The 461,373-nt window shown below is 73.2% G+C and carries 376 protein-coding genes, 5 tRNA genes, 1 other RNA gene and 8 pseudogenes (2 of these 390 only partly in view); 266 read left to right on the forward strand and 124 right to left on the reverse strand.

The window, feature by feature from the left end; genetic code table 11:
* Positions 1-156 carry the final stretch of a nucleoside triphosphate pyrophosphohydrolase gene (locus OG989_RS11675; protein ID WP_327030501.1) on the forward strand. 816 nt of this gene lie to the left of the window's left edge, so 156 of the gene's 972 nt are visible here — the last part of the coding sequence; the start codon falls outside the window, past its left edge; it ends in the stop codon at positions 154-156.
* Positions 157-178: 22 nt separating this feature from the next.
* Positions 179-1,798 (forward strand): DUF885 domain-containing protein, encoded by a 1,620-nt coding sequence (locus OG989_RS11680; RefSeq protein ID WP_151456302.1) that lies wholly within the window; start codon positions 179-181, stop codon positions 1,796-1,798.
* Positions 1,799-1,817: 19 nt separating this feature from the next.
* On the opposite strand, the gene OG989_RS11685 is transcribed toward OG989_RS11680, so the two are convergent.
* Positions 1,818-2,510 (reverse strand): hypothetical protein, encoded by a 693-nt coding sequence (locus tag OG989_RS11685; protein ID WP_151456303.1) that lies wholly within the window; start codon positions 2,508-2,510, stop codon positions 1,818-1,820.
* A gap of 233 nt (positions 2,511-2,743) precedes the next feature.
* On the opposite strand from OG989_RS11685, the gene eno reads away from it, so the two are divergent.
* The 7 genes from eno to OG989_RS11720 all read left to right on the forward strand — a co-directional run bounded on the left by eno (position 2,744) and on the right by OG989_RS11720 (position 8,890).
* Positions 2,744-4,027, forward strand: a complete 1,284-nt coding sequence (gene eno, locus OG989_RS11690) for a phosphopyruvate hydratase (protein ID WP_151456304.1) — start codon at positions 2,744-2,746, stop codon at positions 4,025-4,027.
* 32 nt (positions 4,028-4,059) lie between these two features.
* The gene (locus OG989_RS11695) at positions 4,060-4,698 is read left to right on the forward strand and encodes an FtsB family cell division protein (protein WP_151456310.1); all 639 of its coding nucleotides are present in this window, start codon (positions 4,060-4,062) and stop codon (positions 4,696-4,698) included.
* A 34-nt stretch (positions 4,699-4,732) separates the two neighbouring features.
* Positions 4,733-5,290 (forward strand): DUF501 domain-containing protein, encoded by a 558-nt coding sequence (locus OG989_RS11700; protein WP_327030502.1) that lies wholly within the window; start codon positions 4,733-4,735, stop codon positions 5,288-5,290.
* A gap of 2 nt (positions 5,291-5,292) precedes the next feature.
* Positions 5,293-5,829 (forward strand): amino-acid N-acetyltransferase, encoded by a 537-nt coding sequence (locus OG989_RS11705; RefSeq protein ID WP_151456306.1) that lies wholly within the window; start codon positions 5,293-5,295, stop codon positions 5,827-5,829.
* A 643-nt stretch (positions 5,830-6,472) separates the two neighbouring features.
* Positions 6,473-7,465 carry an ArsR/SmtB family transcription factor gene (locus tag OG989_RS11710; protein WP_151456308.1) on the forward strand — a complete coding sequence of 331 codons (993 nt, stop codon included), beginning with the start codon at positions 6,473-6,475 and terminating at the stop codon, positions 7,463-7,465.
* Between the two features lie 27 nt (positions 7,466-7,492).
* Positions 7,493-8,422: a Ppx/GppA phosphatase family protein gene (locus OG989_RS11715; protein WP_327031148.1), complete on the forward strand. Its 930-nt coding sequence runs from the start codon at positions 7,493-7,495 to the stop codon at positions 8,420-8,422.
* 132 nt (positions 8,423-8,554) lie between these two features.
* Positions 8,555-8,890, forward strand: coding sequence for a TetR-like C-terminal domain-containing protein (locus tag OG989_RS11720; RefSeq protein ID WP_327030503.1), 336 nt, complete (start codon positions 8,555-8,557; stop codon positions 8,888-8,890).
* A 37-nt stretch (positions 8,891-8,927) separates the two neighbouring features.
* Here the strand turns inward: OG989_RS11720 and OG989_RS11725 are convergent, their stop codons facing one another.
* The gene (locus tag OG989_RS11725) at positions 8,928-9,122 is read right to left on the reverse strand and encodes a DUF397 domain-containing protein (RefSeq protein WP_327030505.1); all 195 of its coding nucleotides are present in this window, start codon (positions 9,120-9,122) and stop codon (positions 8,928-8,930) included.
* On the reverse strand, positions 9,113-9,922 hold the full coding sequence (locus tag OG989_RS11730; protein ID WP_327030506.1) for a helix-turn-helix domain-containing protein: 810 nt from the start codon (positions 9,920-9,922) through the stop codon (positions 9,113-9,115). The genes OG989_RS11725 and OG989_RS11730 overlap by 10 nt, the downstream gene beginning before the upstream one ends.
* 153 nt (positions 9,923-10,075) lie before the next feature.
* Between OG989_RS11730 and OG989_RS11735 the strand changes: the two genes are divergently transcribed.
* The 12 genes from OG989_RS11735 to OG989_RS11790 all read left to right on the forward strand — a co-directional run bounded on the left by OG989_RS11735 (position 10,076) and on the right by OG989_RS11790 (position 19,896).
* On the forward strand, positions 10,076-10,375 hold the full coding sequence (locus OG989_RS11735) for a hypothetical protein (protein WP_327030507.1): 300 nt from the start codon (positions 10,076-10,078) through the stop codon (positions 10,373-10,375).
* A gap of 67 nt (positions 10,376-10,442) precedes the next feature.
* Entirely contained in the window at positions 10,443-10,775 is a 333-nt protein-coding gene (locus tag OG989_RS11740) for a PadR family transcriptional regulator (protein ID WP_089001967.1), read from the forward strand.
* Entirely contained in the window at positions 10,772-11,806 is a 1,035-nt protein-coding gene (locus tag OG989_RS11745) for an HAAS signaling domain-containing protein (protein WP_327030508.1), read from the forward strand. The genes OG989_RS11740 and OG989_RS11745 overlap by 4 nt, the downstream gene beginning before the upstream one ends.
* A 117-nt stretch (positions 11,807-11,923) precedes the next feature.
* Positions 11,924-12,406, forward strand: a complete 483-nt coding sequence (locus OG989_RS11750; protein ID WP_327030509.1) for an LppU/SCO3897 family protein — start codon at positions 11,924-11,926, stop codon at positions 12,404-12,406.
* A 199-nt stretch (positions 12,407-12,605) separates the two neighbouring features.
* A complete protein-coding gene (locus OG989_RS11755) occupies positions 12,606-13,292 on the forward strand; it encodes a dienelactone hydrolase family protein (protein WP_151457706.1) in 687 nt (228 codons plus the stop codon).
* A 19-nt stretch (positions 13,293-13,311) separates the two neighbouring features.
* The gene (locus OG989_RS11760) at positions 13,312-14,025 is read left to right on the forward strand and encodes a uracil-DNA glycosylase (RefSeq protein ID WP_327031149.1); all 714 of its coding nucleotides are present in this window, start codon (positions 13,312-13,314) and stop codon (positions 14,023-14,025) included.
* Positions 14,026-14,103: 78 nt separating this feature from the next.
* Entirely contained in the window at positions 14,104-14,847 is a 744-nt protein-coding gene (locus OG989_RS11765; RefSeq protein ID WP_151457707.1) for a DUF4129 domain-containing protein, read from the forward strand.
* A gap of 64 nt (positions 14,848-14,911) precedes the next feature.
* On the forward strand, positions 14,912-15,496 hold the full coding sequence (locus tag OG989_RS11770; protein ID WP_327030510.1) for a hypothetical protein: 585 nt from the start codon (positions 14,912-14,914) through the stop codon (positions 15,494-15,496).
* On the forward strand, positions 15,496-16,494 hold the full coding sequence (locus OG989_RS11775; protein WP_151457016.1) for an AAA family ATPase: 999 nt from the start codon (positions 15,496-15,498) through the stop codon (positions 16,492-16,494). Before OG989_RS11770 ends, OG989_RS11775 begins: the two co-directional genes overlap by 1 nt.
* Complete coding sequence (locus OG989_RS11780; protein WP_442791926.1) at positions 16,494-17,903, forward strand: DUF58 domain-containing protein; 1,410 nt, start codon at positions 16,494-16,496, stop codon at positions 17,901-17,903. Before OG989_RS11775 ends, OG989_RS11780 begins: the two co-directional genes overlap by 1 nt.
* Positions 17,900-18,460: a hypothetical protein gene (locus OG989_RS11785; RefSeq protein ID WP_151457018.1), complete on the forward strand. Its 561-nt coding sequence runs from the start codon at positions 17,900-17,902 to the stop codon at positions 18,458-18,460. The genes OG989_RS11780 and OG989_RS11785 overlap by 4 nt, the downstream gene beginning before the upstream one ends.
* Positions 18,461-18,564: 104 nt before the next feature.
* The gene (locus tag OG989_RS11790; protein WP_151457019.1) at positions 18,565-19,896 is read left to right on the forward strand and encodes an NAD(P)/FAD-dependent oxidoreductase; all 1,332 of its coding nucleotides are present in this window, start codon (positions 18,565-18,567) and stop codon (positions 19,894-19,896) included.
* 65 nt (positions 19,897-19,961) lie between these two features.
* Here OG989_RS11790 and OG989_RS11795 read toward each other — a convergent pair whose 3' ends face one another.
* Positions 19,962-21,794 (reverse strand): hypothetical protein, encoded by a 1,833-nt coding sequence (locus OG989_RS11795; protein ID WP_327030511.1) that lies wholly within the window; start codon positions 21,792-21,794, stop codon positions 19,962-19,964.
* A gap of 102 nt (positions 21,795-21,896) precedes the next feature.
* Between OG989_RS11795 and OG989_RS11800 the strand changes: the two genes are divergently transcribed.
* The 3 genes from OG989_RS11800 (at position 21,897) to OG989_RS11810 (ending at position 23,767) form a co-directional block, all read left to right on the forward strand.
* Positions 21,897-21,977: transfer RNA gene (locus tag OG989_RS11800), tRNA-Leu, on the forward strand.
* Between the two features lie 111 nt (positions 21,978-22,088).
* Positions 22,089-22,904: a Bax inhibitor-1/YccA family protein gene (locus tag OG989_RS11805; protein ID WP_132233456.1), complete on the forward strand. Its 816-nt coding sequence runs from the start codon at positions 22,089-22,091 to the stop codon at positions 22,902-22,904.
* Positions 22,905-23,446: 542 nt separating this feature from the next.
* Positions 23,447-23,767 carry a hypothetical protein gene (locus OG989_RS11810; protein ID WP_442791927.1) on the forward strand — a complete coding sequence of 107 codons (321 nt, stop codon included), beginning with the start codon at positions 23,447-23,449 and terminating at the stop codon, positions 23,765-23,767.
* Between the two features lie 159 nt (positions 23,768-23,926).
* On the opposite strand, the gene OG989_RS11815 is transcribed toward OG989_RS11810, so the two are convergent.
* The 3 genes and pseudogenes from OG989_RS11815 to OG989_RS11825 all read right to left on the reverse strand — a co-directional run.
* Positions 23,927-25,189 carry an acetyl-CoA C-acetyltransferase gene (locus OG989_RS11815; protein ID WP_132233460.1) on the reverse strand — a complete coding sequence of 421 codons (1,263 nt, stop codon included), beginning with the start codon at positions 25,187-25,189 and terminating at the stop codon, positions 23,927-23,929.
* Between the two features lie 187 nt (positions 25,190-25,376).
* Positions 25,377-26,180 (reverse strand): SGNH/GDSL hydrolase family protein, encoded by an 804-nt coding sequence (locus OG989_RS11820; RefSeq protein WP_132233462.1) that lies wholly within the window; start codon positions 26,178-26,180, stop codon positions 25,377-25,379.
* Positions 26,169-27,229, reverse strand: a pseudogene (locus OG989_RS11825) (SGNH/GDSL hydrolase family protein); the annotation flags it as partial. The gene OG989_RS11820 and the pseudogene OG989_RS11825, both read right to left, overlap by 12 nt.
* A 148-nt stretch (positions 27,230-27,377) precedes the next feature.
* On the opposite strand from OG989_RS11825, the gene OG989_RS11830 reads away from it, so the two are divergent.
* Both OG989_RS11830 and OG989_RS11835 read left to right on the forward strand, forming a co-directional pair.
* A complete protein-coding gene (locus OG989_RS11830) occupies positions 27,378-27,734 on the forward strand; it encodes a YkvA family protein (RefSeq protein ID WP_101414212.1) in 357 nt (118 codons plus the stop codon).
* Positions 27,735-27,811: 77 nt separating this feature from the next.
* Entirely contained in the window at positions 27,812-29,182 is a 1,371-nt protein-coding gene (locus OG989_RS11835) for a cystathionine beta-synthase (protein WP_132233468.1), read from the forward strand.
* Between the two features lie 94 nt (positions 29,183-29,276).
* Here the strand turns inward: OG989_RS11835 and OG989_RS11840 are convergent, their stop codons facing one another.
* The 8 genes from OG989_RS11840 to OG989_RS11875 all read right to left on the reverse strand — a co-directional run bounded on the left by OG989_RS11840 (position 29,277) and on the right by OG989_RS11875 (position 38,302).
* Positions 29,277-29,786, reverse strand: a complete 510-nt coding sequence (locus OG989_RS11840; protein ID WP_151454231.1) for a GNAT family N-acetyltransferase — start codon at positions 29,784-29,786, stop codon at positions 29,277-29,279.
* The gene (locus OG989_RS11845) at positions 29,783-30,712 is read right to left on the reverse strand and encodes a ribonuclease Z (protein WP_151454230.1); all 930 of its coding nucleotides are present in this window, start codon (positions 30,710-30,712) and stop codon (positions 29,783-29,785) included. Before OG989_RS11845 ends, OG989_RS11840 begins: the two co-directional genes overlap by 4 nt.
* A gap of 348 nt (positions 30,713-31,060) precedes the next feature.
* Complete coding sequence (locus tag OG989_RS11850) at positions 31,061-32,245, reverse strand: osmoprotectant NAGGN system M42 family peptidase (protein WP_327030513.1); 1,185 nt, start codon at positions 32,243-32,245, stop codon at positions 31,061-31,063.
* On the reverse strand, positions 32,242-34,056 hold the full coding sequence (gene ngg, locus OG989_RS11855; RefSeq protein WP_327030514.1) for an N-acetylglutaminylglutamine synthetase: 1,815 nt from the start codon (positions 34,054-34,056) through the stop codon (positions 32,242-32,244). Before ngg ends, OG989_RS11850 begins: the two co-directional genes overlap by 4 nt.
* Positions 34,053-35,843 (reverse strand): N-acetylglutaminylglutamine amidotransferase, encoded by a 1,791-nt coding sequence (locus OG989_RS11860; protein ID WP_327030515.1) that lies wholly within the window; start codon positions 35,841-35,843, stop codon positions 34,053-34,055. Before OG989_RS11860 ends, ngg begins: the two co-directional genes overlap by 4 nt.
* A 332-nt stretch (positions 35,844-36,175) precedes the next feature.
* Complete coding sequence (locus OG989_RS11865; RefSeq protein ID WP_327030516.1) at positions 36,176-36,541, reverse strand: YciI family protein; 366 nt, start codon at positions 36,539-36,541, stop codon at positions 36,176-36,178.
* Positions 36,542-36,682: 141 nt separating this feature from the next.
* Positions 36,683-37,354, reverse strand: a complete 672-nt coding sequence (gene msrA, locus OG989_RS11870; protein ID WP_151454225.1) for a peptide-methionine (S)-S-oxide reductase MsrA — start codon at positions 37,352-37,354, stop codon at positions 36,683-36,685.
* A 537-nt stretch (positions 37,355-37,891) separates the two neighbouring features.
* Positions 37,892-38,302, reverse strand: a complete 411-nt coding sequence (locus OG989_RS11875; protein ID WP_327030517.1) for an HIT family protein — start codon at positions 38,300-38,302, stop codon at positions 37,892-37,894.
* Positions 38,303-38,423: 121 nt separating this feature from the next.
* On the opposite strand from OG989_RS11875, the gene OG989_RS11880 reads away from it, so the two are divergent.
* Genes OG989_RS11880 through ilvA form a run of 3 tightly spaced genes read left to right on the forward strand, consistent with a single transcriptional unit; the run spans position 38,424 to position 42,250 of the window.
* Positions 38,424-39,566 carry a cystathionine gamma-synthase gene (locus tag OG989_RS11880; protein ID WP_121396518.1) on the forward strand — a complete coding sequence of 381 codons (1,143 nt, stop codon included), beginning with the start codon at positions 38,424-38,426 and terminating at the stop codon, positions 39,564-39,566.
* A gap of 15 nt (positions 39,567-39,581) precedes the next feature.
* On the forward strand, positions 39,582-40,979 hold the full coding sequence (locus OG989_RS11885; protein WP_327030518.1) for an amidase: 1,398 nt from the start codon (positions 39,582-39,584) through the stop codon (positions 40,977-40,979).
* 50 nt (positions 40,980-41,029) lie between these two features.
* Positions 41,030-42,250 carry a threonine ammonia-lyase gene (gene ilvA, locus OG989_RS11890; RefSeq protein ID WP_151454222.1) on the forward strand — a complete coding sequence of 407 codons (1,221 nt, stop codon included), beginning with the start codon at positions 41,030-41,032 and terminating at the stop codon, positions 42,248-42,250.
* 109 nt (positions 42,251-42,359) lie between these two features.
* Here ilvA and greA read toward each other — a convergent pair whose 3' ends face one another.
* The gene (gene greA / locus OG989_RS11895) at positions 42,360-42,857 is read right to left on the reverse strand and encodes a transcription elongation factor GreA (RefSeq protein ID WP_132233490.1); all 498 of its coding nucleotides are present in this window, start codon (positions 42,855-42,857) and stop codon (positions 42,360-42,362) included.
* Positions 42,858-43,012: 155 nt separating this feature from the next.
* On the reverse strand, positions 43,013-43,447 hold the full coding sequence (locus OG989_RS11900; protein WP_151454221.1) for a DUF4307 domain-containing protein: 435 nt from the start codon (positions 43,445-43,447) through the stop codon (positions 43,013-43,015).
* Between the two features lie 191 nt (positions 43,448-43,638).
* Between OG989_RS11900 and mca the strand changes: the two genes are divergently transcribed.
* The 5 genes and pseudogenes from mca to OG989_RS31930 form a co-directional block, all read left to right on the forward strand.
* Positions 43,639-44,520 carry a mycothiol conjugate amidase Mca gene (gene mca, locus OG989_RS11905; RefSeq protein WP_151454220.1) on the forward strand — a complete coding sequence of 294 codons (882 nt, stop codon included), beginning with the start codon at positions 43,639-43,641 and terminating at the stop codon, positions 44,518-44,520.
* 48 nt (positions 44,521-44,568) lie between these two features.
* Complete coding sequence (locus OG989_RS11910; protein WP_151454219.1) at positions 44,569-44,862, forward strand: hypothetical protein; 294 nt, start codon at positions 44,569-44,571, stop codon at positions 44,860-44,862.
* A gap of 179 nt (positions 44,863-45,041) precedes the next feature.
* Positions 45,042-47,573, forward strand: coding sequence for a putative bifunctional diguanylate cyclase/phosphodiesterase (locus tag OG989_RS11915; RefSeq protein ID WP_442791928.1), 2,532 nt, complete (start codon positions 45,042-45,044; stop codon positions 47,571-47,573).
* A 71-nt stretch (positions 47,574-47,644) separates the two neighbouring features.
* A pseudogene (locus OG989_RS31925) lies at positions 47,645-48,875 on the forward strand (thioredoxin domain-containing protein); the annotation flags it as partial.
* 59 nt (positions 48,876-48,934) lie between these two features.
* Positions 48,935-49,639, forward strand: a pseudogene (locus OG989_RS31930) (hypothetical protein); the annotation flags it as partial.
* 82 nt (positions 49,640-49,721) lie between these two features.
* On the opposite strand, the gene OG989_RS11925 reads toward OG989_RS31930, so the two are convergent.
* The gene (locus tag OG989_RS11925) at positions 49,722-50,372 is read right to left on the reverse strand and encodes a pyridoxine/pyridoxamine 5'-phosphate oxidase (RefSeq protein WP_327030520.1); all 651 of its coding nucleotides are present in this window, start codon (positions 50,370-50,372) and stop codon (positions 49,722-49,724) included.
* Positions 50,373-50,460: 88 nt separating this feature from the next.
* Here OG989_RS11925 and OG989_RS11930 point away from each other — a divergent pair, with 88 nt between their 5' ends.
* Entirely contained in the window at positions 50,461-51,642 is a 1,182-nt protein-coding gene (locus OG989_RS11930) for a 5-(carboxyamino)imidazole ribonucleotide synthase (protein WP_327030521.1), read from the forward strand.
* A 40-nt stretch (positions 51,643-51,682) separates the two neighbouring features.
* Positions 51,683-52,174, forward strand: a complete 492-nt coding sequence (gene purE / locus OG989_RS11935; RefSeq protein WP_132233504.1) for a 5-(carboxyamino)imidazole ribonucleotide mutase — start codon at positions 51,683-51,685, stop codon at positions 52,172-52,174.
* A 363-nt stretch (positions 52,175-52,537) separates the two neighbouring features.
* Here purE and OG989_RS11940 read toward each other — a convergent pair whose 3' ends face one another.
* Positions 52,538-57,454 (reverse strand): SCO7613 C-terminal domain-containing membrane protein, encoded by a 4,917-nt coding sequence (locus OG989_RS11940; RefSeq protein ID WP_327030522.1) that lies wholly within the window; start codon positions 57,452-57,454, stop codon positions 52,538-52,540.
* A 162-nt stretch (positions 57,455-57,616) separates the two neighbouring features.
* Positions 57,617-59,044, reverse strand: coding sequence for a UDP-glucose dehydrogenase family protein (locus OG989_RS11945; protein WP_151457237.1), 1,428 nt, complete (start codon positions 59,042-59,044; stop codon positions 57,617-57,619).
* A gap of 250 nt (positions 59,045-59,294) precedes the next feature.
* Between OG989_RS11945 and OG989_RS11950 the strand changes: the two genes are divergently transcribed.
* Positions 59,295-60,458 (forward strand): acyl-CoA dehydrogenase family protein, encoded by a 1,164-nt coding sequence (locus OG989_RS11950; RefSeq protein ID WP_132233510.1) that lies wholly within the window; start codon positions 59,295-59,297, stop codon positions 60,456-60,458.
* Between the two features lie 76 nt (positions 60,459-60,534).
* On the opposite strand, the gene OG989_RS11955 is transcribed toward OG989_RS11950, so the two are convergent.
* Positions 60,535-61,197, reverse strand: coding sequence for a hypothetical protein (locus tag OG989_RS11955; RefSeq protein WP_327030523.1), 663 nt, complete (start codon positions 61,195-61,197; stop codon positions 60,535-60,537).
* A 23-nt stretch (positions 61,198-61,220) separates the two neighbouring features.
* On the opposite strand from OG989_RS11955, the gene OG989_RS11960 reads away from it, so the two are divergent.
* Positions 61,221-61,739, forward strand: a complete 519-nt coding sequence (locus OG989_RS11960; RefSeq protein ID WP_132233514.1) for an acyl-CoA thioesterase — start codon at positions 61,221-61,223, stop codon at positions 61,737-61,739.
* A gap of 209 nt (positions 61,740-61,948) precedes the next feature.
* Positions 61,949-63,967, forward strand: coding sequence for an acetoacetate--CoA ligase (locus OG989_RS11965; protein ID WP_327030524.1), 2,019 nt, complete (start codon positions 61,949-61,951; stop codon positions 63,965-63,967).
* 233 nt (positions 63,968-64,200) lie between these two features.
* Here the strand turns inward: OG989_RS11965 and OG989_RS11970 are convergent, their stop codons facing one another.
* Entirely contained in the window at positions 64,201-64,890 is a 690-nt protein-coding gene (locus tag OG989_RS11970) for a TIGR03089 family protein (RefSeq protein ID WP_327030525.1), read from the reverse strand.
* A gap of 150 nt (positions 64,891-65,040) precedes the next feature.
* Between OG989_RS11970 and OG989_RS11975 the strand changes: the two genes are divergently transcribed.
* On the forward strand, positions 65,041-66,186 hold the full coding sequence (locus OG989_RS11975; protein WP_151456826.1) for a glycosyltransferase family 4 protein: 1,146 nt from the start codon (positions 65,041-65,043) through the stop codon (positions 66,184-66,186).
* A gap of 61 nt (positions 66,187-66,247) precedes the next feature.
* Positions 66,248-67,339, forward strand: coding sequence for a mannose-1-phosphate guanylyltransferase (locus tag OG989_RS11980; protein WP_151456825.1), 1,092 nt, complete (start codon positions 66,248-66,250; stop codon positions 67,337-67,339).
* Here OG989_RS11980 and OG989_RS11985 read toward each other — a convergent pair.
* Positions 67,308-67,967, reverse strand: a complete 660-nt coding sequence (locus OG989_RS11985; protein ID WP_151456824.1) for an NUDIX hydrolase — start codon at positions 67,965-67,967, stop codon at positions 67,308-67,310. The two genes, OG989_RS11980 and OG989_RS11985, sit on opposite strands and share 32 nt — an antisense overlap.
* A gap of 39 nt (positions 67,968-68,006) precedes the next feature.
* Between OG989_RS11985 and OG989_RS11990 the strand changes: the two genes are divergently transcribed.
* The gene (locus tag OG989_RS11990; RefSeq protein WP_327030526.1) at positions 68,007-69,041 is read left to right on the forward strand and encodes a hypothetical protein; all 1,035 of its coding nucleotides are present in this window, start codon (positions 68,007-68,009) and stop codon (positions 69,039-69,041) included.
* A 281-nt stretch (positions 69,042-69,322) separates the two neighbouring features.
* A complete protein-coding gene (locus OG989_RS11995) occupies positions 69,323-70,327 on the forward strand; it encodes an ArsR/SmtB family transcription factor (protein WP_327030527.1) in 1,005 nt (334 codons plus the stop codon).
* A gap of 75 nt (positions 70,328-70,402) precedes the next feature.
* On the opposite strand, the gene OG989_RS12000 is transcribed toward OG989_RS11995, so the two are convergent.
* Together OG989_RS12000 and cofD are read right to left on the reverse strand one after the other, a co-directional pair.
* The gene (locus tag OG989_RS12000; protein ID WP_327030528.1) at positions 70,403-71,491 is read right to left on the reverse strand and encodes a coenzyme F420-0:L-glutamate ligase; all 1,089 of its coding nucleotides are present in this window, start codon (positions 71,489-71,491) and stop codon (positions 70,403-70,405) included.
* On the reverse strand, positions 71,488-72,435 hold the full coding sequence (gene cofD / locus OG989_RS12005; protein ID WP_151456820.1) for a 2-phospho-L-lactate transferase: 948 nt from the start codon (positions 72,433-72,435) through the stop codon (positions 71,488-71,490). The genes OG989_RS12000 and cofD overlap by 4 nt, the downstream gene beginning before the upstream one ends.
* Positions 72,436-72,533: 98 nt before the next feature.
* Here cofD and OG989_RS12010 point away from each other — a divergent pair, with 98 nt between their 5' ends.
* The 3 genes from OG989_RS12010 (at position 72,534) to OG989_RS12020 (ending at position 77,397) form a co-directional block, all read left to right on the forward strand.
* Positions 72,534-73,502 carry a hypothetical protein gene (locus tag OG989_RS12010; RefSeq protein WP_327030529.1) on the forward strand — a complete coding sequence of 323 codons (969 nt, stop codon included), beginning with the start codon at positions 72,534-72,536 and terminating at the stop codon, positions 73,500-73,502.
* 506 nt (positions 73,503-74,008) lie between these two features.
* Positions 74,009-76,516 (forward strand): bifunctional FO biosynthesis protein CofGH, encoded by a 2,508-nt coding sequence (locus tag OG989_RS12015; protein ID WP_327030530.1) that lies wholly within the window; start codon positions 74,009-74,011, stop codon positions 76,514-76,516.
* Positions 76,517-77,139: 623 nt separating this feature from the next.
* Positions 77,140-77,397 carry a WhiB family transcriptional regulator gene (locus tag OG989_RS12020; protein WP_088980572.1) on the forward strand — a complete coding sequence of 86 codons (258 nt, stop codon included), beginning with the start codon at positions 77,140-77,142 and terminating at the stop codon, positions 77,395-77,397.
* A gap of 35 nt (positions 77,398-77,432) precedes the next feature.
* Here the strand turns inward: OG989_RS12020 and OG989_RS12025 are convergent, their stop codons facing one another.
* On the reverse strand, positions 77,433-77,882 hold the full coding sequence (locus OG989_RS12025) for a metallopeptidase family protein (RefSeq protein ID WP_089001916.1): 450 nt from the start codon (positions 77,880-77,882) through the stop codon (positions 77,433-77,435).
* A 198-nt stretch (positions 77,883-78,080) separates the two neighbouring features.
* On the opposite strand from OG989_RS12025, the gene OG989_RS12030 reads away from it, so the two are divergent.
* From OG989_RS12030 to OG989_RS12060, 7 genes are all read left to right on the forward strand, one after another.
* Entirely contained in the window at positions 78,081-78,449 is a 369-nt protein-coding gene (locus tag OG989_RS12030; protein WP_132233538.1) for a DUF3499 domain-containing protein, read from the forward strand.
* 286 nt (positions 78,450-78,735) lie between these two features.
* On the forward strand, positions 78,736-79,503 hold the full coding sequence (locus tag OG989_RS12035) for a helix-turn-helix domain-containing protein (RefSeq protein WP_327031152.1): 768 nt from the start codon (positions 78,736-78,738) through the stop codon (positions 79,501-79,503).
* Positions 79,494-79,694 carry a DUF397 domain-containing protein gene (locus tag OG989_RS12040; protein ID WP_132233542.1) on the forward strand — a complete coding sequence of 67 codons (201 nt, stop codon included), beginning with the start codon at positions 79,494-79,496 and terminating at the stop codon, positions 79,692-79,694. Before OG989_RS12035 ends, OG989_RS12040 begins: the two co-directional genes overlap by 10 nt.
* A 267-nt stretch (positions 79,695-79,961) precedes the next feature.
* Positions 79,962-81,146, forward strand: a complete 1,185-nt coding sequence (locus tag OG989_RS12045; protein ID WP_151457481.1) for a polyamine ABC transporter substrate-binding protein — start codon at positions 79,962-79,964, stop codon at positions 81,144-81,146.
* Between the two features lie 5 nt (positions 81,147-81,151).
* A complete protein-coding gene (locus OG989_RS12050) occupies positions 81,152-82,318 on the forward strand; it encodes an ABC transporter ATP-binding protein (RefSeq protein WP_327030531.1) in 1,167 nt (388 codons plus the stop codon).
* Positions 82,315-83,229, forward strand: coding sequence for an ABC transporter permease (locus tag OG989_RS12055; RefSeq protein WP_327030532.1), 915 nt, complete (start codon positions 82,315-82,317; stop codon positions 83,227-83,229). The genes OG989_RS12050 and OG989_RS12055 overlap by 4 nt, the downstream gene beginning before the upstream one ends.
* Before the next feature lie 55 nt (positions 83,230-83,284).
* Positions 83,285-84,088, forward strand: coding sequence for an ABC transporter permease (locus OG989_RS12060; protein ID WP_327030533.1), 804 nt, complete (start codon positions 83,285-83,287; stop codon positions 84,086-84,088).
* A gap of 49 nt (positions 84,089-84,137) precedes the next feature.
* Here the strand turns inward: OG989_RS12060 and OG989_RS12065 are convergent, their stop codons facing one another.
* Positions 84,138-86,081 (reverse strand): proprotein convertase P-domain-containing protein, encoded by a 1,944-nt coding sequence (locus OG989_RS12065; protein WP_327030534.1) that lies wholly within the window; start codon positions 86,079-86,081, stop codon positions 84,138-84,140.
* Between the two features lie 185 nt (positions 86,082-86,266).
* Here OG989_RS12065 and OG989_RS12070 point away from each other — a divergent pair, with 185 nt between their 5' ends.
* Entirely contained in the window at positions 86,267-87,706 is a 1,440-nt protein-coding gene (locus OG989_RS12070) for an aldehyde dehydrogenase family protein (RefSeq protein ID WP_327030535.1), read from the forward strand.
* A 10-nt stretch (positions 87,707-87,716) separates the two neighbouring features.
* Here the strand turns inward: OG989_RS12070 and OG989_RS12075 are convergent, their stop codons facing one another.
* A complete protein-coding gene (locus tag OG989_RS12075) occupies positions 87,717-88,970 on the reverse strand; it encodes an SUKH-3 domain-containing protein (protein ID WP_151456358.1) in 1,254 nt (417 codons plus the stop codon).
* A gap of 74 nt (positions 88,971-89,044) precedes the next feature.
* Between OG989_RS12075 and OG989_RS12080 the strand changes: the two genes are divergently transcribed.
* From OG989_RS12080 to ahcY, 13 genes are all read left to right on the forward strand, one after another.
* Complete coding sequence (locus OG989_RS12080; RefSeq protein ID WP_327030536.1) at positions 89,045-89,464, forward strand: YbaB/EbfC family nucleoid-associated protein; 420 nt, start codon at positions 89,045-89,047, stop codon at positions 89,462-89,464.
* The gene (locus OG989_RS12085) at positions 89,464-89,802 is read left to right on the forward strand and encodes a hypothetical protein (RefSeq protein WP_225852389.1); all 339 of its coding nucleotides are present in this window, start codon (positions 89,464-89,466) and stop codon (positions 89,800-89,802) included. Before OG989_RS12080 ends, OG989_RS12085 begins: the two co-directional genes overlap by 1 nt.
* 18 nt (positions 89,803-89,820) lie before the next feature.
* Positions 89,821-94,215, forward strand: coding sequence for a toxin glutamine deamidase domain-containing protein (locus OG989_RS12090; RefSeq protein ID WP_327030537.1), 4,395 nt, complete (start codon positions 89,821-89,823; stop codon positions 94,213-94,215).
* A complete protein-coding gene (locus OG989_RS12095; RefSeq protein WP_151456354.1) occupies positions 94,208-94,660 on the forward strand; it encodes a hypothetical protein in 453 nt (150 codons plus the stop codon). The genes OG989_RS12090 and OG989_RS12095 overlap by 8 nt, the downstream gene beginning before the upstream one ends.
* Before the next feature lie 265 nt (positions 94,661-94,925).
* Positions 94,926-95,339 (forward strand): hypothetical protein, encoded by a 414-nt coding sequence (locus OG989_RS12100; RefSeq protein WP_327030538.1) that lies wholly within the window; start codon positions 94,926-94,928, stop codon positions 95,337-95,339.
* A gap of 26 nt (positions 95,340-95,365) precedes the next feature.
* A complete protein-coding gene (locus OG989_RS12105; RefSeq protein ID WP_151456352.1) occupies positions 95,366-96,076 on the forward strand; it encodes an endonuclease V in 711 nt (236 codons plus the stop codon).
* Between the two features lie 269 nt (positions 96,077-96,345).
* Entirely contained in the window at positions 96,346-97,530 is a 1,185-nt protein-coding gene (locus OG989_RS12110; protein ID WP_327030539.1) for a hypothetical protein, read from the forward strand.
* Between the two features lie 69 nt (positions 97,531-97,599).
* Positions 97,600-98,982, forward strand: a complete 1,383-nt coding sequence (locus OG989_RS12115) for a phosphomannomutase/phosphoglucomutase (RefSeq protein WP_151456587.1) — start codon at positions 97,600-97,602, stop codon at positions 98,980-98,982.
* Between the two features lie 62 nt (positions 98,983-99,044).
* Complete coding sequence (locus OG989_RS12120) at positions 99,045-99,227, forward strand: Trm112 family protein (RefSeq protein WP_121396478.1); 183 nt, start codon at positions 99,045-99,047, stop codon at positions 99,225-99,227.
* On the forward strand, positions 99,224-100,420 hold the full coding sequence (locus OG989_RS12125) for an SIS domain-containing protein (RefSeq protein ID WP_151456586.1): 1,197 nt from the start codon (positions 99,224-99,226) through the stop codon (positions 100,418-100,420). The genes OG989_RS12120 and OG989_RS12125 overlap by 4 nt, the downstream gene beginning before the upstream one ends.
* Before the next feature lie 76 nt (positions 100,421-100,496).
* The gene (locus tag OG989_RS12130) at positions 100,497-101,483 is read left to right on the forward strand and encodes a cation diffusion facilitator family transporter (protein WP_327030540.1); all 987 of its coding nucleotides are present in this window, start codon (positions 100,497-100,499) and stop codon (positions 101,481-101,483) included.
* A 3-nt stretch (positions 101,484-101,486) separates the two neighbouring features.
* Positions 101,487-102,650, forward strand: coding sequence for a mannose-6-phosphate isomerase, class I (gene manA, locus OG989_RS12135; RefSeq protein ID WP_327030541.1), 1,164 nt, complete (start codon positions 101,487-101,489; stop codon positions 102,648-102,650).
* 299 nt (positions 102,651-102,949) lie between these two features.
* Positions 102,950-104,449, forward strand: a complete 1,500-nt coding sequence (gene ahcY / locus OG989_RS12140; protein WP_151456583.1) for an adenosylhomocysteinase — start codon at positions 102,950-102,952, stop codon at positions 104,447-104,449.
* 129 nt (positions 104,450-104,578) lie between these two features.
* On the opposite strand, the gene OG989_RS12145 is transcribed toward ahcY, so the two are convergent.
* From OG989_RS12145 to OG989_RS12160, 4 genes are all read right to left on the reverse strand, one after another.
* Positions 104,579-104,737 carry a hypothetical protein gene (locus tag OG989_RS12145; RefSeq protein ID WP_192581536.1) on the reverse strand — a complete coding sequence of 53 codons (159 nt, stop codon included), beginning with the start codon at positions 104,735-104,737 and terminating at the stop codon, positions 104,579-104,581.
* The gene (locus OG989_RS12150) at positions 104,734-105,606 is read right to left on the reverse strand and encodes a tetratricopeptide repeat protein (protein ID WP_151456582.1); all 873 of its coding nucleotides are present in this window, start codon (positions 105,604-105,606) and stop codon (positions 104,734-104,736) included. The genes OG989_RS12145 and OG989_RS12150 overlap by 4 nt, the downstream gene beginning before the upstream one ends.
* Positions 105,603-106,049, reverse strand: coding sequence for a hypothetical protein (locus OG989_RS12155; RefSeq protein WP_151456581.1), 447 nt, complete (start codon positions 106,047-106,049; stop codon positions 105,603-105,605). The genes OG989_RS12150 and OG989_RS12155 overlap by 4 nt, the downstream gene beginning before the upstream one ends.
* Before the next feature lie 116 nt (positions 106,050-106,165).
* Complete coding sequence (locus tag OG989_RS12160) at positions 106,166-107,380, reverse strand: RDD family protein (RefSeq protein WP_327030542.1); 1,215 nt, start codon at positions 107,378-107,380, stop codon at positions 106,166-106,168.
* 33 nt (positions 107,381-107,413) lie between these two features.
* Between OG989_RS12160 and OG989_RS12165 the strand changes: the two genes are divergently transcribed.
* Positions 107,414-108,412, forward strand: a complete 999-nt coding sequence (locus OG989_RS12165) for a stage II sporulation protein M (RefSeq protein ID WP_327030543.1) — start codon at positions 107,414-107,416, stop codon at positions 108,410-108,412.
* 39 nt (positions 108,413-108,451) lie between these two features.
* Here OG989_RS12165 and OG989_RS12170 read toward each other — a convergent pair whose 3' ends face one another.
* Genes OG989_RS12170 through OG989_RS12190 form a run of 5 tightly spaced genes read right to left on the reverse strand, consistent with a single transcriptional unit; the run spans position 108,452 to position 113,613 of the window.
* Positions 108,452-109,762 carry a DUF58 domain-containing protein gene (locus OG989_RS12170; RefSeq protein ID WP_327030544.1) on the reverse strand — a complete coding sequence of 437 codons (1,311 nt, stop codon included), beginning with the start codon at positions 109,760-109,762 and terminating at the stop codon, positions 108,452-108,454.
* Positions 109,759-110,751: an AAA family ATPase gene (locus tag OG989_RS12175; protein ID WP_192581560.1), complete on the reverse strand. Its 993-nt coding sequence runs from the start codon at positions 110,749-110,751 to the stop codon at positions 109,759-109,761. Before OG989_RS12175 ends, OG989_RS12170 begins: the two co-directional genes overlap by 4 nt.
* Complete coding sequence (locus OG989_RS12180; RefSeq protein WP_327030545.1) at positions 110,748-112,211, reverse strand: DUF4350 domain-containing protein; 1,464 nt, start codon at positions 112,209-112,211, stop codon at positions 110,748-110,750. Before OG989_RS12180 ends, OG989_RS12175 begins: the two co-directional genes overlap by 4 nt.
* Positions 112,208-112,774: a DUF4129 domain-containing protein gene (locus OG989_RS12185; protein ID WP_151457047.1), complete on the reverse strand. Its 567-nt coding sequence runs from the start codon at positions 112,772-112,774 to the stop codon at positions 112,208-112,210. Before OG989_RS12185 ends, OG989_RS12180 begins: the two co-directional genes overlap by 4 nt.
* Complete coding sequence (locus tag OG989_RS12190; RefSeq protein ID WP_327030546.1) at positions 112,771-113,613, reverse strand: hypothetical protein; 843 nt, start codon at positions 113,611-113,613, stop codon at positions 112,771-112,773. Before OG989_RS12190 ends, OG989_RS12185 begins: the two co-directional genes overlap by 4 nt.
* A gap of 198 nt (positions 113,614-113,811) precedes the next feature.
* On the opposite strand from OG989_RS12190, the gene mtrA reads away from it, so the two are divergent.
* The 5 genes from mtrA to hpf all read left to right on the forward strand — a co-directional run bounded on the left by mtrA (position 113,812) and on the right by hpf (position 119,686).
* The gene (gene mtrA, locus OG989_RS12195) at positions 113,812-114,501 is read left to right on the forward strand and encodes an MtrAB system response regulator MtrA (RefSeq protein WP_089001893.1); all 690 of its coding nucleotides are present in this window, start codon (positions 113,812-113,814) and stop codon (positions 114,499-114,501) included.
* A 12-nt stretch (positions 114,502-114,513) separates the two neighbouring features.
* Complete coding sequence (gene mtrB, locus OG989_RS12200) at positions 114,514-116,301, forward strand: MtrAB system histidine kinase MtrB (protein WP_327030547.1); 1,788 nt, start codon at positions 114,514-114,516, stop codon at positions 116,299-116,301.
* Positions 116,298-118,094, forward strand: coding sequence for an LpqB family beta-propeller domain-containing protein (locus OG989_RS12205; protein ID WP_327030548.1), 1,797 nt, complete (start codon positions 116,298-116,300; stop codon positions 118,092-118,094). Before mtrB ends, OG989_RS12205 begins: the two co-directional genes overlap by 4 nt.
* Before the next feature lie 5 nt (positions 118,095-118,099).
* Positions 118,100-118,804, forward strand: coding sequence for a ComF family protein (locus OG989_RS12210; protein WP_327030549.1), 705 nt, complete (start codon positions 118,100-118,102; stop codon positions 118,802-118,804).
* A gap of 249 nt (positions 118,805-119,053) precedes the next feature.
* On the forward strand, positions 119,054-119,686 hold the full coding sequence (gene hpf / locus OG989_RS12215; protein WP_151457608.1) for a ribosome hibernation-promoting factor, HPF/YfiA family: 633 nt from the start codon (positions 119,054-119,056) through the stop codon (positions 119,684-119,686).
* A gap of 123 nt (positions 119,687-119,809) precedes the next feature.
* Here the strand turns inward: hpf and OG989_RS12220 are convergent, their stop codons facing one another.
* Both OG989_RS12220 and OG989_RS12225 read right to left on the reverse strand, forming a co-directional pair.
* A complete protein-coding gene (locus OG989_RS12220; RefSeq protein ID WP_327030550.1) occupies positions 119,810-120,919 on the reverse strand; it encodes a GNAT family N-acetyltransferase in 1,110 nt (369 codons plus the stop codon).
* Entirely contained in the window at positions 120,916-122,079 is a 1,164-nt protein-coding gene (locus OG989_RS12225) for a GNAT family N-acetyltransferase (RefSeq protein ID WP_327030551.1), read from the reverse strand. Before OG989_RS12225 ends, OG989_RS12220 begins: the two co-directional genes overlap by 4 nt.
* 160 nt (positions 122,080-122,239) lie before the next feature.
* Here OG989_RS12225 and secA point away from each other — a divergent pair, with 160 nt between their 5' ends.
* Positions 122,240-125,161 (forward strand): preprotein translocase subunit SecA, encoded by a 2,922-nt coding sequence (gene secA / locus OG989_RS12230; RefSeq protein ID WP_151457259.1) that lies wholly within the window; start codon positions 122,240-122,242, stop codon positions 125,159-125,161.
* A 223-nt stretch (positions 125,162-125,384) separates the two neighbouring features.
* Here secA and OG989_RS12235 read toward each other — a convergent pair whose 3' ends face one another.
* Together OG989_RS12235 and OG989_RS12240 are read right to left on the reverse strand one after the other, a co-directional pair.
* Positions 125,385-125,981: an Rv3235 family protein gene (locus OG989_RS12235; protein ID WP_151457260.1), complete on the reverse strand. Its 597-nt coding sequence runs from the start codon at positions 125,979-125,981 to the stop codon at positions 125,385-125,387.
* A 104-nt stretch (positions 125,982-126,085) separates the two neighbouring features.
* Positions 126,086-126,313, reverse strand: coding sequence for a helix-turn-helix domain-containing protein (locus OG989_RS12240; RefSeq protein ID WP_121396459.1), 228 nt, complete (start codon positions 126,311-126,313; stop codon positions 126,086-126,088).
* Positions 126,314-126,529: 216 nt separating this feature from the next.
* Here OG989_RS12240 and OG989_RS12245 point away from each other — a divergent pair, with 216 nt between their 5' ends.
* The gene (locus OG989_RS12245; protein WP_132233598.1) at positions 126,530-127,039 is read left to right on the forward strand and encodes a DUF6912 family protein; all 510 of its coding nucleotides are present in this window, start codon (positions 126,530-126,532) and stop codon (positions 127,037-127,039) included.
* A gap of 71 nt (positions 127,040-127,110) precedes the next feature.
* On the opposite strand, the gene OG989_RS12250 is transcribed toward OG989_RS12245, so the two are convergent.
* Positions 127,111-128,262: a hypothetical protein gene (locus OG989_RS12250; protein WP_327030552.1), complete on the reverse strand. Its 1,152-nt coding sequence runs from the start codon at positions 128,260-128,262 to the stop codon at positions 127,111-127,113.
* Between the two features lie 252 nt (positions 128,263-128,514).
* On the opposite strand from OG989_RS12250, the gene pruA reads away from it, so the two are divergent.
* The 10 genes from pruA (at position 128,515) to OG989_RS12300 (ending at position 137,493) form a co-directional block, all read left to right on the forward strand.
* Positions 128,515-130,143 (forward strand): L-glutamate gamma-semialdehyde dehydrogenase, encoded by a 1,629-nt coding sequence (gene pruA / locus OG989_RS12255; protein ID WP_327030553.1) that lies wholly within the window; start codon positions 128,515-128,517, stop codon positions 130,141-130,143.
* 97 nt (positions 130,144-130,240) lie between these two features.
* Positions 130,241-131,044, forward strand: a complete 804-nt coding sequence (locus OG989_RS12260) for a tryptophan 2,3-dioxygenase (RefSeq protein WP_327030554.1) — start codon at positions 130,241-130,243, stop codon at positions 131,042-131,044.
* Between the two features lie 117 nt (positions 131,045-131,161).
* Entirely contained in the window at positions 131,162-131,677 is a 516-nt protein-coding gene (locus tag OG989_RS12265; protein ID WP_132233606.1) for a PadR family transcriptional regulator, read from the forward strand.
* A 196-nt stretch (positions 131,678-131,873) separates the two neighbouring features.
* Complete coding sequence (prfB, locus tag OG989_RS12270) at positions 131,874-132,995, forward strand: peptide chain release factor 2 (RefSeq protein WP_151456888.1); 1,122 nt, start codon at positions 131,874-131,876, stop codon at positions 132,993-132,995.
* Between the two features lie 118 nt (positions 132,996-133,113).
* Positions 133,114-133,794 carry a cell division ATP-binding protein FtsE gene (gene ftsE / locus OG989_RS12275; RefSeq protein WP_091622236.1) on the forward strand — a complete coding sequence of 227 codons (681 nt, stop codon included), beginning with the start codon at positions 133,114-133,116 and terminating at the stop codon, positions 133,792-133,794.
* A 65-nt stretch (positions 133,795-133,859) separates the two neighbouring features.
* A complete protein-coding gene (ftsX, locus tag OG989_RS12280) occupies positions 133,860-134,735 on the forward strand; it encodes a permease-like cell division protein FtsX (RefSeq protein WP_151456889.1) in 876 nt (291 codons plus the stop codon).
* Positions 134,736-134,870: 135 nt separating this feature from the next.
* Complete coding sequence (smpB, locus tag OG989_RS12285) at positions 134,871-135,350, forward strand: SsrA-binding protein SmpB (protein ID WP_088964850.1); 480 nt, start codon at positions 134,871-134,873, stop codon at positions 135,348-135,350.
* A 104-nt stretch (positions 135,351-135,454) separates the two neighbouring features.
* Positions 135,455-135,830: a transfer-messenger RNA gene (gene ssrA, locus OG989_RS12290) on the forward strand.
* 189 nt (positions 135,831-136,019) lie between these two features.
* Entirely contained in the window at positions 136,020-136,490 is a 471-nt protein-coding gene (locus OG989_RS12295) for a hypothetical protein (protein ID WP_327030555.1), read from the forward strand.
* Positions 136,491-136,530: 40 nt separating this feature from the next.
* Complete coding sequence (locus tag OG989_RS12300) at positions 136,531-137,493, forward strand: hypothetical protein (protein ID WP_327030556.1); 963 nt, start codon at positions 136,531-136,533, stop codon at positions 137,491-137,493.
* A gap of 21 nt (positions 137,494-137,514) precedes the next feature.
* Here OG989_RS12300 and mdlC read toward each other — a convergent pair whose 3' ends face one another.
* Positions 137,515-139,110 carry a benzoylformate decarboxylase gene (gene mdlC, locus OG989_RS12305; protein WP_327030557.1) on the reverse strand — a complete coding sequence of 532 codons (1,596 nt, stop codon included), beginning with the start codon at positions 139,108-139,110 and terminating at the stop codon, positions 137,515-137,517.
* Between the two features lie 56 nt (positions 139,111-139,166).
* Positions 139,167-139,970: an S-methyl-5'-thioadenosine phosphorylase gene (locus OG989_RS12310; RefSeq protein ID WP_151455172.1), complete on the reverse strand. Its 804-nt coding sequence runs from the start codon at positions 139,968-139,970 to the stop codon at positions 139,167-139,169.
* Between the two features lie 150 nt (positions 139,971-140,120).
* Between OG989_RS12310 and OG989_RS12315 the strand changes: the two genes are divergently transcribed.
* Both OG989_RS12315 and OG989_RS12320 read left to right on the forward strand, forming a co-directional pair.
* Complete coding sequence (locus OG989_RS12315) at positions 140,121-140,711, forward strand: YqgE/AlgH family protein (protein WP_089001872.1); 591 nt, start codon at positions 140,121-140,123, stop codon at positions 140,709-140,711.
* A gap of 88 nt (positions 140,712-140,799) precedes the next feature.
* Positions 140,800-140,872, forward strand: a tRNA-Ala gene (locus OG989_RS12320).
* A 69-nt stretch (positions 140,873-140,941) separates the two neighbouring features.
* Here the strand turns inward: OG989_RS12320 and OG989_RS12325 are convergent.
* A complete protein-coding gene (locus tag OG989_RS12325; protein ID WP_327030558.1) occupies positions 140,942-141,982 on the reverse strand; it encodes a DUF4034 domain-containing protein in 1,041 nt (346 codons plus the stop codon).
* A gap of 190 nt (positions 141,983-142,172) precedes the next feature.
* On the opposite strand from OG989_RS12325, the gene OG989_RS12330 reads away from it, so the two are divergent.
* Positions 142,173-143,114, forward strand: coding sequence for a phytanoyl-CoA dioxygenase family protein (locus OG989_RS12330; protein ID WP_327030559.1), 942 nt, complete (start codon positions 142,173-142,175; stop codon positions 143,112-143,114).
* 12 nt (positions 143,115-143,126) lie between these two features.
* On the opposite strand, the gene mgrA is transcribed toward OG989_RS12330, so the two are convergent.
* The gene (gene mgrA / locus OG989_RS12335) at positions 143,127-144,122 is read right to left on the reverse strand and encodes an L-glyceraldehyde 3-phosphate reductase (protein ID WP_327030560.1); all 996 of its coding nucleotides are present in this window, start codon (positions 144,120-144,122) and stop codon (positions 143,127-143,129) included.
* A 77-nt stretch (positions 144,123-144,199) separates the two neighbouring features.
* Between mgrA and OG989_RS12340 the strand changes: the two genes are divergently transcribed.
* The 8 genes from OG989_RS12340 (at position 144,200) to OG989_RS12375 (ending at position 152,836) form a co-directional block, all read left to right on the forward strand.
* Positions 144,200-145,168 (forward strand): aldo/keto reductase, encoded by a 969-nt coding sequence (locus OG989_RS12340; RefSeq protein ID WP_327030561.1) that lies wholly within the window; start codon positions 144,200-144,202, stop codon positions 145,166-145,168.
* Positions 145,169-145,172: 4 nt separating this feature from the next.
* Positions 145,173-145,673, forward strand: a complete 501-nt coding sequence (locus tag OG989_RS12345) for a hemerythrin domain-containing protein (RefSeq protein ID WP_327030562.1) — start codon at positions 145,173-145,175, stop codon at positions 145,671-145,673.
* A gap of 65 nt (positions 145,674-145,738) precedes the next feature.
* Positions 145,739-146,983 (forward strand): sensor histidine kinase, encoded by a 1,245-nt coding sequence (locus tag OG989_RS12350; protein ID WP_327030563.1) that lies wholly within the window; start codon positions 145,739-145,741, stop codon positions 146,981-146,983.
* A complete protein-coding gene (locus OG989_RS12355) occupies positions 146,980-147,648 on the forward strand; it encodes a response regulator transcription factor (protein WP_327030564.1) in 669 nt (222 codons plus the stop codon). Before OG989_RS12350 ends, OG989_RS12355 begins: the two co-directional genes overlap by 4 nt.
* A gap of 77 nt (positions 147,649-147,725) precedes the next feature.
* Positions 147,726-148,802, forward strand: coding sequence for a hypothetical protein (locus OG989_RS12360; protein WP_327030565.1), 1,077 nt, complete (start codon positions 147,726-147,728; stop codon positions 148,800-148,802).
* 71 nt (positions 148,803-148,873) lie between these two features.
* The gene (locus OG989_RS12365) at positions 148,874-150,328 is read left to right on the forward strand and encodes a magnesium chelatase (RefSeq protein WP_151455163.1); all 1,455 of its coding nucleotides are present in this window, start codon (positions 148,874-148,876) and stop codon (positions 150,326-150,328) included.
* 2 nt (positions 150,329-150,330) lie between these two features.
* Positions 150,331-152,286: a VWA domain-containing protein gene (locus OG989_RS12370; protein ID WP_151455162.1), complete on the forward strand. Its 1,956-nt coding sequence runs from the start codon at positions 150,331-150,333 to the stop codon at positions 152,284-152,286.
* A gap of 85 nt (positions 152,287-152,371) precedes the next feature.
* Entirely contained in the window at positions 152,372-152,836 is a 465-nt protein-coding gene (locus tag OG989_RS12375; protein WP_151455161.1) for a hypothetical protein, read from the forward strand.
* 66 nt (positions 152,837-152,902) lie between these two features.
* On the opposite strand, the gene OG989_RS12380 is transcribed toward OG989_RS12375, so the two are convergent.
* Positions 152,903-153,187 carry a DUF427 domain-containing protein gene (locus OG989_RS12380; protein WP_132233640.1) on the reverse strand — a complete coding sequence of 95 codons (285 nt, stop codon included), beginning with the start codon at positions 153,185-153,187 and terminating at the stop codon, positions 152,903-152,905.
* A 109-nt stretch (positions 153,188-153,296) separates the two neighbouring features.
* On the opposite strand from OG989_RS12380, the gene OG989_RS12385 reads away from it, so the two are divergent.
* From OG989_RS12385 to OG989_RS12440, 12 genes are all read left to right on the forward strand, one after another.
* Positions 153,297-154,697, forward strand: a complete 1,401-nt coding sequence (locus OG989_RS12385; protein ID WP_151455160.1) for an FAD-binding oxidoreductase — start codon at positions 153,297-153,299, stop codon at positions 154,695-154,697.
* A complete protein-coding gene (locus tag OG989_RS12390; RefSeq protein ID WP_151455159.1) occupies positions 154,694-156,037 on the forward strand; it encodes a class I SAM-dependent methyltransferase in 1,344 nt (447 codons plus the stop codon). Before OG989_RS12385 ends, OG989_RS12390 begins: the two co-directional genes overlap by 4 nt.
* 87 nt (positions 156,038-156,124) lie before the next feature.
* The gene (locus OG989_RS12395) at positions 156,125-156,682 is read left to right on the forward strand and encodes a winged helix-turn-helix domain-containing protein (RefSeq protein ID WP_151455158.1); all 558 of its coding nucleotides are present in this window, start codon (positions 156,125-156,127) and stop codon (positions 156,680-156,682) included.
* Positions 156,675-157,553, forward strand: coding sequence for an SRPBCC family protein (locus tag OG989_RS12400; protein WP_327030566.1), 879 nt, complete (start codon positions 156,675-156,677; stop codon positions 157,551-157,553). Before OG989_RS12395 ends, OG989_RS12400 begins: the two co-directional genes overlap by 8 nt.
* Before the next feature lie 93 nt (positions 157,554-157,646).
* Positions 157,647-157,880, forward strand: a complete 234-nt coding sequence (locus OG989_RS12405; RefSeq protein ID WP_132233650.1) for a zinc-ribbon domain-containing protein — start codon at positions 157,647-157,649, stop codon at positions 157,878-157,880.
* A gap of 8 nt (positions 157,881-157,888) precedes the next feature.
* Positions 157,889-158,062 carry a hypothetical protein gene (locus tag OG989_RS12410; protein ID WP_192581430.1) on the forward strand — a complete coding sequence of 58 codons (174 nt, stop codon included), beginning with the start codon at positions 157,889-157,891 and terminating at the stop codon, positions 158,060-158,062.
* A 111-nt stretch (positions 158,063-158,173) separates the two neighbouring features.
* On the forward strand, positions 158,174-158,593 hold the full coding sequence (locus OG989_RS12415) for a hypothetical protein (RefSeq protein WP_327030567.1): 420 nt from the start codon (positions 158,174-158,176) through the stop codon (positions 158,591-158,593).
* 103 nt (positions 158,594-158,696) lie between these two features.
* Positions 158,697-159,806 (forward strand): hypothetical protein, encoded by a 1,110-nt coding sequence (locus tag OG989_RS12420; RefSeq protein ID WP_327030568.1) that lies wholly within the window; start codon positions 158,697-158,699, stop codon positions 159,804-159,806.
* Positions 159,807-159,861: 55 nt separating this feature from the next.
* Entirely contained in the window at positions 159,862-161,376 is a 1,515-nt protein-coding gene (locus OG989_RS12425) for a hypothetical protein (protein ID WP_151454442.1), read from the forward strand.
* Between the two features lie 145 nt (positions 161,377-161,521).
* Complete coding sequence (locus tag OG989_RS12430) at positions 161,522-163,711, forward strand: S1 family peptidase (protein WP_327030569.1); 2,190 nt, start codon at positions 161,522-161,524, stop codon at positions 163,709-163,711.
* Between the two features lie 205 nt (positions 163,712-163,916).
* Positions 163,917-164,675, forward strand: a complete 759-nt coding sequence (locus OG989_RS12435; RefSeq protein ID WP_327030570.1) for a MerR family transcriptional regulator — start codon at positions 163,917-163,919, stop codon at positions 164,673-164,675.
* Between the two features lie 26 nt (positions 164,676-164,701).
* Positions 164,702-164,986: a putative quinol monooxygenase gene (locus tag OG989_RS12440; protein ID WP_151454445.1), complete on the forward strand. Its 285-nt coding sequence runs from the start codon at positions 164,702-164,704 to the stop codon at positions 164,984-164,986.
* An 89-nt stretch (positions 164,987-165,075) separates the two neighbouring features.
* Here the strand turns inward: OG989_RS12440 and OG989_RS12445 are convergent, their stop codons facing one another.
* On the reverse strand, positions 165,076-166,644 hold the full coding sequence (locus tag OG989_RS12445; protein WP_327030571.1) for a gluconokinase: 1,569 nt from the start codon (positions 166,642-166,644) through the stop codon (positions 165,076-165,078).
* Positions 166,645-166,816: 172 nt separating this feature from the next.
* Here OG989_RS12445 and OG989_RS12450 point away from each other — a divergent pair, with 172 nt between their 5' ends.
* From OG989_RS12450 to OG989_RS12465, 4 genes are all read left to right on the forward strand, one after another.
* Positions 166,817-169,198, forward strand: coding sequence for an acylase (locus OG989_RS12450; RefSeq protein ID WP_327030572.1), 2,382 nt, complete (start codon positions 166,817-166,819; stop codon positions 169,196-169,198).
* A gap of 143 nt (positions 169,199-169,341) precedes the next feature.
* Positions 169,342-170,487: a hypothetical protein gene (locus OG989_RS12455; RefSeq protein ID WP_151454448.1), complete on the forward strand. Its 1,146-nt coding sequence runs from the start codon at positions 169,342-169,344 to the stop codon at positions 170,485-170,487.
* A gap of 484 nt (positions 170,488-170,971) precedes the next feature.
* Positions 170,972-171,391, forward strand: coding sequence for a membrane protein insertion efficiency factor YidD (yidD, locus tag OG989_RS12460; protein ID WP_225852171.1), 420 nt, complete (start codon positions 170,972-170,974; stop codon positions 171,389-171,391).
* Between the two features lie 94 nt (positions 171,392-171,485).
* On the forward strand, positions 171,486-171,974 hold the full coding sequence (locus OG989_RS12465) for a WapI family immunity protein (RefSeq protein ID WP_151454450.1): 489 nt from the start codon (positions 171,486-171,488) through the stop codon (positions 171,972-171,974).
* A gap of 4 nt (positions 171,975-171,978) precedes the next feature.
* Here OG989_RS12465 and OG989_RS12470 read toward each other — a convergent pair whose 3' ends face one another.
* Positions 171,979-172,419, reverse strand: a complete 441-nt coding sequence (locus OG989_RS12470) for a VOC family protein (protein WP_327030573.1) — start codon at positions 172,417-172,419, stop codon at positions 171,979-171,981.
* Positions 172,420-172,551: 132 nt separating this feature from the next.
* Positions 172,552-172,941, reverse strand: a complete 390-nt coding sequence (locus tag OG989_RS12475) for a MarR family winged helix-turn-helix transcriptional regulator (protein WP_327031153.1) — start codon at positions 172,939-172,941, stop codon at positions 172,552-172,554.
* A 133-nt stretch (positions 172,942-173,074) separates the two neighbouring features.
* Here OG989_RS12475 and OG989_RS12480 point away from each other — a divergent pair, with 133 nt between their 5' ends.
* The 6 genes from OG989_RS12480 (at position 173,075) to OG989_RS12505 (ending at position 183,614) form a co-directional block, all read left to right on the forward strand.
* Complete coding sequence (locus OG989_RS12480) at positions 173,075-174,307, forward strand: multidrug effflux MFS transporter (protein WP_327030575.1); 1,233 nt, start codon at positions 173,075-173,077, stop codon at positions 174,305-174,307.
* A gap of 97 nt (positions 174,308-174,404) precedes the next feature.
* Complete coding sequence (locus OG989_RS12485) at positions 174,405-175,610, forward strand: aminoglycoside phosphotransferase family protein (protein WP_327030576.1); 1,206 nt, start codon at positions 174,405-174,407, stop codon at positions 175,608-175,610.
* Positions 175,611-176,024: 414 nt separating this feature from the next.
* The gene (locus OG989_RS12490; protein WP_327030577.1) at positions 176,025-181,568 is read left to right on the forward strand and encodes an AAA domain-containing protein; all 5,544 of its coding nucleotides are present in this window, start codon (positions 176,025-176,027) and stop codon (positions 181,566-181,568) included.
* 45 nt (positions 181,569-181,613) lie between these two features.
* Entirely contained in the window at positions 181,614-181,919 is a 306-nt protein-coding gene (locus OG989_RS12495; RefSeq protein WP_225852170.1) for a helix-turn-helix domain-containing protein, read from the forward strand.
* Positions 181,920-181,998: 79 nt separating this feature from the next.
* Positions 181,999-182,991, forward strand: coding sequence for a MarR family transcriptional regulator (locus OG989_RS12500; protein WP_327030578.1), 993 nt, complete (start codon positions 181,999-182,001; stop codon positions 182,989-182,991).
* Complete coding sequence (locus tag OG989_RS12505) at positions 182,988-183,614, forward strand: hypothetical protein (RefSeq protein WP_327030579.1); 627 nt, start codon at positions 182,988-182,990, stop codon at positions 183,612-183,614. Before OG989_RS12500 ends, OG989_RS12505 begins: the two co-directional genes overlap by 4 nt.
* A gap of 201 nt (positions 183,615-183,815) precedes the next feature.
* Here the strand turns inward: OG989_RS12505 and OG989_RS12510 are convergent, their stop codons facing one another.
* Complete coding sequence (locus OG989_RS12510) at positions 183,816-186,890, reverse strand: DUF3427 domain-containing protein (RefSeq protein ID WP_327030580.1); 3,075 nt, start codon at positions 186,888-186,890, stop codon at positions 183,816-183,818.
* A gap of 345 nt (positions 186,891-187,235) precedes the next feature.
* Here OG989_RS12510 and OG989_RS12515 point away from each other — a divergent pair, with 345 nt between their 5' ends.
* From OG989_RS12515 to OG989_RS12560, 10 genes are all read left to right on the forward strand, one after another.
* Positions 187,236-187,625, forward strand: a complete 390-nt coding sequence (locus OG989_RS12515) for a hypothetical protein (protein WP_327030581.1) — start codon at positions 187,236-187,238, stop codon at positions 187,623-187,625.
* A 23-nt stretch (positions 187,626-187,648) separates the two neighbouring features.
* On the forward strand, positions 187,649-190,900 hold the full coding sequence (gene dpdE / locus OG989_RS12520; RefSeq protein WP_327030582.1) for a protein DpdE: 3,252 nt from the start codon (positions 187,649-187,651) through the stop codon (positions 190,898-190,900).
* Positions 190,887-193,436 (forward strand): protein DpdF, encoded by a 2,550-nt coding sequence (dpdF, locus tag OG989_RS12525; RefSeq protein ID WP_327030583.1) that lies wholly within the window; start codon positions 190,887-190,889, stop codon positions 193,434-193,436. Before dpdE ends, dpdF begins: the two co-directional genes overlap by 14 nt.
* Positions 193,430-194,332 (forward strand): protein DpdG, encoded by a 903-nt coding sequence (gene dpdG / locus OG989_RS12530; protein ID WP_327030584.1) that lies wholly within the window; start codon positions 193,430-193,432, stop codon positions 194,330-194,332. Before dpdF ends, dpdG begins: the two co-directional genes overlap by 7 nt.
* On the forward strand, positions 194,325-197,417 hold the full coding sequence (gene dpdH, locus OG989_RS12535) for a protein DpdH (protein ID WP_327030585.1): 3,093 nt from the start codon (positions 194,325-194,327) through the stop codon (positions 197,415-197,417). The genes dpdG and dpdH overlap by 8 nt, the downstream gene beginning before the upstream one ends.
* Complete coding sequence (locus OG989_RS12540) at positions 197,410-198,081, forward strand: hypothetical protein (RefSeq protein ID WP_327030586.1); 672 nt, start codon at positions 197,410-197,412, stop codon at positions 198,079-198,081. The genes dpdH and OG989_RS12540 overlap by 8 nt, the downstream gene beginning before the upstream one ends.
* Entirely contained in the window at positions 198,078-202,499 is a 4,422-nt protein-coding gene (gene dpdJ / locus OG989_RS12545; protein WP_327030587.1) for a protein DpdJ, read from the forward strand. The genes OG989_RS12540 and dpdJ overlap by 4 nt, the downstream gene beginning before the upstream one ends.
* Positions 202,496-203,014: a phospholipase D-like domain-containing protein DpdK gene (dpdK, locus tag OG989_RS12550; protein ID WP_327030588.1), complete on the forward strand. Its 519-nt coding sequence runs from the start codon at positions 202,496-202,498 to the stop codon at positions 203,012-203,014. The genes dpdJ and dpdK overlap by 4 nt, the downstream gene beginning before the upstream one ends.
* A 7-nt stretch (positions 203,015-203,021) precedes the next feature.
* Positions 203,022-205,049, forward strand: a complete 2,028-nt coding sequence (gene dpdD / locus OG989_RS12555; protein WP_327030589.1) for a protein DpdD — start codon at positions 203,022-203,024, stop codon at positions 205,047-205,049.
* A gap of 64 nt (positions 205,050-205,113) precedes the next feature.
* Positions 205,114-205,919, forward strand: a protein-coding gene (locus OG989_RS12560) for an IS5 family transposase (protein WP_442791950.1) whose coding sequence is annotated in 2 segments (ribosomal slippage) — positions 205,114-205,455 and positions 205,458-205,919 — 804 coding nt in all. Because the reading frame shifts where the segments join, the coding sequence is not laid out codon by codon here.
* Between the two features lie 237 nt (positions 205,920-206,156).
* On the opposite strand, the gene dbpB (OG989_RS12565) is transcribed toward OG989_RS12560, so the two are convergent.
* The 9 genes from dbpB (OG989_RS12565) to OG989_RS12605 form a co-directional block, all read right to left on the reverse strand.
* Positions 206,157-207,320 carry a DGQHR domain-containing protein DpdB gene (gene dbpB, locus OG989_RS12565; RefSeq protein ID WP_327030590.1) on the reverse strand — a complete coding sequence of 388 codons (1,164 nt, stop codon included), beginning with the start codon at positions 207,318-207,320 and terminating at the stop codon, positions 206,157-206,159.
* A 19-nt stretch (positions 207,321-207,339) separates the two neighbouring features.
* The gene (gene dpdA, locus OG989_RS12570; RefSeq protein ID WP_327030591.1) at positions 207,340-208,581 is read right to left on the reverse strand and encodes a tRNA-guanine transglycosylase DpdA; all 1,242 of its coding nucleotides are present in this window, start codon (positions 208,579-208,581) and stop codon (positions 207,340-207,342) included.
* Positions 208,578-209,720, reverse strand: a complete 1,143-nt coding sequence (dbpB, locus tag OG989_RS12575) for a DGQHR domain-containing protein DpdB (RefSeq protein WP_327030592.1) — start codon at positions 209,718-209,720, stop codon at positions 208,578-208,580. The genes dpdA and dbpB (OG989_RS12575) overlap by 4 nt, the downstream gene beginning before the upstream one ends.
* Positions 209,720-210,721 (reverse strand): hypothetical protein, encoded by a 1,002-nt coding sequence (locus OG989_RS12580; protein WP_327030593.1) that lies wholly within the window; start codon positions 210,719-210,721, stop codon positions 209,720-209,722. Before OG989_RS12580 ends, dbpB (OG989_RS12575) begins: the two co-directional genes overlap by 1 nt.
* Entirely contained in the window at positions 210,718-211,077 is a 360-nt protein-coding gene (gene queD, locus OG989_RS12585; protein ID WP_327030594.1) for a 6-carboxytetrahydropterin synthase QueD, read from the reverse strand. Before queD ends, OG989_RS12580 begins: the two co-directional genes overlap by 4 nt.
* On the reverse strand, positions 211,077-211,724 hold the full coding sequence (gene queE / locus OG989_RS12590) for a 7-carboxy-7-deazaguanine synthase (protein WP_327030595.1): 648 nt from the start codon (positions 211,722-211,724) through the stop codon (positions 211,077-211,079). Before queE ends, queD begins: the two co-directional genes overlap by 1 nt.
* Positions 211,721-212,422, reverse strand: a complete 702-nt coding sequence (queC, locus tag OG989_RS12595; RefSeq protein ID WP_327030596.1) for a 7-cyano-7-deazaguanine synthase QueC — start codon at positions 212,420-212,422, stop codon at positions 211,721-211,723. The genes queE and queC overlap by 4 nt, the downstream gene beginning before the upstream one ends.
* Before the next feature lie 318 nt (positions 212,423-212,740).
* On the reverse strand, positions 212,741-213,529 hold the full coding sequence (locus OG989_RS12600) for an inositol monophosphatase family protein (protein WP_327030597.1): 789 nt from the start codon (positions 213,527-213,529) through the stop codon (positions 212,741-212,743).
* Positions 213,526-214,584 (reverse strand): DUF5919 domain-containing protein, encoded by a 1,059-nt coding sequence (locus tag OG989_RS12605; RefSeq protein ID WP_327030598.1) that lies wholly within the window; start codon positions 214,582-214,584, stop codon positions 213,526-213,528. Before OG989_RS12605 ends, OG989_RS12600 begins: the two co-directional genes overlap by 4 nt.
* 293 nt (positions 214,585-214,877) lie before the next feature.
* On the opposite strand from OG989_RS12605, the gene OG989_RS12610 reads away from it, so the two are divergent.
* From OG989_RS12610 to OG989_RS12625, 4 genes are all read left to right on the forward strand, one after another.
* On the forward strand, positions 214,878-215,171 hold the full coding sequence (locus tag OG989_RS12610; protein WP_327030599.1) for a hypothetical protein: 294 nt from the start codon (positions 214,878-214,880) through the stop codon (positions 215,169-215,171).
* Positions 215,168-216,238 carry an FAD-binding oxidoreductase gene (locus OG989_RS12615; protein WP_327030600.1) on the forward strand — a complete coding sequence of 357 codons (1,071 nt, stop codon included), beginning with the start codon at positions 215,168-215,170 and terminating at the stop codon, positions 216,236-216,238. Before OG989_RS12610 ends, OG989_RS12615 begins: the two co-directional genes overlap by 4 nt.
* 161 nt (positions 216,239-216,399) lie before the next feature.
* A complete protein-coding gene (locus OG989_RS12620) occupies positions 216,400-217,713 on the forward strand; it encodes a VWA domain-containing protein (RefSeq protein ID WP_327031155.1) in 1,314 nt (437 codons plus the stop codon).
* Positions 217,710-218,543 carry a peptidase gene (locus tag OG989_RS12625; RefSeq protein ID WP_327030601.1) on the forward strand — a complete coding sequence of 278 codons (834 nt, stop codon included), beginning with the start codon at positions 217,710-217,712 and terminating at the stop codon, positions 218,541-218,543. Before OG989_RS12620 ends, OG989_RS12625 begins: the two co-directional genes overlap by 4 nt.
* Positions 218,544-218,713: 170 nt before the next feature.
* Here the strand turns inward: OG989_RS12625 and OG989_RS12630 are convergent, their stop codons facing one another.
* Complete coding sequence (locus tag OG989_RS12630) at positions 218,714-219,034, reverse strand: GYD domain-containing protein (RefSeq protein WP_327030602.1); 321 nt, start codon at positions 219,032-219,034, stop codon at positions 218,714-218,716.
* Between the two features lie 224 nt (positions 219,035-219,258).
* Here OG989_RS12630 and OG989_RS12635 point away from each other — a divergent pair, with 224 nt between their 5' ends.
* Positions 219,259-219,606 carry a DUF6223 family protein gene (locus OG989_RS12635; RefSeq protein WP_327030603.1) on the forward strand — a complete coding sequence of 116 codons (348 nt, stop codon included), beginning with the start codon at positions 219,259-219,261 and terminating at the stop codon, positions 219,604-219,606.
* A 51-nt stretch (positions 219,607-219,657) separates the two neighbouring features.
* Here OG989_RS12635 and OG989_RS12640 read toward each other — a convergent pair whose 3' ends face one another.
* Genes OG989_RS12640 through OG989_RS12650 form a run of 3 tightly spaced genes read right to left on the reverse strand, consistent with a single transcriptional unit; the run spans position 219,658 to position 221,701 of the window.
* A complete protein-coding gene (locus OG989_RS12640) occupies positions 219,658-220,320 on the reverse strand; it encodes a response regulator transcription factor (RefSeq protein ID WP_327030604.1) in 663 nt (220 codons plus the stop codon).
* A complete protein-coding gene (locus OG989_RS12645; protein ID WP_327030605.1) occupies positions 220,317-221,489 on the reverse strand; it encodes a sensor histidine kinase in 1,173 nt (390 codons plus the stop codon). Before OG989_RS12645 ends, OG989_RS12640 begins: the two co-directional genes overlap by 4 nt.
* Positions 221,490-221,521: 32 nt before the next feature.
* The gene (locus OG989_RS12650; protein ID WP_327030606.1) at positions 221,522-221,701 is read right to left on the reverse strand and encodes a hypothetical protein; all 180 of its coding nucleotides are present in this window, start codon (positions 221,699-221,701) and stop codon (positions 221,522-221,524) included.
* Positions 221,702-221,861: 160 nt separating this feature from the next.
* Between OG989_RS12650 and OG989_RS12655 the strand changes: the two genes are divergently transcribed.
* The 3 genes from OG989_RS12655 to OG989_RS12665 all read left to right on the forward strand — a co-directional run bounded on the left by OG989_RS12655 (position 221,862) and on the right by OG989_RS12665 (position 225,835).
* Positions 221,862-223,187 (forward strand): AAA family ATPase, encoded by a 1,326-nt coding sequence (locus tag OG989_RS12655; RefSeq protein ID WP_151454244.1) that lies wholly within the window; start codon positions 221,862-221,864, stop codon positions 223,185-223,187.
* A gap of 123 nt (positions 223,188-223,310) precedes the next feature.
* Positions 223,311-224,687, forward strand: a complete 1,377-nt coding sequence (locus OG989_RS12660) for a M23 family metallopeptidase (RefSeq protein WP_327030607.1) — start codon at positions 223,311-223,313, stop codon at positions 224,685-224,687.
* Positions 224,688-224,929: 242 nt separating this feature from the next.
* Entirely contained in the window at positions 224,930-225,835 is a 906-nt protein-coding gene (locus OG989_RS12665; RefSeq protein ID WP_327030608.1) for a hypothetical protein, read from the forward strand.
* A gap of 61 nt (positions 225,836-225,896) precedes the next feature.
* On the opposite strand, the gene OG989_RS12670 is transcribed toward OG989_RS12665, so the two are convergent.
* On the reverse strand, positions 225,897-226,796 hold the full coding sequence (locus OG989_RS12670) for a cellulose binding domain-containing protein (RefSeq protein ID WP_327030609.1): 900 nt from the start codon (positions 226,794-226,796) through the stop codon (positions 225,897-225,899).
* 202 nt (positions 226,797-226,998) lie between these two features.
* On the opposite strand from OG989_RS12670, the gene OG989_RS12675 reads away from it, so the two are divergent.
* From OG989_RS12675 to OG989_RS12700, 6 genes are all read left to right on the forward strand, one after another.
* Positions 226,999-227,685 carry a hypothetical protein gene (locus OG989_RS12675; protein WP_327030610.1) on the forward strand — a complete coding sequence of 229 codons (687 nt, stop codon included), beginning with the start codon at positions 226,999-227,001 and terminating at the stop codon, positions 227,683-227,685.
* 16 nt (positions 227,686-227,701) lie between these two features.
* Positions 227,702-227,962, forward strand: a complete 261-nt coding sequence (locus tag OG989_RS12680) for a hypothetical protein (RefSeq protein WP_151454240.1) — start codon at positions 227,702-227,704, stop codon at positions 227,960-227,962.
* Positions 227,959-228,360 (forward strand): hypothetical protein, encoded by a 402-nt coding sequence (locus tag OG989_RS12685; RefSeq protein ID WP_225852145.1) that lies wholly within the window; start codon positions 227,959-227,961, stop codon positions 228,358-228,360. Before OG989_RS12680 ends, OG989_RS12685 begins: the two co-directional genes overlap by 4 nt.
* Positions 228,361-228,488: 128 nt before the next feature.
* Entirely contained in the window at positions 228,489-231,878 is a 3,390-nt protein-coding gene (locus OG989_RS12690) for an ATP-binding protein (RefSeq protein WP_327030611.1), read from the forward strand.
* Positions 231,879-231,970: 92 nt separating this feature from the next.
* A complete protein-coding gene (locus OG989_RS12695; RefSeq protein ID WP_327030612.1) occupies positions 231,971-232,495 on the forward strand; it encodes a SigE family RNA polymerase sigma factor in 525 nt (174 codons plus the stop codon).
* Positions 232,492-233,799, forward strand: a complete 1,308-nt coding sequence (locus tag OG989_RS12700; RefSeq protein WP_327030613.1) for a hypothetical protein — start codon at positions 232,492-232,494, stop codon at positions 233,797-233,799. Before OG989_RS12695 ends, OG989_RS12700 begins: the two co-directional genes overlap by 4 nt.
* Positions 233,800-233,859: 60 nt before the next feature.
* Here OG989_RS12700 and OG989_RS12705 read toward each other — a convergent pair whose 3' ends face one another.
* The 4 genes from OG989_RS12705 to OG989_RS12720 all read right to left on the reverse strand — a co-directional run bounded on the left by OG989_RS12705 (position 233,860) and on the right by OG989_RS12720 (position 237,536).
* Positions 233,860-234,711 (reverse strand): ABC transporter permease, encoded by an 852-nt coding sequence (locus OG989_RS12705; RefSeq protein ID WP_151454236.1) that lies wholly within the window; start codon positions 234,709-234,711, stop codon positions 233,860-233,862.
* Positions 234,708-235,718, reverse strand: a complete 1,011-nt coding sequence (locus tag OG989_RS12710; protein ID WP_151454235.1) for an ATP-binding cassette domain-containing protein — start codon at positions 235,716-235,718, stop codon at positions 234,708-234,710. The genes OG989_RS12705 and OG989_RS12710 overlap by 4 nt, the downstream gene beginning before the upstream one ends.
* Positions 235,719-235,747: 29 nt before the next feature.
* Entirely contained in the window at positions 235,748-236,302 is a 555-nt protein-coding gene (locus OG989_RS12715) for an NADPH-dependent FMN reductase (RefSeq protein ID WP_327030614.1), read from the reverse strand.
* 277 nt (positions 236,303-236,579) lie between these two features.
* Positions 236,580-237,536, reverse strand: coding sequence for a LysR family transcriptional regulator (locus OG989_RS12720; protein ID WP_151457212.1), 957 nt, complete (start codon positions 237,534-237,536; stop codon positions 236,580-236,582).
* Positions 237,537-237,707: 171 nt separating this feature from the next.
* On the opposite strand from OG989_RS12720, the gene OG989_RS12725 reads away from it, so the two are divergent.
* Both OG989_RS12725 and OG989_RS12730 read left to right on the forward strand, forming a co-directional pair.
* Positions 237,708-238,622, forward strand: a complete 915-nt coding sequence (locus OG989_RS12725) for a serine hydrolase (protein WP_327030615.1) — start codon at positions 237,708-237,710, stop codon at positions 238,620-238,622.
* 155 nt (positions 238,623-238,777) lie between these two features.
* Positions 238,778-239,767, forward strand: a complete 990-nt coding sequence (locus tag OG989_RS12730) for an MBL fold metallo-hydrolase (RefSeq protein WP_151457210.1) — start codon at positions 238,778-238,780, stop codon at positions 239,765-239,767.
* A gap of 86 nt (positions 239,768-239,853) precedes the next feature.
* On the opposite strand, the gene OG989_RS12735 is transcribed toward OG989_RS12730, so the two are convergent.
* Positions 239,854-240,393: a DUF1697 domain-containing protein gene (locus tag OG989_RS12735; protein WP_327030616.1), complete on the reverse strand. Its 540-nt coding sequence runs from the start codon at positions 240,391-240,393 to the stop codon at positions 239,854-239,856.
* Between the two features lie 292 nt (positions 240,394-240,685).
* On the opposite strand from OG989_RS12735, the gene OG989_RS12740 reads away from it, so the two are divergent.
* Entirely contained in the window at positions 240,686-242,713 is a 2,028-nt protein-coding gene (locus OG989_RS12740) for an endo-1,4-beta-xylanase (protein ID WP_327030617.1), read from the forward strand.
* 257 nt (positions 242,714-242,970) lie between these two features.
* On the opposite strand, the gene OG989_RS12745 is transcribed toward OG989_RS12740, so the two are convergent.
* Together OG989_RS12745 and OG989_RS12750 are read right to left on the reverse strand one after the other, a co-directional pair.
* Complete coding sequence (locus OG989_RS12745; protein WP_327030618.1) at positions 242,971-243,510, reverse strand: Rho termination factor N-terminal domain-containing protein; 540 nt, start codon at positions 243,508-243,510, stop codon at positions 242,971-242,973.
* Positions 243,507-244,439 (reverse strand): ParA family protein, encoded by a 933-nt coding sequence (locus OG989_RS12750; protein ID WP_132233766.1) that lies wholly within the window; start codon positions 244,437-244,439, stop codon positions 243,507-243,509. The genes OG989_RS12745 and OG989_RS12750 overlap by 4 nt, the downstream gene beginning before the upstream one ends.
* A gap of 106 nt (positions 244,440-244,545) precedes the next feature.
* Between OG989_RS12750 and OG989_RS12755 the strand changes: the two genes are divergently transcribed.
* From OG989_RS12755 to OG989_RS12785, 7 genes are all read left to right on the forward strand, one after another.
* The gene (locus tag OG989_RS12755; protein WP_151457498.1) at positions 244,546-245,058 is read left to right on the forward strand and encodes an ArsR/SmtB family transcription factor; all 513 of its coding nucleotides are present in this window, start codon (positions 244,546-244,548) and stop codon (positions 245,056-245,058) included.
* 85 nt (positions 245,059-245,143) lie between these two features.
* Positions 245,144-246,613: a serine hydrolase domain-containing protein gene (locus OG989_RS12760; protein ID WP_151457499.1), complete on the forward strand. Its 1,470-nt coding sequence runs from the start codon at positions 245,144-245,146 to the stop codon at positions 246,611-246,613.
* Positions 246,614-246,750: 137 nt separating this feature from the next.
* Complete coding sequence (locus OG989_RS12765; protein WP_327030619.1) at positions 246,751-248,394, forward strand: AAA family ATPase; 1,644 nt, start codon at positions 246,751-246,753, stop codon at positions 248,392-248,394.
* Positions 248,395-248,426: 32 nt separating this feature from the next.
* Positions 248,427-248,879 (forward strand): hypothetical protein, encoded by a 453-nt coding sequence (locus OG989_RS12770; protein WP_151456979.1) that lies wholly within the window; start codon positions 248,427-248,429, stop codon positions 248,877-248,879.
* On the forward strand, positions 248,879-249,091 hold the full coding sequence (locus OG989_RS12775; RefSeq protein ID WP_132233770.1) for a DUF2997 domain-containing protein: 213 nt from the start codon (positions 248,879-248,881) through the stop codon (positions 249,089-249,091). Before OG989_RS12770 ends, OG989_RS12775 begins: the two co-directional genes overlap by 1 nt.
* Positions 249,075-250,211 carry a helix-hairpin-helix domain-containing protein gene (locus OG989_RS12780; protein WP_327030620.1) on the forward strand — a complete coding sequence of 379 codons (1,137 nt, stop codon included), beginning with the start codon at positions 249,075-249,077 and terminating at the stop codon, positions 250,209-250,211. Before OG989_RS12775 ends, OG989_RS12780 begins: the two co-directional genes overlap by 17 nt.
* Positions 250,204-250,887: a 4Fe-4S cluster-binding domain-containing protein gene (locus tag OG989_RS12785; protein ID WP_327030621.1), complete on the forward strand. Its 684-nt coding sequence runs from the start codon at positions 250,204-250,206 to the stop codon at positions 250,885-250,887. The genes OG989_RS12780 and OG989_RS12785 overlap by 8 nt, the downstream gene beginning before the upstream one ends.
* Before the next feature lie 49 nt (positions 250,888-250,936).
* Here the strand turns inward: OG989_RS12785 and OG989_RS12790 are convergent, their stop codons facing one another.
* From OG989_RS12790 to OG989_RS12805, 4 genes are read right to left on the reverse strand one after another with little or no spacing between them, the layout of a single operon-like run.
* A complete protein-coding gene (locus OG989_RS12790; RefSeq protein ID WP_327030622.1) occupies positions 250,937-251,479 on the reverse strand; it encodes an SOUL family heme-binding protein in 543 nt (180 codons plus the stop codon).
* A 39-nt stretch (positions 251,480-251,518) separates the two neighbouring features.
* Positions 251,519-252,262: a YqeB family protein gene (locus OG989_RS12795; RefSeq protein ID WP_151456984.1), complete on the reverse strand. Its 744-nt coding sequence runs from the start codon at positions 252,260-252,262 to the stop codon at positions 251,519-251,521.
* Positions 252,263-252,264: 2 nt separating this feature from the next.
* Positions 252,265-253,062 (reverse strand): ABC transporter permease subunit, encoded by a 798-nt coding sequence (locus OG989_RS12800; protein WP_151456985.1) that lies wholly within the window; start codon positions 253,060-253,062, stop codon positions 252,265-252,267.
* Positions 253,059-253,955: an ABC transporter ATP-binding protein gene (locus OG989_RS12805; RefSeq protein ID WP_151456986.1), complete on the reverse strand. Its 897-nt coding sequence runs from the start codon at positions 253,953-253,955 to the stop codon at positions 253,059-253,061. The genes OG989_RS12800 and OG989_RS12805 overlap by 4 nt, the downstream gene beginning before the upstream one ends.
* 133 nt (positions 253,956-254,088) lie before the next feature.
* On the opposite strand from OG989_RS12805, the gene OG989_RS12810 reads away from it, so the two are divergent.
* The 3 genes from OG989_RS12810 to OG989_RS12820 all read left to right on the forward strand — a co-directional run bounded on the left by OG989_RS12810 (position 254,089) and on the right by OG989_RS12820 (position 256,574).
* A complete protein-coding gene (locus OG989_RS12810) occupies positions 254,089-255,342 on the forward strand; it encodes a sensor histidine kinase (RefSeq protein ID WP_151456987.1) in 1,254 nt (417 codons plus the stop codon).
* Complete coding sequence (locus tag OG989_RS12815; protein WP_327031156.1) at positions 255,321-256,031, forward strand: response regulator transcription factor; 711 nt, start codon at positions 255,321-255,323, stop codon at positions 256,029-256,031. The genes OG989_RS12810 and OG989_RS12815 overlap by 22 nt, the downstream gene beginning before the upstream one ends.
* A gap of 99 nt (positions 256,032-256,130) precedes the next feature.
* The gene (locus OG989_RS12820) at positions 256,131-256,574 is read left to right on the forward strand and encodes a hypothetical protein (protein ID WP_327030623.1); all 444 of its coding nucleotides are present in this window, start codon (positions 256,131-256,133) and stop codon (positions 256,572-256,574) included.
* A gap of 215 nt (positions 256,575-256,789) precedes the next feature.
* Here OG989_RS12820 and OG989_RS12825 read toward each other — a convergent pair whose 3' ends face one another.
* Positions 256,790-257,578: a D-Ala-D-Ala carboxypeptidase family metallohydrolase gene (locus tag OG989_RS12825; RefSeq protein WP_151453595.1), complete on the reverse strand. Its 789-nt coding sequence runs from the start codon at positions 257,576-257,578 to the stop codon at positions 256,790-256,792.
* Positions 257,579-257,882: 304 nt separating this feature from the next.
* On the opposite strand from OG989_RS12825, the gene OG989_RS12830 reads away from it, so the two are divergent.
* Both OG989_RS12830 and OG989_RS12835 read left to right on the forward strand, forming a co-directional pair.
* On the forward strand, positions 257,883-258,524 hold the full coding sequence (locus OG989_RS12830) for a DUF6642 family protein (protein WP_151453596.1): 642 nt from the start codon (positions 257,883-257,885) through the stop codon (positions 258,522-258,524).
* A gap of 84 nt (positions 258,525-258,608) precedes the next feature.
* Positions 258,609-259,073 carry a PPOX class F420-dependent oxidoreductase gene (locus tag OG989_RS12835; RefSeq protein ID WP_151453597.1) on the forward strand — a complete coding sequence of 155 codons (465 nt, stop codon included), beginning with the start codon at positions 258,609-258,611 and terminating at the stop codon, positions 259,071-259,073.
* A gap of 39 nt (positions 259,074-259,112) precedes the next feature.
* On the opposite strand, the gene OG989_RS12840 is transcribed toward OG989_RS12835, so the two are convergent.
* Complete coding sequence (locus tag OG989_RS12840) at positions 259,113-259,754, reverse strand: NAD(P)-dependent oxidoreductase (RefSeq protein ID WP_132233794.1); 642 nt, start codon at positions 259,752-259,754, stop codon at positions 259,113-259,115.
* A 176-nt stretch (positions 259,755-259,930) separates the two neighbouring features.
* Between OG989_RS12840 and OG989_RS12845 the strand changes: the two genes are divergently transcribed.
* Positions 259,931-260,809 carry a hypothetical protein gene (locus OG989_RS12845; protein WP_327030624.1) on the forward strand — a complete coding sequence of 293 codons (879 nt, stop codon included), beginning with the start codon at positions 259,931-259,933 and terminating at the stop codon, positions 260,807-260,809.
* 6 nt (positions 260,810-260,815) lie between these two features.
* Here the strand turns inward: OG989_RS12845 and OG989_RS12850 are convergent, their stop codons facing one another.
* Positions 260,816-262,048 carry a serine hydrolase domain-containing protein gene (locus tag OG989_RS12850; protein ID WP_327030625.1) on the reverse strand — a complete coding sequence of 411 codons (1,233 nt, stop codon included), beginning with the start codon at positions 262,046-262,048 and terminating at the stop codon, positions 260,816-260,818.
* Positions 262,049-262,127: 79 nt separating this feature from the next.
* Here OG989_RS12850 and OG989_RS12855 point away from each other — a divergent pair, with 79 nt between their 5' ends.
* The 5 genes from OG989_RS12855 (at position 262,128) to OG989_RS12875 (ending at position 265,370) form a co-directional block, all read left to right on the forward strand.
* Positions 262,128-262,721 carry a pentapeptide repeat-containing protein gene (locus OG989_RS12855; RefSeq protein WP_151453600.1) on the forward strand — a complete coding sequence of 198 codons (594 nt, stop codon included), beginning with the start codon at positions 262,128-262,130 and terminating at the stop codon, positions 262,719-262,721.
* A 201-nt stretch (positions 262,722-262,922) separates the two neighbouring features.
* Positions 262,923-263,891 (forward strand): hypothetical protein, encoded by a 969-nt coding sequence (locus OG989_RS12860; protein ID WP_327030626.1) that lies wholly within the window; start codon positions 262,923-262,925, stop codon positions 263,889-263,891.
* 98 nt (positions 263,892-263,989) lie between these two features.
* Positions 263,990-264,421: a nitroreductase family deazaflavin-dependent oxidoreductase gene (locus OG989_RS12865; RefSeq protein ID WP_327030627.1), complete on the forward strand. Its 432-nt coding sequence runs from the start codon at positions 263,990-263,992 to the stop codon at positions 264,419-264,421.
* Positions 264,422-264,537: 116 nt separating this feature from the next.
* On the forward strand, positions 264,538-264,882 hold the full coding sequence (locus OG989_RS12870; RefSeq protein ID WP_151453601.1) for a DUF1330 domain-containing protein: 345 nt from the start codon (positions 264,538-264,540) through the stop codon (positions 264,880-264,882).
* Positions 264,883-265,043: 161 nt separating this feature from the next.
* On the forward strand, positions 265,044-265,370 hold the full coding sequence (locus OG989_RS12875; RefSeq protein WP_192581317.1) for a hypothetical protein: 327 nt from the start codon (positions 265,044-265,046) through the stop codon (positions 265,368-265,370).
* 38 nt (positions 265,371-265,408) lie between these two features.
* Here OG989_RS12875 and dacB read toward each other — a convergent pair whose 3' ends face one another.
* A complete protein-coding gene (dacB, locus tag OG989_RS12880; RefSeq protein ID WP_327030628.1) occupies positions 265,409-266,992 on the reverse strand; it encodes a D-alanyl-D-alanine carboxypeptidase/D-alanyl-D-alanine endopeptidase in 1,584 nt (527 codons plus the stop codon).
* A 134-nt stretch (positions 266,993-267,126) separates the two neighbouring features.
* Here dacB and OG989_RS12885 point away from each other — a divergent pair, with 134 nt between their 5' ends.
* Both OG989_RS12885 and OG989_RS12890 read left to right on the forward strand, forming a co-directional pair.
* On the forward strand, positions 267,127-268,200 hold the full coding sequence (locus OG989_RS12885; RefSeq protein ID WP_327030629.1) for an NAD(P)-binding domain-containing protein: 1,074 nt from the start codon (positions 267,127-267,129) through the stop codon (positions 268,198-268,200).
* Between the two features lie 181 nt (positions 268,201-268,381).
* On the forward strand, positions 268,382-268,663 hold the full coding sequence (locus OG989_RS12890) for an adhesin (RefSeq protein WP_132233810.1): 282 nt from the start codon (positions 268,382-268,384) through the stop codon (positions 268,661-268,663).
* Between the two features lie 43 nt (positions 268,664-268,706).
* Here OG989_RS12890 and OG989_RS12895 read toward each other — a convergent pair whose 3' ends face one another.
* The 4 genes from OG989_RS12895 to OG989_RS12910 all read right to left on the reverse strand — a co-directional run bounded on the left by OG989_RS12895 (position 268,707) and on the right by OG989_RS12910 (position 272,676).
* Complete coding sequence (locus OG989_RS12895) at positions 268,707-269,804, reverse strand: beta family protein (RefSeq protein ID WP_327030630.1); 1,098 nt, start codon at positions 269,802-269,804, stop codon at positions 268,707-268,709.
* A 247-nt stretch (positions 269,805-270,051) separates the two neighbouring features.
* On the reverse strand, positions 270,052-270,591 hold the full coding sequence (locus OG989_RS12900; RefSeq protein ID WP_327030631.1) for a PepSY domain-containing protein: 540 nt from the start codon (positions 270,589-270,591) through the stop codon (positions 270,052-270,054).
* Between the two features lie 115 nt (positions 270,592-270,706).
* Positions 270,707-271,984 (reverse strand): sensor histidine kinase, encoded by a 1,278-nt coding sequence (locus OG989_RS12905; RefSeq protein WP_151453605.1) that lies wholly within the window; start codon positions 271,982-271,984, stop codon positions 270,707-270,709.
* Positions 271,981-272,676 (reverse strand): response regulator transcription factor, encoded by a 696-nt coding sequence (locus tag OG989_RS12910; RefSeq protein ID WP_151453606.1) that lies wholly within the window; start codon positions 272,674-272,676, stop codon positions 271,981-271,983. The genes OG989_RS12905 and OG989_RS12910 overlap by 4 nt, the downstream gene beginning before the upstream one ends.
* 102 nt (positions 272,677-272,778) lie before the next feature.
* Between OG989_RS12910 and OG989_RS12915 the strand changes: the two genes are divergently transcribed.
* The 3 genes from OG989_RS12915 to OG989_RS12925 all read left to right on the forward strand — a co-directional run bounded on the left by OG989_RS12915 (position 272,779) and on the right by OG989_RS12925 (position 275,742).
* On the forward strand, positions 272,779-273,264 hold the full coding sequence (locus tag OG989_RS12915; protein ID WP_327030632.1) for a septum formation initiator: 486 nt from the start codon (positions 272,779-272,781) through the stop codon (positions 273,262-273,264).
* A 243-nt stretch (positions 273,265-273,507) separates the two neighbouring features.
* Positions 273,508-273,900 (forward strand): cupin domain-containing protein, encoded by a 393-nt coding sequence (locus OG989_RS12920; RefSeq protein WP_327030633.1) that lies wholly within the window; start codon positions 273,508-273,510, stop codon positions 273,898-273,900.
* A 45-nt stretch (positions 273,901-273,945) separates the two neighbouring features.
* Positions 273,946-275,742 carry a glycoside hydrolase family 15 protein gene (locus OG989_RS12925; RefSeq protein WP_327030634.1) on the forward strand — a complete coding sequence of 599 codons (1,797 nt, stop codon included), beginning with the start codon at positions 273,946-273,948 and terminating at the stop codon, positions 275,740-275,742.
* Between the two features lie 49 nt (positions 275,743-275,791).
* Here OG989_RS12925 and OG989_RS12930 read toward each other — a convergent pair whose 3' ends face one another.
* Positions 275,792-276,985, reverse strand: coding sequence for a threonine synthase (locus tag OG989_RS12930; protein ID WP_327030635.1), 1,194 nt, complete (start codon positions 276,983-276,985; stop codon positions 275,792-275,794).
* A gap of 16 nt (positions 276,986-277,001) precedes the next feature.
* Positions 277,002-278,063: a DNA polymerase ligase N-terminal domain-containing protein gene (locus OG989_RS12935; protein WP_327030636.1), complete on the reverse strand. Its 1,062-nt coding sequence runs from the start codon at positions 278,061-278,063 to the stop codon at positions 277,002-277,004.
* A gap of 93 nt (positions 278,064-278,156) precedes the next feature.
* On the opposite strand from OG989_RS12935, the gene OG989_RS12940 reads away from it, so the two are divergent.
* From OG989_RS12940 to OG989_RS12960, 5 genes and pseudogenes are all read left to right on the forward strand, one after another.
* The gene (locus OG989_RS12940; protein ID WP_151453611.1) at positions 278,157-278,945 is read left to right on the forward strand and encodes an aldo/keto reductase; all 789 of its coding nucleotides are present in this window, start codon (positions 278,157-278,159) and stop codon (positions 278,943-278,945) included.
* A 176-nt stretch (positions 278,946-279,121) separates the two neighbouring features.
* Positions 279,122-279,286, forward strand: coding sequence for a hypothetical protein (locus OG989_RS12945; protein WP_165947736.1), 165 nt, complete (start codon positions 279,122-279,124; stop codon positions 279,284-279,286).
* Positions 279,286-280,251: a golvesin C-terminal-like domain-containing protein gene (locus OG989_RS12950; protein WP_151453612.1), complete on the forward strand. Its 966-nt coding sequence runs from the start codon at positions 279,286-279,288 to the stop codon at positions 280,249-280,251. Before OG989_RS12945 ends, OG989_RS12950 begins: the two co-directional genes overlap by 1 nt.
* 369 nt (positions 280,252-280,620) lie before the next feature.
* Positions 280,621-282,566, forward strand: a pseudogene (locus tag OG989_RS12955) (polymorphic toxin-type HINT domain-containing protein); the annotation flags it as partial.
* Between the two features lie 955 nt (positions 282,567-283,521).
* Positions 283,522-283,842, forward strand: coding sequence for a hypothetical protein (locus OG989_RS12960; RefSeq protein ID WP_327030637.1), 321 nt, complete (start codon positions 283,522-283,524; stop codon positions 283,840-283,842).
* A 33-nt stretch (positions 283,843-283,875) separates the two neighbouring features.
* On the opposite strand, the pseudogene OG989_RS12965 reads toward OG989_RS12960, so the two are convergent.
* Together OG989_RS12965 and OG989_RS12970 are read right to left on the reverse strand one after the other, a co-directional pair.
* Positions 283,876-284,166 (reverse strand): annotated as a pseudogene (locus tag OG989_RS12965) (cellulose binding domain-containing protein); the annotation flags it as partial.
* A 282-nt stretch (positions 284,167-284,448) separates the two neighbouring features.
* Complete coding sequence (locus OG989_RS12970) at positions 284,449-285,591, reverse strand: GH12 family glycosyl hydrolase domain-containing protein (protein WP_327030639.1); 1,143 nt, start codon at positions 285,589-285,591, stop codon at positions 284,449-284,451.
* 302 nt (positions 285,592-285,893) lie between these two features.
* Here OG989_RS12970 and OG989_RS12975 point away from each other — a divergent pair, with 302 nt between their 5' ends.
* A complete protein-coding gene (locus OG989_RS12975; protein ID WP_327030640.1) occupies positions 285,894-287,003 on the forward strand; it encodes an FAD-dependent monooxygenase in 1,110 nt (369 codons plus the stop codon).
* A 157-nt stretch (positions 287,004-287,160) separates the two neighbouring features.
* Entirely contained in the window at positions 287,161-288,921 is a 1,761-nt protein-coding gene (gene ctaD, locus OG989_RS12980; protein WP_132233840.1) for an aa3-type cytochrome oxidase subunit I, read from the forward strand.
* A 323-nt stretch (positions 288,922-289,244) separates the two neighbouring features.
* On the opposite strand, the gene OG989_RS12985 is transcribed toward ctaD, so the two are convergent.
* The 4 genes from OG989_RS12985 to OG989_RS13000 all read right to left on the reverse strand — a co-directional run bounded on the left by OG989_RS12985 (position 289,245) and on the right by OG989_RS13000 (position 295,102).
* Positions 289,245-290,462: an MFS transporter gene (locus OG989_RS12985; protein WP_327030641.1), complete on the reverse strand. Its 1,218-nt coding sequence runs from the start codon at positions 290,460-290,462 to the stop codon at positions 289,245-289,247.
* A gap of 65 nt (positions 290,463-290,527) precedes the next feature.
* On the reverse strand, positions 290,528-291,109 hold the full coding sequence (locus OG989_RS12990) for an isochorismatase family protein (RefSeq protein WP_327030642.1): 582 nt from the start codon (positions 291,107-291,109) through the stop codon (positions 290,528-290,530).
* A 14-nt stretch (positions 291,110-291,123) separates the two neighbouring features.
* Entirely contained in the window at positions 291,124-292,410 is a 1,287-nt protein-coding gene (locus OG989_RS12995; protein WP_311412452.1) for a nicotinate phosphoribosyltransferase, read from the reverse strand.
* Positions 292,411-292,426: 16 nt separating this feature from the next.
* Positions 292,427-295,102: a LuxR C-terminal-related transcriptional regulator gene (locus OG989_RS13000; RefSeq protein ID WP_327030643.1), complete on the reverse strand. Its 2,676-nt coding sequence runs from the start codon at positions 295,100-295,102 to the stop codon at positions 292,427-292,429.
* A 202-nt stretch (positions 295,103-295,304) separates the two neighbouring features.
* On the opposite strand from OG989_RS13000, the gene OG989_RS13005 reads away from it, so the two are divergent.
* The 11 genes from OG989_RS13005 to OG989_RS13055 all read left to right on the forward strand — a co-directional run bounded on the left by OG989_RS13005 (position 295,305) and on the right by OG989_RS13055 (position 303,994).
* Positions 295,305-296,843, forward strand: a complete 1,539-nt coding sequence (locus OG989_RS13005; protein WP_327030644.1) for a hypothetical protein — start codon at positions 295,305-295,307, stop codon at positions 296,841-296,843.
* 145 nt (positions 296,844-296,988) lie between these two features.
* Positions 296,989-297,279 carry an ATP-dependent Clp protease adapter ClpS gene (clpS, locus tag OG989_RS13010; RefSeq protein WP_101414370.1) on the forward strand — a complete coding sequence of 97 codons (291 nt, stop codon included), beginning with the start codon at positions 296,989-296,991 and terminating at the stop codon, positions 297,277-297,279.
* Between the two features lie 2 nt (positions 297,280-297,281).
* The gene (locus OG989_RS13015; RefSeq protein WP_192581321.1) at positions 297,282-297,776 is read left to right on the forward strand and encodes a DUF2017 domain-containing protein; all 495 of its coding nucleotides are present in this window, start codon (positions 297,282-297,284) and stop codon (positions 297,774-297,776) included.
* A 53-nt stretch (positions 297,777-297,829) separates the two neighbouring features.
* Positions 297,830-298,318, forward strand: a complete 489-nt coding sequence (locus OG989_RS13020) for a Mov34/MPN/PAD-1 family protein (protein WP_132233852.1) — start codon at positions 297,830-297,832, stop codon at positions 298,316-298,318.
* Positions 298,319-298,391: 73 nt separating this feature from the next.
* Entirely contained in the window at positions 298,392-298,745 is a 354-nt protein-coding gene (locus OG989_RS13025; RefSeq protein ID WP_327030645.1) for a MoaD family protein, read from the forward strand.
* Between the two features lie 14 nt (positions 298,746-298,759).
* Positions 298,760-299,725 (forward strand): PLP-dependent cysteine synthase family protein, encoded by a 966-nt coding sequence (locus tag OG989_RS13030; RefSeq protein WP_151453620.1) that lies wholly within the window; start codon positions 298,760-298,762, stop codon positions 299,723-299,725.
* Between the two features lie 286 nt (positions 299,726-300,011).
* A complete protein-coding gene (locus OG989_RS13035) occupies positions 300,012-300,758 on the forward strand; it encodes an MBL fold metallo-hydrolase (RefSeq protein ID WP_132233858.1) in 747 nt (248 codons plus the stop codon).
* A 294-nt stretch (positions 300,759-301,052) separates the two neighbouring features.
* Positions 301,053-301,577, forward strand: a complete 525-nt coding sequence (locus OG989_RS13040) for a hypothetical protein (RefSeq protein ID WP_327030646.1) — start codon at positions 301,053-301,055, stop codon at positions 301,575-301,577.
* Between the two features lie 78 nt (positions 301,578-301,655).
* On the forward strand, positions 301,656-302,387 hold the full coding sequence (gene rph, locus OG989_RS13045) for a ribonuclease PH (RefSeq protein WP_132233860.1): 732 nt from the start codon (positions 301,656-301,658) through the stop codon (positions 302,385-302,387).
* Between the two features lie 52 nt (positions 302,388-302,439).
* A complete protein-coding gene (rdgB, locus tag OG989_RS13050) occupies positions 302,440-303,057 on the forward strand; it encodes an RdgB/HAM1 family non-canonical purine NTP pyrophosphatase (protein WP_151454393.1) in 618 nt (205 codons plus the stop codon).
* A gap of 22 nt (positions 303,058-303,079) precedes the next feature.
* Positions 303,080-303,994 carry an AEC family transporter gene (locus OG989_RS13055; protein ID WP_225852162.1) on the forward strand — a complete coding sequence of 305 codons (915 nt, stop codon included), beginning with the start codon at positions 303,080-303,082 and terminating at the stop codon, positions 303,992-303,994.
* Positions 303,995-304,047: 53 nt separating this feature from the next.
* Here OG989_RS13055 and hutH read toward each other — a convergent pair whose 3' ends face one another.
* The 6 genes from hutH to OG989_RS13085 all read right to left on the reverse strand — a co-directional run bounded on the left by hutH (position 304,048) and on the right by OG989_RS13085 (position 312,098).
* A complete protein-coding gene (hutH, locus tag OG989_RS13060) occupies positions 304,048-305,583 on the reverse strand; it encodes a histidine ammonia-lyase (RefSeq protein ID WP_151454395.1) in 1,536 nt (511 codons plus the stop codon).
* Complete coding sequence (hutI, locus tag OG989_RS13065) at positions 305,580-306,779, reverse strand: imidazolonepropionase (protein ID WP_151454396.1); 1,200 nt, start codon at positions 306,777-306,779, stop codon at positions 305,580-305,582. Before hutI ends, hutH begins: the two co-directional genes overlap by 4 nt.
* A complete protein-coding gene (locus tag OG989_RS13070; RefSeq protein WP_327030647.1) occupies positions 306,776-308,134 on the reverse strand; it encodes a formimidoylglutamate deiminase in 1,359 nt (452 codons plus the stop codon). The genes hutI and OG989_RS13070 overlap by 4 nt, the downstream gene beginning before the upstream one ends.
* A gap of 178 nt (positions 308,135-308,312) precedes the next feature.
* Positions 308,313-309,515: an allantoate amidohydrolase gene (locus tag OG989_RS13075; RefSeq protein ID WP_327030648.1), complete on the reverse strand. Its 1,203-nt coding sequence runs from the start codon at positions 309,513-309,515 to the stop codon at positions 308,313-308,315.
* A gap of 55 nt (positions 309,516-309,570) precedes the next feature.
* Positions 309,571-311,229 carry a urocanate hydratase gene (gene hutU / locus OG989_RS13080; RefSeq protein ID WP_327030649.1) on the reverse strand — a complete coding sequence of 553 codons (1,659 nt, stop codon included), beginning with the start codon at positions 311,227-311,229 and terminating at the stop codon, positions 309,571-309,573.
* A gap of 17 nt (positions 311,230-311,246) precedes the next feature.
* Positions 311,247-312,098 carry a MurR/RpiR family transcriptional regulator gene (locus tag OG989_RS13085; protein ID WP_151454400.1) on the reverse strand — a complete coding sequence of 284 codons (852 nt, stop codon included), beginning with the start codon at positions 312,096-312,098 and terminating at the stop codon, positions 311,247-311,249.
* A gap of 208 nt (positions 312,099-312,306) precedes the next feature.
* On the opposite strand from OG989_RS13085, the gene OG989_RS13090 reads away from it, so the two are divergent.
* On the forward strand, positions 312,307-314,256 hold the full coding sequence (locus tag OG989_RS13090) for a trypsin-like peptidase domain-containing protein (RefSeq protein WP_192581381.1): 1,950 nt from the start codon (positions 312,307-312,309) through the stop codon (positions 314,254-314,256).
* A 22-nt stretch (positions 314,257-314,278) separates the two neighbouring features.
* Here the strand turns inward: OG989_RS13090 and OG989_RS13095 are convergent, their stop codons facing one another.
* Entirely contained in the window at positions 314,279-315,124 is an 846-nt protein-coding gene (locus OG989_RS13095; RefSeq protein ID WP_225852163.1) for a glycosyltransferase family 2 protein, read from the reverse strand.
* A 382-nt stretch (positions 315,125-315,506) separates the two neighbouring features.
* Here OG989_RS13095 and OG989_RS13100 point away from each other — a divergent pair, with 382 nt between their 5' ends.
* The 6 genes from OG989_RS13100 (at position 315,507) to OG989_RS13125 (ending at position 323,271) form a co-directional block, all read left to right on the forward strand.
* The gene (locus OG989_RS13100; RefSeq protein WP_192581382.1) at positions 315,507-316,931 is read left to right on the forward strand and encodes a hypothetical protein; all 1,425 of its coding nucleotides are present in this window, start codon (positions 315,507-315,509) and stop codon (positions 316,929-316,931) included.
* Positions 316,928-317,815: a glycosyltransferase family 2 protein gene (locus OG989_RS13105; RefSeq protein WP_327030650.1), complete on the forward strand. Its 888-nt coding sequence runs from the start codon at positions 316,928-316,930 to the stop codon at positions 317,813-317,815. The genes OG989_RS13100 and OG989_RS13105 overlap by 4 nt, the downstream gene beginning before the upstream one ends.
* A gap of 73 nt (positions 317,816-317,888) precedes the next feature.
* Positions 317,889-319,214: an oligosaccharide flippase family protein gene (locus OG989_RS13110; protein WP_327030651.1), complete on the forward strand. Its 1,326-nt coding sequence runs from the start codon at positions 317,889-317,891 to the stop codon at positions 319,212-319,214.
* The gene (locus OG989_RS13115; RefSeq protein ID WP_327030652.1) at positions 319,204-320,382 is read left to right on the forward strand and encodes a polysaccharide pyruvyl transferase family protein; all 1,179 of its coding nucleotides are present in this window, start codon (positions 319,204-319,206) and stop codon (positions 320,380-320,382) included. The genes OG989_RS13110 and OG989_RS13115 overlap by 11 nt, the downstream gene beginning before the upstream one ends.
* A gap of 122 nt (positions 320,383-320,504) precedes the next feature.
* Positions 320,505-321,632, forward strand: coding sequence for an endo-1,4-beta-xylanase (locus OG989_RS13120; RefSeq protein ID WP_225852164.1), 1,128 nt, complete (start codon positions 320,505-320,507; stop codon positions 321,630-321,632).
* A gap of 175 nt (positions 321,633-321,807) precedes the next feature.
* Positions 321,808-323,271: a sugar transferase gene (locus OG989_RS13125; RefSeq protein ID WP_151454413.1), complete on the forward strand. Its 1,464-nt coding sequence runs from the start codon at positions 321,808-321,810 to the stop codon at positions 323,269-323,271.
* Between the two features lie 37 nt (positions 323,272-323,308).
* Here OG989_RS13125 and OG989_RS13130 read toward each other — a convergent pair whose 3' ends face one another.
* Positions 323,309-324,361, reverse strand: a complete 1,053-nt coding sequence (locus OG989_RS13130; RefSeq protein WP_327030653.1) for an LCP family protein — start codon at positions 324,359-324,361, stop codon at positions 323,309-323,311.
* Positions 324,362-324,720: 359 nt separating this feature from the next.
* Here OG989_RS13130 and OG989_RS13135 point away from each other — a divergent pair, with 359 nt between their 5' ends.
* From OG989_RS13135 to OG989_RS13160, 6 genes are all read left to right on the forward strand, one after another.
* Positions 324,721-325,281 carry a hypothetical protein gene (locus tag OG989_RS13135; RefSeq protein ID WP_151454405.1) on the forward strand — a complete coding sequence of 187 codons (561 nt, stop codon included), beginning with the start codon at positions 324,721-324,723 and terminating at the stop codon, positions 325,279-325,281.
* A gap of 208 nt (positions 325,282-325,489) precedes the next feature.
* Positions 325,490-329,428 carry an ALF repeat-containing protein gene (locus tag OG989_RS13140; RefSeq protein ID WP_327030654.1) on the forward strand — a complete coding sequence of 1,313 codons (3,939 nt, stop codon included), beginning with the start codon at positions 325,490-325,492 and terminating at the stop codon, positions 329,426-329,428.
* Positions 329,429-329,677 (forward strand): hypothetical protein, encoded by a 249-nt coding sequence (locus tag OG989_RS13145; protein WP_151454407.1) that lies wholly within the window; start codon positions 329,429-329,431, stop codon positions 329,675-329,677.
* Between the two features lie 234 nt (positions 329,678-329,911).
* On the forward strand, positions 329,912-330,745 hold the full coding sequence (locus tag OG989_RS13150; protein WP_327030655.1) for a class I SAM-dependent methyltransferase: 834 nt from the start codon (positions 329,912-329,914) through the stop codon (positions 330,743-330,745).
* Positions 330,746-330,889: 144 nt separating this feature from the next.
* Entirely contained in the window at positions 330,890-331,708 is an 819-nt protein-coding gene (locus OG989_RS13155; protein ID WP_327030656.1) for an MOSC domain-containing protein, read from the forward strand.
* A 498-nt stretch (positions 331,709-332,206) separates the two neighbouring features.
* Positions 332,207-332,803 carry an expansin EXLX1 family cellulose-binding protein gene (locus tag OG989_RS13160; protein ID WP_327030657.1) on the forward strand — a complete coding sequence of 199 codons (597 nt, stop codon included), beginning with the start codon at positions 332,207-332,209 and terminating at the stop codon, positions 332,801-332,803.
* Between the two features lie 13 nt (positions 332,804-332,816).
* Here the strand turns inward: OG989_RS13160 and OG989_RS13165 are convergent, their stop codons facing one another.
* From OG989_RS13165 to bcp, 3 genes are all read right to left on the reverse strand, one after another.
* A complete protein-coding gene (locus tag OG989_RS13165; RefSeq protein ID WP_327030658.1) occupies positions 332,817-333,356 on the reverse strand; it encodes a GNAT family N-acetyltransferase in 540 nt (179 codons plus the stop codon).
* A 67-nt stretch (positions 333,357-333,423) separates the two neighbouring features.
* Positions 333,424-333,506, reverse strand: a tRNA-Leu gene (locus OG989_RS13170).
* A gap of 67 nt (positions 333,507-333,573) precedes the next feature.
* Positions 333,574-334,050, reverse strand: coding sequence for a thioredoxin-dependent thiol peroxidase (gene bcp / locus OG989_RS13175; protein WP_327030659.1), 477 nt, complete (start codon positions 334,048-334,050; stop codon positions 333,574-333,576).
* 245 nt (positions 334,051-334,295) lie between these two features.
* On the opposite strand from bcp, the gene OG989_RS13180 reads away from it, so the two are divergent.
* From OG989_RS13180 to OG989_RS13195, 4 genes are read left to right on the forward strand one after another with little or no spacing between them, the layout of a single operon-like run.
* Positions 334,296-335,012, forward strand: coding sequence for an energy-coupling factor ABC transporter permease (locus OG989_RS13180; protein ID WP_151456738.1), 717 nt, complete (start codon positions 334,296-334,298; stop codon positions 335,010-335,012).
* A complete protein-coding gene (locus OG989_RS13185; protein WP_151456737.1) occupies positions 335,009-335,401 on the forward strand; it encodes a PDGLE domain-containing protein in 393 nt (130 codons plus the stop codon). The genes OG989_RS13180 and OG989_RS13185 overlap by 4 nt, the downstream gene beginning before the upstream one ends.
* A 7-nt stretch (positions 335,402-335,408) precedes the next feature.
* Positions 335,409-336,179: a cobalt ECF transporter T component CbiQ gene (cbiQ, locus tag OG989_RS13190; protein WP_327030660.1), complete on the forward strand. Its 771-nt coding sequence runs from the start codon at positions 335,409-335,411 to the stop codon at positions 336,177-336,179.
* Positions 336,176-336,937 carry an energy-coupling factor ABC transporter ATP-binding protein gene (locus OG989_RS13195; protein WP_151456735.1) on the forward strand — a complete coding sequence of 254 codons (762 nt, stop codon included), beginning with the start codon at positions 336,176-336,178 and terminating at the stop codon, positions 336,935-336,937. Before cbiQ ends, OG989_RS13195 begins: the two co-directional genes overlap by 4 nt.
* A gap of 45 nt (positions 336,938-336,982) precedes the next feature.
* On the opposite strand, the gene OG989_RS13200 is transcribed toward OG989_RS13195, so the two are convergent.
* The 4 genes from OG989_RS13200 to OG989_RS13215 are packed head-to-tail and all read right to left on the reverse strand — an operon-like array spanning position 336,983 to position 340,010.
* Entirely contained in the window at positions 336,983-338,158 is a 1,176-nt protein-coding gene (locus OG989_RS13200) for a hypothetical protein (protein WP_327030661.1), read from the reverse strand.
* Entirely contained in the window at positions 338,155-338,871 is a 717-nt protein-coding gene (locus OG989_RS13205; RefSeq protein WP_151457149.1) for a DsbA family protein, read from the reverse strand. The genes OG989_RS13200 and OG989_RS13205 overlap by 4 nt, the downstream gene beginning before the upstream one ends.
* The gene (locus OG989_RS13210) at positions 338,864-339,388 is read right to left on the reverse strand and encodes a MauE/DoxX family redox-associated membrane protein (protein WP_151457150.1); all 525 of its coding nucleotides are present in this window, start codon (positions 339,386-339,388) and stop codon (positions 338,864-338,866) included. Before OG989_RS13210 ends, OG989_RS13205 begins: the two co-directional genes overlap by 8 nt.
* Positions 339,389-339,419: 31 nt before the next feature.
* Complete coding sequence (locus tag OG989_RS13215; RefSeq protein ID WP_151457151.1) at positions 339,420-340,010, reverse strand: sigma-70 family RNA polymerase sigma factor; 591 nt, start codon at positions 340,008-340,010, stop codon at positions 339,420-339,422.
* Between the two features lie 107 nt (positions 340,011-340,117).
* Between OG989_RS13215 and OG989_RS13220 the strand changes: the two genes are divergently transcribed.
* From OG989_RS13220 to OG989_RS31935, 4 genes are all read left to right on the forward strand, one after another.
* Positions 340,118-340,762: a zf-HC2 domain-containing protein gene (locus tag OG989_RS13220; protein ID WP_151457152.1), complete on the forward strand. Its 645-nt coding sequence runs from the start codon at positions 340,118-340,120 to the stop codon at positions 340,760-340,762.
* Between the two features lie 84 nt (positions 340,763-340,846).
* The gene (locus OG989_RS13225) at positions 340,847-342,511 is read left to right on the forward strand and encodes a copper resistance CopC/CopD family protein (protein WP_192581573.1); all 1,665 of its coding nucleotides are present in this window, start codon (positions 340,847-340,849) and stop codon (positions 342,509-342,511) included.
* A 16-nt stretch (positions 342,512-342,527) separates the two neighbouring features.
* The gene (locus tag OG989_RS13230; protein WP_327030662.1) at positions 342,528-343,265 is read left to right on the forward strand and encodes a YcnI family copper-binding membrane protein; all 738 of its coding nucleotides are present in this window, start codon (positions 342,528-342,530) and stop codon (positions 343,263-343,265) included.
* A 141-nt stretch (positions 343,266-343,406) separates the two neighbouring features.
* Complete coding sequence (locus OG989_RS31935; RefSeq protein ID WP_442791929.1) at positions 343,407-344,564, forward strand: hypothetical protein; 1,158 nt, start codon at positions 343,407-343,409, stop codon at positions 344,562-344,564.
* Between the two features lie 155 nt (positions 344,565-344,719).
* Here the strand turns inward: OG989_RS31935 and OG989_RS13240 are convergent, their stop codons facing one another.
* Complete coding sequence (locus OG989_RS13240) at positions 344,720-345,988, reverse strand: glycosyltransferase 87 family protein (RefSeq protein WP_327030663.1); 1,269 nt, start codon at positions 345,986-345,988, stop codon at positions 344,720-344,722.
* 76 nt (positions 345,989-346,064) lie between these two features.
* Between OG989_RS13240 and orn the strand changes: the two genes are divergently transcribed.
* Both orn and OG989_RS13250 read left to right on the forward strand, forming a co-directional pair.
* On the forward strand, positions 346,065-346,655 hold the full coding sequence (orn, locus tag OG989_RS13245; RefSeq protein ID WP_151454865.1) for an oligoribonuclease: 591 nt from the start codon (positions 346,065-346,067) through the stop codon (positions 346,653-346,655).
* Positions 346,656-346,780: 125 nt separating this feature from the next.
* Positions 346,781-346,853, forward strand: a tRNA-His gene (locus tag OG989_RS13250).
* A gap of 50 nt (positions 346,854-346,903) precedes the next feature.
* Here the strand turns inward: OG989_RS13250 and OG989_RS13255 are convergent.
* On the reverse strand, positions 346,904-348,202 hold the full coding sequence (locus tag OG989_RS13255) for a L,D-transpeptidase (protein WP_327030664.1): 1,299 nt from the start codon (positions 348,200-348,202) through the stop codon (positions 346,904-346,906).
* A 295-nt stretch (positions 348,203-348,497) separates the two neighbouring features.
* The gene (locus tag OG989_RS13260) at positions 348,498-349,775 is read right to left on the reverse strand and encodes a L,D-transpeptidase (RefSeq protein WP_327030665.1); all 1,278 of its coding nucleotides are present in this window, start codon (positions 349,773-349,775) and stop codon (positions 348,498-348,500) included.
* A gap of 187 nt (positions 349,776-349,962) precedes the next feature.
* Between OG989_RS13260 and OG989_RS13265 the strand changes: the two genes are divergently transcribed.
* The 8 genes and pseudogenes from OG989_RS13265 to OG989_RS13300 all read left to right on the forward strand — a co-directional run bounded on the left by OG989_RS13265 (position 349,963) and on the right by OG989_RS13300 (position 353,926).
* A tRNA-Lys gene (locus OG989_RS13265) sits at positions 349,963-350,038 on the forward strand.
* 292 nt (positions 350,039-350,330) lie between these two features.
* Positions 350,331-350,930 (forward strand): hypothetical protein, encoded by a 600-nt coding sequence (locus OG989_RS13270; protein ID WP_327030666.1) that lies wholly within the window; start codon positions 350,331-350,333, stop codon positions 350,928-350,930.
* Positions 350,931-350,956: 26 nt separating this feature from the next.
* A pseudogene (locus tag OG989_RS13275) lies at positions 350,957-351,079 on the forward strand (hypothetical protein); the annotation flags it as partial.
* Positions 351,080-351,167: 88 nt separating this feature from the next.
* A pseudogene (locus OG989_RS13280) lies at positions 351,168-351,272 on the forward strand (IS5 family transposase); the annotation flags it as partial.
* Positions 351,273-351,322: 50 nt separating this feature from the next.
* A complete protein-coding gene (locus OG989_RS13285) occupies positions 351,323-351,640 on the forward strand; it encodes a hypothetical protein (RefSeq protein ID WP_327031292.1) in 318 nt (105 codons plus the stop codon).
* A 28-nt stretch (positions 351,641-351,668) separates the two neighbouring features.
* The gene (locus OG989_RS13290) at positions 351,669-352,145 is read left to right on the forward strand and encodes an SMI1/KNR4 family protein (RefSeq protein WP_327030667.1); all 477 of its coding nucleotides are present in this window, start codon (positions 351,669-351,671) and stop codon (positions 352,143-352,145) included.
* Positions 352,146-352,361: 216 nt separating this feature from the next.
* Positions 352,362-352,916, forward strand: coding sequence for an RNA polymerase sigma factor (locus OG989_RS13295; RefSeq protein WP_327030668.1), 555 nt, complete (start codon positions 352,362-352,364; stop codon positions 352,914-352,916).
* Complete coding sequence (locus OG989_RS13300) at positions 352,916-353,926, forward strand: CU044_5270 family protein (protein WP_327030669.1); 1,011 nt, start codon at positions 352,916-352,918, stop codon at positions 353,924-353,926. The genes OG989_RS13295 and OG989_RS13300 overlap by 1 nt, the downstream gene beginning before the upstream one ends.
* Before the next feature lie 236 nt (positions 353,927-354,162).
* On the opposite strand, the gene OG989_RS13305 is transcribed toward OG989_RS13300, so the two are convergent.
* On the reverse strand, positions 354,163-355,428 hold the full coding sequence (locus OG989_RS13305) for a peptidoglycan DD-metalloendopeptidase family protein (RefSeq protein ID WP_327030670.1): 1,266 nt from the start codon (positions 355,426-355,428) through the stop codon (positions 354,163-354,165).
* 212 nt (positions 355,429-355,640) lie between these two features.
* Between OG989_RS13305 and OG989_RS13310 the strand changes: the two genes are divergently transcribed.
* Positions 355,641-356,216 carry a kinase gene (locus OG989_RS13310; protein WP_327030671.1) on the forward strand — a complete coding sequence of 192 codons (576 nt, stop codon included), beginning with the start codon at positions 355,641-355,643 and terminating at the stop codon, positions 356,214-356,216.
* Between the two features lie 137 nt (positions 356,217-356,353).
* Here the strand turns inward: OG989_RS13310 and OG989_RS13315 are convergent, their stop codons facing one another.
* Positions 356,354-357,376 (reverse strand): Lrp/AsnC family transcriptional regulator, encoded by a 1,023-nt coding sequence (locus tag OG989_RS13315; protein ID WP_327030672.1) that lies wholly within the window; start codon positions 357,374-357,376, stop codon positions 356,354-356,356.
* 132 nt (positions 357,377-357,508) lie between these two features.
* On the opposite strand from OG989_RS13315, the gene OG989_RS13320 reads away from it, so the two are divergent.
* From OG989_RS13320 to OG989_RS13350, 7 genes are all read left to right on the forward strand, one after another.
* A complete protein-coding gene (locus OG989_RS13320; RefSeq protein WP_327030673.1) occupies positions 357,509-358,846 on the forward strand; it encodes an alkaline phosphatase family protein in 1,338 nt (445 codons plus the stop codon).
* Between the two features lie 35 nt (positions 358,847-358,881).
* Complete coding sequence (locus OG989_RS13325) at positions 358,882-360,255, forward strand: ABC transporter substrate-binding protein (protein WP_327030674.1); 1,374 nt, start codon at positions 358,882-358,884, stop codon at positions 360,253-360,255.
* Positions 360,252-361,208: a carbohydrate ABC transporter permease gene (locus OG989_RS13330; protein ID WP_151453500.1), complete on the forward strand. Its 957-nt coding sequence runs from the start codon at positions 360,252-360,254 to the stop codon at positions 361,206-361,208. Before OG989_RS13325 ends, OG989_RS13330 begins: the two co-directional genes overlap by 4 nt.
* Entirely contained in the window at positions 361,205-362,065 is an 861-nt protein-coding gene (locus OG989_RS13335; RefSeq protein WP_225852034.1) for a carbohydrate ABC transporter permease, read from the forward strand. The genes OG989_RS13330 and OG989_RS13335 overlap by 4 nt, the downstream gene beginning before the upstream one ends.
* 20 nt (positions 362,066-362,085) lie before the next feature.
* Positions 362,086-363,420: a Gfo/Idh/MocA family oxidoreductase gene (locus OG989_RS13340; protein ID WP_327030675.1), complete on the forward strand. Its 1,335-nt coding sequence runs from the start codon at positions 362,086-362,088 to the stop codon at positions 363,418-363,420.
* A 2-nt stretch (positions 363,421-363,422) separates the two neighbouring features.
* Positions 363,423-365,570: an alpha-N-acetylglucosaminidase gene (locus tag OG989_RS13345; protein WP_327030676.1), complete on the forward strand. Its 2,148-nt coding sequence runs from the start codon at positions 363,423-363,425 to the stop codon at positions 365,568-365,570.
* Positions 365,571-365,679: 109 nt separating this feature from the next.
* Positions 365,680-366,279, forward strand: coding sequence for an NPCBM/NEW2 domain-containing protein (locus tag OG989_RS13350; RefSeq protein ID WP_327030677.1), 600 nt, complete (start codon positions 365,680-365,682; stop codon positions 366,277-366,279).
* Positions 366,280-366,465: 186 nt separating this feature from the next.
* Here OG989_RS13350 and OG989_RS13355 read toward each other — a convergent pair whose 3' ends face one another.
* Positions 366,466-367,845, reverse strand: coding sequence for an MFS transporter (locus OG989_RS13355; RefSeq protein ID WP_327030678.1), 1,380 nt, complete (start codon positions 367,843-367,845; stop codon positions 366,466-366,468).
* A 105-nt stretch (positions 367,846-367,950) separates the two neighbouring features.
* Between OG989_RS13355 and OG989_RS13360 the strand changes: the two genes are divergently transcribed.
* Positions 367,951-368,535 (forward strand): TetR/AcrR family transcriptional regulator, encoded by a 585-nt coding sequence (locus OG989_RS13360; protein WP_151453505.1) that lies wholly within the window; start codon positions 367,951-367,953, stop codon positions 368,533-368,535.
* 104 nt (positions 368,536-368,639) lie between these two features.
* Positions 368,640-369,584 (forward strand): 4-hydroxy-3-methylbut-2-enyl diphosphate reductase, encoded by a 945-nt coding sequence (ispH, locus tag OG989_RS13365; protein ID WP_327030679.1) that lies wholly within the window; start codon positions 368,640-368,642, stop codon positions 369,582-369,584.
* Between the two features lie 131 nt (positions 369,585-369,715).
* On the opposite strand, the gene OG989_RS13370 is transcribed toward ispH, so the two are convergent.
* The gene (locus tag OG989_RS13370; RefSeq protein ID WP_225852038.1) at positions 369,716-370,657 is read right to left on the reverse strand and encodes an isopenicillin N synthase family dioxygenase; all 942 of its coding nucleotides are present in this window, start codon (positions 370,655-370,657) and stop codon (positions 369,716-369,718) included.
* Between the two features lie 166 nt (positions 370,658-370,823).
* Between OG989_RS13370 and OG989_RS13375 the strand changes: the two genes are divergently transcribed.
* The 7 genes from OG989_RS13375 (at position 370,824) to OG989_RS13405 (ending at position 379,979) form a co-directional block, all read left to right on the forward strand.
* Positions 370,824-371,690 (forward strand): helix-turn-helix transcriptional regulator, encoded by an 867-nt coding sequence (locus OG989_RS13375; protein ID WP_225852039.1) that lies wholly within the window; start codon positions 370,824-370,826, stop codon positions 371,688-371,690.
* Positions 371,691-371,936: 246 nt separating this feature from the next.
* Positions 371,937-374,951 (forward strand): non-ribosomal peptide synthetase, encoded by a 3,015-nt coding sequence (locus OG989_RS13380; RefSeq protein WP_327030680.1) that lies wholly within the window; start codon positions 371,937-371,939, stop codon positions 374,949-374,951.
* Positions 374,951-375,709: a leucyl/phenylalanyl-tRNA--protein transferase gene (locus OG989_RS13385; RefSeq protein WP_151453510.1), complete on the forward strand. Its 759-nt coding sequence runs from the start codon at positions 374,951-374,953 to the stop codon at positions 375,707-375,709. Before OG989_RS13380 ends, OG989_RS13385 begins: the two co-directional genes overlap by 1 nt.
* Before the next feature lie 17 nt (positions 375,710-375,726).
* Positions 375,727-376,470 (forward strand): N-acetyltransferase, encoded by a 744-nt coding sequence (locus OG989_RS13390; protein WP_327030681.1) that lies wholly within the window; start codon positions 375,727-375,729, stop codon positions 376,468-376,470.
* Positions 376,467-377,516: a methyltransferase gene (locus OG989_RS13395; protein ID WP_327030682.1), complete on the forward strand. Its 1,050-nt coding sequence runs from the start codon at positions 376,467-376,469 to the stop codon at positions 377,514-377,516. Before OG989_RS13390 ends, OG989_RS13395 begins: the two co-directional genes overlap by 4 nt.
* 102 nt (positions 377,517-377,618) lie before the next feature.
* Positions 377,619-379,343, forward strand: a complete 1,725-nt coding sequence (locus OG989_RS13400) for an acyl-CoA dehydrogenase family protein (RefSeq protein WP_327030683.1) — start codon at positions 377,619-377,621, stop codon at positions 379,341-379,343.
* Between the two features lie 15 nt (positions 379,344-379,358).
* Positions 379,359-379,979 carry a hypothetical protein gene (locus OG989_RS13405; RefSeq protein WP_327030684.1) on the forward strand — a complete coding sequence of 207 codons (621 nt, stop codon included), beginning with the start codon at positions 379,359-379,361 and terminating at the stop codon, positions 379,977-379,979.
* A 28-nt stretch (positions 379,980-380,007) separates the two neighbouring features.
* Here OG989_RS13405 and OG989_RS13410 read toward each other — a convergent pair whose 3' ends face one another.
* Both OG989_RS13410 and OG989_RS13415 read right to left on the reverse strand, forming a co-directional pair.
* Complete coding sequence (locus tag OG989_RS13410) at positions 380,008-380,496, reverse strand: pyridoxamine 5'-phosphate oxidase family protein (RefSeq protein ID WP_151453514.1); 489 nt, start codon at positions 380,494-380,496, stop codon at positions 380,008-380,010.
* Between the two features lie 44 nt (positions 380,497-380,540).
* Positions 380,541-381,404: a 3-hydroxybutyryl-CoA dehydrogenase gene (locus OG989_RS13415; protein WP_151453515.1), complete on the reverse strand. Its 864-nt coding sequence runs from the start codon at positions 381,402-381,404 to the stop codon at positions 380,541-380,543.
* 240 nt (positions 381,405-381,644) lie between these two features.
* Between OG989_RS13415 and OG989_RS13420 the strand changes: the two genes are divergently transcribed.
* On the forward strand, positions 381,645-382,877 hold the full coding sequence (locus OG989_RS13420; protein WP_151453516.1) for a cytochrome P450 family protein: 1,233 nt from the start codon (positions 381,645-381,647) through the stop codon (positions 382,875-382,877).
* A 161-nt stretch (positions 382,878-383,038) separates the two neighbouring features.
* Here OG989_RS13420 and OG989_RS13425 read toward each other — a convergent pair whose 3' ends face one another.
* Positions 383,039-383,818, reverse strand: coding sequence for an AfsR/SARP family transcriptional regulator (locus OG989_RS13425; protein WP_311414996.1), 780 nt, complete (start codon positions 383,816-383,818; stop codon positions 383,039-383,041).
* A 559-nt stretch (positions 383,819-384,377) separates the two neighbouring features.
* On the opposite strand from OG989_RS13425, the gene OG989_RS13430 reads away from it, so the two are divergent.
* Genes OG989_RS13430 through idi form a run of 7 tightly spaced genes read left to right on the forward strand, consistent with a single transcriptional unit; the run spans position 384,378 to position 391,607 of the window.
* A complete protein-coding gene (locus tag OG989_RS13430; protein ID WP_192581221.1) occupies positions 384,378-384,551 on the forward strand; it encodes a hypothetical protein in 174 nt (57 codons plus the stop codon).
* A 54-nt stretch (positions 384,552-384,605) separates the two neighbouring features.
* Positions 384,606-385,397, forward strand: a complete 792-nt coding sequence (locus OG989_RS13435) for a thioesterase II family protein (protein ID WP_151452475.1) — start codon at positions 384,606-384,608, stop codon at positions 385,395-385,397.
* A gap of 45 nt (positions 385,398-385,442) precedes the next feature.
* Positions 385,443-388,190 (forward strand): AAA family ATPase, encoded by a 2,748-nt coding sequence (locus OG989_RS13440; RefSeq protein ID WP_151452476.1) that lies wholly within the window; start codon positions 385,443-385,445, stop codon positions 388,188-388,190.
* Complete coding sequence (locus OG989_RS13445; protein WP_151452477.1) at positions 388,187-389,173, forward strand: L-tyrosine/L-tryptophan isonitrile synthase family protein; 987 nt, start codon at positions 388,187-388,189, stop codon at positions 389,171-389,173. Before OG989_RS13440 ends, OG989_RS13445 begins: the two co-directional genes overlap by 4 nt.
* Positions 389,170-389,976: a TauD/TfdA dioxygenase family protein gene (locus OG989_RS13450; RefSeq protein ID WP_151452478.1), complete on the forward strand. Its 807-nt coding sequence runs from the start codon at positions 389,170-389,172 to the stop codon at positions 389,974-389,976. The genes OG989_RS13445 and OG989_RS13450 overlap by 4 nt, the downstream gene beginning before the upstream one ends.
* A 59-nt stretch (positions 389,977-390,035) precedes the next feature.
* The gene (locus OG989_RS13455) at positions 390,036-391,001 is read left to right on the forward strand and encodes a UbiA family prenyltransferase (protein ID WP_151452479.1); all 966 of its coding nucleotides are present in this window, start codon (positions 390,036-390,038) and stop codon (positions 390,999-391,001) included.
* A gap of 21 nt (positions 391,002-391,022) precedes the next feature.
* Positions 391,023-391,607 carry an isopentenyl-diphosphate Delta-isomerase gene (gene idi / locus OG989_RS13460; protein WP_151452480.1) on the forward strand — a complete coding sequence of 195 codons (585 nt, stop codon included), beginning with the start codon at positions 391,023-391,025 and terminating at the stop codon, positions 391,605-391,607.
* 81 nt (positions 391,608-391,688) lie between these two features.
* Here the strand turns inward: idi and OG989_RS13465 are convergent, their stop codons facing one another.
* On the reverse strand, positions 391,689-392,879 hold the full coding sequence (locus OG989_RS13465; RefSeq protein WP_225851892.1) for a sensor histidine kinase: 1,191 nt from the start codon (positions 392,877-392,879) through the stop codon (positions 391,689-391,691).
* A 615-nt stretch (positions 392,880-393,494) separates the two neighbouring features.
* Here OG989_RS13465 and OG989_RS13470 point away from each other — a divergent pair.
* The 13 genes from OG989_RS13470 to OG989_RS13530 all read left to right on the forward strand — a co-directional run bounded on the left by OG989_RS13470 (position 393,495) and on the right by OG989_RS13530 (position 411,133).
* Positions 393,495-394,517, forward strand: coding sequence for a 3-oxoacyl-ACP synthase III family protein (locus OG989_RS13470; RefSeq protein WP_327030685.1), 1,023 nt, complete (start codon positions 393,495-393,497; stop codon positions 394,515-394,517).
* A gap of 76 nt (positions 394,518-394,593) precedes the next feature.
* Entirely contained in the window at positions 394,594-395,607 is a 1,014-nt protein-coding gene (locus tag OG989_RS13475; RefSeq protein WP_192581222.1) for a hypothetical protein, read from the forward strand.
* Entirely contained in the window at positions 395,594-398,143 is a 2,550-nt protein-coding gene (locus tag OG989_RS13480) for a heavy metal translocating P-type ATPase (protein ID WP_327030686.1), read from the forward strand. The genes OG989_RS13475 and OG989_RS13480 overlap by 14 nt, the downstream gene beginning before the upstream one ends.
* A gap of 45 nt (positions 398,144-398,188) precedes the next feature.
* Complete coding sequence (locus OG989_RS13485) at positions 398,189-399,034, forward strand: alpha/beta fold hydrolase (protein WP_151452484.1); 846 nt, start codon at positions 398,189-398,191, stop codon at positions 399,032-399,034.
* 105 nt (positions 399,035-399,139) lie between these two features.
* Positions 399,140-400,012, forward strand: coding sequence for a (3R)-3-[(carboxymethyl)amino]fatty acid oxygenase/decarboxylase (gene scoE, locus OG989_RS13490; RefSeq protein WP_151452485.1), 873 nt, complete (start codon positions 399,140-399,142; stop codon positions 400,010-400,012).
* A 60-nt stretch (positions 400,013-400,072) separates the two neighbouring features.
* On the forward strand, positions 400,073-400,342 hold the full coding sequence (locus OG989_RS13495) for a phosphopantetheine-binding protein (RefSeq protein WP_225851889.1): 270 nt from the start codon (positions 400,073-400,075) through the stop codon (positions 400,340-400,342).
* Entirely contained in the window at positions 400,335-404,165 is a 3,831-nt protein-coding gene (locus OG989_RS13500) for an amino acid adenylation domain-containing protein (protein ID WP_327030687.1), read from the forward strand. Before OG989_RS13495 ends, OG989_RS13500 begins: the two co-directional genes overlap by 8 nt.
* Positions 404,162-405,643 (forward strand): MFS transporter, encoded by a 1,482-nt coding sequence (locus OG989_RS13505; protein WP_327030688.1) that lies wholly within the window; start codon positions 404,162-404,164, stop codon positions 405,641-405,643. Before OG989_RS13500 ends, OG989_RS13505 begins: the two co-directional genes overlap by 4 nt.
* Positions 405,640-406,668: an ABC transporter substrate-binding protein gene (locus OG989_RS13510; RefSeq protein WP_151452487.1), complete on the forward strand. Its 1,029-nt coding sequence runs from the start codon at positions 405,640-405,642 to the stop codon at positions 406,666-406,668. Before OG989_RS13505 ends, OG989_RS13510 begins: the two co-directional genes overlap by 4 nt.
* A gap of 5 nt (positions 406,669-406,673) precedes the next feature.
* On the forward strand, positions 406,674-407,774 hold the full coding sequence (locus OG989_RS13515; RefSeq protein WP_327030689.1) for a FecCD family ABC transporter permease: 1,101 nt from the start codon (positions 406,674-406,676) through the stop codon (positions 407,772-407,774).
* The gene (locus OG989_RS13520; protein ID WP_151452489.1) at positions 407,771-408,550 is read left to right on the forward strand and encodes an ABC transporter ATP-binding protein; all 780 of its coding nucleotides are present in this window, start codon (positions 407,771-407,773) and stop codon (positions 408,548-408,550) included. Before OG989_RS13515 ends, OG989_RS13520 begins: the two co-directional genes overlap by 4 nt.
* A 263-nt stretch (positions 408,551-408,813) precedes the next feature.
* Positions 408,814-409,389: a sigma-70 family RNA polymerase sigma factor gene (locus OG989_RS13525; RefSeq protein WP_151452490.1), complete on the forward strand. Its 576-nt coding sequence runs from the start codon at positions 408,814-408,816 to the stop codon at positions 409,387-409,389.
* 544 nt (positions 409,390-409,933) lie between these two features.
* Positions 409,934-411,133, forward strand: a complete 1,200-nt coding sequence (locus tag OG989_RS13530) for a histidine kinase (RefSeq protein ID WP_151452491.1) — start codon at positions 409,934-409,936, stop codon at positions 411,131-411,133.
* Here the strand turns inward: OG989_RS13530 and OG989_RS13535 are convergent.
* The 3 genes from OG989_RS13535 to OG989_RS13545 all read right to left on the reverse strand — a co-directional run bounded on the left by OG989_RS13535 (position 411,029) and on the right by OG989_RS13545 (position 415,584).
* Positions 411,029-411,625: a response regulator transcription factor gene (locus tag OG989_RS13535; protein ID WP_425858299.1), complete on the reverse strand. Its 597-nt coding sequence runs from the start codon at positions 411,623-411,625 to the stop codon at positions 411,029-411,031. The genes OG989_RS13530 and OG989_RS13535 overlap by 105 nt on opposite strands.
* Before the next feature lie 138 nt (positions 411,626-411,763).
* Positions 411,764-413,233: a SagB family peptide dehydrogenase gene (locus OG989_RS13540; protein ID WP_151452492.1), complete on the reverse strand. Its 1,470-nt coding sequence runs from the start codon at positions 413,231-413,233 to the stop codon at positions 411,764-411,766.
* 44 nt (positions 413,234-413,277) lie between these two features.
* Positions 413,278-415,584, reverse strand: a complete 2,307-nt coding sequence (locus OG989_RS13545; RefSeq protein WP_327030690.1) for a TOMM precursor leader peptide-binding protein — start codon at positions 415,582-415,584, stop codon at positions 413,278-413,280.
* Between the two features lie 290 nt (positions 415,585-415,874).
* On the opposite strand from OG989_RS13545, the gene OG989_RS13550 reads away from it, so the two are divergent.
* The 11 genes and pseudogenes from OG989_RS13550 (at position 415,875) to OG989_RS13600 (ending at position 457,771) form a co-directional block, all read left to right on the forward strand.
* Positions 415,875-416,903, forward strand: a complete 1,029-nt coding sequence (locus OG989_RS13550; RefSeq protein ID WP_192581223.1) for an AfsR/SARP family transcriptional regulator — start codon at positions 415,875-415,877, stop codon at positions 416,901-416,903.
* A gap of 55 nt (positions 416,904-416,958) precedes the next feature.
* Positions 416,959-417,531, forward strand: coding sequence for an FcoT family thioesterase (locus tag OG989_RS13555; protein WP_151452495.1), 573 nt, complete (start codon positions 416,959-416,961; stop codon positions 417,529-417,531).
* Between the two features lie 37 nt (positions 417,532-417,568).
* Positions 417,569-419,137, forward strand: coding sequence for a fatty acid--CoA ligase (locus OG989_RS13560; protein WP_225851891.1), 1,569 nt, complete (start codon positions 417,569-417,571; stop codon positions 419,135-419,137).
* Positions 419,138-419,142: 5 nt separating this feature from the next.
* Positions 419,143-419,469: a hypothetical protein gene (locus OG989_RS13565; protein WP_327030691.1), complete on the forward strand. Its 327-nt coding sequence runs from the start codon at positions 419,143-419,145 to the stop codon at positions 419,467-419,469.
* Positions 419,470-419,499: 30 nt separating this feature from the next.
* On the forward strand, positions 419,500-424,707 hold the full coding sequence (locus tag OG989_RS13570; protein ID WP_442791930.1) for a type I polyketide synthase: 5,208 nt from the start codon (positions 419,500-419,502) through the stop codon (positions 424,705-424,707).
* A complete protein-coding gene (locus OG989_RS13575) occupies positions 424,679-435,076 on the forward strand; it encodes an SDR family NAD(P)-dependent oxidoreductase (protein ID WP_442791931.1) in 10,398 nt (3,465 codons plus the stop codon). Before OG989_RS13570 ends, OG989_RS13575 begins: the two co-directional genes overlap by 29 nt.
* A gap of 22 nt (positions 435,077-435,098) precedes the next feature.
* Complete coding sequence (locus tag OG989_RS13580) at positions 435,099-445,949, forward strand: type I polyketide synthase (protein ID WP_327030694.1); 10,851 nt, start codon at positions 435,099-435,101, stop codon at positions 445,947-445,949.
* Positions 445,950-445,991: 42 nt separating this feature from the next.
* Positions 445,992-455,228, forward strand: a pseudogene (locus tag OG989_RS13585) (type I polyketide synthase); the annotation flags it as partial.
* A 57-nt stretch (positions 455,229-455,285) separates the two neighbouring features.
* Positions 455,286-456,482: an alpha-hydroxy acid oxidase gene (locus OG989_RS13590; RefSeq protein WP_151452501.1), complete on the forward strand. Its 1,197-nt coding sequence runs from the start codon at positions 455,286-455,288 to the stop codon at positions 456,480-456,482.
* 80 nt (positions 456,483-456,562) lie between these two features.
* Positions 456,563-457,438, forward strand: coding sequence for an FG-GAP repeat domain-containing protein (locus OG989_RS13595; RefSeq protein ID WP_327030696.1), 876 nt, complete (start codon positions 456,563-456,565; stop codon positions 457,436-457,438).
* Between the two features lie 87 nt (positions 457,439-457,525).
* Complete coding sequence (locus OG989_RS13600) at positions 457,526-457,771, forward strand: ferredoxin (RefSeq protein WP_192581225.1); 246 nt, start codon at positions 457,526-457,528, stop codon at positions 457,769-457,771.
* A 182-nt stretch (positions 457,772-457,953) separates the two neighbouring features.
* Here the strand turns inward: OG989_RS13600 and OG989_RS13605 are convergent, their stop codons facing one another.
* From OG989_RS13605 to OG989_RS13615, 3 genes are all read right to left on the reverse strand, one after another.
* Positions 457,954-459,165, reverse strand: coding sequence for a cytochrome P450 family protein (locus OG989_RS13605; protein ID WP_192581226.1), 1,212 nt, complete (start codon positions 459,163-459,165; stop codon positions 457,954-457,956).
* A 149-nt stretch (positions 459,166-459,314) separates the two neighbouring features.
* Positions 459,315-460,094, reverse strand: coding sequence for an AfsR/SARP family transcriptional regulator (locus tag OG989_RS13610; RefSeq protein WP_311414996.1), 780 nt, complete (start codon positions 460,092-460,094; stop codon positions 459,315-459,317).
* A gap of 915 nt (positions 460,095-461,009) precedes the next feature.
* Positions 461,010-461,373: the 3' end of a TauD/TfdA family dioxygenase gene (locus OG989_RS13615; protein WP_151457695.1), read on the reverse strand. It continues 632 nt past the right edge of the window; only the last 364 of its 996 coding nucleotides appear in the window; its start codon lies beyond the right edge, outside the window; its stop codon occupies positions 461,010-461,012.

The following is a 461,373-nucleotide window of genomic DNA, read 5'->3' on the forward strand; positions in this document are numbered from 1 at the left end:
CTCGCGGATTCCCAGGTGGACCCGGAGGCGCGGCTCGGTGCCGGCCTGCTCGCCACGGTCGCGGCGGCCCGCGAGGCGGGCCTGGACCCGGAGGCGGCCCTGCGCCGCGCCGCCCTCGCCTACGCGGACGCGGTCCGCGCCGCCGAAAAGGCCTGAGTCGACCCGGTAGGGTCGGCGGGTGGAATCGTTTGTGCCGCTCGCGGAGCGGATCGTCGACGCGTTGCTGGAGAGCCGGCCGGGGGTCGCGACCTCCACCGGCGACCACCGTTACGACGACCGGCTGCCGGACCTCTCCGCCGAGGCGGTCGCGGCCGACCGGACCATGCTCAAGGAAGCCGCGGACGCGCTCGCCGAGCTGGACCCGGACGCGCTGGACGTCGAGGAGCGCGTCGACCACGCGCTGCTCACCTCGTTCGTGGACCGGGAGCTGTTCGAGTCCGGCGACATCCGCGCGCACGAGTGGGACCCGCTGCGGCACAACCCCGGGCCGCTGCTGCACGCGCTGCTCGCCCGCCCGTACGCCCCGGTCGACGTGCGGCTGACCAGCCTGGCGGGCCGGCTCGCCGCCGTACCGGACGCGTTGGCGACCGCGCGCGCGACGCTGCGCGACATGCCGCGCATCCACGCGGAGACGGCGGTCGGGCAGTTCACCGGCGCGGCCGCGCTGATCCGCGACGAGGTGCCGGCGCTGCTCGCGCAGGCCCCCGCCCTGCACGACCGGGTCGAGCCGGCCGCCACCGCGGCGATCGCGGCGCTGGAGGAGTTCGTCGCGTGGCTGCGTCAGGGCCTGGCCGCCGACGCCGGCCCCGGGCGGGACCCGCGGCTGGGCCGCCGCCGCTGGGAGGCGCGGCTCTGGCACACCCTCGACACGGAGCTGGGCGCCGCCGAGATCCAGCGCCGGGCCTGGGCCAACCTGGACCGGGTCGGCGAGGAGATCCGCGCGGCGGCCGTCGAGCTGGTCGGCGGCCCCGCCGACGACGAGACGGTACGCCGGGCGCTGGACCTGCTGGCCGCCGAGCACCCGGACGACCACACCATCGTGGACCTCGCCTCGGTCACCCTGGACGAGGCGACCGACTTCGTGCGCGCCCATGACCTGGTCACCCTGGTCGACGACCCGTGCGTAATCCAGGAGATGCCCCAGTTCGCCCGGGGCGTGGCGGTCGCCTACTGCGACTCGCCCGGCCCGCTGGAGACGGCGGACGTGCCGACGTTCTACTGCATCGCGCCCACCCCGGCGGACTGGCCCGCGCACCGGGTCGAGTCGTTCTACCGCGAGTACAACGACCACATGATCCGCAACCTGACGGTGCACGAGGCGATGCCGGGGCACTTCCTCCAGCTCGCCCACGCCCGCCGGCACGTCGGCCCCACCCGGGTCCGCGCGCTGACCGAGTCGGGCCCCTTCATCGAGGGCTGGGCGGTCTACACGGAGGAGCTGATGGCCGGCCTCGGCTTCGGCGGCCTGCCGGTGCGGTTGCAGCAGCTCAAGATGCAGCTCCGGATGACCATCAACGCGCTGCTGGACCAGCTCGTGCACTGCGAGGAGCTGCCGGAGGCCGAGGCGATGGCGCTGATGACCGGGCGGGGCTTCCAGGAGGAGGGGGAGGCGGCCGGCAAGTGGCGGCGCGCCCTGCTCACCTCGACGCAGCTCTCGACGTACTTCGTCGGCTACAGCGAGGTGGCCGCGATCGCCGCCGCCCGCCCGGCCGGCGTGGCGGTGCGCGAGTGGCACGACGCGATGCTCGCCCACGACTGCCCGCCCCCGCGCCACCTGCGCACCCTGCTCGGCGTCTGAGGACCGCCGGCGGGGTCGGTCACGAGCTGGCCGGGCGGCGGTCCACGACGCCGGCGTCGGGCGGCAGGTCGAACACCGCGCCGTCGACCGTCTCGCGGTAGCGGCTCAGTGCCAGCTCGACCTGGCGGCCGTCGACCAGGCCGGTGAAGCTGCCCAGCACCCCGTCGGTGGTCACGCAGGCGGTGAAGTCCCCGGCCGACTGCGCCACGTCGACGCAGGTGGCGTGGTGGCCGGCGAGGGTGGTGTCGCTCTGCTCGATCACCGCGTCCGGGTCCAGCGCGGCGGTGGTGAGCAGCCCCACGACGACCGGCGGCGTCACCAGCCCCCGCTGCTTGGCCTCGGTGAACATGGTCACCGTGGGCTTCGCGTTGGGCGCGGGCGGGGCCTCCAGGGTGCAGGTCGCGCGCCCGGCGCCGGTCTCGCAGCGGGTCGTCGCCTCCGGGGTGACGGTGAGCTTGCCGCCGGGCCAGGTGTAGGCGGAGCGGGCCGGGTCCTGGGCCTGGGCGATCGTGGCGGTCTGCCCGCCGGAGAGCTGGTAGTCGGCGGAGTAGGTCAGCTCCAGCGCCCGGTCGAGCCGGGCGGCCATGTCGTTCACCAGGTCGGACCGCCCGATCGTGCGGCCGGCGTCGTCGAGGGTCTGACAACCGGTCACCGTGAGCGACGCGATGACCGACACGGCGAGCATGCGGAGGGTGGTCGAGGCGGCGGGCATGGCGACCAGCCTGGCCGATCGGGCCAACCGCGCGCAAACCCGTTGCCGGTTGAGGCACGAGAATCCGGGAATGTCCGAGTAAAGCATTGCCCGGAGGCAGGTTTCGGGTCGGGCCGGCGAGCGCCCGGACCGCCCGCGTCCGAGCGTCGCCCGATACGCTGCGTTCAACAACTGCCTCAGCCGCACCGTCGCGGCCCATACCGGACCGGAACACACAAACGAGGAGCGACTCAGTGGCAACCATCGAGGGAATCGTCGCGCGGGAGATTCTGGACTCGCGGGGCAACCCGACCGTCGAGGTCGAGGTCGGGCTCGACGACGGCACGATCGCCCGGGCGGCGGTGCCCTCCGGCGCCTCCACGGGCGCCTTCGAGGCGATCGAACTGCGCGACGGTGACGCCGACCGCTACCAGGGCAAGGGCGTCGAGAAGGCGGTCTCGAACATCGAGGACAAGATCGTCGACGAGCTGATCGGCTACGAGGCCAGCGAGCAGCGGCTGATCGACCAGAAGATGCTCGACGTCGATGGCACGGACAGCAAGTCCGAGCTGGGCGCGAACGCCATCCTCGGCGTCTCCCTGGCGGTGGCCAAGGCGGCGGCCGGCAGCGCCGAGCTGAGCCTCTTCCGCTACCTGGGCGGCCCGAACGCGCACCTGCTGCCCGTGCCGATGATGAACATCCTCAACGGTGGCGCGCACGCGGACTCGAACGTCGACATCCAGGAGTTCATGATCGCGCCGATCGGCGCGCCCAGCTTCCGCGAGGCGCTGCGCTCCGGCACGGAGGTCTACCACGCGCTGAAGTCGGTGCTGAAGAAGAAGGAGCTCTCCACCGGCCTCGGCGACGAGGGCGGCTTCGCGCCGAACCTGCCCACCAACGCCGCCGCCCTGGACCTGATCGCCGAGGCGGTGGAGAAGGCCGGTTACCGGCTCGGCACCGACATCGTCTTCGCGCTCGACGTGGCCGCCACCGAGTTCTTCGACAACGGCACCTACACCTTCGAGGGCACCGCGAAGACCGCCGAGGAGATGAGCAACTACTACACCAAGCTCGCCGGCGACTACCCGATCGTGTCGATCGAGGACCCGCTGGCCGAGGACGACTGGACCGGCTGGCAGACGCTGACCGCCTCGCTCGGCGACCGCATCCAGATCGTCGGCGACGACCTGTTCGTCACCAACCCGCAGCGCATCGCCCGCGGCATCGCCGAGAAGGCCGCCAACGCGGTCCTGGTGAAGGTCAACCAGATCGGTTCGCTGACCGAGACCCTGGACGCGGTGGACCTGGCCCACCGGGCCGGCTTCAAGTGCATGATGAGCCACCGCTCCGGCGAGACCGAGGACACCACCATCGCCGACCTGGCGGTGGCCACGGGCTGCGGCCAGATCAAGACCGGTGCCCCGGCCCGCTCGGACCGGGTCGCGAAGTACAACCAGCTCCTGCGGATCGAGGAGGAGCTGGCCGACGCGGCGCGGTACGCCGGGGCGGGCGCCTTCCCGCGCTACCGTTCGGCCTGAGACGCGCGAGGCCTCGGGGGAGGGGTGTGACGATGCAGCAGCGCCGCACACCGGGCGGTCAGCGCCCCGCCCGTCGGCCGGGTCACACCGGCCGGCCGGGCGGGGCCCGGGGCGCCCGGGCGTCGGTCCGCGAGGGCGGCGTCCGCGCCGAGTCGCGGGCCACGGCCGGGCGCGCGCCGGGGGCGGCCCGGGGCGCGGAGGGCGTACGCTCCGCGAGCCGGCCCGCCGCGGCCCGTCGTACGGCCGCCGGCACCGTCAAGCGGCTCTCCGCACCCCGCTCCCGGGGCCTCACCGGGCGGGCCACCGTGCTCTTCGCGGTGCTGATCGCGCTCGCCCTGGCCTACACCTACCCGGTGCGCGTCTACCTGGACCAGCAGGCCGACATCGAACGGATGGAAGCCGCCCAGGCCGCCCAGCGGGAGGCGATCGAGGAGCTGTCCGAGCGGGCGGCCAAGTGGCAGGACCCGGAATACATCAAGATCCAGGCCAGGGAGCGGTTCTTCATGGGCCCACCGGGCGAGACGCTGCTGGTGGTGCTCTCCGACCCGGCGGGCGCCGCCCGGGACGCCGGTTCGTCCACGGCCCCGTCGGCACCCGTCACCCCCGCTTCCTGGTACGACACCCTCTGGTCGAGCGTGCAGGCCGCCAACGGCGAGCAGCCCGACCGGTGAGCAACACCCGAGCATCGAACGAGAGATCAGCATCGTGACTGTCGTACCACCGCAGGAGCCGGCGGCGGACTCCGTACCCCCGCCGCGGCGCGAACCGGCCACCGAGGCCGACCTGGCCGCGGTGGCCGCGCAGCTCGGACGCCCGCCCCGGGGCACCCGGGCCGTGGCCCACCGCTGCCCCTGCGGCCTGCCGGACGTGGTGGAGACGACCCCGCGCCTGGCCGACGGCACCCCCTTCCCGACGCTGTTCTACCTGACCTGCCCCCGGGCGACGGCGGCATGCAGCCGGCTGGAGTCGGCGGGGTTGATGAAGGAGATGGCGGACCGGCTGGCCGCCGACCCGGAGCTGGCCACGCGCTACCGCGCCGCGCACGAGGACTACCTGGCCCGCCGGGACGCGATCGGCGAGGTGCCGGAGATCGCCGGAATCTCCGCCGGCGGGATGCCCGGCCGGGTGAAGTGCCTGCACGTGCACCTCGGGCACGCGCTCGGGGCCGGGCCCGGGGTGAACCCGTTCGGCGACGAGACGCTGGCGCTGGTGGAGAAGTGGTGGGCGGCCGGCCCGTGCGTGGACGTGCCGGCGGCGGACTGACCATGGCGGGCGCGGACGGGGGCGTGGCGGGGGCCGACGAGATCGTGGTGCGGCGGGCCCGCACCTCGGACGTGCGCGGCATCCGGCGGCTGGTCGACACCTACACCGACGACCGGCGGCTGCTCAGCAAGGCCACCGTGACCCTCTACGAGCACGTGCAGGAGTTCCGGGTCGCGGTCCGGGCCGGCGACGGCGCGGTGGTCGGCTGCGGGGCGCTGCACGTGATGTGGGAGGACCTGGCCGAGATCCGTACGGTGGCGGTCGACCCCTCCTGCCGCGGGCGCAAGCTCGGCCACCGGATCGTCGCGGAGCTGATCGACGGCGCCCGCGAGCTGGGGGTGGCCCGGATCTTCGTGCTCACCTTCGAGACCCGGTTCTTCGGCTCGTTCGGGTTCACCGAGATCGACGGCGCGCCCGTGCCGCAGCCGGTCTACGAGCAGCTCCTGCGCTCGTACGACGAGGGCGTCGCCGAGTTCCTGGACCTGGAACGCGTCAAGCCGAACACCCTCGGCAACACCCGGATGCTGCTGCGCCTCTGACCGGCCCGGTGCGGGTGACCCGTGGCGCGCCCGCCGGCGGTGCGCCGGTCGCCGGCGTGCAGCGCAGCCGTCGCTGCCAGGTCCGTACGCCCTCGGTGAAGACGTCGGCGTAGCGGTCCTGCCCGCCGATGAAGGTGATCACCGAGACCGGTCGCCGGGGCACGTACGTCTCGGAGGCCGCTGTAGCCGCCGCTGACCACGCCGATCGCCGCGAAGAGCCTCTCGCCCTCGACGGCGGCCCGGAAGCTCATGTCCCCGCCGTTGGAGATCCTGATGAGGTAGACCCGGTCCGGATCGGCCCGCCACGTCCGGACGAGGTGGGCGGTGAGGTCCTTGAGGAAGCCGACGTCGTCGGTCGTCCCGCAGCAGGTACCGGCGGTCGGCCCCGCCGTGCGCCAGGGTGAGCCGGTGGTCGCCGGCGGCGGGGCGCTCGACGGCCCCCGAAGGCGACGGGGCCGGCGTGACCCGGGACTGACCCCGGTCCCCACCGCACGCCGTGGCGACGACGGCGAAGAGCACCCCGTCAGCACTGCCACCGTCCGTCGCACGCCCCGCCCCCTCCGTGACCCCGGTCCACACTGGATGGGCCCGCCCGAACGGGGCAACCCTTTCGGTCCAGGCCGAAGAGCGGCAGTCTGCTGGCATGCTCCGTCTCCGCCTGGGACTGGCGGACCTGTGCCGGGTCCGCTTCGCCGACCGCCTGCACCCGGTCGGCATGTCCCTGCTGGCCTGCCAGGCGCTGCACGACGCGGACACGGCCCGGATGACGCCGGGCCCCGCGGCGGACGCGGCCTCCGCGTCGGGTCCGGTCCGGTCCGCCGCCTCCGTGCTGCGGCACCTGCTTCCCGCGCGCGGGCGCCTGCCCGACTTCCTCACCCCGCTGGACGGCCTCGAATCGGTCGTCGCCGGTCTGGAGGCGATCCGGGCAGCCCCCGTCGGGCGCATCCGGGCGGAGGTCACCGCCGCGTACGCGCAGTTGCCCGCGACGCCGCTGCGCAGGCGGTTCGCCGAGGCCGACGGGGAGACGATGGACCTGTTCGGCCGGGCCCTGGGCACCTGGCACGACGCGGTGCTCGCGCCGCACTGGGCCGACCTGACGGAGGCGCACCGGCACCACGTGGCGGGGGCGACCGCGCAACTCGCCACGCACGGGTTGGACGGGCTGCTGAACGCGCTGCACCCGGCGATCCGATGGGAGGCGCCGACGCTGACGGTGCGGACCTGGTGGAGCGCCTCGCTGTCCGGCACCGGCCACGGCCTGCTCCTGCTGCCCTCGCCGCTGGCCGGCCCGCATCCCCGGGTGCTGGTGGAGCCCGGTCGGCCGGTGCTGGTGGTGTACCCCGCGCCGATGCCGCGCCTGATCAGGGCCACCACCCCCGATCCGCTGGGCCGCCTGCTGGGGGCGACCCGGGCGGCGGTGCTGCGCCGCCTCGCCGGCCCCGGCCGGCACACCACCACGGCGCTCGGCCGGGCCGTCGGAATCAGCACCTCCTCGGCGTCCGAGCACGCGGGGGCGTTGCGGGCGGCGGGGCTGGTCGCCAGCGTCCGGGACGGCGGCGCGGTGCTGCACCGGTTGACGCCGCTCGGCACCGAACTGCTGGACGCGGGCTACGCCGGGTCACCTGAGCGCGCCTGACGTAGGGTTGCTGCCGTGACGACGCGTGTGGCCGCCATCGACTGCGGGACCAACTCGATCCGACTGCTGGTCGCCGACCTGCCGGACGCCTCGGCGGGTCCGGAGGCTCCGCTGGCCGACCTGAGCCGACGGATGCAGATCGTGCGCCTCGGCCAGGGCGTCGACAAGACGGGGCGGCTGGCCCCGGAGGCGATCGAACGCACGCGGGTCGCGCTGGCCTCGTACGCCGCCGAGATCGAGAAGCTGGGCGCGGAGCGGATCCGGATGTGCGCCACCTCGGCGTCCCGGGACGCCTCCAACGCCGCCGAGTTCCGGGAGATGGTCGAGCGGACCCTCGGGGTCGCGCCCGAGGTGGTGACCGGCGACGAGGAGGCGCGGCTCTCCTTCACGGGCGCGGTGCGCGGGCTGCCCGCCGACGCGCGCGAGCCGTACCTGGTCGTCGACATCGGCGGCGGCTCGACCGAGTTCGTCGTCGGCACCCGCGCGGGCGGCGTCGAGGCGGCCATCTCGATGGACATCGGCTGCGTCCGGATGACCGAGCGGCACCTGCACGGCGACCCGCCGGGGCTGGACGAGGTCGCCGCCGCGCAGGCCGACATCGCGGCGGCGGTGGACCGCGCGCTGGAGGCCGTGCCGGGCCGGCAGGCCGCCACGCTGGTCGGGCTCGCCGGGTCGGTCACCACCGTGGTCGCGATCGCCCAGGGCCTCCAGGAGTACGACCCGAGCCGCATCCACCACGCCCGGGTGTCGTACGACGCGGTGGCCGCGACAACCGCCGACCTGCTCGGCAAGAGCCGGGAGCAGCGGCTGGCGATCCCGGTCATGCACCCGGGCCGCGCGGACGTGATCGGGGCGGGCGCCCTGGTGCTCCGGGTGATCATGGAACGGGCGGGGATGGACTCGGTGGTCGCCTCCGAGCACGACATCCTCGACGGCATCGCCTGGAGCCTCGTGTAGGCCTCGGCGTCCGTTCCCCACGCCCGCTGTCGCCACGGGCATGGGGTGCCGCCCGTGGCGGACCCCGAAGGGTCAGCGGAGCCGTTGCCGCGTGCCCGTCGCGGCGGAGCGGGCGATGGCGTCGATGAGCAGGTGGGTGCGTTCGGCGGTGCCGAAGTCCGGTTCCGTCGGGTGGCCGGCGGCCAGGTCCGCGTAGACCTGCCGCACAGGCTCATCGCGGAGTCACAGCACGACGCCGGGCTCGCGGCGGCCCTGACCGAGCAACTGGTCGGCCCCAGGGTCGCGGTCGCGAAGCAGCGGCTTGCGCGGGCCCAGCAGCAGGGTCAACTGCCCGTCGACGCGGACCTACAGTTGATCGTCGAGCTGTTGTACGGCCCGGTCTACTACCGGCATCTCCTGCACCTCGGGCCGTACTCCCGCGACCGGCTGCGCGAACTGGTCGACCGGGTCCTCGACCGCTGGTCGTGAGCGTGCCGCCGTGAGGGCGGGCGGTCGACGTCGCGGGTCAGGCGCCGGGCCGGGCGATCCCGGTGACGAAGCGGGACCAGGCGGCCGGGTCGAAGGAGAGCGCCGGGCCCGAGCGGTCCTTGCTGTCGCGTACCAGCACCACGCCGGGCAGGTTGTCGGCGACCTCCACGCACGAGGCGCCGCCGTTGCCGCTGCGCGTGGACTTGCGCCACCGGGCGCCGGTCAGCTCCATGTCTTCGCCACTTCCTGCATCAGCACCAGCGACTGCCGTCGGGGCAGCGCCTCCGAGCGGACACTTTCCCACCTGCGGTGCAGGCTGGCAATGTCCTCGGCGCGGTCCAGCACCTGGGCGCGCAGCGGGCTGTCGAGATGCGCCACCCAACCCCCGTCGGCGTAGCCGGCCAGGATGAATGGCCCCGCCACGCCGGCGTGCACACCCACCTCGGCTGGAATCACGTGCAGGTGGATGTGTGGACGCGCCGCCAGTTCGATCAGGTGCTCGATCTGCTCGCGCATCACCCCGAACTGATCCACCACCGGCCGGTGCAGGACGCTCTCGTCAACGACCGCGACCAGTTGCGGCGGCTGGGCGCGGTCGAGGATCTGCTGCCGTTGAAGTCGTGCCGCCATCCGCTCTTCGACCTCGGCGCCGGTTACCAGGCCCCCGTCCTCAAGGACGGCGCGGGCGTACGCCTCGGTTTGGAGGAGGCCGGGCAGGACCGAGATCTCGAACCACCACAGCGTGGCTGCCTCCTGTTCGACGGCCACCCACGGCCGGAACCAGGCCGGCGCGGTCTCCAGGCTGACCAGCGGCAGGATCCGCCCGAGCAGGCCGCCGCTGTCGAGCGCCTCGTCCGCCCGGCGGACGAAGTCGAGCGAGGGCGTACGCCGGCCGATCTCGACCATGCCGACCAGCGAGCCGGAGTAGTTGATCCGCCGGGCCAGCTCCTCCTGGCTGAGCCCACGCTCGGCGCGCAGCCGCCGCAGCTCGCCGGCCAGCAGATCCAACGCCGACAGTTGCGATCCGGTCATCACACCTCGCTCACCTGGCCTCACGTGACGGGCCGCGCCGACCACCGTCGGGCGGTGCCCCGCGCGTGACTTCCGACCGTAGTCGGACGGTAACGAGAATGGGAACCGGCGTGGGCCCACAGTGCCCTCACAGCGCGAGCGAGGAGCGACGACGTGGCGATCCGAGGCCCCCACCCGGCGTGGTGCGTACCCGAGAGCGGCTGCGGAGCCAGCGCGCTGCACCTGTCCCGCCTGCGGCCCGTGGCGCCCCGCGGTGACGAGGTGATCCAGGTGCGCGCCGGGCTCTGGCTGATGGACGTCGGGCGGTTGCGCCCGTCCGGAGTGCTGCTGGAGCTGTCCGCCGGCGACGAGCCGGAGCGTTGGCCGATCGACCTCGCGCAGGCTCGCGCGTTGGTGCACGTACTCCGGGATCTGCTGCGGACCGCGGACGACGCGGCCCGCCGCGCGGCCTGATCCGGCATCCGTTCCTCGTGTCCGATGTCGTTGACGGTACTGTGCATTGCGCACTAGTGTGCATTGCGTGGACACCACACAACTGCTGAAGGGCGTGCTGGATCTCGCGGTCCTCGCCGTGCTCCGCGAGGAGGACGGCTACGGCTACGACATCCTGCGCCGGCTGCGCGACGCCGGGTTGGAGGAGGTCGGCGACGCCTCGGTCTACGGCACGCTGCGCCGGCTCTACGCCGCCGGCCTGCTGACCACCTACGTCGTGCCGAGCGAATCCGGCCCGCACCGCAAGTACTACTCACTCAACGCCGCCGGCCGGGACCAGCTCACCCGCTCCGGCAAGCTCTGGCGCTCGTTCGCCACCACCATGGACGCACTGCTCGACGATCGGGGGATGGCGGCATGACCGTCATGGAGCAGGAGATCGCGGACTACGCCGCACGGGTCCGGGCCGCGCTGGCCGACCTGCCGCCGGCGCAGCGCGACGAGTTGACCGAGGACCTGCCGGAGCACCTCGCCGAGGTCGCCGCCGAGGCCGGCGGCTCGCTGGTCGACCGGCTCGGCGAGCCCGAGGCGTACGCGGCCGAGCTGCGCGTCGCGGCCGGGGTCGGCGCCACCAGCGGCGGCGGGCGCCGCAACCGTCGCCTCGGTGTCGCCGTGGACCGGCTCCGCGCCCGGGCGCACCGCTGGGACGTCCAGCTTGGACCACCCCTCGGGTACGCCTCAGCGAGCGAGTTCCTCCGGTTGCTCCGGCCGGCGTGGTGGGTGCTGCGGGGCTACCTGGCCGCCATGCTCGTCACGGTGGTCACGACCGGCGACACGTTCGGTGTGCTGCCCGAGCTCAACGGCAGCCTGCTGGCCGGCCTGGTGCTGCTCGCCGGCAGTGTGCTCGCCTCGATCTGGCTCGGCCACCACACGCCGGGCCTGACCCGGCCCAAGCGGCGGGTGCTGCACGTCGGCACGGCGGTGCTGGTGATCTTCGGGCTGGTCGGCCTGGCGGACATGAACGACCGGGTCGGCAGCGGCGACCTCGACTACGAGCAGATCTCGATCGACGGCCGGTACGACCACATCCGCGACGTTTTCGTCTACGACCGGCAGGGCCAGCTGGTGGAGAACGCCCGGCTCTTCGACCAGAACGGCGACCCGATCCGGCTCGGTCGTCCGATGTGCCCGAACCCGCCGGACCTGAACCTGGCCAACGCGCTGTTGCGCCCGTACCCGTACTGCCCGGAGTTGGCGCCGTTCGGGCCCCGGCCGGGCGCGAGCACCCCGCCTCTGCTGAACCCGCCGGGGCTGCCCGTACCCGCCCCCTCGGAGGCCGCGCCCGCACCGGGGGGCAACCCGACCCCGACGCCCACGCCGACCGGCACCTCGACCCCCGCGCCCGCATCGACGGGCATGCCGGCCGGCACCCCCGCGCCGAGTCGGACGTGAACAGGATCATGGAATGAAGCTGGGAAATAGCTGAACGGATGAGTCCAGCGGGGCAACGGCTGTCGGTCCCGGTCGCTACGGTGTCGTCTGCTCACTCACCCCCCGGAAGGAAAACGCGTGTCAGAGCAGGTCGCACCGCCCCCCGCGCCGGACGCCGCCCAGCCCCCGTCGGCCGTCCAGGCGCCGCCCCCGGCGGAGCCCCAGGCCGAGAAGTCCGGTTCCAAGAAGCTGCTCGGCATCGTGGGCGCGATCGTCGTGTTCCTGGTCGTCGCGGGCCTCAAGTTCGGCATCGGCTCGGCGATCGGCAACTTCTTCAACAAGGACGAGACCGCTGAGGCCAAGGTCGGCGACTGCATCGCCGAGCTGCCCGAGGTGACCGGCACCAAGGAGGAGAAGGTCGACGGCGCGAAGGTCGTCGAGTGCACCTCCACCGACGCCGTCTACAACGTGGTCGGCCGCGTCGACGGGCAGACCCAGGCGCAGGCCCGCTCCGGCGAGGCGTGCGGGCAGTACATCAAGGAGGGCCAGGAGGGCTACGTCTACTACAGCATCGAGCCGGGCAAGACCGGCTACCTGCTGTGCCTGACGAAGAAGGCCTGATCCCCCGGCACGACAGGACCGCCGACGGCGGCGCGGACATCGTCCGCGCCGCCGTCGGCGTCCGTGGCTAGGGCGTAGACAGGAGGTGTATGCCACTGTTCCGGCGTCTTCCCCGGGGCGCTCACGGCGTGGCAGGCTACCGACACGTAGCAACACTGTGCGACCAGCCAACGATGACTGACCGCTAGGAGGACGGCCGATGGGCGAGATGGTGAGCTACCGCGGCAACGGGGGGACGAGCGAGGGGTATCTCGCGATACCCTCCGGCGGTGCGACCAGCCCTGCGGTCATCGTCATCCAGGACTGGTGGGGCCTGGTGCCGCACGTCCGGGCGGTCGTGGACCGCTTCGCCGAGGCCGGTTTCGTCGCCCTCGCCCCGGACTTCCGCCACGGCGGCCCGGCCAGCAAGCCGAGTGAGCCCCGGCAGATGCTGAACAGCCAGCAGATGGACGAGGCGGCGGCGGACATCGCCGGCGCGGCCGACTACCTCGCCAGCCGGCCCGAGGTCGCCGGCAAGGTGGGCTGTGCGGGCTTCTGCGCCGGGGCGAGCCTGGCCCTCTGGGCGGCGACCCGGTCCGAGCGGATCGTCGCCACCACCGCCTTCTACCCCCGACTGCCGTGGGACGGGATGCGCCCCGAGTGGCCCGACTACGCGGGCAAGGCGGCGCTCATCCACTGCTCCGAAGAGGACGGCACCTCCGCTGCCGACGGCGTACGCACCGTCCGCCGCGCCATCGAGACCTCCGGCGGCACCTGCCAGGTCCACGACTACCCCGGCACCTCGCACGCCTTCTTCAACGAGGACCGGCCGGAGAACTTCGACCAGCGCGCCGCCGCCACCGCCTGGGCCCGCACCCTCGAACTCTTCCGGGCCAAGCTTGGCTGAGCCCCGTACGCCCGACGAGGTGGTCGCCCGCGCCGCGCGGGCGACCGACCTGGCCGACCTCGACGCCGCCGTCAGCGACTGCTTCGCCTGCCCGCGGCTGGTGCGGTGGCGCGAGGAGGTGGCCCGCGTCCGCCGGGCGGCCTTCCGGGACCAGGAGTACTGGGGCCGGCCGGTGCCCGGCTTCGGCGTCCCCGACGCGCGCATCGCCATCCTCGGCCTGGCGCCCGCCGCGCACGGCGGCAACCGCACGGGCCGCATCTTCACCGGCGACCGGTCCGGCGACGTCCTGTTCGCCGCGTTGCACCGGGCCGGGCTGGCCAACCAGCCGACCAGCGTCGCCGCCGACGACGGGCTGACCCTGCGCGACCTGCGGATCTTTTCCGCCGTGCGCTGCGCCCCGCCGGACAACAAGCCCACCCCAGAGGAACGGGACACGTGCGCGCCGTGGCTGCACCGCGAGGTGGCGCTGATCCGGCCCACCCTGCGCGTCGTGGTCGCGCTGGGAGCGTTCGCCTGGGCCTCGTGGTGGCCGGTGCTGCGCCAGGTGTACGGTCTGCGCCCGCCCAGCCCGCGACCGGCGTTCGGCCATGGGGCACACTGGTCCGGCACGGGCGCACCGGCGCTGCTCGGCTGCTACCACGTCAGCCAGCAGAACACCTTCACCGGGCGGCTGACACCAGGGATGCTGGACGATGTGTTCGCCCGGGCGAAGCAACTGGCCGGGGCGGACTGAGGCGTGGGGGCGGTGGCGATGACGGACGGAACGCGTCGAGTCGTGGGACACGCCCCGGCGACCCGGAGGTAGCCCTCGATGGAATTCAGCGCCCTGCGCAGGTGGTGGCCGGTCGCGGCGGTGGTGCTCCTGCTGGCCGTCGCCGCGTTCTCGTCCGCCCACTCGTCGATCGGCGCCAGTCGGATCCCGCCCGCCGCCGACAGCATCCCGTACGTGCCGGAATATCCGAGCGCCGAGCCGGCCGAGTCGATCCCCGTCGAACCAAGGGACGCCGGCCAGGCCACCCAGGCGTCGATCCCGCAGTGGATCGCCACCGTCGCCATCGTACTGCTCGGGCTGGCGATCCTCGTCGTCTTCGGCTATCTCACCTGGACGTTGGTCCGGGGCGCGATACGCCGCACCACCCGGGCGCTGCCAACGCAGCGGTCCCGGCGGACACCCGAGGGCACCGCCCGCGAGGTGGCCGCCGCCCTCGACGCCGGCCTGGAGGAGTTGGACGACCGCGACACCGATCCGCGTACGGCGGTGATCGCCTGCTGGGTGCGCCTGGAGCAGGCCGCCGCCGGGGCCGGCGTGCCCCGGCTGGCCGGCGACACCCCCACCGACCTGGTCACCCGGCTGCTGCGGGGCGACCCGTCGGTGGGCATCCCGGCCATCGCCAGCGCCGACGTGCTGGCCGAGTTCGCCCACGTCTACCGCGAGGCCCGCTACGCCACCCGTGAGGTCGACGAGCGCACCCGCGACCAGGCCCGGGCGGCGCTGCGCCGGCTGCGCGGCGAGTTGACCGTCGTGGTCGCCGACGACACGGAGGTGCCGGCGTGACCGGGGCACCCACCGGCGTGGCCGGGGCGCGGCCGGCGCCCGCCCGACGTGGCGAGGTGACGCCGTGAGCAGCACCAGCATCGACGACCTGCTGAGCGTCGAGGACGAGCGACCGGCACGCGCCGAGCCCCGGCGGGGCGGGCGGGTCGGTCGGGTGCTCCGTCCCCTGGCCGGTGTCGCGGCCGTCGTGATCGTGCTGGTCGCCGGCCTGCGCCTGGTGGGCCTGCGGGTCTCGCTGCCGATCCTCGTGGCCGGGGTGGTCGCGCTGTTCGTGGTGCGTCGCGTCGTCGCCGCCCTCACGCCCCCGCCCCCGCCCCGCGGCGGCGGTCGGGCCCCCGTCTCCGACGACGACGGCACCTGGAACTGGGGCGCCAGGGACGCGCTGCGCACCGCGATCAACGGCTGGGAACTGCCGCTGGACTGGTCGGCCACCCGGCCCGAACGCTTCACCACCGTGATCCTGCCCCGGCTGGGGGAGTTGGCCGACGAGCGGCTGAGCCAGCGGCACGGCGTGACCCGCGAGTCGGATCCGGCCCGGGCCCGGGTGCTGCTGGGTGACCAGCTGTGGAAGTTCCTGGAGACCCCGCCTCGCCGCACCCCGTCGCCGCGCAACCTCGCGGCGATCGTCGCCGAACTGGAGAGACTGTGATGAACGACGTGGACCGCAGCATGCCCGCCGCCGAGGTCGGCCCCCTCGCCCGGTCGGTGCTGGAGGCGGTCGGTCAGGTCGTCGTCGGCAAGCGGGACGCGCTGGAACTGGTGCTCGCTGGCATCCTGGCCGGCGGCCACGTGCTGCTGGAGGACCTGCCGGGCCTCGGCAAGACGCTGACCGCGCGGTCCTTCGCCCAGGCGCTCGGGCTGGACTTCCGCCGGCTCCAGTTCACCCCCGACCTGCTGCCCGCCGACGTGACCGGTTCGTTCCTGTACGACCAGCGCAGCGGCGACTTCTCGTTCCGGGCCGGGCCGGTCTTCACCAACCTGCTCCTCGCCGACGAGATCAACCGGACCCCGCCGAAGACCCAGTCGGCCCTGCTGGAGGCGATGCAGGAGAAGCAGGTCTCGGTGGAGGGCGTGACGTACAAGCTGGACGAGCCGTTCCACGTGCTGGCCACCGCCAACCCCATCGAGTACGAGGGCACGTACCCGCTGCCGGAGGCGCAGCTCGACCGGTTCCTGCTCCGGGTCTCCTTCGGCTACCCCGAAGCCGAGGAGGAGTGGGAGGTGCTGCGCCGGCGGATGTCCCGCCGCCGCGAGGAGGCGGACATCAAGCCGGTGGTCGACGCGGCGACCCTGCGCGCCATGCAGGCCGCGCTGGAGGACGTGGTCGTGGAGGACTCCGTCGGCCGCTACATCGTCGCGCTGACCGCCGCCACCCGGGAACACCCGTCGGTGCTGGTGGGCGCCTCGCCGCGCGGCTCGCTGGCGCTGCTGCTGCTGTCCCGCGTACGGGCTGTCATGGCCGGGCGCGACTACGTCGTCCCGGAGGACGTCAAGGAGGTCGCGGCGCCCGCCCTGGCACACCGGATCACGTTGCGCCCCGAGATGTGGCTGCGCCGCGTCGATCCGTCCTTCGTGGTCGGCGAGGTGCTGGAGGCGACCCCGGCCCCCGCCAGCGGCGCGCTGCCCAGCTACGCCGCCGGGCACTGATGGTCGCGCCCGCCGTGTCGCCCCGCGAGTCGCCGCCGCAGGAGCCGGAGCCCGCGACCGGCTGGGTGCCCACGTGGGCGCTCGGCCGGGCGGTGCTCCTCACCGGGCTGCTGCTGATCGCGGGGGTGCTGCTCGGCCGGGTGGACCTGGTCGTGCTGGCCGCCCCGTTCGCGCTGGGCACCGCGTACGCGCTGCGCCGCCGGCCGATCGCCCTGCCGCAGGTCTGGATCTCCACCGACGAGGGGCACCTGGTCGAGGGCGGCGAGCTGACCGGCACGGTCACCGTCGGCAACCCGGACCTGCTCGACTACGACGTGGCGGTGGTCCGCAGCCGGGTCTCGCCGTGGCTGCGGGTGCAGCGGGTGACGATCGCCGGGGCGACCACCGCGTCCGGGGCGGCTTCGGCCGTCGCTCCGTCCGTCGCCGACCGGCCGTTCGTGACCGCCGTCCCGACGGCGGCGGCCGTGGACCTGGAGCTGACCGGCACGGCGCTGCGCTGGGGTCGGCACCCCATCGGCCCGGCGGGTGCCCGGGCAGCCGCCGCGCAGGGACTGCTGGTCTCCCGCGCCGTGATCGCCGAGCCGTCCCGGTTGCGGGTCTACCCGAGGACCGAGCCGTTCGACGCGGTGGAGGCGATGCCCCGCGCCGCCGGCCTGGTCGGCGCGCACCACTCGCGCCGGCCCGGCGAGGGCGGCGAACTGGCCGGCGTGCGGGTCTTCGCCCCGGGCGACCGGCTGCGCCGGATCGACTGGCGGGTCTCGCTGCGCGCCCGGCAACTGCACGTGGCGGCCACCCTCTCCGACCGCGACGCCGAGGTGGTGCTGCTGCTCGACGTGCTCGCCGAGGCGGGCCGCTCGGGCGGCGTGTCCGGGGCCGCCTCCGTACTGGACACCACCGTCCGGGCCGCCGCCGCGATCGCCGAGCACTACCTGCACCGGGGCGACCGGGTGTCGATGCTCGAGTACGGCCCGGCCGCCCGCCGGCTGCGCCCGGCCACCGGCCGCCGGCAGTACCTGACCGTCCTGGAGTGGCTGCTGGAGGTGCGGGCGGAGCACTCCCCGCACGAGCCGTACGACCAGGTGTTCGGGCCGCAGTTGCTGTCGGCGGACGCGCTGGTGGTGGTCCTCACCCCGCTGCTCGACGAGCGGTCGGCGCAGATGCTGGCCCGGCTGGCCCGCTCCGGGCGGTTCGTGGTCGCGGTGGACACCCTGCCGGCGGACCTCACCCCGCCGAAGGACCGGGGCTGGGCCGAGGTGGCGTACCGGCTGTGGCGGCTGGACCGGGACACCATGATCGGGCAGCTGCGGGAGCACGGCGTGCCGGTGGTGCGGTGGGCCGGCGCGGGCAGCCTCGACGAGGTGCTGCGGGACGTGGCCCGCCTGGCGACCGCCCCGAGGGTGGCCCGGTGAGCGCGGTCACCGAACGGGCCAGGGCGTTGCGGTACGCCGCCGCCCGGATCAGCCTGACGCCGCTGCTGGTGCGCGCTGGCATCTTCCTCACCGTGCTGGTCGGCCTGCTGCTCGCGTACCCGTCGCAGGTGCTGCTCGGGCGGCCGCTGCTCGCCCTCGTGGCGGTGGCGGTCCTGCCGGCGGTCGGGCCGCGCCGGCTCTGGCCGACCTTCGCGGCGCTGGTCACGGTCGGCGGCTGGCTGATGGCCACCGACGGGTACGGCCGGCCGATCGCCCTCTGGCGGCTGCTCGCCGTGGCGGCGGTGCTCTACCTCACCCACACCCTCTGCGCGCTGGCCGCCGTGCTGCCGTACGACGCGGTGGTCGACCCGAACCTGATCGTGCGGTGGCTGGCCCGGGCCGGTGCGGTGCTGCTGGCCACCTTCGTCCTCGGCGTCCTGCTGGTCGAGGTCGGCAGGCTCGGTGGTGACGCTGGACACCAGGCGGCGACGGTGGTCGGTCTGCTCGTGGCGGTGGCGGTGGCGGCGTTGCTGGGGTGGCTGCTGCGCCGCAGGTGACAGCCCTTTTTCGGGGTAGTCATGCAGGTCACAGGGGTTGTGCTCCGTCACAGAGAAGGGGCGCGAGCGGGATTAGCCGGGCCGCGCGGGGAAAGATAGATGACGTGAACCCGAAGCGGATCCTTGTGGTGGGTGCCGGGCACGTCGGTCTCTACGCGGCCCTGCGCCTGTCGAAGAAGCTCAGTTCCCGTGAGGCCGAGGTCGTCGTGGTGGACCCTCAGCCCCACATGACCTACCAGCCGTTCCTGCCGGAGGCGGCGGCCGGCAACATCTCGCCCCGGCACTCCGTGGTGCCGCTGCGGCGGGAGTTGCGGCGGTGCAAGGTGGTGGCGGGCGCGGTGACCCGGATCGACCACCACCGCAAGACCGCCGTGGTGCAGCCCATCAGCGGCCCCACCCGGGAGATCCCGTACGACCACGTGGTCGTCGCCCCGGGTTCGGTCTCCCGGACGCTGCCGATCCCCGGCCTGCACGAGCAGGGCATCGGCTTCAAGACCATCGGCGAGGCCATCTACCTGCGCAACCACGTGCTGGACCGGCTCGACGTGGCCGCCGCCACGCCGGACCCGGCCGTCCGCCGGTCGGCGCTGACCTTCACCTTCGTCGGCGGCGGGTACGCCGGCATCGAGGCGCTCGCCGAGATGGAGGACATGGCCCGGGACGCCCTGAAGTACTACCCGGAGCTCAAGCCCGAGGACATGCGCTGGGTGCTGGTCGAGGCGACCCAGCGGGTGCTGCCCGAGGTCGACCGGGACATGGGCGCCTACACGGTGCAGCAGCTGCTCAAGCGGAACATGGACATCCGGCTGGACACCCGCCTGGAGTCCTGCCTCGACGGGGTGGTGAAGCTCTCCGACGGCGACAGCTTCCGCTCCGACACCATCGTCTGGACGGCCGGCGTGAAGCCGTCGCCGATGCTGGACGCGACGGACTTCCCCCGCGACGAGCGGCGGCGGGTCACCTGCCTGCCGACCCTCCAGGTGGTCGACGGCGACCGGGTGGTCGACGGTGCCTGGAGCGCCGGTGACTGCGCGGCCGTACCGGACCTGACCAAGGAGCCGGGCAACTACTGCTCGCCGAGCGCCCAGCACGCGGTCCGTCAGGCCGCCCGGATGGCCGACAACATCGTCAACGTCGTCCGTGGCCGGGAGCCGGTGGAGTACAAGCACAAGCACGCCGGCAGCGTCGCCAGCCTCGGCCTGCACAAGGGCGTGGCCCAGGTGTACGGGATCAAGATGACCGGCTGGCCGGCGTGGTTCATGCACCGGACGTACCACATGAGCCGGATCCCGTCGTTGAACCGCAAGGTCCGGGTCGTGGTCGACTGGTCGCTGGCGTTCTTCCTCAAGCGCGAGGTGGTCGCCCTCGGCCAGCTGCACGATCCGCGCGAGGAGTTCGCCGAGGCGTCCCAGCCGGTCGGCGCCGGCCGCGCCTGACGGAGCACGCGAAGCCCTCTCCGCCTGCGGCGGAGGGGGCTTTTCGCGCGTTCAGCGGGTGCGGGTCAGACGCGCCAGGTCCAGGCGTCGGCGATCCGGGTGGCGGGGCCGTAGAGCTGCTCCAGCGTGCCGCGAAGGCTGTCGGCGTGCGGGGTGCCGTCGGCCAGCGCCACGCAGGAGGCGCCCCAGAACTCCGCGTCCTCCGCGGCCTGCCGGCGCTGTTCGTCCCCGATGACGGGTTGGCCGCCGCGCCTGCCGACCTCGGCCAGCAGGGCCGACGTGGGCTGCGCGTAGGTGCCCATCGCCGCCGTGCCGCCGCGACCGTACGGGCCGATGAAGAAGCCCTCCGGCATGCCGAACGCCGCGTCGGCGGCGGTCGCCCAGCGCATCGGCCACGGTTGCTTGGGCGTGGCGAGCGGCACCGGCACCAGCACCCCGCCCGGCTCGACGCACTGGCGCCAGTGCCCGCCGGTCACGAACTCGGGCAGCGGCGGGCGCTCGGCGGTGGGCAGCGGGGTCGGCAGCAGCGGCAGCAGCGCCACGCCGACCGCCGCCGGCACCAGGCGGCGGGCCAGGCCGGTGCCGCGCAGCGCCCGGTCGACCGCCAGCACCAGCAGCGTGGCGACCAGCGGGAGCACCGCGAGGGCGAACCGCATCGGTAGCGCACCGTCCACCACGGGCAGGCCCGAGAGCAGGGCGTACGGGCCCGGGACGGCGGTGCGTTCGCCGTCGACGACCACCCGGGGGCCGAGCGACAGCGCCCCCGTCACGAGTGTGCCGACCACGCACGCGACGACCAGCCGGCGGCGGCCCAGCCAGAGCGCGCAGGCGGCGGCGACCAGCAGCAGGGGCAGCCCGAGGAAGGTGTTGTACTCGGCCGGCCCGGTGGTCAGCCGGGCAGCCCCGTCGCCGCCCGCGATCGACAGCGGCGAGACGGTCCACCAGCTGCGCAGGTCCGCCGAGAAGTAGTGCGGGCTGAACATGCCGTCCGAGACGCCCTGCGGGCCGGCGAACTGGAACCACAGCGGCCAGGCCAGTACGACCAGGGCCAGCCCGGCGGCGAGCATCATCCCGGCGGCGAAGCCGGGCAGGGCGCGGCGGGCCAGGTTCCGGTCCGCCACCGCGTAGGTGACCGCCATCACCAGCAGCGTGACCGCGCAGAGGAAGAGCACCTCCTCGCCGACGAAGACCTGCGCGGTGACCGCCGCCGCCAGGCCGACGGCCGAGCTGACCACCCGCCGGCGGTCCGGCCCGTCGGCGGTGCCCGCCGGGTCGGCGGCCCGCAGCATGCGGACCACCAGCCAGACGATCACCGGAACCAGCCACTGCGCGGTCATGTGCAGGTGGCTGTTGGACTGCGAGACCATCCCCGGGCCGAACCCGCAGAGCGCCGCCCCGAGCGCGGCGGCGAGCCGGCGGGCGCGCAGGACCCGGGTGAAGAGCAGGTACCAGGCGATCGCGGTGCCGGCCAGGTTCGCCATGGCCAGCAGGGCGAAGGTCACCGGCGCGCCGAACGACAGGGTCACCGGGGCCAGGAGCACCCCGAGCGCGATGACCGTGGTGTTGGTCATCAGGTTGACCCCGTCCGGCGCGTTGAGCCGACCGGTGAGCAGGTCGAAGTCGCCGAGCAGCGCCCGCGAGTCGACGGCGAGGAACCACTCGTAGAGGGCCTGGTCCTCCGGGTTGAGCGCCAGGACCCGGGCCGCCGGGTCGGGCCAGAGCCCGTGGGTGAGCCAGCCGGCCAGCGCCACGAAGAGCAGCACGACGGTGACGTCCGCCCGGCGACGGTGGACGGCGGTCAGCAGGCGCGCCGGCCGGAGCCGGCGGGACGGCCGGTCGACGGCGAGGACAGCCTGGTCAGGGACGGCGTCGGGGGCCGTGGGGGCTGCGCTGCTCACGGTCTCGACCCTAGTGCGACCCGCCCGCCGGGGTACGCCGGGTCGCCGCCGACCCGCTACCGTGACACTGCACCACGCGTGTCGACCCGCGCGGTGTCACCCGCCCGGGTGGTGGAACGGCAGACACGGCCGCCTTAAAAGCGGCTGCCGCAAGGCGTGCGGGTTCGACCCCCGCCCCGGGCACGCCGCACTCTCAGCTTCCGCTCAGCTTGGCGATCTCCACGGGACTGTCCTGGGCGTTTACTCTTGGGGGTGCACGTTCACGTGCAACGACCCCCTGAGGGAGGCCTGACAGTGAAGACTTCGAACCCGGTGCTCGCCCGGCTCGGCCAGGCGGCCGAGCGGGAGCGCTCCGCCGGGTACGCCCCGACCGGGCCGTACGGACAGCCCGGCTATCCACAGCAGTACCCGACGGAGGCCGGCTACCCGGCGGCCCCGCCGACCGTCAACACCATGTCGATCGACGACGTGGTGGTCAAGACCGTCACGCTCCTCGGCATCCTCGGCATCTCCGCCGCGGCCGCCTGGGTGCTGGTGCCCGACGCGCTGCTCGGCGCGGCCTGGATCGGCGCGGCGGTGGTCGGCCTGGTCCTCGGCCTGATCATCTCGTTCTCCCGGATGGCGAACCCGGCGCTGGTCGTCGCGTACGCCGTCGTCGAGGGCGTCTTCGTCGGCATGGTCAGCAAGTTCTTCAACTCGCTCTACGACGGCATCGTGGTCCAGGCGGTGACCGCCACGTTCGGTGTCTTCTTCGTGATGGCCATGCTCTACAAGGCGAAGGTCATCCGGGCCACCCCGAAGTTCGTCAAGGGCATGATCGCCGTGATGGCGGGTCTCTTCGCCGTCATGCTGATCAACCTCGTGTTCGCGCTCTTCGGCGTGAACACCGGCCTGCGCGACGGCAGCCCGCTGGCGATCGGGTTCAGCCTGGTCTGCATCGTGGTCGCCTCGCTGAGCTTCGTGCTCAGCTTCAAGGAGGTCGAGGACGGCGTCCGGATGGGGCTGCCCCAGCGCTACTCCTGGGTCGCCGCCTTCGGCATCCTGGTCAGCCTGGTCTGGCTCTACATCGAGATCCTGCGCCTGCTGAGCTACTTCCAAGGCGACGACTGACAGTCGCCCGCGACCGACCGGCGCCCGCCCCCGCATCCGCGAGGGCGGGCGCCGTCGTCTACCCCCGCCCGCCCCACCCCCCGGCTCGCCCCACCCCCGCTCGCCCCACCCCCCCCGGCTCGCCCCACCCCCGCTCGCCCCGACCTCCGCGCGAACCGTCTCCGGGCCCGCCCTCGCCCCATCCTCGCCGCCGATCCCGCCACCCCTCCTTCCCCGCCGCTCTGCCCCAGCTCTCGCCGTCGATCATGCAGTTGTGGTGCCCCGCGAAAGGGGCGAAAGCGCCCCAGTCGCCCACCACAAGTCCATGATCGACGGACCGGGCTGGACCGGGCTGCGCGGGCTGGGCTGGGCCGGGCTGGGGCGGGCCGGGCTGGGCCGGGCTGGGGCGGGCCGGGGCAGGGCGGGCCGGGGCCGGGGCCGGGCCAGGGCATGCCGGGGCCGGGGCAGGGCGGGGCCGGGGCGGGGCCGGGGCGGGGCCAGGGCGGGGCCAGGGCGGGCAGGGCGGGGCGGGGAGGCGGGGCGGGGGTTCGTAGACTTTGGATGTGGGTGGTGTGGAGTTGGGGCGGGCGGTGGAGTTGTTGGTGCGCCAGGTCGGGCACTGGCAGCAGCCCCGCTGGGCGGCCACGGCCGCCGGTGGCAACGTGTCCCGCGCCGATCTCGTGCACCGGCTGGTTCAGGAGATCGCCAACCTGGCCGCCGACGTCGAGGGCGGACCCCGGCGGACGGTGCCCCGGCTCGACAACGACCTGGCGCTGCCCGACCAGCTCCGGGTGGTGGCCGCCGACCTGGTCGCCGCCGCCCCGCCGCCGGAGGTGCTGGCGCGGGCCGCCGCCGAGGTGACGGCGACCCGCGACGTTCTCTAGGGCGACGGCGACCCGCGACCCTCTCCAGGGGTGACGGCGACCCACAGCCCGCCGGAATTCACCATGGCCGACGACCGCGTACGGGATCCGGCCGGGCGGCGAGGTCCGCTCGGGACGACCCCGGCGCCCGGCCGGGCAGCCCGTGGTGGCGCCGTCCGCTCAGCTCAGGCGCTCGACGACCATGGCCATGCCCTGGCCGCCGCCCACGCACATGGTCTCCAGGCCGATCGTCTTGTCGTGCCAGTCCAGGGCGTTGAGCAGGGTGCCGGTGATCCGGGCGCCGGTCATGCCGAACGGGTGCCCGACGGCGATCGCGCCACCGGCGACGTTCAGCTTCTCCAGTGGAATGCCGAGCTGGCGGTACGAGGGGATCACCTGCGCGGCGAACGCCTCGTTGATCTCCACCAGGTCGACGTCGTCGATGGTCATGCCGGCCCGCTTGAGCGCCTGCCGGGTGGCCTCGACCGGGCCGAGGCCCATGATCTCCGGCGAGAGGGCGGTCACGCCGGTGGAGACGATCCGGGCCAGCGGCGTGATGCCGAGGTCCCTGGCCCGCTGGGCGCTCATGATCACCACGGCGGCGGCGCCGTCGTTCAGCGGGCAGCAGTTGCCGGCGGTGATGCGACCGTCCGGACGGAACACCGGCTTCAGCCCGGAGACGCCCTCCAGGGTGACCCCGGCGCGCGGGCCGTCGTCGGTGCCGACCACCGTGCCGTCCGGCGTGGTGACCGGGGTGATCTCCCGGGCCCAGAAGCCGTCGGCGATGGCCTTCTCGGCGAGGTTCTGGCTGCGTACGCCGAACTCGTCCATGTCGGCGCGGGTCACGTCGTACACCTGGGCCAGGTTCTCGGCGGTCTGCCCCATGGTCAGGTAGATGTCCGGCAGCTCGCCGGCCTCGCGCGGATCGGTCCAGACCGGGGCCCCGCCCTGCGCGCGGGCCTTGGAACGCTCGGCCGCGGCGGCGAAGCGCGGGTTCTCCCAGCCGCCGCCGACCAGCGCCTGCGCCTCCTTCGGCAGCCCGTCGGAGTTGCCGCGGGCGTACCGGGAGACGGTCTCCACGCCGGCGGAGACGAACACGTCGCCCTCGCCGGCCCGGATCGCGTGCATCGCCATCCGGGTGGTCTGCAGCGACGACGCGCAGTAGCGGGTGAGCGTCGCGCCGGGCAGGGTGTCCAGGCCCATCAGGGTGGCGACCACCCGGGCCATGTTGAAGCCCTGCTCGCCGCCGGGCAGACCGCACCCCAGGTAGAGGTCGTCGATCTCGGTCGGGTCGAGCTGGGGAACCTTGTCCAGGGCGGCCCGCACGATGGTCGCGGCGAGGTCGTCCGGGCGGACGTCGCGCAGGGAACCCTTGTGTGCCCGGCCGATGGGGGAGCGGGCGGTGGCGACGATGACGGCGTCGCGGGACGACTCAGTCGGCATGAACCAACGTTAACCCGTCGGTAACTTCGGGCGGAAGCTGCCCGCCGGCCGGGAAATGTCACGCCCGGCGGGACAGCGGGGACAGCCGGCGGTCAGTGCCGGGAGCCGGCCACCGTGTCCGGCCGGGACGGCGGGTGGACCAGCGCCGGCACGCGGGCACCGCGTCCGTGCGGGGACGGCCGGCGGGTCACTGCCGGGAGGCGACCGCCGCGGCGGCGGCGACGGCCGGCAGCAGGGCGTGTGCCCAGACCCGGTAGCCGTCGGCGGAGGGGTGGTAGCCGTCGTGGCACAGCGTCCCGGCGTCGGCCCGGAACACGGCGCCGGTCTCGGTGGCCAGGTCGACCACCGTGCCGCCGGCGTCGAGCACCGCCGCCGCCTGGGCGCGGGCCACCCGCCGCCCCGACCAGCCGACCACGTTGCGCAGCGGCGGCGCGATGGCGCGTACGGCGCCCAGGTCGGGGCACGTGCCGACGACCACCTCCACCCGGGCCTCGCGGAGCCGGTGCACGGCCGCCCCGAGGTAGGCGGCGGCCTCCACCGGGCGACGCAGGGTGGTGGCGTCGTTCGCCCCGATCAGGATCACCGCCACGTCGGGGCGCTCGCCGAGCAGCGCCCGGGCCACCTGGGTGGCCAGGTCGGTCGAGCGTGAGCCGGAGACGCCGACGCTGGACAGGTGCACCCGGCGACCGCTCGGGCCCTCGGCGAGCAGGTTGGCCAGCTGCCCGCCGATGGTCTCGTCGAGGCGGCCGACCCCGACGCCGAGGGCGGACGAGTCGCCGAGCAGCACCAGGCGCAGCGGCGGCGCGTCGGCCCGCCCGACCGTGGCGCGCAGGGCGAGCGCCAGCTCCGGCTGGGCGTACCGGCGGTGCCGGGCGGCGAAGGCCTGACCGGCGAGGACGGCGGCGCCGCCGACCGTGCCGGCGATGAGGCTGAGCGTCGCCGCCCGGCCCAGTCGATTGGCGAGCCCCGAGGGGATGAAGCGCTCGCTCATGCCAGTCCCTCCAGTGTGGGTGAGTCGGCGGCGGGGCTGGGCTGCGGCGCCGCGCCGACACCGAAGAAGGCCCGTCGGCGCAGTTGCGCCCACCGGCCGGCGGGGCCGCGCTCGCGCCCCCTGACCCGGGTGCCGCTGACCTCGGTGCCCGCGTGGCGGGCCGCCTCCTGGGCGGCCTGCGGCAGCGAGCGCACGCCCTCGTCCCGGACGAGGGTCGGGCGGCGTTCCTGCCCCGCACCGAGCGCGGACAGCACGGTCGGCAGCAGGGCGGCGGCGGCCATCGCGTAGCCCTCCGCCGAGGGGTGGAAACGGTCCCAGGCGAACATCCGGGTCGGCTCCGCCGTGAACCGGGGACCGAGCAGGTCGCCGAGGGAGACCGTCCAGCCGCCGGCCTCGACCACGGCCACCGTCTGGGCGGCGGCGAGCTGCCGGCTCCAGTGCCGGGCCAGCCACCGCAGCGGCGGCTGGATCGGCCGGATCGCGCCCAGGTCGGGGCAGGTGCCGACGACCACCTCGCAGCCGGCCGCGCGCAGCGTGCGGACCGCGTCGACCAGGTAGCGCACCGCCAGGGCGAACGGTGCGCGGTTGGTCACGTCGTTGCCGCCGATCAGGATCACCGCGACGTCGGGCTGGCACTCCAGCGCCGCCTCCACCTGGTGCCGCAGCACCGCCGAGATGGCGCCCACCACGGCGAAGCGGTGCAGCCGGACGGGGCGTTGCAGGCGGCGGGACAGCCCGGTGGCGAGCAGGGCGCCGGGCGTCTCCCGGCGGCGGTGCACGCCGTAGCCGGCGGCCGACGAGTCGCCGAGCACGACGACGGTGACCGGCGGGCCGGGCAGCTTCGCGCCGTAGACGCCGTCGCAGCGCGGCGGGGGCGCCTCGGCCATCGGGATCGTGCGGCGGGCCTGCCGGGCCTGCCCGAGGAGCACGCCGCCGGTCGCCACCACGGCCGCGGCGGTGGCGCCCGTGCCGATCGCCGCGAGGCGGGCGACCTGCCGGGCGCGCTGCCAGCGCGGACCAACCGGGACGACGGAACCAGCGACCCCCATACAGCGACATTATCGCGCCGGCACGACACACCGCTGTCGTCGTGTCGGCTCGCGGGTGCCTGGAAGGCGACGCTCCTGGGTACCTGTACGGGTGACCGGGGGACGGTTGCGCGGGCACGCCACCCTGGCACGTGGAGAGGGGCCGAACATGGGGAAGACATTGAAGCGCACGGCGGCGTTCAGCGCGCTGGCCCGGGCACTCGCGGCCGGGTCGCGGGGCGGGCCGTCGCTCGGGGCACGGCTTGGCGCGCTGCCGCGGATGATCCGGGCCACCACCCGGGGGGAGTACGACGGCGGCCTGCGGCTGGCCCTGATGACCGCGGCGACGGCGTACATCGTCTCGCCGGTCGACCTGCTTCCCGAGATCCCGCTGGCGATCTTCGGGCTGGCCGACGACGCGGTCATGGTGACCTGGCTGGCCGGCAGCGTGCTGGCCGAGACCGAGCGGTTCCTGGAGTGGGAGGCCCGGCGCAGCTCGGTGATCCCCGGACACGTGGCGTCCTGAACCCACGTACCCTGGGGCGTCGAGAAGACGTCTGCCCGGCCGCCGCCGGCGGCGCCGGAGGAGAAGGGCACAACGAGGTGCGGTACTACGACAACGTCGTCGAGCTGATCGGCAACACCCCGCTGGTACGGCTGCGCAACGTCACGGCCGGGATCCAGGCCACCGTGCTGGCGAAGGTGGAGTACCTCAACCCGGGCGGCTCGGTGAAGGACCGGATCGCGCTGCGGATGGTGGAGGACGCGGAGAAGGCGGGCATCCTCCAGCCGGGCGGCACGATCGTCGAGCCGACCAGCGGAAACACCGGCGTCGGGCTGGCGCTGGTGGCGCAACTGCGGGGCTACAGGTGCGTCTTCGTCTGCCCCGACAAGGTCAGCCAGGACAAGCAGGACGTGCTGCGCGCGTACGGCGCGGAGGTGGTGGTCTGCCCGACCGCCGTCGCGCCGGAGGACCCGCGCTCCTACTACAACGTCTCCGACCGGCTGGCCCGGGAGATCCCCGGCGCGTGGAAGCCCAACCAGTACAGCAACCCGGCCAACCCGCGCTCGCACTACGAGACCACCGGCCCTGAGCTGTGGGAGCAGACCGGGGGCGAGCTCACCCACTTCGTGGCGGGCGTCGGCACCGGCGGCACCATCTCCGGCATCGGGCGCTACCTGAAGGAGGCGTCGGAGGGGCGGGTCAAGGTCGTCGGCGCCGACCCGGAGGGTTCCGTCTACTCCGGCGGCACCGGCCGGCCGTACCTGGTCGAGGGTGTCGGCGAGGACTTCTGGCCGGAGACGTACGACCGGGGTGTCGCCGACGAGATCATCGAGGTCTCCGACAAGGCGTCCTTCGAGATGACCCGGCGGTTGGCGCGCGAGGAGGGGCTGCTGGTCGGCGGCTCCTGCGGGATGGCCGTCGTGGCCGCCCTGGAGGTGGCCCGCAAGGCCGGCCCGGACGACGTGGTCGTGGTGCTGCTGCCGGACAGCGGCAAGGGCTACCTGTCCAAGATCTTCAACGACACCTGGATGGCCCGGTACGGCTTCCTGGACAACTCGGGCACCGAGCCGACGGTCGCCGACGCGCTCGCCGGCAAGCCGGGCGGCCTGCCCGAGCTGGTGCACGTGCACCCGACCGAGACGGTCCGCGACGCGATCGACTACATGCGCGAGTACGGCGTCTCGCAGCTCCCGGTACTCAAGGCCGAGCCCCCGGTGGTGACCGGCGAGGTGGCCGGCTCGATCGCCGAGAAGGACCTGCTCGACGCGCTCTTCACCGGCCAGGCGCACCTGCACGACACCATCGAGCGGCACATGGCCGAGCCGCTGCCGATGATCGGCGGCGGGCAGCCGGTGAGCGAGGCGGTCGGCCTCCTGGAGAAGTCCGACGCCGCCCTGGTGCTGGTCGACGGCAAGCCGAAGGGCGTCCTCACCCGGCAGGACCTGCTGGCCCACCTCGGCGCCCGCTGACCCGGACGACGTCCGCACGAGGGCCCTTCCCCGCCCGGGGAGGGGCCCTCGCCGTGCCTGCCGCGCCCGCGCCGGAGGGCAGGCACACCCTCGCTCAGAGCCCTCGGGCGTACCGGAGCTGGGACGTGACCGCCGGGCCGATGTGCTCGTCGCGTTCGGTGCCGGTGGGGGTCCAGCCGCCGCGCTCGTAGAAGCGCCGGGCGTGCGCGTTGTCCCGCAGCACCCAGAGGACCGCGCGGGACCAGCCGCGGGCGCGCATGGCGTCCAGGGCATCGACCATCAGGGTGCGCCCGGTGCCCCGGCCGCGTTCGGCGGGTTCGAGGTGGATGGCGTTGAGCAGGCCGGTCACCGGGTCGCCCTCGTCGTCCGGGCCGAGATAGCTGAAGCCGACCAGCCGGCCGGCGCGCTCGGCCACCGTCATCCGGTGCTCGTCCCGCTCCCACGTCCACCGCTCGGTCCAGTACGCGCCCATCGCCTCGGGCGTCGGGTCGGCCAGCGCCCGCGCCGGCAGGAAGGACGCGTAGGCGGCGACCCGGGAACGCTGGTGCAGCGCGCCCACCGCCATCAGGTCGTCGACGGTGGCGGGGCGCAGGGTGACCGTCACCCGGCCGAGGCTACCCGCCGGGGCGGAACCTGCACGGTCGTCAGGTCCTCGGCGATCACCAGGTCGCCGTCGAAGTGCGCGCGGGCCTCGTCGGCGAAGCGGGCCGGGTCGGCGTACCGCTGGGAGAAGTGGGTGAGCACGAGCCGGCGTACGCCCGACTCGGCCGCCACCCGCGCGGCCTGGCCCGCCGTGAGGTGCCCGACCTCGGCGGCCAGCGCGGCCTCCGAGTCGAGGAACGTCGACTCGATGACCAGCAGGTCGGCGTGCTCGGCGAGGGCGTACACCCCGTCGCAGAGGCCGGTGTCCATGACGAAGGCGAACCGCTGCCCGGGCCGGGGCACGCTCACCTCGTCGCGGGTGACGCGGCGCCCGTCGACGTCGAGGTGGCCGACGCGGATCAGCTCCCCGACCGCCGGCCCGGCGATGCCGTACGCGGCCAGCCGCTCCGGCAACATCCGGCAGCCGTCCGGCTCGACGAGCCGGTAGCCGTACGTCTCGATCGGGTGCCGCAGCCGGCGGGCCTCCAGCGTGCCGACGCCCAGCGTTATGCGCTGCCCGTCGGACTCGATGGGCTCGACGCGCAGCTCGGCGGTCTCGTGGAAGCTGGCGGCGTGCCGCAGCCGCGCGAAGTATTCCGCGCCGCCGGCCGGGAAGTGCACCGCCACCGGGTGCGGCACCCGGTCGAGGGAGAGCCGCTGGATGGTGCCGGGCAGGCCGAGGCAGTGGTCGCCGTGGAAGTGGGTGACGCAGATCCGGGTCAGGTCGGTGGCGGTGACCGTGGTGTGCAGGAGCTGCCGCTGGCTGCCCTCGCCCGGGTCGAAGAGGATCACCTCGCCGTCCCAGCGCAGCACGTACCCGTTGTGGTTGCGCTGCCGGGTGGGGGCCTGGCTGGCCGTCCCGAGCACCACCAGCTCGCGCATCGACACGGTGACCTCCGGCTGCGTCGGCCAACCGGCCTGCGGAAAGGGTCGACCCCCGGGGCTTCCGTGCTCGCGCACGGGCCGGCTGGACTGGGCCGGCACCCCGGGGGTCGGGTGGCTGTCGTGGTTTCGCCGCACCGCTGCCACACGGTCTCGACGATGGTGCTGTGTTGCCCGCCTCGCGGCGGACGGTTTCACTGTCGAGGACAGCGGCTAGCGGACAGCCACCTCACGAGTCCGATTGCTATACAAGTCTGGACCACCTCCTTTCCCGTGTACCGCCACGCTATCCAGCCCGCGCGCCGCCGGCAACGGATTTCGATCACACAGCGCCGGGGAATGGCGGGCCGGCGCTCAGGTGTTCTCGGCGATGCCGATCGGGCCCTCGCGGGGGCCCTCCTCGCTGGCCGGCTGCACGGCCAGCGACGGGAAGTCGGCCAGGTCGCCCTCCGGCTCGGCGTCCCACTCGGGGAAGACCAGGTCGCTCTGGAGGTAGAGGCAGAGCAGCTGGGTGAGCTGGCGCAGGCCCTCCAGGTGGGTGCGCTCGTGCCCGTGGGTGGCGTCCACGCCGAAGCCGAGCAGCGCCACCCGGGCGTGCGCGCCGGCCTCCACCGCCGCCGCCACGTCCGAGCGGTAGTACTCGAAGACGTCCCGGACCAGGTCCACCCCGTGCTCGGCGGCGATCGAGGCCAGGTTGCGGGTCAGGTGGTAGTCGAACGGGCCCACGCCGTCGCCCATGGCCAGCGTGGCCGCGTCCTCGCGGGACTGCTGGCCGGGCGCCACCACCGCGGCGTCCACGGAGACGATCTCCGCCACGTCGGGGTCGAGCCCGTGCGACGCCCCGTGCCCGATCTCCTCGGTCACGGTGACCAGCAGGTGCGCGGTGACCGCCGGGCGTACGCCGGCGTCGACCATCGCCTTGAGGGCGGTGAGGACCGCCGCCACGCCCGCCTTGTCGTCCAGGTGCCGGGACTTGACGTACCCGCTGGGGGTGATCGTCGGGTTCGGCAGGAACGCCACGAAGTCGCCCGCGTCGATGCCGAGGGCGCGCAGCCCGGCGATGTCCTCGACCGGCTCGTCGACCCGGACCTCGACGTGCTGCCAGCCGACGCCCTGGAGGTCCACGTCGTCGTTGTAGCGGTGGCCGCTGGCCTTGAGCGGCAGCACCTGGCCGGTGATCACCCGCTCCAGGTCGTCGGTGAAGATCCGCACGTGCGCGCCCTCGGCGAACCGGGCGCTGTGCGTACCGATCGTCTTCAGCTCCAGCCGGCCGTTCTCCTTCAGCCGCTTCACCATGCCGCCGATGGTGTCGGTGTGCACCACGATCGCCCGGTCGGCGCCCGTCGAGCGGGGGCCGGGCAGGCAGGCGCTCAGCGCGCCGCGGCGGGTCAGCGTGGAGGGGATGCCGAGCGCGGAGAGCCGCTCGCCGACGTACTGCTGCACGTGGTCCGTACGCCCCGACGGGCTCGGGATCTCCAGCAGCTCCATCAGCACCTGGCGCAGGTAGTCCAGGTCGATCTCCAGGGGCCTCGGGCTCACGCGGCACCTCCCGGGCCGGCCGGGGTCCAGAGCCGCTGCGGCGCCCGGGTGCCGGGGAAGAGCAGGTCCACGAAGCGCTCGGCGGTCGGCTGCGGCTCGTGGTTGGCCAGGCCGGGCCGCTCGTTGGCCTCGATGAACACGTGCTCCGGGTGGTCCGGGGCGCCGACCAGCAGGTCCAGCCCGGTGACCGGGATGTCCAGCGCCCGGCTGGCCGCCACACACGCCTCGGCGATCGCGGGGTGCAGCTCGGCGGTGACGTCGTGGATGGTGCCGCCGGTGTGCAGGTTCGCGGTCCAGCGTACGGCCAGCACCTGCCCCTCGGGCAGCACGTCGTGCAGCTCGTGGCCGGCCTCGGCGAGCACGTCGCGGGTCATGTCGTCGAGCGGGATGCGGGACTCGCCACCGGTGGCGGCGGCCCGACGGCGGCTCTGCCGCTCGATCAGCTCGGCGATGTCGTGCACCCCGTCGCCGGTGATCGAGGCGGGGCGCCGGACGGCGGCGGCCACCACCTCGTGGTCGATGACGACGACGCGCAGGTCCTCGCCGGCGCGCATCTCCTCGATCAGCACGTCGGGGCAGAACCGGGCGGCCAACTCGACGGCGGCGGCCAGCGCCTCGGGAGTGCGTACGCCCACCGTGATGCCGTTGCCCTGCTCGCCGCGCGCCGGCTTCACCACCACCCGGCCGACCTCGGCGAGGAAGGCGACGTCGTCCTCGCCGCCGGTGGCGGTCCGGCCGCGCGGCACGGAGAGCCCCGCCTCGGTGAGGATCCGGCGGGTGACCCGCTTGTCGTCGCAGCGGCTCATCGCCACCGCCGAGGTCAGCTCCGACAGCGACTCGCGGGTCAGCACGGTCCGCCCGCCGCTGCTCAGCCGCAGCTCACCCCAGGCGGGGTCGGTGACCTCCACCCGGATGCCGCGCCGCATCGCCTCGTCGGCGACGATCCTGGCGTACGGGTTGAGCTGGTCGTACCCCTCGGGCATGGCGGGCAGGAAGAGCCGCTCGTTGATCGGGTTCTTCCGCTTCACGCAGAGCGTCGCCGTGCGGTAGAAGCCGAGCCGCTCGTAGAGCCGGATCGCCCCGCCGTTCTCGGCGAGCACGGACAGGTCCACGTACGCCCGGCCCCGCTCGACCAGCCGGGCGGCCAGCGCGGTGATCAGCGCCTGGCCGGTGCCCGGCGGCGCGGTGTTGAAGTCGACGGTGAGGCACCACAGGCTGGCGCCGTTCTCCGGGTCGTCGAAGACCGCGACGTGGTCGACGCCGGTGATGGTGCCGACGATCTCGCCGGTGGCGTCCTCGGCGACCAGGTGCAGGAACCGGTCGGTGCGCGCGTTGGCGACGAGCACGTCGACCCCGGCGGTGACCATGCCGTTGCGGGCGTAGATCCGGTTGACCGCGTCCGCGTCGGCGGCGTCGGCCAGCGGGCGGATGGTCAGCCCCGGCACGTCGCCGTCGCCGGTCGGACGGTCACCGTCGAGCGGCAGCCGGTAGGTCAGCGACGGGTCGATGAACAGCTCGTCGGGCAGCCGGGACACCAGCACGTGCGGGTCGCGCAGGTAGATGCAGATGTCCCGGGAACCGGCGGCCTCGGAGCGCAGCACGGCGGCGACGGCGGCCTGGTCGACGAAGGTCTGCCCGAAGACGAGCCGCCCCCAGCCGCAGTCCAGCACCACGTCGGTGTCGCCCTCCCGGGTCGGCGGCTCCGCCGGCTCCGGCGCCATCGGGTCGCCGCCGGGGCCCACCCGCTCCCGTCGTCGGCTGTTGCGCGACCGGTCGGTCCGGGCCGCGCCGGTCGCCAGGGTGTCGGTCACGGTGAGTCGATTCCGTGGCTCTGGAGCCACATTTCCAGGAGTCCGAGTTGCCACAGCTTGTTTCCGTTCAACGGGGTCAGTTCGGCGTTCGGGTCGGCGAGCAGGGCGTCGACGTAGTCGGCGCGGAACAGGTCGCGGCGGCGGGCCTCGGGCGCGGAGAGCGCGTCGCGTACCCGGTCGAGGAGCTTGCCCTCCAGGTGGGTGAGGCCGGGTACGGGGAAGTAGCCCTTCGGCCGGTCGATGACCTCGTGCGGCAGCACCCGGCGGCCGATCTCCTTGAGCACGCCCTTGCCGCCCTGCGCCAGCTTCAGCTCCGGCGGGCAGCTCGCGGCGAGCTCGACGAACTCGTGGTCGAGAAACGGCACGCGGGCCTCCAGCCCGTGCGCCATCGTCATGTTGTCCACCCGCTTGACGGGGTCGTCGGTCAGCATGACCTGGGTGTCGATCCGCAGGCCGGCGTCGACGGCGGTCTCCGCCCCGGCGCGGCCGAGGTGCGCGGCCACGAACTCCCGCGCCGGGTCGCCGTCGGTCAGCCAGGCCGGGTTCAGCACCCGGGCCAGCCCGGCCGCGTCCCGGTCGAAGAAGGCCCCGGCGTACGTGTCGAGCGCCCGGTCCCGGCCGACCCGGGCGAGCGGCGGGTACCAGTGGTAGCCGCCGAGGATCTCGTCCGCGCCCTGGCCGGACTGGACGACCTTGACGTGCTGCGACACCACCTCGCTGAGCAGGTAGAACGCCACGCAGTCGTGGCTGACCATCGGCTCGGACATCGCGGCGACGGCCGCCTCCAGCGGCGGCACCAGGTCGGCGGCGGCCACCCGGATCTGGTGGTGGTCGGTGTCGAACGTCTTCGCGACGAGGTCGGAGTAGCGGAACTCGTCGCCCTCCCGGCCGCCGACCGCGTCGAAGCCGATCGAGAAGGTGGACAGCCCGCGCTGGCCCTCGCCGGCGAGCAGGGCGACCACCAGGCTGGAGTCCAGCCCGCCGGAGAGCAGCACGCCGACCGGCACGTCGGCGACCATCCGCCGCCGTACGGCCGTGGTCAGCGACTCCAGCAGGGCGTCCTGCCAGTCCTTCTCGGACCAGCCGGCCCGCTCGGCGGAGCGGGTGAAGGCCGGGTCCCAGTAGACCCGCTCGGAGGTGCGGCCGTCCGCCTCGTAGACCCGTACGGTCGCCGGGGGCAGCTTGGTGACGCCGCGCAGGATGGTGCGCGGCGGCGGCACGATGCTGTGGAAGCTCAGGTAGTGCGCGAGCGCGACCGGGTCGATGCCGGTGTCGATGCCGCCCCCGGCCAGCAGCGCGGGCAGGGTGCTGGCGAAGCGGACCGCGCCGGGCGTCTCGGCCAGGTAGAGCGGCTTGATGCCGAGCCGGTCCCGGGCCAGCACCAGCCGGCCGGTGTCCCGCTCGCTGATCGCCACGGCGAACATGCCGATCAGGTGGTCGACGAAGTCGAGCCCCCACTCGGCGTACGCCTTGAGCACGACCTCGCTGTCGCCGGAGGAGAAGAACCGGTGGCCCTTGGCCTGGAGTTCCTCGCGCAGCTCGCGGTAGTTGTAGATGCACCCGTTGAAGACGCCGGTCAGTCCCGCACCGGGGTCGACCAGCGGTTGCCCGCTCGCGGCGGAGAGGTCGATGATCTTCAGGCGGCGGTGTCCGAGGGCCGTCGGGCCCTGGGCCCAGACGCCGCTGTCGTCGGGCCCCCGGTCGCTCATCGTGGCCGCCATGCGCTCCACCGCTGCCACGTCGGCGCGTGAGCCGTCACGGCGGAACTCTCCCGCAAGTCCGCACATGCCAGGCAATGCTGCCAGAGGGCTACGAGGATTGCCCGTTGAGCTGATAACAGTTTCTTGAAGTTTTGCTACACTGCACGATTCCGTCACAGCACGTGTCGGCTCCGGTGGCGGACCGCGTCAGGAGTGGCGGATGGGGCGGTTTCCGCCCGGCGGCGGATGTGATCGATTGCTCAGTCTCGGAAGCGCCGAGGCCGGCGCGACAGGTGCCGCGCCGGCCTCCGTGACGGTGCCGGTGGTCCCGCCCCGAGCGGGGTTCAGCCCGAGGTGCGGGCGACGCCGACCGGGCAGCTCAGCCCGTTCGGGCCGTGGTCGCCGTGTCGACTCCCCACTCACTCGTCACCGGGTTGCGGGATGTGGCCGAACCGTCGGACCTCCTGGGGCCAGCCGCATGCTTCCGCGAGCCTGCCGGCCCACATCCGGGCCGTTTCCACGTCGGCCACGTCCACCACGGTCAGCCCGCCCAGCCACTCCTTGGTCTCGACGTAGGGCCCGTCGGTGAACACCAATGAGCCGCTCGTGGCGTCGGCACTGAAGACGGGGGTGTCCCCTTCCTCCAGGCCCCCGGCGAACACGTACGCCCCGGCCGCCTTCATCTCGTCCACGACCGCCATGGCGAGTGGCCCGCGCGCGCGGAACCACTCCTCAGTGTGGTCACCCACCCACTGCTGGTTGAAGTAGATGAGGTACTCGGCCATGTCTGCTCCCTAGTCTCGGGCGGACCTTTGTCTGCCACCATCTCCGCTACGAACGGCGTCGAGCGGATACGACACCTCAGGCAGGAAATTTCCACCTCGATGTCGGCGGGGGAGCGGTGGCGACCGGCTCTGTCCAGGAGACTAGTGCAGGTCGGACGGCACCCGGGCGACGCCGACCGGGCAGCTCAGCCCGTTCGGGCCGTGGTTGCAATAACCGTTCGGGTTCTTCGTGGGCGCCAAATACTGCTGGTGCATGTCCTCGGCGAAGTAGTACTCGCCGAGCCGGTCGATCTCGGTGGTGATCTCGCCCTTGCCGGCCCGCGCCACGATCGGTGCGAACGCGTCCCGGGACGCCTGGGCGGTGGCGAGCTGCTCGTCCGTGGTCACGTAGATCGTCGACCGGTACTGGGTGCCCACGTCGTTGCCCTGGCGCATGCCCTGGGTCGGATCGTGGTTCTCCCAGAAGACCTTCAGCAGGTCCTCGTAGCTGATCGTGGCGGGGTCGTAGACCACCTGGACCACCTCGGCGTGCCCCGTCATCCCCGAGCACACCTCCTCGTACGTCGGGTTCGGCGTGATGCCGCCCGCGTAGCCGGCGGACGTGGTGATCACACCCGGCAGCGTCCAGAACAGCCGCTCGGCGCCCCAGAAACAGCCCATGCCGAACACGGCCACCTGGGCGCCTTCCGGGAAGGGACCCTTGAGCGGGGTGCCCAGCACCTCGTGCCGGTCCGCGATCGGCATTGCGATCAGGCGACCCGGCAGGGCCTGGTCGGAGGTGGGCAGTTCGGCCTTCATGCGGCGCAGGAACACGGTGGGACTCCTCTCGTAACTCTCCCAGCGTGCAACACCGCCGGATCCGCCTTCCTTACCCGCTCCACCCACACTCAGGCGACCGCCGCCCACGAGAAGGTCACAGCCGTCCCCCGGGTAGCGGTGGCGCGCTCGGGCCGGTCACGCCTGCCACTCGCTCCGTCACTCCTGGTGACATGGCCCGCTGGCCGCGCCTCCCTCGCCTCACCCGCTTTGCTCTGCATCCCTATCTGCAACAGTCACGCTGGGTGGTGACTGGTGCTGTCGCGGCGGCGCGGGCGTTTCGTGTCGTGGCAGGTCAGTGGCCTGGTGTGGATATGGCTGCAGAGCAAAGGGCGCGAGATGGCACCCGGAGCGCCCCGCGCGCCCGTCGCAGAGCGTGACGCATGGTCATCGTTACCGTATGTGACGAAGGGTGTCGAGAGGTGCGCGTCAGGGGAGTCCTGCCGCCCGCCACGCCTGCCCCGCTTCGCGTGGGCTGTCGCGTTCGCCCCGGTTCTCCGCCCGCTCCGCCCGCCTCCGGGCGGCTGGGGCGCGTCAGAGGGCTGCGGTGATGCGGGCGGCGTAGGTCTCGGCCTCGGCGTCGTCGGCGTAGCGGGTGCGCGGCCAGAAGAAGCCGCGCAGGCCGTCGCCCTTCGTGCGCGGCACGACGTGCGTGTGCAGGTGCGGGACGGACTGGGAGACCTTGTTGTTCATCGCCACGAACGTCCCGCCGGCCTCCGTGCCGGTCTCCACGGCGACCGCGAGCCGCCGCACCAGGCCGAAGTAGCCGGCCAGCGCCTCGGCGGGCAGGTCGGCCAGGGCGATCAGGTGCGTGCGCGGCACCACCAGCACGTGCCCCTTGAAGACCGGCCGGGTGTCCAGGAACGCCACCCCGTCGGGCTCGTCGGCGACCCGGAAGGCGGGAGTCTCGCCGGCCACGATCCCGCAGAACACGCACCCGCTCATCCGTCCAGGCTATGCCGGCCGCCCGGATGGGAGACGTCCCCGCGCCGGCCCGCCGCCGTGGGCGCGGACCCGACAGCACCGTTCCGTTCCAGCCTTCGGGACGGGGGATTAGCCTCACGGGATGAGTCACGGCTTCGACACGCTCGCCATCCACGCCGGCCAGGACCCCGAGGCCCGCACCGGCGCGGTGATCCCACCGATCTACCAGACCAGCACCTACGCCCAGGACGCCGTCGGCGCGCCCCGGCTGGGCTACGAGTACAGCCGCTCCGGCAACCCGACCCGCGACGCCCTCCAGGAGTGCCTCGCCGCGCTGGAGGGCGGCCCGGTCGGGCTCGCCTTCGCCAGCGGCCTGGCCGCCGAGGACACCCTGCTGCGTACCGTCTGCAAGCCGGGCGACCACGTGGTGATCCCCGACGACGCGTACGGCGGCACGTACCGGCTCTTCGCCCGGGTGGCCGAGCGCTGGGGGCTGGACTTCACCCCGGCGAAGGTCTCCGACCCCGACGCGATCCGGGCCGCCGTCGAGCCGGGCCGGACCCGGATCGTCTGGGTGGAGACGCCCACCAACCCGCTGCTCGGCATCGCCGACATCGCCGCGCTGGCCGGCGTCGCGCACGACGCGGGCGCCCTGCTGGTCGTCGACAACACGTTCGCCTCGCCGTACCTCCAGCAGCCGATCGCGCACGGCGCGGACGTGGTGGTGCACTCGACCACCAAGTACATCGGCGGCCACTCCGACGTGGTCGGTGGCGCGCTGGTCGCGGCCGACGCCGGGCTCGGCGAGGAACTGCGCTACCACCAGAACGCGATGGGCGCGATCAACGGGCCCTTCGACGCGTGGCTGACCCTGCGCGGCATCAAGACCCTGGGCGTACGCATGGACCGGCACTGCGACAACGCCGAGCGGATCGCGGCCTATCTGGACGGGCACGCCAAGGTCGGTCAGGTGATCTACCCGGGGCTGCCCGCGCACCCGGGCCACGAGGTGGCCGCGAAGCAGATGCGCCGCTTCGGCGGCATGATCTCGTTCCGGGCCGCCGGCGGCGAGGAGCACGCCGTCGAGATCTGCAACCGGACGAAGCTCTTCATCCTCGCCGAGTCGCTCGGCGGCGTGGAATCCCTGATCGAGCACCCGGGCCGGATGACACACGCAAGTGCTGCCGGCTCGCCGCTTGAAGTTCCCGGCGATCTCGTGCGACTGTCTGTCGGCATCGAAACGGTCGACGACCTGCTCGCCGATCTGGAGCAGGCGCTGGGCTGACCGCTGGCTGGGAGGGTGGCCGTGCAGGACATCATGCCGACCTGGGTGGGGGCGACCGCCAAGCAGATCGCCCGGGGCGTACGCCGGGGCGACGTCACGGCCACCCAGGTCGTCGCCGACCACCTGGACCACATCGCCCGGGTCGACGCCGACCTCGCCGCGTTCCGCACGGTACGCGGCGGGGAGGCGATCACCGAGGCGGAGAAGGTCGACGAGCAGGAGGACCTGGCCAACCTCCCGCTGGCCGGGGTGCCGGTGGCGGTCAAGGAGAACACCGCCGTCGCCGGGCTGCCCACCTGGAACGGGTCGGCGGCGGTGCGTACGCCGGTGGCCGAGGCCGACCACGAGGTGGTCCGGCGGCTGCGCGGTGCCGGCGCAGTGATCCTCGGGGTGACCCGGATGCCGGAGCTCGGCCTCTGGGGCCTCACCGACGACGAGACGGCCGTGACCCGCAACCCCTGGGACACCCGGCGTACCCCCGGGGGCTCGTCCGGCGGCGCGGCCGCGGCCGTGGCCGCCGGCCTGGTGCCGATCGCCCACGGCAACGACGGGCTCGGCTCGATCCGCATCCCGGCGGCCTGCTGCGGCCTGGTCGGGCTCAAACCGGGCCGGGGCGTGGTCCCGTGCCAGCTCGGCGCGGACGACTGGTTCGGGCTGACCGAGCACGGCATGCTGACCAGCACGGTCGCCGACGCGGCCGTCGGCTTCTCGGTGCTGGCCGGCCGCCGCCCGGACAAGCTGGTGCCGCCGCAGCGGCTGCGGGTGGGCGTCTCGCTCCGCTCGCCCGTGCGGGGCGTGCACGCCGACGCGCCCAACCGGGACGCGGTCGCCGCCGCCGGGCGGCTGCTCGCGGGCGCGGGCCACGACACCGTGCCGGCCGATCCGGTCTACCCGACGGCCCTGGGCCTGCAGGGCATCGCCACGTGGTTCGCCGCGGCGGCGGCCGACGTCCGCGCCGCTGGGCTGGACCGGCGCGGCCTCCAGCGGCGCAGCCGCCGGCACGTCGCCCTCGGCGAGTGGGCGCAGCGGCGCGGGTACGTCCGGGAGGCCGACCGGGCCGCCTGGCGTGAGCGGTCGATCGGCTTCTTCGCCGACCACTCGATCGACCTGCTGCTCACGCCGGCCCTGGCGACCGTGCCACCGGAGGCCGACGGCTGGTCCGGCCGGTCCTGGCGGGCCAACATGCTGACCAGCATCCGGTACGCCCCGTTCGCCGCGCCGTGGAACATCGCCGGCCTGCCTGCGCTGGTGGTGCCGGTCGGCCGCCGCCCGGACGGGCTGCCGGTCGCCGTGCAGCTGATCGGCCCGCCCGGCAGCGAGCTGCTGCTGCTCGGCATCGCCGGCCAGTTCGAGATGCAGGCACCCTGGTCCCGGCACGCCCCCGGCTACCCGCGGATCCCCGCCCCCGTCTGAGGGGTGGCGTGCCGCGCGTCGGCGCGGGTGGCGGGTGGCACGATCAGGGCATGACGGAACTGGTCGGTCTCGCCGACGTACGGGCCGCGCGGGAACTTCTCGCCGACGTCGTCCGCACCACCCCGCTGGAGCCCTCCCGGCCGCTCAGCGCGGCGCTGGGCGGGCCGACGTGGCTCAAGTGCGAGAACCTGCAACGCGCCGGCTCGTACAAGGTGCGCGGCGCGTACGTGCGGATCTCCCGGCTGTCGGAGGCGGAGCGGGCCGACGGAGTCGTCGCGGCGAGCGCCGGCAACCACGCCCAGGGTGTCGCGCTCGCCGCCGGCCTCGTCGGTACGCACGCCACGGTCTTCATGCCGGTGAACGCGCCCCTGCCGAAGGTCGCCGCCACCAAGGGCTACGGCGCCCAGGTCGAGCTGGTCGGCAACACCGTCGACGAGTCCCTGGTCGCGGCGCAGAACTACGCCGAGCGGACGGGCGCGACGCTGATCCACCCGTTCGACCACCGGGACGTGATCGCCGGCCAGGGCACGGTGGCACTGGAGATCCTCGAACAGTGCCCCGAGGTCAGGACGATCATCACGGGGGTGGGCGGCGGCGGGCTGGTCTCCGGCATGGCGGTGGCGGCCAAGGCGCTGCGGCCCGACGTGCGGATCATCGGGGTGCAGGCCGCCGGCGCCGCCGCCTTCCCGCCCTCCCTGGTGGCCGGCGAGCCGGTACGCCTCCCGTCGTTCGGCACCATCGCGGACGGCATCGCCGTCGGCCGGCCGGGGGAACTCACCTTCACCCACGTCCGCAAGCTGGTGGACGAGATCGTCACGGTCTCCGAGGAGGACATCTCCCGGGCGCTGCTGATGCTGCTGGAGCGGGGCAAGCAGGTGGTGGAGCCGGCCGGCGCGGTGGGCGTGGCCGCGCTGCTGGCGGGCGTCGTCGAGGTGCAGGCGCCGGTGGTGGCGGTGCTCTCCGGCGGCAACATCGACCCGCTGCTGATGCTGCGGGTGATCGAGCACGGCCTCGCCGCCGCCGGACGCTACCTGCGGGTGACGGTGCGCTGCTCGGACCGCCCCGGCCAGCTCGCGTCGCTGCTCGGCGAGATCGCCGAGCACCGGGCGAACGTGGTGGACGTGGAGCACCAGCGGGCCAATCCGCACCTGCGCCTGGGCGAGGTGGAGGTGGCCCTGTCGGTGGAGACCCGGGGGGTCGAGCACTCCGACACGCTGATCAGCGCGTTGCGGGCCAGCGGCTACCAGGTGGTCTTCGCCGGCGAGGCGTGACACCGGGACCGGTGCCACGCCTCGCGGGGTCGCTCGTCGTCGCCCGGCCGGATCGGCGCTCGGGCGGCCGTGTCGCCAGCCCGGGCCGCCTCGGCCCGGCGGCGGGGGCTCAGCCGGAGAACGGCTCGAAGCTGACCACGGTCACCTTGATGTCGGCCCCGCTGGGGGCGGTGTAGGTGCAGGTCTGGCCGGCCCGGCCGCCCAGGATCGCCTGGCCCAGCGCCGACTCCGGGCTGTAGACCGTCAGCTCGGTGGTCGACGCGATCTCCCGGGAGCCGAGCAGGAAGGTCTCGGTGTCGTCCTTGTCGTCGTCGAAGTAGATCGTCACGACCATGCCGGGCGACACCGCGTCGGCGGCCTGCGCCCCGCCCACCTTGGCGGTGCGGAGCAGTTCCTTGAGGTAGAGGATGCGCCCCTCGGCCTTGCCCTGCTCCTCGCGGGCGGCGTGGTAGCCACCGTTCTCCCGCAGGTCGCCCTCCTCGCGGCGGGCGTTGATCTCGGCGGCGATGACCGGCCGGTTGGCGATCAGCTCGTCGAGCTCGCCCTGGAGCCGGTCGAACGCGTCCTGGGACAGCCAGGTGGCGGGCGCCTCGTTGCCAGTGGACACAGGCGTTCTCCTCGTTCGTGCGTGCTGGCTGACAGGTGAACTTCCAAGTTACCAGTGCGGTACGACACAGGGCGCGCTCGAACACCGGCGGTACCCCCGGTGCCCGGGCCGCCGAGGCTGTCCGGGCCGCGCGCCCGAGCCCGCGCCGTGGCCGCTCAGCCCGCGGGCCGGCAGCGCAGCACCTCGCCGACGAAGGGGCGGGCGGTGGTGGCCAGCCGGTGCTGCGCGGTCACCTGCCGCTGGTCGGGCCGGGCGGTCACCGTCACCTCTTCCCGGCCCACCTCGGCGCCGTCGCGGTCCCGGGCGCGCAGCAGGCAGACCGCCGAGCCGCCCTTCGGCACGGTGACCCGGAAGTCGACAAGCACCTGGCTGTCGGTGATCCCCGTGTAGGTGATCACCTCGGCGTCGTAGTTCGGGTCGCCGTACTGCCGGTAGAGCCGCACCGCGACCAGGGTCATGACCGCGACCAGGGCAACCACCAGCAGCGCCACCAGCAGCGGCCGGCGCCGCCCGGGCTCCCGGCGGCGGCCGTACCGGCCGGGCGGGAAGGCCGGCGCGCCCGGCGGAAGTGTGGCGTGCGTCTCGGTCACCGGCGGGTATCTCCTGGCGTCGTTGTCGGGGGCATCGGCAAGAATGGCAGGGTTCCATCTTCCCAGCCCGTCACGTCGTCAAATATGACAGGTCGGCACCGGCAGGTCCCGGCGCGGGGGGAAGATTCCGGCAGGTCAGCCGGGCGGTCCCGCGGGGGGTCCGCCGGGGCCAGAGACGAGGAGCGCCGACGTTGGCAGAGCAACTGCGACTGATGGCCGTCCACGCACACCCCGACGACGAGTCGAGCAAGGGCGCCGCGACCATGGCGAAGTACGTCGCCGAGGGCGTGGACGTCCTGGTGGTCACGTGCACCGGCGGCGAGCGCGGCAGCGTGTTGAACCCGAAGATGGACCGACCGGACGTCTGGGCCAACATCGCCGACGTCCGCCGGGCGGAGATGGACGCCGCGCGGGCGATCCTCGGCGTCGAGCAGGCGTGGCTCGGCTTCGTCGACTCCGGCCTGCCCGAGGGCGACCCGCTCCCGCCGCTGCCCGAGGGCTGCTTCGCCCTCCAGGACGTCGAGGTGGCCGCCGGCCCGCTGGTGCGGCTGATGCGCCAGTTCCGTCCGCACGTCGTGACGACGTACGACGAGGAGGGCGGCTACCCGCACCCCGACCACATCATGACCCACAAGGTCAGCGTGGCCGCGTTCGAGGCCGCCGGCGACCCGGAGCGCTATCCGGAGCTGGGCGAGCCGTGGCAGCCGCTCAAGCTCTACTACGACATCGGCTTCTCCCGGGGCAAGATCATGGCGCTGCACGAGACGCTGCTCGCCGCCGGCCTGACGTCGCCCTACGAGGAGTGGATCAAGCGCTGGGAGGACCGCACCGACAAGGGCCCCCGGATCACGACCCGGGTCGAGTGCGCCGACTACTTCCCGGTCCGCGACGACGCGCTGCGCGCCCACGCCACCCAGATCGACCCGGACGGCTTCTGGTTCCAGGTGCCGATGGAGATGCAGCGGCGGGCGTGGCCGACGGAGGACTTCGAGCTGGTGCGCTCGCTGGTCGACAGCCCGCTGCCCGAGTCGGACCTCTTCGCCGGGGTGCGCGAGACGGCCCATGCCCGCTGATCCGGGCCGGGGCTACCCTGGTCACCAACCGCACACCGGAGGAACGCCATGCTGACCGCCGCAGAGGTGCTCGCCCAGAACAACTTCGGGGACACCCGCACGGGTGGCCTGGCCGGGCCGATGGGCCTCTTCCTCATCCTCGTTCTGGCCACCGCCACCGTCCTGCTGATCCGCAACATGAACTCCCGGCTGCGTCGGCTGCCCGACCGGTTCCCCCAGCAGGGCCCGCCGGCGACCCCCGACCAGGCGGACGCGGCAGTCGTCGATCCGACAGAAGGTGCGCTGACGCAGGATTCATCCTCCGCCGCTCCCACCGGGCGTCAGCAGCGTCGCAACGGCTAGTCCGCCCATGATTCACGTCGAACCCGGTCGTCGCCCCCTGTTGCGGCCACCGGGTTTGCCTTAGCCTCTCGCCGGGGGGACCAAGAGTTCCCGAGCCGTGCGCGGGAGGGGGCGCCGATGACCACCACACCACCGGTCGCCCGTCGTACCGGCGAGCGGCCCGCAGGCGGAGCGGCCCGGTGACCTCCGGCAGGGCCGGCGAGTCGACCGACCGGGTCGAAGCCCGCGGCACCCCCGCGCGGCTGCTCCTGCTCACCGCTGCCGTCGCGCTGACCGCGCTGGTCGCCGCCGGGCTGGGGTGGACCGCCCCGACCCACCTTCCCGCCGACGACCCGCTCGGCGGGCCGGCCCGCTTCGGCCTCGCCGTCGCCGTGTTCGCCGTCGCCCAGTTGGCCCGGCTGCGCTTCCGCACCGCCGCCGGGATGGTGAGCATCACCTGGGGCGAAGCCGCGCTGATCATCTGCCTTTACCTGACGCCCACCGGCTGGCTCCCCTCCGCCGCGCTCCTCGGCGCCGCGCTCGCCTGGTCGGCCATGTCGCTGCTCGGCGACCGGCGGCCGGTGCTGGAGGTCGTCCGGATCACGGCGTCGCTGACCGCCGCCACCGCCCTGGCCGTCTCCGTCACCACCGTGCTCGGCGAGCCGCTGCTGGCGACGCCGACCCCGGCGCTCGCCCTGGCCGTGCTCGCGGGCTCGGTCGCCTACCTTCTCGCCACCGCCTGGCTCGGCGGCGCCACCCTGGCGCTGCGGCACGGCATCCCCGTGGCGCCGCCGCTGCTCGCCGCGCTGCGGGGCAAGCTGCTGATGTTCGTCGGCAACGTGGCCGTCGGCCTGGTCGTGGTGGCACTGCTGGAACTCGACGCGCGCTGGCTGCTGCTGCTCCCGCCGGCGCTCTGGCTGCTCCAGCAGACCTACCGGCACCGGCTCCGCGCCGACCAGGAGCGGCGCACCTGGCGGGCCTTCGCCGAGGCCACCGCCGCGCTCAACCAGCTCGACGAGCGGGGCGTCGCCACGGCCGCCGTGACGGGCGCGCTGACCCTGTTCAACGCCGAACTCGTCGACGTCGACGTGGCCCGGGGCGACGGCCGGTGGCGGCGCTACCGGGGCGACCCGGGCGGCCAGCTGGTCGACCGGGAGGTCGCACCGCCCGGCCGGACCGAGCCGGAGGACCACGAGCTGGTGCGTACCCTCTCCGTGGGGGCCTCCCGGGTGGGCGAGCTGCGGGTCCGGTTCCCGCGCTGCGCGCCACCCAACGCCCGGGAACGCGACGCCGTGGCCGCGTTCGGCGACGCGCTCGCCGCCGCGCTGCACGACGCCGCGACCCACCGCGAGCTGCGCCTGGTCACCGCCCGCTCGTCGTACGAGGCGGTGCACGACCAGCTCACCGGACTGGTGAACCGGTCGGCCCTGCTCAGCAAGGGCGACCAGGCGCTGCGCCAGCTCGCCCACGACCACCCGGTGGCGCTGCTGCTGCTCGACATCGACCAGTTCAAGGAGGTCAACGACACCCTCGGGCATGCGGCCGGCGACCAGCTGCTGCGGTTGACCGCCAACCGGCTGGGCGCCCTTGCCCGCCCCGGGGACCTGCTCGCCCGCCTCGGCGGCGACGAGTTCGCGTTGCTGCTGACGTCGGTCCCGGTGATCGGCGACCGGGCCGCCCCCATGGCGTACGCGCTGCGGCAGGCCCGCGAGATCGCCGAGCGGCTCGCCGCGCCGACCGAGGTGGCCGGGGTGCGGATGTCCGTCGAGGTCTCCGTCGGGGTGGTGGTCGCCGACGCCGGCACCGCCGACCTGACCGAGCTGCTGCGCCGGGCCGACATCGCCATGTACCAGGCCAAGGAGGGCGGCGGCAGCGTCGCCGCGTACGACTCCGCCCGGGACGCCGCCAGCACCGACCAACTGGCCCTGCTGGCGGAGCTGCGCGAGGCGCTGAAGACCGACGACCAGCTCGTGCTGGCGTTGCAGCCGGCGGTCGACCTGACCACCGGCGCCCCGACGGGGGTGGAGGCGCTGATCCGCTGGCGGCACCCGCGCCGGGGCTGGCTCGGGCCGCACGACTTCATCCGCCCGGTGGAGAACAGCGAGCAGCTCGGCACCTTCACCCGCTACGTGCTGGACAAGGCGCTCGCCGTCGCCGCCGGCTGGGCCCGCGACGGGCTCGACGTGCCGATCTCGGTCAACCTGTCGGCGCGCAGCCTGCTCGACCCCCGCCTGCCCACCGAGATCGCCGACGCCCTGCGCCGGCACCAGGTGCCGCCGGACCGGCTGGTCCTGGAGATCACCGAGACTGTGGTGATGAGCGAGCTGGAGGTCATCGACGAGGTGCTCGCCACCCTGCGGTCGATGGGCGTGCAGCTCGCCGTCGACGACTTCGGCACGGGCTTCTCCTCGCTGACGTTCCTCACCCGGATCGCGGTGGACGAGCTCAAGGTGGACCGTTCCTTCGTGATCCGGATGGCCGACTCCCCGGAGGCGGCGGCGATCGTACGGACCACCGTCGGCCTCGCCCACGAGCTGGGGCTACGGGTGGTCGCCGAGGGCGTGGAGACCGCCGAGCAACGCCTCGCGCTGGCCGAGCTGGGCTGCACGGCCGCCCAGGGCTACCACTTCTTCAAGCCGATGCCGGCCGACAAGATCGGCGCGGTCCTCGGCACCCTGCTCGACGAGGCCCGCCCCAACGTCTTCCCGCTGCGCGCCGACGGCGCCTCCTGACCCCACCCGCCGCATGGCCGGTCCACGTCGGAGCGCGGGCGGGCGCGTCACCGGGTGGTTATGGTCGTCGGGTGAACCGACTCGCTGACGCCACGAGCCCGTACCTGCTCCAGCACGCCGACAACCCGGTCGACTGGTGGCCGTGGTGCGACGAGGCGTTCGCCGAGGCGAAACGCCGGGACGTGCCGGTGCTCATCTCGGTCGGCTACGCCGCCTGCCACTGGTGCCACGTGATGGCCCACGAGTCGTTCGAGAACGAGCAGGTCGGCGCGCTCATGAACGACGACTTCGTCTGCGTCAAGGTGGACCGCGAGGAACGCCCCGACGTCGACGCCGTCTACATGACCGCCACCCAGGCGATGACCGGGCAGGGCGGGTGGCCGATGACCGTCTTCGCCACGCCCGACGGCACCCCGTTCTTCTGCGGCACCTACTTCCCCCGGGCGAACTTCATCCGGCTGCTCCAGTCGGTCGCCGCGGCCTGGCGGGACCAGCGCGACGCCGTCGTCCAGCAGGGCGCCGCCGTGGTCGAGGCGATCGGCGGCGCGCAGGCGGTGGGCGGGCCCACCGCGCCGCTGGACGCCGCGCTGCTCGACGCCGCGGCCGACCAGCTCGCCAAGGAGTACGACGAGGTGAACGGCGGTTTCGGCGGTGCGCCGAAGTTCCCGCCGCACATGAACCTGCTCTTCCTGCTGCGGCACCACCAGCGCACCGGCTCGCCGCGCAGCCTGGAGATCGCCCGGCACACCTGCGAGGCGATGGCCCGGGGCGGCATCTACGACCAGCTGGCCGGCGGCTTCGCCCGCTACTCCGTCGACGGGCACTGGACCGTGCCGCACTTCGAGAAGATGCTCTACGACAACGCGCTGCTGCTGCGGGCGTACACCCAGCTCTGGCGCCTGGCCGGCGATCCCCTCGCCGCCCGGGTCGCCGCCGAGACCGCCGCGTTCATGATCGACGACCTGGGCACCCCCGAGGGCGGCCTGGCCTCCGCCCTCGACGCCGACACCGAGGGCGTCGAGGGGCTCACCTACTCCTGGACGCCGGCCCAGCTCGTCGAGGTGCTGGGGGAGGACGACGGCCGCTTCGCCGCCGACCTGTTCGCGGTCACCGACGAGGGCACGTTCGAGCACGGCACGAGCGTGCTGCGGCTGGCCCGGGACGTGGACGACGTCGCCCCCGAGGTGGCCGCCCGGTGGGAGCGGATCCGGGCGCGGCTGCGCGAGGTCCGCGACGCCCGACCCCAACCGGCCCGCGACGACAAGGTGGTCGCCGCCTGGAACGGGCTCGCGGTCACCGCGCTGGTCGAGCACGCCGCGCTCACCGGGGATCCCGTCACCGCCGCCGCGGCGGTCCGGATCGGCGAGGTGCTGGCCGACCGCCACATCGTGGCCGGGCGGCTGCGCCGTGTCTCGCGCGGTGGCGTCGTCGGCGAGCCGGCCGGGGTGCTGGAGGACCACGGCTGCGTGGCCGAGGCGTTCTGCGCCCTGCACCAGCTCACCGGCGAGGGGCGCTGGCTGGAACTGGCGGGTGGACTGCTCGACGTCGCGCTGGAGCGGTTCGCCGCGCCGGGCGGTGCCTTCTACGACACCGCCGACGACGCCGAACGCCTGGTCAGCCGCCCCGCCGACCCCACCGACAACGCCACCCCGTCCGGGCGCTCGGCGATAGTCGCGGCGCTGGTCGCGTACGCGGCGCTGACCGGGGAGACCCGCTACCGGGAGGCCGCCGAGGCCGCCCTGTCGACCGTGGCGCCCATCGTCGGCCGGCACGCCCGGTTCACCGGCTACGCGGCCACCGTCGGCGAGGCGCTGCTCTCCGGGCCGTACGAGGTCGCGGTGGTCACCGACGAGCCGACCGGGGACCCGCTCGTCGCGGCGGCACACCGGCACGCCCCGCCCGGCGCGGTGATCGTGGCGGGCCGCCCGGGCCAGCCCGGGGTGCCGCTGCTCGCCGACCGGCCGATGGTCGACGGGCGGCCCACGGCGTACGCCTGCCGGGGTTTCGTCTGCGAGCGCCCGGTGACGACGGTGGACGACCTGGTCGCCCAGCTCGGCCGGCGCTGACGCTCTCACCCGACCCTGAGGCTTCCGGCCGTCGTTCAGGCTGCCGCCCGGGTGCGGGGGTGCCTCCGGTCCGTGCCGGTGCTCACGGCCAGAGTTGCTCGCGTTCCCAACCCGTGCCGGTGCGGCGGTAGCGCAGCCGGACGTGCCGGCGCTGCGCGTCCGCCTGCCAGAACTCGACGAGGTGCGGCGCGACCGCGTAGACGGTGTGCGTCTTGGCGACCAGATCGGGGTCGGTGGCCAGCCGCTTCCGGATCCGGGCCAGCTCGCGGTCCAACTCGGCGCGGTCGGTGAGCACGTCGCTCTGCCGGCCGGCCAGTCCGGCCATCCGTGACCCTTCGGGCCGTGCCAGGAAGTCGGCCCGGGAGACGTCGGGGTCCGCCGGGGCGGCGATTCCCCGCACCCGGACCTGGCGGCCCTGCTCGCGCCAGTGGAAGCTGAGCGCGGTCCGGGGGTTCTCGGCGAGCTGGCGGCCCTTGGCGCTGGCCGAACTGGTGGCGAAGTGCCAGCCGGCCTCGTCGAGGTCCTTCAGGATCAGCACCCGGGCGTCCGGCATGCCGTCGGCGTCGACGGTGGAAACGGTCATCGCGTGCGGCTCGTCGACGCCCGTGTCGATCGCACCGGCCATCCACTCGACGAAGAGGGGCAGCGGCTCGGCCGGGGCGGCGGCAGGATCGAACGACGGCATGTCGTGCGCGAGCACCGGCAGGCCACGAAGCAGACTGCGAATCGTCATGCCATGATCCTTTCAGCAGCGGGGGTGGGTGTTCGATGCGCCATCCGGCGGCGCAGGTGGCGGGGCGTCCCGATAGGCTGGCGCCGCTATGGATTCCCGTACCGGTCTGCCCGTTGTCGGCATGGTGGGCGGCGGCCAGCTGGCCCGGATGACCCACCAGTCCGCGATCGCCCTCGGCCAGTCGCTGCGCGTGCTCGCGCTGGCCCCCGACGACGGCGCCGCGCTGGTCGCCGCCGACGTCCAGTACGGCGACCACACCGACCTCGCCGCGCTGCGCACCTTCGCCAAGGCCTGCGACGTGGTCACCTTCGACCACGAGCACGTCCCCACCGAGCACATCCGCACGCTGGCCGCCGAGGGCGTGAAGCTCTTCCCACCGGCCGACGCGCTGCTGCACGCCCAGGACAAGCGGGTCATGCGGGAGCGGCTCGGCGAGCTGGGCGCGCCGAACCCGGCGTGGCGACCCGTCGCCGAGCCCGCCGACCTGGTGGCGTTCGGCGACGAGATCGGCTGGCCGGTGGTGCTCAAGGCGGCCCGCGGCGGGTACGACGGCCGGGGCGTCTGGATGGTCGACGACGTGGCGCAGGCCGAGGAGCTGGCCACGACCCTGCTGGCCGGTGGCACCCGGCTGATCGTCGAGGAGCGGGTGCCGCTGCGCCGGGAGCTGGCCGTGCAGGTGGCGCGCTCGCCGTTCGGGCAGGTCGCCGCGTACCCGGTGGTCGAGACGGTGCAGCGCGACGGCATCTGCGTCGAGGTGCTCGCCCCCGCACCGGGCCTGCCGGAGGAGCTGGCGGTCGCCGCCCAGCAGCTCGCCATCGACCTGGCCACCGCGCTCGGCGTGGTCGGCCTGCTCGCCGTGGAGCTGTTCGAGGTCGCCGACCGGGCCGCGCCCGGGGGTAGCCGGATCGTGGTGAACGAGCTGGCGATGCGGCCGCACAACTCGGGGCACTGGACCATCGAGGGCGCACGCACGTCGCAGTTCGAGCAGCACCTGCGGGCGGTGCTCGACTACCCGATGGGCGACACCTCGCTGACCGCTCCCGTGGTGGTGATGGCGAACGTCCTCGGTGGCGAGCCGGGCGGGATGTCGATCGACGAGCGGCTGCACCACCTCTTCGCGGCCGAGCCGGGTGCCAAGGTGCACCTCTACGGCAAGCAGGTGCGGCCCGGCCGCAAGATCGGGCACGTCACGGTGCTCGGGGACGACCTGGACGACGTACGGACGCGGGCCGCGCGAGCCGCCCGCTGGTTGCGGGAGGGGCGGGCGTGAGCTTGCGGGCCCCGCAGTCGCGAGTGAGAGGCAGGCACGCGTGAGCACCGTTGGACTGATCATGGGCAGCGACTCGGACTGGCCGACGATGAAGGCCGCTGCCGAGGTGCTGGACGAGTTCGAGGTGCCGTACGAGGTCGAGGTCGTCTCGGCGCACCGTACCCCGATCAAGATGATCGACTACGGGCGCGCCGCAGCCGACCGGGGCCTGAAGGTCATCATCGCCGGGGCGGGTGGCGCCGCCGCCCTGCCCGGGATGGTCGCCTCGGTCACCCCGCTGCCCGTGATCGGCGTCCCGGTGCCGTTGAAGCACCTCGACGGGATGGACTCGCTGCTCTCCATCGTGCAGATGCCGGCCGGCGTGCCGGTGGCCACCGTGTCGATCGGCAACGCCCGCAACGCCGGGCTGCTCGCCGTCCGCATCCTGGCCGCCGCCGACCGCGCCCTGCTCGACCGCATGTCGGCCTACCAGGCCGACCTGGAGCAGTTGGTCGCCGAGAAGGACGCGGCCCTGCGCGCCTCCCTCGCCTGACGTCTCCGCGCCGGCCGGACCCTGGGACTCGTTACTATGGGTGACGGACGCCGGGGTTGCGCAGGGTTACGGTGACGGCTCGGGGAGCCAACTCCTCCTCCGCCCCTTTGCTCTGCATGCCTCCGCGCACCAGCGCCCTGAGCTGGGGTTTTCGCACAGTCACGGTGGTTGACGCCTCAAGCATTCGTCACGCACGGTGACTGTTGCATCGATGGGTGCAGAGCAAAGGGGAGACGGGGCATGTGCCCGGTCGAGCCGAGGAGTCACGCTACGTGTTCTCCGGATCGGTGATCCAACGGCCGGCCTCTCGACGGGGCCAATCAGCAGTGGCAACTGATCGCGGGGGACGGACCCCCGCCGATCTCATCGCATGCCGCGCAGGGCCGTCTGGAGGCGTTCCTGGGCCCGGCGCCGGCGTTCGTTGCTCGCACCGAGCGCCAGCAGCAGGATGCCGACGGGGATCAGGGCCAGCCACGGGCCCAGGCTGAACAGGGCGTGCACCGCCGCGATCGCCGTCACGGCGGCGCCCACGATCACCGGCGCCTGCTGCTGGCTCATCGACCCGAAGACGAGGACGGCCACGGCGCCGAGCAGCAGCAGCACCTGGCGCAGCGTGCTGGAGTCGGTGGCCAGCACGATCGCCAGGGTCGGCACGAACGCGGCGACCAGCGCGGGCCCGTACGCGACCCAGCTGCTCAGGTCGGGCCGGTGCCGCAACTCCAGCACGCCGACGAGCAGGGCGAGTGCCGCGAAGGGCAGCGTGTAGGCCTCCGGCAGCGCCACGTCGGCCACCCGCATCAGGATCCACCAGGCGGCGATCTCGCAGACCACCACCGCCCAGAACAGGATGCGCCGCTCCACCGGCCGGCGGCCCGGTCGGGTCGCCGCCACGCCCAGCACCGCACCCCAGGCGGCCAGCAGCGCCGCGATGTGCCGGGGCGAGTCGAACGCCAACGCCAGGGCGATCAGGGCGGCGGCGTACCCGCTCCACTCGACGGTGGCCGCCTCCCGCTGGGCCTCGGGGCGACGCAGCCGGGGCAGGGTCGCGGCGAACACCTGGAGGGCCGCGCCGACCGCCAGTACGCCGAACGCGGACCAGACGGCCGCGAGGCCGGCCACCAGGCCGGCGGTGAGCACGAAGAGCTGCGCCATCAGCGAGGCGAACAGCCAGCCGAGGATGCGCGCCCGCTGGGTGGTGCCGAAGATCGCGGCCACCGCGCCGACGCCGACCGCGCCGCCCAGGGTGAACAGGGTCAGCTCCCGCGTCGCCAGGCCGCCGACCAGGCCCGCGCTTCCGGCGGCCAGGCCGATGGCGAAGACGAGCACCCGGGCCAGCCGCAGCGAGCGGGCCCGCTCGGCCAGCGGCGGGGGCGGGGTGAGCGCCAGGCCCAGCATCGAGATGGTGAACACGGACAGCGCCGCCAGGGTGCTCGCCGGCCAGCCGTTGCCGAGCGAGACCGGGGTGATCAGCAGGGTGACGGCGGCGCCGGGCAGCACCACCGGCACGGCCCGGGAGCGTCGCCCGCCGCTGAAGCCGGTGGCGGCCAGCGCGGCGGTCGCGGTGAGCAGCAGCGCGGTCAGCACGTGGGTCGCGTCGACCGCGTCGGGGGGCGGGGTGAGCAGCTCCGGCGGCGGCCCCTGCCAGACCCGGCCGAGACTGCGGTGCGGGTCGACCAGGGCGACGACCAGGGACGGCGCGATCGACACCAGCGCCAGGGCGGTGGGCAGCGCGGCGGCGGCGAGCGCACCGGCGGCGGGGCTGACCCGCCAGCGGCGCCGCGTGCCGTCGTCCGGCAGTCGCCGCAGCGCGCCGTCGAGCAGCACCGACCAGCGCCGGACCGGCTGGGCCGCGCCGACCGGCGGTTCCGTCGCGCCCCGCACCAGCTCGGCGAGCACCCCGAGCAGGGCCGCCGCGGCCGCGTAGACGCCGACGGGCATGCCGGCGGGGACGGCGGCCAGGGCGCTCACCGTGGCGCCGCCGACCACCGCCGCGCTCGCCCAGGGCAGGTACTGCGGGATCCGTCGCCGGACGGCGGCCACCGCCGCCAGGCCCAGGCTCGACGCGGCCAACGCGGCGGTGAGCAGCACCTCCGGCGCGCGCCCGAACTCGGCCGCAAGCGCCGCGACGGCGCCCGGGAACGCGAGCAGCGCGGCACCGGCTGCGGCGCCCCCGATCTGGGCGAGGTGCGGCGGCATCCCCTCGGTCTCGATGTCCTCCACCAGCGGCACGGCCAGCGACCGGGCCAGCGCCGCCACCACGATGCCGATCAGCGCGATGCTGCCAAGCGCCAGCGCGGTGGTCCACGGCCGGACCAGTCCCGCCCCGGCGGCGTGCAGGGCGACGACACCGGCCACGACCGCCCGGGACAGGCCGGCGCGGGGGTCGACCGCGGCCACGGCGGCTGCCCCGAAGACCGTGGCGACCATGCCGCCGACCAGGACGGGCGACCACCACGGCAGGTCGAACGCGGCCGGCGCGCCGATCGTGGCGAGCACGGCCGCCGCGCCCGACACGTCGTACTTCCACGGTGGCGGCAGCAGGACGGCGGCGGCGACGCCGAGCAGGGCCAGCGCGACCGGGGCCTGCCACGTCGACCCACCTGTCGGCCCGGCCGGCCAACCGGTCAGGTCACCGGCCCAGATCGGGCCCGGGGTGGCGAGCACCCCCAGGCCGCCCCGCAGCGCGCTCCAGCCGGCCAGCAGCCCGATCAGCACGCCGCCGACGGCGAGGCCGACGATCGGCCCCCGTCGCCACTCCTCCGGCATGGCCCGGGCGGCCACGGCCACCACCAGCACCAGCGCGGCGGCGACGGCGAGCTGCCCGCCGGGGGCGAGCACGGCCGCGATCCGGGCCAGGGTGGCGATCAGGGCGGCGGTCACCGCCGCGGCGGCCAGGTCGGAGCCGTCCAGGGTGAGGTCGGAGCGCCGGCCGGCGTCGATGGGACCGGCGAACACCACCATCGCGGCGGCGACGAGCAGCAGGCCGCCGACCCAGGCGTCGGCGGCGGTGGCGCCCGGGGCCCCGAAGGCGGCGGCGGTGACCGTGACCGCGCCGAGGGCGGTACCCACCGCCAGCGGCGTCGGGATGCGACGCTGGGAGACCTGCACGATGGCGGCGTGCCCGAGGGTGACGCAGACCGCCAGGAAGCTGGCCGCGAGCACCGGGACGGTGACCTCGCGCAGGCTCGCCGGGGTGGGCGTCGGGTCGACCGGCACGGTCGCGGCGACGAAGGCGGCCACCGCGCCCGGCAGCGCGAACGCCGCGCCCCCGGCCGCCCAGGCCGAGACGGTGTCGGCCGCCGCCGGGGCGAGCCGCATCCGGGGCGCCACGGCGACCAGGACCCCGGCGGCGAACAGGGTGAGCAGGACCGCGGTGGTCAGCGCCGGCCGGGCCAGTCCCGCGCCCGCGCCGAACAGGCCGACGCCGGCGGCGGTCGCCGCGTGCGCCAGCGCCGCGCGTTCGGTGCGGGCGGAGAGCCCGACCACCCCGATGCCGACCGCCGTCAGCACCATCGGCCAGGGCGCCACCGCCCAGCCGAGACCGAACGACGCCGGTACGGCGAGCGCGGTCAGCGCCGCGCCGACCACGGCGAACTCCCGGCGGATCTCGGGCGGCAGGGCCAGCACCGCGGCGACGGTCAGCAGGAAGGCGCTCGCGGCGAGCTGCCAGGCTGCCGGTCCGACGGCCGCCGACAGCTCGGCCGGGTAGCGGTCCAGGTCGGCCGCCCAGGCCGGCAGCGCGGCCCGGACGGGGGCGACCCCGGCGCGCAGGGCGCCCCCGGCGACCACCACCCCACTGACCGTGAGCGCCACCGCCGAGGCGAGCTGCGGCCCGCGGCGGGCCGCCTCCGGCACCGCCCGCACGGCCAGCCCGGTCAGCGTGATGACCGCCGCGATCAGCAGCAGCGCCCGCCCGGGGAACGCCACCGAGGCGATCCGGCTCAGCGCGCCGATCACGGCGAGGGTGAAGATCCCGGCGCCGAGGTCGGGCAGCGGCGGCCGGCGCAGCACCAGCGTCCCGGCCAGCCCCACCGCGGCGGCCAGCAGCAGCACCACGCCGGCCCCGGTGGCGACCGGCACGGTGCCCGCGCGGAGCAGGGCGGAGACGGCGTACGCGAGGGCGAGGGCGACCGCCACCCCGTGCAGCACCCAGGTCAGCTCGCGCAGCCACGGCACCGGGCGGGCGGCCGGCACCCGTTCGTGCGCCGGCAGCCCGCCGTCGACCACCTCGCCGACCTCCTCGGGCGCCCCCTCCGGCCGGCTGTCGGCGCGGCGCTGCCGGGGCGTGGCCGGGGACCCGGCGGGTGCCGCCGAGGGCCCGGGCAGGTCCCGCCGGACCGGCCGCTCCACGGTGACCGCGGACCGCGCCAGCCAGAGGTCGAGCAGGGCCACCGCGGTCAGCACGAGCGCCCAGCCGGCCGGGCCGGTGATCCGGTCGGACGCCAGCAGCGGCAGCACCGGCTGCGCGGCCAGCACCGTGGCGAACCGGGGCGCGCGCAGCCCCGTCCAGCCCGCGTAGCCGAAGGAGACGCCGGCGGTGACGGCGAAGATGACGCCGGCGAAGATCGCGCCCGAGGCGCCGCCGTTGCCGATCCGGTCCACCGCCCACAGCGCGTACCCGGCGAGCGGCACCAGGAGCAGGCCGACTGCGGAGATGGTCTCGGCGGTCGAGGTGAGCCCGCGCCGGGCCAGCACCGGCGGGGCGAGCAGCATCAGCACGGTCGCGAGCAGCAGGATGCCCAGCCGGGCCAGCGCGTCCATCGAGCTGGTGGCCACCGCGGCGAAGACCACGGCGGCGACCCCGAGCAGCAGCGCGCCGAGCCCGAGGGGGATGTTCTGCACCTCGCGGGAGGACGCCTCCGGGGGGTGCTCCGGGTCGTCGGCGTCGAGCCAGGTGGCGGTCGACGTCGGGGGCGGCGGCGGGTCCTCGGGGGCGGCCGGGGTGCCCTGCCGGGGGACCCGGGGCGGGGCGCCGGTGGCGGCCGTGGGCGGCCGGCGGCCCGGCCTGCGGCGCAGCACCCGACGGGGGCGGGTGGCCTGCTTGAGACGTTCCTCACCGGCGTGGGCGAGGATGTCCCGCTGGAAGAGCGCGGCCTGCATCTTGGCGGCGATCTGCCGCTGCTCGCTGGCGATGGCGGCCTCGCGGGCCTTCATCTCCGCGATGGAGCGCTCGATCTCCGCCAGGTGCTCGACCCACTGTGGCTGGTGCGCACCGCAGTGCGGGCAGCTGGCGGCCGGTTTGATCTCCCGGCCGCACGAGGAGCACTGAAAGCTCGCCACGACACCCCTCCACCCGCACTGTGGACTCCCACCTTGGCAGCATGCCCAATGTGGGCGCGGATTTCGACAGTTGTCGGCGGGTCCGGGGCAAAGATCGTCCACGCGTACGGCGAACGGCCGGTCGCGGAGCGTGCTCCGCGACCGGCCGTCGGTCGTCGATCGTCAGGGGCGGCCCATGCCGCGGTACTCCCAGCCGGCCTGCGTCCACAGTGCCGAATCCAGGCAGTTGCGGCCGTCGACCACCTTGCGTCCGGCGGCCAGCTCGCCGAGGGCCACCGGGTCGGCGTTGCGGAAGTCGGCCCACTCGGTGAGTACGCAGACCAGGTCAGCCCCGGTCACGGCCTCGTTGATGCCGGGCTCGTAGACCAGCTCGGGCGCCACGGCGCGCGCCCGCTCCATGCCCTGCGGGTCGTAGACGTGTACGTCGGCGCCCGCCTTGCGCAGCAGCGAGGCGACGGAGAGCGCCGGCGCGTCGCGTACGTCGTCGGTGTTGGGCTTGAAGGTCGCGCCGAGCACGGCCACGCGCGTGCCGGAGAGATCCGGTCCGGCGGGCCCGGAGCGGCGGCCGAGCAGCTCGGCGGCGAGCTGGACCACCCGGGTCCGGCGGCGCAGGTTGATCAGGTCGACCTCGTGCAGGAAGCGCAGCGCCTCCCCGGCGCCCAGCTCCTGGGCGCGGGCCTGGAACGCGCGGATGTCCTTGGGCAGGCAGGCGCCGCCGAAGCCGAGCCCGGCCTGGAGGAACCGGTTGCCGATGCGCGGGTCGAAGCCGATGGCCCGGGCGAGGTGGGTGACGTCGCCGCCCGAGGCCTCGCAGACCTCGGCCATCGCGTTGATGAAGGAGATCTTGGTGGCGAGGAAGGCGTTCGCGGCGACCTTGACCAGCTCGGCGGTGGCGAAGTCGGTGACCACCAGGGGCACCTCGCGGTCCTCGGTGGCGGCCAGGTCGAAGACGCCCTTGTGGGCGGCGTAGAGCATGCCGTTGGCCCACTCGCTCTTGACGCCGACGACGATCCGGTTGGGCCGCAGCACGTCGTCGACGGCGAAGCCCTCCTGGAGGAACTCGGGGCTCCACGCCACCTCGACGCCCAGGTCGGCGGGGCTGTGCTTGCTGACCAGCTGCTCCACCCACTCGGCGGTGCCGACCGGCACTGTCGACTTGCCGACGATCAGCGCCTTGCGGGTCAGGTGCTGGGCCAGGCTGGTGACCGACGCCTCGACGTACGACAGGTCGGCGCCCATCCCGTCGGCGCGCTGCGGCGTGCCGACGCAGATGAAGTGCACGTCACCGAAGTCGGCCACCTCGGAGATGTCCGTGCTGAACCGCAGCCGCCCGGCCGCCAGGTTGCGCTTGAGCAGCTCGTCGAGCCCGGGCTCGTGGATCGGCACCTCGCCGGCGTTGAGCATGGCGATCTTGTCGGCGTCGACGTCGAAGCCGAGGACCTCGTAGCCGAGTTCCGCGTAGCAGATGGCGTAGGTCGCGCCGAGATAGCCGGTGCCCAGGAAGGTCACCCGCGGTCGCTGCGCGCCGGAGGGGGGCGTCACCGCGGCGATGGCGGGCATCGGCTGGGTGTTGGGGTACGGGATCGTCACGCCTGTCTTCTCCGCTCGCGCTGGCGTCGCGTCGTCGCGTCGCGTTCTGCTGCGGCGCCTGGGCGGGCACCGGAGGGACTCTAACGTCTGCCTGTTCCATCGTCGCCGGGCGGCGTCGGCGCTCCGCCACGTCCAAGGCTACGCGGCGGTAACATGACCCCGAACCGGGTCGCTATCCTTCAGTCTGCGCCGTCGGCGGTCAGGAGACGCTACAGACTGCGCATGATAGCGGTGAAGGGGAGGGGCCGACATGGCCGCAGAGCAGTCGTTCGACGTCTACCGGTTGCCCGAGGAGCACGAGGCGATCCGGGAGGCGGTCCGTGAGGTCTGTGCGGCCAAGGTGGCGCCGCACGCCGCCGAGGCGGACGAGACCGGCGAGTTCCCGAAGGCGTCGTACGACGCGCTGCGGGCCGCCGACTTCCACGCACCGCACGTCCCCGTCGAGTACGGCGGTGCGGGCGCGGACGCCCTGGCCACGGCCATCGTGATCGAGGAGGTGGCGCGGGCCTGCGCCTCGTCCTCGCTGATCCCGGCGGTCAACAAGCTCGGCACCATGCCGCTGCTGCTGGCCGGTTCCGAGGAGCTCAAGCGGCGCTACCTGACCCCGGTGGCGGCGGGCGAGGCGATGTTCTCGTACTGCCTCTCCGAGCCGGAGGCCGGCAGCGACGCGGCGTCGATGACCACCCGCGCGGTGCGTGACGGCGATCACTGGGTGCTCAACGGCGTGAAGCGCTGGATCACCAACGCCGGGGTGTCGGAGTTCTACACCGTCTTCGCGGTGACGGACCCGTCCGCCCGGTCCCGGGGCATCTCCGCCTTCGTGGTCGAGAAGTCCGATGCCGGGGTCAGCTTCGGCGCCCCGGAGAAGAAGCTCGGCGTCAAGGGCTCGCCGACCCGCGAGGTCTACCTGGACAACGTCCGGATCCCCGCGGACCGCATGATCGGCGCCGAGGGCACCGGCTTCGGCACCGCCATGAAGACCCTGGACCACACCCGGGTCACCATCGCCGCGCAGGCCATCGGCATCGCCCAGGGCGCGCTCGACTACGCCAAGGGGTACGTCCAGGAGCGCAAGCAGTTCGGCAAGGCGGTCGCCGAGTTCCAGGGCGTGCAGTTCATGCTCGCCGACATGGGCATGAAGCTGGAGGCGGCCCGGCAGTTGACGTACGCAGCGGCCGGCAAGTCCGAGCGGGGCGACGCCGACCTGACCTACTTCGGCGCGGCGGCCAAGTGCTTCGCCTCGGACGCGGCCATGGAGATCACCACCGACGCCGTGCAGCTGCTCGGCGGCTACGGCTACACCCGGGACTACCCGGTCGAGCGGATGATGCGGGACGCCAAGATCACGCAGATCTACGAGGGCACCAACCAGGTGCAGCGCATCGTGATGGCCCGCCAGCTCCTGAAGGGCTGAGCCGGTCGGCGGGCGGGCCGGTCGTCCGGCCCGCCCGCATCCTCACCCGGCTCCCGGCGCGCGTGCGGCCGGGGCGTCACCGGATCTCGGTCGTCGTGTCCTCTTCCGGCCGGTTGCCGGTGCGCGGCGGCGCCGACCACGGCGACCCCCCGCCGGTGCGGCGCGGCAGCGGCTCCGTCGGCGTCGGGTCCGGGTAGCCGAGGCTCGGCGGGGCGGTGTCCCGGTCCGTCGGCTCGGCCGGCGGCCAGTCGGTCAGCGTGAAGTCGTTGCGCTCCGGCCCCTCGGCGGGCGCCGGCGTCGGCTCGACCGCCGGTCGGGGCCAGCGCCGCCAGCGCTGCCCGCTGAAGGTGGCCACGACCAGCAGCAGGCCGATCAGGAAGAGCGTGCCGTTCTCCACGGGCAGGTGCAGCGGCAGGGGGTCGCCGAAGACCTTCCAGCCGTCCGGGATGCGGTCCCGCACCTCGAAGGGCGCGACGAACATCGCGACGTACGGGGTGGCGAGCAGCAGCCCGGCCACGAGCGGGCCGAGCGGTGACGTGCGCAGCGTGCCGAGCAGGCCGAGCAGGACCCCGCCGACGGCGAGGTAGACGGCGGGCTCGATGAGATTGGCCGAGTTCGACGTGCCGATCTCGACCCAACGGTCGACGGTGCCCGCCGACCCGTCCTGCCCGAGGGTGACCAGCACCCACGTGACGGGCGCCACCACCAACCCCGCGAGGAAGCTCCAGAGATGTCGCATCCGCGCACCGTACCGTTTTCGACATGACCGAGCACCCCTCCACCGCGCCGGCCGGCAAGCCGACCTCCTACTCCCGGGTCACCCTGAGCCGGATCATGACCGCGGTCGACGTCAACCTGTACGGCACCGTGCACGGCGGGGTGCTGATGAAGTTCATCGACGACGTGGCGGGGGCCGCCGCGGCCCGGCACAGCGGCGGCACGGCGGTCACCGCGGCCATCGACGAGATCGTCTTCACCGAGGCCGTCCGGGTCGGTGACCTGCTGCACGCGCACGCCCAGGTGAACTGGACGGGGCAGACCTCGATGGAGGTCGGCGTCCGGGTGGTGGCCGAGCGGTGGGACTCGGCCGAGGACGAGCCGGTGCGGGTGGCCACGGCGTACCTCGTCTTCGTGGGCGTCGACCTCGGCGGCGCGCCGCGGGCGGTCCGGCCGGTGCTGCCGGAGGGCCCGGAGGACGAGCGCCGGTTCCGGGAGGCGGAGATCCGCCGCGCCCACCGGCTGGCCCGCCGTCGCGCCATCCAGGCCCACCGCGCCGGCTGACCGGGTGCAAGGAAGGGCCCCTTCCTCTCTACTGAGAGCGTCAGGAAGGCGCCCTTCCTGACGCGGCACACACAGCAGGGCGGTAGGGCATGTGGGTTCGGCACGTGCGCCGACGGAGGTCGGGTGCGGAGAATGGCGCTCTGAGGTAGGGCAAGATGGCGCCACGGCCCATTTCACAGTGTCGTGCGGGGCCAGGGGAGGGTGGAGCAGTGGGTGACGTGCTGTGGACGCCGCCGGCGGACGTACGCGAGCGGTCCCGGATCGGAAGCTACCTGCGCTGGCTGCGTGAGCACCGGGGGCTGGACTTCGCCGACTACGACGAGCTGTGGCGCTGGTCGGTCACGGACCTGGACGCGTTCTGGCGGTCGGTCTGGGACCACTTCGAGGTGGTCGCGCACACCCCGCCGACCGCCACGCTGAGCGGCCGGGAGATGCCCGGGACCAGATGGTTCCCCGGCGCCACCCTCAACTACGCCGAGAACGTGCTGCGGATGCCGGGCCTGGCCGACGACGACCCGGTCGTCATCGCGCACGGCCAGACCCGGGCGCCGGTCACCCTCACCGCCGCCGAACTGCGCGAGCAGGTCCGCCGGGTGGCCGCCGGGCTGCGCCGGCTCGGCGTCACCGCCGGCGACCGGGTCGCCGCCTACGCGCCCAACATCCCCGAGACGTACGTGCTGCTGCTCGCCACCAGCAGCCTGGGCGCGATCTTCTCCTCCTGCGCGCCGGAGTTCGGCACCCGCAGCGTCACCGACCGGTGGCAGCAGATCGAGCCGAAGATCCTCGTCGCGGTGGACGGCTACCGCTACGGCGACAAGCCGGTCGACCGGCGCGGCGAGGTGGCCGCGATCCGGGCCGCCCTGCCGTCGGTGAAGCACACCGTCGGCATCGCCTACCTCGACCCGGCCGGGGATCCGGCCACCGCGCCGTCCGGCGACGCTCCGGACCGGCCGGCGGGCGCGTTCGAGGGAGCGCTGGCCTGGTCGGAGCTGGCCGCCGACACCGACGAGCCGCTGACCTTCACGCCGGTCCCCTTCGACCACCCGCTCTACGTGCTCTACTCCTCCGGCACCACGGGGCTGCCGAAGCCGATCGTGCACGGCCACGGCGGCATCCTGCTGGAGCACCTGAAGATGCTCGCCCTGCACCACGACCTGGGCCCGGCGGACCGGTTCTTCTGGTTCACCACCACCGGCTGGATGATGTGGAACTTCCTGGTCTCCGGGCCGGCGGTGGGCGCGGCGATCGTGCTCTTCGACGGCAACCCGGGCCACCCCGACCTGGGCGCCCTGTGGCGGCTGGCCGGGGAGACCGGCACCACGTACCTCGGCACGTCCGCGCCGTTCCTACTGGCCTGCCGCAAGGCCGGGCTGGTGCCGAAGGAGACCGCCGACCTCTCCGCGCTGCGCGGGGTCGGCTCGACCGGCGCGCCGCTGCCCGCCGAGGGCTTCACCTGGGTGTACGAGACGGTCGGCGACGACCTCCAACTCCAGTCGCTCTCGGGCGGCACGGACGTCTGCACGGGCTTCGTCGGCGGCGTGCCGCTGCTGGCGGTGCACGCCGGTGAGATCACCTGCCGGGCGCTCGGCGCCAAGGTGGAGGCCCGTTCGGCCGACGGCACGCCGGTCGTCGGTGAGCTGGGCGAGCTGGTGATCACCGAGCCCATGCCGAGCATGCCGGTCGGCTTCTGGAACGACGCGGACGGCACCCGCTACCGGGAGGCGTACTTCGACCTGTACCCGGGCGTCTGGCGGCACGGCGACTGGATCACCATCAACGACCGGGGCGGCTGTGTGATCACGGGCCGTTCCGACGCCACCCTCAACCGGGGCGGCGTGCGGCTCGGCACCGCCGAGTTCTATTCCGTGGTCGAGGGGCTCGACGAGGTCGTCGACTCGGTGGTCGTGCACCTGGAGGACGACGAGGGCGGCGCCGGTGAGCTGCTGCTGTTCGTGGTGCTCGCCGAGGGCCTGGAGCTGGACGACGCGATGCGGAAGAAGATCTGCCGCGAGCTGCGTACGGCGCTGTCGCCCCGGCACGTCCCGGACGAGATCCACCAGGTACGGGCCGTGCCGCGCACCCTGTCGGCGAAGAAGCTGGAGGTGCCGGTGAAGAAGATCCTCACGGGCACCCCGGTGGACTCGGCGGCGGCCAGGGGCGCCCTGGCCAACCCGGAGTCCCTCACGGCCTTCGCCACCCTCGCCCAGACCCGCACCCCCCGCCCCTGACCCGCACTCCATCCCGCTCCCGCCCCGGCCGCGCGTTCGCCGCCCCGGCCGCGCGTCGCTGCCCCGGCCGCGCATCACTGCGCCGGCGGGCGTCGATCATGCAGTTGTGGTGCCCCGCGAAAGAGGCGTAACGACGTCTTCCGTCCACCACAACTCCATGATCGACGCCGAGGTGGGACGGGGCGGCCGAGGTGGGGTGGGGCGGGCTGGGTGTGGGTGGGAGGGGTGGGGCGTCAGGGGAGAGGGCGGGTCACCCGTTCCGTGGTGGTGCGGGTGGGGAGGGTGGACGGGTCGAGGTTGGCGCAGAGGACCGTGGTGGCGGTGGCGGTCAGCGGGGCGAGCAGCCAGTCGACCGGATCGGGATACCTCCCCGTGTCGATCAGGACCCGGTCGCCGGACGCGATGCCCAGTTCCGTGGCGCGGGCGGTCGCGCGGCCCAGCAGCGCCGCCTCGCCCGGGCCGCCGGGGGCGTACGGGCTGAAGTGGTCGCCGTGGGCGCGTACCTCCGACACGTAGTCGGCGAAGCCGGGCGGCACCTGGCGCATCGGCAGGGCGAACGGGTCGAGGGCGAGGACGTACCGCTCGCCCGCCGACCAGGCGTCCGCCTCGGCCACCCGGGTCGCGGCGGTGAAGAGCACGTCCACGTCGCCCGGCGTGTCGGCGACGGTCAGCCCCGCCGACCAGCAGCCGAGCAGCACCGCGGCGGTCTGCCAGTGCGGGGGCAGCAACACCCCGGCGACGTCGCCGGGGCCCACGGCCACCTCGTCGACGAGCAGGTTGGCCGTCTTGGCCACCCAGTTCGCCAGCGTGGCCCCGGAGAGCTCGGTCCGTTCGCCTGTGGCGTCGTCGTACCAGGTCAGCAGCGGTCGGGTCGGGTCGGTCGCGATCGCGTCGGCGAAGACCCGGGCAATGTTGTCGGCCATCGGCGCGAACGATACGCGCCCGGCGGCCGTACTCGATGACAGCGAGAAGTCGGCGTACCGTCGGGTCGCAGTCAGCGTCCGCGCCGGGCTCCGGCGTAGGCTTGCCGGAGTGTTGTTCCCCACAGTTCCGTCAGTTCAAGGAGTCGCCCCGTGACCGCCGGCCGCCCGCCCCGCGTGCTCATCGACGCCACGAGTGTCCCCGTCGACCGTGGTGGTGTCGGTCGATACGTCGACGGCCTGCTCGGGGCCCTCGGCAAGGTGTGCGGATCGGGGGTGGACTTGGCCGTCGTCTGCCTGCGTACCGACCTGGAGCGCTACACCCGGATGCTGCCCGGTGCGGAGATCGTCCCGGCCCCGGCGGCCGTCGCGCACCGCCCCGCCCGGCTCGCCTGGGAGCAGACCGGCCTGCCGCTGCTCGCCCAGCAGGTGGGCGCGCAGGTGCTGCACTCGCCCTTCTACACCTGCCCGCTGCGCGCCGGCTGCCCCGTCACGGTGACCGTGCACGACGCGACGTTCTTCACCGAGCCGGAGCACTACGACAAGTCGCGGCGCACCTTCTTCCGCAGCGCGATCAAGACCTCGCTGCGCCGCGCCAACCGGGTGATCGTGCCGAGCAAGGCCACCCGGGACGAGCTGATCCGGCTGCTCGACGCGGACCCCACCCGGATCGACGTGGCCTACCACGGCGTCGACCACGCTGCCTTCCACGCGCCCGGCGACGAGGAGAAGGCCCGGGTCCGGGCCCGGCTGGGGCTCGGCGGCACCAACTACGTGGCCTTCCTCGGGGCCAAGGAGCCGCGCAAGAACGTGCCGAACCTGATCCGCGGCTGGGCCCGCGCGGTGGCCGACCGGGCGGATCCGCCGGCCCTGGTGATCGCCGGGGGCCAGGGGCACGACGACGACATCGACCGTGCGGTGGCGGAGGTCCCGTCGCACCTGCGGCTGCTCCGTCCCGGCTATCTCCGCTACGCGGACCTGCCCGGCTTCCTCGGCGGGGCGCTGGTGGCCGCCTACCCGTCCTACGGGGAGGGTTTCGGCCTGCCGATCCTGGAGGCGATGGCGTGCGCCGCCCCGGTGCTCACCACGCCCCGGCTGTCGCTGCCGGAGGTGGGCGGCGACGCGGTCGCGTACACCAGCGAGGCGCCCGACCAGATCGCCACGGACCTGGCCGCGTTGCTCGACGACGAGCAGCGGCGGTTGTCCCTGGCCAAGGCCGGGTTCGACCGGGCCAAGGAGTTCACCTGGGAGTCCAGCGCCGAGGTGCACATCGCCGCCTGGAGCCGGGCCCGGGCCTGACCGCCGTGGCCGGCGGCGCGAGAATGCGTCCCCGGTCAGGCGAATCGGGCATGATGTGCGGGTGATCTACGCCGTGATCCCGGCGGGTGGCAGTGGCACGAGATTGTGGCCACTGTCCCGCGCCGGCCATCCCAAGTTCCTCCACCCGCTGACCGGCTCCGCCGCCTCGCTGCTCCAGGCGACGGTGGATCGGCTGGGTCCGCTGACCACCGCCGAACGCACCCTGGTGGTCACCGGGACCGCGCACGTGACGGCGGTGGCGCGCCAGCTCGCCGGGCTGCCGGAGGAGAACATCCTGGTCGAGCCCTCGCCCCGGGACTCGTGCGCGGCGATCGCCCTGGCCGCCGCGGTCATCGCGCGGCGCGACCCGGAGGCGGTGATGGGCTCCTTCGCCGCCGACCACCTGATCGGTGACCCGGAGCGCTGGCGGGAGGTCGTCCGGGAGGCGGTACGCGGCGCCGAGCAGGGCCTGCTGATGACGGTCGGCATCACCCCGACCCGGGCCGAGACCGGCTACGGCTACCTCCAGACCGGCGACCCGGTCGACGGTGGCCCGCTGCGGCCGGTGGCCGAGTTCAAGGAGAAGCCGAGCGCCGAGGTCGCCGAGGCGTACCTGCGCTCTGGGCGGCACCTCTGGAACGCCAGCATGTTCGTGTGGCGGGTCGACGTGTTCCTCGCCGAGCTGGCTCGCCAGCAGCCCGCCCTGCACGCCGGGATCGTCGCGATCGCCGAGGCGTGGGGCACCGAGGAGCAGGACGACGTGCTCGGCACGGTCTGGCCGACGCTGCCGAAGATCTCCGTCGACTACGCGGTGATGGAGGGCGCGGCGACCGCCGGCCGGGTGGCGACCGTGCCGGGCGACTTCGGCTGGAACGACGTCGGTGACTTCCACACCCTGGGCGAGGTACTGCCCGCCGACGCGGACGGCAACGTGGTGCTCGGCGCCGACGCCAAGCCGGGGGTGCTGCTGCGGGACAGCGCCGGACTGGTGGTGGTGCCCCACTCCGGGCGGCTGGTGGCCGCCGTCGGCGTGCGCGACCTGGTCATCGTCGACACCCCGGACGCGCTGCTGGTCTGCCCCCGCGACCGGGCGCAGGACGTGAAGAAGGTCGTCGACGAGCTCAAGGAACGGGGCGAAGAGGGGCTCGTCTGAGCGTCGCCAGGGCCGGGGCGACCAGGTGCGCCGTCCCGCCGGCCAGCGGCTCCGGCAGCCGGTCCGGCGGGAACCAGCCCAGCGCCTCGGACTCCTCGCTGACCCGCTCCACGGCCCCGGGCGGGGCGAGCACGGCGAAGCGCACGTCGTAATGCAGCGAGCCGCCCTGGCAGCTCACCGGGTGGATGTCGACGTCGATCGGGACGGGGTCGATCAGCAGGCCGGCGATGCCGGACTCCTCGCCGGCCTCGCGCAGGGCGGCGGCGGCGAGGGTCCGGTCGGCCGGCTCGCAGTGGCCGCCGAGTTGCACCCACCGCCGGAACTTGCCGTGCAGGCAGAGCAGCACCCGCGACCCGGTGGCGTCGAGCACCAGCGCGCTCGCCGTGACGTGCCCGGGCCGGTGCGCCCGGCTCATCGCCACCGGCCCGGCGGCCAGCAGCGCGACCGTCCGGTCGCGGGCCTCGGCGGCGGCCGGGCCGGTCGGCTCCCACCGGCTCAGCGTCGCGACGGCGTCGGCGTGCAGCGCCGCGTACACCTCGGCGTGCCGCGCCTCGTCCGTCTCGGCGGGCGCGGCCGCGTGCGGCTCCGCGTCCGTCGGTCGGGAGGCGGCGGTGGGGAAGTCGGCCATGTCGACACTGTACGAGCCGACGCTTCGTACCCTGGCCCGGTGACCCTGCGACTGTTGGAGTTCGTCGTGGCCGGCAACGAGGCCAGCGACCTGCTGCCGGTGCGCTCCGTGCCGCTGCTGCGGGCGCACGGTGCCCGGCGGGGCTTCTGGACCGTGCTCGACGAGGGGCCGGTGGAGCACTGCCTGGCCCTGCTGCTGGAGCTGGACGACGGCCGCTGGGTCGCCCACCACGTGGCCGCCGACGCCGGGGCCGAGAACGGCCGCACGGAGGACGGCGAGGCGCTCGCCCACCACGACGGCTGGGTGTACGTCTTCGGGTCCCACTTCGGTTCGAAAGCGGGACCGCTGCGCCCGCGACGCGCCTTCGTGGCCCGGTTCCGCGAGGACGACGCGGCGGCGGGCACCCTGCCGGTGCAGGTGGTGCGCAACCGGTTCCGGCTGCACCGGGCGGTCAACGACGCCCTGCTCGCGGCGGCGTTCACCCCGCTGCCGCCGGGCGAGCGGGTGCGGGCCCGGTTCATCGGGGAGACCGTCGCCCGGGGCACCGCCCGGTCGAAGGGCTGGGTCAGCCGGCTCGTCCCCGACGACCTGCCGCTGAACGTGGAGGCGGCGGCCTTCACGCCGGCCGGCGGGGTCCTGCTCGGACTGCGGTTCCCGGTCACCGCCGACGGCGAGCCGATCCTGGTCGAGCTGACCGGTGTGCCGGAGATGTTCGACCCGGCGCCGAGCTGGCCGCGGGCGGCGGGGGCGTACGTCCTGACGGGAGTGACGCCGCCCGGCGCGCTGGCCGGCTTCCGGGCGATCACGCCCACGGAGGATGGCGGCTACGCGGCGATCGTCGGGTCGATCGACGCGCTGGGCAAGGGCTCGGTGCTGCTCGACGACCATCCGACCGGCGGCGAGGTCACCTCCCGGCACGTGCGGTTTCCCGCACTGGGCGACAAGCACCTGGTCCCCGGCGAGCTGGTGGCCGACCTGGCGCCGTTCCACCACGTGGAGGGGGTGGCCGAGTGGGACGGGCAGAGCTTCTACGTCACCGACGAGGACCATCGGGTGGCGCTCTGGGTCGCCTGAGCTGTGGTGGACCGGCGGCCGGACGACACCTCCGCGGAACACGGCCGCAGACCCTCGTGGTGCCGCCCGGTCGCCGGTCTCTCCCCGTCCCCCGGGTGCCCGTTTCCAGGCGCGTCGGGTGACGTGCCCGCCCCCGTGTACGGGCAGTGAGAGCATGCCGAACGGCCCCCGGAGGCGTCGAGGTCTTTCAGTCCACGCTTAAAGACGGAGATAAGTGCCGGCCAGGTACAGTGCAAACGGTTGCCAGGCATCCCCTCTGCCGGGCGACGCGGGAGCCGTCCATGCTGAAGATCTACTTTTCCGCCGAGGACATCCTCCGGACCCGGGTGGCTCCGGCGGCGGATCCGGTGTGGGAGCTGGTTCTCAGCCTGCACCTGCTGCCCGGCCGTGGCCGGGATCCGCTGCTGGCGGGCTGGCGGCGTAGCGTCACGCGAGGGCTGCGCGAGGTCAGTGACTCGGCGGGACTGCGCCTCCTGCTGACGCTCAACCCGCCCCGCGGCTACTTTCCCGACTTCCTCACCCCGTACGAGAGCGTTTCGGGGTTCGACGCCGGCATGGAGGCGGTCCGCAGCACCCCCACGGCCCTGCTGCAACGCGACCTGGCGCTGCTCGCCGCCAACAGTGCCCTGCCCGTCGGCGCCGGGGCGCTGGCCCGGGGGGAGCCGGACATCCTGCGCGGTCTGACCGGCGCGATGGAGCGCTACCGGGGCCTGGCGATCGACCCGTACTGGACCCGGATCCAGGCCGCGGTGGAGGCCGACCGGTCGCGGCGGGCCCGCGCCCTGCTCGACGGCGGGGTGGAGGGGCTGCTGGCCAGCATGCGGCCCGCCATGCGCTGGGAGGCCGGCATGCTGGAGATCCGCGACTACCCGCACAGCCGGGAGCTGCACCTGGGCGGGCGCGGCCTGCTGCTGGTGCCGTCGTTCTTCTGCGCGGCCACGCCGGTCGCCCTGCTCGATCCGGCGCTGCCCCCGGTCCTCGTCTATCCGGTGGACCGGCTCGGCGGCCTGCTGCCGGCCCCCGGCGAGGGCGGCGGCCCCGGTGCGTCGGATCCGGGTCGGGAGGCGCTGGCCGCGCTGCTCGGCCGGACCCGGGCCGCAGTGCTGGCGGCCAGCGACGACGGCTGCACCACCGGCGAGGTGGCCCGCCGGCTCAACATCTCGGCCGCCGCCGCGAGCCAGCACACCACCGTGCTGCGCAACGCCGGCCTCCTGGTCAGCCAGCGCGACCGCAACACCGTCCTGCACACTCTGACCCCGTTGGGGCGGGCGATGCTCAACTCCTGAGCGCGCCCGGGTGCCGTCAGCCGGGTCCCGGGCGAGGGACGGCTGGTGATTGTGCCCCTGCCCGCCCGGGCGCCGTCAGAGGGCGAGCGCGGCGCTGGCGGTGGTGCCCGGGGGCGGGGGGAGCAGCAGGGAGGCGACGCCCTCGGCCGCCAGGGCGGCGCGGAGGCGTTGCAGGTCGGCGCCGAAGCGGACCAGGTCGACCGGGCCGGCCGGGGTGGCCGGGGAGCCGAGCACCAGCGTCGTCGCGTCCGCCGGCCAGCCGGGCACCCGGGAGGTCAGCCCGGCGTGGGCCTCCTCGTCGGAGACCAGGCTGAAGACCGTGCCGGGGGCGACCACGCCCGCGACCGTGCCGATCGCCCGGCGTACGGCCTCCGGGTCGGGCGGGCTCGGGTTGGGGCCGTCCGCCAGGGTGGCGGCGGCGGCCAGCCCGGCGGCCCTCGCCTCGGCGGTGCCCAGCGAGAAGAGGTCCATCGACGCGTCCCGGACCAGCGCCGACGCGCCGACGCCGTCGTCGGGCTGGGGCGCGGTGAGGTAGCCGCGCACCACCGCGACGGGCATCTGGTCACACTTGCCCTTGATCAGCTCGCCCGCGCCGGCCAGCTCGTCCACCACCGCCATCTGGGTGAGCTGGAGCTCGTTGCCGTACGGGTCGACCTCGCCCCGGTGGTCGCGGATCGCGTCCATCCCGGCGACACCGAGCGCCACGTCGGTGAGCCCGTTGCGCCAGGGCCGGCCCATCGTGTCGCTGACGATCACCGCGACGTCCACGCCGTGGCGCTCGCGCAGGGCGGCGCGCAGCGCCCGGGCGGAGGCGTCCGGGTCCTCGGGGAGCAGCACCAGCCGGGTCTTGTCGACGTTCGAGGCGTCGATGCCGGCCGACGCCATCACGAAGCCGTGGTGGGTCTGCACGATCCGGGTCGCGCCCCGGGTGGCCACCACCCGCGCCGTCTCGGCGGCCAGCACCTCGTCCCGCGCGGCGAGCCGCTCGGGCCCGTCCGCCGGGACGTCGACGAGGCGCCCCTCCGCCTTCGAGACGATCTTGCTGGTCACGACCAGCACGTCGCCGTCGCGCAGCCAGGGCGCGGCGGTGGCGATCAGGCCCGCCAGGTCGTCGCCCTCGGACACGTGGCCGATGCCCGGCACCGGCAGGATCTCAAGCCTCACGTCAGCTCCAGCGCGGCGCGGACCATGGCCGCCGTCGCCGCCTCGTCGGTCATCCGCAGCGGTGCCGCGCGGACCGTCACCTCCGGCACCACCGCGCCGGCGTCCTCCTCGGCGACCAGCCAGCCGTCGAGCAGCCCGCCGGCCGACCGGCCGCCGTAGAGCCGGCCCACGCCGGCCGCGCTGCACTCCACCCCGAGCACCGCCAGGCAGCGGTCGGCCATGCCGCGCACCGGCGCGCCGCCGATGATCGGCGACACGCCGACCACCGGCGCGGGGCCGTCAGCGACCGCCTCGCGCAGCCCGGGCACGGCCAGGATCGGGGCGACGCTCACGACCGGGTTGCTCGGCGCGATCAGCACCACGTCGGCCCCGGCGACGGCCTCCAGCACGCCGGGCGCCGGCCGGGCGGCCTCCGCGCCGACGAAGACGAACCTGTGGGTGGGGACGTCGCCGCGGTGGCGTACCCACCACTCCTGGAAGTGGATCGCCCGCTGGCCGCCGTCGAGCTCCACCACCACGTGCGTCTCGAGCCGGTCGTCGGTCGCCGGCAGCATGCGTACGCCCGGCTGCCAGCGGGCGGCGAGCGCCTCGGTGACGGCGTGCAGCGGGTAGCCGGCGTTGATCATCGTGGTCCGCACCAGGTGGGTGGCGATGTCCTTGTCGCCGAGCCCGAACCAGCTCGGCTCGGCGCCGTACGCGGCCAGTTCCTGCTTGACCGTCCAGCTCTCGCCGACGCGCCCCCAGCCCCGCTCCGGATCCGCGCCGCCACCCAGCGTGTACATCACGCTGTCCAGGTCGGGGCAGACCTTGAGCCCGTGCAGGAGCAGATCGTCGCCGACGTTGACCACGGCGGTCACCTCGGCGCCGACCTCCCGGGCGTACGCACGTACGCCGACCAGGAAGCGAGCACCTCCGATGCCGCCCGTCAGAACCACGATGCGCATGCGCCCATCCTCGCGTACGGGCCGCCTCCGGTCCGCGTGTGGGCCGGGAGACTAGGCTCACGTCGGCAACTGTCCGCATTCGCCCCGAGGGGGATCCCGTGACCAGCCCCGCCGAGCCCGCGTCCACCGACGCGACGCAGGCCAGCCAACTGACCAAGCCGCTGCGTGAACTCGCCGCGTTCGTGCTCCTCGGCGCGAACGCCGTGTTCCTCTTCGTCGGCCTGATCCGGCTGGTGACGCCCACCGAGTACAGCACGATCGGGGGCCGGGCGGGCAGCGCCTTCTTCGCCTTCGTCGGCGTGGAGTCGGTGTTCCTGCCGCTGCTGGCCGTGCTGCTCGCCACGCACGTGAAGCCCCCGGTGCCGAAGGCGAAGCTGATCACCCAGGTCGCCCTGGGCGAGTACGCCTTCAGCGCGCTGTTCGGCGGGCTGACCTTCCTCTTCTGGACGGTCGACCGGCTGGCCGAGGGCGAGATCCTCGACGCCTTCCTGGGCCTGCTGAGCCGCGTGGCCTGGCTGGCGCTGTTCGCCGTCGCCGCGTACGTCGTGTTCAAGGTCTGGCGCACCCTCTACCACGTGCCGAAGCCGAAGCCGCAGCCCGGCGTGTACGGCCAGCCGCAGCCCGGCTGGCCCCAGCAGCAGGGCGGCTACCCCGTCCCGGGTCAGCAGGTCCCCGGCCAGCAGGTCCCGGGTCAGCAGGTTCCCGGTCAGCAGGTCCCGGGTCAGCAGGTTCCCGGTCAGCAGGGCGGCTGGCAGGCGCCGGGCCCCTACGGCGCCCCGTACGGTCAGCAGCCCGCGCCGTACGCCGGCGGCCCGCAGCCGGGCTCGCCGTTCGCCCCGCAGTCCGCGCCCCCGGCCGCTCCCGCCCCGCAGTCCGCGCCCCCGTTCGGCCAGCCGCAGAGTGCCCCGCCGTTCGGCCAGCCGCCCTCGGCCGACCCGACCCAGGCGATCCCGCGCCAGCCCGTCGAGCCGGCGGAGCCCACCCAGGCGATTCCGCGTCCCGCCGCCGACGAGACCGACCGGACCCAGCGCATCAACCCCGGCGAGAGCCCCGACGCCCCGCGCTGACCGCGACCCCGCCCCACCCGAGCGCCCCGCACGGCTCCCCGTGCGGGGCGCTCGCCGTCCTGCCCCCACTGCCCCCGTCCCACCTCAACCGCCCCCGTCCCACCTCAACTGCCCCCGCCGACCCCCACTGCCCCTGCCCACCCCCACTGCCCCTGCCTGACCTCCACTGCCCGGCCCACCCAACTGCCCCGCCCCACCCAACTGCCCCGCCCCAGGCCGTTGATCAAGAGGTTTTGGCCTGCAAAGGGTGCTCGCTGGGGCCAAAACCTCTTGATCAACGCCCCGGGGCCGCCCCGGAGCCGCGCCCGGCAGCCGCCCCGGAGCCGCGCCCGGCAGCCGTCCCGAAGGCGCGCCCGGCAGCCGTCCCGGAGGCCGCCCCGGAGGCGCGAGGGGGAGTGGGAGCCGGGGTCGGCGTGGGAGTGGCGTGGGGGGTGGGGTGCGCTGGGTCACCGTGTGGGCCGGGAGGGTGAGGTGGGATGGGGCGGATGAGCGCCTAGGCTGGGCGGATGGTTGATCGCACCGTGCCCGGCCCGACCGATGCGAGCGTGCGGCGGGCACTGCACCGGGCCGCGAGCGGGCGGGCGCTCGACGTCGACGAGGCCGCCGCGCTGCTGGCCGCCCGGGGCGGGGCGCTGGACGAACTGCTCGACGTGGCGGGCGCCGTGCGCGACGCCGGGCTGCGCGAGGCCGGGCGGCCGGGCGTGGTCACGTACTCGAAGAAGGTCTTCATTCCTCTCACCCGGCTGTGCCGGGACCGGTGCCACTACTGCACCTTCGCGACCGTGCCGCACCGGCTGCCGGCGGCCTTCCTCGACCGGGACGAGGTCCTCGCCATCGCGCGGGCGGGCGCGGCGCAGGGCTGCAAGGAGGCCCTGTTCACGCTCGGCGACCGGCCGGAGGAGCGCTGGCCGGCGGCCCGGCAGTGGCTGGACGAGCGCGGCTACGACTCCACCCTGGACTACCTGCGCGCCTGCGCGGTGGCGGTGCTGGAGGAGACCGGGCTGCTGCCGCACCTGAACCCGGGCGTGCTCTCCTGGTCGGAGTTGCAGCGGCTCAAGCCCGTCGCGCCCAGCATGGGGATGATGCTGGAGACCACGGCGACGCGGCTGTGGTCGGAGCCGGGCGGCCCGCACTTCGGCTCGCCGGACAAGGAGCCGGCGGTACGGCTGCGAGTGCTCGACGACGCGGGCCGGGTCGGCGTGCCGTTCACCACCGGCATCCTGATCGGCATCGGCGAGACGCCCGCCGAGCGGGTCGACGCGATCTTCGCGATCCGCCGGGCGCACCGCGAGTACGGCCACCTCCAGGAGGTGATCGTGCAGAACTTCCGCGCGAAGCCGGACACGGCGATGCGCGGGATGCCCGACGCCGAACTGCGCGATCTGGCCGCCACGGTGGCGGTGGCCCGGGTGCTGCTCGGGCCGAAGGCCCGGATCCAGGCCCCGCCGAACCTCATCGCGGGCGAGTACGACCTGCTGCTGCGCGCCGGCATCGACGACTGGGGCGGGGTCTCCCCGCTGACCCCGGACCACGTCAACCCGGAGCGTCCCTGGCCGCAGATCGACGAGCTGGCCCGGCACACGGAGAAGTCCGGCTTCACCCTGCGCGAGCGGCTGACGATCTACCCCGAGTACGTACGGGCCGGCGATCCGTGGCTGGATCCGCGCCTGTTGCCGCACGTCGGCGCGCTGGCCGATCCGGCGACCGGGCTGGCCGTCGAGGCGGCCCGACCGGTGGGCCGGCCCTGGCAGGAGCCCGACGAGACGTACGGCGGCCGGACCGACCTGCACGCGACCATCGACACCACCGGGCGCACCGGTGACCGGCGCGGCGACTTCGACCACGTCTACGGCGACTGGGCGGAGGTGGCCGGCAAGGTCACCGCCGGGGCCGGGGGCGGGACCGACGGCGACCTGCGGGCCGGGTTGCGGCTGGCGGCCGACGACCCGGCGGCGCTGCTGGAGCCCCGGCACGCCGACGCCGCGCTGGCGCTGTTCGCCGCCGACGGGCCGGCGCTCGACGAGCTGTGCCGGCTCGCCGACGACGTCCGCCGGGCGGCGGTCGGCGACGACGTGACGTACGTGGTCAACCGCAACATCAACTTCAGCAACGTCTGCTATGTCGGGTGCCGGTTCTGCGCCTTCGCCCAGCGGGAGCGGGACGCCGACGCGTACCGGCTGTCGGTGGACCAGGTCGCCGACCGGGCCGAGGAGGCGTGGGCGGCCGGTGCCAGCGAGGTATGCCTCCAGGGCGGGATCGACCCGAAGCTGCCGGTGACCGTCTACGCCGACCTGGTCCGGGCGATCAAGGCGCGGGTGCCGGGGATGCACGTGCACGCGTTCTCGCCGATGGAGATCGTCACCGCCGCCGCCAAGGCCGGCGTGCCGGTGCGGGAGTGGCTGACCGGGCTGCGCGAGGCCGGCCTGGACACCATCCCGGGCACCGCCGCCGAGATTCTCGACGACGACGTGCGCTGGGTGCTCACCAAGGGCAAACTGCCGGCCGCCGCCTGGGTCGACGTGGTCGGCACGGCCCACGAGCTGGGCATCCGGTCCAGCTCCACCATGATGTACGGCCACGTGGACCACCCCGGGCAGTGGCTCGCGCACTTCCGGGTGCTGGCCGGGTTGCAGGACCGTACGGGCGGCTTCACCGAGTTCGTGGCGCTGCCGTTCGTGCACACGAACGCGCCGATCTACCTGGCCGGCATCGCCCGCCCGGGGCCGACGTGGCGGGAGAACCGGGTCGTGCACGCGATGGCCCGGCTGCTGCTGCACGGCCGGATCGACAACATCCAGTGCTCCTGGGTGAAGCTCGGCGACGAGGGTACGGCGGCGATGCTGCGGGGCGGCTGCAACGACCTGGGCGGCACGCTGATGGAGGAGACGATCTCCCGGATGGCCGGCTCCGGCAACGGCTCGGCCCGTACCGAGGAGCAGTTGATCGCCATCGCGACGGCCGCCGGACGACCGGCCCGCAGGCGCACGACAGCGTACGGCAGCCCTCGTCCATAGCGGACATCGCGCGGCACGCCGCCGGCCTGACTCATCCGCCTCACCCGTACCGCCTGGTGGGACGAGCGGCCATCGGTGGGCGGGATTTCTGTCGCAAGTGGAGGGACGGCCGGATCCGTCCGGCACAGCAGCGTGTTGGTGGCCCGCCGCGATTCGGGGTACGCGGGCGCACCGCCGCGCCGCGTCCACATCGTGGGCGCAGCGCCGTCGGCGTTGCCGGCTCGGCGGGCGGTCGGCGGCAACTCGGGTTAACCTGTGCCCCACCAAGATCAACGAATCGCGGTGGGTGACTTCCGAGCGTCCTCATCGGCCTTCCCTGTGCGGTCGGCGGGGAAGCGCCACGGGAGAAAACTCGGGCAACTCGCCGGAGAGGGCGTTACTCGGCCGGGGTCTGAATCGATAGGGCAGGTTGCGAGGCCGGGTGGCCGGGTGGCCGTCCGGAGTGTTGTCGGGAGGACGACTCCATTATCAAGTTCAGCTTGACGGCGCACGCATTACACGCGTGTAATTTGAATGGGGTTGTTCGCACGGAACGCAACAAATCGGGACCGTACGGACAAGCACGCCTTCCGCGTGGGGGGTTGCAGCGGCGATGACGCCGGTGCGCGACAAGGAGGCATCTGATGGACGGCCAGCTTGAGGTGGCCGACCTGCTCGGAAACGCGCCGGAGTGGCAGGAGCGGGCGCTTTGCTCCCAGACCGATCCGGAGGCGTTCTTTCCCGAGAAGGGCGGCTCGACCCGCGAGGCGAAGCGGATCTGCTCGCGCTGCGAGGTGAAGACGGAATGCCTCGAATACGCTCTCGGCCACGACGAGCGGTTCGGGATCTGGGGCGGGCTCTCCGAGCGGGAGCGGCGCAAGCTCAAGCGGCGGGTCGCCTGAGCTTTGCCGGGCCGGGGCGGTGGGGGCCGCCCGGCTCAGGCCAACTCGTCGGGGTCCACCCCGAGCAGATTGGCCACCTGTTCGATGATCACGTCGTGCACGAGATCCGCGAGGTCCTCGCGGTCCATCGCCCGGAACTCCAACGGCCGGCGGTAGAGCACGATCCGCGGGGGCACCTCCTGCCGGCCGGGGCGACCCGGCAGCAGCCGGGCGAGCGGTACCTCGCCGTCCTCCAGCACATCGGAGTCGTAGACGTTGAGGTCCGGCGGAACGTCCTCCACAGCGAACTCGACCCCGGCCAGTTCCTTGGCGAACCGCCGTTCGAGGGTCTCGACCGTGTCCAGCACCAGATCGTCGAAGATCTCCGCCTTCGTACGCGCCAACGGCACCGTCGCCGGCACCAGCCGCCCGCGCAGGCCGCGCCCGTGCCGGTCGCGGTGGGCGCGCCGGCCGGGGCCGGGGCGGCGGTGTTCCGGGCTCGTCATGAGGAAAGGTTAGCGCCCGCACCGACCTGGCCTGCGGCAGCGCCGCTGGCGCGGCGCGGCGCGGTCGGCATCCGCGGGGTGGCGCTCGCCCGCCCGGGGGCCGGCCGGTGCGCAACCGGCCGAATTGTGATCACCGTGACGGGCGTGTCGCAACGCGAAGCAGTGCGCCGGACCCGGTAATGGAGATACCCTGCCGCCGTGAGGTCACCACGGCGCTGCTCCCGTAACGGCTGCCCCCGGCAAGCGGTCGCCACGCTGACCTATGTCTACAACGAGTCGACAGCGGTGGTCGGCCCCCTGGCGGCGTTCGCCGAGCCGCACACGTACGACCTCTGTGAACCGCACGCCCGGAGCCTGACGGCGCCGCGCGGCTGGGACGTGGTCCGGCACGAGGGCGAGTTCGAGCCCCCGCCGCCCACCACCGACGATCTGGTCGCCCTCGCCGAGGCCGTCCGCGAGGCCGCCCGCCCGGTGGCTCCGCGCCCGCCCGAGGACGACCAGACCGTCAACTCGACCCCCCAGACGGGCCGCCGGGGTCACCTCCGCGTCATCCCCCCGAACCACTGACCCGCCGCTTCGGCGGAGGTCGCGGGGCGCCGAGGCGTCCGCGCTGACTCGACAGCCTGCCGGCCGAGGTGCGGGCGGCAGGGACCGGACCGCTGCGCCCCACTCGTTCCGCAACCCGGTCCGGGTGCAGCCGCGTAGGCATGTCCAGGGCCTTTTCCGGGCGGTCGTCGGCCACCTCGGATGCGCGAAACAGATCCCGCCGCGACACGCCGGCAGCGTCACGACAAGGGCACGCAGCGTGGCTACCGTGCGCCCCAGTGTGATCGCGGGCGCGGGAGGTCGGATGGTGAACGAGGTACTTCGGGTGGCGATGGCCGAGAAGGGCGAGACCGCCGAGTCGCTGGCGGAGAAGGTGGGTGTCGACCCGAAGACGGCGGGGCGGTGGCTCGCCTCGGGGCGGATCCCGCATCCCAGGACCCGGATCGCCGTCGCCGAGGTCCTCGGGCGCGACGCCGCCGAGCTGTGGCCCGAGCCGTTCCGCCGCCGCGACCTGCCGTGGTTCCGGCCGTGGGCCGAGCTGGAGCAGGACGCCGTCTCGATCAGGTCTTACCAGCCATCGCTGGTGCCGGGCCTGCTCCAGACCGAGGGGTACGCCCGCGCGGTGCTGGCGACCGGCGGCCTGCTCCCGGCGGCCGAGGTGGACGAGATCGTGGGCGGCCGGCTGGCCCGGCAGGCGATCCTGGCCCGGGACGCCCCGCCCCAGCTCGTCGCCGTGATCGACGAGGTGGTGCTGCGCCGGCGGGTGGGGGACCGGGCGGTGATGGCCGGGCAGTTGGCCCACCTGCTGGCAATCGCCGCGCAGGAGCACGTGCAGGTGCGGGTGATCCCCGCCGAGACGCCGTGGCACACCGGGCTCGCCGGGCCGTTCGTGCTGATCCGCCTGCCCGACGGCGCCGAGACGGCCTATGTGGACAACCAGCTTCGCGGTCAGGTGGTGACCGAGAGTGCCGACGTTGCTAGCCTGGGCGCGAGATGGGAGAGCGTCGCCGGCGAGGCGCTGCCGCGACGCAAGTCGATCGAGCTGATCGGGGAAGTGGCGACGACATGGACATGACCGACGCCCGCTGGCGCACCGCGACCCGCAGCAGCAACAACGGTGGCGACTGCGTCGAGGTGGCCGACAACCTGCCCGGTCGGGTGCTCGTGCGGGACAGCAAGGACCGCGCCGGGGGCGTGCTCACCTTCGCGCCGGACGCCTGGCGGGCGTTCGTCGGGTCGGCCGGCCGGCACGGGCGCGCCGGCTGATCGGGGCGGTGCCCCAGGCGTACGCCTGCCCGCGCAGCGTGCGGCAGGCGAACGCCGCACCGGCGGGACAGGGCCGCCACCGCGACGGTCCGCATCGCTCCCGTGGTCGAGCAGGATGTGGTCGCGTCATCGCCCTTCGCGCACGCTGATACCCGCCGTCCGTCGTCGCCGTCGGCCCATGCCAATATCTGTCGTTCACCGCACCTGACGTCCCGCCGGCGCGCCACTCCCGCCTGCCCGCCGACGATGACCCAGAGGAGTCGTCACATGCGAACTCCCCTCCGGCCCCTCACCCGGCGTGGGCTGCTGACCGGCGCCCTCGGCTCGGCGGCACTGCTGGCGGCGGGCGGCTCGCTGGCCGGCTGCGGCACCGAGGCCGCCACCCAGACGGAGGCCGGCTGCGTCAGCGAGGACCTGTCCGGCACCGAGAAGACGCTGACGTTCTCCAACTGGCCGCAGTACATGGACGTGGACGACGCCGACGCCGCCAAGCGGCCCACCCTGGACGCGTTCGTCGCGAAGAGTGGCATCCGGGTCGCCTACACCGAGGACATCAACGACAACAACGAGTTCTTCGGCAAGGTGCAGCACCAGCTCGCGGGATGCCAGCCCACCGGGCGGGACATCATGGTGCTCAGCGACTGGCTGACGGCGCGGATGATCCGGCTCGGCTGGGTCCAGAAGCTCGACCCGTCGAAGCTGCCCAACGTCCAGGCCAACCTGCTGTCCTCGCTGCGCAACCGGTCCTTCGACCCCTCGGACCACCTCGCCATCCCGTGGCAGTCGGGCCTGGCCGGTCTCGCCTACAACGGCCGGGTCGCCAGGGAGATCCGTACGGTCGACGAGCTGCTCACCCGCCCCGACCTCAGGGGCAGGGTGACCGCGCTGGCCGAGATGAGCGACACCATGGGCCTGCTGCTCCAGTCGAACGGCCACGATCCGGCGTACTTCAGCGACGCCCAGTTCGACGACGCGCTCGCCAAGCTGAAGAAGGCCGTCGACTCGGGCCAGATCCGCCGGTTCACCGGCAACGACTACGCGCCGGCACTCGCCAAGGGCGACATCGCCGCCTGCATCGGCTGGTCCGGCGACGCCATCCAGCTCGGCTTCGAAGACGACAAGATCAAATTCGTCGTACCCGAGTCCGGGGCGATGCTCTGGTCGGACAACATGCTGGTGCCGAACAGGGCCACCCACAAGGGCAACGCCGAGAAACTCATCGACTACTACTACCAACCGGCGGTCGCCGCCCGGCTCGCGGCGTACGTCAACTACATCTGCCCCGTCAAGGGTGCGCAGGCCGAGATGGAGAAGATCGACCCGGCGCTGGCCGCCCACCCGTTGATCTTCCCCGACGACGCCATGCTCGCCAGAACGGCGGTCTTCATGGCGCTGGACGAGAAGCAGGAGCGCGAGTACGAGAGCAAGTTCCAGCGGGTCATCGGGGCGTGAGCGGGATGGGCGGGACGACTGCGGAACGCGGGAGCCCGGCCGGCGACCTGCGGCTGGCGAACCTCACCAAGCGGTTCGGCGGCGTCACCGCGGTGGACGACCTCAACCTGACCGTCCCGCAGGGCTCGTACTTCGCCCTGCTCGGCCCGTCCGGCTGCGGCAAGACCACCACGCTGCGGATGATCGCCGGCCTGGAGGAGCCGACCGGGGGGCAGGTGCTGCTGGGCGAACGGGACGTCACCCGGCTGCGCCCGCACAAGCGGCCGGTGAACACCGTCTTCCAGAGCTACGCGCTCTTCCCGCACCTGGACGTCTTCGAGAACGTGGCGTTCGGCCTGCGCCGGCGGGGCATCCGCTCCGTCGACGACGAGGTCATGGGCATGCTCGCGCTGGTGCAGCTCGACGACCACGGCCGCCGCCGCCCCGCCGAGCTGTCCGGCGGGCAGCAGCAGCGCGTCGCGCTGGCCCGCGCCCTCGTCAACCGCCCGCAGGTGATGCTGCTGGACGAGCCGCTCGGCGCGCTGGACCTGAAGCTGCGCCGGCGGATGCAGCTCGAACTCAAGCGGATCCAGACCGAGGTCGGCATCACGTTCGTGCACGTCACCCACGACCAGGAGGAGGCCATGACGATGGCCGACACCGTCGCGGTGCTGAACGCCGGGCGGATCGAGCAGCTCGGCGCCCCCGCCGACCTCTACGAATACCCGGCCACGGCGTTCGTGGCGAACTTCCTCGGCCAGTCCAACCTGCTCGCCGGCGAGGCGGCCGGCGCGACCGGAGAGGAGGTGGCGGTGTCGGCGCACGGCCGCCGCTTCTCGGTGCCCGCCGGCCGGGCCCGGGTCGACCGGGGGCCGGTCCACCTGGGCGTACGCCCGGAGAAGCTGCACCTGGTCGACTCCGTCGACCAGGTCCCCGCCGGATGCCAGCACGTCACCGGGATCGTCACCGACGCCTCCTACGTGGGGGTGAGCACCCAGTACCTGCTGCGCACCGGCTGGGGTGGCGAGCTGACCGCGTTCGTGGCCAACAGCGGCACGGCCCGTCCGCTGCCCGTGGGCACGGAGGCGGCGGCGTACTGGGAGCCACGGCACGCCTTCCTGCTGCCCCGGGAAGCCGGCGGGCAGGACCGGACCGCTCCGGCGCGGGACGAGCCGGTCGGCGCACCCTCGTGAGCGCCCCCGCGCGCCTGCCCAACGATGCCGCCCAGCCGTCGGCACCCGGACCGCCCCGCCCGCCCGGGCGGCACCGGCTCCTGCCGTACCTGCTGCTGCTGCCCGCGGCGGCGTGGCTGCTCGTCTTCTTCGCGGTGCCACTGCTCCAACTCGCCGCCGCCAGCCTCTACGACCCCGCCGGCTCGCTCGCCACCGGGTACGCCATGACGTGGGCCTTCGGCAACTACCCGGACGCGCTCGCCGCGTACTGGCCGCAGTTCGGGCGGTCCTTCGGCTACGCGGGCGCCGCGCTGGTGCTGGCGCTGCTGGCCGGCTACCCGCTCGCGTACGCCATCGCGCGCAAGGCCGGCCGGTGGAAGAACCTGCTGCTGGTCTGCGTGGTCGCGCCGATGTTCACCAGCTTCCTGGTGCGCACGCTGGCGTGGAAGACCATACTGTCGGACAACGGCTGGCTCGTCGGGCTGCTGCGCGACGTGCACCTGCTCGCCCCCGACGGCCGGCTGCTGGCCACCCCCGTCGCGGTCGTGCTCGGCCTGACGTACAACTTCCTGCCCTTCCTGGTGCTGCCGCTGTACGCGAGCCTGGAGCGGCTGGACCCCCGGCTGCTGGAGGCGGCCGGCGACCTCTACGCCGGCCCGCTGCGGACCTTCCGCCGGGTCACCCTGCCGCTGTCCATGCCCGGCCTGGTCGCCGGCACGCTGCTGTTCTTCATCCCGGCCAGCGGCGACTACATCAACGCCGAACTGCTCGGCACCCCCAACGAGTACATGATCGGCAACGTCATCGACTCGGCGTTCCTGGTCCGGCTGGACTACCCGCAGGGCGCGGCGCTGTCGTTCCTGCTGATGGCGGCAATCCTCGCGGTGGTCTTCGGCTACCTGCGCCGGACCGGCCCGGAGAAGGTCCTGTGAGCGCGAGGAGTGCAGCGCAGCGGAGCCCCGCAGTCGTGAGCGAGGGGTTGGCACCGTGAGTGCGCGGATCTTCCGCTGGCTGGCCGATCGTTGGGTGGCGGGCGTGGCGCTGCTGGTGCTCGGTTACCTCCTCCTGCCGATCGCCGTGGTCGCCGCCCTCTCCTTCAACCGCCCCTCCAGCCGCCTGTCGTACGACTTCGACCAGTTCACCCTCGACAACTGGCGCAACCCGTGCGCCACCTCCGACATGTGCGACGCGGTGGTGCGCAGCGTCCAGATCGGCTTCATCGCGACCGTGGTCGCCACGGTGCTCGGCACTCTGATGGCGTTCGCGCTGGCGCGGCACCGGTTCCGTGGCCGTTCCGGGATCGACGTGCTGATCTTCCTGCCGATGGCCACCCCCGAACTGGTGATGGGCACCTCGCTGCTGGCCCTCTTCGTCTCCGCCGGGGTGCCGCAGGGCTTCTGGACCGTCGTCGTCGCGCACGTCATGTTCTGCCTGTCGTTCGTGGTGGTCACCGTCAGGGCGCGGCTGGTCGGGATGGACCCCCGGCTGGAGGAGGCCGCGATGGACCTCTACGCGAGCGAGTGGCAGACCTTCCGGCGGATCACCCTGCCGCTGGCGCTGCCCGGCATCGTGGCCGCCGCGCTGCTCGCGTTCTCGCTCTCCTTCGACGACTTCATCGTCACGAACTTCAACGCCGGCACCACCGTCACGTTCCCCATGTACGTCTGGGGCGCCGCCCAGCGGGGCATCCCGCCGCAGGTCAACGTCATCGGCACCGCCATGTTCCTGCTCGCGCTACTACTGGTGCTCCCCGCCACCCTACGAACGAGAAGAGCCCCTCGCCGCGCGTGAGCGGTGGCGAGGGGCCCTTCGGTGCGGCCGTGCCTGGAGCTGACGGTCCCTAGAGGGTCAGGGTCCAGCCGTCGATGTAGCCGGTGTCGCCGGAGGCGGCGTCCTGGACGCGCAGGTTCCAGGTGCCGTTACGGGTCTCCGTGGAGAGGTTGACCGTATAGGTCTGGTTGATGTTGTCGGCGGAGCCGCCGGTGCGGTTGTGCAGGGTGTAGGTGCTGCCGTCGGGGGCGACCAGGCTGACGACGAGGTCACCGACGTAGGTGTGCACGATCTGCACGGCGACCTTGCTGGTCGACGAGGCGGTACCGGTGCAGCCGGCGATCGCGATGCTGCTGGTGACCGTCGCGTTGTCGTTGACGGTGACGTTGTTGGCGTTGGTGCCGGTGCAGTTCGTCGTGCCGGAGCCGCCCAGGTTGAGCGTCCAGCTGTTCACGTAGCCGGTGTCGCCGGCGCCCGCGTCCTGGACCCGCAGCTTCCAGGTGCCGTTGGCGACCTCGGAGGAGAGGTTGACCGTGTAGGTCTGGTTGATGTTGTCGGCGGAGCCGCCGGTGCGGTTGTGCAGGGTGTAGGCGCTGCCGTCGGGAGCAACGAGGCTGACGGCGAGGTCACCGATGTAGGTGTGCACGATCTGCACGGCGACGGTGCTGGCGGAGCCGGCGGTGCCGGTGCAACCCGCGATGGTGATGGTGCTCTCCACCGTGGCGTTGTCGCTGATCGTCACGTCGGTGCCGTTGGTCTGGGTGCAGCCGGTGGGCGGCGGGGGCGGCGGGGGCGTGGTGCCGCCGTCGCCGACGTACAGCAGCTTGTTGGGCGAGCCGGTGCCGGGGCTGGTCACCGCGTTGCTGGTGGCGTCGGCGACGAGCTTGTCGCGTACCTGCTGCGGGGTGAACGTCGGGTTGGCGGCGAGCACGAGCGCGGCGGCGCCGACCACGTGCGGGGTCGCCATCGAGGTGCCGCTGATGCTGTTCGTGGCCGTGTTGCTGGTGTGCCAGGCCGAGGTGATCGAGCTGCCGGGCGCGAAGATGTCCAGGCAGGTGCCGATGTTGGAGAACGACGAGCGGGCGTCGGTGTTGGTGGTCGAGCCGACGGTGATGCCGGCGAGGAGGCTGGCCGGCGAGCTGTTGCAGGCGTTCGCGCCGTAGTCGTTGCCGGCCGCCAGGCCGTAGGTGACGCCGTCGGCGATGGAGCGGGCCACCGCGTCGTTGAGGGCCTGGCTGAAGCCGCCGCCGAGGCTCATGTTCGCCACCGCGAGCTGGCCGGCGGCGTGGTCGCCGGTCACCCAGTCGACGCCCTGGATGACGCCGGCGTCGGTGCCGCTGCCCTCGCAGTCGAGCACCCGGACGCCGACCAGCGTGACGCCCTTGGCCACGCCGTAGGCGGTGCCGCCGACCGTGCCGGCCACGTGCGTGCCGTGCCCGTTGCAGTCGTCCGCGCTGCCGCCGTCGATGGAGTCGAAGCCGGTGACGGCACGACCGCCGAAGTCGCTGTGGCCGAACCGGATGCCGGTGTCGATGATGTACGCCTTCACGCCCGAGCCGGTGTTCGGGTAGGTGTACGAGTTGTTCAGCGGCAGTGCGCGCTGGTCGAGCCGGTCCAGGCCCCAGGACGGGGTGGGGCTCTGCGTACCGCTGATCCGCATGGTGTGGTTCTGCTGGACGTAGCGCACCGAGGGGTCGGCGGCGAGCCGCTTGGCCTCCGCCTCGGACATCCGCGCCTCGAACCCGCGCAGCGCGTTCTGGTACGTCCGGTTGACCGCGCCCCGGTGCCGGCCGGCGAGGTCACGCGCCTTCTTCGTGACGTCGGTCCGGCCCACCGAGGTGTCCTTGAACACCACGATGTACGAGTCGTCGACGGCGGTGGCGCCGCCCGCCATGAGGATCTGTCCCTCGGCGGGGGCGGCCATCGCCGGGGCGCCGAACGCCACGGCGGTGGCGACGGCGGCGGTCAGCACACCGGCGCGCCAACGGCGCGCGGCTGGATAGGGGAGTGTCATCCCTCGGGTGTTCCTCTCGCTACACGACGGCGGGTGCGCCATCGATCGCAATTGATCAAAGTGAGCAAGAGCGTAGGGCCTCCACGGCAAAATGTGGAGACGTGAGGGGGACTTGTATTAGGGGTGCGGACTGCGGTAATGGATCAGCCGGGCTCACTGCCACGTGGAGGTCTACGCTGCTGCGTGTGGACCCGGTCGCCTTTCATGTCGCCTCCCGCCCCGCACACGGCGAGGGCGAGCTGACCGTCCACCACCCGTACGACGGGCGCGTCGTCGGTCGTACCACCCTCGCCACCGCCGGCCAGGTCGAAGCGGCCGTCGCGGCAGCCGCCGGGGTGGCCGCGGAGGTCGCGGCCCTGCCCGCCCACGCCCGCGCGGCGGCCCTGGACCACGTGTCCCGGCGGCTCGCCGAGCGGGCCGAGGAGTTCGCGCGGCTGATCACCGCCGAGAACGGCAAGCCGTTGAAGTGGGCCCGCGCCGAGGTCGGCCGCGCCGTCTCGACCTTCCGCTGGGCCGCCGAGGAGGCCCGGCGCTTCTCCGGCGAGCTGCAACGCCTCGACACCGACCCCGCCGCCACCGGGCGGATCGCCCTGGTCCGGCGGGCGCCCAAGGGGCCGGTGCTCGGCATCGCGCCGTTCAACTTCCCGCTGAACCTCGTCGCGCACAAGGTCGCCCCGGCCATCGCGGTCGGCGCCCCGATCATCGTCAAGCCCGCCCCCGCCACCCCGCTGTCGGCGCTGCTGCTGGGCGAGCTGCTCGCCGAGACCGACCTGCCGGAGGGGACGTTCTCGGTCCTGCCGCTACCGAACGAGCGCGCCGCCGAGCTGGTCACCGACCCCCGGCTGCCGGTGGTCTCGTTCACTGGCTCCGGGCCGGTCGGCGCGGCGATCCGCCGCTCGGTGCCCGAGAAGCACGTCACCCTGGAGCTGGGCGGCAACGCCGCCGCCGTGATCTGCGAGGACTGGAACACCGCCGAGGACCTGACCTTCGCCGCGCACCGCATCGCGACGTTCTCCAACTACCAGGCCGGCCAGTCGTGCATCGCCGTGCAGCGGGTCTACGTGCACGAATGGCTCTACGACGCGTTCCTGCCCCGCCTCGTCGCGGCGGTGCAGGAGCTGCGGGTCGGCGACCCGTCCGACCCCCTCACCGACGTCGGGCCGCTGATCTCCGCCGACGCCGCCCGCCGGGTCGAGGCGTGGGTGGACGAGGCCGTCACCGCCGGCGCCACCATCGAGCTGGGCGGCCGGCGCGACGGCGCGACCTACCCGCCGACCGTGCTCTCCGGCGTGCCGGCGGACGCCAGGGTCTGCGCCGAGGAGGTCTTCGGGCCCGTGCTGGTGGTCGCCCGCGTCGCGCACGACCAGGCCGCGTTCGCCGCCGTCAACGACTCGGCGTACGGGTTGCAGGCGGGGGTCTTCACTCACCGCCTCGACACGGCCTTCGCGGCGCACCGCGCCCTGGAGGTGGGCGGGGTGATCGTCGGCGACGTGCCGTCGTACCGGGCCGACCAGATGCCGTACGGCGGGGTGAAGGGCAGCGGCGTCGGGCGGGAGGGCGTGCGCAGCGCCATGGAGGACTACACGGAGCCCCGGGTCATGGTGCTGACCGGCCTGTCGCTGTAGCGGCGGCCGCTCACCAGGTGCCGTCGTCGCGTACGCGGGCCGGCGCCCGGCCGAGCAGCAGGGTGGTCAGCGCGGCGTCGATGTCGTCGCCGAGGAACCACTCGCCGGCCTGGTCCAGCGCGAAGACCCGCCCCCGCTCGTCGACGGCGAGGATGCTCTCCTGCCGCTCGGTGCCGATGGGGAAGAGCCGTACGCCGAGCACGGCCGCGAAGTCGGCCAGCGTGTCGGCGGTGTGCGCGACCTGTCGTGGACGGATGTCGAAGCGGGAGATCCAGACCTGCTCGCCGGGGCCGCGTCGCGCGCCCACCAGGCTCGGGAAGGCGGTGAGTGTCGACAAGACCGCGGGGAAGTCGGGATGCGCGGACGTCTCACCCCGGACGGCACCGACGTCCCTGATGGCGGACAGGGCGACGATCTCGTCCCCGAAGTGCGGCCGCCAGCCAGCCGCGACGAGTGCCTGCGCGACGTCCGGATCAAACCGGCCCGGGACCGGGTCGGGCTGCGGGTCCGGCTGCCACGGCATCGTGAAGGCCCGATCGGACCAGGGCAGCACATGGAAGTCCACAAGGGTGTCCACACAGGAGTCGCACGGGCGGTCGGCGAGGCCGCCGTTCGGATCGCCCGGCTCGCGCACCCGATGGACCTCGAACCGGGCGGTCTCCAGGATGTCCTGCGCGTCGGCCATGCCGAGCGGCGCGATGCCCTCGGCGGCGCGGTGGTGGTCGTAGTGGTGCAGAACGTCGGAGACGACGATCAGCTCGGCGTGCCGGTCGCCGCCGCGTACGAGGTGGCCGGCGGGTTGCTCGTCCAGGTAGGAGCGCAGGAGCGGGTGGTGGTTGAGGGTGACGTCGCCCTTGGCGCCCTGCGCGCGGAAGAGTCGTCCCCCGACCGTCAGGTGCGCCGCCGTGTTGGGGGTCGGCAGGCGGTGGATCTCGCGGAGCAGTTGGCTGGCGGGATCGACGGTGCGGGGCACGCCGGGGCCCTGCGGGCGGCTGCGGCGGTACATCTGCGCGACCGCGTCGGTCGGCACGCGCGGCCAGGTGGTCACCTCGCCGGTGAGCTTGTCGACGACGGTGGTGGGCAGGTCGCCGGGCATCGTGTTCGCCTCGCCGGGCATCGTGCTCGCCTCGACGGGCACGGTGGAGGTGATGACGTAGCCGAGGTCGAACTCGTCGATGTTGGGGTGGCAGTCGTGTCCCAGGCGTTGTGACTCGCGGCGGGCCCACACGGCGGCGAGTTGCTCGGCCTGCTGGCGATCGATCACGGCTTGAAAGTACCGGACCCCACGGATTCGTGGCGCCCGGTATGGTTCGCCCTACCGACGGTAACCGGGGGAGGGTGGCGTTGGCCGAGAGTGTGGACCGGGACGCCAATCGCGCGCTGCGGGCGCGGTTCGACGAGGTGTACGGGGACTACCAGCGACTGAGGTCCGGTCTGGACGAGCTGCAGGGCCGGCTCGCCGAACTACGGGTGACCGAGCGCTCCGAGGACGGTCAGGTGACTGCCACCGCCGGTGCCCGTGGCGAGCTGATCTCGGTCGAGCTGCACCCCTCCGTCTTCCACGACCGGGACGCGAAGGCGTTGAGCCGGAAGATCACCGCGACCGTCCACCTGGCCGGCGCTGCGGCGGTCGCCGCCACCCAGGAACTCGTGGCCGGCTACCTGCCCGCCGGCTCCGGGGCGACGGACTTCCTGCGTACGGGTGACTTCGGTTCGTTGCTGGGCCGGGCCGACGCCGTGCTGCGCCGGGGCGAGTGATGGACGGTCAGCTCTGGCTCGACCCGCAGCGCGCCCGACGCGGGGGCGTCGACCTCTCGCTCTCCGGCGAGGCCATCACGGCACGCCGCCGCCAGATGGGCGGCGCCATCGCGGCGGCGAGCGACCGGTCGCCGTGGGGCAAGGACGACATCGGGGCCGCGTTCGAGCAGAAGTACCGCGGCTTCGAGGAGCTGGTCCTGCGCGCGTGGGACGGCGTGGGCCGGCACCTGGAGGGCCTCGGCGCCGATGTGGTCCGGTCGGTGGACGCCAACCTGCGGACGGATGCGGCGAGTGCAGGGCGGCTCGGCCGCGTCGGCGACCGGCACCAGCAGCGCTGATCCGCTGAGGAGACCCGGATGAGTGTGTTGCCGAGCCCCATCCCGCACCCGCTGGACTACTCGCCCTGGCAGTTGCCCGGCTGGGTCTACGAGGCCCTCGACTGGGTGATCGGTGTCGAGTGGCCGGAGGGCAACGAGCGGGCAGTCTGGGAGTTGGCGGACCAGTGGTACGGGGTGGCCGCGGCGCTGGTCGGGCCGCGTGCCGACGCCGTTGCCGCCGCTGGTGAGGTGCGCAGCGGGTACGGCGGCGTCGGGGCGGTCGCGGCGGCCTTCGACGCCGCCTGGCGTCGGGTGGCGGAGGGCGACGAGGCACCGCTGCCGGTGCTGCTGGCTGTCAGCACGGAGCTGGGTCGGCTGGTGGAGGAGTGCGGCTGCGACATCGAGGGCGCGAAGCTCGAGGTGTGGATCGAGCTGGGCATCCTGGTCGTCGAGTTGCTGTCGTTGGCCGTGGCGACGGTGCTCACCGCCGGCGCGGCCTCGCCCGCCGCCGGGGCGGCGATCGCGGCCACCAGGCTGATCGTGCAGCAGATCTTCAAGCGGTTGATGGCGCAGTTGGCGCGTAAGTCGCTCAAGCAGGGGCTCAAGGAGGCCGGCGAGCGGGCGGCGAAGGAGGTCACCAAGGGCGGCATGCGGGGGTTCAGCCGCCGAGCTGCGCTGAGCGGCGTGTCGGAGGCGGCCGAGGAGGGCGGCATCAACCTCGCCACGCAGGCGTACCAGAACTCGACGGGCCGCCGGCACGGGCTGGACGTGACGGAGTTGGGCACCACGGCGCTCGGCGGTATGGCCGGCGGGGCGGTGGCGCCGCTGGCGGGTCTGGGGCGGCACGCCACCGGCCGGGGTGCCCGGGTCGGGGAGCACTTCGGCCGCGAGATGGCCGGCGAGGTGATGGCCGATCAGGCCGCGAGCCTCGCCACGGGCCAGGGGCTGACCTCCGTGGAGGACGCGGCCCGCGCGGCCGCGTCCGGTGTCCGTGGTTCCGCCACCGCGCAGGCCGACGCGGCGCTGCAGGCACGGCTCAGCGGCCAGATGAGCGCCCTGGCCGGGATGTCGCTGACGTCGACGGGAACCGGTGGGCCCTCGACGCCTCCCGAAGTGCCGGCAGCGGATGGGCCACCTGTCGCCCTGCCCAGCGCGGGGGTGGCGCCGTCCGTCACCGTGCCCGACGCGGGAGCGGGTCCTCCGGCCCAGGGAGCGGGGGCATCGGTCAGCGCGCCAGATGAGGGCCAGCGAGGTGTGACCGCTGCGGAGACGGCACCGTCGGCCCGGCCGTCGACGGAGGCCCGGACGGAGCCGACCGGTCCCGCGACGACCACCGCCGCCGCCCAAGCGGGTGACACGACCGCGCCTGTGACCGCTGCCGGAACCGAACGGGTCGGCGCGACCGTCGCGGCCACGTTGCCCGCGCTGCCAGAGTCCGCACCCAGCCCGACTCTCTCCTCTGTCGCGACAGCAGCGCCCGTCCACGGCGCCGCCGGGGGCGTCCCGGTCGGCGTGGAGGGCCAGACGACCATTTCCGGAAACGCCGCGAGCAGCGCCGGCTCCGTCAACGTCGCGAGTGCTGGCCCGTCGAATGGGCCGACAGCGGCGCCGGTGAGCGGGCCCAGCACCGGCCTGGGCACCGCGACGGTCGGGCCGCCCCCCGCCTCGTTCCCTGAGCCGAGAACGGTTGCCTCCGTCCCCGGTGCGGGCCAGGTTCCGTCGGTCGCCAGTCCCGAGCCCGCCGTCGCACGAGGAGCCACCGGAACGGTGCCGGCACAGCCGCAGCCGGCACCACCGACGATGCTGCCTCCGCCCGATGCGCCGGCAGCCGAGCCGAATCCGCACGTCCGCAGCGACACGCCGGCAGCGGCCGGTCAGCATGATTCGGCCGGCCCCCGGGTCAGGAGCCCCGAGTGGTACGCGGCCAAGTGGGCCCTCGACCGGGACGCGTTCGAGAGACGTCGCTACCGCGGCTACTACGAGTCGCAGCGGGCGTGGTTCGAGGACAAGCGCCGTTATGACGAAGCTGTGCGACTCAGGGCCCGCGCGGACGAGCACCACCAGAGGGCGCGGGACTTCGCCGCCCACGCCTTCCATCTGCACCAGACGGGCCAGGCGCGCCAGGCTGACGGGTGGGAGCGGGCAGCGAACGACGAGATGCGGGCGTACGGGGAGTACCTGGACTACGCGGAAGCCGTACTGGCCGGCGGCGTCGTGCCGTCCGTCGTCGGCGTCGTCGATCCTGCGGACTTCCGCCGAATCAACGACGACGTCGGTGACCTGGCATACGGTGCCGTGGAGACCGTCGACCGTTCGGCGCTGACGGGTGACGACCATCCGCCGCCGATCGACCGGTCCCGGAACTACGGCCGGCCCGGCGGTCTGCGTCCGCCGCTGGCCCTGCACCAGAGCGACATCGAACGGCAGGTGCCCCGAGAACCCGACGGGAGCGTGCGGCGCAACGCCGACCCGCGAGTGGGTGGCTGGTTCGGGTTGGTCAACGACGGCGGACCGCAGGCCGACCCGACGCGCGGCATCAACTGCATCGACTGCACCCTGTCGATGTTCGACACCTGGATGCACGGTCGCCCCCGGGTGGCCGCCCCCCGCACCTTCGACGCCTACCTGGCCGGCGACATCACGTGCCCCATCAACGGCGAACGCGACGGCATCGGGCGGGTGGAGGACATCACCGGAGGCCGCTTCCAGCGCCTCTGCCAGCCGACCGAGGACATCCAGGGCGTTGAGCGGCAGCGGGCCATCGACACGGGATACCGCAACCTGCACGACCAGCTCCGCCTCGGCGGCCACGGCAGCTTCGCCTTCGTCATCAACAACTGGGAACAGGGCGGTTCCCACATCTGGGTCGCCCTCAACCAGAACGGCACCATCCTCTACCTCGATCCGCAGACCGGCGCCGTGTCGACGACACCCCTGTACCGGCACCACGGCGTCGCGCATCCGCACAACGCCGTCGACACCGAGGTCCTGGTGATCGGCTCGGACGGCAGACCGATGCCGCTGGGCGGGCTACGGCGGGGGCGGTTCAGCCAGCGACCGGACCTGCCGCAGTACCCACCCGTCGACACCGACCAGGGCTACGGCGAACCGTTCCTCAACCGCATGCACCTGCTGGACGGGCCGGGCTCGGCTCCGTCCGACGGGTCGATGCCACCAGGGCACCCACGACGGTCCGACGAGGCGGGACCGGCTCCCGAACGCAGCGACACATCGCCCGAGGACCTGCGGGCGGCGCGGGAGCGCGCGCAGGCGGAACGGGCGGGGAACCCGGTTGCCGTCGGCGCGATCCTGGCCGCAGAGCCCGACCTGGAACGGGTCTTCGCCGCCGGCGTGACCCCGGCCGAGGTGGCAGCCGGCGTAGACCCCCCGACACTCCGGCGACTCGTACCGCAACTTGACGACGCGGGCGCCGAAGACGTGGCACGGCTGTTCGCGGATCCACGCGTGCAGCGGATGCTGGACGAGAGCTGGAAGGAACCACCCCGCGGTGAGCCAATGCTCGCCGAAACCCTGGTTCGTCAACTTGCCCAGAGGCCCGACCTGGCGCGGATGATGCTCGCAACGCCGGAGCTGGCGAACTCCCTAACAGCACGTCCCGTGACGCTGCATCACCTCGCTAGCCAGCAACAGGCGATCGATGTCCTCGCCTCTGTGCTTCAGGAAATCGCTGAGCGCGGGGCAGAGGCGGTCGCAACCATTGAGGTGCCTATTCCGGATCCTACGCCTCTGAGCGGCGAACAGAGGCTTACCTCGGCCCACTTCATGAGGAGTGGTGAGAGGGCTACACAGCCTGGCTTTGATTTCGGTCGGAGCGAGGATATGGCCTACCGAAAACAATACATTGATCAATTGTATGTGGAGGCGGCTCGGGCTCAAGTTGAAGTCCTTGCATTGGCTGAGCGGCTCGCTTCTCAGGCCCATTCCCCGGCGACTTCGGCCGGGCGGCCGGGCCCAAAGGATAGGCGGCGGGTGGAGGATAAGGTTGATAAGTATGAGGGAGACGCATCTCTGTTGACTGACCTTGCTGCTGCGAAGGTCACCTTCGGTCGAATCTCAGAGCTGTACGATGCGCTCGCTTCGATTCGAGTCGACAATGCACTGGACGTCGTTGAGTTCGACGACCGCTTCATCAGTCCTCAGATGAGCGGCTACCGGGATGTGCAGTTGATGATCCGCGCCTCAAATGGGCATGTTGCCGAATTTCGTCTCCACCTGCGGGCTCTCGATGAGGTAGCTGAGTGGGAACATGCTCTGTATGAGGTGCGACGCGACCTGAAGGCCGTTGCAAAAGAGCAGGGCCGTAACATGTCTCACATGGAGCAAGCGATCTTCAATGGCGTCCTCTTGCAGGAGCAAATCCATTTCTGGAATGCCCTACAGACTACTTTGGATGATGGACTGAGTGATGTCTGAATTGCCAGGCTTGGTGTTGCCGGCGTATTTTAGCTACTTCAAATCTCCAGTGAAAATGGTTCGGACTCCCGACGGGGGGATCGCCGCTTGGAGGCTGTCCAGGAAGACTGGCGGGTGGAGACGTGCCGACGATCTGATTGGGGAGATTCTGGGTGCCGTCGGCGGGGAGATCAGCTCGCTGACCGTGGACTCCTTCATCCAGTGGACAGAGCATGATCGTGGTCGCTATCTGCGGGGCGAGGGGCCGGTCTTCGCGTTGTACGAGACAGTCAGGGCGATCGTAGAGAGTGCCCAGGCCGAAGGGCGACGTCTGACGACGACGGAACTGGCGTTGGTTCGGGGGGTCAGGCGAAAGACGTTCGCCATGTTCGAGGAGCAACTTCAGCAAGCGGGTGACCCCGCGGCTGATCCTTCCCTGGGGACTGAGGGAAGCAACCCTTCCTGAGTTTGCAGCCGCGCCGGGCGAACCTATGGCGGCTCCGGTTGGGCGCGGTGGCATGGCTGCGGAGAAGTCAGCCAATCCAGGCCCCATCGAGGCGTTCCCCTCAGCGACACCCACACCCGGCGATTCGGCTGGTCGAACAAGTCCCTGCACCCCGACGACGGCCCTCCGCTCCGACGGCAACTTTTCCCGGAGGAGCAGTAGGCGCCTGCCGTCCTGGAGGGTCGTGGAATCGGGGCGGCTTGCCGGGCCGGAATACCATGGCGAAATGGCTGAAACAGACAATGGGCAGAAGTCGTCCGGCTCTGGCGGGTGGCGTTCCAACACCTGGGCCTGGCCGGTCGGCCTCCTGCTCGGTCTGGTCATCGGCCTGGCCGCACTGGACGGGGCCGCCGGTGTGGGCGTCGGCATCGCGATGGGGGTGGCCTTCGCCGTCGCCCTGGGAGCCGGCAGCACCCAGGACGACGACAGCGAAGACGACGACAGCGAAGACGAGGACAGCGCCGACAGCGAGGACGACGACAGAAAGGAGGCCGTCAGCGGTCCCGGCAGCGAGGACGGCGACGGGCGGAACGCTCACAGGCAGGGCGCCGAGCGGCAGCGAGTCAGCCCGGAGGGTTCCGGGACGCCGGGTACCGACGGGCAGGGCGCCGACAGGTCGCGTACCGACGGGCCGTCGTGACGTCGGGCGAACCCGGAGCCGCGCGGGTGGAGACGACCGGGGCGTCGGATCCCCGGATCGACAGGCCGGGCAGTGTGGCGGAGGCGCTTGCCGTACAGGAGCGGTTGCGGCCACTGGTGGACCTGGCCGGGCCCGGTCCGGCCGAGCCCGCGACGGTGGCCGGGCTGGACGTGGCGTACGCCGAGAGTGGTGACCGGCTGGCGGCGGCCGTGACCGTGCTGGACGCCCGGACCCTCGCGGTGGTCGACTCGGCGGTGAGCGTGGGCCGGCCCGCGTTCGGGTACGTCCCGGGGCTCTTCGCCTTCCGCGAGTTGCCCGCGCTGCTGGACGCGCTCGACCGGCTGACCGTGCTTCCCGAGCTGCTGGTCTGTGACGGGCACGGGTTGGCCCACCCGCGCCGGTTCGGGCTCGCCTGCCACCTGGGCGTGGTGACCGGCCTGCCCGCCATCGGGGTGGGCAAGACGCCCCTGCTGGGGGAGTGGACGCCGCCGGCCGGGCGCCGTGGCGCGTGGACGCCGTTGCGCGACGGGGGCGAGACCGTGGGTCGGGTGCTGCGTACGCGGGACGGCGTGAAGCCGGTCTTCGTCAGCGTCGGCCACCGGATGAGCCTCGACGACGCGACCGCGCGGGTGCTGGCGTTGACGCCGCGCTACCGGCTGCCGGAGACCACCCGTACCGCCGACCGGCTCTGCCGCGACGCCCTGGCCGCCGCCGAGACGACCGTCCGTACCACCTGAGGCCCGACCGCCCGCGCCGTCTGAAGCGATCACCCGCGCCACCTGAGGCCGCCGCCGGAGCGACCGCCCGCGAGCCGCCTCGGGCCGCCGCCGGGTTCGGCAGGCCCGGACCGACGGACGCGTGACCGTCCCGCCGCCGGCCAGGGTGCGCGGACCGGGTCGCGGGGTAATACGGCGCACATCCGGAGCGCTCAATGATCGGGCCCCGACCGGGCCCGGTAGTAGCCTGACCGGCGGACCCCCGTCGGGGGAGGAACGGCGAGGTGATCATGGCGGTACGTCGGCACGCGGCGCGGCTTGCGACGGTCTGCGCGTTGCTGGGCGGCCTGGTGGCGCTCGGCGCGACGCCGGCGCTCGCCGCAGGCGACTCGGTCCGGGTGCGTTCGGCCGGCAGCTTCACCGCCGGCGGTTCCGCCGGGAGCGTCTCGATCGAGGTGCGCAAGCGCAGCGACGGCTGCGTGCTGCTGCGTACCGCACTGGGGTTGCGCCTGGCCGGCCTGCGCGCCGACCAGGTCAGCGCGCAGGTCAACGTGGGCGGACGCTGGTTCCCGGTGCCGCTCTCCGGTGCTCGTGGCAGCGCGGCCACGTCGGCCACCTCGCCCCTGAAGCCGAGGCTCTGCAAGGGCAAAAGCATCACGGTGCGCTACCGGGTGGCGTTCGCCGCGGAGGTGCCGGGCGGCCGGCTGGCCGTCAGCGGCGCGGCCAGCGACGCGCTCGGGCGGGCCCTGGGCCGGGGCGCGGTGGCGTCCCGGGTGGTCGGCGACCGGGCCACGCCCTCGCCGACGCCGAAGCCGTCGAAGAAGCCGTCGCCCACCCCGAGCGCGGTCGCCACCGAGGTGCGGGCCAGCGCGGCGGACCCGAGCCTGGCCGCCGGCCAGGGCGCGGGCGCCGTCAGCAACGCTGCCGAGGAGGAGTCCTCCGGCGGCTCGGTGGTCATGTTCTTCGGCATCGCCATGGTCGCCGTCGGGATCCTGCTCATCGTCCTGCTGTTCCGCCGCTCGCGGGCGGACAAGGAGCCGGCCGACCCGGGCCACGTCCCGCTGCCCCGCAACCCCGGTGGCACCACCTACCGCTCCGGGCAGGGCCCGGCCGCCGCCCCCGGCCCACCCGGCCAGGTGTACGGGCAGCAGCCGCCCGCCCCCGGCCTGTACGGCGGCGCGCCCGCTCCGCGGCCGGCCGGCGGCGCGCCCGCTCCGCGGCCGGCCGGCGGCGCGCCCGCTCCGCGCCCCGCCGGCGGCGTGTACGGCAGCCGCCCGGGACCGGCCCCGGAGGCCCCGCAGGTGGTGCCCGGCGCGCCCGCCTCCCCGCCCGTGTCGGCCCCGCCGGCGCCCCCGGTGCCGGGGCAGTACGGGGCGCCGCCGCCCGTGCCGCCCGCCCAGGGCAAGCCCGGTGACCCGCCGCCGGAGACCGGCGGTGGCGACCACACGGTGTTCATGCCCCGGCTCCCTGGCTGAGCCGGGCCGGGCCGCGCCGCTCCGATACGCTCAGGCCGTTGAGGACCTGCGGCGCGAGGAGCGAGACCGGTGTCTGATCTGTCCCAGATCGTGAAGGCCTACGACGTCCGTGGGACGGTGCCGGACCAGTGGGACGAGCAGGCCGCCGAGGCCCTCGGCACGGCCTTCGCGCAGGTGCTGGACGGCTTCGGTGAGCGGGACGGGGCGGCGCTCGTCGCGCACGACATGCGTGCCACCGGTCCTGCTCTGGCCGCCGCCTTCGCCGCCGGCGTGCGCGCCGAGGGGCGCGCCGTCATCGAGCTGGGTCTCGCCTCCACCGACATGCTCTACTACGCCTCCGGCGCGCTGGGGCTGCCCGGCGCGATGTTCACCGCCAGCCACAATCCGGCGCAGTACAACGGCATCAAGATGTGCCGCTCCGGGGCGCGCCCGATCGGGCAGGACAGCGGGCTGGCCGAGATCCGCGAGCGGGCGCAGGCGCTGCTGGACAAGGGCGAGCGTCCGACCGGCACGCCGGCCGCGCCGGCCGAGCGCCGCGACCTGCTGGCCGACTACGCGGCGTACCTGCGGCAGCTGGTCGACCTCTCGGGCATCCGTCCGCTGAAGGTGGTCGTGGACGCCGGCAACGGCATGGCCGGCTACACCGTCCCGGCCGTGCTCGGCGACGCCGTCCTGCCGGCCCTGCCGCTGGAGATCGTGCCGCTCTACTTCGAGCTCGACGGCACCTTCCCCAACCACGAGGCCAACCCGCTGGACCCGGCCAACCTGGTCGACCTCCAGCGCGCGGTGATCGAGCACGGCGCCGAGATCGGCCTGGCGTTCGACGGCGACGCCGACCGCTGCTTCGTGGTCGACGAGCGCGGCGAGCCGGTCTCGCCGTCGGCGGTCACGGCCCTGGTGGCGGCCCGCGAGCTGGCCAAGCACCCCGGCTCGACGGTGATCCACGGCCTGATCACCTCCCGGGCGGTGCCGGAGATCATCCGCGAGCACGGCGGCGAGCCGGTCGTCGCCCGGGTCGGGCACTCCTTCATCAAGGCGGAGATGGCCCGGACGAACGCGATCTTCGGCGGCGAGCACTCCGCCCACTACTACTTCCGCGACTTCTGGTTCGCCGACACCGGCATGCTCGCCGCGCTGCACACCCTGGCCGCCCTGGGCGAGCAGTCGCTGCCGCTGTCCGTGCTGGCCAGCGAGTACGAGCGGTACGTGGCCTCGGGTGAGATCAACTCGACGGTGGCCGACCAGGCCGCGAAGGTGGCCGAGGTGCGGGCCGCGTACCCGCAGGCCGACGTCGACGAGATGGACGGGCTGACCCTGCGCTTCCCGGACGGCGCGTGGTTCAATCTGCGCGCCTCCAACACCGAGCCGCTGCTGCGGCTCAACGTCGAGGCCCCGACGCGGGAGCGGATGACCGCCCTCCGTGACGAGGTGCTCGACCGCGTTCGCCGATAAGATCGCCTGCGCCGGTCGGCACCGTCGATCGGTGAGACCGCATACGTGGAAGGAGCCGCGCCGTGGCCCTGGACCCGCAGTTGCTGGAAATCCTCGCCTGTCCGGACACGCATCACGCCCCGCTCGACTACGACGCGCAGGCGCAGACGCTGACCTGCACCGAGTGCGGCCGGATCTTCGAGGTCCGCGACGACGTGCCGGTGCTGCTGCTGGACGAGGCGCGCGGCCCCTCGGAGCAGTCGTGATCGACGGTGTGGCCGGGGTCAGCGGCCGACGCGAGCCCGACGAGGCACTGCTCGACGACCCGGCCGCGCTGGCCGAGCACGACCCGGGCGGCATGCTGCGGCACACCGCCTCCGCCGGGGCGCAGGTCCGCGAGACGGCCGCGCTGGCCGCCGAGGCCAACCTCCAGGTGCTCGCCGACGAGGGCCGCCCCCGGGCGGTCGTCATCGCCGGCATCGGCACCGCCGGGCGTACCGGTGACGTGCTGGCCACCGTCGCCGGGCCGCGCTGCCCGGTGCCGGTCATCCCGCACCGCAGCGCCGGTGTGCCCGGCTGGGTGGGCGCCGCCGACGTGGTCATCGCCGTCAGCGCGTCCGGTCGCAGCCCCGAGGCGCTGGGCGCCGCCGAGGCCGCGCACCGCCGGGGCGCCCGACTGGTCGCCGTCGGCGCGCCCGACTCGCAGTTGCAGTCCGTGGCCGAGCGGGCCCGGGCGCCGTTCATCCCGGTGCCCCGGCGCGCCCCGGCCCGGGCCAGCCTCTGGGCGCTCACCGTGCCGGTCCTGCTCGCCGCCCGTACGCTCGGGCTCGTGAAGGTCAACGAGGCGGATCTGGCGGAGACCGCGGCCCGGCTGGACGCGGACGCCGACCGCTGCCGCCCGACGGCCGAGTCCTTCGTCAACCCCGCGAAGTCGCTGGCCCTGGGCCTCGCCGGCTCGGTGCCGATCGTCTGGGGCTCGTCGCCGCTGGCCACGGTCGCGGCCCGCCGGTTCGGCGACACCCTGTCCGCCAACGCCCGCTACCCCGTGGTCAGCGGGGCGCTCGGCGAGGCGGGGCGCGGTCGGGTCGGCCTGCTCGACGGCGTGTTCGGCGGTCTGGCCGAGGGGGAGCGCGACATCTTCGCCGACCCCGACGCGGAGGCGCCGTCGGGCACCCGGCTGCGGTTGGTGCTGCTGCGCGACGGCGGGCTGAACCCGGAGGACGACGCCGACGAGCCCCTCGACGTCGAGGAGCGCCGCGCGGACGCCGTGCAGACCCTCGCCGAGCGGCGCGGCGTGCGCTGCGACGTGGTGACCGCCGAGGGCGGCTCCGCGCTGGAGCGGCTCGCCTCGCTGGTCGCCGTGCCGGACTTCGCCTCGATCTACCTCGCCCTGGCACACGGACTGGACCCGATGGCCGTGCCGGCCATCACCGAAATGAAGGAGCTGGCAAACCAGTGAGCGATAGCAGGGAACGGGTCGAGCGGCGCGTCGCGCCGATGCCCGGCGGTGCCGCGCGACACGACGGAGCGACGGCGTGAGCGCCAACGGTGGTACGAAGGCGATCGTCGCCGCCCTGCTGGCCAACGCCGGCATCGCCGTCACCAAGTTCGTCGCGTTCCTGCTGACCGGGTCGTCGTCGATGCTGGCCGAGTCGATCCACTCGGTCGCGGACTCCGGCAACCAGGCCCTGCTGCTGCTCGGCGGGCGTCGGGCCAAGCGCGCGGCCACTCCTCAGCACCCTTTCGGCTACGGCCGGGAGCGCTACATCTACGCGTTCATCGTCTCCATCGTGCTGTTCAGCGTCGGTGGCCTGTTCGCCCTCTACGAGGCGTACCACAAGTGGTCGCACGAGGAGGGCATCACCTCGTGGCACTGGGTGCCGGTCGTGGTGCTGGTGGCGGCGATCATCATGGAGACGTTCTCCTTCCGCACCGCGATCGTCGAGTCCAACCTCGTCCGGGGCAACCAGTCGTGGGTGAAGTTCGTCCGGCGCGCCAAGGCCCCCGAGCTGCCGGTGGTGCTGCTGGAGGACCTGGGCGCGCTGGTCGGTCTGGTCTTCGCGCTCTTCGGCGTGGGCATGACGCTGATCACCGGCAACGGCCGGTGGGACGCGGTGGGCACCGCGATGATCGGTGTGCTGCTGGTGATCATCGCGATCATCCTGGCCATCGAGACCAAGAGCCTGCTGCTCGGTGAGGGCGCCGAGGCGCACGACGTCGCCGCGCTGGAGAAGGCGGTCACCGACGGCCCCGAGTTCGAGCGGATCATCCACATGAAGACGCTCTACCTCGGGCCCGAGGAGCTGATGGTGGCCGCCAAGGTCGCCGTGCCGGCCGGCGTCACCGCCGAGGTGCTGGCGCAGAGCATCAACACCGTCGAGGGTCGGATCCGCGCCGCCGTGCCGACCGCCCGGGTGATCTACCTGGAACCGGACATCTACCACGCCACCGCCGAGCGGGCGGTCGCCGGGACCGCGTCGCCCGCCGAGCCGGGTGAGGTCGCCGGGCGGCCCGGGAGCTGACCGGTGGAACTGCTGCACGGACCGATCCGCGACTACGCCTGGGGGTCCCGCTCGGCGATCGCCGAGTTGCAGGGGCGGCCGGCGCCGAGCGACGGCCCGGAGGCCGAACTGTGGCTGGGCGCCCACCCGGGCGGCCCGGCCCTGGTCGACCGCGACGGCGACCGGGTGAGCCTGACCGACCTGCTGCTCGCCGAGCCGCACCACTGGCTCGGCGAGCGGTTGGTCGGCCGGTTCGGCACCCGGCTGCCGTTCCTGCTCAAGGTGCTCGCCGCCGACGCCCCGCTGAGCCTCCAGGCGCACCCGGACGCCGAGCAGGCCCGCGCCGGGCACGCCGCCGACGCCGCCCGCCCCGACGGACAGCGCAACTACGTCGATCCGTACCACAAGCCGGAGCTGCTGGTCGCGCTCTCGCCGATGGAGGCGCTCTGCGGTTTCCGGGACCCGGCGGCCTCGGCGGCGGCGCTGGCCGGCTTCGGCGTACCCGCGCTGGAGCCGGTGCTGGCGGCGCTGCGGACCGGGCCGGCGGGCCTGCGTGACGCCGTACGACTGCTGCTGACCTGGCCCGCCGACGGGCGCGACGCGCTGGTGGTGGCCGTGGCGTCGGCGCCGGTCGCGGGGCCGGACGCGGAACTGGCCCGGGACCTGGCCGCCGCCTACCCGGGCGACCCCGGGGTGCTGGTGGCGATGCTGCTCAACCGGGTGCGGCTGGCCCCCGGCGAGGCGATCTGGATGCCGGCGGGGAACCTGCACGCCTACCTGCGTGGCACCGGCGTGGAGATCATGGCGGCCAGCGACAACGTGCTGCGCGGCGGGCTGACGCCGAAGCGGGTGGACGTCGAGGAGCTGCTGCGGGTGCTGCGCTTCGAGGTGCTGCGCGACCCGGTGGTGCCGCCGCTGGAGGTCGCCCCGGGCGTGGTCACGTGGCCGGTGCCGGTGGAGGACTTCGCGCTGCACCGGGTGACGGTGGGCGCGGGACTGCCGGCGGTGTCGGTCGAGGTGCCCGGGCCCCGGGTGGTGCTCTGCCGCTCCGGCGAGGTCTCGGTCGACGACGGGGCAGGCGCGGTGACGCTGGCGCCCGGACGGGCGGCCGTCGGCAGCGCCGCCGCCGGGCCGCTGCGCCTGGGCGGCGCCGGGGAGGCGTACGTCGCGAGCTGCGGCCTGCGCTGACCGGCCCAGCGGCGACGCGAAAGTCCGACTTTTCCGGAATAGCTTGACGCGACTCTGGCCGAGTGTGACTCTATGAGTACGCAGCGTTATCGCGACGAAGGTCCGAGAACGCGCGGGGGAACCAAACCGGGGGGATGCACGGGGCGGGCGGCCGATGGACGGGACACCGTTCACGACCGACCGCCCCGTGCGCTGTCCGCTGATGTCTTCGTGCTCACTTCACCCGACCGGTCCTCCCGTCGGCGGCTCGCGCGCGTAAGGTGAATGGTCGCGCAGCACATCGTCCGACAGGAGATTTCATGACCAGCACCCTCCCGGCGTCCGCCAGCGGCACGCCGTCCGAGGCCCGGCCGAGCACTCTCGCCGAGGGCGACTACAAGGTGGCGGATCTGTCGCTCGCCGAGTTCGGGCGTAAGGAGATCCAGCTCGCCGAGCACGAGATGCCCGGCCTGATGGCGATCCGTCGTGAGTTCGCCGACGCCCAGCCGCTCGCCGGTGCCCGGGTCACCGGGTCGCTGCACATGACCATCCAGACCGCCGTCCTCATCGAGACCCTGGTCGCGCTCGGCGCGCAGGTCCGCTGGGCGTCCTGCAACATCTTCTCCACCCAGGACCACGCCGCCGCCGCGATCGTCGTCGGCCCGGAGGGCACCCCCGAGGCCCCGGCCGGCGTCCCGGTCTACGCCTGGAAGGGCGAGAGCCTGGAGGAGTACTGGTGGTGCACCGAGCAGGTGCTCGCCTGGCCCGACGGGCAGGGCCCGAACATGATCCTCGACGACGGCGGCGACGCCACCCTGCTGGTGCACAAGGGCGCCGAGTTCGAGAAGGCCGGCGCGGTGCCGCCGGTCGAGTCCGCCGACTCCGAGGAGTACGCGGTCATCCTCGGCGTGCTGCACCGCTCGCTCGCCGAGGACAACCAGCGGTGGACCCGGATCGCCGCCGGCATCAAGGGCGTGACCGAGGAGACCACCACCGGCGTGCACCGGCTCTACGAGATGCACCGCGCCGGCACCCTGCTCTTCCCCGCCATCAACGTCAACGACTCGGTGACGAAGAGCAAGTTCGACAACAAGTACGGCTGCCGCCACTCGCTGATCGACGGCATCAACCGGGCCACCGACGTGCTGATCGGCGGCAAGATGGCGGTCGTGCTCGGCTACGGCGACGTCGGCAAGGGCTGCGCCGAGTCGCTGCGCGGCCAGGGCGCCCGGGTCGTGGTGACCGAGGTCGACCCGATCTGCGCGCTCCAGGCCGCGATGGACGGCTACCAGGTCGCCACCCTGGACGACGTGGTCGAGCAGGCCGACATCTTCATCACCGCCACCGGCTGCTTCGACGTCATCACCAACGAGCACATGGCCCGGATGAAGCACCAGGCCATCGTCGGCAACATCGGCCACTTCGACAACGAGATCGACATGGCCGGCCTGGCGAAGCGTTCCGACGTCGAGCGGGTCAACATCAAGCCGCAGGTCGACCTCTGGAAGTTCGCCGACGGGCACGCCATCATCGTGCTGTCGGAGGGCCGCCTGCTCAACCTGGGCAACGCCACCGGCCACCCGAGCTTCGTGATGTCGAACTCGTTCGCCAACCAGACGATCGCCCAGATCGAGCTGTTCACCAAGACCGAGGAATACCCGATCGGCGTCTACGTGCTGCCCAAGCACCTCGACGAGAAGGTCGCCCGGCTGCACCTGGAGGCGCTCGGCGCCAAGCTGAGCACCCTCACCAAGGAGCAGGCGTCCTACCTCGGCATCTCCGTGGAGGGCCCGTTCAAGCCGGAGCACTACCGCTACTGACATCCACCGCGCCGACCGGGCCGACCGCTCCCTTCCGAGCGGCCGGCCCGGTCGGCGTTTCGGGGCGGGCGCGCCGCCACGGGTCGAGCCGGCCGGCGTCAGCGCGGGCGGCCGCCCGCCGCCGGGCGGTCAGTCCCGGCGGGGGCGGCGACGGGCGGGGCGGACCCAGCTCCACACGCACCAGACGAGCCACGCCACCGAGACCACGGCGGCCAGCGCGCGCAGCCGCAGCGCGTCGAGCAGCAGCACCACGGCGAGGACGGCCAGCCACGGCCCGAACGCCCTCACGACCGCCACCGACCGAGCACCAGCCGGCGGACCAGCGGCGGAGCGATCCACGACCAGACGCAGAAGAGCATCCACGCCACGGCGAACAGGCCGGCGAGCACGTCCAGACCGGCGACGTTCAGCAGCACGATCACGCCGACCGCGAGCAGCCAGGTGCGGAAGATCCCCAGCCGGTGCAGCGGGCGCAGCGGCAGCAGCAGCGGGTGCGCGTGCACCTGCGCCTCCCATGCCGCCTCGGCGTAGTCGGCATCGGTCGGGTCGTGCGCCACCGCCTGGCCGAACGCGCGGCGCGCGGTGCCCAACCGGCCACGCCGGGCCGAGGTGGCGCCGTGCAGGGCGAGCGCAGCCGGATTGTCCGGCCACGCCCCGAGGAACTCCCTGGCGATCCGGTCGGCCTCCCGGTCGTCCCCCTGGGCGTACGCGAGTTGGACGCGGCACGCGAAGACGGCCGGCTCCTGCGGGCTGATCGCGGCGGCCCGGGCGACCAGGCGTTCCGCCTTGTCGAGCTGCCCCACGGCCGAGCAGAGCTGCGCGTACTGGCACAGCAGCCACGGGTCCTCCGGCTCGATGGCGAGCGCGTCGAGCAGTGCCCGCTCGGCGGCGGGGTACTCGCGGCGGTGGCGCAGCGCGACGCCGAGCCGGCCGAGCAGTTCGGGGTCCGGGCCGGCCTCGGCGAGCCCTCGACGGGCGACGGCGGCCAGGTCGTCCCAGCGGCTCAGCGAGGTCAGCGCGTACGCCCGCAGCCGGAACGCCGCCGGGCTGAGGGCCAGGGCGGCCGGGAGCCGGTCGACCTCGTCGAGGGCCTGCTCCGCGCGGTTCAGCTCGAGCAGGTGCGCCACCCGGGCGAGCTGGGCCTCCGGGGCGGTCATACGGCGGCCACCAGCAGGAACAGCAGGGCCTCGACGACCCCGAACAGGAGCACCGCCCCGAGGCCGGGCAGCCACAGCGACGCCGGCTCGTCGCCACGCAGCTCGTAGGCCCGGAACGGACGTTTCTGCGTGGCGGAGGCGGCGAACCAGACCCCGGCGCCGGCCAGCGCCGCGATCAGCCGGACGGGACGGTCCCCCCAGTCGTCGAGGAAGGCGAGCGTGAGCGCCAACCGGGCCGTCAGCGCGGCCAGCCCGACGCCGAGCACCATCAGGTTCGTCCGACGGGGCAGGCCCAGCCGGTGCCCGTTGACCAGGGCCAGCACGGTGGCGGCCAGCGGACCGGCGAAGACGGCGGGGAAGATCAGCGACTGCGGTCGCCACGGCCGGCGTCGCGTCCCGTACGCCGCCGGCGCGATGGTGGGGGTGAACAGATCGTCGGCCACGATGTTCCCGTCTCGGTAGGGGCGAGCGAGCCGGATCCTGCCACAGCCGGGTGACCGGCGGCGCTCCTGGACGGAGTGGATCCCAGGTCGCGACGTGTGCGGCCCCCGCCCGCCGGTCAGGTGCCGACGTCGGGCACGGGCACGCCACCCGGTGCCGCCGGGGCGACCGCCGGCCGTACCCCCGGAACGGGCTGCACCGGCACGGCGGCCGGCGCCCCGACGGGCACCGCCGGACGGACCGTGCCGGGCGGCACGGCGCCCGCGGGCCCGACGGCGCCTTCAGACGTGGCCACGCCTGCGGGCCCGGCGGTGAAGTCGGGTCCGGCGGCACTCGCAGACCCGACGGCACCCGCGGGCCCGGCTGCACCCGCAGGCCCGGCGGTGAGGTCGGGTCCGGCGGCGCCTTCAGACGTGGCGACGGCTGCGGGCCCGGCGGCGGACGTGGTCGCGCGGGGTGGCGCGGGCGGGTGGAGTGTCAGCTCCGGCCAGAGCGTCGCGGCGGCCGACCGGTCGAGCCCCAGCCGGTATCTCGCCCGGCGGTGCCGCTCGCCGAGGACCGCGGCCAGGTAGACCGACTCGGGCATGCCCGGAGGCGGGGGCGGCGTGACCACCGCCGAGACCTCGGTCCACAACCCGTGCCCCAACCGCCCCCGCGCCGGCTCCGCCAGCTGGTGCACCCGGGCCAGGTACTGGCGGGCGGCCAACGCCAGGCCGTCGTCGAGCCGGCTCAGGTCCACCGCGCCCGCCCAACCGGCCAGCGCGGGTACCGCCGTGGGGACGTGCCGCCAGGCGGTCGCCGTGCGGGTGTGCACGACCAGCGTGCCCGCCACCAGGTCGCCCAGCCGACGCCCGCGCCGGTCGGTCACCATCACCGTCACCCCGGCCACCCAGCTCACCAGCGGCAGCACCAGGCCGGGCCACTCCACGGCCACGCCGACCAGCGCCCGGATCAGCGACTGCCGCGCCGCGACCGGAGCGCCGTCGGCGCTGACCACGCGCAGCCCGACCGCCATCTTGCCCAGCGTGCGGCCGTGGTTGAACCGCTCGCACAGCACCGGGTAGCCGACCAGCACCAGGATCAGGCCCACCGTGGCGATCCCACCGGCCAGGGCGCCGTCGACCAGCCCCTCCGGCAGGTTGAGCATCGCGATGCCGACGCTCATGGACAGCACCAGCATGAGTGCCGCCTGCGCCAGGACGTCGAGCAGCAGCGCGAGCACCCGGGAACCGATCCGGGCGGCCCGGACGTCCAGCTCCACGGCCTCCCCGCTGACCAGCCCGGCGTCACCCCATGGGGCGGGTCGGGCCGGCGGTCGAGGTTGTGCTCTCACCCCGACAGTGAACACTATGATCGCCGGACGGGGGTGACGGTGGATCTCGACGCGTACGTCGCGGAACACGGCGGGCAGTGGCGACGGCTGGAGGAACTCTCCAAGCGCGGCCGGCTCGACGCCGCCGAGGTCGACGAGCTGGTCGCCCTCTACCAGCGGGCGACCACCCAGCTGTCGGTGCTGCGCAGCCGCTCACCCGACCCGGCGCTGGTCAGCCAGCTCTCCCAGGTGGTGCTGCGCGCCCGGGCCCGGCTCACCGGGCGCCCGCGCCCGTCGTGGGCGGCGGTCGGGCGGTTCTTCGTGGCCGGCTTCCCCGCCGCGGTCTACCGCGCCTGGCCCTGGTGGTGCGGGGTGGCGACCGGGTTCAGCCTGCTCAGCCTCTTCCTCATCTGGTTCGTCGCGGGCAACCCGCAGACGGCGGCGGCCTTCATCGGCGAGGCGGCGGCCGCCGACCTGGTCGAGTCCGGCTTCGCCGGCTACTACACCGAGTTCTCCGCGCCGACGTTCGCCTTCCACCTGTGGACGCACAACGCCTGGCTCGCCGCCCAGTGCCTCGCCGCCGGGGTCCTGATCGTCCCGGTGCTCTACCTGCTCTGGCAGAACGCGCTCAACATCGGCGTGGTCGGCGGGGTGATGGTCGCCTACGGCCGCGCGGACGTCTTCTTCGGCCTGATCACCCCGCACGGGCTGCTGGAACTCACCGGCGTCTTCGTGGCCGCCGGGGTGGGCCTGCGCATCGGGTGGGCGTGGATCGCGCCGCCCACGCAGCTCACCCGGGGGCAGTCGGTGGCCCGGGCGGGACGCGAGGGCGTGCTGGTCGCCGTCGGGCTGGTGGGGCTCTTCGCGGTCTCCGCCGTCATCGAGGCGTTCGTGACCCCCGCGCCCGTGCCCATTCCGCTCCGCGTGGCCGTGGGCGCCGCCGTCTGGCTCGCCTTCCTGGCGTACGTGGTGCTCCTCGGTCGCCGCGCCACCCACTCAGATCCCGTTGATCATGAAGTTGTTGCCGTGACACGCCGGGCGGACGGGCAATAACTTCATGATCAACGGAGGCCTGCCGGTGGGTGGGGTGGGTCAGAGTTGGCCCAGGGACTTTAGGCGGAGGTAGGTGTCGGCCAGGGTGGGGGCCAGGCGGCCCGCCGGGGCGTCCACCACCGTCACACCTTGGCGGGCCAGGGCGGTGCGGACCCGGTCTCGTTCGGTTAGGGCGCGCCAGGCCGCTGCTGCGGCGTAGGCGTCCGCCGGGCGCTGCGGGACGGTGGTGGTGAGGGCGGTCAGCACCGGGTCGTGCGTCGCCGCGATCACCACCTTGTGCCGGGCGGCCAGCCGGGGGAGCACCGGCAGCAGCCCCTCGCCGAGGGCGCCGGCCTCCAACGCGGTGAAGAGCACCACCAGGCTGCGCTGGCGCTGCCGGCGCAGCAGCTCGCCCGCGATCAGGTCGAAGTCCGTCTCCACCAGCGTCGGCTGGAGCGGGGCGAGGGCGTGCACCACCCGGGAGAGCAGGGCCGGCCCGCCGGTGCCGGTGACAGTGGCCCGTACCGCCGCATCGGCCGCGAGCAGGTCGACCCGGTCGCCGGCGCGGGCGGCGAGGGCGGTGAGCAGCAGCGCGGCGTCGATCGCGGTGTCCAGCCGGGGTTCGTCGCCGACCCGCACCGCCGACGTCCGTCCGGTGTCCAGCACGCACAGCAGCCGGCGGTCCCGCTCCGGCCGCCACGTGCGCACCAGCACGTCGGCGCGGCGCGCGCTCGCCCGCCAGTCGATCGAGCGCACGTCGTCGCCGACCACGTACTCGCGGAGGGTGTCGAACTCGGTGCCCTGGCCCCGCCCCCGGCTCACCTGGGTGCCGTCGATGACCCGCAGCCGGGACAGCTTCTCCGGCAGGTGCCGGCGGGAGTCGAAGCGGGGCAGCACGCGCAGCGTCCACGGCGGGGTCGCCGGCCGCCCGGAGCGCTGCCGGAACCCGAGCCCCAGCGGCCCGAACGAACGCACGGTCAGCGCCACCGCCGGCCGGTCGCCCCGCCGCAGCGGGGTCAGCCGGCTGGGCAGCGCCACCGTCGCGCCCGGTTCGACGCGTACGAGCTGTCCCGGGGGCACGTCGGGGCGGGCGCCGGCGGAGGGCACCCAGGCGTCGCGGACGCGCGCCCGCAGCGTACGGCCGGAGGGGTTGTGCAGCAGCAGCGCGACGGTGGCGGTGCCGCCGAGCCGGACCGCGCGGTCCCCCTGCCGGGCGGCCGTGAGCGCGCCCGGGGGCGCGGCCAGCGCCCGGTCGAGCAGCACCAGCAGCAGCACCGCCCCGGTCATCACCAGCAGCCCGGCGAACGGCGACGGCCAGGCCGGCAGGGTCAGCGCGCCGACCGCCAGCAGGAGCGCCGCCCGCCAGGTCATCGCGGCGTCGGCACGGTGGCGAGCACCGTGTCCAGCACCTGGTCCACGCCGACGCCCTCCAGCTCCACCTCGGGGCGCAGCCGCAGCCGGTGCCGCAGCGTCGGCCGGGCGACCGCCTTCACGTCGTCCGGTACGACGTGGTCGCGGCCGGCCAGCCAGGCCCACGCCTTGGCCGTGTTGAGCAGCGCCGTGGCGCCCCGGGGCGAGGCGCCCAGCTCCAGCGCCGGGGTGTTGCGGGTGGCCCGGCAGAGGTCGACGACGTAGCCGAAGAGCGGCTCGGCCACGTGCACCCGGCCGACCGCCGCCCGGGCCGCCGCCAGGTCGGCCGCGTCGGCCACCGGCCGTACGCCGGCAGCGGTCAGGTCGCGCGGGTCGAAGCCGGCGTGGTGCGCGCGGAGCACGCCCAGCTCCTCGTCCCGGTTGGGCAGCGGCACGGTGAGCTTGAGCAGGAACCGGTCGAGCTGCGCCTCCGGCAGCGGGTAGGTGCCCTCGTACTCGATCGGGTTCTGGGTGGCGGCGACGATGAACGGGTCGGGCAGCGGCCGCCGTTCGCCCTCCACCGAGACCTGCCGCTCCTCCATCACCTCCAGCAGCGCCGACTGGGTCTTCGGCGGCGTCCGGTTGATCTCGTCGGCGAGCAGCAGGTTGGTGAAGACCGGCCCCTCGCGGAAGGTGAAGGCGGCGGAGCGCGGGTCGAAGATCAGCGAGCCGGTGACGTCGCCCGGCATCAGGTCCGGGGTGAACTGCACCCGCTTGGACCCCAGGTCGAGGGCGGTGGCCACGGTGCGGATCAGCAGGGTCTTGGCCACGCCCGGCACGCCCTCCAGCAGCACGTGCCCGCGGCAGAGCAGGGCGATGACCAGGCCGGTGACGACCGCGTCCTGCCCGACGACCGCCTTGGCGACCTCGGCGCGCAGCCGGTGCAGGGCGGCGCGGGGGTCGACGGGGTCGATGGTCGGCGGCTCGGCGGTACCGGCGGGTCGGGTCACCGGGGGTCTCCTTCGGCTCGGTGCGGGTGCGGTGCGGCTGGCGGGGGCGGTCCGTCGGGGGCGTGCGGGGCGGCGACGCGGGTCAGCCGGTCCAGCGCGCGGGCCAGGTCCAGCAGGTCCTGGTCGGTCTCGGGCCCGGCGCCGTGCAGCACCTCGTCGGTCCACCGGGGGTCGTCGCCGGTGCGGGCGGCGACCGCAGCGGCCACGTCGGTCGGCGGCGCGGTCGGCGGCAGGTGCAGCCGGGGCGTCAGGCGGTCCAGGGCGGCGCTCCGCAGCGTCCGCGCGGCCGCGTCCCGGGCACCCGCCTTCTCGTAGAGCCGCGCCCGGCCGAGCACCGTCTCCGCCGAGCGGACCGTGACCGGCAGCGGCTCCAGCGCCGGCGGGCCGAGCCGGCGGGCCCGCCAGAGCGCGGCCAGCAGGGCGGCAAGGGCGAGCTGGGCCAGCAACGCCCACAGCCAGCCGGGGAAGGCGGACCAGAGCGGGTTCGGCGGGTCGGGCCTGTCGGCCCGGTTGTCGCCCCGCCCCTCGCTGTCGTCGTCGGTCTCCCCGCCCGGGTCAGCCGGGCCGCCGGGCCGCCCGTCGCCGGTGCCGTCCCCGGTGCCGGTGCCGCTTCCCGGGCCGCCGTACCCGGTGGAGCCGCCCGGCGTCGGCGACCAGGCCGGGCTGCCGCTGCTGCCGTCGCCGAAGACCGGCGGGGGTTCGGGGCCGTCCAGGTCGAGCCACACCACCCGGCCGGGCCCGCCGAGCAGCGCGGTGGCGAACGCCCGGTTGTCCCACTCGTCGATCCGGTCGTTGCGGAACGGATCGCTGGCGCCCACCGCCACGGTGCTCTCGGGGACCCGGGGCAGCAGGGCGAGCCCGTCGGCGAAGCAGAACCGGACGGGCGCCGACGCGCCCGGGGCGAGCGCGTAGCGCTGCAGCCCGACCGCCACCCGCCCGAGCTGCCGCAACTCGGGCAGCGGGCAGGGCAGGCCCCGCGCGTCCGGCCCCACGGCCTGCGCGGCCCACCGGCGACCGGCCGGTTGCACCGGCAGCAGCCTCACCGCCTCCAGGACCCGTCGCGACGGGTCCACCAGCACCAGCCTGGTGGTCGAGGGCAGCGAGTCCAACGCGCCGACCGTGTCCGGGTGCAGCAGCCCCGGCGCGGGCACGAAGAGCGTGGCAGCCCCGCCGCGCGCGGCCAGCAGGGCGCGCAGCGTGTCCGTCTCCCGCTGCACGGTGACACCCTGCCCGCGCAGCGCGTCGGCGAGCCGGCTGCCGCCGTCGTCCCCGGTCGCGACCGGCGAGAGGAATCCCCGGTCGCCGGGGTCGGGCTGGTCGACCGCGCGGGTGACCAGGGTGGTGGCCAGCAGCGCCGCGGCCAGGCCCAGCGGGATCAGCAGCCGGTGCCGGCGGCGCCGTCGCCGGGGGGCGACGTCCGCGCGTGGCGCCGGTGGTACGGCGGTGGCCTGTGCGCTCATGGTCGTGGCCCGTCCTCGGGTCGCCCGGTCAGCAGCCGGTCCAGGTCGGCGGCGTGCTCCCGCATCCGGTGGTCGTGCTCGACGGAGGCGGGGCGCTGGCCGTACCAGAGCTCGGAGAAGATCGCGCCGGCGGCGCTCAGCGGTGGACCCACCTGGGGCCGGGTGTCCGTCGCGGCCCGCACCAGCTCGGCGACGGTCATGCCGGGCTGCGGCTGCACCACGCGCCGGGCGGTCAGCTCCCGGACCATCGCGCGCAGCCGCTCCCGGACGGCTTCGGCGTACCGGCCCTCGGCGGCGAACCGGTCCGCGAGGGAGACGTACGCGGCGGCCGGCAGCTCGGGCTCGCGGGGCGCGGGGACGACCGGCGGCGGGGCGTCCGGCGGCGCGGTCTCCCGGCGGCGTCGACGCAGCCGGGGCAACCGCCGGGGGACCCAGGCCGGGAACGTGTACCAGCCGACCGCGACCAGCACCGCGGCGAGCACCAGCAGCAGCGCGACCAGGGTCAGCGGCACCCGGTCGCCGAGCGCCGCCGTGGTCTCGGTCCACCACCGGCTGAGGCTCATCGCCCGGCCGCCAGCAGCACGGTCTCCGGCGTGCCCGGCCGGGCCCGGGACAACCGGATGTCCAGCCCTTCGGTACGCATCCGGGTCTCCAGGTGCAGCACCGCGTCCAGGCAGGCCAGGGCCGGGTAGGCGACGCTGTTCATGCCCGCCCAGACGGCCAGCGAAAGCCACCCGGCCCAGGCGCGGTCGACGAGGTCGAACGAGTCCAGCCCGACGTAGACGCCGACGCCGAGGCCGACGCGCACGATCCACCACACGAGGTAGCCGAGCAGCCGGATCCAGCCGGCCCGGCCGGCGCCGCGGACGGCCAGGGCGGCCGCGCGCAGCGGGGCGCGCAGCGGATGCACCCGGTCGACGACCAGCGCCGGCGCCACGGCGCCGAGCAGGGCGAACCCGACGATCCACGCCGGCCCGAACAGCGCGACCCCGCACATCACCACGCCGACGAGGACGGCGAGCAGCGCGGTGGCGCCCCAGCGCGCGCCGGCCGGGCGGAGCAGTTCCCGGGGGCCCGGCGCGCGGCCGAACAGGGCGGCCCCGGCGGCCCGGGCGGCAGGATTTCCGAGCAGCAGGACGATCAGCGCCTCGGTCGCCGCCCCCACCGCCAGCAGCAGCCAGTACGCGCCGAACCGCCCGAACTCCGGCAGCCAGGCGGGTGGCGCCGTGTCGGCGGCGAGCCGCAGCGGGTGCAGCAGGAGCTGTTCGGCCACGGCCAGTACGAGGGCGACCGGCACCAGCACCCGGGCCTGGCCACGCAGCAGCAGGACCGCGGAGTCCAGCAGTTCGCCGACCGTGAGGGGGCGGCGCGGAAGCACGGCGGTCGGGCCGGCGTCGGGCACGCGTACTCCTGGGGACGGACGGCGGTGGCGCGTGACGGCGCACGCGGGGATCATGGTGACACGCCCGTTCCGATCGGGTGGACCCGCACGTCGGGGCGGCGACGCCGGGCACCTGTTGCTGGGCGGCGACGTCCCACGGCAGTACCGTGCCGGGTGACGGGGATCCCACCAACTGAAGGGGATGGAAACATTAACCCCATGAGAGCCCGGGTACTGGTGGTCGACGACGACCCCGCGCTCGCCGAGATGCTCGGCATCGTCCTGCGCAGCGAGGGATTCCTGCCCTCCTTCGTCGCCGACGGGGAGCGGGCGCTGGCCGCGTTCCGCGAGAACCGCCCCGACATCGTCCTGCTCGACCTCATGCTCCCCGGCATGAGCGGCATCGACGTGGCGCGGTCGATCCGGGCCGAGTCGGGCGTGCCGATCGTCATGCTGACCGCCAAGAGCGACACCGTCGACGTGGTGCTCGGCCTGGAGTCCGGCGCCGACGACTACGTGGTCAAGCCGTTCAAGCCCAAGGAGCTGGTCGCCCGGATGCGGGCGCGGCTGCGCCGGGGCGAGGACGTCGCCCCGGAGATGCTGACCATCGGGCCGCCCGGCAACCAGATCACCATCGACGTGCCGGCGCACACCGTCAGCCGCAACGGCGAGGAGGTGAAGCTGACGCCGCTGGAGTTCGACCTGCTGGTCGCGCTCGCCCGCAAGCCGCGCCAGGTCTTCACCCGCGAGGTGCTGCTGGAGCAGGTCTGGGGCTACCGGCACGCGGCGGACACGCGGCTGGTCAACGTGCACGTGCAGCGGCTGCGGGCCAAGATCGAACCGGATCCGGAGCGGCCGGAAATCATCCTCACCGTGCGGGGCGTGGGCTACAAGGCGGGCACCGGATAGCCTGGTCACACTGTGGCCACCTCCCCGATTCCGGACCCCCCGACGGCAGCTCCGCGCCGGCGTGTCGCCGCGCGGGAGCTGTGGCGTGGCGTGAGCGGCCGGGCCGCGCGTCTGCTCGCCGGGTTGCACCAGAGCTGGCGCCGGTCGCTCCAGCTGCGGGTGGTGACCATCACACTGGTCGCGTCGAGCCTGCTGGTGGGCGGTTTCGCCTACCTGATCGCCGACAAGATCACCGGCATCCTGGTGGAGAACGTCGAGACCGACGTGCGGATCCGGCTGGGCAACGGCGCGGACTACGCGGCGAAGCAGTTCGGCCTCTACAACCAGCCGCAGGAGGGGCAGCTCCAGGAGACCATCGACGGCACGGTCAACTACCTGGCCGGCGGTGACCCGCAGCAGACCACCGGCGTCATCGTGGCGCTCACCGCCGACAACCACACCGGGGCCATCCAGCCCCGGTCCTCGCCCGCGGTCAACGTCCGCCCGCTGATCAGCCGGGAGCTGCGCGAGACCGTCGCCGGGGGCAAGGTCGCCAGCCAGATCCGCACCGGGCGCCTCGGCGAGGAGCGCACGAAGTACCTGGTCTACGGCTCGCCGGTGCCGACCCGGTTCGGCCAGGTGGAGCTCTACTACCTCGTGCCGCTGGCCCGGCAGGACACCACGGCCGCCGACGTACGGGGCACCGTGGCCGCCACCGGAGCGGCCCTGGTGCTCCTGCTCGCCCTGCTCGCCGGCCTGGTCACCCGGCTGGTGGTGACCCCGGTACGGGTGGCCGCCCGCACGGCCCAGCGGCTCTCCGCCGGCCTGCTCGACCAGCGGATGGTGGTCAACGGCGAGGACGACCTGGCCCTGCTCGCCGCGTCGTTCAACCAGATGGCGACCAACCTGCAACGGCAGATCCTGCGGCTGGAGGAGATGTCCCGGCTGCAACGCCGCTTCACCTCCGACGTCTCGCACGAGCTGCGCACGCCGCTGACCACGGTCCGGATGGCCGCCGACCTGATCTTCGCCGAGCGGGACGACTTCGACCCGGCGGTGGCCCGCAGCGCCGAGCTGCTCCAGGCCGAGCTGGACCGCTTCGAGGAGCTGCTCACCGACCTGCTGGAGATCAGCCGCTTCGACGCCGGCTTCGCCATGCTGGACTCCGAGCCGACCGACCTGGTGCCGGTCGTGCACCGGGTGGCCGACCGCCTGGCGGGTCTCGCCGAGCGCGTCGGGGTGGCCATCGAGCTGGACGTCCCCGGCACCCCGGTGATCGCCGAGGTGGACCCCCGACGGGTGGAGCGGGTGCTGCGCAACCTGGTCGGCAACGCCGTCGAGCACGGCGAGGCCAAGCCGGTGCTGATCACGCTCGGGGTGGACGACACGGCGGTGGCGATCACCGTCCGCGACCACGGGGTGGGGCTCAAGCCGGGCGAGGAGAAGCTGGTGTTCAACCGCTTCTGGCGGGCCGACCCGTCCCGGGCCCGGCAGACCGGCGGCACCGGGCTGGGCCTGTCGATCAGCCTGGAGGACGCCCGGCTGCACGGCGGCTGGCTGGAAGCGTGGGGCGCGCCCGGGCAGGGCGCCCAGTTCCGGCTCACCCTGCCGTCGCGGGCCGGCGACCGGCTGACCACCTCGCCGCTGCGGCTGGTCCCGGCCGACGCCACGCTGCCCTTCGGCGGGCCCCGAGCGGGCGGGCTGTTGGCCATCGGTCCCGGCACCGGGGGCACACTCACGATCGGCCCGGGCACCGACGGCGCGCTGCCGGTCGGTCCGCGCCGGCCGGGCAACGGGGGGCACGCGGAGGTGGGGTCGTGAGGCGTCGACTGCTCGCCGGCCTGCTCGGCGGCGCGCTGCTGCTGGGCGGCGTGGCCGGCTGCGGCATCCCGGAGAACACCGAGGTCAGGGTGGACGGGCCGGGGCCGGCGGCGGAGGGCGGCTCGACCAGCGGCAGCCGGGGCGAGCCCCCGAGCCGGAGCGCGGCCGGCACCGACGCCGAGCAGTTCGTCCAGAACTTCCTCTCCGCCGCGGCCGGCGAACCGGACGGGGCGTACCAGCGGGTCCGGCAGTTCATCGTGCCGGCGGACCGCGACCGCCTCCAGACCAAGCAGGGCAGCGAGGTCACGCTGGCCGTCGTCCGGCTCACCGAGGAGCCGGTGCCCGTCTACGCCCCGGACCGGACCGAGGTCACCCTCAAGGTGCAGCAGGTCGGGCAGCTGCGCACGGACGGCACGTTGGCCCCGCCGGAGACGAGCACCACGACCTACACCTTCGAGCTGCGCAGCCAGCCCGGGCAGGAGGGCGTGGCGGACGGAGGCCTCTACGTGGCGAACCCGCCGACCGCGTTGCTGCTCAGCGTCGACGCCCTGGAGACGTACTACCAGAGCCGGACGATCTACTTCTGGAACAACGACCGCACCCGCCTCGTCCCCGACCAGCGTTACCTTCCGCTCGCCGTGCCGGACGAGCGGCGGGTCAGCGAGGTGGTCAAGTGGCTGACCGCCGGGCCCTCGGCCTGGCTCGGCACGGCCGTGCGCCGGCTGCCGGACGGCACCCGCCTGATCAACAACGCCACCCGGACGGACGGCCGCTGGGAGGTCGACCTGGAGATGCCGGAGGACAAGGCCCGGCTGGAGCAGCTCGGCACGCAGCTCGCCTGGTCGCTGTCGGACCTCGACGGGCCGCTCGAAATCAAGATCCGCAACCAGTCCCAGGAGTTCATCCCCGACCTGGAACGGCGCCGCCTGGACCGCCCGGTGTACCAGCTCCCGGAGAGCTTCCAGCGGTTCTGCGTCTACGAGGGCGCCGTCCACCCGCTGGCCTACCCGGGAGAGCCGACCGGCCCGGTGCCCGTGGACCCCAAGGCGAACCGGAACGTCGTCTCCGCCGGGATCAGCCGCGCCGACAACCAGATCCTGGCGGCGCTGGTGGTCTCCGACGCCAACCGCCAGTGGCTCTACGTCGGCACCGGCACCGACCCGGTGGCCGCCTTCACCCGCAGCGCCAAGGGGTACGCCGCCATGGGCCAGCCGGTCTGGCTGCGCTCCACGTACCGGGGGCAACCGGCCGGGCTCGTGGTCGCCGACGGGAGCCTGTACCGCTTCGACGCCCAGGCGCAGCTCACCGCCGTGCCGCTGGGCGTACCCGGCCCGGTGACCGCCGTGGCGGCCTCGCTGGACGGCCACCGGATCGCCGTCATCGCCGGGGGCGCGCTCTACGTCGCCGCACTCAGCCCCGACGGCGCGGGGGCGACCCCCGGCCCGGCCCGTCGGCTGCACACCCGGCTGACCAGCCTGTCGGCCGTCGACTGGTACGGCGAGAACACCCTGGTCCTCGCGGGCGCGGTCGGTCGCCCAGCGGTCTACGAGGTCAGCGTGGACGGCGCCCGGGAGAGCCGGCTGGAGGACAAGATCGGCGCCCGGGTGACGCACCTCGCCGCGTACCCGGCGAACGCGGTGGGTCGCCTCGGCGCCGCGATGTACGAGGCGAACGGGGTCGCGTACCGCAGCAGCCCGTTCGAGCGGATCCAGCCGCAGCAGGTGCAGGAGGTCGCGCCGCCGTCGGCCGGGGCGCGCGCCGGCAACCCGACCGCCCCCTTCTTCCTCTACTGATCTCCGTGCGGGATCTCGGCGGGCTCTGGGCGGACCTCACCGACCTGGTGCTGCCCGTGGAGTGCGCCGGTTGCCGCGAGCGCCGGCCGGGGCTTCGGCACGGCGTCTGTCCGGAGTGCGTGGCGGTGCTCGGCGCGCTGCGCCCCCGGGCCGTACGACCCACTCCCGCCCCGCCCGACCTGCCGCCCTGCGTCGCCCTCGGCCCGTACGCGGGCCCGCTGCGGGAGGCGCTGCTGGCGTACAAGGACCACGGCCGGCACGGGCTGGCCCGGCCGCTGGGGGCGCTGCTCGCCGAGGTCGTGGCGGCGGCGGTGGGCGGGGTCCGCCCGGTGACGCTGGTGCCGGTGCCGGACACCGCGGCGGCGGCCCGCGCCCGGTACGGCGACCACCTCGGCCGGCTGACCCGGCACTGCGCGGACCGGCTGCGCCGGGCGGGCTGGCCGGTGCGGGTGCGGCGGCCGCTGCGGGCCCTGCCCCGCCCCGACTCGGTGACGCTGGACAGCGCCGGCAGGGCGGCGGCGGCCGAGGCGGCCTTCCGGGTCCGCCCGCGGGTCCCGTCTGCGCCCGACGGGGCGGCGGTGGTGGTGCTCGACGACATCCTGACCACCGGGTCCACCCTCGCCGCGGTGGGGCGGGCGCTGACCGCGAGCGGACTGTCACCGACGGTCGCCGCAGTGCTCGCCGCGACCGAGCGATGGCGCACTTTGTGACGGTGCGTGTTTCCGTTTCACCCGTTGGTGTATGAGCTGTGAAAAATTGTTGGCTGTCCCGGCGACCGGGGGTGACTGTCGGGCGAACAGGAGTTAGCGTTTTCGTGTCGGGGGTAGGAGGTGTTTCCATCCACCCCCGGTGGTGAAAGGAGGCGTAGCCGCACTGACCGGTCGACGCCGAGTGGGGCCTCCCCCAGGGGCGCGCGACCGGATGCCGGAACGAACGACCGTCCGAACTAGGGAGGTCACATGGACATCGTGGTCAAGGGCCGTAACGTCGAAGTGCCGGATCATTACCGGGTGCACGTGGCGGAGAAACTCGCGAAGATCGAACGCTACGACCATAAACTTATTCGTGTCGATGTGGAGCTGTTCCACGAGCGCAATCCGCGCCAGGCCGACCACTGCCAGCGCGTCGAAATCACCTGCGTTTCCCGTGGCCCGGTGATCCGGGCGGAGGCCTGCACGAACGACTTCTACAGCGCGCTCGACGCGGCCATCGCCAAGCTGGACACCCGGTTGCGCCGGGCGGCCGACCGTCGCCGCGTCCACCGGGGCCGGCACGCGCCGCTCTCCGTCGCCGCCGCCACCGCCGGCCTGCCGGTGGCCGGCCTCGACGCGCCGCTGGGCGCGTCCCCCGACGGCGCCGGGACGGCCACCGCCGTCGCCGAACGGGTCGAGGAGGAGGAACACGACCAGCCCTGGCACATCGCGCGGGAGAAGGTGCACCCCGCCGAGCCGATGACCGTCGACGAAGCCCTGTTCCAGATGGAACTCGTCGGCCACGACTTCTACCTGTTCCAGGACAAGGAGTCCGGCCGCCCGAGCGTCGTCTACCGGCGGCACGCCTACGACTACGGAATCATCTCCCTCGCCGTCTGACCCTCCGGCGCCGTGGTGGCGGCCCACCCGCCACCACGGCCGCCCGGGGCGGGGAGTCCCGCCGGGCGCCCGAGATCGACGCCGCCCGGGGCGCCCGGCGCCGGATCCGGGCGGGCGGGCGGGTCAGCGGAGTTCGTCGGGGAGCAGCCCGAAGACCAGGTCGTCGGTGCGGCTGCCGGCCAGTCCCGGCAGCCGCCCGAGCAGCAGGCCCTCCCGGCGGAATCCCACCCGCTCCAGCACCCCGTGCGAGTCGGTGTTGTCGGGCACGGTGCCGGCGACCAGCCGGGCGATCCCGGCCGGACCGAACGCCCAGCCGGCCAGGAGCCGCACCGCCCTGGTGGCCAGCCCGCGTCCCCGCTGGTCGGGCAGCAGCGCGTAGCCGACCGAGCCCTCACCGGCCACCGGGTCGGAGAGGCTGAGCCCGCAACTGCCCGCCGGCTCGCCGGTGACCGCGTCGACGATCAGCAGCCGGGCGATGGCGCCGGTGAGCCACGCGCTCTCGGCCAGCAGGCAACGCCGTTCGACGGCCGCCCGGGTCGGCGGCACCGGCGGGGCCTGGTTCGCCACCACCTCCGGCCGCGTGTGCAGGCGGTACATCACGTCGACGTCGTCCGGGCCGAGCCGGCGCAGGGTCACCACGCCGTCGGTGAGCCGGCCGTCGGGCAGGTCCGGCAGGAGCCGGGGGGCGGGACCGGGCGGGTCGTCGGCGAGGCGTACCCACGCGAGCAGGTCCGTCCGGCCGCCGCCGCGCAGCTGGCCGGCCGACCGGCGTACCCCCTCGTGGGTGAAGCCGGCGGCGAGCGCCACCCGCTGGCTGGCCGGATTCTCGGCGTGGGTCATCAGCTCCAGCCGGTCGACGCCGTGGCGCAGCGCGGCGTCGGCCAGGGCCCGCGTCGCGGCGCTGGCGATCCCGCGCCGCCGCGCCCACGGCGCGACCCAGTAACCCACCTCCGCCTGCCGGCGCGGCGGCACGACCTGGCCGATGCCCGCGCCGCCGACCAGCCGGTCGGTGGTCCGGTCGGCGATGGCGTACGCGGCCCCGCCGGTGGCCCAGGCCGCCGGGGCGCCCTCGGTGATCCACCAGCGGGCGTCGGCCTCGGTGTACGGCTGCGGCATGCCGGGGTTGAACCGCAGGTTGACCGGGTCGCCGCAGCCGGCGGCCAGGTCGGCGACGTCGGCGGGGCGGAACTGCCGCAGCCGCACCCCGTCGGCCTCGATCACCTCGGGCGTCACGTCAGGTCCCCGGCGAGCAGCGCGCCGACCCAGACGTCCACCCGCTCGTCGCGGTGGGTGAGCCCGCCCCGGGCGACGCCCTCGACCGTGAAGCCGGCCTTCTCGGCGACCCGACGGGAGGCGGTGTTGCCGACGTTGGCCCGCCACTCGATCCGGGCCAGGCCCAGCGTGGTGAAGCCCCAGGCGCTGAGCGCGGTCAGCGCGGCCGACAGGTAGCCCCGGCCCCGGGCCGCGGGGGCGGCCATGAAGCCGACGTCGGCCAGCAGCGGGTCGGCGGAAGAGAGCCGCAGGTCGATCGTGCCGACGTACCGGTCCTCGGCGTCGGCGACCACGAAGCAGGCGCTGGTGCCGCCCGCCCAGGTGCCACGGCCGAAGTGCAGGTACGACTCGGCGTCCGCCCGCTCGTACGGGTCGGGCACGCTGGTCCAGCGGACGGTCTGCGGGTCGCGGCAGGTGTCGACGATCGCGGGCAGGTCGCGCTCCTCCATCGGGCGCAGCCGCAACTCGGTGGCGCCGGCCGTGGCGAAGAGGACGGGCTGGGGCCCGCCGAAGACGGCGGCGCGACGGGCCTCCAGGGTGCCCGGCCCGGCCGGACCGGTCTCCCCGGGGGCGGGCACCTCGCCGGGGAGCAGGGAGCCGATCCAGCCCTCCGCGCTGCCGCCGGGGGCGGGGTCGGCGAGCCGCAGCCGGCCCTCGACGCGGAAGCCCGCCCGGAGCGCCACCAGGCGGGAGGCGTGGTTGCCCACCTCGGCCTGCCAGATCAGCCGGCGCAGCTCCAGCGCGTCGAACGCCCAGCGGGCGACGGCCCGGCTGGCCCGGACGGCCACGCCCGCGCCCCGGGCCCAGGGCGCGGTCCAGTAGCCGATCTCTCCGGAGCGCAGGCCGGTGTCGATCGAGACGAGCCCGCAGGAGGCGAGCAGTTCGCCGGTGGCGGCGTCGCAGACCGCGAACGGCGCCCCGGCGCCCGTCGCCCAGTCCGCCGGGGTCACCTCGGTCACGAACCGGTGCGCGTGTCCGGGCAGGTACGGGCGCGGTACGGTGGTCCAGCGCTGGATGTCCGGGTCCTGGCACGCCCGGTGTACCGCGTCGGCGTCGGTCGCCCGCCAGGGTCGCAGCAACAGGCCGTCCTCGGTGATCTCGACAGGTTCCACCCGAGCCATCGTGCCGGACCGTTCGCGGACGGCGTAACCGGATTTCGGCGGGGCGGCGTGAGTCGGGCGTGTTATGTCGGTTTCGCCGGCTCGGAGGGCCGCCACCAGTGACCATCGCGCCGATGGAGCGCCTACGATGGTTCGAGACTGTCTAGGGGAGCGTTGATCCGTGTCGATTCTGGAAAAGGTCCTCCGCGCGGGCGAGGGCCGTATGGTGCGCCGGCTCAAGGCCATCGCCGCCGCCGTCAACTCGATCGAGGACGACTACGTCAACCTCACCGACGAAGAGTTGCGCGGCATGACCGACCAGTTCAAGGAGCGGCTCGCTGACGGCGAGACCCTCGACGACCTGCTGCCGGAGGCGTTCGCGGTCTGCCGCGAGGCGGCCGCCCGGGTGCTCGGCCAGCGGCCCTACGACGTCCAGGTCATGGGCGGCGCGGCGCTGCACTTCGGCAACATCGCCGAGATGAAGACCGGTGAGGGCAAGACCCTGACCTCGGTCATGCCGGTCTACCTCAACGCGCTCTCCGGCAACGGCGTGCACGTCATCACGGTCAACGACTACCTGGCCCAGCGGGACGCCGCCTGGATGGGCCAGGTGCACGAGTTCCTCGGCCTCACCGTCGGCGTGGTGCTGCCCAACCGGCCGGCCACCGAGCACCGGGCCGCCTACGAGTGCGACATCACCTACGGCACCAACAACGAGTTCGGCTTCGACTACCTGCGCGACAACATGGCGTGGTCGAAGGAAGAGCTGGTCCAGCGCGGCCACAACTTCGCGGTGGTCGACGAGGTCGACTCGATCCTGATCGACGAGGCCCGCACCCCGCTGATCATCTCCGGCCCGGCCGAGCACTCCGCCCGCTGGTACGGCGAGTTCGCGGGCGTCGTGGCCCGGCTCCAGGCCGGCAAGGACGGCGAGGGCGACTACGAGGTCGACCACTCCAAGCGCACCATCGCCGTCACCGAGCGCGGCGTGGCCAAGGTCGAGGACCGGCTGGGCATCGACAACCTCTACGAGTCGGTCAACACCCCGCTGGTGGGCTACCTCAACAACGCCATCAAGGCCAAGGAGCTCTACAAGCGCGACAAGGACTACATCGTCAGCGACGGCGAGGTCCTGATCGTCGACGAGTTCACCGGGCGCATCCTGCACGGCCGCCGCTACAACGAGGGCATGCACCAGGCGATCGAGGCCAAGGAGGGGGTGGAGATCAAGCAGGAGAACCAGACCCTGGCCACCATCACCCTCCAGAACTACTTCCGCCTCTACGAGAAGCTCTCCGGCATGACCGGCACCGCCCAGACCGAGGCGGGCGAGTTCAACAAGGTCTACAAGGTCGGTGTGGTGACGATCCCGACCCACCGGCCGATGGTCCGCCAGGACCGGCCGGACGTGATCTACAAGACCGAGAAGGCCAAGTTCAACGCCGTGGTGGAGGACATCGCCGAACGGCACGCGATGGGTCAGCCGGTGCTTGTCGGCACCGTCTCGGTGGAGAATTCCGAGATCATCTCCCAGCTGCTGCGCCGGCGCGGCATCCCGCACTCCGTGCTGAACGCCAAGTTCCACGCCCGTGAGGCCGAGATCGTCGCCCAGGCCGGCCGCAAGGGCGCCGTCACCGTCGCCACCAACATGGCGGGTCGTGGCACCGACATCCTGCTCGGCGGCAACGCCGAGTTCCTCGCCGCCAACGAGCTGCGCCAGCGCGGCCTCGACCCGGTCGAGCAGGAGGAGGAGTACGCCAAGGCGATGGAGGAGGTCCTGCCCCAGTGGAAGCAGGCCTGCGACACCGAGGCGGATGAGGTCGCCGCCGCCGGTGGCCTCTACGTGCTGGGCACCGAGCGGCACGAGTCCCGGCGCATCGACAACCAGCTGCGCGGTCGGTCGGGCCGGCAGGGTGACCCGGGCGAGTCCCGGTTCTACCTCTCCCTCCAGGACGAGCTGATGAAGCGCTTCCGCTCCGGCGCCGTCGAGGCGGTCATGGAGCGCTTCAACATCCCGGAGGACGTGCCCATCGAGTCGAAGATGGTCACCAAGCAGATCAAGAGCGCGCAGGCCCAGATCGAGGGCCAGAACGCCGAGATCCGCAAGAACGTCCTCAAGTACGACGAGGTCATGAACAAGCAGCGCCAGGTGATCTACGCCGAGCGGCTGCGGGTGCTCAACGGCGAGGACCTCTCCGACCAGGTCCGCAACATGATCGACGACGTCGTCGACGCGTACGTGCGGGGGGCCACCGCCGACGGCTACGGCGAGGACTGGGACCTGGAGCAGCTCTGGACCAACCTCAAGCAGCTCTACCCGGTGGGCATCACGATCGAGGAGCTGGAGGAGGAGGCCGGCGGCTCGCGGGCCGGCATCGACGCGGACTTCTTGCTCTCCCGCCTCAAGGAGGACGCGCACGCCGCGTACGACCGGCGTGAGGAGCAGCTCGGCGAGGAGGGCACCCGCCAGCTGGAGCGGATGGTCCTGCTCCAGGTCATCGACCGCAAGTGGCGCGAGCACCTCTACGAGATGGACTACCTCCAGGAGGGCATCAGCCTGCGGGCGTACGCCCAGCGCGACCCGGTGGTGGAATACCAGCGCGAGGGCTTCGACATGTTCGCCACCATGATGGACGGCATCAAGGAGGAGACGGTCGGCTTCCTCTACAACCTCGAGGTCCAGGTCAACGAGCCGGAGCCCGAGGCCGAGGAGGTCCAGCTGCTCGACAAGCCGGTCGAGATCCGGGCCAAGGGCCTGGGCCGGGCCCCGCAGCAGCAGGGCCTGCAATACTCCGCGCCGACCATCGACGGCGAGGCCGGCGCCGGTGCGGTGGCCGTCGAGCACGCCGAGCAGCAGGCGCCCGCGCTGGGCGTCGGTCGTCCGGCACCGGCCGCCCCGGCCGCGCCCGGCACGACCGCCCCGGCGGCGCCGCAGCGGCCGGCGTCGGGTCTGCGCGGCCCGGGCGTCCCGGCCGGCAACAACCGGCGGGCGGCGTCGGGGCAGGCGGAGGCCGGCAACGGCCCGTCCCGCAACGCGCCGTGCCCGTGCGGGTCCGGCCGGAAGTACAAGCGCTGCCACGGCTCCCCCAACGGCGGCGCGTGACCGGCAGCTGAGCGGGCGCGCGCCCGCCGGAGCAGTCGAGCCGTGGTCCTCGTGGACCACGGCTCGCTTCCGTCTCGGCCGCCGTCCGGGCGGCTGGCCACCCGGGCCGGGCGTGCGCACCTCGGCGACCGCCGGGTCGGCGCGCACCAGGTCCGCCCCGGGCTCGTGGGTGGACACCATGCGCGGCCCGCACCCCGGCACGTCGTGGCCGGAGCCCGGTGGCTCAGAGCACCTGGAGGGCGGTGCAGAGCCAGCTGCCCCGGCGGTGCTCCAGGCGCAGCGCCATCGCCCAGGTGCGCCCGCCCGTGCCGGCGAGCACCGCGGCCACCTCGACGGCGGCGGTGCGCGGTTCGCAGACCCGCAGCCGGAGCAGGCGTACGGCCGGGCGGGTCGACCGGCGGCGGAGCGGGCCGGAGCGGGCGGTGGCGCGGGCCAGCTCGGGCAGCAGCCCGGCCGCGCGCGCCGGGTCGAGCAGTGGCCTGAGCTGCCCGGGCGAGCGGTAGCCGTTGAGCACCTCCAGGCAGGTGCGGACGAACCGGTGCGCGGCCCGGGTCGCCTCGGGGGTGGCGGTCACCAGCGCGTCCAGTGGCAGCGGGGCGGCGGGCCGACGGCCGGGGCCGGTCGGTACCGGCCGCTGTCGTCGGCCGGGCGGCCGGTCGGCGTCGCGTCGGGACGACTCGAAGAGGTCGAGGACGAGCTGGGCGTGGCCCGGGGCCGGCCAGTGGGCGGCGTCGTCGTCGGTGAACGGCGGCTCGAACGAGGGGGCGGGGCGTAGCCGCACGGGAGGGCGCGCCGGCCCGGGTCGGCGGTGATCGGTCATCCGGGAACCTCCCACGATCTTGCGTTTACCTTCGTTTGCCTTCGACAGGCTCCATTCTCGGGCACGGCAGAGCTCACGGTCAATGCCCCTGCGGATCGGACCGGTTACTCCGGGTCGCGGTCTGCGAGCGGGTTGCTTCGCACCCAGTCGGCCGTCTCGGCGTACTTGCGCTCGATGTACTCCTCCAGCCGGGCGCGTTCCACCCGCCACTGGCCGCGCCCGCCGATCTTGATCGCGGGCAGCTCGCCGCTGCGCACCATGTGGTAGACCTGCGAGTCCGACACGTTCAGCTCGGTGGCCACGTCGGAGAGCAGCAGGAACCTCGGCTCCACGGAAACCCCCGGGGTTGGCGTCGTTTGCTTCAGTTTGCCACCGACGGCCGACATGGCCCAGCCGCCCGGGCGCGACCTGCGCCGACCCGCCCCGGGACACACCGGTGGGACGCTTCCACCGCAGAAGGTGCGCGGTGTATGACGGTCACGGCGATAGGGCATGATCGGCCGGGGCCGGCGGAAGTCGGCGCAGGACCTGAGCGGGGGAGACGACCGGTGACCGAGGAGCTTGTCCGGGTGTACGTGCCGGCGACCGTCCCGATGCTGACCCTCCTACGCGGCGCCGGGCTGCCGGTGGCCGCCGCGCACGCAGTGACCCCCACCCTGCGGGAGTGGTACGCCGAGGGCGACGAGGAGGAGCTGGAGTACGTGGCCTTCACCCGGGCCGCCCAGGACGCGTTGCAGCTGCTCCGGGCCGACCCCGACGCGCCCCGCCGCCGGATCGTCGTCTCGGTCGACCTGCCCGCCTCGGCCGTGGGCCGGGGCGACGGGGAGCTGGGCTCCAGCGCGGTCGAGCTGAGCGCCCCCGTGCCGGTGGGCGCCGTCGCGGCCGTCCACGTGGACGGCGCCGACGCGGTCGAGGACGTGTCCGCTGCGGCGGAGGCGGTCACCGAGGCCCTGGCCGGCGACCCGGACGCGCAGTTCACGGTCGACGGCGCCGAGGACCACGAGCTGGAGTGGTACGACGTCACCGAGCTGGACCTGCTGCTCCGCGCCACTTCCTGACCTCCCGCGCGCCGCCTGCGCAGCCTGACGGCCGGTGCCGGCGCGGCGGGGGCGGGGCGGGTGCCGCGAGGTCAGCGGGTGGGGGCGGCCTCGACTGGCTCGTCGTCGTCGGCGTGGGCCGGCCCCAGGGTGCGGCCGAAGGCGATCATCGCGGTCAGGGCGCCCACGAAGAGCACCCAGATGGCGTTGTCGATCCGGGAGGTGCCCAGCGAGGTCTGGGCCACCGCGTCCGCCTCGCTCAGCGCCCCGGCCAGGTCGAGCAGGGACCGCCCGCCGACCCGGATGATCACCTCGGCGACGATCAGGAGCAGGCCCGGGCCGGCGCCGGCCAGCAGGTAGGCGGGCCAGCGGGGCGCGGGCGCCGCCGCGTCGAGCCGGGCGGCCCGGCGGCGGGCCAGGGTCAGGTACCCGAAGGCCAGCAGCCCGGCCACCAGGCCGGCGAGCAGGGACTCGGTGCGGGACACCCACTTGGCCGCGCTCAGCAGCGACTCCTGGCCGTCGCCGCCGCCGAACAGGTCGAAGAGCGGGTCGCGGGCCCGACTGAAGGCCACCACGAAGATCAGCGTGCCGAGGGCGGCGGCCACCACGGCCCCGACCACGGATCCGCTACGCGCGCCGGCGACGGCCCCGCCGACGGTCGCGGCGGCGGCGGTGGTGGCGGCGATCACGTTGGTGGTCGCGTTGTCGGCGTACGTCAGGTTGATCGCGAATGCGGCGGCGAGCCCGACGAGCAGGCCGGTGCCGATCGCCGCCACGAAGCGCAGGGTGACCCGCTCGCTGCCCCGGCGGGCGAGCAGGTCGACACCGAAGAGGGCGAAGCCGGCGCCGGCGACCAGCGCCGCCGAGATCACCCCCGGCAGGGCGAACGCGGAGAGGCTGATGGCGGTGAGCCCGGCCGCCGCGGAGCTGATCACCTCGCGGGTCGACCAGAGCATCGCGGCCAGCCACCCGAGCGCCAGGAGCGCCAGCACCGGCGCACCGGGTGCGAGCGGCAGCGCCGTCCCGCCCCGCGGGTCGACGGAGGGTCCGGCCCCGGTCGCGTCGGTCTCGTCCACCGGTGCGGTGCCGGCGGCGTCCTGCGCTTCGGCGGCGGTGTTCCCGGCGGCGTCCGTCGTGGCGGCGGCGGTGGCCCCGATGGCGTCCGTCGTCTCGGGAACCTCGTCGGCGGCCGGCGCCGACCGGTCCGACTCCGCGGCTGCGGAGCTGCCGGGCTGCTTGGTCATCGTCTTCCCTCCGACGGACGCCCGGCCCCGGTGGGCCGGCAGTTCACCGGCCACCCAGCGTACGCGTCCACCACGCCCGCCCCCGTCGCCCGCCCCGCGCGGGGTGGGAGGGCCGAGGGTGGGGCGTGAAAGAATCGGGGAGAGGTCCCGCTGCCGTGACCGGTCAACCCGGCACGGCGTTCGGCGCCGGTCACCCGGCCGGTGCCCGCGGGTCCGGTTTCGCCACCGCTGTCGAGATCGCCAGGAGCCTTGATGGACGCTGTGTTCTCCGTACCCGAGCCGCGCAACGAGCCGGTCCGCAACTACGAGCCGGGCAGTGCCGACCGGGAACGGCTCCAGCGGCGGCTGACCGAGCTGGCCGCCGAGCGGATCGACCTGCCGATGACCATCGCCGGTGAGCAGCGGATGGCCGGCGGCGAGTCGATCGACGTCGTGCAGCCGCACAGGCACGCGCACGTGCTCGGCGTCACCGCACACGCCACCCACGACGACGCCCGCGCCGCCGTGAAGGCCGCCAAGGACGCCGCCGGAATGTGGCGGGCCCTGCCGTTCGAGGAGCGGGCCGCGATCTTCCTGCGCGCCGCCGAGCTGCTCGCCGGCCCGTGGCGCGACACGCTGAACGCGGCCACCATGCTCGGCCAGTCGAAGACCGTCATCCAGGCCGAGATCGACGCGGCCTGCGAGTTCATCGACTTCCTCCGGTTCAACGTGCACTTCGCCCGGGAGCTGCTCGAGGCGCAGCCGATGTCGTCGCCGGGGGTGTGGAACCGCTTCGACCACCGCCCGCTGGAGGGCTTCGTCTACGCGGTCACCCCGTTCAACTTCACCGCCATCGCCGGCAACCTGCCCTCGGCGCCGGCTCTGCTGGGCAACACCGTGGTCTGGAAGCCGGGCCCGACGCAGCAGTTCGCCGCGCACTTCACCATGCGGCTGTTCGAGGCGGCCGGCCTGCCCCCCGGCGTGATCAACATGGTCACCGGGCGCGGCGAGGAGGTCTCCGACGTGGTGCTCGCCGACCCGGACCTGGCCGGCATCCACTTCACCGGCTCCACGAAGGTCTTCCAGCACCTGTGGCGGACCGTCGGCGAGAACATCTCCCGCTACCGGGGCTACCCCCGGCTGGTCGGCGAGACCGGCGGCAAGGACTTCGTCGTCGCGCACACCAGCGCCGACGTCGACGCCCTGCACACCGCCCTGATCCGCGGCGCCTTCGAGTACCAGGGCCAGAAGTGCTCGGCGGCGTCCCGGGCGTACGTCCCGCGGTCGCTGTGGGAGGGCGGGCTGCGCGACCGGCTGGCCGCCACCGCGGAGTCCCTCACCTACGGCGACGTCACCGACTTCGGCAACTTCGGCGGCGCCGTGATCGACGCCAAGGCGTTCGACCGGCACCGCGCCGCGCTGGAGCTGATCTCCGGCGACGACGCCTGCCGGGTCCTCGCCGGCGGCACCGCCGACGACTCCGTCGGCTGGTTCGTCCGGCCCACGCTGTTCGAGTGCACCGACGCGGCGCACGAGACGTTCACCACCGAGTACTTCGGGCCGATCCTCGGCGTGCACGTCTTCGACGACGGCTGCTTCGACGACGTGGTCAACCAGGCCGAGTCGATCGCGCCGTACGCCCTGACCGGGTCGATCTTCGCGACGGACCGCCGGGTGGTCGACGCGGTCGCCGAGAAGATGCGGTACGCCGCCGGCAACTTCTACATCAACGACAAGCCGACCGGCGCGGTGGTCGGGCAGCAGCCCTTCGGCGGCGCCCGGGCCAGCGGCACCAACGACAAGGCCGGCTCCTGGCACAACCTCGTCCGGTGGATGTCGCCCCGGACGATCAAGGAGACCTTCGTCGCGCCGACCGACCACACCTACCCTCACATGGGCTGAGGTGCAGGGAAGGGCCCCTTCCGCGCGCCTCGCGTACCGGAAGGGGCCCTTCCTTGCCGGCGGGCGGGGGTGGGTCGGCGGCGGTACCGTGGCCGCTGTGACCCACCCCACCCCCGCGCAGGATCCCCACTTCGGCGAGCAGGGTGGCCTGCTCACCTACACCGACTATCTGCGGCTGGCCGACCTGCTGGCCGCCCAGGTGCCGGAGTCCGACCCGGCCTCCCACGACGAGCTGCTCTTCATCACCATCCACCAGGTCTACGAGCTGTGGTTCAAGCTGCTGCTCTCCGAGCTGACCGACGCCCGGGACCGGATGCTGGACGGCGAGACCTACCTGCCCCGGGTGCGGCTGGAGCGCTGCCACGTGGTGGAACGGGTCCTGATCGGTCAGGTCGACGTGATCGACACGATGACCCCGCAGGACTTCCTGGCCTTCCGCACCAAGCTCGCCCCGGCCTCGGGCTTCCAGTCCGCCCAGTTCCGGGAGATCGAGTTCCTCTCCGGCCTGAAGGACCCCGACTACCTGCGCCGCTTCCGAGGCCTGCCCGACGTCGAGCGGGAGCGCCTGGAGCGGCGGCTGGCCGAGCCGAGCCTCTGGGACGGCTTCCTGGCCGTGCTCGGCCGGGCCGGTTTCGACGTCACCGAGGATGAGTCCCGCTTCGCGGCGTACGCCACCATCGCCGGGGACCGGGAGCGGTTCGGGCCGCTGTGGGACCTCGCTGAGGCGCTGGTCGCCCACGACCAGGCGTTCTCGCTGTGGCGGGCCCGGCACGTGCTCATGGCCGAGCGGCAGATCGGCACGAAGCCCGGCACCGGGGGCTCGGCCGGTGGGGCATACCTGCGCTCCCGGGTGGAGACCCGGTTCTACCCGGAGCTGTGGGAGCTGCGTAGCCGACTGTGACCGTTCCGCGCCTCCCTGGCGGACTGTCTCGCGCCGACAGTGCACATAGGAACCCGACCGGGTGGCGAAAATGCCAAATCCTGGACGCCGCGTCGGCAAAGTGGCAGCGTGAGGGGCATGGCGGATTCCGGAGTCAACCCCACGGCGGCGGCCCTGCTCGGGCTGCTCCACGAGGGCCCCATGACAGGTGGCCAGTTGATGGCCGCCGCCGAGCGCCGACTGGCGCCGTACTGGTCGATGACGCGTAGTCAGGTCTACCGGGAGCTGCCGGTGCTGGCCGAGCGGGGCCTGGTCCGGATGGGCAAGCCCGGCCCGCGCTCCAGCCAGCCGTACGCGATCACCGCAGCGGGAAAACGGACATTCTCCCGCTGGCTTGCCGAGGAGCCGGGGCGGGACACCATCCGCAACCCGATCGCCCTGCGGATCGCCTTCGGCGAGCTGCACTCGGCCAGCCAGCTCAAGAACCTCCAGGCCGCGGCCAACGACTACCACACCGAGGCCCTGGCCAAGGTCCGGGAGCAGGTCAAGAACGCCAAGAAGGAGGGCGACGCGTACGACGCCAGCGCGCTGGAGTTCGCCGTCGCCTACCACAAGGCCGCCCTGTCCTGGCTGAAGAGCGCCCCGGTCGCCTGACCACAGGGCCTCCCACCGGGATCTTTTGGCTCGTGACTGCGGGGCTCGCAGGCCCGCTCCTCGCACGAGCTGGGTCTTTTTTGGCTCGTGACTGCGGGGCTCGCAAGCTCACTCCTCGCACGAGCTGGGTCTTTTTTGGCTCGTGACTGCGGGGCTCGCAAGCTCACTCCTCGCACGAGCAGTACCCTTGTCTGTCGTGACCGCTGCCGATTACGCCGAACAGCTCAAGGACCTCGACGCCACCCTGCGCAACATCGAGGCGGTGCTCGACATCGACCGGCTGCGCGCGGACAAGGACCGCCTGGAGCAGGAGGCCTCCGCGCCCGACCTGTGGGACGACCAGGCGAAGGCCCAGGAAGTGACCTCGCAGTTGTCGTACGTCAACAGCGAGATCAGCAAGCTCGGCAGCCTCCGTTCCGGGCTCGACGACGCCAAGGTGCTGCTGGAGCTGGCCGAGGCGGAGTCCGACCCGGGGGTGCTCACCGAGGTCGAGGCGGAGATCGCCACGCTGGGCAAGGCCATCGAGGAGATGGAGGTCCGCACCCTGCTCTCCGGCGAGTACGACTCCCGGGAGGCGCTGGTCGCCATCCGGGCCGGCGCCGGCGGCGTGGACGCGGCGGACTTCGCCGAGATGCTGCTGCGGATGTACCTGCGCTGGGCGGAGCGGCACGGCTACCCGACGGAGGTCTACGAGACCTCCTACGCCGAGGAGGCGGGCCTGAAGTCGGCCACCTTCACGGTCAAGGTGCCCTACGCGTACGGCACGCTCAGCGTCGAGTCGGGCACCCACCGGCTGGTGCGGATCAGCCCCTTCGACAACCAGGGGCGCCGGCAGACCAGCTTCGCCGGTGTCGAGGTGCTGCCGGTGGTCGAGCAGACCGACAGCATCGAGATCCCCGAGAACGAGATGCGGGTCGACGTCTACCGCTCCTCCGGCCCGGGTGGGCAGAGCGTCAACACCACCGACTCCGCCGTGCGGCTCACACACATCCCGACCGGCATCGTGGTCACCTGCCAGAACGAGAAGTCCCAGTTGCAGAACAAGGCGTCCGCGCTGAGGGTGCTCCAGGCCCGGCTGCTGGAGGTCAAGCGCCAGGAGGAGCAGGCGAAGCTCCAGGGCCTGAAGAAGGACACCACCGGCGCGTGGGGCGACCAGATGCGCTCGTACGTCCTGCACCCGTACCAGATGGTGAAGGATCTCCGGACGGAGCAGGAGACCGGCAACCCGACCGCGGTCTTCGACGGCGACCTGGACAAGTTCCTCGAGGCGGGCATCCGGTGGCGCAAGCAGCAGCAGCTCGCCGGCGACGCTGCGTGATCAACCGTGGGCGGAGCGCGTCGTCGATCTTCCCGGTACGCCCGAATTGGATGACGCGACTCGCAACGGCGGGGCGTGGGGCTTGGCTCCCCGGTTACACCGCGTAGACTCACGACCCGTGATTCAGCTTGAGCAAGTGACGAAGACGTACCCGAAGGCGTCCCGGCCTTCGCTCGACAACGTGTCCGTCTCGATCGAGAAGGGCGAGTTCGTCTTCTTCATCGGTCCATCCGGCTCCGGCAAGTCCACCATCATCAAGCTGCTGCTGCACGAGGTCGCGCCCAACAAGGGCCGGGTCGTCGTCAACAGCAAGGACGTCACGTCGATGCGTTCCTGGAAGCGACCCCACTTCCGGCGTTCCATCGGCTGCGTGTTCCAGGACTTCCGGCTGCTGCCGAACCGCACCGCGTACGAGAACGTGGCGTTCGCCCTCGAGGTGATCGGCAAGACCAAGGCGGTCGCCCGCCGGGTCGTGCCCGAGGTTCTGGAGCTGGTCGGACTCGGTGGCAAGGAGCACCGCTACCCGCACGAGCTCTCCGGCGGTGAGCAGCAGCGGGTCGCCGTCGCCCGGGCGTTCGTGAACCGTCCGCTGATCCTGCTCGCGGACGAGCCGACCGGAAACCTGGACCCGGACACCTCGATCGAGATCATGCGCCTGCTGGACCGGATCAACCGCACCGGCACGACCGTCGTGATGGTCACGCACGACTCCAACATCGTGAACCAGATGCGCCGCCGGGTCATCGAGATCGAGAGCGGCCGCATCGTGCGCGACCAGGCCCGCGGCGTCTACGGCTGAGTCGACGCCACCCCTGCGCAGCCTGACGACGAACACCTCATGCCGGAGACCCGGAGGAAATCCCGATGCGCGTGAAATACGTCCTGTCCGAGGTACTGGTCGGACTGTGGCGCAACGTGACCATGACCATCGCGATGATCATCACGATGGCGGTCTCGCTGACCATGCTCGGCGCCAGCGGTCTCATGTACCGCCAGGTCGACGACATGAAGGACCTCTACTACAAGAACATCCAGGTCTCGATCTTCCTGACACAGGAGGTGACCCCCGAGCAGCGTGAGTCCCTGGACGCGAAGCTGAAGGCCGACTCGCTGGTCAAGGAGGTCATCTTCGTCAACAAGGAGGAGGCGTACAAGCGCTTCCAGGAGATGTTCCAGGACGCTCCCGACCTGCTCAGCGCGGTCAAGGCGGACAGCCTGCCCGAGTCGTACCGGCTCACGCTGAACAATCCCGAGCAGTACAAGAACATCTACGACCAGTACAAGGACACCGAGGGCGTCGACGAGATCGTCGACCAGAGTCGCCTGCTGGACAAGATCTTCGACATCCTCACCGCGATCCAGAACATCGCCCTGGCCGCCGCGATCGTGATGGCCGTCGCCGCGCTGCTCCTGGTCGCCAACACGATCCAGGTGGCCGCGTACAGCAAGCGGCGTGAGGTCGCGGTCATGAAACTGGTCGGCGCGTCGAACTGGTTCATCCAGGCGCCGTTCGTGCTGGAGGCCGTGGTCGCCGGCCTGATCGGCTCGTTGCTGGGCCTGGTGGCCCTCATCGCGGCCAAGTACCTACTCTTCGACGGGTCGCTCCAGGCGCTGCAGGGCCTGCTCTCCCCGATCGGCTGGGGCGACATCCTGTTCATGTTCCCGCTGATGGCCGGCGTCGGCGGCCTGGTCAGCGCGGTCACCGCCTGGGTCACCCTCCGCTTCTACCTGCGGGTCTGACGCCCGTACGGCTCGACGACGGCCCTTCTGCGCCAGGAACAAACGGCGCGGGAGGGCCGTTGCCGTTCGGGTAGCATGATCTCCGCCCCGCGGCCGGTCACGTCCGGCGCGGATCACCGGAAGGGGGTGGCGCCGATGCCACGGGAAAAGGGACGCAAGGTCGTCGCCTCCAACAAGAAGGCCCGGCACGACTACGCGATCCTCGACACCTACGAGGCGGGCATGGCGTTGACCGGCACGGAGGTCAAGTCACTGCGGGCCGGGCGTGCGTCGCTGGTCGACGCGTTCGCGCAGGAGCGCAACGGCGAGCTCTACCTGCACGGGATGCACATTCCCGAGTACACGCAGGGCACCTGGACCAACCACGAGCCCCGGCGGACCCGTAAGCTGCTGCTCAACCGGCTGGAGATCGACCGGCTGATCGGCAAGACCCGCGAGGGCGGCCTGACCATGGTGCCGTTGCAGGTCTACTTCTCCGACGGCTGGGCCAAGGTGGAGATCGCCCTGGCGAAGGGCAAGAAGTCGTACGACAAGCGGCAGGACCTCGCCAAGCGGGACGCGGACCGGGAGATCGCCCGGGTCGCCGGCCGGCGTGGCAAGGGCATGGATGACTGAGGTGTCCGTCCTGTCCGGTTCGGCGCGCCCGCCGGGGGCTCGGGATGAAACCCGTTGCGGCAGGCGTTACGCTTGTCAGTGCCGCCACATCGGCGGCCTGTCGAGGGGGTGACTGGTTTCGACTTCGTACGCAGCGACAGGGGAAGCGAGCCGAGGAAGCCGACGTCGTCTCGAGAATCGGTCGTCGGAAACCAATAAGCGCCAAGAACAATCGCGCTGACTTCGCTCTCGCCGCCTGAGGCGAGTAGTGAGTCTGTCGGCCTGGGAGCGCCTTCGACCCAGTTAGCCGGCATCAGCTAGAAGGCTGGCCAATCGGACCCGGTCGCGGGGTCCGTGCGGCGAGATCAATCAGCGACTGGGCCCGTCACACCAACTTGCTCGCGTGAGCGGTGGGGCCGAGTAGAGGCACAGCGAGCTGCGCTCGGAGAAGCCCTGACAAACCGGCGAAGGACCCGGGTTCGATTCCCGGCACCTCCACCACCAGACGATGCGCCCCGGTCCACCGGACCGGGGCGCATCGTCGTGTCGGGACTGGTCGGCCTGGGGCGCCCGGGTCGCACGGGACAGGAGGGGCGGATGGGACCGATGAGGTCCGTCCCGCCTCTGGACAGGGCGGACGCGCGGGTCCACCATCGCTGTACGCGGTCAGACGCGACGCGGGAGGTGCCCATGGTCACCGGTCCGATCCAGCAGCCGCCCACCCCGCCCGGAGGGCTCCGGCCGCCCGCCGCGCGCCGGCCTCCCGGCACCCCGCCCGGAGGCCTGCACCCGCTCGCCCGGGCGCTGGCCGTCGCGCCGGCCGGACCGCGCTGGCGGGAGCGTTTCCTCGTGGGGCTCGGCCCCGTGCGACGGGGCTTCACGGAGCACGTCCGGGTCACCGAGGGGCCCGCCGGCCTCTACGCCGAGGTGCTCGGCCAGGCGCCCCGGCTGGAACGCGGGGTGCGGCTGCTGGCCCGGGAGCACGTCGCCATCACCGCCGCGCTGAGCGCCCTCCAGCAGGCGGCGGAGCTGCCGGACGCCTCGCTCGACGACCTCCTGGGTCGGGCCGCGCACCTGCTACGGGCCCTCGCCCGGCATCGGCAGCGCGGCGCGGACCTGCTCTGGGAGGCGTACGAGACGGATCTCGGCGGAGAGACCTGACCAGGGGGAACCGGCGTGGACGTACCGGCGTCCAACCCACATGCGCCGTACCGCCGCCCTGCTGGGCCTTCCGCTGTTGATGATCGTCGCCGGGTGCGCGCCGGCCGGCTCCGACCCGGCCGTCGACCCGGTCGCCTCCGACCCGCGTCAGGACGCCTTCGCCCAGCGGGCCACCGAGGTGGCCGACTCGTGGCGACCGCTTCCGGCGTGGAAGTCCGGTTACGTGCCCATGCAGGACCCGACGGTGCTCGTCGGCGACCCGGGCTTCACCGGGGAGACCAAGATGGCCTTCCTCAACGGCTGGTACCGCGACCAGGTAACAATGCCCGTCGCGCAGCCCGCCGACGGCACCATCAAGTTCCCGGACGGCACGCTGACCGTCCCGCTGGTCAGCGCCGCCACCGCGTACGGGCAGCTGGACCAGGGGGATCCGCCGCCGTGCGACGGCCGCCCCAAGGACCCCGGGACCAAGCTCCCCGGTGGTGGCCCCACCATCGAGCCGGGGCCCGACGGCCCGGTGAGCAGCAACTCGCAGACCGCCTGCGTCCCGCTGACGGTCACGGCCGTGAAGCTGGGCACCGCGCCGGTGCGCACCAGCCGGGGCGAGGCGCAGGTGCCGGCGTGGCTGTTCACCGTCGAGGAGATCACCGCGCCGGTGGCCCGGCTCGCCGTGGCGCCGCAGGCCGTCACCGCCCCGCCCGAGCCCGCCCCGCCCGCCCGCCCGGCCCCGGAGGGCCTGGTCGGCGCACAGGACGTCCAGTCCGTGAACGGCACCGAGCTGACCTGGCGGCTCGGCGTGGGCACCTGCGACACCGGGATCACCCCGATGGTGCAGGAGCGCGACGACGTCGTGGTGGTGGGCGGCAGTGTGATCCGCGCCACCGGCGTGTGCAACGCGATGCTGAAGATGGAACCGGTCACCGCCACGCTGAAGGCGCCGCTGGGCGACCGGCCGATCCTCGACGTGCTCACCGGCGCGCCGCTGCGCCTCGCGACGCGCTGACGGGAGCGACCGGGCGGCGGCTCACAGGAGCCGGGGCACCTCGGTGCTGACCGGCACCGGCAGCACCGTCGGGCCGTCGGCGCGCAGGCCGGCGGCCAGGGCGTCGCCGAGCTGCTCCGGGGTCTCCACGACGGTGGCCGTGCAGCCGTAGCCCCGGGCGATCGCGGTGATGTCCAGCCCCGGCAGGTCCAGCCCGGGCACCCCCGGGGTGTCCTTGAATTCGGCGAAGGCCTTCAGGATCGCGTACTGCTGGTTGACCGGCACCACCACGACCAGCGGCAGGCGCAGCCGCGCGGCGGTCCAGAGCGCCTGCACCGAGTAGTGGAACGAGCCGTCCCCGATCACCGCGACCACCGGCCGTCCCCGGCCGGTGTCGCGCTGCGCGAGCGCGATGCCGACCGCCGCCGGCAGGCCGTACCCGAGGCCGCCGCTGGCCATCGTGAAGTACGACCCGGGGCGGGTGGCGCGCAGCCGGCGGCGCAGCGCCGGCAGGCTGGACGGCGACTCCTGGACCAGGATCCCGTCGGCCGGCCAGTGCCGGGCCAGAGCCGCGAAGAGGGCGTCCGGGGCCAACGGCAGCCCGTCCACCGGCGGGGGCGGATCCGGGCGCGCCGGCGGCGCCGGCCGGTCCGCCGCCGGGAGCAGGTCGACCAGGGCGGCCAGGGCCAGCCCGGCGTCGGCGAGCAGGCTGTCGCCCACCGGCGCGCGGGCCGCCTCGTCCGGGTCGTCGGTGACGTGCAGCAGGCGGGCCCCGGCGGGCAGGTGGTCGCCCGGCACGTGCGGGTAGTAGCGGAAGACCGGAGCGCCGACCACCAGCACGGTGTCGTGCCCGTCCAGCGCCTCCGAGAGCGGCCCCATCGCGAACGGGAGCACCCCCCGGAAGTGCGGGTGGTCCTCGGGGAAGGCGGCCCGCTCCGGCGCGGGCGCCGACCAGACCGGCGCGGCGAGCCGCTCCGCCAGCGCCACGGCGGCGGGCCAGCCGTCGGCCCGGTCCACGGCCGCGCCGAGCACCAGCGCGGGCGCGCGGCTGGCGGCCAGCACGGCGGCGAACTCGCGCAGCCGGCGCGGGTCGGGCGCGAACCGGGTCGCCACCGTACGCACCGGCGGTGGCGGGTCGGCCGGCTGCGCCCAGTCGTCGAGGGGCAGCGAGAGGAAGACCGGCCCGGCGGGCGGCTGCACCGCCGTCGCGTACGCCCGCATCAACGCCGCCGGGACGTCCTGCGCGCGGACCGGCTCGTGGCTCCACTTCACGTACGGCTGGGGCAGTTCGGTGGCCCGCCGGCTGGCCAGCCGGGGCTCGATCAGCAGCATCTCCCGGGTCTGCTGGCCGGCGGTGACGATCAGCGGGGTGCGGTTGTGCCACGCGGTGACCAGGTTGCCCATGCCGTTGCCCGTGCCGGGCGCGGTGTGCAGGTTGACGTGCGCCGCCCCGCCGGTGGCCTGCGCGTAGCCGTCCGCCATGCCGACGGCCGACGCCTCGTGCAGGGCGAGCACGTAGTGGAAGTCGTCCGGGAAGTCGCGCAGGAACGGCTCCTCCGTGGAGCCGGGGTTGCCGAAGACCGTGGTCAGGCCGAGGGCACGGAGCAGGTCGTACGTGGTGTCGCGGACCGTAGCCATCGCCCTCAGGCTATCGGGGCGACTCGGGTTATCCGGGCCTTTCGCCGCTCCTCGCCTCAGGGGAGCGCGAAGGGCAGGGTGATGCCGTCCAGCGCGTGCCCGCAGGCGCAGTCCCGCTCGGCCGGCAGCGCGGCGACGGCCGCCAGCAGCAGGCCCCGCAGCCGGTCGGTGTTCTCCCCGAAGACCCGGAACACCTCCTCCTGCGTCACCGCGCCGCCCCCCTCCACGCCCGCGTCGAGGTCGGTGACCAGGGCGATCGAGGAGTAGCAGAGGGCCAGCTCGCGGGCCAGCACCGCCTCCGGGTGGCCGGTCATGTTGACCACCGTGCCGCCGATCGAGGCGTACCACCGCGACTCGGCACGGGTGGAGAAGCGCGGGCCCTCGACCACCACCACCGTCCCGCCGTCCACCGCGGGCACGTCCCGGCCGGCCGCGGCGGCCAGCAGCGTACGCCGGCCCGAGGGGCAGTACGGGTCGGCGAAGGAGACGTGCACCGCGCCCCGGTCGTAGTAGGTCTGCGTCCGTCCGCTGGTGCGGTCGATCAGCTGGTCGGGCACCACGAACGTGCCCGGCCCGAGGTCCGGCCGCAGGCCGCCCACGGCGCAGGGGGCGAGCACCTGGCGTACGCCGAGGGAGCGCAGCGCCCAGAGGTTGGCCCGGTAGGGGATCAGGTGCGGCGGGTGGCGGTGGTCCCGGCCGTGGCGGGGCAGGAACGCCACCCGCCGGCCGCTGACCTCGGCGATCGTGACGGCGTCGGACGGCGGCCCGAAGGGCGTCTCCACCACGTGCTCGGTCGCGTTGTCGAGCAACGCGTACAGCCCCGAACCGCCGATCACCGCGAGTTCCGCCGTGGGACCCATCGGCCCTCCCTCGTGTCCGCCGATCTACCGCACGTCAGACCTTAGCCACCGCCCCGGGGGCAAGCTATGGTGCCAGGCATGGCGTTCACAGCGCGGATGACACCGGTGCCCCCGGGCGTCCCGGTCCGGTCGGTCTGACGGGTGTCCGGCATGCAGGGAGAGGGGCAGGCGATCGGCGGGCGGGCGACGGGGTCGATGACCGGGCGACTGCTGGTCGCGACGCCGGCGCTGAAGGACCCGAACTTCGACCGTACGGTGGTGCTGCTGGTGGCGCACGAGCCCGGCGGCGCCCTCGGCGTGGTGCTCAACCGGGCCACCGAGGTGCCGGTCGCCGACGTGCTCGGCGACTGGAGCGACCTGGCCCGCGACCCGGCGGTGCTCTTCGAGGGCGGCCCCGTGCAGCCCGACTCGGCGATCTGCCTGGCCCGGATGCGTCACCCGGTGCAGCGGCTCAGGGGATTCCACCAGGTCTCCGGGGCGGTCGGCACCCTCGACCTCTCCGTCGACCCGGGGCCGCTGCGGGAGGGCATCACCGGCATCCGGGTCTTCGCCGGCTACTCCGGCTGGGGCACGGGGCAGTTGGAGCAGGAGATCGAGGACGGCTCCTGGTTCGTGCTGGACGCGCTGCCCGGCGACGCCTTCGTGGACCGGCCGGACGACCTGTGGCCGATGGTGCTGCGCCGCCAGGGCGGCATGATGGCGGCGGTCGCGCACTTCCCGCCGGACGTGGCGCTCAACTGAGCCGCGCCCGGGGTGGGCCCCCGCGAGATGACCATGCGGCGGTCGCTGTGTATAGTTCTGTCGTGCCCGGGTGACGGGGACGAGGCAAGGGGCCGTGGCGCAGCTGGTAGCGCACCACACTGGCAGTGTGGGGGTCAGGGGTTCGAGTCCCCTCGGCTCCACCCTTGTTTTACAGGTCAGCGGCCTGGTCGAGAGCGTTCGACCAGGCCGCTGATTCGTTCTCCGGCCGGTCAGGCGGCGCGGCGGGCGCGGCGGCGGGCCTGCATGAAGGCGGTGTCTCCGCGTACGCCGTCCCACCAGGCCCACGGAACGCCGGTCACGTACCGGCCGATCGAGGCGAAGACCGGCGCGGCGTCGGCGTCGCGGCCGGTGCGCGCCAGCCCGTACGCCAGGATGTTCGCATCGTTCAGCCAGTCGGCGTGCCGGGTGGCCGGCTGGTGGAACCACCGGGACAGCGCGTTGTCGAGATCCGACTGCATGACCGGGTCCTGCCGCCACCGCTCGCTGACCTCACCGGCGGCGCTGTCCTGGGATGCGCGCTCCTGCTCCCACAGCGCCCACTCGGCGGCGGCCTGTACCGGCAGCACGTGCAGCGGCGAGCCCGCAGGCGCCGCGGCGGCGACCGACCGGGCGAAGCCGAACATCGCCTCGTGCGAGCCGCTCCACTTCCGGCAGTGGTAGGTCAGCTTGAGCATGTGCCCCTCCCGATGCCAGGGGTCGCGCCGGGTCAGCTCACGCCACGTCTCCTCGACGTCCTCCCGTGGCGTGCTCTGGCCGATCATCAGGTCCAACAGGTTCACGTACGGCGTGGGGTCCTCGGGTGCGAGCCGCATCGCCAGATCGTTCACCTGTCGGGCCAGTTGCAGCAGGCGGTTGAACTCGGTCCACTGCTCCGGACGGACGCTGGCGGCCCAGTCCCCGCCGCGCACCTCCCAGGCTCGTGCCATCAGGGACCGGGCACGTACGAGTTGCGCATCCGGACTGGTGGGCGTGCGCGCCGCCCAGCGGTCGGTCCAGGCGGCCGCGGTGTCGACCCGGCCGGTCGCGGGGTCGACCCGGGATCCCAGCCCACCGGCGGTCGATTCGGCCATGACGCGGACGTACCGCGCCCGACGGTCGTGGTCACCTCGGGTGGCAGCCAGAGCCTTCCGGGCGGCTTCGGCGTCGGAGCCGTACCGCGCCTGCGTGCACGCCTCGCGCAGCACGGCGTCGTCCTGCGCCAGGTTCGTATCGATCTGGCGGGTGAGCAGCCGCCACACGGTTGAGATCACAACCAAGGATGGTAGGCGTCGGCTGGCGTCCTCCTCGGGCCCGGACCTGGTCCCCCTCGGGAATAGGGGTCCTGTCGCACAAGTGAGGCGTTGTCGCCCACCGTGCCTTCTGTCACGATCGCCCCACTGGAGGCCTTTCCCCCGCCCGGTGGTTGGGCCCGATCCCGTGCGGCCAGCGAAGGAGCCGATGGTGGACCACCCCCACGCGTTGACAGCCGAGCAACTGGACCAGTTCCGGCGCGACGGGCACCTGATCCTGCGGGGCGTGCTCCCGACCGGGACGCTGGACGCGCTGCACGGCTCGTTCAGCCGCGTCGTCGACCACCTCGCCCGGCAGTGGCAGCAGCGCGGGATGATCACCGAGACCTTCGCCGACCTGCCGTACGACCAGCGCTACCTGCGCCTGATCGAGTCCAGCCAGGTCCGCGTACCGGCCGCCTGGCGGCGGATCCTGGTGGGACGGCCGGTGTACGACCTGTGGCGCACCCCCGAGCTGCTCGGCCCGGTGCGCAGCCTGCTCGGCGACGAGGTCTACGCGCACGGCGTCTGGAACGCCCGGCCGCGCGACCCCCACGGCCGCACCCAGCAGGTCGCCTGGCACCAGGACGCCTACTACTACAAGGGTTGGGACGCCTCGGTCGGGCCGCTGCTGTCGGTGTGGATCCCGCTGGTGCCCGTGGACGAGGACACCGCCTGCCTCCAGTTCGTCACCGGCTCGCACACCCGGGGCTGGATCTCCCGCGACCGCCTGCCCAACGGCGAGTACGGCACGTCGGACGAGGCCGTCGGGGACGGCCCCGTCAGCACCGCCCGGATGGAGCCCGGCGACGTGGTGATCTTCACGGACACCACGCTGCACCGCTCGACGCCCAACGTGTCGGACCGCATCCGGTGGAACATCGACATCCGGTTCGCCCCGGCGGTCGACGAGGTGGTCCGGAACTCGCCGCGCGGCTACCGCTGCTTCAGCGCCGCCGACCCGGCACAGGTCGAGTCGTTCGAGACCTGGGCCGGCCGGTACCGGTACGAGCCGGAGGACCTGCTGACGGAGCTGACGAACTTCGAGGAGGGCTACGACCTCGACGTGCTCAGGGCGTTCTCCCGCGCGTCGCCGTACGCGGACATCTACTGAGGCCGCCGCGCCTCAGCCGAGGTGGCGCTCGATCTCGGCCAGCTCCTCGGCGCCGAGGTCCAGGTCGTCCAGGGCGGCGACGTTCGCCTCCAGCTGCGGCACGCTGCTCGCCCCGATGATCACGCTGGTCATCCGCGGGTCGCGCAGCGCCCAGGCGAGCGCGAGCTGGGCCAGCGACTGGCCGCGCCGCTCGGCGATCGCGCCGAGCGCCCGGATGGTGGCCATCTTCTCCTCGCCGAGGTCGCTCTCGCTGAGGAAGACGCTGGTGCGCACCCGGGAGTCCGCCGGGATGCCGCCCAGGTAGCGGTCGGTGAGCAGGCCCTGGGCGAGCGGGCTGTAGGCGATGCAGCCCGCGCCGACGCGCTCCAGCGTGTCCAGCAGGCCGTCGTCCTCCGTCCAGCGGTTGAGCATCGAGTACGACGGCTGGTTGATCAGCAGCGGCGTACCCAGGTCACGCAGGATCGCGGCGGCCCGCTCGGTCTGCGCGGAGTCGTAGTTGGAGACGCCGACGTAGAGCGCCTTGCCGGCCCGGACGACGGCGTCGAGGGCGCCCATCGTCTCCTCCAGCGGGGTGTCCGGGTCGAAGCGGTGCGAGTAGAAGATGTCGACGTGGTCCAGCCCGAGGCGGCGCAGCGACTGGTCCAGCGAGGAGACCAGGTACTTGCGGGAGCCCCACTCGCCGTACGGGCCGGGCCACATCAGATAGCCGGCCTTCGTGGAGACGACGAGTTCGTCCCGGTACGGCCGCAGGTCGGTGGCGAGCATCCGGCCGAAGTTCTCCTCGGCGCTGCCCGGTGGCGGTCCGTAGTTGTTGGCCAGGTCGAAGTGGGTCACGCCCAGGTCGAAGGCGCGGCGGACGACGTCGCGCTGCCGCTCGTACGGCCGGTCCGGGCCGAAGTTGTGCCACAGCCCGAGCGAGATGGCGGGCAGCCGCAGTCCGCTGCGCCCGCTGCGCCGGTAGGTCATCTGGTCGTAGCGCTCATCCGCGGCGAGGTAGGTCACGGTCACCGACCCTATCCCCGCCGGTGGCGGGCGTGCGCGGCGAACGGGCCTGCGACAACGGACTCCGGGGTAGTTTCGGGACCATGCGTTTCGTCCCGCTCGACACCCCCAAGCCCCTGTCCAAGATCGGCCTCGGCACCTGGCAGTTCGGGTCCCGGGAGTGGGGCTACGGCCCCGAGTACGAGCGCCGGGCCGCCGACATCGTCCGGCGCGCCGTCGACCTCGGCATCACCGTCTTCGACACCGCCGAGCTGTACGGCTTCGGCCGCAGCGAGCGGATCCTCGGCGAGGCGCTCGGCGACGACCGGCCGAAGGTCGTGATCGCCACCAAGATCCTGCCGATCCTGCCGGTCGCCCCGGTGGTGCAGCAGCGGGCGGTCGCCTCGGCCGCGCGGCTCGGCGTCACCCACCTCGACCTCTACCAGGTGCACCAGGCCAACCCGCTGGTCGCCGACCACACCACCATGCGCGGCATGCGCGCTTTGCAGGACGTCGGGCTGGTCGGCGAGGTCGGCGTCAGCAACTACGGCCTGCGCCGCTGGCAGGTCGCCGAGGCGGCGCTCGGCCGGCGCGTGCTCAGCAACCAGGTCCGCTACAGCATGGTCGACCGCGGGCCCGAGCACGACCTGCTGCCGTACGCGAAGCAGGCCGGCCGCGTCGTCATCGCGTACAGCCCGCTGGCCCAGGGCTTCCTCTCCGGCCGGTACGACGCGAAGAACCCGCCGAGCGGGGCGGTGCGCCGGGCCAACCCGTACTTCCTGCCGGAGAACCTGGAGCGCGGCGCGACGCTGATCGAGACCCTGCGGCAGGTGGCCGACGCGCACGACGCCACGCCCAGCCAGATCGCCCTCGCCTACCTGCTGCGCCACCCGAACGTGCTGGCCATCCCCGGCGCCTCCGGCGTGGAACAGGTCGAACGCAACGCGGCTGCCGCCGACATCGACCTGGCCGACGACGAACACGCCGCGTTGGCCCGCGCGGCGAAGGAGTTCCGCCCGATCACCGGCCTGGCGGCGGCGCCCCGCCTGCTGCGGGCCCGAGCCGGAAGGTGAGCCGATGGACGACATCACCGCGCTGATCCTCGACGACCACGCGGCCTTCCGCCGGGGCTTCGCCCGCCTCGACGACGCCCGCGACGAGCACGAGCTGCTGGCGATCTGGGACGCGCTCGCCCTGCACCTGGACGTGCACGCCGAGGCGGAGGAGGCGATCCTCTACCCGCACCTGGTGCGCCACGGCGACGACGGCGAGGCCGAGACCGTCGACGCGATCGGCGACCACAACAAGATCCGCGACGCCGTCGCCGAGTCCAAGCTGCACCCGGTGGGCTCCGACGAGTGGTGGGCGGCGGTGGGTACCGCCCGCCGGGAGAACAGCGAGCACCTCGCCGAGGAGGAGGACGAGGCGCTGCCCGACTTCCGCCGGCACGCGAGCGTCGAGCTGCGGGCCGAGCTGGGCCGCCGCTGGCTGACCTTCCACGGCGAGCACAAGTTCGGCCGCGACCTGGCCTTCGCCGACAAGGACCCGCAGCGCTACGTCGACGAACACCGCCGCTGACCGGAACGTCGATCTCCCCGACGCGGGGGAGTCGCCCCGGGGCACGACCGGGACAGAATGGGCCGGTGAAGCCCCGCACGGTCCTCGCCCCGCTGACGGCCGGCAGCACCTGGCGGCGCGGCGTGTTCCTGCTGCTCGGCGGGGTGCTCGCGCTGCCGTACGCGCTGCTGGCGGTGGCCTTCGCCCAGCTGCTGACCCGGTCGGACATCCCCCGGCCGCTCGTGCTGGCGCTGCTCGGCGTCGCGGCGGTCATCGCGGCGGTCCCGGTCTTCCTCGACGGCCCCCGGGCACTGGAGATCGCCGCAGCGCGGACCCTGCTCGGCGTCGACCTGCCGGACCCGGCCCCCGGGCACGTCGCCGACCGCGAGACCCGGCTGCGCTCGGCGCTCTGGATCGGGCTGCACCTGTTCAGCGGCGGGCTGGTGGTGGCCGCCCTGTTCAGCGCCGTGCCGATGGCGCTCGCCTTCATCGGGCAGCAGTTCGGGCTCGACACCGGGATGACCGGCGGCGACCGGTTCGGGCCGCTCGACGGGCGGGACACCGGCTGGCTGACCCTCGCCGGCGTCGTCGTGCTGGTGGCGCTCGGCTACGCCGTGGCCGGGCTGGGCGCGCTGGCGGTGTCGATGGCCCCGGTGCTGCTCGGCCCGGCCCAGGCGGAACGGATCGCGGCCCTGGAGGCGCGCACGGCCCGGCTCGCCGAACGCAACCGGCTGGCCCGGGAACTGCACGACTCGGTGGGCCACGCCCTCACCGTCGCCACCCTCCAGGCAGGGGCCGCCCGCGAGCTGCTCGACCGGGACCCGGAGTTCGTCCGGCGCGCGCTGGGCGCGATCGAGGAGGCCGGGCGGACCGCCATGGACGACCTGGACCACGTGCTGGGGCTGCTCCGCGAGCCCGACGGCCGGCGGGCCGCGCCGGCGCCGCAGCGTACGCTCGCCGACCTGGACCGGCTGGTGGCCGACACCCGCGCGGCCGGCCTGCCGGTCGAGGCCCGGCGTACCGGCGACCCGGCCGACCTGCCGGCGGCGGTCTCCCGGGAGGGCTACCGGATCGTCCAGGAGGGGCTGACCAACGCGGCCCGGCACGGTCGGGGACCGGTCACGCTGCGCCTCGACGTGCACGCCGACGCGCTGGAGCTGGAACTGGACAACGCGGTGGGCCGGCGCCGCCGCGGCGACCCGGGGCGGGGCGGCCGGGGCCTGGACGGGATGCGGGAGCGGGTGCTGCTGCTCGGCGGCCGGCTGACCGTCGGGCCGGACGGCGACCGCTGGCGCATCCGGGTGCGACTGCCGTTCGAGGGGACCCCGTGACGACCGGAACCGCGACGACCACCGGCGTGCTGATCGTCGACGACGACGAGCTGATCCGGGTCGGGCTGCGGGCGATCCTCGACGCCCAGCCCGACCTGCGGGTGCTCGGCGAGGCCGCCGACGGCGCGGAGGTGCCGCCGCTGGTCGCCCGGCTGCGCCCCCGGGTGGTGCTGATGGACGTGCGGATGCCCGGCATCGACGGCATCCAGGCCACCCGGCGGCTGCTCGCCACCTCCGCCGACCCGCCCCGGGTGCTGGTGGTCACCACCTTCGCCAACGACGAGTACGTCTACGACGCGCTCCGCGCCGGAGCGAGCGGGTTCCTGCTCAAGCGGGCCCGGCCCGCCGAGGTGGTGGAGGCGGTCCGGGTGGTCGCGCGGGGCGAGTCGCTGCTCTTCCCCGCCGCCATCCGCCGCCTCGCCGGGGCGTACGGGGGGCGGGGCGCCGACCGGCTGACGGCCGCCCGGCTCACCGACCGGGAGGCCGAGGTGCTGCGGCTGATGACCACCGGGCTGTCCAACCCGGAGATCGCCGCGCACCTGGTGGTCGGGGTGGAGACCGTGAAGACCCACGTCGGCAACGTGCTGGCCAAGCTCGGCGTCCGCGACCGCACCCAGGCGGTGATCGCGGCGTACGAGTCGGGGTTCGTCACCCCGTCGGGCTGAGCGTTCCCTCCCGAGGGGGAGCCGGTTCACCGCCGCACGGGAGGGCGGGAGAGGCCCGCCGGCCGAGGCTGGGAAGCATGACGACGACCGAAGTTCCCACCCATCGCCCGGCCCCGGGCCGGCTGGACCGGCTCGCCCCGCTGGCCGCCGGCTGGCTCGGCCTCTGGGGGCTGCTCGCCCTGGTCTCCGCCGTCACCGGTGCCGGCTACCCGTTCGGGGCGAACGATCCGGTCGACGGCGAGGCCAACCTGCTCCGGCTGGTCCCCACCGACGTCGGCGCGCCGCTGTTCGCCGTGCTGCTGCTCGGCGCCGCGGTGGCCGCGCTCGCCATGACCGGCCCGGCCCGCCGCCGGGCCCGACCGCTGAACACCCTGCTGTCGGCGTACGCCTGGACGGTCGCATTCCTGCTCGCCGTCGTCGTGCCGGACGTGAAGGTGCTTGTCATCCTCGGCTACCTCCCGATCCTGATCGTCGGCGCGCCGTTCGGCTGGCCGCCGGTGGACTACGCCGACGTGTTCACCTGGGCGCTGTTCGCGCGGTGCGCGGCCATGGTCGGCGGGGTGCTGCTGGCCGGGGCGGTGCTGCGCTGGCAGCGGCGCACCGCGGGCGCCTGCCCGACGTGCGGGCGCGACGACGCCGACCACGGTTGGACCTCGCCCGACTCGGCCGCCCGCTGGGGGCGCGTGGCGGCCTGGACCGCGGCCACCGTTCCCGCCCTGTACGCCCTCACCCGGCTCGCCTGGGCGGTCGGCGTCCCGCTGGGCATCGAGCGGTCGTTCCTCGACGAGATGCGCGACTCCGGGCTGGTCTGGGCGGGCGCCGGGCTGGGCGGCTTCGCCCTGGTGGGCGCCGTCCTCACCCTCGGGCTGGTGCAGCGGTGGGGGGAACGGTTCCCGCGCTGGATGGTGGGCCTGGCCGGGCGGCCGGTGCCGGTCGGGCTGGCCGTCGTCCCGGCGACGCTGGTCGCGGTGGCGGTCACCGCGGCGAGCCTCGGCCTGCTCGCCACCCCCGCCTTCTGGGACTTCTCCGCCGGGCTCAGCCTGGCCACCGCGCCGATGCTGCTCTGGCCGGTCTGGGGCGTCGCGCTCGGCGCCGCCACGTACGCGTACCACCTGCGCCGCCGGGGCACCTGCCGGAGCTGCGGACAGGGCTGAGGCGTACCCCCGGCGGGGGTGCCCGGTCGACGGACCGGGCGCCCCCGCTCCCGTGAGCTAGCGTTGGTCGGGTGACTGCGCCTTCCCCGGTTACCCCGGCACCTCCGGCCGACCTGCCCGGCACGCTCGGCGAGCTGCGGGCGGCCGGCCACGCGTACCGCACGGTCAAGCAGGAACTCCGCGACAACCTCCTGGCCCGGATGCGCTCCGGCGCCGACCGCTTCCCCGGCATCGTCGGCTACGACGACACGGTGCTGCCCGAGGTCGAGCGCGCCCTGCTCGCCGGGCACGACATGGTGCTGCTGGGCGAGCGGGGCCAGGGCAAGACCCGGCTCATCCGCTCGCTCGTCGGCCTGCTCGACGAGTGGACCCCGGTGATCGCCGGCTCGGTGCTCAACGAGCACCCGCTGCACCCGCTCACCCCCGGCTCGCGGGCGCTGGTCGCCGAGGCCGGCGACGACCTGCCGGTGGCGTGGCTGCACCGCTCGATGCGCTACGGCGAGAAGCTGGCCACCCCGGACACCAGCGTCGGCGACCTGATCGGCGACGTCGACCCGATCCGGATCGCCCAGGGGCGCACCCTCGGCGACCCGGAGACGATCCACTTCGGCCTCGTCCCGCGTACCAACCGGGGCATCTTCGCCGTCAACGAGCTGCCCGACCTGGCCGAACGGATCCAGGTGGCGCTGCTCAACGTGCTGGAGGAGCGGGACATCCAGGTCCGCGGCTACCAGCTGCGGCTGCCGCTGGACCTGTTCCTGGTGGCCAGCGCCAACCCGGAGGACTACACCAACCGGGGCCGGATCATCACCCCGCTGAAGGACCGCTTCGGCGCCGAGGTGCGTACCCACTACCCGGTCGACCTCGACCTGGAGCTGGCCCTGATCCGGCAGGAGGCCGACCTGGTCGCCGAGGTGCCGGAGCACGTGCTGGAGGTCCTGGCGCGGTTCGCCCGCGCGGTGCGCGAGTCGCCGTCGGTGGACCCGCGTTCGGGAGTCTCCGCCCGGTTCGCCATCGCCGCCGCCGAGACGGTCGCCGCCACCGCGCTGCGCCGCGCCGGCCTGCTGGCGGCCACGGAGCCGGCTGACGGGGTACGCCCGGAGGCGGCGGTCGCGCGGGTGGGGGACGCGGTGTCGGTGACCAGCACCCTGCGCGGCAAGGTCGAGTTCGAGAGCGGCGAGGAGGGCCGGGAGGTCGAGATCCTCGGCCACCTGCTGCGGACCGCGACCGCCGAGACGTTCCGGGCCCGGCTGGCGGGGCTGGACCTCTCCGGGTTCACCGCCCTCGTCGACGAGGACGCCGTCATCGAGACCGGCGAGCTGGTCGGCTCCGCCGAGCTGCTGCGCCAGGTGGGCACCGTGCCCGGCCTGGCCAAGGCGCTGGACCGGCTCGGGTTGGGCGACGCGCCCACCCCGGAGCAGGTCGCGGCCGGCGTGGAGTTCGTCCTGGAAGGGCTGCACCTGACCCGCCGGCTCGGCAAGGACGTCACCGACTCCGGCCGGACCCGCTACGGCGGCCGGGCCTGAGCATGGCCGGCGACCGGTTCCGGTACGGGCAGTGGCGGGGCGGCCCCGACCCGCTCGCGCCTCCGTACGACGTGCGGGGGGCGGTGGACGCCGTCGGCGCCGAGGTGCTGGCCGGCGGCAGCCTCCGGGAGGCGCTGCGGGACCTGCTGCGGCAGGGGCCCCAGGGGCGCGGCGGCCTCGACGACCTCGCCGCCCGGGCCAGGCGGCTGCGCCGGGAGGCGTTGCGCCGGGGCGACCTGGACGGGGCGGTCACCCGGGCCCGCGCCCTGCTCGACCAGGCGCTCGCCGCCGAGCGGGACGAGCTGCGCGGGCGCGACGGCGACGACGCGCGGTTCGCCGAGGCGGTGCTGGACAACCTGCCCCGCTCGACGGCCCGCGCCGTGGAGGAGCTGACCGGGTACCGGTGGAGCAGCGACGAGGCCCGCCGGACGTACCAGCGGATCCTCGACGGGCTGCGCGACGACGTGCTCGGTCAGCGCTTCGCCGGGCTGCGCGACGCGGTGCGCGCCTCGGCGGACCCGGCCGCGCAGCAGCGGCTGGCCGAGATGATGCGCGACCTCAACGACCTGCTGGCCCGGCACGCCCGGTCGGAGGACACCACCGACGCCTTCGCCGAGTTCATGCGCCGGCACGGCGCGTTCTTCCCCGAGCAGCCGGCCGACGTCGACGAACTGGTCGACGTGCTGGCCCGGCGCTCCGCCGCCGGTGAGCGGCTGATGCGCTCGCTCTCCGACCGCCAGCGCGAGGAGCTGGCCGGCCTGATGCGGCAGTCGCTCGGCGACCGGCTCGCCGGGGAGCTGTCCGCGCTGGACGCCAACCTCCGGGCGCTCCGCCCCGACCTGCACCGGGGCCCGGGCGAGCGGGTGCGGGGCGAGCGGCCCCTCGGCTACGGCGAGGCCGCCGGCGCGCTCGGCGAGATCGCCGAGTTGGACGAGCTGCTGGACCAGCTCGACCAGGAGCATGCGGGCGCCACCCTGGACGACGTCGACGTCGACGCGGTGGCCCGGACGCTGGGCCGCGACGCCGCCGACGACGTACGCCGGCTGCGGGAGCTGGAGCGGGAGCTGCGCCGGCAGGGTTGGGTGAGCCGGGACGCCGACGGGCTGACCCTGAGCCCGAAGGCGCTGCGCCGGCTCGGCGGCACGGCGCTGCGGCGGGTCTTCGCGGACCTGACGGCCGGGCCGCGCGGCCAGCACGACCTGCGCTCGGCGGGCGCCGCCGGCGAGGTCAGCGGCGGATCGAGGCCGTGGGAGTACGGCGACGAGCAGCCCCTGGACGTGGTGCGGACGCTGACCCGGGCGGTCCGCCGCGCCGGCTCCGGTGTGCCGGTCCAGCTGGCCGTCGAGGACTTCGAGGTGGTGGAGACCGAGCGGCGGGCCTCGGCGGCGGTGGTGCTCTGCGTCGACCTCTCCTACTCGATGATCTCCCAGGGCCGGTGGGGCCCGATGAAGCAGACGGCGCTGGCGCTGGCGCACCTGATGGCCACCCGGTTCCCCCAGGACGCGTTGCAGATCGTCGGCTTCGGTCTGGAGGCGCTGCCGCTGACCCAGCAGGAACTGGCCGCCGTCGAGCCGGACCTGCGGCAGGGCACGAACCTCCAGCACGCGCTGCGGCTGGCCGCCCGGCACCTGCGGCGGCACCCGGATGCCGAGCCGGTGGTGCTGGTGGTCACCGACGGGGAGCCGACCGCCCACCTGGACCCGGACGACGGCGAGGCGCTGTTCCACTGGCCGCCGCTGCCGGAGACGATCGCGGCGACCGTGGGCGAGGTGGACCGGCTCACCCGCTACGGCGCCACGCTCAACCTGTTCATGCTCGGCGATGATCCCGGCCTGCGCCGCTTCGTCGACGCCGTGGCCCGCCGCTCGAAGGGCCGCATGTTCACTCCCGACCTGGAGGATCTCGGCGAGTACGTGGTCTCCGACTACCTCCGCACCCGGCAACCCCGCCGTCGCTGACCTGGCGGATTCGACGGGCCCCTTCCGGGTGAACCGTCCGCGGGAACTCCGGGCCGGACAGCGTGGGCCGGGATTGACTGGGGACATGGACAGCGGGGCGTTGCGGGGGGCGTACGCGGAGGTGCTCGCGGAGGTCGAGGCGGGTGGGTTCGCGGCGCCGCCGGCCGGGCAGTTGAGCGCCGAGCAGATCGTCGCGCACCTCGCCGCCAACGACGAGCTGATGACCGAGGCGACCGAGGCGGTCATCGCGGGCTCGCCGTTCGCGTACTACGACCTGGAGACCATCCACCGCCCGCAGGTGGACGCGCTGGTCGTCGAGTGCGGCGGGCTGGCCGGGCTGGCCACCCTGCTGCGGGCCACCAGCCAGAAGCTCTGCGCGCTGACCGAGCGGCTCGGCGCGGCGGCGCAGACCCCGGTCGAGACCCACCTGCGGGAGGGGTTCGACCTCGTCGTAGACGAGTCGCTGCCCTGGGGCCGCACCCTCGACCTGCACGCCCGCGTCCACCTGCCGAAGCACCTGGCCCAACTGCGCATGCTCCGCGCCGGCTGAGCCGCCGCTGGAAGCAGGTCGGGAACTGCGCCGACCCGGGCGAGCGGAGTGGGCCGGCGGCCCCCGTCAGTCGACGACCCGGACGTCCTTCCAGAAGGCGACCCGGTCGCGGACCATCTCCGCCTCCGGCTTCGGTTCGGGGTAGTACCAGACCGCGTCGGCGCTGGTCCGGCCGTCGTGTTCCAGCGTGTAGTAGGACGCGGTGCCCTTCCACGGGCAGACGGTGTGCGTGTCGGACTCGCGGAGCAGGTCGTCGCGCAGGGCGGCGCGCGGGAAGTAGTGGTTTCCCTCGACCAGCACGGTGTCGTCGCTCTCGGCCACGACCAGGTCGTTCCAGACGGCTCTCGGCATGGTTCCCACGCTATGTCGCCGGCCCGGCGGCGGCCAGTGCTCCGACCACGTCGCGGACGCACCAGTGGACGTCCCCCGTCACGAGGGCCACAGCGCGTACAGTGATCGCATGTGTGCGGTCCGTGTGGATCATCATCCGGTCGACCACGACGGTGCGGTGGCCCAGTTGCGACGGTCCTACGCGGCGGTGCCCGCGGGCGCGCCGGTGCGGCTGGCCAAGCGCACCTCCAACCTGTTCCGTCCCCGGTCCGCCCCCAGCGCGCCGGGCCTGGACGTCACCGGGCTCACGGGCGTGCTCGCCGTGGACCCGGTCGCCCGCACGGCCGACGTGCAGGGCATGTGCACCTACGAGGACCTGGTCGACGCGACCCTGCCGCACGGGCTGATGCCGCTGGTCGTGCCGCAGTTGCGCACCATCACCCTCGGCGGGGCGGTGACCGGTCTCGGCATCGAGTCGACCTCGTTCCGCAATGGCCTGCCGCACGAGTCGGTGGTCGAGATGGACGTGCTCACCGGGGCCGGCGAGATCGTGACCGCCCGCCCGGAGGGGGAGCACGCCGACCTCTTCGCGGCGTTTCCCAATTCGCTGGGCAGCCTCGGCTACGCCACCCGGCTGCGCATCGAACTCCAGGCGGTACGCCGCTTCGTGGCCCTGCGCAACGTCCGGTTCACCCGGCTGGAGGCGCTCGCCGACGCGATCGCCGAGGTCGCCGCGACCCGGTCCTGGGCGGGGGAGGCGGTGGACGCGATGGACGGGGTGATGTTCAGCCCCGGCGAGGCGTACCTGGTGCTGGGCGCCTTCACCGACGACGCGCCGCCGGCCAGCGACTACACGGGACAGGACATCTACTACCGCTCGCTGCGCCGGCGCACGCACGACGCACTGACCACGTACGACTATCTCTGGCGCTGGGACACCGACTGGTTCTGGTGTTCGGCGGCGTTCGGGGTGCAGCACCCGGTGCTCCGGCGGGTCTGGCCGGCGCGGTGGCGGCGCAGCGACGTCTACCACCGGTTGGTCCGGTGGGAGCACCGGCACGGCGTGGCCGCCCGGATCGACCGCCTGCGGGGCCAGCCGGCGCGCGAGCGGGTGGTGCAGGACGTGGAGATCCCGCTGGAGCGGATGGCCGGGTTCCTGCGCTGGTTCGCCGGCACCGTCGGGATGACCCCGGTCTGGCTGTGCCCGTTGCGGCTGCGTGAGCCGTCCGGTCCCGGATCGGCCCGGGCCTGGCCGCTCTATCCGCTCCGGGCCGGGCAGAACTACGTGAACGTCGGCTTCTGGGGCAGCGTGCCGATCGCGTCGGGGGCCGCCGACGGCGACGTCAACCGGGCGATCGAGCGCATGGTGTCGGAGTCGGGGGGCCACAAGTCGCTCTACTCCGACGCGTACTACGACCGGGAATCCTTCGACCGGCTCTACGGCGGCGCGACGTGGCGCGCGGTGAAGGACCGTTACGACCCGGACCACCGGCTCACCGGACTGTACGAGAAGGCGGTAGCGAGAGCATGAGCCTGACCGATCGAGACCAGGGGGCGGCGAGCGCTCCCGCCAGCCCGCCGGCGGGGAGCCGGCGCCTGGGTCCGACCGTGGCGGACGTCGTCCGCGCGTTGACGACCGGCGCCCTGCCGGTGCGGGTCACCGGGTACGACGGCAGCGCGGTCGGCCCGGCCGATGCCGGCATCACCCTGTCGATCCGTTCCGAGCGGGGCCTGACCTATCTGCTCACCGCCCCGGGCGACCTGGGCATGGCCCGGGCGTACGTCGGCGGCGACCTGGCGTTGCAGGGGGTGCACCCGGGCGACCCGTACGAGGCGTTGCGGGTGCTCAAGGACGAGCTGCGGCTGCGTACGCCGTCGCTGGCCGAAGGGCTGGCCCTGGTGCGCGGGCTGGGCTGGGAGCGGCTGATGCCGCCGCCGCCCCCGCCGCAGGAGGCGCTGCCGCGCTGGAAGCGCGTGGTGAACGGGCTGCGGCACTCCCGCACCCGGGACAGCACCGCGATCTCCCACCACTACGACGTCTCGAACGCCTTCTACGAGAAGGTGCTCGGCCCGTCGATGACGTACACCTGCGCGCTCTTCCGCTCGCCCGACGACACGCTGGAGCAGGCGCAGGCGGCCAAGTACGACCTGGTGGCGCAGAAGCTGGCGCTGAAGGCCGGGATGCGGCTGCTCGACGTGGGCTGCGGGTGGGGCGGCATGGTCCGGCACGCGGCCCGCGAGTACGGCGTGAAGGCGCTCGGGGTGACCCTGTCCCGGGCGCAGGCCGAGTGGGCCCGGGCGGCGATCGAGCGGGAGGGGCTGACCGGCCTGGCCGAGGTGCGCCACCTCGACTACCGGGACGCGCCGCGCGAGCAGTTCGACGCGGTCTCCTCGATCGGCCTGACCGAGCATGTCGGGGTGCGCCACTACCCGGCCTACTTCGGGGCCCTGCGGGACCGGCTGCGGCCGGACGGGCGGCTGCTCAACCACTGCATCACGCGGGCCGACAACCGCGCGCCGCACCGGTCGGGCGCGTTCATCGACCGCTACGTCTTCCCCGATGGGGAGCTGGCCGGCCCGGGGCGCCTGGTCAGCGAGATCCACGACGTCGGGTTGGAGGTGCAGCACGAGGAGAACCTGCGGCTGCACTACGCGTTGACGCTGGCCGGCTGGTGCCGCAACCTCGCGGCGCACTGGGACTCCTGCGTCGCCGAGGTGGGGGCCGGCACGGCGCGGGTATGGGGCCTCTACATGGCCGGGTCCCGGCTGGCGTTCGAGCGCAACGGCATCCAGCTGCACCAGGTGCTCGCCACCCGCCTCGGTCCGGAGGGGGCGAGCGGCTACCCGCTGCGCCCCGACTGGCTGCCCTGACCGCGTCCGACAGCCGCGCCGTCCGCCGGCGCGGCTGTCGCCGAAGCTATTGACAAACAAATTTTGTACGTACAAACTGATTTTGCCATGAGAGACGTCCTGTACCTGGAACAGATCGAGCAGGCCGAGGTCCTGCTCAAGCCGCACCGCGTCGAGGTGCTGCGACAACTGGCCGAGCCGCGCACCTGCACCGAGGTCGCCACCCGGCTGGAGCAGACGCCGCAGCGCGTCTACTACCACGTCAAGCAGCTCGTCGCCGCCGGGCTGGTCGAGCTGGTCAACGAACGCAAGGTCCGGGGCATCACCGAGGGCATCTACCAGGCCGCCGCCCGGTCCTACTGGCTGTCCCCCCGGCTGGTCGGCCGGATCGGCCTGCGCCGGGCCCGCGACGAGCTGAGCCTCGGCTACCTGCTGGACCTGATGGAGGAGGTCCAGGAGGACATCGCCGGGCTCGACCGTGCCGCCCCCGAGCTCCCCTCGGTCGGGGTCGCCGGCGAGATCCGGGTGCCGGCGGAGCTCCGCCAGCAGTTCCTGCACGACCTGCAGAGCACTCTGCAGGACCTGTTCACCCGCTACGGGGGCGCCGAGGGCGACGCCTTCAAGCTCGCCGTGGCCTGCTATCCGAAGGGGAAAGAACGTGACTGAATCGATGAGGCTGCCCGTCCGTCTCGCCGCGCCGGCCGAGGCCGTCCGCCGCGCCCTGACCGACCCGGCCGAGCTGCGCGTCTGGCTCGCCGAGCACGCCGAGGTCGAGCTGCCGCGACGGTACGAGTTCTGGGGGCGCCACACCCCGGAAGGCGACGCGCCGCACCAGCGGCTGCTACACGTCGACGACGACACGCTGCGCTTCGCGTGGCTGCTCGACGGGGTGGAGACCACCACCGAGTTCGCCCTGCTCGCGGAGGGCCCCGGGACGACGGTGCTGACGCTGACCCAGAGCCACTTCGACTTCGCCGAGGCGATGAGCGGCAGCACCATCCGGGGCGTGCTCCAGACGTTCTGGAGCCTGTCGCTCGCCAACCTGGCCGCCCACCTGGCGGGGCAGTCGCTGCTGCCGAAGGTCGACTTCGCCTCCGCCGAGATGCGCGGCGAGCTGCTGATCGACGCGCCAGCGGCGAAGGTGTTCGAGTCGCTGACCGACTCCGAGCAGGCCAGCGCCTGGTTCGGCTACCCGATCGGCATCGAGCCCTGGGTCGGCGGCCGCTACGCCATGGGCGGCTTCGAGCACGGCTACGCGGCCAAGGTCGTCGACCTGGAGCCGGGCCGGAAGCTGTCGGTGGACTGGGGGCCGACCGGCGTCAGCACCTGGGAGCTGGCCGAGTCGCAGGGGAAGACGAAGCTGACCTTCGTGCAGTCCGGCTTCGACGAGCAGAACCCGCCGTACGGGGCGTGGGCCGGGTCGGTCTCGTCGCTGTTCGAGCTGCGCCGGTTCCACGAGATGAAGGACTGGCAGCCGATCTGGCTCCCCGCTGAGGTGCCGGGCCTGGAACCCGAGCCCGCGAAGGCGACGAGCTGACGCACGCCCCCGGGGCGCGCTCCAGCCGGAGCGCGCCCCGGGCCGTCGAAAGTCGCAGGTGATAGTCGGGCGACTCGTGGGTACTGGGGGGCGATGTTCTTCATCTTCGGGCTCCGCACCAAGGTCAGCCAGTCCGGCGTGGTGCAGCAGGTCTGCCGCAACTGCCACAACCAGGCCGCGCAGGTGATCACGCGCCGATCGACGAAGTTCAGCCTGTTCTTCGTGCCGCTCATCCCGATCCGCACCCGCTACGTGCAGCAGTGCACCTTCTGCGGCGCCCAGTACGACATCTCCCGGTCGGAGGCCGAGCGCCTCCCGGTCGGCTGAGCCCACCGATGGCCCGTTTCCTCTGCTGGCTGATCGGCCGGCAGCCCGCCGTGCCCGCGCCCGTGCACACCGTCTCCCGGCCGCCGTGCACCCCCGGCCGCCGCCGTCGTCGCCGCGACCGCCGGCCGCTGGCCGGCACCGCCCTGCCCCGTTCGCCCTGGAACCGCTCCGCCGGGCGCTGACCGATTCGTGATCCGCCGAGGCGCGGCGGACTGGTGGGACCGTGCCAGGATGTGGCGGTGTCGTACCCCCCTCATGCGTCGTACCCGCACATGCCAGGCCCGGTGACGCCGATGGTGTACCCCCACCCGATCGCGCCCCCGCCCGGCTACGCGGTGCTCGCCGTCACGGTGAACCGTGGCCCGTACATCGTGCCCGCCCCCGCCACGAGCAAGTTCAAGGTCAACGGCCAGGCGGTGCCGATCCCCGGCGAGGGCACCTGGTACGTGGTGATTCCTCCCGGGTCACTCGACGTGCGGTACACCGATTTCATGGGCCTGCCGCTGATCACCACCACGCTGGTCGCCCATCCCGGCGCGGCCTACCATCTGTCGTTCCGCTTCGGCGGCTGGCGCAACCGCGCCTACGACGGGTACGGCACCGACGTGACGAAGTTCGGGCTCTGGTCGAACTACAGCATCGCGCTGGTCATGTTGGGCGCCTTCGGGCTGATCTGCTGCGGTTTCCTGGGGCCGTTCACCACCCTGCTCTGAGCAGGTCCCGCGCGGCCCGGCCCCGGGTTGACGGCTGCGGCGGCTGCCACCGGCCGGGGCGGCGCCGGGCGCGGGCGGCGGCGACCGCCTATCGTGGCGGATCGTGACGAGCACCGAGGAACGACTGGCCGCGATCCGCGGCGGCGTGCCACCGAGGCGGCACAACGCGCGCACCATCGCCGCCCTGACCGGCAACCCGGGCTGCACCCGGCGGGCCGTGCTGGACGGCGCGGGGGTGGACAAGCCGAAGCTGGCCGAGCGGATCGGCTTTCCCGCCCGGTTCGGGCAGTCCCGGTTCGCCATCACCCGGGGCAACGCGTTCGAGGCGCAGGTCAAGGCCGACGGCGGGGCCGAGCTGCTGCGGCTGGTCGCCGAGCGGCTGGGCGTACCGGTGCCGGCGGCGGCGAGCTGGACGGACCTCGGCGACGGCGTCGAGGACGACACGGCCGCCCGGCACCGCCGCTCCGCCGCGCTGCTGACCGGCGCCACCCCCGGCGGGACGGACGACACCGCCGCACTGTTCGACCACCCGCTGCTCGGCTTGGAGGTCGCCGGCCGCCGGGTACACCTGGAGCCGGACCTGGTCGCCGCCCGGCTCGCCGGCCGGTTCCACGTCGTCGAGATCAAGTCGTTCCCGGTGGTCGACGGCCAGGCCGACCCGGCCAAGGTGTCCGCCGCCGCGATCCAGTCCGCCGTCTACGTGCTGGCCCTGCGCGAGCTGCTCGCCGCCGCCGGGCACGACCCGGAGCTGGTGTCGCACGACGCGGTGCTGGTCTGCCCGCGCGACTTCGCCCTCCAGCCGGTGGCCAGCCTGGTCGACGTGCGCAAGCAGCTGCTGGTGCTGCGCCGCCAGCTCGACCGGATGGCCCGGGTCGACGCGCTGCTGGCCGCCGTGCCCGAGGACTTCACCGCCGACCTGACGGTCGAGCCGGCGGCCCTGCTCGCCGCGTTGTCGCAGGTGGAGGCCCGCTACGCGCCCGACTGCCTGGCGGCCTGCGAGCTGGCGTACTTCTGCCGGCACGAGGCGCGCGGACACACCGGGGCGCTGGGCCGGCCGGTCCGGGAGGCGCTCGGCGGGGTCGCGGAGGTCGACGAGGTGCTGGCGCTGGCCGCCGGCGAGCGCGCCCCGGAGCCCGGGCAGGAGCAGGCCGCCGCGCTGCTGCGGGCCGCCGCCCGGTTGCGCGCCGACGCCCTCACCGGGACCCCCGCATGAGTACGCCCCGCGACTCCCGCCCGGCCGTCCCGAGCACCGGGCGGGGTGGGCCCGCGTGAGTACGCTCCGCGCATTCGCCAGGGCCCAGGCGCTCGCCGCCGGGGTGGCCCAGCCGGTGGCCACCGTCCGGCACCTACACCTGTCCGCGCGGCCGCTGGTGCTGGTGCCGCTGGCGATGGCCGGCGAGGCCAACGCGCCACTGGCGGCGCTGGTCGGCGACGCCCCGGACGCGGCGCGGCTGCTGATCGTGCCGCAGCCCCGCAACCGTGACCAGCGGTTCGCGTTCGCCGCCGAGCTGGCCGGGATCGTGCTGCCCTACCTGGACGGGTTCCGGGGCGTCTCCGAGGCGGTGCCGGTCGACCGGGGCAGGGACGTGCGGTACCGCCACGTCGACGCCCCGCAGCTGCTGGTGCCGAACCCCGCCGGGATCACCTTCCTGCGGCTGTTCGGCCGCTCCACCCGCTTCCGCCGGCCCGACGGGGACTATCCGGTGCACCCGTCGGTGCCGGTGCTCGGGCGCTGGCTGACCTTCTTCGCCGAGCGGGCCGAGCATCCCGGTTCGTCGGCGCTGCTGGCGATGACCGACGCGCTGGCCCTGCACTGGGCCACCGGGCAGAGCGTGGTGGAGGACCTGCACCTGCCGGCGCTGCTCGGCTGGATCGACCCGCCCGCCGGGCTCACCGGCGCCGAGGCGGCGGCCCGGGCCGAGGACCCGGCGACCTGCCCGCCCGCCGGCCCGGCCACCGACCCGGACTTCGACAACCGGTCGCTCGCCCCGGCCATCGCCGCGTACGCCGCCGCCGAGGACGACCCGGTCGCGCGCGCCGGGGCGTACGCGGAGCTGGAACGGCTGCTGCGCGACCAGCTCGCGCCCACCTGGGAGCTGATGTGGCGCGGCGTGGGGTTGCTGCGCGGCCTGCCCCCGGGCGCCCGGGTGGCCGGCCGGTGGGACGGCGACAAGGACGCCTTCACCGGCTACGCCGAGCACGTCGACGCGGGCGGCGCGCCGCAACCCCGCCGGGACGGGGCGGTCTCCGCCGCCCAGCGGCTGCACCGGCTGGAACGGGCCCTGACCTCCTACGCGGTGCAGCGCGCCTACGACGACCCGCTGGTGATGGCCGAACACCGGCTGACCGGGGAGGCGTTCGTCGGCGAGGTGACCCTGGCGGACCCGAAGCGGGTGGACGACACCGGGAAGCGGCCGGTGCTGCGCCCCCGGATCCAGCTGGTCACCACCGAGCCGGTGGCGGTGCCGATCGGCGCGACGCTCTACTCGCCGGCCCGGCCGGCGCAGAAGGCCCGGGTGGTCTTCGTGACCCCGGCGGCGGACGGCAAGACCGAGGTGGTGCTGGAGCTCTCCGGCGGGATGGGCCGGGGGCTGACCGCGCCGCCGGGCAGCGTGCCCGAGGTGGGGGAGCGGCTCTGCTACACCACCCTGTCGGACGCGTTCATGCCGGCGGGGGCGTTCCCGGCGGTCGAGGAGACACCGTGGACGCACGGTGGACCGCCGGCCGCCGCCAGCGACGGGGCCGGGGACGCGGACGACGATCCCGCGTCGGAGGGGCACTGACCGACCCGCACCCGACGGCCCTCTTGTCCCGTCTCGAACGCCTATGCGCGCAGGGGCATCCCCGCCGTGGCAGCCTCGATAGCATCCACCGAGATCGAACCGACCCTGGTCGGATCGCAACGGTTCACCAATCACGGGGGATGCATTGTCAGTTCACCGAACGCGTCGATGGGGTGCCGCCCTGTTCGCCGCCACGGTCACAGCAGGCCTGCTGGGCGGCGCTTCCGCCCAGGCCGTCACGGGTGCCCAGCCGGTCCCGGACGGCACCTACCGGTTCAGCGCCAAGGTCACCTTCGGCGATCTCCGCGCCTGCTCGGGTGCGCTCGTCGACAAGAACTGGGTCGTGACGACGAAGAGTTGCCTGGCCGAGGGCAGTGCGCCGGTCGCCGCCGGCCCGCCCAGCCGGCCGACCACGGTGCTGGTCGGCCGCGCGGACCTCACCGGCACCGCCGGCCACCAGCGCTCGGTGGCGGCGGTCGCACCGCACCCCGACCGCAACGTCGCCCTGGTCCGCCTCGCCGCCCCGGTCACCGACGTGCCGCCGGTCGCGCTCGCCAGCACGCCGCCGTCGGCCACCGAGACGCTCAAGGTCACCGGCTACGGCCGGACGGCCACCGAATGGGTGCCGGATCGCCTGCACCAGGGCTCGTTCACGGTGCAGGACGTCGACGCCACGTCGGTCGGCCTGCTCGGCGCGTCGGCCGGCGCGACGCTCTGCAAGGGCGACGCGGGCGGCCCGGCGTTCCGCGACGGGTCCGCCGAGCTGGTCGCGGTCGTCAGCACCTCGTGGCAGAAGGGCTGCCTGGCCGAGACCGAGACCCGCGACGGCGCCACCGCCACCCGGGTCGACGACCTCGGTTGGTGGATCCGCTGGCAGACCACCGACGTCCACCTCTTCGGCGTCACGAATCAGCTCATGCCGGACGCCACCGTGCAGAGGCGGCTCGTCGCCCACGCCGTCGACTCCGCCACCGGCGGCCTGCAGACCCGCACCGCGGCCGCGCTCCTGCCCTTCGCTCCCAAGTCGATGGCCACACTCAACGCGGACACCATCCTGCTGACAAACGGGGCCGGCGAGCTGCACCGGGTGGATGTGGCGAACACGGTCGCACTGACCTACACCATCACGAAGATCGCCTCCGCCGACTGGGCCTTCGACAAGTTGGTCTACGACGGACACGGCTCGCTGTACGGCATCCTCTCGGGCTCCCTGCGTCGCTTCACGGTGACCAGCGCCAAGCCGGCGGCGGCCGACTTCACGGCCCCCACCACGATCAGCAGCGGCTTCGGTCTGCAGACGCTCGCCTCGCCCGGCCCCGGTCGGATCCTCGGCACCACCAGTGCCGGTCCCCTGATCTCCTACAAGATCAATGGGGCCAATTCCTGGTCCCGGTCCGATCTCCACCAGACCGGCTGGGACCGGCCCAGGGAGCTGGTCTCGCCGGGTGGGGGCCTCTATCTCACCATCCATCCGACCGACGGTCTCAAGCGCTACCGCGACGCCAACCCGTTCGACGGCCGGGGTGACGACATCACGCTGATCGGCGAGGAGCCGGTGAGCGGCGTCTGGTTCCGCCACCAGCTGCTCTCCGCGCGGCCGTGGACGGGTGTCGTGTCGGTCTTCGGCACGGGGCCGGAAGGGCGGCTGTCCCACACGACTGTCGATCCGGTGACCGGCGCCAAGCAAAAAGTGGTCGCCGCGGCGCCGCTCGGCTTCACCCCGAAGGCGATGGCCACCCTCAACGCCGACACCCTGCTGGTGACCAGCACGGGAGGGCAGCTCCACCGGGTGGACGTCACCGGCACCGACCCGCTGACCTTCACCACGACGAAGCTTGCCGACACCGGATGGACGCAGGACCGGCTGGCCTACGACGGCAACGGCTCGCTCTTCGGCATCAACGCCGGCTCGGCGCTGCGCCGATACACGGTGACCAAGCCGAAGCCGGCCTACGCCGACATCACCAACGCGAAGGCGATCACCGGCAACTTCACGCTGACCTCGCTGGCCGCCCCCGGTCCCGGCCGGATCCTCGGCACGACCAGCACCGGCAAGCTGCTGGCGTACGTCATCGACGCCGCTGGCGTGTGGACCGTCGCGGAGCTCGCCGCGGCCGGGTGGGGCGACACCGCATCGCTCTTCGGGCCCGGCGGCGGCCTCTACTACAAGCGGTTCGACTCCGGTCTGGTCGTCGCCCACCTGGACGCCAGCCCGTTCGACGACAGCGGGGCGGACATCAAGATCCACCTGCCCGACGCCCGGAACAACACGGGCTGGGACCCGATCCTGTCGGCCCGCCCGTACGACGCCTGGCCGGACGGCCGCCGCTGGTGACCGCCTGACCGCCCTACCGCAGTGACCGTGCGGGCCGCCCGATCCTCGGGCGGCCCGCACCGTCGTCTCCGGCCGGCGACGCCCGGCGAACCGCCCCGACCCGGGCCGGGACGGCGGATGCGCCGGCCGGCGGGGCGCAGAATGGATCGGGCTTGACCCTCACGTAACGGCAGGCGGGAGCCTCGGTGGCGGAAGGGAGGGAACCATGGCCTACACGGTGGGACAGGTCGCGAAGGCGGCCGGCGTGACCGTGCGGACGCTGCACCACTACGACGGGATCGGGCTGCTCTCGCCCAGTGACCGCAGCAGCACCGGCTACCGGCGCTACGACGACGCCGACCTGGACCGGTTGCAGCACATCCGCTACTACCGGGAGCTGGGGTTCCCGCTGGAGGAGATCGCCGCGATCCTCGACGACCCGGCGAGTGACCGGGCGGCGCACCTGCGTCGCCAGCACGAGCTGCTGTCCGTACGGATCAGGAAGCTCCAGGAGATGGTCGCGGCGATCGAGTTCGCGATGGAGGCGAGCAAGTTGAACATTCCACTCACCCCGCAGGAGCGGTTCGAGGTCTTCGGCGACTTCGACCCGGACGCGCACACCGAGGAGGTCGAGCAGCGCTGGGGCGACACCGACGCGTACCGCCAGTCGAACGAGCGGGTCGCCCGCTACACCAAGGACGACTGGCTGCGGAACAAGGCCGAGAACGAGGACTGGGCGCGGCGGTTCGTCGAGGTGATGGCATCCGGGGCGCCCGCGGACGGGCCGGCGGCCATGGAGCTGGCCGAGGAGCACCGGCAGCTCATCAGCCGCTGGTTCTACGACTGCCCGCTCGAGCTGCACACCTGTCTGGCCGACATGTACGTGTCGGACGAGCGGTTCACCGCGTACTTCGAGACGATCAGGCCGGGGATGGCCGCGTACCTGGGTGAGGCCATCCACGCCAACGCCACCACCCGCGCCTGACGCGCGGCCGTACCCGGAGGTCAGCAGTGTTCATCGTCGCCGGCAGTCTCTACGTCGACCCGGACCAGCGGGACGCCTACCTGGCCGACTGCGTGGAGGTCGTCCGGCAGGCGCGGTCCGCGCCGGGCTGCGTCGACTTCGCGATCGGCGCGGACCTGGTCGAGCCGGGGCGGATCAACGTCTACGAGCGCTGGGAGTCCGAGGAGCAACTGCTCGACTTCCGGGGCTCCGGCCCCTCGACGGAGCAGGAGGTGGCGATCCGCGGCGCGGAGGTGCACCGCTACCTGATCTCCGGGGTCGAGGCTCCCTGACGGGGCCGGCCGGGCGTCACGGCGTCCGGTGGGCCCCGGGGCCACCGGTGCCGGCGACGCCCGGGCCGGTGTCGGCGCCCCCGGCGGCGTCACCCGTCCGGGCGGCGCCCTACGGCGGTCGGCGGCGCCGGTGCCGGTGGCGGGGTCAGGCCCGGGGCGAGGCGGCGCAGCGAGGTGAACGTGGGAACCAGCGCGTCGTAGAGCCCGGCGAAGAGCGGCAGCAGGGCGGCGTAGGTGGCGGCGGCGGCCGGATCCGGGCGTGCCGTCTCCTCGATGCGCACCAGGTGGGCGGCGACCTCGATGGAGGGGATCAGCCCCAGCGCCTCCATGCCGAGCAGCGCCGCGCCGAAGCCGGAGCCCTCCCGCGTGGCGGGGAAGTGCACCGGCATGCCGAGCACGTCGGCCAGCATCTGCCGCCACAGCGCGCTGCGCGCGAAGCCGCCGCTGGCGCGAATCTCCCGGACCTCGTTGCCGGCGGCCCGCACCGAGGCCAGCACCAGCGCCAACTGCTGGCAGACGCCCTCCAGCGCGGCCCGCACCAGGTGCGCCCGGCGGTGCCCGTGGGTCAGCCCCACGTACGCGCCGCGCGGCAGCGCGCTCCAGTGCGGGGCGCGCTCGCTGAGCAGGTACGGCAGCATGATCAGACCGCCGGAGCCGACCGGTGCCAGCGCGGCCTGCGCCAGCAGCTGCTCCTCGGCGTCCTCGCCCAGCTCCGGGGCGAGCGCGTCGCCGGTCCACTCCAGCACGACGCCGCCGTTGTTGATCGCCCCGCCGACCACCCAGCGTTGCTCGGTCAGCGCGTAGCAGAACACGCCGCCGAGCGGGTCGACGCCGGGGCGCTCCACCATCACCCGCATCGCGCCGCTGGTGCCGATCGTGCAGGCCATCACGCCCGGGGCGACCGCGCCGAGCCCGAGGTTGGCCAGCGGGCCGTCCCCGGCGCCGACGACCACCTTCGTGTCCCGGGGCAGCCCGGTCGCCGCGGCGGCCTCGGCGGTGAGGCCGGGCAGCACGGTGGTGGTGGGGACCAGCTCCGGCAACTGCTCCGCGGTGATCCCGGCGACACCGAGTGCCTCCTCGTCCCAGGAGAGCTGGTGCATGTCCATCAGCCCGGTGGCGGAGGCGACCGAGTGGTCGGTCACCAGCGCGTCGCACAGCCGCAGCAGCACCCAGTCCTTGATGCCCACCCAGTACGCCGCCCGCCCGAACAGCACCGGCTCCTGCTCGGCGAACCAGAGCAGCTTGGGCAGCGGCGCCATCGGATGCACCGGGGTGCCGGTGCGGCGGTGCAGCGCCAGCCCGGACGGTACCGCGCGCAGCCGCTCGGCCTGCCGGCTGGCCCGCGAGTCGGCCCAGGTGAGCGACGGGGTGAGCGGGCGGCCGTCCGCGTCCAGGCCGATCAGGCTGTGCATCGCCGTGCCGAAGGAGAGCCCGGCGATCGGCCGGTCCAGCTCCGCCACGACCGCGCGCACCGACTCCAGCACCGCCGCGTGGATGTGCCGCGCGTCCTGCTCCGCGTAGCCGGGGAAGGGTTCGTCGAGGGGGTAGCCGACCGAGTGGTGGGCGAGCTGGGCGCCGTCCAGGTCGTACGCGACCGCCTTGGTGCTGGTGGTGCCGATGTCGACGCCGATCACCACCGGGCGGAGCGGGTCACCCACCGGTCCCACCCCCTCGTCGGCCCTGGCTGCCGCCGACGTTACCCAGCACCCGGGTGGTCCGTAGGGGGAACAACCCGGTTTCCCGGTCGGGTCTTCCTCGGCACGCCCGCGCCCGGCGAGAATGCCGGTCGTGTGAACTTCTCACACGTCCACCGGACGGGAGGAAGTCCCGATGAGGCCAAGGCCGCTCTGCGCACTGGTCACCGCCCTCGCCACTGTCGCCACCACAGCGGTCGCCGGCGTACCGCCGGCCGCCGCGCGGCACCGTGACGGCGGCTACTCGGCGGAGATCCGCCGGGCGTCGTACGGCGTCCCGCACATCACCGCCCGCACCTTCGCCAGCCTCGGCTTCGGCGTCGGCCACGTCCAGGCCGAGGACAACATCTGCGTCATCGCGGAGAAGGTCGTCACGGTCAACGCCGAGCGGTCCCGCTACTTTGGAGCGGCGAGCCCCACGGACGCGAACGTCCGCAGCGACCTCTTCCACCGCAAGGCGATCGACGACCGCACCGCCGAGCGGCTGCTACAGGGACCCCGCGACGGCGTGCACTCCCCGTCCGACGAGGTCCGTGACCAGATCCGCGGCTTCGTCGCCGGCTACAACAGCTATCTGCGCCGCACCGGCGCGGCGAACCTCACCGACCCGGCCTGCCGGGGCAAGCCGTGGGTGCGTCCGCTGACCGAGCTGGACATGTGGCGCGCGAGCTGGGCCAGCATGGTGCGGGCCGGCTCGCGGGCGGTGCTCGACGGGATCGTCGCCGCCGCCCCGCCCACGGCCACCGGCCCGGCCGCCGCCCTCGACGCGCCGGGCGCCGCGGCGGTCGTCGCCGCCCGCGACGGCGCGCCCGCCGGCGTCGGCAGCAACGCGTACGGGCTGGGCGCGCGGGCCACCACGCACGGCGGCGGGATGGTGCTGGCCAACCCGCACTTCCCGTGGGAGGGGGCGGAACGCTTCTACCGGATGCACCTGAAGGTCCCGGGCCGCTACGACGTGGAGGGCGCGGCGCTCATCGGCGACCCGATCATCGAGATCGGGCACAACCGCACCCTCGCCTGGAGCCACACCGTCTCCACCGCCCGCCGCTTCGTCTGGCACCGGCTCGCGCTGGTCCCCGGCGACCCCACCTCGTACTACGTGGACGGCCGGGCCCGGAAGATGACCACCCGCACGGTCACCGTCCAGGTGCCCGCCCCGGGTGGCGGCACCGTGCCGGTCAGCCGCACCTTCCACGACACCCACTTCGGTCCGGTGGTCGTCGTCCCCGGCACCTTCGACTGGACCACCACCGCCGCGTACGCGATCACCGACGTCAACGCGACGAACAACCGGGCCTTCGACGGCTGGCTCGAGATGGGCCGGGCGAAGACGGTCCGCGAGCTGAAGCAGGTCCTCGACCGGCACCAGTTCCTGCCCTGGGTGAACGTCATCGCCGCCGACGCCCGTGGCGAGGCGCTCTACGCCGACCACTCGGTGGTGCCCCGGGTCACCGACGAGCTGGCCGCCGCCTGCATCCCCGCGCCGTTCCAGCCGCTCTACGCCAGCAGCGGCCAGGCCGTCCTCGACGGCTCCCGGTCGGCCTGCGCGCTGGGCCGCGACCGCGACGCGGCGGTGCCCGGCATCCTCGGCCCGGCCAACCTGCCGATCCGGTTCCGTGCCGACTACGTGACCAACTCCAACGACAGCCACTGGCTGGCCAACCCGGAGGCGCCGCTGGAGGGCTTCCCGCGCATCGTCGGCAACGAGCGCACCGAGCGCAGCCTGCGTACCCGCCTCGGCGTGGAGCAGGTGCGGGAGCGGCTCGCCGGCACCGACGGGCTGCCCGGGCGGGGCTACACCACGTCCCGGCTCTGGCAGACGGTCTTCGGCAACCGCGCGTACGGCGGCGAGCTGCTGCGCGGCGACCTGGTGGCACTCTGCGCCGCGCAGCCCACCGCGACCGCCTCCGACGGGACCACTGTCGACCTGCGGGGGGCCTGCGCGGCGCTGAAGGGCTGGGACCTGCGCGTCGACCTGGACAGCCGCGGCGCGCACCTGTTCACCGAGTTCGCCCTGTCGGGCGGCATCCGGTTCGCCGACGCGTTCGACGCCGTCGACCCGGTGCGCACCCCGAGCCGGCTCAACACCGCCGACCCGCGCGTGCTCACCGCGCTCGCCGACGCCGTCCGCAAGCTCGCCGGCATCCCGCTCGACGCGCGCCTGGGCGACATCCAGACCGAGCAGCGCGGCGACCGGCGCATCCCGATCCACGGCGGACGCGCCGAGGCCGGCGTGTTCAACATGATCATCGGTCCGTTGGCGCCGGGCGTCGGCTACCCGAAGGTGGTGCACGGCTCGTCCTTCGTGATGGCCGTCGAGTTGGGCCGCAACGGCCCCTCGGGGCGGCAGATCCTCACCTACTCGCAGTCGAGCAACCCGAACTCGCCCTGGTACGCCGACCAGACCCGGCTCTACTCGGGCAAGGGCTGGGACACCATCAAATACACGGAGGCGCAGATCAAGGCCGACCCGAACCTGCGCACCTACCGGGTGGGGGAGGGCCGCCCCCGGCACTGACCGCGGCCCGACGAAATCCACCTATCGCCCGTTTTCGCCCGTCGTTCGGCCATTTTGCCCGTTGCGGCGTGTCCCCGTCGGCCGTTGTCACCGTTGAAAGCTGTGACACCCCGGTTGGTGGCCTGCGCGGCGAAGGAGTCGGCGTGGCAAGGACTGATTCGACGGGTTCCACATGGCGGTACCGGTGGGTGCACCGGCAGAACGAACGGCGGCGGCGGGAGTTCCGCAGCGCCGACAAGGCATGGCGACGACGCGACGACGAACTGCGCCGCCTGCGTACCCTCGCCGAGGAGTTCCAGGGCTCGGCCGCGGCGGGCGCCGGCCTGGCGCTGGAGCTCGCGCCCGACGAGGTGGTGTTCTGGGTGCTGCCGGCCGCGCAGCTGGTGGAGGTACGACACACCACCGTGCTGCCCGCGCCCGACCTGACGGTCGCCCCGGCGGCCGCGCCGCCGCGGCCCCGCAGGCCGGACGGTGTCCGGGTCGCCGACGCCGGCATGGCGGTGATCACCAACCGCCGACTGGTGCTGCTCGGCGGTCGCGGTCGGCGCGACTGGGCGTACGGGAGGATGACCGGGCTGGCCCACGACCCGCACGCGCCGGTCACCCTCATGCAGGTGCTGGACCGGCGGCGCACCTCCGGCCTGATGCTCCCGGCCGACGTCGCCGCCGACTTCCGGTTCAAGCTGACCCTGGCCTTCGCCGACGCCATCGAGCAGCGCGGCGCGGTGCTCGACCAGCTCGACGAGGCGATCGCCGAGCACGCGCAGCTCAAGCCGTTCCGGCCGCAGATCGCGACCCCGGCGCAGGCCCAGCCCTTCGCGTTCGTGCCCGGCGGCCGGCGCACCGTGGCCGTCGCCGCCGGCATCGCCCTGCTGGTGCCCGCCGCCCTGCTGGACACCGATCCCGCCGACCCGACCGGCTCGGAGGTCGCCGTCGCCGCGACCCCCGCGCCGACTTTCGTCGCCCCGCCGGTCGCCCTCCCGGCCGCGCAGGCGAAGGTGCCGCCCGCCGCGTCGAAGCCGCGACGTGGCACCACCGCGCCCACGCCGACGCCCGCCCGCGAGCGGCTCTGCGGCGCCCCGGCCAACCCGATGGGGTACGACTTCTGCGGCGGCGAGCGCATCCGCAGGCCGGCCGTCGAGGTCTGCGACTGGTTCGACTGCGTACCCGAGTTCTGGGCCGGCCGGGGCCACCTGGTGCAGTGCGGCGACGGCTCGGTCAGCCTCACCGGCGGGCGGCGCGACGCCTGCGCCGGGCACGACGGCGTGCGCCGCACGGTCCGGCGCTGACCCCGCTGCGCTACCTGGCCGGGCTGCGTTACCTGACCCCGCTGCGCCACCTGGCCGGGCTGCGCCGGGTCGTGGCCGGGCTGCGCCGGGCCGGCGGAGGCGACAGACCGCGCGTCGTCGCCCGGCTCGGCGGGTGTCCGCACCCGGCTGTGCGGCACCCCCCGGCTGTGCGGCACCCCTCGGCTGTGCGGCACCCCTCGGCTGTGCGGCACCCCTCGGCTCGGCGGCGCTCCCGGTCGGGGCGAGGGCTCACGTGCGCAACGCTGTCGAGCTGATGTCGTAGACGATTCACCGCCCTCTGGTGGCACAGCGGGCCGGACACCACCACCTGATGTCACAGCCGACTCAGCTCGACAGCGTCGTAGGGTCCCTTCGCTGGCGGACCGACTCGGCGGCCACCACCGAGCCGGCCACCACCGAGCCGGCCACCACCGGGGCGATGGAACGCCATCCGAGGGATTCGGGGTGGCGCGGAAGTCGCATGATGTTCCCTGTGATCTACCTCCCGAGCAACCAGCGTCGCAAGAAGAAGAGCCGCTTCGACAACTGCGACGCCTGCAACTGCGACATCCCCTGCTGCGACCTGGGGCTCTTCTCCACCCTGCTGACCCTGGGCGCGCTGGGCGCCCGGCTCGTGTCGCCCGGCCGGGCCTCGGCACCGCCGACCGTCGACGCCGGGCGGGCGCCGCTGGTGGACCGGGCCGGGCGGGCCGCGATCCTGGGCTACCGGCGCTGGCTGTCGCACCGCTGGCCCGGGCAGTGCCGCTTCACCCCGACGTGCAGCGCGTACGGGCTCGCCGCCGTGGAGCGCTACGGGCTGGCCGTCGGCGGGCGGATGGCCGCCGACCGGGTGCGCCGCTGCCGGCCAGACGTGCCGCGCGGCACCCACGACCCGGTGCGCTGACCGGGGCGCCCGCGCCCGGGGCTGCTGTTCGCCGGGGCGCCCTGAGCTGCGGGGATGCCGCCATCCGCGCCTCGGGATCGGTCATGATGACAGGATGGAGATCCGCTCCGACGACGGTGCCCGGGTGAGGATCCGGCCGGTGGGCTACCAGCCCGGGGTCGAGCCGCCGGACGACCCGGACGAGGCGGCGGACTGGGACGACTGGCTGCTCGTCGAGACCGACGCCCGCACCGCCGACGGGCAGGCCTGGTCGCGCCTCGAACCCTGCCTGACGGTGGCCGAGGCGTACGCGCTGGCGGGCTGGCTGCGGCAGCAGGCGGAGACGACCGGTGACCCGGCGGAGCCCTCGGCGGTGGCCCGCTTCACCGAGCCGAACCTGGCCTTCCGCACCCGGGTGCTGCGCCGGCGCCGGCTGGCGCTGACCGTCGAGTTCTCGTACGAGTCGCTGCCACCCTGGATGCGGCGGCAGCCGCTCGGCGCGGTCTACCCGCTGACGCTCACCGTATCCGCCGACGCCCTCTCCGTGGCCGCCGAGCAGTGGGCGCGCGAAGCCGACGCGTACCCCCGCCGCATCGCTTCCTGACCACTCAGTCCGGTGGCGTGAGGTCGGGGACGGTGAGTGAGCCGTCCGGGCCGAGGGGGAAGCCCGGGTTCCAGGCGATCTCCCAGACGTGCCCGTCGGGGTCGGTGAAGCAGCCGGCGTAGCCGCCGTAGAAGGTCTCGCGTGCCGGCACGGTCACCTCCGCCCCGGCGTCGGCCGCCGCCGTCAGCAGCTCGTCGACCTCGCCCCGGGAGCGGACGTTCTGCGCCAACGTCGTCCCGCCGAACCCGCCCGCGCCCCGGTCGGGCACGCCCGCGTCGGCTGCCAGCTTCTCCCGGCTCCACAGCACCAGGGCCAGGCCGCCCGCCTGGAAGAAGACGGTCTCCTCGACCTCCTGACCGCGCCAGCCGAGCCGCTCGTAGAAGGCGCGTGCCCGGGCCACGTCGGCGACGCCGAGCGTCACGAGGCTGATCCGCTGCTCCATCATCCGACGACCCTCCACGTACGACCCGACACCGTCCACCGCCACCGTAGCGTCGAACCGGCGGCCGTTCCGGCTCCGGCCGCCGGCCTGCGCGATCCGGGCGACGACGCCCCGCTCGACCCGCTGACCGGTGGCTCAGCCCCGCCCCGTCATCCGGTCGGCGAGGCGGCGCAGCGCCGGGGCGGCGGCAAGCAGCGTCTCCCGGTCCGGGGCGTCCAGCTCGGCCAGCGCGGCGGCGAGCAGGTCGCGCCGGTGCCGCCCGTACGCGGCCATCCGCTCCCGCGCCGCGTCGGTCAGCTCCAGCCGGATCGTGCGCCGGTCGGCCGGGTCCCGCTCGCGGTGCAGCAGCCCGGCGGTGGTCAGCTCGCCGACGAGGGTGCTGACCGTGTTCGGCGCGGTGCCCAGCCGCTCGGCGGCCTCGCGGACGCCGATTCCCGGGCGTCGCTGCACCAGCCGCAGCACCTCCACCTGGGCGTCCGGCAGGGCGGTGCGGCCGACCCGCTGGGTGGCCGTCCGGCGCAGCATCCGGTGCAGGTCACCGAGCGCTCCGCCGAGCAGGTCGACCGTCTCTTCCGTCACAGTCAGGCCCTCCGACGCCGAAATAGCTCTGTAGTCAGAGCTATCGTATCCGGGCCGAGCCACCAGTGAGGGGACCGCCATGCCGCACGCCACCGCGCCGCCCGTCCGACCGGACGAGCGCGTCGCCGCGCCCACCGGGCGGGCCGCCGTCGTGCTGCTGGTGCTGCTCGGCACGCTCACCGCGTTCGGGCCACTCTCCCTGGACACCTACCTGCCGGCGTTCCCGGAGATGACCCGCGACCTGTCCGCCAGCCAGGCGCAGATCCAGCTCTCGCTGACCACCTGCCTCGTCGGCATGGCCCTCGGCCAGCTCGTCACCGGCCCGCTCAGCGACCGCTTCGGGCGGCGCCGGCCCGTGCTGGTGGGCGTCGCCGCGTACACCCTGCTGTCGTTGGTGTGCGCGGCCGTGCCGTCGGCCGAGACCCTGGCCGCCGCGCGGCTCGCGCAGGGCTTCGCCGGCGGCATGGGCGTCGTCGTCGCCCGCGCCGTCGTGCGTGACCTCTACGCCGGCCGCGAGGCCGCCAAGTACTTCTCCCGGCTCACCCTGGTCTTCGGCGTCGCCCCGATGGCCGCGCCCGCCTTCGGCAGCCTGGTGCTGCGCTTCGGGGACTGGCGTACGGTCTTCGTCGCCCTCGCGGTGATCGGCGCGCTGCTCGCCGCCGCCGTCGCGTGGCGGCTGCCGGAGACGCTGCCCGCCGCGCGGCGCAGCACCGGCGGCCTCGCCGCCACGGCCGCCGCCGGCCGCTCGCTCTTCACCGACCGGATCTTCCTCGGGTACGCGCTGGCGCAGGGCCTCGCCTTCGCCGCGCTCTTCGCCTACATCTCCGGATCGTCCTTCGTCTTCCAGGACGTCTTCGGCGTCTCGGCCGGCGCGTTCAGCCTCATCTTCGGCGTCAACGCGCTCGCCCTGGTCGCCGCCGGCCAGCTCAACGCCCGCCTGCTGGACCGCTTCGCGCCCCGCACCCTGCTGCTCCGCCCGCTGGGCGTGGGGCTGCTGGCCGCCGCCGTCCTGCTCGCCGGCGCGCTGCTCGGCAGCCTGCCGCTGGTGGCGGTGGCGCTCTTCGTCTTCATGGGATCCCTCGGCATGGTGATGCCGAACGGCACCGCGCTCGCCCTGGACCGGCACCCCGCCCACGCCGGCACGGCCGCCGCCCTGCTCGGCACCATCCAGTCGCTGGTGGGGGCGATGGCCGCCCCGCTGGTCGGGCTGGGCGGCGAGGGCAGCGCCGTCCCGATGGCCGTGGTGCTCGCCGGGGCGGCGGTCGCCTCCCTCGCCGTCGTCGGCACCCTCGCCCGCACCCGCCGCCCCTGACGGCTCCTTCGCCGGCATGGTGAGGACCCGGCGGCGCTGGCGACCTCGCCCGGTTAACCCCTCGCCCGGGTCCGGCGGTCGGCGGTAGCGTGCCGGCGTGTCCCGCTCCGTCACCCTCGTCCTGGTCGATGCCGCCGGCGCTCCGCTGGGCGCCCTGCCGCCGTTCGACGTTCCGTCGCCCTGGTGGCAGGAGGTCGGCCCCGTCGTGGCCGAGGCCCGCCGGCGGTACGGCGTCGAGGTGGCCGTGCTCCGCCTGCTGACCGGCGACGCGCCGCAGCCGATGGGCGGCACGGTCACGTACCTCGCCCAGGTCGACGGGCCGCCGGCCACGCCGCTCGTACCGGCGAAGCTCGACCTGTCGGCGGACCCGCTGCGCGCCCCCTACGCCGAGCCCGGCGGCCCGGCGCGCAGCCTCGCCTGGGCGACGGCGGAGCTGCGGCGGCTCGGCCGCCCGGCGGAGACCGTGACCCAGCAGCGCACCTGGAACCTGTCGGCGGTCTGGCGGCTCGGCGGGCCGAGCGGCACGGCCTGGCTGAAGCAGGTGCCGGTGTTCTTCCGGCACGAGGCCGCGGTACTGCGCTGGCTCGGCCGGGCCGCGCCGGGGAAGACGTCGACGCTGCTCGCCGACGACGGCGACGGCCGGATGCTGATCGAGCACGTGCCCGGCGAGGACCGCTACGGCGCCCCCGTCGAGGAGCGGCTGGCGATGGCGGCCGACTTCCATCCGGTCCAGCTGCGGTCGGTCCCGGACGCGGCGGAGCTGGTCGCGGCGGGCGTGCCGGACCTGCGCGCCGACGCCCTGCCGGGCTGGATCCGCGACCGGCTGGCCGGCTGGGACACCTCGCCGGTGCAGTCCCTGCTGGCGGGGCTGGAGGCGCGGCTCGACGAGGTACGCGGGTGCGGGCTGCCGGACACCCTCGTGCACGGCGACCTGCACCCCGGCAACGTACGCGCCGACGCCGGGCGGCACGTGGTCATCGACTGGGGCGACGCGTTCGTGGGACACCCGGCGTTCGACGCGCTGCGGCTGGTGGAGGGGCTCGCGGACGACGCCGCCGCCCCGGTGCTCGCCGAGTGGTGCGCGCGGTGGCGGGCCGAGGTGCCGGGATGCGAGCCGGAGCGGGCCGTGGAGCTGCTGCGGCCGGTCGCGGCGCTGCGGCTGGCGGCGGTGTACGCGATGTTCCTCGACGGCATCGAAGCGAGCGAGCGGGTCTACCACGCCACGGACGTCGACACCTACTTCGCGCAGGCGCTGGCACAACTCGGGCCGGCAACCCCCAGCGACGGGTACGCCGTCAGGTAGCACCGCGCTGGCTTCGCGTCGACTGTCGCGTGTCTGACACCGCCGCTCCCCCCGGGTGCCTCAGCTCGCTCGGGACGGACGCCGCGCCGAGTGTCGACGCTGGAGCCGCTGTTTCCGCTCAGCAGGGTAAACGTCGGATTACCGGCAAGTAGTTGCGTGTGCGCAATATCGACTTCGTAGGTAATTGACGGCGGGAACAGATGAGCCGAGGCCGGCCGATCGGTGGAACCTCGGGGGTCCCGCTGGTAGGACTCTTGTGGGTAGGGTCCGGGGACCGCCAGTGGGGAGGTGGGAGCCGTGCGTCAGCGCGGAGGTGACCGACTGCTCGTACGACGAGCCCGCCTGCCGATCTCCTGACGACAGGTCGATCCGTCCCGTCCTGGCCGGTCCACCCAGCAGAACCAAAGGTGCCGCATGCTTTCCCGCTCCACGTCCTCGACGGAATCGCCCGCACTCATCCGGGACCGGGCCACCTCCCTGGTCGAGTACTTGATGGCCGTGCGGGCGCAGCTGGAGAAGCCGGCCCGGACGGTTCCCACCGCCGACGCCTTCTGGCAGCACGACTTCCCCGCGCACGCCGCCTGCGAGGTGGGCGTCTCGACCGACGGCGCCAGCTGGCTGCGGGTCGGCCTGCCCGCCGCCACGAGACCGATCAGGACACCCGTGGAGTTCGCGCCGCACCTGGCCGGTGCGCCGTCGTACGCCGTGGAACCCCGGCTCGTCGGCGACGAGGAGACGATCGAGAGGCTCCAGGAGCGGTTCGCGCAGTGGCGGGAGCGGGAGTGGCGCCCCTGGGCCGACCAGGCCCGGCGTACGGAGGCGACGCGGCAACTGCACCGCAGCCTGTTCGACTTGAAGCACCGCGTCGACATGGACGCCGCCACCCACGAACTCGTGTGGGGCCACGGCGTCATCCGCACCGACGTCGCCGGGCACCGGGTGCAGTACCCGCTGGTGGTGACCCCGGTCGCCATCGAGTTCGACGCCGACCGGTCGATGGTCACGGTGGCTCCGCAGGGCGCGCCCCGGCTCCAGACCGACCCGCTCACCGGCCTCGACGAGCGCTACCTGAGTCAACTGCTCGCGCTGGCCGGCTCCGGCGGTCAGCTCGACCTCGACGTCTGGCACGACCTCGACCGGGTCGAGTTCTTCGAGCGGGCGCTGCGCCGGCTCGGGCACGACCCCGTCGTCCGGGACAGCGGCGCGGCGGCCCCGGCCGGCCCGCACGTGCACGACACGGGCGTGCTCTTCGTCCGGCCCCGGCAGCGGATGCTGCGCCGCTTCCTGGAGGAGCTGCGCGCCCGGCTGCTCGCCGGCGACACCGCGAGCATCGGCTCGCTGGCCGCCATCCTGGCGCACGAGCCGAGCCGGCTGGAGATGCCGCAGGACCAGCCGGCGCGGTGGGCGCCGCTGGGGGAGCGGCTGCTCATGCCGCTGCCGACCAACGAGGCGCAGGAGTCCATCGCGCGTCGGCTCGCGCAGCACCGCAACGTCGCCGTGCAGGGCCCGCCCGGCACCGGCAAGACCCACACCATCCGCAACCTGATCTGCCACCTCATGGCGCACGGCAAGCGGGTGCTCGTGGTGGCGCAGAAGGAGGACCCGCTGCGGGTCCTGCGCGACGGCCTGCCGAAGGAGATCCAGTCGCTGTGCCTGGCGGTGCTGGGCCGCTCCACCGACCAGCTCGTGCAGCTCCAATTGGCCGCCCGCGAACTCTCCGACCGTGGGGCGACCCTCGACAAGCGGGGCGAACAGCAGCGCGTCGACCGGCTGCGCCGGCAACTGGAGGAGGCCGAGCGGGACCTCGGCCAGGCCCTCGGCGGCCTGCGCACCATGGCCGAGAACGAGTCCGCGCACTACGAGATCGACGGCATCCGGTTGTCGCCGAGCGACGTCGGCAACTGGCTGCGGGAGCGGGCCGACCGCTACGGGGACATCCCCGACGCCCTCGCGCCGGACGTGGCCGCACCGCTGGGCGTGGAGGAGTTCACCGAGCTGCTCGACATCGCCCGGCGTACCGTCCGGCAGGACCGCACCCAGGCGCTGCGGCACCTGCCCACGGCCGCCGAACTGCCCGCGGAGGCCGCCGTCCTCGCCGGGCGGCGCGAACTCGCCGCCGCCCGCGAGGAACTCGACCGGCTCGCCGCCGCCGGGGTCGTCCTGCCGGAGGTGCGGGCGTTCGGCCGGCCGGCGCTCGACGACCTCGTCGGGCAACTGCGTCAGGCGCTGACCCTGCTCGCCGGCCGCGAGGGGGCGTGGACCGACCGGCTGGCCACCCTGCTCCAGGCCGACCCGAACTGGCAGACCATGTGGCAGGACCACGTCGCGGCCTGCCAGCGCGCGCTCACCGACCTGACCGCGGCGACCCGGACCCTCGCCGGCCACCAGGTGATCGTGCCCGAGGCGCAGCTCGCCGAGCCCCGCCGCCTCCTGGCCCAGCTCGGTGAGCTGCGGCAGCGGTTCGCGACCGGCAAGGGCGTCAACCGGCTCTTCCAGAGCACCCTCGCCCGGCTCGCCGCCGAATGCCGCATCGACAGCGAGCCCCTGCGCACCACCGAGGACGTCGACATCGTCGTCGCGTACGTCACCCGGCTGCGGCTGCGTCAGGAGCTGAACACCCGGTGGGCCGAGTGGCGGCAACTGCTCAACCTCCCCGCCGACCTCGGCGACCAGCCCGACCTGTGGGTGGGTCGGCTGCTCACCGACGCCGCCACCGCGCTCGACTGGGACCGCCGCCGCTGGCCCACCCTGCACGCCACCGTCCGCCGCCTGCTCCCCCGGGCCGAGCAGGCGGTCGACGTACGCCGGCTGACCTCCCTCGCCGACCTGGTCTCCCGGTGCGCGACCGTGTTCGAGTACGACCGGCTCGTCGCCGACGAGCGGACCCTCGGCACGGTGCTCCAGGAGGGCACGTCGAGCACGGACGCCAGCGAGCTGTGGCGGCTGCTCGACCAGAGCCGCCAGCGCGCCGACCTCGAAGGGTGGGACGGCATCCTCGACGAGGTGCGCCGGCTCGCCGCCCTGCGCCCCGACGCGCAACGCTTCGCGCAGCTCACCGAACGGCTGCGGCCGGCGGCGCCCGGCTGGACCGCCCAGATCGAGGACGGCACCGCCGTCGCGATCGGCGGCACCGGGGCCGACTGCCCGCACCGCTGGCAGTGGCGCCGCGCACAGACCTGGTTCGACACCGTCGTCGGCAGCGTCGACCCCGTCGCGCTGGGCCGCCGGATCGAGCAGACGCGGGAGCGGATCCGGCGGCTGACCCAGGAACTCGTCGTCGCCTCGTCCTGGCTGGAGGTGTCCAAGGCACTCGACGACCGGCGCCGGGCCGCGCTCGCCGACTGGACCACCGCACTGCGCAAGATCGGCAAGGGTACGGGCAAGAACGCCGCCCAGTGGCAGGCGCACGCCCAGCGGGCCATGAACTCCGCCGTCGACGCCGTGCCCGTCTGGGTCATGTCCGTCGACCGGGCCATCGAGCAGTTCGCCGGCGGCGCCCACTTCGACGTCGTGATCGTCGACGAGGCGTCGCAGGCGGACATGTTCTCCCTGCCGATCCTCAGCCTCGCCGAACGCGCCGTCGTCGTCGGCGACGACCAGCAGATCGGCCCGCAGCTGTCGTTCGTCGGCACGGTCACCGGCCTGATCAACTCGCACCTGGTCGACGTGCCCTCCGCCGAGCACTTCGACCCGGAGAGCAGCCTCTACGACCACGCCGTACGCCGCTCACCCGAGCGGATCCTGCTCACCGAGCACTTCCGCTCCGTACCGGCGATCATCGGCTTCTCCAGCCAGACGTACTACGGCGGCGAGATCGAGCCGCTGCGCACCGACCGGCCCGCCGGCATCGGCGAACCCGTCGTCGCCGTGCACGTCCCCGAGGGCATCCGCCAGGACCTGCCCACCTACGGCAACGTCAACGTCGCCGAGGCCGAGGCGCTCGTCGATCGGGTCGCCGCGATCGTCGCCGACCCCGCGTACGAGGGACGCACCATCGGCGTGGTCAGCCTGCTCAGCACCAGCGGGCAGGCCATCTACCTGCTCACCCGCCTGCGCGAGGTGGTGGGCGAGGAGGAGATGGAACGGCGTCGGCTGCGCGTCGGCGACCCGTACACCTTCCAGGGCGACGAACGCGACATCGTCCTCGTCTCCACGGTCGTCTCCCCGCACAACGGCATGGTCTCCGCCTTCACCAAGCGCGACCACCACCGGCGGGTCAACGTCGCCGCCTCCCGCGCCCGCGACCAGCTCTGGGTCTTCCACTCCGTGCAGCCCGCCGACCTGCGCGAGGACGACGCCCGGGGGCTGCTGCTCACCTACTGCCAGAACGTCACCGCCGCCGAGGAGGCGTACGACGACCTGGAGAAGCGCTGCGACAGCGACTTCGAACGCGCGGTGCTGCGCCGCGTCCTGACCCGGGGATACCGGCCGCTGCCGCAGTTCCGCATCGGCGGGTACCGGATCGACTTCGTCCTCCCCGCACCCGACGGGCGGCGGCTCGCCATCGAATGCGACGGCGACGCCTACCACGGGCCGGACCAGTGGGAGAGCGACATGCGCCGGCAGGCGGTGCTGGAGCGGGTCGGCAACTGCGTCTTCGTCCGCATCCGGGGGAGCGTGTTCAGCCGGGACCCGGAGGCGGCGCTGGAGCCACTGTGGGAGCGCATCGCCGAGCTGGGCATCGAGGTGTCGTCCCCGACGGCGGCGCCGGTCATCGACGCCGAGATAGTCGAGGCTGCGCCGGTCAGCACGGAGGAAACCCGCGCGACGTCTACCTTCGCGCCGGCCCCGGTGCCCGCCGTGCCGGTCGACGACGTTCTGCCGCCGGTGGAGACGACCGGCAACGATGGTTCCGTCAGCGCCGAACCGCCGTCGGTGGTGACCGAGCCCGTCGAGGTCGAGCCCGTTCCTCCGGCGCCGGCTGCCCGCGCCGGCTCCGAGGGCAGCGGCGACAAGGAGCCGCGCGGGGTGGCGGTACCCCCGGTGCGACCCACGCCCGGCGCGGCCCCGCCACCGGCAGACGAGCCGGCGGGGACCCCGGACGACGGCATGGCGCCGGTGCCCGCCGGCTACCGGAACGTGGCTTGGCTGCGGCCGTACGAGGCGGTGGCCGCCCTGGACAGCTACCAGCACTGCCGCGACGTGCCGGTGCGGCACGAGGGCAAGGTGCTGGGATGGGCCCGCTACTACGACAGTGCCTCCGCCGAGGCGCGCAAGTACCGGGCCAACGTCCGCGTCGAGCGGGCACACCCGAACGGCGCGCGGCTGGTCTGCTGGGTGCGCCCGCACGAGGCGAAGGCAGTGATCGCCGCGGCGTCGATGAAGCGCGACATGCCGGTGGAGGACAGTCGCGGCCGGCACGCGGGCCTGGTCCAGTACTTCCCGGCCGCCAGCCCCGCCGCCGTACGCTTCCGCAGCGTCACCCGGCTCCTGCGGCTGTCGGGCGGCGAGAGCCGCGACGCTCGCCCGGCCGCGCCGCCGGTCCGGCCCGCGCCCGAGCCGCGCGGCCCAGCCGAGCCGCGGCCCGCACCGGCGGGCGAGGGGACGCCCGCCCGGCGGGAACTGGAGGAGACGCTGCACCAGGCGATGGTGCGGGCGTACGACCAGGAGGCCGATCCGGCGGACGAACCCGTCGAGGCCTCGGCCGATCGCCGGGCGCTCGAAGCGGCGTTCCACGAGGCGATGGTGCGTACGTACGAGCGGGCCCGGGACGAGGCGAACTACCACGCCAGCCTGCTGCTGCGGATGGTGACCGAGAAGGGCGGCCTCGCCACGGCCCGGCAGCTCCTGCACCACCCGCTGGTCTCCGACGGGTTCACCGCGCTCTGGGAGCGGGGGCGGGTGGACCTGACGGCCGAGGCGGTGGTGATCCGGCCGCGCTTCCGTCCGCTCTTCACCGACGAGGAGTTGGCCATCGCCAGCAATCGCGTGGTGGACGCCTCGGCACACGCGTCCTGATCGAGTTGGCGCAGGTCGGGGACTCCACGGCATAGCATCAGCGCTATGACGATGAGTGACCGCGTCGACTGGAATGACCTGCGTGATCGCCGAATGGCGGAGCCCGGAGCCACCGAGGCGTACGAGGCGACGCGCATCGCCTTCGCGCTCGGGCAGGAGGTGCGGCACCTGCGGGAACACAAGGGCTGGAGCCAGAGCCAGTTGGCGAGGTCCGCCGGCATGACCCAGTCCGCCGTGGCCCGGTTCGAGGCAGGCGGCACCGTGCCGACCCTGCCGGTACTGGAGCGCCTCGCACGGGCGCTCAACAGGAAGCTGGACGTCAGGTTCGCTCCGAAGGCCGACGCCGTTTGAGTCTTCACTGCCATGTCGTGAGGTCAGGAGGTGTATAAGTATTACTTAAGGAGGGTGGGTAATGCTTATATCGGCATCTGTGTGGCAAGCCCTGACCGAAGCTGGGGTCACGCTGGTCCCTCGTGGTGTCGACCGTGTCGAACTGAGCTACGCGGGCGCCCGCGCCCTACTGACTGTCGTTTCATCGCCGACGCCACTGAGCCCCAGCAACATCGCGTCGTTGACCAGCCGTCATCCAGAACGGTGTCTGATCGTTGTCCCGGCGGCTTCACCGGCCGTGCGGCAAGCGGTCGATGAAGCCGACTGGTCATGGTTGGTCGATACCGGGCAGCAGGTGACCGGCACCGTACGCGTCAACGGGGTGAAAGTAGTGCTGCGTTCTCCGCCGCAAGCTGCCACGCGACCCGCCAAGCGGGGTCCGGTGCCGTGGGGCACCCTCACTCTGGTCCGCAGAATGCTCCAGCGCCCGTACGCCAGCCAGCGGGAACTGGCCGCCCTCGCTGGCGTTTCCCAGCCGCGCGTCTCGCAGGCCCTGAACGTCCTGGCTGACCAAGAACTCGTCCGTCGTACCCCCAATGGATGGGTCGTGCGGGACATCGATGAGGCAATACGTTGGTGGTTGGAGTCCTATCCCGGGCCGGGCGGAATCAGCACCCGGTGGTACGGGATGGCGTCAGCAGTTGAGCAGGCTCGGACGGTTGTCGCGCTGGTCGGGGCGACTGACCCGACTGCCGTCGTGGTCTCCGGCGATGTCGGTGCAGACGTCATCGCTCCCTGGCGCGCCCCCATCCGTGCGGTTCTCTATGGCCGAACCGGAGCGAATCTGGAGGACGCCGGCCTCGTCCCCGCCGGGGGCGATGAGGCAACCCTGGAGTTCAACGTCCCGAGGGACCCGGGCCTGTGGCAGCCTTCCGGCTCGGCGACGCCAGTCACGAACAGCCTCCCGCTGGCCGACCCGCTGCAGATCCTGTGGGACGTGCGGCGTTCGCCGGGCCCCGACAGCGAGGAAGCGGCGCATCGCGTGTGGGACGTTCTACGCCGTCGTCATCGTGACCGAAGGGATGTGGCATGACCGGGCCGACATCGTCGAGCGCGGACCCGATGGCACCGAAACCGGTTTCGGTCGTCTCGACCAGCCGGGCCGCGGATACGGGTTTCCTGACTCTTGCCGACCTGGCGCAGATCACTACCGCTCTCGGTCTGGACTACCGGATTGTTGGCGGGCACATGGTCACGCTGCTTGTGGCGCTCCATGGCGTTTCCGAGCAGGTGCCGCTGCGCGAGACGGCTGACGCTGACTTCGCCGCACTGCCGAGCGTCATCGCTGACCCTCGCCTACCAGGCGCTCTCCTCGAGCGTGGCTACCGATCACGGGAGGCCGCGAACCGGTTCACCCGTGACAGCGCAGACGAATATGGGCAGCTCAGCTTGGTGATCGACATACTTGCGCCGTCATATCGGGGCGTGCTGGTGCCCAATCAACGGCACGGCGACCTGGTGGTCGACGAGGTCCCTGGTCTCGTCCTCGCCCTGCACCGGCCCGTTGAGTTGCTGGATGTCGACGTCCAACTCACCAACAAAGACCATCTGAGCATGTGCGTCGCACTCCCGGACGTAACGTCAGCGTTATGCCTGAAAGCGCTCGCTTACCGCGGACGTTTTGCCCGAAGGATGCAGTCGATCTCTGGCGCCTGATCCATGCGGCACATGCGGCCGGGTTACGTGCCGCTGATTGGCCGGTGAGCATCACGGGGCGTCAGGCCGCAGATGTACTGCACCGCTTCTTCGGCACGCCCGATGCGGCAGGTCTGAAACAAATGTCGTCGAGCATCGCCGACCGCACCCGGATGCGGGCGTTGGTCCGAGAGATTGTGCCAGCCGGATAGCGCCACAGGCTCATGCGGCGATGGTTCGGGCGGTGGCGTACACGTCGGCGGGGAGGGCGTGTGCCAGTCGCCAGATGATGCGCATGGGCCGGTCGCCGGTGTGCTTCTGATAGGTCATCGGGCCGGCGTAGAGGTAGGCGGGCGCGCCCAGGTCCCGGTCCGCGACCCGGGTCTCGCGGACGAAGAGGTGCACAGTCGAGCCGCGCGAGGCGTGGTGGATGTAGCGCTGCCCGGTCGCCGAGGCCGACGACGTGGTGCTCTGCGACTCCCACTGGAACAGGCTGTCGGTGATGGCCCGGTCGGCGTACATGGTGGTGGGGGAGTAGTGCTGCTCCGACTTGACCAGGGTGACGAAGAAGAGGTCCGCCTGGGCGTCCGGCAGCCACTTCACCCCCTCCCGCAGCGAACCCGGGTTCGGCATCCCGAAGGCGGCACACGCCTCGTTGCGGCTGTAGCGGGCGTGTACCCGCAGCGGCACCTCCGCCGACAGCGGCTGCGGCGTGACCCGGTGGATCCGCTCGCGCAGCACCTCGGCCACCTGCCGCAGCTCGGCGCAGCGGGCCGGCTCCGCCCAGAGCCGCGCCAGCCGCTCGTCCCGCGAGGACAGTGGTGCGTTCGGCCCCCAGAGGTCGAAGTGCAGCATGTCCCAGAGCCGCCCGGCACCCGGCCGCTCACCCGCCGCCATCTGGGTCAGCAGGTCGAGGCGGTCCGGGTCGTCGAGGTGCAGCATCCGCCCGATGGCCCGGCCCAACTCCCGGTCGTCCGGCCCCGGCGTCGATGACTCCAGCCCGGCGAGCCGGCGCAGCCCGGTCCATCCGCCGACGGTCGCCGACCGGTACACGTCCTCGATCTCCACGCCGGTCTCCCGCAGGAACTCGGCGAAGCTGACGTCCCCGAGGTGCCGCAGCTCCGCCAGCAGGCCGTTCTTCGACGTCGGCATGACGGTACGCAGGTTGTCGAGCACGACCTTGCGGGTGACCGGGTCCAACTGGATGTGGCAGCCGCTGGGCAGCGACGGGAAGTCCTGCTCGACGGCGTCCCTGATCTCCCGGCGGCTGACCCCGGTCAGCGCGCGCCAGCGCAGGTCGAAGCGGAAATTGGCATGCTGCCCGCCGATGAAGTCCAGCACCGTCAGGCAGGGCTTGTCGTCGTCCAGGCGCAGCCCACGGCCGAGCTGCTGAAGGAAGATCGTGGCGCTCTCGGTGGGCCGCAGCATCAGGATCGTGTCGACCATCGGCAGGTCGACACCCTCGTTGAACAGGTCGACGGTGAAGAGCACCCGCAGCTTGCCGGCCTTGAACTCCCGCAGCAGATCATGCTGAGCGAGTCGATCCACGTGAGAGGTCACCGCCGCCGACGGCACGCCGTGCCGGGTGAACCACTCCGCCATGTAGCGGGCGTGGGCGATGCTCACGCAGAACCCGAGCGCCCGCATCCGATCCACGTCGACCGTGTCGCGTACCGCCTTCAGCACCAGCCGCGCCCGCGCGTCGTTGCCGGTGTAGAGGCCGTCAAGCTCGCCGAGGTCGTACCCCTGGCCGCGCTTCCAGCGCAGCCGCGACAGGTCCACGTCGTCATGCAGCCCGAAATACTGGAACGGCGCGAGCAACTGCCGCTCCAACGCCTCCCACAGGTGCAGCTCCACCGCCACGCGACCGTCGAACCAGCGCCGCACATCCCGACCGTCGGCCCGGTCGGGGGTCGCCGTCAGCCCCAGCAGTACGCGCGGCTGAAGCCGCTCCAACAGCCGGGCGTACGTCGGTGCCTCCGCGTGGTGGAACTCGTCGACGATCACCATGTCGTACGCCTCGGGGTCGATCTCCCGCCTGTGTAGCGACTGGATGGAGGCGAAGACGTGCCGCCACCTGGTCGGGGTCTTGCCCCCGACCAGCGTCTCGCCGAAGCTGCCGTCGAGCATGACCTGGCGGAACGTCGCCAGGCTCTGGGTGAGGATCTGCTCCTGGTGGGCGACGAAGAGCAACGAGTCGACCTGGTTGTTGCGGTGCAGGCGCCGGAAGTCCAGCGCCGCGACGACCGTCTTGCCGGTGCCGGTCGCCATCACCACCAGGTTCCGGTGCCGGCCGTGCACCTGCCGCTCCGCGTCCAGGTCGGCGAGGATCTCCGCCTGGTACGGGTACGGCCGCACGTCCAGGTTGGCGATCTGCGTCGGCGAGTCCTCGCGCCGCTCCCCGCTGAGGGCGTTGCGCAGCCGCTCCGCGTCCCTGCTGGCGTCGTAGTCCTCGAACGCCGGATCGTTCCAGTAGTCCTCGAACGTGGCAGTGAACGTGTCGATGACGTGCGGCTGCTCGACGTTGGAGACGCGCACGTTCCACTCAACACCGTCAATCAGCGCGGTCTTCGACAGGTTCGACGATCCAACGTACGCGGTGGTCATGCCGTTGTTGCGCCGGAACAGCCACGCCTTGGCGTGCAGTCGGGTGGTCCTGGTCTCGTAGGACACCTTGATCTCGGCGCCCAACTCGGCGAGCCGGTCGAGGGCCCGCTGATCGGTCGCGCCGAGGTAGGTGGTGGTGATGACGCGCAGCTTGCCGCCCCGGGCGATCAGCTCGCGGATGGCGGGTTCGACGATGCGCAGGCCGTACCACTTGATGAACGCGCAGAGCAGGTCGACCTGCTCGGCCGACGCCATCTCGTGGGTGACCTCGTGGCCAATGCGCGGCTGGTGGCGGCCGTTGACCAGGAGTGCGCCGGTGGAGAGCGGGGTGGTGGGGCGTTGGGGGAAGGCTGGCTGTGCGGGTGGGGTGGGTGGGGCGGCGATGGCGTGCAGGAGGTGCCTGGCGTCGGTGATCTGGTCCTGTGGTGTCGACGCCTGCGGGCTCTCGCCGGCTATGGCGTCGGCGATGCGGTTGGCCAGTTCGATCTGGTGGCGGAGCTTGTCGTCGCCGCTGGGTACGGCGTGTAGGGCGCGGTGGGCCAGGGCGGCGATGTGACGGGCGAGGGCGTCGGGGGCGTCCGCGGGGTCGAGCTTGTGGTGCTGGACGAGGGCGGGGTCGACGTGCTGGAGGCGATTGGCCAGCTCGCGGGTGATGAGGTGCTCGTAAATGCCCTGATCATGATCCGTCACCCCGGCAACGTAGCCGGTCGCGGTCTTGTAGCGCCGTCCTCAGTCGGATTGGATTCGAGCTGTCGGGTTAGCGACAGAGAGGGCTTTAGCGGTTGCACCGAATGCCCAGTTCGTCATCCTCGCCGCTCGGTCAGCGCGTGCATGTCGCGGCCTGGTTGGCCAGCTTGACCTGGGGAAATGCGTCAAGCCTGGCAAGTGGTTGCCGTCGGGCAATATGGGCTCCAGAGGTTATTGACAGCGCAAAGAGGCTAGGTCGAACCGTCTGACCGGCTGAATACCTCGGGTCCCACCGTTGGGACTCTCGCCGGTAATGTCCCCAGCACACCTTGTGGGGAGGTCAGGTCGATGTTTGCTGGGCTGGAGACGCCGTTCGTGGCCGAAGCGGAGCTCGCCATGACCGCAGTGCTGGCCGCATCGCGGTCCGCGAGGCACTGCGGCGTCGTGGTCGACTCGCCTTGCGAAGCCGGTGAGTCGAAGCCAGTGGCGAGTGCAATTACTCAACTAGCCGAGGCCGGCGGGCCGCTGATCCTTCGTACGCAAACCAGCGATCAGGTCGAACCCCTCTTCGAGCGCCTGGCGTGCAAGACGCTGGAGTCGCGCCAGGATCGACTCTCCGCCGCCGACCACCAGCCGTCGAACCGCGTTAGGTGTTACAAGTCGGCCCCCGTTGCCGCCACTGTCGAAGACCGCAGCGCGACCGCCATCGCCCTTCCTCCGTACGTGGTGGCAGGGTGAGGCCCGGGCGGGCCCCAGTTCAGATGCCGTCGGATCCCCGTCCGAGCATCGCTCCTGGCCAGTTCTTACAACATCCGAGCATACCGGGTATCGCCAGGGTTAATGCCCGAGTCGGCATGACCGTGGAGGTTGAGGCGTTCGAATCGGTGGCTGAGCCAGTAGCAGCCACCTGGGCACTGCCGATCAGTGAGTGTCGGCCGGTCATCTTGCCGGCGGAGACCCGGGTCTTCTGGCGGGACGCCGGAACCGGTATGTGGCATACCGGTCGAGTGGTCGCTGGCGGGCCGGATGATTACGCCGTTCGGCTCCCTAACCGTGAGTTCGACGTGCTGGTGTCGAGCGCCGAATTGCGGGTGCGCTGGCATAGGCCAGTACGATCCCCCATCGAAGTGTTGGCCGTACGGGCGAACGAATCCCCGTACTACCGGAGGGCTCGGCTACCCATGCTGCGCAGCCTGGTCAGCCAACGCGCAGCCTCGGCGAACTTCTCAGCGCTGGTATCCTCCGCCATCGAAATCTACCCACACCAGATCGACGCGGCGCTTACCGTGCTGACCGATCCTGTGCAACGCTATTTGCTGGCTGACGAGGTGGGCCTAGGTAAGACCATCGAAGCCGGGCTGGTCATCCGGCAGCATCTAATCGACCATCCGACCGCCCGAATCGCTGTTCTCGCCCCCGACATCCTGCGTCGGCAATGGAGCAGCGAACTCCGCACAAAGTTTTTCACCGAGGACTTCCCTCATGCGGAGATCCGGATTGGCCAGCATGAAATACCGGACCGTTGGAACGAGTATCACCGGTTCGACTTAGTGGTCATCGACGAGGTGCACAACCTCACCCGGGCCGGCAACCCCCATGACGAGCCGTACCCGCAACTGGCGGCCCTGGCCCATGCCGTTCCCCGGTTGATCTTGCTGTCGGCGACGCCGGCCACCGCTCGCCCAGAGTTGCACCTGAGCCTACTGCACCTGCTTGATCCCCAGATGTACGGGTGGGCGGATCTTGAACAGTTCCGACAGCGCTTCGCCGATCGGCGGCGACTAGCCAACGCTGTTCATGGGCTCAACGCCGATCTCGAGATCCTGTTGCCGGATGTGCTGTTGGAAATCGCGGAAATGATCCCCGACGATGCCACCTTCACTCGCCTTGCCCAAAACGTCCGCCAGTTCCTCACCGAAGACGACGAGTTGCGCGACGAGGCCGACCGGCCGGGGTTGGCCGGCGTCCTGGAGGTGCTACGCGCGCATATCAGCGAAACCTACCGGCTTCACCGGCGGATGATTCGGCACCGTCGGACGCAGGTGCTGCGCATGACCGACGACGAGCTATTGCCGTTTGAGGTCAGCGGTCGTCGCCGCCCTGACGCCCTGACGTTGGGCGATCAGCGGGCGGACCTCGCCTACCAGGCACTGCTGGGTTGGCAGCAGCGGGTGGCCCGGTGGCTGCTGGACCACGATGACGACCAACGCACACAAGGGTATGGCCAGGTGCTGGCGGTGCTTGCTAGCCGGGCCGACGAACTGTCCGACGACCTTGCTGACGCGCTGCGGTGGCGGCTCGACGGCGAGACGGCCGCCGCCGACCGAGCCGGCCTGTCAGCGGCCGAGCGGGCATTGTTGCGGCAGGCACCGCTGCTACCGTTCGAACGTCAGACACTGACCGAGTTGGTCGACGTCACCAGTGCCGCGCCGCGCCTCAACGGCTTGGCCCAAGCAGTAAAGGGCCGGCAACGGCCGGTCGTATTCTGCGGTCCGGGCCAGTTGGCTGACGACCTTGGGGCGGTGTTAGCCCGACGGACCGGGTGGACGGTACTGCGGCATAGCCGCACCCGTACGGCCGCCGAGGTTGCCGTTGACCTGGACCGTTGGCGCGCTGGGGGGACGCTCCTGCTCGTTGATGGCACCGGAGAGGACGGGCTCAACCTGCAGGACGCCGATGTTGTCGTTCATTTGCGGCTTCCTTGGTCGCCTAATCGGCTGGAGCAGCGACTGGGCCGGGTGGACCGGTTCGCCGGGTTCTTTGGCGCAAGCGGCGAGCCCGCTGCCCAGTACTGCGAAACGGGCGGCAACGCGGACGAGTCGTTCGTCGCGGCTTGGCGTGAGTTGCTGATACAATCATTCGGCGCATTCGACGGTTCGTTGTCGGCCCTGCAAGACATGTTGGACGAGTTGCAGGCTCATGCCTGGGAGATGGCCCTGCACGAGGGACCGACGGCAATGACGGCACTCGCTGATAAGATCACCGCTGCGATTGCGCGCGAGCGCCGGGAAATAGAGGCGATGGACGCGCTGGAGTCCATCCATCACGCCACGCTCGGGGTGCGCGTGGCTAAGAGTATCGGCCGGATGGAGGAAGGCTGGCCGCAGCACGAGCGCGCCCTGCGTGCACTGGTCCATGGCGCCAGCGGTGGCCTGCGGCTGACGGTCGAGCCCGACAGTGGGCAGGTAGTCACGATCGGATTCGACCAACGGAATCCACCCCTCATCTCACCGCTGATCCTGGCTCAGGAAGGCGGTCGCTTGCCGGCCGACAGCATGACCGGGGCGTTTAACCGCAACGTCAGCCTGCGCCGGCCCGGGGTGCGACTGTTCCGCATCGGCAACCCCCTCATCGAGCTACTCGCCGCCGTGGTGGCCATCGACGACCGGGGGCAGGCCTCCGCGCTATGGCGCCCGGGACGATCGCAGGAATCAGTTCACTTTGGTTTTGACGTGATGATGGAAGCCGACTTGGACGCTGCGCTCTCCCACCCGGCGGCGGGCGACGAAGCCCGACATGCCATCCGGCGTCAGGCCGACCTGCTACTGCCGCCGTTCTTGGACCGCATCTGGTTGGACGCCGCCGGTGTGCAGGTCACCGATGAGGCTTTGCTGCGTTGGTTGAACGCCCCGTATCCACACCAGCGAGACGTCAACCTCAACTCTAATCGAATCACCCCGCTGTTGAACAGTTTCGGCGGCACTGAGCGCTTCGCCGCCGCCGCTCGCCGTGCCGAGGCCACTGCCCGGGATCTGGTTGCCCAGGGCGATCGCGTACGTGACCGGACTGCCGCAGCTTACGAGGAAGGCAATAGAACACTGGCTGTCCAACGGGCGCAGGCACTGGCACGGCAGACCGCTGGCCGACTGCTATCAGACACCGAGAGTTACGTCGCCGACGTCGCGCTGAGCGATCTCCTTGTCGATGGCTTGCGCACGCCGAAGATCAGGGTTATTGCCGCGATATGTGTCGTCGGAGGCAATATGTGGGGAGCCCTGCATGTCCCACGATAATTGGGCCACCGCTCAGTCAATTTGGCGGGCGTGGCCACACGGCCACGCCGACATTCCGGCTGCTGGCACCTGTCGGCGACTGCGCGATGCGCTGACCGGGATTTCCCGCGGTACGGCCCGATGGCGGGACGTTATCGCACTGACCCGTCAGGTGCTACTGGAACACCACGCCCGCACCGACGTCCAGTCGTCGCTGGTGGTACCTCTGGATCCTGCGCTGCCAAGCGCCCGGCAGTGGGAGTCGGCGCGCTGCACGACATTGGCCACCAAGGACGGGCTGCGAGTCAGCGCTGAGCCATGGGCTCCTCCCAGTGATGAGACCGCCAAGACCGACCTGCGCCAGGTTTACGCCGGCGCTTCCAGCCGTGCACTAACCGTTCCGGCGGATCCCTTCTGGACCGAGGCGCTGGGTCCACGGTTTACCCATTACACCTCCAAAGGGCAGCGCCAGGCCGCGCGTACCGCGGCTACGGCGCCGCCCGGCGCCACCGTCATCGCCTGTCTGCCGACGGGTCAAGGCAAGACCGAGGTGGCGTGGGCGAGCGCGTTACCGGCGACGCGACACGGTGGCGTGGCGGTGATGGTGGTACCGACCGTGGTCCTAGCCCTAGATATGGAGCGGCGACTTCGCCAACATCTGCATGAGTGCGGTGACGCCGTGGGGGCGGTGCGCACGTACGCCTACACCGGCGGCCAGGACCACGCGACCAAGGAGGCGATCCGCCGCGACATCCGCTCAGGCCAACAGCGCGTGGTAATCGCCGCTCCCGAGGCGCTGATGACCGGCCTGAACAGCGCATTGGACGCCGCTGCTGCAGCCGGTCACCTGACACACTTGGTAATCGACGAGGCGCACATCGTCGAGCAGTGGGGCAACGACTTCCGGCCAGAGTTCCAGTCGATCGCCGCCAAGCGCCGCTTCTGGCTGGACCAGTCTCCGCCCGGCCGGCAGGTGGTGACCGTGGCTATGAGCGCCACACTCACCGCCGCACAGGTTCAGACCCTGACCAGCACCTTCGGCGGCCCCGGACCGGTGGAGGTGGTCTGGGCATCGCACACCCGACCTGAGCCGATTTACCTGGTCCACGAGTTCGGCGATCGTGATGAGCGTGACGCGGCGGTGCTGGAGGCAGTCGGCGCCTTGCCCCGACCGCTGATCCTCTACACCACCACCCGCGAGGACGCCGAACTGTGGTGCGACCGATTGGACCGGGCGGGCTTCGGCCGGTTCACCCGGCTAACGGGGGAGTCCACCGAGGCGGAGCGACGCGTGGTGATTGCGGGATGGCGTGGTGAGGACGTCACCGGAGCACCGGCCGACACTCGGTTCGACGTCGTCGTTGGCACCTCAGCGTTCGGTCTGGGCGTGGACATGCCCAACGTCCGCACGGTCGTGCACGCCTGTCTACCCGAGACCATCGACCGCTACTACCAGGAAGTGGGGCGCGGGGGCCGAGACGGCCGCCCCTGCGTGGCGTACCTGGCAACGGCGCCCGGCGACCTGAATCTGGCCGAGCGGGTTAATCACATGATCCTGATCGGCGACGACCGCGGCTGGCTACGGTGGCAAGCAATGCGCAGCAAGGCGCGGTGGCTGCCGGATAGCAGGTTGGAGATCGACCTGGTCCAGCTACCGCCGCACTTGCGCGACGAGTCCGCCCGCAACATCCAGTGGAACGTCAAGCTGCTTAACCTGATGGAGCGGGCCGAGCTGATCCGCCAGGAGGCGCCGGCTCAGCGACAGGACAGGAGCGAGACCACCACGCCAGTGGGTGGCCACCCCGTACTGCGAGTAGTCGCCGAACTAAAGGGCCGACTCAACGACCGCGCCTACTTCGAGGAAGTGTTCACCGCACAGCGCGACCGGATGCAGGAGCAGCAGCGCGCCGCGCTGCGCCAACTGTCCACCCTGGTTAGGGGAGACGGCTGCGTCGCGAACGTCTTGGCCGAGCACTATCGGGTGCCGTGGGACGGCGGGGCGCTGACGACCGCGCCATTCTGCCGCAGTTGTCCCTACTGCCGTCGCACAGGCCAAGTCGCCGGCTCCAACGGCCTGCGCCGGCGCGGGGCCGAACCCTGGCCGGATAACGCCCGCTGGCCTGCGCCGCCCGACCCGCTAGCCAGGTATCGGGGTGGTGGTCCACTACTGAGCATCGCTTGGTCCCAGCATTCCCACTTCGAGGACCTGGTGCCGGACCTGATTGAGGCGTTGGCCCGCCGTGGTTATGTCGTGGTGGGCGGCCCCGCCGTGACCGTAGGGGCGGTGCACCGAGCGCAGCGTCGGGCCGCACCGAGCCCAATCATCCTGGACAGCGACAGCAGCATGCTCAACGCGTACGAAGGCCCACTCGTCTGGTTGCTGGATGACGCTCAGGCGCCGCTGCCGGCGGCGTTGACCGTACGCCTGGCCGGTCCTGAGCCGACCTACCTGGTGCATCCGGCCGAGCTACCGGATCCGCACCGGCTGGATACGCCGTTGCGCTACATGAACAGGTCAATCTCGCTCGACATCCTGGTAAGGGACTCCGCATGGTAGCGCTGATAAATGTCGAATCGTCGCTTCCTCGGCCCCTGTGGGCGTTGGTCCGTCACCTCGCCAGCCAGCCGCGCAAGCGGCAGCGACTGTCCGACTCCGAGGCCATCCTCAGCCCGCCAAGCTTAATTCCCGGGGGCGACAAGCAGCGGACCTTCGACCGGGCCGTGCGCACAGCCGAGGAGTTTGGCCTGGTCGAACGGATCGAGGAGAACCTCGTGCTGTCCGCCGATGCGGAGGCGGTCGGCCGCGAGGACATCGAGGCCTTCCACGATCTGCTGCGCCGGCGCGTGCTCACTCGGGTCGACGCCGACACATTGGCCACCGACGCGTCGCTGACCCAGGGCAAGGACCTCCTGCGGTCGTTGTGCTGGTTTCTAACACTAGGTAGCCAACTGACCCGAGTGACGGCGAACACCTTCGGCATCGAGCAACACAACGTGCTGTCCGAGGATCTCGGCAACCCACTGCAGAACAAAGAGCGGTGGAACGGCTTTACCTACTGGGCGCCGGCTCTGGGGTTCGCTGACGCACCACTGTTGCCTTATGGCGGGGCACGGGCGCTGGTGCCCGACTGCACGCGGGCGGTACGGCGCACGGTGCGGCAGAAGTGGCGGTCTGGTACCCGACTGGCCGCCCGCGAATTCGTCGACGGGCTGCTCGAGGCGCTGCCTGCGCTGCCTGGTGGGCGGTTCAGTCTGGCGCTGGGTCTCGAACCGGGTTCGCATGACGTTTCGGCCACACTGTCGTTCGCGCTGCAACGGGGCCGTGAAGAGGGCTGGTTGATATTGAGCGCGCCCTCGGATGCCACCGGCGGCGTCCAGTTCAGCGACCCGCGCGCCGCCAGTGGAGTAGGCCGGTTCACCGACGTCGAGATTGGAGCAGACGTTAATGTCTGATCTGCGGGAACGGGTTTGCTGGGAGGTCTCCACGGCGATCGCCACCCTGAGCACCGAGGCGGTCAGCCCGTCCACCTCGGTATTCCTGGCCACCCACGCGCCGCTACGGATCAGCCGACGTGACCCGCAACTGCGTACCGACGTAGCCGGCACGGCGGTTACCGAGGAGGAGGTGTTGCAGGACTTCCTGTACCGTCCGCTGGGCAACGGCGTACTGCTGATGCCGGTTATCGGCCAGTCCGGTACTGGTAAGTCGCACCTGGTGCGCTGGGTGTACGAACGCACCGGGCGGCGGCCGGTTGACAACCGTGTGGTGATCCACGTTCCCAAGGCCAGCACCAGCCTGCGCGCCCTGGTCCGGATCCTGCTGGACCACGAGGACATCGTCAGCGAGAAACTGACTCAACTGCGCAGGCAGGTCGACGACCTGGCCAGCAGCTTGGACGAGGAGGCGCTGCAGCGGCACCTGCTGTTCGCCCTCGCCGAGGCGGTCGCCGCGGCTGACCCTAGTACCGACCGGAACCGCCGCGCGCTGGTCGGTCCCGCGAAGTTGGCCATGGTGCTGCGCGACGTCCACGTCGGCGGCTACCTGACCCAGGAAGGCGGGCTGATCCCCCGCCTGGCGGCCAGCCTGTTGCACGACCGAGGTGACGGCGAGTCGGACCGGCCGACGCAGTTCACCCCGGACGATCTGCCGCACATCGCCGACGTCAACGCAGCCGCCGCCGACGTCCGATCGCTGCTCACGCTGATTATGAGCCGGCCGCAGTTGCAGAAGGCCGCAGCCGATCTGATAACCGAGAACCTATCCACCGCGGTGCAGCAGGTGTTCAAGCTCGGCGGGCGATTGCAGGACGCCATGCTGACCATTCGCGAGGAGTACCACAAGCAGGGCAAGGAGATCGTCCTGCTGATCGAGGACTTCGCGGTCATCCAGGGATTGCAGCGCGACCTGCTCGAGGCGCTCATCGAGGCCGGCGTGCGCGACGGCCGGCAGGTACTGGCCCCGGTACGCACGCTAATGGCAGTGACAACCGGTTACTACCGCAACCTTGCCGAGACCGTCGTGACGCGGGTTGAGGCAGCCACCCCTTACGTTTACGACCTCGACGCCCCGTTCGACCCGGAGGCCGAGGGGCCCGGTTACACGATGGACTTTGTCGGCCGGTACCTCAACGCCGCCCGGCTTGGAACGAAGAACCTGGACGCGGCCGGCGTGGCCGACAACGCGCCCGTTCCCAACACGTGCGCGGACTGCCAGTTCCGCACCTCCTGTCACGAGGCGTTCGGCGTTTCGGATAGCGGATACGGCCTGTTCCCGTTCAACTGGAAGGCTCTGCGCCGGGCGATCAAGAGCACGGCCGGCGAGGACGACACATTCAACCCCCGTCGGGTCATCGGGCGGGTCATCCGGCCGGTCCTGGAAGACGCGGAGTCACTGGCCGCCGGCCAGTTTCCCAGCCCTCGATTCCGGGAGCAGTTTCCGCTGGCCCGCGACCTACGACCGATGTCACCAGCGGTCAGGGTGAGCATCGCCGACCTCGACCCGGTGGACCACGAACGTCGGGCGCTGCTGCTTGAGTTCTGGGGCGATGCTCCGACGGAAGTGCGTAACCTGGAACCGGGCATTCACGATGCGTTCGCGATCAGGCCCCTCACCACCGCGCCGGCCGCGCCCGCTGCCCCGACGCCGGTCAGGCCCGTATCCGCCACGTCGGGTACCGTCACGGCTGGCCGCTCGACGCCGCCGACCTCCGATCCGGCACCTGTCGCCGACCCGCGCGTGAAGTGGTCGAAATCGCTACAGATCGCCGTCGACGACGTCGACGAGTGGGCGGCGGGCCGTCGGCCGCTGGGCCAGAACACCGCGCTCAAGCTCAGAGCCATCATCGGCGCCGCGGTTCTCAACCGGTGCGCCTGGAACACCCCGCTGATGGCAGAACCGAGTTCCACGGTGAAGACGACCGCCTGGCCACCGAAATCGAGTGTGGTCTCCATCGAGGATGCTGCGGCCGAGGCGCAGAGCGCCGGAGCGCCGATCCGTTTCACGCGTAACGCGCGTAATGCCGTATTCTTCCGTCAACTGCTCACTCTAGAGCAAGGGGCCGAGGACCCCGGCAACATCGCCGCGCTGCCGAGGCTGGCCCGAATCGCTGACCGCCACCAGGGTGATCTCGTCCAGGCGGTGCTGCGGGTCCGATCCGCCGAGGACGAGCACCTGACGGCGGGTCTGACCGTGTCGCTGATGGGGGCTTCGCTGGCTGGCCTGGCCTGGCCCGGCATGAGCGATGCCGAGTTGATGGACGTGGCGTTCGACGACGGTGCCTCGTGGCGCCTGGCCGACGCCGCCCTACGCACCGCGCGCTGGGTCGACGCGTACGAAAAGCATCGGACCCACCGCCGCGCGCTGGTCGCGGAGTTGCGCCAGTTGCTGGGTGCTCGGCAGGGCACCACCGGCGCCGACGCCCGCATCCTCGACGCAGCCCGAGCCCTACCCCTGGTACGAAGCGCTGCCACCCGGTGGACATGGGAGCCGGGCGCAACCACGGCGCCTTGGTACCGGAACGCCGGGGTTCCGCTTCGCAATTTCGAGATGCTGAGAGAAGGCCAGCTGACCGTGTTGCGGCAGTACCGCGACCGGCTTGCTGGATGGTTGCCGGTTGGTGGTGGCCTCGGCGAGACGCTCGATGCTGTCGAGCAAGCGTTCCAAGAGGCGACGGCGGTCGGGTTAGTGCCAAGTGGCGAGATGCGGCAGACGTTCCCAGCGCGACTGGCCGAGATGCGGACCCGCGATGGGCGCGCAGTCGAGCAGTTGCGCCGCGACCTGGAACGGATCGAGTCGGCCGACGACGCACAGTGGCAGCGGGCCAGCATCACTGCGGCGGCTCGTGACCGTGGCATCGACCTGGGGCCCCTGATGGAGTTTCTGCGTGACTGCGACGAGTGGCTGACCGGCGGCCTGGAGTCGGCTCGTCTGCGCACCGGTGGGCTGGGCGAGGACCTTGCCGAGAAGCTCCGCCAAGTGCGCACCGAGTGGGAACTGATCGTGGCGGACCCGTACCGGGAGGAGGAGTCCCATGAGTAATCAGTCAGTGCGGGACAAGGCCCTCATGGTGGCCTCCGAGGCCCGGCGGATCGGGTTGGGCCAACAGGAGGAGGCGACTGCGGTCGCGGTGAGCACTAGGATCAGCACCCTGCGCGACAAGCTGGACGGATTGCGAATTACGCTGGAGTCTGCGCGTCGGTTGAACCGGTATGGTGCCGACATTCCGTTAAGCAACGTCGATGACGGTTTGGAGCGTTTCCGTCAGCGTGCCGGCGACGGCTTGCCCTCCAAGGCGGCCCTAGACGCCGCGGCTCGCACGGTGGAGCGGGTCGAGAACCAACTGCGGCAGGCGCTGCGGCAGGCGTGGCGGGTGTGGTGCGAGCAGCGTCTGGCGGAACTGCGCCGGGACCGGCTGGTGATGCTCCCCGTCGAGGAGGCGTCCGCCGCCGAGGAGACCCTAGCTGATCTGGAGAAGCTATGCCGCGGCGAACCGCGGGCGGCCGCCATCCACCAGTTTGCGATCAGCCACCGTGAACTACGGGACCAACTCGACAACGCCCCTGACCCAGACCCGAAGGTTCTCGACCTACTGCAGCGTCTGCGGGTCGGCACGACGCTGGACAAGCTGACATCGGTCGACCTGCAGTTGCTGTACGACCGGCAGCTTGCCGGTACCGTCGAGGTCCGGCGGAGAGCCACATGATAGACGATCGGCGGTTCTTATCTGCGGTCCTCGACGACCTGGAGGATTTGGAGTTGCCGCTCCTCAGTTGGGGAGTGACCAGCGGCGTCATCGCTCGTGACGAGGTGCTGGCGGCGATTGAGGAGCGCCTGCTCTACCCCAATGCGCCCGACGTGCTCGCCGACGAGGTGCTGGAGGAGTTGGAGCGACGCGGCCTCGTACTCGAAGTTCCTCGGTCCACTCCACGTAGCTATCGGACTAGGTTGGCCGAGACAGTACGGCTCACGGCCGCGCTACGTCAGATGTTCCCGACTGCCAATCGGACCGGCCGCTGGTGGGACCAGGCACCAAAGCTGGTCGCTGACTACCGCCTGCACGTGGCCCGGCGTCAATACCCGGGGCGGGACATCCCGGCCGAGTCGCTGCTGGCGGCGCTGTCGTCGCTGGATGAGAGCGGTGTGAACGAGCGTCAGAAGGCGGTGGTCCGGGCGCTTCTCGGCGGGCGTGAGTTGGCCCGGTTCCAGGTGGAGGCGAGCACCGCGATACGCCGCCACCTCGCTGCCGGCGTTGGCCGTGCGGTGATCGTCGGTGCGGGTACCGGTAGTGGGAAGACTTTGGCGTTCTATTTGCCGGCGCTGATGGCGATGGCCGACCACGCCCACGCCGGCGGTAACGGCGTGCACACTCTGGCGTTGTACCCGCGGAACGAACTGTTGCGCGACCAACTCCGCGAGGCGGTGGCGAATGTCGCCGCGGTGAACGAGGCTCAGGGCGCACACGGCGGCCGACCGCTGCGCATCGGCGTCCTATACGGCGACACCCTCTACCAGGTTGACGACCGGCGACTGGACCACCGCGCCGACGGGGCATGGCGTCGGCACGGCGCTGCTGCGGTTTGCCCTTACCTCAGGTGTCCCACCTGCCGTGGCGACCTCGTTTGGGCCGAGGCCGACCGCACAGCCGTGCCCCCGCGGGAGCGTCTACGCTGCGCTGATCAGCGGTGCGCCCAGCCAGTGATCGCACACCTGGTCCTGACCCGGGACGGCCTGCGCCGCGACCCGCCGGACCTGCTGTTCACCACCACCGAAATGCTCAACATCAGCAGCACGGACCCGCGCCAGGCCCCACTGCTCGGCTGGACCGGCCGGAAGGTGCCCAAACTGGTATTGCTCGACGAGGCGCACACCTATGGCGGAATGCACGGTGCGCAAGTCGCGCTGTTGCTCCGCCGGTGGCGCAGCGGTCTGGGCCGCCAGGCCACCTTCGTGGGCCTGAGCGCGACGCTGCGCGACGCTGCTGACTTCTTCAGTGAGCTAACCGGCGTCAGGCGCCACGATGTCGACTACCTGACTCCCTTGCTAGCGGACCTAGAAGAGGAGGGCCGGGAATACGCGATGGCGCTGCGGGTGGATCCGGTATCCAGGGTCAGTCCGCTGTCAACCACTATCCAAGCGGCCATGCTGCACGCCCGCACCCTCGACGTGCGCGGGGCCGAACTGCTGTACGGGTCGCGCGGGTTTGTGTTCACCGACGACCTCGACGTGACCAACCGCCTGTTCAACGACCTCACACATGCCGAGGGGGGCCGGACCCTGGGGCCGCAACGCCGCCCCAAGGTGCTGGCCGGCCTCCGCTCGGCAAACGGCGCCACCCACGACCAGTACGTCGATGGCCAGTCATGGGAACTGGTGCACCGCATCGGCCGGCATCTCGACCCGCAGGCGACGACCCACGGCCTGCGGGTCACCCGCACGTCGTCCCAGGACAGCGGGGTGGACCAGGATGCCGACCTGGTGGTGGCCACCGCATCGCTAGAGGTCGGAGTGGACGACGACCGAGTTGGCCTTGTCTTGCAGCACAAGGCACCACGCGATGCCGCGTCATTCCTGCAGCGGCGCGGTCGGGCCGGCCGTCGCCGCCTCACCCGGCCGTGGACCGTGGTGACGTTGTCGGACTTCGGCCGCGACCGGCTCACCTACCAGGCCTACGACCAGTTATTCGCCCCGGAGCTGCCGGCCAGGCGGTTACCGGTGGGCAACCGGTTCGTGCTGAAGATCCAGGCGACCCAGGCAATGCTGGACTGGATCGGCCGGCGTACCCAAACCGACTCTCGCCGGGTAATCCGGGCCCCGGATCCAAAGATCCGTGACCCATACCCCGGCACGGAGGCGGTGTTGAAGCAACTGCAGATACTGCTCGAAGACGCCAACATCCAGGCCGACCTGGCCAGTTGGCTACGGCGGGCACTAGACATCTCCGCCAACGAGGTGATCGCGCTGCTGTGGGAGCCGCCACGCTCGCTACTGCTCAGCGTGGTTCCGACCATCCTGCGTCGACTGGAGTCGCGCTGGCGCGCGTACTCGCCCGAGCCAGGAGCGCGGTCCGGATCCCTGCTGCCGGAGTTCGTGACTCGTACGTTGTTCGATCCGCTCAACGTGCCGGAGGTGTACTTCCGGCTGCCGTTCAATGGCGACGACGAGTCGATGCCGATCGAACGGGCGCTGCGCGAGGCGGTGCCGGGCCGGGTAAGCCGCCGGTACGGCTACCGCAGCGCCCGCGACCGCACGTGGCTACCGCTGCCAGACCCGCAGGCCGCAGGTGCCCTGGAGATCTCTTCGTTCGCTGCACAGTACGACGACGAAGGCTGGTGGGAGCCAACCGACAAACCCCGGGTACGGGTACTACGTCCACATTTGCTCACCTTGGCGGAACCGCCGCCAGAGGTGCGTGACCAGTCACAGGGCATACCGGTGTGGGCGTCGCAGTTCGTCCCCGACCACCTCCACGAGGGCGAAATCCCCCGGCCCTCGAGTTGGCAGGATCGGGTGCGGTCGGTGGAGTTCGGCACGGGCGGTGGCGGCAACCCGGTTCAGGTGCGACGCATGACCACCGGAGCAGCCTGTACCACGGTGAGCGGGAGCGGACGTACGACAACGGTCACCAGTAGAGTGGAGTATCGGCACCGCGGAGAGCCTGCCGCGCTGGGCTTCAGCTTGGACGTCGACGCGATCCGGTTCACCCTGGCGCCCCTGGACCTAAGCAATGAGGCGGTCGTCACGCACCTGCGCTCACCGCAATGGCGATCCATCGCGTTCAAATTCGCCTTGGCCGCGGACCGGGCATTGGACGACGACGTCAACTCGTTCCAGCGCCGGTGGCTGGCCCTGGTTTACACCACCGCCTACGCGCTGCAGCGCACTACCAACAGCGATATAGGCCACGAGCAGGCGCATCGGGTGCTGGCCGGCGGCCGGTGGGCGGCCCACATTGATCGCGTACTGAACGCCATTTACCGCAGCGACGGCAGCACCACCCCGAGCCGACTAGTCGATGACCTGAACGCCCTAGCCGGCCGGCCTGCGGTCATCGACGCTGTGGACCGTCACAGCCGCCTCCTCTGGGGCGACGATGTGGCGGCGCTGACCGCAGGCCTGGCGCAACGCGCCTACCGAGAGACCATCGCCGCGGCGATCCTGACCGCTGCGCAACGGGCCTGCCCCGACGCCCAGGACGGAGACCTAATCGTCGACGTCCTGCCGCCTGAAACTGCCGAGGCCCCTACAGCGATCTGGCTGAGTGAGACCGCGATCGGCGGCCTCGGTGTCATCACCCAACTCGTTCCCTACTACCAGCAGGATCCGCGTCGGTTCTGGGCGCTCGTGGACAGCGCACTGGCAGCCAGCGACTACGAGTACCTACACACCACACTGACCCAACTACTGCGGCACCTGGTGGCCGAACCGCAATCTGTGGCGGCCCGCGCTGTTTCCACGCTGCGCGATCCGTCCTCGGCCGCAGAAGCCGAACAGGCCCTGGTGACGCTGCGCTCGTCCTGGGCGCAGATCGATGGCTACCCCCGTCCCCAGGCGGTGGCGGCGCTGTCCACCCGTCTACTTCGGCAGGGCACTGACGCAGGCACCGACCGGCTGGTGCTGGAATTGATGCACGCCTGGGACAGGGTCCAGGATTGCCTCGGATTTGAAGTCGAAGCAGCCATCTTCGCCTACCTCGTTGGTAACCGGAGCATCGCAATTGCCGGGCTGGACCTGAGCCGCTTTGGAGCCGACCAGTTGTATAGCATGCTGTGGCCGCGCGGCGCGGAGGCCCGGTCCCAGCAATTGGCCCACTACCAGCCGTACTCGCCGCCCGCGCTGCTCGACCGCCTAATTGTGCGAGCGGCCCACGACGACCGGGTGACTCACGTTGACGTCACCGAGCCAGACTGGCGTGAACGCTACGTCGAGGAGATCTCCGCCCGGGGAGCAGTGCGGCTGGTCGCCCCGGTCGACCGGATTGCTGGCCTGACTGCCGCCATGCGTGTGATACCAACGATCGCCGTGGACCACGGAGCGCTGCGGGTGTATGGCGATGTCCGTGCCGTCGACCGAGAGGATGTCCACGTGCGCTGTGTGGTTGAGATTCGGGAGTTCGCCCAGTGAGCGACGAACGGGTGGTTCGGACCAGCGGCAGCACGGGGGTACGGATCGACGCAATTCTAACCACGGTCCTGCTCGCCGAGTTGATGACGCCGAGCCGCCGTCTGTGGCTCGTGTCGCCGTGGATTGGCGACGTGGACGTCATCGATAATCGCGCCGCCGCCTACGACAGCGTGTTCGTCGACCCCTCCAGTCGTGTCTACACCTTTGCTGAGGTGTTGGCCGGGATCACCCATGGCGGTGGCCAACTTTCGGTGGTGACACGACCCGACGCATTCAACGATGTTTTTGTCGACCGACTGCTGCGGCAAACGGCGCCGGGCCACGCCCAGGTGGTGCGTGCTGAGGACGTGCATGAAAAGACGATGTGCGGGGATAATTGGTTGATGACAGGCTCTATGAATTTCACTTACCGCGGCATGAGGGTGAACGACGAAATCGTGAGTTACCGGATCGATCCCGCGGCCGCCGGCACCGCTCGGGTCGACTTCGCCCGCCGCTTCGAGAAGTCCAACTGAGCCCACGGTGGACGCCGAGACCTTTCTGGACCGCTTCTTCGGCCCCGGTAACACGGCCTGGCCTGGGCGTGACCCCTGCTCGAAGACCGCAGTGTTCCTCTCCGACTACCTCGCCTTGCTGGCCGACAACTCCGATGCGCCCTACATACTGCCGCGCAACGAATCCGGCAACCTGCACAAACACGTCTACATCATTCCTCGGCTCAGTCGTCAGGCGACGAGAGTGCGGGAGTGGATCGCCGCGTTCGTGGTGCCGAGCCACGCCGCCTTCGTCAACCGCCCCGAGGCGCTGCGTGCTGGTGACCCAGTCGATGACGCCGTTGCGGCATTCGTCGGCCATCGCCGGGTGTTTGTTCTGGAGCATCCACAGCACACTTCCCGTAGTGTGTGGGCGGCGCTAAGCCGGATGCGCCGCACCATCAGCCAGCGGCCGACTAGCCACTCTGGCGTGCCGGTGCCCGTGGGGCGCCTGCTGGCAGAGTTCGACCTAGCTTTGGCCGCCGGCGACCACCGCGCCACTGCGGAGTTGCTGGGCCGACTCGAGGGCACCGGTCTCAGCGGGATGAACCTCACCTACCTCACCATCAAGTGGCTCGCCCGGCTAGGCAACCACGGTGAACTCCTACGCCTGCCCGCGCTACGCGACGTGGTCGCCACCCGTCCGCCAGCGCCGGTTCGCGAGGCGATCCTGGATGCGATCCATTCCACGGTGCTCGCCGACCTGCTCGCCGACGGCAACATCGAGGGGGCACGGCAGGCGTTGGTCGTGCACGGGGAGTTGGTGCCGGCGCTCGCCGACGGCCCGCTAGCCGGTCTGGGTGCCGAAGCCCTTGCTGTGATCGCGCTCGCGGCCTCGACCACTGCGGACGTCACGCTGTGGGATCGGCTGCGAAACGAAGGCGGCGCGTGGCGGCGACTCGGCGCAGCCTGGCCCGACCTACTGCCGTCCGAAGGTAGTTCAGACTCGGCGGGCCACACCTTACTGACCACCCACTTGCCTCCTTCCCCCACGCCGATGGAGGCATCCCCCGCTAAGGGCCTGAAGGCGGCCGCGCCGCCCCAGGCGCAGTCCATCCAGGCGCAGCCGGGATCCTGGCTAGAAATGGTGCGAGCGATCGCGAGGGGCGATGACGTTAGTGCGTTGATTGCCGAAGGGGCCTGGCGCTTCTGGACGCAGGCCGCCACTCACGACCTAGCGCTCGCCGACCTCCTCAACGGCCTCGACAACGAAGGCGCCGAGCGCGCTTGGACAATCGTCGGACCCTTCGTCGACAGCGATGGCTATGGTCAGCCAGCCAGTCGCACGGCACAGGCATTCCTGATCAACGCGCTGAGCCACAATCGGTTCCGGTCCAGTGACATGGCTGGCATCGTCGCTCTGCTGGAGATCACCCTGCGCGGCGGCCTGCCAGCGACCGAGTATAGGAATCTGCTGGACGACCTTGGTGCTGAGGGCGACCGCTGGATCAGCGTGAATCAGGCGTCGGTCATCTTGGACATGTGTGACGTAATTGCTCGCGCTCCAAGTCCCGACAAGGAGGCACGCCTGCGGATCCTTCAGCTGCTCCTGGCGCCGTTGGCCGTCCAAAGCGGCCGACTGGAGGCCGACCAACTCGCGTTGGCTTGCCTCATTAACGACGAATTCGGTATGGGCCTTGCACCGATCTTTCCGAACCCGCCGCCCAGCGTCAAATCGACGCTTACCTCCGTTCGCCAGGTGCTGCTGTACTCGTTAGACCAAGGGGCATTGCGACGCGTGAGCAGCATTCTGGCTGGATTGGCGCCCGCGCTGCACGTGCAGCTCAGTAGCGATTACGTTGGAAGTCGGCAACTGAAGCAGTGGGTTCATCGGGCAGACATCATCATCATGGCTACCCGTTGCGCCACGCACGCCGCCACCGGCTTCATCCGGTCGACTGCGCGTCCTGGCGCCACGATTCGTGAGGCTGAGGGCGCCGGATCTGCGTCGCTATTGCGTGCCGTGATTTCTGCCGCCAACGAGCGTGGAGCGATTGCGGTACCGATTGCCTCTTAGAGCGTGTCTCGGGTGGCGGATGGGCGGCCTGGTCTGGTAAATCGCTTCTACTGTGGACGAGCGGTTGATCCTGCAATGGGTGCCTGACGAGTTGTGGAACCTGGCCGGTCCGTTGATCCCACCACCGCCTCGCCGTCCGCAGGGTGGGGGCACGCTGCCGATCGACGCGCGGGCGGTGTTCGCCGCGATCGTGTACGTGTTGACCACCGGCTGCGCGTGGCGGCACCTGCCACCCGGGTTCGGAGTCTCCAAGGCCACCGCGCACCGCCGGTTCGTCGCGTGGACCAGAGCGGGCTTGTGGCGCAGGCTGCACGTCGCCGCCTTGGACCAGTTGGGCGCGCAAGGGTTGATCGACTGGTCTCGTGCTACCGCCGACGCCGCGTACGTGCGCGCGAAAAGGGGGGCGGTCTGACCGGTCCGAGTCCGGTCGACCGAGGCAAGCCTGGCAGCAAGATCCACGCCCTGTCCGAGCGCGGTGGCCTCCCGCTGTCCGTCGGCGTGTCCGCCGCGAACACCCACGACAGCCGCTGCCTGGAGTCTCTCGTTCAGGCCATCCCCGCCGTCAAGTCCCGGCGCGGGCCCCGCCGACGACGCCCGGACAAACTGCACGCCGACAAGGGATACGACTACCCGCACCTACGCCGCATGCTCCGCGCCCGCGGCATCCGACCCCGCATCGCCCGCCGCGGCATCGAATCCCCCCACCGCCTTGGCCGACACCGATGGGTCATCGAGCGGACCTTCGCCTGGCTCACCGGCTACCGCCGGCTGACCATCCGCTACGAGCGCGACCCCGGCCTGTACTGCGCATTCGTCACCCTCGCCGCCGCCCTGACCTGCCACAAGCGCTACCTCAAACTCACCACCTGAGACACGCTCTTAGCCTGTCATGCCACGCGCACAAGACGTGGCCGAGGCACTGACGGCTGGTGGCCCCTGCACGGTTTCAGATCTCAACATCGGCTGTGTCCACGTCTCACAATGCAATGGACGGCCTTGGCCCTGCATCTAGCAGGGCCAAGGCGGCTATCCAAAAGCCTTACTCGCGCAGGGGTGCGGCGGCGCTTGGCGCCGATTCCTCGGCGAGGGCACCTCGTGGGAGGACAGCTAAAAGAGCCGACTCGATCGATCGTGTCGCTTCCCCTGCTTCCCATAGTAGGTGGAGACCAGGAAGTCGGTGATTCGTTGGATATCCCGAGGGGTGTTCTGGACATCGTTCCAGCGGCGCGGAATCCCGTCGCCCAGATCCCAGGTGCCCTCGGTCCAGCGACAGTAATCCTTGATGGTCTTCAGTCCCGTGGCGAACCCCTGAGTGTCCGGCACCTCCTCGCCACTGCCGTTCGTGTCGGCGATGGCGTCCATTAGATATCCCATGCTGATGATACCGGCACCGTGCATCAGTCGGGACTTGCGGGGGGGCTTGCCCCACGCGTCCTCACCGAATACCTCCCGCGCCGCTGTCCAGAAGTCGCTCAGGACGGTTACCATCAGCCCGATGTTGGGGAGGGTATTTTCGCTTCCGCGGAATCGATACAGGACACCATCCGAGATGCTGTTCTCCAGCATGCGCAGCATGGAGTTGTCCTTGATGACGCCCGTGGGATTGGTCGGCGTCTGAATCATGTGGCGCAGCGGCGAACGCTGATCGAAGTTGAGTCGCTCGAGAACCGTCGCTGGGAGTTGCCGCACACGTAGTTGGTTCGGCAGAGGGCCGGACGCGGCCGGGAGCAGTTCGTGAATGAGGCCCTTTGGAAGCGGCTTGGTCGAGTTCACTAGGATGAACTGAGACCGGTGGTCGGCCTGGTCGGCGGTGATGAAGGCAGTGACGCAGATCGGGAAAGCCGCGACGTCTGCATTGCGGATAGCCGCGCAACGCTGCTGGCCGTCCACAATAAATCCCGGCTTGTCAGCGTCTTCCCAGTCATCGCTCACGGGTACTACGAGGGTTCCCAGGCGGACGTAGCTAGGGGCGTCGGTACCGGCGTCGGCAGGGACGAAGCGAACCCGGTCGTCGAAAGCGACGACGATGGCATTGGGCAGCAGGGGGTTGTCGTCGGACTCCACGTAGCGGCGAATCGCTGCCACGTGCGCCAGGACCTCCGGTCGTTGGTAGCCGTGCAACTGCTGCTCGCTGTCGCGTCGGACACGCGAGACAGCGGCAAACGACGGGACCTGCTTGCCGTCCACGGCGAAGGTGTAGAGACGGCGGTTCGGTCCCTGCGTGATCTCGAGAGCCGGAAGATGTAGCAGTTTCCCCTGGCTTCCAGCCATGCCGCTTTGGTCTCCCTGCTTAGTCACGATCGTCGTCTCCAAGTTGCCGGCGCAGTCGCTGCCCGAATACATGTAGGTTGTGGAAGCCGCGACGCTTGTTGCGTTCCGCGCCGCGGAAGATAATTGTTTCGATACCGGCCTTGTTGCAGATCGCGCAATCGCATGCCTGCCAAGGCCGATTCTCGAGTGTGTCGCGGTACTGGCTGGCCCTGTCCGCCTTGCGATCCCACACCGCGCTGTAGGCGACCAATGCCTCCAATGCGGCGTCGACGTCGACGCCGCCCCTGTCGAATTCACGAAGGAGTGTCAGGGCGGCGCGTTCCAATTGCATCGCCTGCCCCTGGCTAATCTCACCGGAACGAATCCGTGCCTTGAGTTTCGCATTGCCGTCGACCTGGGGGACGCGGAGCGCCACGTAGGTTCGGTCGAGCGCGTAGTAATTGTCCCGGTCGTCCTTGAACGCCTGTCGGAAGGGTGATGTGCTGTCGAAGCTCGTCACGCCGTGGCTGGCGAAGGTCGGGATCTCGTCGACGCGGCTGATCCCTAGAAGATGCAACTGTGTGTCGGGCTCGCGTGCGTCGTCGATGGCGCGGAGGCAGGCAAGAATGTCTTTCGTCTTCAGCGGAACCATGCCTCCGAGCGCGATGCGCCGGTAACCGATCAACTGCAACTTCTTCACTGAATAGGCGTAGGACTCCGGGCTCCAGCCCTGTGCTACCCCGAGGGGGATGAAGTGAACGTCGCTTGCTGAGCAGCGCTGCCAGAATTCTGCGGCAAGGTCGAGCGTGATCTGCTGGCGGCGGACCCATTCCTTGGCCGCCTCGTCGGTGCGCAGGACGTTCGGTTCGTACTGGAAGATGACATGGTCGACGGAGATGCCGTAGTCGAAGCCGCACCCTTCGTAGAAGCTGACCACCTCTTCGACGGTGTAGGGCGGGTGCTCCTCCCCGACGTACGAAAAGGCCCCGCAGTCGCCCATGATCTTCAATGGGGCGCTGCCGTTGTCGAGGCGGAAGAACTCCCGCGCCCCTTGCCGGTACAGCCGGTGGCGCTGAGGCCCGGTGTACTTGCCGGTGCTGGAGCTGGCGGTGCCGTCCACGATGGCCTTTGATACCAGTAGGCCATTGAAGGGCGGTGGCTTCAGCAGTTCGTGTGCGTACAGATCGTCACGCTGGCGGACTCTGAACGGGTCGCGCTCTTCGCTCAGGAAGTCGAACGTTGGGTCGACCTGGTCCTGACTGTCAGGAAAAAAGAACTTCATCGGATTCCGGCCCGTTCGTTCAGGTAGACGCGGATCAGGTAGTTGGACAACTCCTGCACGTGGCGGGACAAGTTCTCAATCTCGTTCCAACGAAGATTGAGTTCGTCCCACCTTCCCCCCGTCCATTGGCAGTGCGGTGCAATCACCGCGAGGTGTTTGCTGACCAGTTCTGGCGCCTCGGGGAGGCGGGGGTCCACTGTGCCCAACACCCGATCCATCAGTCGTCCCATCGCCCGTATGCCTGCACCATGCATGAGTCGACTCTTGCTCGGCGGTTTGCCCCAGGCGTCCGGGAAGGTGTCACGGACTGCTGACCAATAGGTATAGAGTGCCTGGAGTATTCCATCGAAGTCGGTCTCGTTGTGGGTGACGTCGCGGTAGGGGAAGAGGCAGCCAGCCGATGAGGTCAAGCTCTCCTGGATCATTTCAACGACGACGGTATCGGTGATCACCGCGTTCGGCGCCTGTTGCTTGTTCGTCGACGCTCTTTTGATTAACCGGTAGAAGGGTGATGCCCTGTCGGCGTTCAGCACGTCACACAGGGCCGAGGGCGCCTTCCGTATGGCGAGTCGGGAAGGTAGCGGGCTGTCAACCTCCGGCAGGAGTTCGGTCACCAGCCCACGCGGCAGCGGACGGGTGTTGTTGATGCGCAGGAACTGGTCGCGCTGGAGGCCGACGCTGTCCGCCACGAATGCAGTCACCGGCACGGGAAACTGCTGCCGTTGGGTACGGGACAGCGCGAGCGCACGTTGCTGCCCGTCAACGATCCATGCGGGCTTGGGCTTGCCAGGTTGAGACAAGGGAATGCTGAGTAGCCCAGAGGTGGCGAGTCCGTCCCCGGCGCCCGGTCCTCTGCTCGACTGGAACCGCACGTTGGAGGAGAGGGCCAAAATGATGGGATTGGGAAAGACGGCGGACTCCGTGTCGAGGTATTCGACAATCTCTTGTATGTGTTTTCGCACCTGTGGTCGTTGGTAGCCGATCAGCTTTCCGGCGTCGTCCCGGCTGACGCGGGAGATATCCGCGATTTGCAGGACCTCTTCCGCCTGCAGCGCGAACAGATAGAGAGCGGGGGTGCCGGGCTGCGCGATTCGCAGGGCACGGCGCGCTATGGCCTTCGGATCCTGTGGGGGTGGCATCAGCAGTGCACGTCCAGAGAGATCTCGTCGAACAACTGCTTGAAACGTGCCTGCTCACATGACTTGCCGGAGTCCCGTAGCCGTCGGAGCAGGCGTGTTGCCGACGTTGGCCCGGCCGCTGCGAGTGGCCGTATGAAGGCCTTGACCTCGTCGTCGGTCATGCGCTCGCGATGAGTTCGAGGCGCTGGCGGGGGCACTGCGACCGCCAATTCGTCAGCCAGGGCGCGGAGGTGGGAGCGGCGATGGGTGTCGGGATTCGCAGTAACGAGGCCGATGAGGCGCTGTGCCACCCGGACATTGAGAGCGAGTAGGCTGCCGCCCACCGCCAACCTCATCGGAGCGGCCACGCCGACGACCAGTTCGTCCAGGTCGGGATCCGTCTGCGCCGGGCCGATGATCGTCAGACGCTGCGGGTCACGCAGTTGCCCCACCGCCCTACGGAGATCGTCAGCGCAAGCCCGAAGGTAGGCGTTCGACAGGACGGCAATGAGCGTGTCGTTGGGGTTCGCTCGGGCGAGGTCGTAGAACGATCGCGGCGCGCCAGGTTCCGGGCCCACCCACCCGCTCAGCCCGCGCCACCAATCGCGGTTCTCGGTCGAGCTTTGCCCAACCGAGTCTTCTTCCCGCATCGCGAACGTCGCGGCGTAGGGACGGACGTGCGCCGCGGCAGGGATCAACCCGTACCCCGCCGAACAGACCCAGAGTTGGGCCTCCACACGTACCGACGTCGCCAGTTGACGCGCCGTCGTCCAATGCTCGCCGGCGTAAAGTGACGTGGCGGCAGCGGACGGTTGACCTGGTTCGGACAGTCGTCGAATCCACTCCGTGAGCCTCTGTCTCGGCAGGTAGCCCGTCAGGGCTCCGACGCGCAGTGCGGCGGGCACCGCGAGGTTCTTTCGGTTCGCGCAGGTCACGACGATGTGCATGCGTGCCGACGGTTCGGCCCCGCTTTTATCCAGGGCCGCGCCCGGTGGATGCTCGTCGGCCGCCGCTTCCGTCACGGGGCATCGCCCCGGTATACCGCACCCGATGTGCACGTCTCTTTGACTACGATGGCGGACAGCGGTAGCTGATCGACAAGCCTCGTCCAAATCCACCGCGCCAGTACCTCGCTGGTGGGGTTCTCGAGCCCGGGCACCTCGTTCAGGTAGTAGTGGTCAAGCTGGTCCAAGATGGGCCGGAATGCTGCCTTGATGTCTCCAAAGTCCATCACCCAACCGGAGGACGCGCCGACCTCGCCACGCACGTGCACCTCAACTCGATAAGAGTGGCCGTGAAGGCGCGCGCACTTGTGTCCTTCAGGCACCTTCGGCAGGCGATGAGCAGACTCGAAAGTGAATTCGCGGAAGATTTCCATCAAGCAATCCCAACGTACTTGTGCGTCTGCAGGCTCAATGACCACTGAGGGTGAGCGAGGCAGTAGTTGATGGCGGCTTGGGTGTTCGCCGCCTGGTCTGGTCCGTCCATCGGCTGGAGGAGAAAGTGGGCGAAGTCCAGGCTCTCGAATCGCTCAGGATCCGCGCCCGGTTGCGGGTACACGAGCTTGAGATCATCACCCTGAGTGATGACTAACTCTGTGCCGGCCTTCGGGCTGACGCAGACCCAGTCGACGCCTGCGGGCAAAGGTCGCGTTCCGTTCGTCTCGATAGCGACCTCGAAGCCCTCGTAATGAAGCGCCTCGACGGCAGCGGTGTCGAGTTGCAGCAGTGGCTCGCCACCAGTGCAGACGACATACGGCTTACTCTTCGGATGGGCTGCACCAGCCCAGGCCTTGGCTACTGCGGCAGCTAGGTCCTGGGCGGACCGGAAGCGCCCTCCTCCGGGTCCGTCAGTGCCAACAAAGTCTGTGTCGCAAAACTGGCATATGGCGCGGTGGCGGTCTGTCTCGCGCCCCGTCCAGAGGTTGCAACTCGTGAACCGGCAAAAGACGGCAGGCCGCCCGGCATGAGTACCTTCGCCCTGCAGGGTGTAGAAAATCTCTTTGATGCGGTATGCGGATCTCATGATTGGCTGCCGACAGCGGGGTCTGACATGCCGAGTTCGGCGAAGCCACGGGTGCGTAGCAGGCAGGAGTCGCAGGTGCCGCACGGTCGCCCGTTGAGAGGGTCGTAGCAACTGTGCGTGAGGGAGTAGTCGACACCGAGGCTGAGGCCAAGCCGAATCGTGTCGGCTTTGGTCAGATCGATGAGGGGAGTGTGGATCTTCATCCGCTGACTGCCCTCGACGCCAGCCTTGGTGGCGAGGTTTGCCATGCGCTCGTACGCCTCGATGTACTCCGGCCGGCAGTCCGGGTAGCCGCTGTAGTCGAGGGCGCTCACGCCGATGAAGACATCAGAAGCTCCAAGGGTCTCTGCCCAGGCAAGCGCGAACGACAGGAAGATGGTGTTGCGAGCCGGTACGTAGGTGATCGGGATCTCGCTCCCGATCTCCTCGGCGCTCTCGTGGTGAGGCACAGCGAGACCATCGTCGGTCAGTGCGGAGCCGCCGAAGATCCTGAGATCGATGTCCGCGACAACATGACGCGTCGCTCCGAGAGCCTTCGCAACCCGTGTGGCGGCTTCGAGTTCTACGGTGTGCCGCTGCCCGTAACGAAAGCTGAGGGCGTTGGCCTCGAAGCCCTCCTCGACGGCTACAGCGAGAGCTGTGGCCGAGTCGAGCCCGCCGCTCAGCAGTACAACCGCTTGGGACTTGGATGCCAACATCTGGGGCTCCCTGCTACGTCGATGATCGAGAAACTGCAGTAGCTAGCTTTTCTGGTCGTGCGTAGTTACTGCTCGCAGGTTGCGTCACGTTACCTGAATACTGCGTGTTGTCGAAAGGTGGACAGAGGGCGTGTCCATCGGACCTGCCGGCGCTGCCAAGTGCGCACGGCGCGATCGATCGGTTGCGGCGCCCGCCCAGCTTATCGGCGGCCTGCGATTGGCCGCCGTCCCAGCCTCTGCGTTAAATGATCCCCTTTGCCCGTGTTCCCTGTCACCGCGGGTTTGACGAAGCGAGCGCCTACGCACGTTGCGGCTACGTCAAGCAGCCGCCTGCCTGAATAAACCGAGGGTGTCTTCGAGCAGGGCTGGCGTGATGCCAAGGGTGACGGACGAACCCGCGTCGTGTCTGCTTCCGTCCCAGTCGATCACGTTTGCTCCAGCTTCACGTGCGATGGCCACTCCCGCAGTCATGTCCCAGGGACGGTTGGACAGCGTGAGTGCCGCGTCGAGCCTGCCCTCGGCCAACCAAACCAGGTCCAGCGCCGCCGAGCCAGTCATCCGTACACGCTGCACGGACTCGGCGAGCCGTGCGGTCAGCGCGAGCCTGAGTCGGTTCTTGGCCGCCGCATCCTCGCCCACGGCGTAGTCGCCGATCGCCACGATCGCCTCGCTCAGCCGGCTCGTCCGGCTCACCTGGATCGGACTGCCGTTGACTGTTGCGCCGTCGTCCTGGGCGGCGGCGTAACGGTTGCCGAGGAAGGGCAACTCGATGACGCCGAGGACCGCCTCATCGTGATGCAGCAGCCCGAGCGACACCGCGCAGAGCGGGATCCCCCGCACAAAATTGGCCGTCCCGTCGATCGGGTCGAGCACCCACTGCATCTCTCCCGACCCGCTGATGCCGTTCTCCTCGCCGAGGAATCCGATGTCGGGAGTCGCGACGTGGAGAAGCTCCCGGATGTCGCGCTCGATCTCGTAGTCCAAGGCGGACGCCATGTCGCGGTCGCCCTTGACGGTCAGCGCGCCCGGCGGCTTACGCCGCATGACCTCGGCCGCCCGTGCAACCGCCTCGACCGCAACAGGCAACAGTGGTCCGTAGTCGCTCACAACTGCTGCCCCCGTCGCCACTGCGTCTCGAAGTGCTGTTCGAACACCGGATACAGGCCACCGCGAGCCTGTCTCTGCCTGACGACGAACGCGGGGGAGTCGACTCCTCGGCTCTCCGCCAGGTACGGCTGAGCGACGCAGAGATCGTCGACCAGGATCACGTTGAAGCGCAACGTATCGTCGTAGACCGCCAGTTCCATGCGGTCCTGGAGTTCGTCGGGCAGCCGGTCACGCACGCGCATCAGCGTTTCGATGTTGAGCTTCGTCAGCCCGGACAACTGCCCTGCCGGAAAGCCTTCCTCCGCCTCGCGTGCCTGGACAGCCTGCCCTGATGGATCGAGGAACAGAAGGCGGACGTGCGCACCGGCCTCGACCAGGTCGTGCCAGCGGCGATCCGGGTAACCCTGTGACAGGAGGTTGAGCGACAGGCCCACGGCGCGCACGGTGCTCGCGCCGCTGAGCAGTTGATCAGGCGGCAGGTTGGTGGAGAACTCGGACCGATTCGTGTGGACGGCGACGAGGTCACCGAACCGATCTGTGCCCTGGCTGGCAGCGGAGGACGGATTGAGAATCGCGGAGAGTGCGAGTACGACGTCCCCGGGTGGGACCGTGTTTGTCTCCCAGTTGGCGATGTCGTCACCGGTGGGCCGCCACGTCAGCGTTCGGGCCAGCACGGCGGCGAAGTCTCCGACGCCCAGTCCGAGGGCCTGACGAGTCCGCGTAACCTGTCGGCGCGCGGCGGCTCCAAGGTCGAGCCCGCTCCCGGAGCCCGGGGCCGGCAGCCTCGTCTGAGGTAGCGCCGCCGCGAAGCGTTGCCGAGCCTCGTCGGCAGCCTGAGCGAGGGCAGTGTCCAGGGCCGCCTGCATCTCAGGGCGGGGGTTCACGCTCTTCCCGCCGGCTTCCCACTTGGAAACGGTCCGTTCGGCCACGCCGAGGTGCACGGCGAAGTCACGGATGCTCATGCGGAGCGCATAGCGGAGTGCCTTCGTCTCGCGGCCGGTCCATCGCTGCACGGGTGTCATCGTGCCGCCTTCGATCACGCCGAGAACGGTCATCGTGCACCTTATCGGCAGCAGATGCAGCGCAGTTACCGGCCAAGTGCAGTGCGTGGTCATTCTGGTCTTTCCGCAGCTCAGAAATCGTGGACGTATGGCCCGGGGCGGGTGCTGGCTCCGGAACTGCGTCGGTCCCCGAACGACACAGCTCCGCTCCCGCCCGCCCCGGCGCCACTCCATCAGCCGAATCGCGAGGAGGCAGAAGACGTGACCACTCTGATCAACGCCACCCCGGCACTGACCACCTCCACCGCGGAGGAAGCCGAAGCCCGTATCGAACAGGGTGGCTGGGCGTGACCGCCCAGGAGGTGGTCGGGCAGTGGCTGCGGCTCGTGGTGGCGGACGCGGAGCTGTCGCCGTACCTCATCGGGGTCGACCTGGAGCGGCTCGGCGCGCACCTGGCGGCGGGCCTCGCCGGGGCCCTCGAAGGCCAGCCAAGAGAGGACCCGTGGCGCGGGTTCGGCCTGTCGGAGGAGCAGCACCGGCGCATCGTCGACTACCTGGCGGGGGTGCTCTGGGCGCTCGACGAGCCCGACGAGCGGATCGCCCGCGCCCGCCGGGCCTTCGCCGGCGAGGTGGGCGCGTGAACATCGCCGCCGCCTGGGAGACAGCCGTCGAGAGGGGCGCCGACGACTTCTGGTGCACCCTGGATGACCGCCGCCCCGGTCTGCTCCCCGAACGGGACGCGCCGCTGCTCTTCGCCGGGCTCGGTCGCCTCACGGTCGGCGGAGACGACCCGGCCGGGCGGGCGGCGCTGCTGGCGGTGCTCGGCCGCGCGTACCGCCAGCTTGGCCTGCTGCCGCACGCCGCCACCATCGGCGACGCGCTGCTCGCCGCCGTCGCCCGGCACGCCCGCCCGCTGTGGACGCCGCGGCTCGCCGACGCCTGGGAGCACGGTGGCCGCCGCGCGGACGAGGCCGTGCGCCGCGCCGCCACCCGCGCCGAGGACGGCCCGGCCTGGTGCCCCGCCGAGGTGATCGACCACGACCGGCCGTGCGACACGATCGCGATCCTGACCGTACGCCCCTGGCAGCGCCTGTCCATGCGGCCCGGCCAGACGGTCCCGGTCTGCACGCCGCGCCGGCCCGGCCGCTGGCGCTGGCTCTCCCCGGCCAACGCCCCGCGCCCCGACGGCACCGTCGAGCTGCACGTCCGCGCCGTCGCCGCCGGGGCCGTCGCCCACCGCCTCGTCCACGACGTACGCCCCGGCGAGCTGCTCCACCTCGGTCCGCCGCGCGACGCCGGGCTGTGCCTGGACCTGTCCGCGCGGCGGGACCTGCTGCTCGTGGCCGGGGGCACCGGGCTGGCGCCGCTGCGCGCCCTGGTCGAGCAGGTCGCCGCCGCGCCCGACGGCCGGCGGGTGACCCTGGTCGTCGGCGCGCGCACCTTCGCGGGCCTGTACGACGCGACCGCCCTCGACAAGCTCCAGCAGGCCCACGACTGGCTGACCGTCGTGCCCGCCTTCAGCCACGATCCCGGCGCCGAGCCCGCCGAGCGGGGCGACGCCCTCACGATCGCCCTCGACCACCGTCGCCCCGAGGACGACGTGTACGTCTGCGGCCCGCCCCCGATGCTCGCCGGCGCGCGGCTGCGGCTGCTCGCCGCCGGGGTACCCGCCGACCGTATCCACCTGCCGGCGGAGCCGACGCCCTGACGGCCGAGCTCCTGCGCGACCCTCCGAAGCCGCCGCGTCGGAGTCGCGACGACCACCGGGGGAGCGAGTCGGCTGTCGATGGGTCCGATCGATCCTGAATGGACGATGGCGATGCCGCCGGATCGGCCGGAATCTTGGTGATCACTAGGATCGGCGCCGTGATGATCAAACGACGGCTCCCAACGGTCCTGTTAGGACTGTTGGTGGCCTTCCCGACACTGGGCGTGCCTCCCGCCTACGCCGACGAGCACGAAACCGAACCCGCCGAGCCGCCCAAGGTGGAGCTGGTCCTCGACGTCAGTGGCTCGATGCGCGCCAAGGACATCGGCGGGCGCTCCCGTATCGCCGTGGCCCAGGAGGCGTTCAACGACGTCGTGGACGCGCTGCCCGAGACGACGGACCTCGGCATCCGCGTCCTCGGCGCCACCTACGGCGGGGAGAACAAGAAGGTCGGCTGCCAGGACACCCAGCAGCTCGTGCCGGTCGGCCCCGTCGACCGGGTGAAGGCCAAGAACGCCATCGCCACCCTGCGCCCGACCGGCTTCACCCCGGTCGGGTTGGCCCTGCGCGAGGCGGCGAAGGACCTCGGCACCGGCGAGACCACCCGGCGCATCGTGCTCATCACCGACGGCGAGGACACCTGCGCGCCGCCGGACCCCTGCGAGGTGGCCCGCGAGCTGGCCGCCCAAGGCACCAAACTGGTGGTCGACACGCTCGGCCTCATCCCGGACGAGAAGGTACGCAAGCAGCTCGTCTGCATCGCCTCGGCGACCGGCGGGACCTACACCTCGGCGCAGAGCAAGGAAGACCTGACCCGGCGGATCAAGCAGATCGTGGAACGGGCCAAGGACACGCACACGAAGACGCCGGCGAAGGTGGCCGGCACCGACGTCTGCGCCAAGGCGCCCGTGCTCACCCCCGGTGTCTACACCGACCGGGAGCGCTTCGAGGAGCACCGGTGGTACCGGATCCCGGTCCAGCCGGGGCAGGAGCTTCGGGCCTCGGTGAGCATCGGCCTGGACCGGCCGTTGAACCGGGACTACGGCGTACTGCTGCGGGCCACCGCCACCGACGGGCGGGAACTGGTCCGGGGCAACGACGCCGGCAGCGGCCGTACCGACGTGCTGTCGACCGGCGTGCGCTGGTCGGCGGCGGATGACGACGAAAACGAGGCAAAGTCGGCGGACGACGACAAGGGCGGCGTCTTCACGGAGTCGACGGAGAAGGCTCCCGAGCCCACCGTCGTCTGCCTGGTGGTCAGCAACTCCTTCTCCGCGAAGGCGGGCGCCGGTCAGGCTCCGGGCATGCCGCTCGAACTGACCATCGACCTGGTCGACGCGTCGCCCGCCCCGAACAGCCCGGGCCTCGGCCGGGGCTGGGTGCTGCTGGGCGTACTGCTCCTCGCGGGCCTGCTCAGTGGGTTGATCGTTGGTTGGCTGACCCGCTGGTGGGTAGCGGTCTGGAGGACCCGATGAGGATGCGCAAGGCTCCGGCCCTGACCTCGGCCCGCCGGGCGGCGGTGCTGCTCGCCGCCACCGGCATCACCGTCGCGCTGCCGGCCGCCGCCGGCGCGGACACGCCCACCCCGTCGCCGGGGGCCGCCACCATCAACAAGGCCGGCACCTCGTTCCTCACGGCCGCCGGGATCAGCCCCGGCCAGCCGGTAAGGGTCGGTGCCTCCGTCGGCGACTACCTGTACTGGTCGTTCACGGCCGCGGCGGGGGACACCCATCACGTGGCGGCCACCGTGTCGCTGCCCGCCGCGGCGAGCCGGAAAGGCGACTCCACCTGGACGATCGAGGTCTTCGACGGGCTGCGCCGCCGGCAGGCGTGTGTCGCGGGGGCGCAGACCCCGGTGGCGTCGAAGAGTGCCACCACCGTCGAACTCGACTGCGAGCTGCGCCAGGTGCGCTCGTGGGCCGAGCCGTGGTCGGGTGACCCGTTGCCGGGCACCTACTACGTCCGGCTGTCCGGCATCGAGCTGCCGGAGCAGGAGCTGGGCCTGCCGATCGAGGTGAGCCTGCTGGTCGGGGTGGAGTCCGACGGCGACACCAAGCCGGAGGGCGGCGACCTGAAGGAGCCCCTGGTCCCGGCGGTGAACCCGGGCAGGGTGCTCGCCGGCGATCCGACCGCCAGCACGCCGGCCCCGGGGGCGGCCGGCGACGAGGAGGACGGCTGGTTCGACTGGGTGCAATGGCCGAGCCTGTCGTCCCGCTGGTACTGGACCGTCGGCGGCGGCATCCTGGCCGCCGTCGCAGGCGTGGTCGGCTTCGCCCTGACCCGCCCCCGCCAGCGCGTCGGCTGACCGTACGCGCGGTCGTAACACAAGGGCACGAACGAGACCGATGACGACGGCAGGGCGGGCATGACCGAGCGGGTCGTGCCCGCCCTGCTCCGCGTCCGGGTCAAGGCGGGGGCCGCGCACTACGCCGAATGGCACGGCCAGGAACTGCGTCCCCCGGCCCGTACTGCGGATCAGGCTCCCGGCGGCTGGTACGCCACCTGCATCCCGAGCGCCTCGTCCACGTCTTCGGGGGTCAGCAGCGGGCTGACCCGGGTGTCCAGGCCGCCGGCCGCCCGGATGGTGACGGCCAGGGCGACGGCGGTCCGGTGGTCCGGCAGATCGCAGACGACGTAGGTGTCGTACTGGCCGAACCCGAAGTACAGCGACTCCATCCGGCCACCGGAGTTCTCGATCAACGCCCGGATCACCTCGGCGCGTGTCGTGCCGCCGTCCTTCATCAACCCGTTGATCCCCTCGACCGTGTAGGTCGACGTGAGTAGGAACTTCGCCATCCGGGCGTCACCTCCGTATCCCGGCCGCGGGTACCCGACGTGCCGGCGACTAGTCCTGCCCGCCCCGCCATTGACGAGGGCGCGGGACAACCAGGGGGGGTACGACGCCTCGAGCGCACGCAACCCGGGTGGTAGGCGCATCGCCAACTCCGGCATGACGACCCGTGACCGCGTCGGTACATACGCTGCCGGCTGTACTCGTCATGCGAGCGAAGGGATCCTCGATGAACGTCCGTCACCTGCTTGCCGCCACCAGTGCCTACACCATGAGCGCCGGGCGCCTCGGGGCCATCGTCGCTGCCCTGCTGGGGCTGGCTGGCGTGATCATCGGCGGGCTGGCTCTGGCCCGCCCCGCCGGTCGGTTCGGCACCGGCTCCGGCCGGCTCGGGGCCACCGTGGCCCTGGCCGCAGGGCTGATCGGCGTCGCCCTCGGCGGGCTGGTCGTGGCTACCTCCGACAGCGGTATCGGCACCGGAAACGGGCGGGGCGGGGCCTACGTGGCCCTGGTGCTGGGGCTGATCGCCGTGGTCCTCGGTGGGCTGGCCCTGATGCGCTCCCGGCGCACCGCCTGATCGTGGACCGGCCAGGGGCGCCGGGTCGGTGCGGCGCCGCGGAGGTCGCCGTCAGGAGCGGGCGAGCCAGCCGGGAACGGTCAGGCCGGACTCGTACGCGAGGATCACCAACTGGGCCCGGTCCCGGACCCGGGTCTTGGTCATGATCCGGCTGACGTGCGTCTTCGCGGTGGCCGGGCTCAGCACCAGCCGCGCCGCGATCTCGTCGTTGGACAGGCCGGCGGCGACCAGCACCAGCACCTCACGCTCCCGCTCCGTCAGCGCGCTCAGCCGCGGCCCCGGATCCGGGTGCGTGGCCCGGGCGGCGAACTCGGAGATCAGCCGGCGGGTGATCGACGGTGCGATGAGCGCGTCACCACGCGCCACCACCCGCACCCCGTGGATGAGCTCCGCGGGCTCGGTGTCCTTGACCAGGAAACCGCTCGCGCCGGCCCGCAGCGCGCCGTAGACGTACTCGTCCAGGTCGAACGTGGTCAGGATGATCACGCGGGCGTCGGAGCTCGTGGCGATCTCCCGGGTGGCGGCCAGGCCGTCCAGCCGGGGCATCCGGATGTCCATGAGGACGACGTCCGGCCGCAGTTGCCGGGCGAGCCGTACGGCCTCGGCACCGTCGGCGGCCTCGCCGACCACCTCGATGCCGTCCTCACCGCCCAGGATGGACCCGAACCCGGCGCGCACCAGGGTCTGGTCGTCGGCGAGCAGCACCCGGATCACGCCACGTCCCCCGGACCCGGTAGGGGCGCGGGCGGGCCCGCCGGCACCGGGACGGGCGGTATCGGCAGGCGGGCGCGTACCCGGAAGCCGCCGTCCGCGCCCGGGCCCGTGGTCAGCGAGCCGCCCAGTGCCCGGGCCCGCTCGCCCATGCCCAGGATCCCGTTGCCGGGCTGGCCCGCCGTGCCGACGCCGTCGTCCTCGACCTCCAGCAGCACGTCGTCGCGGTCCGGTCGGACCCGGATCACCACGGCGGTCGCACCGGCGTGCCGGGTGACGTTGGTGAGCGCCTCCTGGACGATCCGGTACGCCGCCAGGTCGACCTCCGGCGGCAGCGCGCGGGTCTCGGCCAGCTCGGTGCGGATCTCCAACCCGGACCGCCCGGCCGTCGTGACCAGCTCGTACAGGCGGTCGAGGCCGGGTGCGGGACCGCTCGGCGCCGCATCCTCCCGCCGCAGGATGCCGAGCGTCGTGCGCAACTCCCGCAGCGTCTCCTTGCTCGTCTGTTTGATCGCGGCGAGCGCCTGCGCGGACCGGTCGGGATCCGGCCGGTGCAGCGCGGCGCTGGCCTGCACGTTGATCAGTGAGAGATGGTGACCGAGCACGTCGTGCAGCTCACGGGCGATGCGCAGCCGCTCCTCGGTGGCCCGTCGCCGGGCCTCCTCCTCCTTGCCCTGCTCCGCGGCCAGCACCCGGGCCTGCGCCTCGGCGAGGTAGGCCCGGCGGTTGCGGGTCACGCCCACGATGACCGCGACGAGCCAACCGGCGTGCAGCAGCGTCGCCCCGTTCACACTCTCGGCTGTCCGGTTGTAGCTGTCCGCGACGGCGAAGGCGACCACCGAGGCGAGACCGAGCCCGACGGCGACCCCGAGATGCCCCTCGTCGACGACGGTGTAGAGCGCCACGACGAACACCAGCATGATCGGCCCGGGCCGGTGCAGCAGCGCGCCGTACGCGCCGACGGCAGCCAGCGCCACCACGCCCACCGCCACCGGATGGCGGCGGCGGAGGTAGAGCGCGCCGGAGGACGCCAGCACCGCCAAGAGCGCCGCCCGTTCGGCGCTGGTGTCGATGCCGGACGCCTGCACCACCAGGCCGACGACGGCCACGAGGCCGACCACCGGCACCAGGGCCGCCTTCGCCGCCAGGCCGTGCCATCGCGACGTCCACATGCGTCGAAGCCTAGTGCCGGATGCCGTGCGGCTCACTTGCGCCAGGCGCCGGGCTGGACGTCGTGGGCCTGGCGGCGGCTGAGGGTGACCCGCATGGCGGTGCGGTCGATGGTGAGGCACGGCGGCAGCTCGGGCCGGCTGGCCCGGGTGAGCCGGCGGGCCCGCTGGATGCTGTCCCGGCCCCGGTCGGCCAGGTTGAGCAGCAGCATCACGTCGGCCAGCAGCCGTTGCGCCCGTGGTTCCAGGACGGCCCAGCCGTGCGAGGCGGGCAGCCACGAGTCCTGGAGCCTTGCGGGCCTGACCGGGGCACGGCGTCACCGCTCGACGGTGGGGCAGGCGTAGTGTCCCGGTGATCGGTGGGAGGGGGAATCGATGCGCTCCGGGCTGGAGGTGCCGCCGGCGGTCGAGGCGGAGCGGGTCATCGCCGCCGTGCTGGCCGACCTGCGCTCCGGCGACCATCGCGGCGTGGTGGTCGACTCGCCGCCGGGGGCCGGCAAGTCGACCCTGGTGGTGCGCGCCGCCGTCGAGCTGGCCGCCGCCGGAGAACCGCTGATCATCATCGCGCAGACCAACGAGCAGGTCGACGACCTCATCGACCGCCTGGCGCGCAAGGCGCCCGAGCTGCGCATCGGGCGGCTCTCCGCCGCCGACTACCGGCCGTCCGAGCGGGTCAGGGGCCACGAGACGGTCCGGGTCGCCGCCAAGGTCGCCGACCTCGGCGGTCCGGCCGTCATCATCGGTACGGCCGCCAAGTGGGCCACGGTCGCCGAGGGCTCCTGGCCGTGGGCGATCGTCGACGAGGCGTACCAGATGCGTTCGGACGCCCTGCTGCGCGTGGCCGGGCGGTTCGAGCGGGCGCTGTTCGTCGGCGATCCCGGTCAGCTCGACCCGTTCTCGACGGTGGAGACGGGCCGCTGGACGGGCCTGACCTGGGATCCGATGCAGTCGGCGGTGGCCGTGCTGCTGCGGCACAACCCGGAGCTGCCGGTGCACCGGCTGCCGGTGTCGTGGCGGCTGCCCGCCTCGGCGGCCCCGGTGGTCGCGGCGGCGTTCTACCCGTTCACCGGGTTCCGCGCCGGCACCGGCCCGGCCGACCGGGCGTTGCGCCTCGGCGAGCCCGGGGCGGGCGACGCCCTGGACCGGACGGTGGACTTGGCGGCGGCCACCGGCTGGGCGCTGCACGAGCTGCCGGCGCGGCAGACCCTGCGTACCGATGCGGAGGCCGCCTCGGCCTGCGCGGCCCTGGCGCTGCGGGTGCTTGAGCGGGGAGCGGTCGCCGTCTCCGAGCACGCGCCGGCGGGCGCGCCGGTCACCGCCGACCGGATCGCCGTCGGGGCCGCCCACCGCGACCAGGCCGCCGCCATCCGCGCGCACCTGGGGCCGGCGGGGGCCGGCATCACCGTCGACACCGCCAACCGGCTCCAGGGCCGGGAGTACGACGTGACGATCGTGCTGCACCCGCTGTCGGGGCGGCGCGATGCGACCGCGTTCCACCTGGAGTCGGGGCGGCTCTGCGTGTTGACGTCGCGGCACCGTCAGGCGTGCATCGTGGTGGCACGCGCCGGGATCGGGGAGCTGCTGGACGCCCACCCGTCGACGGAGACCGTGCACCTCGACGTGCCGGTCAAGTTCCCGGACGGCTGGGAGGCGAACCAGACGATCCTCGCCCTGCTAGCCGGCACGACGGTGGCCGGCTGACCCGGCCCCCGCCGCCGGCCGGTTCCGCCCGCCGAACGGAACCGTCCGCCCCCTCGCGCCGGATGGTGATGGCTGCCCTAACATCCATCAACATCAAATCCGGCTCCGGAGGGAACTTCCCCTATGACGGGTCTACTCGCCCGCGTCCTCGCCTCGGCCCGCCTGGCACTCGCCGGCGTCGGCGCCGTGCTGCTCGCCATGGTGGGCGCCATCGCTGTCGTGGCCGCACCGGCCCAGGCCGCGGGCCCACGGCCGAACTTCCAGATGCCGTTCCCCTGCGGCGAGACCTGGCGGATGGCCACCTACTACGGGCATGACGACTACGACATCGACATGACCTTCACCGGCGGGGCCAGCAACGGCCGGCCGATCCTCGCCTCGTACGCCGGCACCGTCACGTTCGCCGGCTGGACCAGCGGCGGCGGCTGGTACGTGGTGATCGACCACGGCGGCGGCTGGCGGACCAGCTACGCGCACATGATCGAGTCGCCGCCGGTGCGCGCCGGGCAGTGGGTGTCGACCGGCCAGCAGATCGGCCGGGTCGGCAGCACCGGGAATTCGACCGGCCCGCACCTGCACTACGAGCAGACGCGCGACGGCGTCAAGTCCGAGGCGTACTTCAACGGGGTGCCCTCCGGCATCACCTCCGACGGCAGCCCGAACACGGGACCGCTCTACGTCTCCGGCCCCGTCTCGTCGGCCCGGAACATGACCAGCCGGAACTGCGGGCAGGTCAGCTCCAACCGCCAGGTGTACGAGTCCGGCAGCCACAGCGGCTGGCAGATGCTGCCGGTCAACAGCATCACCGGCTCGACCACCGCGTCGATGGTCATGGGCACGAACAAGCTGCTCTACACGGTCAACGACGGCCGGGTGTACGAGGCGGCCAGCGACACGGGCTGGCGAAACCTGTGGACCGGCATCTCGGGGGTCAGCAACAACGCGCTCGCCGTGATCCACGTCGACGGCGTCAAGTACATCTACACCGTGATCGGGGGCATGGTCCACGAGGCGGCGAGCAACAACGGCTGGCGCAACCTGAACACCGGCATCTCGGGGGTCAGCTCGAACGCGTTGGCCGCGATCAGTCACAACGGCGTGAAGATCATCTACACGGTGGCCGGGGGCATGGTCCACGAGGCGTCCAGCGACATGGGGTGGCGCAACCTGAACTCCGGCATTTCCGGGGTCAGCCCGAACGCGTTGGCCGCGATCAGTCACAACGGTGTGAAGATCGTCTACACGGTGGCCGGCGGTACGGTCCACGAGGCGGCCAGCAACAGCGGGTGGCGCAACCTGAACTCCGGCATCTCCGGGGTCAGCCCCGACGCGCTGGCGGCGATGGACGTCAACGGCGTCAAGCACGTCTACACCGTGGCCGGGGGCATGATCCACGAGGCGGCGAGCAACACCGGCTGGCGCAACCTCAACTCCGGCGTCCGCGGCACCACCGTCTCGGCGACGAGCCTCAACGGGGTGAAGATCCTCTACACCGCCTGACGGCGACCGGACCGTGTCGGGGGCACCGCCCGCCGACCGCCCGCCCGCCGGTGATCAGAGAAGCCGGCGGGCGTGGCGGCCCGGGCGAGAGCGATCAGTCGATTACCTGACGTGGTCGTCTTGGGGATAATGCCTGGTCACGTGACTACATAGCGTGAGCGCGTCAATCGCAGCGCCTTGTCATGGTCGCCCCCCGACATCTGCGGGAGGTCACCGCCGAGGCGACAGACAGGAGAGTCCCCATGTCAGCTCAGGCAGCCGCCCGCCGGCTCCGACCCCACGCTTTCACCCTCATCCTCGGCGTCGCCGTGGCGGCCGGGGTGGTCGTCCCCGCCACTCCGGCCTCGGCCGCCGTCCCCGGCCTCGTGCGCATCGCCGCGACGAGCGCCAGCGACTCGACCGACTTCCGCAGCGTCACGGCGACCTGCCCGGTGGGCAAGGTGCTCACCGGGACGGGCTACGAACTCAACGGGGCGACCGGCGAGGCGGTGGTGGACGACCTGCGCCCCAACGGCGGCCCGGCCACCGCGCCGACCGCCGTCACCGTCGGGGCGTACGAGGCGGAGGCGTTCGCGGGCAACTGGTCCCTCACCGCGTACGCCATCTGCGCCAACCCCGTCGCCGGTCTGGTGCGGGTCTTGGCGACGACCGCCAGCGACTCGAACGACTTCCGCAGCGTCACGGCCGCCTGCCCGGCGGGCAAGGTGCTGATCGGGACGGGCTACGAGCTCAACGGCGTCATGGGCGAGGGCGTCGTCGACGACTTCCGACCCAACGGCGGCCCGGCCGCCGCGCCGACCTCGGTCTTCGTGGGCGCGTACGAGGCCGACGCCTTCGCCGGCAACTGGTCCGCGACGGCGTACGCGATCTGCGCCAACCCCCTCGCCGGCCTGGCCCGCATCGCCGCGGTGAGCCCCAGCGACTCGAACGACTTCCACAGCGTCGCCGCGGCCTGCCCGATCGGGAAGGTGCTGACCGGAGCCGGCTACGCGCTCGACGGCATCATGGGCGAGGGCGTCGTCGACGACTTCCGACCCAACGGCGGCCCGGCCGCCGCGCCGGCCACCGTCACCTCCGGCGCGTACGAGGAGGACGTGTTCACCGGCAACTGGACCAACACCGCGTACGCCATCTGCGCGACGGCGTAGTCACCGGTGCCGGCCGGTGGTGCCGCCCCGACCCGGGGGTGGTGTCACCGGCCGGCGTACGTCAGGCGAACGTGTCACCGAACTCGCGTACCCCGTCGACGTCGAGGGTGATCCGGCTGTTGTCGGTCCACTGGCCGGTGGCGGCGCGCCAGCTCCGGTCGTCGCGCTCGTCGATGTCGGTCCACCCGGGCCGGTGGTGGCGCAGCTGGATCGGCCCGGACGACGCGCCCGGGGCGAGGACGCCCCCGGTGAAGGCCAGCTCCACCCAGCCGGGGACCGGCGTGCCCGGCAGCGGGTACCGGGTCGGCGTCGGGGTGGGCGTCGGCGTCGGCGGGCCGCCGGGCGGCAGGGGCGGCGGGAAGAACGTCACGTCGCGGCGGATCCGGTCGCAGCCCAGCGCCGCCCAGTCGCAGTTCGGCACCAGCGAGGTGTCGCCGCCCTCGAAGGTCAGGTGGTAGCGCACCCGCACGGCGGTGAGGTCGAGCGGCCCGGTGCCGGTGTTGGTGACCTTCAGGACGTGCTGGATCTGGTTGTCCGTCGGCGACCAGTCGAGGTTCAGGTAACTGACCTTGGCCCGCCCGTAGGCCGTGCGGACACCGGTGACGGGGGAGGGGTCGGAGTAGCCGCCGAGGGTGTAGGCGCTGACGACGAGTTGGTACTCGCTGCCCGGCGCCAGGTTGGTCAGCGTCAGGGTGGTGGCGGTGGTGCTGCCGAGGCTCCGGTAGACGTACGGGCCCAGCCGCGCCCGCACCTCGTACGTGATCGGTTCCTCGCCGGCCGGCTCGCCCGCCCAGGTCGAGGGCGTCCAGGAGAGGGTGAGGCGGTGGGGCTCGTCGACCACGACGACGGGGCTGCCGGGTGTGGTGAGCGCCGGGGCGTCGTCCGCCCGCGCGGCGCCGACGGCGAACGGGCTCAGCAGCGCGGCGAGGACGGCGGCGAGGGTGATGCGACGGGCACGCATGGTGACGATGTTACGAGTGCCGATGGATGCTTATCAATCGTTAGGTGGCCGTCCGGTCGGTGGGGGCGGAGTGCACAGTGCGCGGGAATGCGCCGCCGTCGATCACCGGTTTTCATGTCGGTTCACCGATAGAGCGACGTCTCCTTTGATCTACGTCTGTGGATAGCGTGTCGTGGCAAAGGCCGTCCATGAAAGGCGGGCCATGAACGAATCCCATTCCCCACTTTCCCGGCGCCGGATCCTGCTCGGCGCCGCCGCGGCCTCGGCGGCCACCGTCGCCGGAGCCAGCGCCGCACACGCCGCGCCACCCGCCGGGGGAGCGCCCCCGGCAGGACCGGCCCGGCGTCCCGTCGCCCGGGACCGGATCGCCACTGCCCGGCTCGCCGGCGGACCGGCCCGCTTCCAGGCGGACTTCCACGAACGCCTCGACGCCTGGCTGGCCTTCTGGTCGGCCAACTCGCCCCGGATCTGGAGCACCCCGACGGAGGTCGAGGGCCAGGCCGGCGGCGACGGCGACGCGTTCACGCTGCACGCCATCCGGGTCACCCGTGACGACGAGACGCGGGACGCCTTCGCCGCCGGGCGCTCGGACGCCGCACACCTGGCCACCCTCGCCAGCCTGCACCACCACTTCCCGTCGGTACGCGTCGAGGCGGGTGGTGCGCTGCGGGTGGCCGACGGCCCCGCCGGCTGGACCGGCTCGGCCGGACAGGTCGCGTTCGCGACCACCGCCTGCCGGGAGCTGTGGGGGCTGCGCGCCGCCGACGCGACCGACTGGCGCGAGCACCTGAGCCGGGCCGGGCACGGGGGCGACCCCACCTCCCGCTCCGGCTGGGCGGCATTCACCAGGGCGAGTCTGCGGCGCGGGCTGCGGACCGATTCGTACTGACCATCGGAGGTAGGACATGGCACGCAGCGAGTTCCGTTTCGTCGTCGACGGCGTCGACCTGACCGTCGAACAGCAGAGCCTGATCGCGAGCGAGATCCAGAAGGCGGGCCTCAACGCCCTCACCACCGCCGGCAAGAGGCTGACCAACCCGCTCGCCGTGGGGCACGCCAACATCAAGCTCCGCCCCGAGTGGTACGGCCTGTGGGTCATCGACGGCCCGTTCGCCGAGGAACTGGGCCAGAAGATCAACGACATCGGCTTCTGGATGCAGCGGTGACGGACACCGCCCACCGGCCGGACCCGCCGGAGCGGATGTGTCCGAGCACCCCCGCGGCCAACGCCACGGTGTTCCTCGGCATGATCACTCCGGCGGGGCGGGTCGCCTACGTGACGCCCCCGCTCCCCGCCGAGGTCGCCCTCGCCCAGGCCGGCACGGACACCCCGGTCGAGTCCCGGTACCGGTTGGCCGGCCCGTGCGTCACGTCGAAGTGCGGCTTCTGGACCGGCGCGCACTGCGGCCTCGGCGAACGGGTGGCGGCGTCCTTCCAGGAGGTCGCCGGTCCGGCGGAGGACGACCTGCCGCGCTGCGCGATCCGCCGGACCTGCCGGTGGTACGCGGAGCAGGGCCGGGCCGCCTGCGCCGCCTGCTCCCACGTGGTAACCGACGCCCGCTGAGCACCCGACCGCCCGCCTGCTCGTGGGCGACCGCCCGCCGGGCGGACCCGCGCACACGGGCCGGGCGGCGGCGTCGCCCCGCGTAAAGGGCTCGCGATGTCCCACCGTTCCGCTACGGTCTGGGCGTCATGGATCCGCGGTACGACGGGGACGTCATCGGGCGGGAGCATCCCGCGGGTCTGCTGCGCGCCGAGATCGACCGGGTGACCACCAGCCACGGCGGTCTGGTCCTCGTCGCCGGGGAGCCCGGCATCGGCAAGACGACGCTGGTCACGGCGGCGGCCGGCGAGGCCCGCCGACGAGGCGCGCTGGTGCTCGGCGCGGCCTGCTGGGATTCCGACAGCGCCCCCGGCTACTGGCCCTGGGTGCAGGTGTTGCGCGGCCTGCGCCGCTCGACCGACGACTGGGCGTTGGCCCGGGAGTCGGCCGAGCCGGCCCTGGCGGCGCTGCTCGGCGAGGCGGCCGGCGGCACCGCCGGGGAGTCGGCGGACGGCGAGGCGGCCGGCCGTCGGAGCGGTGACGACCGCGTCGACCAGGAGGAGTTCGCGCTGCACGACGCGGTGACCACCGCGCTGGTCGCGGTGTCCCAGCGCCGGCCGGTCGTGGTCGTGCTCGACGACCTGCACTGGGCCGATCCCGCCTCGATGCGGCTGCTGCGCTTCGCCGCCCAGCACACCTGGTTCGAGCGGCTGCTGCTCATCGGCACCTACCGCGACGCCGAGGTCGAGTCACCCGAGCACCCGCTGTGCGGGCTGCTGATGCCGCTGGTGGCGAAGGCGACCACACTCACCCTCACCGGCCTGTCCCGCGACGAGGTGGCCGCGCTGATGACCCGGACGGCCGGCCGGGCACCCGACGCCGACCTCCTCGACGAGGTGCACCGGCGCACCGGCGGCAACCCGTTCTTCGTGGAGCAGACCGCCCGGATCTGGCGTGCCGACGGCCGGATCGGCACGATTCCCCCGGGCGTACGGGAGGCGGTGCGAGGGCGTCTCGCCCAGTTGCCGGCGGCGGTCGTCGAAGCGCTCACCGCCGCCGCCGTGCTGGGCCGGGAGTTCCACCGTCCGGTCCTCGCCGCCTGCACGGGCACACCGGCGGCGCAGGCCGACCGGCTGCTCGACCGGGCGGTGACCGCCCGGCTCGTGGTGTCCCGTGGCGGCGGCCGGTTCGCATTCGTCCACGACCTCGTGCGGGAGACCCTCTACGACGCGCTGCCCGACGACGACCGGCGCTCCCGGCACGCGGCGGTCGTCCGGGCCGTCGACGGCGCGCCGGCGCTCGCCGAGCGGCTGATCCCCGCCGACCTGGCCCGGCACGCCCACCTCGCCGGCGCCCACCTCGACCCGTCCCGCGCCGCCGAGCTGCTGGTCGCCGCGGCCCGCGCCGCGGTCGGCCGGCTGGCCATCGACGAGTCGGTGGTCCACTTCCGCCGGGCGCTCGACGTCGCCGACGACCCGGCCCGACGCGTGAAGATCATGATCGAGCTGGGAGAGCTGCTGCACCACTCGGGCGCGGGCGACGAGGCCCGGCGGCTGCTCGCCGAGGCCACCACGCTGGCCGTGGCGGCCGACGATCCGGTGGTGCTGGCCCGGGTCGCCCTCGTCGTCCACCGCCGCCACACTGACGGCCCCGGGCGGCTCGCCGATCCGGAGGACGTGCTGCGGGAGGCGTACCGGCGGTTGATCGGCGGGTCCGCGGGCGCCGTGCCGGTCGGCACGATGGTCACCGACCTGATCGCCGCCACGGAGTCCCTGGCCCGGCGGGGGCACGACGACGAGGCGCTCACCTTCAGCCTGTGGGCCCGCCACGACACCACCTGGGGGCTGGGCTCGGCCCGCGACCGGGCCGCGATCACCGCCGAGATCCGGGACGTGGCGCGCCGCGGTGGCGACCAGGAGACGACGCGCTGGGCGACCGCGCTGCGCTGGGTCGCCCTGCTGGAGCTGGGCAACCCCCGCTACCAGGACGAACTCGCCACCTTCGTCGCCGGTGCCCGCCAGGGCGACGCCCGGCACCGGGCGGCCGCCACGATGGACGACGCCATCATCGCGGCCTTCCGTGGCAACTTCGCCCGGTCCGACGAACTGGTCGGCGAGCTGACCGCCCTCACCGAGTGGGACCACTCCGACTTCGCCTTCATGGGCCACCACCTGCGCTGGTCGCGCCTGCACCTGCAGGGCCGGGCCGACGAGGTCGACGCCCTGCTCGACGAGCTGTCCTCGACCGGCTACCCCCATCCGGAACTCGTCCGGGGCATCACCGCGGCCGAGCGCGGCGACGTCGAGACGGCCCAACGGGTGGTCGCCGGCATCGAGTCCGCCGGCACGACGTACCCGGGATCGGTGTCGCCCCTGTGGCTGCGGCTGCGCGCCGGGGTCGCCGCCGTCAGTCGCGACCCCCGGCGCTGCGCCGAGGCCCGCGACGCGCTGCGACCGCACCGCGGGCAGTGGATGTCGGCGTTGTTCGGCTGCGACCTCAGCGGCCCCGTCGACCACTGGCTGGCCCTCGTCGACGCCGCGCAGGAACGCTGGGACGACGCGGTGACCGGCTTCTCCGCCGCGCGCGACTCCGCCGACCGGCTGGGCGCCCGCCCGTGGTCGGTCCTGGCCCGCGCCGCGCTGGCCGACGCGCTGACCGGGCGGGACCGTCCCGGCGACGCGGCGTCCGCCGCCGCGCTGCGCGCCACCACCGCCCGCGACGCCGACGACCTCGGCATGCACTCGACGGCCCGCCGCCTGGCCGGCGCGCCGTCCACAGGGGCCGAGGCGTCGCCCGCCGGCCGGCCGGGGGTCGTCGCCGCGGTCGTCGGTCCGCGCCCGGCGTCGACCGTCGCTCCGGCCGCCGGCCCAGCTCCGGCGCGGGCCGTCATGGCCGGGCCGCCCGGCGCGCCGACGGTGGGGACCGGGGCGCCCGCCACGCCGGCGGTCGCCGCCGGGCCGCACCCGTCCGCCGCGGGACGGCAGGCCGGCCAGGCGTACGGGTTCCGCCGCGACGGGCCCGTCTGGCAGCTCGCCTACGCCGGCGTGGTGGTGCACCTGCCCGACGCGAAGGGGCTACGCGACCTGCACGTGCTGCTCAGCCGGCCGGGCGTCGACGTCCCGGCGGTCGAGTTGCTCGACCCGGCCGCCGGGCCGGAACTCGTCGCGGCCCGCCGGATGGGCGGCGACCCGGTCCTCGACGACGAGGCCAAGGCCCGCTACCGGCGGCACCTGGAACGGCTCGACGACGAGATCGACCGGGCCGCCGAACGCGGCGACGAGCGGAGGTTGGCCGACCTCGACGCCGAGCGCGGCGCTCTGCTCGCCGAGCTGCGCGCCGCCGCCGGGCTGGCCGGCCGCAGCCGACGCCTGGGCGACGAGGCCGAGCGGGCCCGCAAGACGGTCACCGCCCGCATCCGGGACGCGCTGCGCAAGCTCGACCAGCGCCACCCGGGCCTCGCCGCCCACCTGCGCGACACCGTCTCCACGGGTAGCACCTGCCGCTACCTCCCGCCCGAGCCGCCGCCCTGGCGCCTCTAGCCCCCGGGCACCGGTCGCGCGTCGTCGGCGAGGGCCGGTAAACCCCGCAGCCCTCCGCGGTGTCTTGCTGACTGAGAGACCCAGGAGGGTAGATGCGAGATCCGCATGGCACGGAGTTCGACGACTTCGTCCGTACGAGGTCGGTGGCGCTGTTGCGGGTGGCCTACCTGCTGGTCGGCGATCGGCACGCGGCCGAGGACCTGCTCCAGGAGGTGCTGGAGCAGATGTACGTGCGTTGGCGCCGGGTGCGGGAGTCACCGGAGGCGTACGCCCGGCGGGCCCTGGTGAACCGGTCGATCAACCGGTGGCGGCGACGGACCCGGCGGCCGGAGCAGGCACTGGGTGACAACGACGTGGTCGCCCGGGACCATGCCGACGACATCGCGCTGCGCCAGGCGGTCGTCGCGGCGCTGCGTACCCTGCCGCCCCGGCAACGCGCCGCCGTCGTGCTCCGCTACCTGGAGGACCTGTCGGTCGCCGACGTGGCCGGGGCGCTGCGCTGCTCCGAGGGCACCGTGAAGAGCCACGCCTCCCGGGGCCTCGCCCACCTCCGGGAGGCGCTGGCCGGGTCACATCTCGTCCTGTCCGTCCCGACCGACACCGGGAGTGCGCGATGACCATCGAAGAGACCGACGTGCGGGGCGTCCTGCGTCGGGTGACGGACGACCTCGTCGGCCCGCCGACCCTGCTCGACGACGTGCGACGGGGTGGGCGTCGCCGGTTGCTGCGGCGTCGAGCGGTCCTGGCCGCGCTGTGCGCGGCCCTGGTGGCGGTACCCGTGGGCGGTGCGCTTCACCTCGCCGACGACGGGGCGGCGGTGGAGGTCGCCTCGCCGCTGCTCGACGGACCCACCCGCGGCGACCTGGCCGGCGACGAAGCGTATCTGCGACAGGTTCGCGAGGCGTGGCGGCATCGGGCGAGGCAACTCGGGAGCGGCCTCCGGGGCGATCCGCACGTGGTCTGGGCGGGAGACACGCCGGCCGGGCCCGCCGCCTACGTCGCGCACCGGACCGAGATCAACCATGTGGTCTCCAGCCCGGACGGCGCCCGCCAGATCGGCCTGGCCGCGTTCGTCGAGCCCACCGCCGCCGGACCGCGGGTCATGACGACCGAGACACTCGTGGACTCCGGCACGGACGGCAACTCACAGGCCGTGCTGCTCGGGCCGCGCCGCGACGTGCTGGTCGTGCTCGACGTCGGACACCCGGTGGAGTTCTCACCGACGCTCCGGTACGCCGACGACGGCCGGATCGAGCGCACCTTCCAGCCGGTGGCCTTCCGGGACGGGGCCGCCGTCCTGCCCGTGCCGCCCCAGCGCGACAGGCTGACCGTGGCCCTTTCCCGGACGCCGGTCAGCATGGCGAACATCGTCCACATCACCAATGCGACGGAAATCCTCTTCGACGGGAAGGACAGCACGTCGCCGCGACAGCTCACCTACACGTTGCCCGGAGCGGACCGGGTGTGGGGCGACGCCCCCGCCGCGCAGGTCGGCAGGAACCCTTTCGAGACGGACGCGCTCGCCGCCTACGTCGATCCCGGCGGCGCCCACGGGGTTGGGGAATCGCCCAGCCTGACCGTCTACGGGGCGACCCCCGACGGCCGGCAGTTACTGCTCCAGACCCTCCAGTACGACGACGACCCCGCCCGCGCGATCGCACTGCTCGCCCACGCCGGCGCGCCCTTCCAACCGGTGGTCAGCGGGTTCGCCGACTGGACCACGCCGCTGCCGGTGCGGCTGCGGCTGCCGGACGGGCAGGGCGTCCTCGTCGCCACCGAGGGCGCGGCGCTGAGCTACCGGATCGGCGCGGGGGAGTGGCACGACGCCGGGCGCGGCGCGGCGCTGCTACCCGCCGACGCCACCGAGGTACGCGTCACCGCCGCCGGCGGCACGGTGACCACCGTCCGGGTCGACTCCTAGCCGGCCACCGGACGACGACGGGCACCACCACCTGCGTGGCGGTGCCCGTCGTCGGCGGGATCAGCGGCGGTTGTAGCGGTACATGGTCAGCGTGCCGAAGACCACCAGGAAGCCGGCGGTCCACAGCAGCGTCCACATGATCGCCGACGCGTCCGAGGTTCCCGACATGACGGCGCGTACCGAGGCCACCAGCTGCGTGATCGGGTTGACCTTGACGAACGCCTGGAGCCAGCCGGGCATCGTCGCGGGCTCGACGAACACGTTGCTGAGGAACGTCAGCGGGAACAGCACCATCATGCTCGCGCCCATCACGGACTTCTCGCTGCGCAGGACGAGCCCGAAGAACGTCCAGACCCAGGAGAACGCGAACGAGAAGACCACCAGCAGGCCGATCCCGGCCAGCACGCCCGGTAGCCCGCCGTCGGGCCGGAACCCCAGCACCAGCCCGACGCCGAGGATGACCACGGCCGCCAGCACGTACCGCAGCACGTCGCCGAAGATCATGCCGACCAGCGGGGCGGGCCGCCAGACCGACAGCGTCCGGAACCGGTCGAAGACGCCCTTCTCGATGTCGGTGTTCAGCCCGACGCCGGTGTACATGGTGATCATCACGACGCTCGTCACCATGATCCCGGGCAGGAAGAACTGGAGGTAGTCGCGCGGGCTGTCGGCGAGAGCGCCACCGAACAGGTACGTGAACATCAGCACCATGATGATCGGGAACGCCGTCACGTCGAAGAGCTGTTCCGGCACGTGCTTGATCTTCAGCAGCGCGCGCCAGCCGAACGCGAGCGACGCCGACAGCGCGCCGGGCCTGGGCGGTCGCGCGCCGGGCGCGAGGACGGTGGCGAGCGCCTCCGTCGAGGGTACGTAGACGGACGGGGCCCGCCCGGTCGTGGTGGCGTTGGTCATCGGGCTGCCTCCAGCTCATCGTCCCGCTCGTCGGCCGCGACGGCGGGGTGGTCGGTCAGGGCCAGGAAGACCTCGTCCAGGCTCGGCTGACCGAGGGAGAAGTCGTCGACGACGATGCCGGCGCGGGCCAGGTCCCCGAGCGCGCGGGCCGCCTGCTCGCTGGCGTCGAGGTCGCTGCCGTCGCCGCCGACCCGCGCGGTCAGCGCGACCGGGTCGGGTGCGAGCTGCACCGGAACGCCGAGGGCCGCCTGGAGCAGCTTCTCCGCCTCCGACCGCCGCCCGGGGTCGCGCAGCCGCAGGTGGACGGTGCCGGAGCCGACCGAGGACTTCAGCTCGCCCGGGGTGCCCTCCGCGATCACCCGGCCGTGGTCCACCACCGCGATGCGGCCGGCGAGCTGGTCGGCCTCGTCCAGGTACTGCGTGGTGAGCAGCACCGTCGTGCCGTGCGCCACGACGGCCCGGACGATCTCCCACACCTGGTTGCGGCTGCGCGGGTCCAGCCCCGTCGTCGGCTCGTCGAGGAACAGCAGGTCGGGGGTGTTGAGGATGCTCGCCGCGATGTCGATGCGCCGCCGCATGCCGCCCGAGTACTTCTTGACCTGCCGGTCGGCCGCGTCGGTCAGGCCGAACGCGGCGAGCATGCCCTCCGCCCGTTCCCGGGCGGCCGGCTTGCGGTGCCCGAGCAGGCGGGCGAGGAGCATCAGGTTCTCCAGCCCCGTCAGGTCCTCGTCCACGGAGGCGTACTGGCCGGTCAGGCTCATCCGGGCGCGCACGGTGTTGGCCTCGGTGACGACGTCGTGCCCGAAGACGCGGGCCCGTCCGCCGTCGGGGCGCAGCAGCGTCGCCAGCACCCGTACCGCCGTGGTCTTGCCGGCGCCGTTCGGGCCGAGCAGCCCGTAGACGGTGCCGGCGGGGACCTGTAGATCCATGCCGGCGAGCGCCCGGGTGTCCCCGAACGACCGGGTCAGGCCCTCGGCCTCGATGGCCAGGCCGGTGGTGCGTGTCATGCTCCCTACCTTCCTCAGGTGTCACACGTTCAGGAGACGTACGGGCGCGCGGCGCGACCCTCGCGCAGGGTCAGGCCCCACCAGTGGAGCTGGTCGAGCAGGACGTCGGCGGCCCGCTCGCACCGGTCGGCCTTCGGGGGTGACGGCGCGCCGTCGAGCAGGTCGACACCGACGACGTCGCGCATGGTGACCGCGTGCAGTGCGGTGAAGACCGTCCGGAGCTGGTCGACCGCGTGCAGGCCGATGGAACCGCACCCGTACGACACGAAGCCGACCGGTTTGGCCTGCCACTCGTCGTACGCGTGGTCGATCGCCTGTTTCAACGAGCCCGGGAAGCTGTGGTTGTACTCGGGGGTGACCACGACGAACGCCTCCGCCCGCGCGATCTGCGCGACGAACGACCCGATCGCGGGAGTCGGCTCAGCCGGGCAGCTCGCGGGGAGGTCGTGGTCGGCGAGGTCGACGACCGTCACCGCCAACTCGTCGCGCCGCCGTGCCCGGTCGACGAACCAGCGGCCGATCCGGTCGCCCGCCCGCCCCTCCCGGGTGCTGCCGATGATCACGGCGAGGCGCAGTGGCGTCATGGCTCCCCCTCCCGGCTCCGGTTCCACCCGTCGGGCGCGAGACGGCGGCCAGCGCCCCGCCAGATCGAAACTGGCGGGGCGCGATGTCGGCGGCGGGTGCTGCCACGGGCGCCAGGGGAGGGGAGGGCCGGCGGGGTGACCGGGTGCGCCGGCGTGGGGGCGTCAGGCCGGGACGTAGTCGAAGGTGTCCGGGTTCGGGCCCTGCCGGCCGGCCTCGCCCCGGTCCAGCCCGGTGATCCGCTCGGCGTACCCCTGATCGGGGCCTTCCAACCGGTGATCAGGCCGGCTCGTCGAAGAGCACCGGCCAGGGGCGGGGCGCCGGCCCGGGCGGCGGCGCCGGGGGCTCCGACCCGTCGGCCAGCACCTCCGCCGCGAGCTGCCCGAACATCGGCGCGGCCGGGTGCGCGGCCCGGCGCGGCCAGGCCGCCGAGGTGCGCCGGACGAGCGGCGACCCGGCGACCGGCCGCCAGGCGATCCGGGGCTCCCGGCGCGCCGTCGCCGCCGGCTCGACCGCGACCCCGCCGCCCGCCAGCACCAGCCCGAAGAGGAACTCCGGGTTCCGTGCCGGGCGGACCCGCCCCGGCGTGAACCCGTGCCGGCGGCAGACCTCCAGCAGGTGGTCGTGCCAGCCGGGCGCGGTGGCCCGGGGCGCGGTCACCAGGTCCAGTCCGGCCAGCGCCGCCAGCTCGACCTCCCGTCCCCGGGCCAGCGCCGAGGCGCGCGGCAGCAGCACCCCCAGCGGTACGTCGACGGCGGCACCGAGGCGCAGCCCGTCGTCGGTGACGGGATGGTGGAGCAGGCCGACGTCCAGCCGCCCCTCGCTGAGCATCCGCTCCTGCTCGCCGCTGGTCAGCTCGTGCAGGTCGACGTCGAGCCCGGGGGCGCGCTCGGCCAGCCGGTCGAGCAGCTCGCGCAGGGTCACGGCCGGTGTCTCCGGCGGCACCCCCGCCCGGAGCACCCCCGACACGCCGTCGCGCACCTGGCGCATCAGGTTGCGCAGCCGGCCCTCCCCGGCCAGCAGTTCCTCGGCCTCGCCGACGAGCAACTGGCCGGCGGTGGTCAGCCGCACCTGCCGCCGGGAACGGTCGAACAGCTCGACCGCCAACTCCCGCTCCAGGCGCTGCACCGACTGGCTCAGCGGCGGCTGGGCCATGCCGAGCCGCTCGGCCGCCCGCCCGAAGTGCAGCTCGTCGGCGACCACCACGAAGTGCCGCAGGTGCCGGAGCAGGTCCACGGCCGGACCCTACGCCAGCGCGAGATCTTGGTACCGAAGCGCCCCTCGGGGGGCACTTTTCTACCAAGATCTGGTGCCGAGCGGCCGAGCGGCCGAGCGGCCGAGCGGCCGAGCGCTGCGTCCAGCGGGCGCGCGGTGGGCGGGGGCGGGGCAGCGGCTACCGTGCGCAGTGTGGTGGCGGAGCGGATCGTGGAGATCTTCGAGCGGGCCGGGGTCACCGGCTGCCTGCACGTCGTCGACCTCGACGCGGCCGGCGGCGGTGCCGGTCCGGGAGAGCCCGGCGGCCGGCTGGAGGTGGCGGTCCGGGCGGACGAGCAGGTGGTGATCGCCTCGATCTTCAAGGTGCTGCTGGTGCTGGAGTTCGCCCGGCAGGTCGTCGCCGGCCAGCTCGACCCCCGGGAACGGGTCCTCGTCACCGCCGACGACCGGCTCGGCGGGTGGGGGATCGCCGGCTGCGCCGACGACGCCGAGGTGTCGCTGCGGGACCTGGCCTACTTCGCCATGTCGGTCAGCGACAACACCGCCGCCGACCTGCTGCTGCGCCGGGTCGGGGCGGACGTGCTGCCGATGCTCGCCGCCGAGCTGGGGCTGCCGCGTACCCGGATCGCCGGCGGTCCCCGGCACCTGGTCGAGACGATGCTCGCCGACGTCGGCGCGCGGACGGAGGCGGACTTCGCCCGGATCTTTCCCACCCTGCCGCCCGAGCGGGTCCGCGCGATGCGGATGTTCGATCCCGCGCACACCACGTCGAGCACCGCCCGGGAGATCACCCGGCTGCTCGGCCTGATCTGGCGCGACGAGGCCGGCCCGCCCGAGGCGTGCGCGATGGTCCGGGGCTGGATGGCCCGGCAGCTCTTCTGGACCCGGCTGGCCGCCGGCTTCCCGCCGGGCGTGCGGGTGACCGGCAAGACCGGCACCCTGCCGGGCCTGCACCTGGAGGCGGGCGTGGCCGAGTACCCCGACGGCGGGCGGTACGCCGTCGCCGTCTTCGTCCGCGCCACGCAGCTCGCCACCCGCCGCATCGACGTGGACCTGGCGATGGGCCAGGCCGCCCGAGCCGCCGTCGAGGGGCTGCGCGCCGGCTGAGTCTGTCGGCCGCAGGGCGGTGCCGACGACCCCGCTGAGCTGCTCCGATATGCGTCGGGATATCGACCGTGTCGGGCATGGATCTTGGACCTGGCGGGGGTCGTGCTGGTTGGCTCGGCACCGACCGATCAGCACCACGACGGGGAGAGTTCCGCATGCCCAACATCGACCGCCGCCGCTTCCTCCGGGACGCCGCCGCCAGCACCGCGCTGGTATCCGCCGGCGGGCTCGCCGGCGCCGCCCTGACCGGCCCGGCACACGCCGCGCCGCCAGCCACCGCGCCGGTCGCCGCCGCCCCGGCCGGCCGCCGCAGCGGCCCGGTCAGCTTCCGCTGGTGGGGTACGTCCGCCTGGCGCATCGACGTCGGCGACCGGACCGTCCTGGTCGACCCCTTCCTCAGCCGGATCGACACGGGGCTGTTCAGGGGCGCCTTCGACCAGACCAAGAAGCTGGAGGTCCGCACCGACGTCGTGGACTCCCTGGTGGACCGGGCCGAGACGGTGCTCGTCACGCACACCCACTGGGACCACTACATGGACGTGCCGCACATCGCCGGCCGCACCGGCGCCCGGGTCTTCGGCACGCTGACCGCCTACCACCTCGGGCTGGCGTACGGGCTGCCGTCGGGGCAGCTCAGCCCGGTGCGGGGCGGGGAGGTGCTGGACTTCGGCGCGTACACGGTGGAGGTGGTCAGCTCCCTGCACAGCCGCAACAAGTCGTACTCGATGGCCTTCCCCGGCGTACGGGTCAGCCAGCCGGCGAAGCCGGAGACCATCGCCGACCTGCCCGAGGGCGACACCCTCGCGTACCAGCTGCGGGTGCCCGGCGGCCCGTCGGTCTTCTTCATGGGCGCGAGCGACTTCGCCGAGCGGAACCTGACCGGGCTGGCCCCCGATGTGGCCATGCTGGCGCTGCCGAGCACCACGGTCACCGCCGACTACGCCGAGCGGCTGCTCGACGCGCTGGACCGGCCGAAGGTCGTGGTGCCGGTGCACTTCGACAACTTCGAGACCGAGCTGCGCAACCCCGTGCCCATGGCGCCGACGGACCGCGAGCGGCTGGACGCGTTCCTCGCCGCCATCCGCCGGGTCTCGCCGCGCAGCCGGGTGATCGTGCCGGAGTACCACACCGCGTACCACTTCTGAGCAACGCGCGACGGGCCGCGGGCGGCAGCCCCCGGCCCGTCGTCGCGCCCGGGTCGGCCGCCGATGCGGGACCGGACGGCGAGGGCTCAGCCCGTCGACATCCCGGCGAGGGCCCGCACCGAGCGCCAGTTGCGGGTGGTCGCCACCACGCCGAGCTTCTTCTCCAGGTGGTTGTTGGTGAACCTCGACCGGCCGTAGCCGCCGTCGGGATGGTGCAGGTAGACCTCGCGCCCGGCGACCGTGAACGCCACGTTCTCGCCGTCGGGCACGGTCAGGGCGGCCACGGCGGCCGGGTCGGGCGCGGTCGCGAGGAAGACCACCATCAGCCGCGTGGGGTCGTCCTCCCGCCCGGCGTACGGGTTGCCGCCGGCCACCGCCGCCAGTTCCCGGCCGCTGCGCACCAGCACCGGCACCGTCAGCCCCAGCTCGTCGGCGATGGCCCGCTCGATGCCCCGCGCCAGCGCGTCGGCGTCGCGCACCGTGCTGCCGAAGACCACGTTCCCGCTCTGCAGGTACGTCTGCGGGTCGTGGTGGCCGAGGCCGGTGACCAGCCGGCGCAGGTCGGCCATGGCGACCTTCGCGCCACCGACGTTGACCCCGCGCAGCAACGCGACCCACCTGTCCACACGACCTCCTCGACCCGCCGGTACGGGCCAGCCTAGGGCGTGGGTCGACGTCGGTCGCGGCCGTCGTCGCCGGGGCGGGGCCCGCCGCTCAGCACACCGCGCTGGAGTGCCGGGTCCGTGATCCGTACCATCGGTTCTCGACAGCGGCCCCCGGCAACGGGTGCCGCGAGCGGAGCGGGACCACGGACACCGGCATGCGGGCTCATGCCGGTCGACCGGCGTGCGACCGCCTCAAGCGAGAGACCTCGCCCAGCGGTCCGCGCGCACCCATCCGTACCGGAAGGACACCGCCATGCGCGCTCCCTGGACGCGCCGTCACCGCCTTCTGCCGGGGCTGCTGGCCCTGGCCTGCCTCGCCACCGTCGCCGTGGCCGCCGCCGTTCCACTGACCAGCCCGCCCGCCCGCGCCGCCGAACCCGTCGTGGTGCTCGACGCCACCTTCGAGGACGGCACCACCCAGGGCTTCCGGCCCCGGGCCGGGGAGACCGTCGCGGTCAGCACCGCCGTCGCCCACGGCGGCACCCGCAGCCTGCTCGCCTCCGGCCGCACCGCGAGTTGGCAGGGCCCCGCCCTCGACCTGCTCGACGAGATGGTCAAGGGCACCCGCTACACGCTGACGGTGTGGGTGCGGCTCGCCGCCGGCCAGTCGCCCGGCCAGGTCCGGCTCAGCGTGCAACGCGACTCCGGCGGCACCTCGGCCTACGACCAGGTGGTGGGCGACACCGCCGTCACCGCCGACGCCTGGGTCCGGCTCACCGGCACGTACGTGCTCGCGCACGACGTGGACGGGTTGTCGGCGTACGTGGAGACCGCCAGCGGCACCGCCGACCTGCACATCGACGACTTCACCATGGCGTACCAGCCGACCAAGCCGGTGCAGACCGACATCCCGGCCCTGCGTGAGGTGCTGGCCGCCGACTTCCCGATCGGGGCGGCGATCGGCAACCGGCAGATCATCGGCGACCAGGCCACCCTGCTGCGCCGGCACTTCGACACAGTCACCCCGGGCAACGCGCTCAAGTGGGACGCCACCCAGCCGGCCGAGGGCACCTTCCGGTGGGCCGACGCCGATGCGCAGGTCGGCTTCGCCACGGACAACGACCTGGCGGTACGCGGACACACCCTCGTCTGGCACCAGCAGACCCCGGCCTGGGTCTTCACCGACACCGACGGCACCCCGCTGACCTCGGACCCGGCCGACAAGGCCCTGCTGCTGTCCCGGCTGGAGGCGCACATCCGCGCGGTCGTCGGCCGCTACGGCGACGCCATCGGGGTCTGGGACGTCGCCAACGAGGTGATCGACGAGAACCAGTCCGACGGGCTGCGGCGCAGCCGCTGGTACGAGATCAGCGGGCTGGACTACCTGCGTACCGCGTTCCGGGTGGCCCGGGAGGTCGCGCCGACGGCCAAGCTCTACATCAACGACTACAACACCAACGTGCCGGCCAAGCGCGACAAGCTGCGCAACCTGGTGAGCCAGCTGCGCGCCGAAGGGGTGCCGATCGACGGCGTCGGGCACCAGATGCACGTCAACGTCCAGTGGCCGTCGATCGCCGAGACCGAGGCGATGCTCCAGGCGTTCGTCCCGCTCGGGGTGGAGCAGCAGGTCACCGAGATGGACGTCAGCATCTACGTCGACAGCAGCGAGTCCTTCCCCACCCCGCCGGCCGACCGGCTGCTGACCCAGGCGTACCGGTACCGGGACCTGTTCGCCCTCTACCGCCGCTACGCCGACGAGTTGACCTCGGTGACCCTGTGGGGGCTGGCGGACGACGACACCTGGCTGGACACCTTCCCGGTGGCCCGCAAGGACGCGCCGCTGCTGTTCGACACGGAACTCCAGGCCAAGTCGGCGTACTGGGGGATCGTCGACCCGACCCGGATCAACCCCACCCCGACGCCGACGGTCAGCCCGACGGTCTCGCCAACCGCCAGCCCGACGGTCTCGCCGACCGTCAGCCCCACCGTTTCGCCGACGGTGACGCCGACCGGGGGGCCGGACGCCTGCCGGGCGACGTACACCGTCTCCAACCAGTGGCCGGGCGGCTTCCAGGCGAGCGTCAGGATCACCAACACCGGCGGGCGGGCGCACGACGGCTGGACGGTGCGCTGGCGGTTCCCGGACGGGCAGCGGATCAGCCAGCTCTGGAACGGCACGGTCCGGCAGGACGGCCCGGACGTGTCGGTCACCCCCACATCCTGGAACTCCGCCCTGCCCGCCGGTGGGACGGTCGAGTTCGGCTTCCTCGCCGGGTGGTCCACGAGCAACGACCGCCCGGCCGGCTTCACCCTCGACGCACTGGCCTGCGCGACCGGCTGACCCACCGGCCCGTCGTACCGCCACCCGACCTGCCCGCCTCCGGTCGGCCGCCGTACCAGCGCGACGGTGTCTGGTGGAAGGGCCGTACCCGAGGTGTCAGCGGGCGACGGTGGGCGATGGCCGGGCCGGGCAGGCCCGGCCATCGCCGTGCCCGGCGCCCGGACGGCGCGGCGGAGCCGGGCCGGGACCCCCACGGATGCCGGAGACGCCGTCCGCTCCGGTCCGGCGTCAGAGCCGGCGGAAGGCGGGGTCCGGCGTCAGAGCCGGCGGATGGCGGCGGAGGCGAGGCGGAAGCCGATGGTGCGGTCGACGATGCGGGCGACCAGGTCCGCCTTCCGCAGCCCGCCGACGCCGCGCAACTCCAGGCTCGCGGCGAGCACCCGCAGGTCGCGGGCGGTCCAGCCGGAGAGGTACGCCGTACCGTCGTCGCGGCGGGACATGGACGCCAGCGCGGACCGGGCCGCCACCGGGTCCGGCGCGGACGCCGCCCGCCGGGCTGACGGGCGCGCGGGGGCCCCGCCCCGGCCGGCGGATTCGGTGGCCGGCTGCCCGGCGGAGGCAGTCCCGTCGGCGGATTCGGCGGCCGGTTGCCCGGCGGGACTGGGCCGGTCGGCGCGTGCGGTGGCCGGGTGCCCGGCGGGGGCGGTTCCGGCGGGCGGTGGGGCGGGTGGGGCCGGGTCGACCGGTACCACCGCGAGCCGGGCCCGCCCCTCCGCCAGGGCGGCGAGGTCGGCGGCGGGCAGCCCCCGGAGCAGCGCGGTCACCAGGTCGGCGACGTCGCGGGTCGGGTCGGTCACGCCCCGGCCCGCTCGGGCTGGAGGTGGTCGAGGAACTCGGTGGCGAGCCGGCGCAGCTCGTCGCGGACCGCCGGGGTGGCGATCCGGTCGCGGAGCACCACGGGCACGCCGCGCGGGGTGTTCGTGGCGAACACGGTGACGTTCTCCCGCAGCGGGGTGGGGAAGACCGGCAGGCCGAGCGCCCGGACCTGGTCCATGTAGCCCTGGTGGGCGGCGATGGGCCGCTGCGCCATGAGCTGGATCATCGTGAACACCACGCCGGCCACGTCGGGGGCGACCTTGTGGTGCCGGCGGGTGGTGGCGAACCGGCGGGCGTCGGCGTTGTACTGGTCGACCAGTTCCCGGACGTTGCCGTGCAGGTAGTCGATGCCCAGCGTGGACAGGTAGTCGGCCTTCGCCGGGATGAGCAGGTGGTCGCTGGCGATGATGGCCGACTGGGTGACCACGTTGAAGTTCGGCGGGCAGTCGATCAGCACCATGTCGTAGCCGCCGAGCGCGTCGTCGTGCAGCCCCTCGGCCAGGGAGCCGCGTACCCGGAACAGTTCGGCGTCGTACTCGTCACCGTCGGCCACCGCCCGGGCCAGCGCCAGGTCGATGTCGACGAGCTGGAGGTGGGACGCGATCAGGTCGAGTCGGCCGGCGCCGCTGAGTCGCGCGTTGGCCGGGCCGGGGGAGACGACCAGCTCGCCCAGGGTCGTCGCGGGGGTGTCCCCGCGCAGGCCGTCGTACCAGCGCTTCACCGTCCGGCCGTCGCGCAGCCGGTCCCGCCAGTCGTCGGGGTCGTAGAAGCCGAAGGTGAGGCTGGCCTGTGGATCGAGGTCGATGAGCAGCACCTTCATCCCGCGGTTGGCCAGCTCGGCACCGAGGTTGGCGGTGACGGTGGTCTTGCCGACCCCGCCCTTGTAATTGATCACCGATACGACGTACACCGGCACCTCCCCAGACCGGGAACGGTAGCGGGCCGGCGGACCGGCGCGGCACCCGCTCCGGCGGTCCGCCTTTGCACGTAACTACGTAAGTTCGTACTATCGACGTATGGCGGAGATCGAGGAGCGGCTGAGCGCGCTGGAGGCGCAGGTCGCGGCCCTGACGGAGCGAATCGGGGCGGAGCCGCCCCCGGCCGAGGCGCCCCCGGCGACCGGCGACGCCTTCTGGGCGCTCGACGGGCTGAAGCAACGGATCCCGGCCGACGGCGGCGGCGCGGTGCTCTACACCGGCACCGTCCGCCTCGACGACCAGCGCTACGACTGGCAGTACGGCCTCATGGTCGACGACGTGCTCGCCGGCGACTGGACGGAACTGGCCGGCGTGCTGACCGCCCTCGCGCACCCGGTGCGGCTGCGCCTGCTGCGGGAGATCCTCGGCGGCCGGCACGGCACCGGCGAGCTGGCCGAGATTGAGGGCCTCGGCACCACCGGCCAGCTGCACCACCACCTGCGCCAGCTCACCGCCGCCGGCTGGCTGCGCAGCGCCGGCCGGGGCCACTACGCCGTCCCGGCCGAGCGGGTCGTGCCGCTGCTGGCCATCCTCACCGCCACCCGCCGCTGACCCGCCGCACCCCGCCGCCCGGTCGAAGCCCCGCCCGGTCCGGTGGGCGCCGACCCGCCGAAAGCACCCGACGGAGGGAAGCACCATGCGCAAGCCGATCGTCCTCGCCCTGATCGTCGGTCTCGTCGGCGCCGTCGCGGCCCTCGGGATCATGCCGCGTGAGCCCCGGCTGACCCGGCAGAGCACCGGCGACACTTCGCTGGCCGCCGACGTCCGCGCGGCGCTGCCCGACGCCGGGGGCCACCGCGGCCTCGCCGTCGCCGTGCTGGAGAACGGCCGCGTCCGCACCGCGGGCCTGGGCGACCGCGACCGGGCCGGCCGCCCGGTGGAGCCCGGCACCCCGTTCGAGATCGGTTCGATCACCAAGGTGATGACGGGGATGCTCCTCGCCCGGCAGGCCGCGACCGGCGCGGTACGCCCCGACGACCCGGTCGGCGCCGTGCTGCCCGAGCTGAGCGGGCCCACCCGCGAGGCGACCCTCGCCGAGTTGGCCAGCCACCGCTCCGGCCTGCCCCGCCTCGCGACCACCTCGGTCGGGGACCTGGTCGGGGCCTGGTGGGCGAACCTCACCGGCGGCAACCCCTACGCCGGCCGGGACGCCGGGTGGCTGCTCGACGCCGCCGGCGAGGAGGAGCCCGGCGACGGGCGCGGAGAGGTCCACTACTCGAACCTCGGCGTTGCGCTGCTCGGGCAGGCGCTCGCCACCCGGGCCGGCACGTCGTACCCGGAACTGCTCGACCGTGAGCTGCTGCGACCGCTCGGCATGACGTCGACCGTGGTGGCGACCGACGCCGACGCCCTGCCGCCCGGGCGCGCCGAGGGCTCCACGGCCGGCGGCCGCGCGGTCGAGGCCTGGGTCAGCGGCGGCTACGCGCCAGCCGGAGTCGGCCCCTGGTCGACCGCCGGGGACCTGGCCCGGCTGCTCGGCGCGACGCTCGCCGGCACCGCGCCCGGCGCCGACGCGGCCACCCCGCGCTTCACCGAGGACGACCGCAACCGGATCGGCTACGGCTGGTTCACCACCCGGTACGGCGACCGCGAGATCGTCTGGCACAACGGCGCCACCGGCGGCTTCCACGCCTACCTGGGCTTCGAGCGGGCCACCGGGCGGGGCGTGGTGGTGCTCGGCAACACCGCCAAGGGCGTCGAGCCGATCGGGCTGCGGCTGCTCGGCGTGCCGGCGCGGGACGCCGACGGCGACGGCCCGCCGCTACCCGTCTGGATCGGCGCCGGGCTCGCGGTGGTGCTCACCTTCCTCGGCGGGCTGAGCCTGCTCGGCACCACCCGCCGGGCCCCCGACCGGCTGACCCTGGCGCCCGCCGTCGCCTGGGCGGTGCTCTACCCCGCCCTCGGCCACCGGCTGGGCGATTGGTCGATGGTTCCCGGCTGGCTCTGGCCGCTCGGCGCCGGCGTCTCGGCGGCGGGGATCGTCCTGGCCGCGTACCGCTGGCGGGGGTTGCCGTCGCTGGGCGGCGCACCGCCGTGGCGGCGGCTGACCTCGGCGGCGTTCTCGGCCCTCCTGGCGATCCTGGCCATCCTGATCCTCACCGCCTGACCCCCGCCGGCGACCACAAGGTTGGCGGAGGGAAATGCCGGAATCCCCGCCGGCAATCCCATGATCGACGCCGGAGTGGGCGGTGGGCGGGGCTGTTAGAGTCGCGCTGCTCGTCGGTGGGGTGGGAGGGGGCGACGGTGGTGGTGCCGTTCCGTGACGCACTGTCGCAGATGCTCAAGGCGCGCTTCCCGGTCCTCTACGTCGAGTCGTCCGAGGAACAGCGGGTGGTCGCCGAGGTCTGCGCCGTCGCCCGGGACGCCACCCTCGTCCGCACGCCACGGGCGGTGTGGACCTGGTCGCTGACGACGGGGCTCGTGCAACCCGACGGCGTCGCCCGCAAGGGCACCACCGACCCGGAGGACGCGCTGGCCGCCGTGCTGCGCCTCGACCACCCCAGCGTGCTGATCTTCAAGGACCTGCACCCGGCGCACGGCAGCAGCGACCGGCCGGGCACCCCCGGCGTGGTCCGCCGGCTGCGGGACGTGGTGGCGGCCTTCAAGGCCGGCCCGGTGCCGCGCACCCTCGTCCTGGTCTCGCCGGTGCTGCACATCCCGGTGGAGCTGGAGAAGGACGTGACGATCATCGACTTCCCGCTGCCCACCGAGACGGAGATCCGGCGGGTGCTCGACGGCATGATCGCCGCCAACTCCGCCGGCGGCCGGATCCGCGTCGCCCTGGACGACCTCGGCCGGGAACGGCTCGCCAAGGCGGCCCTCGGGCTCACCCTGCACGAGGCGGAGAACGCGTTCGCCCGCGCCATGGTCAACGACGGCGTGCTCGACGGCAGAGACCTCGCGGTCGTGCACGAGGAGAAGCGGCAGACCGTACGCAAGTCGGGGCTGCTGGAGTTCGTCGACGCCCCGGTCGACCTCGCCGACGTCGGCGGGCTGGAGAACCTGAAGCGGTGGCTGGCCAAGCGGGACGGTTCCTGGCTGGCCGAGGCGGCGGCGTACGGGCTGCCCGCGCCCCGGGGCGTCCTGATCACCGGCGTGCCCGGCTGCGGCAAGTCGCTGACCGCGAAGGCGATCGCCTCGGCCTGGGGCCTGCCGCTGCTGCGGCTGGACGTCGGCCGGGTCTTCGCCGGGCTCGTCGGGTCGAGTGAGCAGAACATGCGCACCGCCATCCGGACCGCCGAGGCGACCGCACCCTGCGTGCTGTGGGTCGACGAGATCGAGAAGGGCTTCGTCGGCGGGGCCAACGACTCCGGCACCTCCGCCCGGGTCTTCGGCTCCTTCCTGACCTGGATGCAGGAGAAGTCCCGGCCCGTCTTCGTCATCGCGACCGCCAACGACTTCGAACGGCTGCCCCCGGAACTGCTCCGCAAGGGGCGCTTCGACGAGATCTTCTTCGTCGACCTGCCGACCCGCGCGGAACGCGCGTCGATCTGGCGGGTCCACCTCGCCCGGCGGCTGCGCAACCCGGCCGTCGCCGGTGCCCTGACGCCCGACGACGCCCTGCTCGGCGAACTCGCCGGACTCAGCGAGGGCTACTCGGGGGCCGAGATCGAGCAGGCCGTCGTCGGCGGGCTCTTCGACGCCTTCGCCGAACGGCGTCCGCTGCGCCGCGACGACCTGGTCCGGGCACTGGTCAGCATGGTGCCGCTCAGTGTCACCCAGGCGGAACGCATCGACGCCGTACGCTCCTGGGCCGACGCCCGCGCCGTCGCCGCCACCGCCGCCGAGGACTGGGACCTCGGTGGTCGTCCCGTCGGCCCGGGCGGCGCCCGCCCCGGCGGTCCGGGGCAGCAACGGGGGCAGGGCGGGCGAGCGGTCGAGTTCTAGTCTGTGGGTCGAAACCGAGGGAGGGGGCCCCGATGAGCGTCTCACTGATACTCCTGCCGCTGGCCGTCGCCGCCGTCGCCGCGACGCACGCCGCGACCGCCGGACGGGACGGGGAGGGGCACGTCGTCTGCCAGGTGCAGACCCGGATGCGGGACGAGACGCTGCTCGTCGCCGCGCTGCGCGACACCGGCGCGGTGGTCACCACCGAACCGGACGCCGTCATCGCGGACTGGGCCGACGTGCGGGCCGGCTTCCGGCGCGGCGAGGACGGCATCTGGTCGGCGCACTTCACGGGCGAGGTCGACGAGCCGCGGGCCGTCGAGGCGGTCCGGGCCATCGACGCCGCGTACGGGCGGCAGGTCCAGCGGGCCGTGCTGGAGCGGCTGCGCGAGCAGGCCCCCGCCGCCGGGCTGCGGCTGGAGTCCGAACAGGTCACCGAGGACGCGAGCGTCCGCCTGGTGTTCGCCGTCGAGGGCAGGTCGTGATGGGCGGGCAGCCGCGGATCGTGGTCACCGTGACCAGCGAGGGCGTCGTGAGCGCCGAGACCAGGGACGTGCTCGGCGACGGGTGCCTCGACTACATCGCCGTGCTGGAGGACCTGCTGGCGGCCCGCACGGTACGCAGCGCGTACACCGCCGACCGCGACCGCGCCGCCGTGCCCGAGCGGCAGGAGCAGCGCGATGTCGAACGCGCCTAACCCCGGCTGGCCGCCCCCGGCCGTCCCCCGGCCGAGCACGACGTGGCAGGTGTTGCAGAGCTGGTGGCTGTTGCTGCCCGTCCTCGGATGCAGCTGCCTCGGCGGCTTCGGATTCATCTACGTGGGCCTGCGGGCCCAGCGCGCGGCGTGGTGGCTCCCCGGCATCTTCTACACCGTGGTGGGCTCGGCGGCGTTTCTCGTCGTCGGCGAGTCGGACCAGGAGAGCGCCCTCAGCGACTGGGCGGTCGGCGTGCTCCTGGCCGTGTGGATCGCCAGCATCCTGCATGCCGCGCTGATCAATCCGGCGTGGCTGCGCTGGCTCACGGACCGCCGCGCCAGGTTCGCGGCGACGGCGTGGCCCGGCGGCGCGTACCCGCTGGCTCCGCTGCCCGGGGCGGCTCCCCCCGCCGGCCCGATCCCCCATCCCTACCCGGGCATGTCCCCGACGTATCAGCCCGGTTCGACGGCGGGCTACCCGTCCCCGGCCTACCCGCCGGGGTACCCGCCCGCGTCGCCCGCCTATCCGCCGGGTTCGCCGGCGTACCCGCCGGGGTCGTCGGCCTACCCGCCCGAGTCGTCCTACCCGCCGGGGTCGCCGTCCTATCCGTCCGCGTCGTCGTCCTACCCGCCGGGGTCGCCGTCCTATCCGCCCGCGTCGTCGTCCTATCCGCCGGGGTCGCCGGTGTACCCGCCCGCCTCTACGACGGGACATCCGCCCACGTCGACGGGGTATCCGCCGCTGGCGGCCGACCCGACGTTGGCGCCGGCCGTCGACCCCTTTCCCACCGGGCCGATCACGTCGCTTCCGTGGCAGCCGGACGCGCCGGCCCCGGGGCAGCCGGACGCGCCGGCCTCCGGGCCGCCGGCCGGACCGCCGATCGACGTCAACGCGGCCGGGCCGGGCGACCTCGCGGCGCTGCCCGGCTTCGACCCGCAGCGCGCCCGGCAGGTGCTGGCCGAGCGGGAGCGGCGCGGGTCCTTCGGCAGCCTGGCCGAGTTCGCCGCCGCCGCCAACCTGGCCCCCCACGAGTACGCGCGCCTGCGCGACGCCGTGGAGTGCGTCCCGCCCGCCGGGCCGGCGCCCGACCGGCCGCCGCCCGGCCGGGTCCTCGATGTCTGACGAGGGTCCAGGGCCGCGCCCGCCGGTGGGGGTGGAGACGGTGGCGGTGGCGCGCTTCCTGGCCGCCACCCGCGCCGAGGGCCCGGGCGAGCGGACGGCCGTCTGGGTGCAGGGCTGCGCCATCCGCTGCCCCGGCTGCTTCAACCCGCACCTGTGGAGCTTCCGGGGCGGGGACCGGGTCGCCCCCGCCGACCTGGTGCGCCGGGCGCTCGACGCCGGCACCGAGGGGCTGACCCTGCTGGGCGGCGAGCCCTTCGACCAGGCCGCCCCGCTGGCGGCCGTCGCCGCCGGGGTACGCGCCGCCGGGCGTTCGGTGATGACCTTCACGGGCTACACCCGGGCGCAGTTGCACCGGGCGGTCGACGCCGGCCGGGACGACGTCGCGGCGCTGCTGGCGGCGACCGACCTCCTCGTCGCCGGGCCGTTCCTGGCCGATCGGATCGACACCGGGCGGCCCTGGGTGGGTTCCACCAACCAGGAGTTCGTGCTGCTCGGCGACCGCTTCCCGGGACTGCTCGACGAGGTGTCGCACAGCCCGGACCGGGTCGAGGTGACCGTCGACGCCGCCGGCCGGATCGCGGTGAACGGCTGGGCCGAGGTCGACGCGCTCGACGAACTGCTGGCGTCGGTGACCAGCCCTCGGCCCCGGCCCGCGGGCGTACCCCGGCGAGGGTAGCCGCGCCGGTCCGGCCGGGAGCGCCCCGTGCCGGGCCGCGGCACCCGGCTCACTCGGCGATCGGCAGCACGACCTCGTTGTGGCGCAGGAACCACGGCTTCCACGGCGGATCGAAGCGGGCGTACCGGACCGCGCCGGTGGGGCGCAGCCCGGCCGCGGTGACCGCCCGGCCCAGCGCGGTCGCCCGCCGGTCGAACGCCCGGGCCGTCCAGCGGCCCGCGAAGCGCGTCGCGGCGGCGAGCTGTGCCGGGACCAACCGGGTGCGCACCCGGGGGTCCGCCGGCTCGGGCAGCGTGTCGGCGGTGAGGCCCGCCGGCATCACGAGCCACACCAGCCAGCGGCCCGGCCGGTCCCCCTCCTCCTGCACGAACGGGACCGTCATCGCGATCGTCTGCGAGCCCGTCTCCCGGTCGGTCGCCCGCCGCGCGCGGTTGGCACCGCGCAGGTACGCGCCCAGCGGCCGGAAGGCGTCCCGGGCGGCCTGCTCGAACGCGCCCTCCGCCCGCACCTCGGCGACCAGGTGGGCCGGGTAGCGGCGCAGCTCGAAGCCGGGGTGCCGGGCCACCACCCGGTACGGCTGCTGCTCGGTCATCGCGCGCTCCCCGTGCCCCGGGCCCCGTCGGGAGCAACGCTACCGGCCCTCGACCTCCGGCTCAGCCGAAGTCGCGTCCTCCGACCTGGTGCGCGGGGCGGCACGGGTCAGCCGCCAGTACTGCCGCCGGCCGTCGTCGCGGACCACCACCCCGGTGCGGCCCAGTTCGCCGCGCAGCTCCCGGGCCTCGCCACCCCGGTCGGCGTCGAGCGCCCGCTGCCGGGCCCGCAGCAGCGCGTCCGCGCCGGTCGGCAGCCCCGGCAGGTCCGGCACCCACCGCCGGTACGCGTCCCGGTGCGGGTCGCCGTCGGTCCACGGCCAGCCGTGCGTCCGGAAGGCGTCGCGCAGCCGGTCGACGGCCAGGTCCGACCGCTCCCGGACCAGTTCCTCGTCGTCCGCGCCGAGCAGCACCAGGTCCTTGCCGTCGACGAAGACGGCGCGCACCGGTCGCCGCCCGACCTGCCGGTCCTTGCGGTCGCGGCGCAGCCGGACCCGTTCGGTGTCGACGGTGACGGCGAGCCGTTCGGCGGTGCCGACGGCGGCGACCAGCAGGCCGCCCAGCGTGCCGACGGCCAGCCCGCCGATGCCGGCCTGCGGGTCCGGCAGCCGGGCGACCAGCTCGAACAGGTCCTGCGCGGGGGCCCAGGACAGCCCGGCGATCCACTCCGCGCCGGCGACGAGCAGCCACCCGGCGCCCGCGCCGAGTGCCGGGAACCCGCCCCAGAGGATCGCCAGTTCCGCCGCGCCGCCGTCGACGACGGTGGGCGCACCGTAGCCGTCCACCGTCAGGACACCTCGCGCCGCAGCGTGCGGATCAGCCCCGCGACCAGCGGCACGGCCAGCCAGACCAGCAGCGACACGGCGAACCGTCCCCACTGCCCGGCGGTGACGTCGGGCGTGAGCAGCGGCTCCATGGTGCGGCCCGTGTCCAGCCAGCCCGCCGGGCCGCGCAGCGGCCGGATCATCTCGCCGAGGATCGACCAGACGGTCGGCAGCAGCAGGTAGCCGACGATCGCCAGCGGGGTGTTGAGCAGCAGCAGGCCGAAGCCGGCCCCCATCAGCACGTTGGCCACCTGGAGCGCCACGGCGTGCAGCACCAGGGCCCACTCCATGCGCCAGGTGCCGGCGCCGCCGGTGGCCGCGGCGACGAGCGTGCCGGCGGCGGCCACGCCGAGGCTCACCAGCACCGACGCCAGGGCCGCCAGCACCATCGCGACCAGCTTCGCGACGATCACCCGGCCCCGCCGGGGCACCAGGGCGAACGTGGTGAGCGCCGTGCGCTGGGACCACTCCCCGGTGATCGACAGGATGCCCAGCACGGGCAGCAGCAGGCCGATCGGCAGCATCGAGGGGAGGAAGAAGTTGGGGAAGGTCTGCTCGGCGTCGTCCGACCAGATCAACTGGACCACCACGAGGGCGGCGGCGAGCAGCCCGATGGTGATCAGCAGCCAGAGCCCGGCCCGGGTGTCGACGAGCTTGCGCAGCTCCACGCCGGTGAGCCGGAGCAGCGACGGCCGGCGTACGCCGGAATGGCGCTGGGGCGCGGTGGTGGCGGGCGGGCTGGCGGTGGTGGCGGTGGTCATCGGACGGCCTCCTGGGTCGACGCGCCGGCGGTCAGGGTGAGGAAGAGCTGTTCCAGGCCGCCGCTGCCGGCGGACCGCAGTTCGGTGAGGGCGACGCCGGCGTCGGCGGCGGCCTGCCCGACCGCCTCGGCGTCGGCGTGGACCAGCAGCCCCTCGGTGCCCTCGGTGGCCGTCAGCCCGGCCCGCTCCAACGCGCCGCGCAGCGCCCCGCCGTCGCGGGCCCGCACCAGCGTCCCGCCGCCGGCCAGCAACTCGGCCTTGTCGCCCTGGGCCACGATCCGGCCGCCCCCGATGACCACCAGCTGGTCCGCGACCGCCTCCACCTCGCGCAGCAGGTGGGAGGAGAGCAGCACGGTGCCGCCCCGGTCGGCGAAGTCGCGCAGCAGGCCGCGCATCCAGAAGATCCCCTCCGGGTCCAGGCCGTTGGCCGGCTCGTCGAGGATCAGCACCCGGGGGTCGCCCAGCAGCGCGTGCGCGAGGCCGAGCCGCTGCCGCATCCCCAACGAGTACGCCCGGAGGCGGCGCTTCGCCGCGACCTCGTTCAGCCCGACCAGGTCGAGCTTGGTGGCGACCTGCCGGCGGTCCACGCCCATGGTGGCCGCGGCCACGGTCAGCGCCTCCCGCCCGGTGCGCCCGGCGTGCTGGGCCGAGGCGTCCAGCAGCACGCCGACCTCCCGCCCTGGGTTGGGCAGTTCCCGGTACGGCCGGCCGCCGACCGTCGCGCCGCCGCCGCTGGGCGGGGTGAGCCCGCAGATCATCCGCATGGTGGTGGACTTGCCGGCGCCGTTCGGTCCCAGGAAGCCGGTGACGGTGCCCGGCTCGCAGCGGAACGACACGTCGTCGACGGCGGTGTGCCGCCCGTACCGTTTGGTGAGGTGTTCCACGCTGATCATGCCGGCCACGCTGCCGGAGCCACCCGGTCGCGCGCTGCGGCCGACGGTCTCGTCCGGCGGCTACCTTGGTCGACGCCAGGGTCTCGACTTTGGTAGCTGGTCGGTTCGCCGGGCGGCTGCCTAGCATGGTCGCGTGACCAGTGCCGCCGTACCGGAGCACCCCTGGCTGCTGCCGGGGGCGCTGAGCGTCGATCCGGCGGCGCGGGTGGGGCGGGGGCCGCGTCGCACCACCCGCGACTGGGTGGTGGACGGCTTCTGCTTCCTGCTCTCCCTCGGCTGGGTCCTGCTCGCCACGGCCGACGCGGCCTCGGCCGACCCGGAGTTCGCCACGCCGCTGCCGCAGCGCTGGATGGTCCCGGTCGACGCCCTGCTCGGGCTCGCCTGCTGCGCGCTGATCTGGCTGCGGCGCCGGTGGCCGGTGGGGCTCGCCGTCGCGACCGTGCCGCTGACGCTGTTCTCGATGGCGGCGGCGATCCCGCTGCTGATCATCTACTTCACCGTGGTGGTGCACCGGCGCACGGCCGTCGCGCTGGGATTGACCGCCGCCGGCCTGGTCACCAACTTCGCCTTCAGCTACCTGCGCCCGGACCCGCAGATGCCGTACTGGGCGACCACCGTCTGGGGGGTGGTGCTCAGCCTCTCCGTGCTGGCGTGGGGGATGTTCGTCCGGGCCCGGCGGCAGCTCGTCGTGTCGCTGCGCGAGCGCGCCGAGCGGGCCGAGGCGGAGCAGCAGTTGCGGGTGGCGCAGGCCCGGCACCTGGAGCGCACCCGCATCGCCCGCGAGATGCACGACGTGCTGGCGCACCGGATCTCGCTGCTCAGCCTGCACGCCGGCGCGCTGGAGTTCCGGCCGGACGCGCCGCCGGAGGAGGTGGCGCGGGCGGCCGGGGTGATCCGGGGCAGCGCCCACGCCGCGTTGCAGGATCTGCGCGAGGTGATCGGGGTGCTCCGCGCGGAGACCACCGCCGAGGAGGATCCCGAGCGACCGCAGCCCACCCTGGGCGATCTGCCGGCGCTCGTCGAGGAGTCCCGGTCGGCCGGGGCGCGGATCGGCGTCCGCGAGGTGGTCACCTTGGCGGAACGGGTGCCCGCTGCGGTGGGGCGCAGCGTCTACCGGATCGTGCAGGAGGGGCTCACCAACGCCCGTAAGCACGCCGCCGGCGCGGCGGTCACCGTCGACGTGGCCGGCGCCCCCGGCGACGGGCTGACCGTGGAGATCCGCAACCGGTGGCCGGTCGGCGGCATCGCCGGCCCGGAGATCCCCGGCGCCGGCACCGGCCTGGTCGGCATCGCGGAGCGGGTCAGCCTGGCCGGCGGCCGGCTGGAGTACGGGCGGGACGACGCGGGCGACTTCCGGCTGGCCGCCTGGCTGCCGTGGCCGGCGTGAGCGGGCCGGGCCCCGACCCCGGCCGGCCGGTACGGGTGCTGCTCGTCGACGACGACGCGCTGGTGCGGGCCGGCCTGTCGATGATCCTCGGCGGGGTGCCGGACCTGCTCGTGGTCGGGGAGGCCGCCGACGGCAGCGAGGTGCCCGCCGCCGTGGCCGCCTGCGCGCCGGACGTGGTGCTGATGGACATCCGGATGCCCCGGCTCGACGGTCTCGCGGCCACCGAGGCGCTGCGCGCGTCGCCCGACCCGCCCGAGGTGCTGGTGCTGACCACCTTCGACGCCGACGAGCAGGTGCTCCGGGCGTTGCGGGCGGGGGCCGGCGGGTTCCTGCTCAAGGACACCCCGCCGGCCGAGATCGTGCGGGCGGTGCGCCGGGTGGCGGCGGGCGAGGCGATGCTCTCCCCGGCGGTGACCCGCCGGCTGATCGACCACGTGACCGCGCCGGGCGCGGCGGGCGGCCCCGACCCGCGCCGGGAGCGGGCGCTGCGGCAGCTCGCCGGGCTCAGCGACCGGGAACGCGAGGTCGCGGTGGCGCTCGGGCAGGGCCGGACGAACGCGGAGATCGCCGCCGAGCTGTTCATGAGCGTCGCGACCGTCAAGGCGTACGTGTCGCGGCTGCTGGTGAAGCTCGGCCTGAACAACCGGGTCCAGGTCGCCCTGCTGGTACACGACGCCGGCCTCGTCTGAGGCGCGATTGAACCTTCCGGGGGCGGGGGCCGTACCAGTCGCCGAGGATGCGGTGCGGCGGGTCAGCCGCACCGCTGCCGGAGCCACGGGAGGCCTGCCGTGCGGGTTGGTGAGCAGTCGACGGATCCCATCGACCAGATCCTGGGCGAGGTGCCGGTGCCGGCGCCCCTGACCCCCGAGGACGTCCGGCTCGCGGTCCGGGCGGTGGTGGTGCACGCCGCCGAGGAGTGGCCGGCCGGGCCGCTGTGCCGCAACGACGGCGCGACGTACCCGTGCCGGCTGCACCGCTGGGGCCGGCGGGTGCTGGCGCGGCACGGGCTCAACGAGCGACAGATCGACGCCCTGGTGCGGCACGGCAACCCCTTCGTGCACGTGCCGTTCCCGTTCACGGTGACCGGCCCCGCGCCGACCACCCGCGCACCACGTACCACCGGCGGGCACCCGGGCGGCCCGCGCGCGGTCGCGCCCGGCGCCCGTCCCGCCGCCCCCGCCCGGCCGGTGGCTCCCCCCGCCCCCGCGCCGCGCTGGCCCCGGGCGAGCTGAGCGGATTCGTCCGCCGGCGGGGCCGCCGGTCCCCGGCACGCCGGGCGGAGGTACGCCCGCTCGGCGGGACCCGGGGACACGACGCCGGCCCGGTGCGCGGGGTGGCACCCGCGCCCGGGCCGGCGTCGTCGTTCGTCCGGCTCTGCGTGGCCTGTCCGGACCGGCTCGGCGCGTGGTGCCTGTCCGCCCGGTTCGGCGTGGCCTGTCCGACCGGCTCAGTCGCGGCCGGCGCCGATGCCGCAGTCCGGCGCGGACCAGCTGGTGGTGTTCGAGGTGTCGTCGCTGTTGTTCTCCCGCCGCGAGTCCACGTGCACGTGGTCGTCGTGGTCCGGGTAACCGGGACCGTAGATCCCGCTGAAGCCCCGGTTGCGGGCGTCGCGGGCGATCTGGCACAGCGAGCTGGTGCGCGACACCACGTCGGCGGCGTTGCCGTAGAGGTGCTGGCTGTCGGACGCCCCGCCGACCTGGTTGTTGCAGGCGCGGCTGCGGAAACCGCTGCTGACGAGGAGGGGCTTGTCGCCGAGGCTGCGCCGCAACGCCTCCAGCTTCCACATCGTGCGCAGCGCGTTCTGCCGGGTCTGCGCGGCGGAGAGCGGACCGCCGCTCCAGCCCCCGCGACCGCAGCCGTCGTCCATCTCGCTGTAGCTGAAGTGCCGTGGCGTGCAGTCGTCGTCCTGGAGGTCGTAGAGCTTGCCGTACGTCTGCGGTCCGGCGATGCCGTCGGCGCGCAGCCCGTACGCGGCCTGGAACCGCTTGACCGCGGCGGCGGTCTTCGGTCCGTAGCGGCCGTCGTTCTCCACGATGTCCCGGTTGCCGGCCCACCCGGCGACCCGGATCTGCAACTGGCGGACGTCGTCGCCGGAGCGCCCCTGGTAGAGGTTGCGCTGCCACGTGTAGCAGCCGTCGGCATGGGCCGCTGGCGCGGCGACCACCGTGGCGACAGCGGCTGCCGGCAACGCCAGGGCGAATGCGACAGCCGCCCGTTTCAGGGTGTTAACGCGCACAGAAGTCCTCCCGATAGGAGTGGGAATGGGGTGGCATCCGGGACATCGGCCTGCCCGTCCCGCATTTCCACCCTGGCAGGCCGACGGATGGTTCGCGGCGATTAACGAGAATTGTCCTCACGATTCGCCGTTCCTGGGTGTTGCCTGGGCATTACGCGAATTGCGAAACGCCCATTGATCGGCAACAGGCCACAGGAAAGCGCGAACCGCACGCAAGGCCGCAGGTCGGCACGCGCCGGGTGATGTTCTCCCGCCGGCCCGACCCGGTAACGTCAGCGCCGGCGGGACCGGGGGAGGGGGCGGCATGGCACGTGGTGGCGTCTTCTGCATCGAGGGCCAGTGGCACCGCGACCTCAACGAGCGCGGCTCCGTCCTGCCCACCCTGGAACTGCTCGAACGGCTCGGGAAGATACGTTTCATCCACAAGGACGCGGCCACCCGCGACGAACTCTTCTACTTCGTCGACCGCTGGCTGCTCAAGCAGTACGCCGACCACCGGGTCGGCTTCTTCGCCATGCACGGGGAGCCGAGTCGGCTCTGCCTCACCGACTGGGAATCGGTGGCGCTCGCCGACGTCGCCGAGCTGATGGCGGGCCGCTGCGAGGGTCGGCGGCTCTATTTCGGCAGCTGTTCGGTGCTGCGCGCCTCCGACGCGGTGCTGCGGGACTTCCTCGACGCCACCGGAGCGGCCCTGATCTGCGGGTACACCCGGGAGGTGGACTGGGTCGAGTCGGCCGCCTTCGAGACCGTCCTGCTCGACGTGCTGGCCAACGGGCAGCGCCACAACGCCGCCGAGCTGCGGATGGGCTCCGCGCACTGGGCGCCCCTCGCCTCGTACCTCGGCTTCCGGGTGATCTACGCCAACGGCCGCGCCTGGCGGCCCTCGGTCCGCCCCCGGGTGCCGGCCCAGCCCGCCGCCAACCGCGCCGCCCCGCGACCCCGCTGAGGCCGCCGCGCGATCCCGGTGTGCGTCGGGCCCGTTCCGTCCGGTGCGGTCGCCGTGCGACGGAAGCCCTGGTAGGAACGAACGATGGCACGCAGCATCGCGACGAACACCCGGATCGACCGGGCCGGGCTGACCGAGTTCCTCCGACCGCGGCACCGGGTGGTGCTCATGACCACCCGCGCCGACGGTCGGCCGCAGTCGTCCCCGGTGTCCGCCGGGGTGGACGGCGAGGGCCGGTTGGTGATCTCCACCTATCCCGAGCGGGCCAAGGTCGCCAACATCCGCCGCGACCCACGGGTGTCGGCGTGCGTGCTCTCCGACGACTGGAACGGCCCGTGGGTGCAGCTCGACGGCACCGCCGAGGTGCTGGACCTGCCGGCGGCGCTGGAGCCGCTCGTGGAGTACTTCCGCTGCATCTCGGGCGAGCACCCGGACTGGGACGAGTACCGGGCGGCGATGGTCCGCCAGGGCAAGTCGCTGATCCGGGTCACCATCGACGCCTGGGGCCCGATCGCCACCGGCGGCTTCCCCGCCCGCCTCGCCGACTGATCCAGCGCCCACGGCACCGCTGCGGCCGCCCCGCGCCACTCAGTACGCGGCGGTGAAGCGGGCGTTCTCGTGACGCGGCTGTTCGATCTCGTCCACGATCGCCACCGCCAGGTCCTCGTAGCTGAGCACCGAGCGGCCCTCGTGGTCGGTCACCGGCTGGTCGCCGCCGGTGCGGTAGTGCCCGGTGCGCTCGCCCGGATGGAACTCCAGCGGCGGCGGCGAGACGTACGTCCAGGTCACCCCGTCGGCCGAGGAGCGGTAGAAGTCGAGGGCCTCGGCCTGCCCCCGCGCTGCCTCGCGGTACTCCTCGGGGAAGTCCGGCTCGTCGAGGTAGCGGGTGCCCTTCGGGGTGAGCAGGGTCGAGCCGCCGCCCACGTGGATGATCCGGGGCGCGGCCGGCATGCCGCGCAGCGCGCCGACCAGGTTGCGCGCCGCGTCGAGCCACAGGGCGTGCTCACCGCCGCCGATCGCCACCACCATGGCGTCCGTGTCGGGCGCCAGTTCCCGTACGCTCCGCTCGCTGGTGGCGTCCCCGGTGACCACCGTGACCGCCGGCGGCAGGTACGAGGTGGCCTCCGGCCGGCGCACCGCCGCGGTGACCCGGTGCCCCCGGCCCACCGCCTCGGCGGCGATCCGCGATCCCGCGGTGCCACCCGCGCCGAACACGACGATGTTGCTCATACCGCCTCCCGCCAGGCCCGTCCGGCCCGGCGGACGTGGCTCGTCTCCAGGCTATTGACCGGCGACATCGCGCGCTGGCGGACCGTGGATCCCGCGCGGCGCAACCGCCCCTTGCGTCGTCGCACGCTTCGGGGTGCACTGGTGTCGGACCGTGACGTTGGAGGCGGGGTGGCGCCATGACGGAGCAACGTGACCCGCCCGAAGCGCCGACCGGGCGTCCCGGTCCGGTGGAGGGGCAGTCGGAGGGGCCGAGGCCGGCCCGGTCCGACCGGGTGCGGGCACTGGTGCGCCGGCTCTCGCCTGCCGGGCCGCCCGCCGGCCGCTGGTTCGCCGGGGTCCTCGCGGCCGTCGTCACGGCGATGCTGACCGCCTGGCTCCTCGCCTGGGGACTCCTTCCCGTCACGCCCCCGCCGCCTCCGCCCGACCCCGACGCGCTGCCGTTCACGGTCGCGGTCCGCGTCGGCCACGACCCGCCGGACGGCTGGGTGGTCGAGGCGCCGTTGGCGCACGTCCCCGCACGGCCGGCCTGGTCGGAAGACTGGTCGCGGTGGGCCAGGGATGCCGCCGCAGTGCCGGCCTCCCGGCAGCACGTCTCCTTCACGGTGCAGGGGGTCGACGAGGCCCAGGTGACCCTCACCGACCTGCGGGTGCGGGTGGTGGCGCGGCGTCCCGCCCTGCGGGGCGTGTTCGCCGCCCCGGGCGGAGGCGGCCCGACGGCCTACCGGTGGGTCCACGCGACCCTGGACGAGGATCCTCCCCTGCTCACGGCCGGCCTGTTCGAGGAGGGCGAGGAGTTCGTCCCCGAGCACGAGCGCAGGGAGATCCGCTTCCCGTACCGGGTGTCCCTGTCCGACGCCGAGACGTTCCTCGTCATCGGCTACACGGAGAACTGCGACTGCGACTGGAAGGTCGAGGTGGACTGGGCTGCGCAGGGACGCATCGGCACCGTCACGGTCGACGACGCGGGACGCCCCTTCCGGGTCACCGGCACGACCGGGGTGCGCACGGAGTGCTGGACGTCCCCGGACGGGACGGAGGAGTGCCGGCAGCGGTGACCCGGCTCAGTCGACCAGGGCGGAGTAGACGAGCTGCCGCAGCTGCGGCCGGATCGGGTAGGTGCTCGACGGCATGAGCTGGGTGAAGAACAGGGCCGTGACCTCCTCGGCCGGGTCGACCCAGAAGGCCGTGCTCGCCACGCCGCCCCAGTAGTACTCGCCGGGGCTGCTCGGCACCCGGCTCGGCACGGGGTCGTCAACCACGGCGAAGCCGAGCCCGAAGCCGATCCCGTCGAGGGTGGTCTCGGCGAAGCCACCGGCGGAGAGGGTCTCCAGGTCCTGCCCGCCGGGCAGGTGGTTGCGGGTCATGAAGCGCACCGTGCGCGGCCCCAGCAGGCGGGCCCCGTCCAGCTCGCCGCCGCGCAGCAGCATCTGGGTGAACCGGTGGTAGTCGGCGGCGCTGGAGATCAGGCCACCGCCGCCGGAGAGCAGCAGCGGCTTCTCGTACGCCAGGGCGCCCAGCTTGTCGTAGCGGAACGCGCGGCCGGTGCGCGGGTCGGGCGCGTAGAGGGCGGCGAGCCGGTCGGCGGCGTCGCCCTCGGCCCACCAGTGCGTGTCGGTCATGCCCAGCGGGCGGAAGATCCGGTCGGCGAAGAAGGCGTCCAGGCTCTGCCCGGAGACCACCTCCACGAGCCGGCCGAGCACGTCGGTGGCGACCGAGTAGCCCCACGCGGTGCCGGGCTGGAACAGCAGCGGCAGCTCGCCGAACGCCTGGCAGGCCGTCGCCAGGTCGACGTCCGCCGGCGGGTACAGGTCGTAGCCGGCGGCCCGGTAGATGCCGTCGACCACCGAGGTCTGCATGAAGCCGTACGTCAGGCCGGCGGTGTGGGTGAGCAGGTGCCACACCCGGATCGGCTCGACCGCCGGCACCGTGAAGGGCTTGAGCGCCGAGCCCTTGGAGTAGACCCGCAGGTCCGCGAACTCGGGCAGCCACCGGCTGATCTCGTCGGTCAGCTCGAAGCGGCCCTCCTCCCACAGGATCATCGCGGCGACGGAGGTGACCGGCTTGGTCATCGAGTAGATGCGCCAGAGCGTGTCCGCCTCGACGGGCCTGCCCGCCTCCGCGTCGCGCAGCCCGTACGTCGACGAGTGGGCGATTTCGCCGCGGCGGGTGACCAGCACCTGCCAGCCGGCGAGGCGACCGTCGTCGACGTACCTGCCGAAGTGCTCGTCGATGCGCGCCAACCGCGCCGGGTCGAAGCCGATCTGGTCCGGGTCGATGCTGCGTGCCACACTCACGTCGCCGAAACTACTAGCCGGTACGCCTCGCCGGAAGGGGCAGCCCGCCGTTGTCCCAACACCTCGATAGCCTGGCCCGATGCCCGAGCTGACCGAGGACGAGACCTTCCGCAACGAGGACTGGTACGCCGAGGAGCTGGTGGACCGGCACTTCGTCCGCTGCACGTTCTTCGACGTCGACCTGTCCGAGGCGGTGAGCCGGGGCGCGGTCTTCGACGGCTGCACCTTCGGCAACACGCGCTTCAACTCCTCCCGGCACACCGACTCGGCCTTCACCCGCTGCACCTTCCAGCGGTGCAACCTCTTCGAGGCGGAGTTCACCGGCTGCAAGCTCGTGGGCAGCACCTTCACCCAGTGCGACCTGCGACCGCTGACGGTCGCCGGCGGCGACTGGTCGTTCGTCGCGCTGCCCGGGGCCGACCTGCGCGGGGTCCGCATCACGGACGTGCGGATGCGCGAGGCGGACCTGACCGGGGCCAACCTGACCGGGGCCACGGTGACCGGCGTCGACCTCTCCGCCGCGCAACTGCACCGCTGCCGGCTGACCGGGGCCGACCTGCGCGGCAGCGACCTGACCGCGCTCGACCCGACGGCGGTGGAGCGGGCCGGGGCGATCGTCGACGCCGCGCAGGCCATGGTGATCGCGCAGGCGCTGGGCTTCGAGATCCGCTGAGAGAGCCGACCCCGGGCGTCCGGATCGCCTGCCGGGCCGGCGGCACCGACCCGAGACCACCGTCCTGGTCGATGTCCGCTACCGTCCGGTGACGAACTGGACACGCCCGTCCGTCCGGCGCGACGGACGTGGCGGTGCGGGCGCGGGCCGCCCACAATGGACGTCCGCGTCCGGCCGGGGCCGGTGGGGAGTGGAGGGCCCGTGGCGGAGGAAGACCTCACCCGACAGCACATCCGGCCGTCGGGACACGGCGACCCGGCAGCCCCGCCCGGGACCCGGCAACCGCCCCTTCCGCCGGCCGGGCACACCCGCACCTGCCTGCGGCGGCTGGCCCGGGCCAGGCAGCGCCGCCGGTGGGCCGTCGAGGGGATCGCCGTGGTCGCCTGCCTGGTCGCCCTCGTGTCGTACCTGACCGCCGGCGACCCCGAGCCGGGCGGGGAGACCGTCGGCGACGTACCGGCGGACGCCGGCCGGCCGAGCGGCTTTCCCGGGGTGGAGGGGCGCGACCTCGACGCCGGCCTGGTCTCGCCCGGGCTGCGGCCCCGGCAGCGTCCGCCGAGCCCGTCCCCGACGCCACCCACGCCACCCACGCCACCCACGCCGTCGACGTCGGCGCCACCGGTGCGGGCGGTGCTCGCCGCCAGCATGGCCGAGGCGCCGGGCGAGGTCGACCTGACCACGGTGGGCCGCCGCGACTGGCTCCACTGGGGCCTGCGCGGCGCGGAGTCGACGGTCCGCAAGCGCGGCGGCTCCGGCGAGATCCGCGACGAGGGCGGCACCGGCCGGCGGGGCGGCTGGGACGACAACCAGGAGAGCTTCAGCTGGCGTGACGGCAGCCCGGTGGCGTCGGCGAGCGGTTCGCCGCACGGGGTCTACCGGTGCGGCGCCGGCAGCGGCTTCACGCTCGCGGTGGCCGCCGACGGCCAGGCGCGCACCGTCCGGCTGTACGGCGGGGTGTGGATGGCCCGGGGCCGGCTGGACGCCCGCCTGTCCGTCGGTGGTCCGAGCCGGACCCTGCGGATCGAGGACCGGCACACCAGCCGGTCCACCGAGTTCACCATCCGGTTCCAGGCGCCGAAGGGCAGCCGGCTGGTGCTGACCTGGACGGTGGAGCAGGCGTTCAGTGACGACTGCGGCAACGTCGGCGTCCAGGCGGTCGCGCTGGGATGACCCGGGTGCCCGGGCGGCCCCGTTCGCCCGGCGACCGGCCGCTGCCCGGAGTAGCGTGATCGCGACGACCGGGTGCGCGAGGGCGAACGGGAGGGCCGATGGGCGAGCAGGTGCTGGACAGCCCGCACGGCTGGGTGGCCGACCACATCCGGCGGTACGTCGAGACCGGCGGCGCCGAGGGGCACGAGTGGCAGCCCGGGGTCTTCACGCTGCTGCTGACCACCCGGGGACGGCGCAGCGGGAAGCTGCGCCGCACCGCGCTGATCTACGGCCGCGACGGCGACGCCTACCTGGTCGTCGCCTCGCAGGGCGGCGACCCGAAGCACCCGGCCTGGTACCTCAACCTGCTCGACGAGCCGCTGGTCGAGGTGCAGGTGGGCGCCGAGCGGTTCACCGCGCGGGCGCGTACCGCGACGGCGGGGGAGAAGCCGCGCATGTGGTCCACGATGGCCGCCATCTGGCCGGCGTACGACGAGTACCAGGAGAAGACCGACCGGGAGATCCCCGTCGTCGTGCTCGACCGCGTCTGAGCGGGGCGACCCGCCGTCGTTACCCCACGGGTAATCGACGCCGGGCACGCGCCGGCGGGAGACTCGGCGTACCGCCCCGGTCGTCCGGCCGGGCGGACCGGCTCCCGGGAGGCACCATGCCCGCGTTCGCGCTCGCCCACCTCTACGACACCCCGGCCCACGAGGACATCCTCACCTACATCGAGCGGATCCAGGCCACGCTGGACCCGTTCGGCGGCCGGTTCCGGGTGCACGGCGCCGAGGTGGAGGTCAGGGAGGGCGACTGGCCGGGCACCGTGGTCATCATCGAGTTCCCCGACCTGGACCGGGCCCGGGCCTGGTACGACTCGCCGGCGTACCAGGAGATCCTGCCGCTGCGCACCCGGCACATCCCGGGTGCGGCGCTGATCGTCGACGGCGTTGCCCCCGACTACGACCCCCGCCGGACGGCCGCCCGGCTGCGGGAGCGGGCGGCCGGCTGACCGGCGGCTCCGCCCCGACGGCGGTCCCGCCCGGACCGCCGTCCGGTGCCGGCGGGCGGGTCCGTGTCCACCCTGCGGGACAGTTTGTCCGTCGCGCCGCGTCGCGTCTGTCGTAACTTTCTGCTGTCCATCTCCGACCATCCCTTGTGGAGGCCACACCGATGAGCAGCGTCACCGCCCGCACCGTCCGTCCGACCGCCCCCCGGGGCGCCGGGGAGCCGTCCGGGGAGGTGCTCCGGGATATCCCGCTGCCGCCGTACGTGACCGTCGAGGACGCCCAGTTCGCCGTGCGGGCGGTCGTGGTGCACGCGCCCCGGCACTGGTCCGGCGGGACGGTCTGCCGCAACGACGCCAGCCCGCACCCGTGCCGGCTGCACCGCTGGGGAGCCCGGGTGCTGGCGCAGCGCGGCCTGCGTCCCGCCGAGATCGCCGCGCTGATCGAGCGCGGCGACCCGGCGGCCGAGCTGCCGCACCGCCCCGGCGCCTGAGCGCCGGCGGGGCCCCCGCACCGGGCCCCGCCGGCCGGTCAGCAGGCGTTCGGCTTGACCCAGGCGCACTCCAGGCCCTCCGGGACCCGGGGGGTGTCGGGCGCCGTCGGGGCCGCGGCCCGCGCGCCGGTCACGCCCCTGCCCGTGTACGAGGCCAGGGCGATCGCGATCTGGTCCTCCAGCGTCTTCACGGAGGAGGCCAGGTAGTTGTTGAGCAGGATCGAGAACGCCAGCACCCGCCCGTCGGCGTCGGTGACGTAGCCGGAGAGGCCGGAGACGCCGGTCAGGCTGCCGGTCTTGGCGTGCACGTTGCCCGCCGCCGCCGTGCCCCGCATCCGGCTGCGCAGCGTGCCGCCGACGAACCGGTCCGCCTCGCCGGCGACCGGCAGGGCCGCGTACCAGGTGTCGAACCAGGGCTCGTCGCGCACGGCGGTGAGCAGGTCCACGAACTCGTCGGCGGGGATCAGGTTGCGCCGGGAGAGCCCGGAGCCGTCGCGCTGGCGCAGCGTGCCGGTGTCCATCCCGGCGTCGGCGACGTACTCGCTGATCGCGGTCAGCCCGGCCGACCAGGTGCCGGAGCCGGAGAGCACCCGGCCGATCTCCTTGGTCAGCACCTCGGCGTGCCCGTTGTTGGACAGCTTGAGGAACGGCACCATCAGTTGGGCCAGGGGCATCGAGCGGTGCCGCGCCACCTCGGCTGCGCCCTCCGGGGTGGCCTGGCCGAGCACCGTCTGACCGAGCACCCGTACGCCGTGCCGGCGCAGCGCCGACCGGAAGACGTCTGCGGCGTAGCCGGTGGGCTCCCAGACGCTGACCCAGTCGTTCGCCGGCGTGGCGCCGAGCGCGATCTGCCCGGTCACCACGACCGTGTTGCTGCCGTGCGCGCGCTCGAAGGAGACCGACGTCTCCCCGCCGGCGACCGTCTCGGCCCGGTTGTCGATCTTCAGGTACCGGGTGGCCGGGGTGGTGGTGACGACCGGACGCGCGCCGGCGGTCGCGCCGGGGGCGGCGTGGACGATGACGGTGCCCGCGTCGTAGTCGGTGTCCGGTGCCACGGTCAGGGCGGAGACCTGCGCGGCGTAGTAGTACGGCTCGTCGTCCCAGGTCCAGTCGGGGCCGAGGCGGGTGCTGTCGTAGCGGGTGTCGTCGGCCACCAGGTTGCCGGTGACCACCCGGACGCCCGCGGCGGCGACCCGCGCGGCCAGCGCGTCGTAGTCGGCGGCGAGCATGGTCGGATCGCCGCCGCCGCGCAGGTAGAGGTTGCCGGAGACCAGGCCCGCCCGGCGGGCGCCGCTGGTCCGCACCTCGGTGCTGAAGTGGTGGCCCGGCCCGAGCAGTTCCAGCGCCGCCGCCGAGGTCAGCAGCTTGGTGTTGGAGGCGGGCACCAGGCGGCGGTCGCCGTTGCGGTGGTAGACCGTCTCTCCGGTGGTCGCGTCCTTGACCACCACCGAGGCCTGCGCCCCGGCCAGCCGGCTGTCGGCGAGGATCGCGTCGATGGTGGCGTTCAGCCGGGTCGCCGCGGGGGTCGGGGACTCGGCGGTGGCGGTGGGCGCGCCCGCCGTGGCCGCGGCGGCGACGAGTGCCACCAGCGCGAGCGTCCGGGGGAAGAGACGACGATGCATGGGGTGATGCTGCCATGCAGGTATCTGCCAGAAAAGAGCGTCGATGGAAAGAAATTTCCGTGGGCCCGGCGGGCTGTGACCGGCGAGACGCTCCCGGCGGGCAGCGGGGCCGGCCCGCCCGTGTTGTACCCGGCATGGACGAGCGCTCCGTCGACGTGCTGGTGATCGGGGCCGGGCAGGCCGGCCTCTCCGCCGGCCACCACCTGGCCCGCGCCGGGTTCGCCCCCGGGGACGGCTTCGTGATCCTCGACGGGGGCGACGGGCCGGGCGGGGCGTGGCGGCACCGCTGGCCCACGCTGCGGCTCGACCGGGTGCACGGCTTCCACGACCTGCCCGGCCTGCCCTTCCCGGTGGCGGGACCCGAGCGGCCGGCGGCCGAGGTGGTCAGCGCCTACTTCGCCGCGTACGAGCGCGAGTTCGACCTGCCGGTGCGGCGGCCCGTGCGGGTCCGGGAGGTGCGCGACCGGGCCGACGGCCGGCTCGCCGTGCACACCGACCACGGCTCCTGGACCACCCGTGCCCTGGTCAACGCCACCGGCACCTGGACCCGACCGTTCTGGCCGCACTACCCCGGCCGGTCGACCTTCCGGGGCCGGCAGTTGCACACGGCCGACTATCGGGGACCGGCGGAGTTCGCCGGCCGGCGGGTCGTGGTGGTGGGCGGCGGGACGTCGGCCGTGCAGTTGCTCGCCGAGGTCTCCACCGTGGCCGCCGGCACCACCTGGGTGACCCGGCGCCCGCCCGACTTCCGCGACGAGGAGTTCACCTCCGAGCGGGGGCGCGCGGCGGTGGCCCTGGTCGACGCGGCGGTACGCGCGGGCCGCCCGCCGGACAGCGTGGTCGGCGTGACCGGGCTGCCGCTCACGCCGGAACTGCGCCGGCTGCGCGAGCGCGGCGTGCTCGACCGGTTACCCGTCTTCGACCGGATCACGCCGGACGGGGTGGCCTGGGACGACGGGCGGTTCGTGCCCGCCGACGTGATCCTGTGGTGCACCGGTTTCCGGGCTGCGCTGGACCATCTCGCGCCGCTGCGCCTGCGCGCGCCGGGCGGCGGTATCACGATGGACGGCACCCGGGTGGTCGCCGACGAGCGGATTCACCTGATCGGGTACGGCCCCTCCGCGAGCACTATCGGCGCCAACCGGGCGGGCCGCGCGGCGGTACGCGGGATCCGGGCCCGGTTCGCCCCGGCCCGTGCCGTGCACTGACCCCGCTCTATTTGACGGATGCCCCGGCAGGGGGCACCGTAGGCCGTGGAGGGGCCCTGAGCTGCCCCGAAGCGCGACGGCGATGTGCGTGTCGCCCTTCCATCGCCTCCCACGTGTGCTCGCCCGCGGGCCGAGTCCCGGTCCCGCACCGCGAATCCGAGAATCCACGAGGAGTTCCGCCATGCTCACCATGACCGACAACGCCGTGCTGGTCATCCGAGACCTCGCCAACCAGCAGGACGTCGCCGAGGACGGCGGAGTGCGGATCGCCGCCGACACCGACGCGGGTTCGCTCACCGTCGAACTGGTCGCCGAACCGATCGAGGGCGACCACGTGGTCGACAATCAGGGCGCCCGCATCTTCCTGGACTCCGACGCCGCCGAGCTGCTCGGCGACGCGTCGGTGGACGCGAGCGTCGACGACGAGGGCATCGTGCAGTTCGGGTTCACCGAGAAGCAGTGACGGCCGGGCGCCGCCTCCGCACCGGTGCCCGGCGGGGAGGCGCTCAGCCGGCCCGGCGGGTCTCCCCGTTGCGGTGCGGCCGGGCGGGACGGCCCCGCTCCGGCGGCGCCTGATCGGATCGCCACGGCCGGGACTCCCGCCCCTGCTGCGGCAGCGCGGCCAGCACGTGCGCCAGGTGGTGCGAGGTGCTCCACGCCGCCCAGTTGCTGGCAGACCCGGCACCGGCGCCCCGGCGGGCCCGCCGCAGGATCTCGTGGTCACCCCAGGAGAAGGCCGCGCCCGTGGCCGGCCAGTGCGGCGCCGAGACCACGGTGCGGCACAGGTCCGCGAACCGGTCGTCGCCGCGTCCGCCCCGGCGCGACCAGCGGTACACCCACCAGGCGCCGTCGGTGGTGTAGCGGACGGTGGGCAGCCGGTCTCCCGCCTGGTCGGCGCCGGGCACCGCAGAGCCGACGCCGTAGTCGCCGTACCCGACGCCGAGGTCGGCCAGCCGCTGCCAGAGCTGCCAGTCCCAGCGGTCGACGCGCACCGGTTCGTCGGTGGGCAGGGCGGACACCGCCGGGGGCATCCCGCCCGCCGCCACGCTCACGGAGGACCAGGCGTGCCGGCGGGCCCACTCCGACAACCGGCGGACCCGGGGCTCGGCCACCCGTACGTCGGCCCGGCAGCACACGTCGCCCGCGTCGAGGAGCAGGTCGCACTGCTCGGGCACCAGGCCGGTGAGCCGCCAGACCCGTTCCGCCGCCGCCGTGGCCGCGTCCGGGCCGGCGCGATCGTGCCCGACCCGCAGCCGGACGACCGCCCGCTGGGCGTGGGCCCGGGCCGCGGCACCGTGCGCCACCAGGCGCCGGTCACTGTCCGCGAGCCCGATCACCGGCACCAGCGGTACGCCCCAGCGGACCAGTTCGGCCTCCGGAGCGTCGGGCAGGCCGGTGACGTCGACCGCCGTGAGCAGCCCGTCGGGCAGCCGACGGAGCACGTCAAGCGTGAACTGGTCGAGGACGGACACCTGGAGGACCGGGGCGAGCAGGGGGGCGACGACGTCGTCGAGATGACCGAGCGCCTCCAGCTCACCCCGCCGATTGGCGAGGATGGGGCGGTAGACCGGTTCCGCCGCCCGGCCCTCGTGGGCGGGCACCATACCCCAATGTAGCCAGACATCGGTGTCGGTCACAGGGCCGACCGGCCCGTCCCGCCCGCCGGGGCGGGCGGCATCCGGCGGCGACAGCTCGCCCGGAGGGCGTCGGGTCGCCGGCGCCGTTTCCTGGGCCGGGCCCGCCCGCCGCACCCACGCGCCGCGCAGCCCGCAACGACGACACCGCCGCCGCAGCCCGCAACGACGACGCCGCCGCCCCGCAGTGCGGGACGGCGGCGCTACCGGCCACGGGTCAGTCGTCGTCGCCGTCGTCGTCGTCCGAGTCGTCATCGTCGTCGTCCCGGTCGTCGTCGTCATCGTCGTCGACCGGCTCCTGCTCGGCCTTGACCACCGTGCCGTCGCCCCGGTCGACGTCGATCTCGTGCTCGGTCTGCCCGGCCACGATCTCGACGCTCCACACGGCCCGGCCGTCCTCGTCCTCGCGCTCGACCTCGACGATCTTGCCGCCGCCCGCCCGGGCCAGCGCGATCTCGCCCGCCCGCTGCTCGCTCACCGCATCGCCGCCGGTGGCCGGCGCAGCACTGCCCGACGGAGAGCCGGGCGCCGCCGGGGTGCCGCTGGCGGTCGGGGCGCCGCTCGTCGCCGGGGCGCTGCTCCCGGTGCCGCTCGGGGTGCCCGGCGTGGCCGGGGTCGTCGGGGCGGTGGTGGCGGCGGCCAGGGTGGTCGCCCGGGCCGCGCCGTTGTCGGCCGCCGCGACGCCGAAGGTCGCACCGGTCACGACGAGCACGGCCGCGCCTCCGAGCGACGCCAGCATCAGGGACTTGCGCTTCATCTCGTTCACCCTTCCTCGGTTGCTGGTTCCCAGGATCGCGCCCGTCCGGATAGCGCCACGCTGCCCGAACGCTAAGGCCGGGTTAAGCCTGTCCGGGCCCGGACCGGAGGACGGGTCAGGACGGGGGCGGGCCCAGTTCGAGGCGCACCTCGGCGCCCCCGGAGGGCGCGGCGTGCAGGGTGAGGCGGCCACCGCTGGACTGGGCGGCGCGGCGGGCGATGTCCAGGCCCAGGCCGGTCGAGCCGGCGGTGCTCGCGCCCCGGCCGATCGTGCCGGGCGGCATCCCCGGGCCCTCGTCCGCCACGACCAGCGCCGCCCGGCCTGCCTCCTCCGCCGTCAGCCGGACGGTGAACGCGGTGCCGTCCGGGGTGTGCGCGAAGACGTTGCCGAGCAGGGCGTCCACCGCCGCCGCCAGTTCGTCGGCGGGTACGCCCACCGGCAGCGGCCCAGGCGCCAGGTCGAGCGTCACGGCCCGCCCGGTGTCCTCGGCCAGCACCGACCAGAACGCCACCCGCTCGGCCACCACGGCCGCCGCGTCGGCGCTGGCCGCTCCGGCCGTCGGCACGCGCCACCGGGCCTGTCGGATCAGGCCCGTGACCGCCCGCTCCAGCCCGTCCACGGCCGCGGTCACCCGGGCGGCGTCCTCCGGGTCGCGCAGCGACTCGGCCTCCAGGCGGAGCGCTGTCAGCGGGGTGCGCAGGCGGTGCGAGAGGTCCGCGACCTCCTCCCGCTCCTGCACCAGCAGCACCTGGATCCGGCCGGCGAGGTGGTTGAGGGCGCCGGCCACCTCGCGCAGCTCGCGCGGCCCGGCGGGCGTGACGCGCGCGGCCAGTTCCGCGTTCGCCAGCCGGTGCGACACCGCCGAGAGCTCACCGATCGGCCGGACCAGGGTGCGGGCCAGCCGGTCGGCGACGGCCAGCCCGATCAGCACCAGCAGCACGCCGAGCAGGGCCAGGACCAGCCAGGACCGGGTCACCCCGGCGGTCAGCTCGGCGGGCGGTACCACCGTGCGGATCACGCCGGTGCCGTCCGGGCGGCCCTGCACGGCGATCACCACCTCGCGCCCCCGCCCGGACTCGGCGGTGAGGCTCTGCCCCCGCTCCGCCAGCGCCACGGCGGCCGTACGGGGGGCCGGGGCGCCGAGCACGGTGCCGTCTGGCAGGAACACCGTGACCGGCCGCGCGGACTCCGTGGCCAGTTGGTCGACGGTCAGCCGGATCGTCGCGGTGTCGGCGGTACCGACGACGGTGACGAGGCTCTGCGCGTCGGCCGTGGCCCGCACGGTGGCCCGGTCCGCCGCGACCGTACGCACCAGCAGCGCCAGCGGCACCAGGAAGGCGACCAGGGTGAGCACGCTGACCGCGGCGACCAGCAGCGCCAGTCGGGCCCTCATCCGGCGCTCCCCGGCGCTTCGAGCCGGACCCCGACGCCCCGGACGGTGTGCAGGTAGCGGGGCGCCTGCGCGCTCTCCCCGAGCTTGCGCCGCAGCCAGGACAGGTGCACGTCCACGGTCTTGTCGGCGCCGCCGTACGGGACCCGCCACACCTCGGCGAGCAGCTCCCGCTTGGTGACCACCTGGCCGGGCCGGCCCGCGAGGTGGTGCAGCAGGTCGAACTCGCGCGGGGTCAGCTCGACGGGCGCACCGTCCAGGGTGACCTGCCGCGACCGCGGGTCGACCCGCAGCCCGCCCACCACCAGCGCCGGGTCCTCCTCCGGGGCGGACCCGCTCCCGCGCCGGAGCACCGCCCGGATCCGTGCGTCGAGCTGCGCGGCCGTGAACGGCTTCACCACGTAGTCGTCCGCCCCGGCGTCGAGCACCCCGACGATCTCGGTCTCGTCGTCGCGGGCGGTCGCGACGATCACCGGCACGGCGCTGACCGCGCGGAGCATCCGCAGCAGCTCCCGGCCGTCCAGATCGGGCAGTCCCAGGTCGAGCACCACCAGGTCGGGCCGGTCGTCCAGCGCGTCGCGCAGGCCGGTCATCGCCGTCGAGGCGGCGGCCACCGCGTGCCCCCGCTCGCGCAGTGCCCGCAGCAGCGGCGTACGGATCGTCAGGTCGTCCTCGATGAGCAGCAGGCGGGCCACAGGTGGCAGGCTAGCCGCCACGCGGCGCGCCGGCCCGGACGTTAACCCTCCCTTAGCCTCGTCCGGTGCCCGTCCCAACCTCGGATCGGTCAGACTCGGGGCATGCGCCGCCGTTCGTTCCTCGCCGTCGCCGGGTGGCTGGCCACCGCCGCCCTCGCCACCCTGATCGGGGTGGCCGCGATCCGGTGGGTGGGGGAGAGCATCGCCGGCACCCCGGGCGGGGTGCTCAGCCAGGAGGAGATCGAGCGGGCCCTGGCCTCGCCCGGGCCCACCGTCCCCGGGGCCGGCGGCCCGTCGTCCCCGACGGCGGGCGGGACCGGCGGGCCGCCGTCGCCGGGAGCGACGGGCTCGACCCCGGCGGGAGCACGTCGGGCCTTCGCCACGACGGGTGGCAGCGCGGTGGTCGAGTGCGGGCCGGGCGGGGTACGGCTGGTCTCCTGGACGCCCGCGCCGGGCTACCGGGTCTCGGACGCGGAACCGGGGCCGGACGACGACGTGGAGGTCGCCTTCGCCGGCCCGTCCGGGGAGTTCGAGCTGAAGCTGCGCTGCGTGGGCCTGGAGCCGGTGTCGGTCGAGGACGACGACTGAGCCGGACACGAGCGCGCGGCGCCGTTCGGATCCCGGGGATCGGAACGTCGCCGCGCTCTGGCCGTCTCCCACCACCGCAGCCGTACGGCGGTACGCCGGCGGGGACCTGGCTCGACCGGCCACCGTGCGCCGGCTACTCCCTCGATCCCCGTCCATCAGGGATCGAAACCCCCGAGGAGTGGCGAATTCCACCATCTGCGAGTCCCGGCGTGGCGTCGGGCCGCAGCGGGTATGTGCGTCGGCATGGAGCATTTCACTATCGCGACCGTCGCCGAGAAGAGCCCGGACTTCCGGCGGGTGCTGTGGACCGGTGGGCACACCCAGCTGGTGATCATGACGATTCCGCCGGGTGGTGAGATCGGCGAGGAGGTCCACGAGGACATCGACCAGATCCTGACCTTCGTCAGCGGTACGGGCGAGGCGCAGGTGGCGGGGGAGAAGCGCGAGGTCGTGCAGGGCGACCTGGTGGTGGTGCCGGCCGGCACGAAGCACAACTTCGTCAACACCGGCCCCAACCCGCTGGTGCTCTACACGGTCTACGGCCCGCCCGAGCACGCCGACCAGGCGGTGCACCGGACCAAGGAGGAGGCCGACGCCGCCGAGGCCGCCGGCGAGGACGAGCCGCCCACCTCCTGACCGTCGGTGCCGCCTGAGGCGGCCGGAACGGGGTACCCGCAGCGGGTGGACCAACTGGCGATCTCCGACTACGGGTTCCTCTCCGACTGCCGTTCGGGTGCCCTGGTCGGTCGGGACGGCTCGATCGACTGGTGGTGTCCGGACCGGTTCGACTCCCCGTCGGTCTTCGGCCGCCTGCTCGACACGGAGGCCGGGCACTTCCGGCTGGCGCCCACCGCTGCCGGGCTTCCCGGGCACCGGGTGGAGCGGGCGTACGTGGCCGACACGCTGGTGCTGCGCACCGTGCACCACACGCCGGAGGGGAGCGTCGCGGTCACCGACGCGCTCGCCGCCGAGCTCGGCGCCCGTGGCCACCAACTGGGGATGAACTCCCCGGCGGTGCTGCTACGGGTCGTGGAGGGACTGGCCGGGCGGGTGCGGATGTCGCTCGACTTCCGCCCCCGCCCGGAGTACGGCCTGCTCACCCCGTACCTGCACGGGCAGCCCGACGGCGGGGTGCTGGCCGCAGCCGGTCCGGTGGTGCTGGCCCTGCACACCGGCGGGGTGCCGCCGCACGTCGACCGGGACCGGGTCCGGCAGGAGTTCGAGGTCTCCGCCGGGCAGGTGGTCGGCTTCGACGTGGCGTACGGGCAGGCGTACGGGACGGTGCCGGTCCGGCTGGAGCCGGTGGCCGCGCTCGCCGAGACGGTGCAGGCCTGGCAGGCCTACCGCGAGTCGCACCACTACGACGGCCGCTACCGGGAGCAGGTCCGGCACAGCGCGACCGTGCTCACCGGCCTCACGTACGCCCGCAGCGGCGCGGTGGCCGCGGCCCTGACCACGTCGCTGCCGGAGCGGATCGGCGGCGACCGCAACTACGACTACCGCTACTCGTGGCTGCGCGACTTCGCCATGACGCTGCGCGCCCTCTGGGTGGCCGCCTGCCCGTCCGAGGCGTCCCGGCTCTTCGCCTGGGCGGCCCGCTCGATCGGCCGGGTCGGCCCCGACCCCGTGCCCGTGCTCTTCGGCCTGGAGGGGGAGCGGGACGTCTCCGAGCACGAGTGCGCCCACCTGCGCGGCTACGGCGGCAGCCTGCCGGTGCGGGTCGGCAACGACGCCTGGCGGCAGCGCCAGCTCGACGTGCCGGGCGAGGTTCTCTCGGCGGTCTGGCAGCTGCGCGACCACCTGGGGGAGTCACTCGACACGGAACTGCGCGAGATGGTGCTCGGCCTGGCCGAGCAGGTCGCCGCTACGTGGCACCTGCCCGACCGGGGCATCTGGGAGACCCGGGACACCGACCGGCACTACCTCACGTCGAAGGTGCTCTGCTGGGTGGCGCTGGACCGGGCGGTGCGGCTCGCGCCCCGGCTCGGCGACCGGGCCGACGCCCGGCGGTGGGCGAGGATCCGCGACGAGATCCGGACCGCCGTGCTGCGCGACGGCTGGCACGAGCGGACTGGCGCGTTCGGCGGCGCGTTCGGCTCGCCGGAGCTGGACGCCTCCGTGCTGCTGCTGCCGCTGGTGGGGTTCCTGCCGGCGACCGACCCGCGGATGCGCGCGACCATCGAGGCGGTCGAGCGCGGGCTGGGCGCCGGGGACGGACTCGTCCGCCGCTGGGACACCGACCCGGCGGGCTTCCTGCCCTGCTCGTTCTGGTTGGTGGAGTGCCTGGTCCTGGCCGGTGAGCAGGGCCGGGCCGAGGCGCTCTTCGAGCGGCTGCTCGGGCACGCCAACGACATCGGCCTGTTCAGCGAGCAGATCGACCCGCGCTCCGGCGCGCAGGTCGGCAACACGCCGCAGGCGCTGTCGCACATCGGCCTGGTCAGCGCCGCCTGGCGGCTGACCGACCCCACCACGGACTGACCGCGGGCTCAGGAAGGGCCCCCACCGGAAGGGGTCCCTTCCTGACACGTCACGCCGGCAGCACCGGCACGTCGGTGACGTCCACCGTCTCCGGGTACTTCACGCCGGCCCCGGTGTTGAGCACCACCACGCGTTCGCCGGCCCGGATCCAGCCGCCGGCGCGCAGGTGCCGGGCGGCGGTCAGGCAGGCGGCCCCCTCCGGGCAGAGCAGCAGCCCTTCGCGGGCGGCGAAGTCCCGCAGGTCGGCCAGGATCTCGGCGTCGTCCACGGCGATCGCGGTGCCGGCGCTGGCGCGCAGCGCGTCGAGGATCAGCTCGTCGCCGAGCGGGGCCGGCACGGTGATGCCGAACGCCACGGTGTGCGCGTCGGCCCAGGGGCGCGCCCGCTGCTCACCGGCGGCGAAGGCGCGGACGATCGGCGCGCAGCCCGTCGACTGCACCGCGACCAGGCGGGGCAGCTTGTCCTCGATCCAGCCCAGCTCGCGCAGCTCGTGCAGCGCCTTGTGGATGCCGATCAGGCCGACCCCGCCGCCGGTGGGATAGATGATCACGTCCGGCACCTGCCAGCCGAGCTGCTCGACGATCTCGTACCCCATCGTCTTCTTGCCTTCGAGCCGGTACGGCTCCCGCAGCGTGCCGGCGTCGAAGATCGCGCCGCCGGAGTCGGCGACCAGCCCCGCGACGTGCCGTCCGGCGTCGCCGATCAGCCCGTCGACCAGGCGTAGGTCGGCCCCGGCGGCCACGCACTCGCGCCGGCAGATGGCCGGCGCGTCCAGCGGCATGACGATGGTCGCGCCCAGCCCGGCCCGCGCGGCGTAGGTGGCCCAGGCCGCGCCCGCGTTGCCGTTGGTGGGCATGGCGATGCGCGTCACGCCCAGCTCGCGCGCCCGGCTGACGCCCACCGCCGCGCCGCGCGCCTTGAACGAGCCGGTGGGCGTCAACCCCTCGTCCTTGACCAGCAGGTCCGCGATGCCGATCTCCGCGCCGTAGGTCGGGGTGCGCAGCAGCGGCGTCCAGCCCTCGCCCAGCGTGGTCTCGTGCCGGGGGTCGGCCACCGGCAGCAGTTCGCGGTAGCGCCACAGGTCGGCCGGGCGCAGCGGGAACCGTTCCGGGGTGAGCACCTTCGCCACCGCCGCCAGGTCGTAGCGGGCCAGCAGCGGGGACCCGCAGTCGCAGAGGTTGGTCAGCTTGGCGGCGTCGTGCTCCCGCCCGCAGCGCGGGCACTCCAGGTGCGTCAGGTACACGATGCTCCTCGCCGTCTCAGCTCGTGTCTCGGCTCGCGTCGATGCTCAGCCAGCGCCGGCTGCGCTCGCCCGGCTCGTAGACCGAGTCCAGGCGCTTCGCCACCACGCCGGGCAGCCCCTGCTCCCGCCCGGTCCGCAGCGCCTCCCGGCCGGCACCGGGGAACCACGGCGGAGTCTGCCAGTGCGGGCCGGCGAGCGCCAGGCCGTCGAGCAGCTCCCGGCGCTGCGCGTACGGCAGGTCGAGGCTGGTCACGCCCTCCATCCAGAGCAGATCGAAGATCAGGTACTGGGCGTCGGGGGTCCGGCGTCCGCCGCGCGCCGGCCGCACCCGGCCGGCCCGGTCGATGCGCACCAGGACGCCGTCCAGCACGGCCTCCGTGGGCGCCAGCTCCTCGGCCAGCTCCCGCAGCCAGGGGTACGTCCCGGAGACGTCCTCGTCGTCCTCCGCGAGCAGCCGCAGCCGCCCACCCGAGACGTACGCGACGGCGCGTACCCCGTCCCAGCGCAGCTCGTAGCCCCACTCCGGCTCGTCCGCCGGCAGCTTCGCCGCCCGGGTGGGGTGCATCGGACGGACCAGCTCCGGCATGCTCGTCCAGCCCTCGGGCGGCGGGTCGGTGCGCCGGACCATCCAGTCCCGCCCGCTTCTGCCGCCGGTGGCGAAGAGGACGTACCGCCCCGAGGTGCGCTCGCCGTCCAGCACGACGATCACCTCGTCGTCGCGCCACTTCTCGCAGTGGTAGGTGCCCTGGTCGTGGACGGTCATCCGGCCGCCGCCGTACTCGCCGGCCGGGATCTCGCCGTGGAAGTCGAGGTATTCCATCGGGTGGTCCTCGGTGTGCACGGCGAGGTGGTTGCGGCCGGTGTCGCGGGGCAGCCCGCGCGGCACCGCCCAGGAGGCCAGCACCCCCTCGTGCTCCAGGCGCAGGTCCCAGTGCAGGCTCCGGGCGTGGTGCTGCTGGATCACGAACCGGGCCGTGCCGTCGGCGGGCCGCTTCCTCCCCGGGGGCCGCTTCGGCACCGGCTCCGGGGTGCGCGCCGCGTCCCGTCTGCGCCGGTACTCCTCCAGCGGGTCAGCCACATCCGCATTCTCCGGCAATCCGCGCCGACCCGCCGGCCGCCCGGGTGTCCGGTTGCCCGGGCATGTCGTGGGTCATCACGGGTAGACCGCGGCATGGACCACGAGGACCAGCCCACTGTTGCGCTCCCGGGCGAGGGGCGGATGCCCCTGCTCGGCTTCGGCACCTGGCAGGCCACCGGCCAGGCCGGGTACGACGCGGTGCTCGCCGCGCTCGACGCCGGCTACCGCCACGTCGACACCGCCACGATGTACGGCAACGAGGAGGAGGTCGGCCGGGCGGTCCAGGAGAGCGGGCTGCGCCGCGAGGACGTCTTCGTCACCACCAAGCTGCCGCCGGACCGGGTCGGACGGGAGCGGGAGACGCTCGAGGCCAGCCTGACCGCGCTCGGCACCGACCACGTCGACCTGTGGCTGATCCACTGGCCGCCGGAGAACCCGGCGGACAACATCCCCGTCTGGCGCGAGCTGCTCGCCGCCCGGGACGAGGGGCTCGCGCGCGCGGTGGGGGTGAGCAACTACGGCACCGGCCAGCTCGACGAGCTGATCCAGGCGACCGAGGAGAACCCGGCCGTCAACCAGATCCGGTGGAGCCCCTCGTTGTACGACCGGCAACGGCACAAGGAGCACCGGGACCGGGGAGTGGTGCTGGAGGGTTACAGCCCGTTCAAGACCAGCGACCTCGCCCACCCGGTGCTGACCCGCATCGCCGCCGCGCACGACGTCTCCCCGGCCCAGGTGGTGCTCCGCTGGCACGTCGACCACGAGATCGTGGTCATCCCCAAGTCGGTGACCCCGGAGCGGATCCGCGTCAACGCCGACATCTTCCACTTCTCGCTGACCGCCGAGGAGATGCGCGACATCGACGCCCTCGGCAACCCCTGACGAACCCCTTCCGGCATTCGGAGCGGGGCTCGGTCCGGGGTCCGCCGTTGCCAATTTCCTTCAGCCTGAATAGGGGCGATGAAGGGTATCGACATAGATGCTCGCGACGATATACCGTGCGCGTCACCAGTTCATCGATGAGTCGGAACCCCTCCGCCCTTGTCTGAAGGAGCGCCATGAACGCGTCACGACCCGCCCGCCTCCCCCGACGCGGGGTGCTGGGCATGTCGGCCCTGGTGGCCACCGCGGTGGCCGTAGCCGCCAAGCCCGCCACGGCGAGCGCCGCGCCGCTCGCCGCGCCGAAGGCCGAATGCCTCGCCGACCTGCTCGGGGAGTCCTGATGGCCACCATTCCCTGGCTGGTGGACGTCCTGCGGGGAGCGGGCGTCCAGGTCGTCGTCGAGGGCGACTGGCTCAACCGCATGCGCGCGGGCTCGTTCGACCCGATCGGCGTGCTCTGGCACCACACCGCCGCCACCTCCAGCGCCAGCAACCCGCACCCGGCGCTCAACGTCTGCATCAACGGCCGCTCCGACCTGCCCGGCCCGCTCTGCCAGGCCCTCGTCGACTACCACGGTGTCTTCCACGTCATCTCCGCCGGGCGCTGCAACCACGCGGGCGTCAGCCGGGGCAGCGGGCCGATCCCTGCCGGCGACGGCAACACCCTGATGATCGGGTGGGAGATCGACTACAACGGCGTGAACCAGGAGATGACGGCGGCGCAGTACAACGCGTCGATCGCCGCCACGGCCGCCGTGCTCAAGCGGCTGGGCAAGGACGCCAGCTACGCCCGGGGCCACCGCGAGACGAGCACCAGCGGCAAGATCGACCCGTCCTTCATCGACCTGAACACGATGCGCGCCGACGTCGCCGCGAAGATGGCGGGCGGCGGCAACACCTGGAGTTCCGTGGTGGACAACTCCACCGCCGGACGCTTCACCGCCAGCGCCAGCTGGGGCACCTCGGCGTACTCGGCCCAGCGCTACGGGACCGACTACCGCTTCGCCCAGCCCGTCGCCGCCAGCGACGCCGCCTGGTACAAGTTCAACGTCCCGGCGACCGCGAACTACCGGGTCGACGCCTGGTGGCCGGCGGTCTCCGGCTACAACACGGCGACGCCGTACATCGTTGCCACCACCACCGGCAACCGGACGGTCATCGTCAACCAGGCGGCGACCGGCGGGCAGTGGCGCTCCCTCGGCACGTTCACGCTGCCGGCCGGGGACGCCAACCGGGTCGCGGTCAGCCGGTGGAGCTCCGCCGCCGGCCTCGTCATCGCCGACGCCGTCCGGCTCACCCGGGTCTGACGGGCCGACCACCCCTCGCGTACGGCGGCTCCCGGGGGACGGGGAGCCGCCGTACGCACGTCTTGATGAGGGGGCGAGGTGCCGAGGGGCGGTCGCCCTCCGGCCCGGGTCGCGTGGGCGTGGCCGACGGCGATCACCGTAGCTTCCACGGTGGCCGGTGCCGTCCGCCTCACTTCGGCTCCGACCTGTCGGTTCGTCGTTCTCCGCGGCCCGCGGGAGTGCGACCGTGCCATGGTCGCGGTGCCATTCCGGGGACCGTGGCGCACCCTGTCGTGGGGGATTCCGGCAGCTGTTCCGGTGTGAGTGGACGGGGCGGGGAGAAGTGTCCCGAGCGACAGCCGGGGATTGCGCCGAGAATCGCCTCCCGGCGAGTACGAGCAGGGCTCCAAGCGGCTCACCCGTCAGCGGCTGGACCGCGAGTCTGCCCCGATCGTCGACATCGACGCCCGCTACACCTACGACGCGTCCGGCAACATCCAGCGGATCGTGAACAACCCGTCCGGTACGCAGGACACGCAGTGCTTCACCTACGACTACCTGCGCCGCGTGGACCGGGCGTGGACGTCGGCGAGCACCGCGACCGACCCCTGCGCCGGCGGCCCCTCGGTGACCGGCGTGGGCGGCCTCGCGCCGTACCACCACGCCTACACCTACCCCGCCGCCGGCCAGGCGCAGCCGCACACGCTGAGCCAGATGACGGAGTCGACCCCGGCGGGTGACCGGCTGCACTCCTACCAGTACGACGCGGCCGGCAACACCACGAAGCGGACGAGGACCGGCGAGGACCAGACCCTGGTCTGGGACGCGGAGGGCAACCTCGAATCGGTAACCGACGCCGCCGGCAAGAAGACCAGTTTCACGTACGACGTCGACGGCTCCCGGATACTGCGCAAGGAGCCGAACGCCACCACCCTCTACCTGCCGGGCATGGAGATCCGGCTGAACCATCAGACCCGGGTCACCGACGCGACCCGCTACTACGGCCTGCCGGGTGGCGGGACGCTGGTCCGCAAGACCGACGGCATCCGGTACGTGGCGAGCGACCACCACGGCACCGGCCAGGCGACCGTCGACGGGGCCGGCGCGATCACGCACCGGCGGACCACCCCATTCGGGGAGAGCCGGGGAACGGCACCGGCGCCGGGTCAATGGCCGACGGAGAAGGGCTTCGTCAACGGGAACATCGACTCGACGACGGGCCTGGTGAACATCGGCGCTCGCGAGTACGACACGATCGCCGGCCGGTTCATCTCGGTCGACCCGATCATCGACGTCAACGACCCGCAGCAGATGAACGGGTACGCGTACGCCAACAACAACCCGATCTCGTACTCGGACCCCGACGGGCTGAAGGCGTGCTCCGACGACGTCTGCGGCCCGGGCGCCGACTACGAGGACATGTACGGCAACTACCACAAGGTCAAGGGCCACAACGACGGCTGCGGTGGTTGCTCGGGCGCGTACGACCCGGACGAGCCGACGAAGAACGTGCACAACAACCCGCGGGCGTCGGCCGAGGAGCGGGCCGCGGCGGCACGGGCGGCGGCGGAGAAGGAGCGGCAGCGCCGCATCGCCGAGGCCAAGGCGAGGATGCTCAACATCGCCAAGGCCCTGGGGAAGATCGCGATGGAGGAGCTGGGCATCACCGATGCCCTGGACTGCTTCCTCAAGGGCGACATGGACGGCTGCATAGCCACGGCGGTCAACGTGGTGTCGTCGGCCTTCGGTGGTGCGCTCGGCAAGCTGGCCGCCAGGTACGGCGCGCCATGGAAGTGGGAGAAGGCCGCCGCGCTGGCCAGCCGCGTCAAGGGCCTGCTCGTCGATCTGGTCGACAAGGCGAAGGCATTCATCAAGTGCAAGAACAGCTTCGTGCCGGGCACGTTGGTGGTGATGGCCGACGGGTCGCGCAAGCCGATCGAGGACGTCAAGACCGGTGACGTCGTGCTGGTGACCGATCCGGTGACCGGCAAGACGACGACCAAACCGGTGGTGGCGACCATCATCGGCCAGGGCACCAAGCACTGGTCGAGGTCACCATCGACCCCGACGGCGACGAGGGCGACGCCACCGGAACTGTCGTCGCCACTGGTAACCACCCGTTCTGGGTGCCCGAACTCCGTGAGTGGGTTGAGGCCGCCGATCTGAAGGCTGGTCAGTGGCTGCGCACCTCGGCCGGTACCCACGTGCAGATCAGCGCGACCCGGCAGTGGACGGAGCCGGCACAGGTCCACAACCTGACTGTCGACGACATCCACACGTACTATGTGCTCGCTGGTGAGAAGTCGCTCCTTGTGCACAACTCGTCTTGTGCGGTGCACGGAGGCCCCACTGGCCTGCCGAGTGGTGACCTGCGTGAACCGCAGCAGTGCACCTGTCCGGACGGGGCGCCCGCAACTGATGGGGCGCCGGGGCTTGACGAGGGCGCTCCCGAGGAGGCAAACCGGCGCATCACCTTCGCGGATGAGTTGCGCACGCAAGAAACCACCCGTACCTCGATCGCCCGCGGTATCAACGCCGAGATGAATGCGATCAAAAACGTCAAGGGTCAAACGGATCCAGTGGGCGGAGCTATTATTCTCGTGCTCGGCGTCTGGGCCAAGTGGAAAAACAGGGGTCGCTAGGTGGCGTCGACATCGAGTACGATGACCCGGTCGTCGATCGAACGAGGATGTCGTGGGTAGGTCGATCTGGCTGATGCTCGCTGTGCTCCTGTGCGGAGGGGCGTTGGCGGGAGGTCTGCTACTTCTCAGACGAAGGCGCAGAGTCCGCGTCGAGGACGATCCTGAAGCTCGTAGGGAGGCTGCTCGACGTGCCATACGACAGATGTCGAGCGAGCGTCGTGGCAAAAAGGGCACCATTCGCGGCAAGGGTGGTGGCGGTAACGAGCGCACAGCACAGGATGCATCTTCGGGTACGGACTTCTCGGGAGGAATCTGATTCCGGTCCGTCGTGCGGGGCGCCGGAGTGGTGTTCCCGCCAAAGAGCTGACCGAATAGCACCTGTCTGAGTGCCTTGAATAATTAGATAAGCGGCAAGTGAAAGAGGGAGACGTGGCCGAGTCCACGTCTCCCTCTTTCTGCTCGAAAGCCCGCCGGGTTGGCCCGGACGGATAGACGCTAGAGATCACCCCACGGGTGCTGCTCGTGGGCGGGAGGGGTGGGCGTGCCGTCAGAGGGTTGGGAGTGGCTCAAGGATCAGCCTCCGAAGTGGGAGGCTCCCGACGATCTGCATGCTCCGACTGTCTCACCTGCGCTGAACCTCGGTGTCCAGGTGATCGGCAGCAACATCGCCGGTAACGACATCGTGGAGGTCGCGGCGGAGTTCCTCGCGGCGGAGGCCCGGCTCGAGTTGTGGATGGGCCGCCTTGATCCGCCCCTGCCGCTACGTCGGCGGTTCGAGGTGGGGCGGGAGACCGGCGAGGCCGTCCGGACCACGTACGAGGCGTGGATCGACTTCCAGAAGGCGCACCGGGCGGCGGGCGGACGGGTGGCGATGGTCGGCCGGGAGAGATCGAGGCTGATCGCGGCCTTCCGGGAGGCGACCGCCGTGCTGAAACGTGCGGTGGACCGGGGAACGGGCGAGGGGGCGTGACCGGCGGCCGGTCACGCCCTCTCGATCACGCTGTCAGGACCGGGAGCAGGCCACGCCGTTGAGGGTGAAGCTGGTCGGCGAGGAGTACGCGCCGCTCAGCGTCCCCTGGTAGCCGAAGCTCGCCGTGCCGCCGGGGCTGAGCGTGCCGTTCCAACTGATGTTGCGCGCCGTCACCGCCTGGCCGCTCTGGCTCACCGTGGCGTTCCAGGAGTTGGTGACCCGCTGCCCGGAGAGCAGGGAGTAGGCCAGCGTCCAGCCGTTGATAGTGCTCGACGAGGTGTTGGTGATCTGCACGTCGGCGGTGAACCCGCTGTTCCAGGAGTGACGGCCTCGTGGCTGTGGGAGGCTCTCTTTGCGTTCGGTGAGCATGTCGCCGCTGGTGCGAAGGTGGAGACGGTGCCGGACGACATGTCGGACAGGCTGGGCTCCTTCATGAAGCAGCTGTCGAGCGTCGTGCATCGCAGAGGTGGCGATTCATAGCTGGTTCCGAACGGGCGGCCGGGGCAATGGTGATGCTGTTGCCCCGGCACTCCGGGGACGTAGGCGTTCGTAACGGTGCGGGGGCGTAGCCGCAAGGCTGCGCCCCCGCACCGTGTCGGTGCGTCCTCAGGCGCGTGAGCAGGTGACCCCGTTGAGGGTGAAGCTGGTCGGGGACGCGTACGCGCCGCTCAGCGTGCCCTGGTAGCCGAAGCTGGCCGTGCCGCCCGGGGCGAGCGAACCGTTCCAGCTGATGTTCCGCGCGGTCACCGCCGAACCGCTCTGGCTCACCGTGGCGTTCCACGAGCTGGTGATCTGCTGCCCGGCGGGCAGGTTGTAGGCCAGCGTCCAGCCGTTGATCGGGCTCGACCCGGTGTTGGTGATCTGCACGTCGGCGGTGAAGCCGTTGCTCCACGAGTTCGGCGTGTACTTCACCGCGCACCCGGCGCCGCCCGGCGGGGGAGTGCTCGGCGGGGGCGTGGTGGGCGGCGCGGTCGTGGGCGGCGGGTTGCCGCCACCGTTGACCGCCGCCGAGAACGAGGTCACCGCGAGGCCGGCGCCGCCCTGCCACGGCTCGAAGCCGGCCTGGATGCTGGTCAGGTACCAGGAGTTGGTGATCGCGCCCCGGTTGCGGGTGTCGTTGATGAACGCCAGCAGGTTGAGGTTCGCGCTGCTGATCGCCGACGGCGCCAGGTAGGAGATGACGTTGTTGGAGCCGTTGCTGCCGCGCCAGACCTCCCAGCTCCGCCCGTCGATGGTGGCGGTGCCGACCGGGGAGCCGATGGGCTGGATCGGCCCCTGCCGGTTGAGCCAGATCATGATCTCCATCTGGTTCACCCCGTCGCGCTTCGGCGACGGGTCCAGCCAGATGTCGTACGAGGCGTTGTAGATCGCGTTGCTGACGTACCGGTAGGCGATGTTGCTGGTGGCGCTGCTGATCTGGCTGACCTGGATCGGCAGGTTGGTGCCCGGGGAGCAGTTGGTGTAGTGGCAGCCGAGGAAGATCGACGGGTACGCGGTCGGCGCGCCGTTGGTCGGGTTGCTGCCGTTCTGGGTGGTGATCTCGAAGCCGCTGCTGGTGACGTTGATGCACTGCTGGGCGGTGGTGCCCCAGCGGTTGTTCTGCACCACGTAGCGGCCCTGGACGGTGGTGGAGCCGTACTGCTCGCAGATCTGCGTGTCGGCGCTGGCGGTGCCGCCGAGGGCCACGGCGACGATCGAGCCGGCGGCGAGCAGCGCGGCTGCCGCGAGGGCCCGGAGTGGACGTTTCATGATGCTCCTTCGGCTTCGGCGCGGAACGCCGGACGGAGTCGGTCGGCGGGCGCGGGAGCGCTCCCACAACCCTTCGACACATTTACATCTCTGAAACCGCAGCGCAACGGGCCTGGGGTATTGGAGAGGTAAGTGAGGTTTGTCACGCCCGAGTCGCTCGGCGGCAGGTCGTCCTCCGAAGCGGGCGCGGCGGGCGCCGAGGAGTGTTTCGCCTGGGACGATTGACTCTGGTGTGTGCCGATTGCGCCGAGTAGTGTCTTGCCTCCAACGCGTGCCGAACCCCTCCGGAGGCGTACACCACCATGGGTGGCTCTCCCCTGCGCATCCTCGTCGTCGGCGCGGGCATCGCCGGCCTGGCCGTGGCCCGGGCGCTGCGGATGGCGGGCTTCCGCCCCGACGTCACCGAGAGGCTGCCCCCGGGCGAGAACGCCGAGACCGGTCTCTACCTACCCGGCAACGCGGCCCGGGCGCTGTGCCGCCTCGACCTCGACGGGCCCGTACGCCCGCTCGGGCACGTCATCCACCGGCAGCGGTTCCTCGACGCGGCCGGGGCGCCGCTGTGCGAGGTGGATCTCGACGCGCTCTGGTCCGGGGTCGGCGAGTGCCGGGCGCTGCCCCGGACGGAACTGCACCGGGTGCTGCTCACCGGCGCTGGCGGCGCCGTGCGGCACGGCACCGAGGTGCGCGCCGTCGACCTGCTGCCGCACTCCGTCGGCGTCACCTTCGTCGACGGCACCGCCGCCGAGTACGACCTCGTGGTCGGCGCCGACGGGCCGCGCTCCTCGATCCGGGCCCTGGCCGCGCTCGGCGGTCCGCCCCGACCCGCCGGCCAGGTCGTCTACCGCAGCGTGGTGCGCGACGGGCCCCCGGTTGCCGAGTGGACCGCCCTGCTCGGCCAGCGCGCCGGCTTCCTGGTCGTGCCGATCGGCGCCGGACGGCTGCACTGCTACGCCGACGAGGCCGGCACCGTCGCGCCGGCCGACCCGACGGCCCGGCTGCGCGAGCTCTTCGGCGACTACGGCGGACCGGTGCCCGCCGTGCTGGAGGCGCTGGACGGGGTGCACGTCGCGGTCACCGAGGAGGTGGAACTGGGCTGCTGGTCCCGGGGACGGGTGCTGCTCGTCGGGGACGCCGCGCACGCCACCGCACCGACGCTGTCCCAGGGCGCCGCGATGGCGCTGGAGGACGCCGTGGTGCTCGCCGACTCCCTCCGCGCGGCCGGAGGCGACGTCGAGGCGGCCCTGGCGGCGTACGAGAGTCGTCGTCGCCCGCGTACGCGATGGGTGCGGGACCGGACCCGGGACCGCAACCGGACCCGGGACGTGCCGCCGGCGCTGCGCGACCCGCTGCTGCGCGGGCGCGGCGAACGGATCTTCGGCGAGCACTACCGGCTGCTGCTCGGCCCGCTGTAGCGGCCGGCGGCCGAGGGCCCGGTGCGCCGGGGCCGTGCAGGCTACCCGACCACCCCACGCGGCGTAGCCACCTGCCGGGGACTATCCTCCTTGCGGATGACGGCCCGCAGATAACCAGCGCGTGCCGAGCGGGACAACCCAGAACCGGAGGCCACTCGTGACCACCGTCGCACCCAAGCCGGTCGTGACCCGGCCCTGGCCGGTCCGAGCGCCGGTCAAGGGGTCGGCCATCGCGCGGCTGCTGCGTACCACGGACGCGAAGCAGATCGGGATCATGTACATGGTCACCGCGTTCGCGTTCTTCATGATCGGTGGCCTGATGGCCCTGATCATGCGGGCCGAGCTGGCCCGACCCGGGCTGCAGTTCCTGTCGCCCGAGCAGTACAACCAGCTGTTCACCATGCACGGCACGATCATGCTGCTGTTCTTCGCGACGCCGATCGTGTTCGCCTTCGCGAACTACGTGGTGCCGCTGCAGATCGGCGCGCCCGACGTGGCGTTCCCCCGGCTGAACAGCTTCGCCTACTGGCTGTTCCTCTTCGGCGGCACGATGACCATGGTCGGCTTCCTCACCCCGGGTGGCGCGGCCGACTTCGGCTGGACCGCGTACGCGCCGCTGAGCTCCGTCGAGCACTCGCCCGGCGTGGGCGCGAACCTGTGGGTCGTCGGCCTGGTCATCTCGGGTCTGGGCTCGATTCTCGGCGCGGTCAACGTGATCACCACGATCCTGACCCTGCGCGCGCCCGGAATGACGATGTTCCGGATGCCGATCTTCACCTGGAACATCCTGGTCACCGGTCTCCTGGTGATCCTGGTCTTCCCGCTGCTGGCCGCCGCGCTGATGGCGCTCGCCGCCGACCGGCTCCTGGGCGCCCACGTCTACGACCCCGCGACCGGCGGGCCGATGCTCTACCAGCACCTCTTCTGGTTCTTCGGCCACCCCGAGGTGTACATCATCGCGCTGCCGTTCTTCGGCATCATCTCCGAGATCATCCCGGTCTTCTCCCGTAAGCCGATCTTCGGCTACAAGGGCCTGGTCGCCGCGACCATCGCCATCGCCGGCCTGTCGATGAGCGTCTGGGCGCACCACATGTTCTCCACCGGCCAGGTGCTGCTGCCGTTCTTCAGCTTCCTGAGCTACCTGATCGCCGTGCCGACCGGTATGAAGTTCTTCAACTGGATCGGCACCATGTGGCGCGGCCAGATCAGCTTCGAGACGCCGATGCTCTTCTCGATCGGCTTCCTGGTCACCTTCCTCTTCGGTGGTCTCACCGGCGTGCTGCTGGCCAGCCCGCCGATCGACTTCCACCTGCACGACTCGTACTTCGTGGTGGCCCACTTCCACTACGTGCTCTTCGGCACGATCGTGTTCGCCGTCTTCGCCGGCATCTACTTCTGGTTCCCGAAGATGTTCGGCCGGATGCTCGACGAGCGGCTGGGCAAGGTGCACTTCTGGCTGACCATGATCGGCTTCCACACCACGTTCCTGGTGCAGCACTGGCTGGGCAACGAGGGCATGCCGCGCCGGTACGCCGACTACCTGCCCGGCGACGGCTTCACCACGCTGAACATGGTCTCCACCATCGGCGCGTTCATCACCGGCATCTCGACCCTGCCGTTCATCTGGAACTGCTGGAAGTCGTACAAGGCCGGCCCGGTGGTCGAGGTCGACGACCCGTGGGGTCACGGCAACTCGCTGGAGTGGGCGACCAGCTCCCCGCCCCCGCTGCGGAACTTCGACCGGATGCCGCGGATCCGCTCCGAGCGGCCGGCGTTCGACCTCAAGTTCCCCGAGCTGGCGGCCGGCGGCCAGAGCCTGGCCGGCCCGCCGGAGGGCGGCGCCAAGCCGCTGACCAGCGAGTCCGACGGCGGCGCCAGCTACCGCGAGGACACCGCGAGCGACGCCGACCGGCGCTGACGCTCCGCACCACGTACGACGGGCGCCACCCCACCCGGGGCGGCGCCCGTCGGCGTTGCGAGGGGTACGCCCCGTGGCGGGGGCAGGCGCTGACGACCCGGACCGGGTCGCCCTGACCCCTCCGCTGCCGCCCACCCCGGCGGCCCCGCCCAGCGCCACAGCCTGAGCGCGGGCCTCCTGATCAGTTGATGGAGAACCGGGCCACACGGCGCATGGACACCGGCTGGGCATCAACCGATCTTGTCGCCTGCCCGGTGCCCCGCCGGACTGCCGGGACCGGCCCAGGGCCGCTCAGCCAGGGCCGTCGGGCCGGGGGCGCCGGGTCAGGTGGCGGGGGTCGGGACGAGTTCGGGGGTGGGCGCGAGGGTGGCGGCGGTGCGGCGGCGGCGCAGCTCGATCGGGAGCACGGCCAGCGCCACCAGCGCCCCGACCGCGCCGGTGACCGCGAAGCCCCAGGCCGGTGCGGAGGCGTCGATGACGGCGCCCGCGAGGGGTGCGCCGATCGCCATGCCGATCGTGACCGCCGAGCCGTGCAGGCCCATCGCCTCGCCGCGTACGGAGGCGGGGACCAGCCGGCTGACCGCGTCCGAGGTGGCCGCGATGGTCGGCGCGCAGAGCGCCCCGGCGGGGATCAGCGCCAGGCAGAGCAGCCACCAGTGCGCCCCGCCCAGCCCGACCGGGATGGTGCAGAGGCTGAGGGCGGCCATCAGGACCAGCGGCGGGAAGGAGCGGGTGACCGCCCCGTACGCGAAGCCGCCGACCAGCGACGCGACCGCCCAGACGGCGAGAACGGCGCCCGTCCACCCGACGTCGCCGTTCTCCCGCAACACGGCGACCACCGCCACGTCGGTGCCGCCGAGCACCAGCATGCCGGCGGCGCTGACCGCCAGCACGGCGAGCAGGCGCGGGGTGAGCCACGACCGGCGGGGCACCCGCGGCTGCGGGCCGGCCGGCTCGCCGCCGCCGCGGATGGGCGGGTTCAGCACCCAGAACGCGATACCGGCGGCGACGATGCCGGCGCCCACCAGGTGGAGCGTGGTGCGCGGGGAGATCGCGGTGGCCGCCGCAACGGCCAGCGCGGGGCCGACCATGAACGACAGTTCCACCGACATCGAGTCCAGCGCGTACGCGGGGCGGCGCCGCTCCGGCGGCACCATCGCGGCGATGGACTGCCGGATCACCGAGAAGATCGGCAGGGCGAGCGAGCCGGCCAGGAACGCGGCGGGCAGCAGCACCGGGTACGGCAGCATCGGTGCGGTGGACCAGAAGACCGCCTCGGCGATCCCGGTCAGCACGAGCACCGGCCGCAGGCCGCGCCGGTCGACCAGGCGGCCGAGCAGCGGGCCGCCGATCGCGGCTCCCACGGTGATCGCCGCGCCGACGAGCCCGGCCGCTCCGTAGCCGCGCCCGAGGTCGAGCACGACGTAGAACGTCAGGGTCACCCCGGTGGCGGTGAGCGGGACGCGGGCGAGCACCGACACCAGCAGCAACGACCGGAGACCGGGCAGGGCGAGCGCCTCCCGGTAAGGCTTCAGGTTCATGTCGGTGCGTACCTCCGCCGGACATCCTCGGCCGGAGGTACGACACCCGCCAACGAATTACGGCCTCATGCGGCCCTGATCACAGGCTCCCCGCGCAGGGTCACCCCGGCGCCGTCCATCGCCCGCAGCGCGACGTCCGTGGTGGGCGGGGCGACGGCGGCGGTGAGGTCCAGCAGGACGGTGGTGGCGAAGCCCTCCCGGGCGGCGTCCAGGGCGGTCGCCCGTACGCAGTGGTCGGTGGCGATCCCCACCACGTCGATCCGGTCCACGCCACGCTGGCGCAGCCAGTCGGCCAGGCTCTCGCCGCCCTCGGCGTGCCCCTCGAAGCCGGAGTACGCGGCCGCGTACTCGCCCTTGTGGAAGATCGCCTCGATCCGGTCGGTGGCCAGGTCGGGGTGGAACTCCGCGCCCGGGGTGCCCACCACGCAGTGCCGCGGCCAGCACTCCACGAAGTCCGGCGGGTCGCCGAAGTGGGCGCCCGGGTCGACGTGGTGGTCCTTCGTCGCGACGACGTGGTCCCAGCGGTCCGGCTCGGCGGCGAGGAGCCGGGTGATCCCGGCCGCCACGCCGGCCCCGCCGCCCACGGCCAGCGAGCCGCCCTCGCAGAAGTCGTTCTGCACGTCCACGATGATCAGCGCGTTGCTCACCTGCTGCTCCTTCGTCAGTCGGCCGGGACGACCGTGACCGGGATGGCCGGGTCGCCGGCGGAGAGCTTGAGGCCCTCCCAGGGGATGGAGATCAGGCACTGTCGCAGGTGTTCCCGCGACTCGTCCAGGGTCGGCCGGTCGACCGGCTCGCCGCCGGCCAGGAACGAGTGCTGGAGCAGCCGGTCGTTGGGCCGGGGGTCCGGCACGCCCTGCGGCACGACGATCTCCTCGGTGGCGGTGCCGGTCGGCTTGTGCCGGCGTACGGCCACCTTCCGGCCGCCGATGGTGGCCTTGTGCTCGGAGCGCTTGACCACCGGGCGGCCCTCGACCTCTACGAGCTTGTAGACCAGCCCGGCGGTGGGCGCGCCGGAGCCGGTGACCACGGCGGTGCCCGCGCCGTACATGTCGACAGGCTCGGCGGCGAGCGAGGCGATGGCGTGCTCGTCGAGGTCACCGGAGACGATGATCTTGGTTTCGGTGGCGCCCAGCGAGTCGAGCAGCTCGCGGGACTGCTGCGCGATCACCGCCAGATCGCCCGAGTCGATCCGCACCGCCCGCAGGTCAGGCCCGGCCACCGCGATCGCGTTGCGGATGCCCTGGCTGATGTCGTACGTGTCGACCAGCAGCGTGGTGTCCTTGCCCAGCGTGGCGACCTGCGAGGCGAACGCGGCCCGCTCGTCGGAGTGCAGCAGGGTGAACGCGTGCGCGGCCGTGCCGGCGGTCGGGATGCCGTAGCGCAGCCCGGCGGCGAGGTTCGAGGTGAACCGGAAACCGGCCAGGTACGCGGCCCGCGCCGCGGCCACCGCCGCCTCCTCGTGCGCGCGCCGGGAGCCCATCTCGATGAGCGTCCGTCCGCGTGCCGCGGTGACCATCCGCGCGGCGGCTGCGGCCACGGCGCTGTCGTGGTTGAGCACGGAGAGGATGAGCGTCTCCAGCACCACGCACTCGGCGAAGCCGCCGGAGACGGTGAGGATCGGCGAGCTGGGGAAGAACAGCTCGCCCTCGGCGTAGCCCTCGATGTCGCCAGTGAAGCGGTAGTCGCGCAGCCAGGCGGCGGCCTGCTCGTCGACCACCCCGGTACGCCGCAGGAAGTCGACCTCGTCGGCGTCGAAGCGGAAGTCGCGGATCAGCTCGATCAGCCGGCCGGTGCCGGCCACCACCCCGTAGCGACGACCTGCGGGCAGCCGGCGGCTGAACACCTCGAAGACGCAGCGGCGGTCGGCGGAGCCGTCGCGGAGGGCGGCACTGACCATGGTCAGCTCGTAGTGGTCGGTCAGCAGCGCGGGGCGAAGGGTGCTCACCGCCCCAGCCTAGGGTTCACCCGCCATCGCCGCCGTCGTGGCCCGGGATCGCCCGCAGGGCGGCCCGCAGCTCGGCCCGGCCGGCGACGCCGAGCTTGCCGTAGATCCGCTGGAGGTGGTTCTCCACCGTGCGGGCCGAGAGGTAGAGCCGCTCGGCGATGACCCGGCTGGTCACCCCGTCGGCGGCGAGCCGGGCCACCTGCCACTCGCGTTCGCTCAGCGCCGGGAGGCCGGCCTGCAACGCCGGGGTACGGACCAGGTCGCAGCGGCCGAGCAGGGCGGCGAGGTGTTCCCGGGCCGCGGCCGTCGCCGGGGACCGCTGCCGGCGCAGCCGGTCCAGGGCGGTGGCGGTGGCCTCCGCCGCGTAGACGGTCAGCTCGAGCGCGTCGAAGCCGTCGGCGACCGCCAGCAGTTCGTCGGCGGAGCCGCCCGCGGTGGCCCGGGCGTGCCGGGCGAGCAGCGGGGGCAGCAGCCCGTCGACCCGCTCGGAGAGCTCGGCGAGCCGCTGCGCGACGGTGCGCCGGCCGCCGTCGGAGCAGGTCGGGCCGAGCGGCGCGGTCGCCTGGCCCAGCCGGACCAGGTCGTGCAGCACGTGCACCTCGTGGCCGGCGAAGCCGTCCGCGCGCAGCCGGTCGGCCAGCCCGCTCAGGTGCTTGACGGCGCCGGACACGTCGCCACCGGCGGCGAGCACCGCGCCCCGGGCCTGCTCCAGCCACGGGTACAGCACGATCATGCCCGGGGCGTGGGTGCGGTCGGCCTCCGCCATCGCCTCGGCCGCCTGCGCGGCGTCGCCCCGCAGCGCCGCCGCCTGGGCCCGCTCGGCCTGGGCCAGTCCCGCGTAGACCCGGCTGGTGGCGAGCACCGCGCAGGCGCCGAGGCTGGTCCGCAGCGCCGCGTCGCTCTGGCCGCGCAGCCGGGCCGCGTACGCCTGGAGGATGGCCAGGTAGCCGGTGCCGAGCCGGAAGTCGCCGGCCCCGGCCAGGTCGGCGAACTCGTCGGCCACGATCGCGTCGATGCCGGCCAGGTCGCCCGCGAGCGCCAGCCGGGTGCCCCGGGCCAGCTCCAGGGCCAGTTGCAGGTACGGCATGTCCGCCCGCCACCGGCCCGCCTCGGCCTGCACCCGGTTGATCGCGGTGGCGCTGCGGTGCAGCTGCCCCTGCGCGGCCTGGAGGTGGGCGATCGTGCTGCGCGCCAGCTCCCGGGCGGCGACGCTCGCGGCCGGCCGGTCCAGCACCGTCTGCCCGAGCCGCAGCGCGATGCCGGTGTCCAGCCGGTGCAGCCGCATGATGCCCTCGAAGGCCAGCACCCGGGCCTGGTCGGCGGAGTCGGTCAGGGTCGACCGGCGGGCGGCGATCTCCTCCACCGTGGACTCCCGGCTCAGCCCCCAGTAGCTGACCATGCCCCGCACGGTCAGCCAGCGGCTCAGCCGCCGGTCGCCCTCGATGTCGGTGGCGACCGCGTCCAGCACCCCGATCGCCTCGTCCGGCCGGTCGGCGAACATCAGGATGGTGGCCAGCAGCTCCGCCGCGTCGAAGCCGCCGCCCGCGTCGAGCGCCGCGCGGGCCAGCCGGGTCGCCAGCGGTACGTCGTAGCGGGCGAACGCCTGCCGGGCCGCGTCGAGCAGCAGGGCCGGATCCTGCGCGGTGCCCGAGTCGAGCCGCCACACGGCCACCCGGAGCAGGTCGTCGCGGCGTCGCTTGCCGACCAGCTCCAGCAGCTCGGCGAGGCGGGCCTGCAACCGTCGCGTCCGGCTGACGGGGCAGCGGCGGCGCATCACCTCGCCGTAGAGCGGGTGGGCCAGCCGCACGTTCGCCCGGCGGTCGTCGTGTTCCACGGCGATCAGCCCGCGTTCCTCGGCGGTCTCCACGTCCACCGGGTCGGCGGCCTGGTTGAGCAGGTGCAGGCCGAGCGGTTCACCGAAGGCGACCAGCTCCACCACCCCGCGTACGCCCGAGGTGAGCTGGCCGATCCGGACGTCGATCAGGTCGGTCAGGTTGGGCGCCAGCTCCAGCCGGCCGGTCCACTTCCAGATCCCGTACGTGCGGGTCAGCTCCCCGCGGTCGGCGGCGAACACCAGCTCGCGCAGCAGCAGCGGGTTGCCCTCGGAGAGCCGGCCGAGCCGGTCGGCGGAGGTGGCGTCGACCGGTCCCTCCAGGATCGCGGAGAGCAGCCGTGTGGTCTCGGCCGGCGGCAGCGGCCTCAGCTCGACGTGGTCGACCAGGCCGTCGGTCCACAGGGCGCGGATCGGCAGCGGGAGCTGCTCGCCGTCGCGTGACGTGCCGACGACCGTGGCGTTGTCGGAGCGGGCCACCAGGTGCACCAGCGCCGCCGACGGCGGGTCGAGCAGGTGCGCGTCGTCGACCGCGAGCACGATCCGGCGGCCGGCCGCCTGCTGCTGCAGCACGTCCACCGCCCAACGCAGGATGCCGGCGGGGGAGAGGCCCTGTGGCTGCTCCGTCGGGAGCACCTGGACGAGACCGCCGAAGGGGAGCGCGGCCGTGGTGGCGCTGGCCGCGATCGTCCAGACGGCGTACCCGTCGCGGGGGAGGGCCGCCATCCCCTCGCGCAGCAGGCGGCTCTTGCCGATGCCCGCGTTGCCGCTGAAGAAGATGCCCCGCCGCTCCGCGCCGGTCACCGCCGACAGCAGACGGTTGAGCTCATCCGTTCGGCCGACGAACCCCCACCGACTCATCGGGGCAGCATATCGATCGGAATCCGTCCGCGTGCACATCGTCACGCACCGAAGTTGAGTAGTCTCGTGATTACCTCTGAGTATTCGAAGTGTTCGGTCCCGGGACCTGGCCGCCCGTACTCTTCCGGCATCCGGGTGCCGTCACCGGACGATTCCATGCGGCCGGCCGCTGCCGGTCGCCTGCCACGGGAGGCCGCTTTCGATGAAGCCCGGTCCTCTCCCCGCCGTCGACAGGCCCGACGACATGGCCGGAGCCGAACTGCCCCGTCGGGACCGGCTGCCCGTCCGGCTGGGGGTGACCGAGCCCCGCCCGGAGGAGCCGCTGGCCGTGATCGGCGTCGGCCCGGCCGCCGCGGGGCGGCGCGAGGTGCTCGCCCACCTGCTCCAGCTCGATCCCGCCATGCTCGCCGTGCCCGCCGGCAGTTGGCTCGTGGTGCGCCACTCCCAGGTGCCGACGCGGGCCGCGTACGTGCCCGGCTACCGCCAGCCCCATTCCTACGGCGCCGACCGGCTGGCCGCCGGGCCGGCGCTCGCGCGCCCGCCGCGCCGGGTCGAGCTGAGCCTGCCCGAGCCCCTGCTGCGGCACTTCAGCCTCGTCGACACGCCGGACACGGGTGCCCTCGGGGCGGCCGGCGGCCGGCTGCTGCTCGACGCGGCGGGCCGGTCCGGGGCGGTGCTCTTCGTGATCGCCGCCGACCAGGCCTTCACCGCGGTCGAACTCCACCTGCTCGCCGACCTGGCCCGTGCCGGCGTCGGGGTCGTCTTCGCGGTCACCCCGGGCGCCGGTGGCTGGGCCCCGGTGCCGGAGGGCGCGGCCACGACGGATGGCACGGGGGCGTCCGTCGGGTCGGCCCCCGCACCGGTGGACCCGGTCGCGGTCACCGTCGAGGCGCACCGGGCGGCCCTGCTGGCCGCCGTGCCCGGGCTCGCCGACGCCCGCTGGTTCCCGATCGACGCCGCGGCTGACGGGGCGGACCTGCGCCGGGCGCTGGTCGGCTGGGCCGCCGACGAGGGGCTGCGACGGGCGAGCGCCGAGCCGCCGGTGCTGCCGGGGTCGCAGGGCCGGGTGCCGGTGGTGGCCGACCCGGGTGGCTGGTCGGAGCAGCTCGACCGGCAGGCCCGGTCCTCCTCCCGGCGCATCCGCCAGCACCTCGCCCTGGAGGTGGCGAACATCCACCTCCGCGTGGTGCAGGAGATCGTCTTCGGGGTCGGTTGCGCCGGCCTGCCGCAGCTGCTCGACCGCGAGATGGAGGCGCTGTCGCTGCTGGCCACCGCCCAGTGCGACGAGGCGGTGCGCGGGCTCGTCGAGGAGGCCGCCGGTCGGGTCTTCGGCGCGCCGCTGCCGGCGGGTGTCCGGCGGCGCCTCGACGCCCCGCTGCGCTGGGGCCTGACGGAGCACCGGGGCGAGCACGAGCTGGACCGCGTGCTGCTCGTCACCAGCACCGGCGGCGTGGCGGGACTGACCGGGACCGGCGCGACCGACACGCTGGCGAGCTACCCGGGCGTGGCGCGCGTGGAGGTGCTACCGCCGGTGGCCGTGGCCCTCTCGGGCGGCTGCTGGCAGCACTGGCGCAGCCCCGGCAACCACGACCCCAACGCCGCCCGGGCCTGGGCGCAGCGCGCGCTGCGGGAGGTCGAACTGGAACTGTGCCGGGAGGTGTCCCGGCGGTTCGAGGTGGTCCGCCTCTCGCTGGACGGGGTGCTCTCCGATGCTGTCGACCACGGCATCCTGCTCGCCTGAGGGCGATCTGGTCGCCTGCGGCGTCGGTGCCGGGCGGCCGCCGCCCGCTGCCGCCCACGCCCTTGACCAGGCAGGACGCGGCGATCCGCGCCGGGCCGGCGTTCCGGTTCCTCGGTTCGCCGACTCCGGTGGCACGATGGGGGGCATGGCGGCTCCGCAGGTTGCACCTGTCGAGACGCCGGACACCGATGAGGTGCCGGCGTCCGACCGGCCGTGGGTGACGATCGTGTGGGACGACCCGGTCAACCTCATGACGTACGTGACCTGGGTCTTTCAGAAGCTCTTCGGCTACAGCCGGGAAAAGGCGGAAGAGCTCATGCTCGACGTGCACCACAAGGGCCGCGCCGTGGTCTCCAGCGGCGCCCGGGAGCGGATGGAGCACGACGCGTCGCAGCTGCACGCGTACGGGCTGTGGGCGACGGTGGACCGGTCGTGAGCATGTTCCGTCGCCAGGGCGACCGCTACGTCGTCACCTTCGCCGTCGACGAGGTGCGGGTGCTGCGGAAGGTGGCATCCGAGGTGGTCGGGCTGCTCACCGACGGCTTCGACCACACCGACCCGGTGGTGGGCCGGCTCTTCCCCGAGGTCTACCCGGAGGACCCGTCCGGCACGGCCGAGTTCCGCCGCTACACCGAGGGCGACCTCAAGACCGCCAAGATCGACCAGGCTGGCGCGATCCTCGCGTCGCTGCCCGACGAGGCCGGCGGCGAGGTGCGTCTCGACGCGGAGGCGGCCGAGGCGTGGCTGCGGGCGCTCAACGACGCCCGGCTGGCGATGGGCGTCCGGCTGGAGATCAAGGACGGCACCGATCTCGGCGAGGAGCTCGACGACGCGGTCGCCGAGGACCCGACCTCCAGCCGGGTGTTCCAACTGTCGGTCTACGCGTACCTCGGCTATCTCCAGGAATCCCTGCTCAACGCCTTGATCGACTAGGCGTGACCGGCACCACCTCAACGTCGCGGCAGGTACGCGTTAGGCTGGACCACGTGCTGAGCATCGACCGGTCGATCATCGACGCGATCGTCGCCCACGCCCGGCGGGACCATCCCGACGAGGCGTGCGGCGTGGTCGCCGGTCCCGCCGGCAGCGACACCCCCACCCGGCACATTCCGATGGACAACGCGGCCCGTTCCATGACGTTCTACGAGTTCGACTCGATGGAGCAGCTGCGGGTGTGGCGCGAGATGGACGACCGGGACGAGGAGCCCGTCGTCATCTACCACTCGCACACCGCCACGGAGGCCTACCCGTCCCGCACGGACATCTCGTTCGCCGGTGAGCCCGGCGCGCACTACCTGCTGGTCTCCACCCGCGACGCCGACACGGAGGAGATCCGCTCCTTCCGGATCGTCGACGGCGTGGTGACCGAGGAGCCGGTCCGGATCGTGGACGCGGGGGTGGACCCGCACGCCGTGCAGTCCTACATGTTCGGGCAGAGCCCGGCGACGGTCGACTACGAGTGTTCCGGCCGCTGATCCAGCGCCGTCACACCCGTTTACGTCCCGTCACCCTTCGGCACGCCCGACCATCATCGAGGAGCACGACACCATGGCCATCGAGGTTCGCATCCCCACCATCCTGCGCAGCTACACCGGCGGCGCGAAGGTCGTCGAGGGCACCGGCGACACGCTGGGCGACCTGCTCGCCGACCTGGACTCCCGGCACGCCGGCCTGAAGGCCCGGCTGGTCACCGACGCCGGTGCGCTGCACCGCTTCGTCAACGTCTACGTCAACGACGAGGACGTCCGTTTCCTCGGCGCGCTGGACGCCAAGCTCAACGACGGCGACAGCGTGACCATCCTGCCGGCCGTCGCCGGTGGCGCGTTCGGCTTCGCCGCGGCTGCCGCGATCGCCCAGCACGGCGCCGCGGTCGCCGCGCGGTCGGCCGCCGCCGCCCGCTGACGGGGGCGGTCGCCATGGCGCGGTACGACAGCCTTCTCGACGCCTGCGGAGGAACTCCCCTGGTCGGGCTGCCCCGGCTCTCGCCGACGGTGCCCGACGGGGCGCCGCCGGTGCGGCTCTGGGCGAAGCTGGAGGACCGGAACCCGACCGGCAGCATCAAGGACCGGGCGGCCACGTTCATGGTCCGGGCGGCCGAGGAGTCCGGCCGGCTCCGGCCGGGCGACACGATCCTCGAACCGACCAGCGGCAACACCGGCATCTCGCTGGCGATGGTGGCCAAGCTGCGCGGCTACCGGCTGGTCTGCGTGATGCCGGAGAACGTCTCGACCGAGCGGGTGCAGCTGCTCCGGATGTACGGCGCGGAGATCATCTTCTCGCCGGCGGCGGGCGGTTCCAACCAGGCGGTCGCCACCGCCAAGCAGATCTCGGCCGAGCACCCCGACTGGGTCATGCTCTACCAGTACGGCAACGAGGGGAACGCCCGGGCGCACTACGAGACCACCGGCCCGGAGCTGCTGCACGACCTGCCCACGATCACGCACTTCGTGGCGGGCCTCGGCACCACCGGGACGCTGATGGGCACCGGGCGCTACCTGCGCGAGAAGGTCGACGGCATCCAGGTCGTCGCGGCCGAGCCGCGCTACGGCGAGCTGGTCTACGGGCTGCGCAACATCGACGAGGGCTACGTCCCCGAGCTCTACGACGCGTCGGTGCTGTCCCGGCGCTTCTCCGTCGGCACCCGCGACGCGGTGCTGCGGACCCGGCAGCTCGTCGAGGTGGAGGGCATCTTCGCAGGCTTCTCCACGGGCGCGATCCTGCACGCCGCCCTGGCGGTGGCGCACGAGGCCGTCCGCGCCGGCCAGCGGGCCGACGTGGCCTTCGTGGTCTGCGACGGCGGCTGGAAGTACCTCTCCACCGGGGCGTACGGCGGCACCCTCGCCGACGCGGAGGAAGCCCTGGAGGGCCAGCTCTGGGCGTGACGTCCCGTGGCCGGGCGGCCGACCCACGTCGGTGGCCCGGCCGCCCGTCACGGCCCCCGCGACGTGGCCGGCCCGCTCACCCAGCGCTACCGTCGGACGCCGTCTCGTCACGGGATCCGGGCGGGCGGCCCGGACGGGTGTCACGTTGGTGACAACTTCCTGTGGATGACTCTTGTCGTCGCGCGGGCGCGCGTAGGCTGCCCTGCGTGGTGTACGCGCCGGTAGAGATCATCCACAGCGGGACCGTCGACGCGGAAACTACGCATAGTTACAGTGAGAATACTCGATGCGACTGACCGTCCTGGGCTGCGCGGGCAGTTTCCCCGGTCCCGAGTCCCCCTGCTCGGCCTACCTCGTCGAGGCGGACGGCTTCCGGCTGCTCGTCGACTTCGGCTCCGGGTCGCTGTCCAACCTCCAGCGCTACGCGGGGCTGCACGCCCCCGACGCCATCATCCTCACCCACCTGCACTGCGACCACATCCTCGACGCGGTGACGTACGTGGTGGTCCGCCGCTACGCCCCGGACGGCCCCTACCCGTCGCTGCCCGTCTACGCCCCCGCCGGCGCACCGGACCGGTTGGCCGCCGCGTACGGGCAGGAGGACGGCACGGTCGAGGACGTCTACCAGTTCTACGCCCTCGAACCCGGCACCTTCCCGATCGGCCCGTTCGCGGTCACCGTCGACCGGGTGAACCACCCCGTCGAGACGTACGGCGTCCGGCTGGAGCACGGCGGCCGGGTGCTCTGTTACTCCTCGGACACCGCGCCCTGCGACGCGCTGCTGCGGCTGGCCCAGGACGCCGACACGTTCCTCTGCGAGGCGAGCTACCTCGACGGCGTGGAGAACCCGCCGGACCTGCACCTGACCGGCGGGGAAGCCGGCGAGGTGGCGACCAAGGCGGGGGTGGGCCGGCTGCTGCTCACCCACCTGGTGCCCGCCTGGGGCAGCGAGGCGCACACCGTGGCGTCGGCCGGCGCCGCCTTCGACGGGCCGCTCGAGGTGGTCCGGCCCGGCGCCAGCTACGAGATCTGACCGGGCAATCCGACGTCCGGCCGCTCCGTGCCTCGCGCGGGGCCTCGAAAACCGGGTCGTCCGCCTAATATCTCGCCGGTGAGCGACTCCCCCTCCGGGTCGGCCGGCTGGCAGCCCCACCCGCCAACTCCTCCCACGGGCCCGCCCGGCCCGCCTGGTCCGGTGTTCCCGCCGGCCCCGGCCGGGACCTGGCCAGGCCACCCGCAGCCGCACCCGCCGTCGGCCGCCGGGCCGTACCCGCCGTCGGCCGCCGGGCCCTACCCGCCGCCCGGACAACGCGTCGCGTACCCGCCGGTGGCCGGCCTTCCGTCGGCCGGGTCCGGCTCGGCACCGCCGCGCCGGTCCACCGGGCTGCGGGTGCTTTTCGTGCTGCTCGCCGGGCTGCTCGCGACCGGGCTCTGCGCCGGTGGCGGCATCGCGGGCTACCTGGGTTGGTGGGAGCCCCGGCAGGACATGGCCGAGCGGCGCGCGATCTTCGCGGACTGGGGGCGGCCGCACAGCTTCACCTCCGACGGGCTCGTCGAGGGCGACGACGCGTCGTCGCAGGTGTACCGGTTCACCTGCCCGCAGGGGCGGTGCCCGGTGGACCTCGGCGAACGGGTGCACGACTGGCTCGTCACCGCCGGAGCGCAGGACGCCAGGATCGAGGACGTGACGCGTTGCGTGGCCCACGGCTTCCAGTACGGCGGCCCCACCTGCACCTGGACGTGGCGGGCGAACGGTTGCCGGGCGACCGTGACGACGACGGGCCTGGACAAGGTGCCGAGTGGCTGGGACCGGCCGCTCGTGCTCAACGTCCGCATCCGTGAGTGCGACTGATCCGGGCGGCGGACGCGCCGTCGACCGGGCCGGGGCACCCCGGAACGGCACGACCACCGCACCGCATAGGGTGCAGGGATGGCGCGACCTGACGGGCGGCGACCCGACGAACTCCGACCTGTGACGTTGACCCGGGGCTGGAGCACCCATCCGGAGGGCTCGGTGCTCGTGGAGTTCGGCGGCACCCGGGTGCTCTGCACCGCCAGCGTGACCGAGGGCGTGCCCCGCTGGCGCAAGGGCTCCGGGCTCGGCTGGGTCACCGCCGAGTACGCGATGCTGCCACGGGCCACCAACACCCGCTCCGACCGGGAGAGTGTGAAGGGCCGCGTCGGTGGGCGTACGCACGAGATCTCCCGGCTGATCGGGCGGAGCCTGCGGGCGTCCATCGACCTGAAGGCCCTCGGCGAGAACTCGATCGTGCTCGACTGCGACGTGCTCCAGGCCGACGGCGGCACCCGCACCGCCGCGATCACCGGCGCGTACGTGGCGCTGCACGACGCGGTGACCTGGCTGGCCGGGCGCAAGTCGCTGGCCGGCAAGCCGGAGAAGGTGATGCACCGCTCGGTGGCCGCGATCAGCGTCGGGATCATCGACGGCGAGCCCCGGCTGGACCTCGACTACACCGAGGACGTCGCCGCCGAGGTCGACATGAACGTGGTGTGCACCGGCACCGGCGAGTTCGTCGAGGTGCAGGGCACCGGGGAGGCGGGCGTGTTCGCCCGCGAGCAGCTCGACGCCCTGCTCGACCTGGCCGTCGCCGGCTGCGTGGAACTGGCCGAAGCCCAGCGGAAGGCGCTCTCCCTCCCGTGAGCGCGAGGAGTGAGCTTGCGAGCCCCGCAGTCGCGAACAAAGGTGGATTCTGATGAACAAGGTGCTGCTCGCCACCCGTAACCGCAAGAAGCTCGTCGAGCTCCAGCGGATCCTCGACGGCGCGCTCGGCGCGCACCGCGTCGCCCTGATCGGGCTGGACGACGTCGAGGAATACCCGGAGCTGCCCGAGAGCGGCCTGACCTTCGGCGAGAACGCGCTGATCAAGGCGCGGGAGGGCTGCCGGCGCACCGGCCTGCCGACGATCGCCGACGACTCCGGGCTGGCCGTCGAGGCCCTCAACGGCATGCCGGGGGTGTTCAGCGCCCGCTGGGCCGGCCGGCACGGCAACGACCAGGCCAACCTCCAGCTCGTGCTGGACCAGATCGCGGACCTGCCCGACGAGAACCGGGCCGCGTCCTTCGTCTGCACGGTGGCCCTGGTGCTGCCCGGCGGCAAGGAGCACCTGGTCGACGGCCGGCAGAGCGGCCGGCTGCTCCGGTCGCCGCGCGGCGACGGCGGGTTCGGCTACGACCCGATCTTCCTCGGCGACGGTCAGGACCGCACCAACGCGGAGCTGACGCCGCAGGAGAAGGACGCGGTCAGCCACCGGGGCAAGGCGCTGCGCGAGCTGGCCAAGCTGGTCGCCAAGGTGCTGCCGCCCGCGAGCTGACGGACCCGCCCCGGTGGGAGGGGTGCTGACGGGGTTCGCCGTCATCGTCACCGTCATCGCCGTCGGCTACGCCCTCGGCCGCGGCGGGGTGCTGGGGCCGGAGGCGGCCACCGTCCTCTCCCGCGTCGCGTTCTTCGTCGCGACTCCGGCGCTGCTGTTCGAGACGGTGGCCCGGGCGGACGTGCCCGCGGTCGTCTCGTCCGCCCTCGTCGTCACGGTGGTCAGCACCACCGCCGTGGCGTCGGTGTTCGTCGCCGTCGCGCGGCTCTGCTGGCGTCGCTCCGTCGCGGACGCGACGATCGGCGCGCTGGCCTCGTCGTACGTCAACGCGGCGAACATCGGCATCCCCGTCGCGGTCTACGTCCTCGGGGACGCCTCGTTCGTCGCGCCCGTGCTGATGTTCCAACTGGTCGTCATGACGCCCGTCGCGTTCGCCTTCCTCGAGGCGGCCACGGCGGGAAGCAGGCCGTCGCTCGGCACGGTGGTGCTCCAGCCGCTGACCAACCCGGTCACCATCGCGTGCGCGCTGGGCGTCGCGGCCAGCCTGACCGGCTGGCTGCCGCCGGAGCCGGTCCTGCGGCCGATCGAACTCGTCGCGGCGATGGCGGTGCCCGCCACGCTGATCGCGTACGGCCTCTCCCTGCACGGCGCACCGCGGCCCGGCTCCGGCGACACCGGACGCGACGTCCGGCTCGCGGTCGTCCTCAAGACGGTGGTCCAGCCGGCCGTCGCCTACCTCGTCGCCCGCTTCGCGATGGGGCTGCCGCCCAACCTCGTGCTGGCCTGCACGGTCACCGCCGCACTGCCGACGGCGCAGAACGTCTTCGTCTACGCGATCCGCTACGGCCGGGGCACGGTCCTGGCGCGCGACTCGATCCTGCTGTCGACGGTGGCCGCCGTGCCCGTGCTGATCGGGGTGGCGGTGCTGGCGGGCTGACACCCGGCCGGCGCCCGGGCCACCGTGGCGCCACGGCGGCCCGGCGCGGGCCGTCAGTCGAGGGGGCCGATCTCGCGCTCGATGGCGGCGCGCAGCTCGGGCCCGGCCAGCACGGCCCGGGCGGCCTCCATCAGCGGGGCCAGGAAGACGTCCGGCCCGGGTTCCCCGGCGATCCCGCCGAGCGCCGCGACGGCCGCCCGCCCGGCCGGCGACGGGGTGAGCGGGGCGCGCAGCTGGAGCCCGCGTACCCCGGCGAGCAGTTCGACGGCGAGCAGGCTGGTCAGGTTGTCCAGCACGGTGCGCAGCTTCTTGGCCGCCGCCCAGCCCATGGAGACGTGGTCCTCCTGCATGCCGCTGGTGGGCAGCGAGTCCACCGACGCCGGCGCGGCGAGCCGCCGGTTCTCCGCGACGATCCCGGCCGCCGTGTACTGGGCGATCATCAGCCCGGAGTTGACCCCCGCGTCGGGGGAGAGGAACGCCGGCAGCTCCCGGGACCGGGTGACGTCGAGCAGCCGGTCCACCCGGCGCTCGGCGATCGCGCCCACCTCGGCGGCGGCGATGGCCAGGAAGTCCGCGGCGAAGCCGAGCGGCGCGCCGTGGAAGTTGCCGGTCGACTCGACGCGGCCGTCGGGCAGCACCACCGGGTTGTCCACCACCGAGACCAGCTCCCGCCCGGCCACCGTCCGGACGAAGTCCAGGGTGTCCCGGGCCGCCCCGGCGACCTGCGGCGCGCACCGCATCGAGTACGCGTCCTGCACCGCGTGCGCGAGGTCGTCGCGGTGCGAGTCCATCACCCGGGAGTCCTGGAGCAGCCGGTGGATGTTCGCCGCCGAGGCCGACTGCCCGGGGTGCGGCCGGATGGCGTGCAGCTCCGGCAGGAACGGCCGCTCCGAGCCGAGCATCGCCTCGATGGCGAGGGCGGCGGTGACGTCGGCCATCGTGAACAGGTGCGCGGCGTCGTGGATCGCCAGCAGCAGCATGCCGAGCATGCCGTCGGTGCCGTTGATCAGCGCCAGCCCCTCCTTGGCGGCCAGCCCGACCGGCGACAGCCCGGCCCGGCGCAGCGCGTCGGCGGCGGGCAGCCGCTCGCCGGCCGGGCCGAGCACCCAGCCCTCGCCGAGCAGCACCAGCGCGCAGTGCGCCAGCGGCGCCAGGTCGCCGGAGGCGCCCAGCGAGCCGTGCTCCGGCACCCACGGCGTCACGTCGTGGTTGAGCAGGTCGACAAGCGCCTCGGCGAGCAGGGGCCGGACCCCGGAGCGGCCGAGCGCCAGCGAGCGGACCCGCAGCAGCATCATGGCCCGGACCACCTCGCGCGGCATCGGCGCGCCCACCCCGGCCGCATGGGAGCGGATCAGCGCGTGCTGGAGCTCGGCCCGCCGCTCGGGCGCGACGAAGGTGTTCGCCAGCGCGCCGAAGCCGGTGGAGACGCCGTAGACCGGCCGGCCGGCGGCCTCGATGCCGTCGACGATGGACCGGCTGACGGTCATGGCGTCGACGGTGGCCGGGTCGAGGACGACCTTGGCGGTGCCGCGCGCGACGGCGAGCACGTCGGCGGGGGAGATCCCGGTGGGCAGGACGGTGACGGTCATTGGGGCACTCCGTTGCGCAGAACCTGGCGGATCAGTGGCACACCGGGCCGGTAGGCCAGGTGCAGGTGGGACGGGGCGTCGAGGATCATCAGGTCGGCCCGGGCCCCGGGCCGCAGCACCCCGACGTCGTCGCGGCGCAGCGCCCGGGCGCCGCCGGCGGTCGCGGCCCAGACGGCCTCCGCCGGGGTCATCCGCATCTCGCGTACGGCGAGCGCGACGCAGAACGGCATCGACGAGGTGTACGACGAACCGGGGTTGCAGTCGGTCGCCAGCGCCACGATCACGCCGGCGTCCAGCAGTCGGCGGGCGTCCGGGTAGGGCGAGCGGGTGGAGAACTCGGCGCCGGGCAGCAGGGTCGCGACGGTGGTCGGCTCGAATCCGGAGACCCACGTCTCGCCGGCCGAGGCCAGCGCGTCGACGTCGGCGTCGGTCAGGTGGGTGCAGTGGTCGACGCTGGCGGCGCCCAGCTCCACGCCGAGCTGGACGCCCGGCCCGGGGCCGAGCTGGTTGGCGTGCACCCGCACGCCCAGCCCGACGGCCTGCCCGCAGGCGAGGATGGCGCGGGCGTGGTCGACGTCGAACGCGCCCCGCTCGCAGAAGACGTCGATCCAGCGGGCGTGCGGCGCGGCGGCGGCCAGCATCGGCCCGCAGACCAGGCCCACGTAGTCGTCGGGGCGGTCGGCGTACTCGGCGGGGACCACGTGCGCGCCGAGGAAGGTGGTCTCCTCGCTGACCTCGGCGGCGATCGCCAACGAGCGGGCCTCGTCGGCGACGGTGAGGCCGTACCCGCTCTTGATCTCCATGGTGGTGGTGCCCTGCCGCATCGCCTCGCCGCGCAGCCGGCGCACGGTGGCCCGCAGCTCGTCGTCGGTGGCCGCCCGGGTCGCGCCGACGGTGGTCCGGATGCCGCCGCCGGTGTACGGCTGCCCGGCCATCCGGGCGGCGAACTCGGCGGCCCGGTCCCCGGCGAAGACCAGGTGGGCGTGGCTGTCCACGAAGCCGGGGAGCACGGCGGCGCCCCGGGCGTCCAGTCGCCGGTCGGCGGCCGGCGCGTCGCGGGACGGCCCGATCCAGGCCACCCGCCCCTCCTCGACCAGCAGGGCGGCGTCGCGCCGGATGCCCAGCGGGCCGCCCTCGTCGCCGGGCGGGTCGTTGGTCACCAGCTCGCCGATGTCGTCGACCAGTAGACTGCTCACGAGGTCACCTCCTCGATCGTCGCGGTCAGTTCGGCCGGCACGTCGACGGTCAGGTGCCGGCCGTCGCGCACCACCGTCCGGCCGTCCACCACGACCTGCGCGACGTCGGCGGCGCCCGCCGCGAACCAGACCCCCACCGGCGGTACGCCGGCCGTGCGCGGGCTGTCCAGCCGTACGGTCACCAGGTCGGCGCGCGCCCCCACGGCGATCCGCCCGGCGTCGCGCCAGCCCAGCGCGGCGTGACCGCCGACGGTGGCCGCGTCGCGCAGCTCGGCGGGGGAGAAGTGGCCGCGCCGGCGGGTGCGCAGCCGCTCGTCCAGTTCGACCGCGCGCGCCTCCTCGAAGAGGTCGATCACGGCGTGGCTGTCGCTGCCCAGGCTGAGCGGCAGGCCGACGTCGGCCATCCGCCGGGCCGGGCCGATCCCGTCGGCCAGGTCCCGCTCGGTGGTGGGGCAGAGGCAGACGCCCGTGCCGGCGTCCCCGAGCAGCGTGAGGTCGCCGCCGGTCAGGTGGGTGGCGTGCACGGCCGTGGTGTTCGGGCCGAGCGCCCCCCGGTCGGCGAGCAGCCGGGCCGGGGTGCAGCCGTGCGCGGCCCGGCAGGCGTCGTTCTCGGCGGGCTGCTCGGAGAGGTGCACGTGCAGGGGTGCGCCGCGCCGGTCCGCCCAGCCGGCCACGGTGGCGAGCTGTCCGGCGGGCACCGCGCGCACCGAGTGGATCGCCGCACCGACCCGGGCGTGGTCGTCGGCGGGCCGGAACGCGTCGACCCGCTCCGCCCAGCGCAGCGCGTCGCCGTCGCCGAAGCGCCGCTGCGGTCCGGCGAGCGGCTCCCCGTCGACGGTGGCGGTGAGGTAGCAGGTGTCCAGCAGGGTGATCCGGATCCCGGCGTGCGCGGCGGCCTCGACCAGCGCCGCGCCCATCGCGTTCGGGTCCGCGTACGGGGTGCCGTCCGGGTCGTGGTGCACGTAGTGGAACTCGCCGACACAGGTGATGCCGGCCAGCGCCATCTCGGCGTAGACCGCCCGGGCCAGGGCCAGGTACGAGTCCGGGTCCAGCCGCTGCGCCACCGCGTACATCCGGTCGCGCCAGGTCCAGAAGTCGCCGCGCCCGCCGTGGGTGCGCCCGCGCAGTGCCCGGTGGAACGCGTGCGAGTGCGCGTTGGCGAGCCCGGGCAGGGTCAGCCCGGGCAGCCGCTCGGCATCGGTCATGACCTCGACCCCGGCGGGCGGCGTGCTCCCGGCCGTCAGCGGCGTCACCCCGGTGATCCGCCCGTCGGTCGTCTCGATCAGCACGTCGGCGGTCGGCTCGGCGTGGTCGGGCAGCCAGGCGTACTCGGCCAGCCAGCGGGTCCCGGTCATGTCGTGTGCCCCCTGTCGAGCTGAATCGTCTGCGACATCAGTCGATCACGGTGGGGCCGGGTCGGCTGTGGTGCCGGCCGATCGCCGCCGGGCTGAGTCGTCTGCGACATCAGCTCGAAAGGGCCGCAACAGCGACCCCGGCCCCGCAGACGGGAAGGAGAACGTCGCCCGATCGTGGTCAGCGGCGGCATGCCAGCTCCTCCAGCACCCGGGCCAGGGCGGTGGCCCCGGCCGCGCAGTCGGCGTCGCTGGCCGACTCCGCCGGCGAGTGCGACACCCCCGTCGGGTTGCGCACGAAGAGCATCGCCGTGGGCAGGTGCGCGGCGAGCACCCCGGCGTCGTGCCCGGCTCCGGTCGGCAGCACCGGCGCGTCGAGCAGGGTCGCCAGCCGGTCGGCCAGGCCGCCGTCGAAGGAGACCAGCGGAGTGGCCGACTCCTCCGTAAGCGCCAGCTCCGTACCGTCGCGGCGGGCCCGCTCGGCGGCCTTCGCGCGTACCGCGTCGACCAGCCCCGTCAGCGTCTCCGGCTCGGCGGCCCGGGCGTCCAGCCAGCCGGTCACCCTCGACGGGATCGCGTTGGTGGCGTTCGGCTCGACCGCCACCCGGCCGACGGTGGCGTGGGCGCCGCGCAGCCGCGCCTCCTTGTTGGCCGCCAGCACCGTGAAGGCGTACGTCAGCATGGGGTCGCGGCGGTCGGCCATCCGGGTCGTACCGGCGTGGTTGCCCTCGCCGGTGAACTCGAAGCGCCAGCGGCCGTGCGGCCAGATCGCGCTGGCCACCCCGACCGGCGCGCCGGCGTCCACCATCGCGCGGCCCTGCTCGACGTGCAGCTCGACGAAGGCGGCGAAGCCGCCGAGCAGCTCGGGCCGGGCGCCCGCCGGCCGGGCGCCCAGCGCCTCGGCGAAGCTCACCCCGCCGGCGTCGCGCAACCCGGCCGCGCGCTCCACCGCGATCTCCCCGGCGAGCAGCCGCGACCCCAGGCACGGTACGCCGAACCGCGCGCCCTCCTCCTCCACGAACGCGCCGACCACCACGGGTCGGGCCGGCGCGACGCCGGCCGCGCGCAGCTCGTCGACGGCGAGGAACGCGCTGACGATGCCGAGCGGCCCGTCGTAGGCCCCGCCGTGCGGCACCGAGTCGAAGTGACTGCCCGTCAGCACCGCGTCGCCGGCCTCCGGATCACCCCACCGGGCGAACAGGTTGCCGTTGCCGTCGTCGGTGACCGGCATGCCCCGGCGGTCGGCCTGCGCGCGGAACCACTCCCGCAGCCGCAGCTCCGGCCCGGTCAGCGCGTACCGCAGGTAGCCGCCGCTGCCCTCGTCGCGCCCGACCGGTGCGATCTCGTCCCACAGCGCCCGGAACCGGCCGGCGAGGCCGCTCATGCGGTACCTCCGTTGGTCGCGACTGCGGGGCTCCGCTGCGCTGCACTCCTCGCGCTCACGGGTTGTCCCCCTCCGCCATCGGCACCCGCACGCCGGTGGCCTCCGCGACCTCGCGGGCGTCGTCGTAGCCGGCGTCGACGTGCCGGATGACACCCATCGCCGGGTCGTTGGTCAGCACCCGTTCGATCTTCTGCCCGGCCAGCGCCGTGCCGTCGGCGACGCAGACCTGCCCGGCGTGGATGGACCGGCCGATGCCGACCCCGCCGCCGTGGTGGATCGACACCCAGGACGCCCCGCTGGCGGTGTTGACCAGCGCGTTGAGCAGCGGCCAGTCGGCGACCGCGTCGGAGCCGTCGGCCATCGCTTCGGTCTCCCGGTAGGGACTCGCCACGCTGCCGCAGTCCAGGTGGTCCCGGCCGATCACCACCGGCGCGGAGAGCTCGCCGGAGGCGACCATCTCGTTGAACCGCACGCCCGCCTTGTCCCGTTCGCCGTAGCCGAGCCAGCAGATCCGCGCCGGCAGGCCCTGTAACGCGACCCGCTCGCCGGCCATCCGGATCCACCGCGCGAGGGACTCGTTCTCCGGGAACAGCTCCAGGATCGCCCGGTCGGTCGCGGCGATGTCGGCCGGGTCCCCGGAGAGCGCCGCCCACCGGAACGGGCCCTTGCCCTCGCAGAACAGCGGCCGGATGTACGCGGGCACGAAGCCGGGGAAGTCGAAGGCCCGCTCGAAGCCGCCGAGCTTCGCCTCGCCCCGGATCGAGTTGCCGTAGTCGAAGACCTCCGCGCCGGCGTCCAGGAACCCGACCATCGCCTCGACGTGCTTCGCCATCGACGCCCGCGCCCGGTCGGTGAACTCGGCCGGCTTCGCCTTCGCGAGGTCCGGCGCGTCGGCCGGCTCCACCCCCTCCGGCACGTACGACAGCGGGTCGTGCGCGCTGGTCTGGTCGGTGACGATGTCGATGTCGGCACCCCGGCGCAGCAGTTCCGGGAAGACCGTGGCCGCGTTGCCGACCACGCCGACACTCAGCGCCCGCCGGTCCCGCTTCGCGGCGAGCACCCGCTCGACGGCGTCGTCCAGGGAGTCGGCGACCTCGTCGAGGTAGCGGTCGTGCACCCGCCGGTCCAGGCGGGTCCGGTCCACGTCGACGATCAGGCAGACGCCGCCGTTCATGGTGACCGCGAGGGGCTGCGCCCCGCCCATCCCGCCGCAGCCGGCGGTCAGCGTCAGCGTGCCCGCCAGGGTTCCCCCGAACCGTTTCGCGGCGACGGCGGCGAACGTCTCGTAGGTGCCCTGGAGGATGCCCTGGGTGCCGATGTAGATCCACGAGCCGGCGGTCATCTGCCCGTACATGGTGAGGCCGAGCTGTTCGAGGCGACGGAACTCCGGCCAGGTGGCCCAGTCGCCCACCAGGTTCGAGTTGGCCAGCAGCACCCGGGGCGCCCACTCGTGCGTACGCATGACGCCCACCGGCCGGCCCGACTGCACCAGCATGGTCTCGTCGTCGCGCAGGTCGGTCAGGGTACGCACCAGCGCGTGGTACGACGGCCAGTCCCGCGCCGCCTTCCCGGTGCCGCCGTAGACCACCAGGTCGTCGGGGCGCTCGGCCACCTGCGGGTCGAGGTTGTTCATCAGCATCCGCAGCGCGGCCTCCTGGGGCCACCCACGGGCGGTGCGTTCGGTGCCGCGTGCGGCGCGGACGGGCTGGGTCATCTCGGCTCTCCTCCGGGTCATCCGAGGAACAACTGGCGGCGGGCGGCGGAGGCTTCGAAGGCCTCCAGCCGGCGCTGGGTGTCGGTCGGGGTGGCGTCGCAGATGGCCTGGAGCAGCACCATGGCCAGGGTCATCGGCGCGGTGTGCAGGTCGAAGACGAGCTGCGCGCCGACCGCGGCGGGCAGCACCACGTCGGCGTGCTCGGTGGCCGGGCTGACCGGTGAGTCGGTGATGGCCACCACGGTGAGGCCGGCGGCCCGCGCCTCGCGCAGCGCGTCCAGGGTCTCCCGGGGATAGCGGGGCAGGACGAAGGCGAGCAGGGCGCCCGCCCCGGCCTCGGCGGCCTGTTCGAGGCGGTCGGTGAGCAGGCTGCCGCCGTCGTCGAGCACCCGTACGTCGGGGTGCACCTTGGCGGCGAAGTAGGCGAAGTAGGCGGCCAGCGGGGCGGCGGCGCGCAGGCCCAGCACCGGCAGGGGGCGGCTGGCGGCCAGCAGCCTCCCGGTCTCGGCGATCCGGTCCCGGTCGGCGAGCTGCCCGGCGAGGCGGTCGAGGTTGCCGATCTCGGCGCGTACCGCCTGCTGGAGCTCGTTGTCGGCGCCGGTCGCGTCGCCCGGGGCGCCGGCGGACAGCTCGCGCAGCCGGCGGCGCAGCGCGGGGTAGCCGTCGTGGCCTAGCGCGACCGCGAACCGGGTGACCGACGGCTGGCTGACCCCCGCCAGCTCGGCGACCTCGGCCGCCGACAGGTACGCGGCGGCCGGCGCGTGCTGCACGAGGCAGTGCGCGATGCGGCGCTGGGTGGGGGTGAGCCGGACCCCCTGGAACAGGTCCAGCACCCGCTCGGTGGGCGCCACGACAGCTCCCTCATTCATGCCGCGACTCTATGCATGAAAACTTTCACAAGCAATGCGGCGACGCCAGTCCGTGGCGTTACTTCTAATGTGGACAAATGCGCTGACTTCGGACCGTGTTCGAGTCGCGACGGAACCGGTGCGGGCGCTGTCCGCCCGACGACCGGCCGAGGCCCGCGCGAGCATCGCCTCTGTAGGATCCGCACGGCGGTCGAGCGGAGGAGTTGGCATGCAGCCGGATGGCCCGTACAGGTTCACCCACATCCTGGGCACCTGCCAGGTCGGGAAGGCATGGGCGGCCATCGACGCGCAGGGCCGATTCGTCACGGTGGCCGTGCTCGACGCTGTCGTGGCGAACGACCCACGCTGGCGGGAGGCCTACTCGGCCATGGCGAACGTGCTGGCCCAGGGGCCCGGTGGCCAGGCCTACACGTACGCGGACTTCTCGGCCCCCGCCCCCTGGGTCGCCTATCCCGCCGAGGCCGGCCCCGGCGCGGAGAAGCTCCTGCGCGCGTTGGGCGTCGAATACCACCCGGTGTCGCCCGGGCCGGACGCCCCGGCACCGGTGTCTGCACCATCCCGACCGGTGTCCTCCCAGCCTGCCTCCACGCCCCCGCATCCGGTGTCCGGCGCGCCGCATCCGACGTCCGCTCCGCCACACGCCCCGTGGGCGGTGCAGGCCGGACCGATGCCCGAGCAGAGGGAGGCGTCGACCCCGAATCCGGTCTCCGCCGCGCCCTCCTGGGACGCGCCGACCACCGTGACACCCGCGCAGCCGGTCGCCAGCGCACCCCTGTCGCCGGCAGCCCAGCCGGCCGCTGCGCCGTACGACCCGTTCTCCGCGCAGGCTCCCCGGATCAGGCCGTCGGAGCCGCCCAAACGACGTGCCGGCGTCTGGATGGGCGTCGCGGCCCTCATCCTGGTGGTCGCCCTCGGCACGGGTGCCGCGGTCTGGGTGCTCGCCCCGGGCGAGTCCGCCCAGCCCGGGCCGACCCCGACCGTGGGTCCTTCGGCGTTCCCCAACGGGGCCGCGGTCAACCCGGGCCTGAAGCCCTGGGCGCAGGCGGCGCCGTACAGCCCGGAGGAACGGGCGTTGGCCATCGCGGCGCCCGCCATGGTCTTCATCGAGGCGGTCTTCACCGGGGTGCTGCGGGAGACGAAGTCCAACGTCCCGCTCAGCGCCACCCCCATCACCTTCAAGCGGCGGTGCACCGGATTCGTGGTCAATGCGAGCGGCCAGGCGCTCACCAACGGTCAGTGCGTACGGCCGGCGGAGGACGCCACCCGGGAGCGGGCGCTCTACACCCTGGGTCGGATCCTCATCGAGCAGAAGAAGCTCACGGCGTCGGGCCTGGACCAGTACGTCCGCACGAGGATGGCCACCACCAGCTTCACCGGCAACGAACCCGGGACCGAGCCCACCAACGAGGTGTTCGGGCAGCTCAACGTGGCGCGCGGCGACCTGACGGCCGACCCGGCGGCGCCGGTCGAGGTGGTACGCGTCCTTCCCGTCGACAACGGCAACCTGGCGCTCGTGAAGCTCACCCAGACCAACGTTCCCGCGGTTGAACTGAACACGGAGGCCACCCTCGGCTCCGGCACGTCGCTGCTCGTGCTCGGGTACAGCACCACCGACACCGACTTCCGGGCCGCGACCTACACCCTCCAGTCCAAGTCCGTGCAGGTGGCCGGCACCGCCAACCAGGGCGCGGTCGCCGTCGCCCGGATCAACGGCGACGTCGGCATCTACTCACACGGGGGCATCGCCGTCGACACCAGCGGTCGGGTCGTCGGGGTGCTCGACAACGACCGGGCTGCCAACGGCGGAGCCAACCGCGCCCTGGTGCCGATCCAAGTGGTGACCGGCCTGCTCGGCGAGGCCGGCGTCCAGGGCGGACTCGCGGATCCGGACCGGGTGTACCGCAGCGGCTTGGATGCCTTCTTCGCCGGCCGGGACGCGGAGGCGATCAGCCGGTTCGACACCGTGACGAAGTCGTCGCCCACCAACCTGCTCGCTCAGGCGTACCGGCAGAACGCTGTCGACCGGGCCCGGCTGGCGGGGGAGGAGCCCGAGTCCTCGCGACTGCCGGCCGCGCTGCTCGCGGGCCTGGCGGCCGCGCTGCTGGCCGGACTCGTCGTCGCCGTGGTGGTGCTGTCGCGCCGCCGGTCCGGTCGCTGACGCTCCGCGTCCGGCCCGCGGGTCAGCGGGTGGAGTCGTCGCGCCCCCAGGCATCCCGCGGATGACGTCGTGACCTGAGCACGGCGGCCACCGTGATGGCCACGTACACCACCGCCGCCGGCGCGAGCCACGGCCGGGGAAGGACCACGTCGCGAAGCCAGGAGGACGGCGCGGAGGCACGGATGCCGGTGTGACTGGTCCGCAGCATGGTGTTGCCGGCACGTACCCGGGCCAGGGTCCGGACCAGGTCCCGGGTGCGCCGGGGGGCCTGCACGTAGGACGTGGCGCCGGTCACCTCACGCTTTTCCTCCGAGGAGAACTGCGAATCCAGGAAGAGGTCGTCGGCGATCTGCTCCGGGAAGCGGTCGAACCGCTTCCGGCCGGCGGCGGAGACGCCCATCGCGCCGCGGCCGAAGAGCGCGTCCGCGAAGATGGGCAGCCGCGTGTTGATCGCGTAGTAGGCCCGCACCGCCAACGACCGGCCCTTGGTCACCATGTGGCGGCGGGGCATCACGGCCAGCGGCGGCGTGCCGTCGGCGGGAAGCACGGCGGCCATCTCGCGCAGCGCGCCCGGGCTCAACACCACGTCGGCGTCGAGGTAGATCCGGGGGAAGCCGCGCGCCACGGAGTCGCCCACGTTCAGCGCGTTGGACTTGCCGGCTCGGGCGACCTCGACGACCCGGACGCCCGGCCGACTGGCGGCGACCGAGGCGGTGTCGTCGGTGCAGCCGTTGGCAACCACGACGATGTCGAGTTCGCCAAGCGCGGCGTCGGCGAGAAGCGCGTCGAGGCAGTCCCCGATGACCCGGGCCTCGTTGTGCGCGGCCATCACCACGCTGATCGTCGACAGATCACCGGGGGTAGTCACATCAGTTCCACACTTCCGCGATGGTCGGGAAGCCTGCTCCACGGCCGTCGGACGGGCGGTCCACGTCACGTACCCGCCTCGAACCGGGCCCAGGCACGGCGGTAAAGCTTGCCGGACGTCAGGGGCATGCCGCAACACCGGTTCCGGCCGTTCCTACCGTGCGGAAACCCGACACCTCCGTGTCGCCGGTCGCTGGTATCGTCCTCGTGTTTCTGAGGCGGGGCCAGGCAGAGCAGCGGAGCATCCGCGACCTCCCCCCGCCGCAGGGCACGACTGCCGATGGTGGATCGGCGAGGGACTGGGCAACGGGGGCCCGTCAGCTGACCTGCCCGCGTTGTCGGCTGCTGCCGCGGCTGACACTGATGGGAGAGGCGCACCCGCGATGGAGATGCTGACCACACCGGAGCGGCGACCGCCTCTTCCTCGGGGGCACCGGGCCGCGCCCGTGCCCCGCCACGAACAGGCGGCGCGTCACCTGGCCACCGTCGCGCTGGTACTGGTCGCGGTGAAGCCGCTGCTCGACATCGGTGAGAAGGACGCCGGTGGTGGCTTCGACCTGGGGGTGCTGCTCACCACGCTCGGCGCGCTGTGCATGGTCACCGCGCTCGGTGTCGTGGCGCTCGGCGCTCGGCGCCTGCCGCCCCGGCCCCTCCTGCTCATCGCGGGTGGGCTGACGTTGTTGCTCGTGCTCTCCGCGGTCAGCTACCTGGCCGTCCCCGCCCGCGAGGAGCTGCTGGACCTCTTCGACGTCCGTCGCTACTCCATCTACGGACCGCCGCAGGTGCCCACCAGCGCCATCCCGGCCGAGGCGGTGCGGCTGGTCGTCGGGTTCGCCCCGATCGCACTGCTCGGGCTGATGCTCATGCGGCGCGACTGGTTCCCGGTGCGCCGGCTCGCCCTCGTCGCCGGCGTCGTGGTGGCCGGCGCGGTCGTGCACTGCGTGCTCGCCTGGCTCCAGGTGGCCGGGGTCATCCCGTACTCGTTCTACTTCGAACTGGCCAACTGGGAGAAGATCGGGCGGGCCTCCGGCGGCTACTACCACCCGATGTCGCTCGGCCGGTTGTTGATGTTCTCGGTGTTCCTGGTCTACGTCCTGGGTGACCGGCTGAAGGTGCCGGTTGCCGTCCGGTACGCGCTGATCGGCCTCTTCGTCGCCACCGGCGTTGTCTCCCTGCACCGCTTCACGATCCTGTGCCTGGGCATGATCGTGGCCGTGTTCGAGGTGCGGCGTCTCTTCGGCATGGTCAGGGCCCGCCGCACCGGGAGGACGAACCGCCGGGCCGTTCTGGCGGTCGGCGGCGCGGTGGCGGCCGTCGGCGCGGTCGCCGGGACGCTCTGGGGCGGTGCGATCTGGCGGCGGGCCGAGGTCACCCTCACCGAGGTGGGGTCGCTGGACGTGCGGTCCGACACCTTCATGCACGGCCGGGGCGCCATCTGGAACGACCTGGCGGAGATCCTCGGTCGTTCCCCGTGGGACGTCCGGCTCCTCGGGTTCGGCTACGAGCCCTGGGACATGCACAACGACATGCTCCGGGTGCTGGTCGTGTGGGGGATCGTCGGCGTCGTCGTGACCGCCGCCGCCCTGGTGGGGCTTTACCGGTTCGTCAGGGGACGGGTCGACCGGCCGGGCCGGCTCGCCCTGGCGCTGCTCTTCCTGACGCTCGTCGTCTTCGGTCTCACCCAGAAGCCGCTGGCCTACCCGTACTTCCTCTGGCTCTTCTTCTTCGGCCAGCTGGTGGTCCTCGCCGTCCACGGGAAGGACACGGGGCAAGAGGACCGATCCGTCGAGAGCGGGACGACACGGTGAACCCGTCGCTGCCGTCGTCGACGTACGGCCTGCCCAGGCAGGGCGGCCGACCTCCCGGGACGACCGAGACCACGGCCGCCGACGCACCCACGACACCGCTCGTCCGGCCGACGTTCTCGGTCTGCATCGTGGTGCGCGACCGTCCGGCCCTGCTCGTCAACGCGGTGCGCAGCGTCCTGGCGAACACCTTCGGCGACTTCGAGGTGGTGATCGTCGACGACGGGTCACGGATCCCGGTCGCGCAGGTGATCGCGGAAGCGCGCCTTTCGGCGGACCGCCGGGTGCGGGTGGTCACGCAGCCGCCCACCGGCATCGCCGAGGCACGCAACCGGGGCCTGCGGTCGGTCATGGGCAGGTACGTCACCGTCCTGGACTCCGACGACGAGCTCACCGCCGACGCGCTGGCTCGGCTGCACGACCTGCTGTCGAACTCCGGTGGCTCGTGGGTGTACGCCGACTACACGGAGATCCGCCGGGGGACGTCCCGCTGCATCCGACTGCCCGAGTACGCCTCGGCGGGACGCATGTCGCTGGGGGTGTTGACGCGTCCCCGCCTGCCCTTCAAGCATTCGGGCACCACGATCGACCGTGCGGTGCTGGACCGGATCGGCGGATACGACGAGAGCTTCCGTCTCTTCGAGGACGTGGAACTGATGCTGCGTGCGCTGCGTGCCGGCGTACACCCGCGCCACCTGGCCCATCCGATCGTGCTGTTCCAGCGGCACGACGGGAACGTCACCCGGGGACGGCTAGGCGGGCTGGTCTTCTGGTTCCGGCTGATCGACATGTACCGCCCGTCGAAGTGGCCGGGGGTGGCGACGGCCATCAAGGCCTTGCGGACCCTGAGCGAGACGGGCAAGTGGCTTGTCACCCTCGGCCGCTGACCTCCACGCCGCCGATGGCAGCCAGACCGGCGCGAGCGGCGCGACGCCACCGAAGGCGGCCCGCGGCCGGGCCGTGACAGCCCTCATCCATCTCGGCATGCTGGCGTTGAGCCAGGTCGGCGTCACCCTGGCCGCCTTCGGGACGCAGATCCTCCTCGCCCGCACTCTTCCCCAGGAGGCCTTCGGCACGTTCACCGCTGCCCTGGCGGTGGTGTCGCTGACCGCACCGCTGGCGGTCTTCGGTGTGCCCGAATTGTGGTTGCAGCGGTTCGGGCGTGAGGGCGAACGGGCCCGCCGGTGGGTCGGCCCGTCGCTGCGGGTGATGGCGGCCGGCAGCGCCCTGACCGTCGCGGGAGTCCTGGCCTGGAGCCTCGCCGAGTGGTCCGATCCGGTCGGGGCCGGGGTGCGGGCGCTGCTGGCGACCGTCGTCGTCGCCCAGGCCGGGCTGGCGCTGGTCGGCTCGGTGCAGCAGTTGCGGGGCGACTACCGAGGCCTCTCCGCGCTCCAGGTCGCACCGCACCTGGCCCGCGTGCTCGTGGTGCTCGTGGTGTGGGTGTGCGGGCTCTCCGTGCTGGCCACGGCCGCCGGGTACGCCATCGTGGCGCTGCTCACCGTTGCCGGCTGTGTAGCGGTGATGCGGCCCTTCCTCCGGGGCGGCGTGCCGCTGGAGGGACATGCTCACGTCGTGCCACCGGGATCTTCGGCCACCGGGGTCGGCGTGGCGCGGGTGGCCGGCGCCGCGACGCCTTTCGTGCTGGGCAACATCTTCTACCTGATCGGCATGTACCTCGGCACGGTGGTCGCCGCCGAATTCCTTGGCCCGGCGTCGGCGGCCGTCCTGGCCGTCCCGATGTCCGTGCTGACCGCGGTCTACCTCGTCCCCCGGGTCGTCTACCAGCAGTATTTCCTGGCCAGGCTGCACCGCTGGTCGGGCACCGACCGCGACGCCGTCCTGATCGCCTACCGCTGGGGCGGTCTCGGGATGCTCGCGCTCGGCGTGGTCGTCGCGGCGCTGGTCGCGCTGGGTGGCCTGCCGGTGCTGCCCTTCCTGCTCGGCTCCGAGTACGGTGAGTCGGCGACCGTCATGGCACTGCTGGCCCTGGCCATTCCGTTCCGGTTCGCCGGCGCGGCCGTCGCCTCGCTGCTCACCAGCGGCGGCCTGCTCCGCCTGAAGGTGACCTACCAGGGCGTGGGCGCCCTGGTGTTCCTCGTGGCCCTGGCGGTGGCCACGCCGCTGTGGGGCGTCACGGGCACGGCCGGGGCTGTCGTCGTCGCCGAGATCATCCTGTGTGCGCTGTTCTGGATCGCGGTACGCGCACGGGTGGTCGGCGATGCTCCTCTGCCGTCGTGGCACGATCTGCGGCGGCGCCTGACTAGGGAGACCCCTCGTGCATCCTGAACCGAGTCCCGCCGCCCGCCGCCCACTGGTCGTCGGCTACTACGGCATGGAGAACGTCGGGGACAACGCCTTCTGCGTCGTCATGGACTGGGCCACCCGCACCTACTGGGGGACCCGGGAACCCGTCTTCGCGGCGCCGCCGATGGTCGACCTGCCGGCCGAGAGCGTCGGCATGAATCCCCGCTGGTACCGCTCACGCAGTCTGCCCGACCGTGTCGGCTGGGTGCTGAACAAGGCGGCGTTGCTGGGCCGCTCCTCGATGCTGGTCTTCGGCGGCGGTTCGGTCTTCCGTGACATGGGCCCGCTGAGCGAGAAGAAGCTCTTCTCGCTGTTCTCCCGTGCCTCCGGCCACCCGATGGCCGCTGTCGGCGTCTCCATCGGCCCGTTCCTGTCCGCAGCGGCCGAGCGGCGGCTCGTCGAGGTGCTGCGTCGGATCGACTTCATCGGTGTACGCGACCTCGCTTCGGCCGAGATCCTCGAACGCGCCGGATATCCGGGGGTGCTGGTGTCCGCCGGAGACCTCGCCGGGCTGCTGCCGGAGGCGCTGGGTGAGCCGATTCCCGAGCGCCGGCCGAGGCCCTCGTCGGGAGGCCGGGCCCGGCTCGGGGTGACTCTGCTCGGGGTCGACTACGAGGCCGAGGCCCCGCAGACGCGGCAGCGGGAGGACGCGCTGATCGAGGGCGTCCGCCGGCTGGTTCTGAAGGAGCCCGTGGACGTCACCGTCTTCGTGTTCAACACCCATCCCGTGCACGGCGACGAGCGGGTGAGCGACCGCCTCGGGGCGGCCCTGGACGGGCTCTGCGACGTCCGTGTGGTGACCGCCCGGGACGGGGTGCGGGCCTGCTGGGACGAGATGAAGCGCTGCGACATCGGCCTGCACATGCGGTTGCACGGTGCGGTCTTCGCGTACCTGGCGGGTGTTCCGTTCACACTGGTGCCCTATCAGAAGAAGTGCGACGACTTCCTCGCCGAGATCGGCCAGCCGGAGTCCGCGCGCCTCGGGCGCGTGCCCGAGGGCCCCGTGGAGGTGACCCGGGTGCTCGCGGACCTGCTGACCGCCGAGGCGGTGCCACGCCTGCCGCGCGAGGAGTTCGCCGAACGCGCCCGGTGGAACTTCACCCGGGCGCCATGGGCCCTCCGTGACGCACCGGGCCAGCCCGTACGGTGATCGTCGATCTTTCCACCCGGGGCGGCGACCCTGCGGCGCCGTCCGCGGGGGCCCTCGACGGCCTGGCCCACGGGCCGGTCCCTCGACGCCCCGCGGCCGTTTCCCGGTCCCGCCTCCTCCGCGTGCCGGTCCTGCTGGTGTCGATCGTGCTGATCGTTGCCGCGCTGGTCGCCGTCGGCCTGGTGCTGGTGCGGCACGGCTCGGAGCGTCCGCCGGTGGGTGGCGACTCGGGACCGGCTGGCGGGCCCTCGGCCGCCATCGCGCCCGGCCGGCAGGCGTTGCGTGACCTGATGCCGCCCGAGGTGCGGATCGGCTCGGCGGTGGACGGTCGGGGGCTCAGCCTGGATCCCGCCTATCGGAGCCTCCTCGGCACCGAGTTCAACGGCATAACGGCCGAGAACGCCATGAAATGGCGCAGCCTGGAACCGTTGCCAGGGGTGCATGCCTGGGCCGGCGCCGATCAACTCGTCGAGTTCGCTCAACAGCACGGCCAGGCGGTGTACGGCCACACCCTGGTGTGGCACAGCGACGTGCCCAAATGGGTCTCCCCGGACTGGCCGGCGGAACGGATCCGTGCCGTCCTCCGGGAACACGTGACGACGGTGGTCTCCCGGTACCGGGGACGCGTCTGGGCCTGGGACGTGGTCAACGAGGTGCTGGACGAGGACGGGACCCTGCGCGACACCCTCTGGCTGCGCAAGCTCGGTCCCGGATACGTCGCCGACGCCTTCCGCTGGGCCCACGCGGCCGATCCGGGCGCGCGTCTGTTCATCAACGACTACGGCGTCGAGGGCCAGACCCGGAAGGCGGACGCGCTGTTGAAGCTCGTCCGCGAGCTGCGCCGAGCCGGCGTCCCGGTGGACGGCGTCGGATTCCAGAGCCACCTCAGGTGGGACCAGCCACCTCGCGACCTCGTCGGGAACCTGCGCCGGTTCGCGCAACTGGGGGTCTCGGTGGCCATCACCGAACTGGACGTGCGGGTCGCGCTGCCGAGCACCCCGTCGAAGCTGGAACAGCAGGCCGCGCTCTACCGGCAGGTGCTCCGCGCCTGCCTCGCGGTACCCGCCTGCGTGTCGCTCACCGTCTGGGGCTTCACGGACGCGCACAGCTGGATTTCGGGTTACCACCGCGGTTACGGGGCGGCGTGCCTCTTCGACAGCAACCTGGTCCCGAAACCCGCGCATGCCGCGTTGCTGGACGAGCTACGCCGGCAACCACCCCGCACCGGGATGGCGCCGCGCCCCGGCTGACCGGGACGAGGCCGCGGGCGTCCGGCCCGGGGCCCGCCGCCCCTCTGGTGACGACGATTAGCACGGTGAAAGGAAGGTCGTGTCCGGGCAGACTCAGTTCCTCTCGACTGTGGCGCCGCACCAGGCACCGAGGTTCGATCCCGAACTCGGGGTGATCACACCCCCTTCCAACGGCATGCCGCGGTCGGCGTTCGGTCGGCCCGTCGCCCCACGGGTCAGGTGGCGCCGGCGGTACGTGGCCTGCCTCGTCCTGATCGACTTCGTCGCCGCCCTGGCGGCGAGCCGGACCGTGGTGGCTCTGCTCGACGAGGCCGACGCGGGCTTCTGGGACCAGCGGGTGTTCGGCGGTACGGTCAGCGCGTTCGCCCTGGTGGCGAACCTCGGCGTGCCGTTGATGTGGATGACGGTCCTGGCCGCCGCCGGCGCGTACGACCGGCGGGCGCTCGGGCGCGGCACCGAGGAACTCAAGCGGGTGGTGCGGGCCAACGTCGCGATGGCCGCCACCGTGTCGTTCCTGGCGCTCGGCTTCAAGAAGGACCTGTCCCGGGCGACGGTCGCCGCCATCATCCTCTGCCTGCTCTTCTACGCCCTGGTGTCCCGGGCGGGCGCCCGCGTCGTGCTCCGGCGGATCCGCCGGGTCAGCCAGCGGGCGTCACAGCGGGTGCTGCTGGTCGGGAGGCTCTCCGACGCCTTGGCCGTGCACGAGGTGGTGACCCGCAACCCGGGTGCCGGGCTGCGCCCGATCGCCATCCACCTGCCGCACCATCCGCGGCCGGGGGAGCGCGTCACGGCGCCGGTGCCGGTCTACGTCGGCTGGGACCTGGTGCCGCTGGTGCAGCAGTTGGGCGCGGACACCATCGCCGTCTGCGGTCCGGCCAGCCTCGAGTCGTACGAGCTGCGCAAGCTGGCCTGGCAGTTGGAGGGGACGGGGCTTGATCTCGTGGTGGTGCCGCAGGTCACCGACGTCACCGGCCCGCGCATCCACGTCCGTCCGATCGAGGGCCTGCCCCTGCTCAACGTCGAGGAGCCGACGATCTCGGGCCTCTCGCTGCTGGTCAAGAGCATGCTCGATCGGGCCGCCGCGTTGGTCGGGCTGCTGCTGCTGAGCCCGCTGCTGGCCGGGATCGCACTGGCCATCAAGCTGACCGACCGTGGACCGGTGCTGTTCCGGCAGACGCGGATCGGCCAGGAGGGGCGGGCCTTCAAGGTCTGGAAGTTCCGCACCATGTACACCGACGCCGAGCAACGGCTGGAGGCGTTGCGCGATCGGAACGAGAGCGACGGGCTGCTCTTCAAGATCAAGGATGATCCTCGCGTCACGCCCATCGGCCGGCATCTGCGCGGGCTGTCGCTGGACGAACTGCCCCAACTGGCGAACGTGCTGATGGGGCAGATGTCGCTGGTCGGCCCGCGTCCGCTGCCCACCGAGGACGACGACTACCGTGGCGACGTTCGGCGGCGCCTGCTCGTCCGGCCCGGCATCACCGGGCTCTGGCAGATCTCCGGCCGCTCCGACCTGACGTGGGAGGACGCGGTCCGGCTCGACCTGCACTACGTCGACAACTGGTCGCTCGTCTACGACCTGGGCATCCTGTGGAAGACGGTCAGCGTGGTGCTCGCGCGGCGCGGCGCCTACTGACTCCGGGCCACGCACCGGGCGGGTGGCGGCCCGCCCACTATCGCTTGCCCCCGCTGATGATCTCCTTAACCGCGTCCCGGCGGACCGAGTCGTAGAACGACTTCACCCGATTCGCGTCGGCGAAGACGACGCTCTCGGTGCCGACCCGCCCGGTGCCCTTCGTCGGGCTGGTCAGGAAGAACAGGTTCCCGCTGCGCAGGCCGCGCAGCTCGGTGGCCATGTCCAACAGGGACAGGTCCTTGTCCACCGAGACGGAGTCCGAGGTGGCCTGGAGGAAGGAGTTCAACTTCCCCGGGTTGGTCAGGACGCCGCCCGACGAGACCTTGTCCAGGATCGCCTTGATCACCTGCTGCTGGTGGCGGATCCGGGCGAAGTCCCCGTCCGCGAACTGCTTTCGCTGACGGGCGTAGTCGAGCGCGGCCTCGCCGTCCATCTCCTGCGGGCCCTGCGCGAAGGTCCGGAACGGCGGGTGGATCGAGGTGAAGGTCTTCTCCGAGGTGATCCGGACCCCACCCAGCGCGTCGATGATCTCCTTGAATCCGGCGAAGTCGACCATCGCCACATGGTCGACGCGGACCCCGGTGAACTTCTCTACGGTCTGCACCATCAGCGGCACGCCGCCCCACGCGTAGGCCGCGTTGACCTTGGCGTCCCGGCCGCCGTGGCCGCCGTCCCGCGACCGGGGCACGGGGACCCAGGTGTCCCGTGGGATCGAGATGAGCTGCGCGCTCGACCGGTCCTTCGGCAGGTGGGCCAGGATAATCGTGTCGGTACGTGACCCCGACGTGCTCTCCGGGTCCCGGGTGTCGCTGCCCAGGATCAGGATGTTCATCGCGCCCTTGGTCACCGCCTGCGGGCGGGACTCCTCCGGCACGCCGGTGAAGGCGTCGACCCGCTCGATGTCCGACTCAACGGAGCGCAGGTAGAGCCCGCCGGCCACCACGCCGCCCACCCCGAGCAACGCGACCACCAGCAGGCTCACCAGGACGATCCGCCGCCAGCGGCGACGGGGCTTTCCCGCCGTCCGCAGCTCCTGGGGCTCGGGGCTGGCGGTTGTCGGCTCCGGCTCGACGGACTGTGGGGTTGGCATGCCGGCGATGCTACTGATCCGTCCGTTCGCCCGGGTACCCTCCTCCGGCTGGTGACGGCCCCCGTCCGTGCCGACCCGTCCACCTCGTCCTGTGAATCCGAGCGCGGGTATGGCAGCGGATTGGCTCACGATCAGCGCGACGACGGGTCCCGACAGCACTGATGAGACACCCGGCATTGACGCTCATTGTCCTTATTGTCTGCTGGGGCTGCGGTCGGGGGTCGGGTGACTCTACGGTTACGGCGCTTCGCGATCGTCTCGTTGGCCGACGGGGGCACCGACGGTCAGGGCTGTCGGGTGTGGCTATTTCGGGCGACTGGATGGTTTCGGGCACTCCACTTCCAGACAGGAGCGCATGCATGAAACTGTCCATCCGGTCGAGAGGCGTGCTGATCGGCGCCGCGACGGCAGTCGTGGTCCTCGCGGGCGGTGCGGTCGGGGTGGGAGGCGCCCTCGCGGCGGATCCCACCGACGTACCGACCGAGACCAACGGCGGATCGATCGTCGAGGACTTCAAGTACCCGAACGCCGCCGAGATCCTCGCGACGCAGAACGTCAAGTTGATCCGTGGCGACGGGCACATCCTCCTGGTCGACTGCGCCACGCCGCCGGTCGGCGACATCGGCCTGTTGAAGGTCCGGACCACCGACGAGCAGATCGGCGCCGACGGCATCGGACGCGTCTGTTTCAAGGTGACTTCTCCGTCCGGGTGGCTCGAGCTCGAGGTTCCCGGGGTGTACGAGATCCGCGGTGACGGTCAGCGCACGGGCACGGGCCACGAGGTGACCGCCGAGCTCGAGAGCGACGAGGGCGAGGAGATCACCGTCGACGTGGACCCGGACGGCAGCACCCAGGTGGGCCTGGGCGCCGACCCGACCGCTTCGCCCACGATGCTCCTTCGGCTCACGGTGACCGGCTGACGTCAGCCGGTCGCGTCTTCCTTGAACACGAGCACCTCGACGGTCCGAACCGTCGAGGTGCTCCTCGGCTCGTCCCACTGCGGCACGGGCCAGTCCTGCGCATCATCCAACGGGGATCGGAGTGACCGTGAGTACGTCACCTGGTGTTTTCCTGTCCAAACCTCCTCTTCCGGGCGCGGTCCGACGCCGAGCGCTCGTCGCAGCGCTCATGGTGCTGGCACTGCTCACCGGCTTCCTGCGAGCCACGCCCGCTCGGGCCGAGGACCCGGCGGTCCCCCCGGACCGCGCGCTGGTCGTCAACGCCTGGAAGTCGGGGGGAATGCAGGTCCGGGCGGCGGCCGAGATCGCGCTGCTCGGCACCGACGCGCAGGTCAGTGAGTTCCTCAACGGTGGTCTGGAGAAGGCCCAGCGATTCGACGAACTCGACGCGGTGGCCGGCGTGGTCGGCGAAGGCGGGCCCTCCGTGCGGGCCGCCGCCAAACAGGCACTGGACGCCGCCGACGCCGGCGACCTGGAGGCGGTCTCGGCGTTCCTCTCGCATGGCTGGCAGGGGCCTTCCGACATCGACACTCGGCTGTCGGTCAACCAGGTGATGGCTGTCGGGGGCGATCAGGTCCGCGAGGCGGCGCAGCAGGCCCTCGACTCCGAGAACCCGGCGGTGATGCGGGCGTTCCTCGACTCCGGCTGGCAGTTGCAGTGGCAGACCGATCAGCGGCTGCGGATCAACCAGGCGATGGCCACGGGAGGACCGCAGGTCCGCGCGGCCGGGCAGAAGGCGCTCGACGCCGGGACGCCGGAGGCGCTCGAGACCTTCCTGGCGTACGGCTGGTCGGTGGCGGCGGCCCAGGACGAGGAGGTCGCCACCCTTACCGGTCTGCTGGCCCAGGCGCAGGCCGCGGGCGAGGTGGCCGCCAGGGAGACGAAGCACGCCACGCAGGAGGCGGACCGGGCGAAGGCCGCGTCCGATGCCGCCCGGCGGGCCGCAGCGGACGCTGCGCGGGCCACCGAGGCCGCGAGGTCGAACATGAAGGAGGCTGCCGCACAGGCCAGGCGAGCCGCAGTCGCGGCGCAGAAGGCGGCGCAGGCGGCGAAGGTCGCCGTGCAGGCGGCCGCCGCCGCGAGCCGTGCGGCACGGGCCGCCTCGACCGCCGCCGCGCGAGCGGCGTCCGCGGCCTCGAAGGCCGGTCAGGCGGCGACCAAGGCATACAAGGCAGCCGCCGACGCGGCGACGGACAGGACGAAGGCGGCGGACGCCCGCGCGAAGGCGGAGCAGGCCAACGCGGCGGCCCGGGACGCGGAGGAATTCGCCAAGAAGGCCGACGCGGCCGGTAAGGCGATCGAGGCGGGCCGGGACGCCGTGGCAGCGGCAAAATCGGCCGCCGCCCACGCGAGGTCGGCCGCGGCCGCGAACGACGACGCCGCCAGGCACGCCAACAGCGCCGGCGCGGACGCCCGGGAGGCGGTGGCCGCAGCCAACCAGGCCCGGGCCAACGCCGACCGGGCCACCAGGGCGGCAGCCGCCGCGGAGAAGTACCTCCAGGTGGCGATCAATGCCGCCTACGCGGCCCGCGACGCCGCGAAGCGCGCGGCGGTGAACGCCCGGGCTGCGGCGCAGGCCGCGATCTTCGCGGCCGACCATGCCGGAGAGGCGGCAGAGGCGGCGAAGCGCGCCACCGAGTACGCCAACGCGGCGACGCAGGCTGCCACGGACGCGGTGAACGCCGGCGTGCAGGCGGCGGCGGTCTACGAGGCGGCCCGCGAGGCCGACGTGGAGCGGCTGGCGGTCTCCCGGGACCAGGGGCTGGAGGCCGCGCAGGCGGCGAACACCGAGTACGAGTCCCAGCAGCGCGCGGGCGACTGGGACGTCGAGCAGGCGGCGAAGCGGGATGCGGAGACCAGGAGCCTGATCGCCGAGGTCCAGAACCCCGCCACTGCGCCGGCCAGGGCCGTCGCCGCCAGCCGCCAGGTTGCGCTGAACCTCACGTCGTCGCGGGGTGCCTGGACGCAGCAGGCTGCCATGGCGGCCCTGGCAGGCAGCGATGAGCAGGCGGTCGCGTTCGTCCGGACGGGGCTCGCCGCCACCGAGGCCCGGGACAACCGCCAGGCGGTCATGGACCTGGCGATCACCGAGAACACCGCACTGCGGGACGCGGCGCTGGCCGCGCTGGCCGGCAGCGACGCGGTGGTCGCGCAGTTCCTGCGCACCCAGAACTACCCGGGGCGCTACACGCAGGATCGGCTGAAGGTCAACCAGATCCTCGCTGCCGCCCGCACCGCTGGTGATGTCGTGCTCGAGCAGAAGGCACAGGAGGCGCTGGACGCCGACACCCTGCAGGCTCTGCGCGACTTCCTGGACACCGGCCAGTACACGGCTGCCGCCATCGGTGAGCGTGTGCGGGTCAACCAGGTCATCGCCGACCCGGCCAGTGGACCGGAGCTCAAGGCCGCAGCCCAGATCGCTCTGGACGGGCCCGCGCCCGGCCTGCGGGAATTCCTCGAGAGCGGCCGGTACATCGCCGCCGAGCGGGACTACGACAACGCCATTCACCTCACGGTCGTCGGCAGCCTCCTCGAGCGGATCAACGAGGTCGCAGAGACCGCCGTGACGAACTCGTTCGAGGCGCAGGCCGTCGCGGCACGGGCGCGTAACGACGCCGCTCTGGCCGAGCAGCACGCCCGGGACGCGCTTCTCTCGGCGGACAAGGCGGAGGGTTACGCGAACAAGGCGAGGGGCTACGCGAGCCAGGCCGCTCAGTCGGTGCAGAAGGCCGCAGCCGCTGTCGCGACCGCCAAGGACGCGTCCACCCGGGCCAACGCCTCGGCCCGCAGCGCCATCCGGTCCGCCGCCTGGGCGGTCGCCTCGCACAAGAAGGCGATCAAGGCTGCTGCCGAGGCCAACGCCGCCGCCAAGCGTGCGTACGACTCGGCCAGGGCCGCCGGGGAGGACGCCAACGCCGCCGTCGCCGCCGCCAAGCAGGCGTACGACACGTACTCCCACGCCCAGGGCCTCGAGATCGCGAAGTGCCACACGGAGTATGCGGCCGATCCCATCGTCGAGCTCGAGAGGATTCTGAGCGGCACGCAGCACGAGTGGTACCGCAACTGCGTCGCCAACGTCGTTCCCGACCCGGCAGAGCTGGCCAACCGGGCCTACACCAACGCCGCCCTGTGCGACATCTATCCCCAGGGCAGCCAGCTCTACCAGAACTGCATCCACTCCACCCTCGACCCCGAGTTCAAGGGGATGCAGCCGCTGATCTTCTTCGTCGAGTTGGTGAAGGGGCTCGTCGCCACTCTCGCTCCGGTCGGGGCGCTCGCCATCGTGCTCTGCGTCGCCACCGTCGTCTGCGGAGCCGTCGCGGGGACTCTGCTCACCGTCGGCGAGGTCGGGCTCAACGTCTACAAGCTGATCAACGGGGATCAGACCCTCGCGCAGACCCTGCTCAAACTCGGCCAGACAGCGCTCGAAACCCTGGTGTTCCTCGGTGCCGCGAAGCTCATCAGCGCTGGCTTCCAGAGCGCCCGTGCTCTCTACATCGCCAACCAGAACGCCAAGAAGGCGCAGGCGGAGCTGAAGGCGGTGAACGCCATCCGGCTGAAGATGGTGGAGGTCACCTCCTGCCTGTGGCGTGGCAGTGCCGTCACCCTCGCAGGTGTCGCGCTTCTCGCCCCAGTCGGTGCCTCCACGGCCACCGCCCCTGCCCCGTCGGTCGTTCACGACGCACGGCAGATCTCTCTGGCGGCACCGCAATCCGCGCCAGGGTGTGGCGTCGAAACGGTACGGGAGGCCGAATACGAGTGGCGGCATCCGGAGAGCAGGAGCCTGTTCGACGCCTATCTCGACGACAAGGGCGGTCTCTGGATGCTGGTCGAGGTCACAGAGGGGTCCCCCGTCCGAGGCAGAGACATCTTCATTCGGATCATGTCGCTGTTCGGGAGCCGCGTGAAGACGGTTGAAGGTAACCTCGTGGACTCCAACAAGGATTCCTTCGCCGCCGCGCTTGCCGCCGGAAAGACTCCTACAGAGGCGGCATGGGCGACCTGGACCGGAAAGATGGCGCGTGAGCACGGCTACACGAAGATTCTCCACGTCGATCAGGAGGTTTTTCCGGACAAGCCGGTGCGGATCACCTTCGGGAGGCCATAAGTGATCGTATGGGACGAGTGGCATCCGTTCCTTCGCCGGATCGTGAACGAGGGCGGCGACATCGGCGACGTGGCGCGTGCCATCAGAGATCACGGCGAAGGCCGGTACATCCAGGCGGGACGCGCGGCGCGAGAGGAGTTCGGCCTGCCCCTGCCCGACGTCCTGAAGATCATTGCCTGGGCCGAGGCGAAGGGTGGCGACGAGGGCCTGGCTGAACTTCGGGCGGAGATCCGCACTCCACTGAAGTGATCGCTGATACCTGTCTCCTCCGAGCGGACGTACGAGTTCGGACGGCCTGGGTGATGTGACCCGCTGATTCCGATCGCTGGGCGTCTGTGATGGTGAACCTCCCGAGCGGGAGTGCCTCTGGTTCGAGGCGCTCCCGCTCGGGCGCATCCCGCCCCGCCTTCCGCTCGCCCACTTCACCGGCGCCGGCGCCAGCTTCCACTACACCTGACCGCCTGCGGCTGGTAGAACCCTTGCGTGGACGCAACGAAGCTCCGACGGGCCATCGCCCGCACCCCCCTCGCCCCCGTCGCGGCCTTCCCCAAGCGCCTGGCCCGCGTCGTCCGCCACGACGCCAAGGTGCTGCGCACCTCGGCCCGCTGGCTGGTCACCTCACGGGAGCACCACAACTACACGTACGAGCTGACCAAGCTGAGCCGGCACCACCTCGCCTGGTTCGTCAGCGTGGTCTGCGACGTGCCCGTCAAGCAGGTCCGCGCGTACTTTGCCGAGATCGAGTCGGACGACGCGCTGCGCCGGCACATCGAGTCCGCCACCGCCGGCGCCGCCCGCCGGGGCCTGGCCGACCGGCAGGTCCGCTACGCCCGCCGCATCGGGTGGTACGCCATCGTGCGCGCCACGAAGCCGACGCACGTGGTCGAGACCGGCGTCGACAAGGGGCTCGGCAGTTGCGTGCTCGCCGCCGCGCTGTTGCGCAACGCCGCCGACGGGCAGCCCGGCCGGGTCACCTCGCTGGACATCAACCCGGAGGCCGGCTACCTCGCCCGCACCGCGCCCTGGTCGGAGGTGGTCGACCTGGTGATCGGGGACTCGATCGCCTCCATCGCCGCGCTGGACCGGCCGGTCGACCTCTTCCTGCACGACAGCGACCACAGCCGGGCCCACGAGAAGCGCGAGTTCGAGGCCGTCGAGACCAAGTTGGCGCCGGGCGCGATCCTGCTCACCGACAACGTCACCGCCACCAACGTCCTCGCCGAGCACGCCGAGCGCACCGGCCGGCGGTTCCTCGCCTACCGGGAGACCCCCGCCAACCACTGGTACCCGGGCGACGGCATCGGCGTCGCCTGGTGATCGCGGTCGTGCGGGCCGGGTCGGCGCGAGGTGCCGGAGGCCCTCGACCAGCCGGGGCACGCTGAACGGGCGTCCCACGCGACGACGCCGGCACGGGAGCAGGCGGGGGCGACGGCCGCGCGCGGGCCGTGGCAGGGTGGGCGGATGCGGTTGAGCGCCATCCACACGTACCCCGTCAAGGGTTGTCGCCGGCTCGACCACGACGTCGCGGGCGTCGAGCCGTGGGGCCTGGCCGGCGACCGGCGCTGGATGATCGTCGACGCGGACGGCGTCGGCGTCACCCAGCGGGAGACGACCCGCCTGGTCGGCCTGCACGCCACGCCCCACGACGGTGGCCTGCTGCTGCGCGCCGAGGGGCACGACGACCTGGCCGTGCCCGAGCCGGTCGGCGGCGAACCCGTCGCGGTGCGGACCTTCCGCAACCGCAAGCTGCCCGTCCCCGCGCTCCCCGCCGGGCCGGCGGCCGACGCCTGGATCGGCGCGCTGCTGGGCCGCGCCGTCCGGCTGGTCTGGCTCGCCCGACCGACCCGGCACATCCCGCCGGGGGACCGGGAGCACGACACCGGTGAGCAGGTCAGCTTCGCCGACGCCTACCCGCTGCTGCTGGCCACCGCCGCCTCGCTCGACGCGCTTAACGGGTGGCTCGCCGAGGCCGGCGAGGAGCCCGTGCCGATGGCGCGGTTCCGCCCCAACCTGGTGGTGGAGGGCGCGTCGGCCTGGGCCGAGGACGACTGGGTCGGCCGCCGGCTGCGCATCGGCGCCGCCCGCTTCCGCGCCGCCGGGCCGTGCGACCGCTGCGTGGTCACCACCACCGACCAGGAGACGGGGGTACGCGGGAAGGAGCCGTTGCGCACCCTCGCCCGGCACCGCAAGGTCCGGCAGAAGCTCCTGTTCGGACTCCACCTCGTTCCCGCGGCCCCGGGCAGCGTCGCGCTCGGCGACGAGCTGGTGGTGGAGGACTGACCGGCGGCCCGGCGGCTCGCTTCGCGCGCCGGCGGGCGGACCCTCGCGCGTGGCGGCCCTCGGCGCGGCGCGGCGGCCCGGCGGACTTGTCCGCCCCGGCGGCGGTACGGCAGCATCGACCGGCGTGACCGACGGTACCGCTCCCACGGCAGACCTGCGCGCCCCCGGACGCCGCCGCGCGCCACGCTCCCGGGCTCCCCGCCGGCTCGCCGTCGGCGGTGTCGCGGTGCTCGCGGCGGTGCTCGGCCTCAGCCTGGCCCTGCGCTCCGGGCCCACCCCCGCCTGCGCCGCGCCGCCGGCCCTCGCCGCGCCGCCCGCCGCCGGCGTCGTCCACAAGGGACAGGCCACCTTCTACGACTCGGAGGGCGCCGGCGGGAACTGCTCCTACCCGGCCGCGCCCGCGAACCGGCTCTACGTCGCGTTGGGCCCCGACGCGTACGCGGCTGGCGCGGCCTGCGGCGGCTACCTCGACGTGACCGGCCCGCAGGGCAACTCGTCATGGACCAGTGCCCGGAGTGCGCCGACGGGCACCTCGACCTCTCCCGGGAGGCGTTCGCCCGGATCGCCAACCCCGCGGAGGGGGTCGTGCGGGTCAGCTACCGCGCGGTGGTCGACCCGCCGCTGACCGGCCCGCTCACCTTCCGGATGAAGGAGGGCTCGTCGCGGTGGTGGTTCGCCGTCCTGGTCGCCGGCCACGGCAACCCGCTGCGCGCCGTCGAGGTGCGGCCGGTAGGCGCCGGTGGCTGGCGCTCGGCGGCGCGAGAGGACTACAACTACTGGCTCGTCCCGTCCGGCGCCGGGCCCGGCCCGTACGAGATCCGGGTCACCGACACCCGGGGTCACCGGGTCACCGCCACCGGCGTCCGGATGGCGCCGGGGCAGGTTCAACGCGGCACGGTCCGGATGTACGGCCGGGGTGGCGCCGCCGCGACCCGCCCACCGTCGCCCACGCGGCCCCCCTCGGCCCGGCCCGATCCGACCGCCACGGCCCCGGCGACCCCGTCGGCGATGCGGTCCCCCGGCCGGCCGGTGGCGGAGGCTGCGGTCGAGCCTTCCGCGCTCGCGTCCACGTCGCCGCGCGCCTGCGGGGGCTGAGGGCGGGCCCGGCTCAGCGCGCGGGTGCCGGCGGGGCGGTCAGGTCCAGCCACATGAGGATCTCGTCGCGGTCGTCGCCGGGGGCGACCCGCAGCGCGCCGGGCAGCCGCCCGATCTCCCGGTAACCGAGCCCCCGGTAGAACCGGTCGAGCCCCAGCCCGTCCCGGACGGTCACGTGCAGCGCCTCCCAGCGCATCCCGCGGCCGAGGCGCTCGGCCTCGCGCATCAGCGCGGCGCCGTACCCGTTGCCCTGGGTGTCCGGGTGGACCATCACCCGCTTCAGCACGCACCAGTGCGCCTTCAGGTCGAACCGGTTGTCGCAGAAGATCAGCGCGGCGACGGGCCGCTCACCCGAGTACCCCACGAGGAGGCGGTCCGGGCCCTCCGCGATGCCGGCGAAGGTGGGATCCGCCGTGTGCCGTACGTCGGCGACGGTGACCGGCGGCACGAAGCCGACCGCCCCGCCGGCGTTGGTGACGTCGACCCAGAGGGCGACGATCCGTTCCCGCAACTCGGGGGTCAGCTCGGGATCGAGGACGAAGCGCAGGCTCACCCGGTAATCCTGACCGCGCGGGCCCCGCGCCGACCCGCGATCGTGACGCGCGCGACAGGGCGTTCGGTGCGGGAGGGGGGATTCGAACCCCCACGTCCTTTCGGACAATAGGACCTAAACCTACCGCGGCTGCCGTTACGCCACTCCCGCTGACCCGCTGAGTCTAGAGTGTCGCGCCGATCCGGTGGTGGGCTCGGTACCGGCGCGGGCGGCGACCTCAGTCCAGCCCGAGATCCCGGCGCAGCTTGGCGACGTGGCCGGTGGCCTTCACGTTGTAGAGCGCGCGCTCGATCTTGCCGTCCGCGTCGATGACGAAGGTCGAGCGGATCACGCCGGTCACCGTCCTGCCGTACGACTGCTTCTCGCCGTACGCGCCGTAGGCGGTCAGCACGGACCTGTCGGTGTCGGCGACCAGCGGGAAGGTGATGGCGTCGCGCTCGCGGAACTTCGTCAGCTTCTCCGGCTTGTCGGGCGAGATCCCGACGACCTCGTAGCCGGCGGCCTGGAGCGAGGCGAGCGAGTCGCGGAAGTCGCAGGCCTGCTTGGTGCAGCCGGGCGTCATGGCCGCCGGGTAGGCGTACAGCACGACCTTGCGGCCGCGCAGGTCGGTCAGCGAGAGCGTCTCGCCGGTGTCGGTGGGGAGGCTGAACTCGGGCGCGGGGTCACCGGGGGAGAGGCGGTCGGGCGCGGTCATGGCACGACCCTACCGCCGGCCCCGGCCGTCCCCGGACGGCACGCCGACCCCGACGGGAGCGCGTCCCGGCCGCCTCCGGGACGGCGCGCCGACCCGGCCGGGACGCCGCCCCGGCCGGCATGCCGGGTCGGGCGGCGGACGCGCAATCGGGCGTACGCCAGTTGCCAACTCTTGGCAACAGCCAAGCTCGGGAAATAGGCTGACGTCAACGGCCAGGCCTGGCCGGGCGACGCGTGGGAGGCCGCGTGGAGAACCTGGCGATGCACATCTCGAACGGGATCGTCGACGGTCCCGTCGCGGCGGTGTTCGCGGCGGTGGCGCTGCTCGCGATGACGTTCTGCGTCCTGCGCGGCAGGCGTGACCTGGACGACCGGTTGGCCCCGATGGCCGGGCTCGTCGCGGCCTTCATCTTCGCCGTGCAGATGCTCAACTTCCCGATCTTCACCGCCGGCGTCAGCGGTCACCTGCTCGGCGGGGCGCTCGCCGCGATGCTGGTGGGGCCGTGGGTCGGCGCACTCTGCGTGGCCGTGGTGCTGGTCGTGCAGGCGCTCGTCTTCGGCGACGGCGGCGTGGCCATGCTCGGGCTCAACATCACCAACATGGCCGTGCTCGGCACCGCCGCGGCGTACCTGCTGATCGCGCTGCTGCTCCGGGTGCTGCCGCGCACCCCGGCCGGCCTGGGCGTGACCGCCTTCGTCTCCGCGCTGGTCAGCGTGGTGGTCGCGTCGATGGGCTTCGTGCTCCAGTACCAGCTCGGCGGCACCACCGACCTCGGCGGCAACCTGGGCGGTCTGGCCGGCACGATGGCCGGCGTGCACCTGCTGATCGGCATCGGCGAGGGCCTGATCACCGCGACCACGGTGGTCACCGTCGCGAAGGTACGGCCCGATCTCGTCTACGCGCTGCGCGGGCTGCGCGCGGCGTCCACGCCCGCCGTCCCGGCCGTCGGAGGTGTCCGGTGAGGAAGCGCTCCTGGGGATTCGTCGTCGGCGGGCTGCTGGTGGCCCTGCTCCTCGCCGGGGTGGTCAGCAACTTCGCCTCGTCCCACCCCGACGGGCTGGACTCGTCGCTGCGCGAGGGCTGCACCTTCGACGCCGACGACAACATCACCGGCGGCAACTGCCCCGCCCAGCGGGAGCGCGAACACGAGGTCGGCGGGCCGCTGGCCGACTACGGGGTGGCGGGGATCGACAACGAGTTCCTCTCCACCGGCCTGTCCGGCGTCCTCGGCGTGCTGCTCACCTTCGCGGTGGCCGGCGGGGCGTTCTGGCTGGTCCGCCGCCGCGGCCCCCGGGACGAGGACGCGGCTGGGGGCGCCCGCACCCCCGTCGGGGCGTCGGGTCGGGAGTAGCGACCGGATGGGCGCCGGGCACGCGCACGTGCTGTACCGGGACGCCGCGTCACCGGTGCACCGGCTCCCGCCCGAGGTCAAGATCGCGGCGATGGTGGCGTTCACCCTCGCCGTGGTCGGCACCCCGCGCGAGGCGTTCTGGGCCTTCGGCGCGTACGCCCTGCTGGTCGAGGTGGTGGCGGCGCTGGCCCGGGTCGGGCCCGGCTGGCTGCTGCGCCGGTCGCTGATCGAGCTGCCGTTCGTGCTGTTCGCGGTGGCGCTGCCGTTCCTCGGCGCCGGTGAGCGGGCCGACGTGCTCGGCCTGAGCCTGTCGGTCGACGGGCTGCTCGGGGCGTGGAACATCGTCGCCAAGGGCACCCTGGGCGTGCTCGCCTCGCTGCTGCTCGCCGCGACGACCACGACCCGGGACCTGATCGTCGGCCTGGACCGGCTGCGCTGCCCGCAGATCCTCACCCAGATCGCCACGTTCATGCTGCGCTACCTGGACGTGCTGGTGGGCGAGGCCCGCCGGATGCGGGTGGCGCGGATGTCCCGGGGCGACGATCCGCGCTTCCTGTGGCAGTTGCGCGGCTTCGCGACCGGCGTCGGCGCGCTCTTCCTGCGCGCGTTCGAACGCGGCGAGCGGGTCTACCTGGCGATGCTGTCGCGCGGCTACACCGGGCGGATGCCGGCGGTGTGGCAGGGCGCGGGCGCGGCGACCGCCGGGCAGTGGCTGGTCGCGGCCACCGTGCCGGTCCTGGCGGCCGGCATCGCCGCCACGGCCGTCGTGCTGACATGATCGGTGCCGTGCAGACCGCCCTCTCCCTGGACGTTCGTGGTGTCCGCTACGCGTACCCGGACGGGCACGTCGCCCTGCACGGGGTGGACCTGACCGTGCCGCGCGGCGACCGGGTGGCGCTGCTCGGCCCCAACGGCGCCGGGAAGACCACGCTGGTGCTGCACCTCAACGGCATCCTCACCCCGGCTGAGGGGAGCGTGAGCGTCGGCGGGCTGACCGTCAGCCAGGACCGGGCCACGCTCGCCGAGGTACGCCGCCGGGTGGGCATCGTCTTCCAGGATCCGGACGACCAGCTCTTCCTGCCCACGGTCGCCGAGGACGTGGCGTTCGGGCCGGCCAACCTGGGCCTGCGCGGGGCGGAGCTGTCCGCCCGGGTGGACGAGGCCCTCGCCGCGGTCGGGATGGGCGAGCACCGGGACCGCGCGCCGCACCACCTCTCCTTCGGGCAGCGGCGCCGCGTGGCGGTGGCCACCGTGCTCGCCATGCACCCGGAGATCCTGGTCCTCGACGAACCGTCGTCCAACCTCGACCCGGCGGCCCGCCGCGAGCTGGCCGGGATCCTGCGCGCCCTGCCGGTGACGCTGCTGATGGTCACCCACGACCTGCCGTACGCCCTGGAGCTCTGCGACCGCTCGGTCATCCTGGACGCCGGCCGCGTCGTCGCCGACGCCCCCACGGCCGACCTCCTGGCGGACGCCGACCGCCTCGCTAGCCACCGCCTCGAACTCCCCCGAGGCTTCACCCCCACCCCCCGCTGACGCCCCCGCACCCCCGCGCCCCACCCCGAGGCGTCGATCATGCACTCATGGTGCCCGATCCGACCTCTTCTGCTCCGGTTCGTCCCCCGCCACAACTCCATGATCGACGCGCGGGGCGGGGGTGGAGGGCGGGGTGGGGGGAGTGGGGGTGGGAGGGGGAGAGGGGGTGGGGCGGGCGGCGTGGAGGCGGAGGGCGCCGGCTGCCGTGGCGCCCGCGCCGGCGACGAGGATCAGGGCGACCAGGATCCGGGCCGTCGTCGCCGGCCAGGGCACGGGGGCGACGGCGCGGGCGAAGACGGCGGCGTTGGCCACCCCGGCGAAGAGCGCCAGGCAGGCCCCGGCCAGCGCCAGCGCGAAGTCGGCGGCCGGCCGGCGGGCCAGCGCGAAGACGCCCGCGGCGACGGCGCCGAGCCCGGTCAGCAGCGCCCAGACCTGCCCGCCGAGCAGGCCGGTCAGCACCCCGCCCACGCCCCGCGCACCGGCGTCCACCTCCCGGCCCACGGTGAACACCACCGCGGCCACCCCGCCGACGACCAGCAGCACGCCGAGCCCGGCGAGCGCCCGCGCGCCCGGCCCGGAGCGGGCCGGCAACAGCCCGAGAGCCCCCACGGCCAGCAGCCCGACCGTGGCGACCACCCACCAGACGTACGCGTCCGGCGGCGGCACCCAGTCGAGGGTGCCGCGGATCTCCCCCGTCCCGGTGTCGGTGCGCAGCGGCACCGTCCAGTCCCGCACCCGGTGCTCCCGGTGCGGGGCGGCGCGCACCTGCGGCGGCGGTGCCGACTCCCGCCAGAGTGCCCGCTGGTCGTGCCAGCGCGCCGTGGCGGAGTCGTCGACGCGTCGCCAGTCCGGTGCGGCGGCGGGGTTCGCCTCGGCGGGCAGCCGCGTGTCCCCGGCGATGGTCCGGTTCAGGTACGTCGCGGGAGAGCGGACGTTCTCGTACACGCCGTCGGGGCCGACCCGCAGGTAGGGCTCGCCGGAGTAGCCGAGCACCTCGACGGCGCGGTCGCCGGTGTTGGTCAGCTCCAGCCGCGCGCCCGCCTCGATCACCCGTACGCTCAGTCCGGGGCGGGCCGGGGCGACGGCGGTCACCTCGGTGCGGTAGTCGGTGCCGTCGGGCGCGTCCGCGCCGTGCGCGGCGGCCGGGGCGGCGAACGCGGCCGTCGCCGTCAGCGTGCCGGCGAGCACCAGGCCGGCGCGGGTCACCAGGTCGCGGATCACCTGCCGGCCGCCTCCACCGCCGACTTGATCCCCTCCGGGCTGCGGTCGGCGATCTGCTCGCCGTCGACCAGGATCGTCGGGGTGCTGGTGATGTTGGCCTTGCTGGCCTCCTGCGTCACGTGCTCGGTCCACGGCTTGAAGGTGCCCGCCCGCAGGCAGGAGGCGAAGCCGTCCCGGTCGATGCCGGTGCCCGCCGCGATGTCGGCCAGCTCACCGTCGCTGAGCCCCGCGCCGCCCTCCGGCGGCTGCCGGTCGAACAGCGCCTTGGCGTACTCCCGGTAGCGGCCGCCCTCCGCCGCGCAGCCGGAGGCGGCCGAGGAGCGGGTCGAGTACTGGGTGCTGGAGAAGCGGTTCAGGTACGCGACCGGGTGGTAGACGACACGCACCTTGCCCTCGCTGATGAGCTGGTCGATGGTCGGGCCGCTGGCCTGCTCGAACTGCTTGCAGGCCGGGCAGAGGAAGTCCTCGTAGATGTCGATGGTGACCGGGCCCGAGCCGGCGACGACCCCGGTGCCGTCCTCGGTCGAGCCGGTCGGCGCGGTGAAGTCGTCGGAGCGCTGGCTGGAGTAGACGCTCCAGCCGATCAGGCCGGCGACGACTAGGACGGCCACGGCGGCCACGGAGACCCAGAGTGTCCGCTTGCGCCGCCGCTCCCGGGCCAGCTGCTCGCGGACCATCCGGGCGGAGCCCTTCTGCCCCTTGCGACTACTCATCCTCGTCCTCCACGGATGCGTCCCCCGCCAGCCAGCCGTCCACCGAGACGGGGGTGCGGGGCCAGATCAGCAGGAACCCGGCCAGCGCCAGGAATCCCAGGTCCCGGAGGATCTCCGGGAGGTAGCTCGGGGTCTGGCCCTCGGCGAGCTCCCCGCCGGCGCCGAAGCAGCCGCAGTCGATGGCGAGGCCCCGGCTCCAGGCCGAGACGATGCCGACGATGAAGACCACCAGCAGCGCCGCGGACACCCCGGCGGAGAGCCGGGTGGCCAGGCCGAGGAGCAGCAGCAGGCCCAGCGCCAGCTCGACGAAGGGCAGCGCCGCGCCGATCACCGTGGCGAGGTCGTACGGCATGACCTGGTACGCGTTGACGGCGCGGCCGGAGGCGGCCAGGTCACCGACCTTGCTGCCGCCGGCGACGAGCCACACGGCGGCCAGGCCCAGCCGGACGGCGACGCCGAGCCAGGGGCGGACGGCGGGCCAGCGGGCGACCCGGGTGTGCGGTGCGGTCACGATCATTGGTCGTCCCGTCCCCGGCGGAAGTTCCCGGTCATCCGGCGAGGGCGTCGCCGACCGCCTCGACGAGGTCGTTGCGGGCCCGGGCCACCCGCGAGCGGATGGTGCCCACGGGCACCCCCTCCACGGCGGCGGCCTCGGCGTACGACAGGCCGAGCAGTTGGGTGAGCACGAACGCCGCGCGGCGCTCCGCGGGCAGCCGGCGGACCAGGTCGGCGGCGCCGAGCTGGCCGGCGGGGTCCGGGTGCGGCCGGTCGGTCCAGGCGTCGGCGGCGAGCCGCTCGCCGAGCCGGCGGCGACGCACGACCGTGCGCAGGTGGTCGGCGCAGGCCCGGCGGGCGATGCCCAGCAGCCAGGTGCGCGCGCTGGAGCGACCCTCGAATGCCGGCAGCGCCCGGAACGCCCGCAGGTAGGTGTCCTGGGTCAGGTCGTCGGCGCTGTCCGGATCGACAAGCGCGGCGGTGAAGCGCCACACCTCGGCCTGGGTCAGCCGGACGAAGGCGGCCTGGGCGACGGGGTCCCCGTCACGGGCGGCCAGCGCCCACTCGGTCGCCGACTCCCGCGCAGCGACGCCCGCGTCACCGGTCGGACTGGCGGCGGAGGTATCGCGCGGGGCGGGGATCACGACAGTCCAGGTTACGCGGCGGGGCCGGGCCGGGGAGGGTCCTTCGACCCTTCCATGGCCTGCGCCACCCTGGGAACTAAACCGGTGCGTCGCACGACTATCCCCACATGACATGCGACGACGTACGCGCGGCGTTGTCGGCGCGGCTGGACGGCGAGGACCCGCTGGCGGCGCCGGCGGTGCTGGACGCGCACGCGGAGAGCTGCCCCGGCTGCCGGGCCTGGCTGACCCACGCCGAGCAGGTCACCCGGCTGGTCCGGGTGCAGGCCGTGGCGGTGCCCGACCTGACCGCGTCGGTGCTGGCGGCGGTCGCCGCCGATTCGCTGGCGGCCGGACGCACCCGGGCGGCGGCCAGGGCGGCCCGCCGTCAGGTGCTGCGGGTGGCGGTCGCGGTGGCCGCGGTCGCCCAACTGGCGATCGCCCTGCCCGTCCTGCTGGCCGGGCTGGGCGTGACCGTCGATCCGCACACCAGCCGCGAGATGGCCTCCTTCGACGTGGCGCTGGCCGTCGGCTTCGCGCTGGCCGCGTGGCGACCCGAGCGCGCCCGGGCGTTCGTGCCGGTGGCGCTGGTGCTGGCGGTCTGCCTGGCCGGCACCAGCGCGGTGGACATCGCCAACTCGACGACCGCGCTGGTGCACGAGGTCGGGCACCTGGCCGCCGTGGTGCAGGCGGGGCTGCTGTGGGCGCTGGGACGGGTCAGCGACGAGCCGGACCGCCGGCCGTCGACCGCACTCCTGGCCCGTCATGGCTGACGCCGCCCCGGGCGGGCCGGCCCGGCCGGTACCGGCGGCGCGGGGCATGGTCGGAGTCGCGCCGGGCCGGTCGGGTTCGAGAGCATTGCCGGCATGAGTGTCGCCAACCGCCGCCCGATCGCCCGGCTGCTCGCCGTCGCCGGCCTGCTGGTCACCGTCGTCGCCCTGCTGATCGCCCCCGCCGGCCCCGCCAGCGCCCACGCGGTGCTGGTGAGCAGCAGCCCCATCGCCTCGGCCGTGGTGTCGAACGCGCCGGCGGAGGTCGTACTCACGTTCAGCGAGTCCGTCCGCAAGGTGTCCGGCAAGATCCGGGTGATCGCACCGGACGGCTCCCGCGCCGACCGCGGCGAACCGACCTTCGAGGGCACCGTGGTCACCGTGCCGGTCGACCCCGCCGGGGCGCGCGGCACCTACCTGGTCAGCTACCGGGTCATCTCCTCCGACAGCCACCCCGTCTCGGGCGCGTTCACCTACTCCGTCGGCGCGCCCTCGACGCCCCCGGTCGACAGCGGGGACGACAGCCGGGCCGACCCGGTCGTCGGCAACGCGGTCAAGGTCGCCAAGTACGCCGGCTACGCCGGCCTGCTGCTGCTCGTCGGACCGACGCTGGTGCTCGCCGCCCTCTGGCCCCGGCGGCTGCCCCGGCGCGGACCGGCCCGCCTGGCCTGGGCCGGTCTCGGCCTGCTGGCGGTCTCCACGGTGGCGAACCTCCTGCTCCAGGTGCCCTACACCGCCGGCGGCGGCGTGTTCGACGTCACCGGCGAGGGGCTGAGCGACGTGCTGGGCAGCTCCTTCGGCGCCGCGCACCTGGTCCGGCTGGGCCTGTTGGCCGCGGCGGCGTTCCTGCTCCGACCCCTGATGGCGGGGCCGGTCGAGCGGAGCGATCTGGTCATCCTCGGCGTACTCGGGGCGGCGGCGCTGGTGACCTGGCCGCTGGCCGGGCACCCGGCGGCCTCGCCCGCCCCGGCGGTCTCCGTGGTCGTCGACGCCGTCCACCTGGGCGGCATGGCGGTCTGGATGGGCGGGCTGGTGATGCTCGCCGTCTTCCTGCTGACCCGGGCCGACGAGCGGGAGCTGGGCGCGATCCTGCCGATCTGGTCGCGCTGGGCGGCGCTGGCCGTCTCGGCGCTGCTGCTCGCCGGCACCGTCCAGGCGCTGATCGAGGTGGCCACCCCCCGCGCGCTTGTCGACACCACCTACGGCCGGCTGGTGCTGGGCAAGATCGGGCTCTTCGCGCTGGTGATCGCGGTGGCCGCGTACTCCCGGCAGTTGGTGCGCCGGCGCACCGCGGCCGGCCGGCCGACGTCGATGCGGCGGGCGGTCTGGGCGGAGTTGGCGATCACGGCGGTGGTCCTCGGCCTGTCCGCCGTCCTGGTGCAGACCACCCCGGCCCGCACCGCCGGCGCCGACGTGGCCGGTGCGCCGGGCCGCTTCTTCTCCACGACGCTGTCCAGCCCGAACTACGACCTCCAGATCGAGCTGGACCCGGCCGAGCGGGGCAACAACACCGTGCACTTCTACGCGTACACGAAGGACAACCGGCCCCAGCCGGTGGTGGAGTGGCGGGCCACGGTCGCCCTGCCGGCGGCGGGGATCGAAGCGATCCAGGTCCCGCTGCTGCCGCTGACCGACAACCACGCCACCGGCGAGATCAACTTCCCGGCTGCGGGGGAGTGGCAGTTGCGCATCACGGCCCGCACCTCGGACATCGACCAGGCCACGGTGACCACCACCGTGCCGATCAGGTAACAGGAAGGCTCGCACCATGATCCGTCACCGGCGTACCGCAAGCGCCGCCGCCGCCCTGGCGCTCGGCGCCGTCGCCACCGCCGTCCTCGGCTTCGCGGCGCCCGCCTCGGCCCACGTCACGGTCAACCCGCAGGAGGCCACCCAGGGCGGCTACAGCCGGTTCGCCTTCCGGGTGCCGAACGAGAGCGACACGGCCTCCACCACGAAGCTGGAGGTCGTGCTGCCGGAGAACGCGCCCATCGGCTCCGTGTCGACCATGCCGGTGCCCGGCTGGACGGTGGCGGTGGAGAAGCGCAAGGTGGACCCGCCGGTCGAGGTGCACGGCAGCCAGCTCAGCGAGGTCGTCTCCAAGCTCACCTGGACGGCCACCGGGAGCGCGGCGGTCAAGCCCGGCCAGTTCCAGGAGTTCCCGGTGTCGATGGGGCCGCTGCCGCAGGTCGAGACGATGGTCTTCAAGACCTTGCAGACCTACTCCGACGGCAACGTGCAGCGGTGGATCGAGGAGCCGCTCCCCGGCGGCGAGGAGCCGGAGAACCCCGCCCCGGTGCTCACCCTCACGGCGGCCTCGCCGTCGACCGCCCCCACCGGCGCCGCCGCGCCGCAGGCCGCCGGCGACGACGACGATGACGACGCCGGGAGCGACGACGTGGCCACCGGGCTCGCGGTCGCCGGCCTGGTCGCCGGCGTGGGTGGCCTGCTGCTGGGCGGGCTCGCGTTCTCGCGTACGCGGCGGGCGCCGACGTCGCAGGAGTGACCCGCCGTACCGCTCGCCGGCCCGTCGGATGATCCGGCGGGCCGGCTGCTTTCCCGGCCCCGTGCCGTGGATATCCGCTGCTGGCTCGCCCCACGTCGGTAAGGTCGGCCGGGTATCCGGCTACGGAGGGGGACGAGGCGAATGCGGATCGTGCGGGTGCTCGCCGCCATGCTGCTGCTGACGGTCGGGATCACGGCGCTGCTCGCCGGTGGGGCGCTCACGCTGCTCGCCCGGCAGGCCGACCCGGGTGGCGCCTTCAGCGCCCGGTTCGAGACCGTGCAGACCCCGGGTCACGCGATGGTCGTCCGGGACGTGGACGAGCTGCTGCGGACCGAGGCGCCGTTCACCCGCGCCGGGCAGGCCCGGCTCCGGCTGGACGCGCGGACGCCCGACGGCCCGGCCTTCGTCGGGCTGGCGCCCGCCGACGAGGTGCGGCGTTGGCTCGACCCGGTGCCGCATGCCGAGGTGCGCCGGGTGGCGCTGGCCCGGGGGCCGCTGCCGGTCCGGTTGCAGCCCGCCGGTCCCGCGCCGTCCGCCGGTCCCGCGCCGTCGGTCGCGCCGATCGGCCAGCCCTTCTGGGTACGCGAGGGGATCGGCGCGCTGGAGTGGACCCCGGCGGAACTGGCCGACCGGCGGCTGAGCCTGGTGGTGATGCGTCCCGACGGGCGGGCCGACCTGAGCCTGGAACTGCGCGCGGGGCTGCGCGCCGGCTGGACCGCCCCGGCGACTGCCGGACTGCTGGCCGGTGGGGTGCTGGCGGTGGCGCTGGCCCTGCTCCTGCTGCGCCCGGTGCGGCCCCGCGAGGTGGTCTTCGTGGTCGAGCCGGACCAGGTGCCGGTGCTCGCCGGCCGCCTCGGGGTGACCTCGCTCGCCGGCCTCGGCGCGCAGCCGACCCGGGACAGCGACCGGTCGCGCGTCGCCGGGCGTCAGCTCGCCTCGGTCGGCGCCGCTCCCACGGGATCCCGGCCGGCGATCGGGCCGGTGCCCGCCCGCCGCCCCGCGACGCTCGCCGACCTCGCGGGAGGCGACCCGGCGCTCCGGCCGCCCGAGGTGAACCTCACCCTGGCCTGGCCGCCCGCCGCCCCCGAGGAGACGGCCGACCCGGTCGCCGTAGCGGACCGCCCCCGCCCCGCCGCTCTCGCCGCCGCCGCTTCCGATGCCGGCACTCCCGGCGCCGCCAGAACCGGCGCCGGCGCTCCTGACGCCGCCGCCGCTTCAAACACCGGCGCTTCCGAGGCTGGCGCTTCCGAGGCTGGCGCTGCCGACGCCGGCCGGCAGTCGCCCGACGATCCGCGCTGAGCCGCGTCCGGCCCCTGCCCCGCGTCGGCACCCACGCGGGCACGGACGGCGAGCGGCCCTCCGCGCTGCCGACGCGGAGGGCCGCCCTCACCGGGGGATCGGTGCTACCCGAGAGACGTCTGAGGTAGTTACGACCAGATTAGCCATGAAGGGCGCTACTTGGGAAGACTGTCCATTTCCCGCGACCTGCGGCCCTCCCGCCGCACCGGGAGGGTCACCAGCAGCAGCAGGCTCAGCAGCACGTACGTGTTGCGCACCAGGAACTCGCCCGGCGAGTCCGTACGCACCGGGGCGATGCCCCAGTCGTGGAAGGTCACCACCCCGTACACGATGAGGGCGGAGGTGCCGACGGCGAGTGCCGCCAGCAGACGTCGCCGACCGGCGCCCTCGCCGGTCGTGGCGTCGGCGCTCAGCGCCGCGTCCGTCAGCACGACCACCGCCGGGATGAACCAGTAGATGTGGTGGGTCCAGGTGATGGGGCTGACCAGCGAGCCGACCAGTCCGGTCAGGGCGAGGCCGGTGAGCGTGTCCCCGGCGCGGGCGGCCCGCGCGGCGCGCCACAGCCCGTACCCGGCGATGGCCGCCACCAGCAGCAGCCAGAGCAACTGGTGGGGCTTCTCCGGTGCGGTGATGCGGCTGAGCAGGCCGAACAGCGACTGGTTGCCGGTGTAGTCGGTGCGGCCGACCCGGTCGGTCGCCCACAGCTCGTGGGTCCAGAACCGCCACGAGTCGCGCGGCGCGACCGCGGCGGCGAGCAGGGTCGCGGCGGCGGCCGTCGCGCTCGCCACCGCCGCCGCCCGCCACCGCCGGGTGGCCAGCAGGTAGACGATGAAGATGCCCGGGAAGAGCTTGAGCGCCGTCGCCAGCCCGACGCCCACGCCGGCCCACCGGCTCGCCCGGGGTACGGCGAAGAGCAGGTCCGCCAGGATCAGCACGACCAGCAGCATGTTGATCTGACCGAAGGTGATCGTCTCGCGGGTGCTCTCGACGGCCAGCACCAGCAGGACCGCCACGGTGAGGCTGAACACACGGGGCAGCCCGTGCCGGGCGATCACCGGCGCGAGCAGCCACCGGGTCGTGACCACCACCGCCAGTCCCGTCAGGACCGTGAAGATCGCCACGGTGGCGCCCAGCGGCAGCAGCGCGAACGGGCGCAGCAGCAGCGCGCTGAACGGTGGGTAGGTGAAGTAGAGCTCGCCCTGCACCCGGTCGGGCTGCACGTAGTCGTAGAGCGGGTTCCCGGCCGCCCACCAGTCCATCGCGCGCATGTAGATCTTCAGGTCGAAGAAGTCGTGCACCATGCCGGGCAGGTAGAGCGCCGGCAGCACGGCGGCCAGCGCCAGCAGGGTGACGAGCCGACGGACCGTACGGCCACCGGGATCGTCGTCGGTGACGGCGGGCGGTGCGGCGGGTTCGGCTGGCACGGAGGAAACCCTAGCGGTCACCGCGTGCCCCGGTGCGCGGGCGCGCGGCCGGGTGGGCTGCGCGTAGGCTGTCCCGGTGGCTGATCTTCTCGTCTGGATCGACTGTGAGATGACCGGGTTGGACCTCGGCAGGGACAAGCTGATCGAGGTCGCCGCGCTCGTCACGGATCCCGACCTCAACGTGCTCGGGGATGGCGTCGACGTGGTGATCCACGCCGACGAAGCGGCGCTGGAGGCGATGCCCGAGATCGTAACGACGATGCACGCCAAGTCGGGGCTGACCGAGGAGGTCCGGCGCTCGACGGTGACCCTCGCCGAGGCCGAGGACATGGTCCTGGACTACGTGTCCAGCCATGTGAAGGATCCGCGTACGGCACCGCTGTGCGGCAACTCGATCGCCACCGACCGGGGCTTCATCACCCGGGACATGCCCCGCCTCGACGCGCACCTGCACTACCGGATGATCGACGTCTCGTCGATCAAGGAGCTGTGCCGCCGCTGGTACCCGCGGGTGTACTTCGGCCAGCCCCAGAAGGGGCTCGCGCACCGGGCCCTGGCCGACATCCGGGAGAGCATCCGGGAGCTGGAGTACTACCGGCGGACCCTCTTCGTGCCCCTGCCCGGGCCGGACGTGGAGACCGCCAAGGCAATAGCAGCCGGACTCTGAGCCGCCGGGCACAACCCGCTCGGCGGAACCCGCTGGACGCGGCGGGCGGGGGTGGGGCTATTATTGGTCCGCACCCCGCCCGGGGCGATCGACCGGGCGTGGATCCATCGGGTGTGAACGGCATGGTGGCTGTAGCTCAGTTGGCAGAGCACCGGGTTGTGGTCCCGGTTGTCGTGGGTTCAATTCCCATCAGTCACCCGGTGACCGAAGGCCCCCTCCTCGCGGAGGGGGCCTTCGGCGTTTCCGGCTCAGGCGGTCGGGGTGGCCGTGGGCGCGCCGGTCTGCTCCGGGGTGGCCTCGGTCGGCGGCTCGTACGGCAGGGCGCTGCCCTTGACGTACTGCTCCCAGCTCATGTTCCAGTCGGTCCAGCCGTTGCCGTTCTGGAGCTTCCGTTCCGTGCCCTTGACGGTGATCGGGTCGCCGACGCGGGTGTTGGCGAACAGCCAGGCGCCGTTGGCCATCGAGACGTTCACGCAGCCGTGCGAGACGTTCACCCGGCCCTGCTGCCCCTCCGACCAGGGCGCGGCGTGGATGAACTCGCCGCCCCAGGTCAGCCGCTGGGCGTAGTCGATCTTGGTGCGGTAGCCCTCCTCGGGGCCCAGCTCCTCGAAGGTGTCAAAGACCGTCTTGCGCAGCTTCTCGATGACCACCATCGTGCCGCTGGAGGACGGGGTGCTCTTCTTGCCGAGGCTGACCGGGATGGTCTTGATCACGGAGCCGTCCTTCGTGACGGTCATCCGCTTGGTCTTGTTGTCCACCGTCATGACCACCGCCGGGCCGACCTTGATGCCGACGCTGAGGTCCGCCCGGCCGTACCAGCCGCCGCCCAGCGGCAGGCCGCCAGCCTGGACCCGGTAGGAGACCGTGCTGTTCGTCTTCCAGAACTCCTTCGGGCGGTAGCGGATCTCGGTCGGGCTGACCCAGTGCCAGATGCCCTCCTGCGCCGGTACGGAGGTGACCGTCATCCGGCTCTGCACGTCGTCGCGGTAGTCCTCCGGGACGGCCCGGCTGAACTTCACGATCAGCGGCATGCCGACGCCGACGACCTGGTCGTCACCCAGGAAGCTGCTGATCCGGACCTGCTTGCCGGGCTTCGCCATGGTGGTGAAGGTGCTGGTCGCCGTCGCCGGTCGGCCGTCGTCGCCGGTCGCGGTCACCGTCGCGGTGTACGTCTCGCCATACTTCAGCGCGCCGGCGGGCAGCCAACTCTTGCCGTCGGTTGCCAGCTCGCCCTCGACGGCCCCACCGGCGGAGTCCTTCAGCTCGACGCTGGTCTGCTCCGCCTCCGTCGCCGTGAAGGTGATGCCGGTGGACGCGGGTACGTCCTTCGCGTCGGCCTTGGGTTCGACGATGGTGGCCGCCGCCTTCGGCGCGGCGGGCTGGTCGTCGCCGTTCTGCCAGCCGCCCGAGGGCTTGCCCCCGCCGCCGTCGGTGCAGGCGGAGGCCAGCGCGAGCGTCACGGCGAGCACCGCCGCCGCGAATCCACGGCGTCGTCGACCCCGCCGGTCGTCCCCGTGCCGGATCAGCTGGTCCTGGACAGCTCGCATGATTCCCTCACAGTCGTGGTCCCCGGTTGCCCATCGTCCCTCACTGACGCACCGGGGCAGGTACCCGTTCCGCAAGGTGAACCGAAACACGCGGTACGAGATGTCCGAATGTTGATAAGATCCGAGGCTTTACCGAGGCTCGCTCGCCTCTCCCGGCCCGCCGTAGTACGTGCCGGCAGCGGGCTCCCGGGGCGTCGCCGGCGTCGCGGGCCCGGAACGGCGGCGCGGCAGGGCCACGAAGACGGCGACCGGCCCGCGGGTGCGGGCCGGTCGCCGGATCGTCGGTGGGCGTGCCTCAGAAGGCCGATCCCTCGCCGGCCTCCGGCACCGGCACCGCGCTGCCCTTGACGAACTCGGACCAGCTCTGGCTCCACGCCGTCCAGCCGTTGCCCGGCGTCAGCTTGCGCTCGGTGCCCTTGATGGTGATCGGGTCGCCCACCTTGGTCTTCCCGAACAGCCAGCGGGCGTTCGCCATGGAGACGTTGACGCAGCCGTGCGAGACGTTCTGCCGGCCCTGCACGTGCTCCGACCAGGGCGCCGCGTGGATGTACTCGCCGCCCCAGGTGAGCCGCTGGGCGAAGTCGATCTCCGTCACGTAGCGGTTCGCCGGGTCCGGATCGTCGCGGGTGTCGAAGACCGTGGACTCCTTCTTCTCCATCACGACCATCGTGCCGCTGGAGGAGGGGGTCTTCTTCTTGCCCAGGCTCACCGGCAGGGTGCGGACCACCTGGCCGTCCTCGTACACCGTCATCTTCTTGGTGGCGTTGTCCACCTGCATCTCGAACGCCCGGCCGATCTTGGCGGTCGCCGCACGGTCGACGTTGCCGTAGCGGCCGTTGCTCAGCGGGATGCCGGCCAGTGCGATCCGGACGGTGAGCGTGGTGCCGGCCTTCCAGTACTCCGGCGCGCGGTAGTAGGCCTGGGTGCCGTTCTCCACCCAGTGCCAGGCGCCCGGCTGCGGCGGATCGGTCTGCACGAACATGCGCTTCTGCACCGCCGCCCGGTCCTTCTTCGGGATCCCCGGGTGGAACTCGGTGACCACCGGCATCGCCACGCCGTAGGTCTTGTCGTCGAAGAGGTAGAGGCCGGAGCTGATCACCGACTTGGGCTTCGCCATCGTCGTGAAGGTGCTCTTGCCCTGGCTGGTCGTCCCGTCGGAGCCGGTGGCGGTGACCGTGGCCGTGTAACGGGTGCCGTACTTCAGCGGCTTCGACGGCACCCAGGACGAGCCGTCGGCGCGCAGGCGCCCCTCGACCTGGCCGCCGTTGGCGGCGGCCAGCGTGACGCTGGACACCTTCCCGCCGCCGGGCACCTCAGCGCTGATCTCGGAGCTGACCGGCCGGTTCTTCCCCCCGTCGGCCGGGCTGACCGTCAGCGGCGGACCGCTCGGCGCGGCCGGGGTGCCGGGCTCGGCCGCCGTGCCCGTCGCACCAGGTGTGGCGGACGTGGCCGGCGCGGTGCCGCCGACGAACTCCGCCTGCTTCTTCTGCTCCGCGCCGCAGCCCGTCAGAGCCAGCGACGCCACCAGGCCGAGGGCGCCCACCATCGCCCCGGCCCGCGCGAACATGCCCATCCCCACCTCTGTTCTCGCGTACCTGGCGCACATCGTGCCGCATGGTCGCCGCTTGTCCGCCCCCTGTCCTCGTCCGCCCGGCCGTTTCGTCCACGATTGCCCGGTAAGCTCGGCCGAAGGGGGGAGCCGGGGATCGGATTGGAACCCCCCTCGGGAGGCATGCTAATCTTCTCCCCGTTGCCAACGAGCGCCGCTAGCTCAACTGGCAGAGCAGCGGACTCTTAATCCGCGGGTTCGGGGTTCGAGTCCCTGGCGGCGCACCAGCAATAAGGGCTCTGGCCTGGTGGTTCACACCGGGCCGGGGCCTTTTTCGTGTACGTCGGCGGTGGGTGGTCGCTCGGTGGGTGCTCTGGAGCCGTTGGACGGTTCCGGTAAGCCATGGACGCGGTGCCGTGATCGTGGACACAAGCTAGCCAGCCGGTGGGGCGGTGCGCGTTGCCGGCAGCCGGGATGCCGGCCGAGACATGGGCCGTCCGCGGGTTTCCATGGCCGATATTTGGCTCTGGCCCCTTCCAGGGCGTGGCGTCCAATGGACCCTGCGGGAGGATCCACGCCGTGGATGTTCCCGAGCTTCTTCGTCGGGCTGCCCGTCACGTGCCCGCGGTTGGGACGGGTGCGGCCGGCACGACGGTGGCCGATGCCGACGAGTACCTCGACCACGACGAGTGGGAGGTCGCGCTGGGCATTCTCGTGGAACTGGGCGACGCGTACCGCTCCGAGACCGCCTTCTGGGATCTGCTCGCGGAGGCAGCGAGGATGATGTGGCAGTCCCGGACCGAGCGGTGGTGCCACTGGCGCCGCTTTGAGGTCGTTCACGGGGTGATACGCGCGGACCTTCAGCTCGTGGATCCGGACGTTGCCGGCGGCAGGCGGACGCCCATTCCTGGCGACGGGCGCCTCCGTCCGTTGTGGGACATCGGCGATGTGACGGCGGCGGGCGACCCGGACCTCTACGTCGCGCGGCTGTGGGTCGAGGCGCAGCCGGATCTTCAGCCCGGCGGGAGAGCAGTGGTCCGCCTGGCTCCGCTGAGCCCGCAGCGATGGCGACGTCTGGTGCCCGGCGACGTGATCACGATGCACGAACAGATGCCGGTGGTCGGGATCGCGAGCATCGTCGAGTCGGTCCTCCCCGTTGGCGATGATCGCGAGGCGTGACGAAGGGTGACGCGGGCGAGTTCGGCATGTCTCCGTGTCGACCTGATCGCGGGCGGGTTGCGGCGCCCCGGAGGCGGTGGCGGATCCTGTCGTTCCTGGCGCAGGACGGTACGGCGTCGACACTGGATGTGGCCCTGGTCTGCGACGTGTCGCGGCTGACGGCCCACCGGGACCTGACCTGGCTGCACGGTTTGGGGTTGGTGCGTCGCGAAGCTCGGCGGAGGACCGCACCCACACCTGGTCCGACTGATACGTCACCGGGCGGTCGCGACCCGCTACGACAAGCTCTCCGTCCGATTCGAGGCGGTCGTGCACATCGCGGCGATCAACGAATGGCTGTGACCAGCATGGGATCCTCGAACCCCAGCACCGGCTCACCAAGGGACAGCAGCATGGCCGCCGACTACTACGACGCCGATACCGAGAACGGCGACCACATCGCCGACCCGTCCGAGGACGCCCTGTACATGTTGCTGCAAGACCTCGACCAGCCCGACAACACCTTCGTCACCATCAACCCCGCCGACGACAGTGACTGGTACGCCTCGGTCTCCCTGCTCGATGACGGCAGCTACGAGGTCGAACGCCGCGACCCAAGCCACCACCAGCACGAACACACCACAGGAACCAACATCTCCGCGATCGCTAAAGACCTGACGATCTGGCTGGCCGACCGTGACTACCCCGGACGGCCCACCAGCCGATCCTGACCTCTAGAACACGCCCTAGGAGTCGCAGATGATCGACGGCATGGACCTCGAGGAGTTCGACCAGCACGTTCAATCACTGCGCACCCGGGCGGCCAGGTCCGGCTTCGAGGAAATCGAAGACTTCAAGGTGATCGAAGGGCTGACCGCATCGGCGGAGGACATCACCGAGGCGGAGCGAGCGCTGAGCGCGACTCTGCCCAAGCAGTACAAGGCATTCATGATGCGCTACGGCGGCGGGCAGTTCGGATTCCTCGACCTGCTGCCCGTACCCACAGCAGCGTCCGCGCACCACGTCGACGACGTCGTCTCCATCAGCCAAGCCGAGTTCCCGGACGGGTCCTTCGTCGCAGTGGCACCCGTCGGCACAGGCGACTACTGGTGCTTCCCCGTCCTCGGCGGCCGGTGCAGCGACGAGGTGTGGTTCCACTACCACGACACCGACGACCCAACACTCGAGGCACCAGACTTCCTGGAGTTCGTAGCACGGCGCGGTATTCGACCCTGACCCAGGCAGGCACCACACTCCGGGCCGACGACATCACGCAGATCCGCGCGGTGCTTCACGAGCGCCGCGGCTTTGTCCTCTATCGAGGTAGACGCCGCCGCGTCCGATCGTGGTCACCGGGGTTCCTCAGTACCGGCTGGGAGAAGCTCGTCGGTAATCGTCGGGCCTGTCGTGACACAAGCCAGGGTGAGAGTCGCCGAGGCAATGGGGGTTCGGGTGGGTCCACCGAAGAAGAGGGACGAGGGCTGGTTTACCGGCCTCTACGTCGCCGAGTACGCGAACGTGGTGAGGTATGGCCTGCGTCGACTCGCGGACTCCGACGCGTCGGCGGAGCTCGCCCAGGAGGTCTTTGTCGTCGCCTGGCGTCGTCGTAACGAGGTGCCGGATCGCGGCCTGCCCTGGCTGTACGGGGTGGCTCGGCGGCTTCTTGCGAACCACTGGCGGTCGCGGCGCGGCGCCCCCGATGTCCTGCCCATCGCTGGTGCCGACCTGGCACGGGTCGCCAGCTCGTCGGGTGCGGACACCACCGTCGGGGTCGCCGATGTCCGGGCCGCGCTGGCCATCCTCAGCGAGCTCGATCAGGAAATTCTCCGGTTGATCGGCTGGGAGGAGTTGACGGTGTCCGAGGCGGCCCAGGTTCTGGGCTGTACTCGGGCGACTGCGGCGGTGCGCCTGCATCGCGCCCGCCGCCGCCTCGCCGAAGCGATGTCGGGCCGGCCCGCTCAGTCCCGGCGCTGCCCCGTGTTGGCGACTACGCGAGAGGAACTGTGATGTTCGGAGCAGAGCGCACCCGTACCCTCCTCGGCCCGGTCGACCCGGCCCGGACCGCCGCCGTCGCGCCGCCGCTGGTCTCGGCAGACGAGCTGATCGACCGCGCTGGCACCACCGAGATGGTCGCCGGGCGTCGTCGCGTACGCCCGACCCGCCGGCTGGTTCTGACGGCGGGGACGCTGGCGGTCGCGGTCGGTGCCGTGGCCGTTCTCCAGCCGTTCGACAGGCCCTCACCGGACGTTCCGGGCGGGCCCGGGAGCACAGCGGGATCGGTGCTCGTACCGGTCTCGTACCAGTTCGATACGGACCCGCCGGAGGCTGGCCCGCAGCTGCGCGCGCTCGCGGGCAAGATCAAGGATGCGGAGTACGACCACCTCGGCGGGCGCTACATGTACCACCACACGAAGGTGTGGGGCGATCCGGTGATGACCTCCGCCGACGGCCGTCACCGGGTTGCCTTCGCTGGCGAGACGAAGGTCTGGCAGGCCGCCGACGGGACCGGCAGCCAGATCAACACGCAGTTGGAGCCGCAGTACCCCGACCAGGAGTCCCGCGACTACTGGCAACGCAACCTGGGCTCGCGTCCCGCAGTTGGCGCCACGGCGGCTCCGGCCATGATCCCGCTGCCGCCCATGGAACTCACGCCACCGTCGGCCGACCCGTCGCGGCTGCGCGAACTGCTGAAGGTCGAGCACGGGCCGGGCGCCGCGAGCAAAGAAGTCAGCACTCTCTATGCGCAGTTCGTCATACCGCGTGCGGCCCGAGCGGAGATCCTGCGGGTCCTCGCCGACGTGCCCGGCATCCGATGGCGGGGACAGGTGACCGATCGCGCCGGTCGGGACGGGGTCGCCGTCACCTTCGACGACCGCGAACACCAAGCGCAGTCTCTGCTGATCTTCGACCCGAAGACGGGTGAGCTGCTCGCCCACGAGCGACTGACGCTGTCGCCCGTGCGGATCAGCGCGTACCAGGTGATCCTCGATACCGCCTGGACTGATCGAACGGGTTGAACGCCGAACTCCGGGGCCGCTCCTTCCGGGAGCGGCCCCGCCGCAATCTCGGGTGCCAGAGCTGTGGCTGGACAGGCCGCCCGCGCTCTTACTTCAAGTAGCCATCGTGCCGATGTGTGACGCATGATCGCCGAGTCGGGTCGAGCTTGTCGCGCACCTCTGAAGGATCAGCGCCGCACTGAAGGCCGGCACCCGGTCTGGTGCCTGGGCCGACCCGCCCTGGTGGATCGTTACTGTCACATGACGTGTAGGAAGGCCGCCCAGCCGTTCCCGATCTTGACGGGGTTGCCGAGGCCGGTTCCGTTGTGGGGGTAGTACCAGAGGTTTCCGTTGGCGTCGACTCCCAGGATGTCGGCGGCGCCGTCGCCGCTCCAGTCGGCGGCCATGACGTGCTTGAAGGTCGCCCAGCCGTATCCGATCTTGACGGGGTTGCCGAGGCCGGTTCCGTTGTGGGGGTAGTACCAGAGGTTTCCGTTGGCGTCGACTCCCAGGATGTCGGCGGCGCCGTCGCCGCTCCAGTCGGCGGCCATGACGTGCTTGAAGGTCGCCCAGCCGTATCCGATCTTGACGGGGTTGCCGAGGCCGGTTCCGTTGTGCGGGTAGTACCAGAGGTTTCCGCTGGCGTCGACTCCCAGGACGTCGGCGGCGCCGTCACCGCTCCAGTCCGCGGCCATCACGTGCTTGAAGGCCGCCCAGCCATTCCCGATCTGCGTGTAGCCGGACAGTTTGTAGCTGTTGTTCGGGTAGTACAACAGCCTTCCTGAGGAATCGACTCCCAGGACGTCGGCGGCGCCGTCACCGCTCCAGTCGGCGGCCATGACGTGCTTGAAGGCCGCCCAACCGATCCCGATCTTCACCGGGGTGCTGAGACCGGAAAGGTTGTGCGGGTAGTACCAGAAGTCGCCGTTGGCGGCGACCCCCAGCACATCGGCGGCACCGTCACCACTGAAGTCGGACACCCGTTCGCCATCAGCTCCGGGCAGGTTGGTGGAAAGGGAGTTCTGGCTCACGGGCGCGGTGCCGGTGGGATAGTTGGTGCCGTTCTCCACGGTGTTGGGGATCTCGCGGCTGAGCTGGGAGTCGCAGTAGACGACGTTCCAGTGCAGGTGTGGACCGGTCACATTTCCGGTGGCGCCGGACGCGCCGATGTGCTGCCCCTGCGCCACCCATTGCCCTCTGTCGACGATGGTGGTGCTGAGGTGGGCGTACTGGGAGCATCGATTGTTGCCGTGGTCGATCAGCGCGATTATGCCTCCGCCGCTGCTCCATCCCTCGTAGCGGACGGTGCCGGCGGCCGAGGCGACGATCGGGGTGCCCTGCGGCATGGCGAAGTCGACGGCATGTCGGTTGTAGCCGTCGTTGTGGGAGTAGCCGCTCCCGGGGGTCTGGGTGATGGTGTACGCGTGTCCAGCCCGGTAGGGCAGCTTGAATGGTGCGCCACTGCCGGCGAGCGCGGACCCCTGAGGAACCAGGATTCCGAGCACGGCGACAAGCGCAGCCATGCTGACTGCGATATTCCGACGCAAGTGAGCCTCCATGTACCTATGTGGAATATCGACCTTGCAGCCGCAACCCATGAGCCACGGACCTTCGGGCGCGATCTGGCCCAGAGGGTGTCCCAACGAGGCCGAGACTGTCAAGATCGCCAATGGCTCTATGCGTCGTCGCCGCCCGGGGCCTGACCGTACGCACCGACTGACCGCGAGGGGGCACCATGGACGCCGACGCCGACGCCGTCCCGACCGGCAGCGCGGAGACGATCCTCGTCTGCGTCCGGGGCAACTCAGGCTCGGGCAAGAGCAGCATCGCCCGGGAGTTGCGGCGTCGGCACGGCCGGGGCTGTGCGCTGGTCGAACAGGACTACCTGCGCCGCATCGTGTTGCGCGAGCGCGACAAGCCCGGCGGCGTGGCCCCGGCGTTGATCGAACAGACCGTACGGTTCGCGCTCGACCACGGTTACCACGTCGTGCTGGAGGGCATCCTGCACACCGGCCGCCACCGGGCCGTCCTGACGGCGCTGCGGGACGGTCACCGGGGGCGGTCGCTCTTCGTCTACCTCGACGTGTCCCTGCCTGAGACCCTGCGCCGGCACCTGACGCGCCCGCAGGCTGGCGAGTTCACCGCCGCGCAGATGAGCGGCTGGTACGCGGCCCACGACGTCCTCGGCTGGCCCGACGAACTCGTCCTCCCGGAGGCCACCACGCTGGAGGACGCCGTCCAGGTCGTCGCCGCGGCCGCCGGGCTGCCCCAGACCGGAGGCGACGTCGACGCGCTCCCGATCGTCCCGTAGCCCACGCGAGGCGTTCCCGCTGCCCTGCGGGCGGGCCACCGGCGACCTGCCCTGCGGGCGGGCCACCGGCGACCTCGCCGATCCGCCCGGACCGACCCCGGTGAGCTGTGACTCTCCGCTGCGGTCGAGCAGGTCCGTCATCTGGGTGGGGCGGCCACACCGCGACGGTTCGTCTCGCCTGCGGGAGGCGCGGGCGGCAGGATCATTCCCGCCCGCTTGACGGAACGCAGGGCGACGGCCACGTCCGCGTGCTGGAGGCCGGGGAGTTGGCCGATGGTGCCGGACAGGAACTCGTAGAGGGCGGCGTCGCTCTCCAGCGCGATCTCGCCGCACAGGTTCCGGTCCCCCGTCGTCGCGGAGATCATGAGTACGGCGGGGTGTGCGGCGAGCAGTTCGCCGGCCTGTCCGAGCTGCGTGGGGTTGACGCTGAGGGTGACGAAGGCGTTCACCGCGAGCCCGACGAGGCTGGGCTCGACGACGGTCCGCATGCGCAGGAATCCCGCCGCCATCATCGCCTCGGCCCGCCGCCGTACGGTGGCGGGGCTCGCGCCGCACCGCTCGGCGAGCTGCTGCCAGCCCTGGCGACCGTCCGTGGCGAGGCTGGCGATGATCAGCTCGTCGAGTCGGCTGAGCCGGGACGGCGTCTCGACGGGTGTCTGTTCGTTCCAGTGGTCCGTCCGCTGCGCCCGTAGCTCGTCGACGACCTCGGCCGGCAGCAGGCTCGGGCTCCAGTTGTGTGGCGTGCAGAACCTCCGGATGACCTGGTTGCTCCATATCGCCAGGACACCGTCCAGGCCGGGCAGTTGCTCGAACATGAGCTGGAGCAGGTGCTCGTTGGAGGTGTAGGAGACCTCGGCCACGCAGTCGACGCTGCCCGTGAGCAGCTTGACGGAGCCGCACTCCTGCCACCGGGCCAGGTGTTCGGCGGAGCGGCCGGCGGCGTCCGGACGGCAGCGCAGCCGCACGAACAGCGATCGCGCCCGGCGGGTCGCCTCGCCGTCCATGACCCCGATGATCCGCACCGCACCGCTGCGCAGGAGTCGCGGGACCCGGCGGGAGACGGTGGCCTCCGAGGTGAAGACCGCCTCGCCGATCTGCGCGTGGGTGGCCCGCGGATGGGCGAGCAGGGCGCCGACGATCTGCCGGTCGAGTTCGTCCAAGGATCGACCATTCCCGTCAGCCGAGAGGTTTTGCATGCGCGTATCTTGCATCTCACACTGGCATCTTGACAATCTCCCTCGTGTCTCCGGCAGACTCTCGCCCACGGGTCCGACGGTTCGAGGAGGCAGAGGGTGGCGCATCCGATCAGGCGTTCCAGCGCGGTCAGGGCCGGTGCGGCCGGCGCGGTCGTACTGCTCGCGGCGGCCGTACTGCCGGCGACCCCGGCGGTGTCGTCACCGGCGGCGAAGGCGGACGGCGCGCGGCCCGCGCAGCACGTGATCATGTTCGACTTCGACGGGTTCGACCCGCGCTTCCTCACGGGGCGCTACGCCGGACTGGCCGAGCTGCCGAACATCCGGGCGCTCATCGGGGAGGGCACCTTCGGCGTGGCCGACGGGTCGTACTCGTCGTACTCCAACTCGTCGCGGACGACCACCGCGACCGGCGCGTACCCGGCCGTGCACCGCAACACCGGCTACTACTACAACCAGGAGACCGACCGCGGTGTCTCCCAGGAGCGCCACATCGAGCCCGGCGTGGAGACGATCGCCCACTCGCTGAAGCGACAGGACCGGACCGCGGCCTACCTCCAGTGGTACGCGGTGCAGAACTACGGCGCCACGTACGGCGACCCCGCCGCGCTGTACACCCAGCCGGGCGGCAACTGCGAGACCCGCGCCGACCAGGCGATCGCGCTGCTGCGCGGCGAACCGGTCAACTCCGGCGGCACCATGGTCGACCCGGCCGCGATCCCGGACCTGATCACCGTCTACTGCGACGACGTCGACGGCGTGCTGCACGACGGCGGGTTCTCCGACCCCGACCTGCCCGCCGCCCTGGCCCGCGTGGACGCCCAGATCGGGCGGGTCCGCGAGGCCGCCCGCGAGGCCGGCGTCCTGGACCGGACGGCGTTCGTCGTCACGGCCGACCACGGTGCCCGGGAATGGACCGTCCCGCTGCTGCCCGAGGTGCTCGACCGGCTCTCCGCGACCGGCCTCAAGGTCCAGGTCGTCGCCAGCTCGGGCGGCGTACCGGATCCGGCCAGCGAGATCGTCGTCGTGCCCGCCCCGCGTACCGCCGACATCACCCTGCGGGGCCGGGCGGACACCCCGGAGAACGCCCGCCGCATCGCCGGGATCATCCGGGGCATCCCGGGCATCGCGGCCGTCCGTGACCAGCAGGACCTGCGCCGGTTGAAGGCCAGCGACAAGCTCGGCGACCTCGTGGTGGAGCCGGTCGAGCCGTACCACCTCTCCACGCTCGCCGACGGCGCCCCCCGCGCCTCGCACGGCGCCCTGCCGGAGGCGCAGGTCCCGATGGTGCTCTCCGGCGCCGGGATCCGCCGCGGCGTCCCGCTGCGCAACGTCGGCCTGGTCGACGTGGCCGCCACCATCAGCGCCCTGCTCGGCGTGCGCCCGCCGGCGAACTCGCAGGGCCACGTCATGCGCGGGGCCGTCGAGCGGTCCTGACCGTCGTCACCAAGCAGATCGAGGAGAGACAGCACATGGTCCACCTGACGAAGCGCCGGTGGGCGGCGGCTCTCGCCGCCGCGACCGCGCTCACCATGCTCGCCGCCTGCGGCGGGTCCGAGTCGGAGGCGGAAAAGGCCAAGGAGATCACCTTCTGGACGCCGCAGACGACCCCGCAGCGGGTCGCGGCGCAGGAGAAGGTCGCGGCTCGGTTCACCGAGAAGACCGGCATCGCCGTGAAGGTCGTGCCGCTCAGCGAGGCCGACCAGAAGCAGGCCCTGGCGACGGGCGCCGCCTCCGGGGACGTGCCCGACGTGATGCTGCACAGCTCCACGACCACGGCCGCCTGGCGTTCCCAGGGGCTGCTGAACACCGGTGCCGCCGAGGAGGTCGTCAAGGACCTCGGCGCCGAGACGTTCAACGCGAACGCCCTGAAGGCGTTCAGCCTGGACGACAAGGTCGGCGCCGTGCCGAGCGACGGCTGGGTGCACCTGCTGGTGTACCGCAAGGACCTCCTCCAGGCGGCGAACGTCGCGGTGCCGACCAACCTCGAGGAGGTGGCGAAGGCCGCCACCACGATGAAGGCGACCGGGGTGTCCGGAATCGCCCTGGGCACCCAGTCCGGCACCGCCTCGGGGACCGAGGCCATCTACTCGATGTTCCAGAGCGCGGGCTGCCAGCTCGTGCAGGACGGCAAGGTCACCATCGACTCGCCGGAGTGCACCAAGGCGGCCGAGCAGTTCAAGGTCCTGCGCGACTCCAGCGCCCAGGGTGACTTCGACGTGACCAGCGCGCGGGCGGCCTACCTCGCCGGCAAGTCCTCGATGCTGCTCTTCTCGACCCACATCCTCGACGAGCTGGCCGGCCTCGACTCGGCGAACCCGCCGACCTGCCCGCAGTGCAAGGCCGACCCGGCGTTCCTGTCGAAGAACTCCGGATTCATCACCGTGCTCGACCGGAACCACCCGGCGCAGTACGGCGCGACCCTCGGCTACGGCATCCCGGAGGGCGCCAACACCACCGGGGCGAAGGAGTTCATCAAGTTCATGCTGGAGGACGGCTACTCGGACACGCTCGCCTCGGCGACCGAGGGTCGGATCCCGCTGCGCAACGGCACCAAGGCCGAGCCGAACGCGTACCTCGACGCGTGGGGCAAGCTGGGCGTCGGCCCGGAGGCCAAGAGCTCCGTCGCCGAGCTGTACGGCCCGGAGATGGTCACCCAGATCCGCGAGGGCGTCAACGCCGTGAGCCTGTGGGGCATGGGCACGAAGGACTCCCCGCTGGCCGGCGCGGTCACCGCCGAGAACGTGCTCGCGCAGTTCCTCGAGCGGCTCTACGGCGGGCAGTCTCCGGCCGACATCACGAAGGCGATGGCCGAAGAGGTCAAGAAGGTCCAGGCCGAACTGTGAGCACGCCGACAGTGCGGTCCTCCCGCTGGGAGCGGCTCAGCCGCTCCCAGCGGGAGAACCTCAACGGCCAGCTCCTCACCGGTCCGACCCTGCTGCTGCTCGCGCTGGTCGTCCTGCTCCCGTTCGTCCTGGTCGTCATCTTCGGGTTCTCCGACACGCGGCTGATCGACATTCCCCGGCTGTCACCGTCCACCATCGAGTGGACCTTCGAGAACATCGCCGACGCCTGGCGGTCGGACGCGTTCTGGGGCGCGCTCTGGACCACCGTCGCCTACGCGACCCTGACCACGCTCGGGTCCATCGGCGTCGGCATGGCCCTCGCCCTCGCCCTGCGCCGCCCCTTCCGGGGGCGCGGGCTCGTCCGCGCGCTGCTGCTGATCCCGTACGTGCTGCCGGTCATCGCGGCGGCGATGATCTGGCGCACGATGCTCAACCCCCAGTACGGCATCGTCAACGCGATCGGCATGGAGTACCTCGGCTGGCAGAGCCCCATCGGCTTCCTCAGCACCACCTCGACCGACGTGGCGGGTCTGCCCGTACCGGTGTCGCTGCTCGTCGTCGTCGCCTTCGAGATCTGGAAGTCGTTCCCGCTCGCCTTCCTCTTCGTCACCGCGCGGCTGCAGAACGTGCCGGGCGGGATCGAGGAGGCCGCGGCACTGGACGGGGCCTCCCGCTGGCAGAACCTGCGCCACATCATCCTTCCCCAGTTGCGGGGGGTGGTCCTGCTGCTGATGCTGCTGCGCTTCATCTGGTCGTTCCAGAACTTCAACGACGTCTACCTGCTGACCGAGGGCGCCGGCGGCACCCAGGTCATGGCGATCAAGGTCTACACCGAGCTGGTGACCCGGTCCGACATCGGCAGCGCGGCGGCGTACGGACTGCTGATGTCGCTGATCCTCTGCGTGCTGCTGGCCGGCTACGTCCTGCTCTCCCGGCGGAAGGAGACGTTGTGAGTTCGGCGATGCGGCCCTCGCGCCCGGTGAACGTCCTGCGGTGGACGCTCATCACCGTCGCGCTCGTCTGCGCCGTGGGACCCGTGCTCTACGGGGTGCTGCTCTCGCTGCGCCCCCACTCCGCGGTGCTGATGGAGCCCCTCGACGTCGTCCCCGGTCTCTCCGAGATCGACCTGTCCAGCTACGTCACGGCGATGAAGGACGAGTCGGCGGGCGGCTTCGGGCTCGGCCGGTTCGTGGTCAACTCCCTGCTGGTCGCCCTGGCCACCGTCGCGGTGTCGATCGTCGCGTGCATCTTCGGCGCGTACGCCGTGGCCCGCCTGCGCTACCGGGGCCGGCGCTTCACCAGCGGCATCATCCTCGCCGTCTACCTCTTCCCGGGCATCGTGCTCGCGGTGCCGAAGTTCGTCATCCTGAGCCGGCTGGGGCTGACCAGGTCGCTTGTCGGGTTGCTCGTCATCTACGTCGCCGCCACCGTCCCGGTCGCGCTCTACATGATGCGCAACTACTTCCTCGCCCTGCCGGAGAGCGTCGAGGAGGCGGCCCTGCTCGACGGGTGCTCGCTGCCGACGATGCTGCGCAAGGTCGTACTGCCGATCGCGCTGCCCGGCGTGGTGGCGACCGCCATCTACGTCTTCATGATCGCGTGGAACGAGTACTTCTACGCGCTGTTGTTCCTGGTCCAGGACCGGTCCCGGTGGACGGCTCCGCTCGGTCTCGCCCAGCTCACCGACTTCCAGGTGCCCGTGACCGTGCTCCTGGCCGGCTCCATCGCGGTGACCGTACCGGTCATCGTCATCTTCTTCCTCGCCCAGCGCTACATCGTCACCGGACTGACCTCCGGGGCGGACAAGTGAACACCGAAAGGATGATCGACGTGGCAGGCCCTGTGTCCCCGGGATCGGGACCGGTACGACTGCTCGTGCTCGGCGCGGGAGGGCGCGGCGCGCACGCGTACGCCCAATGGTGCCTGGAGCACCCCGAGGCGGCCCGCGTCGTCGCGGTCGCCGAGCCCGACGCGGAGCGCCGCGACGGACTGGGCGACGCCCACGCCGTCCCGGCGGACCGACGCTTCACCGGCTGGCAGCAGGCGCTCTCGACACGCGGACCGTGGGACGCGGTCATCGTCGCCACTCCGGACCGGGACCACGTCGATCCCACCCTCCGGGCCCTCGAACTGGGACACCACGTCCTGCTCGAGAAGCCCATCGCGCCGACCGCCGAGGAACTGCACCGGCTGACCGTCGCGGCCCGCGGCAGCGCCGGCACCGTCACCGTCGCCCACGTGCTGCGCTACACCCCGTTCTTCCAGACCCTGCGCCGCCTGCTCGACGAGGGCCGGATCGGCGAGCTGCAGGGCATCTCGCACATCGAGAACGTGGCGTACTGGCACTTCGCGCACAGCTACGTACGCGGCAACTGGCACCGGACCGACCAGTCCAGCCCGATGCTGCTGGCGAAGGCGTGCCACGACATCGACATCCTCCGGTGGCTGGTCGGGTCGCCCTGCACGACGGTCGCCTCGTTCGGCGAACGCCGCCACTTCCGGGCCGAGCACGCGCCGAAGGGCTCGACCGAGCGCTGCATCGACGGGTGCGCCGTCGCCGACACCTGCCCGTACAACGCCGAGCGCCTCTACGTCGACCAGCTCGCCGACGTCGACGGGCCACCCGTCACGGTCGTCACGAACGACACGAGCGTGGCCGGCCGGCGGCGGGCCCTGCGGCTGACCGACTACGGCCGGTGCGTCTACCGGATGGACAACGACGTCGTCGACCACCAGACGGCGGCACTGCGCTTCGGCAACGGCGTCACGGCGTCGCTGGTGGTCTCGGCGTTCACCGCGTGGAACACCCGCACGCTCACGCTGATGGGCAGCCACGGGCAGATCACCGCGGACATGCGTTCGGGCCGGATCAGCCTGGCGACCTTCGCCGACACGCCGCCCACCGTGGAGGGACGGCGGACCGACGAGACGTTCCAGGTCGGCACCGGCAGCCAGGGGGTCGTCGACGAGGTCATCGAGGCGTTCTCCGGACACGGCGGCGGCGACGCCGGGCTGATGCTCGACTTCACCGGGCGGGTCCGGCGCTGGCTGTCCGGCGAGGACGTCGAGGCGGCCCCCAGCTCCCTGGAGGAGAGCGTGGAGAGCCACCTCGTCGCCTTCGCCGCCGAGCGGTCGCGGCTGAACCGCACCGTCGAGGAGCTGTGACGGTGGACGAGGTGCGTGCCCTCGTGGCCCGCGTCGCCGGCACGGCCGACGACGTGCGGGTGGAGCGGATCCCCGCCGGCGACGACGCGGCCGTCGCCGGATACGAGTGCCGCGACGGCGTCCTGACGCTGCGCGGGTCGGATCCGGTGGCCGCGGCCGCCGCGTTCGGGCAGTACCTGAAGGCGTACGCCGGCCGTCAGGTGACCTGGGAACAGCCCCGGCTCGCGCCCCGGCCGACGCCCTGGCCGGACGCGCCCCCGACGCGGTTGACCAGCCCGTTCGCGGTCCGCTATCACCTCAACGCCGTGACCTACGGCTACTCGGCGGCGTTCTGGGACTGGGACCGCTGGGAGCGGGAGATCGACTGGATGGCGCTGCACGGCGTCACCCATCCGCTCATGCAGGTCGGCCACGAGGCGGTGCTGGCGGAGACGTTCCGGCGGGCCGGGCTCGACCAGGCCCGGATCGACGCGTGGATCGGCAGCGCGGCGCACTTCCCGTGGACGTTCATGGGCAACACGAACTCGTTCGGCGGGCCGCTGCCGGCGCGCTGGATCAGCCGCCACGTCGAGCTGGCGCAGCGGATCCTCGACCGGCAGCGCTCGCTGGGCATGACGCCGGTCCTGCCCATGTTCGGGGGCCACGTGCCGCCGGAACTGGCCGACCCGTCGGCCGGCGAGATCGAGTGGCAGGGCTGGCGTACCCCGATCCTCGGCCCCGACAGCGAGCGGTTCGCGTCGTTGACGGCGGAGTTCCTGGGCATCCAGCGGGAGCTGTTCGGCACCGACCACCACTACGCCGTCGACCCGTTCATCGAGTCGGTGCCGCCGTCCGGGGAACCCGACTACCTGGCGTCGGTCGGCCGGGCCGTCTACCGGGCGATGGCGGACGGCGACCCGGAGGCGACCTGGGTGCTCCAGGGCTGGCCGTTCCACTACCAGCGCGACTTCTGGCGGCCCGAACGCGTGCGCGCGTTCCTGGCCGACGTGCCCGACGAGCGGCTCCTCCTGCTGGACCTGTGGGGTGAGCACGCCCCCATGTGGCGCCGCGACGGCATGTTCGGGCGGCGCTGGGTGTGGTGCGCCATCCACAACTTCGGGGGCCGCTTCGCGCTCTTCGGCGACCTGGACGGGCTGCGTCGCGACGTCGACGAGCTGCGGCGTACGCGGCCCGCCCGGCTGGCGGGCGTCGGGCTGGCACCGGAGGCGGTCGAGAACAACAGCGTCTTCTACGAGCTGGCCACTGACCTGACCTGGGGCGTGCCCCGACTGGACGACTGGCTGCGGTCGTTCGCCCGGCAGCGCTATGCGTCCGGGCACGAGGACTTCGCCCGGGCCTGGCGGCTCCTGGCCGACACGCTCTACGCGCCGGGGCGCACCCGGTCCATCCCTTCCCCCGTCATCGCCCGGCCGTGGTCGGCCGACGCGCCGTTCGCCGCCCAGCGGCTGGCCGGCGAGTTCGTCCCGCAGGACGCGGAGCCGCAGCGGCAGTCGGCGAACATCGACGCCGAGAACGACCCGATGGTCCTCGGCGCCCTGCCGCGGATCGCCTCGGCCGCCCGGCTGCTGCTCGGGCGGGCGCCGGAGGCGGGGGTCCGGGAGCAGGTCGAGCGGGACCTGGTCGAGCTGGTCGGTCACGTGCTGGCGCAGGGCTCGCGGGTCCACATCCGCGGGATGCTGGCAGCCTTCGCCGAGCGGGACGGGGACGGGGTCCTGGACCACTTCGCCCGGTTCCGGGCGGATCTGCTCGACCTCGACGAGCTCGCCGGCACGCGGTCCGAATCGCGCGTCGGCCGGTGGATCGACGACGCCCGCGCGTGGGGCGGCTCGCCCGCCGAGGCCGACGTCATGGAGCGCGACGCCCGCAGCCTGGTCTCCGTGTGGGGCCACCAGACCAGCGGGCTGCACGACTACTCCGGGCGGCACTGGGCCGGGCTCGTCCGGGACTACTACCTGCCCCGGTGGGAGCTGTGGGCGACCTGGCTGGCCCGGGCGGCGACGACGGGGCAGGCACCGGACGTCGACGTCCTGCGCGCCCGCGTCGTCGCGCACGAGGAGCGCTGGCGGGGGACGATCGGCGGCTGTTCCGCCGCGCCCGAGGGGAACACCCTCGACGTGGCGGCCAGGATCCTCGACCGGCTCGGGCACTGACCGGCGGCGGCCCGGCGCGCGTGCGCGGAGTTGCCATAATCGAAGCGCGTCTGTCCCGAGACGGCGTCGCTCGTCCCATCCCGCGATCGCCGGCGCGGTCATCGCGGCCGTGGCCACGGTGGTCGCGGCGGCCATTCCCGTCGCGCTGGAGCTGACCCGCGACACCGGCGGCGGCGGTGCCGCGCCGCCGGTCCAGGGTGCTCCGTCCAGCGGGCAGCCCTCGCCGACGCCGCCGGCGGCGCCCACCGACCCCGCCCCGACAGCCGAGTCGCCCACGGTCACCGCGTCGCCGTCGCCTTCGGCCGACGTGGTTCCGCTGACGGAGATGCGCGAGGTGGACGACTTCGAGGGCTGGGAGCAGGAGCCGCTGACCGTCGCCGGCAAGCGGCACGAGGCGGTGCTGACCGCGTCTCCGTGCTGGTTGAACGACAACTACATGGTCACGTTCGTGGTGAGCCGGCAGTTCCGGGTCCTCGAGGCGGCCGTGGGCATCGCCGACGAGTCCCCGAAGGGCATGCCGCTGCGGTTCACCGTGCTCTCCGACCGCAAGGAGGTCTTCACCACCACGGTCGGCCTCGGGAGGACCCGCCCGGTCAAGGTGGACATCAGCGACTCGACCCAGGTGTCGCTGCGGGTCAGCACCACCAGCGTGGAGCAGTGCCACGGCGACAGCCTCGGCGCCTTTATCGCGCCGCGGGTGCGCCGGTGAGCGCCGGCCCGTCGACGTGACGGTGGGGCCGGCGCCCGCGCGTCCCCGGGGCGTGCCGGTGTCCGACCCGGCGGCCGGTGGGCGGGCCCCCACCGGCCGTTCCCGCGCCCGCCTGTCGGGGGCGTGGTGGAGGATGTCCGACCCGGTGGTCGGTGGGCGGGCCCCCACCGGCCACCGGGTCGGGGCTCAGTGGGCCGGCCGGGGGGTGATGACGAAGGCCAGGACGGCGGCGGCGACGGCGATGACCGCGCCGGTGGTGAAGCCGCGGGAGAAGCCTTCGGTGCTGGTGCCCGCGATGCTCGCCGCGGCCATGCTCGACACGACGGCGGCGCCGAGCGAGGCGCCGAACTCGTGGAAGGTGCTGACGATGCCGGACGCCAGACCGGCCTCCTGCGGCGCGACCTGACCGAGCGCGACGGCGGACGCCACGACGAAGAGGACGCCCGTGCCGGAGGCGGCGACGCTCACCCCGATGACGAGGGCCGCGGTCCCGTCGACCACGGCGGGGACCGCCATGCCGGCCGCCGCGACGAGCAGGCCGAGGACGCCGAGCGTGCGCGCCCCGATCCGGCCGATGACGCGGCCGGCGGCGTTCGCGCCGAGCATGGTCGTGATCGCCACGGGCAGGAAGAGCAGCCCGGTGCGCAGGGCGCCGTAGCCCTGGTGGTTCTGGAGGTAGAACGTGCCCAGGAAGAAGACGGTGATCATCAGCGCGGTCGCGACGAGGATCAGCAGCGCCCCGGTCGCCACCGGCCGGCGGAGCAGCAGCCGTACGTCCATCAGCGGGCTCGCGGCGCGGCGCTGCCGGACGACGAACGCGGCGTAGAGGAGCACGGCGGCCAGCAGCAGCGCCAGGATCGTCGGGTTGGCCCAGCCGACGTCGCCGGCGCGGATCAGCGCGTAGATCAGCGATCCGGTGGCGGCCGTCACCAGCACCGCGCCGGGCACGTCGAGCTTGGCCGTCGCGCCGGTGGGCGCCTGGGGCGGGAGCTGCATCCGGAGGGCCAGCAGCAGGATGATCCCGACCGGCACGTTGATGAAGAACACCCAGGGCCAGCCCGGCCCGGCGGTGAGCAGGCCGCCGAGGAGGACGCCCAGGGCGGCGCCGCCGCCACCGAGCGCCGACCAGATGCCGAGCGCCTTGTTGCGCTCGTCGCCGTCGAAGATCGTGACGACCAGGGACAGGGCGGCGGGGGAGAGGAGCGCCGCCGCGAGGCCCTGCCCGACGCGACCGCCCAGCAGCATGGGGCCGCTGGTCGCCAGCCCCGCCGTCAGGGACGCGGCGCTGAACAGCAGGAGCCCGGCGAGGACGAGGCGCCGGGCGCCGAACAGGTCCGCGGCGCGCCCGCCGAGCAGCAGCAGGCCGCCGAAGGTGAGGGTGTATCCACTCACCACCCACGTGAGGGCTTCCCGATCCATCCCCAGGTCCGACCCCATGTGCGGCAGGGCGATGGCGACGACGGTGACGTCCAGGATCAGCATCAGTTGGGCGATGCCGACGAGGCCCAGGATCCGCCAGCGCTGCGGATGCGGACTCGCGGGTGTGGGAGTTTCGGTTGCGGTCACAGGTTCCGCCATGGCTGCCAGGCTCCTCCGCCAAGTTGAACGGTAGTGTTCAAGTTACGGAGACACGTTAACTCATGCACGTCTGTTCGACTTAGGGGAAGTTCCATGACTCGCCCACTCGCCAAGCCGACCCGCCGGGCCGACGCCCAGCAGAACGTGGAGAGGATCCTGGAGGCGGCGGTGAGCTGCCTGAGTCGCGACCCCGACGCCAGCGTCAGCGACATCGCGCAGGCGGCGCGGGTGGGCCGGGTGACCCTCTACGGTCACTTCCCGTCCCGGGACGCCCTGGTCGAGGCCGCGCTGACCCGGGTGCTGGCCGAGGGGGAGGAACTCCTGGCGGGCCTCGACCTGACCGGCGACCCGCGGGACGCCCTGCGTGTGCTGATCCGGTCGAGCTGGCTGCTGATCGCCCAGTCGAGCGCCGTGCTGGAGGCGGCGCAGGCGTCGCTGCCGCCCGAACGCGTGCACGAGCTGCACGCCGAGCCGGCGCGACGCGTCGACCAGTTGATCCGCCGGGGTCAGGACGAGGGGGTGTTCCGGGTCGACCTGCCGGCCAGCTGGCTGACCAGCGTGCTGCACCACATCATGAAGGGCGCCGCCGCCGACGTGGCCAGCGGGAAGGTGGACCGGGCGGACGCCCCCCGCCTCATCTCCGAGACGGTCCTCGCCGCCTACCAGGTGCACGGATAGCGGGCGTCCCGGCGCGGGGCGTCGTTGCTGGTGCTCCATCGGAACCCCACCGGATTGCGAGGACACGGCTCGATACTGCGGAGATGCGTGGGAAGGAGTGCGCGATGTCCGTAGCCGAGTCCGTAACGGTACTGCTCGCGGCACCGCGTGCGTTCTGCGCCGGTGTCGAGCGTGCGATCGAGATTGTCGAGCGTGCGCTCGCCAGCCGGGGCAGCCCGGTGTACGTCCGCAAACAGATCGTCCACAACGCGCACGTCGTCGCCGACCTGGAGTCGCGCGGCGCCGTGTTCGTCGAGGAACTCGCCGAGGTGCCCGCCGGCGCGACTGTGGTGTTCTCGGCGCACGGGGTGTCGCCCGTGGTGCGCGCCGAGGCCGACCGGCTCGGCCTGGAGGTGTTCGACGCGACGTGTCCGCTGGTGGCGAAGGTGCACACGGAGGCGCGCCGGTACGCCGACCGTGGGGACACCGTCCTGCTCGTGGGGCACGCGGGGCACGAGGAGACCGAGGGCACCCTGGGTGAGGCGCCGGAGCGGATGCTGCTCGTGCAGTCGCTGGAGGACGCGCACACGGTCCAGGTGCCCGACCCGGACCGGGTGTCGTACCTGACCCAGACCACGCTCGCCGTGGACGAGACCGCCGAGGTGCTCGACGTGCTGCGCCAGCGGTTCCCCGCGCTGCGCGGGCCGTCCTCGGCCGACATCTGCTACGCCTCGACCAACCGGCAGGCGGCGTTGCGTACGGTCGCCGAGGAGTCCGACCTCGTGCTCGTGGTCGGCTCGACCAACTCGGCGAACACGCAACGGCTCGTCGAGTTGGCCCGCCGCGCCGGTCGACCGGCCCACCTCATCGAGGACGCGGCGGAGATCCTGCCGGAGTGGCTGGCGGGTGTCACCACGGTCGGGGTCACCGCGGGCGCGTCCGCCCCGCCGCGCCTGGTCGAGGGCGTGGTCGAGGCGCTGCGGGCGCGCGGGCCGGTGACGGTGGTGGAGCGCGAGGTCGCCCGCGAGACCATCGAGTTCACCGTGCCGGGTGCGGTGCGTTCCCTCTGACACCGGACCGCCGCCCGGCGGAGCGCCCGTCGCCGATGCGCCGCGCGCCGGAAGCGCCCGGCGGCCCGCCCACCGCGCGGCGCCCGGCGGACCGCGTCTGCGGGGCGGTCCGGCGGGCGCCGCGGGGTCGGCTACGCGGAAGCCTGGTACGTCGACTGCATCTTGTGCGAGAACCACTCGCCGACGGTCACCCGGTCGAGCCCGGCCTCGGCGCTCTCCTGGGCCAGTGGGCGCATGGGCTCGATGGTGGTGTCGTGGTTGGGCAGGTAGAAGAAGGGGATGGAGACGCGCGACGGCGCGTCCGTCCCCTCCGGGTTGACCACCCGGTGCACGGTCGACGCCCAGCGGCCGCCGGTCCAGAACGCCATCAGGTCGCCGATGTTGACCACGAAGCTGCCGGGGATGGCGGGCACGTCCAGCCAGTCGTCGTCGCCGCGCCGCACCTGGAGCCCGCCCAGCTCGTCCTCCACGTAGAGCACCGTCAGGCTGCCCCAGTCGGTGTGCATCTCCCGCCGCAGCACGCCGTCGTCGGGCGTCGGGTAGTAGTAGTTGGCGATGATCAGGGACACGTGCTCGTCGAACTTGCTGTCGAAGAAGTCCTCCGGCAGCCCGAGGGCGAGCGCGAACAGCCGCATGATGTCCGCCGACAGCTCGGTCATGGCGGCGATGTACTCGTACCAGACCGCCTTGAAGTCGTCGTCCGGCCAGATGTTCGCCGCCTTCCAGGTGGCCGGGTGCGTGCCGAGCCGCGCGCGCTCCTCGTCGCTCAGGTCGCCCGTCACGTGCGCGGCGAACGCCTCGTACGGGCCGCCCGGGCGGCGCAGGCCCGACACCCCGGAGCCGCGGTTCGCGCTCCGGTCCTTCTCCTCCTCCGGTCGGGTGAAGAAGGTCTTCGTGGTGGTGTACATGCGGTTCACCAGTTCCCGGGGCACGCCGTGCCCCACGACGGTGAAGAACCCCGAACCCTCGCACGCCTTGCCGATGGCTGCCGCGATGGCCGCGCGCCCCTCGGCGGTGGTGCGGCCCGACAGGTCGATCGCCGGTACGAAATCCTGGACCACAACGGGTTCCACAACTGCCCGCCTCTCTCGCGACGTCATTACATTGATCGAAGCAATCCCGGGTCACCCGCCGGCAAGCCGCTGCGGTGTCGCTTCCCCCACGTGCGGGTAATTGCTCGGCGTACCTGGTGGTAAGGCAATGTTGAGACCGGCAGACATTCACGTGCACGATTGCGTCGTGGCATACGAGGACGAGCAGTTGTCGCAGAGGGGCGGGGCGCTCGCCGAGGCGGGCCGCCCGCTGGCCGGGGACACCGTGGGTCGGCTCGTCGCCGATCCGCCCGGTGTCGTGGCGGATCCTGCCATGCGCCTGCTCGTCGCCGCCGCGGCGGGGGACCCGCTGCTGCTGGCCGCGCTGCGCGAGGGGATCCGCGTCGAGGGCGTCACCGACGGGCCCGGCCGGGCGCGGACGCCGAAGCGGGTCCAGGAGCTGGTCCGTGCCACGTTGCGCGGCGCGCCGACCGGAGCGTGGCAGCTGCTGCGGGTGGCCGCCGTGCTCGGTCGGTCCTGCCAGCTCGCGGAGCTGACGGCGATGACCCGGCGGAACACCGCCCAGCTGCTGCCGGACCTGGATGCGCTGCTCGACGCCGGTCTGCTCGACTGGGTGGGCGACGACCTCGCCTTCCGGCACGAACTGGTGTGGTGGGCGGTGCTCGACGCCCTGCCGCCCGCCGTGCGGCAGGCGCTCCGCGCCGACCGCGACCGCCTGCGCCGGCGCCGGGCCGTGACCGGTGCGTCCCGCGCCGCCGACCCGTCGGCGGAGCCCGTGGCCCCCGCCGACCTGCGGCGCAGGATCGGGCTGCGCTCCACGCCCGCCGCCCGCGAGCACCGCCCGGACACCGGTGGCGCGTGGGAGTCGTTCAGCGGCGTCGAGCGGGCCATCGCGCGGCTCGTCGCCGAGGGCATGACCAACCGGCAGATCGCGACCCGGGTACGGCTGTCGCCGCACACGGTCAACTACCACCTGCGTAGCCTGTTCCGCCGGCTGGGCATCTCCTCGCGGGCGGAACTCGTCCGCCACGTGCCGGTCTCCTCCGCGGCGTAGCGGGCGGTCCGGACCTTCCGGGCACCACTGCCACATAGCGATTTCCGGCGTCCTCCACGTTGAATTCGACGAAGGGTGGACCGCGCCTAAAGGACTACCCTGATGAGTAGTGTCAATTCTGGTTCCATGCTCATTCTGGTAGTCGGGGGAACCGCCGGCAGGCAGTAGTGTCGCCCGTATCGAATTTCGTTGGGTCAGCGGCAGGTAAATCCACGGGTACGACCGTGCTCACACCCGAGGGAAAACATGAACATCCGTACGCAACCGCGTGTCCACGAACTCATCGCCGTCCGCGCGGCGTCGCAGCCCGACCGGACCGCGGTCGTGCAGGGCGACGCGCACATCAGCTACGCGGACCTGGAGCGCCGGGCGAACGGCCTGGCCCGCCACCTCGTCGACGAGGGCGTCGGCGCGGACTCCGTGGTCATGGTCCACCTGGAACGCTCCATCGACGCCATCGTCGGCCTGCTCGCCATCTGGAAGGCGGGCGCGGCCTACCTGCCGGTGGATCCGGGGCTGCCGGACAGCCGGGTCGAGGCGTTCGTGAAGGAGACCGACTGCACCACCGTCGTCACCCACGGGCGCGACCTGGCGCGCTTCGCCGACCTGCCGGTCAGGGCGCTCACCGCGAGCGTCGCGGACGGCGCCGCGACCGCCCCGGCCGTGGCGGAGGGCGGCGGGGACGCCGCCTACATCATCTACACGTCGGGATCCACGGGTACGCCGAAGGGCGTCGTGGTCAACCACGACTCGCTGAGCTACCTGTGCGGGGAGCTGGCCGGCCGCTACGGCGTCATCCCCGACGACCGGGTGCTGCAGTTCGGCGCGCTCTCCTTCGACACCTCCATCGAGCAGATCACGGTCGCGCTGCTGGGCGGGGCGACGCTGGTGCTGCCCGAGCTGAGTTGGGCGCCCAGCGAGCTGCCGGAGCGGCTGCGCCACCACGGGGTCACCGTGATGGACCTGACCCCCGCGTACTGGCGCCGCTTCCTCGCCGAGGCCGGCGCGGGGGCCGGTGACCTGCCGGTCCGGCTGGTGATCGTGGGTGGCGAGGCGGTCAACGCGGAGGACTGCCGCACGGCGCTGGACCTGATGCCGGGGGTACGGCTGGTCAACGCCTACGGGCTCACCGAGACCACGATCACCTCCTGCCTGATGGACCTGACCGCCGACGTGCTGCCCGCCCGCGGCGCGGCTCCCGTCGGCCGGCCGCTGCCCGGCACCGTCGTGTACGTCCTCGACGAGCACGGCCGGCCGGTCGGCCCCGGCGAGCGCGGTGAGATCCACATCGGCGGTCGCGGTGTGGCGCGCGGCTACCTGACCGAGGACGACGCCGGCCGCTTCCGCGCGGACCCGTTCGCGTCCGAGCCCGGCGCGCGGATGTACCGGACCGGTGACCTGGGCGCCTGGACCGCCGAGGGCAACCTCGAGGTGATCGGGCGCATCGACCGGCAGGTCAAGATCCGTGGATTCCGGGTGGAGCCCGGCGAGATCGAGGCGGCGCTGGCGGCGCACGAGGGCGTCGACACGGTCGCCGTCACCACGTACGAGCACGACGGCCAGCGGCGCCTGGCCGCGTACCACACCGGCCCACGGCCCCTGGACGTCGCGGAACTGCGCGAGTTCGTCGGCCGCCACCTGCCCGACTACATGGTGCCGACGGCGTTCGTCGCCCTCGACGAGCTGCCGCTGAAGACCAACGGCAAGGTCGACCTGGCCGCGCTGCCCGCGCCGGGCACCGCGACGGTCGCTGCCGAGGCGGCGGACGACACGCCCGTCGACCTCGTGGAGCGCGGCGTGACCCGGCTGTGGGGGCAGGTGCTCGGCGTGCCCCGGGTGCTGCCGGACGACAACTTCTTCGCGCAGGGCGGCAACTCGATCCTCGCCGCCGAGCTGCTCGCGAAGATCCGTGGCTCCTTCGGCGTGCTCATCACCCAGGTACGTCCGCTGATCCGGCTGCTGCTGGAGGACGCGACGCCGCGTGGCCTGGCGCGGGCGGTGCGCGAGGCCCGGGAAGGCACGCTCGCTGGCGACGACACCCGCAAGCGGGTGGACTTCGCCGCCGAGACGGAGCTGGACGTGCAGGTCCGGCGCGACGTGTCCGACGAGCCGCGCTGGCAGGACCCCCGCCACGTGTTCCTCACCGGCGCCACCGGCTTCCTGGGCATCTACCTGCTGCGGGAGCTGCTGACGAGCACGGACGCCGTGGTGCACTGCCTCGTGCGCGCCGACGGGCCGGAGCAGGGCCTGGCCCGCATCCAGGCCAACGCGCGGCACTACTTCGGCGAGGACCTCGCCGGTCACCAGGCTGCGGGCCGGATCGTCGCCGTCCCCGGTGATCTCGCGGCACCCGGGCTCGGCCTGTCCGAGGCGGCCTTCGACGAGCTGGCGCGCACGGTCGACGTCATCCACCATCCCGGCGGGGCGGTCAACTTCATCTACCCGTACTCGCACATGCGGCCGGCGAACGTCGACGGCACCCGCGAGATCATCCGGATGGCCGCGCGGCACCGCAACGTCCCGGTCCACTACACGTCGACCATGGCCGTCGTCGCGGGCTTCGGCACCGCCGGCGTCCGGCACGTCGACGAGGACACCCCGCTGGCGTACGCCGACCACCTCTCCGTCGGCTACGTGGAGAGCAAGTGGGTGGCCGAGGCGCTGCTGCACCGGGCGGCGGAGCAGGGGCTGCCGGTGGCGATCTACCGGGCCGCCGACATCTCCGGCGACCGGGTCAACGGCGCGTGGAACATCGCCACGGAGATGTGCGCGATGAAGAAGTTCGTGGTGGACACCGGCACCGCCCCCGTCGCGGAGCTGCCGCTGGACTACACGCCGGTCGACGTGTTCGCCGCCGCGGTCGCGCACATCGCCCGGGCGTCCCGGCCCGCCGGCGAGGTCTACCACCTCACCAACCCCGGGAAGGTCAACATCTCGGTGCTGGTCGAGCGCCTGCGGGCGCACGGGCACGACATCCGCGAGGTGACCTGGGCCGAGTGGCTCGACGAGATGGTGCGGGTCGCGGTCGAACAGCCCGACCATCCGATGACCCCCTTCGCGCCGCTGTTCATCGACCGCTGCGCGACGGGCCAGATGAGCGTCGCGGAGATGTACCTGGAGACGACGTTCCCCGTCTTCTCCCGCACCAACGTGGAGCACGCGTTGCGCGGCAGCGGCATCGAGATCCCGACGGTGGACGCGGAGATGCTCGACCGCTACATCGGCTACCTCACCCGCACCGAGTTCCTGCGGGCCGCGTGATGGGCTGGGAGACGCTCGACCTCACCCACGCCCCCACCGAGGGCCCGGTCGCGTTCGGCGACGACCTGTCCGCGACGACGCTCCTCGGCGCCTACCGGCACGGGCTGTTCCCGTTCCCGGCCGACACCGAGGAGCGGAAGATCGTCAGCGAGTTCACCTACGAGGCGGACGTCGCCGCCGGTCGGATCGCGGTGCTCGCCGGGAGCGCGGACCCGTACGCCGTCGCCTGGTGCTCGCCCGACCCGCGCCCGGTGATCCACGTCGACCAGGCCCGCATCCAGCGCAGCCTGCGGCGGCAGTTGCGCAACAAGGTCGAGTGGACGACGACGCTCGACGTCTGCTTCGACCGGGTGGTCCAGCACTGCCGCGTGGGCCGCGAGCCCCGGTGGCTGACCGACCGGCTCGTGTCGGCGCTGCGCGAGCTGCACGTGGCGGGGCACGCCCACAGCGTCGAGGTGTGGGAGGGCGACGAGCTGGTCGGCGGCACGTTCGGCGTACGGGTCGGTGGCGTGTTCAGCGCCGACTCCCAGTTCGCGCTGCGCAGCGGCGCCGCGAAGGTCGCGGTCGCGTGCCTGGTGCGGCGCGTCGCGGAGAGCGGCGGCGTGGCGGTCGACGTCCAGCACGACGGCGACCACGCGAAGCTCATCGGCGCGGTCGCGGTGCCCCGTACCGAATACCTGGCGCTGCTGCGCAGGCACGCCGACGACCACTGCGCCATGCCCGCGGACCCGCTGCCCGCGCGCAGCCTGGCCGCCTGACCGAGGGAGGTGACCCCGTGCGCGTGTTGACGCTCGCCGAGCGACCGGACCTGCGGGACGCGATGCTCCACATGGAGGCCTCGTGGCCCGAGTACATCCCGCCCGAGCCGATGGTGATCGGCTGGGCCTTCGACCGGTACCCGGAGCACCAGCTCGTCGTCGTCGAATCCGACGACACGGTGGTGGCCCGCGCGGCCGGCGTGCCGTTCGCCTGGGATGGTGACCCGGCGAGCCTGCCCGACACCGGTTGGGACGCGGTGCTGGGGATGAGCATGCTCGACACCTCCGCCGGCCGCGACCTCACCGCGCTGTGCGCGCTGGAGATCGCCGTGGTGCCCGGCATGCAGGCCCGGAACATGTCGGGGCGCGTCCTGGCCGAGGTCAAGGACAACGCCCGCCGGCACGGCTACCGCGACGTCGTCGGGCCGGTCCGGCCCAGCGGCAAGCACGCCGAGCCGCACGAGCCGATGCCGGGGTACGCGGCCCGGACCCGCGACGACGGGCTGCCGGCCGACCCGTGGCTGCGCGTGCACGTCCGGGCGGGCGGGCAGGTGCTCCAGGTCTGCCCGGCCTCCATGACGATCTCCGGCAGCCTCGCGCAGTGGCGCGACTGGACCGGGTTGCCCTTCGACACCAGCGGACCGGTCGTCGTGCCGGGTGCCCTGACCCCGGTCGCGGTGAACGTCGACCACGACCACGCCGTCTACGTCGAGCCCAACGTGTGGGTTCGACACCCCCTCGCGGAAAGGCATGCCTCATGACCAGCACCGTTCCGGCCACCCTGGCCTCCAAGATCCGCAACCGTGCCGCCCTGATCGAGATCATCGGCGGCTACATGGCCTCGCAGTCGCTCGCGCTCGCCGCCGAGCTGAAGCTCGCCGACCACATCCACGACGGCCGGGTCACGAGCGCGCAGCTCGCCGAGGCGACGGGCACCCACGCGCCGTCGCTGCACCGGCTGCTGCGGACCCTCGTGGCCATCGGCGTGCTGGTCGAGCCGGCGCCGGGCGAGTTCCGGCTGACCGAGGTGGGCGAGCAGCTGCGCACCGACTCGCCGAACACGCTGTGGGCGTTCACCCGGTTCTTCACCAACCCCACGCTGTTCGCGTCCTGGCAGCAGGTGCGGCACACCATCGAGACCGGCGAGTGCGCCTTCGACCACGTGCACGGCAAGAACGCCTACGTGCACCTCGCCGAGAACCCCGAGCTGTCCGCGCTGTTCAACGTGGCGATGGGGCAGGAGTCGAGGGCGTCCGCCCAGCTCGTCGCCGACGGGTACGACTACTCCGGCGTCCGTACCGTCGTGGATGTCGGCGGCGGCGACGGGACGCTGCTCGCCGCGATCCTCGGCACCCACGCCCACCTGCGGGGGGTGTGCTTCGACAGCGCCGCGGGCGTGGCCGAGGCCGCCGGCGTGCTCGCCACCGCCGGTGTCGCCGACCGGTGCGAGATCGTGGCGGGCGACTTCTTCTCGTCGGTCCCCGAGGGCGGCGACCTGTACATCATCAAGAGCGTCTTCCAGGACTGGGACGACGAGAACGCCCGGAAGCTGCTGGCCACGGTGCGTGCCCACATCCCCGCCGACGCCACGCTGCTGATCGTCGGATCCGTGCTGCCGGACACCGCGAACACCGACAACCCGGTGATGTTCTACACGGACATCAACATGCTGGTGACCGCTGGCGGCCGGGAGCGGACCGAGAGCGAGTTCCGGTCCCTGCTCGCCGAGACCGGCTTCACCGTCGAGTCCTGCGGCCACGGCGCCGCGGGCCCGCTCTCGCTGATCAAGGCCGTGCCGGCGAGCTGACCCACGTCGAGGACCGGGCCACGGGCGCACCCGCTCACGCGAGTCGAACGTGGCCCGGCCCGTGTCCCGATCCAGACCCACCCGCGCAACGGGGAGGCAACGATGACCAGACCGAGTTTCGGCAGCGAACTCCTGCGCGGCAGGCTGCGGGTCGACCTGCTCGACCCGCTGCCCGACGCCGGGCTCGACGCCGACGCCGAGGCGTTCCTCGCGCGGCTGCGCGCGTTCTGCACCGACAAGGTGGACGGCCGGCTCATCGAGCGCGAGGACCGGATCCCCGACGAGGTGGTCGACGGCCTGCGCGACCTCGGCGCGTTCGCCATCAAGCTCCCCAGGGAGTACGGCGGGCTCGGCCTGTCGGGGGTCTGCTACCACCGGGCGCTGATGATCGTCAGCACGGCGCACTCCTCGCTCGGTGAGCTGCTCGGCGCGCACCAGGCGATCGGCCTCATCCAGCCGCTGCGGCTGTTCGGCACCGACGCGCAGAAGCGTGAGCTGCTGCCGAGGTGCGTACGCGAGATCTCCGCCTTCGCCCTCACCGAGCCCGACATCGGCAACGACCCCTTCCGGATGCGGACCACCGCCACCCCCACCGACGACGGCGGTTACCGCCTCGACGGGGTGAAACTGTGGACGACCAACGGCACCATCGCCCACCTGATCGTGGTGATGGCCCTGGTCCCGCCCTCGGAGAGCGGCCCGGGAGGCATGTCCGCGTTCGTGGTGGAGGCCGACGCGCCGGGGGTCACGGTGGAGCACCGCAGCTCCTTCCTGGGGCTGCGCGGCCTGGAGAACGGGGTCGTCCGGCTGCACCGGGTCGTGGTGCCCGCGAGCCGCCGGATCGGGCCGGAGGGGCAGGGGCTCCAGGTGGCGCTCGCCGCGCAGGACACCGGCCGGCTGTCGATGCCCGCCGTCTGCGCCGCCGCCGCCAAGTGGAGCCTGAAGATCGCCCGAGAGTGGTCCGGCGTACGCGTGCAGTGGGACCGGCCGATCGGCGAGCACGAGGCGGTGGCGAGCAAGATCGCCTACATCGCGGCGACCGCCTTCGCGCTGGAGGCCATGGTCGAGGTGTCCGGCCGGCACGCCGACGCCGGCCTGCTGGACACGCACACCGAGGCCGAGCTCGCGAAGCTGTTCGCGTCGGAGCAGGCGTGGCGGATCGTCGACGAGCTGATGCAGATCCGGGGCGGCCGCGGGTACGAGACCGCCGAGTCGGCTGCCGCGCGCGGTGAGCGCGGCGTCCCCGTCGAGCAGCTGTTCCGGGACCTGCGCATCGGCCGGATCTTCGACGGCTCCAGCGAGGCGCTGCGCGTCTTCGTCGGGACCGACGCGCTGGCGGAAGAGGAGGGCCCGGCCGAGGGGTCCACGCCGTTCACGCCGCCGCCCGGCTTCGGCGACCTGGCCGGGCACCTGTCGTTCGCCGACGCGACGAGCGCCGAGCTGGCCCGGCACCTCGCCGACGGCCGGGAGCGGTGGGGCGAGGCGGTCGCCGAGCGGCAGCTGTTCCTCGGGCGCGTCGTGGACATCGCCGCCGAGCTGTATGCCATGACCGCCGCCTGCGTGTACGCCAGGACGCTCGGCGGCACCGCGGTCGAGCTGGCCGACGCGTTCTGCCGCCAGTCCCGCCAGCGGGTGGCGGAGCTGCGCCGGCGGCTGCGGGACGACACCGACGGCGACGACGTCGCGGTCGCCCGGCGGGTGCTGGGCGGCAGCTACACCTGGTTGGAAGAGGGCGTGCTCGACGCGTCCATCGAGGGGCCGTGGATCGCCGAGCCCGTACCGGGACCGGCGAGCGGCCCGAACCTGCACCGCACGATTCGGAGGTGACTAGTGGACGAGCACGTGGCAGAGCTGGTGGCACAGGGCCGGCGGTCGCTGGAGCTGGCGCCCAACCGGTTCCTGGAGCTGCTGGAGCGCGGTGAGGTGCCGGCCGACCGGCTGCGCGCCCTGGCCGGCGAGCTGTACCACCTGGTGTCCAGCGACCGGAGCAGCTTCGCGTTCCTGGCGGCCCGCTTCCCCGAGCCGCTGTTCCTGGCCATGGCGGGCGCCGAGGAGGAGGCGCTGGGCCTGCTGCCGGCCTTCGCCGCTGCGGTGGGCCTGGGGGAGAAGGAGCTGCGGGCGCACGAGCCGCGACCGCTGGCCCAGGCGTACCCCTCCTTCATCGTCCGGACCGCCGTGTTCGGGCCGCGGTCGGCGATCCCGCTGGCCCTGCTGGTCAACGTCGAGGAGTCGGGCGGCTTCTACGCCCGGATGGCCGATGCCCTCCAGGCGCGCTACGGGTTCTCCGACGAGGCGGTCGCGCACTTCCGCTACTTCGCCGAGACGCCGGACGAGGTGCTGGAGCAGGCGGCCGGGGTGGTGTCGACCGGCCTCGCGGCGGGCGACGACCCGGTGGAGGCCCTGCGCGCGGCGCGGATGGTGCACGCCTACGAGGCGGTGTTCTGGGCGACGATGGCCGAGTGACCCCGGGACCGGGGTGGACCCGCCCCGCTCAGGGCAGGTCCACCTCGATCCGGCGGTCGATCCGGTCCTCGATCCAGGTGCTGGTGTCGACGAGCCACACGCGGTCCACCGAGATCTGGTAGATCCGGTGCTCCGCCGGCGGCAGCAGCGCCGACACGGGCAGGGTGTACTCCGCCCTGCTCGCGTCGTCCGGCAGCAGGGCGTCGTAGAACGTCGCGTGGTGTGCGCGTACCTCGTCGGCGGTCAGCTCCCGGCAGGTGCCGGTGAACTGGGCGCCGTCGACCTCGGTGAGCCCGCCGTCGCCGGTGACGAAGAGGGCCCCGCTCACCGTCGGGCGGGCCGCCACGTGCCTGCTGTGCCGGGACTGGGTGGCGGAGCCGAACAGGAAGCGCAGCGGGTCGGGCAGCCACGCGTACTGGAGCACCGCCGTCCACGGCCGGCGGTCGGGGGAGACGGTGGACAGGGACAGGTACTTCGCGTCGGCGACGACGCGGTGCAGACGGTCGACGAGGTCCATGGTTCAGCCCACCTCCGCGGGGGACGTTGCGGCGGCGTACGCGCTCATCGCCCGTACTCGTAGAAGCCCCGGCCGCACTTCTTGCCGAGCATGCCGCCGGCCACCATGCGGGCGAGCAGCGGCGGCGGCGAGTAGTGCGGCTCCCGGAACTCCCGGTACAGCGACTCGCTGATCGCGGCCACGATGTCGAGCCCGATCAGGTCGACGAGGCGCAGCGGACCCATCGGGTGCGCGCAGCCGAGCGTCATCGCCTTGTCGATGTCGGCAACCGACGCCATCCCGGACTCCACCATCCGCACGGCGGAGAGCAGGTACGGGATCAGCAGCGCGTTCACCACGAAGCCCGCGCGGTCCTTGGCGCGGACGACCTGCTTGCCGAGCACCTCGGTGACGAACGCGTCGACGGTCTCGACGGTCCGCGGGTCCGTACGCACCGAGCCGACGACCTCCACGAGGGGGAGCACCGGCGCGGGGTTGAAGAAGTGGATGCCCACCACCTGCTCGGGCCGGGCGGTGACGCCGCCGAGCTTCACGATGGGCAGTGAGGACGTGTTCGAGCCGAGGATCGCGTCCTCGTCCTCGACGACCTTGTCGAGGGTGGCGAACACGTCGAGCTTGATCGACTCCTGCTCCGAGGCGGCCTCGACCACCAGCTGCCGGTCGGCGAAGTCCGTCAGGTCGGCGGTGAAGGACACCCGACCCAGCGTCGCGTCCCGATCCGCCTCGCTGAGCTTGCCCCGGCCCACCGCGCGGTCCAGCGACGCGGTCAGCCGCGCCCGGCCCGGTACGAGGGAAGCCGGCCGCGACACCGCGACGAGCACGTCCAAGCCGGCCCTCGCGCACGTCTCGGCGATCCCGGCGCCCATGACCCCGCACCCGACGACGCCGACCCGGCGAATCCTGTCCATGTTTGTGCCTCCGCACACGCGTTAACAAATGGGGTTGCCGCAGAATTCGGTGAGTAGGGCGGGATCGCCGCTCCCTGACACGTGTCGTGGTAGGACGATAGGTTGGTAGGCCGGCACGACGCAATGATCTGCGCCTTTGTCCAGGCGAATTCGTGGCGGGTGCGAGAAAGCGGTTACCCGACAGTTCCCGATCGACAGTTACCTTTCTCTGCGTTCCCTCATCATCGTAGGAGGCGCACTATGGTCGACTTCAGCGCTGCCCCCACCACCCAGATCGACAGTCGCGGCGGCAAGTGCCTGTACGCGCAGATCGACGAGTTCCGTGCGGCCGGCCCCGCAGTGGCCGTCGAGCTGCCGGAAGGCATGTTGGCCTGGTCGATCACCCGCGGCGACGTGGTCCGGCGCCTGCTGACCCACCCCGGGGTCTCCCGCAACGTCAAGAAGAACGTGCCCAGCTACACCCCCGGCGAGATCAAGTGGCTGTCGCCGTGGGTGGACGTCGAGTCCATGTCCACGGCGGAGGGCCGCGAGCACCAGCGCCTGCGGCAGCTCGTGGCGCCGGCGCTGACCCCGAAGCGGATCGACGCGATGCGCCCGCACGTGGAGCTCGTCGCCCGGCGGCTGCTCGACGACCTGGCGACGCACCCGGCGGACGAGCCGGTCGACCTGCACACCATCTACTCCCAGCAGTTGCCGACCAGGGTGATCTGCGACCTGTTCGGGGTGCCGGACGACCTGCGGCCCGAGGTGCTGCGGATCCTGCGCGTGGTGCTGAACACCGACAACGTGCCGGAGGAGGAGTCGGCCGCGGTCTACGTCGACATGAACGTCGCCATGCGTACGCTGATCGACCTCAAGCGCCGCGAGCCGTCCGACGACCTGACGAGCTTCCTGATGGCGGCCCGGGTGGAGGGCGAGGAGCCGCTCAGCGAGCAGGAGCTGGTCGACATGCTGCTGCTGCTCATCGGCGGCGGCAGCCAGACGACGGTGACGCTGATCGACCACACGGTCCGCGAGCTGCTCGCCAACCCGGACCAGCTGGCGACCCTGCTGGCCGACCCGGCCCGCTGGCCGGACGCCATCGAGGAGGCGCTGCGGGCGCACTGCCCGGTGGCGGCACTGCCGATGCGCTGGGCGAAGGAGGACATCGACCTCGGCGAGGGGGTCGTCATCCGGGCGGGCGACGCCATCCTCATCAGCTACCTGGCGCACGGCCGCGACCCGGCCGTCCACGAGAACCCGGACGTGTTCGACATCGACCGGGAGAACAAGGACCACCTCGCGTTCGGGGCGGGTCCGCACTTCTGCCCCGGGGCCCGCCTGGCGCGCCTGGAGGCGGTCGTGGCGGTGCCGGCGCTGTTCGCCCGCTTCCCGCACCTCGCGCTGGCCGTGGCACCGGATGAGATCCAGCCGCTGCGCTCGTTCATGGCGAACGACGTGGCGTCGCTGCCGGTGCTGCTGAACCACCGGTAGGCGGACACCACGCCGCCCGGCCCGCGCGTCGCGGGCCGGGCAGCGGTGCGGACCGCATCAGGCGCAGTGGCTCCCGACGGTCTCGCCGACCGTCAGGGGCCACTGCGCCTGATCGTGTCCTGGGCCGTCGGCGCGGTGCCGGCAGGCGGTCACGGCCGTGGTCAGTGGGTGAGTGCGGGGATTTGGATTTTGGCGTCGTGTTCGAGGATGCGTTGTTGGAGTTCTTGGAGGCTGCGGCCGGGTTCGAGGCCGAGGCCGTCGACGAGGGCTTCGCGGGTGCGTCGGTAGACGCGGAGGGCGTCGACTTGGCGGCCGCTGCGGTAGAGGGCGAGCATGAATTGGTGGCAGAGGCGTTCGCGCATGGGTTCGGTGGCGGTGAGGATTTCGAGTTCGGGGGTGATTTCGCGGTGTCGGCCGCAGGCGAGTTCGGCGTCGAGGCGGTCTTCGAGTGCGGAGAGTCGTTCGTCTTCGATGGCGGCGAGTTCTGACCAGCAGGTGCCGGTTTCGACGAGGTCGGCGAGGGCGCGTCCGCGCCAGAGGGTGAGTGCTTCGGTGAGGAGTTGGGCGGCGCGGGTGGGGTTGTTGGTGGTGGTGGCGTGGCGGCCTTCGCGGACGAGTCTGCGGAAGCGGTAGAGGTCGATGGTTTCGGTGTCGATGCGGAGTTGGTAGCCGGGTGGGTGGGTGCGGAGGGTGGGGTTGGTGGTGGGGTCGGTGTTGTGGGTGAGCATGCGGCGGATGCCGGAGACGGCGTTCTGGACCATTTTGCGGGCGGTGGGGGGTGGGTTGCCGTCCCACATGGCGTGGAGGATTTGGCTGGTGGCGACGACTTTGTTGGCGTTGAGGAGGAGGTAGCCGAGGATTGCGCGTTGGCGGATTCCGCCGAGTTCGAGGTGGTGGCCGTTGTTGGTGACTTCGGTGCTGCCGAGTACGGAGAAGCGCATGGGTGTGCTCCGGTGGTCCGGTGGTGGGGGTGGGTTTTGAGTTTCCCATCGGTGGTCATTGGGGAGGCACCCCTAGGGCACCCCGCAGGAGGTGTGGGTGCATGGTGGGTGTCATTGGGTTGGCAGTGTGGAGTTGCTGGTCAGGCATTGTCGGGTGGTGGTGGGGCATGAGACCGTCATCCGGGTCCGATGAACGGCGCACGGCCGTACGGGGAAAGGTGCCGGTGAGCTGCCGAAGGTTGCTCCCACGGCCGGTGGGGAGCAATTCCCCCGGCCCGCTCCGCCGGCCGGCCCACCGCCCGTGACCCTTGCCACGCAAGGGCCTCCCGGGCCGGGGGTCCACCCTGGACACCGTGCTCGCGGCGCCCGGACGGCCGGGCCGGGTATTGACAAAAGTCACCGGGCCTGCCGCGTGTGACGGGTATGAGCGATTCACGAATGCGTTGTGACGAACCTTCGCGTAGACGGTGAACGCAGACCTTGTTGAAACACGTGCCCGTCCAGCAGGTTTAGATGGCGTTCCGCACCACCGGGCCAAGCTGTGTGAGAGGGGACTCCCATGTCTGTCAATGCGACCGAGATTCTCAATGCCTTCTTCTTCGACGGTGCCGACGCTCCGGCGGACGGTGACCTGCGCATCGACGTCGTGGACAGCTGGACCACCAGCGACCTGGCGGCGGTCCGGCCGACCACCATCAGCTGGAGCGAGGCCCGGGTGGACGGGGGCCGCTGACGCAACCGGGGCGACCGCCACCGGCGACCACGAGCTGAATCGCGGGGGAACGAGATGACGGACACCGACCTGTGGGTGCGACGGTTCCACCCGGCGGACGAGGCGGCGACCAGGTTGCTGTGCCTGCCGCACGCCGGCGGCTCGGCGAGCTACTTCGCCCGGGTGGCCAGGACGCTCGCTCCCGAGGTCGACGTGCTCGCCGTCCAGTACCCCGGTCGGCAGGACCGGTTGCGGGAGCCGGGCCTCACCTCGGTCCACGAGATCGCGGACCGACTGGTGACGGTGCTGCTGCCGCTGGTCGACCGGCCGATCACCGTCTTCGGCCACAGCCTCGGCGCGACCATCGGCTACGAGGTCGCGCTGCGGCTGCGGCGGGCGGGCGTCGGCCCGACCGCGCTGTTCGTCTCCGGCAGGCGGGCTCCGCACCTCCGTAAGGAGGAGCGGACCCACCTGCGGGACGACGCCGGCCTGATCGCGGAGGTACGCGCCCTGGCGGGCACCGACAGCGCGCTGCTGGAGGACGAGGACGTGCTGCGGATGGTCCTGCCGGCCATCCGCTCGGACTACACCGCAGCCGAGACCTACGAGTACCGGCCCGGGCCACGCCTGGACTGCCCGATCGTCGCGCACATCGGCGACAGCGACCCGCGGGTGACGGTCGACGAGGCGAAGGCGTGGCGGGAACACACCGACGCGGGGTTCGAGTTCGTCGTCCACCCGGGCGGTCACTTCTATCTCAACGACAACATGTCCGCGGTGCTGCGCAGCATCAGGGCGCACACCCGGTCGCTCAGCTCGGCCTCGCGCGGCGCCGCCACGGTCGCCCACGCCGAACAACCGGGGTGAGTCGCCGGTCGACCCGAGCCTCAGGAGTGTCCGGAGGTGACCCACATGGCACTGATCGAGAGAGAACACCTGCTGTCCGACCTCGTCGAGACGTACGCGACGGCTGCCGCGGGCCAGGGCCGGGTCGCGCTGGTCGACGGCGGCGTCGCCAGCGGGAAGACCCGACTGGTGAACGCCGTGACCGAGGTGGCCGTCGGCGAGGGCGCGCTGGTGCTGACCGCCGCCTGTTCGGTCGCGGAGAGCATGATCCCCCTGGGGGTGGTGGGACAGCTGTTCCACAGCCTTCGGGCCCAGACCACCTCGACCGGCCACCTGCCGCTGCTGCGGCGCGACACCGGGCCGGCGGGAAACCCGGACGCCCCCACCCTGCGGCACGGTGACGCGCAACTGCTGGAGGACGTCTGCCAGGTCCTCCTCGACGTGGCCGCCGACCGGCCCCTGGTGGTGGTCGTCGACGACGTCCAGTTCGCGGACTCCCTGTCGTTGCAGGCGCTGCTGTACCTGCAACGGCGCATCCGTTTCGCGCGGGTGCTGCTCGTGCTGAGCGGATGCGTGGGCGCGCGGCCCGAGGCGGCGGCGTTCCGTGCGGAGCTCACGCGGCAGCCGCACTGCCGTCACCTGCGGCTGCTCCCGCTGTCGCCCGAGGGCGTCGGACGACTGCTCGCCGAGCGGATCCGGCCGGAGGCCGCCCGGCGGCTCGCCGCGTCGGCGCACGCCGTCAGCGGCGGCAACCCGATGCTCGTACACGCGCTGCTCGACGACGCCCTCACCGGCGCCGACGGGGACGTCGCGCCGACGGTGGGCGCGTCGTTCGTCCAGGCCGCGCTCGCCTGCCTGCACCGCAGCGACCCCCGGCTGCTCGACGTCGCCCGCGCCCTTGCGGTCGTCGGCCCGTCCGCGTCCGCCGGGCTCGTCACCGGGCTGGCGGGCCTCTGCGCGGCGACGACCCGGCAGGTGCTCGGCGCGCTCGCCGAGGCGGGCCTCACCGAGGGGCACTCCTACCACCACCCGGCGGTACGCGCGGCGGTGCTCGACGACTGCCCGCCGCAGACGCAGTCGGCCCTGCGGTCGCGGGCCGCGCTCCTGCTCCACGAGGACGGCGCGTCCGCCGCCGAGGTGGCCGCGCACCTCGTGGGCGTCGACGGGCCGGCCGGATCCTGGGCCGGTCCGGTGCTGGTCGCGGCGGCCGGGGAGGCCGTCGCCGGCGGCGCCGCACGGCACGCCGTGGACTGCCTGGAACTGGCGCTGCGATCCACCGAGGACGACCGCGAGCGGGCCGCCGTGGAGGCGGCCCTCGTCCGGGTGCACTGGCGCAGCGACCCCGAGGCGGTTCCGCGGCACCTGTCGTCGCTGGCGGTGGCGGCTCGCGCCGGCCTCCTCGACGAGGCCGACACGCTGCTGCTCGCCCGGTCGCTCGCCTGGCAGGGCAGGCACGACGAGGCGGTGGAGGCGCTCGACGGGGTGGGCGACCTCACCACGCACCCGGACCCCGACCTCGGCGCCGACCACCTCGCCACCCGCGAGTGGCTGCGGCACTGCCGCCCGCACGGCGGCGACGGTCCGGGCGACCCCGGGCCGGGCGTGGCGGTCGACCGCGCCGAGGAGGTGCTGCAACGCGCCCGCCCCGGTGACTCCCTCCTGGTGTCGGTGTGGCACGCGCTGCGGGTGCTGATCGGCGCCGACCAGCTCGACCGTGCCGCCGACTGGTGCGAGAAGCTGGCGGAGGAGGCCGAGTCGCACGGGATCACGAGCTGGCGGGCCGTCCTGACCGACGTACGGGCCGCCGTCGCCCTGTGCCGCGGCGACCTCGCCGCCGCCGAGCGGCACGCGCGCGACGCGCTGGCCACGATGCCGCCCGCCGCCTGGGGCGTCGCCGTCGGCTCGCCGCTCGCGCACCTGGTCCTGGCCTGCACGATGACCGGGCAGCTCGCCGAGGCCGAGGCGGCCCTGCGGGAGCCGACGCCGGCCGCGATGCGCCAGAGCATGTTCTGGCCGCAGTACCTGCGGGCCCGGGGCGTCTACTACGACGCCGTGGACCGGCGGCACGCCGCGCTCGCCGACTTCCAGACCGCCGGCCAGCTCGCCGTCGGCTGGGGCGCCGACGATCCGTCCGCGCTGCCGTGGCGGGTCGACCTCGCCCGGCTGTACGTGCGGATGGGCCGGCCCGACCAGGCCCGGAAGCTGATCACCGAACATCTGGCGCTGCCGGGTGGCGACGCCCCGCGCGCCAAGGGCATGGGGCTGCGGGCGTTGGCGGCGGCGTACGCGCCCAAGCAACGGCAGGTGATGCTGCGCGAGGCGATGGACCTGCTGCACGCCAGCGGGGACCGGCACGAACTCGCGCACGTCTTCGCGGACCTGAGCCAGACCGGGCACGCCCTCGGCGAGTTCGGGCGCGCCAAGATGATGGGCGCGCACGCCCTCCAGCTCGCCGAGGGCTGTCACGCCGAGCTGCTGCGGCGCAAGCTCAAGCCGTCCGACGACACCCTCGAAGCCGGGGTGGCCGGCGCGAAGGACGGGCTCGCCACGCTGACCGACGCCGAGCGCCGAGTCGTGAACCTGGCCGCCCGCGGGCACACCAACCGCGAGATCGGCGACCGGCTGTTCATCACCGTCAGCACCGTCGAGCAGCACCTGACGCGGGCCTACCGGAAGTTGAAGATCAGCACGCGTACGGAGCTGGTGCACATCGACCCGCCGAAGGGCGCACGCGGCGCGCGGCGCCGGCGCGTCGCCCCGGTCGGCCCGCCCTCGGGCGACAAGGAAACCACGATGCGATCGGACACGACATGACCGTTGCCGAGGACGAACAGGTCGGTAGCCGGGAGCGCACGCTCGCCCGGCAGATTCTCGAACTGGTCTTCCGCTTCCGCCGTCTCGAGCACGCCGACGACCCGTGCGGGGCGCAGCCGTGCGACGACTGCTTCGCGACCCACGAGGAACGGGTGGGCCGGTACCTACGCAGCGGCGAGCCGCTGCACTTCGTGCTGCCGGCGTTCCCCGCGAAGTCCCGCAACCCGGAGAAGGTGGTCGGGTCGCTGCCCGACCTCGGTGAGCGGATCTCCGTGGAGTTCCTCCAGTCCTTCTGCGAGCAGGTCAGCCACTACCACCCGGCGGGCGCGCGGATCCTCATCTGCTCCGACGGCCACGTCTTCTCCGACCTGCTCGGCATCCCCGACGAGGACGTGACCGCGTACCGCACGGAACTGCAACGCATCATCGACCAGACCGGCGCGTCCTCGGTCTCGATGTACTCGCTCGACGACGCGTTCGGGGCGATGTCCTACGACGAGATGCGCGGGCGGCTCCTCGCCGGGTACGCCACGCCGCTGGCGGACATCCGCGCCGAGGTGCTGACCGACCTGGGCGCCCGGTCGCTGTTCAACGGCATGCACCGGTTCATGCTCGAGGACCAGGGCCCGCTGCACCCCGACCTGAGCCGGACCAAGCTGCGCGAGCACTGCAAGGAGTTCGCGTACCAGATGATCCGGCGCAGCCGCGCCTGGGGAGACCTGGTCGGCACGAAGTTCCCCGACTCGCTGCGGCTGTCGATCCACCCGCAGCCCCGGCACGCCGAGAAGATCGGGCTGCACCTCATCCGGACCAGGGACAGCTGGCTGACGCCGTGGCACGGCGTCGTCCTCGACGACGGCGTCAACCTGACGCTGGTCAAGCGCAGCCAGGCCGAGCGGGACCGGGCCTCGTTGGTCTGGCGCAACGGCCGGCCGAGCCACTACGTGAACCCCCACTTCCGGCAGGAGGAGATCGCCTCATGACCACGGCAGACGAGCTGCGGGTGCAGCGGACGCCGCTGGCGCCGTTCGGCACGCTCTTGACGGCGGAGCACGACGGCGCCGACCTGCGGGACATCGCGCCCGCGACGCTGGAGCGTTGGACGATCGAGTCCAAGGTGGTCGTGCTGCGCGGCTTCCCCCTGCTCGACAGGGAGGACCTCGTCGCCTACTGCGAGACCTGGGGCGAGGTGCTGACCTGGGACTTCGGCGCCGTCCTGGACCTGGTGGTCCAGGAGGACCCGAAGAACTACCTGTTCAGCCGTACGGACGTGCCGTTCCACTGGGACGGCGCGTTCGCGCGGGCCGCGCCGCGGTACTTCCTCTTCCAGTGCCTCGAGGCGCCGGTGCCCGGCGGCGGCGGCGAGACGGTGTTCTCCGACAGCACCGACGTGATCCGGCGCGCCTCGCCGGAGCTGGTGCGCGAGTGGGCGGCGACGGAGGTCAGCTACCGCACGGAGAAGCTCGGCTACTACGGCGGCGAGACCGTGTCGCCGCTGCTCACCACGCACTCGGAGACCGGCGAGACGATCATGCGGTACGGCGAGCCGCTCGACCCGGAGCGCTACCGCAACCCGGTGTGGGTGTCCATCGGCGGCAGGTCGGCGGAGGAGGCCGAGCCGTTCATGGCCGACCTGCGCGACCGGCTGCACCACCCGGACGTCTGCTACCACCACGAGTGGGTCGACGGCGACATCGTGGTCGTCGACAACCAGGCGCTGCTGCACGGTCGCAACGCCTTCCGCGGCAACTCCTCCCGGCACCTCCAGCGGATCCAGATCCTCTGACCCCGGTCAGGGGCGCTCGCGGGTGCCACCGAAGGTCCTCAACCCCGAAGGAAGACACCATGACCGTCGAAGAGGCGCGCGCGGGCGCGTCCACACCGGCGCCGGCCACCGCGCGGCGCCCGATCTACCACTCCATCCGCATCCGCCGGGTCGAGTTCCTGCCCGTGATGCTGGCCATCTACGCGATCCCGTCGCTGCTGTCGGTCGACGACCTGAGCACCCTGGCCTCGGTCCACTTCGCGCTGGTGATCGTGATGGCGCTGTCCATCATGCACTTCATCGACATGACCAACGCGTACGCCGACCGCGACGTCGACGCCGTGTACAAGACGTGGCTGTCCCAGGCGGTGTACGGGCTGGGGCTGCGCAACGTGCGGTGGCAGATCGCCGCCACGGGCGCGGGTGTGCTGGCCCTCGCGACCTACTTCACCTTCCGCACCGGGCACTGGGACATCCTGCCCCTGGTCGCGTTCACCCTCTGGATCGGCGCCCAGTACTCCATCCCGCCGGTCCACCTGAAGAGCTCCGGCGTGGGGCAGATCCCCGGCCTCGCCGCCGTGCTGATCTGGCTGCCGATGCTCGTCGTCGTCCGGTCCGTGCCCGGTGAGCTGTCGTGGCCGCTGCTGGCCGTGATCATCGGCTTCGGGCTGAACCAGGTCGGCATCGTCATGGTCAACACGGCCGAGGACTGGCCGGAGGACGCCGCGTTCAACATCCGCACGTGCGTACGCGCGCTGGGCCTGACCCGCGCGATGGCCGTCGCGAGCGGGCTGATCGCGGTCGGCGGCTCCACGGTGTGCGTGTCGGTGCTCGCCATCGGCGGGTTCACCTGGGGTGCCGTGCCGATGATCGTCGCCATCGCGTTCGCGCTGGTGCACGTGTCGGGCACCTGGCGCGGCGTACGCGGCAAGCCCCTCGCGGACGCGCTGGCGTTCCTGCGGCCCCGGGCGAAGCTGGTGCCGTTGCAGGTGGCGAGCACCGGGTGGGGAACCGTGATCGCCGCCGCCTTCGCCCAGGCGAGCTGAGTCCCGGTGGGGAGGGACACCATGGCGCAGGTCGTGCTGCTCGACGAGGAGGGACGGCCGGTGGGCGCCACCGAGGGCGCGACGGTGCACCACCTGCGTACGCCGTTGCACCTGGCGTTCTCCTGTTACGTCTTCACCAGCGACGCCAAGCTGCTGCTCACCATGCGCAGCGACCGCACGCGTACCTGGCCGGGGATCTGGACCAACTCGTGCTACGGGCACCCCGTGCCGGGGGAACCGGTCCCCGCGGCGGTGACCCGCACCGTACGCGCCGAGCTCGGCCTGGCCGCGCCCGCGCCGGAGCTGGTCCTGCCCGCCTTCCGGTACCGCGCCACGATGGACAACGGCGTGGCGGAGAACGCCGTGTCCCCGGTGTTCCGGGTGGTGACCGACGAGCGCCCGACCCCCGACCCGGCCGCCATCGGCGACTTCGAGTGGGTCGCCTGGGCGGACTTCGTGTACGCGGTGGGCACCGGCGACATCTCCGTGTCGCCGTGGTGTCGTCTCCAGGTCGCCGAGCTCGTCACCCTCGGCGACGATCCGACGCGGTGGCCCACGGCCGACGAGTGCCTCCTGCCCGGCGGGACGCTGACGGCCACCGGCTGAGCGGCGTGCGGCGGACCGTGCCCACCGGCGGGGTGGGCGCGGTCCGTCGTCCGTTGCGGCGGGTGCTGCTGTCGGGCCCGGTCACGACCCGGCCCGGACGCTGGCCTGCACGGTGAACGTGCCGTCCCCCCGCCAGGTGCGCAGCGTGCCGCCCGCGTCCCGCAGCCGGTCGGCCAGCCCCGGCAGCCCGCTGCCGTCGAGGTCCGGCGCCCCGTCGCCGGCCCCGTCGTTGACCACCGTCAGCCGCGCCCCGGACGCCTCGCCGGCGATCTCGATCGTGCACCACCGCGCCTCGCCGTGCCGCAGCACGTGGGCGCCGGCCTCGCGCAGCACGGACACCAGCGGCCCGGTGAGCGCGGGCGGCAGGTCGCGCTCCGGCTGCGTCACGGAGCACCGCACGCCGGCGTTGCGCAGCACCCGTGCCACCGTCTGCGCCTGCTCGCGCAGGCCGACGCTGCGGTAGCCGTGCACGGCCTCGCGCATCCGGGCCGACGCGGCCGCCGCGAGCGCCCGCATCTCGGCGGTCTCCTTCCTGGTCCGCTCCCCGTCGACCATTGCCAGCCGCGACGCCAGCTCCGCCTTGAGGACGAGCGCCGACAGCTCGTTCGCGAGCAGGGCGTAGACGTCCCGGGCGCACCGCAGCCGCTCCTCGGCCGCCGCCAGGCGGGCCAGGGCGTCGTGCCCCTCCCGGGCCTGCGCCCGGAACGTCCAGAACCACAGGTGCAGCACGTTCCACGTCGCCACCGTCAGCCCGAGCACCACCGTGACGGTCACCGCGTCGCGCACGGGACCGCCGAGCCACCAGGCCGTCGCCGCGGCCACCAGCACCGTCCCGGCCATCAGGGTCACCGCGCACCGGACCGGCAGCAGCAGCGGCGCGGCCCCGACGAGCGCGGCCCCCACGAACGCCCAGGCCCGCCCCGGGGTGCCGCCGACCGGTCCGACGAGCGGGACGGACAGCACGGCGGCCGTGGCGCAGCCGGCGACCAGCCACCGGCCGGTCGTCGTCGCCCGCCACGGCATGACCGACCGGTGCAGCGCCGCGGCCAGCGCCAGGACCAGGAGCAGCGACCCCGCCGCGCCGAGCACGATCCCGCGCGGGTCGGGCTCGCGACGCAGTTCCAGGGCGGCGAGCAGTACGCACGCGGCCACCCCGCTCGCGGCGCCCGCCAGGATGCACAGCCTCGCCCGCCGCATGCCCGGGGTGGACAGGGCGTCAGCCGGCGCGGCGGGGGTCCCCGTCAGGCCGGTGGGCCGGATCCCGGTGACCATCAACGCCACGGCTCCCGGCGGACGTGGCGCGTGCCGGGCCCCGGCACACCAGGACGCGCCGACCCGGGCAGCGGTGCGCTCGGTGTCGTCGCCTGCCGGATCACGGTCGCCACGGAATGCATGGTATCGGTTACGGTCGGTTCGTGCCGACGTGGATCCGTCCCTGCCGTCGCATCCCGGGGCCGCCACCCGCCGGGCTCGCCCGTGGGGTGGGTGGTCTCGAGGAGCTGCGCTGTCATCGGAGGGCCTCCGTCCGGTCCTGGTCGCGTGGGCGCCGGCGGGCGCCGGTCCGCCCCGCGGGTCGCCGGCCGTGCCGCGGGCGTCGCCACGCGGTCGGTCGTGCCGTCAGCATGGCGGCGAGGACGCGCCGGATCCCATCCCCGCGTGTCACGTACGACCCGGGAGAACTGCACGGGTGAACCGTGCGCCGGTGTGTCGTCAGCGGGTTCCCGGGCGGCCCGGAAATTGCACGTTCCATCGCCTTGAAATTGTTACCGCCATCGCCCGGTAATTTGCGCTTCGAGTCGTGTCGGCAGATGGCGAACGTGATTGCGGCCGATGGTTCGACTCGGCTAATTTGCAGACACGAAATGCCTCTCCTCTCTGGAGGCTGCTGTGTCCTCATCCGTCGGAATTCTGGGCACCGGATCCTGGGTGCCCGCGCGAGCATTGCCGAACGAGGAAATCGCGCGTCGCGTACCGGGCGCCAGCCCGGAATGGATCGTACGCAAGACCGCCATTCGTTCGCGCCGTTTCGCGGCGGCGGAGGAGGCCACGTCGGACCTGGCCGTGCGGGCCGCGACCCGCGCCCTGCGGGACGCGGGCATCGGCGCCGACCGCGTCGACTACCTCATCGTGTCGACGTCGACCCCGGACCACCCGCAGCCGCCGACGGCCTGCCTGGTGCAGGACCGTCTCGGCGCGTACGGGGCCGCGTGCTTCGACGTCAACGCGGTGTGCGCGGGATTCGTGCACGCCCTGGTGCTGGCGCAGTCGCTGGTGGCGGACCGGCCCGGCACCCACGCGCTCGTGGTCGGCGCCGACGTGTACTCGCGCATCCTGGACTTCGACGACCGGCGCACGGCCGTGCTGTTCGGCGACGGCGCCGGCGCGGCCGTCGTGGGGACGACGTCCCCGGGGCGCGGTGTCGTCGAGTACGAGCTGGCCAGCCGGGGCGACGCCAGCGGCCTGATCGGGGTGGCGGCGGGCGGCAGCAGGCTGCCGGCGTCCGCGACGACGGTGGCGGACGGCGGCCACTTCTTCCGCATGCACGGCCGCGGCGTCACCGAGCTCGTCCTCCAGGACGTCCCGCCGTTCGTGGACAAGCTGCTGGCCAGGGCGGGCGTCGGCGCGGCGGACGTCGCGCACGTGGTGCCGCACCAGCCCAACGGCCTGCTCCTCGACGAGCTGGTACGCGCGTGCGGGCTGACCGCCGCGCACACGCACCGCACGGTGGAGGAGTACGCGAACGTCGGCAGCGCCTCGGTGCCGCTCACCCTCGACCACGCCAACCGGGCCGGGCTGCTCCGCGACGGCGACCTCGTCCTCCTGCTGGCGTTCGGCGGGGGGATGTCGCTCGGGGCGTGCCTGCTGCGGTGGGGCCGGACATCCGGCCCGGACCCCGGCGGGGACCGGTGAGCCCACCGGCCGACGACCCCACCCCCGAAACCCTGCCCGCTTCCACGCCAACCCTGTCGAAACAGGACGGTTATTCATGAAGACCTTGACGAAGCTCGGCGCGTTCGCGCTCGCCCTGGTGTTGGTGCTGGGGAGCGCCTACACCGTCGGCCGCGTGGTCGGGCCCCCGCCGACCGCCGCACCCGCAGCCGCACCCGCCGCCAAGCCGGCCGCCATGGCCGAGGAGTCCTCGTACGGCCTGACCATCAACCACGAGAGCATGAACCTGAAGGTGATCACGGACAACGTCCGGGCGGGCACGAAGCAGACCTTCGCCTTCCAGATCCTGCAGCACGACGGCACGCCGCTGGTGAAGTACAAGCCTCAGCACGAGAAGCTGATGCACCTGATCGTGGCGCGGCGCGACCTGACGAACTTCCAGCACGTCCACCCGAACCTCGGCTCGGACGGCGTGTGGCGGGTGCCGCTGACCTTCGCGGCGGCGGGCGAGTACCGCGTCTTCGCCGACTACATGCCGCTGTGGGGCATCCACGGCGAGACGCTCGGGGCGGACGTGTCGGTGTCGGGCGACTACCGGCCGGAGGCGCTGCCCGCGCCGTCGACCACCTCGACGGTCGACGGGTACACGGTGACCCTCGGCGGTGAGTTGACGCCCGGCAAGAGCGGCAAGCTGACGCTCAGCGTCGCGAAGGACGGCAAGCCGGTCACCGACCTGGAGCCGTACCTCGGCGCCTTCGGGCACCTGGTCGCGCTCCGCGACGGCGACATGGCGTACCTGCACGTCCACCCCGACGGCACGCCGGGCGACGGGCAGACCGCGCCCGGTCCGGACGTCCTGTTCCACGCCACCGCGCCGAGCTTCGGCGACTACCGGCTGTTCCTGGACTTCCAGCACCAGGGCGTCGTGCGTACGGCGTCGTTCACCCTGCGCGTGAAGGGCCCCAACCCGCCGCCGCACGGCCTGAGCGAGGAGGCCTTCGCGGCGGCCAAGGCCCGCAACGAGGAAGCCGTACGCAACGGCGGAGCCGCTGTCCCCGCCGACACGACCGGCGGCGGCACGGAGGGGGGCACCGAGCATGGCCACGGCTGAGAACCATCTGGAACTGCTGATCGGCGGCATGACGTGCGCGGCCTGCGCGGCGCGCATCGAGAAGCGCCTCAACGACATCGACGGGGTGGAGGCGACCGTCAACTACGCCACCGAGAAGGCGAAGGTGCTCCTCCCGCCCGGGATCACGCAGGCGCGGGTGATCACCGCCGTCGAGGAGATCGGCTTCACGGCCCGGCCGGTGCAGCCGCGCACGGCCAGGGCCGAGAACCACCTGGAACTGCTGATCGGCGGCATGACGTGCGCGGCCTGCGCGGCGCGCATCGAGAAGCGCCTCAACGACATCGACGGGGTGGAGGCGACCGTCAACTACGCCACCGAAAAGGCGAAGGTGCTCCTCGCGCCCCAGGTCTCACGGGAGACGGTGATCGCCGCCGTCGAGGAGATCGGCTTCACGGCCCGGCCGGTGCTGCCGCCCGCGGCACCGGCGGCGGACGTCCCGGATCCGGCGGCCGCGGAGGAGGCCGAGCACGACCGTGAGCTGCGGGCGGCCCGCCACCGCCTCTGGGTCGTCGCCGTGCTGGCGGTGCCGGTCATCGCGATGTCGATGTTCTCCCAGCTCCAGTTCGAGTACTGGCAGTGGGCCTGCCTCACGTTGAGCGCGCCCGTCGTGGTGTGGGGGGCGTGGCCGTTCCACCGGGCCGCCTTCGCCAACCTCCGGCACGCCGCCGCCTCGATGGACACGCTGGTCTCGGTGGGCACGCTCGCCGCGTTCGTGTGGTCGCTGTACACGCTGTTCCTCGGCACCGCCGGCGTGCCCGGCATGCGGCACCCGTTCCGGATCACCCTGGAGCGGACGCCCGGCGAGGGCAACATGTACCTGGAGGTCGCCGCGGGCGTGACCCTGTTCATCCTCTGCGGCCGGTACTTCGAGGCCCGCGCGAAGCGCCGCTCCGGCGCCGCGCTGCGCGCGCTGCTGTCGCTGGGCGCCAAGGACGTGACGGTGCTGCGCGACGGCGCCGAGGCGATCGTGCCGATCTCGGCGCTCGCCGTCGGCGACCGGTTCCTCGTGCGGCCGGGCGAGAAGGTGGCGACCGACGGCGTCGTGGAGGAGGGCTCCTCGGCGGTCGACGCGAGCATGCTCACCGGCGAGTCCGTGCCCGTCGAGGTGGGACCGGGTGACGAGGTCGTCGGCGCGACGGTGAACGCCGGCGGGCGGCTCGTCGTCCGCGCCACGAAGGTGGGCGGCGAGACGCAGCTCGCGCAGATGGCCAGGCTCGTCGAGGACGCGCAGACCGGCAAGGCCGCCGTCCAGCGGCTCGCGGACCAGGTGTCGGCGGTGTTCGTGCCCGGGGTGATCGCGCTGTCGCTCGCCACGCTGGGCTACTGGCTCGGCTCCGGCCAGCCGGCGGCGGCCGCGTTCACCGCTGCCGTGGCCGTACTGATCATCGCCTGCCCGTGCGCGCTGGGGCTGGCGACGCCGACCGCGCTGCTGGTCGGCACCGGCCGGGGCGCCCAGCTCGGCATCCTCATCAAGGGACCGCAGGTGTTGGAGTCCACGCGGACCGTCGACACCGTCGTGCTCGACAAGACCGGCACGGTGACCACCGGCGAGATGTCCGTCGTGGAGGTCGTGCCCGTCGACGGCGAGGACGACGTCCAGCTGCTGCGGCTCGCCGGCGCACTGGAGAGCGCGTCGGAGCACCCCATCGCCCGGGCCGTCGTCGCGGGAGCCAGGGACCGGTGCGGCGAACTGCCCCCGGTCGCGGACTTCTCCAGCGAGACCGGCGTCGGCGTGCGGGGCACCGTCGACGGGCACGAGGTCGTCGTCGGCCGGGCGTCGCTGCTGGGCGCGTGGGCGACCGACCTGCCCCCGGAGCTGGTCGCCGCCAAGGCGACGGCCGACGCGGCGGGCCGTACGTCGGTCATGGTCGGCTGGGACGGCGCCCTGCGGGGGATGCTCGTCGTGTCCGACCGGGTGAAGTCCACCAGCGCGGCGGCGGTGGCGCAGTTCAAGCGGCTGGGGCTGCACCCGATCCTGCTGACCGGCGACAACGCGGCGGTGGCGGCGGCGATCGCGGCGGAGGTGGGGATCGACGACGTGGTCGCCGAGGTCCTCCCCGCCGGGAAGGTGGAGCTGGTCAAGCGGCTCCAGGCCGACGGCAAGGTCGTCGCGATGGTCGGCGACGGCGTCAACGACGCCGCAGCCCTCGCGCAGGCCGACCTGGGCATCGCGATGGGCACCGGCAGCGACGTGGCGATCGAGTCCGGCGACCTGACGGTGGTCCGCGGCGACCTGCGGGTGGTCGCGGACGCCATCCGGCTGTCGCGGCGCACCCTCGGCACGATCAAGGGCAACCTGTTCTGGGCCTTCGCGTACAACGTCGCGGCGATCCCGCTCGCGGCGAGCGGGCTGCTCAATCCGATGCTGGCGGGTCTGATCATGGCCGGCAGTTCGGTGTTCGTGGTGTCGAACAGCCTGCGGCTGCGGCGGTTCAAGGCGCTCGCCGGCAACGAACTCCCGGACCGGGCCGACACGGCCGAGGCGTCGCGCGCCCCGATGGTCACCGCCTCCTGACGCGTCGAGCGCGCACGTCCGCACGGAAAGAAACGGAGCCGCACCATGGCCGAGCCGAGCCGGCTCGCGGAGGATCCTCAGCTCCTGCTGCTGCACGCGGCCGGTCTCGGCCGGGCGAGCTGGGACGCCGTCGTCGAACGCATCCCGGGCTTCGCCCGGACCCTCGCGATCGACCTGCCCGGCCATGGCAGCGTGCCGGGGCTCGCGTACGACCGTGACGTCGTGCCGAGGCTCGCCGAGTACGTCGCGGAGCGGATCGCGGCGCTGGGGCTGCGCAGGCCGCACGTGGTCGGGCACTCGCTCGGCGGGGTGATCGCACTCGAACTGGCGCGTCGGGTGCCCGTCGCGGCGGTGACCGCCCTGTGCAGCATCGGGTTCCGGGCGGTCTGCCACGCCTCGATGTGCGTGGTGCGGACCCACGCGATCCTGCGGATGACCGCCGCGGTGGGGCCGAGGACGCGGGGGCGGCTGCTCAACCGGGGGGTGGTCCGCAGGATGGTCATGGGCAGCGTGTCGGCCCGGCCCGCCGCCCTCCGGCCGGACGTGGCCGCCGCCGACGTGAACTCGATGATCACCAGCGACCTGTCCGCCCTGAGCCGGTACGCGGGGCTCTACTCGTTCCGCGCCGACGCCACCGACACGACGCCGGTGAACCTCGTGTGGGCCGACCAGGACCGCGTGGTCCCGTTGCGCGACGCGCTCCGGGCCCGGCGGGTGCTCCCGAGGGCGCAGCACTACGTCATCCCCGGCAGCGGTCACTTCGTCGTACGCGACGACCCGCACGGCGCCGCTGCCGTCATCCACGCCTGTCACGCCCAGGTGCTGCGGGAGAGGCAGGCCGAGACTCGCAGAGGAGTTCGCGGAAATGTGAACCCACAGCGCGGTAATTGAGCAGGCAATTCGGCCCCGCACATCTGTCGGGGCGGGAACTGTTGACCGACCGGACGCGACTACTGAGGTACGCGGAGCCCGGGACCACCGCTCAGAGGAGTGCGAATGAAAATCACCCCGCAGGCTGGAAAGAAGTTCGGCGTGATCGTGGAGGGTTTCGACGCGGAAACCGCCTCGCCGGAGGACATCGTCGAGCTGAAGAAGGCCATCTACTCGAACAAGATCGCCGTGCTGAAGAACCAGGACCTGTCGCCGCGGCAGTTCCTGGCGCTCGGCCAGCGGCTGGGCCGGGTCGCGGAGTACTACGAGCCGGTCTACCACCACCCCGAGGTGAAGGAGGTGTTCGTCTCCTCCAACGTCAAGGAGGAGGACGGCCGCCAGATCGGGGTGCCGAAGACCGGCAAGTTCTGGCACTCGGACTACCAGTTCATGCCACGTCCGTTCGACATCACCATGATCTACCCGCAGGTCGTGCCGTCGAAGAACCGGGGCACCTACTTCATCAACCTGGCGACCGCCTACGAGCAGCTCTCCGAGGAGCTGAAGCTGGCCGTCAAGGACAAGACGGCGACGCACAGCGTGCTGCGGTACTTCAAGATCCGGCCGACCGACGTCTACCGGCCGATCTCGGAGATCATCGACGAGGTCAACGCGAAGACCCCGCCGGTGACGAGCCCGCTCGCGTTCCCGCACCCGCACACGGACGAGACCCTGCTCTACCTGAGCGAGGGCTTCACGCTGTCGGTGCAGGACGCGGACGGCAACGACCGGCCGGAGCTGCTGACCGAGCTGCTCACGGCCACCGGCCAGCTCGACCGCACCTACGAGCACGAGAACATCCACCTCCAGACGTTCGAGAAGGGCGACATGCTCCTCTGGGACAACCAGAGCCTGGTCCACCGGGCGCTGCACACCGCGACGCCGGAGCCGGCCGTGTCCTACCGCGTCACCGTCTACGACGACGTGGACGCCGCCTAGTCCCGCACGGACGTTCGATCCGCGGTGGGATCCGACGGCGTCGACCGTCGGATCCCACCGGTGTCCACATCGCACGAGGTCGAGAGGCATGACGTGGCAGGTCAGTTGACGGCGGCGAGGATCAGGGCGGACGTCGCCGAGATGCTCCACCGTCGCCCGGACGAAAGTTTCGACGCGGAGGATCTGTTCGACTGCGGCCTGGACTCGGTGCGGCTGATGACGCTCATCGAGCGGTGGCGCGACGCCGGCGCCGAAGTCAGCTTCGTCGACCTGGCCGAGCGGCCGACGGTGGAGCACTGGGTGAAGCTGCTGGTGGGCGGCGATGGCTGAGCCGCTGCCGCTGGGCGCGGCCCAGGAGGGCATCTGGACCGGTCAGCAGTTCGACCCGGACAGCCCTGCCTTCAACACCGCCGAGTACGTGGAGATCCGCGGCCCGGTCGACGCGCGGCTGCTGGAGGCGGCCGTGCGCGGGGCCGTCGGCGAGGCCGAGGCGCTGAACGTGGTGTTCGAGGAGGACGCCGACGGACGCCCGTGGCAACGTCCCCGCGACGACGGGTCGTGGCCGCTGCACACCATCGACACCAGTGCCGAGGCGGATCCGCTCGCCGCCGCGACGGCCTGGATGCGCGCGGACCTCGACACCCCCGTCGACCTGCGCAAGGACCCGCTGTTCCGGCAGGCGTTCCTCCGGCTCGGCCCGGACCACCTCCTGTGGTACCAGCGCGTGCACCACATCGCCCTGGACGGATACGGGCTGTCCCTGGTCGCCCGCCGGGTCGCCGAGCTCTACACCGCCCTCGTCGAGGGCCGGGACCCCCCGCCCCGGACGTTCGGGGCGCTGGCCGCCGTGGTCGACGAGGACCGGGCCTACGCCGACTCGGACAGGTACGCCGCCGCCCGCGAGCACTGGACGTCCCGGGCGCAGGGCAGGCCGGCGCCGGTGGTGCTCGCCCGCCGCACCGGGAAGCTGGCGCGGACGGTGCTGCGCGCCACGGCGGACCTCGACACCGCCGGCATCGACGCGTTGAAGGCGGTCGCGAAGGCCACCGGAACCACGTGGAGCGAGACCGTCATCGCGGCCTTCGCGGCGTACCTGCACCGGATGACCGGCGCGGACGAGCTGACGCTCGCGCTGCCGGTCATGTCGCGGCTCGGTTCGGTGTCGCTGCGGGTGCCGTGCATGGTCACCAACGTCGTGCCGCTGTGGGTCCGCGTCGAGCCCACCGCCACGCTGGCCAGCCTCACCGGGCAGGTCGCGGCGGAGCTGCGGGCCGGGCGCCCGCACCTGCGCTACCGCTACGAGCAACTGCGCCGCGACCTGCGGATGGTCGCCAGCGAGCGCAAGCTGTTCGGCCCGTCGGTCAACATCATGCCGTTCGACTACGGCCTGCGCTTCGCCGGGCACCGGGGCGTCGTGCACAACGTCAGCGCCGGGCTCGTCGAGGACCTGGTGGTCCACGTGTACGACCGGGCGGACGGCAGCGGGCTGCGCATCGTCCTCGACGCCAACCCGAACTGCTACGACGACGAGGAGCTCACCGGTCACCTGACCCGGTTCCTGGCCTTCCTGCGCCGCGTGACCGACGCCGCCGACACCCCGGTCGCCGACGTCGACCTGCTCCTCGACGGCGAGCGCCGGCTCCTCCTGGAGGAGTGGAACGACACGGCTCGGCCCCTGCCGGCGGTGACCGTACCCGCGCTGTTCGCGGCACAGGCCGCCGCGACGCCGGACCGTACGGCGCTGGTGGCCGGCGACGCCACGCTGACCTTCGCCGAACTCGACCGCCGCGCCGACCGCCTCGCCCACCTGCTCGTCGCCCGGGGGGCCGGCCCCGACCGGCACGTGGGGCTCCTGCTGCCCCGCACCTCCGAGGCGATCGTGGCGCTGCTCGCCGTGCTCAAGGCCGGCGCCGCGTACGTGCCCGTCGACCCGGACCTGCCCGCCCGGCGGGTCGCGGCGATGCTCGCCGACAGCGCGCCGGTCGTGCTGCTCGCCACCGGGGCGCTGTGGGCCGGGCACCGGCAGTCGGAGGTCCCGGTCCTGCTCGTGGACGCCCCCGCGACCGTCGCGGAGCTGGCCGAGGCGCCCGACGCGCCCGTACCGGACACCGGCCTCGCGCCGGAGCACGCGGCCTGCCTCATCTACACGTCCGGCTCCACCGGCGTGCCGAAGGGCGTCGTGGTCGAGCACCGTGGTCTGGTCAACCTCTTCCACCACCACCGCGACACGATGATCCGGCCGGCGGCCGCCGGCCGGGTGTGCCGGGCCGCGCTGTCCGCGTCGCTGTCGTTCGACACGTCGTGGGAGGGCCTGCTGTGGCTGCTCGACGGCCACGAGCTGCACTTCGTCGACGACGACCGGCGTCGGGACCCCGCCGCGATGCTCGACTACGTCGACCGGCACGAGATCGACTTCATGGACATCACCCCCACGTACGCCGAGGAGTTGGTGGCGAACGGCTTCCTCGACGCCGGCCGGCACCGGCCCGCCGTGCTCGCGCTCGGCGGCGAGGCCACCGGCCCCGCGCTCTGGACGGCCCTGCGCGACGCCGGCACGACCGTCTACAACCTGTACGGCCCCACCGAGTGCACCGTCGACACCCTCTGGTGCCGGCTCTCCGAGAGCGCCGACCCGATCGTGGGCAGGCCGCTGACCAACACCAGGGCGTACGTGCTGGACCCGGCGCGCGGGCTCGTGCCGCCGGGCACGGTGGGCGAGCTGTACTTCGCCGGGGCGCCGGTCGCCCGCGGCTACCACGACCGTCCGGAGCAGACCGCGGAGCGGTTCGTGAAGGATCCCTTCGGGCCCCCGGGCAGCCGGATGTACCGCACCGGCGACCTCGCCCGCTGGCGGCGCGACGGCACCCTGGAGTTCCTCGGCCGCGCGGACGACCAGGTCAAGATCCGGGGCTTCCGCATCGAGCCGGGGGAGATCGAGGCGGTCCTGCTGGCCCACCCCGCGGTCGCCCAGGCGGCGGTGGTGCCCCGCGAGGACGCGCCCGGTCAGGTGCGGCTCGTCGGCTACGTCGTGCCGGTGGGCGACGCCGCGCCGGAGCCCGCCGCGCTGCGGCAGTTCGTGGCGGAGCGGCTGCCCGACTACATGGTGCCGCCCGCGTTCGTCGCGCTGGAGGCGATCCCGCGTACCACGAACGGCAAGCTCGACCGCGCGGCGCTGCCCGCGCCGGACCTGACCGCGACCGTCGGCGGCCGCGCGCCCCGCGACCACCGCGAGGCGGTCCTGTGCGGTCTCTTCGCCGACCTGCTCGGCCTGCCGGAGGTCGGCATCGACGACGACTTCTTCTCGCTCGGCGGGCACTCCCTGCTCGTCGCCCGGCTGATGGGCCGGGTACGCGCCGAGTTCGGCGTGGAGATCAGCATCCGGACGGTGTTCGAGGCGCCGACCGTCGCGAAGCTCGCGCCGGCGCTCGCCACGGACACCGCCGGCGGCTCGACGGAGGTGCTGCTCCCGCTGCGGACGCGGGGGAGCGGGCCGCCGCTGTTCTGCGTCGCGCCGGCGACCGGGCTGGCGTGGTCGTACGCCGCGCTGCTGGCGAGCCTGCCCGACCGCCCGGTGTACGGACTCCAGTCGGTCGCCGCCGCCGGGTGCGCGAGCGTCGCCGACCTGGCCGCCGACCATGTGCGGCGCATCCGTGAGATCCAGCCCGCCGGGCCCTACCACCTGCTCGGCGCCTCGTTCGGCGGCCTGGTGGCCCACGAGATGGCCACGCAGCTCGCGGAGGCCGGCGAGGCGGTGGCCCTGCTCGCGCTGCTCGACTCGTATCCGGTGCCGGCCGCCTGGCGGGAGCTGCCGCCGCCCGCCGAGCACGACGCCGCCGCCGCCGTACTCGGCCAGGCCGTGCTCGGCGGCCTCGACGAGGCGCAGCGTCGCCTCGCGTACGACGCCTTCGCGCGCAACTCGCGGCTCGCCGCCGGCTGGACGCCCCGGCGCCTCGGCGGCGACGTGCTGGTCGTCGAGGCGACCGAGGGCAAGACACCGGACTGGCCCGGCCCGCGGAGCTGGGAGCCACACGTCGACGGGCGCATCGACGTGCACCGGCTGGACTGCACCCACGACGGCATGCTCGCCGCCGGTCCCCTGGCGCGGGTCGGCGCCGTACTCGCACCTGTCGGCGATCATCGGAGGGCAACATGAGCGAACGGCGTGAGTGGCTCGGACTCGGCGCGGTTCTCGCCGCGACGTTCATGACCCAGGTGGACGGCTTCGTCGTCAACGTGGCCAGCCCGTCCATCCAGCGCGACCTCGACGCGGGCTTCGACCAGATCCAGTTCGTCGGCGCCGCGTACGTGATCGCCTTCGGGGCCCTGATGGTCACCGGCGCGCGGCTCGGCGACCGGATGGGCCACCGCACGGTGTTCCTCTGGGGCGTCGCCGGCTTCACGGTGACCTCGTTGCTGTGCGGCATCGCGCCGGACGCCGACCTGCTCATCGTGGCCCGCTTCCTGCAGGGCGCCACGGCGGCGTTCATGGCACCCCAGGTGCTCGCGATCATCCGGGCCACGATGCAGGACCCGGAGCGGCTGGCGAGGGCCATCAGCGTCTACGGCGTGGTCATCGGCCTGGGCGTGATCAGCGGCATCGCGGGCGGCGGTCTCATCGTCGAGGCCGACCTCTTCGGCCTCGGCTGGCGGCCGGCGCTGCTCGTCAACGTGCCCGTCGGGATCGCGATCCTGGCGTTGGGCGGGATCCTGCCGCGTACCGTGCCGAAGGCGCCGCACCGCCTCGACCTCGCGGGCGCGGCGCTCACCATCGTGGCGGCGCCGGCCCTGCTCGTGCCCCTGGTCTTCGGGACGGACGGCTCGCCGTGGCTGTGGCTCGGCGTGCCGCTCGCCCTCGTCCTGGCCGTCGTGCTGGTGCGCCAGCAGCGGCGCCTGCATCGCGAGGGCGGCGAGCCGCTGTTCCCGCCGCGGGTCGTCACCGCCCCCGGGATGCGGCTGTCCCTGGTGACCGTGCTGGCGCTGTTCGCCACGAACTCGGGGCTCTTCCTCGTGTTCACCTACTACCTGCAGACGGGGCTGCGCTTCACGCCGCTCACGGCGGCGCTGATGTTCGTACCGCTCGGGATCGGCTTCTCGCTGGGCTCCGCGGCGAGCCGCCGGGTGGCACGCCTGGTCTCGGCGCCGACCCCGGCCGTGGGCTGCGGCCTGCTCGCCGCCGTCCTGCTGGCCAGCGCGGCCGTCGTCCAGGCGCCCGAGTCCGCGCAGGCGCCCATGCTCGTCGCGGTGGTCACGCTGGCCGGTTTCGGGCAGGGCCTGGTCGTCTCACCCCTGGTGGCCGGGATCCTCGGCCGGGTCAGGCCCGCCGAGGCGGGCGCGGCGTCCGGCATGGCGACCACCGTGACGCAGTTCGGCCTGGCGCTCGGGGTCGCGGTCGCGGGGGTCTGCTACCGCACCGTGCTCGGCGCGACGCCCGGCGACCCCGACGTGCCCTTCGCCGACCACGCGACGGCCTTCGCGGTCACCGCGCTCCTGCTCGCGGCCTCCGCGATCTGCGCCGGCCTGGTCAGTGTCCGTCTGCACCACCTGCCCAAGCCCGCGGCCGCGGCAGCGGAACCGGAAGAGGCGGCGGCGCCGTCGCCTGTCGCCACGTCAACTGCTCGGAGGACCGGATGAAACTCAAGCGACTCCCCCTCGCGGCGGCCGTCGCCGCCCTGCTTCTCACGACGGCATGCTCGACGGCCAAGAGCGAGGCCGGCCAGTCGAACGACCCGCCGAAGGCGGGCTACCCGGTGACGATCAGCAACTGCGGCAAGAAGTACACCTACCAGCAGGCGCCGAGCCGCGTGGTCGTGATGAACGGCGGGTCGGTCGCGGAGGTCTCCGCGCTGCTGGAACTCGGCGTCGCCGACCGGATCGTCGCCAACGCGCAGTCCTACGGCGCCTCCGAGGTCGACGGCCGGGTCGACGCGATCAAGAAGCTGCCGACGGGCAACATCAAGCTCAACGACATGTCGGACATCCCGCGCGAGGCCATGATCGGGCTGACGCCCGACTTCGTGATCTCCACGTACGACGGCGGCTTCCGCGCCGAGGCGGGCTTCGCCACCCGCGACGACCTCGCGGCCGTGGGGGCCAACACGTACGCCCCGAAGAGCTCGTGCGGTGAGGTCGGCACGGTCTCCGGCACGCCGACCGTCGAGGACAGCTACGCGCTGCTGCGCGACCTCGGGGCCATCTTCGGGGTGTCCGAGCGCGCCGAGAAGATCATCGCCGACTCGAAGGCGCGCATCGCCGAGGTCGGGACGAAGACCGCGAGCCTGCCGAAGCAGAAGGTCATGCTGATCATCCCCGGCATGGCGATGGGTGGGGAGTTCAGCTCGGTCGGCGGCAACGGGATCTGGAACGACATCATGGCCAAGTCGGGTGCGGTGAACGCCTTCGAGGGCGCCACCGACCAGATGTTCGCCAACCTCTCCCGCGAACAGGTCGCCAAGGCCGACGTGGACGTCCTGCTCGTCGTGAACTACATGTCGAAGGATCCGGACGCGGACGCGAAGAAGCTGCTCGCCCAGTTCCCGCAGTGGGACGCGGCGAAGAACAACCGCTACGTCGTGTTGTCCGACTCGATCTACCTCGGCCCCAGCAACCACCTCGCGGTCGCCAAGATCGCGCAGGCCGCGCACCCCGAGGCGTTCTGAGCGCCATGACCACCTTGTCGCGTTCCACCAACGGCCGGGTGTCGGCCGCGCCGAAGCGCCACGCCACCCGGCCGGCCCCCCTGCACGGCGCGCCCCTGCCGCTGTGCCTGCTCGTGCTCGGCGTACTGCTGGTCGTCCTGATCCTCGTCGCGGCGGCCGTCGGCTCGGTGCCGGTCTCCATCGGCGACACCGGCCGGATCGTCTGGGCGCACCTGACCGGGGCGACCCCCGCCGTGGACCCGGCCCACGACCAGATCGTCTGGACCTTCCGGATCCCACGGGTGCTGCTGGCCGCGCTGTGCGGCGCCGGGCTCGCGGTAGCGGGCGTCGTGCTGCAGGCCCTCGTGGCCAACCCGCTCGCCGACCCCTTCATCCTCGGGGTGTCGGCGGGCGGCTCGGTCGGCGCCGTCACCGTGATGGCGCTGGGCGCCGGCGCGGCCGGCGGACTCGGGGTGTCGGGCGCGGCGTTCGTCGGCGCGATGCTGGCGGTGGCGCTGGTCTTCACCCTCGGGCAGCAACACGGCCGGCTCAACCCGGTCCGGCTCGTACTCGCGGGGGTCGCGATCAGCTACGTGTTCACCTCGATCACGAGCCTGCTCCAGTTGCAGACGACGCCCAACAACATGCGCCAGATCATGTTCTGGCTGCTCGGCAGCGTCGCGGGCGCCCGCTGGGAGCAACTCCAGGTCGCGGGCGTGGTCGTCCTCGCGGTGACCGTGCTGCTGACCATGTACGCCCGGCAGTTCAACGCGCTCGTCACCGGCGACGAGTCGGCGACCGCCCTCGGGATCGACGTCAAGCGGCTGCGGATCGTGTCGATCGTCCTGACGTCGCTGCTCGCGGGCGTGCTCATCGCCGTGGCCGGCGGCATCGGCTTCGTCGGGCTGATGGTGCCCCACCTGGTGCGGCTCGCGTTCGGCGTGGACCACCGCCGGGTGCTGCCCCTCGCGGCCCTCGTCGGCGCGGTCTACCTCGTGATCGTCGACCTGCTGTGCCGGACGGTCGACCCGCCGAACGAGTTGCCCCTCAACATCCTGACCGCCCTCTTCGGCGCACCGTTCTTCATCTGGCTGATGCGCCGGGATAGGAGCCTGTCCCACTCATGAAGCTTCAGGTGCAGCAGGTGTGCGTCTCCATCGGTGGTACGCCGATCCTCCGCGACGTCAGCATGGAGGTCGCGCCCGGCGAGGTCGTCGGCCTGATCGGCCCCAACGGCAGCGGCAAGTCCACGCTCCTGCGGACCATCTACCGGTCGGTCCGGCCCGCCGGCGGGCAGGTGCTGCTCGGCGACGAGGACGTCTGGTCGCTGTCGGCGCGGGCGGCCGCGCGGCGGACCGCCGCCGTCTTGCAGAACAGCCCCACCCCGCCGGGCCTGACCGTGCGGGAGGTCGCCGCGCTGGGCCGGACCCCGCACAAGGGGGTGTTCGACCGCGAGACGGCCGACGACAACGACATCGTCGCCGACGCGCTGGAGCGCACCGGCATGCTGGGGCACGCGGACCGGATCTACGGCTCGCTGTCCGGCGGTGAGCGGCAGCGGGTGCTGCTCGCCCGGGCGCTGGCCCAGCAGCCGCAGCTCCTGGTGCTCGACGAGCCGACCAACCACCTGGACATCCGGGCCCGGTTCGAGCTGTTGGAACTGGTGCACACGCTGGCCGTCACCACGCTGGCGGTGCTGCACGACCTGGACCTCGCGGTGCGCAGCTGCGACCGCCTCGTCGTGCTGGACCGCGGGGAGGTGGTCGCGTCGGGGCCGGTGCTGGAGGCGCTCACGCCCCAGGTGCTGTCCGGGGTCTTCGGGGTCACCGCCGAGACGGAACGTCACGAGGACGGGGTCGTCCGCGTCACGTACGGCGCCCGGCCGCTGGCCAAGACGGGCTGAGCCGGGTGCGGCGGACGTGCCCGCCGCCCGGCCGGATCCGGCCGGGCGGCGCCCCGACGGGCAGGCGGCGCGCCCCGGGCGCGCGGCCCCCGTCGGGCGCGCGCCCGTCGCCGCCTTCACCGCGCCCGTGCGCCGCGCGGTCCCCGGGACGCCCGGCACGCTGGCCGAACGGTTCCATCGAATTCTGGTTCCCGGCGATGAGGCCGACTGGACTGCCACTGGAATCCCTTCTTCTCGGCATCCCGCATGGTTACCGTGAATTCATGTCGGAGCCACTGGAAGAAAGCGCGGTCACGGCTCTGGCCCTGGCCGTCGGGCGCGGCGACCGTTCCGCGGCGGATCCTCTCGTCCGCAGCACGCAGCGTGACGTCTGGCGATTCCTGGTCTACCTGGTCGGGTACGCCGACGCCGAGGACCTGACGCAGGAGACGTTCGTCCGCGCGCTGGGCAGCGCGCACCAGTTCACCGGGCGCCACCACGCACGGTCCTGGCTGCTGGCCATCGCGCGGCACGTGGCCGCAGACCACTTCCGCGCCGCCGCGAGCCGGCCCCGGATCGTGTCCGACCAGGACTGGCAGGCCACCGCGGAGCGTTCCGCAGCCCACCACCTGCCCGGCCCGGACGACACGGTCGCGCTCAACCTCGCGGTACGCACGCTGCCCGCGGCCCGCCGTGCCGCGTTCGTGCTCACCCAGGTCGTCGGCCTCGGCTACGCGGAGGCGGCCGCACTGTGCGGCTGTCCCGTCGGCACGATCCGCTCCCGCGTCGCGCGGGCCCGCCGCGACCTCGTGTCGGTCCTGGCACCGGCCCCTCGGCGGCGTCCGGCGCTGCCCCGGTAGGCCCTCGCCACCGCGCGGCGGTCACCGCGTCAAATGTCCCTACTAGAGGATATGACGTGACGGTGGCAAATGTTCCCTAGCATCGATTAGGACCCTTTCGCGCTGCGGCGGCCAGGGGTGGACGGCTTGACGGCCGTCATTTTTTTGTGGAAAGGTCGACCCTCAAGGGGGAAGGTGTCCGTAAGGGCACATCGCAATTCGGGGCCGGGAATCCGTCAAAAACGTTTGCGTTGCGTAACAACTCTGTGGGGTGCGACGCCTGTCGGCGTCCGATCGGCCGCACCGGGTTGTTGCGCGGGTCGACGAGGCATTCCCGCCCTCGGGTCGATCACTGGGGAGTGTGTCGTGGTTGTTGGATCGACGCCCGCTACCGGGCATCGCGGCTGGCGGGGGGCCGGCCACACCGGGTACGGGGCCAGTTGGCCTCTGGGCGTACGCTGGCTGCGCTAGAACAAACGAGAGCGCTGCTGCCGTGAACCTCTCCGTCACATCAGGGCGCTCATCATCGCGAGGGGCCGCGCCGCTACCGGCGCCCCGTCTCGCGATGGGCGTCGTCACCGCCGTCTTCGCAAGCATCAGCCTCATCGGCTTCATCCACGTCATGTTCCTGCCGGTCGGTCCGGTGGCCATCGCGCTGTCGTTCACGTGCATCGCCGTCCTGATGGCGATGCAGTTGCTGTGGTACGGCCGGGACAACGGACGCCTGCGCACGCCGCTGGGCTACGGCGTCCTCGCCACCCAGGCCGCGCTGGTCTATCTGCCGATCCTGACCTTCGGGCAGGCGTGGGTCGGCATGCCGGGCTTCCTGGCCGGCAGCGTGCTGCTCGTGCTGCGGGCGGTCACGGCGTGGGTGACCTTCGTCCTCATCGTCGCCTCGATGGCCGTCGCACAGTGGATCTTCACCCGTGCGCCGATCGACATGCTCTACACCGCGATCTCCACCGTCACGACGGGGCTCGTGGTGTACGGGTTGTCCCGGCTGACCGCCCTCGTCGTCGAGGTGCAGGAGAGCCGTGCGGAGATCGCCCGCATGGCGGTGCTGCGGGAGCGGCTGCGGTTCGCCCGCGACCTGCACGACCTGCTCGGCTACAGCCTGTCCGCCATCTCGCTCAAGATCGAGCTGGTGCACCGGCTGATGGAGAAGTCGCCGCAGGAGGCGAGCGACCAGCTGCTGGAGATCCTGGAGATATCGCGGGTCGCCCTCTCCGACGCGCGGACCGTCGCCAGTGGCTACCGCGAACTGTCGCTGGAGGAGGAGTGCCGGTCCGCCGTGTCCGTGCTGTCCGCCGCGGACATCCAGGTGCGGCTGGACAGCGACCACCTGGACCTGCCGGTCCAGGTGAGCACGGTGCTCGCCACGGTGCTGCGGGAGGGGGTGACCAACATCCTGCGGCACAGCAAGGCCAAGCGCTGCGACATCACCATCCGGCAGACGCAGGACGACGCCTGGATCGAGATCGTGAACGACGACCTGGCCGTCGGGCCGCCCAGGGACCCGGGCAGCGGGCGGAACGGGCTGCGCAACCTGTGCGTACGCGCCGAGGAGATCGGCGGCTCGCTGACGGTCGACCAGCAGCCGGACCAGTTCCGGCTCTGCGCCCGGGTGCCCCTGCGGCTGGAGCGCCACGGGGCGTCCCGGTCACAACCAGCCGGCCTCCCGGGCGACCCGGATGGCGTCGACGCGGTTGCGCGCGGAGAGCTTGTTGACGATCGTGGTCAGGTAGTTGCGGACGGTGCCGACTGACAGGAACATCTGTGCCGCGATGTCGACGGCCTGGAGTCCCTCCGCCGTGAGGCGGAGGACTTCGGTCTCGCGCGCCGTGAGGGGGCACTCGGCGCTGTCCCAGGCGGACATCGCGAGTTGGCTGTCGACGACCCGGCGACCGGCGGCGACGCTGCGGATGGCGTCGACCAGCTGCTCGGTCGGGGCGTCCTTCAGCAGGAAGCCGGTCGCCTTCGCGGACAACGCCCGGCGCAGGGTGCCCGGTCGGCCGAGCGCGGTCAGGACCAGGGTGCGGATCTCCGGCAGGTGGGCCTGGATGTCGGCGATGGCGGAGAGCCCGTCCTTGCCCGGCAGGTCGATGTCGATCACGGCGACGTCGGGCCGGAACCGCCGCGCCATGGGGAGGATCTCCGTGCCCGAGGCGACCGCGGCGACGACCTCGATGTCCGGCTCCAGGTTGAGCAACGCGACCAGCGCATCGCGGACCATGTGCATGTCCTCGGCCAACAACACCTTGATCAACTTGGCATCCCCTGTCGGGCCGGCGCAATTAACCCCGTTCTATCACGCGCCCGCACACATCCTGAATGCTGTTTTCGCGCCCACGTGCGAAGCGTCGCCGAGCCATTTGCCGACGGTCGATCGACCCATTCACATTCCGTGCACGCCCAGGTACTCGTCGTTACAGGACATGTCGTTTTCGGGTAGTCCGATGGCGAATTCGCCGACCCCGACCTCCGCCGGCCAGTCGAGCCCGAACGCCGATGCGGAAACCCTGGCGTCGCCCATGGTCAGGGCGCACGTGGCGAGCCCGAGCATCGTGGCGACGAGGCAGAGCGTCTGCTGGAGCATGCCGACGTGCTTCAGGGTGGTGGCGTAGGAGATGCTGTCGTACACCCAGGAGAGCCTGCCCACCCGCGCGGTCATGGTGATCAGCACCGGCGGGGGCCGCCGGTCCCCGACGGACACCCGGGCGTTGACGAGCATCTCGTCGATGTCCGCCGGACTGGCGTTGACGAGGGTCAGCGCGTGCTCGACCGGGCTGTAGTGGTAGATCCCGCGCCGCAGGTCCGGGCAGCGGTCCACCGTCAGGTACAACTCCAGCTCGTACAGCGAACCCGCGCTGGGATACGGCCGTCGCGTCACCGTGTACCGCACGTTGTCGGGAGCCGTGGCCACCGTCTGCATCCGGACCCGCGCCGCGTGGAACAGCAGTTCCCCGAGTTCGCGGGTCGACGGCGCCGCCTCGGCGAACGCGCGGGTGGACCGGCGCCGGTCGACGGCCTCGGTGAGCGTCATCCCGTGCGGAACCGAGACGGGCGGCCGGTACATCGGGATCCGCGGCCCGGCGGGCGCCGGCTTGACGGCGGCCGGGGGCGGCAGGGTCGCGAGGTGACGGAACGTCGCGCCGGCGGGGTCGTCGTGCGTGCCGAGCCTGCTGCGCGAGTGGAACAGCAGGTCGTACGGCGACCACATCGCCAGCGTGGGGTCGGAGTCCTCGTGGAACCGCGACGTGCCGGCCTCACCGACGACGACCATGCCCGTGCCGACCAGGTAGGCGACGATGTCGGCCACCCCGGGCAGCGCCAGGCCGACCCGCCGCGCCACCTCGACGACGGTGGTCGCGCGGGGGAGCGCGCCGAGCACCAGCGACACCTGCGGCCGGTGCAGCACCACCCGGTGGTGCGACAGCGGGGACTCGAGCACCAGCTCGCCGTCCCGCTGGTGGGCGAACGCGAAACGGGACAGCCTGACCGGTTGGTCCTCGGCCACCTCCGGCAGCTCGAACACCCCCAGCGGGGACACCGGCTGGACGGACAGCAGCGGCACCGGCGAGTCCCGCGAGCCGAGCGAGCGGACTATCCGGCCGGGCAGCCGGTCGAGGACCGACCGGAGGGCGCGCCCGTCCAGCCCGGCGACGTTGCCGAGCGCGACCGGCCCGTAGGTCATGCGGTGCAGGACCTCCTCGACGGCGGGCGCGGGGCGGCCCACCGGGACGTCGCCCCAGCGGGTGAGGATGGTCAGACTGCCGTCCTCAGCCGTCTCGATGGTCACGTCGTCCCGGAAGGACCACAGCGACAGGCTCGGTCCGGGGCGGGACGTGTCGGCGTCGGATGGCAACCTGGCTCCTCGACGGGCGTGGCTGGGGCCACGTGCACCCCGCTCTACACGAAAAGTGGTATCGGGTTGAGGTTCTCGTACTCCGTGGGGCGGTCGAGCCTGCCGAGCTGCACCGGGACGTCGAACAGTCTGCCCGGCGCGAACCTCGCCCAGAAGCCGCGCATCCCCGGCACGATGGCCTTCACCACGGGGAGCCCGACGTCCGGGCGGGTCTGGTCGAGCACGAGCACGTCGAGCCCCAGTGCCTCCAACCTGTGCTGCACCGAGCGGACGTCGGCCAGCAGATCGTCCGTCGGGGTGTGGCGGTAGTCGGCGAGCCGGCGCGCCGGCACCGCCGGATCGGGCCGCAGGTAGGCGTCCCCGGCCCAGGTGGCGGTGCGCCACCACCGTACGGCGTCCGGATCGGACCAGCCGTACCCGCCGTCGTCGTCGCCGCCGACCTCCGCCACGGTCGGCATCAACTGGTTCATCTCGGTGAGCGCGCGGACCAGCGCCGCCCGCGGGTCGGGGTGGGTGCCGAAGCCGAACATGATGTCCTCGCACCGCTTGTCGGTGCGCCGGGACAGCGCGGCCATGGTGGGGATCCCGACGTCCGACGACACGTCCAGCACCCACACCTCGCGGTGCAGGCCCGCGTAGACCTCCCGCAGCTCGTCGATCCAGCGGTCGCGGAAGCTGTCCAGGTCCACCGCGGGGGCCTGGGTGCGGTTGTACCACCAGAGGGCCACGGCGTCGCGCTCCACCACCTCCAGCAGGCCCTGGAGCAGCGCGTCCTCCAGGCTGCTGCCGGCGGCGTTGCCGTTGGAGTCCGCGCACAGCGACATGCCGCCGTGCTGCTCCGGCACGTTGAAGTAGAGCATCGAGGTGGGCAGCAGGCGGTGCCGCTGCTCGGTGAGCGACCACACCGGCGTCCAGCTCGTCACGGCCGCGTCGTCGAACGGCGCGCACACGTACTGGAACGGCGAGCAGGTGGCGTTCCAGCGGTCGCGGTCGGCGTACTGCCGCTCGTCGAACAGCAGGCAGTCGTCGGGGTGGACGGCGGTGCCCGCCAGCTCGGTGTAGCTGCCGGTGACCCGGGCCTCGTCGCCGTGGAAGTACGCGCTGTGCCGCTCGATGGCCTCGCACAGCGCGCTCACCTCGGCGTGCACGGGAGTCACGCCCTTGCCGCCGTTCTCGGCCCGCAGCGCGAAACGCATCTGCTCCGCGTTCCTGCGGGTGGTCATCGCGAGATTCGGGCCGGAGCGGAACGAGTTGAAGAAGGCCGGGCCCCGCCCGTCGCGGGTGATCTCCTTGACCACGCCGCTGACCGGGCTCACCAGGTGCCCGTAGTCGCGCAGCACCCGCTCCGGCGGCAGGGCGCGGTGGCTGCCGCCGCTGCGGGACGCCTTCGGCCGGCTGCGCAGCGGCACCGGACGGAACGCCCGGTCCCGCTCGATGCCGGGGTCGCCGCACTCGGGGCACTGCGGCCGGGCGCGCACCTCGTGGTGGGCGCCGCGCAGGGTGACGCTGTCCAACGTCCACACCGTGCGCTGCCCGTCGTGCCGGAGCCCGGCCGTCCACTTCGCGGCCTCCAACGCCACCAGGTGCAGGGCGGCGGCGCCGAGCGGGGGCAGCGACACCGGCGGGGTGCCGATCTCCGTGTCGGAGCCGACGACGGCGCGCAGGCGCGTCTCGGCCTGGCGGTGGCCGCGCAGCCGGTGCCCCAGGCAGTGCCAGCACCCCGTTGCGGCGGCGGGGTCGAACACGGGCCCCACCCACACCTGTGCGCCGCCCGGCTTCGCGAGGAGCCAGGGCCGGCCTGCCGCGCGATGCGCGGCGTCGACGGCAGCCAACCCCTCGTCGAGGTAGTCCTCACAGAGCACAATCGATAAGTCGGCGGGCGGGGCCGAAAAGTTCCCGGACACCGGCGTCACCGTCAACCCGGCCGCGCGCAGCGCGTCTGTCGCCGCCACGGCATCCGCCGCACGGCCGCCGACGCGGACGAGGTCGACCCGGGCGGCGGCGGTGGCCCGTACGGCGGCGGTGGGGTCCAGACCCGCCGCCTCCCAGTACGCGAGCGCGGGCTCGTCGGCCTCCGCCTCCCGCGCCGGCCGCAGCGTCACCAGGCCGGCGTCGACGAGCCGCCGGACGACCGTGCCGATCTCGGCGGGCGACATTCCGGCCGGACTGTCCCGGACGAGTTCCGCCAGGTCACGGGTGCCGTCGAGCAGCGGGGCCAGGGCCTCGACGTGCGCCCCGCTGACCGAGGTCGCGCCGCGCTCGGAGAGCAGGTAGACCGCGTCACCGCGTACCACGTGGGCCCGCAGGTGCCGCTTGAACCCGACGCGCAGCTGTGCATCCCCACCCGACATGGCTGCTCCCTGCTCGACCAGTGCCGCTCCAGCGACACTCCAGCGTGCCTCCAGCCAGCCTCGCGGCAGCGCAGGCTGCGGGCAAGTGCCGCGGTCACATGCTGCCCCCTCGTTTGGTCATGCCCGTCCATGACGCGGTCACTATCGGCTCGACCTTCGCTTGGAATAGCGTGGAAGCCTGTCCTGACTCCCCCTGGTCGGAATCGTCGCTCCCGTCACGGAACCAGTCGCCGACGCACTCGTCGGCGGTGGAAAGTGCGGTGGATCCGACTGATAGCGAGGTCGGCGAAATGATTACCAAGTTTGCGGAACTGGGATCGATGTCGCACGAGGAGAAACTGACGCTCCTCGCCGCGTTGCTGGAGTCGGCGGCCGAACCCGCGACGGAAGTCCGGCGCCCCGAGCCGCCGCCGGTCGTGCCACCACGGCACCCGGCGGGGAACCCGCTCGCCGGGCTGCGGTTCGAACTGCTCGGCCCGCTCGTCATCCGGCACGACGGGGTCGACATCGCACCGAGCGCACCGAAGCTGCGGCTGGTCCTGTCCGCGTTGCTGTTCAACGTGAACCAGCCGGTCGGCGCGTCGGTGCTCGTCCGGGAGCTGTGGAGCACGGGGGCGCCCCGCACCGCCCACGCCACCCTCCAGACGTACATGTTCAAGGTGCGCAAGCTCTTCCGCGGCGTGCTCGGCGGCTCCGTCGAGGACATCGCGCGCGACGTCCTGCTCACCTGCTCCGGGGGCTACACGCTGCGGGTGGACCCGAAGCAGCTCGACATCGTCGAGTTCGACGAGCTGGTCACGGCGGGCACCGCGGCGATGCACGCGGGCGACTACGAACAGGCGGGCGCGCACCTGCGCCGGTCGCTGGCGCTCTGGCGCGGCAACGTCGTGCACCAGGGCCAGTGGGGCCCGCAACTGCGCGCCCAGGCCGCGCGGCTCGAGGAGCGGCGGTTCTACGCGTACACCACCAGGATCGACGCCGACCTCTGCCTGGGCCGGCACCGGGAGGCGACCTCCGAGCTCGCGTCGCTGGTCGTGGAGCACCCGCTGCACGAGTCGGCGCACACGATGCTGATGCTCGCGCTGCACCGGTCGGGGCGTACGCCGGCGGCGCTGGAGGTCTACCTGCGGTTCCGGCGGCGGATGATGAACGAACTCGGCATCGAGCCCTCGGAGCGGATCCAGGCGCTGCACCTGGCGCTGCTGTCGACCGACCCGCTGCTCGCGGACCTGTCGCTCACCTCCGACATGCTGCTGGACCGGCTCGTCGGCCGGGTCCGCCACGGGCGTCGGCTGAGTTCTTCCGCTGTTACCGGCTGATGGGCCGGCCGCGATTACCTTCAATTTCGCACTCGTGCGCAAAGGAGGAATAGCAATGACCACATCGCCGGTGAAGAACAGTGCGCCTATCGGGCGTGCGACATTTGCCAACGACCCGGGACTGCTTTCGGACGTGCTGCGCCCGTACGCGAGGCCGAAGACCCAGTACCTCAAGTCCGCGACGGTCACCGTCGCCAACGGGCTGGCGAGCGCGGAGGGCGAGTTCGCCATCCCGTACCCGTGCTACATCGACGACACCGGTCACCTCAACTCGGTCGAGGTGAACATCTGCTTCAACCAGCTCATGTACTACCTGATCGCCAAGTGCGTCCAGGACCGGGCGGTGCCCGCGCTGGCCGCGTGGACGATGGAGGACTACTGGGCCAAGCAGCTGCCGGACATGCTCATCGCGAACTTCACCAGCAGGTTCCGCCGGCCGATCGACTCGTCGTCGTTCCACGGCGAGGTCTCCTTCGCCGAGTTCAGCGAGCGCAACCGCAGCAAGCCGGTCCAGATCATCGACATGCCCTGGCGCTTCTGGGACACCCAGGGTGGCGTCGCCGACGGCGAGGTACGGATGGCGCTGGTCAACCCGCCCGGCATGCGTTTCCAGGCCGACGCGGCGTGAGCCGCCTCCACCCGTACGTCCCCTGAGGAGGACCCCGGTGACTGTTCAGTTGCGCACCCTCGTCGACGTGGTGCGCAGGCACGCCGTCCAGCAGCCGGACGTCGTCGCCATGGTCTGCGAGGGCCGGCGCGTCGACTACGCCACCCTGCACCGCGTCAGCAACCAGGTGGCGCGCGCCCTCCAGGCGGCGGGCCTGCGCCCCGGGGACCGCATCGCCTACCTGGGCAGGGAGTCCGAGCACTACTACGAGCTGCTCTTCGGCGCCGCGAAGACGGGCGTGGTGCTGGTGCCGATCAACTGGCGGCTGGCCGCCGGCGAGGTCGAGCACATCCTGCGCGACTCGGGCGCGGCCCTGCTCTTCGTCGACTCGGACTCGGCCGCCGTCGCCGAGAAGCTGGCGGCGGAACTGCCGACGCTGACCGGGGTGGTCGGGCTCGACGAGCCGGGTGCCGCCGGGGCCGGCTTCACCGCCTGGGTGTCGGCGCAGCCGGACGCGAACGTGCTGGCCAGGGTCACCCCCGACACGCCGCTGGTGCAGATGTACACCAGCGGAACGACGGGCCTGCCGAAGGGCGTCGTCCTCGCGCACCGCAGCTTCTTCGCGGTACGCCAGGCGCTCGCCTCGGCGGAGCTGGACTGGATCGACTGGCGCGAGGGCGACGTCAGCCTCGTCGGCATGGCCGGCTTCCACATCGGCGGCCTGTGGTGGGCGACGCAGGGCTTCGTGTCGGGCGTGACGAACGTGGTCATGCGCGAGTTCACCACGGCGGGCGCGGTCGAGCTGATCAGGACGCTGCGCGTCACCACCGCCTGCCTGGTGCCCGCGATGCTGCGGCTGCTGCTGGCGGAGCCCGGCGTGTCGAAGGAGGACTTCACCTCGCTGCGCAAGGTGGTCTACGGTGGCGCGCCCATCTCGGCGGCGCTGCTGGCCCGCTGCGTCGAGGGCTTCGGCTGCGAGTTCGCCCAGATCTACGGGCTGACCGAGACCGGCAACACGGCCATCTGCCTGCCCCCGGCCGACCACACGCCGGACAGCGGCCGGATGCAGGCGGCGGGACGCCCCTACCCGGGCTTCGAGGTCAAGATCGCCGACAGCCGGGGCGAGCCGCTGCCGCCCGGCGAGATCGGCGAGGTCTGGTTGCGTACGCCGGCGGCGATGGTCGAGTACTGGAACCTGCCCGAGGCCACGGCGAAGACGCTCGTCGACGGCTGGGTCGTCACCGGTGACGCGGGGGTGCTGGACGAGGACGGCTACCTGTTCATCCGGGACCGGATCAAGGACATGATCATCGTGGCGGGGGAGAACGTCTACCCGGCGGAGGTCGAGCACGTCATCGGGCGCCACCCGCTGGTCGCCGAGTCGGCCGTCGTGGGCGTGCCGGACGAGCGCTGGGGCGAGGCCGTGCACGCGTTCGTGGTGCCGGTGGAGGGGCAGCAGCTCACCGAGAGTGACCTCGCCCTGCACCTGCGCGGCAAGCTCGCCGCCTTCAAGCAGCCCCTGCACTACGAGTTCATCGACCGGGTGCCCCGCAACCCCAGCGGCAAGATCCTGCGCCGCGAGCTGCGCGAGCGATTCTGGCAGGGTCACGAGCGCAGGGTGAGCTGATCGCGATGACCACCGAGCGCGAATGCCGCGCCCCGCTGCACCGGCTGCCCCGGCCGGCGCGGCGGCGCGGCGCCACGCTGCTCGACGCCCTCGCCGAGGTCGTCGCCATCCACCGCACGACGATCGCGGCGCCCGGCGGGACCGGACGCCGCGAACTCGTGGCACGGGGCGTCGCAGACCACGCGCGGGTCGTGGGCGGCCCCGGCCGCGCACCCGACCTCGGCCTGGTCGACGAGGCCGTCCGCCCGGAGGACACCCGGGCCCGTCCCGTGTCCGCGCTCGCCGCCGGCCCCGTCCGGCGGCGCGGCGCGCACGGGCACATCCCGCTCTAGCACACGATCCCCCACCGGTCCGCCCTTGGAGTGACGTCGATGCCCGACAACGAGGAAAAGCTGCTCGACTACCTCAGGCGGACGACAGCGGAGCTGCGCGAGACGCGGCGGAAGCTGCGTGACGCGGAGGAGGCCGCGCACGAGCCCATCGCGATCGTCGGCATGGCGTGCCGGTATCCGGGGGGCGTGCGTACGCCGGAGGACCTGTGGGACCTGGTCGCCGCCGGACGCGACGGGATCGGCGGCTTCCCCACGGACCGGGGCTGGAACGTGGGGGAGCTGTACGACCCGACCCCAGGCACGCCGGGCCGGTCGTACACCCGCGAGGGTGGCTTCCTGCCCGACGCCGCGGACTTCGACGCCGAGTTCTTCGGGATCAGCCCGCGCGAGGCGTTGACCACGGACCCGCAGCAGCGGCTGCTGTTGGAGACCTCGTGGGAGGCGTTGGAGAACGCGGGCATCGACCCGGTGGGGCTGCGGGGCAGTGCCACCGGCGTGTTCGCCGGGATGATGTACCACGACTACACGGGCAACAGCTCCACGGGCTCGATCGCCTCGGGCCGGGTGGCGTACACGTTCGGGCTGGAGGGGCCGGCGGTCACCGTCGACACCGCCTGCTCGTCTTCCCTGGTCGCCCTGCACCTCGCCGGGCAGGCGCTGCGCAACGGCGAGTGCACGCTGGCGCTGGCCGGCGGCGTGACCGTGATGGCGACCCCGGAGACGTTCATCGAGTTCTCCCGGCAGCGCGGGCTGTCGCCGGACGGCCGCTGCAAGTCCTTCGCCGCCGCCGCCGACGGGACCGGCTGGTCCGAGGGCGTCGGCGTGCTCGTGCTGGAGCGGCTGTCGGACGCGCGGCGCAACGGCCACCGGGTGCTGGCGGTCGTTCGCGGCACGGCCGTCAACTCCGACGGGGCCTCGAACGGCCTGACCGCCCCGAACGGGCCGGCGCAGCAGCGGGTGATCCGGGCCGCGCTGGCCAACGCGCGGCTGTCGGCGAGCCAGGTCGACGTGGTCGAGGCGCACGGCACGGGCACGGTCCTGGGGGACCCGATCGAGGCGCAGGCGATCCTGGCCACCTACGGGCGGGACCGGGACCGGCCGCTGTGGCTGGGCTCGATCAAGTCGAACATCGGTCACACCCAGGCCGCGGCCGGCGTCGCCGGCCTGATCAAGATGGTGGGCGCGCTGCGGCACGGGCTGCTGCCGCGCACCCTGCACGTCGACGAGCCGTCCCCGAAGGTCGACTGGTCGGCGGGGGCGGTGTCGCTGCTGACCGAGCCGGTGGCGTGGCCCGCCGGCGACCGCCCGCGTCGTGCCGCCGTGTCGTCGTTCGGCATCAGCGGCACCAACGCGCACGTGGTGCTGGAGGAGCCCGAGCCGGCGGAGGCCCCCGAGCCGGTCGCCGCGGCCGAACCGCCGGTGATCCCCTGGGTCCTCTCCGGACGGACTCCGGAGGCGGTACGGGCGCAGGCCGCGCGCCTGGCCGGCGCGGTGGCGGGCCGCGATCCCGAGGACGTCGGGTTCGCCCTGGCCGTCGGGTTCACGCTGGCCGTCGGGCGCACCGCGTTCGAGCACCGCGCCGCGGTGGTGGGCCGCGACCTCGCGGAGCTGGTACGCGCGCTGGAGGCCGGCGTGCAGCCGACCCCCGCCGGCACGGGCGGGCGGCTCGCCTTCCTGTTCACCGGGCAGGGGGCGCAGCGGCCGGGCATGGGCGCCGAACTCGCCGCCGCGTACCCCGTCTTCGCCACCGCCTTCGACGAAGCCTGCGCTGCCCTCGACAAGCACCTCGACCGGCCCCTACGCGAGGTCATCGACACCGACGAGCTGCACCAGACCGGCTACACCCAACCCGCCCTGTTCGCCTTCGAGGTCGCCCTGCACCGACTCCTCGAATCCTGGGGCGTCCACCCCCACGCCGTCGCCGGACACTCCATCGGCGAACTCGCCGCCGCCCACATCGCCGGCATCCTCGACCTCACCGACGCCGCCACCCTCGTCGCCGCCCGCGCCCGCCTCATGCAGGCCCTCCCCGCCGGCGGCGCCATGATCGCCGTCGAGGCCACCGAGGAACAGGTCACCCCCCACCTCACCGGCACCGTCGGCATCGCCGCCGTCAACACCGGCACCAACGTCGTCATCTCCGGCGACGAGGCCGCCACCCGCGCCGCCGCCGAGGCACTCGCCGCCCAGGGCCACCGCACGAAGCGCCTCACCGTCTCGCACGCCTTCCACTCCCACCTGATGGACCCCATGCTCGACGACTACCGGGCCGTCGCCGCGTCCGTCACCCACCACGAACCCCGCATCCCCCTCGTCTCCACCGTCGACGGCCAACCACTGCGGCCCACCGCCGACCACTGGGTCGACCAGGTCCGCCAGGCCGTCCGCTTCCACGACGCCGTCACCACCCTCACCACCACCCACCACGTCGACACCTTCCTCGAGATCGGCCCCGACACCGTCCTCGCCACGGCCGCCGCCACCGGCGACGCCACCGCCATCGCCACCACCCGCCGAGGACAACCCGAGACGCACACGCTCACCAGGGCCGTCGCCGCGCTCCACACCCGCGGCGTCCCGGTCGACTGGCCCACGTTCTTCGCCGGCGCCCGGACCACGGAGCTGCCGACCTACCCCTTCGAGCGCCAGCGGTACTGGGCGGAGAACGCCGCCGCGACCGGGGCGGCGAGCCGGCTCGGGCTCGCCGACACCGAGCACCCCCTGCTCGGCGCGGCCGTCGCGCTGCCCGACTTCGACGGCGTCGTCTACACCGGCCGGCTGTCGACCGGCACCCACCCGTGGCTCGCCGACCACGTCGTCGCGGGCGTCGTGCTCGTTCCCGGCGCGGCGCTCGTCGAACTCGCGGTGCACGCCGCGGACGCGGTCGGCTGCCCGGTGCTGGAGGAGCTGACCACGGTGGCCCCGCTGGTCCTGCCCGCCGACGGCGCGGTGCAACTGCGGTTGCGCGTCGGCGAGCCGGACGGGGAGGGCCGCCGCACCGTCGAGATCCACTCGCGCGGCGAGCACACCGAGAGCTGGACGGCGCACGCCACCGGACTCGTCGCCGCGGAAGCGGTCACCGCGCCCGACACCGTGACCGAGTGGCCCCCCGCCGACGCCCGGCCGGTCGACCTGACCGACGCCTACGACCGGCTCGCCGACTCCGGCTACGAGTACGGGCGGGCGTTCCGTGGCGTCACGGCGGTCTGGGAACGCGGCGACGAACTGTTCGCCGAGGTCACCCTCCCCGAGGCGGACGAGCGGTTCGCGCTGCACCCCGCCCTGCTGGACGCCGCGCTGCACGCCCCGCTGCTGGCCGACTCCGCCGGCACGGGCAACACCGTGCTCCCGTTCTCGTGGCAGCAGGTGGTGCTGCACGCCACGAACGCCACCGCCCTGCGGGTCCGCATCGCCCCCGTCGACTCCGGCTGGGCGATCACCGCGACCGACGGCACCGGCGCCCCCGTGGTGTCGGTGGGCAGGCTGGAGACCCGGCCGGTCGGCGCGCTCGACGCCCGCCCGACCCACCACGACTCGCTGTACGAGCTGACCTGGACCCCCGTGCCGGCCGCCGCAGGGCAGGACGGGGACGTACGGCTGCTCGACACGACCACGTTCCCGCCCGCCTCCGCCCCGGCGGACACCCCGGCCGGCGTCCGCGCCGTGCTGCACCGCGTCCTCGACGAGCTCACGTCCTGGCTGGCCGAACCCGCCGGCTCCCGCATCGTCGTGCGTACCCGCGGCGCGGTGGCCCTGCCCGGCGAGGACGTCACCGACCTCGCGGGCGCCGCCGTCTGGGGGTTCGTCCGCTCGGTCCAGGCCGAGCACCCCGACCGCGTCGTCCTGGTCGACGGCGACGTGCTGCTGGCCGACGACGAGCCGCAGCTCGTGGTCCGCGACGGCGTCCCGTACGCCGCCCGGCTGGCCCGGGCGGCCACCGCCGACCCCGTCGCCACGGACCTCGGCGCCGGGACGGTGCTGGTCTCCGGCGCCTCCGGCGCGTTGGGCGCGGTGGTGGCCCGGCACGTGGTGGCGGTGCACGGGGTGCGCGACCTGCTGCTGGTGTCCCGCCGTGGCGCGAGCGCCCCGGGCGCCGAGGAGCTGGCGGCGGAGCTGACCGCGTCGGGCGCGTCGGTGCGCTGGGCGGCCTGCGACGTGGCCGACCGGGACGCGGTGGCGAAGCTGGTCGCCGGCTGCGACCTGTCGGCGGTCGTGCACGTCGCCGGCGTGGTGGACGACGGTCTGCTGGCGTCGTTGTCGCCGGAGCGCCTCGACCGGGTGCTGGCGCCGAAGGTGGACGCGGCGTGGCACCTGCACGAGGTGACGGCCGGGACGCCCCTGTCGGCGTTCGTGGTGTTCTCGTCGGCGGCGGGCGTGTTCGGCAACGTGGGCCAGGCGGCGTACTCCGCCGCGAACGCGTTCCTCGACGCGCTTGTCGTGCGACGCCGGGCGGCCGGCCTGACCGGGCAGTCCCTGGCGTGGGGCATGTGGGACGGGGGGATGGCGGGCGAGCTGACCGGCGCGGAGCGGCAGCGGCTGGCCCAGGCGGGCGTACGCGCCCTGCCGGTCGACGAGGGCCTGCGCCTCTTCGACGCCGCGCTCACCTGCGCCGCGCCGGTCCTCGTACCCATCGGGCTCGACCTCGGTGTGGTCGACGGTCCGCTCTACCGCGGCCTGGTCCGCCCCCGGACCCGGCGGGCGGCCTCCACCGGCGACGGCCTCGCCGCGCGCCTGGCCGGCCGGTCCGGACCGGAGTGCGCGGACCTGCTGCTGGACCTGGTCCGCACGAACGTCGCGACGGTGCTCGGGCACCGCGACCCCGACGCCGTCGACCCCGGTCGCGCCTTCACCGAGCTGGGCTTCGACTCGCTCGCCGCGCTGGAACTGCGCAACCAGCTCAACGCCGCGACCGGCCTGCGGTTGCCCGCCACCCTGACCTTCGACCGGCCCAACACCCGCGCGGTCGCGGAGCTGCTGTACGAGCGGCTCGTCCCCGACACCGGCAGCGACGGCGGGCTGCCGGAGGACGAGGTCCGCCGCATCCTGCTCGCCATCCCCCTCAGCCGGCTCCGGGACGCCGGCCTGATGGACAGCCTGCTCGAACTGGGCGGCGTCCGGGTCGCCGCCGCCGAGCCGGACGCCGCACCCAGCGGATCCATCGACGACATGGACGCCGACGCACTGATCAGCATGGCGCTCGCCGACCTCGGTGAAGCGACGACGGAAGCGGGGAGCTGACCACATGGCCAACTCGGAGGAGAAGCTCGTCACCGCGCTGCGGGCCTCGCTCAAGGAGAACGAGTGGCTGCGGGAGCAGAACCGCAAGCTCAACTCGACGCTGCGCGAGCCGATCGCCATCGTCGGCATGGCCTGCCGCTACCCGGGTGGGGTGCGGAACCCCGACGACCTGTGGGACCTCGTCGCCGCCGGCGGGGACGGCATCACCGGCTTCCCCACCGACCGCGGCTGGAACGTCGCGGAACTCTACGACCCCACGCCCGGCACGCCGGGGCGGTCGTACACCCGCGAGGGCGGCTTCCTGCACGACGCGGCCCAGTTCGACCCGGAGTTCTTCGGGATCAGCCCGCGCGAGGCGTTGACGATGGACCCGCAGCAGCGGCTGCTGCTGGAGACCTCGTGGGAGGCCCTCGAGAACGCCGGCATCGACCCGACCGGGCTGCGCGGCAGCGACACGGGCGTCTTCGCCGGGATGATGTACCACGACTACGCGGAGAACAACGCCACCGGCGCGATCGCCTCCGGCCGGGTGGCGTACACCTTCGGGCTGGAGGGGCCCGCCGTCACCGTCGACACCGCGTGCTCGTCGTCGCTGGTGGCCCTGCACCTGGCCGTGCAGGCCCTGCGCAACGGCGAGTGCTCGCTCGCGCTCGCCGGCGGGGTCACCGTGATGGCGACCCCGGAGACCTACGTCGCGTTCTCCAAGCAGCGCGGGCTGTCGCCGGACGGCCGGTGCAAGTCCTTCGCCGCCGCCGCCGACGGCACCGGCTTCGCCGAGGGCGTCGGCATGCTGATCGTGGAGCGGCTCTCCGACGCCCGGCGCAACGGGCACCAGGTGCTCGGCGTCGTCCGCGGGACGGCGGTCAACCAGGACGGCGCCTCCAACGGCCTGACCGCCCCGAACGGGCCGGCGCAGCAGCGGGTCATCCAGGCGGCGCTGGCCAACGCGCGGCTGTCGGCCAACCAGATCGACGTGGTCGAGGCGCACGGCACCGGCACCACCCTCGGCGACCCGATCGAGGCCCAGGCCATCCTCGCCACCTACGGCCAGGACCGGGACCGGCCGCTGTGGCTCGGCTCGGTCAAGTCCAACATCGGTCACACCCAGGCCGCCGCCGGCGTCGGCGGCATCATCAAGATGGTGCTCGCCATGCGGCACCGGCTGCTGCCGAAGACGCTGCACGTGGACGCCCCCAGCGACCAGGTCGACTGGACCGAGGGCTCGGTCGACCTGCTGACCGAGGCCGTCGCCTGGCCCCGGGGCGCGGAGCCGGCCCGCGCCGGCGTCTCGTCGTTCGGCGTGAGCGGCACCAACGCCCACGTGATCATCGAGGAGCCGCCCGCGCCGGAGGCCGCGCAGCCCACCGTGGCGGCGACCGGGCCGGTGCCCTGGGTGGTGTCCGGCCGTACGCCTGAGGCCCGGTGCGAGCAGGCGGCCCGGCTGGCAGCCTACCTCGACCTGCACCCCGCCGCCCCGGCCGACGTCGCCGCCGCCCTGGCGACCCGCGCCCGGTTCGAGCACCGGGCGGTCGTGGTCGGCGCGGACCCCGCCGAGCTGCGGGCCGGCCTGGCCGCCGTCGCGGCGGACGAACCCGGGCCGACCGTCGCCACCGGCGCCGTGCTGGGCGACGAGCCCCGGGTCGTCTTCATGTTCCCCGGCCAGGGCTCGCAGTGGGCGGGCATGGCCGTCGAGCTGATGGACACCGCCGAGGTGTTCGCGGACCGGATGGACGAGTGCGCGCGGGCCGTCGACGCGTTCACCGACTGGTCGCTGCTGGACGTCGTCCGGGGCGTGCCCGGCGCGCCGTCGCTCGACCGGGTGGACGTGGTGCAGCCCGTGCTGTTCGCCGTGATGGTGTCGCTCGCGGCGCTGTGGCGCTCGTACGGCGTGCGGCCCGCCGCCGTGGTGGGGCACTCGCAGGGCGAGATCGCCGCCGCCGTCGTCGCCGGCGCGCTCACCCTCGACGACGGCGCCCGGGTGGTCGCGCTGCGCAGCCGGGCGATCGCCGCCGGGCTGGCCGGTCGCGGCGGCATGGCCTCGGTGGCGGCGCCCCGGGCGGACGTGGAGGCGCTGCTCGCCCGGTGGGGCGAGCGGATCTCCGTCGCGGCGGTCAACGGTCCCGCCGCCACCGTCGTCTCCGGCGAGCCCGACGCCCTCGCCGAGCTGCTGGCCGCGTGCGAGGCCGACGGCGTGCGGATGCGGATGATCCCCGTGGACTACGCCTCGCACTCCGCGCAGGTCGAGGCCATCCGGGACGAGCTGCTGCACGTCCTCGCCGAGGTGCGGCCGCGAAGCGCCGACGTGCCGCTGTACTCCACGCTCACCGGCGAGGTCGTCGACACCGCGACCCTCGACGCCGACTACTGGTACGCGAACCTGCGCGGCACGGTCCGGTTCGAGGACGCCATCGACCGCCTGCTCGCCGACGGGCACGACGTCCTCGTGGAGATCAGCCCCCACCCCGTGCTCGGCATGGGGGTACGCGAGATCCTGGACCGCGCCGACGCCCCGGCCGCGCTCGTCGGCTCGCTGCGGCGCGACGAGGGCGGCCTGTCGCGCTTCCTGCTCTCCCTGGCCGAGGCGTACGTGCGCGGGGTCGCCGTCGACTGGTCCCCGCACACCCGCGGCGCCCCGGCCCCGCTGCCGACGTACGCGTTCCAGCACCAGCGGTACTGGCAGCTCGCGGCGGCGTCCGCCGTGGACGCCCGCGGCCTCGGCATCGACGTCGTCGGCCACCCGCTGCTCGGCGCCGCGCTCACCGTCCCGGAACGGGACCTCGTCGTGCTCGCCGGCCGGATCAGCCTGGAGACGCACCCGTGGCTGGCCGACCACGCCGTCCTGGACACCGTCCTGCTGCCCGGCACGGCGCTTGTCGAACTGGCCGTCCGCGCCGGCGACGAGGTCGGCTGCCCGGCCGTCGAGGAACTCGTCATCACCGCCCCGCTCGTCGTGCCGGCACACGGCGGGGTGGCCCTGCGGCTCACCGTCGAGGCACCGGACGAGCACGGCCGCCGCGCGCTCGGCGTCTACGGGCAGACCGACACCGAGGCGAGGATCGGCATGTGGACCCGGCACGCCACCGGTGTCCTCGCCGCCGCCGCGACAGCGGGGGAGCACCTCACCGAGTGGCCGCCCGCCGACGCGCTGGCCGTCGACCTCGGCGACCTGTACGACCGGCTCGCCGGGCTCGGCCTGCGGTACGGCCCGGTGTTCCAGGGCCTGCGGGCCGCGTGGCGGCGCGGCGACGAGACGTACGCCGAGGTGGCCCTGCCGCAGGGCGTCGACGTCGACGGGTTCGGCCTGCACCCGGCGCTGTTCGACGTCGCCCTGCACGCGCTCGCCGCGGACGTCGGGGACGGGGCGGCGAAGCTGCCGTTCTCGTGGAACGGCGTGACGCTGCACGGGGCCGGCGCGACGAGCCTGCGCGTCCGGCTCACCAGGACGGGGGCGGACAGCGCGGCCCTGCTCCTCGCGGACCACACGGGCGCCCCGGTCGCCTCCGTGGCGGCGCTCACCGTACGCACGGTGGCCCCGCAGGCGCTCAAGGGACGCAGCGGCTTCGTCGAGTCGCTGTTCCGGCTGGAGCACGTGCCGCTGCCCGCCGGCCGGGGCGAGCGCGGCACGTGGCAGACGCTGGGCGACACGGCGGTCTTCGGCGCGCCGCCGGTGGCGCTGGCCGACGTGGCCGCCGACACGCTCTTCCTGCCGTGCTTCTCCGACGCGCCCGGCATCGCCGCGGTGCCCGACCTCACGGCGTACGCGCTGAGCACGATCCAGCAGTGGCTCGCCGATCCCCGCCAGGCCGAGACCAGGCTCGTCGTGGTGACCCGCCCGGACGACCTCGCCGGCGCGGCGGTGCACGGCCTGGTCCGCTCCGCGCAGGCGGAGAACCCGGAGCGGATCGTCCTGCTGGAGGCCGACGACACCGCCGACGAACTGGTGGCGGCGGCGCTGGCGACGGGCGAGCCGGTGCTCACCGTCCGCGACGGCGTGGTGCGCGCGCCCCGCCTGGCCCGGGTGCCCGAGCAGGACGTCGCCGGGCCGGCGGTGTTCGGCCCGGACAGCCGGGTGCTCGTCACCGGCGGCACCGGCACCCTGGGCGGGCTGGTCGCCCGCCACCTGGTCACCGGGCACGGCGTACGCGACCTCGTGCTGACCAGCCGCCGCGGCCTCGCCGCCGCCGGCGCGGAGGAACTGCGCGACGAACTCGCCGAGCTGGGCGCGACCGTGACGGTGCTGGCGTGCGACGTCGCCGACCGCGACCAGGTCGCGGCGCTGCTGGCGGCCCACCCGGTCACCGGCGTCGTGCACACGGCGGGCGTGATGGGCGACGCCACCATCGCCACGCTCACCCCCGACCAGCTGGCCGCGGTGCTGCGACCCAAGGTGGACGCGGCCTGGCACCTGCACGAGCTGGCCAGGGACGTCACCGCCTTCGTGCTGTTCTCCTCGGCCGCCGGCATCTTCGGCAGCCCCGGCCAGGGCGCGTACGCCGCCGCGAACGCGCTGCTCGACGCGCTCGCGGCGCGGCGCCGGGCCGCGGGACTGCCCGCCCACTCGCTCGCCTGGGGGCTGTGGGCCGAGCGCAGCGAGATGACCGCCGACGTGGGCGGCGCGCAGCTGGGCCGGATGGCGCGCAGCGGCATGAGCGAGCTGTCCAGCAAGGACGGCCTGGCCCTGTTCGACGCCGCGGTCCGGTCGGCCGACGCGCTGCTCGCGCCGGTGCCGGTGGACCTCGCCGCGTTCGGCCGCGACGACCGGGAACCGCCGGAGCTGCTGCGCGGCCTGGTCCGCGCCCCGGCCCGCCGGGCGGTGGGCGGCTCCTCCCTCGCCCAGCGGCTGGCCGAGGTGCCCGGCGAGCGCTGGGCCGAGGTCGTGCTGGAGGTGGTGCTCACCCGGGTCGCGTCCGTCCTCGGCTACGCCCGGGCGGACAAGCTGCCGGCCGGACGCCCCTTCAAGGAACTGGGCTTCGACTCGCTCACCGCGCTCGACCTGCGCAACCAGCTCGGCGTGGCGACCGGGCTGCGGCTGCCGGCGACCCTGGTGTTCGACTACCCGACGCCGGAGGCGCTGGCCGGCTACCTGGTGTCGCAGTTGGCCGGCGGGCGGACCGCGACGGCGGACGTCGCCGTGACCCGGCACGACCACGAGCCGGTCGCGATCGTCGGCATGGCCTGCCGCTTCCCCGGAGACGTGCGTACGCCCGAGGACCTGTGGCGGCTGCTGGTCGGCGGCGGCGACGCGATCGGGCCGTTCCCCGGCAACCGGGGATGGAACCTCGACGCGCTCTTCGACCCCGACCCGGACACGTCGGGCACCAGCTACGTCGACCAGGGCGGCTTCCTCCACGACGCGGCCCACTTCGACCCCGGCTTCTTCGGCATCTCCCCGCGCGAGGCGCTGGCGATGGACCCGCAGCAGCGGCTGCTGCTGGAGACCTCGTGGGAGGCGCTGGAGCGGGCCGGCATCGACCCGACCAGGCTGCGCGGCAGCCGCACCGGCGTGTACGCGGGCGTCATGTACAACGACTACGGCACCGTGCTGAGCGCCTCCGCCGAGTCGGTCGACGGGTTCCTCTCCACCGGCAACTCCGGCGGCGTCATCTCCGGCCGGATCTCGTACACGCTCGGGCTGGAGGGCCCGACGATGACCGTCGACACCGCCTGCTCGTCGTCGCTGGTCGCCCTGCACCTCGCCATCTCCGCGCTGCGCAACGGGGAGTGCTCCCTCGCGCTCGCCGGTGGCGTGTCGGTGATGTCGACGCCGGGCACCTTCCTGGAGTTCTCCCGGCAGCGCAACCTCGCCCCCGACGGGCGGTGCAAGTCGTTCGCGGGCGCGGCCGACGGCACGTCGCTCTCCGAGGGCGTCGGCGTGCTGGTGGTCGAGCGGCTCTCCGACGCCCGGCGCCACGGGCACCCCGTACTGGCCGTGGTGCGCGGCTCGGCCGTCAACTCCGACGGCGCCTCCAACGGGCTCACCGCACCCAACGGGCCGTCGCAGCAGCGGGTGATCCGGGCCGCCCTGGCCGACGCGCGGCTGTCGCCGTCCGAGGTCGACGTGGTCGAGGCGCACGGCACCGGCACCACCCTGGGCGACCCGATCGAGGCGCAGGCCGTCCTCGCCACGTACGGCCAGGACCGGGCCACGCCCGTGCTGCTCGGTTCGGTCAAGTCGAACCTCGGGCACACGCAGGCCGCCGCCGGGGTCGCCGGCATCATGAAGATGGTGCTGGCGCTGCGGCACGGCGTGCTCCCGCAGACCCTGCACGTGGACGAGCCCTCGCCGCACGTGGACTGGTCCGCCGGCGCGGTACGCGTCGCCTCGGAGACCGTGTCGCTCACCGCCGCCGACCGCCCGCTGCGGGCCGCCGTGTCGTCCTTCGGCATCAGCGGCACCAACGCCCATGTCGTACTGGAGCAGGCCGACCCGGCGCCGCCGGCCGACGAGCCGGCCGTGCCGTTCACGCCGTGGCTGCTCTCGGCGCGGACCGAGGAGGGGCTGCGGGAGCAGATCCCGCGGCTGCGCGCCCACGTCGCCGCCGACCCGACGCTACGCCCGGTCGACGTCGCGTACACCCTCGCCACCGGGCGGGCCGGGTTCGCGCACCGCGCGGTGCTGCTCGGCGACGAGGTGGTGACCGGCACGGCCGACGGCGGGAAGCTCGCCATGGTCTTCACCGGTCAGGGGTCGCAGCGGGTCGGCATGACGGCGGAGCTGATGGCCTTCCCCGCGTTCGCGGCGGCGTTCGACGAGGTGTGCGGGGAACTGGACCGGCACCTGGAGCGGCCGTTGCGGGAGGTGTTGGGCTCCGAGGAGGTGCATCAGACGGGGTGGGCGCAGCCGGCGTTGTTCGCGGTGGAGGTGGCGCTGTTCCGGTTGTTCGAGTCGTGGGGGGTGCGGCCGGACTTCGTGGCGGGGCACTCGATCGGTGAGTTGGCGGCGGCGCACGTGGCGGGGGTCTGGTCGCTGGCCGACGCCGCGAAGGTCGTCGCGGCGCGGGGCCGGCTGATGCAGGCGCTGCCGACCGGTGGCGCGATGGTGGCGGTACGTGCCACCGAGGACGAGGTCGTCCCGCTGCTCTCCGACGCCGTGGCGATCGCCGCCGTGAACGGGCCGGAGTCGGTGGTGCTCTCCGGCGACGAGACCGCCACCCTGGCCGTGGCCGAGAAGCTGTCGGGGAAGGGCCGCAGGGCGCGGCGGCTGACCGTGTCGCACGCGTTCCACTCGCCGCTGATGGACCCCATGCTCGACGAGTACCGCGCGGTGGTGGCCCAGGTGGACTGCCGGGAGCCGGCCGTCGCGCTGGTCTCGACCGTCACGGGCGAGCCCACCACGCTGGACGCCGAGCACTGGGTGCGGCAGGTGCGCGAACCGGTCCGGTACGCCGACGCGGTCGCCACGCTGGCCGCGTCCGGGGCCACCACCTTCCTGGAGATCGGCCCCGACGCGGTGCTGACCGCGCTCGGGCGCAACGTGGCCGACGGCGAGTGGATCCCGGCGTGCCGCAAGGGCCGCGCCGAGCCCGAGACCGTGGCCACCGCGCTCGCCCGGCTCGCGGTGCGCGGCACGCCCGTCGACTGGCCCTCGGTGGTGCCGGGGCGGACCGTCGAACTGCCCACGTCCGCGTTCCAGCACCAGCCGTACTGGCCCCGGCCGGGGGCCGGCACCGGCGACGCGAGCGGGCTGGGCCAGACGCGGGCGAACCACCCGCTGCTGGGCGCGGCGGTCGAGCTGCCGGACGGCGGCGCGGTCTTCACCGGCCGCCTCGCGCTGACCACCCACCCGTGGCTGGCCGACCACGCGGTGGCGGACCTGGTGCTGCTGCCCGGTGCGGCGCTGGTCGAGCTGGCGGCCCACACCGGCCGCGAGGTCGGCTGCCCGCGCGTCGAGGAGCTGACGTTGGAGGCGCCGCTCGTACTGCCGGACTCCGGCGGCGTCCAGGTGCGGGTGACGGTGGGCGAACCGGCGTCGGACGGCGGCCGGGAGGTGGGCGTCCACTCGCGGACCGAGGACGGGGACGGGTGGACCACCCACGCGGTGGGCCGGCTGACCCCGGCCGGGGCCGCCGGCGCCGACCTGCGCGCCTGGCCGCCGGACGCGGAGCCGGTCGACGTCTCCACGGCCTACGACGACCTGTTCGCGCGCGGCCTGCGCTACGGCCCGGTCTTCCAGGGCCTGACCGCGGCGTGGCGGCGCGGCGACGAGGTGTTCGCGGAGCTCACCCTGCCCGAGCAGGCCCACGACGACGCCGGCCGCTTCGGCCTGCACCCGGCGCTGCTGGACGCCGTCCTGCACGCGGTGGCGTCGACCGGCGACGGCGACCCGGTGCTGCCGTTCTCGTGGCGCGGATTCACCGTGCACGCGGCGGGCGCCGACCGGCTGCGGGCCCGGATCGTGCCGGGCGACGGCACGGCGGCCATCACCCTGGCCGACGCGACCGGCGCCCCGGTGGCCTCCGTCGAGGCGCTGGCGGTACGCCCGGTGTCGCCCGAACAGCTGGCGGCGCTGCGCCGCGACCGGCACGAGTCGCTGCTGCGCCTGGACTGGACGCCGCTGACCGGGACGCCCCGGCCGCGCACCCTCGCGGTGCTCGGGGAGCGGATCGACGGCCTCGACGCGACCGCGTACCCGGACCTGGCGGCCCTCGCCGCCGCCGTCGACGCCGGCGCCGCGGTGCCCGAGGTGGTGGTGGCGCGGTGCGCCCCGGACCGGGGCGTAGCGGAGGACGCGCGGGCCCGTGCGGCCACCCACCAGATCCTCGCCCTGGCGCAGAAGTGGCTCGCCGACGAGCGGTTCGCCGCCGCCCGCCTCGCCGTCCTGACCGGTGGCGCGGTGGCCACCCGGCCCGAGGACGACGTCACCGACCTCGCCGGGGCGGCGGCCTGGGGCCTGGTCCGCTCCGCCCAGTCCGAACACGGCGACCGGTTCGTCCTGGTCGACGTCGACGACGACCGGGCCGCCGGGACCGGTCTGTCGGCCGCGCTCGGCTCCGACGAGCCGCAGCTCGCCGTCCGCGGCGCCGACGTCCTGGTGCCCCGCCTGGCGCGGGCCGGCGCCACCGACGAGACCGCCGCGACCGCGTTCGAGGGGACCGTCCTGGTCACCGGCGCCACCGGCGCGCTCGGCCGGCTCGTCGCCCGGCACCTGGTCACCCGGCACGGCGTACGCGAGCTGTTGCTGGTCAGCCGCAGCGGCCCCGCCGCCGAGGGCGCGGCCGAGCTGCGCGACGAACTCGTCGCACTGGGGGCCGAGGTCACCGTCGCCGCGTGCGACGTCGCCGACCGGGCCGCCCTCGCCGGGCTGCTGGCGGCGCACCCGGTGCGCGGGGTGGTGCACACGGCCGGCGTCGTCGACGACGCCGTCATCTCCTCGCTCACCCCTGAGCGGGTCGACCGGGTGCTGCGGCCCAAGGTCGACGCCGCGACGAACCTGCACGAGCTGACCGGGGACCTGACCGCGTTCGTGCTGTTCTCGTCGGCCTCCGGGGTGCTCGGCGGCCCCGGCCAGGGCAACTACGCCGCCGGCAACGCCTACCTGGACGCGCTCGCCCAGCACCGGCGGGCGAACGGCCTGCCGGCCGTGTCGCTGGCCTGGGGCCGCTGGGAGCAGGCGGGCATGGCGGAGCAGCTGACCGAGGCCGACCTGCGGCGCATGTCGCGCTCCGGCGTCGGCGCGCTCCCCGTCGAGGAGGCGCTGGAGCTCTTCGACGCGGCGCTGCACACCGGGGGCATGGTGGCGCCCATCAAGCTCGACCACCGGGCCCTGCGGGAACGCGCCGTCGCGGGCATGGTGCCACCGGTGCTGAGCGGGCTGGTCCGGGTGCCCGCCAGGCGGACGGCCGACGCCGACGCGGGAGCGGCCGACGCGCTGCGGCAGCGGCTCGCCGGCCGGGACGCCGAGGAGGCCGAGGCGATCCTGCTCGACCTGGTGCGTACCCAGGTGGCGGGGGTGCTGGCCTACCCGGACCCCGGCGCGGTCGCCGCCGACCGGCCGTTCAACGAGCTCGGCTTCGACTCGCTCACCGCGGTCGAGCTGCGCAACCGGGTGAACGCGGCGACCGGGCTGCGACTGCCCGCGACGCTGGTGTTCGACCACCCCACGTCGAAGGCCCTCGCCGCGTACCTGCGGGCCGAACTCTCCGGCGAGGCGGGCGACACCAACGCGGTGCTGGCCGCGTTCGCCGAACTCGACCGCCTCGAGGCGGTCCTGTCGGACGTCGACGAGCAGTCCCGCACCCGGCTGACGCTGCGGCTGCGCGACGTGCTCTCGAAGCTGGGCGGCGAGCCGGCGTCCACCGGCAACGACATCGATTCCGCGACCGACGACGAGGTCTTCGCTCTCATCGACAGCGAGCTGGGGATCTCATGACAGTGCGAGGAGGGCGACCGTAGTGGCCAACGAGGACAAGCTCCGGGACTACCTGAAGCGGGTCACGGTCGACCTGCAGAAGACCCGGCAGCGCCTGCACGAGGTGGAGGCGTCCGCGCACGAGCCGGTCGCGATCGTCGGCATGGCCTGCCGCTACCCCGGCGGCGTGACGAGCCCCGAGGACCTGTGGCGGCTGGTGGAGTCCGGAACCGACGCCACCGGCGCGTTCCCGACCGACCGCGGCTGGGACCTGGAGTCGCTGTACGACCCCCAGTCGCAGCGGGAGGGCACCTCCTACACCTCGCGCGGCGGTTTCCTGTACGACGCGGCGGACTTCGACCCCACGTTCTTCGGCATCAGCCCCCGCGAGGCGGTCGGCCTGGACCCCCAGCAGCGGCTGCTGCTGGAGGTCGCGTGGGAGACCCTGGAACGCGCCGGCATCGACCCCACCTCGCTCGCCGGCAGCCCGACCGGCGTGTTCACCGGCCTGATGTACCACGACTACGCGGGCAGCAACAGCTCCGGCAGCGTGGTCTCCGGCCGGGTCGCCTACACGCTGGGGCTGGAGGGGCCGGCGGTCACCGTCGACACTGCCTGTTCGTCGTCGCTCGTCGCGCTGCACCTGGCGATCCAGGCGCTGCGCCGGGGCGACTGCACGCTCGCGCTCGTCGGCGGCGTCTCGGTCATGGCGACGCCGCTGACGTTCGTCGAGTTCTCCCGCCAGCGTGGCCTGTCGCCGGACGGGCGGTGCCGCTCGTACTCGGCGGACGCCGACGGCACCGGGTTCGCCGAGGGCGCCGGCGTGCTGCTGGTCGAGCGGCTGTCGGACGCGATCGAGCACGGCCACCGCGTCCTGGCGGTCGTACGGGGCTCTGCGGTCAACCAGGACGGCGCGTCGAACGGGCTGACCGCGCCCAACGGGCCGTCGCAGCAGCGGGTCATCGAGGCCGCGCTGGTCGACGCGGGCCTGTCGACGCGCCAGGTCGACGTGGTCGAGGGGCACGGCACCGGCACGACCCTGGGCGACCCGATCGAGGCGCAGGCGCTGCTCGCCACGTACGGCCAGGACCGGGAGGACCCGCTCTGGCTCGGCTCGGTGAAGTCGAACATCGGCCACACCCAGGCCGCGGCCGGGGTCGCCGGGGTCATCAAGATGGTGGAGGCGATCAGGCGCGGCGTCCTGCCCGCGACGCTGCACGCCGAGCAGCCGTCGGACCAGGTCGACTGGACGGCCGGCAACGTACGGCTGCTGACCGCCGCCACCGAGTGGCCGCAGACCGGGCAGCCGCGCCGGGCCGCGGTCTCGTCGTTCGGGTTCAGCGGCACCAACGCCCACGTGATCGTGGAGCAGGCGCCGGACGCCGCCGCCGTGCCCGAGCCGGCCGCCGCGCCGGTGACGTCGCTGCTGCTCACCGCCCGCGACACCAACGCGCTGCGGGACCAGGCGCGGCGGCTCGCCGCCGTGGTGTCGCAGGTGGAACCGGCCGAGCTGGGTTACGCCCTGGCCACCACCCGGTCCCGCTTCGCGCACCGGGCCGCGGTGCTCGGCGGCACCGCCGAGGAACTGGCCGCCGGCCTGGGCGCCCTGGCCCGCGACGAGCAGGCCACCAACCTGGTCCGCGGCCGGGTGGCCGACGGCGGGGTCGCGATGCTCTTCTCCGGGCAGGGCGCGCAGCGGCTGGGCATGGGCCGCGGGCTGTACGCGGTGTACCCGGAGTTCGCGGCGGCGTTCGACGAGGTGTGCGCCGCCCTGGACCCGCACCTGGACCGGCCGCTGCGCGACGTCCTCGACACCGAGGACCTGCACCTGACCGGCTGGACCCAGCCCGCCCTGTTCGCCGTCGAGGTGGCTCTCTACCGGCTCGTCCGGTCGTGGGGCGTCACCCCCTCGGTCCTGGCCGGGCACTCGATCGGCGAGCTGGCCGCCGCGCACGTCGCGGGGGTGTTCACGCTCGCCGACGCGGCCCGCCTGGTCGCCGCCCGGGGCCGGCTGATGCAGGCGCTGCCGGCGGGCGGGGCGATGCTCGCCGTACAGGCCACCGAGGACGAGGTCGCGCCGCTGCTCGGCGCGGACGCCGACATCGCCGCCGTCAACGGCCCGGACTCGGTGGTCGTCTCCGGCACCGAGGAGGCGGTGGCGGCGGTGGCCGCGCGGTTCGCCGACCGCCGCACCCGGCGGCTGACCGTGTCGCACGCCTTCCACTCGCCGCTGATGGACCCGATGCTCGCGCAGTTCCGGGCGGTGGCCGAGACGATCTCGTACGCGCCGCCGACGATCCCGCTGGTCTCGACGGTCACCGGCGCGCCCGCGGGCGACGAGCTGGCGACGCCCGACTACTGGGTCGGGCAGGTCCGCACGACCGTACGCTTCGCGGACGCGGTACGCGCCGCCGCCGCGACCGGCGCCACGACGTTCCTCGAACTGGGCCCGGACTCGGTGCTCGCCACCATGGCGGCGGACTGCCTGGACGGCGACGTGCTGGCCGCGCCGGTGCTGCGCCGGGACCGCGACGAGCCGAGTGCCCTGGTGGAGGCGCTGGCGCGGCTGGAGACCCGGGGCGTCGCGCTGGACCCGGAGGCGTTCTACCGCCGGTCCGGACGGTCCTGGGTGGACCTGCCGACGTACCCCTTCCAGCACGAGCGTTTCTGGCAGGACAGCGTGGACCCGGCCGGCTCCGGCCAGGCCGGCGACGACGACGGCCTGTGGGCGGCGGTGGACAGCGGTGACCTCGACACGGTGGTCACCACTCTCGACGTGGACCCGCAGGCGCCCCTGGCGTCGGTCCTGCCCGCGCTCTCCGCGTGGCGCAGGGGACGGCAGGAGCGCTCCGCGCTGGACCGCTGGCGCTACGAGGCCTGCTGGGAGCGCCGCCCCGGCGGCACCCCGGCGGCGCTGACCGGCACCTGGCTGCTGGTGGTCGCCGACCCGGCGGCGCCGGGCGACGCGGGCGCAGCGGTGGCCGACGCGCTCACCGCGCACGGCGCCACGGTCGTCACCACCGGCCCGGCGGACCTGGCCGGCCACCTCGACGCGGAACCGGCCGGCGTGGTCTCCCTCCTCGCGCTCGACGAGGCGTTCCTGCCCGGCCACCCCGGCGTCCCGGCGGGCGCCGCCGCCACCCTCGACCTGATCCGCGCGCTCGCCGGGCGGGGCACCAGGCTGTGGTGCCTCACCCGGGGGGCCGTCGCCACCTCCCCGGCCGACCCGGTGACCGGCGTGGCCCAGTCGCAGGTGTGGGGCCTCGGCCGGGTCGCCGCGCTGGAGCTGCCCGACACCTGGGGCGGCCTGGTCGACCTGCCCGCCGAGCTGGACGGGCGCGCCGCCGCCGCGCTGGCCAACGTGCTCGCCGGCATCGGGGAGGACCAGGTCGCGGTGCGCCCGGACGGGGTGTTCGTCCGCCGGCTGCACCGCGCGCCGGCGACCGGCGCCCCGCGCTGGCGCGGCACGTCCGGCACCGTGCTGATCACCGGCGGCACCGGCACCCTCGGCATCGAGGCCGCCCGCCTGTACGCGCGCCACGGCGCCGAGCGGCTCGTGCTGCTGAGCCGGCGCGGCACCGCCCCCGCCGAGGCGCTCGACGAGCTGCGCGGACTGGGCGCGCAGGTCGACGTCGTCGCCTGCGACGTGGCCGACCGGGCTGCCCTGGCGGCGGTCGTCGACGGCTACCCCGACGTGCGTGCCGTCGTGCACGTGGCGGGGCTGGCCCAGCTCACCGGCATCGTCGACATGAACCTCGCCGAGTACGCCGACGTCGTCTCCGCCAAGGTCGCCGGCGCCACCCACCTCGACGCGATCTTCGCGGATCGCGACCTAGACGAGTTCGTGCTCTTCTCCTCCGTGGCCGGGGTCTGGGGCAGCGGCGGCCAGGCCGCCTACGCCGCCGGCAACGCGCACCTGTGCGCCCTCGCCGAGGCACGGCGCGCCCGGGGGCAGGTCGCCACCGCCCTCGCCTGGGGACCGTGGGCCGAGAGCACGCTGGTGGACGACGAGATCTCGGCCTCGCTGCGCAAGCGGGGCCTGGCGCCGATGGCGCCGGAGCGGGCCGTCGCGGCCATGCGTACGGCCCTGGCGGCCGGGGACACGGACGTCGTGCTCGCCGACGTGGACTGGGCCACCTTCGTGCCGTCGTTCACCGCGCTGCGGCCGAGCCGGCTCTTCGACACCATCCCCGAGGCCGTCGCCGACGAGGAGCCGGCCGAGACCTCCACCTCGTCGGACTTCGCCCGCCGGCTCGCCGACCTGCCCGAGGCGGACCGCCTCGACCACGTCGTCGGGCTGGTCCGCACCCAGGTCGCGCTCACGCTCGGCTACGCGGGCCCGGAGGCGGTCGAGCCGGCCTCCGCGTTCAAGGAACTGGGCTTCGACTCGGTCACCGCCGTGGAGTTCCGCAACCGGATGGTCGAGGCCACCGGCGTACGGCTCTCCGCGGCCGTCGCCTTCGACTACCCGACCCCGGTCGCGCTGGCCGAGCACCTGCTGGAGACCGGTCGCACCGAGGTGGTCGTCGGCACCGTCGCCGCCGACGAGCCGATCGCCATCGTCGGCATGAGCTGCCGCTTCCCCGGGGGCGTCAGCTCGCCCGAGGAGCTGTGGGCGATGCTGCGCGAGGGGCGCGACGGCATCGGCCCGTTCCCCACCGACCGCGGCTGGGACCTCGACGGCCTGTTCCACCCCGACCCGGAGCACTCCGGGACCAGCTACGTCCGCGAGGGCGGCTTCCTCGCCGACCTGCCGGGCTTCGACGCGGCCTTCTTCGGCATCAGCCCCCGCGAGGCGGAGGCCATGGACCCGCAGCAGCGGCTGGTGCTGGAGGCGTCCTGGGCGGCCTTCGAGGACGCAGGCATCGACCCGACCGGGCTGCGGGGCACGGCGACCGGCGTGTACGTCGGCGCCAACAACGTCGACTACGCCCGGATCACCGGGGCGGCCGGGGCGAGCGCGGAAGGCTTCATGGCCACCGGCAACGCCGCGAGCATCCTCTCCGGTCGGCTCTCGTACGTGCTGGGGCTGGAGGGCCCGGCCGTGACCGTGGACACCGCCTGCTCGTCGTCGCTGGTGGCGATGCACCTGGCGGTGCGGGCGCTGCGCTCGGGCGAGTGCGCGATGGCGGTCGCGGGCGGCGTCACCGCCATGTCGACGCCGGGCGCGTTCCTGGAGTTCAGCCGGATGCGCGGGCTCGCCCCGGACGGGCGCTGCAAGGCGTTCGCGGCCGGCGCGGACGGCACCAACTGGGGCGAGGGCATCGGCGTGGTCGTCCTGGAGCGGCTCTCCGACGCGCTCGCCGCCGGCCACGAGGTCCTCGCCGTGGTACGCGGGACCGCGGTCAACCAGGACGGCGCGTCCAACGGGCTGACCGCCCCCAACGGCCCCTCGCAGCAGCGGGTCATCCGGCAGGCGCTGGCCGACGCGGGGCTCTCCACCGCCGACGTGGACGTCGTCGAGGCGCACGGCACCGGCACCACGCTGGGCGACCCCATCGAGGTCGACGCGCTCTTCGCCACGTACGGCCGGGACCGCGCCGCCGAGCGCCCGCTCTGGCTGGGCTCGGTGAAGTCGAACATCGGGCACACCCAGGCCGCCGCCGGCGTCGCCGGGGTGATCAAGATGGTGCTCGCGCTGCGGCACGGCGAACTGCCCCGGACCCTGCACGTCGCCGAGCCGACGGCGCACGTCGACTGGTCGGGCGGGGTGCGGCTGCTCGCCGAACCGCAGCCGTGGGGCCGCAACGGCCAACCGCGTCGCGGCGGCGTCTCGTCGTTCGGGTTCAGCGGCACCAACGCCCACCTCGTCATCGAGGAGGCACCGGAGGCGCCCGAGGCCGAGCGGACGCCCGACGACGGGCCGGTCGCGCTCGTGCTCTCCGCCCGCTCCGACGGGGCGCTGCGCCGGCAGGCCGCCGACCTCGAGCCGCTCCTGGCCGAGGTGGCGCCCCGCGACCTGGCGTACTCGCTGTCGCTGCGGGCCACCCACCCGCGCCGCGCGGTCGTGGTGGGCGGCGCCGACGAGTTGCGCGCCGGCCTCGCCGCGCTCGCCGCGGGGGAGCCCGCGCCGAACCTGGCCACCGGGGTCGCCGCCGGCACGCCGGGGAAGGTGGCGTTCTCCTTCCCCGGGCAGGGCTCGCAGTGGATCGGCATGGCCGTGGAGCTGCTCGACACCGCCCCGGTCTTCGCCGCCCGGATGGCCGAGTGCGAGGCCGCGCTGGCGCCGCACGTCGACTGGTCCCTGGAGGCCGTCCTGCGGCAGGGGGAGGAGTTGGACCGGGTGGACGTCGTCCAGCCCGTCCTGTTCGCCGTCATGGTGTCGCTGGCCGAGCTGTGGCGCTCCCACGGGGTCGAGCCCGCCGCCGTGGTGGGGCACTCCCAGGGCGAGATCGCCGCCGCCTGCGTGGCGGGCGCGCTCTCCGTGGCGGACGCGGCCAGGGTCGTCGCCCTGCGCAGCCGGGCGCTGCTGCGCCTGTCCGGCAAGGGCGGCATGGTCTCCGTGCCGCTGCCGGTGGCCGAGGTGCGCGACCGGCTGGAGCGCTTCGACGGCCGGGTGACCGTGGCGACCGTCAACGGGCCGCGCTCGACGGTGGCGGCCGGCGAGCTGGACGCCCTCGACGAGCTGCTGGCCGAGTGCCAGCGCGACGGCGTGCGCGCCAAGCGCATCGACGTGGACTACGCGTCGCACTCGGCGTACGTGGAGGAGCTGCACGAGGAGCTGCGCGACGTCCTGGCCGGGCTGGAGCCCCGCCGGCCCGAGGTGCCGCTCTACTCGACAGTGGACGACCGGTGGCTGGACGACGTCGCGATGGACGCCGGGTACTGGTACCGCAACCTGCGCCAGACCGTCTGGTACGAGCCCGCCGTCCGGGCCCTGCTCGACGCGGGCGTCACCACGATCGTCGAGGTCAGCCCGCACCCCGTGCTCACCATCGGCGTGCAGGACGTCATCGACGACGCGGGGGCCACCGCCACCGTGGTCGGCTCGCTGCGCCGGGACGAGGGGGGACTGGCGCGCTTCCTGCTCTCCCTCGGCGAGGCGCACGTGCACGGCGTGCACCCCACGTGGGGGGTCGACGGCGCGCGCCGGGTCCGGCTGCCCGGCTACCCGTTCGAGCACGAGCGGTACTGGCCGGCCGTCGGCACGGCCATCGCCGACGCGGCCGGGCTGGGGCTCGCCGCCACCGAGCACCCGCTGCTCGGCGCGGCGGTCGCGTTGGCCGACACCGACGGCCTGCTCTTCACCGGCCGCATCTCGGTGGCCGCGCACCCGTGGCTGGCCGACCACCGGGTCGGCGGGCAGGTGTTCGTGCCCGGGACCGCGCTCGTGGATCTCGCGGTCCGCGCTGGCGACGAGGTCGACTGCGGCCGGGTCGAGGAGCTGACCCTGACCGCGCCCCTGGTGCTGCCCGAGAAGGGCGGGGTCCAGGTGCAGCTGCGCGTCGGCGCGCCCGACGAGAACGGGCAGCGGCAGCTGACCGTCCACTCCCGGCCGGACGGGGTCGCCACCGACGCGGCGCCGTGGGTGCGCAACGGCGTCGGCCTGCTCGCCCCCGGGGAGCCGGCGGGCGGCTTCGACACCGCGTGGCCGCCGGCGGCCGAGCCGGTCCCGTCCGACGAGCTGTACGACACCCTGGCCGCGGCCGGTCTCACGTACGGCCCGACGTTCCAGGGCGTACGCCGGGTGTGGCGGCAGGGCGAGGAGATCTTCGCCGAGGTGGCCCTGCCGGCGGAGGCCGCCCGGACGGCGGCCGGTTACGGCCTGCACCCGGCGCTGCTCGACGCCGCGCTGCACCCGCTCGCGCTCGTCACCAGCGGCACCGAGGCGCTGCTGCCGTTCGAGTGGACCGGCGTCTCCGTGCACGCCGTCGGCGCGACGGAGCTGCGCGTCCGGCTGCGTCCGCGCGGCCGGAACACGGTCGCGGTGACCGTCGCCGACCAGAGCAACACCGTGGTCGCCGAGGTCGAGTCGCTGGTGCTGCGGGAGGCCAGCGCCCCCGCGCAGCCGAGCACGCACCACGACGCCCTGTTCCGCCTGGAGTGGACCCCGGTCGCCGCGCCGGCGACCGCGCCGGACGCCCGCTGGGCGGCCCTCGGCGGGTGCACCCTGCCGCAGGACGCCGGCCTCGTCACCGACGCCTACCCGGACCTGGCGACCCTGCGGGCCCGGATGGCCGACGGCGCGCCGACGCCCGCCCTGGTCGTGCTGCCCTGCGCGGCCGGCGCGGCCGACGACCCCGCCGGGGCGGCCCACCGGGTCGTCCACGACACCCTCGCGGTGCTGCGCGAGTGGCTCGCGGACGAGCGGTTCGCCGACGCCCGGCTGGTCGTCGTCACCCGGGACGCGGTGAGCGTGCAGGAGGCGGCCCCCGACCTGCCCAGCTCGCCGGTGTGGGGCCTGCTCCGGTCGGCCCAGAGCGAGCACCCGGACCGCTTCGTCCTGCTCGACGTCGACGACCGCGAGCCGCACCGGGCGCTCGCGGCGGCGGTCGCGGCCGACGAGCCGCAGCTCGCCCTCCGCGACGGCGTCCTGCTGGCCCCGCGGCTCGCCCGCGCGGCGAGCAGCCCCGCGCTGGCGGCGCCGCCGGTCGAGCGCTGGCGGCTGGACGTCACCGAACGCGGCACGCTGGACAACCTGGCGCTGCTGCCCGAGGCGGAGGAACCGCGCCCGCTGGGGCCGGGTCAGGTGCGCATCGCGATGCGGGCCGCCGGCCTGAACTTCCGGGACGTGCTGATCGCCCTTGACATGTACCCCGGCGGCGGCGTGATGGGCGGCGAGGGTGCCGGCGTGGTCGTCGAGACCGCGCCGGACGTGACCGCCGTCGCGGTCGGCGACCGCGTCATGGGCCTGTTCTACGGCGCCTTCGGCACCGAGGTGGTCACCGACGCGCGGATGGTCGTGCCGGTGCCGTCGGGCTGGTCGTTCGCCACGGCGGCGTCGACGCCGATCGCGTTCTGCACCGCCTACTACGCGCTTGTCGACCTCGCCCAGCTCAAGCCGGGGGAGCGGGTGCTGGTGCACGCCGCGGCAGGTGGCGTCGGCATGGCGGCGGTCCGCCTCGCCCGGCACCTCGGCGCGGAGGTGTACGGCACCGCCAGCACCGGCAAGTGGGACGCGCTGCGCGCGATGGGGCTGCCGGACACGCACATCGGCAACTCCCGCACCCTGGAGTTCGAGGAGCGCTTCGGCGCGGCCGGCATCGACGTGGTGATCGACTCGCTGGCGAAGGAGTTCGTCGACGCCTCGCTGCGCCTGCTCGGCGCGGGCGGCCGGTTCGTCGAGATGGGCAAGACCGACGTGCGGGACCCGGACCGGGTCGCCGCCGACCACCCGGGCGTCGCCTACCAGGCGTTCGACCTGCTCGCCATCGACCCGGACCGGGTCGGCGCGATCCTGCGCGACGTGGTCGCCCTGTTCGGGACGGGCGACCTCACGCCGCTGCCGGTGCGGCCGTACGACATCCGTCGCGCCCCGGAGGCGTTCCGGTTCATGTCCAAGGCCCGGCACGTCGGCAAGCTCGTGCTCACCGCGCCGCCCCGGCGGGACCCCGACGGCACGGTGCTCGTCACGGGCGGCACCGGCACCCTCGGCGGTCTGCTGGCACGGCACCTGGTGACCCGGCGCGGGGTGCGGCACCTCCTGCTGACCAGCCGTCGTGGCCCGGACGCCCCCGGGGCCGCCGAGCTGGTGGCCGAGCTGACCTCGTACGGCGCGGAGGTCACCGTCGCGGCGTGCGACGCGGCGGACCGCGCGGCGCTGGCCGAGACCCTGGCCCGGGTGCCCGCCGCGCACCCGCTGACCGCCGTGGTGCACACGGCGGGCGTCCTCGACGACGGCCTGGTCGCCGCGCTGACCCCGGAGCAGGTCGACGCGGTGCTGCGGCCCAAGGTCGACGCGGCGGTCAACCTGCACGAGCTGACCCTGGACGCCGAGCTGGCCGAGTTCGTCGTGTTCTCCGCGGCGGCCGGCACGATGGGCGGCCCCGGGCAGGGCAACTACGCGGCGGCGAACACCTTCCTGGACGCGCTCGTGGCGGGGCGCCGGGCGGCCGGGCTGCCCGCCCGTTCGCTGGCCTGGGGCCTGTGGAGCGAGGCGAGCGGGATGACCGCGCACCTCGACGCCAACGACCGCGCCCGGATGGCCCGCGTCGGCCTGCTGGAGCTGTCGGTGGAGCAGGGCATGGCGCTGTACGACGCGGCGGAGCTGGTCGACGAGCCGCTGCTGGTGCCGATGCCGATGGATCCGGCGGCGCTGCGCGAGCTGGGCCGGGCGGGCCTGCTGCCCGCGCTGCTGCGTGGCCTGGTGCGGGGCCCGTCCCGACGGTCGGTGGAACAGGCGACGCAGTCGCCCGGCGCCCTGCGCGACCACCTGGCGAGCCAGAGCGGCCCGCAGCGACGGCACACCGCGCTGGAGTTCGTCAAGGCACAGGCCGCCGCCGTGCTCGGGCACGCCGGCGCGAGCGCGGTGGACCCCGACCGGCCGTTCACCGAGCTGGGCTTCGACTCGCTCACCGCGGTCGAGTTCCGCAACCGGCTGAAGGCGGCCACCGGCCTGAAGCTCTCCGCCACCATGGTGTTCGACCACCCGACCGCCGCGGCGCTCACCGACCACCTGCTGGCCGGGCTGGCCCCGGCCGAGGTGGACCCGGCCGCGGGGCTGTTGGCCGAGCTGGACCGGCTGGAACGCTCGTTCGCCCAGGCCGGTGCGGCGGGTCTGGAGGACGCGGTCAAGGCACGGATTACCGATCGGTTGCACGCCGTGATGTCGAATTGGCGTGGCAGGTCCGACGTGGACGCCGAACCCGACGGACCGGACGTGGGCCTGGTGCTGAAGACCGCCTCCGCCGACGAGCTGTTGCGGTTCATCGACGACGAACTCGGCGCCGCCTGAACCGGACGCGCTGAGGAGGGCTTACTGATGGCGAACGAAGAGCAGCTTGTCGAGTACCTCCGGCGCGTGACGGCCGACCTGCACGAGACGCGGCGGAAGCTGCGTACCGCGACGGAGCGGGAGCCGATCGCCATTGTCGGCATCGGCTGCCGCTTCCCCGGCGGCGTGCGCTCCGCCGACGACCTGTGGGAGCTGGTGTCGTCCGGCGGCGACGGCATCACCGACTTCCCCACCAACCGGGGCTGGGACCTGGACGACCTGTTCGACCCGGACAGCGGCTCCGGCACCAGCTACGTGCGGCGGGGCGGCTTCATCCCGGACGCCACCGACTTCGACGCGGGCTTCTTCGGCATCAGCCCGCGCGAGGCGCTCGCCATGGACCCGCAGCAGCGGCTGATGCTGGAGACGTCGTGGGAGGCGTTCGAGCACGCCGGGATCGACCCGCACTCGCTGCGGGGCAGCCGGACCGGCGTGTTCGTCGGCGCGAACAGCGTCGAGTACCTGAACGCCATGCAGCGCGACGTGGACGCGCTCATCGGCTACACGATGACCGGGGTCGCGGGCAGCGTCGTGTCCGGCCGGGTGTCGTACGTGCTGGGGCTGGAGGGCCCGGCCGTCACCGTGGACACGGCCTGCTCGTCGTCGCTGGTGGCGGTGCACGTGGCCGCGCACGCGCTGCGCAGCGGCGACTGCGACCTCGCGCTGGCCGGCGGCACCTGCGTCATCTCCACGCCCGGCACTTTCATCGAGTTCTCCAGCCAGAAGGGGCTCGCCCCGGACGGCCGGGTGAAGGCGTTCGCCTCGGCGGCGGACGGCACCGCGTTCGGCGAGGGCGTCGGCGTACTCGTGCTGGAGAAGCTGTCGGACGCGCGCCGCAACGGGCACCGCGTCCTGGCGGTGGTACGCGGCTCGGCCGTCAACCAGGACGGCGCGTCGAACGGCCTCACCGCGCCCAACGGGCCGTCGCAGCAGCGGGTCATCCGGGCCGCGCTGGCGAACGCCGGGCTCACCACGGCCGACGTGGACGCGGTGGAGGCGCACGGCACGGGCACCACGCTGGGCGACCCGATCGAGGCCCAGTCGCTCATCGCCACCTACGGCCAGGAACGTGACCGGCCGCTCTGGCTCGGCTCGGTGAAGTCGAACTTCGGGCACACCCAGGCCGCCGCCGGCGTCGCGGGCGTGATCAAGATGGTCATGGCGCTGCGGCACGAGGAGCTGCCCCGCACCCTGCACGTCGACAAGCCGTCGCACCACGTGGACTGGTCCGACGGCGCCGTCCAACTGCTCAGCGAGCCGGTGCGGTGGCCACGGGGCGAGAACCCGCGGCGCGCGGGCGTCTCGTCGTTCGGCATCTCGGGCACCAACGCCCACGTGCTGATCGAGGAGCCACCGGCCGCCGAGGCCCCGCAGAGCGCCCCGCCGGCCGAGGGCCCCGCCACGTGGGTGCTGTCGGCCCGGACCGAGGCGGCGCTGCGCGAGCAGGCGGTCCGGCTGCGCGATCGCCTGAGCGACGACCTCGGCACGCACGACGTCGCGTACGCGCTCGCCGGCACCCGCGCCCGCCTCCCGCACCGCGCCGTCCTCGTCGGGGACCGGGACGAGCTGTCCGCCGCGCTCAACGCGCTCGCCGACGGCGGCGCGGCCCGCAACCTCGTCACCGGGCTCGCCGACGCCGGCGAGCGCACCGCGTTCCTCTTCCCCGGCCAGGGCTCGCAGTGGCTGGGCATGGCCGCCGAACTGCTGGACACCGCACCCGTCTTCGCCGCCCGGATGGCGGAGTGCGCCACCGCCGTGGACCGGCACACCGACTGGTCGCTGCTCGACGTGCTGCGCGGCGTCCCGGGCGCCGCCTCCCTGGACCGGGTCGACGTCGTCCAGCCCGCGCTGTTCGCCATGATGGTCTCGCTGGCGGCGCTGTGGCGCTCGCACGGGATCGAGCCCGCCGCCGTCGTCGGGCACTCCCAGGGCGAGATCGCCGCCGCCTGCGTGGCCGGCGCGCTCACCCTGGACGACGCCGCCCTGGTGGTGACCCGGCGCAGCCAGCTGATCGCCGTGGACCTCGCCGGGCGGGGCGGCATGGTGTCCGTGTCGGAGCCGGTCGCGAAGGTCGCCCGGCGCCTGCGGCCCGGGCTGTCGGTCGCCGCCGTGAACGGTCCGTCCACCGTGGTCGTCTCCGGCGCGCCCGAGGCACTCGACGAGCTGCTCGCCGAGTGCGAGCGCGACGAGGTCCGCGCGCGGCGCATCGACGTCGACTACGCCTCGCACTCCGCGCACGTCGAGTCGATGCGCGACGAGCTGCTCCGGGTCCTCGCCCCCGTGCGGCCCCGCACCGGCGACGTGCCGCTCTACTCGACCGTCACCGGTGAGCTGCTCGACACCGCCGAGCTGGTCGCCGAGTACTGGTACCGCAACCTGCGGCAGACCGTCGAGTTCGAGCAGACCGTACGCGGTGTCATCGCCGACGGCATCGACTCCTTCGTCGAGGTCAGCTCGCACCCGGTGCTCGTACCCGCCGTGCAGGACCTGCTCGACGAGGCAGGCGGCGGCTCGGTCGTCGGCACGCTGCGCCGCGACGAGGGCGGCCTGCGCCGGTTCCTGCTGTCGCTGGGGCAGGCGCACACCCGGGGCGTGCAGCCGGACTGGGCCACGCTGGTCACCGCCCCGGCCCGACCGGTCGCCCTGCCCACGTACGCCTTCCAGCGCCGCACCTACTGGCCCAGTGGGGCGGGTGGCCCGGTCGACGCCACCGGCCTCGGCCTCGGCTCCACCGGCCACCCGCTGCTCGGCGCGACCGTGTCGCTGGCCGGCGCGGACGGGGTGCTGCTGACCGGCCGGCTGTCGACCTCGGCGCACCCGTGGCTCGCCGACCACCGGGTGGCGGGCCGGATCTTCCTGCCCGGCACGGCCTTCGTCGAGCTGGCGGTCCGCGCCGGCGACGAGGTGGGCGCCACCGAGGTCGAGGAGCTGACGCTCGAAGCGCCCCTGGTGGTGCCGGAGCGGGGCGCGGTGCAGGTCCAGCTCCGCGTCGGCGAGCCCGGCCCGGACGGCGCCCGGCGGCTGACCGTCCACTCGCGGCCCGACGGCGACGGCCCGTGGACCCGGCACGCCACCGGCACCCTGGGCACCGGGACCTCCGGCGCCGACGACCGCGCGGCGGCCCCGGCGGGCGTCTGGCCGCCCGAGGGCGCCGAGGCCCTGGACACCGCCGAGCTGTACGACCGGTTCGCGGCGCTCGACGTGACGTACGGCCCCGCCTTCGGCGGCCTGGGGTCGGTGTGGCGGCGGGGCGACGAGCTGTTCGCCGAGGTCACCGCCCCCGAGGCGGCGAAGGTCGCGGGCTTCGGCCTGCACCCCGCGGTGCTCGACGCGGCGCTGCACCCGCTCGGCCTGGGCGTGTTCACCGCCGACGACGGCGAGGGCGGGCCCTGGCTGCCGTTCGCCTGGCACGGGGTGACCCTGCACGCCACCGGCGCCGCCCGGCTCCGGGTCACCATCCGGTCGGCGGGCCCGAACGCCGTCGCGGTGACCGTCGCCGATCACGCCGGCGCGCCGGTCGCCACGATCGACGCGCTGGCCGTCCGCCGCCTGCCCGCGAACGCGCTCGCCGACCTGACCAACCCGCGCCACCAGGCGATGCACGTGCTCGACTGGGTGCCCGTCCCGGTGGCCGACGGCGCGGCCACGCTGGCGGTCGTGGGCGGCGAGCTGCCCGGCGCCACCGCGTACGACAGCCTCGCCGCGATCGGCGAGGTCCCCGACTTCGTGGTCCTCCCGGTCACCTCCGACGGCGACGACCTGGTCGGGGCCACCTACCGGGCGGTGGAGCACGCCCTCGCCGCCGTCCAGGAGTGGCTTGCCGACGACCGGTTCGCCGCCGCCCGCCTGGTCGTGCTGACCGAGGGGGCCACCGACGCGACCCGGCCGGCGCTCGCCGCCGTGTGGGGCCTGCTGCGCTCGGCCGCGTCCGAGAACCCCGGCCGGATCGTGCTCGTCGACGTGGCGGGCGGGCAGTGGGCGCCGAACCTCGTGCCGGCGCTGCGTTCGGGCGAGCCGCAGCTCGCCCTGCGCGGCACCGAGGTCCTCGTACCCCGCATCGCGAAGGCGTCCGGGCAGCCGGGCACGCCGCCGGAGATCACCGGCACGGTCCTCGTCACGGGGGCGTCGGGCACGCTCGGCCGCCTCGTCGCCCGGCACCTCGTCGCGCGGCACGGCGTCCGTCGCCTCGTGCTCGCGGGCCGTCGCGGCATGACCGAGGACCTGCGGACGCTGTACGACGAGCTGACCGCCCAGGGCGTGCACGTGACGGTCGCCGCCTGCGACGCCGCCGACCGCGTGGCGCTGGCCGCGCTCGTCGCGGAGCACCCGCCCACGGCGGTCGTGCACACGGCCGGGGTCCTGGACGACGGGATGATCCCGTCGCTCACGCCGGAGCGGGTCGCCACCGCGCTGCGTCCCAAGGTCGACGCGCTCGTCAACCTGCACGAGCTGGCCGGCGACGTGAGCGCCTTCGTCGTCTTCTCCTCCGCCGCGGGCGTCCTCGGCGGCCCCGGTCAGGGCAACTACGCGGCGGCCAACGCCTTCGTCGACGCGTTCGCCGCGTACCGGCGCGCCCGGGGCCTGCCCGCGGTGGCGCTGGCGTGGGGCATGTGGGCGGAGCGCACCGGCCTCACCGGCGCGCTCGACGACGCCGACCTCGCCCGGATGCGGCGCTCCGGCGTGCGGCCCCTCTCCACCGAGGACGGGCTCGCGCTCTTCGACGAGGCGCTCGGCGCGCCCGAGGCCGCCCTCGTGCCGATCCACCTGGACCTCGCCGCCCTGCGGGAGCAGGCGACCGGCGGCGTGCTGCCCCCGGTGCTGCGCGGCCTGGTCCGCACCCCGGCGCGACGCCAGGTCTCCGCCGACGCCGCGGCGGCCTCCGACCTGGTCGCGACCCTCGCCGGTCGCGGCGCGGCCGAGCGCCGCAAGGAGCTGGTCGACATCGTCCGTACGCAGGTCGCGGTCGTGCTCGGGCACGGCGGCGCCGAGGCGGTGGGCGCGACGAAGGCGTTCAAGGAGCTGGGCTTCGACTCGCTCACCGCCGTCGAGTTCCGCAACCGCCTCAACGCGGTCGTCGGCCTGCGGCTGCCCGTCACGCTGGTCTTCGACTACCCGAACCCCACCACGCTGGCCGAGCACCTGGACGCGGAACTCTTCGCCGGCGGGTCGGCCGCAGCCGTGGTCGTGGCCGCCACCGACGGCACCGACGACCCCATCGCGATCGTCGGCATGGGCTGCCGGTTCCCCGGCGGCGCCACCTCCCCGGAGAAGCTGTGGGACCTGGTCGCGGGGGGCGTCGACGCGGTAGCCGGCTTCCCGACCGACCGGGGCTGGGACATCGACAACCTCGTCGACCCGGACCCGGACAAGCCCGGCCGCACCTACTGCGGGGAGGGCGCCTTCCTGTACGACGCGGCCTGGTTCGACGCCGAGTTCTTCGGCATCTCCCGCCGCGAGGCCCTGGCCATGGATCCGCAGCAGCGGCTGTTCCTGGAGACCTCGTGGGAGGCCGTCGAGCGTGCCGGCATCGATCCCACCACCCTGCGCGGCAGTCGCACCGGGGTGTTCGCCGGCCTGATGTACCACGACTACACCGCGCACCTTCAGCACCTGCCTCCCGAGCTCGACGGCTTCATCGGCACCGGCGTCGCCGGCGGCGTGGTCTCCGGCCGGGTGTCGTACGCGCTGGGGCTGGAGGGGCCGGCGGTCACCGTCGACACGGCGTGCTCGTCCTCGCTGGTCACCCTGCACCTGGCCGCCCAGTCGCTGCGCCGGGGCGAGTGCTCCCTCGCCCTGGCCGGTGGCGTGACCGTGCTCGCGACGCCCAACGCGTTCATCGACTTCAGCCGCCAGCGGGCCCTCGCGCCGGACGGCCGGTGCAAGTCCTTCGCGGCCGGCGCCGACGGCACCGGCTGGGGTGAGGGCGTCGGGGTGCTGGTGCTCGAACGGCTCTCCGACGCGCGCCGCAACGGCCACCCGGTGCTCGCCGTCGTGCGCAGCACCGCCGTCAACCAGGACGGCGCGAGCAACGGCATGACCGCGCCCAACGGGCCGTCCCAGCAGCGCCTGGTCAACCAGGCGCTCGCCGACGCGGGGCTGCGACCGGCCGACGTGGACGCCGTCGAGGCGCACGGCACCGGCACCACCCTCGGCGACCCGATCGAGGCCCGCTCCCTCATCGCGACGTACGGCCGCGACCGGGGCGAGCACCCGCTCTGGGTCGGCTCGATCAAGTCGAACATCGGGCACACCCAGGCCGCCGCCGGCGTCGCCGGGGTGATCAAGATGGTGGAGGCGATCCGGCACGGCCTGCTGCCGCCGACGCTGCACGTCGACGCCCCGTCGCCGCACGTGGACTGGGCGGACGGGGCCGTCCAACTGCTGACGGCGGCGGTGCCCTGGCCGGAGACGGGACGCCCCCGCCGCGCCGGCGTCTCCTCGTTCGGCATCTCCGGCACCAACGCGCACGCGATCATCGAGCAGGCGCCCGAGCCCGTGGTGGTGGACTCGACGGCCGAGGTGCCGGTGGTGCCCCTGGTGGTGTCCGGCCGGGACCAGGCCGCGCTGCGCGACCAGGCGGCCCGGCTCGCCGCCCACCTCACCGACGCGGCGTCCGCCGTGGACGCCGGCTTCTCGCTCGCCACCACCCGTACCGCCCTGCGGCACCGGGCGGTCGTGCTCGGCCGGGACCTGGCCGAGCTGCGCGCCGGACTGGCCGCGCTGGCCCGTGGCGAGAACGCCCCCGGGGTGGTCGGCGGGGTCGCCGACACCGCCGGGGCGACCGCCGTGCTCTTCACCGGTCAGGGGTCGCAGCGGATCGCGATGGCGGGGGAGCTGATGGCCTTCCCGGTGTTCGCGGCGGCGTTCGACGAGGTGTGTGCGGAACTGGACCGGCACCTGGAGCGGCCGTTGCGGGAGGTGTTGGGCTCCGAGGAGGTGCATCAGACGGGGTGGGCGCAGCCGGCGTTGTTCGCGGTGGAGGTGGCGCTGTTCCGGTTGTTCGAGTCGTGGGGGGTGCGGCCGGACTTCGTGGCGGGGCACTCGATCGGTGAGCTGGCGGCGGCGCACGTGGCGGGGGTCCTCACCCTGCCGGACGCCGCCCGGCTGGTGGCCGCCCGCGGCCGGCTGATGCAGGCGCTGCCGACCGGCGGCGCGATGGTGGCCGTACGCGCCACCGAGGACGAGGTCGTCCCGCTGCTCTCCGACGCCGTGGCGATCGCCGCCGTCAACGGCCCCACCTCGGTCGTGCTCTCCGGCGAGGAGGCCGCCACCCTGGCGGTCGCCGAGAAACTGGCCGCCAGCGGTCGCAAGACCAAGCGGCTCACCGTGTCGCACGCGTTCCACTCGCCGCTGATGGAGCCCATGCTCGACGAGTTCCGCGCGGTGGCCGGGTCCGTCACCCACCACCCGCCGACGATCCCGGTGCTCTCCACGGTCACCGGTGAGCCCGCCGAGCTGACCCCCGAGTACTGGGTGCGTCAGGTACGGGCGACGGTCCGGTTCGCCGCGGCCGTCGAGGCGCTGGCGGCACGCGGCGTACGCACCTTCCTCGAACTGGGCCCGGACGCGGTGCTCACCGCGCTCGGCCGGGAGTGCGTGGCCGACGGCGAGTTCGTGCCCGCCCAGCGCGCCGACCGGGACGGGCCGCAGGTGGCGACCGAGGCGCTCGCCCGCCTGCACAACCGCGGCGTACCCGTCGACTGGCCGGCCTTCTTCGCCGGCGCGCGCCCGGTCGCCCTGCCCACGTACGCCTTCCAGCGCACCCGCCTGTGGCCGGACCCGCCCGCCGCCGCCGCGCCTGGCGACGACTTCTGGGCCGCGGTCGAGCGCGACGACCTGGGCGCGCTGCTGGGCCTGGACGACACCGCGACCCTGAAGGACGTGGCGGTGGCGCTGTCGTCGTGGCGACGCGGGCCCGCGCCCGGCTACCAGCTGCGGTGGTCCCCGGTCACGGAGCTGCCGGTGCCCGCGCTGCGCGGCGTGTGGCTGGTGCCGGCGGACGCCGACCGGATCGCCGAGGCGATGGCCCGGCACGGCGCCGACGTGCGCGTGTACCGCGACGGCACGGCGGACGAGCTGCTCGACCTGGTGCCCGAACACGTGGCCGCGGGGGTGCTGACGACGTCCGCCGGCCCCACCCCCGCCGGGCTGCTGCGGGCCCTCGACGAGTCCCGCGTGGAGGCTCCCGTGTGGTGCCTGACCCGGGGCGCGGCCGCGGTCACCCCCACCGAGCGGATCACCGACCTGGACGGGGCGGCGGCGTACGGCTTCGGCCGGTCCACCGCCCTCGCCACGCCCCGGGCCTGGGGCGGGGTCGTCGACCTGCCGGAGACGCTCGACGACCGGACGCTGACCGCCCTGTGCCGGGTGCTCACCAGGGGTGCCGGTGAGGACCAGGTGGCGCTGCGCTCGGCGGGCGTCTTCGCCCGCCGGCTCGTCGCTGCCCCCGCGCCGACCGGTGAGCCGTGGCGGCCGGCGGGCCCGGTCGCGCTGCACGGCGGGCCGCTGGCGGACCGGATCGCCGACCTGCTGGAGGCGGCGGGCGCGACGGTCACCACGGAGGACGCCGACACGGTGGTCGTCACCAGCGACGCCGACGACCCCGTCGCGACCGCCCTCGCCGCCCGGGCCGAGCGGCTCGTGCTCGTGCACACGGCCGACGAGATGTTCGGTGTCGCCGGCGCCGCCGGGACGGCGGCCGTGTTCGACGCGATCGCCCAGCAGCGCGACGGGGCGGTGTCGATCGCGGTCGGCCCGGACGTCACCGCCGAGCAGTTCGGCGCGGCGGTGGGCACGGGCGCGGTCGGGCGGGTCGCCGCCGCCGTGGACTGGCCCTCGTTCGTACCCGACTACACCCGGTACCGGCCGAGCCCGCTGCTGCGGGACCTGCCGGACGCGATGCGCCACGTCACCGAGGCCGCCGAGGACACGCTCGACGCCGACAGCCCCGACGCGTTGCGCCGGCTGCTCGACGGCGCCGACGAGGCCGAGACCCGCGCGGTGCTGTCCCACGTGGTACGGGCCCAGACCGCGTACACGCTCGGTCTGCCGTCGGCCGCCACGGTCGACGAGAACCAGGAGTTCCTCGACATCGGTTTCTCCTCCCTCACCGCCGTGGAACTGCGGCGCCGGCTCGAGGCCCTCACCGGGCTGGAGCTGACCGCCGCGCTCGTCTACGACCACCCGACGCCTGCCGAGGTGGTCGAGGAACTGCTCGCCCAGCGGGCCCTCGTCGCGTAGCAGACCCCCACGACGAGGAGCGGACCTTCGTCACCCCCCTCACGGAAGGAAGCCCTCATGAGCAAGTCCGCTCGGATGAGCACGCTGATCAAGCCCCCCAAGGTGGCGTGGAACCCGACGGAACGCCGGCTGCTGCGCGCGGCGGGCATCGCCGACCTGCGCGACGTGGCCCGCCGGGCGGTGCCCCGCATGGTGTTCGACTACTGCGACGGGGCGGCGGACAGCGAGCGTAGCCTCAGCCGCGCCCGGGAAACGTTCGCCAACATCGAGTTCCAGCCGTCGGTGCTGCGCGACGTGTCCAACCTGGACACCAGCCGGACGGTGCTCGGCAAGCGGCAGAAGCTGCCGTTCGCCCTGGCGCCGGTCGGCTTCAACCGGGTGATGCACGCCGAGGGCGAGCCGGCGGTCGCGTCGGTGGCGCAGCAGTTCGGCATCCCGTACTCGGTCTCCACCCTCGCGACCACGTCGCTGGCGGACGTCGCCGCCGCCGCGCCCGAGGGCCGGCACTGGTTCCAGCTGTACTTCGCCGAGGACCGGGCGATGGTCAAGGAACTGATCGCGCTCGCCGAGGAGGCGAAGTTCGACACCATCCTGCTGACGCTGGACACGCCGATCTCCGTGCCGCGCCGCCGCGACATCCGCAACGGCCTGACCATCCCGCCGTCGATGAGCGTCGGCACCATCGCCGAGGCGTTCCTGCACCCGGGCTGGTGGATGCGGCAGTGGCGGGCCGGCACCCCGTCCCCGCAGGTGCTCAAGGCCACCGGCGGCTCCGCGTCCGACATGATCAAGCGGGTGTTCAACCCGCGGCTGTCCATCGACGACGTCGAGTGGCTGCGCGGCGCCTGGTCGGGCAAGCTCGTCGCCAAGGGCGTGCAGAGCGTCGCCGACGCCAGGCGGGTCGCCGACGTCGGGGTCGACGGGGTGTGGCTGTCCACGCACGGCGGACGCAAGCTCGACCGGGCCCCGGTGCCCGTCGAGCTGCTGCCCGACGTGGTGGACGAGGTGGGCGACCGGGTCGAGGTGCTCGTCGACACCGGCATCACCTCGGGCGCCGACATCGTGGCGGCGATCGCCCTGGGCGCCACCGCCGCCGTGGTCGGCCGGGCCTACCAGTACGGCCTGATGGCCGGCGGCCGGCGCGGCGTCGTACGGGCCATGGAGATCCTGAGCCGGGAGATCGAGGTCACCATGAAGCTGCTCGGGGTCTCCTCGGTGGGCGAGCTGAACCGTTCGCACGTCAGGTTCCGCTGATTCCCGCCGTTTCTCGATTCCCGTCGGAACGGTCGGACTGTCGTATTTCGGGGCGTACGTGGAGGTTATTTGTGGCACGCATGAGCGGGAACGGTCACTGCCGTTCGTTCAACGGGGACGGGAGGATGGACATCATGGTCCGTGACGACGTCACGGGCGAACTGCTGGTCTTCCCGCACAGCGGCAGCTTCCGGGGTGCCGAGACCTTCGGCGAGCCGGAGCTGATCAGCACCGGCTTCCACCCGAACCGGAACCACGGGCTGGTCCGCCCCATCGACGTCAACGGCAACGGCCGCGCCGACGTCATCGGCATCAGCATGACGCACATGAACGAGACCCACGGGATCTTCCTCTATCCCAACAGGGGCGGGCTGAACGGTCTCGACACCCTCGGCGATCCGATCCGCATCTCCGGCGCCCGGGACGACAAGAAGTGGGAGACCCTCGGCATCGCGGACCTGGACCTGGACGGCTGTGACGACATGTTCGGCCGCGAGCAGAACGCGGGCCACGTCGACGCGTTCTTCAACAAGCGCCAGGTCACGCAGAACGAGACGTACGACCGCACCGCGCACCGCCTGGTGACCGTCGACGTCGAGGACTTTCCGCTCGCGATGGCCGACTTCACCGGCACCGGCCGGGCCGACCTGCTGGTCCGGCGGGCGAACGGCGACCTCGACCTGTACGAGTTCGCGCACGACACCTCCGGGGAGGGCCCGTGGTGGCGGGGCGAGGGCCGGTGGTTCACGCTCGCCCACGGCTGGCAGGAGTACGAGATCATCACCGTGACCGACATCGACCTCGACGGCCGCCCGGACGTGCTGGGTCTGCGCCCCGACGGCACCCTCGTCGTCCACCTGCACAACGGCACGTTCGACCCGGACCGGCCGTTCGCGACGCTGTCCGCACCGGAGGTCGTCGCGACCGGCTGGCAGAAGTACTCGGTGGTGAGCTGACGTGGGCCGGCTCGCGCCGCGACCGGGCGGGCCGCCACGCGCGGCCCGGGGATCCGACACAGTGCACGCACGACGAGAGGAGCAGTGGTGAGCGCGAACGAAGCCGGCGACCAGGCCGGGTGGCGGTTGGTGGTGGAGTCGAAACGCTGCATCAGCTCGGGCTTCTGCGTGGGCAGCGCGCCGGACCACTTCGCGATGGACCCCGTCTCCCGGCCGCTGGCCGACGTGGTGGCGCCTTCCGACCAGGTGATCGAGGCCGCCGAATTCTGCCCCGTGGAGGCCATCTCGGTGATCGACGCGCAGGACGGGACGCCGATCGCCCCGAAGCGATGACGGCGGGGCCCGCCGGGTGCGACCACGCCCGGCGGGCCGACACCCGCACAGGCCGCCGTAGGCGGCCTTTCTTCGTTTCCGCTGCGGCCGGGCCCACGCAGTTCACCGGGCGGCCCGGGCCGACACGACGCGGTCCGCCGGCCACCTCGCGGGTGGCCGGCGGACCGCGTCCTCCGTAGCGCTCAGACCGTGACCGGGAGGGAGATCAGTGCCGGCACCAGCGGCGTACGCCGGACCTTCAGCGACTCCCGGGGCGCGGCGAGCTTGATGTTCGGGAAACGGGTGAACAGCTCCCGGAGGGCGATGGTCGTCTCCATCCGGGCCAGCTCCGAACCCGAGCAGAAGTGCGGGCCGCCGCCGAACGCCACGTGCCCCTTGTCCTCGCGGTCGATGTCGAGCACCTGCGGATCGGGGAACCGCTTCGGGTCGTTGCCCGCCGCGGTCAGGTGCAGCAGCACCGTCTCGCCCTTGGCGATCTTCGTGCCGTCGATCTCCAGGTCCTCCGTGGCGAAGCGGCGGAAGCCGTGGTGCACGGAGCCGTTGCGGCGCAGCAGCTCCTCGACGGCCACGTCGAACAGGTCCGGGTCCTTGCGGAGCCGCTCCAGCGTCTCCGGGCTGTCGAGCAGCGCCAGCGCGCCCCGGCCGATCATGCCCGCGGTGGTGTCGTACCCGCCCAGCATCGTCAGCAGGGCCAGGGCCATCACCTGGTAGACGTTGAGTTCGGGCTCGCCGTCGGCGTTCTTGGCGTGGATCCAGTACGAGAAGAGGTCCTCGCCGGGCTCCTTCGTCTTCTCCTCGCGGACCATGTTCATGAAGTGCGACATCTTCGTGCGGACCATCGCGTTGGTCTCGTTGTCGCCGCTGAACACCAGGTCCGCCCAGTGCTTCAGGTCCTTGCGGTACTCCTCGCGGATGCCGAGCACGTCGCAGACGATCGTGATCGGCAGGATGGCCGCGTAGTCCTCGACCAGGTCGCCGCCGCCGGCCGCCTCGATCGCGTCCAGCCGGGCCTTGACCAGCTGGTGCACCCGGGGGCGGAAGGTCTCCAGGTTGCGGGGTAGGAAGGTGAAGTTGATCATCTTCTTGAGCCGGGTGTGCTCCGGCGGGTCGAGGGTGACGATCGTCCCGGTCGCCTCGCCCTCCGGGAAGCGCTTGCTGGTGAAGTCCCCGTTGCTGTACTCGCGGGGCCGCGCGAGGCGCCGGTCGCGGAGCGCGGAGTAGACCTCGGCGTGGCCGGTCACCAGCCACACGGGGCCGTGGTCGGGCAGGCAGGTGCGGTGCACGGCACCCTTTTCGTGCAGTGACGCGTAGACCTCGTACGCCGCGTACGGGCTAGCGAAGTAGTCGTCGTCCATCACCATCTGATGCCCGTGCGCCGGGCACTTGTTCGCCATGTCGTCCTCGCTGTGGTCTGAGCAGGAATCGCCGTCGGCCTCCGGTGCGCCAGGCGTCACGGACCGCGCGCTCCTGATGTTGCCCGCAGACGGTCCACCCTCGGGTAATCGTGGAGGCGATCGTGGCTGGCGCGGAGTGGATCGGTGGGTTAGTGGGTGAGTGCGGGGATTTGGATTTTGGCGTCGTGTTCGAGGATGCGTTGTTGGAGTTCTTGGAGGCTGCGGCCGGGTTCGAGGCCGAGGCCGTCGACGAGGGCTTCGCGGGTGCGTCGGTAGACGCGGAGGGCGTCGACTTGGCGGCCGCTGCGGTAGAGGGCGAGCATGAATTGGTGGCAGAGGCGTTCGCGCATGGGTTCGGTGGCGGTGAGGATTTCGAGTTCGGGGGTGATTTCGCGGTGTCGGCCGCAGGCGAGTTCGGCGTCGAGGCGGTCTTCGAGTGCGGAGAGTCGTTCGTCTTCGATGGCGGCGAGTTCTGACCAGCAGGTGCCGGTTTCGACGAGGTCGGCGAGGGCGCGTCCGCGCCAGAGGGTGAGTGCTTCGGTGAGGAGTTGGGCGGCGCGGGTGGGGTTGTTGGTGGTGGTGGCGTGGCGGCCTTCGCGGACGAGTCTGCGGAAGCGGTAGAGGTCGATGGTTTCGGTGTCGATGCGGAGTTGGTAGCCGGGTGGGTGGGTGCGGAGGGTGGGGTTGGTGGTGGGGTCGGTGTTGTGGGTGAGCATGCGGCGGATGCCGGAGACGGCGTTCTGGACCATTTTGCGGGCGGTGGGGGGTGGGTTGCCGTCCCACATGGCGTGGAGGATTTGGCTGGTGGCGACGACTTTGTTGGCGTTGAGGAGGAGGTAGCCGAGGATTGCGCGTTGGCGGATTCCGCCGAGTTCGAGGTGGTGGCCGTTGTTGGTGACTTCGGTGCTGCCGAGTACGGAGAAGCGCATGGTGTGCTCCGGTGGTCTGGTGGGGGTGGTGGGGGTGGGTTTTGAGTTTCCCATCGGTGGTCATTGGGGAGGCACCCCTAGGGCACCCCGCAGGAGGTGTGGGTGCATGGTGGGTGTCATTGGGTTGGCAGTGTGGAGTTGCTGGTCAGGCATTGTCGGGTGGTGGTGGGGCATGAGACCGTCATCCGGGTCCGATGAACGGCGCACACACGGTGCGGGAACGGCGCCCGCGCACCGGTGCGGATCGGTAACGACGTGGACCGGGACGCGTTCTCTCCCGTCGCCTCCCCGCCTGCCCGGCGCCACCGTTCCCCACATCCGGGCGTGGAAAGAACCGCGGGCCACGGCAGGGCCGAGCGCCGGCGCGCGCGACGATTCCGCGCGACGCATTGACGGGAGTCGCCAGCCGGTGAATGGGCCGGGGGCGGGCGACCCGGGGGCGCGGAATGGTCGACCCTCGCGCCGGGAGGCGAATGGCGGCCTCGTGGGGGCACGCACCGATCGGTCAGGTGCGAATGGTGCCACGCCCGACCGCGGGGCTTGACACCGCGGTCGGTGATGCGGGCCGGTCGGGATGCACGGCGCCGGACGGGGCCTGCGCAGGCGGGTGTCACCGCCGGCGGACGGGCGTCCGCCGGGCGCGCCCCGGACACGCTGGTGCCGCCACCGCACGGACGCGGCGGTGTGGGGCCACCGGCATGGACGCGCTGATGGGGCTACCGCGCGGACGCGGCGGTGCGGCTATCGCACGGACACGCTGGTGGAGCTACCGCACGGAAGTGGTGGTGGGGCCACCGCACGGACGCGGTGGTGCGGCTGCCGCGTTCCGGCGCCGGTCACCACCGCGTCCCACGGTCCGTCGTCGACGAGCTGGCCCGTGCGTACGGGCCAGCTCGTCGACCTTCGGTCGGGCCGTCAGTTGCCGCTGTCGAGCACGTTCCCGTCGTGCGGGCGCAGGGCCCGGGAACGCCGGAAGTCGCGGTGCACGAAGATCCGCTGGAGCCACCGGTCGTAGCCGTCGTAGCGGGGCGTGAACTCGGTCCGCCCGTGCAGGGCCAGCCGGTTGTCGACGAACGCGAGGTCGCCGGGCTCCAGGATGAACGTCCGGCGGACGGTGCGCAGCGCGTCGCCGAGTACCGACAGCGCCTGCGTGGCCTCCGGGTCGAGGGGGAACGAACTCTGGAAGTCGACCTGGACGTCCGGGTCCTCGGGGCTGCCGCTGAGGATGCCGTGCGGTTCCGGCGCGCTGCGCAGGTCGCCGAACGACGCCGGCGGTTCG

Source organism: Micromonospora sp. NBC_01740 (assembly GCF_035920365.1).
In the GTDB taxonomy this organism is placed as follows: Bacteria; Actinomycetota; Actinomycetes; order Mycobacteriales; family Micromonosporaceae; genus Micromonospora; species Micromonospora reichwaldensis.

What these genes read in the sequence shown, in the direction of transcription:
- OG989_RS11685 (WP_151456303.1), bottom strand. Translation starts at nt 2,510, where the DNA reads ATGCCCGCCGCCTCGACCACCCTCCGCATGCTCGCCGTGTCGGTCATC.
- OG989_RS11695 (WP_151456310.1), top strand. Translation starts at nt 4,060, where the DNA reads ATGCAGCAGCGCCGCACACCGGGCGGTCAGCGCCCCGCCCGTCGGCCG.
- OG989_RS11705 (WP_151456306.1), top strand. Translation starts at nt 5,293, where the DNA reads ATGGCGGGCGCGGACGGGGGCGTGGCGGGGGCCGACGAGATCGTGGTG.
- OG989_RS11710 (WP_151456308.1), top strand. Translation starts at nt 6,473, where the DNA reads ATGCTCCGTCTCCGCCTGGGACTGGCGGACCTGTGCCGGGTCCGCTTC.
- OG989_RS11725 (WP_327030505.1), bottom strand. Translation starts at nt 9,122, where the DNA reads ATGGAGCTGACCGGCGCCCGGTGGCGCAAGTCCACGCGCAGCGGCAAC.
- OG989_RS11730 (WP_327030506.1), bottom strand. Translation starts at nt 9,922, where the DNA reads ATGACCGGATCGCAACTGTCGGCGTTGGATCTGCTGGCCGGCGAGCTG.
- OG989_RS11745 (WP_327030508.1), top strand. Translation starts at nt 10,772, where the DNA reads ATGACCGTCATGGAGCAGGAGATCGCGGACTACGCCGCACGGGTCCGG.
- OG989_RS11755 (WP_151457706.1), top strand. Translation starts at nt 12,606, where the DNA reads ATGGGCGAGATGGTGAGCTACCGCGGCAACGGGGGGACGAGCGAGGGG.
- OG989_RS11765 (WP_151457707.1), top strand. Translation starts at nt 14,104, where the DNA reads ATGGAATTCAGCGCCCTGCGCAGGTGGTGGCCGGTCGCGGCGGTGGTG.
- OG989_RS11775 (WP_151457016.1), top strand. Translation starts at nt 15,496, where the DNA reads ATGAACGACGTGGACCGCAGCATGCCCGCCGCCGAGGTCGGCCCCCTC.
- OG989_RS11780 (WP_442791926.1), top strand. Translation starts at nt 16,494, where the DNA reads ATGGTCGCGCCCGCCGTGTCGCCCCGCGAGTCGCCGCCGCAGGAGCCG.
- OG989_RS11815 (WP_132233460.1), bottom strand. Translation starts at nt 25,189, where the DNA reads ATGCCGACTGAGTCGTCCCGCGACGCCGTCATCGTCGCCACCGCCCGC.
- OG989_RS11820 (WP_132233462.1), bottom strand. Translation starts at nt 26,180, where the DNA reads ATGAGCGAGCGCTTCATCCCCTCGGGGCTCGCCAATCGACTGGGCCGG.
- OG989_RS11830 (WP_101414212.1), top strand. Translation starts at nt 27,378, where the DNA reads ATGGGGAAGACATTGAAGCGCACGGCGGCGTTCAGCGCGCTGGCCCGG.
- OG989_RS11860 (WP_327030515.1), bottom strand. Translation starts at nt 35,843, where the DNA reads ATGTGCGGACTTGCGGGAGAGTTCCGCCGTGACGGCTCACGCGCCGAC.
- OG989_RS11865 (WP_327030516.1), bottom strand. Translation starts at nt 36,541, where the DNA reads ATGGCCGAGTACCTCATCTACTTCAACCAGCAGTGGGTGGGTGACCAC.
- OG989_RS11875 (WP_327030517.1), bottom strand. Translation starts at nt 38,302, where the DNA reads ATGAGCGGGTGCGTGTTCTGCGGGATCGTGGCCGGCGAGACTCCCGCC.
- OG989_RS11880 (WP_121396518.1), top strand. Translation starts at nt 38,424, where the DNA reads ATGAGTCACGGCTTCGACACGCTCGCCATCCACGCCGGCCAGGACCCC.
- ilvA (WP_151454222.1), top strand. Translation starts at nt 41,030, where the DNA reads ATGACGGAACTGGTCGGTCTCGCCGACGTACGGGCCGCGCGGGAACTT.
- OG989_RS11910 (WP_151454219.1), top strand. Translation starts at nt 44,569, where the DNA reads ATGCTGACCGCCGCAGAGGTGCTCGCCCAGAACAACTTCGGGGACACC.
- OG989_RS11925 (WP_327030520.1), bottom strand. Translation starts at nt 50,372, where the DNA reads ATGACGATTCGCAGTCTGCTTCGTGGCCTGCCGGTGCTCGCGCACGAC.
- OG989_RS11930 (WP_327030521.1), top strand. Translation starts at nt 50,461, where the DNA reads ATGGATTCCCGTACCGGTCTGCCCGTTGTCGGCATGGTGGGCGGCGGC.
- OG989_RS11950 (WP_132233510.1), top strand. Translation starts at nt 59,295, where the DNA reads ATGGCCGCAGAGCAGTCGTTCGACGTCTACCGGTTGCCCGAGGAGCAC.
- OG989_RS11955 (WP_327030523.1), bottom strand. Translation starts at nt 61,197, where the DNA reads ATGCGACATCTCTGGAGCTTCCTCGCGGGGTTGGTGGTGGCGCCCGTC.
- OG989_RS11960 (WP_132233514.1), top strand. Translation starts at nt 61,221, where the DNA reads ATGACCGAGCACCCCTCCACCGCGCCGGCCGGCAAGCCGACCTCCTAC.
- OG989_RS11970 (WP_327030525.1), bottom strand. Translation starts at nt 64,890, where the DNA reads ATGGCCGACAACATTGCCCGGGTCTTCGCCGACGCGATCGCGACCGAC.
- OG989_RS11985 (WP_151456824.1), bottom strand. Translation starts at nt 67,967, where the DNA reads ATGGCCGACTTCCCCACCGCCGCCTCCCGACCGACGGACGCGGAGCCG.
- OG989_RS11995 (WP_327030527.1), top strand. Translation starts at nt 69,323, where the DNA reads ATGCTGAAGATCTACTTTTCCGCCGAGGACATCCTCCGGACCCGGGTG.
- cofD (WP_151456820.1), bottom strand. Translation starts at nt 72,435, where the DNA reads ATGCGCATCGTGGTTCTGACGGGCGGCATCGGAGGTGCTCGCTTCCTG.
- OG989_RS12015 (WP_327030530.1), top strand. Translation starts at nt 74,009, where the DNA reads ATGGTTGATCGCACCGTGCCCGGCCCGACCGATGCGAGCGTGCGGCGG.
- OG989_RS12020 (WP_088980572.1), top strand. Translation starts at nt 77,140, where the DNA reads ATGGACGGCCAGCTTGAGGTGGCCGACCTGCTCGGAAACGCGCCGGAG.
- OG989_RS12025 (WP_089001916.1), bottom strand. Translation starts at nt 77,882, where the DNA reads ATGACGAGCCCGGAACACCGCCGCCCCGGCCCCGGCCGGCGCGCCCAC.
- OG989_RS12040 (WP_132233542.1), top strand. Translation starts at nt 79,494, where the DNA reads ATGGACATGACCGACGCCCGCTGGCGCACCGCGACCCGCAGCAGCAAC.
- OG989_RS12045 (WP_151457481.1), top strand. Translation starts at nt 79,962, where the DNA reads ATGCGAACTCCCCTCCGGCCCCTCACCCGGCGTGGGCTGCTGACCGGC.
- OG989_RS12050 (WP_327030531.1), top strand. Translation starts at nt 81,152, where the DNA reads ATGGGCGGGACGACTGCGGAACGCGGGAGCCCGGCCGGCGACCTGCGG.
- OG989_RS12065 (WP_327030534.1), bottom strand. Translation starts at nt 86,081, where the DNA reads ATGACACTCCCCTATCCAGCCGCGCGCCGTTGGCGCGCCGGTGTGCTG.
- OG989_RS12085 (WP_225852389.1), top strand. Translation starts at nt 89,464, where the DNA reads ATGGACGGTCAGCTCTGGCTCGACCCGCAGCGCGCCCGACGCGGGGGC.
- OG989_RS12090 (WP_327030537.1), top strand. Translation starts at nt 89,821, where the DNA reads ATGAGTGTGTTGCCGAGCCCCATCCCGCACCCGCTGGACTACTCGCCC.
- OG989_RS12095 (WP_151456354.1), top strand. Translation starts at nt 94,208, where the DNA reads ATGTCTGAATTGCCAGGCTTGGTGTTGCCGGCGTATTTTAGCTACTTC.
- OG989_RS12100 (WP_327030538.1), top strand. Translation starts at nt 94,926, where the DNA reads ATGGCTGAAACAGACAATGGGCAGAAGTCGTCCGGCTCTGGCGGGTGG.
- OG989_RS12110 (WP_327030539.1), top strand. Translation starts at nt 96,346, where the DNA reads ATGGCGGTACGTCGGCACGCGGCGCGGCTTGCGACGGTCTGCGCGTTG.
- ahcY (WP_151456583.1), top strand. Translation starts at nt 102,950, where the DNA reads ATGACCAGCACCCTCCCGGCGTCCGCCAGCGGCACGCCGTCCGAGGCC.
- OG989_RS12150 (WP_151456582.1), bottom strand. Translation starts at nt 105,606, where the DNA reads ATGACCGCCCCGGAGGCCCAGCTCGCCCGGGTGGCGCACCTGCTCGAG.
- OG989_RS12170 (WP_327030544.1), bottom strand. Translation starts at nt 109,762, where the DNA reads ATGACCTGGCGGGCGGCGCTCCTGCTGGCGGTCGGCGCGCTGACCCTG.
- OG989_RS12180 (WP_327030545.1), bottom strand. Translation starts at nt 112,211, where the DNA reads ATGAGCGCACAGGCCACCGCCGTACCACCGGCGCCACGCGCGGACGTC.
- OG989_RS12185 (WP_151457047.1), bottom strand. Translation starts at nt 112,774, where the DNA reads ATGAGCCTCAGCCGGTGGTGGACCGAGACCACGGCGGCGCTCGGCGAC.
- mtrA (WP_089001893.1), top strand. Translation starts at nt 113,812, where the DNA reads ATGAGAGCCCGGGTACTGGTGGTCGACGACGACCCCGCGCTCGCCGAG.
- hpf (WP_151457608.1), top strand. Translation starts at nt 119,054, where the DNA reads ATGGACATCGTGGTCAAGGGCCGTAACGTCGAAGTGCCGGATCATTAC.
- OG989_RS12225 (WP_327030551.1), bottom strand. Translation starts at nt 122,079, where the DNA reads ATGGCTCGGGTGGAACCTGTCGAGATCACCGAGGACGGCCTGTTGCTG.
- OG989_RS12235 (WP_151457260.1), bottom strand. Translation starts at nt 125,981, where the DNA reads ATGACCGATCACCGCCGACCCGGGCCGGCGCGCCCTCCCGTGCGGCTA.
- OG989_RS12250 (WP_327030552.1), bottom strand. Translation starts at nt 128,262, where the DNA reads ATGACCAAGCAGCCCGGCAGCTCCGCAGCCGCGGAGTCGGACCGGTCG.
- pruA (WP_327030553.1), top strand. Translation starts at nt 128,515, where the DNA reads ATGGACGCTGTGTTCTCCGTACCCGAGCCGCGCAACGAGCCGGTCCGC.
- OG989_RS12265 (WP_132233606.1), top strand. Translation starts at nt 131,162, where the DNA reads ATGGCGGATTCCGGAGTCAACCCCACGGCGGCGGCCCTGCTCGGGCTG.
- ftsX (WP_151456889.1), top strand. Translation starts at nt 133,860, where the DNA reads ATGCGCGTGAAATACGTCCTGTCCGAGGTACTGGTCGGACTGTGGCGC.
- smpB (WP_088964850.1), top strand. Translation starts at nt 134,871, where the DNA reads ATGCCACGGGAAAAGGGACGCAAGGTCGTCGCCTCCAACAAGAAGGCC.
- OG989_RS12295 (WP_327030555.1), top strand. Translation starts at nt 136,020, where the DNA reads ATGGTCACCGGTCCGATCCAGCAGCCGCCCACCCCGCCCGGAGGGCTC.
- OG989_RS12300 (WP_327030556.1), top strand. Translation starts at nt 136,531, where the DNA reads ATGCGCCGTACCGCCGCCCTGCTGGGCCTTCCGCTGTTGATGATCGTC.
- mdlC (WP_327030557.1), bottom strand. Translation starts at nt 139,110, where the DNA reads ATGGCTACGGTCCGCGACACCACGTACGACCTGCTCCGTGCCCTCGGC.
- OG989_RS12310 (WP_151455172.1), bottom strand. Translation starts at nt 139,970, where the DNA reads ATGGGTCCCACGGCGGAACTCGCGGTGATCGGCGGTTCGGGGCTGTAC.
- OG989_RS12315 (WP_089001872.1), top strand. Translation starts at nt 140,121, where the DNA reads ATGCAGGGAGAGGGGCAGGCGATCGGCGGGCGGGCGACGGGGTCGATG.
- OG989_RS12340 (WP_327030561.1), top strand. Translation starts at nt 144,200, where the DNA reads ATGCGTTTCGTCCCGCTCGACACCCCCAAGCCCCTGTCCAAGATCGGC.
- OG989_RS12345 (WP_327030562.1), top strand. Translation starts at nt 145,173, where the DNA reads ATGGACGACATCACCGCGCTGATCCTCGACGACCACGCGGCCTTCCGC.
- OG989_RS12360 (WP_327030565.1), top strand. Translation starts at nt 147,726, where the DNA reads ATGACGACGACCGAAGTTCCCACCCATCGCCCGGCCCCGGGCCGGCTG.
- OG989_RS12370 (WP_151455162.1), top strand. Translation starts at nt 150,331, where the DNA reads ATGGCCGGCGACCGGTTCCGGTACGGGCAGTGGCGGGGCGGCCCCGAC.
- OG989_RS12375 (WP_151455161.1), top strand. Translation starts at nt 152,372, where the DNA reads ATGGACAGCGGGGCGTTGCGGGGGGCGTACGCGGAGGTGCTCGCGGAG.
- OG989_RS12380 (WP_132233640.1), bottom strand. Translation starts at nt 153,187, where the DNA reads ATGCCGAGAGCCGTCTGGAACGACCTGGTCGTGGCCGAGAGCGACGAC.
- OG989_RS12385 (WP_151455160.1), top strand. Translation starts at nt 153,297, where the DNA reads ATGTGTGCGGTCCGTGTGGATCATCATCCGGTCGACCACGACGGTGCG.
- OG989_RS12390 (WP_151455159.1), top strand. Translation starts at nt 154,694, where the DNA reads ATGAGCCTGACCGATCGAGACCAGGGGGCGGCGAGCGCTCCCGCCAGC.
- OG989_RS12395 (WP_151455158.1), top strand. Translation starts at nt 156,125, where the DNA reads ATGAGAGACGTCCTGTACCTGGAACAGATCGAGCAGGCCGAGGTCCTG.
- OG989_RS12405 (WP_132233650.1), top strand. Translation starts at nt 157,647, where the DNA reads ATGTTCTTCATCTTCGGGCTCCGCACCAAGGTCAGCCAGTCCGGCGTG.
- OG989_RS12410 (WP_192581430.1), top strand. Translation starts at nt 157,889, where the DNA reads ATGGCCCGTTTCCTCTGCTGGCTGATCGGCCGGCAGCCCGCCGTGCCC.
- OG989_RS12415 (WP_327030567.1), top strand. Translation starts at nt 158,174, where the DNA reads ATGGTGTACCCCCACCCGATCGCGCCCCCGCCCGGCTACGCGGTGCTC.
- OG989_RS12435 (WP_327030570.1), top strand. Translation starts at nt 163,917, where the DNA reads ATGGCCTACACGGTGGGACAGGTCGCGAAGGCGGCCGGCGTGACCGTG.
- OG989_RS12450 (WP_327030572.1), top strand. Translation starts at nt 166,817, where the DNA reads ATGAGGCCAAGGCCGCTCTGCGCACTGGTCACCGCCCTCGCCACTGTC.
- yidD (WP_225852171.1), top strand. Translation starts at nt 170,972, where the DNA reads ATGTTCCCTGTGATCTACCTCCCGAGCAACCAGCGTCGCAAGAAGAAG.
- OG989_RS12465 (WP_151454450.1), top strand. Translation starts at nt 171,486, where the DNA reads ATGGAGATCCGCTCCGACGACGGTGCCCGGGTGAGGATCCGGCCGGTG.
- OG989_RS12470 (WP_327030573.1), bottom strand. Translation starts at nt 172,419, where the DNA reads ATGATGGAGCAGCGGATCAGCCTCGTGACGCTCGGCGTCGCCGACGTG.
- OG989_RS12475 (WP_327031153.1), bottom strand. Translation starts at nt 172,941, where the DNA reads ATGCTGCGCCGGACGGCCACCCAGCGGGTCGGCCGCACCGCCCTGCCG.
- OG989_RS12480 (WP_327030575.1), top strand. Translation starts at nt 173,075, where the DNA reads ATGCCGCACGCCACCGCGCCGCCCGTCCGACCGGACGAGCGCGTCGCC.
- OG989_RS12490 (WP_327030577.1), top strand. Translation starts at nt 176,025, where the DNA reads ATGCTTTCCCGCTCCACGTCCTCGACGGAATCGCCCGCACTCATCCGG.
- OG989_RS12495 (WP_225852170.1), top strand. Translation starts at nt 181,614, where the DNA reads ATGACGATGAGTGACCGCGTCGACTGGAATGACCTGCGTGATCGCCGA.
- OG989_RS12505 (WP_327030579.1), top strand. Translation starts at nt 182,988, where the DNA reads ATGACCGGGCCGACATCGTCGAGCGCGGACCCGATGGCACCGAAACCG.
- OG989_RS12515 (WP_327030581.1), top strand. Translation starts at nt 187,236, where the DNA reads ATGTTTGCTGGGCTGGAGACGCCGTTCGTGGCCGAAGCGGAGCTCGCC.
- dpdE (WP_327030582.1), top strand. Translation starts at nt 187,649, where the DNA reads ATGCCGTCGGATCCCCGTCCGAGCATCGCTCCTGGCCAGTTCTTACAA.
- dpdF (WP_327030583.1), top strand. Translation starts at nt 190,887, where the DNA reads ATGTCCCACGATAATTGGGCCACCGCTCAGTCAATTTGGCGGGCGTGG.
- dpdG (WP_327030584.1), top strand. Translation starts at nt 193,430, where the DNA reads ATGGTAGCGCTGATAAATGTCGAATCGTCGCTTCCTCGGCCCCTGTGG.
- dpdH (WP_327030585.1), top strand. Translation starts at nt 194,325, where the DNA reads ATGTCTGATCTGCGGGAACGGGTTTGCTGGGAGGTCTCCACGGCGATC.
- OG989_RS12540 (WP_327030586.1), top strand. Translation starts at nt 197,410, where the DNA reads ATGAGTAATCAGTCAGTGCGGGACAAGGCCCTCATGGTGGCCTCCGAG.
- dpdJ (WP_327030587.1), top strand. Translation starts at nt 198,078, where the DNA reads ATGATAGACGATCGGCGGTTCTTATCTGCGGTCCTCGACGACCTGGAG.
- dbpB (WP_327030590.1), bottom strand. Translation starts at nt 207,320, where the DNA reads ATGGCTGGAAGCCAGGGGAAACTGCTACATCTTCCGGCTCTCGAGATC.
- dpdA (WP_327030591.1), bottom strand. Translation starts at nt 208,581, where the DNA reads ATGAAGTTCTTTTTTCCTGACAGTCAGGACCAGGTCGACCCAACGTTC.
- dbpB (WP_327030592.1), bottom strand. Translation starts at nt 209,720, where the DNA reads ATGCCACCCCCACAGGATCCGAAGGCCATAGCGCGCCGTGCCCTGCGA.
- queD (WP_327030594.1), bottom strand. Translation starts at nt 211,077, where the DNA reads ATGGAAATCTTCCGCGAATTCACTTTCGAGTCTGCTCATCGCCTGCCG.
- queE (WP_327030595.1), bottom strand. Translation starts at nt 211,724, where the DNA reads ATGAGATCCGCATACCGCATCAAAGAGATTTTCTACACCCTGCAGGGC.
- queC (WP_327030596.1), bottom strand. Translation starts at nt 212,422, where the DNA reads ATGTTGGCATCCAAGTCCCAAGCGGTTGTACTGCTGAGCGGCGGGCTC.
- OG989_RS12605 (WP_327030598.1), bottom strand. Translation starts at nt 214,584, where the DNA reads ATGACCGTTCTCGGCGTGATCGAAGGCGGCACGATGACACCCGTGCAG.
- OG989_RS12620 (WP_327031155.1), top strand. Translation starts at nt 216,400, where the DNA reads ATGATCAAACGACGGCTCCCAACGGTCCTGTTAGGACTGTTGGTGGCC.
- OG989_RS12625 (WP_327030601.1), top strand. Translation starts at nt 217,710, where the DNA reads ATGAGGATGCGCAAGGCTCCGGCCCTGACCTCGGCCCGCCGGGCGGCG.
- OG989_RS12630 (WP_327030602.1), bottom strand. Translation starts at nt 219,034, where the DNA reads ATGGCGAAGTTCCTACTCACGTCGACCTACACGGTCGAGGGGATCAAC.
- OG989_RS12635 (WP_327030603.1), top strand. Translation starts at nt 219,259, where the DNA reads ATGAACGTCCGTCACCTGCTTGCCGCCACCAGTGCCTACACCATGAGC.
- OG989_RS12645 (WP_327030605.1), bottom strand. Translation starts at nt 221,489, where the DNA reads ATGTGGACGTCGCGATGGCACGGCCTGGCGGCGAAGGCGGCCCTGGTG.
- OG989_RS12655 (WP_151454244.1), top strand. Translation starts at nt 221,862, where the DNA reads ATGCGCTCCGGGCTGGAGGTGCCGCCGGCGGTCGAGGCGGAGCGGGTC.
- OG989_RS12660 (WP_327030607.1), top strand. Translation starts at nt 223,311, where the DNA reads ATGACGGGTCTACTCGCCCGCGTCCTCGCCTCGGCCCGCCTGGCACTC.
- OG989_RS12665 (WP_327030608.1), top strand. Translation starts at nt 224,930, where the DNA reads ATGTCAGCTCAGGCAGCCGCCCGCCGGCTCCGACCCCACGCTTTCACC.
- OG989_RS12670 (WP_327030609.1), bottom strand. Translation starts at nt 226,796, where the DNA reads ATGCGTGCCCGTCGCATCACCCTCGCCGCCGTCCTCGCCGCGCTGCTG.
- OG989_RS12675 (WP_327030610.1), top strand. Translation starts at nt 226,999, where the DNA reads ATGAACGAATCCCATTCCCCACTTTCCCGGCGCCGGATCCTGCTCGGC.
- OG989_RS12680 (WP_151454240.1), top strand. Translation starts at nt 227,702, where the DNA reads ATGGCACGCAGCGAGTTCCGTTTCGTCGTCGACGGCGTCGACCTGACC.
- OG989_RS12690 (WP_327030611.1), top strand. Translation starts at nt 228,489, where the DNA reads ATGGATCCGCGGTACGACGGGGACGTCATCGGGCGGGAGCATCCCGCG.
- OG989_RS12695 (WP_327030612.1), top strand. Translation starts at nt 231,971, where the DNA reads ATGCGAGATCCGCATGGCACGGAGTTCGACGACTTCGTCCGTACGAGG.
- OG989_RS12700 (WP_327030613.1), top strand. Translation starts at nt 232,492, where the DNA reads ATGACCATCGAAGAGACCGACGTGCGGGGCGTCCTGCGTCGGGTGACG.
- OG989_RS12705 (WP_151454236.1), bottom strand. Translation starts at nt 234,711, where the DNA reads ATGACCAACGCCACCACGACCGGGCGGGCCCCGTCCGTCTACGTACCC.
- OG989_RS12710 (WP_151454235.1), bottom strand. Translation starts at nt 235,718, where the DNA reads ATGACACGCACCACCGGCCTGGCCATCGAGGCCGAGGGCCTGACCCGG.
- OG989_RS12715 (WP_327030614.1), bottom strand. Translation starts at nt 236,302, where the DNA reads ATGACGCCACTGCGCCTCGCCGTGATCATCGGCAGCACCCGGGAGGGG.
- OG989_RS12730 (WP_151457210.1), top strand. Translation starts at nt 238,778, where the DNA reads ATGCCCAACATCGACCGCCGCCGCTTCCTCCGGGACGCCGCCGCCAGC.
- OG989_RS12740 (WP_327030617.1), top strand. Translation starts at nt 240,686, where the DNA reads ATGCGCGCTCCCTGGACGCGCCGTCACCGCCTTCTGCCGGGGCTGCTG.
- OG989_RS12755 (WP_151457498.1), top strand. Translation starts at nt 244,546, where the DNA reads ATGGCGGAGATCGAGGAGCGGCTGAGCGCGCTGGAGGCGCAGGTCGCG.
- OG989_RS12760 (WP_151457499.1), top strand. Translation starts at nt 245,144, where the DNA reads ATGCGCAAGCCGATCGTCCTCGCCCTGATCGTCGGTCTCGTCGGCGCC.
- OG989_RS12770 (WP_151456979.1), top strand. Translation starts at nt 248,427, where the DNA reads ATGAGCGTCTCACTGATACTCCTGCCGCTGGCCGTCGCCGCCGTCGCC.
- OG989_RS12775 (WP_132233770.1), top strand. Translation starts at nt 248,879, where the DNA reads ATGGGCGGGCAGCCGCGGATCGTGGTCACCGTGACCAGCGAGGGCGTC.
- OG989_RS12780 (WP_327030620.1), top strand. Translation starts at nt 249,075, where the DNA reads ATGTCGAACGCGCCTAACCCCGGCTGGCCGCCCCCGGCCGTCCCCCGG.
- OG989_RS12785 (WP_327030621.1), top strand. Translation starts at nt 250,204, where the DNA reads ATGTCTGACGAGGGTCCAGGGCCGCGCCCGCCGGTGGGGGTGGAGACG.
- OG989_RS12790 (WP_327030622.1), bottom strand. Translation starts at nt 251,479, where the DNA reads ATGACCGAGCAGCAGCCGTACCGGGTGGTGGCCCGGCACCCCGGCTTC.
- OG989_RS12800 (WP_151456985.1), bottom strand. Translation starts at nt 253,062, where the DNA reads ATGACCACCGCCACCACCGCCAGCCCGCCCGCCACCACCGCGCCCCAG.
- OG989_RS12805 (WP_151456986.1), bottom strand. Translation starts at nt 253,955, where the DNA reads ATGATCAGCGTGGAACACCTCACCAAACGGTACGGGCGGCACACCGCC.
- OG989_RS12830 (WP_151453596.1), top strand. Translation starts at nt 257,883, where the DNA reads ATGGCACGTGGTGGCGTCTTCTGCATCGAGGGCCAGTGGCACCGCGAC.
- OG989_RS12835 (WP_151453597.1), top strand. Translation starts at nt 258,609, where the DNA reads ATGGCACGCAGCATCGCGACGAACACCCGGATCGACCGGGCCGGGCTG.
- OG989_RS12840 (WP_132233794.1), bottom strand. Translation starts at nt 259,754, where the DNA reads ATGAGCAACATCGTCGTGTTCGGCGCGGGTGGCACCGCGGGATCGCGG.
- OG989_RS12845 (WP_327030624.1), top strand. Translation starts at nt 259,931, where the DNA reads ATGACGGAGCAACGTGACCCGCCCGAAGCGCCGACCGGGCGTCCCGGT.
- OG989_RS12855 (WP_151453600.1), top strand. Translation starts at nt 262,128, where the DNA reads ATGCCCGAGCTGACCGAGGACGAGACCTTCCGCAACGAGGACTGGTAC.
- OG989_RS12865 (WP_327030627.1), top strand. Translation starts at nt 263,990, where the DNA reads ATGGGCGAGCAGGTGCTGGACAGCCCGCACGGCTGGGTGGCCGACCAC.
- OG989_RS12870 (WP_151453601.1), top strand. Translation starts at nt 264,538, where the DNA reads ATGCCCGCGTTCGCGCTCGCCCACCTCTACGACACCCCGGCCCACGAG.
- OG989_RS12875 (WP_192581317.1), top strand. Translation starts at nt 265,044, where the DNA reads ATGAGCAGCGTCACCGCCCGCACCGTCCGTCCGACCGCCCCCCGGGGC.
- dacB (WP_327030628.1), bottom strand. Translation starts at nt 266,992, where the DNA reads ATGCATCGTCGTCTCTTCCCCCGGACGCTCGCGCTGGTGGCACTCGTC.
- OG989_RS12885 (WP_327030629.1), top strand. Translation starts at nt 267,127, where the DNA reads ATGGACGAGCGCTCCGTCGACGTGCTGGTGATCGGGGCCGGGCAGGCC.
- OG989_RS12890 (WP_132233810.1), top strand. Translation starts at nt 268,382, where the DNA reads ATGCTCACCATGACCGACAACGCCGTGCTGGTCATCCGAGACCTCGCC.
- OG989_RS12895 (WP_327030630.1), bottom strand. Translation starts at nt 269,804, where the DNA reads ATGGTGCCCGCCCACGAGGGCCGGGCGGCGGAACCGGTCTACCGCCCC.
- OG989_RS12900 (WP_327030631.1), bottom strand. Translation starts at nt 270,591, where the DNA reads ATGAAGCGCAAGTCCCTGATGCTGGCGTCGCTCGGAGGCGCGGCCGTG.
- OG989_RS12905 (WP_151453605.1), bottom strand. Translation starts at nt 271,984, where the DNA reads ATGAGGGCCCGACTGGCGCTGCTGGTCGCCGCGGTCAGCGTGCTCACC.
- OG989_RS12915 (WP_327030632.1), top strand. Translation starts at nt 272,779, where the DNA reads ATGCGCCGCCGTTCGTTCCTCGCCGTCGCCGGGTGGCTGGCCACCGCC.
- OG989_RS12920 (WP_327030633.1), top strand. Translation starts at nt 273,508, where the DNA reads ATGGAGCATTTCACTATCGCGACCGTCGCCGAGAAGAGCCCGGACTTC.
- OG989_RS12940 (WP_151453611.1), top strand. Translation starts at nt 278,157, where the DNA reads ATGGACCACGAGGACCAGCCCACTGTTGCGCTCCCGGGCGAGGGGCGG.
- OG989_RS12945 (WP_165947736.1), top strand. Translation starts at nt 279,122, where the DNA reads ATGAACGCGTCACGACCCGCCCGCCTCCCCCGACGCGGGGTGCTGGGC.
- OG989_RS12950 (WP_151453612.1), top strand. Translation starts at nt 279,286, where the DNA reads ATGGCCACCATTCCCTGGCTGGTGGACGTCCTGCGGGGAGCGGGCGTC.
- OG989_RS12970 (WP_327030639.1), bottom strand. Translation starts at nt 285,591, where the DNA reads ATGAAACGTCCACTCCGGGCCCTCGCGGCAGCCGCGCTGCTCGCCGCC.
- OG989_RS12975 (WP_327030640.1), top strand. Translation starts at nt 285,894, where the DNA reads ATGGGTGGCTCTCCCCTGCGCATCCTCGTCGTCGGCGCGGGCATCGCC.
- OG989_RS12985 (WP_327030641.1), bottom strand. Translation starts at nt 290,462, where the DNA reads ATGAACCTGAAGCCTTACCGGGAGGCGCTCGCCCTGCCCGGTCTCCGG.
- OG989_RS13000 (WP_327030643.1), bottom strand. Translation starts at nt 295,102, where the DNA reads ATGAGTCGGTGGGGGTTCGTCGGCCGAACGGATGAGCTCAACCGTCTG.
- OG989_RS13005 (WP_327030644.1), top strand. Translation starts at nt 295,305, where the DNA reads ATGAAGCCCGGTCCTCTCCCCGCCGTCGACAGGCCCGACGACATGGCC.
- clpS (WP_101414370.1), top strand. Translation starts at nt 296,989, where the DNA reads ATGGCGGCTCCGCAGGTTGCACCTGTCGAGACGCCGGACACCGATGAG.
- OG989_RS13015 (WP_192581321.1), top strand. Translation starts at nt 297,282, where the DNA reads ATGTTCCGTCGCCAGGGCGACCGCTACGTCGTCACCTTCGCCGTCGAC.
- OG989_RS13025 (WP_327030645.1), top strand. Translation starts at nt 298,392, where the DNA reads ATGGCCATCGAGGTTCGCATCCCCACCATCCTGCGCAGCTACACCGGC.
- OG989_RS13030 (WP_151453620.1), top strand. Translation starts at nt 298,760, where the DNA reads ATGGCGCGGTACGACAGCCTTCTCGACGCCTGCGGAGGAACTCCCCTG.
- OG989_RS13035 (WP_132233858.1), top strand. Translation starts at nt 300,012, where the DNA reads ATGCGACTGACCGTCCTGGGCTGCGCGGGCAGTTTCCCCGGTCCCGAG.
- rph (WP_132233860.1), top strand. Translation starts at nt 301,656, where the DNA reads ATGGCGCGACCTGACGGGCGGCGACCCGACGAACTCCGACCTGTGACG.
- rdgB (WP_151454393.1), top strand. Translation starts at nt 302,440, where the DNA reads ATGAACAAGGTGCTGCTCGCCACCCGTAACCGCAAGAAGCTCGTCGAG.
- hutH (WP_151454395.1), bottom strand. Translation starts at nt 305,583, where the DNA reads ATGACCGTCACCGTCCTGCCCACCGGGATCTCCCCCGCCGACGTGCTC.
- OG989_RS13070 (WP_327030647.1), bottom strand. Translation starts at nt 308,134, where the DNA reads ATGACCGGGACCCGCTGGCTGGCCGAGTACGCCTGGCTGCCCGACCAC.
- OG989_RS13075 (WP_327030648.1), bottom strand. Translation starts at nt 309,515, where the DNA reads ATGAGCGGCCTCGCCGGCCGGTTCCGGGCGCTGTGGGACGAGATCGCA.
- hutU (WP_327030649.1), bottom strand. Translation starts at nt 311,229, where the DNA reads ATGACCCAGCCCGTCCGCGCCGCACGCGGCACCGAACGCACCGCCCGT.
- OG989_RS13085 (WP_151454400.1), bottom strand. Translation starts at nt 312,098, where the DNA reads ATGAATGAGGGAGCTGTCGTGGCGCCCACCGAGCGGGTGCTGGACCTG.
- OG989_RS13090 (WP_192581381.1), top strand. Translation starts at nt 312,307, where the DNA reads ATGCAGCCGGATGGCCCGTACAGGTTCACCCACATCCTGGGCACCTGC.
- OG989_RS13100 (WP_192581382.1), top strand. Translation starts at nt 315,507, where the DNA reads ATGGAGATGCTGACCACACCGGAGCGGCGACCGCCTCTTCCTCGGGGG.
- OG989_RS13125 (WP_151454413.1), top strand. Translation starts at nt 321,808, where the DNA reads ATGCCGCGGTCGGCGTTCGGTCGGCCCGTCGCCCCACGGGTCAGGTGG.
- OG989_RS13130 (WP_327030653.1), bottom strand. Translation starts at nt 324,361, where the DNA reads ATGCCAACCCCACAGTCCGTCGAGCCGGAGCCGACAACCGCCAGCCCC.
- OG989_RS13135 (WP_151454405.1), top strand. Translation starts at nt 324,721, where the DNA reads ATGAAACTGTCCATCCGGTCGAGAGGCGTGCTGATCGGCGCCGCGACG.
- OG989_RS13140 (WP_327030654.1), top strand. Translation starts at nt 325,490, where the DNA reads ATGGTGCTGGCACTGCTCACCGGCTTCCTGCGAGCCACGCCCGCTCGG.
- OG989_RS13155 (WP_327030656.1), top strand. Translation starts at nt 330,890, where the DNA reads ATGCGGTTGAGCGCCATCCACACGTACCCCGTCAAGGGTTGTCGCCGG.
- OG989_RS13160 (WP_327030657.1), top strand. Translation starts at nt 332,207, where the DNA reads ATGGACCAGTGCCCGGAGTGCGCCGACGGGCACCTCGACCTCTCCCGG.
- bcp (WP_327030659.1), bottom strand. Translation starts at nt 334,050, where the DNA reads ATGACCGCGCCCGACCGCCTCTCCCCCGGTGACCCCGCGCCCGAGTTC.
- cbiQ (WP_327030660.1), top strand. Translation starts at nt 335,409, where the DNA reads ATGGGCGCCGGGCACGCGCACGTGCTGTACCGGGACGCCGCGTCACCG.
- OG989_RS13195 (WP_151456735.1), top strand. Translation starts at nt 336,176, where the DNA reads ATGATCGGTGCCGTGCAGACCGCCCTCTCCCTGGACGTTCGTGGTGTC.
- OG989_RS13205 (WP_151457149.1), bottom strand. Translation starts at nt 338,871, where the DNA reads ATGAGTAGTCGCAAGGGGCAGAAGGGCTCCGCCCGGATGGTCCGCGAG.
- OG989_RS13210 (WP_151457150.1), bottom strand. Translation starts at nt 339,388, where the DNA reads ATGATCGTGACCGCACCGCACACCCGGGTCGCCCGCTGGCCCGCCGTC.
- OG989_RS13220 (WP_151457152.1), top strand. Translation starts at nt 340,118, where the DNA reads ATGACATGCGACGACGTACGCGCGGCGTTGTCGGCGCGGCTGGACGGC.
- OG989_RS13230 (WP_327030662.1), top strand. Translation starts at nt 342,528, where the DNA reads ATGATCCGTCACCGGCGTACCGCAAGCGCCGCCGCCGCCCTGGCGCTC.
- OG989_RS31935 (WP_442791929.1), top strand. Translation starts at nt 343,407, where the DNA reads ATGCGGATCGTGCGGGTGCTCGCCGCCATGCTGCTGCTGACGGTCGGG.
- OG989_RS13255 (WP_327030664.1), bottom strand. Translation starts at nt 348,202, where the DNA reads ATGCGAGCTGTCCAGGACCAGCTGATCCGGCACGGGGACGACCGGCGG.
- OG989_RS13260 (WP_327030665.1), bottom strand. Translation starts at nt 349,775, where the DNA reads ATGGGCATGTTCGCGCGGGCCGGGGCGATGGTGGGCGCCCTCGGCCTG.
- OG989_RS13285 (WP_327031292.1), top strand. Translation starts at nt 351,323, where the DNA reads ATGGCCGCCGACTACTACGACGCCGATACCGAGAACGGCGACCACATC.
- OG989_RS13290 (WP_327030667.1), top strand. Translation starts at nt 351,669, where the DNA reads ATGATCGACGGCATGGACCTCGAGGAGTTCGACCAGCACGTTCAATCA.
- OG989_RS13300 (WP_327030669.1), top strand. Translation starts at nt 352,916, where the DNA reads ATGTTCGGAGCAGAGCGCACCCGTACCCTCCTCGGCCCGGTCGACCCG.
- OG989_RS13305 (WP_327030670.1), bottom strand. Translation starts at nt 355,428, where the DNA reads ATGGCTGCGCTTGTCGCCGTGCTCGGAATCCTGGTTCCTCAGGGGTCC.
- OG989_RS13310 (WP_327030671.1), top strand. Translation starts at nt 355,641, where the DNA reads ATGGACGCCGACGCCGACGCCGTCCCGACCGGCAGCGCGGAGACGATC.
- OG989_RS13325 (WP_327030674.1), top strand. Translation starts at nt 358,882, where the DNA reads ATGGTCCACCTGACGAAGCGCCGGTGGGCGGCGGCTCTCGCCGCCGCG.
- OG989_RS13360 (WP_151453505.1), top strand. Translation starts at nt 367,951, where the DNA reads ATGACTCGCCCACTCGCCAAGCCGACCCGCCGGGCCGACGCCCAGCAG.
- ispH (WP_327030679.1), top strand. Translation starts at nt 368,640, where the DNA reads ATGTCCGTAGCCGAGTCCGTAACGGTACTGCTCGCGGCACCGCGTGCG.
- OG989_RS13380 (WP_327030680.1), top strand. Translation starts at nt 371,937, where the DNA reads ATGAACATCCGTACGCAACCGCGTGTCCACGAACTCATCGCCGTCCGC.
- OG989_RS13385 (WP_151453510.1), top strand. Translation starts at nt 374,951, where the DNA reads ATGGGCTGGGAGACGCTCGACCTCACCCACGCCCCCACCGAGGGCCCG.
- OG989_RS13395 (WP_327030682.1), top strand. Translation starts at nt 376,467, where the DNA reads ATGACCAGCACCGTTCCGGCCACCCTGGCCTCCAAGATCCGCAACCGT.
- OG989_RS13400 (WP_327030683.1), top strand. Translation starts at nt 377,619, where the DNA reads ATGACCAGACCGAGTTTCGGCAGCGAACTCCTGCGCGGCAGGCTGCGG.
- OG989_RS13410 (WP_151453514.1), bottom strand. Translation starts at nt 380,496, where the DNA reads ATGGACCTCGTCGACCGTCTGCACCGCGTCGTCGCCGACGCGAAGTAC.
- OG989_RS13415 (WP_151453515.1), bottom strand. Translation starts at nt 381,404, where the DNA reads ATGGACAGGATTCGCCGGGTCGGCGTCGTCGGGTGCGGGGTCATGGGC.
- OG989_RS13420 (WP_151453516.1), top strand. Translation starts at nt 381,645, where the DNA reads ATGGTCGACTTCAGCGCTGCCCCCACCACCCAGATCGACAGTCGCGGC.
- OG989_RS13425 (WP_311414996.1), bottom strand. Translation starts at nt 383,818, where the DNA reads ATGCGCTTCTCCGTACTCGGCAGCACCGAAGTCACCAACAACGGCCAC.
- OG989_RS13430 (WP_192581221.1), top strand. Translation starts at nt 384,378, where the DNA reads ATGTCTGTCAATGCGACCGAGATTCTCAATGCCTTCTTCTTCGACGGT.
- OG989_RS13435 (WP_151452475.1), top strand. Translation starts at nt 384,606, where the DNA reads ATGACGGACACCGACCTGTGGGTGCGACGGTTCCACCCGGCGGACGAG.
- OG989_RS13440 (WP_151452476.1), top strand. Translation starts at nt 385,443, where the DNA reads ATGGCACTGATCGAGAGAGAACACCTGCTGTCCGACCTCGTCGAGACG.
- OG989_RS13445 (WP_151452477.1), top strand. Translation starts at nt 388,187, where the DNA reads ATGACCGTTGCCGAGGACGAACAGGTCGGTAGCCGGGAGCGCACGCTC.
- OG989_RS13450 (WP_151452478.1), top strand. Translation starts at nt 389,170, where the DNA reads ATGACCACGGCAGACGAGCTGCGGGTGCAGCGGACGCCGCTGGCGCCG.
- OG989_RS13455 (WP_151452479.1), top strand. Translation starts at nt 390,036, where the DNA reads ATGACCGTCGAAGAGGCGCGCGCGGGCGCGTCCACACCGGCGCCGGCC.
- idi (WP_151452480.1), top strand. Translation starts at nt 391,023, where the DNA reads ATGGCGCAGGTCGTGCTGCTCGACGAGGAGGGACGGCCGGTGGGCGCC.
- OG989_RS13465 (WP_225851892.1), bottom strand. Translation starts at nt 392,879, where the DNA reads ATGGTCACCGGGATCCGGCCCACCGGCCTGACGGGGACCCCCGCCGCG.
- OG989_RS13475 (WP_192581222.1), top strand. Translation starts at nt 394,594, where the DNA reads ATGAAGACCTTGACGAAGCTCGGCGCGTTCGCGCTCGCCCTGGTGTTG.
- OG989_RS13480 (WP_327030686.1), top strand. Translation starts at nt 395,594, where the DNA reads ATGGCCACGGCTGAGAACCATCTGGAACTGCTGATCGGCGGCATGACG.
- OG989_RS13485 (WP_151452484.1), top strand. Translation starts at nt 398,189, where the DNA reads ATGGCCGAGCCGAGCCGGCTCGCGGAGGATCCTCAGCTCCTGCTGCTG.
- scoE (WP_151452485.1), top strand. Translation starts at nt 399,140, where the DNA reads ATGAAAATCACCCCGCAGGCTGGAAAGAAGTTCGGCGTGATCGTGGAG.
- OG989_RS13500 (WP_327030687.1), top strand. Translation starts at nt 400,335, where the DNA reads ATGGCTGAGCCGCTGCCGCTGGGCGCGGCCCAGGAGGGCATCTGGACC.
- OG989_RS13505 (WP_327030688.1), top strand. Translation starts at nt 404,162, where the DNA reads ATGAGCGAACGGCGTGAGTGGCTCGGACTCGGCGCGGTTCTCGCCGCG.
- OG989_RS13510 (WP_151452487.1), top strand. Translation starts at nt 405,640, where the DNA reads ATGAAACTCAAGCGACTCCCCCTCGCGGCGGCCGTCGCCGCCCTGCTT.
- OG989_RS13515 (WP_327030689.1), top strand. Translation starts at nt 406,674, where the DNA reads ATGACCACCTTGTCGCGTTCCACCAACGGCCGGGTGTCGGCCGCGCCG.
- OG989_RS13520 (WP_151452489.1), top strand. Translation starts at nt 407,771, where the DNA reads ATGAAGCTTCAGGTGCAGCAGGTGTGCGTCTCCATCGGTGGTACGCCG.
- OG989_RS13525 (WP_151452490.1), top strand. Translation starts at nt 408,814, where the DNA reads ATGTCGGAGCCACTGGAAGAAAGCGCGGTCACGGCTCTGGCCCTGGCC.
- OG989_RS13530 (WP_151452491.1), top strand. Translation starts at nt 409,934, where the DNA reads ATGGGCGTCGTCACCGCCGTCTTCGCAAGCATCAGCCTCATCGGCTTC.
- OG989_RS13545 (WP_327030690.1), bottom strand. Translation starts at nt 415,584, where the DNA reads ATGTCGGGTGGGGATGCACAGCTGCGCGTCGGGTTCAAGCGGCACCTG.
- OG989_RS13550 (WP_192581223.1), top strand. Translation starts at nt 415,875, where the DNA reads ATGATTACCAAGTTTGCGGAACTGGGATCGATGTCGCACGAGGAGAAA.
- OG989_RS13555 (WP_151452495.1), top strand. Translation starts at nt 416,959, where the DNA reads ATGACCACATCGCCGGTGAAGAACAGTGCGCCTATCGGGCGTGCGACA.
- OG989_RS13565 (WP_327030691.1), top strand. Translation starts at nt 419,143, where the DNA reads ATGACCACCGAGCGCGAATGCCGCGCCCCGCTGCACCGGCTGCCCCGG.
- OG989_RS13590 (WP_151452501.1), top strand. Translation starts at nt 455,286, where the DNA reads ATGAGCAAGTCCGCTCGGATGAGCACGCTGATCAAGCCCCCCAAGGTG.
- OG989_RS13595 (WP_327030696.1), top strand. Translation starts at nt 456,563, where the DNA reads ATGAGCGGGAACGGTCACTGCCGTTCGTTCAACGGGGACGGGAGGATG.
- OG989_RS13605 (WP_192581226.1), bottom strand. Translation starts at nt 459,165, where the DNA reads ATGGCGAACAAGTGCCCGGCGCACGGGCATCAGATGGTGATGGACGAC.
- OG989_RS13610 (WP_311414996.1), bottom strand. Translation starts at nt 460,094, where the DNA reads ATGCGCTTCTCCGTACTCGGCAGCACCGAAGTCACCAACAACGGCCAC.